The organism is Alsobacter sp. (genome assembly GCF_059501845.1).
Genome location: NZ_JCACDK010000018.1, coordinates 1,170,473 through 1,618,980 on the forward strand (window position 1 = coordinate 1,170,473; position 448,508 = coordinate 1,618,980).

420 protein-coding genes, 2 tRNA genes, 1 other RNA gene and 2 pseudogenes (2 of these 425 running past the window's edge) are annotated in these 448,508 nt (G+C 67.6%); 168 read left to right on the plus strand and 257 right to left on the minus strand.

Annotation, left to right across the window (positions count from 1 at the left end):
• Together AC5JCN_RS20420 and AC5JCN_RS20425 are read right to left on the minus strand one after the other, a co-directional pair.
• Positions 1-585, minus strand: partial view of a transglutaminase family protein gene (locus AC5JCN_RS20420; RefSeq protein ID WP_495756925.1) — the 5' portion only. It extends 303 nt beyond the left edge of the window; the window shows 585 of its 888 coding nt (coding positions 1-585); the start codon lies at positions 583-585; its stop codon lies beyond the left edge, outside the window.
• Positions 582-3,095 carry a circularly permuted type 2 ATP-grasp protein gene (locus tag AC5JCN_RS20425; protein WP_495756926.1) on the minus strand — a complete coding sequence of 838 codons (2,514 nt, stop codon included), beginning with the start codon at positions 3,093-3,095 and terminating at the stop codon, positions 582-584. Before AC5JCN_RS20425 ends, AC5JCN_RS20420 begins: the two co-directional genes overlap by 4 nt.
• A 192-nt stretch (positions 3,096-3,287) precedes the next feature.
• Here AC5JCN_RS20425 and fumC point away from each other — a divergent pair, with 192 nt between their 5' ends.
• Positions 3,288-4,685, plus strand: coding sequence for a class II fumarate hydratase (fumC, locus tag AC5JCN_RS20430; protein WP_495756927.1), 1,398 nt, complete (start codon positions 3,288-3,290; stop codon positions 4,683-4,685).
• A 163-nt stretch (positions 4,686-4,848) separates the two neighbouring features.
• Here the strand turns inward: fumC and AC5JCN_RS20435 are convergent, their stop codons facing one another.
• Positions 4,849-5,958 carry an NADH:flavin oxidoreductase/NADH oxidase gene (locus tag AC5JCN_RS20435; protein WP_495756928.1) on the minus strand — a complete coding sequence of 370 codons (1,110 nt, stop codon included), beginning with the start codon at positions 5,956-5,958 and terminating at the stop codon, positions 4,849-4,851.
• 61 nt (positions 5,959-6,019) lie between these two features.
• Positions 6,020-7,063 (minus strand): agmatinase, encoded by a 1,044-nt coding sequence (gene speB / locus AC5JCN_RS20440; protein ID WP_495756929.1) that lies wholly within the window; start codon positions 7,061-7,063, stop codon positions 6,020-6,022.
• Positions 7,064-7,163: 100 nt separating this feature from the next.
• On the opposite strand from speB, the gene AC5JCN_RS20445 reads away from it, so the two are divergent.
• Positions 7,164-8,333: an aminotransferase gene (locus AC5JCN_RS20445; protein ID WP_495756930.1), complete on the plus strand. Its 1,170-nt coding sequence runs from the start codon at positions 7,164-7,166 to the stop codon at positions 8,331-8,333.
• A gap of 215 nt (positions 8,334-8,548) precedes the next feature.
• Here AC5JCN_RS20445 and AC5JCN_RS20450 read toward each other — a convergent pair whose 3' ends face one another.
• Positions 8,549-8,980 (minus strand): hypothetical protein, encoded by a 432-nt coding sequence (locus AC5JCN_RS20450; protein WP_495756931.1) that lies wholly within the window; start codon positions 8,978-8,980, stop codon positions 8,549-8,551.
• A gap of 182 nt (positions 8,981-9,162) precedes the next feature.
• On the opposite strand from AC5JCN_RS20450, the gene AC5JCN_RS20455 reads away from it, so the two are divergent.
• The 4 genes from AC5JCN_RS20455 (at position 9,163) to AC5JCN_RS20470 (ending at position 13,413) form a co-directional block, all read left to right on the plus strand.
• Positions 9,163-10,335 carry a substrate-binding domain-containing protein gene (locus tag AC5JCN_RS20455; protein ID WP_495756932.1) on the plus strand — a complete coding sequence of 391 codons (1,173 nt, stop codon included), beginning with the start codon at positions 9,163-9,165 and terminating at the stop codon, positions 10,333-10,335.
• A gap of 100 nt (positions 10,336-10,435) precedes the next feature.
• Positions 10,436-11,509, plus strand: a complete 1,074-nt coding sequence (locus tag AC5JCN_RS20460) for an ABC transporter ATP-binding protein (protein ID WP_495756933.1) — start codon at positions 10,436-10,438, stop codon at positions 11,507-11,509.
• 12 nt (positions 11,510-11,521) lie between these two features.
• The gene (locus AC5JCN_RS20465; protein ID WP_495756934.1) at positions 11,522-12,541 is read left to right on the plus strand and encodes an ABC transporter permease; all 1,020 of its coding nucleotides are present in this window, start codon (positions 11,522-11,524) and stop codon (positions 12,539-12,541) included.
• Positions 12,538-13,413, plus strand: coding sequence for an ABC transporter permease (locus AC5JCN_RS20470; RefSeq protein ID WP_495756935.1), 876 nt, complete (start codon positions 12,538-12,540; stop codon positions 13,411-13,413). The genes AC5JCN_RS20465 and AC5JCN_RS20470 overlap by 4 nt, the downstream gene beginning before the upstream one ends.
• 101 nt (positions 13,414-13,514) lie before the next feature.
• Here AC5JCN_RS20470 and truA read toward each other — a convergent pair whose 3' ends face one another.
• The 4 genes from truA to AC5JCN_RS20490 all read right to left on the minus strand — a co-directional run bounded on the left by truA (position 13,515) and on the right by AC5JCN_RS20490 (position 16,974).
• Positions 13,515-14,261: a tRNA pseudouridine(38-40) synthase TruA gene (gene truA / locus AC5JCN_RS20475; protein ID WP_495756936.1), complete on the minus strand. Its 747-nt coding sequence runs from the start codon at positions 14,259-14,261 to the stop codon at positions 13,515-13,517.
• Positions 14,261-15,187 (minus strand): methionyl-tRNA formyltransferase, encoded by a 927-nt coding sequence (fmt, locus tag AC5JCN_RS20480; protein ID WP_495756937.1) that lies wholly within the window; start codon positions 15,185-15,187, stop codon positions 14,261-14,263. Before fmt ends, truA begins: the two co-directional genes overlap by 1 nt.
• A gap of 39 nt (positions 15,188-15,226) precedes the next feature.
• On the minus strand, positions 15,227-15,745 hold the full coding sequence (gene def / locus AC5JCN_RS20485; RefSeq protein WP_495756938.1) for a peptide deformylase: 519 nt from the start codon (positions 15,743-15,745) through the stop codon (positions 15,227-15,229).
• A gap of 251 nt (positions 15,746-15,996) precedes the next feature.
• The gene (locus AC5JCN_RS20490; protein ID WP_495756939.1) at positions 15,997-16,974 is read right to left on the minus strand and encodes a DMT family transporter; all 978 of its coding nucleotides are present in this window, start codon (positions 16,972-16,974) and stop codon (positions 15,997-15,999) included.
• A 448-nt stretch (positions 16,975-17,422) separates the two neighbouring features.
• On the opposite strand from AC5JCN_RS20490, the gene AC5JCN_RS20495 reads away from it, so the two are divergent.
• Complete coding sequence (locus AC5JCN_RS20495) at positions 17,423-17,938, plus strand: cold-shock protein (RefSeq protein WP_495756940.1); 516 nt, start codon at positions 17,423-17,425, stop codon at positions 17,936-17,938.
• Positions 17,939-18,150: 212 nt separating this feature from the next.
• On the opposite strand, the gene rhaI is transcribed toward AC5JCN_RS20495, so the two are convergent.
• Together rhaI and AC5JCN_RS20505 are read right to left on the minus strand one after the other, a co-directional pair.
• Positions 18,151-19,449 carry an L-rhamnose catabolism isomerase gene (gene rhaI, locus AC5JCN_RS20500; RefSeq protein WP_495756941.1) on the minus strand — a complete coding sequence of 433 codons (1,299 nt, stop codon included), beginning with the start codon at positions 19,447-19,449 and terminating at the stop codon, positions 18,151-18,153.
• A 118-nt stretch (positions 19,450-19,567) separates the two neighbouring features.
• Positions 19,568-21,667: a bifunctional rhamnulose-1-phosphate aldolase/short-chain dehydrogenase gene (locus tag AC5JCN_RS20505; protein WP_495756942.1), complete on the minus strand. Its 2,100-nt coding sequence runs from the start codon at positions 21,665-21,667 to the stop codon at positions 19,568-19,570.
• Between the two features lie 203 nt (positions 21,668-21,870).
• Between AC5JCN_RS20505 and AC5JCN_RS20510 the strand changes: the two genes are divergently transcribed.
• From AC5JCN_RS20510 to AC5JCN_RS20540, 7 genes are all read left to right on the plus strand, one after another.
• On the plus strand, positions 21,871-22,665 hold the full coding sequence (locus AC5JCN_RS20510; RefSeq protein WP_495756943.1) for a DeoR/GlpR family DNA-binding transcription regulator: 795 nt from the start codon (positions 21,871-21,873) through the stop codon (positions 22,663-22,665).
• Between the two features lie 7 nt (positions 22,666-22,672).
• Positions 22,673-24,232 (plus strand): sugar ABC transporter ATP-binding protein, encoded by a 1,560-nt coding sequence (locus AC5JCN_RS20515; protein ID WP_495756944.1) that lies wholly within the window; start codon positions 22,673-22,675, stop codon positions 24,230-24,232.
• Positions 24,229-25,221: an ABC transporter permease gene (locus AC5JCN_RS20520; protein ID WP_495756945.1), complete on the plus strand. Its 993-nt coding sequence runs from the start codon at positions 24,229-24,231 to the stop codon at positions 25,219-25,221. Before AC5JCN_RS20515 ends, AC5JCN_RS20520 begins: the two co-directional genes overlap by 4 nt.
• A gap of 2 nt (positions 25,222-25,223) precedes the next feature.
• The gene (locus tag AC5JCN_RS20525; RefSeq protein WP_495756946.1) at positions 25,224-26,204 is read left to right on the plus strand and encodes an ABC transporter permease; all 981 of its coding nucleotides are present in this window, start codon (positions 25,224-25,226) and stop codon (positions 26,202-26,204) included.
• 47 nt (positions 26,205-26,251) lie between these two features.
• Positions 26,252-27,358: an autoinducer 2 ABC transporter substrate-binding protein gene (locus AC5JCN_RS20530; protein ID WP_495756947.1), complete on the plus strand. Its 1,107-nt coding sequence runs from the start codon at positions 26,252-26,254 to the stop codon at positions 27,356-27,358.
• Between the two features lie 97 nt (positions 27,359-27,455).
• Entirely contained in the window at positions 27,456-27,770 is a 315-nt protein-coding gene (gene rhaM, locus AC5JCN_RS20535; protein WP_495756948.1) for an L-rhamnose mutarotase, read from the plus strand.
• Between the two features lie 15 nt (positions 27,771-27,785).
• Entirely contained in the window at positions 27,786-29,141 is a 1,356-nt protein-coding gene (locus tag AC5JCN_RS20540) for an FGGY-family carbohydrate kinase (protein ID WP_495756949.1), read from the plus strand.
• A gap of 203 nt (positions 29,142-29,344) precedes the next feature.
• Here the strand turns inward: AC5JCN_RS20540 and AC5JCN_RS20545 are convergent, their stop codons facing one another.
• Both AC5JCN_RS20545 and AC5JCN_RS20550 read right to left on the minus strand, forming a co-directional pair.
• Positions 29,345-30,523, minus strand: a complete 1,179-nt coding sequence (locus AC5JCN_RS20545; RefSeq protein ID WP_495756950.1) for a YsnF/AvaK domain-containing protein — start codon at positions 30,521-30,523, stop codon at positions 29,345-29,347.
• On the minus strand, positions 30,520-30,963 hold the full coding sequence (locus tag AC5JCN_RS20550; RefSeq protein WP_495756951.1) for a DUF2382 domain-containing protein: 444 nt from the start codon (positions 30,961-30,963) through the stop codon (positions 30,520-30,522). Before AC5JCN_RS20550 ends, AC5JCN_RS20545 begins: the two co-directional genes overlap by 4 nt.
• 148 nt (positions 30,964-31,111) lie before the next feature.
• Here AC5JCN_RS20550 and AC5JCN_RS20555 point away from each other — a divergent pair, with 148 nt between their 5' ends.
• On the plus strand, positions 31,112-31,399 hold the full coding sequence (locus AC5JCN_RS20555; protein WP_495756952.1) for a hypothetical protein: 288 nt from the start codon (positions 31,112-31,114) through the stop codon (positions 31,397-31,399).
• Between the two features lie 3 nt (positions 31,400-31,402).
• Here AC5JCN_RS20555 and AC5JCN_RS20560 read toward each other — a convergent pair whose 3' ends face one another.
• Both AC5JCN_RS20560 and AC5JCN_RS20565 read right to left on the minus strand, forming a co-directional pair.
• The gene (locus tag AC5JCN_RS20560) at positions 31,403-32,680 is read right to left on the minus strand and encodes an MFS transporter (RefSeq protein ID WP_495757689.1); all 1,278 of its coding nucleotides are present in this window, start codon (positions 32,678-32,680) and stop codon (positions 31,403-31,405) included.
• Between the two features lie 101 nt (positions 32,681-32,781).
• A complete protein-coding gene (locus AC5JCN_RS20565) occupies positions 32,782-33,285 on the minus strand; it encodes an RNA pyrophosphohydrolase (protein ID WP_495756953.1) in 504 nt (167 codons plus the stop codon).
• 178 nt (positions 33,286-33,463) lie between these two features.
• On the opposite strand from AC5JCN_RS20565, the gene ybaK reads away from it, so the two are divergent.
• Positions 33,464-33,934: a Cys-tRNA(Pro) deacylase gene (gene ybaK, locus AC5JCN_RS20570; protein ID WP_495756954.1), complete on the plus strand. Its 471-nt coding sequence runs from the start codon at positions 33,464-33,466 to the stop codon at positions 33,932-33,934.
• A gap of 23 nt (positions 33,935-33,957) precedes the next feature.
• Here the strand turns inward: ybaK and AC5JCN_RS20575 are convergent, their stop codons facing one another.
• From AC5JCN_RS20575 to treY, 6 genes are all read right to left on the minus strand, one after another.
• Positions 33,958-34,512, minus strand: a complete 555-nt coding sequence (locus tag AC5JCN_RS20575) for a biotin transporter BioY (protein WP_495756955.1) — start codon at positions 34,510-34,512, stop codon at positions 33,958-33,960.
• Entirely contained in the window at positions 34,502-35,146 is a 645-nt protein-coding gene (locus AC5JCN_RS20580) for an energy-coupling factor transporter transmembrane component T family protein (protein WP_495756956.1), read from the minus strand. Before AC5JCN_RS20580 ends, AC5JCN_RS20575 begins: the two co-directional genes overlap by 11 nt.
• A complete protein-coding gene (locus AC5JCN_RS20585) occupies positions 35,143-35,868 on the minus strand; it encodes an energy-coupling factor ABC transporter ATP-binding protein (protein ID WP_495756957.1) in 726 nt (241 codons plus the stop codon). The genes AC5JCN_RS20580 and AC5JCN_RS20585 overlap by 4 nt, the downstream gene beginning before the upstream one ends.
• A 69-nt stretch (positions 35,869-35,937) precedes the next feature.
• The gene (locus tag AC5JCN_RS20590; protein ID WP_495756958.1) at positions 35,938-37,983 is read right to left on the minus strand and encodes an AI-2E family transporter; all 2,046 of its coding nucleotides are present in this window, start codon (positions 37,981-37,983) and stop codon (positions 35,938-35,940) included.
• Positions 37,984-38,094: 111 nt separating this feature from the next.
• The gene (gene glgB / locus AC5JCN_RS20595; protein WP_495756959.1) at positions 38,095-40,329 is read right to left on the minus strand and encodes a 1,4-alpha-glucan branching protein GlgB; all 2,235 of its coding nucleotides are present in this window, start codon (positions 40,327-40,329) and stop codon (positions 38,095-38,097) included.
• Between the two features lie 42 nt (positions 40,330-40,371).
• Positions 40,372-43,131 (minus strand): malto-oligosyltrehalose synthase, encoded by a 2,760-nt coding sequence (gene treY, locus AC5JCN_RS20600; protein ID WP_495756960.1) that lies wholly within the window; start codon positions 43,129-43,131, stop codon positions 40,372-40,374.
• Positions 43,132-43,262: 131 nt separating this feature from the next.
• Here treY and ffs point away from each other — a divergent pair.
• From ffs to recR, 4 genes are all read left to right on the plus strand, one after another.
• An RNA gene (ffs, locus tag AC5JCN_RS20605) (signal recognition particle sRNA small type) lies at positions 43,263-43,359 on the plus strand.
• Between the two features lie 53 nt (positions 43,360-43,412).
• Positions 43,413-45,251 (plus strand): DNA polymerase III subunit gamma/tau, encoded by a 1,839-nt coding sequence (locus tag AC5JCN_RS20610; protein ID WP_495756961.1) that lies wholly within the window; start codon positions 43,413-43,415, stop codon positions 45,249-45,251.
• 27 nt (positions 45,252-45,278) lie between these two features.
• On the plus strand, positions 45,279-45,599 hold the full coding sequence (locus AC5JCN_RS20615; RefSeq protein ID WP_495756962.1) for a YbaB/EbfC family nucleoid-associated protein: 321 nt from the start codon (positions 45,279-45,281) through the stop codon (positions 45,597-45,599).
• A gap of 6 nt (positions 45,600-45,605) precedes the next feature.
• Positions 45,606-46,208, plus strand: a complete 603-nt coding sequence (gene recR / locus AC5JCN_RS20620) for a recombination mediator RecR (RefSeq protein WP_495756963.1) — start codon at positions 45,606-45,608, stop codon at positions 46,206-46,208.
• A gap of 66 nt (positions 46,209-46,274) precedes the next feature.
• On the opposite strand, the gene dapE is transcribed toward recR, so the two are convergent.
• From dapE to dapD, 4 genes are read right to left on the minus strand one after another with little or no spacing between them, the layout of a single operon-like run.
• Positions 46,275-47,438 carry a succinyl-diaminopimelate desuccinylase gene (gene dapE / locus AC5JCN_RS20625; protein ID WP_495756964.1) on the minus strand — a complete coding sequence of 388 codons (1,164 nt, stop codon included), beginning with the start codon at positions 47,436-47,438 and terminating at the stop codon, positions 46,275-46,277.
• A complete protein-coding gene (locus AC5JCN_RS20630) occupies positions 47,438-47,632 on the minus strand; it encodes a type II toxin-antitoxin system HicA family toxin (protein WP_495756965.1) in 195 nt (64 codons plus the stop codon). The genes dapE and AC5JCN_RS20630 overlap by 1 nt, the downstream gene beginning before the upstream one ends.
• Positions 47,632-47,859 carry a DUF1902 domain-containing protein gene (locus AC5JCN_RS20635; RefSeq protein ID WP_495756966.1) on the minus strand — a complete coding sequence of 76 codons (228 nt, stop codon included), beginning with the start codon at positions 47,857-47,859 and terminating at the stop codon, positions 47,632-47,634. Before AC5JCN_RS20635 ends, AC5JCN_RS20630 begins: the two co-directional genes overlap by 1 nt.
• A 51-nt stretch (positions 47,860-47,910) precedes the next feature.
• Positions 47,911-48,756, minus strand: a complete 846-nt coding sequence (gene dapD / locus AC5JCN_RS20640) for a 2,3,4,5-tetrahydropyridine-2,6-dicarboxylate N-succinyltransferase (protein WP_495756967.1) — start codon at positions 48,754-48,756, stop codon at positions 47,911-47,913.
• 134 nt (positions 48,757-48,890) lie between these two features.
• Between dapD and AC5JCN_RS20645 the strand changes: the two genes are divergently transcribed.
• Together AC5JCN_RS20645 and AC5JCN_RS20650 are read left to right on the plus strand one after the other, a co-directional pair.
• On the plus strand, positions 48,891-50,225 hold the full coding sequence (locus AC5JCN_RS20645; protein ID WP_495756968.1) for an 8-oxoguanine deaminase: 1,335 nt from the start codon (positions 48,891-48,893) through the stop codon (positions 50,223-50,225).
• A 117-nt stretch (positions 50,226-50,342) separates the two neighbouring features.
• On the plus strand, positions 50,343-50,762 hold the full coding sequence (locus AC5JCN_RS20650) for a DUF805 domain-containing protein (protein WP_495756969.1): 420 nt from the start codon (positions 50,343-50,345) through the stop codon (positions 50,760-50,762).
• Positions 50,763-50,767: 5 nt separating this feature from the next.
• Here AC5JCN_RS20650 and AC5JCN_RS20655 read toward each other — a convergent pair whose 3' ends face one another.
• From AC5JCN_RS20655 to AC5JCN_RS20670, 4 genes are all read right to left on the minus strand, one after another.
• Entirely contained in the window at positions 50,768-51,511 is a 744-nt protein-coding gene (locus AC5JCN_RS20655) for a pyrimidine 5'-nucleotidase (protein WP_495756970.1), read from the minus strand.
• Between the two features lie 71 nt (positions 51,512-51,582).
• The gene (locus tag AC5JCN_RS20660; protein ID WP_495756971.1) at positions 51,583-53,118 is read right to left on the minus strand and encodes a sensor histidine kinase; all 1,536 of its coding nucleotides are present in this window, start codon (positions 53,116-53,118) and stop codon (positions 51,583-51,585) included.
• Between the two features lie 22 nt (positions 53,119-53,140).
• Positions 53,141-54,580: a dihydrolipoyl dehydrogenase family protein gene (locus AC5JCN_RS20665; protein WP_495756972.1), complete on the minus strand. Its 1,440-nt coding sequence runs from the start codon at positions 54,578-54,580 to the stop codon at positions 53,141-53,143.
• Positions 54,581-54,615: 35 nt separating this feature from the next.
• Positions 54,616-55,422, minus strand: a complete 807-nt coding sequence (locus AC5JCN_RS20670; RefSeq protein ID WP_495756973.1) for a VTT domain-containing protein — start codon at positions 55,420-55,422, stop codon at positions 54,616-54,618.
• Positions 55,423-55,681: 259 nt separating this feature from the next.
• Here AC5JCN_RS20670 and rpmH point away from each other — a divergent pair, with 259 nt between their 5' ends.
• The 6 genes from rpmH to argB are packed head-to-tail and all read left to right on the plus strand — an operon-like array spanning position 55,682 to position 60,241.
• Positions 55,682-55,816 (plus strand): 50S ribosomal protein L34, encoded by a 135-nt coding sequence (gene rpmH, locus AC5JCN_RS20675; RefSeq protein ID WP_495756974.1) that lies wholly within the window; start codon positions 55,682-55,684, stop codon positions 55,814-55,816.
• 37 nt (positions 55,817-55,853) lie between these two features.
• On the plus strand, positions 55,854-56,315 hold the full coding sequence (rnpA, locus tag AC5JCN_RS20680; RefSeq protein WP_495756975.1) for a ribonuclease P protein component: 462 nt from the start codon (positions 55,854-55,856) through the stop codon (positions 56,313-56,315).
• A 3-nt stretch (positions 56,316-56,318) separates the two neighbouring features.
• Positions 56,319-58,184, plus strand: coding sequence for a membrane protein insertase YidC (gene yidC, locus AC5JCN_RS20685; RefSeq protein ID WP_495756976.1), 1,866 nt, complete (start codon positions 56,319-56,321; stop codon positions 58,182-58,184).
• A 57-nt stretch (positions 58,185-58,241) separates the two neighbouring features.
• Positions 58,242-58,919, plus strand: a complete 678-nt coding sequence (gene yihA, locus AC5JCN_RS20690) for a ribosome biogenesis GTP-binding protein YihA/YsxC (protein WP_495756977.1) — start codon at positions 58,242-58,244, stop codon at positions 58,917-58,919.
• Between the two features lies 1 nt (position 58,920).
• Positions 58,921-59,313: a DUF423 domain-containing protein gene (locus AC5JCN_RS20695; RefSeq protein ID WP_495756978.1), complete on the plus strand. Its 393-nt coding sequence runs from the start codon at positions 58,921-58,923 to the stop codon at positions 59,311-59,313.
• A 37-nt stretch (positions 59,314-59,350) separates the two neighbouring features.
• Positions 59,351-60,241: an acetylglutamate kinase gene (gene argB / locus AC5JCN_RS20700; RefSeq protein ID WP_495756979.1), complete on the plus strand. Its 891-nt coding sequence runs from the start codon at positions 59,351-59,353 to the stop codon at positions 60,239-60,241.
• Positions 60,242-60,361: 120 nt separating this feature from the next.
• Here argB and AC5JCN_RS20705 read toward each other — a convergent pair whose 3' ends face one another.
• The 8 genes from AC5JCN_RS20705 to AC5JCN_RS20740 all read right to left on the minus strand — a co-directional run bounded on the left by AC5JCN_RS20705 (position 60,362) and on the right by AC5JCN_RS20740 (position 69,032).
• The gene (locus AC5JCN_RS20705; protein WP_495757690.1) at positions 60,362-62,059 is read right to left on the minus strand and encodes an ABC transporter substrate-binding protein; all 1,698 of its coding nucleotides are present in this window, start codon (positions 62,057-62,059) and stop codon (positions 60,362-60,364) included.
• A 137-nt stretch (positions 62,060-62,196) separates the two neighbouring features.
• On the minus strand, positions 62,197-62,490 hold the full coding sequence (locus AC5JCN_RS20710; RefSeq protein WP_495757691.1) for a DUF2160 domain-containing protein: 294 nt from the start codon (positions 62,488-62,490) through the stop codon (positions 62,197-62,199).
• Positions 62,491-62,707: 217 nt separating this feature from the next.
• A complete protein-coding gene (locus AC5JCN_RS20715; protein ID WP_495756980.1) occupies positions 62,708-63,505 on the minus strand; it encodes a carbohydrate ABC transporter permease in 798 nt (265 codons plus the stop codon).
• Entirely contained in the window at positions 63,505-64,395 is an 891-nt protein-coding gene (locus AC5JCN_RS20720) for a carbohydrate ABC transporter permease (RefSeq protein ID WP_495757692.1), read from the minus strand. Before AC5JCN_RS20720 ends, AC5JCN_RS20715 begins: the two co-directional genes overlap by 1 nt.
• Complete coding sequence (locus AC5JCN_RS20725; RefSeq protein WP_495756981.1) at positions 64,395-65,492, minus strand: ABC transporter ATP-binding protein; 1,098 nt, start codon at positions 65,490-65,492, stop codon at positions 64,395-64,397. Before AC5JCN_RS20725 ends, AC5JCN_RS20720 begins: the two co-directional genes overlap by 1 nt.
• A 10-nt stretch (positions 65,493-65,502) precedes the next feature.
• Entirely contained in the window at positions 65,503-66,588 is a 1,086-nt protein-coding gene (locus AC5JCN_RS20730; protein ID WP_495756982.1) for an ABC transporter ATP-binding protein, read from the minus strand.
• Positions 66,585-68,123 (minus strand): glycerol-3-phosphate dehydrogenase, encoded by a 1,539-nt coding sequence (gene glpD, locus AC5JCN_RS20735; protein ID WP_495756983.1) that lies wholly within the window; start codon positions 68,121-68,123, stop codon positions 66,585-66,587. The genes AC5JCN_RS20730 and glpD overlap by 4 nt, the downstream gene beginning before the upstream one ends.
• A gap of 117 nt (positions 68,124-68,240) precedes the next feature.
• Positions 68,241-69,032 carry a DeoR/GlpR family DNA-binding transcription regulator gene (locus AC5JCN_RS20740; protein WP_495756984.1) on the minus strand — a complete coding sequence of 264 codons (792 nt, stop codon included), beginning with the start codon at positions 69,030-69,032 and terminating at the stop codon, positions 68,241-68,243.
• 256 nt (positions 69,033-69,288) lie between these two features.
• On the opposite strand from AC5JCN_RS20740, the gene AC5JCN_RS20745 reads away from it, so the two are divergent.
• Entirely contained in the window at positions 69,289-69,477 is a 189-nt protein-coding gene (locus tag AC5JCN_RS20745) for a hypothetical protein (RefSeq protein WP_495756985.1), read from the plus strand.
• 95 nt (positions 69,478-69,572) lie between these two features.
• Here AC5JCN_RS20745 and AC5JCN_RS20750 read toward each other — a convergent pair whose 3' ends face one another.
• Positions 69,573-70,112 (minus strand): disulfide bond formation protein B, encoded by a 540-nt coding sequence (locus tag AC5JCN_RS20750; RefSeq protein ID WP_495756986.1) that lies wholly within the window; start codon positions 70,110-70,112, stop codon positions 69,573-69,575.
• Positions 70,113-70,122: 10 nt separating this feature from the next.
• The gene (locus tag AC5JCN_RS20755) at positions 70,123-70,704 is read right to left on the minus strand and encodes a YqaA family protein (protein WP_495756987.1); all 582 of its coding nucleotides are present in this window, start codon (positions 70,702-70,704) and stop codon (positions 70,123-70,125) included.
• A 247-nt stretch (positions 70,705-70,951) separates the two neighbouring features.
• On the opposite strand from AC5JCN_RS20755, the gene AC5JCN_RS20760 reads away from it, so the two are divergent.
• Positions 70,952-71,239 carry a GIY-YIG nuclease family protein gene (locus AC5JCN_RS20760; protein WP_495756988.1) on the plus strand — a complete coding sequence of 96 codons (288 nt, stop codon included), beginning with the start codon at positions 70,952-70,954 and terminating at the stop codon, positions 71,237-71,239.
• 144 nt (positions 71,240-71,383) lie between these two features.
• Here AC5JCN_RS20760 and AC5JCN_RS20765 read toward each other — a convergent pair whose 3' ends face one another.
• The 5 genes from AC5JCN_RS20765 to rsfS form a co-directional block, all read right to left on the minus strand.
• Positions 71,384-72,640, minus strand: coding sequence for a divergent polysaccharide deacetylase family protein (locus AC5JCN_RS20765; RefSeq protein WP_495756989.1), 1,257 nt, complete (start codon positions 72,638-72,640; stop codon positions 71,384-71,386).
• 260 nt (positions 72,641-72,900) lie between these two features.
• Entirely contained in the window at positions 72,901-74,226 is a 1,326-nt protein-coding gene (locus AC5JCN_RS20770) for a S41 family peptidase (RefSeq protein ID WP_495757693.1), read from the minus strand.
• Positions 74,226-75,797, minus strand: coding sequence for a murein hydrolase activator EnvC family protein (locus AC5JCN_RS20775; protein WP_495756990.1), 1,572 nt, complete (start codon positions 75,795-75,797; stop codon positions 74,226-74,228). The genes AC5JCN_RS20770 and AC5JCN_RS20775 overlap by 1 nt, the downstream gene beginning before the upstream one ends.
• A complete protein-coding gene (gene rlmH / locus AC5JCN_RS20780; RefSeq protein WP_495756991.1) occupies positions 75,797-76,276 on the minus strand; it encodes a 23S rRNA (pseudouridine(1915)-N(3))-methyltransferase RlmH in 480 nt (159 codons plus the stop codon). Before rlmH ends, AC5JCN_RS20775 begins: the two co-directional genes overlap by 1 nt.
• A gap of 153 nt (positions 76,277-76,429) precedes the next feature.
• Entirely contained in the window at positions 76,430-76,813 is a 384-nt protein-coding gene (gene rsfS / locus AC5JCN_RS20785) for a ribosome silencing factor (protein WP_495757694.1), read from the minus strand.
• 510 nt (positions 76,814-77,323) lie between these two features.
• Here rsfS and AC5JCN_RS20790 point away from each other — a divergent pair.
• The 6 genes from AC5JCN_RS20790 to AC5JCN_RS20815 all read left to right on the plus strand — a co-directional run bounded on the left by AC5JCN_RS20790 (position 77,324) and on the right by AC5JCN_RS20815 (position 83,757).
• On the plus strand, positions 77,324-78,181 hold the full coding sequence (locus tag AC5JCN_RS20790) for a glycosyltransferase family 2 protein (RefSeq protein ID WP_495756992.1): 858 nt from the start codon (positions 77,324-77,326) through the stop codon (positions 78,179-78,181).
• Positions 78,133-80,442, plus strand: a complete 2,310-nt coding sequence (locus tag AC5JCN_RS20795; RefSeq protein WP_495756993.1) for a glycosyltransferase — start codon at positions 78,133-78,135, stop codon at positions 80,440-80,442. The genes AC5JCN_RS20790 and AC5JCN_RS20795 overlap by 49 nt, the downstream gene beginning before the upstream one ends.
• Complete coding sequence (locus tag AC5JCN_RS20800; protein WP_495756994.1) at positions 80,435-80,857, plus strand: sugar 3,4-ketoisomerase; 423 nt, start codon at positions 80,435-80,437, stop codon at positions 80,855-80,857. Before AC5JCN_RS20795 ends, AC5JCN_RS20800 begins: the two co-directional genes overlap by 8 nt.
• Positions 80,854-81,969, plus strand: a complete 1,116-nt coding sequence (locus AC5JCN_RS20805; protein WP_495756995.1) for a DegT/DnrJ/EryC1/StrS family aminotransferase — start codon at positions 80,854-80,856, stop codon at positions 81,967-81,969. Before AC5JCN_RS20800 ends, AC5JCN_RS20805 begins: the two co-directional genes overlap by 4 nt.
• A gap of 8 nt (positions 81,970-81,977) precedes the next feature.
• Positions 81,978-82,814: a hypothetical protein gene (locus AC5JCN_RS20810; RefSeq protein ID WP_495756996.1), complete on the plus strand. Its 837-nt coding sequence runs from the start codon at positions 81,978-81,980 to the stop codon at positions 82,812-82,814.
• A gap of 631 nt (positions 82,815-83,445) precedes the next feature.
• Entirely contained in the window at positions 83,446-83,757 is a 312-nt protein-coding gene (locus AC5JCN_RS20815; protein ID WP_495756997.1) for a hypothetical protein, read from the plus strand.
• An 8-nt stretch (positions 83,758-83,765) separates the two neighbouring features.
• Here AC5JCN_RS20815 and AC5JCN_RS20820 read toward each other — a convergent pair whose 3' ends face one another.
• The 8 genes from AC5JCN_RS20820 to AC5JCN_RS20855 all read right to left on the minus strand — a co-directional run bounded on the left by AC5JCN_RS20820 (position 83,766) and on the right by AC5JCN_RS20855 (position 90,644).
• A complete protein-coding gene (locus tag AC5JCN_RS20820) occupies positions 83,766-84,353 on the minus strand; it encodes a nicotinate-nucleotide adenylyltransferase (RefSeq protein ID WP_495757695.1) in 588 nt (195 codons plus the stop codon).
• 53 nt (positions 84,354-84,406) lie between these two features.
• Positions 84,407-85,693, minus strand: a complete 1,287-nt coding sequence (locus AC5JCN_RS20825; protein WP_495756998.1) for a glutamate-5-semialdehyde dehydrogenase — start codon at positions 85,691-85,693, stop codon at positions 84,407-84,409.
• Positions 85,694-85,706: 13 nt separating this feature from the next.
• Positions 85,707-86,876 (minus strand): glutamate 5-kinase, encoded by a 1,170-nt coding sequence (gene proB, locus AC5JCN_RS20830; RefSeq protein ID WP_495756999.1) that lies wholly within the window; start codon positions 86,874-86,876, stop codon positions 85,707-85,709.
• Positions 86,873-87,952 carry a GTPase ObgE gene (gene obgE, locus AC5JCN_RS20835; RefSeq protein ID WP_495757000.1) on the minus strand — a complete coding sequence of 360 codons (1,080 nt, stop codon included), beginning with the start codon at positions 87,950-87,952 and terminating at the stop codon, positions 86,873-86,875. The genes proB and obgE overlap by 4 nt, the downstream gene beginning before the upstream one ends.
• Positions 87,953-88,136: 184 nt before the next feature.
• A complete protein-coding gene (locus AC5JCN_RS20840; RefSeq protein WP_495757001.1) occupies positions 88,137-88,679 on the minus strand; it encodes a DUF3833 family protein in 543 nt (180 codons plus the stop codon).
• A gap of 93 nt (positions 88,680-88,772) precedes the next feature.
• Positions 88,773-89,414, minus strand: coding sequence for a GNAT family N-acetyltransferase (locus AC5JCN_RS20845; RefSeq protein WP_495757002.1), 642 nt, complete (start codon positions 89,412-89,414; stop codon positions 88,773-88,775).
• Positions 89,415-89,613: 199 nt separating this feature from the next.
• Positions 89,614-89,880, minus strand: coding sequence for a 50S ribosomal protein L27 (rpmA, locus tag AC5JCN_RS20850; RefSeq protein ID WP_495757003.1), 267 nt, complete (start codon positions 89,878-89,880; stop codon positions 89,614-89,616).
• A 98-nt stretch (positions 89,881-89,978) separates the two neighbouring features.
• Positions 89,979-90,644, minus strand: coding sequence for a 50S ribosomal protein L21 (locus AC5JCN_RS20855; protein ID WP_495757004.1), 666 nt, complete (start codon positions 90,642-90,644; stop codon positions 89,979-89,981).
• A 259-nt stretch (positions 90,645-90,903) separates the two neighbouring features.
• On the opposite strand from AC5JCN_RS20855, the gene AC5JCN_RS20860 reads away from it, so the two are divergent.
• From AC5JCN_RS20860 to AC5JCN_RS20870, 3 genes are all read left to right on the plus strand, one after another.
• Entirely contained in the window at positions 90,904-91,827 is a 924-nt protein-coding gene (locus tag AC5JCN_RS20860; protein ID WP_495757005.1) for an NAD(P)/FAD-dependent oxidoreductase, read from the plus strand.
• A gap of 73 nt (positions 91,828-91,900) precedes the next feature.
• Positions 91,901-92,524 carry an exopolysaccharide biosynthesis protein gene (locus tag AC5JCN_RS20865; protein WP_495757006.1) on the plus strand — a complete coding sequence of 208 codons (624 nt, stop codon included), beginning with the start codon at positions 91,901-91,903 and terminating at the stop codon, positions 92,522-92,524.
• 196 nt (positions 92,525-92,720) lie between these two features.
• Positions 92,721-93,134 (plus strand): response regulator, encoded by a 414-nt coding sequence (locus AC5JCN_RS20870; protein ID WP_495757007.1) that lies wholly within the window; start codon positions 92,721-92,723, stop codon positions 93,132-93,134.
• On the opposite strand, the gene gcvA is transcribed toward AC5JCN_RS20870, so the two are convergent.
• Positions 93,127-94,050 (minus strand): transcriptional regulator GcvA, encoded by a 924-nt coding sequence (gene gcvA, locus AC5JCN_RS20875; protein ID WP_495757008.1) that lies wholly within the window; start codon positions 94,048-94,050, stop codon positions 93,127-93,129. The two genes, AC5JCN_RS20870 and gcvA, sit on opposite strands and share 8 nt — an antisense overlap.
• A 133-nt stretch (positions 94,051-94,183) precedes the next feature.
• On the opposite strand from gcvA, the gene AC5JCN_RS20880 reads away from it, so the two are divergent.
• Positions 94,184-94,423 carry a hypothetical protein gene (locus AC5JCN_RS20880; protein WP_495757009.1) on the plus strand — a complete coding sequence of 80 codons (240 nt, stop codon included), beginning with the start codon at positions 94,184-94,186 and terminating at the stop codon, positions 94,421-94,423.
• Between the two features lie 103 nt (positions 94,424-94,526).
• Here the strand turns inward: AC5JCN_RS20880 and AC5JCN_RS20885 are convergent, their stop codons facing one another.
• Genes AC5JCN_RS20885 through AC5JCN_RS20910 form a run of 6 tightly spaced genes read right to left on the minus strand, consistent with a single transcriptional unit; the run spans position 94,527 to position 100,702 of the window.
• Complete coding sequence (locus AC5JCN_RS20885) at positions 94,527-94,724, minus strand: hypothetical protein (RefSeq protein WP_495757010.1); 198 nt, start codon at positions 94,722-94,724, stop codon at positions 94,527-94,529.
• Positions 94,725-94,758: 34 nt separating this feature from the next.
• Positions 94,759-95,655 carry an alpha/beta fold hydrolase gene (locus AC5JCN_RS20890; RefSeq protein WP_495757011.1) on the minus strand — a complete coding sequence of 299 codons (897 nt, stop codon included), beginning with the start codon at positions 95,653-95,655 and terminating at the stop codon, positions 94,759-94,761.
• A gap of 12 nt (positions 95,656-95,667) precedes the next feature.
• Positions 95,668-95,979, minus strand: coding sequence for a hypothetical protein (locus tag AC5JCN_RS20895; protein WP_495757012.1), 312 nt, complete (start codon positions 95,977-95,979; stop codon positions 95,668-95,670).
• A 59-nt stretch (positions 95,980-96,038) separates the two neighbouring features.
• Positions 96,039-96,338, minus strand: coding sequence for a hypothetical protein (locus tag AC5JCN_RS20900; protein ID WP_495757013.1), 300 nt, complete (start codon positions 96,336-96,338; stop codon positions 96,039-96,041).
• Positions 96,339-96,365: 27 nt separating this feature from the next.
• Positions 96,366-99,524 (minus strand): efflux RND transporter permease subunit, encoded by a 3,159-nt coding sequence (locus tag AC5JCN_RS20905; protein ID WP_495757014.1) that lies wholly within the window; start codon positions 99,522-99,524, stop codon positions 96,366-96,368.
• An 11-nt stretch (positions 99,525-99,535) separates the two neighbouring features.
• A complete protein-coding gene (locus AC5JCN_RS20910) occupies positions 99,536-100,702 on the minus strand; it encodes an efflux RND transporter periplasmic adaptor subunit (RefSeq protein ID WP_495757015.1) in 1,167 nt (388 codons plus the stop codon).
• A gap of 130 nt (positions 100,703-100,832) precedes the next feature.
• Here AC5JCN_RS20910 and AC5JCN_RS20915 point away from each other — a divergent pair, with 130 nt between their 5' ends.
• Positions 100,833-101,159, plus strand: a complete 327-nt coding sequence (locus AC5JCN_RS20915; RefSeq protein WP_495757016.1) for a hypothetical protein — start codon at positions 100,833-100,835, stop codon at positions 101,157-101,159.
• A gap of 12 nt (positions 101,160-101,171) precedes the next feature.
• On the opposite strand, the gene AC5JCN_RS20920 is transcribed toward AC5JCN_RS20915, so the two are convergent.
• Positions 101,172-102,134 carry a c-type cytochrome gene (locus AC5JCN_RS20920; protein ID WP_495757017.1) on the minus strand — a complete coding sequence of 321 codons (963 nt, stop codon included), beginning with the start codon at positions 102,132-102,134 and terminating at the stop codon, positions 101,172-101,174.
• 130 nt (positions 102,135-102,264) lie between these two features.
• Here AC5JCN_RS20920 and AC5JCN_RS20925 point away from each other — a divergent pair, with 130 nt between their 5' ends.
• The 4 genes from AC5JCN_RS20925 to AC5JCN_RS20940 all read left to right on the plus strand — a co-directional run bounded on the left by AC5JCN_RS20925 (position 102,265) and on the right by AC5JCN_RS20940 (position 106,039).
• A complete protein-coding gene (locus AC5JCN_RS20925; protein ID WP_495757018.1) occupies positions 102,265-102,624 on the plus strand; it encodes a DUF6665 family protein in 360 nt (119 codons plus the stop codon).
• Positions 102,625-102,816: 192 nt separating this feature from the next.
• The gene (locus AC5JCN_RS20930; protein WP_495757019.1) at positions 102,817-103,281 is read left to right on the plus strand and encodes a MarR family winged helix-turn-helix transcriptional regulator; all 465 of its coding nucleotides are present in this window, start codon (positions 102,817-102,819) and stop codon (positions 103,279-103,281) included.
• Entirely contained in the window at positions 103,282-104,505 is a 1,224-nt protein-coding gene (locus AC5JCN_RS20935) for an HlyD family secretion protein (RefSeq protein WP_495757020.1), read from the plus strand.
• Positions 104,498-106,039, plus strand: a complete 1,542-nt coding sequence (locus AC5JCN_RS20940; RefSeq protein ID WP_495757021.1) for a DHA2 family efflux MFS transporter permease subunit — start codon at positions 104,498-104,500, stop codon at positions 106,037-106,039. Before AC5JCN_RS20935 ends, AC5JCN_RS20940 begins: the two co-directional genes overlap by 8 nt.
• A 7-nt stretch (positions 106,040-106,046) precedes the next feature.
• Here the strand turns inward: AC5JCN_RS20940 and AC5JCN_RS20945 are convergent, their stop codons facing one another.
• From AC5JCN_RS20945 to AC5JCN_RS20955, 3 genes are read right to left on the minus strand one after another with little or no spacing between them, the layout of a single operon-like run.
• Entirely contained in the window at positions 106,047-106,961 is a 915-nt protein-coding gene (locus AC5JCN_RS20945; protein ID WP_495757022.1) for a sugar phosphate isomerase/epimerase family protein, read from the minus strand.
• 40 nt (positions 106,962-107,001) lie between these two features.
• Entirely contained in the window at positions 107,002-107,862 is an 861-nt protein-coding gene (locus AC5JCN_RS20950; protein WP_495757023.1) for a MurR/RpiR family transcriptional regulator, read from the minus strand.
• Positions 107,859-109,355, minus strand: coding sequence for a mannitol dehydrogenase family protein (locus AC5JCN_RS20955; RefSeq protein ID WP_495757024.1), 1,497 nt, complete (start codon positions 109,353-109,355; stop codon positions 107,859-107,861). The genes AC5JCN_RS20950 and AC5JCN_RS20955 overlap by 4 nt, the downstream gene beginning before the upstream one ends.
• A gap of 221 nt (positions 109,356-109,576) precedes the next feature.
• Here AC5JCN_RS20955 and AC5JCN_RS20960 point away from each other — a divergent pair, with 221 nt between their 5' ends.
• The 7 genes from AC5JCN_RS20960 to AC5JCN_RS20990 all read left to right on the plus strand — a co-directional run bounded on the left by AC5JCN_RS20960 (position 109,577) and on the right by AC5JCN_RS20990 (position 117,056).
• Complete coding sequence (locus AC5JCN_RS20960; protein ID WP_495757025.1) at positions 109,577-110,764, plus strand: Gfo/Idh/MocA family protein; 1,188 nt, start codon at positions 109,577-109,579, stop codon at positions 110,762-110,764.
• A 61-nt stretch (positions 110,765-110,825) separates the two neighbouring features.
• Positions 110,826-111,854, plus strand: coding sequence for an ABC transporter substrate-binding protein (locus tag AC5JCN_RS20965; RefSeq protein WP_495757026.1), 1,029 nt, complete (start codon positions 110,826-110,828; stop codon positions 111,852-111,854).
• Between the two features lie 85 nt (positions 111,855-111,939).
• Entirely contained in the window at positions 111,940-113,442 is a 1,503-nt protein-coding gene (locus tag AC5JCN_RS20970; RefSeq protein WP_495757027.1) for a sugar ABC transporter ATP-binding protein, read from the plus strand.
• On the plus strand, positions 113,439-114,431 hold the full coding sequence (locus tag AC5JCN_RS20975; RefSeq protein WP_495757028.1) for an ABC transporter permease: 993 nt from the start codon (positions 113,439-113,441) through the stop codon (positions 114,429-114,431). The genes AC5JCN_RS20970 and AC5JCN_RS20975 overlap by 4 nt, the downstream gene beginning before the upstream one ends.
• Positions 114,428-115,372, plus strand: coding sequence for an ABC transporter permease (locus AC5JCN_RS20980; RefSeq protein WP_495757029.1), 945 nt, complete (start codon positions 114,428-114,430; stop codon positions 115,370-115,372). The genes AC5JCN_RS20975 and AC5JCN_RS20980 overlap by 4 nt, the downstream gene beginning before the upstream one ends.
• Before the next feature lie 183 nt (positions 115,373-115,555).
• Positions 115,556-115,819, plus strand: coding sequence for a YMGG-like glycine zipper-containing protein (locus tag AC5JCN_RS20985; RefSeq protein WP_495757030.1), 264 nt, complete (start codon positions 115,556-115,558; stop codon positions 115,817-115,819).
• Between the two features lie 37 nt (positions 115,820-115,856).
• Entirely contained in the window at positions 115,857-117,056 is a 1,200-nt protein-coding gene (locus AC5JCN_RS20990; RefSeq protein ID WP_495757031.1) for a M20/M25/M40 family metallo-hydrolase, read from the plus strand.
• A 109-nt stretch (positions 117,057-117,165) separates the two neighbouring features.
• Here AC5JCN_RS20990 and AC5JCN_RS20995 read toward each other — a convergent pair whose 3' ends face one another.
• From AC5JCN_RS20995 to AC5JCN_RS21050, 12 genes are all read right to left on the minus strand, one after another.
• Positions 117,166-118,968, minus strand: a complete 1,803-nt coding sequence (locus AC5JCN_RS20995; protein ID WP_495757032.1) for an SLC13 family permease — start codon at positions 118,966-118,968, stop codon at positions 117,166-117,168.
• A gap of 188 nt (positions 118,969-119,156) precedes the next feature.
• A complete protein-coding gene (locus AC5JCN_RS21000) occupies positions 119,157-120,230 on the minus strand; it encodes a patatin-like phospholipase family protein (RefSeq protein ID WP_495757033.1) in 1,074 nt (357 codons plus the stop codon).
• Positions 120,231-120,259: 29 nt separating this feature from the next.
• A complete protein-coding gene (locus tag AC5JCN_RS21005; protein ID WP_495757034.1) occupies positions 120,260-121,945 on the minus strand; it encodes a hypothetical protein in 1,686 nt (561 codons plus the stop codon).
• A gap of 10 nt (positions 121,946-121,955) precedes the next feature.
• A complete protein-coding gene (locus tag AC5JCN_RS21010; protein ID WP_495757035.1) occupies positions 121,956-123,455 on the minus strand; it encodes a leucyl aminopeptidase in 1,500 nt (499 codons plus the stop codon).
• 45 nt (positions 123,456-123,500) lie between these two features.
• Positions 123,501-125,054, minus strand: coding sequence for an AbgT family transporter (locus AC5JCN_RS21015; RefSeq protein ID WP_495757036.1), 1,554 nt, complete (start codon positions 125,052-125,054; stop codon positions 123,501-123,503).
• A complete protein-coding gene (locus tag AC5JCN_RS21020) occupies positions 125,051-126,217 on the minus strand; it encodes an efflux RND transporter periplasmic adaptor subunit (protein WP_495757037.1) in 1,167 nt (388 codons plus the stop codon). The genes AC5JCN_RS21015 and AC5JCN_RS21020 overlap by 4 nt, the downstream gene beginning before the upstream one ends.
• Positions 126,214-129,291 (minus strand): efflux RND transporter permease subunit, encoded by a 3,078-nt coding sequence (locus tag AC5JCN_RS21025; RefSeq protein ID WP_495757038.1) that lies wholly within the window; start codon positions 129,289-129,291, stop codon positions 126,214-126,216. Before AC5JCN_RS21025 ends, AC5JCN_RS21020 begins: the two co-directional genes overlap by 4 nt.
• Positions 129,288-130,373 (minus strand): efflux RND transporter periplasmic adaptor subunit, encoded by a 1,086-nt coding sequence (locus AC5JCN_RS21030; RefSeq protein ID WP_495757039.1) that lies wholly within the window; start codon positions 130,371-130,373, stop codon positions 129,288-129,290. Before AC5JCN_RS21030 ends, AC5JCN_RS21025 begins: the two co-directional genes overlap by 4 nt.
• A complete protein-coding gene (locus AC5JCN_RS21035; RefSeq protein WP_495757040.1) occupies positions 130,370-130,948 on the minus strand; it encodes an HdeD family acid-resistance protein in 579 nt (192 codons plus the stop codon). The genes AC5JCN_RS21030 and AC5JCN_RS21035 overlap by 4 nt, the downstream gene beginning before the upstream one ends.
• A gap of 172 nt (positions 130,949-131,120) precedes the next feature.
• Entirely contained in the window at positions 131,121-132,305 is a 1,185-nt protein-coding gene (locus AC5JCN_RS21040; RefSeq protein ID WP_495757041.1) for an MFS transporter, read from the minus strand.
• Between the two features lie 5 nt (positions 132,306-132,310).
• A complete protein-coding gene (locus AC5JCN_RS21045) occupies positions 132,311-133,312 on the minus strand; it encodes a helix-turn-helix transcriptional regulator (protein ID WP_495757042.1) in 1,002 nt (333 codons plus the stop codon).
• A 214-nt stretch (positions 133,313-133,526) separates the two neighbouring features.
• Positions 133,527-135,332, minus strand: coding sequence for an SLC13 family permease (locus tag AC5JCN_RS21050; protein WP_495757043.1), 1,806 nt, complete (start codon positions 135,330-135,332; stop codon positions 133,527-133,529).
• 226 nt (positions 135,333-135,558) lie between these two features.
• On the opposite strand from AC5JCN_RS21050, the gene AC5JCN_RS21055 reads away from it, so the two are divergent.
• On the plus strand, positions 135,559-136,713 hold the full coding sequence (locus AC5JCN_RS21055) for an alpha/beta hydrolase (RefSeq protein ID WP_495757044.1): 1,155 nt from the start codon (positions 135,559-135,561) through the stop codon (positions 136,711-136,713).
• A gap of 45 nt (positions 136,714-136,758) precedes the next feature.
• Here the strand turns inward: AC5JCN_RS21055 and AC5JCN_RS21060 are convergent, their stop codons facing one another.
• The gene (locus AC5JCN_RS21060; protein WP_495757045.1) at positions 136,759-138,516 is read right to left on the minus strand and encodes an FAD-dependent oxidoreductase; all 1,758 of its coding nucleotides are present in this window, start codon (positions 138,514-138,516) and stop codon (positions 136,759-136,761) included.
• A gap of 32 nt (positions 138,517-138,548) precedes the next feature.
• Positions 138,549-139,622: a maleylacetate reductase gene (locus AC5JCN_RS21065; protein ID WP_495757046.1), complete on the minus strand. Its 1,074-nt coding sequence runs from the start codon at positions 139,620-139,622 to the stop codon at positions 138,549-138,551.
• A gap of 90 nt (positions 139,623-139,712) precedes the next feature.
• Between AC5JCN_RS21065 and AC5JCN_RS21070 the strand changes: the two genes are divergently transcribed.
• Complete coding sequence (locus AC5JCN_RS21070; RefSeq protein WP_495757047.1) at positions 139,713-140,663, plus strand: LysR family transcriptional regulator; 951 nt, start codon at positions 139,713-139,715, stop codon at positions 140,661-140,663.
• A gap of 185 nt (positions 140,664-140,848) precedes the next feature.
• On the opposite strand, the gene AC5JCN_RS21075 is transcribed toward AC5JCN_RS21070, so the two are convergent.
• The 11 genes from AC5JCN_RS21075 to AC5JCN_RS21125 form a co-directional block, all read right to left on the minus strand.
• Positions 140,849-141,181, minus strand: a complete 333-nt coding sequence (locus AC5JCN_RS21075; RefSeq protein WP_495757048.1) for a hypothetical protein — start codon at positions 141,179-141,181, stop codon at positions 140,849-140,851.
• Positions 141,182-141,189: 8 nt separating this feature from the next.
• The gene (locus AC5JCN_RS21080) at positions 141,190-142,029 is read right to left on the minus strand and encodes a dioxygenase family protein (protein WP_495757049.1); all 840 of its coding nucleotides are present in this window, start codon (positions 142,027-142,029) and stop codon (positions 141,190-141,192) included.
• 24 nt (positions 142,030-142,053) lie between these two features.
• The gene (locus AC5JCN_RS21085; protein WP_495757050.1) at positions 142,054-143,109 is read right to left on the minus strand and encodes a branched-chain amino acid ABC transporter permease; all 1,056 of its coding nucleotides are present in this window, start codon (positions 143,107-143,109) and stop codon (positions 142,054-142,056) included.
• A 7-nt stretch (positions 143,110-143,116) separates the two neighbouring features.
• A complete protein-coding gene (locus tag AC5JCN_RS21090; protein WP_495757051.1) occupies positions 143,117-143,980 on the minus strand; it encodes a branched-chain amino acid ABC transporter permease in 864 nt (287 codons plus the stop codon).
• Positions 143,977-144,690 (minus strand): ABC transporter ATP-binding protein, encoded by a 714-nt coding sequence (locus AC5JCN_RS21095; protein ID WP_495757052.1) that lies wholly within the window; start codon positions 144,688-144,690, stop codon positions 143,977-143,979. Before AC5JCN_RS21095 ends, AC5JCN_RS21090 begins: the two co-directional genes overlap by 4 nt.
• On the minus strand, positions 144,687-145,406 hold the full coding sequence (locus AC5JCN_RS21100) for an ABC transporter ATP-binding protein (RefSeq protein WP_495757053.1): 720 nt from the start codon (positions 145,404-145,406) through the stop codon (positions 144,687-144,689). Before AC5JCN_RS21100 ends, AC5JCN_RS21095 begins: the two co-directional genes overlap by 4 nt.
• Positions 145,407-145,456: 50 nt before the next feature.
• On the minus strand, positions 145,457-146,728 hold the full coding sequence (locus AC5JCN_RS21105) for an ABC transporter substrate-binding protein (RefSeq protein ID WP_495757054.1): 1,272 nt from the start codon (positions 146,726-146,728) through the stop codon (positions 145,457-145,459).
• Positions 146,729-147,031: 303 nt separating this feature from the next.
• Positions 147,032-148,549, minus strand: coding sequence for a sugar ABC transporter ATP-binding protein (locus AC5JCN_RS21110; protein ID WP_495757055.1), 1,518 nt, complete (start codon positions 148,547-148,549; stop codon positions 147,032-147,034).
• Complete coding sequence (locus tag AC5JCN_RS21115) at positions 148,549-149,520, minus strand: ABC transporter permease (protein ID WP_495757056.1); 972 nt, start codon at positions 149,518-149,520, stop codon at positions 148,549-148,551. The genes AC5JCN_RS21110 and AC5JCN_RS21115 overlap by 1 nt, the downstream gene beginning before the upstream one ends.
• Positions 149,517-150,488, minus strand: a complete 972-nt coding sequence (locus tag AC5JCN_RS21120) for an ABC transporter permease (RefSeq protein ID WP_495757057.1) — start codon at positions 150,486-150,488, stop codon at positions 149,517-149,519. The genes AC5JCN_RS21115 and AC5JCN_RS21120 overlap by 4 nt, the downstream gene beginning before the upstream one ends.
• Before the next feature lie 108 nt (positions 150,489-150,596).
• Positions 150,597-151,625, minus strand: coding sequence for a sugar ABC transporter substrate-binding protein (locus AC5JCN_RS21125; protein WP_495757058.1), 1,029 nt, complete (start codon positions 151,623-151,625; stop codon positions 150,597-150,599).
• Positions 151,626-151,812: 187 nt separating this feature from the next.
• On the opposite strand from AC5JCN_RS21125, the gene AC5JCN_RS21130 reads away from it, so the two are divergent.
• From AC5JCN_RS21130 to AC5JCN_RS21140, 3 genes are all read left to right on the plus strand, one after another.
• Entirely contained in the window at positions 151,813-152,529 is a 717-nt protein-coding gene (locus tag AC5JCN_RS21130; RefSeq protein WP_495757059.1) for a GntR family transcriptional regulator, read from the plus strand.
• Positions 152,530-152,619: 90 nt separating this feature from the next.
• Positions 152,620-153,555, plus strand: coding sequence for an N-carbamoyl-D-amino-acid hydrolase (locus AC5JCN_RS21135; RefSeq protein WP_495757060.1), 936 nt, complete (start codon positions 152,620-152,622; stop codon positions 153,553-153,555).
• A 255-nt stretch (positions 153,556-153,810) separates the two neighbouring features.
• Positions 153,811-155,343, plus strand: coding sequence for a phospholipase D-like domain-containing protein (locus AC5JCN_RS21140; RefSeq protein WP_495757061.1), 1,533 nt, complete (start codon positions 153,811-153,813; stop codon positions 155,341-155,343).
• On the opposite strand, the gene AC5JCN_RS21145 is transcribed toward AC5JCN_RS21140, so the two are convergent.
• Both AC5JCN_RS21145 and AC5JCN_RS21150 read right to left on the minus strand, forming a co-directional pair.
• Positions 155,273-156,298 (minus strand): lysylphosphatidylglycerol synthase domain-containing protein, encoded by a 1,026-nt coding sequence (locus AC5JCN_RS21145; RefSeq protein WP_495757062.1) that lies wholly within the window; start codon positions 156,296-156,298, stop codon positions 155,273-155,275. The genes AC5JCN_RS21140 and AC5JCN_RS21145 overlap by 71 nt on opposite strands.
• Positions 156,299-156,322: 24 nt before the next feature.
• On the minus strand, positions 156,323-157,129 hold the full coding sequence (locus AC5JCN_RS21150) for an endonuclease/exonuclease/phosphatase family protein (protein ID WP_495757063.1): 807 nt from the start codon (positions 157,127-157,129) through the stop codon (positions 156,323-156,325).
• On the opposite strand from AC5JCN_RS21150, the gene AC5JCN_RS21155 reads away from it, so the two are divergent.
• Positions 157,128-157,790 (plus strand): DNA-3-methyladenine glycosylase, encoded by a 663-nt coding sequence (locus tag AC5JCN_RS21155; RefSeq protein ID WP_495757064.1) that lies wholly within the window; start codon positions 157,128-157,130, stop codon positions 157,788-157,790. The genes AC5JCN_RS21150 and AC5JCN_RS21155 overlap by 2 nt on opposite strands.
• On the opposite strand, the gene ligD is transcribed toward AC5JCN_RS21155, so the two are convergent.
• From ligD to AC5JCN_RS21170, 3 genes are all read right to left on the minus strand, one after another.
• Positions 157,777-158,742 (minus strand): non-homologous end-joining DNA ligase, encoded by a 966-nt coding sequence (gene ligD / locus AC5JCN_RS21160; protein WP_495757065.1) that lies wholly within the window; start codon positions 158,740-158,742, stop codon positions 157,777-157,779. The two genes, AC5JCN_RS21155 and ligD, sit on opposite strands and share 14 nt — an antisense overlap.
• Positions 158,726-159,856, minus strand: coding sequence for an ATP-dependent DNA ligase (locus AC5JCN_RS21165; RefSeq protein WP_495757066.1), 1,131 nt, complete (start codon positions 159,854-159,856; stop codon positions 158,726-158,728). Before AC5JCN_RS21165 ends, ligD begins: the two co-directional genes overlap by 17 nt.
• A gap of 87 nt (positions 159,857-159,943) precedes the next feature.
• Positions 159,944-161,251, minus strand: coding sequence for a hypothetical protein (locus tag AC5JCN_RS21170; RefSeq protein WP_495757067.1), 1,308 nt, complete (start codon positions 161,249-161,251; stop codon positions 159,944-159,946).
• A gap of 303 nt (positions 161,252-161,554) precedes the next feature.
• On the opposite strand from AC5JCN_RS21170, the gene AC5JCN_RS21175 reads away from it, so the two are divergent.
• A complete protein-coding gene (locus AC5JCN_RS21175) occupies positions 161,555-162,070 on the plus strand; it encodes an SRPBCC family protein (RefSeq protein ID WP_495757068.1) in 516 nt (171 codons plus the stop codon).
• 7 nt (positions 162,071-162,077) lie between these two features.
• On the opposite strand, the gene AC5JCN_RS21180 is transcribed toward AC5JCN_RS21175, so the two are convergent.
• Entirely contained in the window at positions 162,078-162,896 is an 819-nt protein-coding gene (locus AC5JCN_RS21180) for a DUF2865 domain-containing protein (RefSeq protein WP_495757069.1), read from the minus strand.
• 224 nt (positions 162,897-163,120) lie between these two features.
• Here AC5JCN_RS21180 and leuA point away from each other — a divergent pair, with 224 nt between their 5' ends.
• The 3 genes from leuA to AC5JCN_RS21195 all read left to right on the plus strand — a co-directional run bounded on the left by leuA (position 163,121) and on the right by AC5JCN_RS21195 (position 166,469).
• Positions 163,121-164,806, plus strand: a complete 1,686-nt coding sequence (leuA, locus tag AC5JCN_RS21185) for a 2-isopropylmalate synthase (RefSeq protein ID WP_495757696.1) — start codon at positions 163,121-163,123, stop codon at positions 164,804-164,806.
• 15 nt (positions 164,807-164,821) lie between these two features.
• Complete coding sequence (otnK, locus tag AC5JCN_RS21190; RefSeq protein ID WP_495757070.1) at positions 164,822-166,093, plus strand: 3-oxo-tetronate kinase; 1,272 nt, start codon at positions 164,822-164,824, stop codon at positions 166,091-166,093.
• Positions 166,094-166,208: 115 nt separating this feature from the next.
• Complete coding sequence (locus tag AC5JCN_RS21195; protein WP_495757071.1) at positions 166,209-166,469, plus strand: hypothetical protein; 261 nt, start codon at positions 166,209-166,211, stop codon at positions 166,467-166,469.
• A gap of 60 nt (positions 166,470-166,529) precedes the next feature.
• On the opposite strand, the gene AC5JCN_RS21200 is transcribed toward AC5JCN_RS21195, so the two are convergent.
• From AC5JCN_RS21200 to minC, 7 genes are all read right to left on the minus strand, one after another.
• On the minus strand, positions 166,530-167,831 hold the full coding sequence (locus tag AC5JCN_RS21200; protein WP_495757072.1) for an FGGY-family carbohydrate kinase: 1,302 nt from the start codon (positions 167,829-167,831) through the stop codon (positions 166,530-166,532).
• A gap of 62 nt (positions 167,832-167,893) precedes the next feature.
• Positions 167,894-168,940 (minus strand): class II aldolase/adducin family protein, encoded by a 1,047-nt coding sequence (locus AC5JCN_RS21205; RefSeq protein ID WP_495757073.1) that lies wholly within the window; start codon positions 168,938-168,940, stop codon positions 167,894-167,896.
• 13 nt (positions 168,941-168,953) lie between these two features.
• Positions 168,954-169,994, minus strand: coding sequence for a 2-hydroxyacid dehydrogenase (locus AC5JCN_RS21210; protein WP_495757074.1), 1,041 nt, complete (start codon positions 169,992-169,994; stop codon positions 168,954-168,956).
• Positions 169,987-171,555: an FGGY-family carbohydrate kinase gene (locus AC5JCN_RS21215; protein ID WP_495757075.1), complete on the minus strand. Its 1,569-nt coding sequence runs from the start codon at positions 171,553-171,555 to the stop codon at positions 169,987-169,989. Before AC5JCN_RS21215 ends, AC5JCN_RS21210 begins: the two co-directional genes overlap by 8 nt.
• 178 nt (positions 171,556-171,733) lie before the next feature.
• The gene (gene minE, locus AC5JCN_RS21220) at positions 171,734-172,006 is read right to left on the minus strand and encodes a cell division topological specificity factor MinE (protein WP_495757076.1); all 273 of its coding nucleotides are present in this window, start codon (positions 172,004-172,006) and stop codon (positions 171,734-171,736) included.
• Positions 172,003-172,815 (minus strand): septum site-determining protein MinD, encoded by an 813-nt coding sequence (minD, locus tag AC5JCN_RS21225; RefSeq protein WP_495757077.1) that lies wholly within the window; start codon positions 172,813-172,815, stop codon positions 172,003-172,005. The genes minE and minD overlap by 4 nt, the downstream gene beginning before the upstream one ends.
• Before the next feature lie 21 nt (positions 172,816-172,836).
• Positions 172,837-173,532 carry a septum site-determining protein MinC gene (gene minC, locus AC5JCN_RS21230; protein ID WP_495757078.1) on the minus strand — a complete coding sequence of 232 codons (696 nt, stop codon included), beginning with the start codon at positions 173,530-173,532 and terminating at the stop codon, positions 172,837-172,839.
• A 321-nt stretch (positions 173,533-173,853) separates the two neighbouring features.
• Between minC and tam the strand changes: the two genes are divergently transcribed.
• The 9 genes from tam (at position 173,854) to AC5JCN_RS21275 (ending at position 183,377) form a co-directional block, all read left to right on the plus strand.
• Positions 173,854-174,621: a trans-aconitate 2-methyltransferase gene (gene tam, locus AC5JCN_RS21235; RefSeq protein WP_495757079.1), complete on the plus strand. Its 768-nt coding sequence runs from the start codon at positions 173,854-173,856 to the stop codon at positions 174,619-174,621.
• Between the two features lie 111 nt (positions 174,622-174,732).
• On the plus strand, positions 174,733-175,641 hold the full coding sequence (locus tag AC5JCN_RS21240) for a LysR family transcriptional regulator (protein ID WP_495757080.1): 909 nt from the start codon (positions 174,733-174,735) through the stop codon (positions 175,639-175,641).
• A gap of 128 nt (positions 175,642-175,769) precedes the next feature.
• Positions 175,770-176,921 (plus strand): ABC transporter substrate-binding protein, encoded by a 1,152-nt coding sequence (locus AC5JCN_RS21245; RefSeq protein ID WP_495757081.1) that lies wholly within the window; start codon positions 175,770-175,772, stop codon positions 176,919-176,921.
• Between the two features lie 213 nt (positions 176,922-177,134).
• Positions 177,135-178,196 (plus strand): ABC transporter ATP-binding protein, encoded by a 1,062-nt coding sequence (locus tag AC5JCN_RS21250; protein ID WP_495757082.1) that lies wholly within the window; start codon positions 177,135-177,137, stop codon positions 178,194-178,196.
• Positions 178,193-179,140, plus strand: coding sequence for an ABC transporter permease (locus AC5JCN_RS21255; RefSeq protein ID WP_495757083.1), 948 nt, complete (start codon positions 178,193-178,195; stop codon positions 179,138-179,140). The genes AC5JCN_RS21250 and AC5JCN_RS21255 overlap by 4 nt, the downstream gene beginning before the upstream one ends.
• Positions 179,130-179,945, plus strand: coding sequence for an ABC transporter permease (locus AC5JCN_RS21260; RefSeq protein WP_495757084.1), 816 nt, complete (start codon positions 179,130-179,132; stop codon positions 179,943-179,945). The genes AC5JCN_RS21255 and AC5JCN_RS21260 overlap by 11 nt, the downstream gene beginning before the upstream one ends.
• A gap of 11 nt (positions 179,946-179,956) precedes the next feature.
• The gene (locus AC5JCN_RS21265; RefSeq protein WP_495757085.1) at positions 179,957-181,384 is read left to right on the plus strand and encodes a gamma-aminobutyraldehyde dehydrogenase; all 1,428 of its coding nucleotides are present in this window, start codon (positions 179,957-179,959) and stop codon (positions 181,382-181,384) included.
• A 308-nt stretch (positions 181,385-181,692) separates the two neighbouring features.
• A complete protein-coding gene (locus AC5JCN_RS21270; protein WP_495757086.1) occupies positions 181,693-182,619 on the plus strand; it encodes an ABC transporter ATP-binding protein in 927 nt (308 codons plus the stop codon).
• Positions 182,616-183,377 carry an ABC transporter permease gene (locus AC5JCN_RS21275; RefSeq protein ID WP_495757087.1) on the plus strand — a complete coding sequence of 254 codons (762 nt, stop codon included), beginning with the start codon at positions 182,616-182,618 and terminating at the stop codon, positions 183,375-183,377. Before AC5JCN_RS21270 ends, AC5JCN_RS21275 begins: the two co-directional genes overlap by 4 nt.
• Before the next feature lie 7 nt (positions 183,378-183,384).
• Here the strand turns inward: AC5JCN_RS21275 and AC5JCN_RS21280 are convergent, their stop codons facing one another.
• From AC5JCN_RS21280 to AC5JCN_RS21290, 3 genes are all read right to left on the minus strand, one after another.
• The gene (locus tag AC5JCN_RS21280; RefSeq protein WP_495757088.1) at positions 183,385-184,935 is read right to left on the minus strand and encodes an amidase; all 1,551 of its coding nucleotides are present in this window, start codon (positions 184,933-184,935) and stop codon (positions 183,385-183,387) included.
• Between the two features lie 105 nt (positions 184,936-185,040).
• Positions 185,041-185,247 (minus strand): hypothetical protein, encoded by a 207-nt coding sequence (locus tag AC5JCN_RS21285; protein ID WP_495757089.1) that lies wholly within the window; start codon positions 185,245-185,247, stop codon positions 185,041-185,043.
• A 164-nt stretch (positions 185,248-185,411) separates the two neighbouring features.
• Positions 185,412-185,837 (minus strand): hypothetical protein, encoded by a 426-nt coding sequence (locus AC5JCN_RS21290; protein WP_495757090.1) that lies wholly within the window; start codon positions 185,835-185,837, stop codon positions 185,412-185,414.
• A gap of 288 nt (positions 185,838-186,125) precedes the next feature.
• Between AC5JCN_RS21290 and AC5JCN_RS21295 the strand changes: the two genes are divergently transcribed.
• The 3 genes from AC5JCN_RS21295 to AC5JCN_RS21305 all read left to right on the plus strand — a co-directional run bounded on the left by AC5JCN_RS21295 (position 186,126) and on the right by AC5JCN_RS21305 (position 188,135).
• A complete protein-coding gene (locus tag AC5JCN_RS21295; RefSeq protein WP_495757091.1) occupies positions 186,126-187,262 on the plus strand; it encodes a hypothetical protein in 1,137 nt (378 codons plus the stop codon).
• A gap of 68 nt (positions 187,263-187,330) precedes the next feature.
• On the plus strand, positions 187,331-187,630 hold the full coding sequence (locus tag AC5JCN_RS21300) for a hypothetical protein (RefSeq protein WP_495757092.1): 300 nt from the start codon (positions 187,331-187,333) through the stop codon (positions 187,628-187,630).
• 1 nt (position 187,631) lies between these two features.
• Positions 187,632-188,135, plus strand: coding sequence for a phage holin family protein (locus AC5JCN_RS21305; protein ID WP_495757093.1), 504 nt, complete (start codon positions 187,632-187,634; stop codon positions 188,133-188,135).
• A gap of 117 nt (positions 188,136-188,252) precedes the next feature.
• Here AC5JCN_RS21305 and AC5JCN_RS21310 read toward each other — a convergent pair whose 3' ends face one another.
• From AC5JCN_RS21310 to AC5JCN_RS21330, 5 genes are all read right to left on the minus strand, one after another.
• Positions 188,253-188,447 (minus strand): hypothetical protein, encoded by a 195-nt coding sequence (locus tag AC5JCN_RS21310; RefSeq protein ID WP_495757094.1) that lies wholly within the window; start codon positions 188,445-188,447, stop codon positions 188,253-188,255.
• A 187-nt stretch (positions 188,448-188,634) separates the two neighbouring features.
• Positions 188,635-190,041, minus strand: coding sequence for a virulence factor family protein (locus AC5JCN_RS21315; protein WP_495757095.1), 1,407 nt, complete (start codon positions 190,039-190,041; stop codon positions 188,635-188,637).
• Positions 190,041-192,731: a bifunctional lysylphosphatidylglycerol flippase/synthetase MprF gene (mprF, locus tag AC5JCN_RS21320; protein ID WP_495757096.1), complete on the minus strand. Its 2,691-nt coding sequence runs from the start codon at positions 192,729-192,731 to the stop codon at positions 190,041-190,043. The genes AC5JCN_RS21315 and mprF overlap by 1 nt, the downstream gene beginning before the upstream one ends.
• Positions 192,732-192,880: 149 nt before the next feature.
• Positions 192,881-193,252: a hypothetical protein gene (locus AC5JCN_RS21325; protein WP_495757097.1), complete on the minus strand. Its 372-nt coding sequence runs from the start codon at positions 193,250-193,252 to the stop codon at positions 192,881-192,883.
• A 118-nt stretch (positions 193,253-193,370) separates the two neighbouring features.
• Complete coding sequence (locus AC5JCN_RS21330; protein WP_495757098.1) at positions 193,371-193,724, minus strand: cupin domain-containing protein; 354 nt, start codon at positions 193,722-193,724, stop codon at positions 193,371-193,373.
• Between the two features lie 97 nt (positions 193,725-193,821).
• Here AC5JCN_RS21330 and AC5JCN_RS21335 point away from each other — a divergent pair, with 97 nt between their 5' ends.
• From AC5JCN_RS21335 to AC5JCN_RS21345, 3 genes are all read left to right on the plus strand, one after another.
• Positions 193,822-194,997 (plus strand): MFS transporter, encoded by a 1,176-nt coding sequence (locus AC5JCN_RS21335; RefSeq protein WP_495757099.1) that lies wholly within the window; start codon positions 193,822-193,824, stop codon positions 194,995-194,997.
• Between the two features lie 32 nt (positions 194,998-195,029).
• Positions 195,030-195,548, plus strand: a complete 519-nt coding sequence (locus tag AC5JCN_RS21340; protein WP_495757100.1) for a metallophosphoesterase family protein — start codon at positions 195,030-195,032, stop codon at positions 195,546-195,548.
• A 75-nt stretch (positions 195,549-195,623) separates the two neighbouring features.
• Positions 195,624-196,046, plus strand: a complete 423-nt coding sequence (locus AC5JCN_RS21345) for a CHRD domain-containing protein (RefSeq protein WP_495757101.1) — start codon at positions 195,624-195,626, stop codon at positions 196,044-196,046.
• Positions 196,047-196,169: 123 nt separating this feature from the next.
• On the opposite strand, the gene AC5JCN_RS21350 is transcribed toward AC5JCN_RS21345, so the two are convergent.
• The 6 genes from AC5JCN_RS21350 to AC5JCN_RS21375 form a co-directional block, all read right to left on the minus strand.
• A complete protein-coding gene (locus tag AC5JCN_RS21350; protein ID WP_495757102.1) occupies positions 196,170-197,222 on the minus strand; it encodes an ABC transporter transmembrane domain-containing protein in 1,053 nt (350 codons plus the stop codon).
• 78 nt (positions 197,223-197,300) lie between these two features.
• Positions 197,301-198,179, minus strand: coding sequence for an ATP-binding cassette domain-containing protein (locus AC5JCN_RS21355; protein WP_495757103.1), 879 nt, complete (start codon positions 198,177-198,179; stop codon positions 197,301-197,303).
• Entirely contained in the window at positions 198,172-199,053 is an 882-nt protein-coding gene (locus AC5JCN_RS21360) for an ABC transporter ATP-binding protein (protein ID WP_495757104.1), read from the minus strand. Before AC5JCN_RS21360 ends, AC5JCN_RS21355 begins: the two co-directional genes overlap by 8 nt.
• Positions 199,050-199,964, minus strand: a complete 915-nt coding sequence (locus tag AC5JCN_RS21365; RefSeq protein ID WP_495757105.1) for an ABC transporter permease — start codon at positions 199,962-199,964, stop codon at positions 199,050-199,052. Before AC5JCN_RS21365 ends, AC5JCN_RS21360 begins: the two co-directional genes overlap by 4 nt.
• Entirely contained in the window at positions 199,957-200,964 is a 1,008-nt protein-coding gene (locus tag AC5JCN_RS21370; RefSeq protein WP_495757106.1) for an ABC transporter permease, read from the minus strand. Before AC5JCN_RS21370 ends, AC5JCN_RS21365 begins: the two co-directional genes overlap by 8 nt.
• 26 nt (positions 200,965-200,990) lie before the next feature.
• Complete coding sequence (locus AC5JCN_RS21375) at positions 200,991-202,526, minus strand: ABC transporter substrate-binding protein (RefSeq protein WP_495757107.1); 1,536 nt, start codon at positions 202,524-202,526, stop codon at positions 200,991-200,993.
• A 336-nt stretch (positions 202,527-202,862) separates the two neighbouring features.
• On the opposite strand from AC5JCN_RS21375, the gene AC5JCN_RS21380 reads away from it, so the two are divergent.
• Together AC5JCN_RS21380 and AC5JCN_RS21385 are read left to right on the plus strand one after the other, a co-directional pair.
• Positions 202,863-205,016, plus strand: a complete 2,154-nt coding sequence (locus AC5JCN_RS21380; RefSeq protein WP_495757108.1) for a thiamine pyrophosphate-dependent enzyme — start codon at positions 202,863-202,865, stop codon at positions 205,014-205,016.
• 7 nt (positions 205,017-205,023) lie between these two features.
• Positions 205,024-206,577 (plus strand): indolepyruvate oxidoreductase subunit beta family protein, encoded by a 1,554-nt coding sequence (locus AC5JCN_RS21385; RefSeq protein ID WP_495757109.1) that lies wholly within the window; start codon positions 205,024-205,026, stop codon positions 206,575-206,577.
• Positions 206,578-206,822: 245 nt separating this feature from the next.
• On the opposite strand, the gene pcaF is transcribed toward AC5JCN_RS21385, so the two are convergent.
• From pcaF to AC5JCN_RS21400, 3 genes are read right to left on the minus strand one after another with little or no spacing between them, the layout of a single operon-like run.
• Positions 206,823-208,025, minus strand: coding sequence for a 3-oxoadipyl-CoA thiolase (gene pcaF / locus AC5JCN_RS21390; protein WP_495757110.1), 1,203 nt, complete (start codon positions 208,023-208,025; stop codon positions 206,823-206,825).
• A gap of 2 nt (positions 208,026-208,027) precedes the next feature.
• Complete coding sequence (locus tag AC5JCN_RS21395; RefSeq protein ID WP_495757111.1) at positions 208,028-208,699, minus strand: 3-oxoacid CoA-transferase subunit B; 672 nt, start codon at positions 208,697-208,699, stop codon at positions 208,028-208,030.
• Position 208,700: 1 nt separating this feature from the next.
• Positions 208,701-209,432, minus strand: coding sequence for a 3-oxoacid CoA-transferase subunit A (locus AC5JCN_RS21400; protein ID WP_495757112.1), 732 nt, complete (start codon positions 209,430-209,432; stop codon positions 208,701-208,703).
• A gap of 127 nt (positions 209,433-209,559) precedes the next feature.
• Between AC5JCN_RS21400 and AC5JCN_RS21405 the strand changes: the two genes are divergently transcribed.
• Positions 209,560-210,321 carry an IclR family transcriptional regulator domain-containing protein gene (locus AC5JCN_RS21405; protein WP_495757113.1) on the plus strand — a complete coding sequence of 254 codons (762 nt, stop codon included), beginning with the start codon at positions 209,560-209,562 and terminating at the stop codon, positions 210,319-210,321.
• Here the strand turns inward: AC5JCN_RS21405 and AC5JCN_RS21410 are convergent.
• Entirely contained in the window at positions 210,302-211,756 is a 1,455-nt protein-coding gene (locus tag AC5JCN_RS21410) for a pyridoxal phosphate-dependent decarboxylase family protein (RefSeq protein WP_495757114.1), read from the minus strand. The genes AC5JCN_RS21405 and AC5JCN_RS21410 overlap by 20 nt on opposite strands.
• Positions 211,757-211,770: 14 nt before the next feature.
• Positions 211,771-212,862, minus strand: coding sequence for a cysteine synthase A (cysK, locus tag AC5JCN_RS21415; RefSeq protein ID WP_495757115.1), 1,092 nt, complete (start codon positions 212,860-212,862; stop codon positions 211,771-211,773).
• Positions 212,863-212,979: 117 nt separating this feature from the next.
• Here cysK and AC5JCN_RS21420 point away from each other — a divergent pair, with 117 nt between their 5' ends.
• From AC5JCN_RS21420 to AC5JCN_RS21455, 8 genes are all read left to right on the plus strand, one after another.
• Complete coding sequence (locus AC5JCN_RS21420; RefSeq protein WP_495757116.1) at positions 212,980-215,001, plus strand: transcriptional regulator; 2,022 nt, start codon at positions 212,980-212,982, stop codon at positions 214,999-215,001.
• A gap of 171 nt (positions 215,002-215,172) precedes the next feature.
• Positions 215,173-216,234 (plus strand): multiple monosaccharide ABC transporter substrate-binding protein, encoded by a 1,062-nt coding sequence (gene chvE, locus AC5JCN_RS21425; RefSeq protein ID WP_495757117.1) that lies wholly within the window; start codon positions 215,173-215,175, stop codon positions 216,232-216,234.
• 129 nt (positions 216,235-216,363) lie between these two features.
• The gene (mmsA, locus tag AC5JCN_RS21430; protein ID WP_495757118.1) at positions 216,364-217,899 is read left to right on the plus strand and encodes a multiple monosaccharide ABC transporter ATP-binding protein; all 1,536 of its coding nucleotides are present in this window, start codon (positions 216,364-216,366) and stop codon (positions 217,897-217,899) included.
• Positions 217,896-219,122 carry a multiple monosaccharide ABC transporter permease gene (mmsB, locus tag AC5JCN_RS21435; RefSeq protein ID WP_495757119.1) on the plus strand — a complete coding sequence of 409 codons (1,227 nt, stop codon included), beginning with the start codon at positions 217,896-217,898 and terminating at the stop codon, positions 219,120-219,122. Before mmsA ends, mmsB begins: the two co-directional genes overlap by 4 nt.
• A gap of 27 nt (positions 219,123-219,149) precedes the next feature.
• Positions 219,150-219,923 carry a FadR/GntR family transcriptional regulator gene (locus AC5JCN_RS21440; protein WP_495757120.1) on the plus strand — a complete coding sequence of 258 codons (774 nt, stop codon included), beginning with the start codon at positions 219,150-219,152 and terminating at the stop codon, positions 219,921-219,923.
• Between the two features lie 144 nt (positions 219,924-220,067).
• Positions 220,068-221,147, plus strand: coding sequence for a WD40/YVTN/BNR-like repeat-containing protein (locus AC5JCN_RS21445; RefSeq protein ID WP_495757121.1), 1,080 nt, complete (start codon positions 220,068-220,070; stop codon positions 221,145-221,147).
• Positions 221,144-221,458, plus strand: coding sequence for a MoaD/ThiS family protein (locus AC5JCN_RS21450; RefSeq protein ID WP_495757122.1), 315 nt, complete (start codon positions 221,144-221,146; stop codon positions 221,456-221,458). Before AC5JCN_RS21445 ends, AC5JCN_RS21450 begins: the two co-directional genes overlap by 4 nt.
• Positions 221,459-221,649: 191 nt before the next feature.
• The gene (locus AC5JCN_RS21455) at positions 221,650-222,570 is read left to right on the plus strand and encodes a phosphatase PAP2 family protein (protein WP_495757123.1); all 921 of its coding nucleotides are present in this window, start codon (positions 221,650-221,652) and stop codon (positions 222,568-222,570) included.
• Between the two features lie 45 nt (positions 222,571-222,615).
• Here AC5JCN_RS21455 and AC5JCN_RS21460 read toward each other — a convergent pair whose 3' ends face one another.
• The 5 genes from AC5JCN_RS21460 to AC5JCN_RS21480 all read right to left on the minus strand — a co-directional run bounded on the left by AC5JCN_RS21460 (position 222,616) and on the right by AC5JCN_RS21480 (position 227,681).
• A complete protein-coding gene (locus tag AC5JCN_RS21460; RefSeq protein ID WP_495757124.1) occupies positions 222,616-223,449 on the minus strand; it encodes a 2OG-Fe(II) oxygenase in 834 nt (277 codons plus the stop codon).
• Between the two features lie 150 nt (positions 223,450-223,599).
• The gene (locus AC5JCN_RS21465) at positions 223,600-224,712 is read right to left on the minus strand and encodes a fatty acid desaturase family protein (protein WP_495757125.1); all 1,113 of its coding nucleotides are present in this window, start codon (positions 224,710-224,712) and stop codon (positions 223,600-223,602) included.
• 48 nt (positions 224,713-224,760) lie between these two features.
• Positions 224,761-225,546, minus strand: a complete 786-nt coding sequence (locus tag AC5JCN_RS21470) for an ATP-binding cassette domain-containing protein (RefSeq protein ID WP_495757126.1) — start codon at positions 225,544-225,546, stop codon at positions 224,761-224,763.
• Position 225,547: 1 nt separating this feature from the next.
• Complete coding sequence (locus AC5JCN_RS21475; RefSeq protein ID WP_495757127.1) at positions 225,548-226,690, minus strand: ABC transporter permease; 1,143 nt, start codon at positions 226,688-226,690, stop codon at positions 225,548-225,550.
• 79 nt (positions 226,691-226,769) lie between these two features.
• Positions 226,770-227,681 carry a sugar ABC transporter substrate-binding protein gene (locus tag AC5JCN_RS21480; RefSeq protein WP_495757128.1) on the minus strand — a complete coding sequence of 304 codons (912 nt, stop codon included), beginning with the start codon at positions 227,679-227,681 and terminating at the stop codon, positions 226,770-226,772.
• Between the two features lie 438 nt (positions 227,682-228,119).
• On the opposite strand from AC5JCN_RS21480, the gene AC5JCN_RS21485 reads away from it, so the two are divergent.
• Both AC5JCN_RS21485 and AC5JCN_RS21490 read left to right on the plus strand, forming a co-directional pair.
• A complete protein-coding gene (locus tag AC5JCN_RS21485; RefSeq protein WP_495757129.1) occupies positions 228,120-228,437 on the plus strand; it encodes a MocE family 2Fe-2S type ferredoxin in 318 nt (105 codons plus the stop codon).
• A 4-nt stretch (positions 228,438-228,441) separates the two neighbouring features.
• Positions 228,442-229,674 (plus strand): NAD(P)/FAD-dependent oxidoreductase, encoded by a 1,233-nt coding sequence (locus tag AC5JCN_RS21490; protein ID WP_495757130.1) that lies wholly within the window; start codon positions 228,442-228,444, stop codon positions 229,672-229,674.
• 728 nt (positions 229,675-230,402) lie between these two features.
• Here the strand turns inward: AC5JCN_RS21490 and AC5JCN_RS21495 are convergent.
• Together AC5JCN_RS21495 and AC5JCN_RS21500 are read right to left on the minus strand one after the other, a co-directional pair.
• Positions 230,403-231,395, minus strand: a complete 993-nt coding sequence (locus tag AC5JCN_RS21495) for a mechanosensitive ion channel family protein (protein WP_495757131.1) — start codon at positions 231,393-231,395, stop codon at positions 230,403-230,405.
• A 3-nt stretch (positions 231,396-231,398) separates the two neighbouring features.
• A complete protein-coding gene (locus AC5JCN_RS21500) occupies positions 231,399-232,316 on the minus strand; it encodes an MBL fold metallo-hydrolase (RefSeq protein ID WP_495757132.1) in 918 nt (305 codons plus the stop codon).
• A 181-nt stretch (positions 232,317-232,497) separates the two neighbouring features.
• On the opposite strand from AC5JCN_RS21500, the gene AC5JCN_RS21505 reads away from it, so the two are divergent.
• The 9 genes from AC5JCN_RS21505 to AC5JCN_RS21545 all read left to right on the plus strand — a co-directional run bounded on the left by AC5JCN_RS21505 (position 232,498) and on the right by AC5JCN_RS21545 (position 240,269).
• Entirely contained in the window at positions 232,498-234,648 is a 2,151-nt protein-coding gene (locus AC5JCN_RS21505) for a PAS domain-containing protein (RefSeq protein WP_495757133.1), read from the plus strand.
• Complete coding sequence (locus AC5JCN_RS21510; protein WP_495757134.1) at positions 234,645-235,298, plus strand: response regulator transcription factor; 654 nt, start codon at positions 234,645-234,647, stop codon at positions 235,296-235,298. The genes AC5JCN_RS21505 and AC5JCN_RS21510 overlap by 4 nt, the downstream gene beginning before the upstream one ends.
• Position 235,299: 1 nt before the next feature.
• A complete protein-coding gene (locus AC5JCN_RS21515; RefSeq protein ID WP_495757135.1) occupies positions 235,300-235,674 on the plus strand; it encodes a response regulator transcription factor in 375 nt (124 codons plus the stop codon).
• Positions 235,674-236,351 (plus strand): response regulator transcription factor, encoded by a 678-nt coding sequence (locus AC5JCN_RS21520; protein WP_495757136.1) that lies wholly within the window; start codon positions 235,674-235,676, stop codon positions 236,349-236,351. Before AC5JCN_RS21515 ends, AC5JCN_RS21520 begins: the two co-directional genes overlap by 1 nt.
• A 158-nt stretch (positions 236,352-236,509) precedes the next feature.
• Positions 236,510-237,334: an alpha/beta fold hydrolase gene (locus AC5JCN_RS21525; protein WP_495757137.1), complete on the plus strand. Its 825-nt coding sequence runs from the start codon at positions 236,510-236,512 to the stop codon at positions 237,332-237,334.
• Between the two features lie 266 nt (positions 237,335-237,600).
• Positions 237,601-238,356, plus strand: coding sequence for an SDR family oxidoreductase (locus tag AC5JCN_RS21530; RefSeq protein ID WP_495757138.1), 756 nt, complete (start codon positions 237,601-237,603; stop codon positions 238,354-238,356).
• A 45-nt stretch (positions 238,357-238,401) separates the two neighbouring features.
• Positions 238,402-238,878 carry a carboxymuconolactone decarboxylase family protein gene (locus tag AC5JCN_RS21535; RefSeq protein WP_495757139.1) on the plus strand — a complete coding sequence of 159 codons (477 nt, stop codon included), beginning with the start codon at positions 238,402-238,404 and terminating at the stop codon, positions 238,876-238,878.
• A gap of 46 nt (positions 238,879-238,924) precedes the next feature.
• Positions 238,925-239,755, plus strand: coding sequence for an alpha/beta fold hydrolase (locus tag AC5JCN_RS21540; protein WP_495757140.1), 831 nt, complete (start codon positions 238,925-238,927; stop codon positions 239,753-239,755).
• A gap of 103 nt (positions 239,756-239,858) precedes the next feature.
• On the plus strand, positions 239,859-240,269 hold the full coding sequence (locus AC5JCN_RS21545) for a cupin domain-containing protein (protein ID WP_495757141.1): 411 nt from the start codon (positions 239,859-239,861) through the stop codon (positions 240,267-240,269).
• Between the two features lie 491 nt (positions 240,270-240,760).
• Here AC5JCN_RS21545 and AC5JCN_RS21550 read toward each other — a convergent pair whose 3' ends face one another.
• From AC5JCN_RS21550 to AC5JCN_RS21585, 8 genes are all read right to left on the minus strand, one after another.
• Positions 240,761-242,350, minus strand: coding sequence for an ABC-F family ATP-binding cassette domain-containing protein (locus AC5JCN_RS21550; protein WP_495757142.1), 1,590 nt, complete (start codon positions 242,348-242,350; stop codon positions 240,761-240,763).
• Between the two features lie 171 nt (positions 242,351-242,521).
• Complete coding sequence (locus tag AC5JCN_RS21555; RefSeq protein ID WP_495757143.1) at positions 242,522-243,262, minus strand: SDR family oxidoreductase; 741 nt, start codon at positions 243,260-243,262, stop codon at positions 242,522-242,524.
• A gap of 75 nt (positions 243,263-243,337) precedes the next feature.
• Positions 243,338-244,351, minus strand: a complete 1,014-nt coding sequence (locus AC5JCN_RS21560) for an alpha/beta fold hydrolase (RefSeq protein WP_495757144.1) — start codon at positions 244,349-244,351, stop codon at positions 243,338-243,340.
• 175 nt (positions 244,352-244,526) lie between these two features.
• Entirely contained in the window at positions 244,527-246,266 is a 1,740-nt protein-coding gene (locus AC5JCN_RS21565; RefSeq protein WP_495757145.1) for a cytochrome c biogenesis protein DipZ, read from the minus strand.
• Positions 246,263-247,030 (minus strand): alpha/beta fold hydrolase, encoded by a 768-nt coding sequence (locus tag AC5JCN_RS21570; protein ID WP_495757146.1) that lies wholly within the window; start codon positions 247,028-247,030, stop codon positions 246,263-246,265. Before AC5JCN_RS21570 ends, AC5JCN_RS21565 begins: the two co-directional genes overlap by 4 nt.
• Positions 247,031-247,105: 75 nt before the next feature.
• Entirely contained in the window at positions 247,106-247,615 is a 510-nt protein-coding gene (locus AC5JCN_RS21575; protein ID WP_495757147.1) for a cytochrome P460 family protein, read from the minus strand.
• Positions 247,616-247,646: 31 nt separating this feature from the next.
• Positions 247,647-248,087 carry an organic hydroperoxide resistance protein gene (locus tag AC5JCN_RS21580; protein ID WP_495757148.1) on the minus strand — a complete coding sequence of 147 codons (441 nt, stop codon included), beginning with the start codon at positions 248,085-248,087 and terminating at the stop codon, positions 247,647-247,649.
• Positions 248,088-248,109: 22 nt separating this feature from the next.
• Positions 248,110-249,378 carry an epoxide hydrolase family protein gene (locus tag AC5JCN_RS21585; protein ID WP_495757149.1) on the minus strand — a complete coding sequence of 423 codons (1,269 nt, stop codon included), beginning with the start codon at positions 249,376-249,378 and terminating at the stop codon, positions 248,110-248,112.
• A 183-nt stretch (positions 249,379-249,561) separates the two neighbouring features.
• Between AC5JCN_RS21585 and AC5JCN_RS21590 the strand changes: the two genes are divergently transcribed.
• Complete coding sequence (locus tag AC5JCN_RS21590; RefSeq protein ID WP_495757150.1) at positions 249,562-252,306, plus strand: ATP-binding protein; 2,745 nt, start codon at positions 249,562-249,564, stop codon at positions 252,304-252,306.
• On the opposite strand, the gene AC5JCN_RS21595 is transcribed toward AC5JCN_RS21590, so the two are convergent.
• Positions 252,303-253,247, minus strand: a complete 945-nt coding sequence (locus tag AC5JCN_RS21595) for a LysR family transcriptional regulator (protein WP_495757151.1) — start codon at positions 253,245-253,247, stop codon at positions 252,303-252,305. The two genes, AC5JCN_RS21590 and AC5JCN_RS21595, sit on opposite strands and share 4 nt — an antisense overlap.
• 101 nt (positions 253,248-253,348) lie before the next feature.
• On the opposite strand from AC5JCN_RS21595, the gene AC5JCN_RS21600 reads away from it, so the two are divergent.
• Positions 253,349-254,770, plus strand: a complete 1,422-nt coding sequence (locus AC5JCN_RS21600; RefSeq protein WP_495757152.1) for an aldehyde dehydrogenase family protein — start codon at positions 253,349-253,351, stop codon at positions 254,768-254,770.
• Positions 254,771-255,576: 806 nt separating this feature from the next.
• On the opposite strand, the gene AC5JCN_RS21605 is transcribed toward AC5JCN_RS21600, so the two are convergent.
• Positions 255,577-257,961 carry a DUF1214 domain-containing protein gene (locus AC5JCN_RS21605; protein ID WP_495757153.1) on the minus strand — a complete coding sequence of 795 codons (2,385 nt, stop codon included), beginning with the start codon at positions 257,959-257,961 and terminating at the stop codon, positions 255,577-255,579.
• Positions 257,962-258,130: 169 nt separating this feature from the next.
• Between AC5JCN_RS21605 and AC5JCN_RS21610 the strand changes: the two genes are divergently transcribed.
• Together AC5JCN_RS21610 and AC5JCN_RS21615 are read left to right on the plus strand one after the other, a co-directional pair.
• On the plus strand, positions 258,131-259,024 hold the full coding sequence (locus tag AC5JCN_RS21610) for a hypothetical protein (RefSeq protein ID WP_495757154.1): 894 nt from the start codon (positions 258,131-258,133) through the stop codon (positions 259,022-259,024).
• Between the two features lie 569 nt (positions 259,025-259,593).
• On the plus strand, positions 259,594-260,817 hold the full coding sequence (locus AC5JCN_RS21615; protein ID WP_495757155.1) for an epoxide hydrolase family protein: 1,224 nt from the start codon (positions 259,594-259,596) through the stop codon (positions 260,815-260,817).
• A gap of 157 nt (positions 260,818-260,974) precedes the next feature.
• Here the strand turns inward: AC5JCN_RS21615 and AC5JCN_RS21620 are convergent, their stop codons facing one another.
• Positions 260,975-261,883, minus strand: coding sequence for a LysR family transcriptional regulator (locus AC5JCN_RS21620; protein ID WP_495757156.1), 909 nt, complete (start codon positions 261,881-261,883; stop codon positions 260,975-260,977).
• Positions 261,884-261,980: 97 nt separating this feature from the next.
• Between AC5JCN_RS21620 and AC5JCN_RS21625 the strand changes: the two genes are divergently transcribed.
• Complete coding sequence (locus AC5JCN_RS21625) at positions 261,981-262,736, plus strand: SDR family NAD(P)-dependent oxidoreductase (protein WP_495757697.1); 756 nt, start codon at positions 261,981-261,983, stop codon at positions 262,734-262,736.
• 110 nt (positions 262,737-262,846) lie between these two features.
• On the opposite strand, the gene AC5JCN_RS21630 is transcribed toward AC5JCN_RS21625, so the two are convergent.
• Positions 262,847-263,761: a DMT family transporter gene (locus AC5JCN_RS21630; RefSeq protein WP_495757157.1), complete on the minus strand. Its 915-nt coding sequence runs from the start codon at positions 263,759-263,761 to the stop codon at positions 262,847-262,849.
• Between the two features lie 209 nt (positions 263,762-263,970).
• Between AC5JCN_RS21630 and AC5JCN_RS21635 the strand changes: the two genes are divergently transcribed.
• Entirely contained in the window at positions 263,971-264,861 is an 891-nt protein-coding gene (locus tag AC5JCN_RS21635) for a LysR family transcriptional regulator (RefSeq protein WP_495757158.1), read from the plus strand.
• A 484-nt stretch (positions 264,862-265,345) separates the two neighbouring features.
• On the opposite strand, the gene AC5JCN_RS21640 is transcribed toward AC5JCN_RS21635, so the two are convergent.
• On the minus strand, positions 265,346-266,131 hold the full coding sequence (locus AC5JCN_RS21640) for an alpha/beta fold hydrolase (protein WP_495757159.1): 786 nt from the start codon (positions 266,129-266,131) through the stop codon (positions 265,346-265,348).
• Between the two features lie 322 nt (positions 266,132-266,453).
• Between AC5JCN_RS21640 and AC5JCN_RS21645 the strand changes: the two genes are divergently transcribed.
• Positions 266,454-267,214 (plus strand): IS5 family transposase gene (locus AC5JCN_RS21645; RefSeq protein ID WP_495757160.1). Its coding sequence is split into 2 segments (ribosomal slippage): positions 266,454-266,780 and positions 266,783-267,214, totalling 759 coding nucleotides; the frame shifts between segments, so codons are not numbered across the junction.
• Positions 267,215-267,316: 102 nt separating this feature from the next.
• On the opposite strand, the gene AC5JCN_RS21650 is transcribed toward AC5JCN_RS21645, so the two are convergent.
• Together AC5JCN_RS21650 and AC5JCN_RS21655 are read right to left on the minus strand one after the other, a co-directional pair.
• A complete protein-coding gene (locus tag AC5JCN_RS21650) occupies positions 267,317-267,991 on the minus strand; it encodes a LysE family transporter (RefSeq protein ID WP_495757161.1) in 675 nt (224 codons plus the stop codon).
• Between the two features lie 10 nt (positions 267,992-268,001).
• On the minus strand, positions 268,002-268,253 hold the full coding sequence (locus tag AC5JCN_RS21655; RefSeq protein WP_495757162.1) for a hypothetical protein: 252 nt from the start codon (positions 268,251-268,253) through the stop codon (positions 268,002-268,004).
• A gap of 68 nt (positions 268,254-268,321) precedes the next feature.
• Here AC5JCN_RS21655 and AC5JCN_RS21660 point away from each other — a divergent pair, with 68 nt between their 5' ends.
• From AC5JCN_RS21660 to AC5JCN_RS21670, 3 genes are all read left to right on the plus strand, one after another.
• Positions 268,322-270,310, plus strand: coding sequence for a BTAD domain-containing putative transcriptional regulator (locus tag AC5JCN_RS21660; RefSeq protein ID WP_495757163.1), 1,989 nt, complete (start codon positions 268,322-268,324; stop codon positions 270,308-270,310).
• Positions 270,311-270,804: 494 nt separating this feature from the next.
• The gene (locus AC5JCN_RS21665) at positions 270,805-271,887 is read left to right on the plus strand and encodes a class I SAM-dependent methyltransferase (protein WP_495757164.1); all 1,083 of its coding nucleotides are present in this window, start codon (positions 270,805-270,807) and stop codon (positions 271,885-271,887) included.
• A gap of 332 nt (positions 271,888-272,219) precedes the next feature.
• Complete coding sequence (locus tag AC5JCN_RS21670; RefSeq protein ID WP_495757165.1) at positions 272,220-273,989, plus strand: adenylate/guanylate cyclase domain-containing protein; 1,770 nt, start codon at positions 272,220-272,222, stop codon at positions 273,987-273,989.
• Between the two features lie 69 nt (positions 273,990-274,058).
• Here AC5JCN_RS21670 and AC5JCN_RS21675 read toward each other — a convergent pair.
• From AC5JCN_RS21675 to AC5JCN_RS21720, 10 genes and pseudogenes are all read right to left on the minus strand, one after another.
• A pseudogene (locus AC5JCN_RS21675) lies at positions 274,059-274,990 on the minus strand (homocysteine S-methyltransferase family protein).
• Between the two features lie 271 nt (positions 274,991-275,261).
• Entirely contained in the window at positions 275,262-276,353 is a 1,092-nt protein-coding gene (locus tag AC5JCN_RS21680; RefSeq protein ID WP_495757166.1) for an ion channel, read from the minus strand.
• Between the two features lie 15 nt (positions 276,354-276,368).
• Positions 276,369-276,956 carry a hypothetical protein gene (locus AC5JCN_RS21685; RefSeq protein ID WP_495757167.1) on the minus strand — a complete coding sequence of 196 codons (588 nt, stop codon included), beginning with the start codon at positions 276,954-276,956 and terminating at the stop codon, positions 276,369-276,371.
• Positions 276,957-276,967: 11 nt separating this feature from the next.
• Complete coding sequence (locus AC5JCN_RS21690; RefSeq protein WP_495757168.1) at positions 276,968-278,143, minus strand: zinc-dependent alcohol dehydrogenase; 1,176 nt, start codon at positions 278,141-278,143, stop codon at positions 276,968-276,970.
• Positions 278,144-278,423: 280 nt separating this feature from the next.
• Complete coding sequence (locus AC5JCN_RS21695; protein ID WP_495757169.1) at positions 278,424-278,825, minus strand: DUF1398 domain-containing protein; 402 nt, start codon at positions 278,823-278,825, stop codon at positions 278,424-278,426.
• A 40-nt stretch (positions 278,826-278,865) separates the two neighbouring features.
• Positions 278,866-279,318, minus strand: coding sequence for a MarR family winged helix-turn-helix transcriptional regulator (locus AC5JCN_RS21700; protein WP_495757170.1), 453 nt, complete (start codon positions 279,316-279,318; stop codon positions 278,866-278,868).
• A gap of 266 nt (positions 279,319-279,584) precedes the next feature.
• Entirely contained in the window at positions 279,585-281,444 is a 1,860-nt protein-coding gene (locus AC5JCN_RS21705) for an adenylate/guanylate cyclase domain-containing protein (protein ID WP_495757171.1), read from the minus strand.
• Between the two features lie 271 nt (positions 281,445-281,715).
• On the minus strand, positions 281,716-282,177 hold the full coding sequence (locus AC5JCN_RS21710) for a YybH family protein (RefSeq protein ID WP_495757172.1): 462 nt from the start codon (positions 282,175-282,177) through the stop codon (positions 281,716-281,718).
• 198 nt (positions 282,178-282,375) lie between these two features.
• The gene (locus tag AC5JCN_RS21715) at positions 282,376-282,765 is read right to left on the minus strand and encodes a DUF1330 domain-containing protein (protein WP_495757173.1); all 390 of its coding nucleotides are present in this window, start codon (positions 282,763-282,765) and stop codon (positions 282,376-282,378) included.
• Between the two features lie 99 nt (positions 282,766-282,864).
• Positions 282,865-283,836: an adenylate/guanylate cyclase domain-containing protein gene (locus AC5JCN_RS21720; RefSeq protein ID WP_495757174.1), complete on the minus strand. Its 972-nt coding sequence runs from the start codon at positions 283,834-283,836 to the stop codon at positions 282,865-282,867.
• A gap of 317 nt (positions 283,837-284,153) precedes the next feature.
• On the opposite strand from AC5JCN_RS21720, the gene AC5JCN_RS21725 reads away from it, so the two are divergent.
• Positions 284,154-284,423, plus strand: coding sequence for an antibiotic biosynthesis monooxygenase (locus AC5JCN_RS21725; RefSeq protein WP_495757175.1), 270 nt, complete (start codon positions 284,154-284,156; stop codon positions 284,421-284,423).
• Between the two features lie 229 nt (positions 284,424-284,652).
• Here AC5JCN_RS21725 and AC5JCN_RS21730 read toward each other — a convergent pair whose 3' ends face one another.
• The 6 genes from AC5JCN_RS21730 to paoA all read right to left on the minus strand — a co-directional run bounded on the left by AC5JCN_RS21730 (position 284,653) and on the right by paoA (position 294,697).
• A complete protein-coding gene (locus tag AC5JCN_RS21730) occupies positions 284,653-285,606 on the minus strand; it encodes a homocysteine S-methyltransferase family protein (RefSeq protein ID WP_495757176.1) in 954 nt (317 codons plus the stop codon).
• Between the two features lie 640 nt (positions 285,607-286,246).
• Positions 286,247-289,252 (minus strand): ATP-binding protein, encoded by a 3,006-nt coding sequence (locus AC5JCN_RS21735; RefSeq protein ID WP_495757177.1) that lies wholly within the window; start codon positions 289,250-289,252, stop codon positions 286,247-286,249.
• A gap of 417 nt (positions 289,253-289,669) precedes the next feature.
• Positions 289,670-290,674 carry a helix-turn-helix domain-containing protein gene (locus AC5JCN_RS21740; RefSeq protein WP_495757178.1) on the minus strand — a complete coding sequence of 335 codons (1,005 nt, stop codon included), beginning with the start codon at positions 290,672-290,674 and terminating at the stop codon, positions 289,670-289,672.
• 214 nt (positions 290,675-290,888) lie between these two features.
• Entirely contained in the window at positions 290,889-293,105 is a 2,217-nt protein-coding gene (paoC, locus tag AC5JCN_RS21745; protein ID WP_495757179.1) for an aldehyde oxidoreductase molybdenum-binding subunit PaoC, read from the minus strand.
• A gap of 3 nt (positions 293,106-293,108) precedes the next feature.
• Positions 293,109-294,059 (minus strand): FAD binding domain-containing protein, encoded by a 951-nt coding sequence (locus AC5JCN_RS21750; RefSeq protein ID WP_495757180.1) that lies wholly within the window; start codon positions 294,057-294,059, stop codon positions 293,109-293,111.
• Positions 294,059-294,697, minus strand: coding sequence for an aldehyde dehydrogenase iron-sulfur subunit PaoA (gene paoA / locus AC5JCN_RS21755; protein ID WP_495757181.1), 639 nt, complete (start codon positions 294,695-294,697; stop codon positions 294,059-294,061). Before paoA ends, AC5JCN_RS21750 begins: the two co-directional genes overlap by 1 nt.
• 275 nt (positions 294,698-294,972) lie before the next feature.
• Here paoA and AC5JCN_RS21760 point away from each other — a divergent pair, with 275 nt between their 5' ends.
• On the plus strand, positions 294,973-296,640 hold the full coding sequence (locus AC5JCN_RS21760) for an FAD-dependent oxidoreductase (protein WP_495757182.1): 1,668 nt from the start codon (positions 294,973-294,975) through the stop codon (positions 296,638-296,640).
• A 44-nt stretch (positions 296,641-296,684) separates the two neighbouring features.
• Here AC5JCN_RS21760 and AC5JCN_RS21765 read toward each other — a convergent pair whose 3' ends face one another.
• From AC5JCN_RS21765 to AC5JCN_RS21795, 7 genes are all read right to left on the minus strand, one after another.
• Positions 296,685-297,266, minus strand: a complete 582-nt coding sequence (locus tag AC5JCN_RS21765; protein ID WP_495757183.1) for a hypothetical protein — start codon at positions 297,264-297,266, stop codon at positions 296,685-296,687.
• Positions 297,267-297,270: 4 nt separating this feature from the next.
• Positions 297,271-297,975 carry a YoaK family protein gene (locus AC5JCN_RS21770; RefSeq protein ID WP_495757184.1) on the minus strand — a complete coding sequence of 235 codons (705 nt, stop codon included), beginning with the start codon at positions 297,973-297,975 and terminating at the stop codon, positions 297,271-297,273.
• Between the two features lie 11 nt (positions 297,976-297,986).
• Positions 297,987-298,490, minus strand: coding sequence for a DNA starvation/stationary phase protection protein Dps (gene dps, locus AC5JCN_RS21775; protein ID WP_495757698.1), 504 nt, complete (start codon positions 298,488-298,490; stop codon positions 297,987-297,989).
• Positions 298,491-298,567: 77 nt separating this feature from the next.
• The gene (locus tag AC5JCN_RS21780; RefSeq protein ID WP_495757699.1) at positions 298,568-299,521 is read right to left on the minus strand and encodes an MBL fold metallo-hydrolase; all 954 of its coding nucleotides are present in this window, start codon (positions 299,519-299,521) and stop codon (positions 298,568-298,570) included.
• 178 nt (positions 299,522-299,699) lie between these two features.
• Positions 299,700-300,479 (minus strand): alpha/beta fold hydrolase, encoded by a 780-nt coding sequence (locus AC5JCN_RS21785; protein ID WP_495757185.1) that lies wholly within the window; start codon positions 300,477-300,479, stop codon positions 299,700-299,702.
• Positions 300,476-300,823: a putative quinol monooxygenase gene (locus tag AC5JCN_RS21790; protein WP_495757186.1), complete on the minus strand. Its 348-nt coding sequence runs from the start codon at positions 300,821-300,823 to the stop codon at positions 300,476-300,478. The genes AC5JCN_RS21785 and AC5JCN_RS21790 overlap by 4 nt, the downstream gene beginning before the upstream one ends.
• A 38-nt stretch (positions 300,824-300,861) precedes the next feature.
• On the minus strand, positions 300,862-301,647 hold the full coding sequence (locus tag AC5JCN_RS21795) for a type 1 glutamine amidotransferase domain-containing protein (protein WP_495757187.1): 786 nt from the start codon (positions 301,645-301,647) through the stop codon (positions 300,862-300,864).
• Between the two features lie 992 nt (positions 301,648-302,639).
• Here AC5JCN_RS21795 and AC5JCN_RS21800 point away from each other — a divergent pair.
• Together AC5JCN_RS21800 and AC5JCN_RS21805 are read left to right on the plus strand one after the other, a co-directional pair.
• Entirely contained in the window at positions 302,640-304,964 is a 2,325-nt protein-coding gene (locus tag AC5JCN_RS21800) for a putative bifunctional diguanylate cyclase/phosphodiesterase (RefSeq protein ID WP_495757188.1), read from the plus strand.
• A gap of 50 nt (positions 304,965-305,014) precedes the next feature.
• Positions 305,015-305,731: an N-acyl amino acid synthase FeeM domain-containing protein gene (locus AC5JCN_RS21805; RefSeq protein WP_495757189.1), complete on the plus strand. Its 717-nt coding sequence runs from the start codon at positions 305,015-305,017 to the stop codon at positions 305,729-305,731.
• Between the two features lie 9 nt (positions 305,732-305,740).
• Here AC5JCN_RS21805 and AC5JCN_RS21810 read toward each other — a convergent pair whose 3' ends face one another.
• Positions 305,741-306,625 carry a class I SAM-dependent methyltransferase gene (locus AC5JCN_RS21810; RefSeq protein ID WP_495757190.1) on the minus strand — a complete coding sequence of 295 codons (885 nt, stop codon included), beginning with the start codon at positions 306,623-306,625 and terminating at the stop codon, positions 305,741-305,743.
• A 122-nt stretch (positions 306,626-306,747) separates the two neighbouring features.
• Here AC5JCN_RS21810 and AC5JCN_RS21815 point away from each other — a divergent pair, with 122 nt between their 5' ends.
• Positions 306,748-307,629: an alpha/beta fold hydrolase gene (locus tag AC5JCN_RS21815; RefSeq protein WP_495757191.1), complete on the plus strand. Its 882-nt coding sequence runs from the start codon at positions 306,748-306,750 to the stop codon at positions 307,627-307,629.
• Between the two features lie 274 nt (positions 307,630-307,903).
• Here the strand turns inward: AC5JCN_RS21815 and AC5JCN_RS21820 are convergent.
• Positions 307,904-308,109, minus strand: a pseudogene (locus AC5JCN_RS21820) (alpha/beta fold hydrolase); the annotation flags it as partial.
• Between AC5JCN_RS21820 and AC5JCN_RS21825 the strand changes: the two are divergent.
• The 5 genes from AC5JCN_RS21825 to AC5JCN_RS21845 all read left to right on the plus strand — a co-directional run bounded on the left by AC5JCN_RS21825 (position 308,088) and on the right by AC5JCN_RS21845 (position 313,455).
• Positions 308,088-308,384, plus strand: a complete 297-nt coding sequence (locus tag AC5JCN_RS21825) for a LysR substrate-binding domain-containing protein (protein ID WP_495757192.1) — start codon at positions 308,088-308,090, stop codon at positions 308,382-308,384. The pseudogene AC5JCN_RS21820 and the gene AC5JCN_RS21825 sit on opposite strands and share 22 nt — an antisense overlap.
• Positions 308,385-308,755: 371 nt before the next feature.
• A complete protein-coding gene (locus AC5JCN_RS21830; RefSeq protein WP_495757193.1) occupies positions 308,756-310,603 on the plus strand; it encodes a DUF8426 domain-containing protein in 1,848 nt (615 codons plus the stop codon).
• 26 nt (positions 310,604-310,629) lie between these two features.
• Positions 310,630-310,926, plus strand: a complete 297-nt coding sequence (locus tag AC5JCN_RS21835; RefSeq protein WP_495757700.1) for a hypothetical protein — start codon at positions 310,630-310,632, stop codon at positions 310,924-310,926.
• Positions 310,923-312,203: an McrC family protein gene (locus AC5JCN_RS21840; RefSeq protein ID WP_495757194.1), complete on the plus strand. Its 1,281-nt coding sequence runs from the start codon at positions 310,923-310,925 to the stop codon at positions 312,201-312,203. Before AC5JCN_RS21835 ends, AC5JCN_RS21840 begins: the two co-directional genes overlap by 4 nt.
• Positions 312,204-313,038: 835 nt before the next feature.
• Positions 313,039-313,455, plus strand: a complete 417-nt coding sequence (locus AC5JCN_RS21845) for a hypothetical protein (RefSeq protein ID WP_495757195.1) — start codon at positions 313,039-313,041, stop codon at positions 313,453-313,455.
• Between the two features lie 30 nt (positions 313,456-313,485).
• Here AC5JCN_RS21845 and AC5JCN_RS21850 read toward each other — a convergent pair whose 3' ends face one another.
• Both AC5JCN_RS21850 and AC5JCN_RS21855 read right to left on the minus strand, forming a co-directional pair.
• Positions 313,486-313,959 carry a restriction endonuclease gene (locus AC5JCN_RS21850; RefSeq protein WP_495757196.1) on the minus strand — a complete coding sequence of 158 codons (474 nt, stop codon included), beginning with the start codon at positions 313,957-313,959 and terminating at the stop codon, positions 313,486-313,488.
• Positions 313,953-314,879 carry a hypothetical protein gene (locus AC5JCN_RS21855; protein WP_495757197.1) on the minus strand — a complete coding sequence of 309 codons (927 nt, stop codon included), beginning with the start codon at positions 314,877-314,879 and terminating at the stop codon, positions 313,953-313,955. The genes AC5JCN_RS21850 and AC5JCN_RS21855 overlap by 7 nt, the downstream gene beginning before the upstream one ends.
• Before the next feature lie 584 nt (positions 314,880-315,463).
• Between AC5JCN_RS21855 and AC5JCN_RS21860 the strand changes: the two genes are divergently transcribed.
• The gene (locus AC5JCN_RS21860; RefSeq protein WP_495757198.1) at positions 315,464-315,688 is read left to right on the plus strand and encodes a hypothetical protein; all 225 of its coding nucleotides are present in this window, start codon (positions 315,464-315,466) and stop codon (positions 315,686-315,688) included.
• Between the two features lie 157 nt (positions 315,689-315,845).
• Positions 315,846-316,373 carry a hypothetical protein gene (locus tag AC5JCN_RS21865; RefSeq protein ID WP_495757199.1) on the plus strand — a complete coding sequence of 176 codons (528 nt, stop codon included), beginning with the start codon at positions 315,846-315,848 and terminating at the stop codon, positions 316,371-316,373.
• Between the two features lie 116 nt (positions 316,374-316,489).
• On the opposite strand, the gene AC5JCN_RS21870 is transcribed toward AC5JCN_RS21865, so the two are convergent.
• From AC5JCN_RS21870 to AC5JCN_RS21960, 19 genes are all read right to left on the minus strand, one after another.
• On the minus strand, positions 316,490-316,702 hold the full coding sequence (locus tag AC5JCN_RS21870) for a hypothetical protein (RefSeq protein WP_495757200.1): 213 nt from the start codon (positions 316,700-316,702) through the stop codon (positions 316,490-316,492).
• The gene (locus AC5JCN_RS21875) at positions 316,686-316,976 is read right to left on the minus strand and encodes a hypothetical protein (RefSeq protein WP_495757201.1); all 291 of its coding nucleotides are present in this window, start codon (positions 316,974-316,976) and stop codon (positions 316,686-316,688) included. The genes AC5JCN_RS21870 and AC5JCN_RS21875 overlap by 17 nt, the downstream gene beginning before the upstream one ends.
• A gap of 864 nt (positions 316,977-317,840) precedes the next feature.
• Positions 317,841-318,101, minus strand: coding sequence for a hypothetical protein (locus tag AC5JCN_RS21880; RefSeq protein WP_495757202.1), 261 nt, complete (start codon positions 318,099-318,101; stop codon positions 317,841-317,843).
• A gap of 132 nt (positions 318,102-318,233) precedes the next feature.
• The gene (locus tag AC5JCN_RS21885) at positions 318,234-318,545 is read right to left on the minus strand and encodes a hypothetical protein (RefSeq protein WP_495757203.1); all 312 of its coding nucleotides are present in this window, start codon (positions 318,543-318,545) and stop codon (positions 318,234-318,236) included.
• 10 nt (positions 318,546-318,555) lie between these two features.
• The gene (locus AC5JCN_RS21890) at positions 318,556-320,505 is read right to left on the minus strand and encodes a phage tail tape measure protein (RefSeq protein ID WP_495757204.1); all 1,950 of its coding nucleotides are present in this window, start codon (positions 320,503-320,505) and stop codon (positions 318,556-318,558) included.
• Positions 320,506-320,581: 76 nt separating this feature from the next.
• Entirely contained in the window at positions 320,582-321,070 is a 489-nt protein-coding gene (locus tag AC5JCN_RS21895; protein WP_495757205.1) for a hypothetical protein, read from the minus strand.
• A 280-nt stretch (positions 321,071-321,350) separates the two neighbouring features.
• Positions 321,351-321,923, minus strand: coding sequence for a hypothetical protein (locus AC5JCN_RS21900; RefSeq protein ID WP_495757206.1), 573 nt, complete (start codon positions 321,921-321,923; stop codon positions 321,351-321,353).
• Between the two features lie 18 nt (positions 321,924-321,941).
• Positions 321,942-322,319 (minus strand): hypothetical protein, encoded by a 378-nt coding sequence (locus AC5JCN_RS21905; RefSeq protein WP_495757207.1) that lies wholly within the window; start codon positions 322,317-322,319, stop codon positions 321,942-321,944.
• Between the two features lie 3 nt (positions 322,320-322,322).
• Complete coding sequence (locus tag AC5JCN_RS21910; protein WP_495757208.1) at positions 322,323-322,955, minus strand: hypothetical protein; 633 nt, start codon at positions 322,953-322,955, stop codon at positions 322,323-322,325.
• Positions 322,942-324,000, minus strand: a complete 1,059-nt coding sequence (locus AC5JCN_RS21915; RefSeq protein ID WP_495757209.1) for a hypothetical protein — start codon at positions 323,998-324,000, stop codon at positions 322,942-322,944. Before AC5JCN_RS21915 ends, AC5JCN_RS21910 begins: the two co-directional genes overlap by 14 nt.
• A gap of 189 nt (positions 324,001-324,189) precedes the next feature.
• Positions 324,190-324,807, minus strand: coding sequence for a hypothetical protein (locus AC5JCN_RS21920; protein WP_495757210.1), 618 nt, complete (start codon positions 324,805-324,807; stop codon positions 324,190-324,192).
• Entirely contained in the window at positions 324,807-325,049 is a 243-nt protein-coding gene (locus AC5JCN_RS21925) for a hypothetical protein (protein WP_495757211.1), read from the minus strand. Before AC5JCN_RS21925 ends, AC5JCN_RS21920 begins: the two co-directional genes overlap by 1 nt.
• Positions 325,050-325,107: 58 nt before the next feature.
• Positions 325,108-325,401 carry a hypothetical protein gene (locus tag AC5JCN_RS21930; RefSeq protein WP_495757212.1) on the minus strand — a complete coding sequence of 98 codons (294 nt, stop codon included), beginning with the start codon at positions 325,399-325,401 and terminating at the stop codon, positions 325,108-325,110.
• A 226-nt stretch (positions 325,402-325,627) separates the two neighbouring features.
• Positions 325,628-326,908: a tyrosine-type recombinase/integrase gene (locus AC5JCN_RS21935; protein ID WP_495757213.1), complete on the minus strand. Its 1,281-nt coding sequence runs from the start codon at positions 326,906-326,908 to the stop codon at positions 325,628-325,630.
• Positions 326,909-327,064: 156 nt separating this feature from the next.
• Positions 327,065-327,154, minus strand: a tRNA-Ser gene (locus tag AC5JCN_RS21940).
• Between the two features lie 327 nt (positions 327,155-327,481).
• Positions 327,482-328,192: an outer membrane protein gene (locus tag AC5JCN_RS21945; RefSeq protein ID WP_495757214.1), complete on the minus strand. Its 711-nt coding sequence runs from the start codon at positions 328,190-328,192 to the stop codon at positions 327,482-327,484.
• A gap of 270 nt (positions 328,193-328,462) precedes the next feature.
• Entirely contained in the window at positions 328,463-328,609 is a 147-nt protein-coding gene (locus AC5JCN_RS21950; protein WP_495757215.1) for a hypothetical protein, read from the minus strand.
• Between the two features lie 75 nt (positions 328,610-328,684).
• Complete coding sequence (locus AC5JCN_RS21955; RefSeq protein WP_495757216.1) at positions 328,685-329,008, minus strand: YnfA family protein; 324 nt, start codon at positions 329,006-329,008, stop codon at positions 328,685-328,687.
• A gap of 12 nt (positions 329,009-329,020) precedes the next feature.
• Positions 329,021-329,236: a hypothetical protein gene (locus tag AC5JCN_RS21960; protein WP_495757217.1), complete on the minus strand. Its 216-nt coding sequence runs from the start codon at positions 329,234-329,236 to the stop codon at positions 329,021-329,023.
• 323 nt (positions 329,237-329,559) lie between these two features.
• On the opposite strand from AC5JCN_RS21960, the gene AC5JCN_RS21965 reads away from it, so the two are divergent.
• The gene (locus tag AC5JCN_RS21965) at positions 329,560-330,051 is read left to right on the plus strand and encodes a BA14K family protein (protein ID WP_495757218.1); all 492 of its coding nucleotides are present in this window, start codon (positions 329,560-329,562) and stop codon (positions 330,049-330,051) included.
• A 90-nt stretch (positions 330,052-330,141) separates the two neighbouring features.
• Here the strand turns inward: AC5JCN_RS21965 and AC5JCN_RS21970 are convergent, their stop codons facing one another.
• The gene (locus tag AC5JCN_RS21970) at positions 330,142-330,645 is read right to left on the minus strand and encodes a phasin family protein (RefSeq protein WP_495757219.1); all 504 of its coding nucleotides are present in this window, start codon (positions 330,643-330,645) and stop codon (positions 330,142-330,144) included.
• Between the two features lie 389 nt (positions 330,646-331,034).
• Here AC5JCN_RS21970 and AC5JCN_RS21975 point away from each other — a divergent pair, with 389 nt between their 5' ends.
• A complete protein-coding gene (locus AC5JCN_RS21975; protein WP_495757701.1) occupies positions 331,035-331,493 on the plus strand; it encodes a DUF2243 domain-containing protein in 459 nt (152 codons plus the stop codon).
• A gap of 52 nt (positions 331,494-331,545) precedes the next feature.
• The gene (locus AC5JCN_RS21980; protein ID WP_495757220.1) at positions 331,546-332,082 is read left to right on the plus strand and encodes a DUF4142 domain-containing protein; all 537 of its coding nucleotides are present in this window, start codon (positions 331,546-331,548) and stop codon (positions 332,080-332,082) included.
• A gap of 54 nt (positions 332,083-332,136) precedes the next feature.
• On the opposite strand, the gene dhaK is transcribed toward AC5JCN_RS21980, so the two are convergent.
• The 6 genes from dhaK to dhaL are packed head-to-tail and all read right to left on the minus strand — an operon-like array spanning position 332,137 to position 336,510.
• Entirely contained in the window at positions 332,137-333,120 is a 984-nt protein-coding gene (gene dhaK, locus AC5JCN_RS21985; RefSeq protein WP_495757221.1) for a dihydroxyacetone kinase subunit DhaK, read from the minus strand.
• A gap of 21 nt (positions 333,121-333,141) precedes the next feature.
• Positions 333,142-333,582, minus strand: a complete 441-nt coding sequence (locus AC5JCN_RS21990) for a hypothetical protein (RefSeq protein ID WP_495757222.1) — start codon at positions 333,580-333,582, stop codon at positions 333,142-333,144.
• The gene (gene ptsP, locus AC5JCN_RS21995; protein ID WP_495757223.1) at positions 333,579-335,198 is read right to left on the minus strand and encodes a phosphoenolpyruvate--protein phosphotransferase; all 1,620 of its coding nucleotides are present in this window, start codon (positions 335,196-335,198) and stop codon (positions 333,579-333,581) included. Before ptsP ends, AC5JCN_RS21990 begins: the two co-directional genes overlap by 4 nt.
• Positions 335,191-335,502, minus strand: coding sequence for an HPr family phosphocarrier protein (locus AC5JCN_RS22000; protein ID WP_495757224.1), 312 nt, complete (start codon positions 335,500-335,502; stop codon positions 335,191-335,193). Before AC5JCN_RS22000 ends, ptsP begins: the two co-directional genes overlap by 8 nt.
• A 19-nt stretch (positions 335,503-335,521) precedes the next feature.
• A complete protein-coding gene (dhaM, locus tag AC5JCN_RS22005; RefSeq protein WP_495757225.1) occupies positions 335,522-335,914 on the minus strand; it encodes a dihydroxyacetone kinase phosphoryl donor subunit DhaM in 393 nt (130 codons plus the stop codon).
• Complete coding sequence (gene dhaL, locus AC5JCN_RS22010; protein WP_495757226.1) at positions 335,911-336,510, minus strand: dihydroxyacetone kinase subunit DhaL; 600 nt, start codon at positions 336,508-336,510, stop codon at positions 335,911-335,913. The genes dhaM and dhaL overlap by 4 nt, the downstream gene beginning before the upstream one ends.
• A 662-nt stretch (positions 336,511-337,172) precedes the next feature.
• Between dhaL and AC5JCN_RS22015 the strand changes: the two genes are divergently transcribed.
• The 3 genes from AC5JCN_RS22015 to AC5JCN_RS22025 all read left to right on the plus strand — a co-directional run bounded on the left by AC5JCN_RS22015 (position 337,173) and on the right by AC5JCN_RS22025 (position 339,567).
• Positions 337,173-337,733 carry a hypothetical protein gene (locus tag AC5JCN_RS22015; RefSeq protein WP_495757227.1) on the plus strand — a complete coding sequence of 187 codons (561 nt, stop codon included), beginning with the start codon at positions 337,173-337,175 and terminating at the stop codon, positions 337,731-337,733.
• A gap of 29 nt (positions 337,734-337,762) precedes the next feature.
• Positions 337,763-338,401, plus strand: a complete 639-nt coding sequence (locus AC5JCN_RS22020; RefSeq protein ID WP_495757228.1) for a L,D-transpeptidase — start codon at positions 337,763-337,765, stop codon at positions 338,399-338,401.
• 110 nt (positions 338,402-338,511) lie between these two features.
• Positions 338,512-339,567 (plus strand): amino acid ABC transporter substrate-binding protein, encoded by a 1,056-nt coding sequence (locus AC5JCN_RS22025; RefSeq protein WP_495757229.1) that lies wholly within the window; start codon positions 338,512-338,514, stop codon positions 339,565-339,567.
• A gap of 42 nt (positions 339,568-339,609) precedes the next feature.
• Here the strand turns inward: AC5JCN_RS22025 and AC5JCN_RS22030 are convergent, their stop codons facing one another.
• From AC5JCN_RS22030 to AC5JCN_RS22040, 3 genes are all read right to left on the minus strand, one after another.
• Positions 339,610-340,350, minus strand: coding sequence for a carbonic anhydrase (locus tag AC5JCN_RS22030; protein ID WP_495757230.1), 741 nt, complete (start codon positions 340,348-340,350; stop codon positions 339,610-339,612).
• Between the two features lie 429 nt (positions 340,351-340,779).
• Positions 340,780-341,580: a phosphonoacetaldehyde hydrolase gene (gene phnX / locus AC5JCN_RS22035; RefSeq protein ID WP_495757231.1), complete on the minus strand. Its 801-nt coding sequence runs from the start codon at positions 341,578-341,580 to the stop codon at positions 340,780-340,782.
• Positions 341,577-342,731, minus strand: a complete 1,155-nt coding sequence (locus AC5JCN_RS22040) for a TIGR03364 family FAD-dependent oxidoreductase (RefSeq protein ID WP_495757232.1) — start codon at positions 342,729-342,731, stop codon at positions 341,577-341,579. The genes phnX and AC5JCN_RS22040 overlap by 4 nt, the downstream gene beginning before the upstream one ends.
• Positions 342,732-343,525: 794 nt before the next feature.
• On the opposite strand from AC5JCN_RS22040, the gene serA reads away from it, so the two are divergent.
• On the plus strand, positions 343,526-344,773 hold the full coding sequence (gene serA / locus AC5JCN_RS22045) for a phosphoglycerate dehydrogenase (RefSeq protein ID WP_495757233.1): 1,248 nt from the start codon (positions 343,526-343,528) through the stop codon (positions 344,771-344,773).
• Between the two features lie 259 nt (positions 344,774-345,032).
• Here serA and xsc read toward each other — a convergent pair whose 3' ends face one another.
• The 3 genes from xsc to AC5JCN_RS22060 form a co-directional block, all read right to left on the minus strand.
• Complete coding sequence (gene xsc / locus AC5JCN_RS22050; protein ID WP_495757234.1) at positions 345,033-346,784, minus strand: sulfoacetaldehyde acetyltransferase; 1,752 nt, start codon at positions 346,782-346,784, stop codon at positions 345,033-345,035.
• A 160-nt stretch (positions 346,785-346,944) separates the two neighbouring features.
• The gene (locus AC5JCN_RS22055) at positions 346,945-347,943 is read right to left on the minus strand and encodes an aminotransferase-like domain-containing protein (protein WP_495757235.1); all 999 of its coding nucleotides are present in this window, start codon (positions 347,941-347,943) and stop codon (positions 346,945-346,947) included.
• Positions 347,944-347,974: 31 nt separating this feature from the next.
• The gene (locus AC5JCN_RS22060) at positions 347,975-348,475 is read right to left on the minus strand and encodes a GntR family transcriptional regulator (protein ID WP_495757236.1); all 501 of its coding nucleotides are present in this window, start codon (positions 348,473-348,475) and stop codon (positions 347,975-347,977) included.
• Between the two features lie 114 nt (positions 348,476-348,589).
• On the opposite strand from AC5JCN_RS22060, the gene aptA reads away from it, so the two are divergent.
• The 3 genes from aptA (at position 348,590) to AC5JCN_RS22075 (ending at position 351,525) form a co-directional block, all read left to right on the plus strand.
• A complete protein-coding gene (gene aptA / locus AC5JCN_RS22065) occupies positions 348,590-349,909 on the plus strand; it encodes an omega-aminotransferase AptA (protein ID WP_495757237.1) in 1,320 nt (439 codons plus the stop codon).
• Positions 349,906-350,640 (plus strand): sulfite exporter TauE/SafE family protein, encoded by a 735-nt coding sequence (locus tag AC5JCN_RS22070; RefSeq protein WP_495757238.1) that lies wholly within the window; start codon positions 349,906-349,908, stop codon positions 350,638-350,640. Before aptA ends, AC5JCN_RS22070 begins: the two co-directional genes overlap by 4 nt.
• A 237-nt stretch (positions 350,641-350,877) precedes the next feature.
• On the plus strand, positions 350,878-351,525 hold the full coding sequence (locus AC5JCN_RS22075; protein ID WP_495757239.1) for an HAD hydrolase-like protein: 648 nt from the start codon (positions 350,878-350,880) through the stop codon (positions 351,523-351,525).
• Here the strand turns inward: AC5JCN_RS22075 and AC5JCN_RS22080 are convergent.
• Positions 351,497-353,065, minus strand: a complete 1,569-nt coding sequence (locus tag AC5JCN_RS22080) for a phytoene desaturase family protein (protein ID WP_495757240.1) — start codon at positions 353,063-353,065, stop codon at positions 351,497-351,499. The two genes, AC5JCN_RS22075 and AC5JCN_RS22080, sit on opposite strands and share 29 nt — an antisense overlap.
• Positions 353,066-353,248: 183 nt before the next feature.
• On the opposite strand from AC5JCN_RS22080, the gene AC5JCN_RS22085 reads away from it, so the two are divergent.
• Both AC5JCN_RS22085 and AC5JCN_RS22090 read left to right on the plus strand, forming a co-directional pair.
• On the plus strand, positions 353,249-354,037 hold the full coding sequence (locus AC5JCN_RS22085; protein ID WP_495757241.1) for a cyclase family protein: 789 nt from the start codon (positions 353,249-353,251) through the stop codon (positions 354,035-354,037).
• 73 nt (positions 354,038-354,110) lie between these two features.
• The gene (locus AC5JCN_RS22090; RefSeq protein WP_495757242.1) at positions 354,111-355,700 is read left to right on the plus strand and encodes a phytoene desaturase family protein; all 1,590 of its coding nucleotides are present in this window, start codon (positions 354,111-354,113) and stop codon (positions 355,698-355,700) included.
• A gap of 395 nt (positions 355,701-356,095) precedes the next feature.
• Here AC5JCN_RS22090 and AC5JCN_RS22095 read toward each other — a convergent pair whose 3' ends face one another.
• The 4 genes from AC5JCN_RS22095 to AC5JCN_RS22110 all read right to left on the minus strand — a co-directional run bounded on the left by AC5JCN_RS22095 (position 356,096) and on the right by AC5JCN_RS22110 (position 359,650).
• Positions 356,096-356,767, minus strand: a complete 672-nt coding sequence (locus AC5JCN_RS22095) for a L,D-transpeptidase (RefSeq protein WP_495757243.1) — start codon at positions 356,765-356,767, stop codon at positions 356,096-356,098.
• A gap of 127 nt (positions 356,768-356,894) precedes the next feature.
• Positions 356,895-357,332 carry a hypothetical protein gene (locus tag AC5JCN_RS22100; RefSeq protein WP_495757244.1) on the minus strand — a complete coding sequence of 146 codons (438 nt, stop codon included), beginning with the start codon at positions 357,330-357,332 and terminating at the stop codon, positions 356,895-356,897.
• A 201-nt stretch (positions 357,333-357,533) separates the two neighbouring features.
• A complete protein-coding gene (locus AC5JCN_RS22105; protein ID WP_495757245.1) occupies positions 357,534-358,679 on the minus strand; it encodes a M20/M25/M40 family metallo-hydrolase in 1,146 nt (381 codons plus the stop codon).
• Positions 358,676-359,650, minus strand: a complete 975-nt coding sequence (locus AC5JCN_RS22110; RefSeq protein WP_495757246.1) for a threonine ammonia-lyase — start codon at positions 359,648-359,650, stop codon at positions 358,676-358,678. Before AC5JCN_RS22110 ends, AC5JCN_RS22105 begins: the two co-directional genes overlap by 4 nt.
• Positions 359,651-359,757: 107 nt before the next feature.
• Between AC5JCN_RS22110 and AC5JCN_RS22115 the strand changes: the two genes are divergently transcribed.
• On the plus strand, positions 359,758-360,171 hold the full coding sequence (locus AC5JCN_RS22115) for a GFA family protein (RefSeq protein ID WP_495757247.1): 414 nt from the start codon (positions 359,758-359,760) through the stop codon (positions 360,169-360,171).
• Between the two features lie 110 nt (positions 360,172-360,281).
• Positions 360,282-361,871: a S10 family peptidase gene (locus AC5JCN_RS22120; protein ID WP_495757248.1), complete on the plus strand. Its 1,590-nt coding sequence runs from the start codon at positions 360,282-360,284 to the stop codon at positions 361,869-361,871.
• 51 nt (positions 361,872-361,922) lie between these two features.
• Here AC5JCN_RS22120 and AC5JCN_RS22125 read toward each other — a convergent pair whose 3' ends face one another.
• From AC5JCN_RS22125 to AC5JCN_RS22145, 5 genes are all read right to left on the minus strand, one after another.
• The gene (locus AC5JCN_RS22125) at positions 361,923-364,253 is read right to left on the minus strand and encodes a mechanosensitive ion channel family protein (RefSeq protein ID WP_495757249.1); all 2,331 of its coding nucleotides are present in this window, start codon (positions 364,251-364,253) and stop codon (positions 361,923-361,925) included.
• Positions 364,202-364,678 (minus strand): GNAT family N-acetyltransferase, encoded by a 477-nt coding sequence (locus AC5JCN_RS22130; protein WP_495757250.1) that lies wholly within the window; start codon positions 364,676-364,678, stop codon positions 364,202-364,204. The genes AC5JCN_RS22125 and AC5JCN_RS22130 overlap by 52 nt, the downstream gene beginning before the upstream one ends.
• A complete protein-coding gene (locus AC5JCN_RS22135; RefSeq protein WP_495757251.1) occupies positions 364,675-365,172 on the minus strand; it encodes an NUDIX hydrolase in 498 nt (165 codons plus the stop codon). The genes AC5JCN_RS22130 and AC5JCN_RS22135 overlap by 4 nt, the downstream gene beginning before the upstream one ends.
• A gap of 100 nt (positions 365,173-365,272) precedes the next feature.
• A complete protein-coding gene (locus AC5JCN_RS22140) occupies positions 365,273-365,599 on the minus strand; it encodes a DUF1476 domain-containing protein (protein ID WP_495757252.1) in 327 nt (108 codons plus the stop codon).
• Entirely contained in the window at positions 365,596-365,952 is a 357-nt protein-coding gene (locus AC5JCN_RS22145; protein WP_495757253.1) for an ATPase inhibitor subunit zeta, read from the minus strand. The genes AC5JCN_RS22140 and AC5JCN_RS22145 overlap by 4 nt, the downstream gene beginning before the upstream one ends.
• Before the next feature lie 700 nt (positions 365,953-366,652).
• Between AC5JCN_RS22145 and AC5JCN_RS22150 the strand changes: the two genes are divergently transcribed.
• The 3 genes from AC5JCN_RS22150 to AC5JCN_RS22160 all read left to right on the plus strand — a co-directional run bounded on the left by AC5JCN_RS22150 (position 366,653) and on the right by AC5JCN_RS22160 (position 369,588).
• Positions 366,653-367,324 (plus strand): hypothetical protein, encoded by a 672-nt coding sequence (locus tag AC5JCN_RS22150; RefSeq protein WP_495757254.1) that lies wholly within the window; start codon positions 366,653-366,655, stop codon positions 367,322-367,324.
• Positions 367,325-367,461: 137 nt separating this feature from the next.
• On the plus strand, positions 367,462-367,596 hold the full coding sequence (locus tag AC5JCN_RS22155; protein ID WP_495757255.1) for a hypothetical protein: 135 nt from the start codon (positions 367,462-367,464) through the stop codon (positions 367,594-367,596).
• 402 nt (positions 367,597-367,998) lie between these two features.
• Entirely contained in the window at positions 367,999-369,588 is a 1,590-nt protein-coding gene (locus tag AC5JCN_RS22160; protein ID WP_495757256.1) for a peptide chain release factor 3, read from the plus strand.
• A 36-nt stretch (positions 369,589-369,624) separates the two neighbouring features.
• On the opposite strand, the gene AC5JCN_RS22165 is transcribed toward AC5JCN_RS22160, so the two are convergent.
• Positions 369,625-369,942: a hypothetical protein gene (locus tag AC5JCN_RS22165; protein WP_495757257.1), complete on the minus strand. Its 318-nt coding sequence runs from the start codon at positions 369,940-369,942 to the stop codon at positions 369,625-369,627.
• 335 nt (positions 369,943-370,277) lie between these two features.
• Here AC5JCN_RS22165 and AC5JCN_RS22170 point away from each other — a divergent pair, with 335 nt between their 5' ends.
• From AC5JCN_RS22170 to AC5JCN_RS22185, 4 genes are all read left to right on the plus strand, one after another.
• A complete protein-coding gene (locus AC5JCN_RS22170) occupies positions 370,278-372,527 on the plus strand; it encodes an alpha,alpha-trehalose-phosphate synthase (UDP-forming) (RefSeq protein WP_495757258.1) in 2,250 nt (749 codons plus the stop codon).
• Positions 372,520-373,308, plus strand: coding sequence for a trehalose-phosphatase (gene otsB / locus AC5JCN_RS22175; RefSeq protein WP_495757259.1), 789 nt, complete (start codon positions 372,520-372,522; stop codon positions 373,306-373,308). Before AC5JCN_RS22170 ends, otsB begins: the two co-directional genes overlap by 8 nt.
• Complete coding sequence (locus AC5JCN_RS22180) at positions 373,305-375,104, plus strand: glycoside hydrolase family 15 protein (RefSeq protein ID WP_495757260.1); 1,800 nt, start codon at positions 373,305-373,307, stop codon at positions 375,102-375,104. Before otsB ends, AC5JCN_RS22180 begins: the two co-directional genes overlap by 4 nt.
• A gap of 315 nt (positions 375,105-375,419) precedes the next feature.
• On the plus strand, positions 375,420-375,968 hold the full coding sequence (locus tag AC5JCN_RS22185) for a GcrA family cell cycle regulator (protein ID WP_495757261.1): 549 nt from the start codon (positions 375,420-375,422) through the stop codon (positions 375,966-375,968).
• A 437-nt stretch (positions 375,969-376,405) separates the two neighbouring features.
• Here the strand turns inward: AC5JCN_RS22185 and phoB are convergent, their stop codons facing one another.
• The 6 genes from phoB to AC5JCN_RS22215 form a co-directional block, all read right to left on the minus strand.
• The gene (gene phoB, locus AC5JCN_RS22190; protein WP_495757262.1) at positions 376,406-377,110 is read right to left on the minus strand and encodes a phosphate regulon transcriptional regulator PhoB; all 705 of its coding nucleotides are present in this window, start codon (positions 377,108-377,110) and stop codon (positions 376,406-376,408) included.
• An 80-nt stretch (positions 377,111-377,190) separates the two neighbouring features.
• On the minus strand, positions 377,191-378,279 hold the full coding sequence (locus AC5JCN_RS22195; RefSeq protein WP_495757263.1) for an ATP-binding protein: 1,089 nt from the start codon (positions 378,277-378,279) through the stop codon (positions 377,191-377,193).
• Between the two features lie 57 nt (positions 378,280-378,336).
• Positions 378,337-379,365, minus strand: a complete 1,029-nt coding sequence (locus AC5JCN_RS22200; RefSeq protein ID WP_495757264.1) for a lysylphosphatidylglycerol synthase domain-containing protein — start codon at positions 379,363-379,365, stop codon at positions 378,337-378,339.
• A 119-nt stretch (positions 379,366-379,484) separates the two neighbouring features.
• Positions 379,485-380,612 (minus strand): malate/lactate/ureidoglycolate dehydrogenase, encoded by a 1,128-nt coding sequence (locus tag AC5JCN_RS22205; RefSeq protein ID WP_495757265.1) that lies wholly within the window; start codon positions 380,610-380,612, stop codon positions 379,485-379,487.
• 61 nt (positions 380,613-380,673) lie between these two features.
• Positions 380,674-381,438, minus strand: coding sequence for an SDR family oxidoreductase (locus tag AC5JCN_RS22210; protein ID WP_495757266.1), 765 nt, complete (start codon positions 381,436-381,438; stop codon positions 380,674-380,676).
• 105 nt (positions 381,439-381,543) lie between these two features.
• A complete protein-coding gene (locus tag AC5JCN_RS22215; RefSeq protein WP_495757267.1) occupies positions 381,544-381,792 on the minus strand; it encodes a hypothetical protein in 249 nt (82 codons plus the stop codon).
• Between the two features lie 147 nt (positions 381,793-381,939).
• Between AC5JCN_RS22215 and AC5JCN_RS22220 the strand changes: the two genes are divergently transcribed.
• Positions 381,940-382,968 carry an aldo/keto reductase gene (locus AC5JCN_RS22220; protein ID WP_495757268.1) on the plus strand — a complete coding sequence of 343 codons (1,029 nt, stop codon included), beginning with the start codon at positions 381,940-381,942 and terminating at the stop codon, positions 382,966-382,968.
• On the opposite strand, the gene AC5JCN_RS22225 is transcribed toward AC5JCN_RS22220, so the two are convergent.
• Complete coding sequence (locus tag AC5JCN_RS22225; protein ID WP_495757269.1) at positions 382,953-383,597, minus strand: class I SAM-dependent DNA methyltransferase; 645 nt, start codon at positions 383,595-383,597, stop codon at positions 382,953-382,955. The two genes, AC5JCN_RS22220 and AC5JCN_RS22225, sit on opposite strands and share 16 nt — an antisense overlap.
• 148 nt (positions 383,598-383,745) lie before the next feature.
• On the opposite strand from AC5JCN_RS22225, the gene AC5JCN_RS22230 reads away from it, so the two are divergent.
• From AC5JCN_RS22230 to AC5JCN_RS22240, 3 genes are read left to right on the plus strand one after another with little or no spacing between them, the layout of a single operon-like run.
• Entirely contained in the window at positions 383,746-384,978 is a 1,233-nt protein-coding gene (locus tag AC5JCN_RS22230) for an aspartate aminotransferase family protein (protein WP_495757270.1), read from the plus strand.
• Entirely contained in the window at positions 384,978-385,907 is a 930-nt protein-coding gene (gene argF, locus AC5JCN_RS22235; RefSeq protein WP_495757271.1) for an ornithine carbamoyltransferase, read from the plus strand. The genes AC5JCN_RS22230 and argF overlap by 1 nt, the downstream gene beginning before the upstream one ends.
• A complete protein-coding gene (locus tag AC5JCN_RS22240) occupies positions 385,904-386,881 on the plus strand; it encodes an Hsp33 family molecular chaperone (protein ID WP_495757272.1) in 978 nt (325 codons plus the stop codon). The genes argF and AC5JCN_RS22240 overlap by 4 nt, the downstream gene beginning before the upstream one ends.
• 111 nt (positions 386,882-386,992) lie before the next feature.
• Here the strand turns inward: AC5JCN_RS22240 and apaG are convergent, their stop codons facing one another.
• Complete coding sequence (gene apaG, locus AC5JCN_RS22245) at positions 386,993-387,385, minus strand: Co2+/Mg2+ efflux facilitator ApaG/CorD (protein ID WP_495757273.1); 393 nt, start codon at positions 387,383-387,385, stop codon at positions 386,993-386,995.
• A gap of 129 nt (positions 387,386-387,514) precedes the next feature.
• On the opposite strand from apaG, the gene AC5JCN_RS22250 reads away from it, so the two are divergent.
• Together AC5JCN_RS22250 and AC5JCN_RS22255 are read left to right on the plus strand one after the other, a co-directional pair.
• Positions 387,515-388,123 (plus strand): CDP-alcohol phosphatidyltransferase family protein, encoded by a 609-nt coding sequence (locus AC5JCN_RS22250; RefSeq protein WP_495757274.1) that lies wholly within the window; start codon positions 387,515-387,517, stop codon positions 388,121-388,123.
• Positions 388,124-388,412: 289 nt separating this feature from the next.
• Positions 388,413-388,790 (plus strand): REP-associated tyrosine transposase, encoded by a 378-nt coding sequence (locus tag AC5JCN_RS22255; RefSeq protein WP_495757275.1) that lies wholly within the window; start codon positions 388,413-388,415, stop codon positions 388,788-388,790.
• Between the two features lie 267 nt (positions 388,791-389,057).
• On the opposite strand, the gene AC5JCN_RS22260 is transcribed toward AC5JCN_RS22255, so the two are convergent.
• A complete protein-coding gene (locus tag AC5JCN_RS22260) occupies positions 389,058-390,254 on the minus strand; it encodes an O-succinylhomoserine sulfhydrylase (protein ID WP_495757276.1) in 1,197 nt (398 codons plus the stop codon).
• A 271-nt stretch (positions 390,255-390,525) separates the two neighbouring features.
• Between AC5JCN_RS22260 and AC5JCN_RS22265 the strand changes: the two genes are divergently transcribed.
• Entirely contained in the window at positions 390,526-391,644 is a 1,119-nt protein-coding gene (locus AC5JCN_RS22265) for a 2'-deoxycytidine 5'-triphosphate deaminase (protein ID WP_495757277.1), read from the plus strand.
• A gap of 105 nt (positions 391,645-391,749) precedes the next feature.
• A complete protein-coding gene (locus AC5JCN_RS22270) occupies positions 391,750-392,322 on the plus strand; it encodes a histidine phosphatase family protein (protein ID WP_495757278.1) in 573 nt (190 codons plus the stop codon).
• A 28-nt stretch (positions 392,323-392,350) separates the two neighbouring features.
• Here AC5JCN_RS22270 and AC5JCN_RS22275 read toward each other — a convergent pair whose 3' ends face one another.
• From AC5JCN_RS22275 to AC5JCN_RS22285, 3 genes are all read right to left on the minus strand, one after another.
• Entirely contained in the window at positions 392,351-392,554 is a 204-nt protein-coding gene (locus AC5JCN_RS22275; protein WP_495757279.1) for a hypothetical protein, read from the minus strand.
• A gap of 221 nt (positions 392,555-392,775) precedes the next feature.
• The gene (locus tag AC5JCN_RS22280) at positions 392,776-393,288 is read right to left on the minus strand and encodes a YidB family protein (protein WP_495757280.1); all 513 of its coding nucleotides are present in this window, start codon (positions 393,286-393,288) and stop codon (positions 392,776-392,778) included.
• 57 nt (positions 393,289-393,345) lie between these two features.
• On the minus strand, positions 393,346-394,887 hold the full coding sequence (locus AC5JCN_RS22285; protein WP_495757281.1) for a histidine kinase dimerization/phosphoacceptor domain -containing protein: 1,542 nt from the start codon (positions 394,885-394,887) through the stop codon (positions 393,346-393,348).
• Positions 394,888-395,231: 344 nt separating this feature from the next.
• Here AC5JCN_RS22285 and AC5JCN_RS22290 point away from each other — a divergent pair, with 344 nt between their 5' ends.
• The 4 genes from AC5JCN_RS22290 to AC5JCN_RS22305 all read left to right on the plus strand — a co-directional run bounded on the left by AC5JCN_RS22290 (position 395,232) and on the right by AC5JCN_RS22305 (position 399,363).
• Positions 395,232-396,026, plus strand: a complete 795-nt coding sequence (locus tag AC5JCN_RS22290) for an SGNH/GDSL hydrolase family protein (RefSeq protein WP_495757282.1) — start codon at positions 395,232-395,234, stop codon at positions 396,024-396,026.
• A gap of 119 nt (positions 396,027-396,145) precedes the next feature.
• A complete protein-coding gene (locus tag AC5JCN_RS22295; RefSeq protein WP_495757283.1) occupies positions 396,146-397,555 on the plus strand; it encodes a methyl-accepting chemotaxis protein in 1,410 nt (469 codons plus the stop codon).
• An 87-nt stretch (positions 397,556-397,642) separates the two neighbouring features.
• On the plus strand, positions 397,643-397,981 hold the full coding sequence (locus AC5JCN_RS22300; protein WP_495757284.1) for a hypothetical protein: 339 nt from the start codon (positions 397,643-397,645) through the stop codon (positions 397,979-397,981).
• 119 nt (positions 397,982-398,100) lie between these two features.
• Positions 398,101-399,363 carry an adenylate/guanylate cyclase domain-containing protein gene (locus AC5JCN_RS22305; RefSeq protein WP_495757285.1) on the plus strand — a complete coding sequence of 421 codons (1,263 nt, stop codon included), beginning with the start codon at positions 398,101-398,103 and terminating at the stop codon, positions 399,361-399,363.
• 7 nt (positions 399,364-399,370) lie between these two features.
• On the opposite strand, the gene modC is transcribed toward AC5JCN_RS22305, so the two are convergent.
• Genes modC through AC5JCN_RS22325 form a run of 4 tightly spaced genes read right to left on the minus strand, consistent with a single transcriptional unit; the run spans position 399,371 to position 402,741 of the window.
• On the minus strand, positions 399,371-400,501 hold the full coding sequence (gene modC, locus AC5JCN_RS22310; RefSeq protein ID WP_495757286.1) for a molybdenum ABC transporter ATP-binding protein: 1,131 nt from the start codon (positions 400,499-400,501) through the stop codon (positions 399,371-399,373).
• The gene (gene modB, locus AC5JCN_RS22315) at positions 400,501-401,190 is read right to left on the minus strand and encodes a molybdate ABC transporter permease subunit (protein ID WP_495757287.1); all 690 of its coding nucleotides are present in this window, start codon (positions 401,188-401,190) and stop codon (positions 400,501-400,503) included. The genes modC and modB overlap by 1 nt, the downstream gene beginning before the upstream one ends.
• Position 401,191: 1 nt before the next feature.
• Positions 401,192-401,953, minus strand: coding sequence for a molybdate ABC transporter substrate-binding protein (gene modA / locus AC5JCN_RS22320; RefSeq protein ID WP_495757288.1), 762 nt, complete (start codon positions 401,951-401,953; stop codon positions 401,192-401,194).
• A gap of 11 nt (positions 401,954-401,964) precedes the next feature.
• Positions 401,965-402,741 carry a TOBE domain-containing protein gene (locus tag AC5JCN_RS22325; RefSeq protein WP_495757289.1) on the minus strand — a complete coding sequence of 259 codons (777 nt, stop codon included), beginning with the start codon at positions 402,739-402,741 and terminating at the stop codon, positions 401,965-401,967.
• Positions 402,742-402,835: 94 nt separating this feature from the next.
• Here AC5JCN_RS22325 and AC5JCN_RS22330 point away from each other — a divergent pair, with 94 nt between their 5' ends.
• The 3 genes from AC5JCN_RS22330 (at position 402,836) to AC5JCN_RS22340 (ending at position 403,914) form a co-directional block, all read left to right on the plus strand.
• A complete protein-coding gene (locus AC5JCN_RS22330; protein WP_495757290.1) occupies positions 402,836-403,042 on the plus strand; it encodes a TOBE domain-containing protein in 207 nt (68 codons plus the stop codon).
• A gap of 3 nt (positions 403,043-403,045) precedes the next feature.
• Positions 403,046-403,537 (plus strand): tRNA (N6-threonylcarbamoyladenosine(37)-N6)-methyltransferase TrmO, encoded by a 492-nt coding sequence (gene tsaA / locus AC5JCN_RS22335; RefSeq protein ID WP_495757291.1) that lies wholly within the window; start codon positions 403,046-403,048, stop codon positions 403,535-403,537.
• Between the two features lie 83 nt (positions 403,538-403,620).
• Positions 403,621-403,914: a hypothetical protein gene (locus AC5JCN_RS22340; protein WP_495757292.1), complete on the plus strand. Its 294-nt coding sequence runs from the start codon at positions 403,621-403,623 to the stop codon at positions 403,912-403,914.
• Positions 403,915-403,920: 6 nt separating this feature from the next.
• On the opposite strand, the gene AC5JCN_RS22345 is transcribed toward AC5JCN_RS22340, so the two are convergent.
• The 7 genes from AC5JCN_RS22345 to AC5JCN_RS22375 form a co-directional block, all read right to left on the minus strand.
• Positions 403,921-404,316, minus strand: coding sequence for a VOC family protein (locus AC5JCN_RS22345; RefSeq protein ID WP_495757293.1), 396 nt, complete (start codon positions 404,314-404,316; stop codon positions 403,921-403,923).
• 162 nt (positions 404,317-404,478) lie between these two features.
• Entirely contained in the window at positions 404,479-405,357 is an 879-nt protein-coding gene (locus AC5JCN_RS22350; protein ID WP_495757294.1) for a PhnA-like protein, read from the minus strand.
• Positions 405,358-405,407: 50 nt separating this feature from the next.
• Entirely contained in the window at positions 405,408-405,752 is a 345-nt protein-coding gene (locus AC5JCN_RS22355) for a CsbD family protein (protein WP_495757295.1), read from the minus strand.
• Positions 405,753-406,206: 454 nt separating this feature from the next.
• The gene (locus AC5JCN_RS22360) at positions 406,207-407,418 is read right to left on the minus strand and encodes an NAD(P)/FAD-dependent oxidoreductase (RefSeq protein WP_495757296.1); all 1,212 of its coding nucleotides are present in this window, start codon (positions 407,416-407,418) and stop codon (positions 406,207-406,209) included.
• A complete protein-coding gene (locus tag AC5JCN_RS22365) occupies positions 407,411-408,157 on the minus strand; it encodes a class I SAM-dependent methyltransferase (protein WP_495757297.1) in 747 nt (248 codons plus the stop codon). Before AC5JCN_RS22365 ends, AC5JCN_RS22360 begins: the two co-directional genes overlap by 8 nt.
• Complete coding sequence (locus AC5JCN_RS22370) at positions 408,147-409,211, minus strand: type III polyketide synthase (RefSeq protein WP_495757298.1); 1,065 nt, start codon at positions 409,209-409,211, stop codon at positions 408,147-408,149. Before AC5JCN_RS22370 ends, AC5JCN_RS22365 begins: the two co-directional genes overlap by 11 nt.
• Positions 409,212-410,071: 860 nt before the next feature.
• A complete protein-coding gene (locus tag AC5JCN_RS22375) occupies positions 410,072-410,248 on the minus strand; it encodes a hypothetical protein (protein ID WP_495757299.1) in 177 nt (58 codons plus the stop codon).
• 303 nt (positions 410,249-410,551) lie between these two features.
• Between AC5JCN_RS22375 and AC5JCN_RS22380 the strand changes: the two genes are divergently transcribed.
• On the plus strand, positions 410,552-412,036 hold the full coding sequence (locus AC5JCN_RS22380; protein WP_495757300.1) for an ATPase domain-containing protein: 1,485 nt from the start codon (positions 410,552-410,554) through the stop codon (positions 412,034-412,036).
• The gene (locus tag AC5JCN_RS22385) at positions 412,033-414,063 is read left to right on the plus strand and encodes an ATP-binding protein (RefSeq protein ID WP_495757301.1); all 2,031 of its coding nucleotides are present in this window, start codon (positions 412,033-412,035) and stop codon (positions 414,061-414,063) included. The genes AC5JCN_RS22380 and AC5JCN_RS22385 overlap by 4 nt, the downstream gene beginning before the upstream one ends.
• A gap of 142 nt (positions 414,064-414,205) precedes the next feature.
• On the opposite strand, the gene AC5JCN_RS22390 is transcribed toward AC5JCN_RS22385, so the two are convergent.
• From AC5JCN_RS22390 to AC5JCN_RS22405, 4 genes are all read right to left on the minus strand, one after another.
• Positions 414,206-415,297, minus strand: coding sequence for an alkene reductase (locus AC5JCN_RS22390; protein ID WP_495757302.1), 1,092 nt, complete (start codon positions 415,295-415,297; stop codon positions 414,206-414,208).
• A gap of 155 nt (positions 415,298-415,452) precedes the next feature.
• Positions 415,453-416,115 carry a methyl-accepting chemotaxis protein gene (locus tag AC5JCN_RS22395; RefSeq protein ID WP_495757303.1) on the minus strand — a complete coding sequence of 221 codons (663 nt, stop codon included), beginning with the start codon at positions 416,113-416,115 and terminating at the stop codon, positions 415,453-415,455.
• Positions 416,116-416,700: 585 nt separating this feature from the next.
• Positions 416,701-417,558, minus strand: coding sequence for a 2OG-Fe(II) oxygenase (locus AC5JCN_RS22400; protein ID WP_495757304.1), 858 nt, complete (start codon positions 417,556-417,558; stop codon positions 416,701-416,703).
• 580 nt (positions 417,559-418,138) lie between these two features.
• Positions 418,139-418,633: a hypothetical protein gene (locus AC5JCN_RS22405; protein WP_495757305.1), complete on the minus strand. Its 495-nt coding sequence runs from the start codon at positions 418,631-418,633 to the stop codon at positions 418,139-418,141.
• A 127-nt stretch (positions 418,634-418,760) separates the two neighbouring features.
• Here AC5JCN_RS22405 and AC5JCN_RS22410 point away from each other — a divergent pair, with 127 nt between their 5' ends.
• Positions 418,761-419,426 carry a response regulator transcription factor gene (locus tag AC5JCN_RS22410; RefSeq protein WP_495757306.1) on the plus strand — a complete coding sequence of 222 codons (666 nt, stop codon included), beginning with the start codon at positions 418,761-418,763 and terminating at the stop codon, positions 419,424-419,426.
• Positions 419,427-419,940: 514 nt separating this feature from the next.
• Entirely contained in the window at positions 419,941-420,837 is an 897-nt protein-coding gene (locus AC5JCN_RS22415; protein ID WP_495757307.1) for a sensor histidine kinase, read from the plus strand.
• Positions 420,838-420,951: 114 nt separating this feature from the next.
• On the opposite strand, the gene AC5JCN_RS22420 is transcribed toward AC5JCN_RS22415, so the two are convergent.
• From AC5JCN_RS22420 to AC5JCN_RS22455, 8 genes are all read right to left on the minus strand, one after another.
• A complete protein-coding gene (locus tag AC5JCN_RS22420) occupies positions 420,952-423,054 on the minus strand; it encodes an alkyl/aryl-sulfatase (protein ID WP_495757308.1) in 2,103 nt (700 codons plus the stop codon).
• A 385-nt stretch (positions 423,055-423,439) separates the two neighbouring features.
• Entirely contained in the window at positions 423,440-424,135 is a 696-nt protein-coding gene (locus AC5JCN_RS22425) for a VIT1/CCC1 transporter family protein (protein WP_495757309.1), read from the minus strand.
• Positions 424,136-424,184: 49 nt separating this feature from the next.
• Complete coding sequence (locus AC5JCN_RS22430) at positions 424,185-425,066, minus strand: FAD:protein FMN transferase (protein ID WP_495757310.1); 882 nt, start codon at positions 425,064-425,066, stop codon at positions 424,185-424,187.
• A 34-nt stretch (positions 425,067-425,100) separates the two neighbouring features.
• A complete protein-coding gene (locus AC5JCN_RS22435) occupies positions 425,101-427,284 on the minus strand; it encodes a PepSY domain-containing protein (RefSeq protein WP_495757311.1) in 2,184 nt (727 codons plus the stop codon).
• 16 nt (positions 427,285-427,300) lie between these two features.
• Positions 427,301-427,771, minus strand: a complete 471-nt coding sequence (locus tag AC5JCN_RS22440) for a DUF2271 domain-containing protein (protein ID WP_495757312.1) — start codon at positions 427,769-427,771, stop codon at positions 427,301-427,303.
• 32 nt (positions 427,772-427,803) lie between these two features.
• On the minus strand, positions 427,804-428,115 hold the full coding sequence (locus tag AC5JCN_RS22445; RefSeq protein ID WP_495757313.1) for a hypothetical protein: 312 nt from the start codon (positions 428,113-428,115) through the stop codon (positions 427,804-427,806).
• 90 nt (positions 428,116-428,205) lie between these two features.
• A complete protein-coding gene (locus tag AC5JCN_RS22450; protein ID WP_495757702.1) occupies positions 428,206-429,528 on the minus strand; it encodes a histidine kinase dimerization/phospho-acceptor domain-containing protein in 1,323 nt (440 codons plus the stop codon).
• 29 nt (positions 429,529-429,557) lie between these two features.
• Positions 429,558-430,229 (minus strand): response regulator transcription factor, encoded by a 672-nt coding sequence (locus tag AC5JCN_RS22455; protein WP_495757314.1) that lies wholly within the window; start codon positions 430,227-430,229, stop codon positions 429,558-429,560.
• 142 nt (positions 430,230-430,371) lie between these two features.
• On the opposite strand from AC5JCN_RS22455, the gene AC5JCN_RS22460 reads away from it, so the two are divergent.
• Positions 430,372-430,662: a PepSY domain-containing protein gene (locus AC5JCN_RS22460; protein WP_495757315.1), complete on the plus strand. Its 291-nt coding sequence runs from the start codon at positions 430,372-430,374 to the stop codon at positions 430,660-430,662.
• Between the two features lie 19 nt (positions 430,663-430,681).
• Here the strand turns inward: AC5JCN_RS22460 and AC5JCN_RS22465 are convergent.
• Positions 430,682-430,756, minus strand: a tRNA-Gly gene (locus AC5JCN_RS22465).
• Between the two features lie 113 nt (positions 430,757-430,869).
• Positions 430,870-432,201 (minus strand): iron-containing alcohol dehydrogenase, encoded by a 1,332-nt coding sequence (locus tag AC5JCN_RS22470; RefSeq protein ID WP_495757316.1) that lies wholly within the window; start codon positions 432,199-432,201, stop codon positions 430,870-430,872.
• Positions 432,202-432,424: 223 nt separating this feature from the next.
• Here AC5JCN_RS22470 and AC5JCN_RS22475 point away from each other — a divergent pair, with 223 nt between their 5' ends.
• The 5 genes from AC5JCN_RS22475 to AC5JCN_RS22495 all read left to right on the plus strand — a co-directional run bounded on the left by AC5JCN_RS22475 (position 432,425) and on the right by AC5JCN_RS22495 (position 438,519).
• Positions 432,425-433,414 carry a sugar-binding transcriptional regulator gene (locus AC5JCN_RS22475; RefSeq protein ID WP_495757317.1) on the plus strand — a complete coding sequence of 330 codons (990 nt, stop codon included), beginning with the start codon at positions 432,425-432,427 and terminating at the stop codon, positions 433,412-433,414.
• A 150-nt stretch (positions 433,415-433,564) separates the two neighbouring features.
• Positions 433,565-434,482, plus strand: coding sequence for a carbohydrate ABC transporter permease (locus tag AC5JCN_RS22480; RefSeq protein ID WP_495757318.1), 918 nt, complete (start codon positions 433,565-433,567; stop codon positions 434,480-434,482).
• Positions 434,482-435,372, plus strand: a complete 891-nt coding sequence (locus AC5JCN_RS22485) for a carbohydrate ABC transporter permease (RefSeq protein ID WP_495757319.1) — start codon at positions 434,482-434,484, stop codon at positions 435,370-435,372. The genes AC5JCN_RS22480 and AC5JCN_RS22485 overlap by 1 nt, the downstream gene beginning before the upstream one ends.
• A 38-nt stretch (positions 435,373-435,410) precedes the next feature.
• A complete protein-coding gene (locus tag AC5JCN_RS22490; protein ID WP_495757320.1) occupies positions 435,411-436,934 on the plus strand; it encodes an ABC transporter substrate-binding protein in 1,524 nt (507 codons plus the stop codon).
• Positions 436,935-436,992: 58 nt separating this feature from the next.
• On the plus strand, positions 436,993-438,519 hold the full coding sequence (locus tag AC5JCN_RS22495; RefSeq protein WP_495757321.1) for a xylulokinase: 1,527 nt from the start codon (positions 436,993-436,995) through the stop codon (positions 438,517-438,519).
• A 4-nt stretch (positions 438,520-438,523) separates the two neighbouring features.
• On the opposite strand, the gene AC5JCN_RS22500 is transcribed toward AC5JCN_RS22495, so the two are convergent.
• From AC5JCN_RS22500 to AC5JCN_RS22535, 8 genes are all read right to left on the minus strand, one after another.
• Complete coding sequence (locus tag AC5JCN_RS22500; protein ID WP_495757322.1) at positions 438,524-438,901, minus strand: PilZ domain-containing protein; 378 nt, start codon at positions 438,899-438,901, stop codon at positions 438,524-438,526.
• Entirely contained in the window at positions 438,898-440,766 is a 1,869-nt protein-coding gene (locus tag AC5JCN_RS22505; protein ID WP_495757323.1) for a hypothetical protein, read from the minus strand. The genes AC5JCN_RS22500 and AC5JCN_RS22505 overlap by 4 nt, the downstream gene beginning before the upstream one ends.
• A gap of 89 nt (positions 440,767-440,855) precedes the next feature.
• The gene (locus AC5JCN_RS22510) at positions 440,856-441,335 is read right to left on the minus strand and encodes a response regulator (RefSeq protein WP_495757324.1); all 480 of its coding nucleotides are present in this window, start codon (positions 441,333-441,335) and stop codon (positions 440,856-440,858) included.
• 94 nt (positions 441,336-441,429) lie between these two features.
• A complete protein-coding gene (locus AC5JCN_RS22515; protein ID WP_495757325.1) occupies positions 441,430-443,592 on the minus strand; it encodes a M23 family metallopeptidase in 2,163 nt (720 codons plus the stop codon).
• A 102-nt stretch (positions 443,593-443,694) separates the two neighbouring features.
• Entirely contained in the window at positions 443,695-444,762 is a 1,068-nt protein-coding gene (locus tag AC5JCN_RS22520) for an OmpA family protein (RefSeq protein WP_495757326.1), read from the minus strand.
• Positions 444,762-445,667: a hypothetical protein gene (locus AC5JCN_RS22525; protein ID WP_495757327.1), complete on the minus strand. Its 906-nt coding sequence runs from the start codon at positions 445,665-445,667 to the stop codon at positions 444,762-444,764. Before AC5JCN_RS22525 ends, AC5JCN_RS22520 begins: the two co-directional genes overlap by 1 nt.
• Positions 445,667-446,500, minus strand: coding sequence for a hypothetical protein (locus AC5JCN_RS22530; protein ID WP_495757328.1), 834 nt, complete (start codon positions 446,498-446,500; stop codon positions 445,667-445,669). Before AC5JCN_RS22530 ends, AC5JCN_RS22525 begins: the two co-directional genes overlap by 1 nt.
• Complete coding sequence (locus tag AC5JCN_RS22535; protein WP_495757329.1) at positions 446,472-447,929, minus strand: hypothetical protein; 1,458 nt, start codon at positions 447,927-447,929, stop codon at positions 446,472-446,474. The genes AC5JCN_RS22530 and AC5JCN_RS22535 overlap by 29 nt, the downstream gene beginning before the upstream one ends.
• Before the next feature lie 328 nt (positions 447,930-448,257).
• Here AC5JCN_RS22535 and AC5JCN_RS22540 point away from each other — a divergent pair, with 328 nt between their 5' ends.
• Positions 448,258-448,508, plus strand: the 5' portion of a protein-coding gene (locus AC5JCN_RS22540) for a Gfo/Idh/MocA family protein (RefSeq protein ID WP_495757330.1). 757 nt of this gene lie beyond the right edge of the window; only the first 251 of its 1,008 coding nucleotides appear in the window; the start codon lies at positions 448,258-448,260; the stop codon falls past the right edge of the window.

The window sequence follows — 448,508 nt, forward strand, 5'->3', positions numbered from 1 at the left end:
AAGCCCGCGCAGGCCCGCGATCATGGCGTGAGCGAAGTCCTGGCACACGCCCCGCCGCTGCTCGATGACGGTGGCGAGCGGCGTGGATACTTCGGTGGTGCCGGGCTCGTAGGCGAAGCCGGCGCGGATGCGGCGGGACAGATCGAGCGCGGCCTCGCGCACCGGCCTGCCCGGCGTGAAGCTTTCCGCCGCAACCCCTGCGGCGGCGTCGAGCAGCGGCACGTGGCGGCTGGCATGCAGGAAATGAGCGGGGCCGCCTGGCGTGAGATCAAAGACCTGGGCGGACCGCGCCGCCTCCTCCCAGGCCGGACCAGGGGAGGGGTCTCGTTCGGGCAGAACCTCGACGCGGCTGAAAGCCTTCACCGAGAACACGGCATGCGGCTGGTCGATGCGCAGCGCCCGCGCCGCATTGCCGAAGAAGTCGGTGAAGTCCTCGGTCTCGCACGGCCCGGGGTCGACCGCGATCTCGTGCGACAGCACACGCTGCCGGGCCGTGTCGCGCGGCCTGAGGTGAAGCAGACAATGGCTGGCGGCGACGCGGCCGTGATAATCGTAGAGCGTGACGTGCGAGACATCGTAGATCAATGCGCTTCCTCCGCGCCCGAGGGCTGGAACGCCGTCGGGGTGAAGAAGCGCGAGGTGACCTGGTTGGAGATGTCCATCAGCCGGTTCTCGGCCGAGAGCAGGAAGTCCGCGTCGACCTCGCCGGGCTGGGCCTGCGCGAACATGGCGGCGAGCAGGCCGGCGGTCTCGGTCGCCGGGTCGTCCGTCTCGCGCTGCAGCACGGACAGCGCATGCAGGTGCTCGGAAAGCCGCGCGACCTGGTAGGCGGCCGCGCGGGGGTTGCCTTCGTCCAGCACGACGAGATCGAGCACCGGGTCCTGTGCCGCCCCGAACATGTAGCGCAGGCGGTAGGTGGCCTGGCTGTCGGCGGCCTCCAGCAGAGCTTCGAGGCAGGCGGAAGAGGCTCCCGGCCCGGCGAGGCGGCGCACCAGGCGCGCCGTCGTGATGCCACGCTCCACGCGCCGGCCCACCTCCAGGAAGCGCCAGCCGGACAGCCGGTTCATGGTCTCCTGCACGTGGCCGGAGAAGGCCGCCATGATGCGCAGAGCGTCTTCCGTCCGCTGCAGGACGGAGCCCGGTCCCGGCATGCGCGAGCCGCCGGGATGCAGCGCCGCCGCGAGGTCGGTCAGCGTCCGCACCGTGTCGGGCGAGAGCCGGTCGCGCAGCTCCGCGGCGTTGCGCCGTGCGGCCGTGACCAGCGCGAAAGCATTGCCGCCGCTCTCCGAAGAACCGCACGCAGCCTCGGCGATGCGCAGCGCGGCGCCATGCCCCTGCGCCAGGTCGGCCGGCGCGGCGCCCCAGGCGACGAGCAGTTCGGCGAGCCTCACCAGCGCATCGCGTGCCGGGCCGACGGCCTCGCTGTTCTCCACCGCGAGGCCAGCGAGAACCCGGATGACCCGCAGGACGGCCTCGGCGCGCTCGAGGTGCCGGCCCAGCCAGAACAGGTTCTCCGCGGCCCTGCTCGGCAGCGCGCCGGCGGCACGCCTGACCGTGTACGACCCGCCGGCCGGCAGCAGGCTGGTCTGGTCGACGCGGCCCTCGCCGAGAATCCAGACATCGGCCGAGCGGCCACCCCGCTGCATCGAGACGGAGCGGTCGTCGAGGTTCTCGGAGACACGGCAGAGGCCGCCGGGCATCACCGCCCAGCCCTCCTGCGTCGCCACGACGAAGACGCGTAGCGTGAAGGGCCGGGGTTCCAGCCGCCCCGACCGCCAGACCGGCATGGTGGAGAGGCGCACTTCCTCCTGCGCGACGAGGTCGCCACCGCGGCGCATCAGCCTTGCCTCGATCCGGGCCCGGTCGGCGCTGTCGAGTTCGCGCGGGCGGACGGCCTCCGGCCCCCACGGCCAATCCGCGATGCGCGACCAGGCGGGCCGCAGCGCCAGCGCGTCCAGCCTGTCCAGGACCGTGCGGCGCATCTTGTCCTGCCCGCACCACCACGTCGCGACGGTGGGGAGGTCGAGCGGTCCGCCCGCCAGGCGGCCGGCCAGCGCGGGAACGAAGCCCATCAGGCCGGCGCTCTCCAGCACGCCGGAGCCGAGCGCGTTGGCGAGGGTCACCTCGCCGCGGCGCACGGCCTGTACGAGGCCGGGGACGCCGAGGCGCGACGACGGGTCGAGCTCCAGCGGGTCCGCGAACTCCGAATCGAGCCGGCGGACGAGGACGTTCATCCGCTTCAGCCCGCCCACCGTACGCACGTGCACCGCCCCGTCGCGAACCGTGAGGTCGCCGCCCTCGACCAGCAGGAAGCCGAGGTAGCGGGCAAGATAGGCGTGCTCGAAGGCTGTCTCGTTGAGCGGCCCGGGGGTCAGCAGGCCGACCCGCCCGCCCTCCGGCCCGCTGAGCGCGGCCAGCGCGTCGCGCCACGCCTGGAAGAAAGGCGCCAGCCGGCGCACATTCATGCGGCCGTAGATCTCCGGCAGCGCGCGCGAGAGCGCGATGCGGTTCTCCAGCGCGAAGCCCATGCCCGAGGGCGCCTGCGCCCGGTCGCCCAGCACGCACCACTGGCCGTCCGGGCCTCGGCCGAGATCGGCGGCATAGACGTGAAGGTGCCGTCCGCCACGCGGCGCAAGCCCGACTGCGGGGCGGCTGAAATCCGGGCTGCCCGCGACGAGCGCGGCCGGCAATGTCCCCTCGCGGCACAGGGCGCCCGGCCCGTAGATGTCGGCCAGCAGGCTTTCCATCAGCGCCGCCCGCTGCACCAGCCCGGCCTCGATGGCCCGCCATTCCGGCTCGGGCAGCACCAGCGGCACGTGGCTGAGCGGCCATGCCCGCTCCCGGCTGTCGCCCGAATCGTAGACGCGGTAATAGACGCCGGCGTCGCGCTGGTGCCGGTCGGCGAGGGCGAAGGCGTGGGCGAGCCCGACCTGCCCGGCCCGGCCCATCGCCTGCAGCAGGGTACGCCAATGCGGCCGGACGCGGCCGTCGCGGTCGACCACCTCGTCATGGACGCCCGCCGGCGGATGGTAGAGAGACAGCAGCGCGGCAGCCTGCCCGTCATCCGGCGGTAGCGTGTCGAGCTGCAGCTTCACACGCGGCCTCCGGCGCGCGGGAACGCTGCCGTGGCCCGTCTGTTGCCGGGGGCGGCGTAAGGTCGAGGCGTTGCGGCGGCGATACGCAAGGAGACTCCGGTCCGGCTGTCGGCACGAGCGTAGCCCTGCCGGACTGGCAGGCAAACCCCGTGCCGCTCCTCGGGCCGCCCCGTGCACAGGATGGAGAACCCGATGTCCGATCATGCCACCCGAACGGAAACGGACAGTTTCGGCCCGATTGAGGTCCCGGCGGAACACTACTGGGGCGCGCAGACCGAGCGCTCGCGCCACAATTTCCGCATCGGCGGGGAGCGCATGCGCCTGCCGCTGGTAACGGCGCTGGTGCTCGTAAAGAAGGCAGCGGCCCAGGTGAACGCCGGTCTCGGCGAGCTCGATCCGAAGCTGGCCGAGGCCATCGCCGCCGCCGCCGACGAGGTGCTGGACGGCCGTCTCGACGGCGAGTTCCCGCTCTCGGTCTGGCAGACCGGATCCGGCACGCAGAGCAACATGAACGCCAACGAGGTGCTCGCCGGCCGCGCCAACGAGATGCTGGCGGGAACACGGGGCGGCAAGTCGCCGGTTCACCCCAACGATCACGTCAACCGCGGCCAGTCGTCCAACGACACGTTCCCGACCGCCATGCACGTGGCCGTGGCGCGCGAGATCGCCGGCCTGTTGCTGCCGGCCCTCGACAGGCTGCATGCCGCACTCGACGCCAAGGCTGCCGAATTCGCGGGCATCGTGAAGATCGGCCGCACCCATACGCAGGACGCGACCCCGATCACGCTCGGCCAGGAGTTCTCGGGATACGCCGCCCAGGTCGCCTCGGCGCGGCGGCGGATCGCGGCGACCCTGCCGGAGATCCATCAGCTCGCGCAGGGAGGAACTGCGGTGGGCACGGGGCTCAACGCCCATCCGCGGTTTGCCCACGCCATCGCGGAAAGGCTGGCAGAGCTCACCGGCATCCCCTTCGTCACCGCGCCGAACAAGTTCGAGGCGCTGGCGAGCCACGACGCGCTGGTCTTCCTGCACGGCGCCCTGGATTCGCTCGCCGCCGGGCTGTTCAAGATCGCCAACGACATCAGGCTGCTCGCGTCAGGCCCGCGCTCGGGCCTCGGCGAGCTGATCCTGCCCGAGAACGAGCCGGGCTCCTCGATCATGCCGGGGAAGGTGAACCCGACGCAGGCCGAGGCCCTGACGATGGTGTGCACGCGGGTCTTCGGAAACCAGACCACGGTGACGGCTGCAGGCAGCCAGGGCCACTTCGAACTGAACGTCTACAAGCCCGTCATCGCCGACGCGGTGCTGCAGTCGGTCGAGCTGCTGGCGGAGGCCAGCGACAGCTTTCGCGAGCACTGCGTCGAGGGAATCAGGGCCGACACGCAGCGCATCGACGAGCTGATGCGCCGCTCCCTGATGCTGGTGACGGCGCTGGCGCCCAGGATCGGCTACGACAACGCTGCCAAGGTGGCGAAGTCCGCCCACGCCAATGGCACCACCCTGCGCGAGGAGGCCCTGAAGCTGGGTTTCGTCAGCGGCGAGGAGTTCGACACCCTCGTCCGTCCGGAGAAGATGGTGGGGGAAGGGTAGCGAGGCCGCTTCCTGTCATCTGCGGCGGACCCCAGTTTTTGTCATCCCCGGCGGCCCGCAGGGCCGGGAAGGGGATCCAGGCCGCGTCCCACCTCGGCAGGCTGCCTCTGGGTTCCCTTCCCCTCCGCGCCTCCGGCGCTCCGGCCGGGAATGACAACGCCTCTCAGTGCGCGCGCAGCTCCGCGCCGGGCCAGAGCTTCTTGGCGGACCTCGCATATTGCGGCGGGCGGGGCAGGTCGGCGCCGAGCGCGTCGGCGGCGTGCCAGCCCCAGCGGGGATCGTCGAGGAAGGCGCGGGCGAGGGCGATCTGGTCGGCGTGGCCCTCCTGAAGGATCTGCTCCGCCTGGTGCGGCCCGGCGATCATGCCGACGGCGCGCGTATCGAGCCCGCTGCCCTTCTTCACGGCCGAGGCGAAGGGCACCTGGTAGCCGGGCTTCACCTCGATCTTCTGCCACGGCACGACGCCGCCCGAGGAGACGCAGGCGGAGACGAGGCCGCAGTCGCGCAGCGCGCCGGCGAGCCGCACCGCGTCGTCGATGACGAGGCCGCCCTCGGCCCAGTCCTGCCCCGTGATGCGGGTGCCGAGCGGCACGTGCGAGGGCAGTGCCGCGCGGACCGCCTGGGCCGTCTCCAGGAGGAAGCTCATGCGTCCCGCGGCGTCGCGGCCATAGCGGTCGCTGCGCGTGTTGGAGAGCGGCGACTGAATCGCGTGCATCAGGTAGCCGTGCGCCATGTGCAGCTCGACCGCGTCGAAGCCGATGCGGGCGGCCCGCAACGCGGCGTCGACGAAGCCCTGCTTCACCCGGGCGAAGTCGTGCTCCTCCATGGCGCGCGGCGTATGCCACGCCTCGGTGAAGGCGATGGCGGACGGAGCGATCGTCTGCCACGGGTCCTCGTCGCGGCCGAGGGCCTGGCCACCCTCCCAGGGGCGCTGCGTCGAGGCCTTGCGGCCGGCATGGGCCAGCTGGATGCCGAACTTCGTCCCTGGCAGCGCGACAGCCTTCGCCGCGGCGAGAGCGCGCGCCATGGCCCGCTCGTTGGCGTCGCTGTAGAGCCCGAGGTCGCCATGTGTGATGCGCCCGTGCCGCTCGACGGCCGTCGCCTCGATCACGACGAGGCCGGCGCCGGACATGGCGAGCGTCATCCAGTGCTGCAGGTGCCAGTCGGTCGCCGAGCCGTCATCGGCCGTATACTGGCACATGGGTGCCACGACGATGCGGTTCGGCACCTCGAGGGAGCCGAGGGCATAGGGCGTGAAAAGCTTGGCAGTCATGCGGTGGTGCTCCGGCAGGGCGGGGAGGGGCCGCGCAGGGCGGCCGTCCCGCCGATCACAATCACCCTTCGCGGCGCCGTTCCAGCGCGATGTCGATCAGGGACAGGATCGTGAAGAGGACCTGGGCTGCGGCGTGCGCAGTGTTGGTCGTCGCATCGTACTGCGGAGCGACCTCGACCACGTCCCCGCCGATAATGTCGAGTTCCGCGAGCCCGCGCAGGATGGTCAGCGCCTCGCGCGTCGTCAGCCCGCCCACCTCCGGTGTTCCCGTGCCAGGCGCAAAAGCCGGGTCGAGCGAGTCGATGTCGAAGGACACGTAGACGGGACCGTCGCCCACCACCTGGCGCGCCTTCTCGATCACGGCGGGCAGGCCCATGCCCTGCACCTCCTCGGCGTGGATCACCGTCATGCCGCTCTCGTAGGAGAACTCCCAGAGATATTCCGCCGCGCCGCGGATGCCGATCTGCACGACACGGTCGGGGTTCAGCACGCCGTCCAGCACGGCGTTCCGGAACGGGCCGCCATGATGGAACTTGGTGCCCTCGAAGGGGCCGGACGTGTCGCAATGCGCGTCGATGTGGACCATGCCGACCGGGTGCTTGGCACCAACGGCCCGCAGGATGGCCGCGGTGATCGAATGGTCGCCGCCGACGGCCAGCGGGATCACGCCCGCGGCGACGACGCGCGCGACATAGGCCTCGATGTCCTCGTGGCACTCGGCCAGCCCGTAGCGCGTGCGCATGGGGATGTCGCCGACGTCGGCTACACGCAGCGTGTTGACCGGCGCCCGCCGCAGCACGTGCTCGTAAGGCCCGATGCGCTCGATCCCGCGCACGGCGCGCGGGCCGAAGCGGCAGCCATTGCGGTTGGTGATGCCGAGATCCATCGGCACGCCGAAGATCGCCACGTCCAGGTCCGCGAAGTCTGCCGCCGCGTCCGGACGGAAAGGCGCACCGACGAAGGTGCCGGGATCGGCGAAGGGCCATTTCCGGTGGTCGCCCTTGAACACGCTGTCGGCGACGCTGCGGAAGTGGGGATCGTAGATGTCGCCGCCTCCGCTCTGGGCGAAGCGGGCACGCAATTTCTCGAGCTTGTCGTGGTCCATGTTGTGCTTTCAGCGCTGTCGGGCCTGAACCAGGATGAATTGTCCTGTCACAGCCTGTAGGAAGGGCTTCGCTCGTGCAACCCATCCCCGGATCGCCCGCATGTACGCCTTGAACCCGTTGCTCGTCGACACCGGCACGCCGCCCGTGCCGGAGGTGAAGGCGTGGGCGGCGGGCTATGCCGGGGCGCAGGGTCCCATGATCGACCTGTCGCAGGCCGTGCCAGGATATCCGCCGCATCCCGCCATGCTGGCCAGGCTCTCCGAGGAGGCGGGACGGGCGGGCAACGCGTCCTACGGCCCGATCCTGGGCGATGCAGAGCTGCGGGAAGCCTATGCCGCACACGTCTCGGCGATGTCGGGCGGCACGGTGCGCGCGGCCGAGACCGCCATCACCATGGGCTGCAACCAGGCTTTCATCGTCGCCATGCAGGCGCTGCTGCAGGCGGGCGATGCCGTGCTGCTGCCCTGCCCCTGGTACTTCAACCACCAGATGACGCTGCAGATGATGGGCGTCGAGGCGCGCCCCCTTCCGTGCAGCCCCGAGAACGGCTTCGTGCCGGATCCGGACGAGGCCGAGCGGCTGCTGGAAGGCCGGGTGAAGGCGATCGTCCTCGTCACGCCCAACAACCCCACCGGCGCAGTCTACCCGCCGGAGGTCGTGGCGCGCTTCGCCGAGCTCTGCCGGCGCCGGCACATCGCCCTCGTCGTCGACGAGACCTACCGCGACTTCCTGCCGACCGAAGCCGGCGTCGGGCACGACCTCTACTCCGATCCCGACTGGCGGGACGTGCTGATCGGCCTCTACAGCTTCTCGAAATCCTACTGCATCCCCGGCCAGCGGCTGGGCGCGATCGTCGCCTCGCAGGCGACGCTGTCGGAAATCGGCAAGGTGCTGGACTGCTTCCAGATCTGCCCGAGCCGTCCCGGCCAGCAGGCGCTCGTCCCGATGATAGGCGCGCTCGCCGGCTGGCGCGACGGCAACCGCCGGGAGATCGAGGCGCGCGGGCGCGCTTTCCGGGCCGCCATGGCGGGCGCCCAGGACTGGCGGGTGGATTCGGTCGGCGCCTACTTCGCCTTCGTCGCCCACCCCCTGCAGGGCATGGGCTCGCCCGAGGTGGCGAGGACCCTGGCCGAGGAGCGTGGGGTCGTGGTGCTGCCCGCCACCTATTTCGGCCCCGGCCAGGAGACGCACCTGCGCTTCGCCTTCGCCAACGCGACGTCGGACGCGCTTGCGCAGCTTCCGGAGCGGCTCAGGGGCTTTGGGGCCTAGCTGTCGGGCAGGTCGGTGGACACGTGCCACCAGCGCGGCCGGCTTGTCGAAGGCGCCGGGCAGCAACCACGGGTCAGTGTCTTCGTCGGGAGCTGGATCAGCCCGACAACCGCGTCTTTGTGAGGAGTGCAGCGACAAAGCGACCCGGAGCGTTGGCGAACTGGCAAAAAGGGCCGCGCCAGCTTCGCTTCGCGCGCAAGGATGGCACGGCGGCGCTACGAAGCCGGCGCTTTCAACGTCATCCAGCAGGTCAGCTCGGGCTGGAAAGGATCCTGGAGATTGCAGCGGATCGCCAGTTCGCTGCCGGGACAGAAGTCGCGCTCGACCACGCTGAAGCCCTGGCCGTCCGCTCCCATGCTGTGCACGCCCGTGAGGGCGCCGACGTTGGACTCCACCGTCACCGTGCCCGAGCGGGCGTTGTAGTCCTCCCGGTTCCAACGCACGCCGTTCCAGTCGAGCACGCGCAGCCTGATCCCCGCGAGACGGCCGGTGATCTGGTGGGGCGTGTCGACCACATAGGAGCCCGGCGCGGGACATTGTTCCGCCCGCGACGGCTGCGCAGGCGCCAGCGTCGCCATGGCGACAGCAAGGACCTTTGCATGGCGCCAGCCTGCCATCGTCGGTCTGTCGTGGCGCGACGTCTGCATGGGTATCAAGGTCCATCCGTTTGACCAATAACGCAAGGCGGTGGACCGGGCCGGAGACGAAGTGGTGCCGTTTGCAGGTGCGAAGCCGATTGCAGGTGCTGATCAGATCGGTCTAGTTTTTCACAGTGGCGTAGAGAGGCCGGTCAATCGACCGCAAGGCCCGCGCCGAACCGGAGGGGTTCATGACCAAGAATGACAAGCCGATGTCCTCGGCCGAAGAGACGATGCTTGCCGCTCGTCACTTCTCGCGCCGCACCTTCCTAAAGACGGGCGCCGCGGTGAGCTCCGTCGCCGCCACAGGACCGTGGATCGTCCAGAACGCGCTGTCCTCCTCGGGCGAGCTGAACATCATCAACTGGGACGACGAGCTTCCGAACCCGGTCATCCCGGACTTCGAGAAGGCGACCGGCATCAAGGTCAACTCGACGCCGTTCTCCCAGAACGAGGAGCAGATCAACAAGCTCCAGGCGACCGGCGGCACGGGTTTCGACCTCTGCCAGCCCACGCATGACCGCGCCCCGCAGTTCCAGGACATCGGTGTCCTGCAGCCGCTCGACGAGAGCAAGCTGTCGATCGACTCGATCCTGCCCTCGCTGCTCAGCGCCTCGAAGACCAACTGGACCTGGGACGGCAAGCTCTACCACGTGCCGCATTGCTGGGGCACGGAAGCGATCTCCTGGCGCAACGACCAGACCAAGATCGCGCCCGAGGAACTCTCCTTCGGTTCGCTCTGGATGGACGAGTACAAGGGCAAGGTGCAGGGTCGCCCGCACTCGCTGCTGCTCGGCATCGGCCTGTGGATGGACGGCAACGGCAAGCTGCCCTCCAACCGCATGCTCGACGCCTACAAGGACGAGGACTCGGCCAAGAAGATCTACGACGTGCTCCTCAAGGAGGCGATCGCACGCAAGGCCTGGATCAAGCAGTTCTGGGATTCGGCCGACAACACCAAGTCGGGCCTGATGTCGAACGGCGTGGTCATCGGCCAGACATGGGACGGCCCGCCGATCAGCCTGATCAAGGCCGGCAATCCCGTCAGCTTCCAGGCGCCGAAGGAAGGCGCCATCGGCTGGGTGGACGGCTGGTCCATGACCAAGGGCGCCAAGAACGTCGAGCAGGCTTACGCCTTCCTCAAGTACCTTCACTCTCCGGAAGGCTCGGCCAAGGTCGCCGAGGGATCGGGCTACAACCCGGTCGCCAAGGGCGCCGAGAACCTGCTTTCCGACAAGGCCAAGACCATCTTCAAGGCGGCCTATCCCGGCGCCAGCCTGGACAAGATGTGGTGGCGCCCGGTCGAGCCGTCCTGGTTCGCCGAGATGCGCACGCAGTACGCGGAGAAGTTCAAGGCCGCGTGAAGCAGGGAGCCGTGCCGCCTTCCCGCGGCGCGGCTCTTGCTTCCGTTCCTGGCGGGCCGGCCTGTCCGGCCCGTTTCCGTGTGCCTGCCGGACGCACAACATGAGCGCAGATGTCGAACTCGACCGGGTGACCATCCGGTTCGGGTCATTCGTTGCCGTCAAGAACGCCAACCTGAAGATCAGGGGCGGCGAGTTCTTCTCCATCCTCGGCCCGTCCGGCTGCGGCAAGACAACCCTGTTGCGCACCATCTCCGGCTTCCTGCAGCCCTCCGAGGGCACCGTCAGGATCGGTGGCCAGGACATGGCCGGCATCGGCGCCAACAAGCGCCCGACGGCGCTCATCTTCCAGAACCTCGCGCTCTTCCCGCTGATGACGGTGGCCGAGAACATCGGCTACGGGCTGCGTGTCCGCGGCGTCCCGCGCGAGGAGCGCTCCCGCAAGGTCGCCGACCTCCTCCGCCTCGTGGCGCTTCCGGACCAGGGCGAGAAGCTCGTCAGCGAGCTGTCCGGCGGCCAGAAGCAGCGCGTCGCCATCGCCCGCGCCCTCGCGGTGGAGCCGCAGGTGCTGCTGCTCGACGAGCCGCTCTCGGCGCTCGACCTGCGCCTGCGCCAGCACATGCGCACCGAGCTGCGCGCCATCCAGAAGCGCGTCGGCATCACCTTCATCTACATCACGCACGACCAGGGCGAGGCCCTGACCATGTCGGACCGCATCGCGGTGATGAACGCGGGCATTGTGGAGCAGGTCGGCGACGGCCGCACCGTCTACGACAACCCGACGACGCCGTTCGTGGCTTCGTTCGTCGGCGAGAACAACGGCTTCACCGGCCAGGTCGTCGCTGCCATCGGCGAGGAGGCCGTCGTCGACACGCCATTCGGCAAGTTCACCGGCCGCAACCCGGGCGGGCTTCAGCAGGGCGCGCGCGCCACGCTGTTCGTGCGGCCCGAGGCCTTCCACGTGGCGCGGCCCGGCGAGGGCGGTACGCTCCAAGGCAAGGTCGTCAGCACCGCATTCGAAGGCCACCAGACCCACATCTTCCTCGAGGCCGCCGGCCACCCCGTCACCATCTCACTCGGCCGCCGGGACGACGCCGGCGAACTCCCGCCGGGCTCGGCACTCGCCGTCGGCTTCGCGGCGGGCGACGGGCTCGTCCTGCCCGCACGGACGGGCTGAGGGCGCGGGGCAATGACCAACCCCGTCACCGCGACGATCATCTTTGTCCTGCCGTTCCTCGTCACGGCCCTGTTCGGGATCGCGTCCGTCGTCGAGCGCCGACGCAACCCGACGCTGCAGAAGCCCGGCTTCTTCCAGCGCAACGGCTGGCCTATCGGCCTGTTCCTGATCGTCGCCGTCGGCTTCTGGATCTTCGCCCTGGTGATCCTGCCGCAGCTCTACATGGTGGACTACTCGTTCCACCCAAAGCTGCCGCCGATCAAGCGCGGCGGCCCGGAGGACGTCTACACGCTCGAAAACTACCGCTACTTCCTGTTCGGATCGACGAAGTCGACCGCGAACTGGAACACGACGCATCTCTACGCCTTCTGGATCACGATCTTCGTCTCGACGATCATCACCATCCTCAACTTCGCGATCTGCTATCCGCTCGCCTACTACATGGCGCAGGTCGCCAAGCCCAACGTCGTGCTGAAGCTGATGCTGTTGCTCGTGATCCCCTACTGGGTCAACGAACTGCTGCGCGCCTTCGCCTTCCGCATCCTGTTCGGCACAGGCGGCGTCATCAACGGCATCCTGATGGGCGTGGGCATCATCCACGAGCCGGTCGACTTCATCGGCATCGACGTCGCGCTCTATGCAGGGCTCACCTACGCGTACCTGCTGATCATGATGTTCCCGCTCTACAACGCCATCGAGAGCCTGGACCACAATCAGATCGAGGCGGCGCGCGACCTCGGCGCCCCTTGGTGGCACATCCACCTCTTCGTCGTGATGCCCTTCGCCAAGCCCGGCATCGCGTCCGGCTGCACGCTGGTTTTCATGCTGTCGGCCGGCGCTCTGGCCGCGCCCCTGGTGCTGGGCGGCCCGAAGACGCTGTGGTTCACGCCGATCGTCTACGACCGCTTCTTCCAGGCCTTCAACTGGCCGCAGGGGGCCGCCTACGCCATCATTCTCCTGCTCACCTGCATGGCCTTCGTGCTGCTGGTCATGCGGGTGTTCAAGGTGAGCCTGTCGGAGATCGCCCGATGAGCTCGCGCGCGATCTTCCGGCTGATGATGGGGTTCTATTTCGTCCTGTTCTTCGGGTTTCTGTTCGGCCCGCTGTTCGTCATGGGCATCACCGCGTTCAACACGCCGACCTATCCGCAGGTCTGGCCGATCGAGGGTGTCACGCTCGACTGGTTCGTGAAGCTGACCGAGGACCGCAACCTGATGCAGGGGCTCTGGAACAGCCTCGTCATCGGCTTCTTCGTCGTCGCCCTTGCCGTGCCGCTCGGCTTCGCCGGCGCGCTGGTGATGACGCAGATCTATGCGCGCGCCCGGTCGCTCTACTACCTCGTCGTCGTCTCGCCCGTGCTGACGCCGGGCGTCATCATCGGCATCTCCACCGTGATCTTCTGGAAGGACGTGACGGACACGACGGGTGCCTCGCTGTTCTACAACGGCATGTTCCTGTCGACCCTTGGCCAGTCCACCTTCATCGCCGCCTATTGCATGCTCATCTTCCTGTCGCGCCTGCAGCGCTACGACATCAGCCAGGAGGAGGCGGCGCTCGACCTCGGGGCCAGCCAGACGCAGGTGTTCTTCCACATCCTGCTGCCCTTCATGAAGCCGGCCATCGTCTCCGCCGCGGTGATTGCCTTCCTGTCCTCGTTCGAGAACTACAACACGACGACCTTCGCCATCCTCGCCGACAAGACGCTCACCACCGTGCTCGCCGGTCGCGTCCGCCAGGGCACGACGCCCGCGATCAGCGCGCTCGCCGTGCTCATCATCGGCATCACCGTGGCCGGCGCCATCGCCTTCGAAATCGCCAAGCGCGCCGAGATCCGCCGCGACGAGGCCCGCAGCCGCACCGCGGCCCGGGCCGAGGAGAGCGAACTGGCAGCAGAGCCGGCGTAGCGGGCGTCGCTGCGGTCATCCCGGCCGGAGCGCAGCGGAGAGCCGGACCCAGGAACGACGACCTCGCAGTTTCTTTGTACGGCGAGGAAACGCGACCGCCCTTATCCCTCGGGGTAGTCGACCCGCACGAGGTAGAGCCCGCCCGGCGGCGCAAGGGGCGCGCAACGGGTGCGGTCGGCGGCGGCGAGGGCGGCCGCAAGGTCGGCCCGGGTCCAGCGGCCGGCGCCTACCATCTGCAGGCAGCCGGCCATCGAGCGCACCTGGTGATGCAGGAAGGAACGCGCGCTGGCGTGGATGCGGATCTCGTCGCCGGTGCGCTCGACATCGAGCCGGTCCAGCGTCTTGACCGGGCTCTTCGCCTGGCACAGCGCAGCCCGGAACGTCGTGAAGTCGTGCTGGCCGATGAGCACCTGCGCTGCCTCGTGCATGGCCCCGGCGTCCAGCCGCCATTTCACCAGCCAGGCCCGGTTCGCCTCCAGCGCCAGCGGCGCGCGGCGGTTGACGATGCGGTAGAGGTAGTGCCGCTTGCGGGCGGACATTCGCGCGTTGAAGTCAGGGCCAACCCGCCGCGCCGCGACGACGGCAACGGGGTGCGGGCGCAGATGAGCGTTGGTGGCGTCACGCACAGTGTCTTCGGGCCACTCGCGGTCGAGGTCGACATGCACGACCTGCCCGGTCGCGTGCACGCCTGCGTCCGTGCGTCCCGCCGCCTGCACCCGCCCGCACTCTCCCGCAAAGGCGCGGATCGCGGCTTCCAGAGCGCCCTGCACGGTCGGCACGTCGTCCTGGTATTGCCAGCCCGCAAAGGGCGTGCCGTCATACTCGACCAGCAGCCGGTAGCGCGGCATCAGGCGAACCTCGCCCCCGTCGTCACCGGCACGCCGCGCAGGAACTCGGCGGCGGCCATCGGCTTCCCGCCGGCGCGCTGAACCTGCAGCAGGCGTACCGCCCCCGCGCCGCACGCAACCGCCAGCTCTCCGTCGAGTACCGTGCCGGGCTCGCCCGATCCTCCCACCATGGCGGTACGCAACACCTTCAGCCGCTCGGGGCCCCGGCCGAGATCGACCTCGGTGAAAGCGCCGGGGAAGGGCGAGAGCCCGCGCACGAGATCGTGCACGGCCTGCGCCGGCCGCAACCAGTCGATGCGGGCCTCTTCGTTGGTGATCTTGCGGGCGTACTCGACGCCCTCCTCAGCCTGCGGCGTAAAGCCGAGCCCGCCACGCGACAGGGCCGCCAGCGCGCGCACCATCAGGTCGGCACCGAGGAGGGCGAGGCGGTCATGCACGTCCCCCGCCGTCATGTCGGGGCCGATGGCGATGCGCTCGACCATCGCGACGGGGCCGGTGTCGAGCCCCTCTTCCATCCGCATCACGGCGACGCCGGTCTCGCGGTCGCCCGCCATCACGGCGCGCTGGATCGGCGCCGCGCCGCGCCAGCGTGGCAGGAGGGACGCGTGCAGATTGAGGCAGCCGAGTTCCGGCGCGTCGAGGATGTCCCTGGGCAGGATCATGCCATAGGCGACGACGACGGCGACGTCGGCATCATGCCCTTCGAAAGCGTCCGCCGCCTCCGGCGTGCGCAGGCTGGTAGGGGTGAGGACGGAAAGCCCGAAGCGCTCGGCGGCCCGGTGCACGGGGGAGGGCCTCAGCTCCATGCCCCGCCCGGCCTTGGCCGGCGGGCGGCTGTAGACGGCCACCACCTCGTGGCCCTGGCCTACGATTTCCGACAGGGTCGGCACGGCAAAGTCCGGCGTGCCCATGAAGACGACGCGCATGGCGCTGGCCCTTTCGTATTGCCGGCCGGCCGGCGCCGCTCAGTCCACCTGCTCGCGCTTCGCCTGCTTGGCAAATTTCTTGACCACGCGTTCGCGCTTCAGGCGCGAGATGTGGTCGATGAAGAGCTTGCCGTCGAGGTGGTCGATCTCGTGCTGCACGCAGGTCGCGAGGATGCCGTCGGCCTCCATCTCGCGCACCGCGCCCTCGAGGTCGGTGAAGCGGATGCGCACCTTGGCCGGCCGCTCCACCTCCTCGTAGTAGTCGGGAATGGAGAGGCAGCCCTCCTCGTAGACCGAGGTTTCGGGCGAGGTCCACAGGACTTCCGGGTTGATCAGCGCCAGAGGCTGCTTCCCTTCGTCCTTGCGGGCGACGTCGATGGTCACGACGCGCTCGGGAATGCCGACCTGGATGGCCGCCAGCCCGATGCCCGGCGCCTCGTACATCGTCTCGAACATGTCATCCACGAGCTTGCGAAGCTCCTGCGTCACCCCGCCGACCGGCTTGGAAACGAGGCGCAGCTTGGAATCCGGAATGATGAGGATGGGTCGAACGGCCATGATCCGCAGGAGATAATCACGCCGGACCGCAAGGTCAAACGCGCCGCGCCCCCGTCAACCGCGTGGCCCTACGGCCGTTGCGGGGGCTGGGCGGACACCACCGTTTCCGGCCTCCGGCCGGCTGCCCGCAGGCGGAGCAGGGCGCAACTCGACGATAACCGCGCCGCAGGCCGAATCGGCCGGACGCGGCGTGACCGGGCCCCAAACCGGAGACGCCGCTCGCAAACCCGCAGCGGCAGCCCTGAGGCGGCTCAGGCGCGGGCCGCTTCGCGGGCCTCCCGCGCCTTGATGCGCTCGCGGTGGGCGGTGTAGAGCCCGCTCGCCGCGATGAAGGCGGCACCGACATAGGTGGTGTAGCCGGGGATCACACCGAAGGCGAGGAAACCGAGGCCGGTCGCCCAGATCAGCTGCGTGTAGGTGAACGGGGCCAGCACCGAGGCGGGAGCCCGCCGGTAGGCCAGAACGATCACATAGTGCCCGGCGGTCGAGAGCAGGCCCATGACGGTGCCGAGCGCGAGCCATTCCCAGCTCGGCGTCTTCCAGATGAAGGGCATCACGGCCGAAAGCGCGATCAGCCCGACAATGGCGGTCCACGCGAAAGTGGTCTCGGGCCGCTCGGTGCGGCTCATGAGGCGGGTCGCGACGGCGGAGAAGGCCCACACGGCGGCCGAGCAGACCGGCAGCAGCGCGGCGAGTTGGAAGGCCCCCGTGCCCGGCTGCACGACGATGACGACCCCGCCGAGGCCGACGACCGCCGCCATCCAGCGGCGCATGCCGACCTTCTCGCCCAGCAAGGGAATCGACAGCGCCGTGATGAAGATGGGCGCGACGAAGCCGATGGCCGTCGCGTCGGCCACCTGCAGGGTGGTGATGGCCAGGATGAAGAAGATCGAGGACCCGGCGACGCCGAGGCCGCGCAGCACCTGCAGCAGCGGGCGCGTGGTGTGCAGAGCGCGCGAACCCAGCGCCGAGGTGGCCATGGGCAGGGCCACGACAAGGAACACGATGTAGCGCATCCAGGTCACCTGGAGGGCCGGCATCGTCTCCGTCATGTGCTTGGCGAGGATATCGCTCGTCGAGAAGAAGATGGTCGAGAGAATGATGAGGCCGATGCCGCGCAACGTCTCGTCCGCGAGCCCGGGCAAACGCACTTCGGGACGAACGGATACGCTCACCCTGGCCGCAGCCGGAAAGCTGGCGGCGTCCGCGATGGCGGGGGGCGGCGGCATGACAGTCTCCTGGAGGCGGTAAGTGGCGCGACGACTATGCTTCTATGCCCCGAGACCTGAACAAAGCGTAGCGTGAACCTTGCAGAACAGGCATGGTTGCACTGCGCGGCTCGCCTGACGGGCTGCCCCTTTGCGGACGCAATCGGCATTGGCGGTGCTGCTTCGCCACGCCTGCGACATACACCCTAAACCGATGTTAATGCACGAATCTCGACATGAGGTCGCGGGTTGTCATGGACAGGACGCCAATGTCGTGCCATCAAACCACGTCCACGTGGTATTTGGCGACGACATGAGCAAAGACAGGAATTCGTGGGACCGGCGCAGGCGCACTTTCGACGGCCCACAGGAAAACATGATGGAACCGGCGTGGCGGCCGCCCTCCTCTCCGTCCGCCCCCCGCAGCCCGCGACCCGCACTTTCGTCCGGCCCGGAGGTTGGAGCGGTTGTGAAGTGGTTCAAGGGTGAGAAGGGCTTCGGCTTCGTAACCCTGGACGACGGTAGCGGGGACGCTTTCCTTCCCGGCCGTGCCGTTGAGGCAGCAGGCTACGACAACCTGGAATCGGGAACGACCCTCGTGGTCCGCACCGCTGCCGGGCAGAAGGGCACGCAGGTCACCGAAATCGTCAGCGTCGACACGTCGACGGCAGAGCCCCGGCGTCCCGGCGGCTTCGGCGGCGGCCCAGGTGCTGGCGCCGGCGGCCCCGGTGGCGGCGGCGGTGGTGGTTTCCGCCGGCCCGACGCAGGCCCCTCCGAGGAGCAGACTGGCGTTGTCCGCTGGTTCAACGTCGAGAAGGGCTTCGGCTTCGTCCAGGCGGACGGTGGCGGCAAGGACGTGTTCGTACACGGCTCCGTGCTTCGCCGCTCGGGCCTGAACGACCTTCAGGAAGGCCAGCGGATCCGCATGCGCGTGATCCAGGGCCAGAAGGGTCCGCAGGCCGAGTCCGTCTCGCTCGAAGACTGAGCGCCCGCCGGACCGACGGTCCGGCGGTTCTTTGATCACGATTTCGTGATATCGGATCCGGCGTGTCAATTTCGCCGGATGAACTTTCGCGTGGATTGAAACGGCAGCGGCATTGCGAGCCGTTTGGCAGGCTCGGTATGCGCTTTGCCCTGCCGAGCCTCGCATTGGTCGCCCAGGTCAACCCTGCTTGGCGACCAGGCCAGCACCTTACCTCATACGATTCCAGCTGTCGTTCCGCCACGGGCCGGGCGCTCGGTGGTCTTGCGCGCGCGGTAGCTCGCCTCCCGGTAGACGGCGACGGGATCGACCGCGCCGCCAGCGCGGACGCGAGCCATGGCGAGGACAGGCTCGACATCCGTGGTGAAGGCACGCTTGAGCATGCGATGGGCAGCCAATGCGTCGTTTTCCTCCTGCAACGCGGCGAGGGCGCCACGGTCCACCAGGAGAGCCTGAGCATAGGAACGCTGCAGCTCGACCGCGCTCGTCATCAGCGACTCCACGGGATCGGTGACGTTGTGCGACTGGTCGATCATGTAGGCCGGGGCGAAGCCGGGCGCCTTCCGGTGCGCGGCGTCGACGAGCTCGTTGAAGATCAGGAACAGCCGGAACGGGTCCACCGAGCCGGCATCCAGATCGTCGTCGCCATACTTGGCGTCGTTGAAGTGGAAGCCGGCCAGCTTCCCGGCGCGGATCAGGCGCGCCACGATCATCTCGATGTTGGTGTTGGGCGCGTGGTGGCCGAGGTCGACGAGGCACCTGGCCTTGGGGCCGAGTTCCTGCGCCGCCATGAGGCTCGAGCCCCAGTCGGCGATGACGGTGGAATAGAAGGCCGGCTCGAACAGCTTGTGCTCCAGGAACACCTGCCAGTCGGCGGGCAGCTCGGCATAGATGCGCGCCATGCTGTCGACATAGCGGTCGAAGGCGGCCGACAGGTTCGCCTGTCCGGCGAAGTTGGAGCCGTCCGCGATCCACACCGTGAGCGCCTTTGATCCCAGCGTCTCGCCGACGCGGATGCACTCGATGTTGTGCTCCACCGCGAGGTCGCGCACGGCCTTGTCGGTGTGGCTGAGCGAACCGAACTTGAAGGAGCGGCTCTGCTGCGCCTGGTCCTGGAAGGTGTTGGAGTTGACCGCGTCGAAGGCGAGGCCGCGCGCGTCGGCATAGGCCCGGAGCTCGGCGGGATTGTCGACCGTGTCCCAGGGGAAATGGGGCGAGATCGCCGGCGTCGCCCGCGTCAGCTGGTTGATGACGGCGCAGTCGTCGATCTTGTCGAAGACGTGCCGCGGCTCGCCGGTGCCGGGAAACCGCGCGAAGCGCGTGCCGCCCGTACCGACGCCCCATGTGGGCACGGCGACGCCGAAGGCCGCGACCTTGGAAGTGACCGCCTCGATGTCCACCCCGCGCCGCTCCAGCTGCCGCCCCAGCGCCCCGTAATCATCGGCGAGCGCCGCCTCGTGGCGCCGATTGTGTGTGGCGACCAGTCCGGCATCGATGCCCACTGCCTCGGCCATGGTGTTTCCCCCTTGTTGTTTCAAATCGCGCCGTCGGACCCCTTCTCCCGCCTGGCGGGAGAAGCTGGCGCGCAGCACCGGATCAGGGTGCGGCGCTAACGGCGGAATGGCGCGATCCTTACCGTGCGAACGACACCGCGTTGCCGGCGTCGACATTGACGATGTTGCCGGTCGACTTCGAGGCCATGTCGGAGGCCAGGAAGTAGGCGGCCTCGGCGATGTCCTCGGGATAGACGCTGAGCTTCAGCATGCTGCGCTGGCGATAGATCTCGTCGAGCTCTTCTTCGCCGACCTTGTAGGACTTGGCGCGCTCGGTGCGCCACTCGCCCTGCCAGATCTTGGAGCCGCGCAGGACGGCGTCGGGATTGACGACGTTGACGCGGATGCCGAGTGGCGCCCCCTCCAGGGCAAGGCAGCGCGCCAGGTGGATCTCGGCCGCCTTGGCCGCGCAGTAGGCCGAGGCTCCCGCGGAGGCCGCGAGGCCGTTCTTGGAGACGATGAACACCATCGCGCCCCCCGATCCCTGCGCCTTCATCAGCCGGAATGCGGCGCGGGAGACGAGGAAGTAGCCCGTCGCCAGCACGTCCATGTTCTTCTGCCACAGCGCCAGCGACGTATCCTCGATCGGGGCGGCTGTCGCGATGCCGGCATTGGAGACGAGGATATCGAGCCCGCCATACTCGGCCACCGCGTCGGCGACGCCGCGGTCAACCGACTCCTCGCGCGTGACATCGACCAGAATTCCGCGCACCGAGTCCGCCCCGTAGCGCTTGCCGAACCCGGCGACGCGCTCGTCGAGAGCTGTCTGGTCGATGTCGGCCAGCACCACCACGGCGCCCTCGCGAAGGTAACGCTCGGCGATGGCCGAGCCGATGCCGCCGGCGCCGCCGGTCACCAGGGCGACCCGGCCGGCGAGGCTCTTGGGCTTGGGCATGCGCTGGAGCTTGGCCTCCTCGAGCAGCCAGTACTCGATGTCGAACGCCTCCTGCTCGGGCAGCGCGACGTACCGGTCGACCCCGGCGGCACCGCGCATCACGTTGATGGCGTTGACGTAGAACTCGCCGGCAATGCGCGCCGTCGCCTTGTCCTTGGCGAAAGAGATCAAGCCGATGCCCGGCACGAGGATGATGACGGGGTTGGGATCACGCATGGCCGGGCTGTCCGGGCGCTTGCAGCGCTCGTAGTAGGCAGCGTAGTCCGCGGCATACCCGGCGATCAGCGTGTCCAGCTGGCCCGTCAGTGCCTCGACGTCGGGGCTGGCGGGATCGAAGGGCAGGACCAGCGGGCGGATCTTCGTGCGCAGGAAGTGATCCGGGCAGGACGTGCCCATCGGCGCCAGCTCCGCCAGCCGGTTGGAGTTCACGAACTCCAGCACTTCCGGGGAATCGTTGAAGTCGCCGACCTTGCGCTCACTCTTCGAGATGCGGCCGCGAATGGCGGGCATCAGGGCCTGCGCCACCGCGCGGCGCTGCGTGGCCGGCAGGGGCGCCACCTTCTCGCCGCCGAAAGCCGGCACGGTGTTGTTCGCCGCAAGCCAGTCCGCCGCCTTGCGGATGATGCGCAGCGTCGTCTGGTAGCTCTCCTTCGCCGTCTCGCCCCAGGTGAACAGGCCGTGCCCGCCCAGGACGATGCCGACATATTCGGGATGAGCCCTGGCCAGCTGTTCCAGCTTGAGCCCGAGGTCGAAGCCGGGACGCTGCCAGGGAAGGAAGCCAATCTCGCCGCCGAAGACCTGCCTGGTCAGTTCCTCAGCCCTGGCCGAGGCGGCGATGGCGATCACCGCGTCGGCATGGACGTGGTCGACATGCGGGTGAGGCACGAAGCCGTGCAGCGGCGTGTCGATGGAGGCGGCCCGGGGATTGAGGTCGAAGGTGCAGTGGGAGAGCAGCCCCACCATTTCATCCTCGTGCTCGATCCCGCGGTAAAGCGTCTTCAGGTGCTCGAGCTTGTCAATGTACAGCGTCGAGAAGCCGTCGAGCTTCATCGATCCGATGTCCCCGCCGGAACCCTTGACCCACAGCACCTCGACGGGCTGGCGCGTCAGCGGATCGGTCATGCTGACCTTTGCAGACGTATTGCCGCCGCCGAAATTCGTGATGCGCTTGTCCGATCCCAGCAGGTTGGAGCGGTAGAGCAGCAGGTTGGGCTCGTCGAGGCCTGCGGCATGGGCGTCGTCCCACAGGTCGGGAATGGCGTTGCTGTTGGACGTGCTGGTCATGGCGGCATCCTGGCGTGTGCGGAAGACGTGCCGCGGCTTTCCCGCGGTCGAACAGGCGGCGAAACACTATGGGCACGTTCAATCACCGTCAATCGTGACCGATCATTATTGTGCAATGCAGCAACTTTGCTGCAGGACGGCATGATTGTTTGCGATTGACCGGCCGCTCATGATCGATCAACCCTGCGCAAGGGAGGGACACGATGCACGAGCGGGAACGCTGGCAGATCATCCTGCGCGCTCTGGCCAGGCAGCCCGTTGCGACGGTCAAGGACCTCGCGGCTCTCACCGGCGCGTCCGAAGCCACGTTGCGCCGCGACATCGCCAAGCTGGCTGACCAGGGATTGCTGCTGAAGGTCCATGGCGGCGCTCAGGCGTTGCGCGACAACACCGCGCCCTCGCTCGCGACCCGTCACTTCGAGACCAGCCGGCCGCTGAACCTGTCGAAAAAACGTGCCATCGCCGCTGCCGCCGCGGAGCTCTGCGTCGACGGTGATTCCATCATCATCAACGGCGGCACCACCACCTACGAGATGGTCGAGTTCCTGCGCGACAGGCGCATGCAGGTGCTGACCAACTCCTTCCCGATCGCCGAGGCGCTGATCCGCTTCTCCCGCAACCGCATCATCCTGCCGGCGGGCGAGGTCTACCGGGAGCAGAGCGTCATCGTCAGCCCCTACGAGGACGACACGCTGCGCCACCACTATGCCTCCCGCATGTTCATGGGCGCGCAGGGCCTCGTACCGCTCGGCCTGATGGAGGGCGACCCTTTGCTCATTCGTGCAGAGCAGAAGCTCGTCGACAGGGCGGAGAGGCTGATCGTGCTGGTCGACAGCACGAAGTTCCGCAATCGTGGCGGACTGATCCTGTGCCCGCTGCAGCGCATCGACACCGTCATCACCGACAGCGAGGCCCCGCCGGAGGCACTCGAGATGCTGGAGGCGGCTGGCGTGAAGACCATCGTCGTGGACCCCGACGCCCTCGAATCGGCAGCCTGAGGCCCGCATGAGCATCCCATCCCCCACCGCGGTCCCGGACGCTGCGTCCTCCGTGCCGGTCCTGCGGCTCGAAGGCATCACCAAGTCGTTTCCGGGCGTGAAGGCGCTGAAGGGCGTCAGCTTCGAAGTCCGCGAGGGGGAGGTCCACTGCCTGCTCGGCGAAAACGGCGCGGGCAAGTCGACGCTGATCAAGATCATGTCGGGCGTGCACCATGCCGACACCGGCACGATGTATCTGGACGGCAAGCCCTTCCGCCTGTCCAGCCCGCACGAGGCGCGGCAGGCCGGCGTCGCCACGATCTACCAGGAGCTGCTGCTCTTTCCCGAGCTGACGGTCGCCGAGAACATCTTCATGGGCCACGCGCCGACCTCCGGCTGGAGCGGCATGGACTGGCCAGCGATGCGGCGGGAGACGGCGAGGCTCCTCGCCTCGCTCGACATCCACGATCTCGACCCCGATGCCGTCGTCGGCACCCTCTCGGTCGGCAACCGGCAGCGCGTGGAGATCCTGCGGGCCCTTTCCCAGGACGCGCGCATCCTCATCATGGACGAACCCACCGCCGCGCTCACCGAGCACGACGTGCAGCGCCTCTTCGCCATCGTGCGGCGCCTCCGCGACCGGGGCGTGGGCGTCGTCTACATCAGCCATCGGCTCGAGGAGATCTTCGTCCTCGGCGACCGCATCACCGTGCTGCGCGACGGCGAGCACGTCGCGACCCGCACGGTCGCCGAGACGAAGCCCGAAGAGCTGATCCAGATGATGGTCGGCCGCCAGATCGACCAGCTCTTTCCCAAGGAGACGGTTCCCATCGGCGAGCCGGTGCTGGAGGCCAGGAACCTCCGCCGCGAGCCGCAGACGCTCGACGTCAGCCTGACGGTGAGGGCGGGGGAGATCGTCGGCCTCGCGGGGCTCGTCGGATCCGGTCGCAGCGAACTCGCGCAGGTTCTGTTCGGCATCACGCCGGCGACCTCCGGCGAGATCCGCGTCAGCGGCAAGGCGGTCAAGGTCTCTTCGCCGGCCGACGCACGGGCGGTCGGCATCGCCTACGTGCCGGAGGACCGCGCCACGCAGGGTCTCGTGCGGCCGATGACGGTCCGCGAGAACTTCTCCATGGCCATCCTGCCGAGGCTGGCGAAGAGCGGCTTCATCGACTTCGGGGCGGAGATGAACCTCGCACGCGACGGCGTGAAGAGGTTCAACGTCAAGACGCACACCACCGAGCAGGTCGTGAACAAGCTCTCCGGCGGCAACCAGCAGAAGATCGTGCTGGGCAAGTGGCTTGCGACAAACCCGCGCCTGCTGATCCTCGACGAGCCCACCCGCGGCATCGACGTCGGGGCCAAGGCGGAAATCCACCGGCTCATGGTGGAGCTCGCCCGCCAGGGCCTCGCCATCCTGATGATCTCCAGCGAGCTGCCGGAGGTGCTGGGCATGAGCGACCGCGTGCTCGTGATGCGCGAGGGACGCCTCGTCGCCGAGGTGCCGCGCAGCGAGGCGACGCAGAACCGGGTCGCTGCCGCCATGATGGGGCAGGGCAACGAGCCCGCCGGGGAGGTGCGCCAGTGACCGACGCCGTCGTTTCCACGCGCCCGGCGGCGCGCCGTCCCGGGATGCTCGCCTTCTTCGGCACGCAGGAGGGCCTGCTGCTGCTCGCCATCGTGGCGCTGCTGGTGATCGTCGGCTTCGTGAACCCGCGCTTCATCGCCGAGCGCAACCTCTGGAGCATCGCCCAGACCTCGGGCTACATCGCGGTGGCCGCCATCGGCATGTCGATGGTCATCATCTCCGGCAATATCGACATCTCCGTCGGTGCCCTGATCGGAGTGCTCGCCACAATCAGCGGCACGCTGGCCACGTCCGGCATGCCGCTCGCCGTCGCCTGGTTCGTTCCGATCCTGGTCGGCATCGCCGCGACGAGCTTCATGGGCTTCCTCGTCGCCTATCTCCGGATCCCCTCGATCATCGTCACGCTCGGCATGCTGTCCATTCTCAAGGGCGGGCTGATCGTGGTCACCAACGGCAAGTGGATCTCCGACCTGCCGCCCGGCTACCAGCTGGCGCAGGTGTCGGTGGGCGGGCTCGTGCCCATGTCGGTGCTGCTGATGGTCGTGCTGACGATCGGCGCCGCGCTGTGGATGCGCCGCAGCGCGGGCGGCCGCGCCATCTACGCCGTCGGAGGCAATGTCGAGGCGGCGCGCCTGTGCGGCATCTCGCGCGAGCGCACCATCATGAAGGTCTTCGCCATCCACGGTTTCTTCGTGGGCGTCTCGGCCATCCTCTTCGCCACCCAGCTCAGCGTCATCCAGTCCACGGTGCCGCCGAACCTGGAGCTCACCATCATCACGGCCTCCGTGGTCGGCGGCGTCAGCATCCTCGGCGGCACGGGGACCGTGGTCGGCTCGACCCTTGCCGCCGTGCTTCTCGGCATGATCGGGTCGGCGCTGATCTTCATCGGGGTCTCGCCCTACTGGCTCCGGGCCGTGCAGGGCATCCTCATCCTCGTCACGGTGCTCGCCGACGTGCTGCGCCGCCGCCGCCGCGCCAGGAGAGCCTGACCATGGCCGTGACAGACGCTCCCTCCGCCCCGCAGAAGGGGCCCTTCAACGTTTCGCACGAGATGGTGCTCGGCATTATTCTCGTCATCGCAGTCGGCGTGCTGGCGCTCTTCACCGACCAGTTCCTCACGGTCGAGAACCTGCTGAACCAGGCGCGCCTGATGACGGAGGTGGCGCTGATCGCGCTGCCCATGACGTTCATCATCATCACCGGCGGCATCGACCTCTCGGTCGGGTCCATCCTCGGCCTCTGCGCCATCCTGCTGGGCTATGCCTGGAAGAACTTCGGCTTCCCGCTGGAACTCGCAATCGTGTTCACGCTCGGTGTCGGCGTGGTGGCCGGCTGGATCAACGGCCTTTTCATCACGCGCATGAAACTGCCGCCGCTGATCATGACGCTGGCGACGCTGGCGCTCTATCGCGGCCTTGCCGAGGGCATCAGCCAAGCGCGCTCGGTACGCGGCTATCCCGAGTGGTTCCTGGTGCTCGGCCAGAGCGATCTTTTCGGCATCCCGGCGCAGCTGTGGATCCTGCTCATCGCCATCATCGTCTTCTGGGTGCTGCTGTCGCGCACCACCTTCGGCCGCTCGCTCTATGCGATCGGCCACAACGAGACCGCGGCGCGCTTCTCGGGCATCCCGGTCGACCGGGTCAAGCTCGTCATCTACACGCTGTCGGGCCTGCTCTCGGCCATTGCCGCCATCGTCTTCGTATCGCGCGTCTCCACCACGCGCTCGGACATGGGCATCGGCATCGAGCTCGACGTCATCGCCGCTGTGGTGCTGGGGGGCACCAGCATCTTCGGCGGTGTCGGCACAATCGGTGGCACCCTCATCGGCCTCGTCCTGATCCAGCTGCTCAAGAACGGGCTGTCGCTGACAGGGGTGAAAGGGGATGCCACAATCGTCGTCATCGGGACGGTGCTCATCGCATCGATCCTGATCACAAACTTCGTTCAGCGGCGCCGGGAATCGGCGCGCTGACGGGGAAACGGCCGCCTCCGAGGCGGTTTTCGAGGGAGGTAGAAACAATGCTGAAGATGAGCACCCTGGCCCTGGGCGTCGCCCTCCTGGCCGGAACCGCGATGGCCGCCGACAAGAAGTGGGACGGCGGCGACGACCTGCCCACCAATCCGCTGGCTTGCGACGGCACCGCCGCCGCATCCGCCGCCAAGCCCTATGACGGCGGCGCTCCCACCAATGCGCCCGACCGCGCGGGCAAGCCCATCACCCTCGTCGACGTGCCGAAGCTGATCGGCATCGGCTACTTCAACGCCACGTCGAAGGGCATGCAGGACGCCGCCAAGGAACTCGGCAACGTCAAGGTGACGACCGACGGTCCGACCGAGGCGAAGATCGACGAGCAGATCAAGTTCATCGACAACTACGTCACGCGCGGCGTCGATGGCGTGCTCTTCGCCGCCAACGACCCCGTCGCCATCGCGCCGGTGCTGAAGAAGGCGCTCGGCAAGGGCATGCTCGTCATCGGCTACGACGCCAACTCGCAGCCCGACGCCCGCCAGTGGTTCGTCAACCAGGCCCAGTTCAACGGCATCGCCAAGGCGCTGGTCGACCAGATCGTCAAGGAGATCGGCCCGGACAAGGCGTTCGCCATCGTCACCTCGACCTTCACCACGCCGAACCAGGCGCGCTGGATTGCCGAGATGGCCGCCTATGCCGCCAAGTGCTATCCCAAGCTCGAGTGGCTGGAGACGGTCGAGGCCCAGGAAGACAACATCCTGTCCTTCAACCAGGCGACCGCCCTCATCAACAAGCATGGCGACAAGCTCGCCGGCCTGTTCGGCATGACCTCCGTCGCGACCCCGGCCTCGGCCGAGGCGGTGACCCGCGCCAACCTCTGCGGCAAGGTCGCGGTCGTCGGCCTCGCCACGCCGAACGCCATGAAGCCCTACGTCAATTCGGGCTGCGTGAAGTCGGTGGTGCTGTGGAACCCGGTGGACCTCGGCTATGCCGCGACCTACGTCGCCCGCGCCGTCGCCGACGGCAAGTTCAAGGCCGGCGCAACCGAGGTAGAGGCCGGCAAGCTCGGCAAGCTGAAGGTCATCAACGGCTCCGAGATCCTGCTCGGCGCCCCCTTCGTGTTCTCGAAGGACAACATCAAGGACTTCGATTTCTGATCGAAGCGGCCTGAAAGCCTCTGTCATCCCCGGCGGCGCGATGCGCCGGCCGGGGATGGCGACGTCCTGTGGTGTCCTGCCAGTCCCGGAGCCTGTCATGGAGCGCTTCGCCTTCAAGATGCACCTCGACCCCGGCAAGGCGGACGAGTACCGCCGGCGCCACGACGCGCTCTGGCCGGACCTCGGCGACCTCCTGAAAGAGGCGGGAATCTCGAACTACTCGATCTTCCTGGACGAGGAGACGCACACGCTCTTCGCCTATCTCGAGCGCCCCGCCGACCACGGCATGGCCAGCCTGCCCTCGCATCCCGTCATGCAGCGCTGGTGGGCCTATATGGGCGACATCATGCGCACCAATCCCGACGGGTCGCCGGTGGCCGTGCCGCTGCCCGAGCTGTTCCACTTCGCCTGACCGGCAGCGCATCCCATGGCCACCGCCGTCATCGACATTGGCAAGACCAACCTGAAGCTCGTCGTGCTCGACGAGGATGGGCGCGAGCTGTTCCTGCGAAAGTCGCCGAACGCCCCGCTGCCGGGCCCTCCCTACCTCCACCACGATGTGGAGCGCACCTGGAGCTTTGTCACCGCGGCGCTGGCCGAGGCGGCGCGCGCCATCCCGGTCCGCCGCATCGTGACCACGACGCACGGTGCCACGGGCGTGCTGATCGACGATGACGGCCTCGTCCTGCCGGCGATGGACTACGAGGATCCGGCGCCGGAGAAGGACGACCCCGGCTACGCGTCCGTGCGCCCCGCCTTCGACGAGGCACTCTCGCCGCTGCTGCCCTTCGGGCTCAACTTCGGACGCCAGCTCTTCTGGCAGAGCCACCGCCATCCCGATGCCTTCGCGCGGGCGCGCCACATCCTCACCTACCCGCAATACTGGTCGTGGCGCCTCTCGGGCGTGGCGGTGTCGGAGGCGACCTCGCTGGGCACGCACACCGATCTCTGGCGCCCGCGCGAGGGCCGCTGGTCCTCGATGGTCGAGCGCCTCGGCTGGGAGAGGCTTCTGCCGCCGCTGCGGCCGGCCTCCGCCGTGCTCGGGCCTGTGAAGCCCGGCCTTGCGAGCGAACTCGGCCTCGATCCCGTGACCGAAATCATCTCGGGGATCCACGATTCCAACGCTTCGCTGGTGCCCTATCTCGCCACGCGGGCGCAGCCCTTCACCGTGGTGTCCACCGGTACCTGGACCATCATCTTCGCCGTCGGCTCTCCCGTGGAGGGGCTGGACGAGACGATGGACACGCTGGCCAATGTGGACGCCAACGGCAACCCCGTCGCGACGGCGCGCTTCATGGGCGGGCGCGAGTTCGAGACGCTCGCCGGCAAGGACGCGCCTTCCGCGCGGCTGGAGGACCTCGCCGCCCTGGTCGCGGCCGGGCGCATGACGCTACCCTCGTTCTCTCCGCAAGGCGGCCCGTTTGCCGCGTCAGAGGGACGGCACGTCGGGCCGCCGCCCGTCACGCCTGCGGAGCGCTCGGCCGCCGCCTCGCTCTACCTCGCACTGATGGTGGAGTTCTGCATGGAAGCCGCGGGGTGCCGGGGCGACGTCATTCTTGAAGGCCCGTTCGCCCGCAACGCCGCACTGCTCGGCGCGCTGGCCGCACTGCTGCCTGACCGCGCTGTCCTGGCGTCGCCGGATGCCACGGGAACCAGCATGGGAGCCGGCATGGTTGCCGGCGTCCGGCCGCCACAGGCCGAACTGCCGCGGGCGGCTCCGGCCGCCATTGCGGGGCTCGTGGAGCACAGGAACCGCTGGCGGGAGATGCTGCCGAAGCGGTGACCGTCCTGGCGGGCGTGAAGCGACAAAGCAATCCGGCGGCGATGCCGAACCGGATTGCTTTGCGCAGCTTGAAGTGACCGCGTTCATCCCCTTCGCGCCGCATCGCGGAGCGGTGCAGACACGGGATCCAGGACCACGATGGACGGTGTTCCTGGATCCCCGCTCACAGCTTCGCTACGGCCGGGACAACACCGGGCCTCGGATCAGCGCCGGTCCTTGTCGAAGGTCCCGGTGCCGCGGCTGGTACGCTCGTCCTCGACCTCGACCTCGGTCTTGCGAACCGTGTCGGAGACGTTCTGCGTGCGCTCCTGGACGTCTCGGTTGACCACGAGTTCCTCCTTCACGCGCGCTTCCTTGCCGACGACGGCCTCCTGGGCGCGCTCTTCGACGTCGATGGTGCGATCGCGGAAGAGCTCGTCGCCGGCCTCTGCCGGACGGTCGACCGGGCGGCGCTCGATGGTCACGTGCTCTTCCCGCAGATTGACCTGCGCCTCGGCCGGCACCTCGCGGACATAGCTGCGGACCCGGACGCGGCCGAGGTTCACGTCGCGCTTGCCGACGCGCAGGCTCTCCTCGACGACCGGGATCACCTCCTCGGAGCCGGTCATGCCGGACGCGCGGCCCGTGGTGCCGCCCGCGAAAGAGGCTTCCGAGCCTGCCGTATCGGACCCGCGCGAGAGCGTGTCGTCCATCCGGCCGGCATCGCCGAGCGTCGCGGTGCGGGGCATCACGGACCCGCTCATGCCAGCCGTGCGCGGCACGTCGGCGTTGCCGAAATCCGTCGTCGCCCGCGTGCCGGTCACGCCGAGGTCGGCGCCGGTGGTGCTCGACGAGCCGAACGTGCTGCCGGTCGAGCCTTCGCTGAGCACGTCGTCGCTGCGGCTGAGCGTGTCGGAATCCCGCCCCGCCATGCCCGACATCGAGCCTGCCGTGTCGCCACGTCCGCTCCAGCCGGAGGCGCGCCACGTGTCCTCGCGCTCGTCCATGTCGATGGTGCCCTCGTCGTCGAGGATATCGACTGCCGTGTCATGGTTGGCAGCCGTCGTCTCGACCGCGAGAAGCACGCCGCCCCGGTTCAACCCCTCGGCGTAGACGTCGCGGTCGCGTTCCGGGAGAAAGAGGTCGGCCAGGCTTTCCCAGAAGGCGGAATGGCCGCTCTCCGGGAAGGAGCGCGTGCTGTCGGATGCCGCAACGGAACCGCCGGACGTCGTATCTCGCTCGTTGCCCGGCATCATGCGGATCCGGCTCCGGTCGAAGCCCTCGTCGACCAAAGCCTGGATGGCGCGATCAGCATCGGTCTTGCTGTCGAAGAACGCCGTGACGGTGCGCGTCTGCATGGAGCCGGATCCGGCGTAGCCACCGGTGCTGGAATAGTCGGTCATGATTGCTGGTCCTCGTGCTGCCGGTCTCGGTCCGGCGGGGTATCCTCGCCGGGTGTCTCGCCGCGGGCCGGCAGGCGGTCGACCTCGGCCCGCTGCTTGCGCAGCGTGACCGGTACCTCGACCGTTTCGGACGTCTCGCGCCTGCGGAGCTCCTCGCGGAGCACGAGGTGCGTCTCGACGACTGCCACCTCCTCGATCACGGGGACGATCAGGACCCCGTTCTCCTCGCGCACCGGCGGCGGGGCGTCGATACGCCTGCCCACCGGGACCCGCTCTACCTCGACCTCCTCGCCGGACAGCGCGACGCGCGCAACCTCCTCCACTGTCTCGGTGACGGTCCGGACCGTGACGCGCCCGGTGGTCACCGTGCGCGTGTCGACCCGAACCTCCTCCTCGACCAGCGGCAGGACAAAGGTGTCGTCGTGCCGTTCCGCCTGCATTGCCCGCCCTCGACTGAGCGGCATGAACGGGGGCCATGGGGGAAGGTTCCGGACCGCAGGCCTGCGGGGCTGCCGCAAACAGCCCCGTTCAAAGTCTTCAGCGGACATTAACCGGGTTCGGACTCAATGGGCGCGTACGGAGTTCACCATGCGAATCATCCATGTCGCCGACGAGGTTCGGCTGCGTTTCCCGGGTCGGGACGAGCAATTCGACCAGGGCGTGGAGATCGGGGTCATCGCGACCCTCATCGAGTTCGGAGTGCTCGAGTTCAGCCGTCCGCTCGGGGAGGGCACGATGGACCAGGCGCGCTCCCTCGCGGGCTCGCTCGGCTACCGCGTCGTCGAGGAGCCGGGCGACGAGGACGGCTACGTCACCGCCACCTTCTGCAAGGCCAGCGTGAAGCCGCAGTTGCGGCTCGTCTCCAGCAACGGCTGACGCCTACGCCGCCGCGCGGCGGCGCTCCACGTCGGGCAGGAAGATCGCCAGAAGACCGATCAGCGGCAGGAACGAGCACAGCCAGTAGACGTACTCGATGCCCCACCAGTCGGCCATTTCGCCGAGCACCGCGGCGCCGATGCCGCCCATGCCGAATGCGAAGCCGAAGAACAGCCCGGCGATCATGCCGACCTTCCCGGGCACCAGCTCCTGCGCATAGACGATGATGGCCGAGAAGGCCGATGACAGCACGAGGCCGATGACGATGGTCAGCGCCGTCGTCCAGCCGAGCCCGACATAGGGCAGCGCCAGCGTGAACGGTGCCACGCCCAGGATCGACAGCCAGATCACGAACTTCCGGCCGAAGCGGTCGCCGATCGGTCCGCCGGCGATGGTGCCCGCCGCCACAGCGGCGAGGAAAATGAACAGGTGCAGCTGCGCCGTCTGAACGTCGACGTGGAAACGCTCGATCAGGTAGAAGGTGAAGTAGCTTCCCAGCGCCGCCATGTAGAAGAACTTGGAGAACATCAGGGCCGCGAGGATGCCGATCGAGGCGACGACCCGGGATTGCGAAAGCCCGTGTGTTTCGCGGGCCGACGCGGCCTTCTTCGGGCCGGCGCGCCGCTGGTGGCGCGCGTACCACATGCCGACGCCCGACAGGATCAGGATCCCGGCCAGCGCCACGATCGAAAACCAGCCGAGGCTCTTCTGCCCGTGCGGGATGACGATCCAGGCGGCGGCAAGCGGGCCCAGCGCCGATCCGGCATTACCACCGACCTGGAACAGCGACTGTGCCAGGCCGTGCCGACCGCCGGACGCCATGCGCGCCACGCGGGAGGATTCGGGGTGGAACACCGCCGAGCCGAGCCCGACCAGCGCCACCGACGCAAGGATCATCGGATAGGAGCTGGCCATCGACAGAAGCAGCAGGCCGCACAGGGTGGAGCTCATTCCGACGGCGAGCGAATAGGGCAGGGGCTTCATGTCCGTGTAGAGCCCGACGGCGGGCTGCAGGACGGACGCGGTGAGCTGGAAGGCGAGCGTGATGAGGCCGATCTGGCCGAAGTCGAGCGCATAGCTCTGCTTCAGGATCGGGTAGATCGCCGGGATCAGCGACTGGATGAGGTCGTTCAGCATGTGCGACACGCTGATGGCCGCCAGCACGGGAAAGACCGTCGCCGAAGCGGCGGCGGTGGCCGCGGAGGTGTCTGCTGCAGCGTGCGGCGCAGCGGCTGGGGTCTGAACGCTCACGGGGGGCTCCGGCGTCTGGCCGCGGCGCATGGGCACGGCAGCGCAATGGTCCTACAGGAGCCTTGCACAACCGCAAACACACGCGCGGTCATGCCTGCCGTGCTTTGCGCAAGGGGGAAATCAGGCCGCGCTCAAGCCGAAAACGAGCGGAAGAAGCCGACCACCTGTTCATAGACCGGCCTCTTGAACGGGATGATCAACTCGGGGAGGCGCTCCAGCCGCTCCCAGCGCCAGTCCGCGAACTCGGCCTTGTGACCGCCCCACGGCTGGTGAACGTCGATCTCGGAATCGGCTCCCTCGAAGCGGAACGCGAACCATTTTTGCGTCTGGCCGCGGTACTTGCCCTTCCAGGCCCGGCCAGCGACCTCGTGCGGCAGGTCATAGGTAAGCCAGTCCGGCGCTTCCGCCAGAAGCGAGATCGAGCTGGCGTTGGTCTCCTCGCGCAGTTCACGCCGGGCTGCAGCGACCGGCTCCTCGCCCTTGTCGATGCCGCCCTGCGGCATCTGCCAGGCATGCCCGCCGTCGACGTGCTCGGGACCGGCCTCCGCCTTCCGCTTGCCGATGAAGACGAGCCCGGCCCGGTTGAACAGGGCAACACCGACACAGGGCCGGTACGGCAGCTTGTCGAGGTTCATCGCTGGATTCCGGGGCTGCTGGGGAACCCTGATCATAGCCGCTTGGGAAAGGCGTTGCATCCCGCGGATGCGGCATCTCCGTTTCTTGCGAGCGGAATGCCCGGTGAAAGGCCGGGCCTTGACCCGGTCCGGCGCTTGCGGCTCTCTGGCGCGCCGATTTGCCTGTTCCGGAATGCCGATGTCCCGCTCGACCCGCGCCACCGTCGCCCTCGACAGGCTCGGCATCGCCTATGCCCTGCACGAATACGCGTACGACCCCGACGCGCCGGCCATCGGAATGCAGGCGGCCGAGGCGCTCGGCGTGGACCCGTCCCGCGTCCTCAAGACGTTGATGGCGCTCGTCGACGGCAAGCCGGTGTGCGTGGTCGTGGCGTCGGACCGGGAGGTGAGCATGAAGAAGCTCGCCGCCGCGGCGCGGGGAAAGTCGGCCCAGATGATGAAGCCCGCCGATGCCGAGCGCGCCACCGGCTACCATGTCGGCGGCATCAGCCCCTTCGGCCAGAAGAAGCCCGTCCCGACCTTCGTTGCTGCTCCGGCGCTGGCGCTCGAACGCGTTTTCGTCAATGGCGGCCAGCGCGGCCTGCAGATCGAGATCGCCCCGCCGGAACTGGTGAGAGCCCTCGGGGCGAGGGCCGTGGAGCTGTACTAGCCCGGCCGAGCCGTCTGGTGCTTCTAGCGTCGCGCCAGCGGATAGGCCCGCTCAACGCCGCTCGCGACGAGGGACGCTGCGACGGCCTTGACGATGTCGCCGGGGATGAAGGCGAGCGAGCCCAGCGCCGCCTTCTGGAAGCCGAGCGCCGCCGGTCCGAGCGCCAGCCACGTGATGCCGCAGGCGTAGAGGACGAGGATGCCGCCGACAATGGAGGCGGCCAAGTAGGGCAGGGCGCGCCGCAGAGGCGGCGCATCCGGGTCGGTCCCGCGCACCAGCGCTCCGGTGACATAGGCCGCCGCCAGCCAGCCGAACAGGAAGCCGGCCGTCGGGCCGGAGAAGACCGCGAGCCCGCCCCGTCCGCCCGACAGGACCGGCAGGCCGATGCCGACGAGAACGATCACCACCAGGACCGCCAGCAGACCCCTGACGGGGCCGAGCACGAGGCCGGCCAGCATCACGCCCATCGACTGCAGCGTGATCGGCACCGGGATGAAGGGGAGCGGGATCGGCGGGATCAGCCCCAGCGCGACGATGAGGGCGGCAAACAGCGCGATCAGCGGGATGTCACGGTTCATGGCGGGTTCCGTCGGGAGAGACGCGGTTCCTGGACGCCCCGTCCCAGCCGCGGGCTGCCAGGGCGAGGGTGAGGGCGTCGGCGCGGCGCAGGCAGCGCACGACCAGGGGCACGGCCAGCGCGACAGGGTGGCCGCCGAGCCCCCGTGCGGCCTGCGCACGGCGGATGGTGCGCGCCTCCTCCGCCAGCACCGGCACGAAGCGGATGGCGAGCGACACCGTCAGCGCGGCTCGCGCGGCGTCCAGGAGACCAAGCCGCTCGAGTGGCAGCAGCGCCCGCTCGAATGCCGCCAGCAGCTCCGGCGTCGGCGTGCTCACCGCGACGGCGTGGGCTGTGGCGAGGAGCGCGAGCAGCCTTGCGAAGGAGACCGCGCCGGCCTGCCACTCCTGCGTGAGCGCGTTGACCACACCGACCACGACGATGGTTGCGAGTGGCCAGGCAATCTCCCGGGCGATGACGCGCGGGGCTACGCCCGTGGAGGCGAGCAGCGCGAGCGCGACCATAGCCAGCACGAAAGCCCACTGGCCCGGCGCCAGGGCGGCCGCCAGGCCAAACGCGACGAGGAAGCCCAGCTTCCACGCCGCCCTGGCACGGTGCAGCGGCGTCGTTCCGGGGCGATACAGGGCGCCGATCATCCCATGACGTCCCGGTAGAAGCGCAGGGATGCCTCGGGCGGGCCGTCGGCGGCTACCCGGCCTTCATGCAGAACGACGACACGGTCGAACCCGAGCAGCAGGTCGAGGTCGTGCGTCACCACCAGGATCTGATGCGGCAGGGCACGCAGGATGTCACGCAGGCGGTTGCGGTTGCGCAGGTCGAGGAGGGCGGTGGGCTCGTCGAAGAGGATGGTGGCGGGTTCCATGGCCAGCACCGCGGCAAGCGCCACGAGCTGCCGCTCGCCCCCGCTCAGCTCATGAACGCGCCGCTGCGCCAGGGCGCCGATGCCGAGATCGGCGAGCATCGCCTCCGCTTTGCGGCGGCCCTCCTGTGCCGAGAGCCCCTGCGCCTTCAGCCCGAAGAGCAGGTCGTCCATGACGATCGGCATGACGATCTGGTTGTCGGGATCCTGGAACAGGTACCCGACCCGCTTCCGCACGGCCTTCCCGTCGCGCTGCGCATCGAGCCCGGCCACCAGAATGCGGCCCGAATCGGGCTGCTCGAGGCCGTCGATAAGGTTCAGGAGCGTGCTCTTGCCCGATCCGTTCAGCCCGACGATGCCGATGCGGCGCTCGTCCAGCGTGAGCGACAGCCGGTCCAGCACGGTCCGCCCCTCACGCGCCACGCTGATCCCGTCGAGAACGATCCCGGCGGACGCGTCGGCGGCTGGCACGGCTGTTCGGGAGAAGAATGGGCGCATGGGGACCGGAGCGGCAGCGTCGCGCCCATCCTTACCCGCAATGCGCCCGGTGTGAAATGACCCGTCGGGCTACGCCGCTCCGCGCGCGTCCAGCTTCTCCCGCGTATCCTCCTCGATCCCGTCCGCCTCCGGCGTCTCCTCCGGCGGCGTGGCTCCCTTCACGGCGGCATCGCGGGCCAGCGCCAGGGTTCCTGCCATGGTGGTGACGACGGCATCCGCGCCGATGGACCGGCGCAGCGACTCCATGTCTTCGCGCGGGGCAGCCGACCAGTAGCAGACGATGATGGACGCCTCCGGCGCCCGGCGCCGGATGCGCTTCACGGCGTAGCGCATGCTGCCCTCGCCGCGCAGGTCGACATAGGACAGGCACACCATAGTAACGCCCTTGGGATCGAGCTGAAACAGCTTCGCGCTCGACAGGGCGTCCGGCCCCTCGGCCCGCGCGCCGAGGCCGTGTTCGGTGAAGGCGTGGGCCAGCATGTTCGCACCGGCTTCGTCGAGCGGACTGCGCCCCGCGATGCACAGCACGGGCGTGTCGGCGTGCCACTCCGGCCCGAGTTCATCCGGACGGACGAGGAGGCGCATGTCGATGCCGTCCTCCTCCGCGATCGCGTCGGCGTCGCGCCCGCGCAGACGGTCGAGCCAGCCCGTCTCGTCTTGCGAGAGGTCAGCCACCAGCTCGCGCACGGACGAGCGGATGTTCTCCAGCTGCGTCTCGGTGAGCGAATTGCGGCTGTGATCGGCGAGCGCGAGCCTCAGCCCGCCCAGGCCGATCTCGTCGTAATATTCGATCAGCGTGTGGTCGACGAGGTGAGCCTCCGCCTGGTCGGCCGCCTCCAGCGGGTCTCCGGCCAGCATGCGCTGGTAGAAGATCTCCTGCGGCGAGAGCGGCGGCCTGTCGCCCAGCATCACGTCCAGGCTTTGCAGGCGTTCGACGTGCCGGCCAAGCACAACCAGGCACACGGTGAGTGGCGTGGCCAGCACAAGGCCGATCGGTCCCCACAGCCACGTCCAGAACGCCGCCGAGATGACGATGGCCACAGGCGAAAGGCCGGTCGAATGCCCCTGGACCAGCGGCTCGATGACGTGCCCGACGAGCGGCTCGACGATGATGAAGAGCAGCGCCGTCCAGATGACCATTGTCCAGCCGGGATCGACGGCAATGGCCAGCGCCAGCGGGAACACCGCCGCCATCACCGCGCCGACATAGGGAATGAACCGCATGATGGCGGCGATGATGCCCCACAGCACGGGGGAGGGGATGCCGATCAGCCACAGCCCCAGCGCGATGACGCAGCCGAACCCGCCGTTCAGGGCGAGCTGGGTCAGGTAGAGGCGGCTCAGCCGGTGGGCGGCATCGTCCATCGCCGCGGTGGTGCGCTGGATGTCCTGCGAACCCGCGAGCCGGATCAGCCGGTTCCGGAGATCCTCTCGCTGCAGCAGGATGAACACCACGAAGATGATGATCAGCCCGGTCGTGGCGATCGGATGGATCAGCGGTTCCATCAGGCTGCGCAGCGTCTCGAGCCCGGTGGCTTCCGGCGTGTGGACCTCCACCGGAATAGGCTTTGCTTCCTGCCGGGTATCCGGCGGAACGGCGGGCGTCTGCACGGGCTGCGGTGTCGCGGTGGGCGGCGCGGTGCCCGATTGCGCCTGCTGGCGGTTGGCGTCCTGCCGCTTGTCGTTGGTTCCGGAGATCTCGCGGCCGAGCGACTGCAGCACCGCTGCGGCGCGAGTCAGGGTGCCCTGCCCGGCCGTCATGCCCTTCAAGTCCTTCACTTTCTCGCGGAGCGTCGACTGGTATCGCGGCAGGTCTGATGCGAGCGAGGTGACCTGCGTGGCGACCAGCGTGCCGAGCCCGAAGGCGATGGCGAAGGCGACGAGCACGACGAAGGGAACGGCGATGCCGCGCGGAATGCGCCATTTCTGAAGCTTCCGCAGCAAGGGCGCGAGGACAAAGCTGAGCAGGATGGCGAGCGCCAGGGGCACCAGGATTTCGCGCGCGAAGTAGAGCACCGCCGCGATGAGCAGGACGGGGAGCAGCAGTTCGGTGACCGTCGTCCCTTCGGGGCGTGCGGCCGGCTCGACGCCTCGCGTTTGTGGCAGTGCTGGCACGAGATCTTCTCCGCTCCTGCCCTGCCCGCGGCGGAGGCGCGGGGCACAGGTCAGGCAGAGGGCACAACGGCCACGATCATGCTTGGTTCCCGGCCTTGCGGCCGGTTTTGCTCAGCGGACCGGTTCCAGCACCAGAATCAGCGTGGCGAGCGGCGGCAGCGTGAGCGTTACCGACCAGGGCAGGCCATGGCTCGGCGAGGCCTCGGCGGTCACCCCGCCCATGTTGCCGACGTTTGATCCGCCATAGCGCTCCGAGTCGGTGTTCACGGCCTCGCGGTAGAAGCCGGCGGCGGGAACGCCGAAGCGATAGCCTTCGCGCGGCACGGGCGTGAAGTTGGACACCACCAGCGCGACCCTGTCCGGCGTCGAGCCGAAGCGGGCCCAGGCGATGACGGAGTTGTCGCGGTCGTCGGCCACCAGCCAGCGGAAGCCGATCGGCTCGCAGTCGTGCTCGTGCAGGGCGGGAGTGTCGCGGTACACGTGGTTGAGGTCTCGCACGAGGTCCTGCACGCCGCGGTGCATTGGATCGCCGGTCAGGTGCCAGTCGAGGCTCGCATCGTGGTTCCACTCGCGTTCCTGCGCGAACTCGCCACCCATGAAGATGAGCTTCTTGCCGGGATGCCCCCACATAAAGCCGAAATAGGCGCGCAGATTGGCGAACTTCTGCCAGCGATCGCCGGGCATGCGCTGGATCAGCGAGCCCTTGCCATGCACCACCTCGTCATGGCTGAGCGGCAGGACGAAGTTCTCGCTCCAGGCGTAGAGCAGGCCGAAGGTCAGGTCGTGGTGGTGGTGGGCGCGATAGACCGGGTCCTTGCCCATGTAGCTGAGCGTGTCGTGCATCCAGCCCATGTTCCACTTGAAGCCGAAGCCCAGCCCGCCCGTGTAGACGGGCCGTGACACGCCGGGCCACGCGGTGGATTCCTCGGCGATGGTCATGGCGCCGGGTGCCACGGCGTAGGCCGTCTCGTTCATGCGCCGGAGAAAGGCGATGGCCTCCAGGTTCTCGTTGCCGCCATAGCGATTGGGCACCCACTCGCCGGCCTTGCGGGAATAGTCGAGGTAGAGCATCGAGGCGACCGCATCGACCCTGAGCCCGTCGATGTGGAAGCGCTCCAGCCAGAAGCGGGCATTGCCGACGAGGAAGGCCATCACCTCCTCGCGCCCGAAATTGTAGATCAGCGTGTTCCAGTCGGGATGGAAGCCCTGGCGCGGGTCGGCGTGCTCGTAGAGGTGCGTGCCATCGAAATTGGCCAGCCCGTGCGCGTCGCTCGGAAAGTGCGCCGGGACCCAGTCGAGGATGAGGCCGAGGCCGGCGGCGTGGCAGGCGTCGACGAAGGCGGCGAAGTCGTCCGGCGTGCCGAAACGGCTGGTCGGCGCATAGAGCGACACCGGCTGGTAGCCCCACGACCCGTCGAAGGGGAACTCGGTGATGGGCAGGAGCTCGATATGGGTGAAGCCCATGTCGCGCACATAGGGAACCAGCCTGTCGGCGAGCTCGCGATAGGTGAGGAAGCGGTCGCCCTCGTCCGGCACACGCGCCCATGAGCCGAGATGGCACTCGTAGACCGACATTGGCGTGTGCCGCGGATCGTGCGCGGCGCGAGCCTGCATCCAGCCCTCGTCAGCCCAGCGGTGCTCCGGCGCCCGGGCCAGCACCGAGGCCGTGCGCGGCGGATGCTCGGCCGCGAAGGCCAGCGGATCAGCCTTGAGCGGCAGCATGCGGCCCGACGCGTCCTTCATCTCGAACTTGTAGGCGGCGCCCGGCCCCAGACCGGGGACGAACAGCTCCCAGATACCAGCCTGGTGCCGCAGCCGCATGGGATGGCAGCGGCTGTCCCACCCGTTGAAGTCGCCGACGATAGAGACCCGCCGCGCGTTCGGCGCCCAGACCGCGAATGAATAGCCTTCTACCCCGCCCAGCGTGCGTGGCTGTCCCCCGAGCGCGTGCCAGAGCCGGTTGCCGCCGACGTCGCGGATCGCGGCGAGGTCGTCCTCGTCGAGCACTGCGAAGAAGGAGTAGGGGTCGTGCCGCACCTCCGAGACGTAGCCCCAGTCGATGCGCAGCCTGTAGTGCGGGCGGTGCTCGCCTTCCATGGCCGCGACGAAGAAGCCGGCCTCGTCGAGGCGGTGCATCGGCACCTCCGGCGCGTCGCCGAACGGCACCACGGCCGCGGCCGCTGCGCCCGGCAGCATCGCCCGGACCTCCCAGCGGCCTTCGCCGACGGGATGCGGGCCGAGAATGGCAAACGGGTCACCGTGGTCGCCAGCGAGGATCCGGACCAGATCGTCACGGCTCACGGAGAAGCCCGGCACGTCCGTACCCTTGCGTCCGTCCCGCGCCATTCCGTTTCCTCCCGGCATCGTCACGCGCCCGTTCGGCCAAAGCTATACGTCTTTGCGCAGCACGGCGACGGGTAAGGTCGCAAAGGCGTCCGCGGCGGTGAGCCGGCCATCGCGCCCTGAAACAACTCGCCGCGTGAGCACGTCGCGCCATGGGCCGCTGGGAAGCTGCACCTGCGTGCCGCTCCAGGCCTCCGGCGACGGCGACAGCGTGTCTGCGCCTGCATCCGGGACCGTGCCGGCCCGCAAGGCGGCAACGGTGACGATCTCCTCGCCACCATGCCGGCGCGCGAAGGCGAGAACCTGACCCGCCCGCGACCCGTCAGCTTGCAGCGGGCGATAGTCGCCATGGGCGAAGAGCCCCGGGCTCGCTGTGCGCTCGGCGAGCAGGACGCGGGTCAGGCGCTGCTTGACCCGGCCATCGGTCCATGACGCCGAGAGCTCCTGCCACTGGGGCGCGCCGGAGAGCCCCTCGCGACGCGCCACGTAATCCACCGGCCTGCGATTGTCGGGGTCGACAAGCGACAGGTCCCAGAACTCGGTGCCCTGATAGATGTCGGGCACGCCGGGCAGAGTGAGCTTCAGCCCGGTGCGCGCCAAAGCGTTGAGGGCTCCGGACCGGGCAAGGCGGCGGGCGAGGGGGCGGAGCTCATCAGTCAGCACGGAGCCTTCGGACGCCACCGCGGCGACGAGGCGGCTCATCGCCTCCTCGTAGGCTTCGTCGGGCCGCAGCCAGCCCGTATGCCGTTTCGCTTCGCGCAGCGACTTCGTCATCGCTTCCGACAGGCGATCCTGGAAGGCCTGCCAATCCCCCGGGTCGTCGCCATGCAGGAGCGCCATGGGCCAGGCACCGAGAATAGTCTGCAGCAGGATCGAGCGGTCCAGCGCGTCCGGTGCATCGCCGAGGCCGCGCTCCCGGCAGAACGCATCGAAGCTTGCGACCGCCTGCCGCCACGCGTCCGGGCTGTCGGACAGTGCCAGAAGCCTGGCCCGCACATCCTCTCCACGCTTGGTGTCGTGCGTTGCGCTGGCGACCATCGCGTGCGGCCAGCGCTCCGCCCTCGCAGCGATGCGGCGATGGAACTCCTCGGGGTCGAGCCCGAAGGAATCCGGGTCGCCGCCCACCTCGTTGAGCGCGACCAGCGGCGTCCAACGGTAGAACAGCGTGTCCTCGAGGCTCTTGGCCATCAACGGACCCGTCAGCTGCTCGAACCGCCGCACGAGCGCCTGCGTGTCCTCGTCCGGCGCATCGGCCAGGAGGAGAGAGGCGATGAAGCGGTGCGGGGCGTGGTCGGCTTCCTCCGTCGTGGCGACCGCCGTCTCCAGCGCGTGCGTGATCACCTCCCGGTCGGCGGGCGTGGGCGGGCCGGCCATCCGGTAGGTGCGGTAAACCGGGAAGACGGCGAGGATGTCGGCCAGCGCCGTGCGCAGCCGGCCGGCGGTCACGTCCCGCGTGCGCCGGTCCCGCGCGGCGAGGGTCGTCAGGCCGGCGACGATGGCGTCGCGCTCGGCAGCAAAGCCCCTGTCGAGCGTATCGCGGCGGATCTTGCGCAGGGCCGTGGCGAAGTCCGGATCGCCTCCGGCATCGCGATGGAGGGCCTCCAGTTCCGCACGTGCGTTGCGGTCGACGAAGAGTCCGTCGATCCAGGCCAGGGCGTCGTAGCCGGTCGTGCCCTGCACCGGCCAGTCCGGGAGATCCTCGCCCGGCTCGAGAATTTTCTCGACCACAATCCAGGCCGCCGGTCCGGCCGCTGCGCGCAGGCGCGTCAGGTATTCGCCGGGGTTTGCCAGGCCGTCGACATGGTCGATGCGCAGCCCGTCGATCCGCCTGTCCCTGACATGGCGGAGGATCATGGCATGCGTCGCCTCGAACACCTCCGGACGCTCGACGCGCACGCCGGCGAGTTCGTTCACCTCGAAGAAGCGGCGGTAGTTGATGTCGGTTGCGGCGGTGCGCCAATGCGCCAGCCGCCAGGGCTGCCGTTCCAGGAGTTCGTGCCAGCGATCGAAGCTCTCCGGCAGGCCGGGCTTTCCAGCCAGCCCCGCCAGCGCCGCGTCGATTGCGGCGCGCACGCCGGCCTCTTCCCTGATCGCGCTCGCGACCGAGCGGGCTAGATCGCCGCCGGCGCGGACCCGGTTGTCGCCAGCTTCGCTCTGGAGGGCCTCCGACGCGGCGGCCAGGCTGCGCAGGACGGGCGCGGCCTCGCGCGACAGCGCGGCGGCATCGGCGAGAATGGTGTCCCATGTCGCGGGATCGAGCGGGAAGGGCGTGTCGTGCGCCAGCGCGACGAACCCCTCCGCATCGTCCCAGGCAGGCTTGATCCCGCCTGCCTCCAGCATGTCGCCATAGGGCTCGCCAAGCGACGGCAGCACGAGCCGGCCGTCGGCACCGGGCCTGTCCACATCAACGTCGAAGGCCGCGGCGTGCGGCGAGTTCAGCCCATACCTGAGAAGCGACATCCACCAGGGATTGGCCGGACCGATGCCCATGTGGTTGGGCACGATGTCGACGATCAGCCCCAGGCCGTGCCGCTGCAGCGCCTCGCAGAACCTGAGGAAACCCTCCTCGCCGCCGAGCTCCGGATTGATGCGCGCGGGGTCGGCGACGTCATAGCCGTGCGTGGAGCCCGGCCGCGCCAGCTGGATCGGCGAGGCGTAGACATGGCTGACCCCGAGCCCGGCAATGGCGGGTAACGCTGCCTCCGCGTCGGCGAAGGTGAAGCCCGCATGGAACTGCAAGCGGTATGTCGCGCGTGGCACGCGCACGCCGCCCTCGCTCCGCGCAAGCCCGTCCAGCCCGTCCATGCCCCACTCCCCGCCCATTGCGCAGGCCGGGAGAACGCACTGCAACGCGGTTTCGTTGCCGCGCCGCAGCGAGGCCGGAGAGAGCTTGCGCCGCGCTTGTAATCGGGGTCGGTTTCACCGATATAGGGCGCGGGAGGTTGGCGGTGGACGTTCCACTCGCCAACCGGGTCAGGTCCGGAAGGAAGCAGCCCTAACGAGATCGGGCGGGTCTCTGTCCAGCCTCCCACCTTCGCGGCACGCTGCCCGATGGCCGTCGCCCGGCCCGTCCGCTTCGAGGCCCGATGAGCGACGACAGCATGTCCGATCCGACGACACCGGCCGTACAGGACGGCCCCGGGTTCGATCTCGGCCCCGTCCCTGCGCCGGCCGTGAGTGCGCAGCCCTACCGCGTGCTCGCCCGCAAGTACCGGCCGCAGACCTTCGAGGATCTGATCGGCCAGGACGCGATGGTACGCACGCTGCGCAATGCCTTCGCGGCCAACCGCATCCCGCAGGCCTGGATCCTCACCGGCGTGCGCGGCGTCGGAAAGACGACCACGGCCCGCATCCTCGCCCGGGGGCTCAACTACATCCTGCCCGACGGCTCCGGCGCCCCCACGGTCGACCTGCCCGGTGAGGGCGTGCATTGCCGCGCCATCATGGAATCGCGGCACGTCGACGTGCTGGAGATGGACGCCGCCTCCCACACCGGCATCGACGACGTGAAGCAGATCACGGACGGCGTGCGGTACTCCCCGGCCTCCGCCCGCTACAAGGTCTACATCATCGACGAGGTCCACATGCTTTCGGAGAAGGCGTTCAACGCCTTCCTGAAGACGCTGGAGGAGCCGCCGTCCCACGCCAAGTTCGTCTTCGCCACGACAGAGATCCGCAAGGTCCCCGTCACCATCCTGTCGCGCTGCCAGCGGTTCGACCTGCGCCGCGTCGAGGGGTCGGTCCTCGCCCGCCATCTGGCCTCGATCTGCGAGCGCGAGGGCGTGTCGGTCGAGCCGGAGGCCCTGGCGCTGATCGCGCGTGCGGCCGAGGGGTCGGTCCGCGACTCGCTGTCGCTCCTCGACCAGGCGATCGCCCACGGTGCCGGGCACGTCGAGGCGGAGACGGTGCGCACCATGCTCGGCCTCGCCGACCGCGGCCGCGTCATCGACCTCTTCGAGGCGGTGATGCGGGGCGACGTGGCCCGGGCGCTGGCAGAGCTGCGTGACCAGTACGACAGCGGTGCCGACCCGGTGGTCATTCTCTCCGACCTCGCCGAGTTCACGCATTTCGTCACGCGCCTGAAGATTGCTCCCGAGGCGGCGCGCGAGTCGACCGTGACCGAGGTCGAGCGCACGCGGGGCCAGGGCTTCGCCGTGCTGCCCATGCGCGTCCTCTCGCGCACCTGGCAGATGCTGCTGCGCGGCATCGCCGAGGTGCAGGCCGCGCCGCGGCCGGTCATGGCGGCGGAGATGGTGCTGGTTCGCCTCGCCTACGCCGCGGACATGCCGACCCCTGACGAGGCGATCCGCAGCCTCTCGGGTCCGCCCGCGGCCGGCGGCGGGCCTGCTCCCTCGCCGGGCGGCGGCGGCGGAGGTTCCGGCGGAGCCCGCGCGCAGATGGCGGTCGCCACGCGCTCCGAGCCGCAGCGCGCCCCGGCCATGCCGGCGACGGCCCCCGCCGCGCCCTCCATGCGCCTCGCCCGCTTCGAGGATCTGGTGGCGCTGGCCGCTGAGAAGCGCGACATCGGCCTGAAGCTCGCGCTGGAGCGCGATGTGCGGCTGGTGCGCTTCGAGGACGGGCGGATGGAATTCGCCCCGGCGCAGGGCGCGGCGCCCCAGCTTGCGGCCGACATCTCGCGCAAGGTCTCGGAATGGACGGGCCGGCGCTGGATCGTCGCGCTGTCGTCCGACGCCGGCCAGCAGACGCTGAAGGAAAAGGCCGACGAGGAGGCGCGGGACCGCAAGTCCGGCGTGCGTTCGGACCCCGTCGTGCGCGCCGTGCTGGAGCGCTTCCCCGGCGCCGAGATCGTCGACGTGCGCGACAACCAGCCGGCCGAGGCACAAGGCGCGGCCAGCGACGCCGCCGAGCCGGGAGAGGGGTCCGAACCGTGGATGGACCTCGACGGCCTCGGTGAGGATTTCTGAACCGCGAGGAAGCGGACGGAGGATTCGATGAAAGACCTGATGGGCATGATGAAGAAGGTCCAGGAGATGCAGTCGAACATGACTGCGCTCCAGAACGAGCTCGAGACGATCGAGGTCGAGGGCCAGGCCGGCGCCGGCATGGTGAAGGTGGTGATGACCGCCAAGGGCCAGCTGAAGCAGGTCTCGATCGACCCGAGCCTGCTGAAGGCCGACGAGAAGGAGATCGTCGAGGACCTCGTCGTCGCCGCCGTCAACGACGCCCGCGCCCGCGCCGAGAAGACGGCCGCCGACAAGATGCAGGCGCTCACCGCGGGCCTTCCCATCCCGCCCGGCATGAAGCTGTTCTGAGGCGCGATGGCCTCCGTCACCGGACCCGAGATCGAGCGGCTGATCCAGCTGCTGGCGCGCCTGCCCGGCCTCGGGCCACGCTCGGCGCGGCGGGCCGCGCTGCATCTCGTCAAGAAGCGCGAGCAGCTACTCGGCCCGCTGGCCGATGCCATGCGCGTGGCCAATGAGCGCATTGTCGTCTGCAGCACCTGCGGGAATGTCGACACGATTGATCCCTGCACGGTCTGCCGGGACCCGCGCCGCGACCAGTCGATCCTCGTGGTCGTGGAGGACGTCGCCGACCTCTGGGCGCTGGAGCGTGCCGAGGCCGTGACAGCGCAGTACCACGTGCTGGGCGGCACGCTCTCCGCCCTGGACGGAATCGGCCCCGGCGACCTCAGTCTCGACCGCCTCGTCGCACGCGTCGCCGAGGGGAAGGTCCACGAGGTCATCCTGGCGTTGAACGCCACGGTGGAAGGCCAGACCACGGCCCACTACGTCACCGACCTCCTGGCGCCGCATGGCGTCAAGGTCACCCGCCTCGCGCATGGCGTCCCGGTCGGCGGCGAACTCGACTACCTCGACGAAGGCACCCTCGCAGCCGCTCTCCGGCAAAGGACGAGCCTGTAGGCGCGACCTGCTTCCGGCATGGCCGGAGCACAGCGGCGAGGCGACCCCAGAGGCGGGTGCAGGTCTCTATTCCGCGAAGTAGCGCTCCAGCACGCCCTCGTAGATGCGGGTGAGGGCTTCGATGTCGGCGACGGCGACGTGTTCGTCGACGGCGTGCATCGTCTTGCCGACGAGGCCGAACTCGACGACGGGGCAGTGGTCCTTGATGAAGCGCGCGTCCGAGGTGCCGCCCGTCGTCGAAAGGGCCGGAGTGCGGCCGGTCACGGCGGCGACAGCGGCGGAGACCATTCCCACGAAGGGCCCGGGTTCGGTGACAAAGGCGGTGGCATTGCTCGGCTTGAACTCCACCGAGACGCTCACGCCCGGCAGTTGCACGTGCGAGATCCGGCGACGGATCTCGGCCGCCAGTGTCTCCGGGGTCCAGAAGTCGTTGAAGCGGACGTTGAACGCGGCGCGAACCGTGCCGGGAATGACGTTGTCGGCCGGGTTGCCGGTGTCGACCGTGGTCACCTCGAGGTTGGATCGGTCGAAATGGGCGTTGCCGCCGTCGAGCGGTTCGTCAAGCAGGGCGGCGAGAAGCGGCGCCAGCGCCCGGACCGGGTTGGCCGCGAGATGCGGATAGGCGACGTGCCCCTGCTTACCCTCGATCGCGATGCGGCCCGACAGCGAGCCGCGCCGGCCGATCTTGATCATGTCGCCCAGCGCGTCGGGATTGGTGGGCTCGCCCAGCACGCAATGGTCGAAGCGCTCGCCGCGCGCCTTCGCCCACTCCAGGAGCTTCACCGTGCCGTTGACGGCAGGGCCCTCCTCGTCGCCGGTGATCAGGAAGGCGATGGAGCCCTTCGGCACGCCGCTGCGAGTGACATGCCGCAGCGCGGCTGATACGGAGGCGGCGACGCCGCCCTTCATGTCCGCCGCGCCCCGGCCGAACAGCAATCCGTCCACGACGTCGCCGGAGAAGGGCGGACGGTTCCAGCGCGCCTCGTCGCCCGGGGGCACCACGTCGGTATGCCCGGCGAAGACGAGGCAGGGCGAGCCCTCGCCGATGCGGGCGTAGAGGTTGACGATGTCGGGCGTGCCCGGCGCTGAGAACACCGGCCGCTCGACCGCAAACCCCGCCGCCTGCAGCATGTCCGCGAGCAGCGCCAGCGCCCCGCCCTCCTCCGGTGTCACCGAGGGGCAGCGCACGAGCGCCTGTGTGAGCGCGACGGGATCGGCGGGGTTGAACATCAAAACGCCTTTGGCAAGCCTGCCTGCTTCAGGACTTCATTCATCGTATGCCGCGACTTGCTGGTGCGAGGCACGGTCACGGATGCACCGGTTTGCGGGTGCCACCAGCTCTCATGGCTTCCTTTCCCGGAACGCCGGAGCTGCCAACCGGCACTTCGCAACAGGGTCGCGAGTTGCCGATAATATTCGGCCATTAAGCGGGCGACAACGTGAGGCTTTCCTCGGCTTTGACCGTGAAAGTTGCACCACGAGGATCAATTCCCTGGATTTCGAGAAAGTCGGGCAAGACCAACTCGATCTCTTCCAGGAGTCCACTCCATTCTCCGGCTTCGACGACGAGGCCGGGCCATGCGGCACTCGTGGCCAGCCAGACCTTGTCGTCATCCAGCCATCTGGCTTCGATCGGAATGTGCACCGCCATCCGCGCAGTCTCCGCCCGGGTCCGCCCGGCTGTCAACGCGCCAGCGTGGCCTCAATCCCGCAAAAGCTCGTTGATGCTGGTCTTCGAGCGTGTCTTCTCGTCGACGCGCTTGACGATGACGGCGCAGTAGAGCGACGGGCCGGGCTCACCGTTCGGGAAGGGCTTGCCCGGCAGGCTGCCGGATACCACCACCGAATAAGGCGGCACCCTGCCCATGTGCACCTCGCCGGTGGTCCTGTCGACGATCTTGGTGGAGGCTCCGATGAACACGCCCATCGAAATCACCGAGCCCTCGCCGACGACGACGCCTTCCACCACCTCCGACCGTGCGCCGATGAAGCAGTTGTCCTCGATGATGGTCGGGCCCGCCTGCAGCGGCTCCAGCACGCCGCCGATCCCGACGCCGCCGGACAGGTGCACGTTCTTGCCGATCTGGGCGCACGAGCCCACGGTCGCCCAGGTGTCCACCATCGTGCCGCTGTCGACATAGGCACCGATGTTGACGAAGGAGGGCATCAGCACCACGCCCGGCGCGATGAACGCCCCGCGGCGCACGGTGCAGTTCGGCACCGCCCGGAACCCGGCCTTGCCGAATTCGGCCGCGTCCCAGCCGTCGAACTTGGAGGGCACCTTGTCCCACCACGCGGCGCCGCCCGGGCCGTTGCCGATGATGCGGTTGTCGTTGAGGCGGAAGGAGAGCAGCACCGCCTTCTTCAGCCATTGATGCGTCGCCCAGGAGCCGTCGGCCTGCTTCTCGGCGACACGGGCCTCGCCGGAGTCCAGGAGCTGCAGCGCGCGGGTGACCGCGTCGCGCACCTCGCCTCCTGTAGAGGCGCCGATCTCGGTGCGCTTCTCCCAGGCGGCGTCGACGATCCCGGCGATTTCCGTGTGCTGCATGGCGGCCATCTCTCGGCAGGGGGACATGAGGTGGGGCGTCCTCTAGCAAGCGCCGTCCCGCATGTCATCCGGCAAGGCTGCGCTTGCGCCCCGGCCGGGCCTCTGCGAGACGGGAGCATCACCCGGAGCAGGCCATGCGCATCTTCATCAAGGCGCCCCTCGCCATTCTCGCCGACGGAGCGGCCGGCGGCCTCGTCGTCGAGGATGGCGGGATCGCCGAGCTGGTCCCCTCCGGCGGTGCCCCGGCGGCTCCGGTCGACGAGACCTTCGACGCCTCGCGCCACGTCGTGCTGCCCGGGCTGATCAACACGCACCACCACTTCTACCAGACGCTGACGCGCGCCCATCCCTCCGCCATCGACAAGGAGCTCTTCCCCTGGCTGCAGGCGCTTTATCCCGTCTGGGCGCGGTTGACACCGGAGGGCCTGCGCCTGGCCGCGCGCGTCGCCATGGCCGAGCTCCTGATGTCGGGCTGCACCACCGCGTCGGACCACCACTACCTCTACCCCGCCGGGCTGGAGCAGGCGGTGGACATCGAGGTCGAGGAGGCGCGCAGCCTCGGCATCCGCCTCACCGTCACGCGCGGCTCGATGAACCTGTCGCAGAAGGATGGCGGCCTGCCGCCCGACAGCGTCGTCCAGGACGAGGACACCATCCTGGCCGATTGCGAGCGGGTGCTGTCGCTCTTCCACGACCGCTCGGCAGGCTCGATGACGCAGGTGGCGCTGGCGCCCTGCTCTCCCTTCTCCGTCACGCCCCGGCTGATGCGCGAGAGCGCGGCCCTGGCCGAGCGCTGGGATTGCCGGCTGCATACTCATCTGGCCGAGACGCGGGACGAGGACGCCTACTGCGCCGAGTTCTATGGCTGCCGGCCCCTCGAGTTGCTGGAGCAGGTGGGCTGGCTCGGGCCCCGCACATGGCTGGCGCATGGGGTCCACTTCACCTGCGAGGATTGCGAGACGCTGGGCCGGGCCGGCGTCGGCGTCTGCCACTGCCCCACCTCCAACGCCGTGCTCGCCTCCGGATTCTGCCGGACGCGGGAGCTCGAGGCGGCCGGCGCTCCCGTCGGGCTGGGGGTCGACGGCTCGGCGTCGAACGACAGCTCCAACCTGATGGAAGGCGTGCGGCACGCCGTGATGACCAACCGGCTCCACTATTTCTCGGCCGCTGCGGTGAGCCATCGCGACGCCCTGCGCTGGGCGACGGAGGGCTCCGCGCGCTGTCTCGGCCGCTCCGACATCGGCCGCATTGCGCCCGGGATGCAGGCCGATCTCGCGCTCTTCACGCTTGACGAGTTGCGCTTCTCCGGCGGGCAAGACCCGCTGGCCACGCTCGTCCTGTGCGGTGCGCACCGGGCCGACAGGGTGATGGTGGCCGGGCACTGGCGCGTCCTGGATGGAATCCCGGTCGGCCTCGACATTGCCGGGCTTCGCAGGCTGCACGGCGAGGCGGCACGACGCTTCGCCTGAGGCGGCCGTTCGCTCGGATTGGAGTGAACCGGTTCAGACCCGGCAAACTGTATCCTTCAACTCTGGATTTAACGCGCCGTGGGACGCTGGGCGGACCTTCCCCCGGGGACCGCGCGGATGCTCGGCTTTGTTCTCGACAATGTCTCGTTCCAGGGGCGCGCCCGCAGGCTCGACTACTGGCTGATGGCGCTGGTGGGTCCGGTGGTGCTGGCCATCATCGCCGTGGGCACGATGGCGCTCCTCGGCCGGCTCGGCCTGTTCCTGACGGGCATAGCGCTGCTGCTCTACCTGTTCGTCTCGCTCGGCCTGCATGTGCGCCGCCTGCACGACCGCGAGATGTCCGGGCACTGGCTCTGGCTGTTCTGGGGCGCTCCGGCCGTCCTGCAGGCCATGGGCGAGGCTGCCCACAAGCCCGCCCTCGCCACGTTCTGCAGCGTGGTCGCAGGCATCATCGGCCTGTGGTGTCTCGTCGAGCTCGGCTTGTTCCGCGGCACCGAGGGGCCGAACACCTACGGCGACGATCCCGCCAGGGGCTGAGCCCCTCAGGGCTGCGGCGTCTCCGCCGCCGGCAGCAGCTCGCGCAGAAAGCCGGTCAGGTCGCGCGTGGTGTGCCGGATATAGGGGGCTTCGACAGCCTCCTGCTCGTGCGCGTCACGGAAAGGGTCGGGCACCTTGGGCAGCACCAGCACGGTCTGCATGCCGAGCGCATGCGGCACGACGAGGTTCTTCGCCAGATCCTCGAACATGGCCGCGCTCTTCGGATCCACGGCATGGGCCTCGAGGAAGCGCTCATAGGTGCGGGCCTCGGGCTTCGGCACGAAGTCGGCCGCGACGATGTCGAATATCTCCTCGAAATGGTCGCGGATGCCCAGCCTCCCCGCCACGTTCTCGGCGTGGCGGCGCGAGCCGTTGGTGAGGATCAGCTTGCGCCCGGGCAGTGCCTCGATGGCGAGGCCGAGCGCCGGATCGGGATCGAGGAGCGACAGGTCGATGTCGTGCGCGAAGGAGAGGAAGTCCTCGGGCTCGATGGCATGCTCGTCCATCAGCCCCTTCAGCGTCGTGCCGTAGCGCGTGTAGTAGAACTTCTGCAGGGCGCGGGCGGACATCAGGTCCAGCCCGAAGAACTCGGCGATGAACAGCGTGATGCGCTCGTCCACCTGCGGCCAGAGCTGCGCTTCGTGCGGGTAGAGCGTGTTGTCGAGGTCGAAGATCCAGGTGTCGACGTGGTCGAACGGGCCGGGAGCGACGGTCTGGGCGGGTGCCGGCGGGGGAGTGTGTCGGGTCATCGGTCCTCTGTCCCGCGAGCGGGACTGCTCAATCTATGCCTCCGCCGTCGACCGTGCAACGCGCGCGGCGATCAGCCCTGGCGTGCCTGGTCGGGGATCTCGATGCGGAATACGGCGCCGGGCTCGCCCGGCAGCACGGTGATGCGCCCGCCATGGGCCGAGACGAGCTCTGCGGCGATGGTCAGGCCGAGGCCCGTTCCGCCGTCCCGGCCGGAGGTCTGGAACGCCTTGAAGAGCCGCAGGCGCTGCACCTCCGGGATGCCGGGGCCATTGTCGGCCACGTCGATCGTCACCACCGATCCGCGCCGCCGCGCCGACACGGTCACAGCCGGCGCCACAACCCCGGGCAGCGAGAGCGCCTGTTTGGCGTTGCGCCCAAGGTTCACCAGCACACGAGAGAGCTGCTCGGGATCGGCGTCCACCTCGAGGTCTGTCGGAACGGCATTGATGAGGGCGACGCCCTCGCCGTCCCACAGGCCGAGCGCGTCGCGAAGGTCCTCCACCACGGGTACGAGCGGCAGGCGCCGGCGCATCGGGGGCGGCTCGGCCGCCCGCCCATAGGCGAGCGTCGCCTGGCAGAAGGCGATGGCCCGGTCGAGTGCCGTGATCAGCTTTGGCGCAAACCGCTGCACGGTGGGGTCGCTGATTGAGGAGAGCCTGTCGGAGAAGAGCTGCGCCGAGGCCAGCATGTTGCGCAGGTCGTGGTTGATCTTGCTCACCGCGAGCCCGAGGTCGGCGAGGTGTTTCTTCTGGCGCAGTTCGTCGGCAAGCGTGCGCTGCATGGCGCCCAGCGCGCGCTCGGCGAGACCGATTTCGTCCGTTCGCTTGCGTCCGGGGATCAGCACGGCCGCTTCGGGACGCTCCTCGAACGCCATGATGCTGGTCGTGAGGCGGCGGACGGGCTGTACGATGAGCCTGTGGAGCGTGGCGTAGACCAGGACTGCCGTAATTGCCGAGATGACCAGCGACAGCAGGAGGATGTTGACCGAGTAGTCCAGCATGGCGTCGCGCAGCGGGCTCTCGTCCAGCACGATCTCGACGAAGTCGACACCCTCCATGCCCGGTCCCACAACGCGCAGATAGCGCGGCTGCTCGGCGGCAAGGGTCTGGAAGGCGTCCGCCACGAGGTGGGTCTCGCGGACGTTGCGAAGGTCGATCTCCGCATGGACTTCCGGCGGCATGTCGGTCACCGCGATCAGCCGGCGTGCACCGCCCTGCTTCATGGCCACCGTGAGCGCGCCGACCTGCGAGACGAGCCTTCGCTCCAGTTCCGGAGGCACGGCGCCGGCTGGCGCCGCGTCCAGCACCAGCGCCGCCAGCCGCGCCGATGCGAGCCTGTCCTGCAGGAAGCGAAGCCTGAAATTGGCGATCGAGGGGACGTAGATCAGAACCTCGGCCAGCATCACAAAAAGCACGGTGAGCGTCAGGAGGCGGGCTGACAGGCCGAACCGCACGGCCGTCGGCGGGCGCCTCTGCGCCTGCGGCGCGGGCTGTGGGGCGTGCGGCTCACTGGACGGACCGGTACCGGGCGTGGCGCGCGAGGGGCCGGCGCCCGACTCGGGCGCATCCCTCAGCACACGGTCTGCCGCCGGATCGTTGGCGTCCATGGCGAGCGGCCCGTTGCCGTCGCTACCCGAAGATCCGCAGGACGCGAACGAGCCGCGCCAGGCCGGGACGGCGCAACTGAGGCGCGTAGAACGAAACGGCTGCGCGCTTCGATACCTCTGAGAAGGTGGGGTACGGCATGACCATGTCCCGGAAGTCGGACATCTGCAGGCCTTTCCGCAGCGCGAGGATCCAGGGGACGATCAAATCCCCGGCCCGAGCACCGACAATTGCGGCGCCAAGAACGGCACCCTTCTGCGTGCAGATGAGCTTGATCTCACCGCGGGTCAAGCGTTCGGCACGCGCGCGGTCGTTCTCGCTCAGCGGGAAACGGAGGACCGTTATCGCCTTGTGGAGACGCCGTGCCTCGTCTTCCTGCAGGCCGACCACGGCGATTTCAGGGTCGGTGTAGACGGTAGCGGGCACCAGCCGGGGATCGAACGCGCCCGACAGCCGGAACACGGCGGCGCGGAAAGCGAGCCCGGCCTGTTCTCCCGCGACATGCGTGAACCGGAGCGATTGCTCGCCGCCGACGCAGTCTCCGATGGCGTAGACACGGCGGTTGGAGGTGCGCATCGCCTTGTCCACCAGCACGCCCGTGCGGTCGTGGCGGATGCCTGCCGCCTCGAGCCCGATCCCGTCGAGGGCCGGCACGCGGCCCGTGGCGACGAGGAGATGGCTGCCCTCGACCTCGAAGCCGGGCCCGACCTCCGGGCTGGCGGAGACGGTCACCCCGCCGCTGTCACCCGCCCGAACGGCGGTCACCTTCGCCCTTTCATTCAGCGTCACCCCCTCGGCCCGGAGTGCCGCGAGTGCGTGTGCCGCGATTTCCGGATCGATGCGCGCCAGCGCCGGTCCCGAACCCACCACGGTGACCTGCGACCCCAGCCGCCGGAACGCCTGCGCGAGCTCGATGCCCACCGGGCCCGCGCCGAGCACGACGAGGTGGGCCGGCAGCGCGTCGAGGTCGAACACCGTCTCGTTCGTCAGGTAGGGGACCCCGTCCAGCCCGGCGATGTCCGGGATGAGGGGCCGCGAACCGGAGGCGAGCACGAAGCGCCGCGCCTTGATGGTCGTGTCTCCCACCGCGAGCGTCCTGGCACCCGTGAAGACAGCCTCGCCCCGCAGCACGCGCACGCCCATCGCGGTGTAGCGGCCCTGCGAGTCGGTTGGCGCGATGGACGCGATGACGTCGCGCACATGCGCCATCACGCGCGGGAAATCGACCGATACGGGGCCGGCGTCGATGCCGAACCGGCCGGCCTCCCTGGCGGAGTGGGCGGCATGGGCCGCCGCGAGCAGCGCCTTGGAAGGCACGCACCCGACATTGAGGCACTCCCCGCCCATCCGCGCACGTTCGACCAGGACGCAGGGCACGCCGAAGGCCGCGGCAAGCGCGGCCGCCGAAAGGCCCGCCGAACCAGCCCCGATCACACAGAGATCGGGTGTCAACGTCTCGGCCATCGCTCCTCCGCCGCGCCTCTTCGTCCGCCCCGAGCTCAGCGCAGATCGGGGCCGGAGGAGAATGACATGATTCCGAGCCGGCGAAGGAGGATGGGCACGCCCGCCAGGAGCGCGAGGCACCCCAGCGCCGTCAACATCCCCGGCGTCGCCAGCTTGTCGAAAGTGAGGTCAAAGCCGCACGCCGCGGCGCTCGCCTGCCGGCATTCGCGATACGCCGCGTGCCGCTCGGCGACGATGTTGTCGAGTTCCGCGCCGGCAAAAGCGAAAGCGAAGGTGGCCGGGGCCATGCCGGCGAACGTGGTCGCGACGAAGAGGCGCAGCGGCACAGCGACCACGGCTGCGGCGAGGTTCACCAGCCAGAACGGGATCACCGGAGCAAAGCGCACCATCAGCAGGTACCAGCCCGTATCGCGGCCCATCGCCTCGACCAGCCTGTCGAACCGGCCCCTGAGCCCCTGCGGCACGAGGTTGAGCGCAACTCCGCGCGCCACGACGAAGAGCAGCGTGGAGCCGGCGGTCGCGGCGACGAGCGCGGACGACCCTCCGAGGACCCCCCCGAACAGCAGTCCGCCGATGGCGGTGAGAAACACCGATCCCGGAATCGAGAGCGCGACGGCGCTGCCATAGGCGGCGATGTAGGCCAGAACCGCGATCGGGAGGTGTGCACGCACGAACTCGCGGACATCGCCGTAGAACGAGAAGACCTGCTCGGCCGTCACGTAGCGTCCGGCCGTATAGACGGCGAGGCCCATGACGAGCGGCAGTGCCATGATGGCCCACAGGCCGACCCGCGAGCGCCGCCCGCGGCCTGTCGACCGCGTCGGCTCGTCCGGCTGTTCCATCCTCTTGCGGCTCCTGTCCCTGCTCACCACGTAGCGCGTGCGCTTCAGCTTGGCGAGGCCGTGTCACCCGAGCGTGAACCGGGAGCGGGCCGCGTTGACTTTCAGGGTCCCATCCGCCATAAGCCGCGCAGCTTTCGAGCGCTATCATCCAGCACGGGACGACAGGGCCGGTGGGACCGTCCGCCGCAATGGCCGTTTCCTGTGAGAGTTGTGAACAAACCGCCCCCCGGAGAGGCGGCCCGCACCGGAGACGACGTCCGTGAAACGCACCTATCAACCGAGCAAGCTGGTGCGCAAGCGCCGCCACGGCTTCCGCGCCCGCATCGCCACCGTCGGCGGCCGCAAGGTCATCGCCGCGCGCCGGGCCCGGGGACGCAAGCGTCTCTCGGCGTGAGGCTGTGCCTCCGGCACTGGCCGGAGGCCATCCGACCATGAGCCGGACAGCGCGCCCTCCCACCAGGCCAGAACGACTGAGGCGGCGCGCTGACTACCTCGCCGCCGCGAAGGGAAGGCGTCACCATACGCCGCGCATGAGCCTGCAGGCGGCGGAGCGCGCAGCCCAGCCCGACGGCAATGCGGCGCGCTTCGGCATCACCGTCACCCGGAAGGTGGGCAATGCAGTCGTTCGCAATCGCGTGAAGCGGCGGCTGCGCGCGGCCCTGCGGTCTCTGGCCACGCCAGCCGACGCAGCTGGCGAGGCGCGCTTCGACTACGTCGTCGTCGCCCGCCGCGAGGCGCTGGCCGCCCCCTTCGACAGCCTTCTCGACGATCTGCGCCACGGCATCGCCGCCGTGCACGCGCCCCGAAGCGCGCGGCCGTCCGGGAACCGGTCCGGCCAGCCCGCGGCGGGCCGGCGGCCCAACGACACGGCCCGCTCCCCGGAGAGCCACTGAGCCATGCAGGACAATAAGAATCTCCTCCTCGCGATCGCGCTTTCGGTCGTGGTTCTCCTCGGGTGGAACTACTTCATCGGCATGCCGCAGATGGAGAAACAGCGCCAGCAGCAGGCCGCGCTCCAGCAGACCCAAAAGCCGGGTGACCCCGCCAAGCCGGCCGCGGCGCCGGACCAGCCTGGCACACCCGCCGTCCCCGCTGCAGATGGCGGCGCAGTGGCCGAGACGCGTGATGCCGCGCTGGCGCAGGGCCCGCGCGTCGCGATCGAGAACGACAAGGTCTATGGCTCGATGTCGCTGCGTGGCGCCGACATCGACGACATCTCGCTGAAGGACTACCACGAGACGGTCGACCGCTCGAGCCCGCGCATCGTCGTGTTCTCGCCGGCCTCCGGTCCCAACGGCTATTTCGCGCGCCTCGGCTGGCTCGCCGGCGGCACCTCCGCGGCCGACATGCCCGGCCCGCAGACGGTGTGGACCGCCGACCGCCAGAAGCTGACCGCGCAGGAGCCGGTGACCCTCACCTGGGACAACGGCAAGGGCCTCGTCTTCAAGCGCAAGGTTGCGATCGACGACGGGTACATGATCACCTCGACGGATTCGGTCGAGAACAAGACCGGGGCAGAGGTCACGCTCACCCCCTACGGCTTCATCCGCCGCATCGGCACCCCCCATGTGCAGGGCTATTATATCCTGCACGAAGGTCTGATCGGCGTGCTCGGCGAGCACGGCCTGAAGGAAGTCAAGTACGCCGACATCCTCAAGGAGCCGGCACTCTCGGCCAACGAGCACGGCACGCGCTTCGACAACGCCACCGGCGGCTGGGTCGGCATCACCGACAAGTACTGGGCCTCGGCGTTCATCCCTGACCAGAAGACGCCTTTCCAGTCGACTTTCTCGGTCAACGGGCCGCAGACGGCAATGCCCGCCTACCAGACGACGGTCACCCTGCCGCCGCTCGTCGCCGCCCCCGGCGCGACGGCCGAGACCACCTCGCGCGTCTTCGTCGGCGCCAAGGAGGTGCACACGCTGGAGGCCTACCAGACCAATCTCGGCATCGACCGGCTGAACCTGCTGATCGACTGGGGCTGGTTCCGCATCATCACGCAGCCGATGTTCAAGCTGCTCGATGCCATCTACCGCGTCGTCGGCAATTTCGGCATCGCCATCCTGATCGTCACGCTCATCGTCAAGGCGGTGTTCTTCCCGCTGGCGAACAAGAGCTACACCAGCATGGCCAAGATGAAGGCCGTGCAGCCGCAAATGGCGGCGCTCAAGGAGCAGTACCCCGACGACAAGATGAAGCAGCAGCAGGCTCTGATGGAGCTGTACAAGAAGGAGAAGATCAACCCGGTGGCAGGCTGCCTGCCCGTGATCATCCAGATCCCGGTGTTCTTCTCCCTCTACAAGGTGCTGTTCGTCACCATCGAGATGCGGCACGCGCCGTTCTTCGGCTGGATCAGGGACCTCTCGGCCCCCGACCCGACGTCGGTGTTCAATCTCTTCGGCCTGATCCCGTGGACGCCGCCGCACGTGCTGATGATCGGCGTCTGGCCGCTCATCATGGGCGTCACGATGTTCGTCCAGATGAAGATGAACCCGGAGCCGCAGGACCCCGTTCAGAAGACGATGTTCACCTGGATGCCGGTGTTCTTCACCTATTTGCTCGCGTCGTTCCCGGCCGGCCTCGTCATCTACTGGTCGTGGAACAACACGCTCTCGGTGCTGCAGCAATATGCGATCATGAAGCGCCAGGGCGTGAAGGTGGAGCTGTGGGACAATCTCAGGAGCCTGCGCAAGCCGGGCGCCAAGGGGGCCGATACGGCGCCACCGGCCAAGCCGGGCGGCAAGGCCGGCAAGCCGGCCTGAGCCGGAAACAACGGGGTGGCCCTGCTCGAGGAGCCTGGCCGCTGCCCGGGGTGCGACATGAGCGAGGCCACGCCTTCCGACAACGCCGCCGTGGCGGGTGACGAGCCCGACTGGACCGAGGCCGGCCGAAAGCTGTTCGCGGGCGAGAGCCAGTTCATCTGGGCTGCCGACAGCCTGAAGGCGCTGCCGCCGATGGGTCCGGTCGAGATCGCCTTCGCCGGCCGCTCGAACGTCGGCAAGTCGAGCCTCGTCAACGCGCTCACCGGGCGCAAGACGCTGGCGCGCACCTCGCACACGCCGGGCCGCACCCAGCAGCTCAACTTCTTCGACGTGAACGGCCGCTTCAGCCTCGTCGACATGCCCGGCTACGGCTATGCCGCGGTCAGCAAGACCCGCGTGACGGCGTGGACGGACCTCATCCACGACTATCTGCGCGGCCGTGCCAGCCTCGCCCGCGTCTTCGTGCTGATCGACAGCCGGCACGGGCTGAAGCCCATCGACGGCGCCGTCTTCGACACGCTCGACAAGTCGGCCGTCTCGTACCAGGTCGTCCTCACCAAGACGGACGAGCTGAAGAAAGGCCAGGCCGAGGCGCGCGCGGCGGAGACGCTCGCCGCGCTGGCGAAGCGCCCCGCCGCCTATCCGGAGGTGGCGGTCACGTCGAGCCGCACCGGCGAGGGCATCCCGGAACTGCGCTCCGCCATCGCCCGCCTGCTCGCCGAGCGCGGCGCCTGACATGCGCTTGGGCATGGCCCCGCGGCTCTGCCTCGGCGTGGCCGGGCTCTACGGAGCGGCCGGTGTCGGCCTGGCTGCCGCGGCGTCCCACATGGGGGAAGCGCTGCTCGGCCCCGCCTCGCTGATGCTGCTCGTGCACGCCGCGGCGCTGCTGGGCCTCGCGCTGGTGACGGACCGTTTCGCCTCGCGCCTCCTCGGCCTCTCTGCCCTGCTCATCGGCGCCGGCGTGTTCCTCTTCTCCGGCAGCCTCGCCCTGCACGCGCTGGCGGACCTGCGCCCCGTGCCCATGGCCGCGCCTGCGGGCGGGATGCTCATGATCGCCGGCTGGCTCGCCGCCGCGGCGGGCGCGCTGGCGGGGCCACGAAGACGCGACAGCGACACGCAAATCCGCTAGACGGTTCGCCGCCCATCACCCACGCCGGGACCACACCATGACCGACGCGAACGATCCGCACCTGCAGGCCCAGGTTCTCGTGCAGGCGCTGCCCCACATGCTGCGCTACGACGAGGCGACGGTGGTGGTGAAGTATGGCGGCCACGCCATGGGCAACGAGCAGGTCGCCCGCGATTTCGCCCGCGACATGGTCCTGCTCGAGCAGTCCGGCGTGAACCCCGTGGTGGTGCATGGCGGCGGCCCGCAGATCGGCGCCATGCTGACCAAGCTCGGCATCAAGAGCGAGTTCGCGGCCGGTCTGCGCATCACCGACAAGGCCACCGTCGAGGTGGTCGAGATGGTGCTGTGCGGGCTCATCAACAAGCAGATCGTGGGCTTCATCAACGGCGAGGGCGGCCGCGCCATCGGCCTGTGCGGCAAGGACGGCAACATGGTCACCGCCCGCAAGGTGACCCGCGCCGTGATGGACCCCGACAGCAATGTCGAGCGCATCGTCGACCTCGGCTTCGTCGGCGAGCCCGAGCGGGTGGACAAGGCGGTGCTGGAAGCATTGCTCGGCCGCGAGGTGATCCCGGTGCTCGCGCCGGTCGCCAATGGCTCGGACGGCCAGACCTACAACGTCAACGCCGACACCTTCGCCGGCGCGGTGGCGGGCTCGCTGAAAGCCAAGCGCCTGCTGCTGCTCACCGACGTCCCCGGCGTGCTCGACGCCGACAAGAAGCTCATGCCCGAGCTCACCGTGGACCAGTGCCGCCGCCTCATCGCCGACGGCACCATCACCGGCGGCATGATCCCCAAGGTCGAGACCTGCATCTACGCGCTAGAGCAGGGCGTGGAGGGGGTCGTCATCCTCGACGGCAAGGTGCCGCACGCGGTCCTGCTGGAACTCCTGACCGACCACGGCGCGGGCACGCTGATTACGCGGTAGGCCTGGACCGCGCGCCTCCCGGCGCGCTTTTTTCGAAGGCTCTGCAAAGCGGGCCGGAGGCCCGCGGTCCAAAAGAAAACGGGCGGCCGAAGCCGCCCGTCCCATGTCGTCGAGGCCTGATCAGCCCTTCTTGGGCGGGGTTGCCGGCCAGCTCTTGATGAGCGTGTCGTAGTCGACCGTCTCGCCCTTCGGCTTCTCGTTGGCCAGCTTGGGCTGGGGTGCGATCGTGCCGTTCTTCTTGGCCTGCTCGACCCAGTACTCCATCGGGTGCTTCGCGTTCATCTTGGGACCGCAGTCGCCCTGCACGCCGGCCTTCTCCAGACGCTCCATCACCGCTTCCTGGGCGTTGGCGAGTGCGTCCATTGCCGCTTGCGGGGTCTTGGCGCCCGAAGAGGCGTCACCGATGTTCTGCCACCAGAGCTGCGCGAGCTTCGGGTAGTCGGGGACGTTGTTGCCGGTCGGGGTCCACTGCACGCGCGCCGGCGAACGGTAGAACTCGATCAGGCCGCCGAGCTGGGGCGCGCGCGCCGTGAAGCTCTTGTCCCAGATGTCGCTCTCGCGGATGAAGGTGAGACCGACATGGCTCTTCTTCAGGCTCACCGTCTTGGACACGATGAACTGCAGGTAGAGCCAAGCCGCCTTGCGGCGGTCGACCGGGGTCGACTTCAGCAGCGTGGCGGAGCCGGCGTCCTGGTAGCCGAGCTTCATGCCGTCCTTCCAATAGGCACCCTTCGGCGAGGGGGCCATGCGCCACTTCGGCGTACCGTCCGCATTCATTACCGGAAGGCCGGGCTTGACCATGTCGGCGGTGAAGGCGGTGTACCAGAACATCTGCTGGGCGATGTTGCCCTGGGCGGGGACCGGACCGGCCTCGCCGAAGGTCATGCCCTGTGCCTGCGGCGGGGCGTACTTCTTCAGCCACTCGATGTACTTGGTGATGGCGTAGACGGCGGCGGGGCCGTTGGTGTCGCCACCGCGCTCGACCGTCGAGCCGACCGGGCGGCAGCCTTCCATGCGGATGCCCCACTCGTCGACGGGCAGGCCGTTCGGGATGCCCTTGTCGCCGTTGCCGGCCATGGACAGCCACGCGTCGGTGAAGCGCCAGCCGAGTGACGGATCCTTCTTGCCGTAGTCCATGTTGCCATAGACCTTGACGCCGTCGATCTCCTTCACGTCGTTGGTGAAGAACTCGGCAATGTCCTCATAGGCCGACCAGTTCACCGGCACGCCGAGGTCGTAGCCGTACTTGGCCTTGAACTTCTCCTTGAGCTCCGGCTTCTGGAACCAGTCATAGCGGAACCAGTAGAGGTTCGCGAACTGCTGGACAGGAAGCTGGTAGAGCTTGCCATCGGGAGCGGTGGTGAAGGACTTGCCGATGAAGTCGTCGACGTCGAGCGTCGGCAGGGTGACGTCCTTGCCTTCGCCGGCCATCCAGTCGGAGAGCGGCACGGCCTGCTTGTAGCGGAAATGGGTGCCGATCAGGTCGGAGTCGTTGATCCAGCCGTCATAGATGTTCTTGCCAGACTGCATCTGGGTCTGGATCTTCTCGACGACGTCACCTTCCTGGATGATGTCGTGCGTCAGCTTGATGCCGGTGATCTCGCTGAACGCCTTGGCGAGCGTCTTGGACTCGTACTCGTGCGTGGCGATCGTCTCGGAGACGACGTTGATCTCCATACCCTTGAACGGCTCGGCGGCCTTGATGAACCACTCGAGCTCCTTCATCTGCTCTTCCTTGGAGAGCGTCGAAGGCTGGAACTCGTCGAGCCACTTCTGCGCCTCCGCCGTGCCGGCCGAGGCCGCCGCGGAAGCGAGCATCAGCGCGATCGCGCTGGCACCGGCCGCCAGGGTCAATGTCCGAAAACTGTGTCGCATTGGGTTTCCTCCAGATAGTTGACGGTTTGTCTGGCCGGCCATTGAAGAGGCCGATCGCTTCTTGTTGTTGGGCCTTCTCCTCACACCCAGCGGAACACCGCAGCGGCGAAGAGGAGCGAGAGGCCGGACGCCCACCATAGATCGGGACCGACGAGCCCGAGCCATGCGAGATGAATGAACGCTGCGCCAAGCAGGGAAATGAAGAGCCTGTCGCCACGCGTCGTAGAGATGGTCAGCACGCCCTGCCGTGGCGTCTCGGGACGCCCGACGGCAAGGCCGATCATGACGAGAAGCACGCTGGCGATGCCGGCGAAGAACAGGCCGGTCTGCCACGTCCACGCCATCCAGGAGATGTCGAAGCCACCACCCTCCATCACGCGGCCTCCGCCTGGACCGAGCCTGGCCGCGGCGCTGCGGCATGCGGGTCTGAAGACCCGCGCTCCATCGATGCCCCGCTTGTCATCCCCGGCCGGAGCCGCGTGGCGGCGGAGGGGAAGGGGATCCAGGGGCCAACAGGCACACAGGCCTGGATCGCATTCCCGGCCCTCGGGGCCACCGGGGATGACATGTGGGTCCGAGCAAGCCTCTTCATCACACCCTCCCCAGGGCGAAGCCCTTGGCGATGTAGTTGCGGACGAACCAGATCACCAGCGCGCCGGGGATCAGCGTCAGCACGCCGGCGGCGGCGAGCACGCCCCAGTCCATGCCGGCAGCGGAAACCGTGCGGGTCATGATGGCCGAAATCGGCTTGGCGTTGGTGGCCGTCAGCGTCCGGGCGAGCAGCAGTTCCACCCAGGAGAACATGAAGCAGAAGAAGGCGGCGACGCCGATGCCGCTCGCGATCAGCGGCATGAAGATCTTCACGAAGAAGCGCGGGAAGGAGTAGCCGTCGATCGCCGCCGTCTCGTCGATCTCGCGTGGCACCCCGGACATGAACCCTTCCAGGATCCACACCGCGAGCGGCACGTTGAACAGGCAGTGCGCCAGCGCCACGGCCCAGGGCGTGTCGAAGAGCCCGATCGCCGAATAGAGATTGAAGAACGGCAGCGCGAACACTGCCGGCGGCGCCATGCGGTTCGACAGCAGCCAGAAGAAGAAATGCTTGTCGCCGATGAAGCGGTAGCGGGAGAAGGCGTAGGCGGCCGGAAGTGCGAACGAGATCGACAGGATCGTGTTCAGCGCGACGTACTCGATCGAGTTCACGTAGCCCATGTACCAGCTGGGATCCGTGAAGATCTTTGCGTAGTTGTCGAACGTCAACGAGCGGGGGAAGAGCGTCAGCGCCGTCGTGATCTCGGTGTTCGTCTTGAAGCTCATGTTCACGAGCCAGTAGATCGGCACCAGCAGGAACACGAGGTAGGCGGAGATGATGAAACGGCCGCCGCGCATTACGCCACCCCTTCCTTCTCGTCGCCCGACGTCATGACCGTGTAGAACACCCAGCACAGCGCCAGGATGATCAGGTTGTAGACGATCGAGAGCGCCGCAGCCTTGCCGAGGTCGAACTGGCCCAGCGCCAGCTTCACGAGCTCGATGGACAGGAAGGTGGTGCTGTTGCCGGGCCCGCCGCCGGTCACGACGAAGGGCTCGGTATAGATCATGAAGCTGTCCATGAACCGCAGCAGCACGGCGATCAGCAGAACCCGCTTCATCTTGGGCAGCTGGATGGTGCGGAACACGGCCCAGCCCGACGCACCGTCGATGCGTGCGGCCTGGTAGTAGGCGTCGGGGATGGATTTCAGGCCGGCATAGCAGAGCAGAGCCACCAGCGACGTCCAGTGCCAGACATCCATGACGATGATGGTGATCCACGCTGCCAGCGGGTTCGAGACGTAGTTGTAGTCGATGCCAATCGCGTTCACCGCCGCGCCGAGCAGGCCGATGTCCTGCCGTGCGAAGATCTGCCAGATCGTGCCGACCACGTTCCACGGAATGAGAAGCGGCAGCGCCATCAGCACGAGCGTCGCGGCCACCCGCCATCCCTCGCGCGGCATCGACAGCGCCACGACGATGCCGAGCGGGATCTCGATGGCGAGGATGATCATGGAGAAGATCAGGTTGCGCAGAAGCGAGGCATAGAAGCGCCCGCCGAGCTCGGTCGAGGGATCGAGGAGCTCGATGTACCAGCCGACGCCGTTCCAGAAGAACTGGTTGTTCCCGAACGTGTCCTGGACAGAGTAATTGACCACCGTCATCAGCGGGATCACGGCCGAAAAGGCGACGATCGCCAGGACCGGCAGGACCATCAGCCAGGCGCGCTGGTTGACCGGCTTTGCCATCATGGTGAGATCCTCTCGCCCGGGACGAGCCGGCCACCGGCATAGATGTGGATGCGCGCGGGATCGAGCCGCACCGCGGCCTCGTCTCCCGTCACGGAAAGCTCCTCGGGCACGCTGGCCGAGAGGGGGTGCCCGGCGAGTTCGACGCGGGCGATGCGGGCACGGCCGATGTCGTCGATCCGCCTGATCTTCACGGGCAGGCTGCCTGGCGAGCCGGCCGGCTCGAGGTGTACGAACTCCGGCCGCACGCCGAGCTCCAGCCGCTCGCCCTTGGGCAGGCCCGGATATCCAGCGGTCAGCGCGACGTCATGGCCGGCGAGATGCGCCGTGCGCCCCTCCACAGTGCAGGGCAGCACGTTCATGCCGGGCGAGCCGATGAAATGGCCGACGAAGGTGTGCGCCGGGCGCTCGAAGAGTTCGTCCGGCGTGCCGGTCTGCACCACCGCCCCGTCATGCATCACCACGACCGTGTCGGCGAAGGTCAGCGCCTCCGTCTGGTCGTGCGTCACGTAGATCATGGTGACGTCGAGCTTCCGGTGGATCTCCTTCAGCGTCGAGCGCAGCTGCCATTTCAGGTGCGGGTCGATGACGGTCAGCGGCTCGTCGAAGAGGATGGCCGACACGTCGGAGCGCACCAGGCCGCGCCCCAGCGAGATCTTCTGCTTGGCGTCGGCGGTGAGGTTCGAGGCCTTCCGGTCGAGCACGCCGGTGAGATCGAGCAGCCCGCCGATCTCCTCCACGCGGCGGCGCACCTCGGTGCCGTCGACGCCGCGGTTCTTGAGCGGGAAGGCCAGGTTCTCGCGCACCGTCATGGTGTCGTAGACGACGGGAAACTGGAACACCTGGGCGATGTTTCGCGCCTCGGTGGGAAGGCGGGTGACGTCACGGTCATCGAACAGGATGCGCCCGCGTGTCGGCACCACGAGGCCGGAGATGATGTTGAGCAGCGTGGTCTTGCCGCATCCGGAAGGGCCGAGCAGCGCATACGCGCCGCCCTGCCGCCAGACGTGGTCGACCTCCTTCAGCGCATAGTCCTGCGGGCCACGCGGGTCGGGCCGGTAGGAGTGGGCGAGCTTGTCGAGGGTGATGCGGGCCATGTCCGGAACCTCAGGCTGCCTTGGCGGCGTCGGCGGCCGCAAGACGGCCTCCGGCGTCGAAGAGGAAGAGGCGGCCCGGCTCGAGCCAGACGGTGATGTCGGCCTCGGGATCGAGGCGGCGTACGCCGGGGGCCAGCGCCACCCAGCGGTTCGGCCCGACGTCGAGGTGCACGAAGCTTTCCGACCCCGTGATCTCGGACACCGAGACCCTGGCGGGAAGCGCGATCGACTCGCCCGGCACCGGGTCGAGCGAGAGGTGATGCGCGCGAAAACCGATCGTGTAGGTGCCGTCCGCTACGCCAGCGAAGGCGCCGTGCGCCGGGATCACCTGCCCGGTCGCGAGGGTGACCCGGCCACCGGCCTTCGTTCCCTGCAGGGTGTTGAGCGGCGGGTCGGAAAAGACGCGCGCCGTGACGAGGTCCTGCGGCCGGCGATAGACCTGCGCGGTCGGCCCGAACTGCGTGACCCGACCTTCGAACAGCGTGACGGTGGCGCCGCCCAGCAGCAGCGCCTCCGACGGCTCCGTCGTCGCATAGACGAAGATCGCACCCGATTCGGCGAAGATGCGCGGCAGCTCCTCGCGCAGTTCCTCGCGCAGCTTGTAGTCGAGGTTGGCGAGCGGCTCGTCGAGCAGCACGAGGTCGGCGCGCTTCACCAGGGCCCGCGCGATGGCGGTGCGCTGCTGCTGGCCGCCGGAGAGCTGCAGGGGCTTGCGATCCATGTAGGGTTCGAGCTTCAGGAGCTTGGCGGCGTTCCTGACCCGGCTCTCGATTTCCGCCTTGGGCAACCCTGCCACGCGCAGCGGCGAGGCGATGTTCTCGAAGACGTTCATCGCGGGGTAGTTGATGAACTGCTGGTAGACCATCGCGACATTGCGGCGGTGCACGGTCCAGCCCGTGACGTCCTTGCCGTTGTCGATCAGCCGCCCCCGGGTGGGAGCGTCGAGGCCGGCCATCAGCCGCATCAGCGTCGTCTTGCCGGCGAGCGTGGCGCCCAGGAGAACGTTGAGCGAGCCGGGCTCCAGCGTGAGCGACACGTCGTCGATGTACGTCTGCGCGCCAACGTCCTTGCCGATGCGGTCGAGTACCAGCGTCACTCCGCCGCTCCCTTGCGTTCCGATCCCGATGCGGAGCCTGCGACAGCGGCGACGTGGCTGTCGAGCGCCGCGCTCTCCTCGGCCGAGAAGCGCAGCCCGAGTTTCGACCGGCGCCACAGAATGTCTTCTGCCGTACGCGCCCATTCCTGGTCCACGAGGTAGTCCACCTCCCGCTCGGTCAGGTCGGCGCCGAAGCGCCGGCCGAGCCCGGCCATCGACCGTGCCCCGGAAACGATTCGCTGCGCCCGTGTGCCGTAGGCGCGGACCAGCCGGCGCGCCAGTCCGGGCTCCAGCCAGGGGTTGGAGCGCGAAATCGAGCTCACCTCGGCCTCGTAGCCGTCGACGGGGAAATCGCCCCCGGGCAACGCTGCTGTTGCCGTCCAGCGAGGACGCGAGGCGGCGGGCAAATGGCCCTGGAGCTTGTCCATCGCGGCCTCGGCGAGGCGGCGATACGTGGTGATCTTGCCGCCGAAGACGGAGAGCATCGCCGCGCCGCCCTCGGGCGCATCGAGCGTCAGGACGTAGTCGCGCGTCGCCTCCTGGGCCTTCGAGGCCCCGTCGTCGTAGAGCGGCCTCACGCCGGAGTAGGACCACACCACGTCCGGCGGCGTGACCGGCGCCTTGAAGTACTCGCTCGCGGCCGCGCAGAGATAGGCGATCTCCCCCTCGGTTGCGCGCACCGCGCCGGGGTCACCCTTGTAGTCCTGGTCGGTCGTGCCGATCAGGGTGAAGTCGCGCTCGTAGGGGATGGCGAAGATGATGCGCCCGTCGGCGTTCTGGAAGATGTAGCAGCGGTCGTGCGTGTAGAGCTTCGGCACCACGATGTGGCTGCCCTGGACCAGGCGGACGGAGGCGGGAGTGTTGGCCCGCACCACGCCCGTCAGCACCTGGCTCACCCACGGGCCTGCGGCATTGACCAGCACCTTCGCCTTCGCGGTGAGGCGGTGGCCGCCGGCGCACTCCGCCGTCACGGCCCAGCCATCGCCCTCGCGCTGGGCGGACACGACGCGGCTTCGCGTATGGACTTCCGCTCCGCGCTCGGCCGCGTCGCGGGCGTTCAGCACGACCAGCCGGGAATCCTCCACCCAGCAGTCGGAATATTCGAACCCGCGGGTGAAGAGCGGCTTCAGAGGTTCACCCGCCGCATCGCGCGTCAGGTCCACGGTGGACGTTCCGGGAAGCCGGTCGCGGCCGCCGAGATTGTCGTAGAGCACCAGCCCCAGCCGGAGCATCCACCACGGCCGCAGGCCGCGATGGTGCGGCAACACGAATCGAAGCGGCCAGACGATGTGCGGCGCGAGCCGCAGCATCACCTCGCGCTCCATCAGCGCCTCGCGCACCAGCCGGAACTCGTAGTGCTCGAGGTAGCGCAGGCCGCCATGGATCAGCTTGGTGGAGGCGGAGGAGGTGGCGCTGGCGAGATCGCCCTGCTCGAAGAGCACGACCCGGGCGCCCCGACCGGCAGCATCGCGCGCGATGCCGCAGCCGTTCACGCCACCGCCGATCACGGCGAGGTCGAAGGTCTCTCCTGCCACGTTTCACTCCCTGCGGCGGCGGTTTGCCACCGGTCCGCCTTCATTGTGGCAGGGACGCTAGCGCAGGCCTGGAGCGTTTGCAACGGCAAACGAAACTAAAGCGAAAGTCGTGCGGGATCAGTCATGGGTGTCGTGCTCCGCCGCGCCTTCCGAGGAGGTCTCGATCACTTCGATGCCCTCCTGCCGGCAGAGGTCGCGCAGGGGCTCGTCGGGGATGTGGTCGGTGACGAAGATGTCGATGTCGCGCAGATGGCCGATCCGCACCGGCGCAGAGCGGTCGAACTTCACCTTGTCTGCGACCAGCACCACCTTGCGCGCATTCTCGATGATGGCCTGCGACACCCGCACCTCACGGTAGTCGAAGTCGAGCAGGGCGCCGTCCTCGTCGATCCCCGAGGTCCCGATCACGGCGTAGTCGACCTTGAACTGGCGGATCAGATCGACCGCCGCAGACCCCACCACGCCACCGTCCGAGCGGCGGACCGGACCGCCGGCCACGATCACGTCGATGCGCGGATGCGGGTAGAGAAGGGTGGCGACATGCAGATTATTGGTGATGACCAGCAGTCCGGAATGGCTGTGAAGCGCCCGTGCCACCTCCTCGGTGGTGGTTCCGATGTTGATGAAGAGCGACGCATTGTGCGGGATCAGCGCCGCCGCCGCCCGCCCTATGGCGCGCTTCTCGTCCTGGGCGATGAAACGGCGTGCCTCGTAGGCGAGGTTCTCGACGCTGGACGAGACCACGGCCCCGCCATGGACACGAGACAGCACGCGCTGGTCGCAGAGCTCGTTCAGGTCCTTGCGGATGGTCTGCGGCGACACCTCGAACCGGATGGCGAGATCCTCGACGTTCACCCGGCCCTGCTGGCGGGCCAGCCCGAGAATGTCCTGCTGCCTGACGCTGAGCATCGGTGGGATCGTCCCTCGCCACACCGCCGGAGGTGCGGGCGGATAGCAGCACCGCGGCAGGTGCAGTACAAGCGCCAAAGCGAAAGCACATGCGAGTTTCGTTTTTCTCAAAACTCCTTTCGATCGAATGATCAAGTGCGCCACCCCCGTGGCGCCCTGCACAGCACGCAGGCACGAACGGCACGATCGCCCGTTCCCTTCGCCGCAAAATCGGCTAGGGTCGCGGCCTCTTCATTGCCTCCTTGCGGAGACCTCCATGACCGACCTCACTGCCCGCGCCACCGAGGACCTCCAGTCCCGCCGCAACGCGCTCGCCTCGAAGGCGTCCGGCGACGGCACCGCCCTGTCCACAGCGGAGTGGGACGAGTTCTACGCACTCGGCCGCGAACTGCAGAAGCGGTCCACGATCAAGCCGTCGAAGGAAGACAGCGGCCCCGCAGCCTGAGGCTGCCAGAGCCCGCCGGAACGCTTCGTTGCGTGCGGGCTGAGAACCGCATCGCTGGGTGACGAGAGAGTCAGGCGCCGCCGGCGCCCCGGACCTCAAGCCCGTGCGCGTATCGCCCCGACAGCGGCGACGACGGCCAGCCCGGCCGAAATGACGGCGTTCCACGCGGCGAGGGACAGGCCGAGGATGCGCATCGACACCTCGTCGCAGCGCACGACCTTCACTGTCTCGAGCTGCTTCAGGAAGGTGTCCATTCCCACGGCTTCGCCGACGGGGCCGGTGCAGTCGCTCGGGCCGGCCCACCACTTGTACTCGACGCCGGCGTGGTACCCGCCGACGACAGCCCCGGCGAGGAAGACGAGCGCCAGGAGCGCGAGCAGCGCCACCGTCAGCGCGCTTCTCGGCCGGGAGCGGGCGACGCCGAGCGCCACCAGCGCCAGCACGGTGCCGGCGTAATAGGGCCAGCGCTCCTTGTAGCAGAGCTCGCACGGCAGCACGCCCATGGCGTATTGCATGAACAGCGCCGCCCCGACGGTGGCAGCCGCACCCACGGCGACGATGGCGGCAGCGGCTGCTGGCGCCGTCAGGCCGGTCGCCTGCACCTCGGGACTGCGGGCGTCGGCGCCAAAGGTCATGCGAACCCCCTCAGGCGATCTTCGCGGCCAGCCAGAAGCCCAGCACGATGAAGGCCAGGATGGCGACCATGAACAGGCCGAAATGCTTGTCGAGCAAGGCGCGCGCCTGGTCCCCGAAGCGGTTCAGCAGGGCCGCCAGGATGAAGAACCGCGCACCGCGCGTGATCAGAGACAGCACGACGAACAGGGCGAAATTGTACTCCAGCAGCCCGGACACGATGGTCACGAGCTTGTAGGGGATCGGGGTCAGCCCCTTCACCAGGATGAACAGCGCGCCCCACTTCGCGTAGGCTTCGCGCACCACGTCCATCTTCGTGCCGTAGCCGTACAGGTTGATCAGCCACTGGCCGACCGTCTCGTAGAGCATGTAGCCGATGAAGTAGCCCACCATGCCGCCGATGACGGAGGCGATGGTGCAGATCGCCGCGTAGCGCCACGCCGCCTTCGGCTTGGCAAGCGACATCGGCACCAGGATCACGTCCGGCGGGATCGGAAAAACGGAGCTTTCGGCGAAAGCGATGGCCGCGAGCGCCCATGCGGCGCGCGGGCTCTCGGACAGCCTGAGCGTCCACTGGTAGAGCGATTGGAACATCGCGCGTTTCACTAGAGCATTTCGGGCCCGGAAGAAACCCGCCGCGGAAGATCCCTGGTCGCTGGACCGCTCCGTTCGTCTTTGCGAGCAAAGCGAAGCAATCCAGGCCTGTTTGCCGTGTCCTCATTGCGGAAGTGATCCGCCATCCCGAGGGCTTGGGTTTCGGCGTTCATTCCAAGTTGCAGTTCCAGGACCAGATGTTCTCCTGATGCGTGGCGCCTGCCGTCGGCAAGGTTAAACTCGGGAAGTGAAGAATCCCGCCGTTTACATCATGGCCAATAGACGGAATGGAACGCTCTATACGGGCGTGACCACCAACCTTTCGCGTCGCGTATTCGAGCACAAGGAAGGACTCACGCCAGGGTTTACATCCCGCTACGGGTGCCGGATCCTGGTCTGGTACGAATTCTTTGATCAGATCGTGGACGCAATTTTGCGGGAAAAGCAGATCAAGGCCGGGTCTCGCTGGAAAAAGCTCGCGATGATCGACTCATTGAATCCCGACTGGCGCGATCTTTATTCGGAACTCATCTGATCGAGACGTTCCGTGCTGTTACGACTGGGCTGCGCTTGGAGCTCTCGCTTGCTTGGGCCCCTGCCTGGATTGCTTCGTCGCTTCGCTCCTCGCAAAGACGGGTCAGGCCTTGGGAGGTCCCGGGATGTTTTGAATCCAAGCGCATCACTCTTTCAGCGGCGGAAGCGCCGCGGTGAGCGGAACGAGCTGGATGCCCTTGGCTTCCAGCGTCTTCGCCCAGGCGGCGATCCGGTCGATGCTGACGGGAAGGGCGTTGGCCGAGCCGATGGCGACGCCCTTCTCGCGTGCCACCGCTTCCAGCCGCGCCAGCTGGTCGTCGATGGCTGCACCGCGCGGCTGGGCATCGACGATCACGTCGGCCTTGGCGGCCGGCACCTTCAATGACGTGGCGAGCGACGGCGCGAGGCTGCGCGGTGACGAACCGTCGTCGAGATAGAGGAGGCCGCGGCCGCCGACCTCGCGCAGCACCGGCGTCAGCGCCGCGTCGCTGGCGGTGAACTTGCCGCCCATGTAGTTCATCACGCCGACATAGCCGGGCAGCCGGCTCATCACCCAGGCCAGGCGGTCGATCGTCTCGTTTGATTGCGTGGACGTGACGAGCGTATGCGGGCCGGGGTCGTTATCGGGATAGTCGAACGGCTCCATCGGCACCTGCACGAGGATTTCGTGGCCGTCCTCGCGCGCCCGTGCCGCCTGGCGCTCGAGGTCCGTTCCGTAGGGTGCGAAGGCGAGGGTGACGGCAGGCGGCAGCTTGACGATGGCATCCGCCGTGGTCGCCTGGCTCAACCCGACGCCGCCGACGACGATCGCGATCCGCCCCGCGACCTTGGGCAGCGGCGGAGGCGCCGGCCGCGCGTAGACCTGCATGGGCTTCGTGCCGTCCGCAGCGATCTTCGGCAGGATGCCGTGCCGAGAGCGCTCGACGAGCTTCTCGGCCGGCGCGGGGGCAAGCGCGTTGGGCGATGGCACCTGGATGACGAGGGCGCCCGGCGAATCGGCCCCGCCCTGGCGAATCACCTTGACCCCGGAATCGCGCTCGACATCGGCCGCAGCGGCCCGGTTCGGCGTCTTCGGCGGCAGCCCGGCCTGCACGGTCACGCCATGGCCGCTTCCCGGCAGTGCATTCGCCGGCGTGCTTTCGTCCTGTGCGGCCGGCGCCGCCGGCCCGGCCGGGGCTGCCGGCGGCTCCGCCTTCTGGATGGTGCGGTCGATCACGGCGATGGCGATGGGCTCGCCACCCTGCGGGTCACGCACCACGGCTAAGAAGCCTGCGAGCAGCAGGAACAGTCCGGCGACGGTGGCGATAAAGAACTGCGCCCACGGGAGGGAAACCCTCCAGCGTTTCTGCGCCGGCGGCTCGAGGCCCAGCGGTCGGGTCAATTCGTCGTGGCCGGAGGTCACATCCGTCTCATGCGTTGCCAATGCCAGGGCCGCCCGGGGCGGTACGGCCGAACGCAGCGAAACAGGTTTCGAATCATACAAGAAAACACAACCGCGACTGTTGCCTCACGGCAACGCTCGTGTCGCTCGTCCGGTGCATCACCGGCCGCGGGCCTTCTGGCCGCTTGCGTGTGGGCACCTTGCCGCGCCCGCGCCCCGAACAAAAAAGGCGTCCCCCGGTTCGTTCGGAACCGGGGGACGCCCGAAACCGGCGCCCGCCCTCAGTTGGCCGAGGTGCCAGACTGCGGCTGCACCTTGCTGGCGTCGTTCACCTTCACCCCGCGCAGGAGGTCGTAGGCGAAGTTCAGCTGCTTGTCGTCCTTCTGGTCCGGCGGCACATAGGCGGAGGATCCGCCCTGCTCGTCGTCGCCGTTCTTGAGGTGCCCGCGCAGGGCCGCCTCGCCCTTGGTCTCGTCCTTGCCCTTGAGCTCGGCCGGAACCTCGTTCTGGACCTGGATGTCGGGCTCGATGCCCTTGGCCTGGATCGAGCGGCCGGAGGGCGTGTAGTAGCGCGCCGTCGTGAGGCGGATGGCGCCGTTGCTGCCCAGCGGGATGATGGTCTGCACCGAGCCCTTGCCGAAGGACCGCGTGCCCACGATCGTCGCGCGCTTGTGGTCCTGCAGGGCGCCGGCGACGATCTCGGAGGCCGAGGCCGAGCCGCCATTGATCAGCACGATCACCGGCTTGCCCTTGGTGAGGTCGCCGCCGCGGGCATTGTAGCGCTGCGTCTCGTCGGCGTTGCGGCCGCGGGTGGAGACGATCTCGCCCCGCTCGAGCAGCGCGTCGGACACCGCGATGGCCTGGTCGAGCAGCCCACCCGGATTGTTGCGCAGGTCGACGACGTATCCCTTCAGCTTGTCGCTGGGGATGTCCTTGTTGATCTGGTCGATCGCGGCCTTCAGGCCCTCGAAGGTCTGCTCGTTGAACTGGGTGACGCGGATGTAGCCGACATCGTCCTCGCTCTTCGACTTCACCGAGCGGATGCGGATGACGTCGCGCGTCAGCTTCAGCTCGAGCGGATCGGCCGCGCCCTTGCGGGCGATCTTCAGCCGGACCTCCGACTTCACTGCGCCGCGCATCTTGTCGACAGCCTGGTTCAGGGTGAGGCCCTGCACCGGCTCGTCGTCGATGTGGGTGATGATGTCACCGGCCATGACGCCCGCCTTGGAGGCCGGCGTGTCGTCGATGGGGGTGACGACCTTGATGTTGCCGTCCTCCATCGTGACCTCGATGCCGAGGCCGCCGAACTCGCCGCGCGTCTGCACCTGCATGTCGCGGAAGCTCTTGGCGTCGAGATAGCTCGAATGCGGGTCGAGGCCCGAGAGCATCCCGTTGATCGCCGATTCGATCAGCTTGCCGTCGTCCGGCTTCTCGACATAGTCGCTGCGGATCTTCTCGAAGACATCGCCGAACAGGTTGAGCTGCCGGTACGTGTCGGACGCGGCGGCGACCGCGCTGCCGGTCAGGATCGGGCGGCCCTGCGTGGCCAGCGTCGCGGCGCCGGCGCCGAGCGCCACGCCGAGCATCAACATCGAAACCTTGCGCATCATCCGCGAACTTTCTCGTTCGTCGAGGCCGCCCACCATGGGGACGGATCGATCGATATCCCGTCTTTCCGGAACTCCACATAGAGAACCGGCTGCGTCGCTTCGCTCCCCACCGAGGCGGCTGTCGCCTTCGAGGCTTCGCCCATCACCGCGACCGGCTCTCCCGCCAGAACGAACTGGCCCAGGCCCACGTTGATCCGCTCCATGCCCGCCAACAAGAGATAGTATCCGCCGCCGGCGTTGATGATCAAGAGTTGACCATAGGTACGAAAAGGTCCAGCGAACGCGACCCAACCATCACAAGGCGCCGAAACGATGGCGTCGGGCCGCGTGCCCCAGGCGGCGCCCTTCAGCGTGCCCCCGGCGGCGTCGGGGCTGTTGAAGCCCTTCAGCAGCGTACCGGCGACGGGCAGGGGCAGCAGGCCGCGCATGTCCTGGAACGCCGCCTTTGGCGCCAGCCGGGCGGGATCCTTGAAAGCGAGCGAGGCGATTCGCTCCCGCGTCTCGCGCACCTCGTTCTCCTTGGCGGCCTTTGCCTGTTCCTCCAGCCGCTGCGAGGCGTTGCGCGCTTCCTCGGCCGCCCGCACGCCGCTGTCGATCTCCGTCTCCAGCCGTCCGATCAGGTCCTTGAGGCCTGCAGCCTTGCCCGCGAGCTCCTGGGCCCGCGCCGCCTCCTCCTGCGCCCTCGCCTCGGCGCCCGCGAGGTCGCGCTGGCGCGCCTCGACCAGGGCGGAGAGGCGGGTGCGGTCTTCCACCAGCGCCGTGACGTCGCGCGACAGTGCGTCGCGCTCGTTCGCCGCCGCCGAGCGCAGGCGCACCATCTCGGACAGGTCGCCCGCCAGGGCCTCCGTCTCGGTGCGCAGTTCCGGCAGCACGGCGCCGAGCAGCATGGACGCCCGCACCGCCTCCAGCATGTCCTCCGGGCGCACCAGCACGGCCGGCGGCGGGCTGCGGCCCATGCGCTGCAGCGCCGCCAGCACCTCGACGATGACGTCGCGCCGCGCCCGCAGCGACGCGGTGATCGCCTCTTCCGTCTGCGACAGCGTCGCCAGGCGCTGCTCGATGCCGGTAATGCGCTCCTCGGTGGCGCGCAGCCGCGACGTCGTCTCGATCAGCGCCTGCGAAAGCCGCGCCCTGTCGCTGCGCACATCCTCCACCTCGGCCTGGCGGCGCGCCTTCTCCGCGTCGCTCTGCTCGAGGATCTTGCGCGTCGCCTCCAGCTCCAGCGCCCGCGTCGCGCGCTCCTGCCGCTTGGCCTCCACCTCCGGCGGCGGGCCCGCGGGCGGCGCAGGTGCGGCGGGCACGGCGGCCTCGGCCGCCGGTGAAGGCGCCGCCGCGGGGGCATCGGCGGCCGCCGGAGCAGCCGGCTGCGCCTGCGAAGCGGGGGCCTGGGCCTGGGCCGAACCGGGATCGTTGATCTGCATGCCCGGCGGCGGCTTGGGCGGCAGAGGCGGGGGCGCCTGCGCCCCGGCCGGCACACCGGCCAGCGCCAGCCCGAGCGCCGCCGCCGCCGCCCCGGCGAGGAGGGCGGCGCGGCGTTTGGCAATCGGAGGGTGAATCGCTGCGCGCATCACGCGCGATGATAGGGGTGGCCGGAGAGGATTGTCATGGCGCGATAGAGCTGTTCCGCCGCCAGGGCCCGCACGATCTGGTGCGGCAGCGTCATCCGCCCGAAGGCGATGCGCGCCTGCGCCGCGGCCACGAGGCCGGGATCGAGCCCGTCGGCCCCGCCGATGACGAGCGCCAGCGCCTTCTGGCCGGCGTCGCGGCGCTGCGCCAGCAGGGTGGCAAAGCCCGCGCTGTCCAGCATGGCGCCGCCTTCGTCCATCACGACCAGCGCGGCGTCCCCGGCCTTCTCCATCAGGACGCGCGCCTCCTCCGCCTTGCGGTCGGCGGGCCGGGCGGCGCGGCTCTCGGCGCATTCGGCGAGGTCCGGCCCGGAGAAGCCCAGGCTGCGCCCCGCGGCGCGCGCGCGCTCGGCATAGCGCCCCACCAGCTCGCGCTCCGGCCCGTCCTTCAGACGTCCGACGGCGAGGAGGATGAGGCGCATGGGGCAGGATCCGCGGCGGCGACGGGCGCGAGGTCGACAGACAAGGCTCCGCGGACACGCGGCGCGGCGGGCCTCACGACGCCCCGGCCAGCGCGCGACTTCACGGCCGCGAGCACTCCGTGCGGCCGGATCGCGACCCCCCCCTGCGGCCTATTACGCCCTCGCCTCGGTCGGCCTGTCGCCGCCCCAGATCTTCTCGAGGTTGTAGAAGTGCCTCACCTCGGGCCGGAAGACGTGGACGATCACGTCGCCGGCGTCGATCAGCACCCAGTCGCAGTGCGGCTGCCCCTCGACGCGCAGGTTCTTGTGGCCGTGCTCCCTGAGCGACTCCATGACGTGGTCGGCGATGGCGCCGACATGGCGGTTGGAGCGGCCGGAGGTCACGATCATGGTGTCGGCGAGGGACGTCTTGCCCTTGAGGTCGATGACGACCGTGTCTTCCGCCTTGCTGTCGTCCAGCACGCCGACGATGACGCCGAGGACGAGGCCGAGCGGATCGCCCGAGGCGCGGGGGGACGGGTCCGCGTGTCCGGCCATGGTCCCGCCCTGGGCCGCCAGATGGGCCGGGGAGGGGTGCGAAGCGCCAGCGGCTTCGCGCGGCATGGATGTATCCAGTGTCGAGCCCTTCTTCGCATGCGCCCGCAGCGCAGACCCGCGCCGCGCGGCGCCCGTGCGCCCTGCGCCCCGGACACCGGGAGCGCTCCTGCGCACCCTGGAAATATAGCTGCACCGGCCCGAAAGTTCCATGCCGCCCGCAGGACTTTTCCGCGCCTGCGCCGCCGCCCCCGCGGAACGCCCGCAAGACCCTCCTCACGCGTGGAAGAAGCCCCCGCCGCAACCCCACTCCCGCGCGGAAGAAGCCTCCGCCGAAACCCCTCTCCCGTGCGGGAGAGGGGCAGGGGTGAGGGAAAGCCCCCCGTCGGGGCCGGCGGTCGGTCTCCCGCCACAACCTGCTACGCCCCCGGGCACAACCGCCGGTCGGTTGCGCCCCGCAACCCGCGGCGGGACAGTCACGCAGATTCGCGGAGCGCCACACGAAACCGCCCGATGACCGTCAGCTACCTCGTCAGTTCCTACAACAAGCGCCCCTGGCTGCCCGCCGTGCTGGCCAGCGTCGCGCGCGAGCGGGACGGGACGGGCGGCGAGATCGTGCTGGTCGACGATGGCTCCACCGACGGCTCGGCCGGGCTCTGCGCGGACTTCGCCGCCGGCAATCCCTTCGTCCGCCTGACGCTGCAGGAGAACCGCGGGATCTTCGCCGTCACCAACCAGCTCACCCGCGCCGCCACGCAGCAATGGGTGCGCCTCGTCGACAGCGACGACCCGCTCGTCCCCGGCTCCACCGCGGGGCTGATGGACGTCGCCCGCCGCCAGGGGTGGGACTACGTGTTCGGCCGCATGCGCCCCTACGGCCCGGCCGCCCCCACGCCGGAGGACGTTGCCGCCGCCCCCATGCCAGACGCGCTGGACGGCCTCCTCACCCCGATTCCGGATCCGTATCGCTACGCCATCCGCGAGTACAACCACGTCCCCTCGACCACGCTTTTCCGCCGCACGCTGCTGGACGGGTGCGATCCGATCCCGGAGCACTTCGTCTCCTGCCAGGACCTCGCCCTCACCCTGCGCCTCTTCGAGAGAGCCCGCGTCGGTCGCGTCGAGACCCCCGTCTGCTGGCAGCTCGTCGGCGTCCAGAACCGCCTCTCCGCCCGCGAAAGCCTCACCCTCCAGCAAACCGCCCTCATCCTCGGCGAATACGGCGAGCGGCATTTCTCGCCGTTTCACAAGAGGATGGCAGCAAGGAAATTGGTTTCGCGACAGCTTAAGTCTGCCCGTTCAAACAAACGAAGCATATTGTTTTGGACATTGCTTTTACAGCTGACAAAATTGAAATTAAAAATGGTATAAACATGAGATTAGTCAGTATATGTACCACAACATTCGATCACGAGGAGTACATTGAAGAGGCGATAAGAAGTGCTCTGTCGCAGGATCATTCTGAGATTGAACTCGTGATTGTTGATGACGGATCATCCGACGCAACAGTAGAAAAAATACGAAAATTCAAAGATGGTCGAATAAAGCTAGTAGCACAAGACAACAAAGGGCCAAGTTCTGCACTCAACAAGTCAATAGAGTGCGCCAGTGGCGAATTTATAGCTTTGTTTTCAGGCGATGATGTTTGCCATCGCGACCGTATTTCGCGTCAGATTGAGCACCTAGAAAGGACAAATGACGATTTCCTATTCAGTCGACCTCAATTAATCGACAACCAATCGAAACTCCTGCCGGACGCGAACGCAAGCGCGTTTTTCCAGGAAAAAATTCGAGACACAAAGTCAGTTCTCAGAGCTCTTATCCTAGGACATAATCCACTATGCGCTCCAACTGCGTTTGGAAAAGCTTCCTCGTTCAGACGCATTGGTAAATTCCATAATGGGCTGATCCAATTGCAAGACTATGAATACTGGATCAGAGCTTGTCAATCTTCGAGAATTTCAGTTATCAGCGATCGTCTAGTTTCCTACAGAATACGCCAAAATGGCGCGAACCTAAGCTCAAACAAAAATAGTGAACGTATTCGAAATGAGCATCAATACGTTGTAGATAGGCTTCAGTCTTACGTATCGATCGAAAGTTTGTGTCTGGCCTTTCCAGAATGGTCAGACGTTTTACGTGAATGCGAATCGTCAACTGCCGCCTTGAACACATTAGGATTTGCTCTGTTTGAGGGCGATCGCCTCTCACCCTTTATTCGGTCTTTGATTGGGCAGCTCGCAACAGACGAAGAAGCAAACATTGGCCCATTCCGCTTCAAGGCATCTGATCTGTTCCGCTTACAAACAAAGGTGGTCGCCAAACGGTCGCTGGTATCTCGCAAGCCATTCCGACTTTTGAAGCGGTTTCTTGGAGTCCATGTTAGCAAAGGACCTGAAACACAGCAGACGAAGCATGTCGGTGTCCGCGACGATGTTCTACTTTCCGCCGCAAAGCGAAAGATTGCGTCAACACTTCGAGAAGGAGACCGAGGGGCGATTCAGGGAGCAACGGCGTATCTCAAACACCATCTCGGCCGAGACTTTGACGTCATGCACGGGATGGTGGCATGTGACGAACCAGACGAGAATCTGATCACGCAACAATGTGAGTACAAAGTTTTACATACAAGTGGAAGTACAACCGTCAGAAAAATACGACTCGAACGCCCAGAAGGGCGCAGCAGATGCGTCGAGAATGGAACTGTATTTGCATCATCACGGATGCGCATAGAGCAAGGTGTAATAAAGCATCCTATACTAGGACATCCAGAAGATTGCGACCACTGTCCGGACGTATGGCCAGTGGCGGTACGAGATGGCCGGTATGTCGCGCTTGTATTTAACAAGGAGAAGAAAATCGAGTTAGATGCAGGTATATACATCGGCTGTGAAGCGGAAGCCAATTATTTTCACTGGGTAACAGAAGTAATGACAAAGGCCGTTGAGGCAGGAAATCTGAAAGGTCGTTATAGCCCCTTGCTTGTGTCCAGTGGTTTACATAATAATTTGTACCAAGCTTTAGAAAAAATTATAGATGATGAAAATATTGTAAAAATACCACCAAGATCCCCTTTGCTGATAAAACGGGGAACAGTCATCGCAGAGCAATCCCGCGCTCTCGATGTATACAACAGATCGCCGCGAGAAGAATCAGACATTGTGCTAGGGCAGTCTAATCTGGCGGCTGTACGCAGGTTGTGCAGTAAAAACAAAAAGAATGATCTCAAGATTTTCTTACGACGTGGCAATAGTGTGGCAAGAAAACTAACCAATGAGGTGGAACTCAGTGAGATAGCACGGCAAAAAGGCTTTAAAACGGTTGACACGTCACTTCTGAGTTTCGACGAACAGGTTGATCTGTTTGGATCAGCACGCGTTATCGTGGGACCTACCGGCGCAGCATTCACGAACCTTCTGTTTGCTGGCTCGGGCTGCAAAGCCCTAATACTGGTTGGCGATCACCCTTCGGCAAATTTGTCGATATTCCCTCAAGTAGGAATTGCTGCTAACGCTGACGTTACCATTGGACTTGGAACTCGTCAGGGTGGGATGCCGCCAAAATACAGTATTCACGATAATTTTCATTTTGACGCAAAAATATTTGAGAGATGGGTATCACAAAATGTCTGAAAAAAGTTTATCGAAGTGGTCACTAGTGGATCTGCCTAAAATTGTAGACAACAGAGGAAACCTCACCTTTATAGAGGAAAATAGACATTTTCCGTTCGACATCATGCGGGTCTACTATCTTTATGACGTGCCAGGCGGAGCTGTCCGGGCCGGTCACGCCCATAGGAATCTTCGCCAGATGTTGGTCGCAGTGTCGGGCAGCTTCGACATTCTACTAGATGACGGGGCAACCCGAGAAGTGATTGCTCTGAATAGAGCGCACAAAGGTCTTCTGGTTATGCCTGGCGTTTGGCGTGAGATTTACAATTTTTCCTCTGGCGCTGTTTGTCTTGCGCTTGCTTCAGACCACTACGACGAGAGCGACTACTTCCGTGACTACGAATCATTCAAGGTATTTTCGGAGCAAAGCAAATGATCCGGTTCATGGACATGGAGCGGATAAACAGCAATTATTCAGATGAAATACAGGAGTCCGTGAAGAATGTACTTGGAACGGCAAACTACATATTGGGTTCAGAGGTAAGCCGCTTTGAACAGGAGTTCGCTAGTTATTGTGGAGTAAAGCATGGCGTGGGCGTCGGAAATGGCTTGGAAGCTATCGAGCTAATGCTCAGAGCAAGTGGGTTGGGGCCGGGCGATGAGGTCTTGGTGCCGGCGCATACATTTTTTGCTACATGGTTAGCCGTCTTAAATACTGGTGCTGTCCCAGTTGCTGTCGACGTAGATTTAAACTCCGGAAGCATATCAATTAGCGATGCAGCGCATAGTGTTACACAAAAAACTCGAGCTATACTGGTCGTTCATTTGTACGGAAATCCTGCTGACATGGAGTCTATCAACCATTTTGCAGATCGCCACCGCTTACTGGTATTTGAAGATGCCGCGCAGGCACACGGTGCTAGCTTGAACGGCCGCAAGGTTGGCAGCTGGGGTGCGGCGGCCTCATTCAGCTTTTATCCGACAAAAAACCTTGGTGCTCTCGGAGACGGTGGCTGCGTTACAACGGATTCCGATGACCTCAATGACCATGTCAGAGAATTACGAAATTATGGATCGCCTAGAAAATACGAGCATACAAGACTAGGTAAAAACTCACGACTAGATGAAGTGCAAGCTGCAATACTGAGAAAAAAATTACAAAGGCTGGATAGCGAAAACGCCATGAGGCGAGAATTAGCGGAAAGATATTCTGAGCGACTGGCCGGAATAGAAGAGATAGAGATCACGAAGCCATTACCAGGGACAGAAGCGGTTTGGCATATATTCCCCATTCGAGTGCACCGTCGTGGAGAGCTGCAAGAAGCATTGAACAGTGACGGAATTGGTACTCTCGTACATTATCCAATACCGTGTCACTTGCAGGAGGCAGTTAGCCATTTGGGCTACAGACCCGGCCAGTTCCCTTCGGCTGAGGCGTGGGCAAAACAAGAACTTAGCCTTCCCATATACCCGAATCTTGACGTTACAGAAGTGGATTACGTTTGTGACAGAATAAAAAGGTGGTGCAGAAGTAAAGCAAGAAGGTGAGGGCATTTATGTTTCACCGTACCGCAATAGTCGAAGGAAATTTTTCGATATCAGAAGATGTTTACATCTCCCCCTATTGTGTAATACGAGGGGAGGGGAAAATAGGGTCTGGTACAATGATCGGACCAGGTGTCGTAATTGAGGGGGAGGTCATTATTGGGGAGAAGTGCCGGATCGGAGCATACACGGTTCTTGAAGGGTCTGTGAGTGTCGGAGGGTTTACAAATATCGGAGCGCATTGCTGCATTGGATCACCGCCGCAATATGCCGATCAAAGATCATCGAGCGGTGGGGTAAGAATCGGAAGCGGCAATGTCATTAGAGAGTTCACTTCGATACACGCTCCTAGCGAGCAAAGAGAGACAGTATTGGAGAATAACTGCTATATTATGGCCTATTCTCACATCGCGCATGATTGCAGAGTATCATCAAATGTGAAGATGGCCAACAATTCAACTTTGGCTGGGTTCGTTATCGTCGGGGAGTACTCGTATCTTGGGTTGCATTCCGTTGTCCACCAGAATGTCCGGATAGGCGCAGGGTGTATGATCGGCATGAACTCAATTGTTCTGCGACACGTGGTCCCGTTTTCTACATTTTTTGGTGGTTTGGTACGAGGAGTGAATGTTAGGGGCCTTAATGACCGAGGCTTTCCGGAAAGTGAGATCAAAGGACTTACTGCACTGTTTGGCGGTGAACCGAATTCCACCGAAGGTGTTTGCATTGAGGCCGTAAGACAGTTCTTGTCTGGGTCCGGCAACGAGGCGCGATACTTCCTGCCATTCGAGAGAACTAGCACTGAAAAGCAGATTGAACCTCGCATGCAAAAGGAAAAAAATCCTTGACATTCCACTCGGTCTCCGCCACTCTGCGTCCACCCTGCCCAAAGGGGGAGCGCGTCCGGAGCGGTCCGTCGTGTGGGCAGGGGGCGGCGCCTGCGCCGGTGGGGTGACCGGCCCTGCTGTCTCGGGACGCCCGGAACCGAGATGGGCCGTGCGTGGATGGCTAACCCCCTCACCCCTGCCCCTCTCCCGCAACCGGGAGAGGGGTGACTGGGCCGAGGATGGCCACCGCCGCGTTCCGTTCACCCTCCCGCCTCCCACCAGGAGGAGGCCGCGACTGCGCGATCGCCAGGCTCTTGCCCTTCGGGCACGGGCCGGAGAGAGGGCCGGACCGGGAGAGAAACGCCGCGAGCGGAGCGCCGGGTCGCCCGGCATTCCGAGTAAACGGACTTGGCGCCCCGGCGCTCCGCGTCCCCCTGCCTGCCCCATGCTCCGCCGCATCCGCGCCGGGCATCGCGGAGGCATGTCTGCAAAAAACGAACGTCCCTCACCCCTGCCCCTCTTCCAGCATGGGAGAGGGGTTCCCCGCGGCCTCTCCCGCATGCGCCAGCATATCAGGCACGCGCGCTCCCCCTCTCCCGTGTGGGAGAGGGGCTAGGGGTGAGGGATCATCGGCACGAGACAGGAGCACGCCATGACCATGCGCAAGCGGCGGGGGACGCCGGAGGAGTGGTTTCACTGCGCCGACGGGCGCATCCCCGTCGTGCAGCCGCCGGCGTCTCCGGACGAGCCGGTGAACGGTCCAGCCGCGATCCGCAAGGTGTGCACGGCGCTGTGCCTATGGATGATCTGCCCGCTCGCCCGCTGCCGGCGCGCCAGGCTCTGCCTCACCCACAAGGACCTCGCCGCGTGCCAGATGGCGAACCGCGAGGCGCTGCGCCCGCATTTCCAGGCCATGCGGGCCGCCGTGGACCGTGCCGTGGCGGGGCGGCAGGAGACGGGGTGAGGTGGTCGCTACCCGCCCCTCAGCCGCGTGCTCGACAGCGGCGAGCGCGGGCCGTGCAGGAACACCCAGGCCGGCGGGCGGGCGAAGGGGAGGGCGCGGGCGTCCTCCTCCGGCAGGCGGAAGCGGGCCAGCGCCTGGGCGGCGGGGGAGCGCAGCGCGGTGAGGGTGGCGCCGGGGCGGTCGACGACGGCGATCGGCAGGGCCGCGGCGATGCCGCGCCAGCGCTGCCAGCGGTGGAACTGGATGAGGTTGTCCGCCCCCATGATCCACACGAAGCCGACGCCGGGGCAGCGCCGCGCCAGGTCCTCCACCGTGTCGTAGGTGTAGCGCGTGCCGAGCGCCTCCTCGACGCCGGTGGCAACGATGCGGGGGTGGCCGGCGACGGCCTGCGCGGCGGCGACGCGGTCGGCCAGCGGCGGCAGGCGGGCATTGTCCTTCAGCGGGTTGCCGGGGGTGACGAGCCACCACACCCGGTCGAGGCGCAGCCGGCGCAGGGCGGCCAGCGCGGCGAGGCGGTGTCCGGCATGGGCGGGGTTGAAGCTGCCGCCCATCAGGCCGATGCGCATGCCGCGCGCATGCGGGGGGAGAACGGGCACGCCCCGCCCGGCCGGGCGCGGGCCCTGCGTCGCGCCCTCCGGCCGGTGCTGCGTCACGGGCGCGTCTGGCCGGATCCGTGGACGCGGTACTTGAAGGAGGTCAGCTGCTCCACGCCCACCGGGCCGCGCGCGTGCATGCGGCCGGTGGCGATGCCGATCTCGGCGCCAAAGCCGAACTCGCCGCCGTCGGCGAACTGGGTGGAGGCGTTGTGCAGCACGATCGCCGAGTCCACCTCGGCGAGGAAGCGCGCCGCGGCGGCCCCGTCGTCGGTGACGATGGCGTCGGTGTGGTGCGAGCCGTACTGCGCGATGTGGGCGAGCGCGCCGTCGATCCCGTCGACGACGCCGGCGGCGATGATCGCGTCGAGATATTCGGCGCGCCAGTCCTCCTCGGAGGCGGGGGTGACGCGCGCATCGGCGGCGCGGCAGGCCTCGTCGCCGCGCACGGCACAGCCGGCGTCGAGCAGCGCGCCGAGCAGCGGGGCGAGGTGGGTCTGTGCGAGGGCGCGGTCGACCAGCAGCGTCTCGGCGGCCCCGCACACGCCGGTGCGTCGCAGCTTGGCGTTGAGCAGGATGCTGCGCGCCATCCCGAGGTCGGCGGGCGCGTGGACATAGACGTGGTTGACGCCGTCGAGATGGGCGAAGACAGGCACCCGCGCCTCGCGCTGCACGCGCTCGACGAGGGAGCGGCCGCCCCGCGGCACGACGACGTCGAGCGTCCCGTCGAGGCCGGAGAGCATGGCGCCCACCGCCTCGCGGTCCGTGACGGGGACGAGCTGCAACGCGTCGGCGGGCAGGCCGGCCGAGGCAAGCCCGTCGCGCAGCGCGTCGACCAGCGCGGCGGAGGAGGCGAGGCTCTCCGATCCCGCGCGCAGGATGCAGGCGTTCCCCGCCTTCAGGCAGAGCGCGCCGGCATCCGCCGCCACGTTCGGCCGGCTCTCGAAGATAACGCCGATGACGCCGAGCGGCGTCGCCACCCGCTCGAACTTCAGCCCGTTCGGGCGCTCCCAGGCGGCGAGCACGCGGCCGACGGGGTCGGCGAGGCCGGCCACATCCTCTACCGCGCGGGCGACGGCCTCCAGCCGGGCGGGGTCGAGCTTCAGGCGATCGAGAAAGGAGCCCTTGGTGCCGCGCGCCTCCGCCGCCGCGACGTCGCGGGCATTGGCGGTGAGGATGGCCGGAGCGGCGGCACGGATGGCGGCGGCGCCGGCCAGCAGCGCGGCGTCTTTGTCGGCTGCCGGCGCGTTGGCGAGCGCGTGCGACGCGGCGCGCGCGCGCCGTCCCATCTCGTGCATCAGGGCGGCGACATTCGTCCCGCCCGTCACCGCGTGCAGAGCCATCGCCCCGTCCCCGTCATTCCGCACCCAACGCCATGTCGTCGCGGTGCACCATCTCGGCCCGCCCGGCATAGCCCAAAATGGATTCGATGTCGCGCGAGGACCGCCCCGCGATGGCCGATGCGTGGGTGCTGTCATAGGCCACCAGCCCCCGGCCGATCTCGGCGCCCTCGGCGTCGCGAAGCACCACGGCGTCACCGCGGCCGAACTCACCCTCCACCCTGCGCACGCCTGCGGGCAGTAGGCTCTTGCCGGAGCGAATAGCGCGCGCAGCGCCGGCGTCGAGGTGCAGCACGCCGCGCGGCTCGAGCGAGCCGGCGATCCACTTTTTCCGGGCGGCGACGGGGTTCGACGGCGTCAGGAACCAGGTGCAGCGCGCGCCCCCGGCGATGGCGCCGAGAGGGTTCTTCACCCGCCCGTCGGCGATCAGCATGTGGGTGCCGCCGGCAGTGGCGATCTTCGCCGCCTCCACCTTGGTGCGCATGCCGCCCCGCGACAGCTCGGAGGCCGCCCCGCCCGCCATGCCCTCGATCTCGGCCGTGATCCGGGGCACCACGGGGATCAGCGCCGCCGAGGCGTCGGACTGCGGCGGCGCGGTGTAGAGCCCGTCGATGTCGGAGAGCAGCACCAGCAGGTCTGCCCCCGCCATCGTGGCCACGCGCGCGGCCAGCCGGTCATTGTCGCCGTAGCGGATCTCGGTCGTCGCGACGGTGTCGTTCTCGTTGACGACGGGTACGGAGCGCAGGTCGAGCAGACGGCCGATCGTGGCGCGGGCATTGAGGTAGCGGCGGCGCTCCTCCGTGTCGCCCAGCGTCACCAGGATCTGGCCGGTGGTGATGCCCTGGTGGCCCAGCGCCTCGGCCCAGCTGCGGGCCAGCGCAATCTGCCCCACGGCGGCGGCGGCCTGGCTCTCCTCGAGGCGCAGCACGCCGGACGGCAGCTTCAGCATGGTGCGGCCGAGCGCGATGGCGCCGGACGACACGACCAGCACGTCGGCTCCGCGCGCGTGGAGGTTGCCGATGTCCTCCGCCAGCGCCGCGAGCCAGGCATGCTTCAGGCGTCCGCGATCGCGATCGACCAGGAGCGAGGAGCCCACCTTCACCACGATCCTGCGGAACTGGTCGAGATGCGGCGTGGGCGCGGCCACGCCAGGCTGCGCTTCGGCGGCACCCACAGATGCGCTCATGGGCGCCATTCCCCGCCCGTGATCATCTCGGCGGCGTCCTCCGCCTTCTCCCCGCCGCGTGCGGCGTCGATCACGGACAGAAGGCGCAGCAGTGCCTCCTGCACGCCCTCGCCGGAGGCGGAGGACAGCGCCAGCACGTCCGGCGCCTCGCGGCCAGCCTTGCGGGCGGCATTGCCGACGGCCCGCTTCAGGCGCGACAGCTGCTCCTTGCGCAGCTCGGGTGTCAGCGCGTCGACCTTCGACAGCGCGACGATCTCCGGCTTGTCCTGCAGGCCGTGTCCGTAAGCGTCGATCTCGTGGCGCACGATCTTGTAGGCGGTGCCCGCATGCTCGCTGGTGCCGTCGACGAGATGTAGCAGCACGCGGCAGCGCTCGACGTGACCGAGGAACCGGTCGCCAAGCCCGTGGCCCTCATGCGCACCCTCGATCAGCCCGGGAATGTCGGCGAGCACGAATTCGCGGCCGCCGGCGCGCACCACCCCGAGGCCGGGATGCAGCGTCGTGAAGGGATAGTCGGCGATCTTCGGCTTTGCCGCCGTGACCGTGGCGAGGAAGGTGGATTTGCCGGCGTTGGGCAGGCCGACCAGCCCCGCATCGGCGATCAGCTTCAGGCGCAGCCAGATCCAGCGCTCCTGCCCTTCCTGTCCCGGATTGGCGTGGCGCGGGGCGCGGTTCGTCGAGGTCGTGAAGTGCAGATTGCCGAAGCCGCCGTTCCCGCCCTTGGCGAGCAGCACCTTCTGGCCCACCTCCGTCAGGTCGGCGAGCAGCGTCTCGCCATCCTCGTCGAGGATCTGCGTTCCGACGGGCACCTTCAGCACCACGTCGTCGCCATTGGCGCCGGCGCGGTTGCGGCCCATGCCGCCGACGCCCGGGCGCGCCTTGAAGTGCTGCTGGTAACGGTAGTCGATGAGCGTGTTGAGGCCCTCGACACATTCGGCGAAGACGTTGCCGCCCCTTCCGCCGTCGCCGCCGTCGGGTCCGCCGAATTCGATGAACTTCTCACGGCGGAACGAGACGGCACCGCCGCCGCCGTCCCCCGACCGGATGAAGATCTTGGCCTGGTCCAGGAATTTCATGCCGCTGAGATAGCCGAGCGGCGTGGCTGTGTCACCCGGCGCGGAGCCGGATACCTGCTCGAACCCGGCTTTCCTGCCGGCACTTTGGAAGAGCGCGTCTGAAGACGCGCGGTCCGGTTGTTGGAGCGCGGGTCTTCAGACCCGCACTTTCTGCCCGGGGGAGCGCGATCCCTCCGCCGAGGGCTCAGCGCCCCGCCTTCCGGATGTACAGCTCCACATTGCCGACCGGGAAGAACCAGAAAGCCTTCAGTGTCGCCGTATTCAGCACGGTGCGCTTGTCGGTCAGCCGCAGCAGGTCGTCGAAGCGGATGTCGTAGGTGGAGCCGTCCTTGGTCTTCACCTTGGCGGTGTAGGAGAGGCGCACGTCGTCGCCCGCCTGCCGGACGTCGGCCTCGCCGATGACGTCCTCGCGCGTGCCGCGGTAGACGCCGTCGGCGACCTTGGTGAAGCGCCAGGTCTTGCGGTCCTTCTCGCCGTCGGAGAACACGAAGTCCTCGACGAGCGTCAGGGTGGTGCCGTCCCACGTGCCGTGCATCTTCACCTTGAGGCTGCGGCTCGTATTGTCGCGGGTGTTGCGGAACACGCCCTCGGCTGACAGGCGGCCGCGAAAGAAGTCTTCCAGCACCAGCTTGCCGGCCGCTGGCGGCATCGGGGTTTCGGCGCGCGCGGCGGAAAGGGTGCCCGCGAGGGCGACGAGGGCGGCGAGGGCAATCCAGACACGACGCATGCGAGACCTCCTGATATCGGCAGGTCTACGGTGGCCGGCGGCTTCTGGACCAATGTCCCGCCCCGCGACCAAAAGGCCGGGGGCGGGATCGGGTCATGCAGGTGTGCACGCTTCCATCTGCGGCGCCGGCGCGTCGCGGCGGATCACCTTGTGCTCGCCCCAGCCCTTCAGGCTCCGCCAGGTGGCCCGGTCGAGGCAGAAGTGCTCGGCCGGGAAAGCGCCGCCGCGCGCCGGCATGGGCCGCAGGCTGGAGCCGTGCCAGGTGAAGCCGGCCTTGCGCAGGACACGCTGGGAGGCCGGGTTGATCACCCGCACGGCAGCCTGGAGTTCGCCGCACTCCGTGATCGTGAACACCGCGTCGACGAAGGCCTGGACGGCCTCCGTCGCGTAGCCCTTGCCCCACTGGACGGGGTCGATCCAGTAGCCAACCTCCAGCGCGCCCGGCGCGTCACCGGGCGTCGCGGTGATGCAGCCGACCACCTCCCGGCGGCCGCGGCCGAGCGAGGCCACGAGGTGCAGCGACTCGCCCGACGCATTGGCACGCCTGGCGTCCAGCACCCACGCGTCTGCTGCCCCGCCGGGATAGGGATGCGGGATGCGGGCCGTCATGTCGGCGAGTTCGCGGCGGCTCACGGCGTTCGCGATGGAATCTGCATCGGCCGCGCGAGGCCAGCGCAGCCAAAGCCGCCGTGTCTCGAGCCTGAAAACGTCGTCGCGCGTGATCTCTGGAAACATGACCAGCCTCCGGTCCGTGGAGGTCTGCCGCGCCGGTAAGACCGGACGACGACAGAGCCGGAAACGACGAAGGGGGAGGTGGATCCCACCTCCCCCTGCGTATCCCCTTTCGGGGAAACCGGACCTGTGCTGGTCGAGAGACCTGGGTCCGCCGGGTTCCTTGGGATCCGGCGGAGGTCCTTCGTCTCGACCTACACCGTCATTCAGCTGCCTCGCGGGCTCGTACCGCGACATAGATTCGGTCATTGGATTTGTTCTGGAATTCCACCGTGCCGCTCGTCATCGCGAACAGCGTGTGGTCCTTGCCAATGCCGACATTGACGCCGGGGTGCATCTTCGTCCCGCGCTGGCGCACGAGGATGTTGCCGGCGAGCACATGCTCGCCCCCGAACTTCTTCACACCAAGGCGGCGGCCCGCCGAGTCGCGCCCGTTGCGCGAGGAACCGCCTGCTTTTTTGTGAGCCATGATCCGCTCCGTAAACTGTTGGCCGGGCTTATACCCGATCGAATCCAAACTGTCGCCCCTAAATCCGGCCCGTTACTGGACCAGACGAAGCAAGGCACTCAGAGATCCTTGCCCGAGGCGAGCTCGGCCTGATCCGTCTTCGCGCGCGGCGGCTTGCCGGCGAGAAGCTCCTTGGCCTGCTCGACCCACTCCTCGCGCGCGACGCGACCGCGCAGTGCCAGCTCCTTGTCGAGGCGCTCGATGTCCTCGCCCGACCAGCTGGCGATCTGATCCCAGCTCGTGATGCCGGCGGCGCGCAGCTTCTTCTCGATGGTCGGGCCGATGCCGGCGATCAGCGAGAGGTTGCTCGTGTCCATCGCCCCAGCCGAAGCGGCGGCGACAGGGGCGGCCTCGGCGGCAGCCGGCTTAGCCTTGGGCGCGGCGGATGCAGCGCGGGCGGACGGCCTGGCGCCGCCCGTCAGGATCTCCGTGATGCGGACCACGGTGAGGTCCTGCCGGTGACCGCGCTTGCGCTTCGAATTCTTGCGGCGGCGCTTGTGGAAGGAGATCGTCTTGGGGCCGCGCGTCTGCTCGACGATCTCGCCGGCGACCATCGCGCCAGCGACAGTGGGCGAGCCCACATCGGTGGTGCCGTCCCGCGACACCATCAGCACGTGGTCGAAGGTGACCTGTTCACCTGCCTCGGCTGTCAGCTTCTCGATCGTGATTACGTCCTCGGCGGCAACCTTGTACTGCTTGCCGCCGGTCTTGATGACTGCGAACATCGTTCTGTCCTCGTGTTCCTGCCGAGCTCTGCCCGTACCGCCCGGGGCGGAACGAACGGCCGGCTTCTTTGCAGTTGACCGGTAGGGGCTTTCGCGCGGCGGCGGGCCACGCAAAAGACGACCGCGCAGCCGTGGGCCGCGCGGGACGCCGTTCCCTACATGCGGCCCCGGATGGTGTCAACCTGACGCAGGGGCCCGCCGCCGGAACCCCCGACCCCTGCACACGTTTGCCGCGCTCTCGGTGAAGGCGGGCTCCAACATGTACGACGTGGCAATTGTGGGCGGCGGCCCGGCAGGTCTCAATGCGGCCCTCGTTCTGGGGCGATGCCGGCGCAAGGTCCTGCTCTGCGACTCCGGCGAGCCCAGGAATCAGTGCTCGGCGCGGGTCAGCGGCTTCCTCACCCGCGACGGCTGTACGCCGGCCGACCTCAGGAGGATCGGGCGGGAGCAGGCCCAGCGCTACCCGACGGTGGAGATCAGGGAAGCCGAGGCCGAGGACGTCACGGGCGCAGACGGTCAGTTTGTCCTGACGCTGTCCGGCGGCGCAACGGCGCAGGCCCGCAAGCTCATCCTCGCGACGGGCCTCGCAGACACGATGCTCGACGTACCCGGCGCGGAAGACCTCTTCGGCAAAGGCGTCTGGACCTGCCCATACTGCGACGGCTGGGAGCTGCGCGACCGGCCGCTGGCCGTCTATGGCGGGGCCGACGCCGCAGGGCTCGCGGTCGAGCTCTCGGTGTGGAGCGGCGACGTCGTGTTGCTGACCGACGGAGGCGAGGCGCCCAGCGAGGACGCGCTCGACCGGCTTGCTGCCGCAGGCGTTAGCATCGACCCGCGCCCGGTCGAGCGCCTGATGGCCGGCCCGGACGGCAAGCTCGCCACCATCCTGTTTCGCGACGGGTCGAGCAGGCGTTGCGACGGTCTCTTCCACCTCGCCAAGGCAAAGCAAAGTTCGCCGCTTGTCGAGAAGCTGGGGTGCGAACTCGGCTCGCATGGGACGGTCAAGACGTCGGAATACGAGAAGACCAACGTTCCCGGCGTGTGGGTGGCAGGCGACGCCTCCCGGCGGGTCCAGTGGGCCATCGTAGCGGCGGCGGAGGGTGCGCTGGCCGCCTTCGCCATCAACACCGAGTTGACCGAGGAGGATGTCGCGCTCGCCCGGTCGGACCGGAACCGGGCTTGAGGTAAGGCGACGACGCATTACCTAAAGAGTGCGGCGGTGAACTGGTGGGCGATTTGGGGGGACGGCTATTCCGGTGAACGGCAGGGCAGTCGCGTCGACGCGGCTTTTGGCGTTGCGGCATTCCGTCGACGGCAGCGACGAGAGCCTTACGCTCGGTCAGGTGATCGACAGCCTGGGCCAGGCAGGTCTCGGGCTGGTCATTCTCATTCTGACGCTACCCTCGCTCATCCCGCTGCCCGGCCCCTTCGGCATGCTGTTCGGGACGCTGATTGCGCTCGTGTCGCTGCAGGTGCTCTCAGGAGCGCATCGCATCTGGATGCCGCAGATCCTGCGCAGGCGACGCCTCTCTCCCGGGCTCGTGCGCTCCTTCGTCGACAAGGGCGTGCCCCTCCTGCAGCGCGTCGAGGGGTGGCTGAAGCCACGCCGGTACCTGCCGCTGACGGGCAAGGCAGCGCGCGTTGCGCTCGCGGTGCCGCTGCTGGTCATGGCCATCATTTTGGCGTTGCCAATCCCGCTCGGAAATGTCGGCCCCTGCGCCAGCCTGATCGCCTTTGCACTGGGCTTCATCCAGCGCGACGGGCTCGCGGTTCTCGTCGGGCTGGGGCTCAGCGCGCTGACGCTGGTCTGGACGGCGTTCCTGATCCTGTTCGGGGCAGCAGCGTTCAACTGGGTGGCGGATCTGCTCGGATTCGCGTGACGACCGGGGTCGTCGCGGCGACAATCGTCAAGGCCAAGGTCATGGTATTGGTGATCACGCCGTGGCGGAAGCGCCACGATTTCGCCCCGCATTTTCGTCGAACACAACGCTTTCTCCGGGATCGGACTCAAGGCCGGTTAAGACTCCTGCTGTAATCGATACTCAACGGCGTTCCCGCCGATATTAGACGAGTGCCATGTCCGAGCTCCCGAGCATCCTCGTGATCGACGACGACCCCCTCCTGCTGCAGATCGCCCTGATGAGCTTCTCGGCGAAGGGGATCGGCGTGACCACGGCCTGCGACGGTGCCGAGGCCTGGGCCCTGCTGCAGGCCAACCGCTACGACGTGGCGCTGGTAGACATCGAGATTCCGTCCATCAACGGCTTCGACCTGATCGAGCTGTTCCGGCAGCGCTATCGCCAATCAGATATGGAGATCATCGTCATCACCGGCCGCAAGGATCTGCGCTCGATGGAGCGCGCCCAGGCGCTGAAGGTGAATTCCTACATCACCAAGCCCATCGACTGGCGGCTCCTGCCGTTCAAGATCCAGCGTATCCTCGACGCCAGGCCGCGGCAGCCGGCGGACCCGAGCTACCGCTTCAACTGAGCGATGCCGTATCGGTGCGGCCAGCCTCCGCCAGCATCCACTGGCGGAAAGCCGCGACGATCAACTGGTCGAGCATGGCCGTCGGTATCACCAGATGGTAGGCGAACACCGAAGGCGCCTTGAGCGACAGGTCGAAGGGCTGCACGAGGCGGCCCGAGGCGAGGTCGTCGCCGACGAGGCTGGTGTTGCCGAGCGCGATACCCTGCCCGGCGATGGCGGCCTGGATGACGAGGTCGGTCTGGCTGAGGTGCAGGCCGCGGTCGGGATCGACGCCCTTGGCTTCCGCGGCCAGCAGCCACATGCGCCAGTCCGGCCAGGTGTCGCCTCGCGCCCTCCAGTCGAGATGGATCAGCGTGTGGTGGCGCAGATCATCGGGCGTGAGCAGGGGATGCGGCCCGTCCAGCAGCCTCGGGCTGCAGACGGGGAACAGGAACTCGTCGAAGAGCCTGTCCGAGGTCATGCCAGGATAGGTGCCGCCACCGAACCGGATCGCCACCTGCGCCCCCTGGCCGCCAAGCTCGATGACGCGGTCGGACACGTCCACGCTGACGTCGATCTCGGGATTGGCCCGCTGGAACCCGGCGAGCCGCGGCACCAGCCACTTCGCTGCGAACGAGGGTGACGTGGTGATGGACAGTCGCGGGCGCTGGACCGTCGTGATCTGCTGCACCGTGCGGGACAGGATCGCGAACGCCTCTGTCACGCCTCCGAGGAGCACCTCGCCATGGCTGGTCAACTGCATCGCCCGGCTGGTGCGCGTGAAGAGCCGGCGGCCGAGCTGGTCTTCGAGAACGCGGATCTGGTTGCTGACCGCAGCCGGCGTCACGCCGAGCTCGGACGCGGCCCGGGTGAAGCTGAGATGCCGCGCGGCGGCCTCGAAGACGCGCATCGCCGGCAGTCCGGGCAACCGGAGCATGGCCTAAACCTCGATCTTCAAATTCATATTGAAGATGCCATCAGAAAGGATCGTTTGTCAAAGCTGAGGTAAAGCACCATATGGGCATCACAAGGGAGAGGTTCTCCCGTCCCCGAACACAAAGATCACGATCATGTCCGCCACGCTGTCTGCAAAAAAAAGTGAATCAAACCTTAACGGCCCGTTCTTCGAGCCGGAGGCTGTTTCCAACGCATTCGCCGGGCTGACCTCGTGGATCGCGGCGATCTTCGCCGGTGACCCGGCGCGCGACCTGCCGCCGCGCCTCGTGCGCGATGCCGGCCTCGCGGTCGTCCCCGGCCATGCCGGCATGGCGTGGAACAACGCCGACCGCCGCCGTCGCCTGCCGCTCTGAGCGGTTTCGCCGCGCATCCCTCCTCGTCACCCGCGCGGCATCGGCGCCCCGGCCACCCTCTTGCCGGGGCGTCCGCCGTTTGGCAGGACTGGCGCAGCGCCCTTCAGCTCGTCTCGGGCGACTGGATCTTCTCTTCAAGGTCCGGCGGGTTGGGATTTCCCGTGACCATCGGCTTGCTCGCAGGATCGAGCGAGACGGCGAAGGCATTGGCTTCCTCGGGATTGTCGAAGGGCTCGTCCGAGGCGCGCACGTAGCGGGGCGGGACGGCCCCCGATTCAAGGCAATGGACGTAGTAGGACAAGGCGGTCTCCTGCGGATCGGCGGGGGCGCCCCGCTCACACCCGTGAGAACGCCGACTTACCGGTGGCGTTGCGTGCGCTCTCCAGCGCCGCCGCGACCATGGCCGGTCTAACGTGGTGGGTCATGTGCCCGGCGCCGCTCAGCGACACGCCGGCGCTTTCCGGCAGCCGGCTCGCCAGCCAGGCAGCATGCCGCCCGGTTTCCGCGACCCCGTCGCGTTCCCCCGCGACGATGACGGTGCGCACGCGCAGCCGTCTAAGCCGGAGCGCCAGCGGGATCATCGCCCGGTTATAGGCCCGAAGCTCCGCCGCCATGGCCATCACGGACGCGGGCGATGCCGCCTGCTCGACGGGGAGGTCCGCCATGTAGCCGGGCACCCCGTTCGGGCGAAACACCGCCGCGAGCCGGGGCCCCTTCAGTGCACGCGCCAGCACCGGCAAGGCTTTCCGGACGGGCCATCCCAGCACCGGGGAGACGGCCAGCCGCAGCAGCGGCATCGCGGCAGGAAGGGTCGGCCGGCAATAAGGGGACACGAGCACGAGACCGGATATCCGCTCGGGATGCCTCAGCGCGAACCAGAGCGCGACGCCCGCCGCGGCGGAGTGCGCGACGATGACGGGACGCCGGATGAAGAAGGCCGACAGCGCGGCCGCCAGCCACTCCGCCTGCCTGTCCTGCGCCATGTCCCGGGCCGGCAGTGCCGACGATGATCCATATCCCGGCCGGTCGAGGGCTGTGAGGCGGTAGTCCCGGGCGAGGAAGGACAGCGGCGCCATCACCTCCTCCGCGATGCCCCCCAATCCGTGCAGCAGCACGACGTCCGGCCCGCGTCCAGCCGTGACCGCGTGGACGTCGAGGTCGCCGACCCGCAGCGTGAGACTGCGGGCCGGCGGGGCCGAAAGGGGCGGCAGCCCTGTGTCGGGGAGGTCCATCGGCAGACGCTCTCAGCTCCCGGAGCGCGAGCCGGACGTGGAGTCGGTGCCCATGTCCGGGGGCGACTGGCCCGCAGCGGACACGCCGTCGTCGTCGCGCTCGTCCTCGCGAAGGTGGTTGGCGCTGTGGTCCTGGAATTGCTCAGTCTGGACGGCCTTGCCGTCGAGACCTCGCTGGTCGGAATGGAGCGACTTGTCCCGGTTCGACAGCACCATGTTTTCCTCGAGCTTGCCTTCGAGGATGCTGTCGTCCGTCATGGCCCCGGTGCCGGAGCCCTTGCCGCTCGTGGCAGGGCCCATATGCGTCTTGCTGGCGTTCGCCATGCCTCGTCCTCCTGGGAAGGACGAGCGAACGCGATGCGGGCGCGGGAGGTTCCTGCCGCTCAGCCCTTCGCGAAGATCTCGATACACTTGGCCGCGGTCATGGCGGAGCTGCGGGCGCTGCCCATGCCGACCTTGCCGGACATGACCAGCGACTTCGTCTGCTTCTCGACGACCTCCCGGATCGTCGGTGCGCTGCCGAGGTTCTGCACCGTCGCGTCATAGATGAGCTTGGACTCCGCGGGCAGTCCCTTCGAGCACGCATCGGCCTGTGCATTGGCGAGCTGGATGTTCTCCGCCCTGGCCGGCATCGCGACAGCTGCAGAGGCAGCGAAGGCGCAGATGATGATGTTCAGGCGCATGGTGTTCTCCCTTGGTGTCCGGCCAGCTCAGGGCTGGGCGGTCGCTGGCTTCGCCGTGGCCGTTACACCGGCGCGCCGGCGCTCGGACCAGCCTTCCAGAACGGCGAAGAAGGCCGGCACGAAAAGGACGGCGAGGCAGGTCGAGGCGAGCATGCCGCTGAAAACGGCGATGCCGATCGACTTGCGCGCCGCTGCGCCTGCGCCCGTGGCAAAGACCAGCGGCACGACTCCGAGGATGAAGGCGAAGGATGTCATAATAATGGGGCGGAAGCGCATGCGCGCGGCCTCCACGGCGGCCTCCTCGATGCTACGGCCTTCGAGGTTGCGGAGGTCGCGGGCGAATTCGACGATGAGGATGGCATTCTTGCTGGCGAGCGCGATCAGCAGAACCAGTCCGATCTGCGTGTAGATGTTGTTCGCCGCCCCCACCAGCATCAGCGCGCCAACCGTGCCGAGCAAGGCGAGCGGCACGGCGAGCACGACGCCGAAGGGCGCGCTCCAGCTCTCATACTGTCCGGCCAGCACCAGCAGCACCAGCAGCAACGCCAGCGCGAACACCCAGTAGGCCTGCCCGCCCACCTGCTTCTCCTGGTAGGAGACGCCGACCCACGAGTATCCCGTCCCGTCGGGAAGCGAGGCTGCGGCGACACGCTCCATCACCGCCAGCGCCTCGCCGGAGCTGATGCCGGGTGCGGCCGCGCCGTTCACCACGGCGGTAGGATGCATGTTGAAGAGCGACACGAGGGCAGGGCCGGGTGTCGGCCGCACCGTGGCGAGCGTACCGATGGGCGTCATCGCGCCCTGGCTGTTGCGCACCTGCAGCTTTCCGACATCGTCGGCCGTCAGGCGGAAGCCCGAATCCGCCTGCACGAACACCGGGAAAGTATGGCCGAACAGGGAGAACTGGCTGACAAAGGTGGAGCCCAGATAGGTCTGCACCGTCTGAAACGCGTTGCCGACCTCGACGCCGAGCGTCTGGGCCTTTCGCCGGTCGAAATCCGCCGTGAGCTGCGGCGCCGATCCACGGAAGGGCGTCATCAGGCGCGCCAGCTCGGGTTGCGCGTTGCCGAGGTCGACGATGGCGCGGGCCGCCTGCTCCAGCCTGGTGTAGTCGAAGGACCCGTCGTTCAGCACGACCTGCATCTGGAAGCCGCCGGCGAGGCCGAGGCCCTGGATCGGCGGCGGCGGCACGACGGTCGAGCGGGCCTGCGGCATGGCGTCCAACGCCGCCTGCAGACCGCGGTAGACCGACAGGATGTCCTCGCCTTTCCCGCGCTGGTCCCAGTCCTTCAAGATGACATAGGCGATGCCGGAATTGGCCAGCGAGGCGTTGTTGTCGAAGAGTGACACGCCGCCGATGGAGACGACGTGCTTAACACCGGGCGTGGCCTGGGCGATCCTGGTCACCTCGGTCATGGCCTTGCCCGTGCGGTCCAGCGCCGCGCTGTCGGGAAGCTGCACGCTGACCAGCAGGTAGCCCTGGTCCTCGTTCGGGATGAAGGCGGTCGGCAGCCGCACGAGGCCCCAGACCGCAATCCCGACGAGCACCAGCGCGACGAACGCCGAGAGCTTCGCATGCCGCACCAGCCCGTGCACCAGCCGGGCGTATCCACTCTCGATCCGGCCGTAGACGGCGTCGAAGCCGCGGTAGAAGACGTTCTTTCGATGGCCGGGCGGCACGGGCCTGAGCCACAGCGCGCTCTGCGTCGGCTTCAGCGTGACGGCATTGACGGCACTGATCAGCGCCGTCGCCGCGATGACGAGCGCGAACTGCCGGTAGAGCTGGCCGGTGATGCCCGGCAGCAGCGCCGCCGGGATGAAGACGCACATCAGCACCAGCGTGATGCCGATGATCGGCCGGATCAGCTCGCCCATTGCCCGGATCGCGGCGTCCTTGGGCGTCATGCCGCCCTCGACGTGCTTCGATACGCCCTCGACCACGACGATGGCGTCGTCGACGACGATCCCGATGGCGAGGACGAGCGCGAAAAGCGTCAGCAGGTTGATGCTGAACCCGAGCAGCGCCATTGCCGCGAAGGCGCCGATGATCGTCACCGGCACCGTCGTGGCCGGCACCAGCATGGCCCGCCAGTTCTGCAGGAAGACGAGAATGACGACGAGCACGAGGGCCGCCGCCTCGAACAGCGTGCGGTAGACCTCGTCGATCGACGCTTTCACGAAGAGCGTCGTGTCGAAGGGGATGTCGTAGATGACGCCGGACGGAAAGGCCTTCGACAGGCGCTCCATCTCGGAGCGGACCTGCTTCGCCACGTCGAGGGCGTTGGCGCCGGGCAGCTGGTACACGGCGAGGCCCGCGGCAGGCTTGCCGTCGACGGTGAAGAACTGGCTGTAGGTCTGCGCGCCCAGCTCCACCCGGCCGACGTCTCGCAGCCGCGTAATGCTGCCGCCCGACGTGTTGTCGGTCTTCACCGCGATGTCGGCGAACTCTTCCGCCGTCGTGAAGCGCCCGCGCATGTTGAGGGTCAGCTGGAAGGCCTGTCCGTCGGGCGTCGGCGGCGCGCCGACCTGACCGGCCGGCACCTCCTGGCTTTGGCCCTGGATCGCGTTGATCACATCGGACGCGTCCAGCGATCGCGCCAGCATCTTCTGCGGGTCGAGCCAGATCCGCATGCTGTACTGGCCGATGCCGAAGACGTTGGTGTCGCCCACCCCGGGAAGCCGGGCGACCGGATCTCGGACACTGATCGTCGCGTAGTTGGAGAGGAACAGGCTGTCGAGCTTCGGGTCTCCGGAGGTCAGCACCACGATCTGCAGGATGGACGTCGACTTCTTCTTGGTCGTGACCCCCTGGGCCTGAACGGCCTGCGGCAGCGATGCCAGCGCCGAGGCGACGCGGTTTTGCACCTGGACCTGCGCGATATCGAGGTTCGTGCCGACGGCGAAGGTGACGATGAGGCTGTACGTCCCGTCATTCGCCGCCGTTGACTGCATGTACAGCATGTTTTCGACGCCGTTGACCTGCTGCTCGATGGGCAGGGCGACGGTTTCGATGACGGTCTGTGCGCTGGCGCCGGGATAGCGTGCCGTCACCTGCACCGTGGGCGGCGTGATCGGCGGGTACTGGGCGACGGGCAGGTAGAGGATGGCCACCGCGCCGATCACGATCGTCAGGATGGCGATGACGTTGGCGAGGATCGGACGCTCGATGAAGTATTTCGCCAGCATCGCCGCCTCCTTCAGGGTGCCGCCGGAGCGGCGACCGTGCCCGGGCGTACGGCGACCTTGCGGCCGGGAGCGGCGTTCTGGATCCCTTCGATGACGATGCGGTCCTCCGGCGCGACACCGCTGGTGACCACCCGCAGCCCGTCACGGGCCGGGCCCGTGGTGACGCGGCGCAGCGAGACGACGTCGTCCTTGTCGACCGCCATCACGTAGCTGCCGACCTGGTCGATGCCGAAGGCGGTCTCCGGCAGGACGAGGGCCGGCGCCGGGGGACCGAGCGGGATCCGCAGGCGCGTGAACAGGCCCGGGATCAGCCGCTTGTCGGCGTTGTCGATGACGGCACGCACCTGCAGCGTGCCGGTTGTGGTGTCGATCCCGGTGTCGGCGAAATCCAGCCTGCCCTTGTAGGGGTAGCCCTTGTCGTCCTGCAGCCCGGCCTCGACCGGGATGCGCGAGAGAGTCTCGCGCGTCATCCCTTCCTGCGCCATGGCCTTGCGGAACCGCAGCACATCCGGCTCGGCGGCGGTGAAGTAGACATAGATCTGGCCGATGTCCTGGATCGTGGCCAGCTTGGTCGGCGCACCCTGTCCGACGAGGTTTCCGGGGTCCACGAGCCGGCGGCCGATACGGCCCGAGAACGGCGCAAGCACCTTTGTGTAGGAGAGATTGATCTGGGCGGTCGTCAGGTTGGCCTGCGCCTCCGCGACTGCCGCGCGCTCGGCGTCGCGGTTGGCGAGAGCGCGGTCGTAATTGGCCTGCGTGGACACCGACTGCTGCTGCAAGGTCTGCTGGCGCTCGAACTCGGCCTCGTTGGCCTTCAGCTGCGCCTGGTGCTGCTCCACGGTGGCCTGAGCGAGCTCGACCTGCGCCTGGTACGGCTCGGGCTCGATGAGGAAGAGCTCCTTGCCGTCCTCCACGTCCGTGCCGTCCACGAACTCCACCTTGCGCAGATAGCCCGGCACGCGCGCCATCAGGTCGACGGACTGCACCGGCGACGTCTGGCCGGTGAAGGTGGCGTAATCTACCAGCTCCTGCCGGAGCGGCGTCGCGACGACCACGGGGTTGGGCGGCGGAGGGACCAGCGCGGGCTGCTGGTTGCAGCCGGCCACCAGCACCGCCAGAAGCAGCGCCGCCGGTCCGATCCCGCGCATGGACCGGGACCTGCCGTTCGATTCGCCCACGACGCCTCCCGGGGGATCTGTGTGGCCACTCGGGCCACCCGGCGCGCATTAAACCAGCGGGAGCGTAACTATCAACCGGCAACCCCTGGTGGTATCGTCCAGCCATCCGAAAAGAAGTCACCGGAACACGATGAACGGCAGCGCTCTCGCTCTCCTGATCGCCTTGCTCCCGGCGCCGGAGCGTGCCGCCGACAGGCTGCCGGCCTACGACATCGAGAAGACGTGCCGGCGTGCGCAGGAGCAGGAAAGCGTCACGCCCGGCCTTTACGCGGCTTGCATCCGCGACCAGAGCGCGGCGCGCGACCAGGCTGCGGGGGTCTGGGCCAAGGCCAAGCCCGCTTCAAAGGCGGAGTGCGACACCAAGAACAGCGTCTCCGCCTACAACGGCTATGTCGACCTGCTGACCTGCCTGCAACTGGCCGAAGGGATCGTCCTGCAGCCAACCGACCCGAAGTAGCGTGTACGTGCTCTACCGGGGCGGGAACGGGCCGAAGCGGTGCCGCGCCGGCGGTAGATCGTCAGCCCAGGGGCCGTAGGGCGTGTCGAACGGCTTGGTGGACCGGTCCGGGAAATCCTTGTCGAGGCCAGCCATCGAAGGCCGCTTCTGGTCGAGCATGTAGGCGGCCACGTCCCATGCCTCCTCTACCGCCAGCGTCGGATGCAGGTAGTCCGTCCCATGCGGCATGTTGGAGTGCAGGAAGTTCGCGGCCGTGATCAGCCGGTTCATGCCAGCCCCGTCATTGAAGCTGTCCGGTCCCCAGAGCGGCGGAACCATGTAGCCGAGGTCGACGGACGGCAGGCTGCGGCGCACGCCTTGGCCATTCTCGCCATGGCAGGCCACGCATTTCGCCTCGTAGACCGGCTTGCCCCGGCCGGGGTCGGCAGCACGGTCGAGCAGCGCCATGCGGCCCGCTCCGTAGCCCCTGAGCTTGACGCTGTCCGGGACACCCGTGGACAGGAAGTCGATATAAGCGACCAGCGCCTGCATCTCGGGCGAGTCTGGCGGCATCGGCCGCCCGTTCATGCTGCGGCGCATGCAGGAGTTCAGCCGGTCCAGCAGCGTGATCTCGGTGCCGGTGCGGGCGCTGTAGGCCGGGAAGTCCGGCGCGATGCCATAGACGGGGAAGCCGTAAGGCTCAGTGCCGGCATGCAGGTGGCAATTGCGGCAGGCGAGGTTGTTGCCGGCATAGCGCTTCCCCGCGTCCGGGACGTTCGGGCCGATATGCGCGTAGGTCGCGGTGAAGATGTCCCGCCCGAGCCGGACCCTGCGGCCCGTCGCGTCGTCTGGCAGGGCGCCGATGTCCGGGGGCGTCCAGGGGGTGGCCTTCGCGGGCGTGGGTGGCGCAGTCTCCTGCGACGTTGCTCGGCCGGCCCCCATTGCGGCGGCCACGGCCACCAGCAGGGCAGTGCAGGCTATCCTCAGCGTCGGCATGGAGTCCTCCCACGCCGACCATAGCACTTCACCTCCTCAACGAAGCGTTCTCGCCGGCGACCGCACGCCTTTCCATTCCGGCGCAGGACACCATAACCTTTCGGCCCCAGCCACCCCCGCCGAGCCAGCCATGTCCTTTCGCCTCCCTCAGTCCCTGACCCCCGGCCGCGCGGTCGAAACCGGCATGAACGTGCTGGACTACGAGATCGCCCAGCAGAAGGCGCAGACGCTGGGCGACATGGGACAGCAGGTCGAGCAGGCGCTGGCCCGGCTGCGGGCCTTCGAAGCGGAGGGCCGGGCGGCGGCCGAACCCGAAGCGCATTCCCGACTGCGCGATACTGCGGCGGAGAAGGCGTGGGCGTTGATGATCCAGCGCGAACTCTGCGGCCTGCGGCACTGGGACCAGGTGGTGAAGGCCTACGCCATCCCGCGTGACGTGCTGAACCGCATGGGCCGGGTCTCCACGCCGCCAAAGCCCGCGACGCCCTGAGCGGACCCACAGGGCCGGGCAGCTCGATCAGCAGAATACGACTGGTTCCAACAACAAGCTTGCATGCGGTGCATGGCTGGCTCGCGCCTTCGCGAGCGTACGGGAGGGTTGATCGCGTTGATCAGCGCCCCACATGGCGCTAAGCATGCATTCGATAAGCATGCTTATGATCAGCTCAGTGGCGAACCGCACGTGCCCTCACAGACCAACCCCACCCTCGGTTTTCTCCTCCACGACGTCGCGCGGCTCCTGCGCAAGCGCTTCGAGCAGCGGGCGCGGAGCCTTGGGCTGACGCGGTCGCAATGGCAGGTGCTCGCCTATCTCGCCCGCAACGAGGGAATCCACCAGGGCGGCCTGGCCGAGCTCCTCGAGATCGAGCCGATCACGCTGGTGCGCATCCTCGACAAGGTCGAGGCGCATGGGCTCATCGAGCGCCGCCAACACCCCAAGGATCGCCGCGTCTGGCAGCTCTACCTGACCGAAAAGGCCCACCCGATCCTCGAGGTCATGCGCGGACTGGGCGACCAGACCCGCGCCGAGGCGCTCGAAGGCCTGGGGCCCGAGCAGCGGCAGCTGCTCGAGGCGGCCCTCACCCTGATGAAAACCAACCTGATCGACGCCTGCAATACGCCGATCGAAGTGAAAGGCGCGAAGTAAATGTCACAGGCCATCAAGACCGGACCCGTTGAGCCTTCCGGCGCCAGCGTCAGCCGGCTTGGCGAGGCGCGGCGCGAGGCGCCCCAGACTCCGCCCCCGCAGTCTCAACCTCCCGCGGCCGAGGCCGCGACCGAGACGGCTGCCCCGCCGGCCCGCAAGGGCCGCGGCTGGCTCCGTCCCGTGCTGTTCCTGGCTCTCCCGGCCGCGCTCGTCGCCGGCGGCTACTACTACGTCACCGGCGGTGCCGTGATCTCCACCGAGAACGCCTATGTCGGCGCCGACATCGTCAACGTCTCCACCGACGTTGCGGGCACGGTGGCCGAGGTCGCGGTGCATGAGAACGAGCGCGTTACAAAGGGCCAGCTGCTCTACAGGCTGCGCGACAGCGACCTGCGGATCGCGCTCGATGGCGCCCGCGCGCAGCTGGAGAACGTGCGTAACCAGGTCCTGACGCTCGGCGCGAACTACAGGCAGATGCAGGCGCAGGTCACGCAGGCGGAAGCGGACGTTCCCTTCTTCCAGGCCGTGTTCAAGCGCCAGCAGGACCTGTCCGCCAGCGCCGCCGCCTCGCGCGCCGCCTACGACCAGGCTAAGCACGATCTCGATGCCGCCGAGGAGAAGGTCCGCGTCGCCCGTGCGGCAGCGGAAGCCGTGCTGGCGCAGCTCGGTGGAGACGCGGACCGTCCGGTCGAGCAGAACGCCCAGTACCTGCAGGCGAAGTCGGCCGTGGACCGGGCCGAGAAGGATTTCGCCGACGCCGTCGTGCGGGCGCCCTTCGACGGCATCGTCACCAATGTCGACCGCATCCAGGTCGGCACCTACCTGCAGGCGTCGCAGCAGGCGTTCAACCTCGTTGCCGAGAACTCGGCCTGGATCGAGGCGAACCCGAAGGAGACTGAACTCACCTATGTGCATCCCGGACAGAAGGTCGGCATCACGGTGGACGCCTATCCCGGCGTGGCCTGGACGGGAACGGTGGAGAGCATCAGCCCGGCCTCGGGGTCGAGCTTCGCCCTGCTTCCGGCCCAGAACACCAGCGGCAACTGGGTGAAGGTGGTGCAGCGCATCCCGATGCGCGTGCGCATCGAGGACCAGGATGGCAAGCCGCCGCTGCGTGTTGGCATGAGCGCCGTCGTGGACATCGACACCGGCCATCCCCGCGGGCTGCCGGAATTCGTCACCCGCATTCTGGGGGACAAGGCTTACGCAGGCGATCATGGCTGAGGCAGTCGCGGCGGCCGGAAAGGTCGCCAACCGGGGAGCGATCACCGCGTGCGTGATCCTCGCCGTCATCATGCAGGCGCTCGACACCACCATCGCCAACGTGGCGCTGCCCTATATTCAGGGCAGCGTGTCGGCGAGCCAGGACCAGATCAACTGGGTCCTGACCTCCTACATCGTCGCCGCCGCGATCATGACGCCGCCCTCCGGCTTCCTCGCGAGCCGGTTCGGACGCAAGCGCGTGCTCCTGTCCGCCATCGCCGGCTTCGTCGTCGCGTCCATGCTGTGCGGCATGGCGCAGTCGCTGACGCAGATCGTGGCGTTCCGGCTCATGCAGGGGCTGTTCGGCGCCGCGCTCGTGCCGCTGTCGCAATCGATCCTGCTGGACATGTACACGCCGGAGGAGCGCGGCTCCGCCATGGCGCTGTTCGGCGTGTCCGTCATGGTCGGCCCGGTGCTTGGGCCCGTGATCGGCGGCTGGCTCACCGAGAACATCAGCTGGCGCTGGGTGTTCTACATCAACCTGCCCATCGGTGCCCTGGCCTTTGCCGGCATCGTCGCATTCGTCCGGGACACGAAAACCGACATGATGGCGCGGCTGGACTGGCTCGGCTTCGGCGCGCTGAGCGTCGCGATCGGCGCGCTCCAGCTGTTCCTCGACCGGGGCGAGCAGCTCGACTGGTTCTCGTCGGGCGAGATCGTGCTGGAGGCAACAATCAGCGCCGCCGCCTTCTACGTCTTCCTCGTGCAGATCTTCACGCGCCGCAATGCCTTCATCAACCCGAGGCTGTTCCTCGACCGCAACTTCGCGGTGAGCATGTTTTTCATCTTCATCGTGGGAGTGACGTACCTCGCCTCCCTCGCGCTGATGACGCCCTATCTGCAGACCCTGATGGGCTACCCCGTCGTCACGGCCGGCATCGTGATGGGGCCGCGCGGGCTCGGCACGATGGTGTGCATGTTCGTGGTCGGCAAGATGATCGGCAAGGTCGACACGCGCCTGCTCCTCGGCCTCGGCCTGGGACTGACCGCCTGGGCCATGTACGAGATGACCGGCTGGACCCCGGACATTTCGAAATGGACGATCGTCAGCGTCGGCTTCGTGCAGGGGGCGGGGCTCGGCTTCCTCTTCGTGCCGCTCACCACCATCGCCTTCTCGACGCTTCCGGCGGACATGCGCGGGGAGGGGACGGGCCTCTACAACCTCTCCCGCAACATCGGGTCGAGCGTGGGGATCTCCTTCGTGGCGACGCTGCTGGCCCAGAACGTCCAGCGAAACCACGCGGAAATCGGGGCGTATGTGACGCCGTCCAACCCGGTCCTGTCCGATCCCTATCTGTCGCCAGCCCTGAGCCCGTTCACCGCGGCGGGGCGCGCAGCGCTGGACGGGATGGTCACGATGCAGGCGACGATCATCTCCTACATCGACGACTTCAAGCTGCTGATGATCATGTCGCTCCTGGCGATGCCGCTGCTTGTGTTGCTGCGGCAGCCCAAAGAAGCCGCCAAGGTCGACCACAGCGTCGCGGTCGAGTAAGCCGGGCTTACTTGATGTAGGGGCGGAGCACGTCGCGCGCGAGATAGAACCCGCGGTGCACCTTCTCGCGCGTGCCCTCGAACTGCCGGTCCTCGTGCTCGATGATGACGGGCCCGTCATAGCCGGCGCGGTAGAGGTCGGAGAAGAAAGCCGGCCAGTTGACCTCGCCGAGGCCGGGCATGCGCGGCACCTGCCAGCCCATGCCCGCCGACAGGATGCCCCGCTCGTAGAGCCCGTCACGGTCGATCAGCAGGTCCTTTGCGTGGACATGCACGATGTGCGGCCCGAACTCCCGGATGAAGCGGCCCTGGTCGATCATCTGCCAGACGAGGTGCGAGGGGTCGTAGTTCATGCCGACCTTGTCGCCCCACGCCTCAAAGATCCGCCGCCAGACTTGCGGCGAGTAGGCGATGTTGTGGCCGCCGGGCCATTCGTCGGCGCTGAAGATCATCGGGCAGTTCTCGAACGCCACCCGCACGCCGTGGTCCTGGGCATAGGCGACGATGTCGGGCCACACCTTCAGCGCCTCCTGCCAGTTGGCGTCCACGGTCTTGGCGGCGTCGCCGCCGAGGAAGGTGTTGACGAGGGGGAGCCCCATGGTGCCGGCACCCTTGATGACCGCCTTCAGGTGCGCGATCGCCTCGGCGCGATGCGCGGGGTCGGGGTGCAGCGGGTTGGGATAGTAGCCCAGCGCCGACACCGAGAGGCCCCGGGCCTCCAGCGATCCCAGGATCTCCCGGCCCGAAGCGGCTGTGAGCTTGGTCACGTCGATATGGCTCGTTCCGGCATAGCGCCGCGCAGCGCCGCCGGAGGCCGGCCAGCAGGCGACCTCGAGCGCCTCGAAGCCGGCGCCCGCGGCCCACTCCGCCACTTCGTCGAGAGACTGATCGCCGAAAGGTGCCGTCAGGATTCCGAGCTGCATCGCGAGTTCCTCCCCGTTCGTTGATCGTGCCGCGGGCTCCTTAGCCCGCACGCCGCCGCGCCACCGCGAGCGCCAGCGCCGTCGCAACGGCGATGCTGGCGGACACTGTGGCAAAGCCGCGGAAATTGCCTTCGATGACCTCCAGCCACACCCGCGACAGCGGAACGAGCGGGCTGAGGATCCCGTCGGTGATCGCAACCACCGGAACGTCCCGCTGGGCTGCGAGTGCGGCGAGTTCCGGCGTCACCGAATTGTAGGGGCTGAAGCTTACCGCGAGCAGTGCGTCCCGGGGCCCCGCCCACGACAGCTGGTCGAAGCCGGCCTGCCCGACATTGTCGATGACGACATTCCGGATGCCGAGCCGCGTCAGCGTGATGCCGGCATAGGTGGTGACGGGAAAGGCCCGCTTGCTGCCGGCGAGGTAAATGCATTCGGAAGCCGCGAGCACGTCGGCAGCGAGCCCGAAGTCCGCCACGGGCATGTCGCCGGCGGTGCGTTGCAACGCGGCCTGTGCCGCGTCGAGGAAGCCGTGCAGGAGCAGCGCATCGGCAACCGGCTCCTCGGGACCCGGCAGGGGGCTGCGCTCGCGGCCATCCCCCCAGCCGTCGCGGACATAGTCCTTGAACAGCTGCTGCAGGTCGGTGAAGCCGGAGAAGCCCAACGCCTGGGCGAAGCGGACGATGGCTGACGGCATGACGCCGGCCTGCTCCGAGACGCCCGTGATGGTGCCGAGCGCCACGGCGCTCGGATGCTGCCAGAAGAAGGTGCCGACCTGCCGCAGCTTCCGGGGAAGGCGCAGCGTGTCGGAGCCGAGCACGGCGCGCAGCTCCTCGTATGTGCGCGGCGGCGAATGCCCGACGAGCGTCCTGCGTGCCGTCCTGCTCTGGTCCTGCGGCCTCATCCCGGCATGATCCCGTCGGCCTCCAGCTGACGCTGGACGTAGGCCCGCGGAGCAGGTCCGAGCAAGGCCGGGAGATGCGCGGCGACCGCATCGCGAAGGGGAGAGGAGGCGAGGTCGGTGCCGAAGAGAGCCTCGATGCCGAGCAGCCGGGCAGACAGGGCGGCCGCGTCGTGGCCGGTGGCTTCCGCCATGTCGCGGATGGGGTCCGCCAATGGATCGTCGAGTGTCCAGCGTGCGCCGAAGGCGGGCGCCGCTGCGCACAGGCACGCGAGAAGCGCGGAGATCGCGAGGGCAAGGCGGGGCGAGGACTGTCCTGCCTTCAGGCGTAGCCGGTAGGGCGCCACGAAGCGCTGCACCAGCTTCTGCGTCCCGTCCGTCGCGATCTGGCTGCAGCGGTGCGAGATGCTGGTGTTGGCGATGCGGCTCAGCGACAGCGCCACGTAGTCCGTCGCCGGCAGGCCCGGCATTCCCGCGACGGTCGAAACGGGTTCCCGCAGCAGCATGGCCCGCGTCCAGCCTCCCAGCACAGGATCCGCAACGGCCTCCCACGTAAACGCGAGCCCGCAGAGAAGCCCCAGCGACGCCACAGCCGACTGCGCCGCATTGAGGATGCGCATCTTGGTGAACTCGAAGGGCTCGACATCCCCCACGAAGCTGGCGCCCGCCTCGTCCCAGGGCGGGCGTGGACCAGCAAAACGGTCTTCCAGGATCCACTGACGGAAGGGCTCGCCGACGACCAGCCCCTCGTCGCGCAGGCCCGTTTCAGCCGCAAAGGCGTCGAACTCGGCGGTCGGGGTGGCGGGGACGATGCGATCGACCATGGTGGAGGGGAAGGTGACGTTCGCGTCGATCCAGCCGAGCAGGCCGGGATTGCGGGCCGCCGCGACGTCCCGCAGGACGGTCTCCAGCACCCGGCCATTGCTCGCGACATTGTCGCAGCTGACGAGGGTGACCGGACCGGCGCCGGCCGTCCGGCGGCGTGCCAGGGCGTCGACGAGAAAGCCGGCAGCAGTGGCGGGCAGTGCGTTGCCGGCAAGGTCCGCCTGCACCTCTGGCCGCGTGTAGTCGAGCGCGCCGGTCGCGGGGACGTGGCAATACCCCTTCTCCGTCACCGTGAGCGTCACTGCGTGGATGCAGGGCCGTTCGAGGGCGGAGAGCGCCGCCTGCCAGTCGTCCTCGGCATCCCGGACGGAGCGGATGCAGCCGATCAGGCGGGACTCGGCGGATCCCGACGCCGTCAGGCGCCTGACATAGAGACCGTCCTGCGCCGCCAGGCGATCGGCGATGCGGGGTGGCCGCAGGTTGATGCCTTCGAGACCCCATTGCGTGTGGCCGGCCTCGGCGAGATCCTCCGCGAAGTCGGCCTGATGGCAGCGATGAAACGCGCCGACTCCGAGATGCAGGATCCCGGTGTGCAGGCGGGACCGGTCGTAGCCGGGCCTGCGCACGCCGGCTGGCAGCCGGGCGGCCGTGGCGGGCGAGAGGCGTTCCATCCCGTGCGATCCCTGGCCGGTGTTCCGGCGTTATGACCGTGGCCGACTTGGCGGACCCGGCGCGTCAGTCCAACAGTTAGAACGTCTTTTCCAGATTTGACAAACAGAATAATCCTGCCAGTCTCGTCGGCAGAATGGCGCGAACGACCTGTCCGGTCGGCAACGCGCCGCGATGAGATGTCTGCCGGGGCGGGGGTGCTGCCGGCGGGGAGGAACGGCGGATGGTTCACGCGACGGCCGACAGGGTTGGCGGGCCTTCCAGGCTCAGGGTCGGCATGGTCGGCGGCGGCCGCAATGCCTTCATCGGCGCTGTCCACCGCATGGCGATGCGTCTCGACGACCTGTTCTCGCTGGAGGCAGGCGCCCTCTCTGCGGATCCGGAGAACGCCCGCATCTCCGCACTGGACCTCGGAATCGCACCGGACCGCGCCTATGCCGACTACCGCGAGATGGCAGCCAGGGAGGCGGCGCGGCCGGACGGGATCGAGGCCGTCGTCATCGTCACGCCGAACCACCTGCACTACCCGGTGGCCAAGGCGTTCCTCGAAGCAGGGATCGACGTCATCTGCGACAAGCCGCTGTCGGCGGACATCGCCCAGTCACGGGAACTCGTGGCGTTGACGCGCGAGACCGGGCTCGTCTTCGCCGTCACCCTCAACAACACCGGCTACCCGATGGTGCGGCAGGCGCGCGAGATGATCCGCGCCGGTGATCTCGGCGATCTCCGGCTGGTCCACGCCTCCTACATCCAGGACTGGCTCACCAACCCGATCGACGCCGACGGCCAGAAGCAGGCGGAGTGGCGAACGGATCCCGCCCGGGCCGGCTCCTCGGCCGTCCTCGCCGACATCGGCGTCCATGCCCACAACCTTGCGCTCTTCGTCACCGGGCTCGAGCTTGAGGAGGTCGCGGCCGACCTCACCACCTTCGTCCCCGGGCGCCGGCTGGACGACAATGCCCATGTGATGCTGCGCTTCGCCGGCGGTGCGCGGGGCACGCTGACGGCGAGCCAGGTCGCAGTCGGCAACCTCAACAACCTCAGCCTCAAGGTCTTCGGCACGAAGGCCGGGCTCGAATGGTGCGGCGAGACGCCGGAAATCCTGCGCTTCACGCCGTATGGCGAGCCGACGCGGATCATCCAGCGCGGCGGGCCCGGCAACCATGCCGCGGCGCTCGAGGGCTCGCGCATGCCGGCCGGGCATCCCGAGGGCTACATCGAGGGCTTCGCCAACTTCTACCGGGGCGCGGCCGAGCTCGTCCGGGCACGGCGCGAGGGGCGTTCACCCGACGAGCAAGCCGCTGCGCTCACCCCGAATGTCGTGGATGGGGCGAAGGGCATTGCCTTCGTCGAGGCGGCCGTCGAATCGAGCCGCGGGAATGGCGCGTGGACCTTCGCCGGTCTACGCTAGCTGCAACGAGAACCGGCTTCCGGCCATGATGGACCGGATTGCCGGACAAGGGAGGAAGACCATGAAGTCAGGACACCTGTTGGCCGGCATCTGTCTCGCGGCGGTCGCCATGGCGGCGACGGAGGCGGGCGCCGCGGGCAAGTACGTCGTGGGCGTATCGAACACGCTGATCGGGAATGGCTGGCGCGAGGAGATGATCTGCTCGATCAAGGCGCAGGCCGAGGCCTCGGGTCTGGTCTCCAGGGTCGTCGTCGCCAACCGCAATGGCGGCCCGTCCGAGCAGATCGCCGACATCCGCAACCTCATCTCGGCCGGCGCCAATGCCATCATCATCAATCCCTCGGATCGCGAGGCGCTGAACCCCGTCATCAAGCAGGCGGCTGACAAGGGCATCGTCGTGGTTGCCGTCGACCAGGCGGTCTCCGCCCCCGAGGCCTACGTGCTCACCAACGACCAGGTCGCCTACGCCAAGATCGGCGCCAAGTGGCTGTTCGATAGGCTGGGCGGCAAGGGAACCGTGGTCGAGATGCGCGGCATCGACGGGGTGCCGGCCGACGCAGACCGCCACAAGGGCTTCACCGAGGTCGCCAAGGATTATCCCGGCGTCACCGTGACCTCGGTCTTCTCCGGCTGGGCGCTGAACAAGACGGCGCAGGTCACCAAGGACCTGATCGCGTCGGGCAAGCAGATCGACGGGATCTGGACCTCGGGCATCGATTCCACCGTGGTCGACGCCTACAAGACCGCCGGCAAGCCCTTCGTGCCCGTGGTCGGCGCGGACAACAACGGCTTCATCGGCCAGATGATCGAGCTGAAGGACAAGGGCTTCGTTGGCGCAGCGGTGAGCAATCCGCCGGCCGTCGGCGGCGCCGGGCTCGGCCTTGCCCTCGACGTGCTCGAGAAGAAGAAGGACCATCCCAAGGTGGTGACGATCACGCCGACCCTGTGGGACAACACCACGGACGCCGGCATGGCGCAGCTGAAGAAGGCCTACGATCCCAAGCTCGACCCCTTCTACAGCGTCGCCATCGAGGTGGCGCCCTACACGAGCTTCACCATGCAGCAGATCCTGGCCTGCAAGGGGCCGTGATCCCGGTCTTCTTGCACATTGACTGAATTGGGCCGGGGGAATCGTCTCCCGGCCGTTTCTTGGGCGGTGACTTGGGACGGTGAGGATGTCGGAGCCCGGCACGGCGCTGCTGCGCATCAGCGGCGTCGCCAAGCGCTTCAATTCGGTGGTGGCACTGCGCTCCGCGGACCTCGAGGTCCGGGCGGGCGAGGTGCATGCCCTGATGGGCGCCAACGGCGCGGGCAAGAGCACTCTCGTCAAGATCATCACCGGCGTCTTTCCGGCGGATGCCGGCGAGATCACCCTGGCGGGCGAGCGGGTGCGCTTCTCCTCCCCGGCCGAGGCCCGCAGGGCCGGCATCGTCTCGGTCTACCAGGATCCCGCCATCGTGCCGGACCTGACGGTGGCGCAGAACATGCGCCTCGCACGCGTTCCGCTCGACGCGGTCAGGGCCGCCATGCGCGACCTCGGCATCGAGCATATCGACCTGTCGCAGCGGGCCCGCGACATCGACTTCGCCATCCTGCGGCTGATCGACCTGTCGCGCGCGCTGGCCTCCAATCCCAAGATCCTGATGCTCGACGAGATCACCGCGGCATTGCCCGCCGATCTCTCCGAGCGGGTCTTCGCCGTGATGCGTGACTGGCGCAAGCGCGGCTCCAGCGTCATCTTCATCTCCCACCGCATGGCCGAGGTGTCGGCCATGTGCGACCGCGCCACGGTGCTGCGTGACGGCGTCACCGTTGGTGTGACCCCGACCCGGGGCGCCGAGGACAAGGTCGTCGGCATGATGCTGGGTGCCGAGATCGCGAGGTCCGCCGCAGCTCCGCGGCCCGATGCACCCCGTCCCCTTCCGTCCGGTCCGCCGGCGCTGGAGGTGCGCGGCCTCAGCTACAAGCACAGCCTGCAGGACGTCGGCTTCACAGTGGCGCGCGGGGAGGTGCTGGGCGTCGCCGCGCTGGAAGGGCAGGGGCAGGAGGAGCTGTTCGACTGCATTGCCGGCGTGCGCCGGGCCACCGCCGGAGAGGTGCTGGCCGAGGGCAGGCCGCTGCTGCTGCGCCATCCCGCAGATGCCATCCGGGCCGGCCTCGTGCTGGTTCCCGCCAACCGCCTGCAGGCGCTGCTGCCGCAGCGTTCAATCCACGAGAACGTGGCCCTCGCCGGGTTCGGCCGCTTCCGCAACTGGGGTCCGATCCCGCTTCGGTCCGAGAAGGAGCGCGTCGAGCGCGCCGTGAAGCGGCTGCAGGTCGACACGCGCGCCGCTGCCGAGGTGCGCCGGCTGAGCGGCGGCAACCAGCAGAAGGTCGTCATTGCCCGCTGGCTCGCGTCCGGCTTCAAGACGCTGCTGTGCTTCGACCCGACCCGCGGCATCGATGTCGGCACCAAGCGCCAGATCTACGACCTGCTGCGCGAGGTTGCGGCGCAGGGCGCCTCGGTGCTCCTCTTCACCTCCGAGCTGCCGGAGATCCGCCTGGTCTGCGACCGCGCCATCGTGCTCTATTCCGGCCGCATTTCGGGCGAGATGCCGGCCGGCGAGGCCACCGAGGAGAGGCTGCTGCGCGCCGCCCACGGGCTCGCGTCCCAGCCCACCCAGCCGGAGATGGCATGACCCAGCCCGCCGAGGCCGCCGGCCCCCGATCGAGGGCGGGGATGCTGAGCCGGCATGCCGGAAGCTTCGGCATGCCGATCCTGCTTCTCGTGGCCCTCGTCGCCACGAAACTGTTCCATCCCGCCTTCGGCTCATTCGATGTGCAGTCGCTGGCTCTCGGCGCCCTGCCGCTGGCTCTGGCCGCGGCGGCCCAGGCCATCGTGGTGATCAGCGGAGGCATTGACCTGTCGGTCGGCTCAATGATCGCCGTGTGCAACGTCATAGCGGCGAGCACGATGGTGCAGGCGACGTTCCCGCAGTCGCTCGGGCTCTCGCTGTTCGTGCTCCTGTGCGGGGCGCTAATGGGGCTCGTCAACGGCGTCATCGCAGCCGTCTCCCGAATTCCCGACGTGGTGGTCACGCTCACCACCGGCTTCATCTGGGCCGGCGTGGCGCTGCTGATCATGGAACGGCCCGGAGGCGGCGCCCCGGCCGCCTATCTCAACATCGCCGCCGGCATCGATGTCTGGGAGTGGACGCCGAACGCCCTCATCGTCATGGTCCTGGCCGTCACGGCCGTGTGGCTGCCCTTGCGGCTGAGCCGGCTGGGCCTGCTGATCTATGCCGCCGGCAGCGACCCCGTCGCGGCGTTCCGCAGCGGCGTCGATGTCCGCTTCGCGCGCACCGTGGCCTACATCTTCAGCGGCATGGCCTGCGCGCTCGCCGGCATGGCGCTCACCATGACCACCGGCATCGGCGCTCCTCTGGCCGGCACCTACTACACGCTGAGCAGCGTGGCGGCGATCGTCATCGGCGGCGTCAGCCTGAATGGCGGCCGCGGCGGCATGGTGGGCCCCGTCATCGCCGCCATCCTGCTGACTCTCGTGCCGATGGACCTCGTCTTTCTCGGCATCGACCCGAACTACGGGCAGGTCATCCAGGGCTCGCTCATCGTCGTCGTCGTCATGGTCGGCGGCCTCTACGCCTATGTGCAGGAGAAGCGCCGGTGAGCGCCGTCCTCGATTTCCTGCGCACCCGCACCAATGTGGTGCTGGTCATCCTGCTCGCCCTGTTCGTCGCGGCGATCGAGATTATCCGGCCCGGAACCGTGAACCCGCTCTGGGCGTCGAATGCGCTGCTCTTCGCGGCGCCGCTGGCCATCTTCGGTGCGGGCCAGACGCTGGTGATGCTGACCGGCGGCATCGACCTCTCGGTCGCGGCGGTCGCCACCGGGTCCGCCTATCTGCTCGCGACCAACGCCTCGTCCGGCGAAACCGTCGCCATCGGCCTCGCCCTGCTCCTCGGCCTCGTGGTCGGCGTCGTCAACGGCATCGGGGTGGCGCTGCTGCGGGTGCAGCCGCTCGTCATGACGCTCGGCACCAGCCTGATGACCGGCGGCATCATGATCGTCTACAGCCAACAGATGATGGCGAGCCAGCCGCGGGTGCCCGAGATCATCCAGTTCATCGGCGGCGGCAAGGTGCTCGACCTCATCCCCGTCAGCCTGTTCCTGTGGGCCGGCATCGCCGCTCTCATGATCTTCGGCCTCAACCGGACCGGCTTCGGGCGCTTGCTCTATGCGGTCGGCGACAACCGCGAGGCCGCGCAACTCGCGGGCGTGCGGGTCTGGCGCGTGCTCTTCGTCGACTACGTGCTGTGCGCACTCCTCGCCTCGATCGCCGGCCTCGTCCTCGTCGGGGTCACCAACGCCGCCGACCTCAGCCTCGCAGACGGCTACCTGCTGCCCTCCGTCGCGTGTGTCGTCATCGGCGGCACGTCGATCTTCGGCGGCCGCGGCGGCTATTCCGGCACCATCATCGGCGCGCTGATCCTGACGGTCCTCACCAGCATCCTGACGCTCACCGACGTGCACGAGCCGGTGAAGCAGATCCTCTACGGCGTCATCATCCTGGCGCTGGCCGGTGCCTATGCGAGGCTCACGGAAGCCTGAACCACTGTGCCTGGACGCGACCGAGAAATAGACGCGCGGCACAGCATTGGGATTCCCTGCGCATCACCGCGACGGAGCAGAAGCCTAACTTTTCTCCACAGAAGCAGGGGAATGGCGTATTCGCGCGCCGCCCCGGGCGATGACGGGCTGAAATCAGGTCCGGCACGGAAAGGGAGAGACGCGATGCGATATCTTCTGATCGTCCCCGTCGTTCTGGCGCTTGCCGGCTGCGACACGAGTTCCCAGTCGCAGCGCACCCTGGGCGGGGCCGCCATCGGCGCCGGCTCGGGCGCCCTCGTCGGCTCGGCCATCAATGGCGGGCGGGGAGCCGCCGTCGGCGCCATCGCCGGCGGAGCGGCCGGGGCCCTGATCGGCCGGGCCACGACCCCGAACGATTGCATCTTCCAGGATCGCAGCGGCCGCCGGTTCACCGGTCCCTGCCCCTGATCGACGTCCAGACATCTCAACTACCGGAGGATACCCCATGGGCGGAGCTTCCGTTCCCCTCGACGCAGAAGCCGCCGAGCGGCATCTCCTCGACTTCCTGTCCGTCGAAGGCGTCACCGGCGAGGAGGCCGCGATCGGCAAGGCCGTGAGCGACGCGCTGCTGAAGGCGGGCGTGCCCGCCGCGGCCATCCGCCACGACGACGCCCACACGCGCATCCCGCTGCCCACCCAGACGGGCAACCTCATTGTCGACCTGCCGGGCACCGCGCCCGGTCCGCGCATCATGTTCGCGACGCATCTCGACACGGTGCCGCTCTGCGCCGGAGCCAAGCCGCGCGTCGAGGGACGGCGCGTGGTCTCCGACGGCACGACGGCGCTCGGAGGCGACAACCGCACCGGCTGCGGCGTGCTGGTGACACTGGCCGAGACCCTGCTGAAGCACAAACTGCCCCACCCCCCGATCACGCTGCTCTTCACGGTGCGCGAGGAAAGCGGACTTCATGGAGCGCGCGAGCTCAAGGCCGCCGACCTGCTCAACCCCACCATGTGCTTCAACGTCGACAGCCAGAAGCCCGACGACCTGATCACCGGGGCCGTTGGACAGGAGAACTGGGAGGTTGAGATCCACGGCAAGGCGGCCCATGCCGGCCTGGCGCCCGAGAAGGGGATCTCGGCCACGCTCGTCGGCGCCATCGCACTCGCCGAGGCGCAGCGGACCGGCTGGTTCGGCAAGGTGAAGAAGGACGACGGCTACGGCACCAGCAATGTCGGCGTCTTCGGCGGTAAGAATGGCAAGCCGGCTGGCGACGCCACCAACGTCGTCACGGACTACGTGTACATCCGCGGCGAGGCGCGCAGCCCCGAATCCGCCTTCGCGACCAAGATCGCCAAGGGCTACGAGGCCGCCTTCAAGGCCGCGCAGGCGCAGGTGAAGGATGCCGACGGCAACCCGGCCGAGGTGAAGTTCACCCATGTGCCGGCCTATCCGCCGTTCCGCGTGCCCGACGACAGCCCGGCCGTGACACGCGCCACGACGGCCATGAAGGCGCTCGGCCTCGCGCCGAACCTCGTCTTCTCCCCGGGCGGGCTCGACGCCAACTGGCTCGACGGCCGCCACGGCATCCCGACCGTGACCATCGGCGCCGGTCAGCGCGAGGTGCACACCGTGAAGGAATATGTCGAACTCGACGAGTACCTGACCGGCTGCCGGCTGGCCATTCTGCTGGCCACGAGCTGAGGACCAGGTCGTCGTTGCGAGCGCAGCGAAGCAACCCAGGCCTCTTGGCGATCGCCCGGCATCGGCCCTGGATTGCTTCGTCGCTTTGCTCCTCGCAAGGACGACCTGCTCAGAACCGCCAGATCAGCGGCACGAGGAAGACCGCCACTACGAAGTAGAGCGCCATCAGCGGCGTGCCGAGGCGCCAATAGTCGCCGAACTTGTAGCCGCCGGGACCCATCACCATCAGGTTGGTGGACGTCGCGACGGGGGTCATGAACGAGGCGGCGCCCGCCACGCACAGGCTCATCATCACCGGGCGTGGCGAAACGCCCATCCCCACGGCGGCCGCCAGCGCGACGGGGATGACGATGAGCGTCGTCGCGGTGTTGCTCATGATCTGCCCCAGCGTCGCGGTGAGGACGAACAGGCCGGCCAGCAGAGCCGTGGGGCCCAGCGGCCCGGCAGCGGTCACGAGGCCGTCAGCGAGCAGCTGGGCAGCGCCGGTGCGCTCCATGGCGAGCGAGAGCGGCATCATGGCGCCGACCAGGATGACCGTCGTCCAGTTGATCGAGCGGTGAGCCGCATCGAGGCTCACCACGCCCGAGACGAGCAGCACCCCGGCGGCGAGCAGACCGGCCACGGCCGGGGGCACCAGCCCGGTCGCCAGCAGCACGACCATGCCGCCCATCGTGCCGAGCGCGATGCGCGCTCCCGCGCCCAGCGGCACGGCCTGCCGCCGGACGAGATCCGGTGAGTCGACGATCAGCACCTCGGGAGTGCCGAGGCGCTGGTCGAGCGCCTTCCAGGTGCCCTGCAGGAGGATCGTGTCGCCGGGCGCGAGTTCGATCCCGCCCTCCGCCACGTCCTGCCCGTTGCGCTGGATGGCGAGGATCACGAGGTCGCCCTCCGGCGTGATCATGCCGGGGAAGGCCTGCCGCCCCACGAGCGCCGACCGGGGCGGAATGACGATCTCGGCCAGGCCAGTGTTGCGGCTCAGCAGCGTCTCGCCTCCATCCTCGCGGAGGTCGCGGAAACTGAGGTCGCTCTCCTCGGCAAAGGCGGCCGCCATCGCCGGCTCGCCCTGCACCATCAGCATGTCGCCGGCAGCAAGAACGCCCGAGACGGGGCCGCCATGGGCGCCCGCCAGCGTCGAGACCAGCCTCAGCCCGGGCGGCAACAGGTCCGATTGTGACGGCGCACGCCCGGCCAGGGGCGATCCCTCCCGTACGCGTAGCTTGAACGTGCCGGATGCGAGCCCGTATTGCTCCACCAGCACCCGGGCGTGACGGCTGAGATCAGCGGGCATGTTGCGGCTCGTGCGCTCCGGCAGCAAGGCGCCGCCGAACAGCCGGACGATGATCACCGTCCCGATGACGAGCGGTACGCCGACCAGGGCGAATTCGAGGTAGCCGAAGCCCTGCATTCCGGCATCGAGCAGCGCATCGGATACGAGCACGTTCTTGGGCGCGCCGGTGAGCACGAGGTTGGATCCCGCATGCGCGGCGAAGGCGAGCGGCAGCAGCACCCGCGACGGCGCAACCGAGAGCCGGATGGCGGCGACGCTCGCCACCGGCAGCAGCGCGGCCACCGCGCCGTTGGCGCTGATCAGCGCCGTGAGGCCGGCCGCCAGCAGCATCAGCGTCATCAGCAATCGGGGAAAGCCGCCCGTGCCGGGATCGCCGACGAGCTTCTGCCCCACCCAGGCCGTCACACCGGTGGCATCGAGCGCGGAGCTGACGACGAAAAGGCTGGCGATGAACACGACGGAGGTGTCACCGAAGCCTTGCAGCGCCTCCGGCAGGGTCACAATGCCCGTCGCCCACAGCGCCAGCGCCGAGCCGATGGCGACCACTGTCACCGGCACCCGGTTCCAGATGAACAGGACCATGGTCCCCGCGATGATCGCGCCGGTCCACGCGATGGGGGTCATGAGACAGTCCGGGGAGCGATCCGCAGATCGTTGTCATCCCCGGCGGGCCGAAGGGCCGGGAAAGGGATCCAGCACTGTTTGGGACTCGTCTCGGGCTCCAGGAAACATAGCTTTCTCTGGAGCCCCTTGCCCTCCGCCGCTGCGCGGCTCCGGCCGGGGAAGATAGGGTTGGCGCAATCTCTCATGGGTCAGACGCCTTCCAGCAGGGCGTCGATGTCGAGCGAGGAGCGGACGCCGAGGTCGTCGCTGTGGGCGCGGTAGAAATCCTCCGCCGCGCGGCGGCCGGCGTCGCGCAGCATGGTCAGGAACTCCCACTCGGCATTGAGCTTGGAGCTGTAGCCGAGCTCCACCATGAGGTCGGAGGACACCCGATGCAGGCGCATCCTTGCCCAGCGCTCGCACTCGCCACGTCCGGGGCTGGCGGTGCGCCGGAGCAGGGCCATCATGCGCAGTTCCTTCAGGAGCACGGCGTTGAAGGAGACCTCGTTCAGGCGGTTGATGATGTCGCGCGCCGAGCGCGGCGTGCCCGGCCGCTCGATGGGGTTGATCTGCACGAGGATGGTGTCGAGTGCGTCGGAATCCCGGATCAGCGGCGTCATGGTGGGGTTGCCGGAGTAGCCGCCGTCCCAGTAGTCCTCGCCGTCGATGGTGACGGCTTGAAAGAGGGTCGGCAGGCAGGCTGAGGCGAGCAGCACGTCGGGGCTCAGCTCGTGATTGCGGAACACACGGCCCCGGCCGGTCCGCACATTGGTGGCGGTGACGAAGAGCTGCACCTCTCCCCCTGCGATGGCCGGGAAATCCACGCACTCCAACAGAATCTCGGTCAGCGGGTTCACGCCGCGGGGGTTGAGGTCGTAGGGGGACACCACCCGCGACATCATCTCCATCGCGACGAACAGCGGCGAGTTGTCGAGCGTCCAGCGGCCGAGCAGCATGTCGAGCGGACTGCGTTGGAACGGGCTGTAGCGCGCGGCATCGGCGGTCTTGCGCCAGAAATCCTCCAGCGCCCTCCGTGCACCCTCGCGGCCGCCCTTGGCGAGTCCGGACGCCATCACCGCCGCGTTCATTGCCCCGGCCGACGTTCCGGAGACGCCGTTGATGACGACCCAGTCCTCCTCCAGGACTCGGTCGAGCACACCCCAGGTGAATGCCCCGTGCGAGCCGCCGCCCTGCAGGGCAAGGTCCACCGCAAGCTCCGCACGGGCCGGCTGCGCCGCGGCCGGACGTCGCCCGCTCCTCGTCTTCTCTGCCGTTCCGCTCATCTCGATCTCCCCCGGTCCCGCTCGCGCCGTCAGCGCGACTTCACCAACCCGGAAAAGCCGGCAACCGCAAGCAGGCTGAGTGCCCAGCCCACCACCGACTCCAGGTAGAAATATGTGATCGTCACGCCGCCGAAGGGCTGCGCCGGATCCGGGCGCCAAAAGTCGCGCTGGCCGATCTCGAAGACCGGGAACAGTGCGTCCAGCGAGAACATCCAGGCGTTGAACTCCGGATAGCTCAGCGCCTCGAACTGCTCGCGGTAGCAGTGCAACTGTGGCTGCCCCGGCCTGGCGCGGCCTGGCACCGTCGCGCCACCCGGCAGCTCGACCGACGTGCCCTGCGGCATGCGGCAGCCCGTCCATTCGGCCGATCGCAGGACGACCGCGCTGTTGGGCTTCAGCGATCCCACCGTGTCTGCATGAGCGAAGACGCCGACCCCGACCAGCCAGAACAGGAACAGCCAGACGAAGGCGAGAAGCGGCTGGCGCCCATAGCCGAGCGTGACGCCGAGCACGGCGTCCTTGGCCGCCAGCGCGAAGCGCCAGAGCGGCCGGCGCGTGCGCGCCCGCCGCGCCGCACGCTGCAGCCGTTCCTTCTCCATCAGCACGCGGCGCGCGTCTTCCTCGTGGCCCATCTCGCGGAAGACGCTGGCCAGCTGCTCGTAGGGCTGCGGCCAGAAATCCTCCTTCCAGCGGCCCGGCGTCTGCCGGGAAAGCCAATCGATCCGTCCCCGCGCGTCGACCGGCCCGTCGATGAAGGCGCCGTAGATGCAGCGGTTGAGCAGCAGGTCCCCCGGGCCGGGCCACGCCGGATAGTCGTCGTGAAGCGTTCCGATCCCGGCGCCGGTGAGGTCGAGCACACCCGTCACACTGGCGCCGTCCCGCAGCAGGAACCCGCCCTGCACCTGTGCGCGGCCGAGGTCGAGGGCATCCCCGGTGGAGGCCGACAGCGTCGCCCCCCGGCAATCGAGATCGCCCTCGATCGCCGCGCCGGAGAGCCTGACCGTGCCCGAGATGGTCGCCAGCCGCAGTGAGACATTGCCGCCCGCCTCGAGCGAGGCCGCGTTCAGCGCGATGCCTTCCGGCTGCTCGATGGTGAGGCCCTGGCCCTCGACGCCGGCCTCCAGGCGCGCACCCTGCAGGTCGAGACCGCCTTCGACGGTCGTGCCGCGCAGCAGGACGGCGCTGGCGCGCAGGCCGGGGGCTGCCAGCACGGTCTCGCGCGGAAGGCGCAGGGTGGCGCCGTCGCAGGAGAGCTCGCCGCCCAGCGTGGCGCCCGCCAGGGAAAGCGTGCCGGCGATGTCGGCGCCCCGCAGCGTCACCCCGCCGCGCGCCTCCAGCCTGTCGGCATCGATCCCCGGGACAGCCGAGCCGTCGAGGAAAAGATTGTCGATCACGGCCGAGCGCAGCAGCACCGGTGCGTCGAAGCGGCAGTCCTTGAGGCCGATGTCGCGCGGCACGCGGCACCCTTCAAGGTCGAGGGCCCCTGAGATGAAGCCGCCGCTGACCCGCACACCCTTCTCGTGGAGGCGGACCTCGCCCTCGCCGCCGAGCAGCAGAAAGCGCAGGAACTGAGCCCGGACGACCCGGTCTTCGGCCGGCCCCTCCGGCCGGGTGCCGTCGCCAAGCCGGTCGAAGTCGCCGCTGCGCAGCTCCGCGACGATGACGCGCTCGGCCGGCAGCAGGGGTTCGAAGGCGGCGAGGGTCTGGCCGGTCACGTCGTGCGGCTCAGCCCGCCGCGGCGGCGCGCCGCATCAGGAACTCGGCCAGCAGCGGCACGGGCCGGCCGGTCGAGCCCTTGGCGGGTCCCGACAGGGCGGCCGTCCCGGCGATATCGAGGTGGGCCCATGGGAAAGCCTGGGCGAAGCGCGACAGGAACACGGCCGCGGTGACCGCACCCGCCGGCTGGCCGCCGATATTGGCGAGGTCGGCGAAGTTGCTGTCGAGCTGGTCGAGATAATCGTCCCACAGCGGCAGCCGCCACGCCCGGTCGCCCGCCGCCTCTCCGCTTGCGAGCAGCTCGCCGGCGAGCCCATCGTCATTGGCGAAGAGCCCGTGCGGATGACGGCCCAGGGCGATCACGCAGGCGCCGGTCAGTGTGGCGACGTCGACGACCGCCGCCGGCGAGAACCGCTCGGCATAGGTGAGCGTGTCGCAGAGCAGCAGGCGGCCTTCGGCGTCGGTGTTCAGGATCTCGACCGTCTTGCCCGACATGGTGACGACGACATCCCCGGGGCGGGTCGCCTCACCGCCCGGCATGTTTTCCGCCGCAGCGACGATGCCGACGACGTTGACGGGCAGGCCGAGCCGCGCAGTCGTCAGCATGGCGCCCAGCACCGCGCCGCCGCCGCTCATGTCGAATTTCATCTCGTCCATCCCGGCTCCCGGCTTCAGCGAGACGCCGCCGGTGTCGAAGGTGACCGCCTTGCCGACGAGGACCACTGGCGGGGAATCGTCCATGCCGCCGCGGTGGCGGAGCACAATGAGACGGCACGGATTCGCCGAGGCCCTGCCCACGGCAAGGAAGGCACCCATGCCGAGCGCCTCGACCTGCGGCCTCTCCAGCACATCCACCTCGAGCGGAAGATCGCTCGCCATGTCGCGGGCCACGGTGGCGAGATAGGCGGGGTTGCAGACATTGCCGGGCAGGTCGCCGAGCGTGCGGGCGAGCTTTACCCCTTCGGCAATGGCGAGCCCCTGCCGATGCGCGGACGCCTGCGCCCCCGTCAATGAACCCGGCAGCACCAGCAACACGCTGCCGATACTCCTTTCAGGGCCGCGGGCCGGCCGGCCGGGCAGGGCGAAGCGGTAGGCGGACTCGGCGAGGATGCGCGTCGCCTCGCGCACCTGCCACACGATGTCGCGTCCCTTTACCTGCAGATCGCCCAGCGCAATGGCGGCGTCACGCGCCGGCGATGCCGCCAGGGCGCTCGCGGCGGCGCGCATCGCGGCACGGAAGGCATCGTCACCTGCCGCACCGGCCGGTCCCGCACTCACCAGCAGAATGCGCTCGCAGGACAGGCCGGGAACACCCGCGAGGAGCAGGCTGGAGCCCGGCTTCGCGGCGAGATCCCCCGCGGCCAGCGCCCGCGAGAGAGTACCGCTCGCCAGCCGGTCCAGCGCCGCCCCCGTGCCTCCGAGCGGGTTGCCCGGCCCGGTATGGGTCGTCACCACCGCAAGCCCGGTGTGGAGCGTTTCCAGTGTCCCGCCGGCGAGGGTGACGTCCATGGCGATCTCGCGAGTGTGGGAGAGATCCTGCGGCGCTTCGATGCGTCAGAGGCCCCAGGGCAGGCCGAGGGCCTTCCAGGCTGCGAACAGGGCCGTCCAGAGCACGAACATCGTGACGACGTAGGGCAGCATCAGCGCCACAACCGTGCCGACGCCGGCGGACTTGTCGTATTTCTGCATGAAGCCGACGACGACCGCGAAATAGGCGTTGAGGGGCGTGATGGCATTCATTGGCGAGTCGCCGACGCGATAGGCCGCGAGCACCGCCTCCGGCTCGACGCCGAGCTTCATCAGCAGCGGCACGAAGACGGGCGCGAAGATGGCCCATTTCGCGATGGCGCCGGTCAGCAGCAGGTCGATGAGGGCGACCACGACGATGAAGCCGAGCAGCAGCGGCAGCGCGCCGATATTGGCGGATTGCAGCACGTCAGACAGGCTGAGCGCCATGATCGTGCCGATGTTCGTATAGGTGAAATAGGCCACGAACTGGCTGAGCACGAAGAGCAGGAAGATGGTGGGGCCGAGACCCGTCACCGCCTTCTCCATGGCCTTGATGACGTCGGTCAGGGTCTTCAGCGTGCCTGCGCCGACACCGTAGGCCCAGCCCGTGGTCAGGAAGGTGATCATGATCAGGCCGATCAGGCCGTTCATGAAGGGCGAGTTGCCGATGAGCTCGCCTGTCATGGGGTTGCGCAGCGGCGCACCCGGCGGCAGCGTCAGCAGCGCGAAGACGACGGCGACGCCGATCAGCCCGAAGAGCGCGTAACGCAGGCCCTTCGACTCGGCATCGGACAGGCCGGCGCCCGTCTTGGTTTCGACCTGGCTGTCCTTGGGGTCGTAGACGCCGAGCCGGGGCGAGATCACCCGGTCGGTGATGAAGGCGATGATGACCGTGAGGAACAGCACGGAGGCGATGGAGAACCACAAATTCGCGGCGAGGCCGATATTCGTGTTCGGGTTGACGAGCCGGCCGGCGTCGTTGGTGAACTCGACAAGCACCGCGTCGAGCGGCTTGATCAGCATGTTGATCGTGAAGGCGCCCGCCACCGCTGCGAAACCCAGCGCCAGGCCGGCAAGAGGATGGCGTCCGACGCTCATATAGGCCACGCCGGCAAGCGGGATCAGAACGAGGTAGCCGGCGTCGGCGGCGATGCTGGAGATGATGCCGACGAAGGCGAGGATGTAGGTCAGCGCCCAGGCCGGCGACACCAGCACGAGCTTGCGGATGAGCGAATTGACCATGCCCGAGGCCTCGGCGACGCCGGCACCGATCATGGCGCCGATCATCAGGCCGACGGCCGTGAAGCTCATGAAGTTCGGGATGAGCGACGAATAGAGGAAGCGGATGCCCTCGATGCTGAGCAGGCTCCGGATGTGCGTCGTCGACTGCTCGATCTTGTTCGTGTCGGGATTGATGGCCTCGATCGTCACCGACGTGCCGAAGATGGAGAGCACTGCCGACAGCACGATCACGACCGCGATGAGGATCAGGAAGATCACCACCGGATGCGGGACCATGTTTCCGACGCGTTCGACCGCGTCGAGCATCTTCTGCATCGCAGACTTTTCGCCCTGCGCGGCCTCGCTTCCGGCCTTCATCCCCTGACCTCCGTGACGGTGTTCTCTGAAGAGGCGCTCTTGGCTTTCCTGTCGCCGTTTTCATCTGGCTTCGTCTGGTCCGGCGTGCGCACCTTCTGCCCCGGATGCAGGGCCTGCGTTCCCGCCGTGACGACGATGTCGCCGGGCTCCAGGCCCTCGGCCACGATGGCCCGGCCCGTTTCGAAACGGAGGATCTCGACAGGGCGCAGGGCGACGGCCGAAGTGGCGGGATCGACGACCCACACGGCAGGCGCCGGTCCCGCGGCGGTCAGCGCCGAGGCCGGGATGGCGACCACCACGTTGGACGCGAGATCGACCGCCGCGGTCACGGGTGCGCCGAGGCGCATTGCCTCGGGCGGATCCTCGAGGCCTATGCGCACGCGGAAGGTTCGCGTCACCGGATCGGCCTCGGGCGACACCTCGCGCACGCGGCCCGCGGCGGTCACCGACGGATCGGACACCAGCGAAACGCGCACGGCCTTGGCCGAGGAACCCGACTGCAGAAGGGCGGCTGGCACCTCCACCACCGCGTCGCGGCCATCGTCCCGCGCGATGCGGACCACCATCTGGCCGGGCTGCACGACCTCGCCCGGCTCGGCGCCGATTGCGGTCACGGTGCCGGCCGCATCGGCCTTCAGCTCGGTGAAGCCGAGCCGGTCGCGCGTCGCGTCGGCCCGGGCCTCGGCGTCCTCCAGCCGGGCGAGGGCAGTCTCGTAGTCCTGCCGGGCCTGGTCGTAGCGTGGCCGGGTGGTGAAGCCCTGGGCCAGCAGTCGCTCCTGGCGCTCGTAGCTGTTGCGCGCCGTGGAGACCTCGCCACGCGCCGCGGTGAGCGTCGCGCGGGCTGCCTTCAGGGCGTTCTCCTCGGTCGCGGGATCAAGGCGGGCGATCAAATCGCCGGCGGCGAGGCGCGCGCCGATCTCGGCCTTGCGCTCGATGACGCGCCCACCGATCCGGAAGGCCGCCTCCACGTCTTTGCGGGCCTGGATGTCGCCCGTGACGCGCACCTCCTCGGTGAGCGTCGCCGGCTCGACGACGACCACGCCGACGGGGCGGCCCCTGGCCGCCTCGTCGTCCTGGCCGTCACCGCAGGCGGAGAGCAATGGCATCGCCGCGGCAAGGAGGAGCGCGGCGCGCATGGAGCGGCTCTTGGCCAAGCGGCTCATGGCGTCGCCTCCGCGGGTTCGGTCGGCGCGGGCGCGGGCGGAGCTGTCTCCCCGCGTTCGAAGGCTGTGACGTAGAGCGTCGGCAGAAAGACGAGGGTTAGCAGCGTGGCCACCAGCAGCCCGCCCATGATGGCGAAGGCCATCGGCCCCCAGAACACGGTCGGCGCAATCGGGATCATGCCCAGCACGGTCGAGACGGCCGTGAGCATGATCGGTCGGAAGCGCGTGGTGCTGGCGTCGATGGCGGCCTGCTTGACCGTCTTGCCCGCTTCCCGCTCGGCCTCGATCTGGCCGACGAGGATGACGGCGTTCTTGATAATGATGCCGATCAGGGCGAGCACGCCGAGGATGGCGACGAAGCCGAGCGGCCGGTTGAAGACCAGCAGGGCCAGGACGATGCCGATGAGGCCGAGCGGCGCGATGCTGACGACGACCGCGAGCCGGCCGAAGCTCTGCAGCTGCGCCATCAGCACGGTGAGCATCAGGAAGATCATCAGCGGGACGACGGCGACGACGGAAGCCTGCGACTTGGCGCTCTCCTCCACCGTGCCGCCGGTGTCGATGCGGTACCCCGCCGGCAGGCTGGCGCGCAGCTTGGCGAGGGCCGGCTCGATCTGCGCCACCACGGGGTCGGGCAGCGTGCCGGGACGGATGTCCGCCTCCACGGTAAGTGTCGTCACGCGGTCGCGCCGCCACACGAGCGGGTAGTCCTGGCCGTACTCGAAGGTGACGAACTGCGAGAGCGGCACGGTTCGGCCGGAAGGGGTGGCGACCTGCAGGGAGCGCAGCGTCTCCACCGTCGCTCTCTCGTCGTCCCTGGCCCGGGCGACCACGTCGACGAGGTAGATGTCGTCGCGGACCTGCGTGATCGGGGCTCCCGTCAGCGCCGTCCCCAGCGCGGCCGCGACGGCTTGCGAGCTGAGGCCGAGGCGGCGGACCTCGTCCTGGTCGACGCGCAGGCGAAGTTCGCGCGAGGGCTCGATCCAGTCGAAGGCGACCTGCTTGATCGCCCCGTTCCCCGCCACGACCTGTGCCACCTGCATCGCGGTGTCGCGTACCTTGGCGATATCCGGACCACTGATACGGTACTGGACCGGCCAGCCGACGGGCGGCCCGAGTTCCAGCGGGTAGACCCGGGTGACGAGTCCGGGGAAGTCGGTGGCGAGTTTCGTCTCGAGCTTCTTCTGCAGCCTGTCCCGGGCATCGACGTCCTTCGCCACCACGACGGCCTGGCTGAAGAAGGGGTTGGGCAGCTGCGCGTTCAGCGGCAGGTAGAAGCGGATGGCACCCTGCCCGACATAGGTGCTCCAGCGGTCGACGTCGGGATCGCCCTTGAGCAGAGCGTCGAAACGGGCTGAGACATCCTCGCTCGCCTGCATCGAGGCGCCCTGCGGCAGGCGGAGGTCGACGAGGAGTTCCGTGCGGTCGGAGGCCGGGAAGAACTGGCGCGGCACCAGCGGCAGGGCGAGCAGCGCCAGCACGAACAGGCCGAGCGTCGCCGCGATCGTGATCCATCGCATATTTATTGCGGTGGCGAGCAGGCCTCGGAAGGCCTTCACCAGGCCGCCCTCGGACGTTCCCGTCTGGGCCGGCGGCTTCAGGATGGCGACGCCCAGCACCGGCGCGAACACGACGGCCACGAACCACGACACGATCAGCGCGATGCTGACGACCGCGAAGAGCGAGAAGGTGTATTCGCCGGCCGAGCTCGCCGCGAAGCCGATCGGCACGAAGCCCGCGATCGTGACGAGGGTCCCGGCCAGCATCGCCATGGCGTAGTGGCGGAAGGCGAACGTCGCCGCCTCGCGCTTGGGTTCGCCCGCTGCCAGCCGCGAGACTGTGGCGTCCGTCGTCGTCATCGCATCATCGACGAGCAGCGCCAGCGCAATGATCAGCGCGCCCAGCGACACGCGTTGCATGTCGATATGGGCGAGGTCCATCAGCGCAAAGACAATGGCGAGCGTCAGCGGGATGGCGAGCGCCACCACGAGACCCGCGCGCACGCCGAGCGCGATGAAGCTGACGACGAGAATGATCGCGACGGATTGCCAGAGCGACGTCATGAAGTCGGCGATGGCGTGGTCCACCGTCACCGCCTGGTCGGCGACGAGCGTCGCCTCGATGCCGTGCGGCAGGTCGGCCTGGACGCGGGACATCGCCTCCTTGACGGCCTTGCCGAGCGAAAGGATGTCGCCGCCGTCGCGCATGGCGATGGCCAGCCCGATGGCCTCTTTTCCGTTGACGCGGAACATCGGCTGGGACGGGTCGGCGAAGCCGCGCCGGATCGTGGCGATGTCGGCGAGGCGAACCATCCGGTCGCCGACCGCGAAGCTGAAGTTGCGCAAGTCCTCCTCGCCGGAGAAGGCGCCGGATACCCGCACCGTCAGGCGCTCCTTGTCGGTGTCGACGCTGCCGGACGGGCGCACGACGTTCTGGCTCTGCAGCGCGGCGATCAGCGCGCCGCGATCGATGCCGAGCCGCGCCAGTTCCTGCGTCGAGAACTCGATGAAGATCCGCTCGTCCTGCGCTCCGATGATGTCGATCTTGGAGACGTCCGGCACCTGCAGCAGGTCGGAGCGGATGTCCTCGACCCGGTCCCGCAGTTCGCGCCGGCTGAAGCCATCGGAGGTGAAGCCGTAGATGATGCCGAACGTGTCGCCGAAGCGGTCGTTGAAGAACGGCCCCAGCACGCCCTGCGGCAGAGTGTGGCGCATGTCGCCGACGAGGTTGCGAGCCTCCTGCCAGATGCCTTGCACCCGCGCGCCGGGCACCGACTGCTTCAGGTTGACGAAGATCGTGGTGATGCCGCGCGTCGTGTAGCTGCGCAGGAAGTCGACGTCGGGCGTCTCCTCGAGCGTGCGTTCCAGCCGCTCGGTCACCTGCTTCAGCATGTCCTCCTGGGTCGCGCCGGGCCACGCAGCCGAGACGACCATGGTCTTGATGACGAAGGAGGGGTCCTCGGCGCGCCCAAGGCGGTTGAACGCAAGCACGCCCGCGGCCACCGCCACGATCATCAGGTAGACGACGAGGGAGGTGTGGCGCAGTGCCCAGTCAGAGAGGTTGAAACGCTTCACGGCTCAACCCCCGCCAGTCGCACCTTCTGTCCGGGCTGGAAGCCGTTGACGCCGGCGGTCACCACCACGTCGCCGGGCGCAAGACCCTTGGCGACCACCACCGTCGCCGGGTCGTCCCGCTCCACCTGCACCGGCCGCAGCGCCACGGTCTCCTTCAGCGGATCGACCACCCAGACGGCGGGCTCGGGACCGCTTCGCACGAGTGCCGTGGCCGGGATGGTGAACCCGCCGGACGGCCCGGGCGAGAAAGAGCCCTGGACGGACTGGCCGAGGTTCAGTCCCGTCGGAGGATCGGCCAGTCCGACGCGCACGCGGAACAGCCGGGTCACGGGGTCGGCCTGCGGCGAGATCTCACGAACCCGGCCCGCCGCCCGCACCGAAGGATCCGCCGCGGACTGCACGCTGACCCGCTCGTCAGGCCCGAAAGCGTCGAGCGCATCCGCCGGAAGGTCGAAGACGGCGTCGCGTCCGTCCCTGCGCGCCATCCGCAGCACCATGCGGCCGGCCTGGACGACCTCGCCCGGCTCGGCCCCGACGGCCGTCACGACGCCCGGCGCGTCGGCACGCAGCTCCGTGAAGCCGACGACGTCCTCGGCGATGCGGACCTGCGCGGCCGCCGCCTCGACCTGGGCACCGGCGGCCTTCCGGGCCTGCTCGGCCGCCTCCAGGTCGGCGGTGGACGTCACCCCGCGCTGGTGAAGGTGGGACTGGCGCTCGAAACGGCCTTGCGCCTGACGCAGCACGCCCTCCGTTGCAGCCAGTGCCGCGCGAGCCGAGCGAAGCTCGTTCAGCTCCGTCTCGGGATCCAGCCTGGCCAGCAACTGCCCGTCCTTGACCGCGGCGCCGACCCCGGCGAGGCGCTCGCTGACCCGGCCGGGGATGCGGAAGGCGAGGGACACCGTGTCGGCCGCCTCGATGCGGCCGGAGAACGTCGTGACGGCCCCTGCCTCGGCGGCCGCCACCGTTATCGTCCGCACAGGGCGGGCAGGACCCTTCGCGGTCGTGCCGTCGTCCCCGCCACAGGCACCGGCCAGCGTGGCGAGTGCGACGGCGGCGGCCATGCGGGAGAGGGAGCCGGTCATCGCGCCGCCTCCCCGCGTGGTGCGAGCCAGCTGGCGCCCATGACGAGGAAGGCCAGGCCGGCCAGCGCCATGGCGAGCCCGGCCATCTCGCCCGCGGTTTCGACGGAAGGGTAGGGGAAGCGCAGCACCAGCCCAACCGCCACCGCAAGGGTGACCAGGCCGGCCGCAACCGGCCAAAACCAGCCACGCTCGGGCCTGATGCGCAGGCCGAGCCCGAGCTGCGTGATGCCTTGCACGGCAAGCACGACGGTGACGACGAGGGCGATGGCCGCGGCGCCCTTCATCGGCTTGACGATGATGAGCAGCCCCCCCACCACTTCGGCTGCCCCGAACAGCAACTGCCAGCGGAAGCCGTGCCATGTCCGGTCGCGCAGGGTCTGCGCGATGATGACGACACCGCCGAGCAGGACGAGAATGCCGAGCCCGGTGCCGGTGGCCGCCGTCGCGGCGTCAGGCAGCAGGATGGCGAGGACGCCGAAGGCGAAGAGCATGGCGCCCAGCACCATGAACCGAACCCCGCGCGAGCGGCGCGAGACGGGTGCATTGGCTTCGGCCACGGGTCCCGCCGCATCCATGGCCGTCAAGTCCCGGCCCCGAACGACGCGGTCGACACACCCATGGGAATCTCCGGCACCTGCCCCTGCGGCCCAGCCGGTGACGGCTTTGGGCCTCGCTCAGCGTGGTAGCAACGGCCCCGGGGGGTTGGATCGGCTCAGAATCCCAATCCTGCGCGCACGATCCCAAACTTCAGCTCGAGGTCGCAGGGATGGCGGCCGCGCCACGGCGAGCCACCGCGACGCCCCGTACGAGCGCCAGCCCGGCGAGGGCTACGAACACCATGGGCCAGTAGATGCCCTGCCCCCAGCTGTCCGACATGAATCCCGAGAGGCTGGTGAGAGCTGCCATCGCGATGGCCCACACGGCGGCAAGCCAGGCCTGCGCCTGGGCCTTCCCGGCCTGCGGAGCGATGGCGGCGAGAAGGAACACGCTGCCGAGATGCGTGGCTCCGAAGCTCAGCCCGTGCAGCAGCTGCAGCGGAGCCAGCACCGCCAGGGGAGGATCGAACGCCATCACCGCCCAGCGCAGCGCAGCAGCGGCGGCCCCCGCGCTCAGCAGCCGCAGAGCGCCCGCATCGCCCGCCGCAATCGTGCCGGCCATGAGGAAGAACAGCACCTCCCCGGCAATGCCGAGGGACCACAGGATGCCCAGCGTCGTGCCGGAATAGCCCAGCGACTGCCAGTGCAGAGTGCCGAAGGCGTACACCGCGGCATGGCTTGCCTGCACCAGCGCCGGCCCGGTGACCGCAAGGGCCAGAACACCGTAACCCGCCGTGGCCGCAGCCGCCGGGACGGTGCCGGCCGCCGGAGTGGCCGTCTTCCCCACCTCCGGCAGTGCCAGCGTGGCAAGCGCGACAGCCAGCGCCGCGGCGCCGAGCAGCGTGACGACGGCGCCGGGCGAGCGCTCCGCGACGATGGCACCGCCGGCGAAGCTCGCCGCCGCGAAGGCGACGGAACCGGCCAGGCGTATGCGGCCGTAGCGTCGCTCCGCGGATGTCTGCCCGACGAGGATGCGAAGCGTCGCGGCATCGGTGAGCGCGATCAGTGGACCCTGCGCGAGAGCGATGAGCCCGACGACCAGCGCGATTGCGGCGAGGCCGTGGGCCAACGGGAGGAGCAGAAAACCGGCAGCGGCGGCGCACGCGCAGGCGATGATGGCGGGGCGGATGCGGCCGGTCAGGTCGGCCAGCGCCGCGATGGCGGGATTGGCGACGATCCGCAGGGCGAAGGGAAGCGCCAGGACGAAGCCGATCTCCGCAGCGTCGAGCGACCGCGATTGCAGCCACACGGGGAAGAAGGGCAGGTTGACGCCGAGCTCGAAGAACAGCACGGCGTAGAGGAGGGTGAGGCGCGGACCCGCGCCGATCGCGGGCACGACGCTCAGGCTTGTGCCGCACCGCCCGCCGCGGTGCGCGGCGGTTGCCAACGCGTCACGCGCTGGGCCAGTGCCACCTCCCGCGCTTCGCTCGGGCTGAGCTCAAACTCCTTGCGGAAGGCACGGCTGAACGTCGAGTGATCGAGGAAGCCGACTTCGGCGGCGATGAGATTGACCGAGCGCATCTCGGTGGGATCGCTGAGCAGACGTCGCGCCTGGTGCAGGCGCTCACGCTGGATGAAGGCGGCCACGCCGCCGGATTCCTCCAGCACGCGGTAGAGCTTGGAGCGGGACACGGCGAGCAGCCGGACGAGCTGCCCCGGTCCGAAATCCGGAGAAGCCATGTTCTGCCGCACGACGTGGCGCGCCCTGTCGAGAAGCAGGGAGGAGAGCGGCGAGTCTGCTTCCATGCTCCGGGACCGGCCCGGCGCCACGCAGCCCGCGACAAGCTGGCGTGTCGGTTCAGCCAATGCGTCTGCTTGTACCTCCGTCAGGAAGGGCAGTCGCGCCGCAAGGCTCATGAGGTAATCTGTAAGCAACGCCGCCATGGGGGATTGGATCACGCTGCCGTGCACCTCGTCGAGGTCAGCCGCCTCGCGCGGGTCGCCCCGGCGGGGGAGATGCAGCGTAAAGACCCGGCCATCCCGCCCGCGCCCCTCGAAGGGCAGCGCGAGAGAGCGGAAGGACACGACCGGGGTCACGGTATCGTGGGGCCAGGCGATGACGAGGCACCAGTCGTCGCTGTGCAGGTTGGGCCGGTGGCGCCATGCCCGGGCGGGCGCATCGCCGAGCTCGTAGCGGGCGAACCGGAGGTCACCGAAGACCCACTCGTCGGCATCGGCGGGGAAAGCCGGCGCCGGCGCCGTTGCCGGCAGGAGCTCCACGATGCCCGACAGCATGCCCCGCCAGGCCTCGAATTGGTCCCGGCGATGCAGCCCGCGTGTCGAGAATTGCCGCATCGCCAGGGGACGGTCGTTTTCGGCAGAAACGTCGGGGTGCGATCCCATCGTTCTCTCAGCTCAACGGGCTTGATCGTGACAGGCGGAACGCCAGCAAGCGCGGTGGTCCCTGCTGCCTTGTTGCGACAGCATAGCTGGGGCCGAGCAACACGTAATGTACTTTATTGTCTCAGGTCAGCGATTTAGCTAAGATTTGTTATTGTACGGTGGTGTGGCTATCATGTTTGCGGGCCGTGTTGCGCGCATCAGGATCGCACAGAACTCAAAACCGCCAGATGAGCGGGACGATGAACACCGACACCACGAAGAACCACAGCAGCAGCGGCAGGCCGAGCTTCCAGTAGTCGCTGAAGACGTACCCTCCCGGCCCCATCACCATCAGGTTGGTGGGGGTGGCGATGGGCGTCAGGAATGCGCCCGCCGCCGCCACGGCCACGCTCATCAGGACGGGGCGGGGAGACACGCCGAGGCTCTGCGCCGCGGCGACGCCGATGGGGATCACGATGAGCGCCGTCGCCGTGTTGCTGATCAGCTGGCCCATGATGGCGGTCAGTACGAAAAGGCCGGCCAGCAGCGCGACTGGCCCGTGGTCTCCGACGGCCCCGACGAGAGCCTCGGCCAGCAGCTTGGCGGCACCGGTCTCCTGCATCGCGGTGGAGAGCGGCATCATGGCGCCGACGAGGATGACCGTCGTCCAGTCGATCGCCCGGTAGGACTGCTCGACGGAGACCACATGGGTCAGGATCAGCGCGCCCGCGGCGAGCAGGCCCGCGATGGCCGGCGGCACGGCGCCGGTGGCGAGCAGGACGACCATGACCAGGAGGATCGCGATCGCCTGCTTGGCGCCTGCGCCCAGCGGCACGGCCTGCCGGCGCACGACGTCCGGCGAGTTCACGACCAGCACGTCGGGATCGCTGAGATGCGTGTCGAGCGCCTTCCACGTGCCTTGCAGCAGAAGCGTGTCGCCCGCCTGAAGAACGGTCGTGCCTTCGCCCAGCACCTCGTTCTGCCGCTGCACGGCGATGATGATGAGGTCGCCGCTCTCGGTGACCATGCCGGGGAAGACGCTCTGGCCGATCATCGCGGAGCGCGGCGGGATCATCACCTCGGCAAGGCCCGAGCTGCGGTTGAAGAGCGTGTCGGCGGCGCCGTCCGCCTCGTCCTCGCGGAAGGCGAGGTGCATGTCGGCCGCGTAGGCCGCCGCTGCGTCCGCCTCGCCGCGGACGAGGATCATGTCGCCCTCGGCGACGGGCCGGCGCAACGGTGCGGCGGTCGGCTCCTGCACGCCGATGAGTTGCAGGCCGCCACGTCCGGCAAGGTCGACCGCCGTCGCCGGCTGTCCGACATAGGGGCATGAGCCGCGAACGCGCAGCTGGAAGACGCCGGATGCGAGGCCGTACTGCTCGACCAGTGTCCTGGCATGGCGGCTGAAGTCCGCAGGCATGGACGGCCCGTTGCGCTTGGGCAGCAGGCGTTCGCCGAAGAGGACGATGATGGCCAGCGTGCCTGCCAGAAGGGGGACGCCGACCAGCGTGAACTCGAAGAAGCCGAAGCGGGGCAACCCGGCCTCGACTGAGGCATTGCTCACCAGCACGTTCACGGGGGTGCCCGTGAGCGCCAGCATCGATCCCGCATGAGCCGAGAAGACGAGCGGCATCAGCAGCTGCGAGGTCGGGCGCTTCAGGCGCATGGCCATCACCACGACCACGGGCAGCAGCGCCGCCACCGCGCCATTGACGCTGATCATCGCCGTCAACAGGGAGACGAGCAGGCCGGTGAGCACCAGGAGCCGGGTCCGGCTGTCCTCGCCGGCGCGGGCGATCAGCTGCTGGCCGGCCCAGGTCGTGACACCGGTGCGCTCGAGCCCGGCGCTGACGACAAACAGCGTGGCGATGAAAATCACCGAGGGATCGCCGAGCCCCGCCATGGCTTTCGACAGCGGCAGCACGCCAGTCGCCCACAGTGCAACCGCGACGCCGAGGGCGACGATGATGACCGGGATCCGGTTCCAGACGAAGAGGACGACTGCCGCCGCAACGATCAAGCCGGTGAGTGCGATGGGGCTCACGCCTCGTTCCTCCCGCTGCCCAACGCGGCAGGTGCGGACGCCATGGGGTCCGCGCTGCCACACGCTGAGCGATAGCATCGCTCAGGTTCAGCCTTGAAGAGCACAGAATCCCAGATTGTGCCGGCCGTCTCAGAGTGGTTCGAGCGTCGCGACGCCGGTCCCCGCGCTGGCGTGATCGCGGCTGGGCAGCTACTTTGCTCGCATCGGTTGTGATGCGGAGACGTGCGTGGCGAGGAGACCGGTGCAGCGCGGGACAGTCACCGGGATGCTGGTCCTCCTCGCCGTCGCGCTGTTGGCTGCCTGCTCGTCGCCGCCCGGCCGCCTGCTGGCGCCTGTCGCTCCCGACCCCGCGGCCACCACGGTCGACCTGCTGGCCGCCACGACGCGTGACGTCGATGACGACCCGGCAGTGCTGTTCGGCGGCGACAGGGGCGACGGCGTCTCCTACGCCGCGCTCGACGTGTCACTGCCCCCGGGGCGCGATCCCGGGACGCTTCAATGGCCCCGTTCGGCTCCGGCCGATCCGGCGCGGGAATTCGCTGTACTCGCCGCCGAGCGCATCGACCGCAGCAAGGTGCGGGACTGGCTGAAGGGTCATGCCGGGCGGCAGGGCCGCCTCTTCGTCTTCGTTCACGGCTACAATACCAGCTTCGGGCGCGCGGTCTTCCGCTTTGCCCAGCTCGCGCACGACACGGACGCTGCCGCCGCGCCCGTTCTCTTCTCCTGGCCGTCTCGCGGGCGGCTGCTCGACTACAAGCGCGACAGCGACAATGCGAGTTATTCGCGATCGGACCTCGGCGCGCTGCTCGAGACGGCCCTCGCCCTTCCCGAGATCCGGGAGATCACGATCCTCGCGCACTCGCTCGGCAGCTGGGTGGCGATGGAGGCGGTGAGGCAGGTCGGGCTTGCCCACCATGGCGTGCCCTCCAAGATCCGCAACCTCGTGCTGGCGGCTCCCGACCTCGACGTCGGCGTGTTCCGCCGGCAGCTGGAGGACATGGGGCCGCGGCGTCCCCAGGTGACGCTGTTCGTGGCGAGCAGCGACAGGGCCCTGCAGGTCTCGGCCATCCTCACGCGCGGCATGACGCGGCTCGGCGCCATCGATCCCACGCAGGAGCAATACCGCGAGCAGTTCGCCGGCCTCTCCGGGGTGACCATTCTCGACCTGTCCGCCCTGCGATCGGGCGACCGCATCAACCACGATCTCTACGCCCAGAGCCCCGCCGTGGTGCGCCTCATCGGCGACCGCCTGCTCGCCGGCCAGGTCGTGACCGACGAGGATGCGGACATTCTGGCCGGCGCCGACGGCCCGGTTGCCGCTGCTGCGGGCGCGCTGGTCACCGCTCCCATCCGCATCTTCCAGGCAGGCAAGCCGCAGTAGGTCCGCCCCGCGCGCCCCGGCAAGGCTGGAGCGGGGGGCTGGATGTCAGCGGGCGAGGATGCTGCGGAGCACCCGCAGGAGCTCGGCCGCAGGCGCCTGCGCGGGTCCGACGGACCGCCAGCAGACGTGGTGGTCCGGCCGCACCAGCAGGCAGCCGCTGTCGCGGATCTCGCTCGCCCGCGCCCAGTCGCCGCTGTGATCGGCATAGACCTGCCGTGGCCCGATCACGTGCGTGACGATCTCGATGCCGAGCTCCTTGCCGGCGTTCCGCGCTGCCTCCACCCAGGCTTCGCCACCGAGGCCGGTCAGCAGGGTGAACTTCCCGTGGCCGCAGAGATCCAGCGTCGAGACCTCCGCGCCGTTGTCCCAGCGATACACCCAGACATGCGGGATCCGCGCCCCGGGCCATGTGGTCGGCTGGTAGTGCAGGTCGGCATCCAGCTGGAAGTCCGGCTCGATCTGCCCGTCCGTCACGACAGCCTCGGAGCGGTAGCGCTGGTTCATCTCCACGCCATGCGCGTCGAACTCGTATTTCTTGAAGGCGATCGCCTTGCGGATGGCGTCGCGCTGGCGTTCGGCCGCCTCGGTCCCGGCCGTGCGGGCCTCCAGGTTCTTCTGCATCTGGACGGGATCGACCGCCTCCGACATGCCAAGCGCCTCGAAAATCGGGCCGAACTCCGCGATCGACTGGTTGGCGCGGGTGACGATCTGCTTGGCGATCGGAGCGCGCTCGTCATTGTAGCTGTCCAGCAGCTTCTCCCCCGCCTGGCCCTTCAGCACCATGGCGAGCTTCCAGGCGAGGTTGAAGCTGTCCTGGATGGAGGTGTTGGACCCCAGCCCGTTCGATGGCGGGTGCCGGTGGATCGCGTCGCCGGTGCAGAACACCCGGCCCTTCGACAGCTGCGTCGCGTAGCGGTTGTTGACCGTCCACGTGTTGGCCGACAGCAGCTCGATCTCGAGATCGGGATCGCCGACGAGCTGGCGGGCGACGCCCGTGGCGAACTCCGGCGAAACGTCGGGCTCCGGTCCGTTGATGTCGTAGCCCCAGACGATCAGCCACTCGTTCCACGGCCGGACCATGCGCACGAGGCCCATGCCGATGCCGCCGACGTCGGCGCCGGGCTGCATCACCCAGTAGAGGACGGAAGGCCGGTGCGCGACGTAGCGGGAGAGGTCGGCGCGGAACAGGATGTTCATCGAACCGCCGACGCCCATCTTGCCCTCGAACGGCAGGCCGGCATGCTCCGCCACCAGCGACTTTCCGCCGTCCGCCCCGATCAGGTATTTCGAGCGGATCGTCACCTCCCTGCCGGTCAGCCGGTCGCGGCAGACCGTGGTGACGCCGCCCGGATCCTGCTCGTGCCGCAGATACTCGGTGGACATGCGGGCCTGCGTGCCGCGCGAGCAGGCGGTCTTGAAGAGCAGCGGCTCCATGAAGGTCTGCGGCAGGTCGTTCATCTGCGTCGGCGAGGACATCAGGTGCTCCGCCTTGGACAGCGGATGGTTGCCCCACGACTTCATGCGGCCGATTTCCTCGCCCGCCAGGCTCTCGCAGAAGATGTTCTCGCCCATCAGCTCCTGGTGCGTGGCGAAGAGGTAGGCCTCGTCCTCCACGTCCCGGCCGAGATCGCGCAGCACCTCCATGGCGCGCTGGTTGGTGATGTGCGCGCGCGGCGTGTTGGCCAGCCAGCGGTAGCGGTTCACCACCATGTTCTCGACGCCCATGGTCGAGAGCAGCGCGGCGGCGGCCGAGCCGGACGGCCCGGTTCCGATGATCAGCACCTCGGTCGTGATGTCGGCCATGGCTCGTCGTTCCTCCCGTGTCGTGTTTGATGTCAGGCCGCCGGTGGCTCTCCGGCCCATGCGGCCTGCAGCAGGCGTCGCAGCGCGTCCCGTTCGACGGGGCGCGGGTTCCAGTAGGGGTTTTCGGTCGCGAGGTCCGCGGCGCGATCGAGGTCGGCTTCCCTCAGGCCGAGGTCGCGCAGCGCCAGCGGCGCTTTCATCGACATCGCGAAATGATGGAGCGCGCCGCCGGCCGACGCGGCGCCGAAGATCTCGGCGATCGGAGCGAGGAGGTCGGGTACGGCGTGCTCATTGTAGGCGATGGCGTGCGGCAGGACGATCGCATGCGTCTCGGCGTGCGGCAGGTCGAAGGAGCCGCCCAGCGTGTGGCAGAGCTTGTGATGCAGCGCCATGCCGACCTGTCCCAGCACCGTCCCGCAGAGCCATGCGCCGTAGAGGGTCTCGCCGCGCGCCTTCAGGCCGGCCGGCTCGGCGACGACCCGCGGCAAAGCATCCCTGAAGGCGCGCAGCCCCTCGATCGCCATCAGGGTCGACATCGGCGAGCGGTTGCGCGCGTAGAGGCCCTCTGCGGCGTGCGCCATGGCGTTGAGGGCGCTGGTGACGGTCATCGGGACCGGCAGCGTTCGCACCAGCTCGGCGTCGTAGAGGATGACCTCGGGCTGCACCTTCGGGGACGTGATCGTCGTCTTCCGCCCGCCCTCGGTCTGGCCCAGGATGGGCGTCGCCTCGGATCCCGCATAGGTGGTCGGCACCACGATCTGCGGCAGGTCGGTCCGCAGCGCGATGGCCTTGCCGAGGCCGGTCGTCGAGCCGCCGCCAACGGCGACGACGCAATCCGCCCCGAGCCGTCGCGCGACCTCGGTCGCTTCCTCCGACACCGCGACCGGCGTGTGCATCACCGCCCCTGTGAAGGTGCCGGCGGACCGTTCGCCCAGCATCGCCGCGAACTCGTCCGCTGTGGCTGCCTGCTGGGCGGTGGTCAGGACCAGGGCGCGACGGACGCCCAGCGCCTCCATCTCGTCGCCGACGGCGCGTCGTGCACCCGCGCCGAAGCGCACCCGCACGGCCGCGCTCGTGGCGACGAACTCCTCCTGGAACAGCGACATTCCCCGCGCCCTTGTTTTCTCCCGCATCAGCATAATCGGCGCGGTCCGGGATATTGATCAGTTCGTTCGCCCTAAATATAACCTTGAGCTATGAAGATCGACAGCGAACACCTCGAGATCCTGGCCCTCATCGTGGAGAAGGGCGGGCTCACCGAGGGTGCTGACGCACTCGGCAAATCGCAGCCCTCGGTCTCGCGCACCATGGCGCTGCTGGAAGACCGGGTCGGCGCCCCGCTGTTCGAACCCGGCAAGCGGCCCTTGCGCCCGACCGAGCTGGGCGAAAGCCTGGCTCGCATCGGCGGTCGCATCCACGCCCTGAACCGCGAGGCCAGCAGGCTCGTCCAGAGCTACCGCAAGGGTCACACGGGACGCATCCGCATCGCGGGCACGCCGATCTTCATGGACGGCGTCGTCTCCACCCTGATCGCCGACTTCCACAACCGCCATCCGGAGGTGCAGATCGCGCAGTCCTACGGCTATTTCGACACGCTCGCCGGCAGCCTGCGCAACGGCTCGCTCGACATGGCGATCGTGCCGCTGCATCCGGCCTCCGTGCCGTCGGACATGCACTTCGTGCCCCTCTTGCCCGGGCGTAACGTCGTCGCCTGCCGCGCCGTGCACCCGCTTGCGGGCCGGGCGGCGATCACGTTGGCCGACCTCGAGCCCTATCCATGGATCGCGCCCCCGGCCGACAGCCCGTTGTTCCGAGATCTCCAGCGGGCGCTGAAGTCGATCGGCAAGGAGGATTTCCGGGTCAACTTCTCCGGCGGCACCTTCGCGTCCATCGTCAGCGTGCTCGCCCGCTCGGACTCGCTCACCGTGCTGCCGTACTCGGTGGTGTTCCTGTCGCGCAAGACCGCCGGTCTGGAGGCGCTGCCGCTGAAGATCGAGCATCCCGACAGGCGCCTGGGCATGCTCACCGTCTCCGACCGGCAGTCGCCTCCGGCCCTGCGGCTCTTCGCGGAGTTCCTCGCCGAAGAATTCAAGCTGCTGGAGGCGCGCATGCAGCACGAGCAGCAGGTCACCCGCCGTCGCGGTTGAGCGTACGCCCTGCCCCAATGGTGTCATCCCCGGCGGCCGGCAAAGCCGGACGGGAAGGCGGATCCAGGCCTGTTCGTTATGACCCCTGGATCCCCTTCCCCTCCGCCGCTGCGCGGCTCCGGCCGGGGATGACAGCGAGAGAAGCGGAAGTGGGTTGCGCCGCTGGCAGTCCCGGTATGGGAGCCTCACTTCAGGGCGATGTAGGTCTGCGGATCGAGCGACGTCACCCGGACGGCGACATGCGTTCCCGTCGCGGACCTCAGCATCTCCTGCAGCCGCCGGCTCACCGAGATCATGTGGTCCCGCGTCCGTTCCGGCCGTGGCATGACCTGCATCTCGGCGTTGACGCGCGGCAGGTCGCCCATCGCCATCACCGGCATCAGCGCGAACTGGCAGGCCGGGGCGTCCACCTTCAGTTCGTCGCAGAGCATGGAGCGGATCGGCTCCATGGCCGCGGCAAGACGGTCCCGGCATTCGGGATAGAGCGTCTCGTCGACGAAGATCTTGAGGTTGGGCATCGAGGGCCTCAGGCAGGCGTCAGCACGAAGTCGAACGGGGAGCGCCACTGCGTCTCGGCGCCATCCAGGCGCTCGTAGGGGGCGATGAGGGTGCCCTTCACACCGAACACCGCGTCGGAGGTGAGGTAGGGGTCGTCGCCGACGAAGGTGTGGGTGACGAGGTTCTGGAACCCGGGCGCCGAGATGATGAAATGCATGTGGGCGGGCCGATAGGGGTGGCGGCCGAGATGTCCCAGCATCTTGCCGACCGGGCCGTCATTCGGGATCGGGTAGGAGGTCGGCTTGATGCCGCGGAAGCGGTAGCCCCCGTCCGGCCCCGTGAAGAAGCGCCCGCGATTGTTCCAGCGCGGCTGCACGCCCGGCTGCTGCACATCGTAGTAGCCGTCGGCATTGTCGGACCAGACGTCGACGCAGGCGCCGGCGACAGGGCGGCCGTGGACGTCGATGACCTTGCCCTCGAACAGGCAGGTCTCACCCTTGCCGTCGAGGCAGACCGTGTCGCCCATCTCCCTGATGGGCGCGTCGGCGACATGGAAGGGGCCGAGCACCGTGTTCTCCGTCGCGCCGGGCGGGCGGCGGTTGTTGATCGCATCGACCAGCATGGAGAAGCCGAGCACGTCGGAGAGGAGAATGAACTCCTGGCGTTCCTGCGAGCAGATCTGGCCGGTCTTCGTCAGGAACTCGACCGCGAGATCCCATTCCGCCTGGGTGAGATGGACCTCCTTGGCGAAGGCATGGAGGTGCTTGACGAGGCAGGCCATCACCTCCGCCAGGCGCGGATTGACGTCGCCACCCATCCTGGCATTGACCGTGTCGACGGACGCGTCCTCGGTGAAATAGTGGATCATCGTTCTGCCTCCGGCAGTGGCCGCTCACGCGGCCTTGCGGCTGGACTTGAGGAAGACGGGGGCGGGGGGATCCCTGGGCGCCACATGGCGGAGCGGCAGGAGGTCGAGCCCCGTCCGGTCGGTGAACAGGCCCCACAGACCGCGGCGGGCAAAGAGCATGATCGCGATCCCGATCAGGCCGAGCACGATCAGGTAGACCGTGCCGTAGTCGGCGAGCAGGCGCTGCAGCGCGTAGAACACGATGACGCCGACGATGGGCCCGGGCAGCGTGCCGATGCCGCCGATGACCGTGATGAAGATGACGAAGGCGGTCCAGTCGATCACGGAAAAGGCGGCATCGGGCGTGACGCGCGTGATCTGGATGAACGCCAGCGCGCCGCAGATCCCCGTCCCGAAGGCGGACAGCAGGAAGACCGATGCCTTCAGCTTCAGCGGATCGACGCCGACGGAGCGGGCGGCGTTCTCGTTGTCGCGGATCGCCTGCAGGCCGAGCCCCATGCGCGAGCGCAGGAAGACATAGCTGGCGATGAGCAGCACGACGGCGAGCGTCAGCATCAGCCAGTAGGTCACGGCGTCAGCCGCGGCAGCGCCCGAGACGCCCAGCGCCTCTTTGGCGAGGTCGACACCGAACATGTCGCGCGTCGTTCCCTTGGGCAGCGAGGTACCCGTGCCTCCGCCGAGTGCCTTCCACTGGCCGATGCCGAGCTTCACGATGTCGGCCACCACCCAGGTGCCGATCGCGAAGTAGGCGCCGTTGAGCCGGAAGACGAAGAACGCCATCGGGATGGCGAACAGGGCAGCCGCCACCCCGCCGACCAGCACGCCAACGAGAGGGTCGAGCTTCAGCAGGATGATGCAGGCGAACATGGCGTAGGCGCCGATGCCGACGGACGCCTGCTGGCCGACCGAGACGAGGCCGGCGAAGCCCGCCAGCATGTTCCAGTTCATGGCGAGCACGAGCAGCGTGAGAATGCCGAAGAGGTCCTGCACCACGGCGCGCGGCCCGATGACAGGGAGCGCGTAGAGCACGCCGAGAGCGAGAATGGCGACGCCGAGACCTGCTGCGCGGGGGGCTGTCATGGCGGCCTCAGTCGTTGGCGCGGGGAAACAGGCCGCGGGGCCGCAGCAGCAGCACGAGTACGAAGGCGATGTGGCCGGACAGGATCTGCCATTCCGGATTGATGGCCGCGCCAACGGCCTGTGCCACGCCGATGACGATACCGCCCGCCAGCGTCCCCCACAGGCTCCCGAGCCCGCCGATGATCACGGCCTCGAAGGCGTAGATCAGGCGCGCGGGTCCGATGGCCGGGTCGAAATTGGCGCGCGTGCCGAGGTAAAGCGCGGCGATGGTCGCGACGACGAGGGCGATGCCCGTGGCCATGGCGAACACCTTCTCCGGCCGGATTCCCATCAGCTGCGCCGTGACAGCGTCGTCGGAGGTGGCGCGGAAGGCCCGACCCAGCGCGGTGCGGTAGAAGAGCTGGTTGAGCGCGAAGATCACCGCGATCGCCGAGGCGAGCGTCAGGACCGGCATGACGCCCAGCGTCACCGGGCCGAGGTGAATGGCATCGGACTCGATGGCGCCGGCCGTGAGCTTGCGGCTGTCGGCCGTGAAGCCCTCCAGCAGCGCGTTCTGGATCACGACCGAGAGCCCGAAGGTCACGAGCAGCGGCGGAAGGATGTCGTCGCCGAGCACGCGGTTGAAGAGGTGCGTCTGCAGTAGCCAACCCGCCGCGAACATCAGCGGCGCCGCCAGCAGCACGGCGACGAAGGGGTGCAGCCCCAGCGCGGTGGCGATGATCAAAATGAGATATGCAGCGAGGACGATGAGGTCGCCATGGGCGAGGTTCACCAGCCGCATGATGCCGAAGACGAGGCTCAGCCCCGCCGCGAACAGGGCGTAGAGCCCGCCGAGCAGCACGCCCTGGACGAGGGTGTCGATCCAGATCATGCGTGGGCCACCCCGAAATAGGCGTCGTGGATCGCCTCCCGCGAAAGGTCGCCCGGCCGGCCGGTCAGCGTCACCCGGCCCTCCATCATGCAGTAGACACGGTCGGCGACCTTGAGGGCCTGGCCGATGTCCTGCTCCACGACGACCATGGAGGCGCCGCCCGCCTTGATGCGCGGCACCGCGGCGTAGATCTCCTTGATGACGACGGGGGCGAGCCCGAGGCTCAGCTCGTCGCACAGGAGCACGCGCGGGTTCGACATCAGCGCCCGGCCGATGGCCACCATCTGCTGCTGGCCGCCCGACAGTGCGGTGCCCGGGTTGTGCCGGCGCTCACGCAGGATGGGGAACAGGTCGAAGACGCGCTCCAGCGTCCACGCTCCGTCGCCCTTGCGCGCATGAGCTCCGATGAGGAGGTTTTCCTCCACCGAGAGGGACGGGAACAGGCGCCGGCCTTCCGGCACCATGGCGACCCCGCGCTGCAGGATGTCGGGCGCCGGCAGGCGCTGGACCTCCTCGCCGGCCAGCCGCACGCTGCCCCCGGTCACTTTCGCCACGCCCGTGATGGCCCGCATCAGCGTCGACTTGCCGGCGCCGTTCGCGCCGATGATGGCGACCGTCTCTCCGGCATCGAGGCGGAGGTCGACGCCGAAGAGCGCCTGGAAGTCGCCGTAATGGGCGGTGAGGCCGGAGGCCTCGAGAAGCGCGCTCATGCCTCGATCCCCAGGTAGATCTCGCGCACCTCCGGCGAAGCCATGACCACCTCCGGCGTACCGATGGTCAGCAGCCGCCCGAAGTTCAGCACCATCAGCCGCTCCACCACCGAGGTGAGCGCGTGCAGCACGTGTTCGATCCAGATGATCGCGGTTCCTTCCGCGTGGATGGACCGGATGGTCCCGACGAGTTCGACGCACTCGGCATCGGTGAGACCGCCGGCGATCTCGTCGAGCAGGATCAGGCGAGGCTTCGTCGCCACGGCGCGCGCCAGTTCCAGGCGCTTGCGCTGCAGCAGCGGCAGTCCGCCCGCGGGCCTGTTCGCCGCCGCCGACAGCCCGGTACGGGACAGGATGCCGGAGCAGAAGCCCGGTGCCTCCGGACCCGGTACGCCGCCGCCAAAACGGGCGGCGACGAGCAGGTTCTCGTAGACGGACAGATTTCCGAAGGGCTGCGGGATCTGGAAGGAGCGCCCGACCCCGGAGGCGCAGCGCTGCATCGGGCTCTCGCCGGTGACGTCCTTGCCGTCAATGCGGACGCGGCCCTCGTCAGGCTTCACATTGCCGGTGATGAGGTTGAACAGCGTCGACTTGCCCGCCCCGTTCGGCCCGATGATGCCGAGCGCCTCGCCGGGCTCCACGTCGAAGCTGACGGCGTCCGTCACCTTCAGGGCGCCGTAGGACTTCGAAACGCGCTCGAGCGACAGGATCGGCATGCCGGCCTCCCCGGGAGGGTCCCGGCGCCGTGCGCCGGGGCCGTCCAGGATCAGTTCAGGGTTTCGAGCTTTCCGCCGAGGGGGATGTTCGGCGCCAGGCCGTTCTCGACGATGACGAGATCGAAGGTGTTGTCGGGCTTGCGCCGCCACTGGCCACCGACGAGCGGGGTCTTGCTGACGTTCTTGCGGGCGAAAGGCGGGACGTTGTCCTGGCCCCACTGGATCTTGCCGACGACCGTGTCGAGATTCGTCTTCGAGATCGCGTCGGCGAGGGCCTTGCCATCGGCGGGATCGTCCGTCCGCTTCACGGCATCGGCAGCGACCTCGAACAGCGCATGGACGAAGCCGACCGGCTGCGTCCATTGCCGCTTGGCGGATGCCTCGAACCCCTTGGCCAGCGCGGCCGCGCTCTCGCCCGTCAGCGACGACTTGAAGGGATGGTTCGGCGTCCACCACACCTCGGAAGTGAGGTTGTTGCCCAGCGGCCCGAGTGCCGCGACGCTCTCGGGGAAGAGCAGAGCCTTGGCGACCGTAACCAGCTTCGGGTTGAAGCCCTGCTGCTTGGACTGCGTCCAGAAGGTCGTGAAGTCCGGCGGGATCGGAATGCCGGTCATGATATCGCAGCCGGCCTGCTTGAAGGCGTTGATCTGCGCGGAGAAGTCGTCGGTCAGGTTCTGGTAGCGGCCGGGATCGGTGAGCTGGAACCCCGCCTTCTTCAGGGCTGGCGGCATGCCGACCTCGGGCGAGGCCCAGGCGTTGCCGTCGCTGTCATTGGGCCACAACGCGCCGATCTTCTTGTTGGTGGAGACCGAGTTCCACATATTCAGGAAGACGCCAATGATGTCCTCCAGACCCCAGAAGAAGTGGTAGGCGTACTCGAAAGCCTGCCAGCTCTTGGGATCGCCGGGATTGCCCTGCTGGCCGATGAACCAGGGCTGCCACGGAGCGACGCTGGAAATGGCCGGGATCTCTTCCTGCTCGGCGATGGAGCAGACGGGATTGGTGGTCTCGGGCGTTGAAGCAACCAGCAGCAGGTTCACCTTGTCGCGGCTGATCAGTTCCTTCGCCACTTCGGCGGCGCGGTTCGGGTTGGACTGGCTGTCCTTGACCACGACCTCAGCATCGATGCCGAGCCCCGGCGCCGCGGCCAGGAATTTCTGGACCATGTAGCTGTCGGCTGCCGAGAAGGCCGAGAGCGGCCCGGTCTGTGGGCTGACATAGCCGATCTTCAGCACCTTGTTCTTGGCATAGGCGGGCAATGGCAGGCTGGATGCGGCGGCGACGGCCGCGCCCGACTTGAGCAGCGTGCGACGGGTAAGCATGAATTCCCTCCCTCCGGATCGTCTCCGGCCCCGCAGGGCCCGAGCCTCGCAGCCTCTCCGGGCTGGCGGACTCGCGTGATCGTCGGAAGCGGATGCTACTATGCTTTTTCCGCACTGCTGATCGCATCAGCCCGGAGTTTCATAGCATCGGGTTATGTTGCCTTTGTCATCCCCGGCGCGCCAAAGGCGCGGGAAGGGGACCCAGGGCCTACTTCACAATGACAACGGCCAGAGCGCGTTGCCTTCCACCGCTCCGCGGCTTCGGCTGAGGATGGCAGGTGGAGGGGCCGAACGGGTGGCCCGCTACGCCGCTTCCGAGGCGTGGATGAACTCCATGATGCCGGCGCTCATGGACGTGTAGTCGCGCGTGTTGGCGAGCTCGCCCTTGATGCGGTAGCCGTCCATCACGACGATGCGGTCGGCCAGCGTGATCATCTCCGGCATGTCGCTGGTGATCAGGAGGATGGCGGCGCCCTCGTCGGAGAGCTGGCGCAGCAGCTCGTGGATGTAGGCCTTCGTCTTGATGTCGATGCCCACCGACGGCTCGTCGACGATCAGGATCTTGACACCGGCGGCGAGCCACTTGGCGACGCTGATCTTCTGCTGGTTGCCGCCCGACAGGTTGCCGACGCGCTGCTGCAGCGAGGGCGTGCGCACTTCCAGCTTGCGGATGAAGGGCTCCACGGCGCGGCGGATCGCGCCGTCGGTGAGCGGCTTGAAGCCCTTGGCGAGGCGCTTCCAGATGGGGATGCCCGCGTTCTCCAGCACGGAGTGCATAAGGATCAGGCCCTCCTGCTTCCGGTCCTCGCTGACATAGCCGATGCCGTGGCGCTGGATGGCCTGGGCGACGCTGGCGATGTGGGCAGTCTTGCCCGCCACCCTGACCTCTCCGCCATTCACTGGGAACAGGCCGAGGATCGCCTTGGCGAGCTCGGTGCGTCCGGCGCCGACGAGCCCGTAGAGGCCGACGATCTCGCCCTTGTGGAGGGTGAGGTCGATGTCGCGGTGGCCGAGCGGGGTGGAGACGCCGCGCAGCTCCAGCGCCGGCGGGCGGTCCGTGCGGTCGCGCGCCTGCCAGTCGGGGATCTGCTCGGTCCGGCCGATCATCAGCTTGACGAGGTCCTGCCGGCCGAGGCCCTGCATGGGACGGCTCTGGCAGGCGTTGCGGCCGTCGCGCAGCACCGTCACCTCGTCGCAGATCTCCTGCACCTCCTCCAGCTTGTGGCTGACGAAGACGAGGCTCGCCCCGTCGTCGCGCAGCTTGCCGAGCAGCCGGAACAGCGTCACGGTCTCATGCGGGGTCAGCGACGCGGTCGGCTCGTCGAGCAGCAGGACGCGCGAGCGCAGCGACAGAGCCTTGGCGATCTCGACGAGCTGCATCTTGGCGACGCTGAGCTGCGAGACCGGAAGGCGCGGATCAAGGTCGAGCTCCAGCATGTCGAGCCAGCGCCGCGCCTCGGCATGCACCGCCGCATAGTCGATCGGCCGGAAGCGGTGCTCCGACAGCTTCTCCAGCAGGATGTTCTCGCCCACCGAGAAACGAGGGATCAGGTTGCGCTCCTGGTGCACGACGCCGATGCCGGCAGCCAGCGCCTCGCGCGTGCTGCCGAACTGGACGGGCTTGCCGCCCAGCATCAGCTCGCCGGAATCCGGGCGGTGCACCCCGGTGATGATCTTGATGAGCGTGGACTTGCCCGCGCCGTTCTCGCCGAGGAGCGCGTGGATGGAGCCGGGCTTCAGCGTGAAGTCGACGTCCTGCAGGGCCTTCACGCCCGGGAACGTCTTCACCATGCGTCGGCCTTCGAGGACGGGGGCCGACATCACACCTTCCCCAGTGACTTCTGCATGCGAACCTCCCGAAGGCGGTTGACGCCGACAGCCCACAGGATGAGCCCGCCGAGCACGATCTGCACGACGAAGGGGTCGATCTCGAACAGCACGAGCGCCTGCGTGATCACGGCGACGATGACGACGCCCAGCACCGTCCCGGCGACGCTGACATGGCCTCCCGCCAGCACCGCCCCGCCGATCACGGGGGCGGCGAAGGAGAGGATCAGCCAGTCGTCGCCGATCGAGGGCTGCCCAAGCTGCAGCCGCGCGACCAGCATCAGCCCCGCCATGGCGGCCAGCACGCCGGAGATGGCGTGGGCCCAGATGGTGGCGCCCTTCAACGAAAGCCCGGAGAGTTCGGCAGCGGTTGGGTTGCCGCCCGCCGCGAGGATGGCGCGCCCGACCGGCAGCCGGTTCAGGAGCACCCAGACGGCGACGACGACGATGGCGGTGGGGAGGACCAGCCAGGGCAGGATGCCGCCGAGGCTGGTGTTGCCGAACGCTTTCACGCTTTCGGGGATGTCGTAGAAAGGCTGGGCGCGGGTGATGCCGAGGTTCAGGCCCTTGAACATGGCCAGGCTGGCCAGCGTGATGACGAAGGCGGAGATGCCCGTCCAGGCGATGGCGATGCCGTTGAAGAGGCCGGCGAGCAGCCCGATGCCGAGCCCGGCCGCGGCGGCAACAACCGGCGGCAGGCCCCACACCTGCATCATGCCGGCAAAGCTGATGGCGGCCAGCCCGCCGATTGCGCCGACCGCGAGGTTCATCTGGCCGATGCCGATGATGATCATCTGCGACAGCGCGATCACGGCGTTGACCGCCACGGCCGAGAGCAGGACCTGGATGTTGAACGGCGTCAGGAAGGCGGGCTTCAGCGTCCCGATGACGGCCACGGCTGCGAGGATGATGGCGAGCGGGCCGAACCAGTCGGTCCGCGCCCAGCGGGTAAGGAGTGCACTCATGCCGTGGCGCTCCCCTGCCGGGCGAGGAAGCGGCGGCGGCCGAGGTCGATCAGCACGGCGGCGAAGAGGACGAGGCCGAGGCAGGCCTGCACCCAGAACTCGCCGATGCGCAGTTGCAGCAGCCCGTTGGTGAGCATCGTCACCAGGGCCGCGCCCAGGAAGGTGCCGAGCACCGCGACGCGCCCGCCGGTCAGCAGCGTGCCGCCGAGCACCGGGCCGAGGAAGGCGGGCAGCAGCCAGTCCTGGCCGAGATGGCCTGCCATCGACGGGATCGCCGCTCCCGTGCGCGAGCTGACCATGAGGGCGGCCACGGCGGCAATGCCGCCCGAAAGCGCGTGGCAGGTGACGATGGTCCGGTCGACCGGCACGCCGGAAAGCTCCGCGGCGGCAGGGTTGGCTCCCGCCGCCAGCATGCGCCGGCCGAGCGCCGTGAACCGGTACAGCAGCGCCAGCAGCACGCCCATGGCGACGCTCACCAGCAGCAGCGGCGACACGTAGCCGAAATAGCGCGCCTTGCCGAAGGCGACGAATTCCGGCGGCAGCTCGCGAAAGGCCTGCGCCTTGGTGAGGAACACCATCACTCCGAAGAAGATGCTCATGGTGGCCAGCGTGATGATGAAGCTGTGCAGTCCCGATCGCACGATCAGCAAGCCGTTTAGGGCGCCAAGGAGGGCCCCGAACGCGATCGCGCCGGGGATGGCCAGCACCAGCGGCAGTCCGGCCCGCTCGATCAGCCAGCCGAACACCATCGCCGCGCAGACGCCGATGGCGCCGACCGCGAGGTTGAGCCCGCCGGTGACGATCACCACCATCATCGAGAAGCCGATCATGATGTCGACGGCCATGGTGCGACCGAGCGTGAACATGTTGAAAGGCGAGGTGAAGCCAGGCGTCAGCACCGCGAACAGCGCCGCAAACAGCGCGATGATGGCGACGAGCCCGAATTCGTTGCTCAGGAAGAACCGCACCCGGCTGGCCTCTCGTCCCTGACAGGAAGGCCCCCGCCATGGCGGAGGCCGATCGTCATGCGCATCACCCGCGCCGACCGCCGTGGCGGCCGCGCGGAGGCGCCATCCTCACTTGCAGGTGAGGTAGGTCTTCTCGAAGTTCGCGAAGATGTCCTTCGTGATCTTCTGCATGGAGGCGACGTAGTTGTCGACGTCGCCGGCGCCGGCGAACACCGTGCCGCTGTCGATGAAGCGGTTGGTCAGTGCCACCGACTTGAACGGAGCGTCGGCCTTCACCGAGCAGCCATTGCGCAGCCGGTCGATCGCGTAGGCGCCGATATAGCCCTGGCCATAGGGGTTCTGCAGCATCGTGCCATGGACGAAGCCGTCCTTGATAGCCTTCAGCACCACCTCGTCATGGTCGATGCCGACCATTTTGATGCGCTTGTCGCCCATCTTGCGGAGCGCGTTCGAGGCGACCACCGCCGGCACCCAGGCCGTGGTGATGATGCCGTCGACATTCTTGCCGTTGGCGGCGAGGTAGGCGTTGATCTTCTCCTCGGCCGGCTCGGGCGCGTCGATGTCGGCGATCACCTGAACCACTTCGGCGCCTGCCTCCTTCGCAGCCTTGTTGACGGCGTCGATGCGCAGCTGGGTGTTGGGGTCGACGAGGAAGCCCGTGAAGTGGGCGATGCGGCCCTTGCCGCCCAGCGCCTTCAGGAGCTCCTTGGTGCCGAGATAGGCGGAGTTGCCGGTGTCGGTGCCGAAGCAGAACACGGCCTTCGTCGGCTCCTTCAGGCAGCCGGCGAGCGCGATCACGGGCGCGCCGTTGTCGGTGAGCTCGGCAGTCGTGCTGTTGGAGCCGACGGGATCGCCGGGGAAGATCAGGAAGGCGTTGTAGTTCTGGCTGAGCAGGCTCTCCAGCAGCTGGTTCTGCTGAGACAGCTCCCACTTCTGCGGCACGCGGTAGTCGGCGGCGCCGAGCTTGAAGTCCTTCATCGCGTCCTTGCCGGCTTGCTCCCAGGCCGAGAAGTACGGGTGTGGGCCGCCGGGGACCAGCGCCACGCGGGTTTCATCGGCAGCGGCCGGCATGCAGGCCGCTGCGAGCGCCAGGCCGCCTGCGGCGAGCGCCGCCATGGCCGAACGGGTGCGCTTCATGGGTCGTTCCTCCTTGAAAATCGTCTTCCCCCTCGGCCCCGAAGGACCGTGGCGCGCGGCGGCGGCTATCGCCAGCTTCACCCTTGCGCGACCGTCGAAGACGCTAGTATACAAGTATCCCAGGTGCAACGGCGTTTTTGGGACCCATCCCCGCCGCGGCTGCAGGGCGACAGCACGGCCGGCAAGCATGGAACAGGCGCTCCAGAACCGGGACGATCCACCGCTCAGCTTCGCCATCAGCATCGACCGGCGCCGGCATGTGGGCGACCAGATCTACGAGGCGCTGCGGGACGCCATCGTGTCCCTGCAGCTGCCGCCGGGGACCCCCGTCAGCGAGAACCGCATCTGCCGCCATGTCGGCGTGTCGCGGACGCCCGTGCGCGAGGCGATCATCCGGCTCGTCAAGGACGACCTGATTGACGTGTTCCCGCAGCTAGGCACCTTCGTCGCGCCGATCAGGCTCGCCACGGTCAACGACAGCCACTTCGTCCGCCGCGCCCTGGAAGCTGCCGTGCTTCGAGAGGCGTCCAGCCGCTGGACGCTGGCGCTGTCGGCCGGGGCGCGCGAGATCCTGGCCGAGCAGGACGCGGCCCAGGCGCGCGGCGACATCGAGGGCTTTCACAGGCTGGACGAGGCGTTCCATCGCAACATCTCGGTGAGCGCGGGGATGGAAGGCGTGTGGCCGACCGTGCAGCAGGCCAAGGCCCGCGTCGACCGGGTGCACCGGCTGGCCTATGTGGAGGGCCGGCCTCCCGTCGTCATCCGCGAGCACGAGGCGGTGCTGGACGCGCTCGACCGGGGCGACGCGGACGGCGCCGTCGCCGCGCTCGTCTACCACCTCGACCGGATCCTCGCTCTGCTCGGCGACCTCATGGAGCGCAACACGGGCTATTTCCGGGAATAGCCGCTATCTCCGGGGTCTATCGCTGCTCCGGTCGCGCCTGACCCCGTGCTAGCCTCGGCTCTCCGATCCGCTCGAGACGGGAGATCCAGCATGTCGCGCAGCTTCGTCGTCGCGTCCGCCCAGATGGGCCCGATCGCCCGCGAGGAAAACCGGAAGCAGGCCGTCGCGCGCCTAGTCGCCATGCTCCGCGAGGCGAAGTCCCGGGGCGCCGAGCTCGTCGTCTTCCCCGAGCTCTGCCTCACCACCTTCTTCCCGCGCTACGTGATGGAAGATGCGGCCGAAATCGACGGCTGGTTCGAGAAGGAGATGCCTGGCCCCGACACCGCGCCGCTCTTCGAGGAGGCGAAGCGGCTGGAGGTCGGGTTCTACCTCGGTTACGCCGAGCTGACGCAGGAGGACGGGCGCACGCGCCACTTCAACACCGCAATCATCGTGGACCGCGCGGGCCGCATCGTCGGCAAGTACCGCAAGGTGCACCTTCCCGGCCATGCCGAGCCGCAGCCCGGCCGCACGCACCAGCATCTGGAGAAACGCTATTTCGAGCCGGGCAATCTCGGCTTCCCCGTCTGGCGCGCCTTTGGCGGGGTCGTCGGCATGTGCATCTGCAACGACAGGCGCTGGCCGGAGACTTACCGTGTGATGGGGCTGCAGCAGGTCGAGCTCGTCATGCTGGGCTACAACACGCCCAACGACCACACGCAGCACGCCGACATCGACGGGTTGTCCAACTTCCACAACCACCTCTCCATGCAGGCCGGCGCCTACCAGAACGCCACCTGGGTCGTGGGAACGGCGAAGGCCGGCAAGGAGGAGGGCTCAACGCTGATTGGCCAGAGCGCCATCATCGCGCCCTCCGGCGAGATCGTCGCCATGGCCTCGACACTGGGCGACGAGGTGGTGACCGCCCGCATCGACCTCGACATGGGCAAGCGCTACCGCGAGACGATCTTCAACTTCGCCAAGCACCGCGAACCCTCGCAGTATCGGCTGATCGTCGAGCGCAAGGGCGCCATTCCGCCGGACTGAGCGCCAGCGCGCGAATCCCGTCCAGCCTGCCAGCTGACCCGCCGTCGGCTGGTCGGTTTCGGCGTCCCGGGAGGGTGGCCGGTCGCCGCCATTCTCATTTCCCCTGCAGCCCCGGCGTGCCCGACGCGGGGTTGCATCCCGCCTGCCGGAACCCGGCGGGCGCCCTCATCGTTCAACTCCTGCGCGAGTTCGGCCGACGGCCGGACCTTGCCTCCGATTCCGACGCAACAGGGTGTTCCGCACGTGCAGCGTTCCATGACGATGTCTCCCCGCCTCGAGTCCGACGCCGACATGGGTGGCCCGCTCGACGGCATTCCCACACGCGTGTCCGGGTCCGACGGACCGCGCCTCGGCATCGTCGCGCCGGGCCGCAACTGCTGGCGCACGGCGGACGCGAAGCGCATCGGCGTGCTCGCCAATGGCTCGGCCTATTTCTCATGCCTTGAAGGCTGCCTGCGCCGGGCCAAGCGCTCAATCATGATCGTTGGCTGGGACTTCGATGGCCGCATCCGCCTGCGACAGGACGCGCCCGAGCACGAATCTCCGCCCGTGGGCGAGCTGCTGCGTGCACTGGTCGAGGCCAATCCGGACCTCGAAGTCCGTATCCTCGTGTGGAGCATCGCCATCCTGCATGCCCCGAGCGATCCCTATTCGATGCTGTTTGGGGCCGACTGGCAGCGCCATCCGCGGATCCATCTCAAGCTCGACAAGACGCAGCCGATCTATGGCGCTCACCACCAGAAGATCGTGGTCGTCGACGACGCACTGGCTTTCGTCGGCGGCATCGACCTCACCGTGCGGCGCTGGGACAACCGGCGCCATCATCCGCGCGACCCCGCCCGCGTCAGCCCGGAGGGCACGCCTTACGGGCCGGTGCACGACGTCCAGATGGTCGTCGACCACGATGCGGCCCGCGCCGTGGCGGACGTCGCACGGGACCGCTGGCAGCGTGGAACGGGCGAAGCGCTTGTGCCGTGCCCGCCGGCCGACCTCGGCTGGCCCAGCGCCTGCCCCGCCGACATCGTCGACCACCCCGTCGCGCTCGCCCGGACGGCCCCCGCCATCAAGGGCGAGGAGGGCATCGACGAGGTTCTCCGCCTGACGCTCGACTCGCTCGCGGCCGCCCGGCGCACCATCTTCCTGGAAGCGCAGTATCTCACCTCGCTGCGCGTGGCGGGGGTGCTGGCCCGGGCGCTGGCCCGCGAGGACGGGCCGGAGGTCGTGGTGATCATGACGCGCGACTCGCGGGGTGCCGTGGAACGCTTCGCCATGGGCAACAACCGCGACCGGCTGCTGCGCCGCCTGCGCAAGCACGACCGCCACGGCCGGCTGCGCGCCCTCTACCCGCTCGCCGGGGGCGACCAGGTGCTGGTCCACTCCAAGCTGATCATGATCGACGACGAGTTTGTCCGTGTCGGGTCGTCCAACCTCAACAACCGCTCCATGGGGCTCGATACCGAGCTAGACCTCGCCGTCGAGGCGGAGACGGACGCCGCCCGCGAGGCGATTGCCCACATGCGCAACCGGCTGCTCGGGGAGCATCTGGGGATGAAGGCTGACGAGGTGGCGGAGGAGGAGGCGAGGACGGGTTCGCTCGTGCTCGCGCTCGACAGGCTTTCCCATGAGACCGGCCGGCTGGGCCCGTTCAAGGCGATGACGGACGAGGGACCAACCCGCCCGGTCTTCGGCACCTGCATCCTCGATCCCGAGCGGCCCCTCAGTGCGCCGCGCCAGCCTCTGCGGCTCGCGGCGGAGGAGCCGCAACCCGGCCCCGCGCAAGTTCGCTGACCGCGAAGAGCACGGCACCGATGACGAGCGGGCCGAAGAAGTAGACGCAGCGGAACACCAGCAGCCCGCCGATCACCTCGCGGCCCTGCACGAAGGAGCGAACGACGCTCTCGATCACGCCCAGCCCTCCGGGGACGTGCGTGATCATCGTGGCCGTGTTCGCGATGACGTAGACGGCGGCGATCTCGGTGTAGCCCACATCCGCCACCGCCATCAGCGCCTGGTGCAGTGCCGCCGCGACGAAGGCGAAGTTGACCGTGCCGACGACGATCTGCGCTGCCGCGAGCCGCACATCCGGCATGGCGAAGCTCCACGACCAGAGCCGCAGCGGCCTCCTGACGAACGCAGCGAGGGCGAGGTAGGCCGCGGCGCCGGCGAGGCAGGCGAGGCCGAGCGCGAAGGCGCCGCCGTTCGAAAGGTGAGCGACGGTGTCGGCGAGGTCCGGCCGCAGCATAAGCGCGATGCCGCCAAGCACCATCAAACCGAGGCCCACGGTGACGCCGCAGAAGAGGACGAGCTTCGCCACCTCCTCGACGGTGAGCCCCCATCGCGAATACAGCCGGTAGCGGATCGCGCCGCTGCTCAGCCCGGCGAAACCGATCGTGTGACCGAGGGAAAGCGACGTGAAGGAGGCGAAGGCGGCCGACCGCCACGGGACCGACTTGCCGATGTAGCGCAGGCCCAGCCAGTCGAAGAAGGTCAGGGTAAGGTAGCTGGCCACGGTGAAGCCGATGCATCCGGCGAGCCGGGGCCAGGGCACGGCCCGCACGGCGGCGACGATCTCGTCGAGGCTGTATCCGCTCAGAGTGCGGTGGATCAGCCACCCCGACAGTGCGAGCGCGGCGACGAAGATGGCCCGCCCCCACCAGGTCCTGGCGGATGTGCCCCCCTTGTTCTCTGCCCGGCCGACGGGCTCCGCCTTGTCCAGTTCGGCACGACCAACCACCTGCTGCACGCGTTGCCCTCCAGCCACCGGGCGTCAACGCCGCTGGGCGGCGCGCGATCCATGTGCGGCGCGCTGCCGCTCCGCCCCGGCCGCGGCGGGCCTGCTGGCGGACGGTGTCACCCTTACTTCGGCCATCAGCGGCAGGTGGTCCGATGCCACGCGGGACAAAGGCGTCCGCACCACGGCGGTCCGCTCGACCTCGAGTCCGCCGCCGACGAAGAGGTGGTCGAGCCGCAGCATGGGAAGCGCGGTGGGGAAGGTCGCAGCCGGACGCGATCCGGCCACCCCCTCCTGGACGTCCCGCAGCGCGCCGGCGAAGCGGCGATAGGTGCGCGAACCCGGAACGGCGTTGAAGTCGCCGCCGAGCACGACCGGCCCACGGCAGAGCGGAGAGCCAACCCATTCCACGCCGGCCAGACACTCGGCCTGCGCCAGGCGCTCGCGGCCGCGCAGGCCGAGATGCGTGCAGACGACGTTGATCTCGGCGCCGGCGATGCGGATCGCGGCCCACAGAGCTCCGCGCGGTTCCAGGTTCTTTCCGGCGAGGCCCGGCAGGGCGCCCGCCTTGACGAGGCGGGAGGGGTGGGGGGTGAGGATGGCGTCGCCATACTCCTCCTCCATTGCCGTGAGCGCCGGATGGAAATGAAGCCGCATGCCGAGATGCGCGGCGATCTCGGCGGCCTGGTCGATACGGCCGCTGCGCTTGCGGCGGACGTCGAGCTCCTGCAGGAGGACGATGTCGGGCTGGGCGACGGCGATGACCTCGGCGATCCTCTCCGGAGAGAGGACGCCGTCGATCCCGAGGCAGCGGTGGACGTTGTAGGTGAGGATGCGGGCCATGGCGAGTCGGGGAATGGACGAAGCGACAACGGCCGGGGCGGCCGGAAGCTCCATCGTCGCCGGCTGTGCCGATCCGGCCCCGCTCGCCCGCCTGCCTTCCGATACGGTCGCGATGGCCCGCGCGCTCGTCGGCCGGATCGTCGTGCGCGACCATCCCGAGGGGCGGATGGCAGGGCGGATCGTCGAGACGGAGGCCTACCTGCCGGGCGACGCCGCCTCCCACGCCTTCCGCGGGCCGACGGCGCGCAACGCGACGATGTTCCGCCGGCCGGGCCTCGCCTATGTCTATCTCGCCTATGGCGTCTCGATGATGCTGAACGTCTCCTCGGAGGAGGACGGCGTGGGCGGCGGCGTTCTGATCCGGGCACTCGAACCGCTCGCCGGGCTTTCGCTGATGGCGGCCCGCCGGCGGACGGACAGGCTCCTCGACCTCGCACGCGGTCCGGGCCGGCTGGCGCAGGCGCTCGACATCGACCGCCGTCTGGACGGGACGGATCTCCTCGCGCCCGGGCCACTCTGGCTGGCCGATGACGGCGTGCCCCCGCCGGAGCTGCGCGTCACCACCCGCATCGGCATCACCAAGGATGCGGAGAGGCCCCTGCGCTTCATCGTCGACGGCAGCCCCTTCGTCAGCGGCCCCGCAAGGCTCAACCGGGGGTGACGCTGCCCTCGGGCGCTGCCTTACGACGGGCCCGCCTGCGGCCGCCGCGTCCGTTTTCCGAAACCGGCCAGGAGGGAAGACGCTGGCGAAGTTCGCCCATTCCCGCCCAAGGATCGGCATTCTGCCGCGCCAGGCGATCCGGCACGGTGCGCACGTTGAAGGCGACGGGGTCGAGGCCGGGCGTAAGTTCCGCCCACGTCACCGGCGTCGAGACCGGCGCCCCTGGACGGGCACGGGTGGAGAACGGGGCCACCGCCGTGGCGGTATCGTCGTTGCGCAGGTAGTCGATGAGGATCTTCCCGACCCGCTCGGCCTTCGCCATGCGCGTGAGATAGCGGTCCGGCGAGGCCGCCGCCATCTCCTCGGCAAAACCGCGCGCGAAGGCCTTGACCCGCTCGAAGTCGCAGCGCCGCTCGATGGGGGCCACGATATGCACGCCCTTGCCGCCGGTCGTCTTGGCGAAGCTTTTCAGGCCCAGCTTCTCCAAGCGCTCGCGAACTTCGTGCGCACCGGCGACCACCTCACCGAAGCCGAGACCCTCGCCGGGATCGAGGTCGAAAATCACGCGGTCCGGTCGGTCCGGCCTGTCGGAGCGTGAATTCCAGGGATGGATCTCGAGGACGCCCATCTGGACCAGCGCAACCAGCCCGCGTTGGTCGCGGATGGCCAGGAAAGGCTGCCCCTCGCCGAAGCCCGGTACCGGCACCTCGACGAGCTCGGCGGGGACGCCGGAGCCGGGATGGCGCTGGTAGAAGCACACCTTTCCGCGTCCTGTCGGGCAGCGCATCAGCGTGATCGGCCGGCCGGCAACGTGCGGCAGCATGTGCGGCGCCACGTCGAGATAGTACTCGGCCAGCTCGCGCTTGGTGATGCCCTGTTCGGGAAACAGCACCTTTTCGGGGCTCGTCAGCCGGACGCCGCCAATCTCGATCGCGTCACTTGCCTTTGCCATCGCCCGCCTCCCGCGCCGTGTCACGATCCTCGTCCAGCACTGCCCCGACGAGAAGGCCCGGGCGTGCCTCGCGTCCGAGCTGCTCCAGCGTGCAGGTCCGCGGCGGCTTGTCCGGCCGCCAGCGCAGGATCGACGTGCCGTGCCGGAAACGGTCGGCGGTGACCTGGTCGTAGTGCACCTCGACGACGAGCTCCGGCCGCAGCGGCCGCCAGTCGGCGGAGCGCGCCGTGCTCCAGCGGCTCGGTCCGCCGGGTGCGCGCCCGGTGAATCCCGGCGCCTCGACGAGGGCTTCAAGCCGCCGTGTCAGTTCCGGTCGGTCCGCAGCGGAGATCGCCGAGGTGAAGCCGACATGGTTTAGCAGGCCCTCGTCGTCGTAGAGGCCCAGCAGCAGCGAACCAACGCGGCGCCCGCCGCTCTCGTACCGGAACCCGCCCACGACACAGTCGGCAGTGCGGGCGAGCTTCACCTTCACCATCGCCCGCTCGCCGGCCTCGTACGGCCCGTCCCGGCGCTTCGCCACGACGCCGTCCAGCGCTCCGCCGCTGCGGTCCAGCCAACCCTGCGCCTCGGCGCGGTCGAGCGTGAACGGCGAGAGCCTCAGCACCGGATCAGCGCCGACGCGCCTTACCAGCGCCTCGAGCGCGGCCCGCCGCGCCGAGAGCGGCTCCGCGACCAGGGTCTTGCCTTCGGCTTCGAGGCAATCGAAGAGGACGAGGCGGGCAGGATGGGCCGCCGCCAGCTTGCGCACGCGGCTCTCGGCGGGGTGCAGGCGCATCTGCAGCTCCTCGAAGGACAGCGTCTCCCCGACAGGGATCACCAGCTCGCCGTCGAGTGTGCAAGGCCCGATCGATAGGGTTTCGAGATGGGCGACGACGTCCGGGAAGTAGCGCGCGAGCGGCTTTCCCGACTTTCCGCGCAGATCCACTGCACCGTCACTAGCAATGTGAGCGAGGCAACGGAAACCGTCCCACTTGGGCTCGTACTGCCAGCCCTCGCCGGACGGAAGCGTGTCCTCGCTGCGGGCCTCCATCGGGGCCAGCACCTCGGGCTCGGCTTGTTTGCTGCGACGCCCGGCCTGGGGCGTCTCCCTGTCTCGCGGGCGCGCGGTCGGCATGGCGGTACTCCGGAACGCGGCCTCGGCGGCCGTCTGTTCCGGAAAGCGCCTGAGAGCCCGTCGCGTTCCGTCAGGACGCGGCTGGGATCACAGGCAGGACGGGGTCGCGCAGATCGACGTCGCGAATTTCTTCGCGGCCGCGTCCAGCCGGCGCTGGATTTTCTGCGCGCGATCGTCGTCGGGCACCGGCGGCTCCGTCGCCGCGATGCTCGGCCTGACAGGCGCCACCTTGGCGGGAGCCGCGACGACCGGTGCAGCCGGAGCAGCAGGGGCCGGCACGGCCGTCCCTACCGATGCCGGCTTCACCGGAGCGGCCGGCTCGACCTTCGGCGCCGCTATGACGGGGGCCGCGGGAACCGCCGCCGGAGCCACCTTGGGAACGGCCACGACGGGTGCCGCTGGCGCGACGGGGGCGGGAGCCACGGGCTTGGCCGGCAGGGCTGTTTCGACGGGCGCCGCCTTGGCCGGGACCGCCGGGGCGACCTTGGGCACGGCGACAACCGGGGCTGCGGGCGTGACGGCCGGGGGAGCCGGGGGCTTCGCCGGCACGGCGGTCTCGACCGGAGCCACCTTGGCCGGGATGGCCGGGGCGACCTTGGGCACAGCGACGACCGGAGCGGCCGGCACGACCTGGGCAGGAGCAGGAGGCTTCGCCGGCACGGCGGTCTCGACAGGCGCCAGCTTGGCGGGGACAGCCGGGGCGACCTTGGGCGCCGCGACGACGGGCGTCGCGGGCGCGACGGGGGCAGGAGCCGGGGGCTTCGCCGGCACGGCCGTCTCGACAGGCGCCATCTTGGCGGGGACAGTCGGAGCAACCTTGGGCACCGCGACCACAGGCGCGGCAGGCGCCACGGCGGCAGGGGCCGTGGGCTTCGCGGGCACCGCGGTCTCGACGGGTGCCGGCTTCGCTGGCGCCGCCTTGGGAGCAGCAACCGCTGGAGCAGCAGGCACCTTGGCGGGAACCGCCGTCTCGACGGGAGCGGGCTTGACGGACACGGCGGCGGGAGCTTGCTCGGCGATGGTCGGCCGGGCCGCCGGCTGCTGCTGGCCGGGGGCGGCCGGGCCGCCGGGACCGGGATAGATCACCCGCACGGTGCCGGGTTCGGACGGCGTCTTGGGAACCGGCACGACCGGCGTCGAAGGTGCCGGCGGCTGCGCGCCGATGGGCACGGGGGTCGACTTGGGGGTCGGCACGTCGGCGGGAATGTCCGCCGGCGGGGGCATCTCGCCATCCGGCACGATGATGGCCGCCGGATCGGTCTTCTTCTGCTGCTTCTTCTTCCAGTCTGGCTCGAGCGTCGAGGGGCCGATGGCGCCCATCGGCATCGGGAACACAGGCTTTGCCTGCTTGGCGGCTGCGCCGCCGGATTGCGCGCCGGGGACCGGGAGCACCATGGGCCCGCTTTGGGCCGAGGCTGCCGTAGCGGTCACGAGGAGGGCCGCCGCGGCGGCGAGGGATCGCAGCATGGTAAACCAGAGGTTGTTTAGCGGCTTGTACCACGGCACCCCTGCCACAGGGGAGAGCGAATGCGCCGGGCACGGGGACGGGCGCCGGATCCACCCTTCGAGTGCCGGGCTTGACAAGCCGCGCCGCACGCCGGACGAGAAGGCGTCTCCTGACCTCGCCAAGGCCGGGACACCCGCGCCCGTCGCGGCGGCAGAAACGACCCCGGGAAGAACGATCCGAGGAGGACCACCATGGACATGTCGGGCACCCAGCGTATCGAGGCGCCGCGCGAAGTCGTCTGGGCCGGCTTGAACGATCCCGAGGTGCTGCGCCAGTGCATCCCCGGGTGCGATACCGTCGAGAAGCTGTCCGACACCGAGCTGCAGGCGAAGGTGACCCTCAAGATCGGGCCGGTGAAGGCGTCCTTCTCCGGGAAGGTGACGCTCTCCGATCTCGACCCGCCCAATGGCTACACGATCTCAGGCGAGGGCTCGGGTGGCGCGGCCGGCTTCGCCAAGGGCGGGGCCAAGGTGAAGCTGACGCCGGAAGGCGACGCCGCCACCATCCTCGACTACACGGTCAATGCGCAGATCGGAGGGAAGATCGCGCAGCTCGGCGGCCGCCTCATCGACGCCACCGCCAAGAAGCTCGCGGGCGAGTTCTTCGAGAAGTTCGGCAAGGTCGTCGCCGGTCCGGGCGAGGAAACCGCCGATACAGCCGCCCCCGCGGAGAAGAAGGGCTGGCTCGGCAAGGTGTTCAAGTCCTGACCCGGGCTCACCGAGGCGTGTAGGGCGCCTCCAGGATCACCCTCGGCCCGGTGGCGGTACCGGATCCGGCCGCCTGCTCCGTGCGCTTCTTCGGTGTTGCCGTGACGGTGATCTCGAGGGAGCGGTCGGCGACCTTCACCCGTTCCAGCGCGCCTCGGCGCGCCACCTCCGCCTGGAAGCTGAAGCCGAGCACCCTGTCTGCCTGCGCCAGCAGCGCAGGCGGCGTGGCACCGGGGCTCCTGAGATCGACGAAATCCGCCGTGGTCGGCCCGCGCTTCCCGTCGCCGCGGAAGACGAAGGCGGCCTGGTCGGAGACCACGACGTCGCCCCGGCGCAGGGTGGGATCCTCCAGGGCGCGCAGTGCCCAGTCCTGCCGGATCCCTGACCCGCAGCCGCAGGCCGGCGTCACGGCCGTCCGGTAGGAATAGGCGGTGGCAAGATCGCCGTAGCGCGACCCCGTCGGGCTGCGGGCCTCGTCGACACCCTCGTTCGGGCCGCGCCGCGACAGGCGGTACACCACGCTGCCCGCGCACATCCCGTCGCAGAGCGCCTGCGGGCTCAGCTGGGCCGTGGCGCCGCCCGGCATCGGGAAGAAGAAGCCGTCGCACTCGCGCACGCAGTAGGCCTGGCCGCCCGTCCCCTTGCGCGGCGACGCAGCCGCAGGCTGGCGAGGAGCGGTCTCCAACGCCGGCGGAGCGGCGGCGCGGGGCCCGGACGGCGCGCCGAACAGCATCTCGAAAAAGCCCGCCGAGGCGGGGGCCGGCATCATCGCCGAGAGGACGGCGGCGACGCAGGTGGCGAGGCAGGCTTTCGGCAGGCGCGGCACGTGGTCGGCTCCGTGTCGTCCGGTGTCGGGCGACGCTCATCCCATGGGGCCGGTTCACACTCAATTTTTAACGCGGCTTAGCCTTACCCGAAGCAAAACCGGCTTGATCCGCTTAGTCCCACAGGCCGCCGCACCCGCTTTTCCAGTGGCGCGCGCGAGAGGGCTGGGCTATCGCACCGGTGCGGAGCCGGCCCGCCGGCATATGCGCGGAGCCGACACCCATGATGCAGAAGGCGAACGCCAAGTACCGTCCCTACCCGCAGGTGAGCCTGCCGGACCGTACCTGGCCGGACAAGGTCATCGACCGCGCTCCCGCCTGGTGCAGCGTCGACCTGCGCGACGGCAACCAGGCGCTCATCGATCCCATGGGGCCGGACCGCAAGCGGCTGCTCTTCGACACCCTGCTGCGCATCGGCTTCAAGGAAATCGAGGTCGGCTTCCCCGCCGCGTCGCAGACGGATTTTGACTTCTGCCGGCTCGTCCTCGAGAAGGGCCTGGTCCCTGACGACGTCACCATCCAGGTGCTGACGCAGTCGCGCGAGGACCTGATCCGCCGCACCTTCGAGGGCATCCGCGGCGCGCGCCGGTCCATCGTCCACCTCTACAACTCGACCTCCGAGCTGCAGCGCCGTGTCGTCTTCCGCATGGATCGCAAGGAGGTCATCGACCTCGCCGTGACCGGGGCGAGGCTGATCCACCGCCTGAAGGAGGCCGGCGAGCACGGCGATGGCGAGGTGGTCTACCAGTACTCGCCCGAGAGCTTCACCGGCACCGAGCTCGACTACGCCAAGGACATCTGCGAGGCGGTGATGGAGGTGTGGCAACCGACGCCGCAGAACCCCGTCATCCTCAACCTGCCCGCCACCGTCGAGATGTCGACGCCGAACATCTATGCCGACCAGATCGAGTGGTTTCTGCGCCACGTCCGCGACCGCGACTCGATCATCCTTTCGCTGCACCCGCACAACGACCGCGGCTGCGCCGTGGCCGCCACGGAGCTCGCCTTGATGGCCGGCGCCGACCGTGTCGAGGGCACGCTCTTCGGCAATGGCGAGCGCACAGGCAACGTCGACATCGTGACGCTGGCGCTGAACCTCTACACGCAGGGCGTCGATCCCAACCTCGATTTTTCCAGCGTCCGCGAGACCGTGCGCATCGCCGAGCACTGCACGCAGCTGCCCGTGCATCCCCGCCACCCCTATTCGGGCGAGCTGGTCTTCACGGCGTTTTCCGGCTCCCACCAGGACGCGATCAACAAGGGCTTCAAGGCGCTTTCAGCTTCCGGCAGCCCGTACTGGGAAGTGCCCTACCTGCCCATCGACCCGAAGGATGTCGGCTCGACCTATGAGGCGGTGATCCGCATCAACAGCCAGTCCGGCAAGGGTGGGATTGCCTACATCCTGGAGCGCGAGCACGGGCTGGAGCTGCCCCGCCGCCTGCAGATCGAGTTCAGCCGCGTCGTCCAGGCCATCGCGGACGGGGAAGGGCGCGAGCTGCCCTCCGACCGGCTCTGGCAGGAGTTCCAGGGCGAGTACCTCTCGGGGGGGCGCTTCGACGTGGTGGAGTACCGCACCGAGCCGAGCGGCGAGGGCGACGGCAAGGACCGCATCAGCGCCAAGATCCGTGACGACGGGGTCGAGCGGACGATCACCGGCGTGGGCACCGGGCCGATCGACGGCTTCGTCGACGCGTTCCGCCGTGCGGCGGGCGTGCACTTCGAGGTCGTCGACTACCGCGAGCATGCGATCGGCAGCGGCGCCAACGCCAACGCCATCGCCTATGTCGAGATCAGGCTGGGCGAGCAGTTCCTGTTCGGCGTCGGCCTCGACCGCAACATCGTCATGGCGTCGCTGCGCGCCATATGCGGGGCGGTGAACCGCCACCTGCGCGACAGCGGCGCGGAGCGCTGAGACGAGAGGGACGCCATGCTTCTGGGCTGCATCGCCGACGACTTCACCGGGGCGAGCGACCTCGCCAACACGCTTGCCAAGGGTGATGGGCCGGCGGGCGGCATGGCGACGATCCAGTTCTTCGGCGTGCCGGTCGGACCCGCCCCGCAGGGATGCGAGGCCGGGGTCGTGTCGCTGAAGACCCGCTCCATCGCGCCCGGCGAGGCGGTGCGCCAGTCGCTGCAGGCGCTCGCCTGGCTGAAGCAGCAGGGCTGCCGGCAGTTCCTCTTCAAGTACTGCTCGACCTTCGATTCGACGCCGGAGGGGAACATCGGCCCGGTCGCCGAGGCGTTGCTGGATGCGCTGGGCACCGGCGTCGCGGTGGTCTGCCCGGTTTTCCCGGCAACGGGGCGTACCCTCTACCTTGGTCATCTCTTCGTCGGCGGCCGCCTGCTGAGCGAATCCGGGATGGAGAAGCACCCGCTGAACCCGATGACCGATCCGGACATCCGGCGCTGGCTCGCCTTGCAGACGCGCGGCGAGGTCGGGCTGGTGCCGCTCGCGGTCGTGCACAAGGGTGCGGAAGCCGTCGCGGCTGCGTGCGCGGCCGAGGCCGCGGCCGGGCGGCGCCTCGTGGTGGTCGATGCCGTCAGCGACGACGATCTGCGCGTCATCGGCAAGGCCGTCGCCTCCCATGCCCTCGTGACGGGCGGCTCCGGCATCGCACTGGGGCTGCCGGCCAACTTCCGGGAGCAGGGCTTGCTGGGGGCGAATGCGGCCCGCTACACCCCCGTGAAGGGTCCCGGAGCGGCGCTCTCCGGATCCTGCTCGGTGATGTCGCGCAAGCAGGTCGCGGCCTATGCCGCCGCGCACCCGGCCCTTGCGGTCGATCCAGACGCGCTGATGCGGGGCGAGCTCACGGCGGCCGACGCGATCTCGTTCGTCATGTCCGCAATCGAGCGCGAGCCGCTGGTCTACTCCACGGCCGAGCCCGATGCGGTGGCCGGGGCCCAGTCGCGCTTCGGGCGCGAGGAGGTGGCCGGTTCAATCGAGCGCTTCTTCGGCGAAGTCGCGAAGGGCCTCGTCGACGCCGGCGTCAACCGGCTCGCGGTCGGCGGCGGTGAAACGTCCGGCGCCGTCGTGACCGCTCTCGGCATCCGCGACGTGCTCGTTGGCCCCGAGATCGATCCCGGCGTGCCCGCGCTCGCGGCCGAGCAGCCCAGTCCGGTCCGCATGGCGCTGAAGAGCGGCAATTTCGGCGTGGAGGGCTTCTACGAGAAGGCGCTCGCCGCGCTCGGGAGCCGCTGACGGGCGTTTACCGCTCGTTTACCCTGAAACAGCGCATTTTACCTGTTTCCCGTTTCCGCGAGAACGATCGGCTCTGCCGCGCATTGAGGTTCGCTTCCGCACACGGAGACGGGCCATGATGGCGCAGGCATCGGACGGCAAGGGGCAACGCCCGAGCTACGGCGAGACGGTCGGGCGAGAAACGCTCCAGCCCGACTTCGCGGCAGAATTGCGCTTGCGAATTGGGCGCGGCCTGCAGAACGAGTGCCAGCACGCGGTCTCCGAACCGCTGCCGCCGCGCATCGTCAAGCTCCTCGGCGAACTCGAGCGCGCGTCGCCTGACGACCGGAGCGAGGCGTCCGAAGAGGAAGATCCATACCGCCAGCCCGATACGTAGGGAGTCTCGCGTCGCGGGACCCGTTGCGGCCAAACGATAAGGGCCGCTTTCCCGCCCCCGTCACCCTCCCATGGCGGCGGCCATGAGGCCGCGCCACGCCAGCCGCGCGGTTCCGACCGCGCTTTCCGTCTGCGCCGCCTCTGCCACGGGTACGCCCAGAACCCGCGCGCGGATCTTCGTCCAGGCACGGTTCCGGGCGCCGCCGCCGACGGTGCGGACGGAAGTGAGGGCGGGCCCTCCGAGCTCACGCAGCCGCGCATAGCCCATGGCTTCTACGCTCGAAATGCCTTCCAGCAGCCCCTGCAGGAACTTCGCGTCATCGGCCGGCCGCGGCGTCGTGCGCGGCTGCAAGGCGGGGTCGTTGATCGGGAAACGCTCACCGGGGCTGGGCAGGGGGTAATAGTCGAGCCCTGTCGGGGTCTCCGGATCCAGCTGCGGCTCCAGTGCCTTCATCTCGTCGGCCGTGAAGAACTTGAGCAGGCCAGCACCTCCGGTATTCGAGGCGCCGCCGGCCAGCCACGTATCCCCGATGCGGTGGCTGTACAGCCCGTATTGCGGCGCGGACAGCGGAATCTCGGACAGGAGCTTCAGCACCAGCGTTGTTCCCAGCGAGGTCACGCCCTCGCCGGGCCGGTCCGCGCCCGTGGCGAGGAAGGCGGCACAGCCATCCGTGGTGCCGGCCACGCAGAGGCAGCCCTCGTCCAGCCCCCACTCCGCGGCTTGCGCCCTGTCGAGCCGCACGACCGGCGTGCCGGCGGGCTGGACGGCGGGAAGCATGGCGGGGTCAAAGCCGGTGCGGGCGATCCACGCCGGCCACTCGCGCGTCAGCGGGTCGTAGCCCGTCTTTAGGGCGCTGTTTTCGTCCGACACGTCGAAGCGTCCACAGAACTGGCCGAGGATCCAGTCGGACTGGTGGATGATGCGCTTTGCCCCGGGAGTAGAGGACAGGCGCATGGCGCGCGCCAGGGCCGAGGTCGCGCCGCGGGCCGCGGTATCGAGCGGAGCGGCGGGCGCGATCAGCGCCGCTTCCGCCGGGGCGGGGTCGTTGTACATGCGTGCCGGAGCGAGCGGCCGGCCGCTCTCGTCGATGGCGAGCACGGTCCCGGAGGTGCCGTCCACAGCAAGGGTGCGGACGTTCTTCAGGTCGACGCGCCGGCGCAGCTCCGCAAAGGCCTCCTCCGTGGCGCGGCGCCAGTGGGCGGGGTCCTGGGTGATGCCATTCCCGTCCTGGATGGGCGCGGGCAGCGCGGCCACAGCCGAGGCCACCACGGCGCCGCCGCGGTCGAGAGCGGCGAGACGCACAGCGGACGTGCCGATGTCGATGCCGAGCGCGAGGTCGGCGCCGGGAGACTGGGTTTTCATGGCGGCTACCCTCGGACGTTCCCTGGCGGCATGGCCGGCAGGTCCTTTGCTCGCCCCCGGGCTCAGGAGCCCGAGCGGGCGAGGGCCTGCCGGTACTTCTCCGCGTCCCAATTGACCAGGGCGTCTTCGTCGGCCTCGGTCAGCCGGTGCAGCGGGTCGCCAGCATAGAGCCGCGCCGCCACGTCGGAAAGGCATCCCGCGAGGGCCTGCGTGGCGGCGGTCGCGCTCTCGTGCAGGAGCACGCCGGCACCGGGTACCGCGATCATCGACAACAGGGGCCTCGCGGCTCGGCGCTCCGCGTCGGCCAAGCTCTCGCCGTCCTGCAGCGAGACCGTACCGGGGCCGAGGAAGATGACGTGGTCGGGATAGAGCGACCCGCCAGTGGCCACGGCCAGGCACTCTGGATCGAGAGCGACGGCGTGGGCCTGCCTGTCCTGTGCCGGGGCATAGGCCGTGCAGGACGCGAGCGCGTTCAGCCTGTCGAGGTCCGGTTCGCCACCCGGCCGCGCCGGCCGGCGCAGCCGTCCCGATACGTCGGCCAGCAGGGCCGCGGCCGCTTCCACCGTTTCACCGGCGACGACGAGGCCGTGATTGGCCAGCACCACGACGTTGGTGTCGGGCTTGCGCACGGCCTCGATGGCGCGCGTCAGCGGCACGCCGGGCCGGCGGTACTCGGCAAGCGCCCAGTTCAGCCCGGCCAGCCTCTCGGCCAGAACGGCGGCGGCGTCTGTGCGTGCGGCCGTCGCGATGGTCTCGACGCAATGCACGTGCACCACGACCCGCTGCGGCATCATCGCGTGAAAGGTCGTCTCGATGGAGGGCCGCAGCCTGTCGGCGTTGAGGTCCTGCCGGACGAAGTCGACGCAGCTCTCGCAGGCGGGGTCGCCGGCCTCGAAAGCCGAGCGCAACCGGTCGAGGTCGAGCGGCACCATGATGGGCTTCTGCCGGGCATGGGCGAGCCACGTTCCCGACGCCTTCACCCAGAGGACGCCGCCGCCCTTCAGGGATACGTTGCCGCCGGGCCCCTGCACCAGCGCCGGGTCGCTGCCGACGCGCTCCGACAGGGCGAGGAGGCCTTCCTCGTCCGAGATCGTTCTGGACTGTGCCATGGCTGGGCTCCGCTCAGCAGACGTTGACGAGCGGCTCGCCGGCGATATAGCGCCGGACTTCCTCGGCGGCCTGCTCGGCCGCGAAGGTAACCGTCTTCACCGAAGCGCCGGCGATGTGCGGAGTGAGCGTCACGTTCGGGAGTTGCAGCAACGGCCAATCCGGCGGCACCGGCTCGACCGCGAAGGTCTCCAGCATGGCCCCACGCAGGTGGCCGGAGGCCAGCGCGTCGTAGAGGGCGGCATAGTCGACCATCGGCCCACGCGCCGTGTTCACGAAGGTCGTGCCAGGCTTCATCCGGGCGAAGGCCGCCGCGTCGATGAAGCCAGTCGTCTCGGGCGTGACGCGGGCATGCAGCGTGACCACGTCGGACTGCGTGAGCAGGGCCTCGAGGTCGACATGCTCCACACCGTTGGCACGGTCCTGCGCGGTGAGCTGGACATAGGGGTCGGCGACGAGGATGCGGCAGCCGAACGCCTTCAGCAGCTTCACCACCCGCGTGCCGATGGCGCCGTAGCCGATGACGCCCACCGTCATCTCGGAGAGCTCACGGCCGGTTACGTCGGCGCGGTAGAGGTCGCCTCGCCACTCGCCCCTGCGCAACGCCTCGTGGCCGACCCGGATCATCCGGGTCTCGGCGAGGATGGCGCCCAGCGCGAACTCGGCGACCGCGCTCGCATTGCGGCCGGGCGTGTTGACGACCCGGATGCCCCGGGCCCGGGCTTCCTTCATGTCGATGTTCACCGGACCGCCGCGCGAGACGGCCACCAGCTTCAGGGCAGGCAGGCGCTCTATCATCTCGCCGGAGAGCGGCGCGAGGTGCGTCACGAAGATCTCGGCGTCGCCGACGAAGTCGACGATCTCGTCCGGCTCGCCCATGTATTCCTTCAGCCCGGCAAGGCCCTTGCTCTCGTAGCCGTGCATCATCGGCTCGTCGGGCCAGGGCTGCTCGAAGGTGCGGATCGTGTGACCGTGGCCGCAGGCCGCCACGATCTTCTGCTCGAAGATCGACGGCAGCATGAAGCGGTCTCCGATGACCGCGATGACCTTACCCATGTTCGACTGGACTCCGGATGCTCTGCAGGGCACGCCAGACCGGCTTGGTCTGGCGCCTGGCCTCCACGTAGACGGGGAAGAGCGGTTCGTAGCGCCTGGCCAGCGCCGTGTCGACCGGCAAGGGGTCGTCCAGGAGGGGGGTCACCCATTCCGCGACGCAGGAATCCATGTCGGGGTAAATGCCCGTGCCGACGGCCGCGATCATGGCAGCGCCCGCGGCACCGGCCTCTTCGCGCTTCATCGTTCGCACCGGCCGCTCCAGCACCGCGCCGAGGATGGTGCGCAGCGCCTTGCTGCGCGCCGCCCCTCCGGTGACGCGGATCTCGGCCGGGATGGCGCCCATGGCCGAGTAGCAATCGCGGGACGCGAAGGCGAGCCCCTCGTAGACGCCGCGCATCAGCTCGTTGAAGCCGGTGCGCAGGTTGAGGCCCAGGAACTGCGCGCGGGCGGTGGGATCGACGAAGGGCCCCCGCTCGCCGGCCTCGGAGATGTAGGGATGGTAGAGCACGCTGCCGGGCTCGGCCGCCATTACGCGCTCGTCGAGGCCCTTCAGCAGGTCGGCCCGCTCGCGCTGCACGCCGGCGTCGCCGAGAATGCCGACGGCGAGGTTCAGCAGCCAGTCGATGTTGAGCGTCGAGGCCATGTTCGACTGCATCTGCGCATAGGCGCCGGGCAGCGGGAACGCCATGGTGTACCCGGTGGCATCCGCGTTCAGCGTCACCTCGGCCGCGCTCGGCACGAAGCGCATGTGCATGCCGGTGGAGCCGACGACGGTACACCCGGTCGCGATGCCCGGCTCATAGACGCCGGCGCCCAGCGCCGTGCAGATGACGTCGAGATAGGCCAGAGCCACCGGCGTTCCCTCGCCGAGGCCGCATTCGGCCGCCGCCGCGGCGGAGAGCGCACCGACCTCCCGCGTGCCGTCGACGATGCGCGGCTGAAGGCGGGCGAGGTCGGAGATGCCGAGGATGTCGAGCACGCGCGGCTCATAGGCGCGGGTGCGGAAATCGCCGAAGGTGAACGTCGCCTCGGCCGGGCAGGTCGCGCGCTCGCCCGTCAGGCGGAAATAGAGCCAGTCCTTCGGGTGGAAGGCGGTGGCAGCCTTCTCGACGAGGTCGGGCCGGCGCGTCTTCAGCCACAGCAGCTGAGGCCCCTGCTGGCAGGCGGCGAGTCCGGCGCCGGTGAGCCGGTAGAGGTCGTGCACCTTCGGCGTCGACCGGATGTCGTCGACCATCTGCCCGGCGCGCACGTCGAGCCAGAGCCAGCCGTCATGGACCGGGCGGCCATCCGCGTCGATCATCCAGGTGCCGTCGCCCTGGCCCGTCACGGCCACCACTGCGGTACGGTCGGCGAGGTTCGGAACGAGGTCTGCGAGGCCGCGCAGCGTCGCGGCGGTGTCGGACCAGGTTCGCGCCATGTCCTGTTCGACACCGCCCTCGGCCACGGAGACGTAGGAGTTCGGCCGGGACGAGATCGCCACCTGCCGCCCGCCGAGATCGAAGGCGATGGACTTGATGACGGATGTGCCGGCATCGATGCCGATGATGATGTCCCGCTTCATGCCCTGCCGATCCGCGCTTGCCTGCCCGGTTCGGCGGTCCGACCGGGTGTCGGGTGGACACGTGTCCGCCGCTCCGCGACGCCGTCAAGGCGTTTCGATGCTGCATCGCAGCATGGCCTGACGCCGAAAACCCGGCTCCTCGTGGAGCCGGGGCAGGCCGTCCGGAGACGGAGACGGATCAGGACGCGAGTGCGATCCGCACGCGGGCCTGGGTCGGAATATCGACCTCGACCTCGAGCGTGGAGAGCACGTCGCCGCGCTCCATACGCACACGCACCCGCTCGGGAGCGAGCGGGATGTGGCGGCCGATCACGGCGAGGATTTCCTCACGCAGGATGCCGACGAGGTCGACCCTCCCGGTGACCGTGCGTTCGTGCGCCAGGAGGATCTGCAGGCGATCCCGCGCCACCGGCGCGGACCTACGCCTGCTGAACAGGCTGAAGATGTTCATGCGGCCCTCCGGAACAGCTTGTCCAGGAAGCTCTTGCGTTCGGAGGGCACCACCATCGGGATGCTTTCTCCAGTGAGACGGCGCGCCGCGTCCACATAGGCCTTGGCAGGGGCGCTGGCGGGATTGTTCAGGGTGACGGGCGAGCCGATGTTGGAGGCGCGCAGCACCTCCTCGCTCTCCGGGATGATGCCCAGCAGCGGGATCGCCAGGATCTCGAGGATGTCGTCGGTCTTCAGCATCTCGCCGCGGTCGGCGCGCGTCGAGTCGTAGCGGGTGAGGAGCAGGTGCTTCTCGATCTTCTCGCCCCGCTCGGCGCGCTCGGTCTTGCTGTCGAGCAGGCCGATGATGCGGTCACTGTCGCGGACGGAAGAGACTTCGGGGTTGGTAACCACCACCGCCGTGTCGGCGTGCCGCATGGCGAGCTGGGCGCCGCGCTCGATGCCGGCGGGGCTGTCGCAGATGACCCAGTCGAACTTCTCGCGAAGCTCTTCCATGACCTTGGCAACTCCCTCCTCGGTGAGCGCGTCCTTGTCGCGCGTCTGCGAGGCCGGGAGCAACGACAGCGTGTCGATGCGCTTGTCCTTGATCAGCGCCTGGGCGAGCTTCGCGTCGCCCTGCACGACGTTGATGAAGTCGTAGACGACGCGGCGCTCGGCTCCCAGGATGAGATCCAGGTTGCGCAGCCCGACGTCGAAGTCGACGACGCAGACGTTCTCGCCTCGCTGCGCCAGCGCTGCGCCGAGGGCCGCGGTCGAAGTGGTCTTTCCCACCCCGCCCTTGCCTGATGTGACGACCAGGACCTTCGCCATTGTCTGTTCCCCGCTCCGCTGTCAGTCCAGGGCTGTTATGAGGATTGCGTCACCGTCGAGCCGGGCCTGGACCGGTCGACCACGCAGCTGCGGCTCGAGTTCGTCGGCGGTCCTGTAGAGACCGTCTATGGCGACGAGTTCGGCCTCGAACTTTCGGCAATAGATGCGCGCCTGTGCATTGCCGGCGGAGCCTGCGATGGCCCGCCCGCGCAGGGCGCCGTAGACGTGGATGCAGCCCCCCGCGATGACCTCCGCCCCCGAGGAGACGGAACCCATGACGATGACGTCGCCCTGCGGAAAGATGATCGACTGGCCCGATCGCACGGTGCCGTCGACGATCATCGGCTGGGGGTGCGGCGCGGCAGCCCGGGACTGCGCGTCGAGTACGTCGGCGAGCCCGCTCTGGCGCGAATTCGCCAGCTGCGGAGGCAGTCCGAGCCCGACCATCGACTGGTCGACCCCGTCCACCGCCATGACGCGGATCTCGCGCTTCATCAGGTCGGCAACGAGGCCCGCCAGCTCGGCTTTCTCGACCGTGAGGGCAGTCACGTCGAGCACAACCGGCCGGCCCATGAAGAAGCCGGGCGAGCGCTCGAGCCAGGCGTCGAGATCCTTGAGCCACTCCTCGAGCGGTGCCTCCGGCGCCAGAACGAGCGCCAGGAACGACCGGCCCCGGAAGCGGATGGAGTGGCGTGGGCGTGGTGTGGAAATGGTCACGAGTCGTAGTCCCCCGATGCCCCTGTTTGTGGAAGGAGCATGGTTAACGACCGGTTAACCGGAGGCCTCGACTTCAATTTTCTGTTCATGGAAGTTTCGCATTTCTATCTGGGGTTTTAGGTACCGCTGTCCCGTTTCGCGCCATGCGGGCGCCCGTGAAATGTCGTGCGGGCCGTCGTCGAATGCGGATTGCCTTTGCTGTTCAACAGTGTGGCGGGCCGGCGGCAGCATTTTGGCCCTTGCGGGTGCGTCGCCCGCCTGCAGTGGCGCCATACCGGGAGTTGTCCTGCGGGAGGAATGTCGGTTGAGCGGAGAATCACGATGACGGACTGGAACGCCGCGCAGTACCTGCGCTTCGAGGACGAGAGGACCCGCCCGGCGGCGGACCTGCTCGCACGCGTCGGGGCCGTCGAGCCGGGGCTCGTCGCCGACATCGGCTGCGGTCCGGGCAACAGCACCGAACTGCTGTGCCGCCGCTACCCGCAGGCGCGGGTAGTCGGCGTGGACACTGCGCCCGACATGCTCGCCGCCGCGCGCCTGCGCCTTCCCGGCGCGGAGTTCCTCGAGGCCGACGTGGCCAGCTGGTCGCCCGAAGCACCCTGCGACGTGCTGTTCGCCAACGCCGTCCTGCAATGGCTGCCTGACCATGCACGCCTGTTTCGCCGCCTGATGGGTCTGCTGGCCTCTGGCGGCTGGCTGGCGGTGCAGATGCCCGACAACCTGGATGAGCCCACCCATGCCCTGATGCGCAGGGTCGCGGCCCGCGGACCCTGGGCGGCGCGGCTCGCAGGCGTGACGCGCGACAGCCTGCTTGCCCAGGGCGCCTATTTCGACCTGCTGCGGCCGCTCGCCCGCTCCCTCGACATCTGGCGCACCGCCTATGTCCACGTGCTCGCCGATTCGGAGGCCGTGGTGCAGTGGGTGATGGGGACGGGCCTGCGGCCCTATCTGGCTCCGCTCTCCGGGCCGGAGCGTGAGGCTTTTCTCACCGAGTACCGATCGGAAGTTGCGGCGGCGTACCCTGCGCGGCCGACAGGCGAGGTTCTCCTGCCCTTCCCACGCCTGTTCATCGTTGCCCAGGTGGCCTGAGCGGGGCCGGCGATTCCGGGGTCTGGCCTGCTGTCACGGAAATTCCGAACGGCGCCGCCGATTTCTCTTCAAGCCGGCCGGCACCGGGCCTAGACTGTGCCGCACGGGCCCATGGTCTTCTCGCTGCGCCAGATCCAGTATTTCGTCGCCGTCGCCGAGCACGGATCGGTGTCGGCCGCGGCGCAGGCGCTGTCGATCTCGCAGTCGACGGTTACCGAATCGCTGCGCGATCTGGAGGCCGATCTCGGCCTTCGGCTGCTCGACAGGCACGGCCGCGGCGTCGACCTGACCTTCAAGGGACATCAGTTCCTCCGCCACGCCGACCGCATCCTGTCCGAGGTCGCCCATGCCCGCCGCGCGCTGACGGCGGATGCAAGCCCGGTCTCGGGTAGGCTCGCCATCGGCATCACGCCGCTGGTGGCCGCCTACATCCTGCCGGACCTCCTCGCCCGCTACCGGCGGGCCTTCCCCGACGTGCGGGTCGAGGCCGTCGAGGACACGGGCGAGTATCTCGAGCACCTGCTCGTCGGCGGAGAGCTCGACGTCGCGGTGATGGTGCTGAATCCGGGGAGGAATTCGTCGGCGCTGCAGACCGAGGTGGTCGAGGTTTCTCCCTACCGCGTGTGGTTGCCGCTCGGTCACGCCGCCGCTGTGGCCGAGCGCGTCAGCCTCGCCCAGCTGGCTGCGGAGCCGCACGTCCTGCTGGCCGTGGACGAGATCGCCGAGGCGGCGGAGATCGCCTGGCGGCAACTCGGCGTACGCCCGCCCATCGCCTATCGCACCCGGTCGGTCGAAGCCGTTCGCAGCCTGGTCGCGACAGGAGCAGGCGTCGCGATCCTTCCCGACATGACCTACCGCCCGTGGTCGCTGGAAGGCGACAGGATCGAGGCGCGCAGCGTCGTCGAGGAACTGCCCGCGGTGGAAGTCGCGACGGCCTGGCGCCGCGGCTCCCCCCTCAATGCCGCGGCGACGGGCTTCGTCGCAGTCGCTGCCACGCGCCCGGCGCCCCGCACCCGCTGACCAGCTATCGGAATTCCCGATGGCAGCCTTCTCTCCTTTGGTGTGGCGGGGCCTTTACCGTTCGATCACCATCAGGAAGGGGCGCGCGATGGCCCGGCCGTCGCGACGCAATGGAGGAGGATGAGACGATGCGCGCAGTGATGACGCTGGGCCTGGTGGCCAGCATCGCCCTGGTGGGCGCGGCCGTTGCGGCCGAGAAGACCTCGATCGGCAAGGGCGAGGGCCAGGTCGATATCGTGGCATGGCCCGGCTACATCGAGCGGGGCGAGACCGACAAGGCCTATGACTGGGTCACCAGCTTCGAGAAGAAGACCGGCTGCAAGGTCAACGTGAAGACCGCCGGCACCTCGGACGAGATGGTCGCCCTGATGAACGAAGGCGGCTTCGACCTCGTGACCGCCTCCGGCGATGCCTCGCTGCGCCTCATCGCCGGCAAGCGCGTCCAGCCGATCAACCCCAAGCTGATCCCGAGCTGGTCGAAGGTCGATCCGCGGCTGCAGAGCGCGCCGTGGCACACCGTCAACAACGTCCATTACGGCGTGCCCTATCAGTGGGGCTCCAACGTCCTGATGTACAACACAGAGGTCTTCAAGGAGGCCCCGAAGAGCTGGGCGGTCGTGTTCGAGGAGCAGACGCTCTCCGACGGCAAGTCGAACAAGGGACGCATCCAGGCCTTCGACGGCCCGATCTATATCGCCGACGCCGCGCTCTATCTGTCCAAGACCAAGCCCGAGCTCGGCATCAAGGACCCCTACGAGCTGAATGAGGACCAGTACAAGGCGGCCCTCGACCTGCTGCGCAAGCAGCGCGTCCTCGTGCAGCGCTACTGGCACGACGCCATGAAGCAGGTCGACGACTTCACCAATGAGGGCGTCATCGCCTCCTCGTCCTGGCCGTTCCAGGTGAACCTGCTGCAGAGCCAGAAGAAGCCGATCGCCTCCACCATCCCGCAGGAAGGCGCGACCGGCTGGGCCGACACGACAATGATGCACTCCGAGGCCAAGCACCCGAACTGCGCCTACATGTGGATGGAGCACTCGCTCGACCCGAAGGTGCAGGGCGATCTCGCCGCCTGGTTCGGCTCCGTCCCCAGCGTCCCCGCCGCCTGCAAGGGCAACGAACTGCTGACCGACAAGGGCTGCGAGACCAACGGCGCCGGCGAGTTCGAGCGCATCGCCTTCTGGCGCACCCCGGTCGCCAAGTGCGCCAGCCAGCCGAACGGCTGCGTGCCCTACTACCGCTGGGTGTCGGACTACATCGCCGTCCTCGGCGGCCGCTGACCCTTCGACCCGGGCCGAACAAACCGGCCCGGGCACTGCCGCGGCGGGCGTCGGTTGAACGCCCGCGGCCTTCAGGGATGGCCGATGACCGGCCGGCGCCTTCCGTGCGGGAAGGGCGGGCTGCCACCCATGCGTGCCGGCCTGCCGGGCACGCCTTGCGTTTCCGGTCCGGGGCGATGGCCCCGCGCGCCGGACGAGATCCGGACAACAGACATGACCTTCGTCGCGCGGCCTACGCGCCAGGATTCACAAACCGGCTTCGCCGACCAGGGCGGTGCCGACGCCGTCCGCTTCGAGCGGGTGTCGCGCCAGTTCGGAGAGGTGCGAGCCGTCGATGCCGTCGACCTCGCCATCGCTCCGGGCGAATTCTACGCCATGCTCGGTCCGTCCGGCTCCGGCAAGACGACCTGCCTGCGCCTGATCGCCGGCTTCGAGCAGCCCGACGGCGGCCATATCAGCATCTTCGGCGAGCCTGTCGAGGGCGTGCCGCCCTACCGCCGTTCGGTGAACACCGTCTTCCAGGACTACGCCCTCTTTCCGCACATGAGCGTCGGCGAGAACGTCGCCTACGGGCTCATGGTGCGCGGCGTCGGCCGCGCCGAGCGCGAGAAGCTCGCCCGCGAGGCGCTCGCCCTCGTCAAGCTCGCCGGCATGGAGCAGCGCCGCCCGGGCCAGCTCTCCGGTGGACAGCGCCAGCGGGTGGCCCTGGCCCGGGCACTCGTCGTGCGTCCGAAGGTGCTACTTCTGGATGAACCTCTCGGCGCACTCGACCTCAAGTTGCGCGAAGAAATGCAGCTGGAGCTCAAGGCGCTGCAGCGTTCCCTCGGGCTCACCTTCGTCTTCGTCACGCATGACCAGGGCGAGGCCCTGTCCATGGCGGACCGCGTCGCCGTGTTCGACCACGGCCGCATCCAGCAGGTAGGAGCTCCCGAGGACATCTACGAGCGCCCGCGCACCGCCTTCGTCGCCGGCTTTGTCGGCAGCGCCAACGTCCTGACGGCCGCGCAGGCCCGAGCCCTCGGAGCGGCGCCTGCACCCGCCTCGCTGCGGCCGGAGAAGATCGGCGTGGTGCACGCCAATGCGTCACAGGGCATCGCCGCCACGGTGCAGAGCGTGCTCTACCAGGGTGCCGCCCGCCGGATCGTCGCCACCACGGCCGAGGGGCTGGAGATTGCGGCGCTCGTCCCGGCCCGCGATGCCGACTGGCTCGCGCCGGGCCTGCCCGTCCGGCTGGTCGTGCAGCCCTCCGACCTCAACCCGCTGGTGGACGCGTGAGCATCGCCGCCCTCGAGCTGCCGCAGCCGCGCGAGAGCGTCTGGAGGCGCGTGTCCGACGTGCTGGTGCGCCGGCGCGGGCTGCTCGTCCTGTTGCTGCTCACGCCACCCGTCCTGTGGCTCGGCATCGTCTATCTCGGCAGCCTGTTTGCGCTGCTCGCCTACAGCTTCTTCTCGATAGACGAGTTCGCCGGCACCGTCGTCTACGAGCCGACGCTGTCCACCTATGGCGAGCTGCTGGCCCCGGCCAATCTCGACATCCTGCTGCGGACCGTCTCCATCTCGGCGGTCGTCACCGTGGTCTCCGCGCTGATCGGCTTCCCCGTCGCCTACTACGCGGCGCGCTATGCCCGCGGCCGGGTCAAGGCCCTGTTCTACCTCGCGATCATGATGCCGCTGTGGTCGAGCTACCTCGTCAAGGTCTATGCCTGGAAGCTGCTGTTGGCCAGGGAAGGCGTGATCAGCTGGGCGGCCAACGGCCTCGGCCTCGGCAGCGTGCTGGATGCCTGGCTCGCCCTGCCCGTCGTCGGCGGACCGTCGCTCTCTGTCAGCTACACGGGGATGACGCTGGTTTTCGTCTATCTCTGGCTGCCCTTCATGATCCTGCCCATCCAGGCGGCTCTGGAGCGCGTGCCCTCCAACCTGCTGGAGGCGTCCGCCGACCTCGGGGCCGCACCCGGGCTCACCTTCCGCACCGTGGTGCTGCCCCTGGCCATGCCGGGCGTGATCGCCGGCGCCATCTTCACCTTCTCGCTGACGCTGGGCGACTACATCGTCCCGCAGATCGTTGGCACCTCGGCCCTTGTCCTGGGCCAGGCCGTCTACACGCTGCAGGGCACGGCCGGGAACATCCCGCTGGCCGCCGCCTTCGCCGTGGTGCCCATCCTCGTCATGGGGGTGTTCCTCGTGGTCGCCAAGCGGACGGGAGCCTTCGATGCGCTCTGACCGCCTCGCCCGCGCCCCGCTCGGCCTGAAGGTCGCGGCCGGATTCGGCCTGCTCTTCATGCACGTGCCGCTGGCCTTCATCATCCTCTACGCCTTCACGACGGAGGAGAAGAGCTACGCCTTCCCGCCGCCGGGCTACACGTTGAAGTGGTTCGGCGTCGCCTGGGAACGCCAGGATATCTGGGCCGCCATCGGCCTCTCCCTCCAGGTGGCGACGGTCGCCACCCTGCTTGCCCTCATTCTCGGCACGCTGGCCGCGGGGGCGCTGGCGCGGGCGACGTTCTTCGGCCGCGAGCCCATCTCGCTGCTGCTGATCCTGCCCATCGCGTTGCCCGGCATCATCACCGGCATGGCACTGCGCTCAGCCTTCAGCGTCATGGACATCCCGTTCTCCATGTGGACCATCGTGCTGGGCCACGCGACGTTCTGCATCGTCATTGTCTACAACAACGCCGTCGCCAGGCTCCGCCGGCTCTCCCCGGCGCTCATCGAGGCCTCGATGGACCTGGGGGCCGACAGCTTCCAGACCTTCCGCCACGTCATCCTGCCCAACATCGGGACCGCGCTGCTTGCGGGCGGCATGCTCGCCTTCGCGCTGTCCTTCGACGAGGTCATCGTCACCACCTTCACCGCCGGCCAGCAGACGACCCTGCCGATCTGGATGCTCACCGAGCTCATCCGTCCCCGGCAGCGGCCGATCACCAATGTCGTGGCCGTCTTCATCATCGCCGTCACCGTCATCCCCATCGTCCTCGCCTACTACCTGACGAAGGACGGGGACGAGGTGGCCGGCTCGGGAAAATGAGGAGAACCCCCATGGACACCGCGATGCTCATTGGCGGCAAGTTCGTCGCTGGAACCGAAACGGCCGAGACGGTGCTCGACCCCAAGACCGAGGCGGTGATCCTCGAACTCGCCGAGGCCAACGCTGACCAGGTCGACCAGGCCGTCAAGGCCGCCGGCGCCGCCTTTGCCTCGTGGTCGCGCACCACGCCGTCCGAGCGCTCTGGCCTTCTGCTGAGGCTCGCCAATCGGATCGAGGCCGACGCCGAGGGCTTCGCCGCGCTGGAGGCCCAGAACTGCGGCAAGCCGCGCCACGCCGTGCTGCGCGACGAGATCCCCGCCATCGTCGACTGCTTCCGCTTCTTCGCCGGTGCGGTGCGCGTGCCGCACGGCATGCTCGCCGGTGAGTACCTGCCCGGCCACACCTCGATGATCCGGCGCGACCCGATCGGCGTCGTCGCCTCCATCGCGCCGTGGAACTACCCGCTGATGATGGCGGCCTGGAAGCTCGCCCCGGCTCTAGCGGGCGGCAACACCGTCGTCATCAAGCCCTCCGAGCAGACGCCGCTCACCATGCTGAAGCTGGCCCGCCTGATGGCTGAGATCTTCCCCGAGGGGGTCGTCAACGTCGTCGTGGGCCGCGGGGAGACAGTGGGGCAGCGCCTCATCGATCATCCCGGCGTGGCGATGATCTCGCTCACCGGCGACATCGCGACCGGCAAGAAGGTGCTCACCGCCGCAGCCCGATCTGTGAAGCGCACGCATCTGGAGCTCGGCGGCAAGGCTCCCGTCGTCGTCTTCGACGATGCCGACATCGACGCGGTCGTCGAGGGGCTCGCCACCTTCGGCTACTACAATGCCGGGCAGGACTGCACGGCCGCCTGCCGCGTCTACGCCGGGCCCAAGGTCTACGACCGGCTCGTGGCGGACCTCTCGTCCAAGGTCTCCGGCCTGCGCTTCAACCAGGCGAGCGACGACGACAACGACCTCGGACCGCTGATCTCGGCCCGCCAGCGCTCGCGCGTCGCCTCCTTCGTCGAGCGCGCCGCCGAGCTTCCGCACGTCTCGATCACGGCCGGCGGCAAGACCACGTCCGGCAAGGGCTTCTTCTACGAGCCGACGGTCGTGGCCGGGGCGCGCCAGTCCGACGAGATCGTCCGCCGCGAGGTGTTCGGCCCCGTCGTCTCCGTCACCCGCTTCACCGATGTCGACGAGGCCGTAGGCTGGGCCAACGACAGCGACTACGGCCTCGCCTCGTCGGTGTGGTCGCGCGACGTCTCCAGGGCCATGGAGACGGCCGCCCGACTCCGATACGGCTGCACCTGGGTGAACTGCCACTTCATGCTGGTCAACGAGATGCCGCATGGCGGGCTGAAGCAGTCGGGCTACGGCAAGGACATGAGCGTCTACGCGCTGGAGGACTACACCGTCGTCCGCCACGTCATGGTCAAGACGGGCTGATCCCTCGACCCACCACGGTAACGGACACGTCTCTGCCAGATCAGGCGCGGGGAACCCCTCTCCCATGTTGGGAGAGGGGCAGGGGTGAGGGCCACCTGTCACCGGTCCCCGGAGCCAGGACCACCACGCTCGGTGTTCCTGGATCCCGGCTCTCCGCTGCGCTCCGGCCGGGATGACGGCCGAGGGCGTGCGTGCCCAGCCTTGCCCCGAACTCGGCAGGGTTCCCCCCGGCCCGGCGGAGCGCTATATGAACGGCGCCGGCTCGCGGGGGCGGGGCCCGGCACCCCCTGCATCAGGATTCCCTCTCCGTGCCAGCCATCATCGCTGTCGAAGGTCTGTCCAAGACCTATGCCGGCGGCTTCCAGGCTTTGAAGTCCGTCGATCTCACGATCGAGCGGGGTGAGATCTTCGCCCTGCTCGGGCCCAACGGTGCCGGCAAGACGACGCTGATCGGCGTCGTCTGCGGGCTCGTCACGCCGTCGGAAGGCAAGATCACCGTCGACGGGCACGACATCCAGCGCGACTACCGCGCCGCACGCGCCACGATCGGCCTCGTGCCGCAGGAACTCCACACCGACATGTTCGAGACCGTGTGGAACACGGTCACCTTCAGCCGCGGCCTGTTCGGCAAGCCGAAGAACCCCAAGATGGTCGAGCAGGTGCTGCGCGACCTCTCGCTGTGGGACAAGCGCGACTCGAAGATCATGACGCTCTCCGGCGGCATGAAGCGCCGCGTGATGATTGCCAAGGCGTTGTCGCACGAGCCGCGCGTGCTGTTTCTCGACGAGCCGACGGCTGGCGTCGACGTGGAGCTGCGCCGCAGCATGTGGGAGGTGGTGCGGGGCCTGCGCGATCGCGGCGTCACCATCATCCTCACCACCCACTATATCGAGGAGGCGGAGGAGATGGCCGACCGCATCGGCGTCATCTCTGGCGGCGAGATCGTGGTGGTCGAAGAAAAGGCGAGCCTAATCGAGAAGCTGGGCAAGAAGCAGCTGATCCTCAACCTGCGCGAGCCGCTCGCCGTACTTCCCGCGGCACTCGCGGGCGAGGCGCTGGATCTCTCGCAAGATGGAACGGTGCTCACCTACACCTTCGACACGCAGGGCGAGCGGACCGGCATCGCCGGCTTGCTGCGCCGGCTGGGGGAACACGGCATCGACTTCCGCGACCTCCAAACCCGCGAGAGCTCGCTGGAGGAGATCTTCGTCAGCCTCGTCAGGGGGCGGCCATGAACTGGTACGCCGTTTCCGCCATCTACCGCTTCGAGATGTCGCGCTGGATCCGCACGCTGGCGCAGAGCCTCGCGGCCCCGGTCATCACGACCTCTCTCTACTTCGTCGTCTTCGGCTCGGCCATCGGCTCGCGCATGGCCGAGATCGACGGGGTTACCTACGGCGCTTTCATCGTGCCGGGGCTCATCATGCTCTCCATCCTGACGGAGAGCATCTCCAACGCTTCCTTCGGCATCTACATGCCGCGCTTTGCCGGCACCATCTACGAGGTGCTGTCCGCTCCCGTCTCGCCGCTGGAAATGGTTCTGGGCTATGTCGGAGCGGCGGCCACGAAGTCGGTGCTCCTCGGCCTGGTCATTCTCGTCACCGCGCGGATCTTCGTGCCCTTCTCCGTTGCGCATCCCGTCTGGATGCTGGGCTTTCTGATCTCGACGGCCGTCACCTTCAGCCTGTTCGGCTTCCTGATCGGCCTGTGGGCGACGAGCTGGGACAAGCTGCAGATTGTTCCGACGCTCGTCGTGACGCCGTTGGCGTTCCTCGGCGGCAGCTTCTATTCCGTGTCCATGCTGCCGCCCGCCTGGCAGACGATCGCTCTGTTCAACCCCGTGATCTACCTCGTCAGCGCCTTCCGCTGGAGCTTCTTCGGCATCTCGGACGTGAGCGTCGGTGTCAGCGTGCTCATGACGGGCGTGTTCATGGCGCTCTGCCTCGCCGCCATCGCCTGGGTGTTCCGCACGGGCTACCGCCTGAAGACCTGACGCGGTCTCAATGCTCCGGCGGGGCGTTGAGGTGATGGGTGGTCACCCGCTGGAAAGCGGCACCGGCCGACAGCACCAGCGCCTCGTCGAAGAAGCGGCCGATGATCTGGATGGCCACCGGCATGCCGTTGCCGTTGAGCCCGGAGGGCAGCACGAGCGCGGGCTGGCCCGTATAGTCGAACGGCATGGTGTTGCGGGCGATGACGTCCGGGAATGGATGGCGCACCCCGTCCACCTCCGCCGTGAGGTCGGAGATGTGCCCCGCCTCGGTGCCGACGCCGGGCGCGACGACCACGTCCACCCCCGCCATGCCGGCCAGAACCTCGCGCTGGATGACGGAGCGCATCCGCAGTGCCTCGATATAGGCGGTCGCGGGCTGCGCAAGCCCCTGTTCGAGGCGGGTGCGCAGGCCCTTGTCGAAGCGGTCCAGCTGGTCCCAGCGGCCGTGGTGCAGGGCGGCGAGTTCGCAGAACATGATGCGGTAGCCGAGGTCCCACGCCACGCCGAGCCGGCCGAGATCGACCGGCACGAGGATGGCGCCCTCGCCCTTCATCACGTCCAGCGCCTCTCGCCATGCTACCAGCACCGCGGCATCGACTTTCTCGACCAGCCAGCCCGACGGCACGCCGACACGCAGGCCACGCAGGCCGTCGCGCGCCCTGGACCCGTCGAACTCGCCGTGAGCGAGCTCGTCCTGACCATCGGGCCCGGCCATGTGCGGCATGGCCAGCGCGAGGTCGGCCGCCGAGCGGCCCATCGGGCCGACATGGTCGAGTGTCCAGGAGAGCGAGGCGACGCCGGTGCGCGGCACCAGCCCGCGCGTCGGCTTCAGCCCCGTGATGCCGCACCAGGAGGACGGGATGCGGATCGATCCGCCCGTGTCAGTGCCGAGCGCGAGCGGGAAGAAGCGCGCGGCGAGCCCGCTGCCGGAACCCTTCGAGGATCCGCCCGTCCAGCGCTCAGAATTCCAGGGGTTTCGCACGATCCCGTAGCGCGGGTTGTGCACCGAGCCGACCGCGTACTCCGTCGTCGACGTCATGACGAAGGGGACCGCGCCGGCCTCGCGAAGCCGCGCGACCACAGTGGCGTCCTTCTCAGCAACGCGGTCGCCGGTGAAGACTGAGCCGCAGGTGACGCGGGCGCCGGCGGCATCGACGATGTCCTTGACGCCGAAGGGAACGCCCTCGAGCGGGCGGGCTCGTCCCGCCTTCCAGCGCGCTGCGCTTTCCTGTGCCGCTTCCTCGGCGCCGGGCACGCGGGCGATCACCGCCTCGCCGCCGCGCGGGTGGGACGCGATGCGCGCCAGCAGGGCGGCGTGCACGTCGCGTGGGTCGAGGGCGCCGGAGCGGTAGCCCGACAGGAGTTCACCCACCCCGAGCGTGTGCACCGGCCCGTCCGGCACCTCGCCGCCGGCGAAGGCCGGCGCGGGCGTCGCCCGGGTGAAGGCGGCCGCGAGACGGAATTCCCGGTCTGCACCGGATGGCTCGGGTGTGCTGCCGACCTCGGGTGGGGGAAGGTCGGCGGCGAAGCCGCCCGGCCTGGCCTGCGGTGACGTCACGGTGTCCTCCCTCGCCATTACCCTCGAACTTGCCGGAGGGGAGGTTAGCGGGGCAGGGCCGCAGCCAGAAGCATGCTGGCGGAATACCGCCCTTCGCCCGGGGGCTCAGCAGGCGTGGGCGGGCATCGCCTCGAGCCTGGCGATATCCGCCTCGATGGCCTCCAGGGCCGTTCGTGTCTCGTCGACGAGGAACTTGGTGCGCACCAGCATGGTGATCGCCTCGTCGCAGTCGGCGTCGGCGAGCCTCAGGCGCTTGATCATGCGGCGCTGTCGCGTGACGAGCTCTTCGCCTTCCGAGATGGCCCGTCTCATGTCGTCCGCGGTCCGCCTGAGATCCAGCACGCCAGCCCCCGTCCAGTCTTCCCCACGCAGGAGCGGGGCCAGGGAGTAAGGAATGCGAGGATTGTGCCGCCGCGCCATCCGTCGAAATTCGTACCGGCCAAGGTTGCGTAACGGTGTTGCGTTGCTGCGTCGCTCTAGGCGGCGACTTCGGCGAGGCATCGCGTGCGTGCGGCACGGTAGCGGGAGACCTCCCGGGCGGCGTCCTCGCCGCGCGCCAGGGCCGACGCGGCGTCCGCGGCGCCTGTGGCTGCCGCCTGGCATGCCTCGGGGAGGGCGGCGGCGTGCACCGCCATGAGCGCGGAATGACAGGCCGCCGGCAGCGCACCCGCGAAGGTGGATCCAGCGCGGCGGGCGCCGTTCGCGTCCTCCAGGGCCTGCTCGCAGGGGCGCAGCGCGTCGACGACGGCGCGGGCGCGCTCCGACGAGCGTGCAAGGCCGGGCCACGGGTCGGGCGCCGGCATGCGCGAGACTGCGAACTGGACGGCCAGCGTGCCGCCGAACAACAGCATGAACGCCAGCGCGGTATGCAGCGGCCTGGCCGCAGGAAGGACGTGAGTCATGGATCTGGTTCCCCGCAGCGCCTATAATCGATGTGGCTCCTTGGCTGAAGCTCTGCCTTTGCTCGTAGTTATGCCGGGGTATTCACCAGTGTGGACTGGCGGGACATGCATGAGATCGTGACCTCATCTTTTCCCGTTAAGCCGGGTTAACGGCGAATGCATGCGCCTGCCTGAGAAGCGGACCGTCGCGCCCTTGATCCATCACAGCGACGCGCGGCACGGATCTGGGGAGAATGGGCCCATGGGCAACGCGAGGTTGCTCGGGGCCCTGGCTCGAAGGGGAGCGCGATGGCGGACAGCGCTTCGCAGAGGCGGCGCGGGAAATCCGGGCCCGGCCGCATCATCACGGTGCCGGCGCGCGTGGCAGGCCGCACGGGCGATCCGGACCCCCGTGCCCGTCGCGATTTCGGACTGCGCGACAAACCCGGCGTGAGCGAAGAAGTACTGTTGCGCCTGCCGTTTGCCGACCTCCGGGAGTTCCGGGTCGCAGGCGCGGTGTCGCAATCGCCCTTGCTGGTCGTGCCGCCCATGGCCGGCGGCTTCCCGGTCCTGCTCTACGACCTCGTCGCCGGGCTGCTCGCGGTCAGGGGCCGGGTGGCGGTGGCCGACTGGCTGGACGCCCGCTTCGTTCCACGATGCGAGGGGAATTTCACGCTCGCCTGCAACGTGGACTCCGTACGCGCGATGGTGCGCCAACTGGGTCCGCAGGCTGACGTGGTGGCCGTCTGCCAGGGCGGCGTCCCGGCGCTCGCTGCTTCCACCCTTCTCGCCAACGAGGAAAGCTCCGCCGCGCCGCGGTCGCTTGCCCTGGCCGGCGCTCCCGTCGACACGCTGGTCAACCCGACGCGCGGCGGCGTCTTCGCCCGCACCCATACGCTCGAATGGTTCGATGCAAACGTGATCTCGCTGGTGCCCGCCGGCGACCCCGGCGAGGGTCGTCTGGTCTATCCCGGCACGCTCCAATTCCAGACGCTGATGGCCTATGCCGGCCGTCACATGGTGGAGCAGCGGGAGTTGTTCTGGAAATTTCTCGCCGACGACGGGCTGGACCCGCTGGCTCACCCCTTCTTTCGCCTCGCGCTCGGCATGATGGACCTGACGCGCGAGTTCTTTCTCGACAGCATCCGCCACGTCTTCCAGGAGCCGCTCTTCCTCGCTGGGTCGAACAGCGTTCCCTTGCCGGGGCTCGACCTCGCGTCCCTGACCCGCACGGCGCTGTTGACCATCGAGGGCGAGGACGATGACCTCTGCTCGCCCGGCCAGACCGAGGCGGCCCAGCGCCTGTGCCGCAACGTCCCGGCCGCAATGCGTGCGCACCTCTCGGTGCCGCGTTGCGGACACTTCTCGCTGTTCCACGGCCGCGCGTGCCGCGACACCGTGATCCCGGCCCTTCTCGCCTTCTGGACGGGACTGTCCGGCCCATGAAGCAGGTGCTTGGGGCAAAGCTCAAGGCACGCTATGAACGCAACGGGTAGGCTGACCGAGGCGCCGACATGAAGGACATGTCCGCGGAACTGGCGGAGCTCAAGAGCCTGGTGTCGAGGGCCCGCGAGCCGGCGGGAAGGCGTAGCCACGCCCATCCGCGCAGGGCGGAAGCGGCAGGCGGCAGCAGCGCGGCCGCGGCGGCGGAACTCGCCCCCGAGAAGCTCGACGAGCTGCTGTCGTCGCTGCGCGATGTCCTCGAACAGCCGGTCGAGGACCTAGAGGAGGCCATTGCCTCGCATCCGCTCGGCTCGGCCGCCGCTGCCTTTTTCCTGGGCGTCCTGGTCGGACGCCTGCTGCCCCGGGGGTGACATGGTCGAGAGGCTGGTGAAGCACGCCCGCGTCCTGTGGCGCGCGGAATCCATTTTGGCCGAGATCCGCCTGAAACGGATGATGACGCGGTCCGGCCTCCTCGCCGTGGCCGCCCTGATCGCCGCCTTCGGCCTCGCCATGCTGAACGTGGCGGGCTTTTTCTGGCTCGAGCCCGGTTGGGGACCGGCCGGTGCAGCACTATGGGTGGGAGGCGCCGACTTCCTGATTGCCATCGCCCTGCTGCTCGTGGCGCTGCGGGCACCGGCCGGGCGCGAGATGGAACTGGCGATGGAAGTCAGGCAGGCCGCCCTGGACGGGCTTGAGGATGACGCGCGCCTGCTGCAGGTCGAGCTGCTGTCCCTGCGCGACGAGACCCTGCGCATGCGGGATTCGGTTCTTGGCCTGGTGAAACACCCGCTCGAGGCCGCCCTCACCGGCCTCGTCGTGCCCCTCGCCGGTGCCCTGCTGAAGGGCGACCGGAAGAGGGGCAAGGCGGAGGGTTAGAAGCTGGTGAGCGGAGCGCGGTGGGAAAGATCGCTACCGTCGGCGGCGGACAGGCAAACAGGCCTGGGTTGCTTCGCTTCGCTCGCAATGACGATAAGCAACGCAACGTTACGCTGATCAGGCCCTGGCCTTGCTGCGGCGGGTGTCGAGAAGCCCGAAGGCCACAGGGAACGGCGGCAGATCCCACCCGGAGAACTCTGCCCAGAACTCGTTTTCGTGCAAAGGCTCCGCCTCGCGCGCCGCGGTCTGGACGTTGACGCGCACCCAGCCAGTGCCCCGCCGCGTCACCGCGTAGGCGAGGCCCGGGATCATCAGAAGCGGCCGTCCTTTCCAAACAAAATGCATCATAGCCTCGTCGCAAACAGACAGGCGCGACCGAAGCCGGCCGCACCCACCTGGTCCACAATGCCGATGCAGCGCTGCTGATCCCGCGAGGTTGGGGCCATATTGTCGCACCCTCCGGTGCCTGGCCGGGGCAGGCACCGCTCCCGGGCACGGGTCAGGGGCGAATGGGAGAGGCCTTCAGCCGGTTCCAGATCGCCTCGGCCGCAACGGTGTAGCCGCCGTCGAAATGGTGGCCGCCATCCAGAGCGACACGGTCGGCGTGGCCGAGCTGCGGCGCTGTGCAGGAGGTCGAGCCGTCGGCGGCCTCCTCCTTGCCGTAGATGCACTGCGTCCGGTCGAGCGGCAGCATCGCGAGCTGCGGCGCGATCGGCTTGCCCGAGGCGGTTGCCGTGCCGACGAAGCCCTCGACGGTGACCTCGAACTCCGCGCTGTGGCCGAGGCCGAGCAGCGAGACGAGGTCGACATGGTCTTTCACCGAGCGGGGCAGCAGCGGCCAGACCTCCGGCATCACGTCAGCGCCGAAAGAATAGCCGATCAGGGCGAAGCGGTCCGTCTGGTACTCGGCGCCGTAGTGCTTCAGCAGGCGGCTGAGGTCGGCCGCCACCTCGCCGGGGCTGCGCTTGGCCCAGAAGTAGCGCAGCGAGTCGAGACCCACGACAGCGACGCCGCGCTGGGCGAGCCAGTCGCCGATCGACTTGTCGATGTCGCGCCAGCCGCCGTCGCCGGAGACGATGATGGCGAGGCCCTTCACCGGGCCGACGGGAGGAATGATCGCGACCGGCAGGTCCGTCGCGCCGGATCCGCCCTGCCCGAACTGCAGCGCCGCGGCAACCAGGCCCTGCCGCGAGGTCTCCTCGTCCTCGGCGGCGACGTAGTCGGCGAGCGGGTTCTGCGCCTGGAAGGCCTCGGCAGCCTTGCGGTCCGTCTCCGGGCCGATGACGCGCCAGTTGCCGCGCAGGTCGGGCTGCATGCGCAACGCGAGCTGGCCCGGGCCGGCCGGGTCGAAATTGGGCTGCACGCAATAGGGGCGGTCGGACTTAAGGGTCGGCTGGAAGCCGATGCTCACCGCGCCCGCCATCGTGTTCACGGGCGACTGCGCCAGCGTGGCGAAGGCGAAAGCGGCGCCGTCACCGCGCCCCGTCACGAGCGGGAAGAAATAGCGCGACAGGTTGAGCTTGCGCTGCACAGCCTGGCCGAGGTCCTTCACGTCGTCGGCGGTATAGTGGCACTCGTCCTTTGCCGGCTCCTTGGCCTGCTCCGCCCGGTAGTGATCGAAGTCGAAGGAGGCGACGATGACGCCTTCCTCGACCAGCGCCAGTGCATCGCGGCGGCTCGCTTCGGCGTGGGCCGCGTCGGCGGCGATGACGACGAGCCCGCGCGGCTCGTGGTCGGAGTATGTGATGTCGATGCGGCCGAACTCGTCCTGCTCGATCGACGTCGTCTGGATGCTTGGCGTCGCGAAGGCGGACCAGGACCAGTGGCCAACGACGAGCGTCGCGACGAGCGCGGCCGACCCGGCGGCCGCCAGTGCGGTCCTGCGGAACGGAAGGCGCGGTTTCATCACTTCGCTCCCTTGGTGACTGCCTTGATCGGGCTGCCGGAGATCAGGCTGGCGACGTCGAAGAGGATCTGCGGCGTCGCCCATCCGCCCGGGCTGGCGAGGTAGCGCGGCTCCCACACCGGCCCGAACTTCTCCTTGTAGGCGCGAAGTCCCTTGAAACCGTAAAAGCGCTCGCCGTTGCGGGCGACGAAGGCCGCGATCTTGTGCCAGCTCGGCGCAAGCCGGTGCTCCGACAGGCCCGAGAGCGGCGCCATGCCGAGGTTGAACCAGCGGTAGCCGAGGTCGCGCCCGACCTGCATCAGGCTGACGAAGAGCAGGTCCATCGTGCCCGGCATGTCGGGCAGATTGCGCATGAGGTCGATGGTGATCTCGCCGCCCTTCTGGCCGTACCAGATGTTGGCGAAGGCGAGGATCCGGCCCTCCTTGCGGACCACGGCCACGTCGAAGCGCGACAGGTAGTCCGCCGACCAGAAGCCGATTGAGAAGCCTTTCTCGCCCGAGCCGCGCTCGGCGAGCCACGCGTCGGAGACGGCCTTGAGTTCGTCGAGATGGCAGGGCACCTCGTCCTTGGGAATGACGGCGAACTCCAGCCCGTCCCGCTTGGCGCGGTTCAGCGCGTTGCGGAAGTCGCGACCGGCGCGGCCCTCGGTGGTGAAGGTGGAGAGGTCGACCTTGGCCTCCTCGCCGAGCTTCACCAGCGACAGCCCGCCATCGAGATAGAGCGGCAGGTGCGCCGGGCTGACCTGGTAGAACACGGGCCAGCCGGCGTGCTTGTCGACCTCCTCCAGGAACTGCCACATCAGGTCGGGGGCGCGCTCCGCCGGTCCGACGGGATCGCCCATCGCGATCCAGGACTTGCCGCGCACCGCGTACATGAGGAAGGCGTCGCCCGTCTCGTGCACGAGGAAGCGCTTGTCGTCGAGCCAGGCCAGCTGCGCGTCGGCGCGGTCGGCATGGGCGAGGGCGGACTCCAGCACGTCCGACGGGACGGGCGAGGACGCAACCGGACGGCGGCGGTGATGGATGAGCGCGTGGAAGGAGATGGCTGTCGCCACCACCACGGCGACGAGGCTGCTGCGCAGGAAGCGCGAGGCGTCGGCGCTCCATGCGAACTTCCACCACAGCTCGTGGCTGTAGTCGACGTCGCCATAGGTGGCGAGGCCGAGCCAGATCACGCTGCCCAGGATGACGGCGATGGCAAGGATCCAGAGCGGGTTCAGCGGCTCGGCGAAGATGCCGGCCTTGCGGTAGAAGGCTTGCCGGTTGGCCACGAGCAGGATGAGGACGGCGCCGAGCACAGTCGCTTCCTCCCAGTCGAAGCCCTTCAGCAGCGACACGGCCATGCCGGCGCCGATGACGACGACCGAGAGCGTCCACGCGCTCGCCAGCCGCCGCCTGAGGCCGTGGGCCAGCAGGAGCAGGATGACGCCCGCCGTGCTGCCGATGAGGTGGGACACCTCGGCGAAGGGCAGCGGGATCAGGTGACGCAGAGCCTTCACGCGGGTGTAGTCGTCGGGCAACGCGCCCGAGGTGAGCAGCACCAGGCCGCCCACGAAGGTGAGCGCGGCCAGCGCCGTGGGCGCGAAATGGACGGCGAGGCGGCGCGCCTGGCGCAGCTTCTCCGGCATGGTGTAGCGCACCCGAACCTCGTGGATGCCGAGAAGGGCGAGCGCCAGCAGGAACGGGATCAGCGTGTATGTGACGCGCCACAGCAGCAGGCCGGAGAGCAGTCCGGAGGCCTGCGCCTGCGGAAAGGCGAGGAGGACGGCGGCCTCGAAGGTGCCGAGCCCGGCCGGGGCGTGGCTGGCGGCGGCGAACGGGATGGCGCCGGCGAAGACGGCGGCGAAGCCGATGAAGCCGACCGGCAGGTCGGACGGCATCAGCACGTAGAGGGCGAGCGCCGAGGCGGCGACGTCGACCACGCCGAGTGCGATCTGCAGGAAGACGAGCTTCGTGCCGGCCAGGCGCAGCTCGGCCCGGCCGCGGCCGACCGAGCGGCCTTCCTTGCCGCTCCACACGGCGAAGCCGACGAGCGCGGCCAGGATGGCGATGCCGGCGATGCGGTTCACCTCCGGCGACAGCCGGTCGAGCAAAGTGAGGGCGGAGGGCGCCAGCACGGCTGAAAGGCCAATGACGGCGGCCACGCCGACCCACAGCATGACGCCGGCCACGGCAGTCAGCTTGGCCACTTCCGGACCTGTGAGGCCGGCCCTGCCGTAGATCCGCCAGCGCACCGCGCCTGCTGTCACCAGCGGAAAGCCGAGCGCGTGGCCGATGGAGTAGCTGGTGAAGGAGCCGAGCGCGATGGTCCGCATCGGGACGGTCGTCGCCGTCGCGGCGCGCACCCCGCAGGCGTCGTAGCCGATCAGGGCAAGGTAGCTGATCGCCGAGAAGATGAGGGAAGCAGCCACCGCGCGCATCGGGGTCGCGGCGGCGGCTTCCAGGACGGTGCCGGCGTCGATATCGGCGGCGAGCCTGGAGAGCAGGAACAGGATGGCGCCGAAAGCAGCGAGCGCGGCGACGGGGCCGGCCCAGCGGCGCCAGGCCGGTTTCGAGGCTGGGGCTGTCGCGACTGCGGCATCGTTGGCGGCAGCAGCGTCGATCAGCCGGGGCGACGGAAAGGCGAGATCTTCGGGAGCCGGAGCGGGCACCACAGTGTTGTCGCGGGGGAGTGCGGCGTGGGACGTCATGGTGCGGTTCTCGGAAAGGTCGGGGGGCGGCTGACGCTGGCGTGACCAGCAGGTGCCAGGCCGGCCCTCACAGGGGGCAGCCAGAGGCGTGGCGGCAGGCGGGCTCGGTCAGCCGGAGCGCGATTGCGCCCGGGACACCGGCCTGCCGGTCACGCGGCGGGTGGACCCGTCGAGAGGAAGGAGAGCCACCGCGGGCGCGGCGGAGTGGGCAGAAGGGCTGCCCTGCGGGATGCGATCTCGCTATAGAGCGGCTCGGGTGCCGCGGATCGGGCCAGCGTGGCGGCCTCGTCGGGATCGCACCCGTCGTCGAACAGGTCCAATCCGCCATCGTCGGCAAGAGCCGCGACCCAGCCGCCATCGGCGTCGGTCAGACCGGGCAGGTCGTCGCCGGCCTGCGTCCATCCACCTGCAGCGACGCCGGCCAGGGACGGCGCCGGGGCCAGCACCTGCCACGCACCGACGAGCAGCAGCAGCCCGAGAAGGGCCTGCAGCAGTCGGAGGGCGGGGCGGGTGGAGGTCATGGTCCGGCGATTCGATGACTGGTAGCGTCAGCGATACCGCATGCAACCTGAACGGTTCCTGACTGGCCCGCTCCGTACTCGCCCTTACCTTGCAGAAGAGCGGTCCGGCACGCCGGCTTCAGTCCACATCCGTCAGGAAGTCGTCGCGCCGCGGCGCGAAAACGTCGACCAGCACGCCCGGCTCGACGGCCACGACCCCGTGCTGCAGGCCCGGCGGGACGAGATAACCGCCGCCGGTCCCGATCCGCAGCGTCGTGCCGCCCAGCGTGACGTCGAAGGCGCCGCTGGCGACGTAGGATGTCTGAACATGGGGGTGCGAATGCATCGCCCCGACAGCCCCGGCTTGGAAGCGGAACTCGACGACCATCATCTCCGGGATCTGCATGCGGACCCGCCGCTCGACGCCCTCCGCCGAGGCCAACCATCCCTCGTCCGAGGCAAGGGCGAACTGCCCCTCTCTCCCGACCTGCATGCCTTGCTCCTCTTCGCCTTGCGCAGTGGACAGCGACCGGAGCCCGGTCCACCATCGCGCCTCCGAGTCCCCGCCGCGGCGACCAGCCGAGACCCCGATGACATCCCATGCCGTCGCCGAGGCGCCCGCCGCCTTCCAGCGAACCGTCCTGACCTGGTTCTGCTACCTCACGCTGGCCTTCTTCACCTTTATCCTGAACATCCAGGGCAACATCCTGCCCTTCCTGAAGACGGAACTCGACCTCACCTACCGCATGCTCGGGTTGCATTCGAGCGCCGTCGCCGTGGGAATGATCGGCGCCGGCATCTTCGGAGACAGGGCAATCCGTGCCTTCGGCCGCCGCGCCACCATGCACATCGCGCTAATCGGCATCGGTGCCGGCTCGCTCATGCTCGCCTGGGCGCCGTCGGCCTGGTTCACCATCGCCGGCTGCTTCCTCATCGGCGCGCTCGGCGGGCTGACGCCCGGCACCGTGCTGGCCACGCTGTCGGACACCTACGGCACGCGCAAGGACATCGCCTTCGCCGAATGCATGGCGACCTGCTACGCCTTCGCCATCCTCGCGCCGCTCTCATCGAGCCTGGCCATCGCCATGGGGCTCGGCTGGCGCGCCGCGCTGCTTTTCGGCCTGCTCCTGGGCGCGGCCATCATCGTGTTCTTTGGCCGGGCCGTTTTTCCGTCCGCCGCGGCAGCCCGCGGCCAGGAAACCAGCGGCAACCTGCCCGTCGCCTTCTGGGGCTACTGGTTCGCGCTCTGCATGTCGGTCGCCGTCGAGTTCTGCGTCATCCTGTGGTCACCGGAATATCTGGAACGGGTCGCGGGTTTCTCGCGCACGGAAGCCGCAGGCTGGGCCGCGACCTTCTTCCTCGCCATGCTGCTCGGGCGACTGGGCGGCGCTGCTCTCATCCGGATCATGTCGCGCGACAGGGTCTTCGCCGGGACCGTGGTCGTGACGCTCATCGGCTTCGCCGTCTACTGGACGTCTCCCGGGCAGGTGGCAGCCGTCGCCGGGCTGTTCCTCCTGGGTCTCGGCGTTTCACAGCTTTATCCCGTGGGCGCCGGGGCGGCGATCGCGTCCGCCGGAGCGCTGGGTGAACGGGCGGGCACGCGCCTCACCATCGCGGTCGGGATCGCCATCCTGACCATGCCCGCCCTGCTCGGCGCGCTGGCGGATCTCGTCGGCCTGCACCTCGCCCACCTCGTCATGCCGGTGCTGGCGGCTGCCGCGGGCATTTCCTTCCTCGCGGCCGGGCGGCACATGCGCCGGGCCTAGGCGGGACGGCGCGGGAGAGACAGGGACGGATCATGGCCGTCTTCTTCACCAGCGACACGCATTTCGGCGATCCGCGCGTGCTGCGCATCGACCGCCGCCCCTTCGCCTCGCTGGGGGAGCACGACGCAGCCCTCATCGCAAACTGGCGGGAGACCGTGGCGGAAGGCGATACCGTCTGGCACCTCGGCGACTTCGCGCTCGGGCCGCCGGCGGAACGGCTCGCGGAAATCTTGTCGTCATTGCCCGGCGAGAAGCACCTGATCATCGGCAACAATGACGGGCCCGCCACCCTGTCCCAACCCGGCTGGGCCAGCGTCGCGCACTATGCCGAGCTCGACGTCGACGGCTCTCACCTCGTGCTCTGCCACTATGCGTTCCGGACGTGGAACCGCATGGGACGGGGCGTTATCGACCTGCACGGCCATTCGCACGGCAAGCTGAAGCCGCTGCCGCGGCAGTACGACGTGGGTGTCGACGCGTTCGGCTTCCGTCCGGTCACCCTCGCCACGATCCTGGCCTCCCGGCGCAGGGGGACCGGCGGCGAAGCCTGAGCCTGCGAGCCTCCCGGACGGAACGATCTCCCCGGCCCGGCCATTTTCGGAGCGACGCGCAGAGGAGGATCCGCCGTGCCCATCCGTATGCCCATCGCCGCCCTGCTCGCCGCCGGCCTTGCCGCCGCCTCGCCCTGCGCCGCCCTGGCGGAGCAGGTGCCCTGGTCGGCCGACCTCGCTCCCATCGCGGGCGTAGAGGGCAACGGCCAAGGCAAGGGCCATGTCGACGCCACCTACGACACGCTGACCAAGGAGCTCAGCTGGACGGTCACCTTCTCCGGCCTCAGCGGCCCGGCAACAGGGGTCCACTTCCATGGCCCGGCCGCGCCGGGCAAGACGGCGCCGGTCCTCGTGCCCGCCGATGGCCCGTTCACGAGCCCGGTCAAGGGCAAGGCGACGCTCACACCGGAGCAGGCCGACACCCTCAAGCGCGGCGTCTATGTCGACGTCCATACCCAGGCGGGCGAACAGGGAGAGCTGCGCGGCGAGCTGAAGTGAGCTAGCCGTCGGCGCATCGGCCGACAGCGCACCGGAGTTCTTCCGGCCTCTGGCTCCGCTTCAGCTCCGATGCATCGTGCGGTCCAGCAGGCCGCTGTGTTGGCCCAGGACGGCCGCCAGCCTTCACCCTTCGCCGCGCTGTGCGGCATCGATGTCGCGCACGGCCGCGGCGATCAGCCGGAACTTGGTGGCGGTGACGGTGAGGTCCCTGAACCAGTTGACGAGATCGCCCCACGGGTCGTTGACCCGCGACAGGCCCGAGAGGAACGCCACCACCGTCCCCACCTCCGTCTGCCCCTTCACCACGAACCATCCGCCGGCCGCCAGGACGCCGGCCGTGCCCAGGTGATGCATCAGGTTCATCAGGAAATTCATCGAGAATTTCAGCTTGTAGATGCCCATGTTGAGGGTGAAGACATCTTCGATCCGGAGCCGCTGGCCGGCATGCACGGCCTCGGGCGCGGCGGCGGACGTCTCCCGGATCATGCCGCCGCTGATCTCGCGAAGCGTGGCGATGCGCACCGCGACCCGCTTGTTGATGGCGCGCTGCATCAGCGGCACGAAGACCAGCTGGGGCGTGAACACGACGAGTGCCACCAGCGCCATCTTCGGCTGCAGATAGAGCATGTAGCCGAACACGCTGAGGAGGATGCCGCCCTGCAACATGGGCTCGGACAGGTAGACGCCGACGAAGGAGCCGATGGGATCGGCCTCCGCCAGCGTCATCGAGGTCTCGATCCCTGCGGCGTCGGATCCGAGACCGCCCGGCGGAGCTCCGCGTGCGAGCTGCTCCACCGTGAGCCTGAGGCTCCGCACTGCCTTCTCGCCGACGCGCGCGCGATAGATGTTCATGCCGAGCTTGAGCAGCCCCTGCGCGACGGCCAGGCCCGCATAGGCGAGGCTCAGTGTCACGATCGCGCCCCAGGCCCCGCCCTTGAACGCGTCGTTGACGATGCGCCGCTGCAGTTCGAGAGGCACGGTCTCGGCGAGGAACACCGCCACCGACATGGCCGCGAGCAACAGCTGGTGCCATCCCGAGAAGCGCAGCGTGAACCCGAGCAGCGTCGGCGGAAGCGATGCCGCGGGGAAGACGGTGTCGAGCCCCCGCCCGCCTTTCCCGCTGTCTTCTCCTCGCCGTGCCGTGCCTTCGAGCATGCCGCGAGGATAGTGCTCCACGGGGGAGGCGCATTGACGTAACCACGAGCCTGTGGCGGCGACGTGAAGCGAGCGAGAACCCCGCAGTGGCGGATGCGCCTATCCCGCGTCCGGGCCCTGCCGCTCAAGCCAGTGAGGATCGATCTCCGGCAGGGGTATCGCGTCCAGCAGCTCGCGCGTGTACGGCGAGGCAGGAGCGGCGAAGACGCCGCCGCACGGGCCTTCCTCGACGATACGCCCGGCCCGCATGACGCAGACGCGGTCGCAGATGGCGCGGACCACCGAGAGGTCGTGGGAGATGAAGGCCATGGCGAGCCCCATCTCGCGTCCCAGCTCCTTCAGGAGCTGCAGCACCTGGGCCTGGGTGGACACGTCGAGGCCCGAGACGATCTCGTCGGCCAGCACGAAGTCGGGCTCCAGGACGGCGGCTCGCGCGATGCCGACGCGCTGGCGCTGGCCGCCGGAGATCTCGTGCGGGTAGCGGTCGAGGCAGGAGGAGGGCAGGCCGACGCGATCGAGGATCCCGGCGACCTTGCCCGCGGCACCGGCCGGGCCGGGAGCGACGCCGTGGAAGAGGACGGGATCGGTCAGGATGCGGCGGATCGTGTGGCGCGGGTTCAGCGACGCCATCGGGTCTTGAAAGATCATCTGCATGCGCCGGCGCAGCGGTCGCATGGCCTCGTCGGGGAGGTGCGTGATGTCCTGCCCGTCGAAGCGGATCGTCCCTTGCGCCACGTCGACAAGGCGCAGCAGCGCCCGCCCCAGCGTCGTCTTGCCGGATCCGGACTCTCCGACGATGCCGACCGTTTCGCCACGTCGCACCGTGACGTCCACCCCGTGCAGGACGGGACCGGCGGCCGCCTGCTGGAGAAATCCTCGACGCCGGCCGTATGACACGACGAGACCCGTGGCCTCCAGCAGCGGCGCGGGTGCGGCAAGGACGGCAGCTGCCGCAGGGGCGTCGCGGGTCTCAGGCAAGTGGGCCGCTCCCGTCGCGACGCGCTGCCACTTCGCGCCGAAGCGCTTCGATGACCGCGTCGGGGATCGGGTGCAGTCCCGCGTCCGGAGTGTCGTAGCGCGGGCTCGCCGCCAGCAGCGCCCGCGTATAGGCGTGGCGGGGATGGGCGAGGATCTCCGCTGTCGCGCCCTGCTCCACCACGGCGCCCCCGTAGAGCAGCGTGACGCTGCCGCAGATCTGCGCGACCACGCCGAGGTCGTGGGTGACGAAGAGCACGGCCGTGCCGTGCGCCTCCTGCATGCGGCGGATGAGGCGCAGGATCTGCTTCTGCACGGTGACGTCCAGGGCCGTCGTCGGCTCGTCGGCTACGACAAGCCGCGGTTCCAGCGCGAAGGCGACGGCAATGAGCACCCGCTGGCGCATGCCGCCCGAGAGCTCGTGCGGGTAGCAGCTCAGGACGCGTTCGGGATCGCGGATATGCACCTCGTCGAGCAATGCCAGCGCCCGTGCGTGCGCAGCCCTGTCGTCCAGCCCGCGGCGCAGGCGCAGGCCGTCCGTGAGCTGTGCCTCGATGCGGCGGCCGGGGTTCAGCGCGGTCTGCGGGTCCTGCGGGATCAGCGCGATTTCCGATCCGACGATTTCCCGCAGCGCTTTCCGCTCCAGCGTCAGGAGGTCGCGCCCGTCGAAGAGGATGCGCCCCGCCGTCACCCGGACGGTGCGCGGAAGCATTCCGAGCACCGCCTTGGCGATGGTGGACTTGCCGGCGCCGCTCTCGCCGACGAGGCCGCGCACCTCGCCGCGCTCCACCATGAGCGAGACATCGCGAAGGATCGGTGCCCGCTCGCGGTCCGAGACGGCCGACAGGCCCTCGATGGAGAGCAGGGGCGCGCTCACCTCCGCATCACCGGGTCGAGGGCTCGGCGCAGCCCGTCGCCCAGCTGGTTGAAGGCGAGCACCGTGGCGAAGAGCATGGCGAGCGGAGCCGCCAGCACCCACCAGCCATGGTGCACGATCTGCCGGCCCTCGGCGATCATGCCGCCCCAGGTCGGCGTATCTGAGGAGACGGATAGGCCGACGAAAGACAGGATCGCCTCGACGATGACGGCGATGCCCATCTCCAGGCTGACCAGCGCCACCAGCACGGGCGCCACGTTGGGCAGGATCTCGGAGGTGAGAATCCGCAGCCGCGGGAAGCCGAGCGCCCGGGCGGCGGTGACGTAGTCCATCCGCGCCTGCGCCATTGTCTCGGCGCGGACGACGCGGCAGAAGCGGGTCCAGTCGATAATGACGATGGCGGCGATGACCGAGTGGATGCCCGACCCGAAAACGGCGACGAGCAGGATGGAGAGCAGCACCGGCGGGAAAGCCATCCAGATGTCGACCAGCCGCGAGATCACCGCGTCCGCCTTGCCGCCATACCAGCCGGCCACGAGGCCGAGCACCGAGCCGAGCAGGGCCGCGAGCGTCGCGGCCACCACGGCCACGGTCAGCGCGATGCGGCTGCCGTAGATCAGTCGCGAGAGCACGTCGCGCCCGAGGCCGTCCGTGCCCAGCCAGTAGCCCGGCTCGGCGCCCGCGAAGCCGGCCGGCGGGACGGTAGCGAGCATCAGGTCCTGCTCGAGCGGGTCCCTGGGCGCGATCCAGGGCGCGAAGACGGCAAGGATGACGAGCAGGAGGATGAAGCCGCCTCCCACAACGACCTTGGGATCGCGCAGCAGGGCGCGCCAGGGGCCGATCCGGCCGGGTGTGCCGGCACCGGTCGCGGCAAGCAGGCCGGGCGCCTCGGTCAGGGCGGGATCAGCCATGCCGCAACCTTGGATTGAACGCGGCCACGAGGGCGTCCACACCGATGTTGACGAGGATGAAAACGAGGCCGAAGACGAGCACCAGCCCCTGGATCAGCGGCAGGTCGCGGTTGATGACGGCGTCGATCGCCATGTTGCCGAGGCCGGGATAGGCGAAGATGCGCTCGACGATCACCGTTCCGCCGATGAGGAAGGTGAACTGCACGCCCGTCAGCGCCAGCGTCGGCCCCACCGCATTGCGCAGTGCCTCCTGCAGCACCAGCCGCAGCTCCGACATGCCCTTGAGGCGGGCGAGCAGCACGTAGTCCTGCACCATGGCCTCGCCCAGCGCGTCCTTGAGCACCCTGGCGATGATGGCGGCCAGCGGCAGTGCGAGCGCCAGCACGGGCATGGCCATATGCGCGGCGACGTCCAGGAAAGCGCCCCAGCGCAGGGTGACGAGGCTTTCCAGCAGATAGAAGCGGGTAACGAAGCCGGGATCGACTGCGGGGTCGATGCGGCCCGACAGCGGAAAGACCGGCCAGAGCACGCCCAGCAGGAGGACGAGTGCCAGCGCCCAGACGAAGTCGGGCACCGCGAGGAAGACGCCGTTGATGGCGTCGACCACTGCCTCGCCCGCCGTCCGCCGCATCAGCGTGCCCGCGACGGCGATCGCCCCGCCCAGGAGCACCGCCACGGCGAGAGCCGCGACGGCGAGCTCCAGCGTCGCGGGCAGGCGCTCAGCCAGCAGGTCCAGCACGTTCCGGCGCAGCGAGATGGACGTGCCGAAATCGCCGGAAAGGATGGCCTTCAGCCAGACGGCGAACTGCACGGGGATGCTGGAGTCGAGCCCGTAGCGGGCGCGCAACGCCACGATGTCCCCCGGGCTGGCGCCCGGCGCGATCATCATGGCGATGGGGTCGCCGGGGGCGACGCGCAGCAGCACGAAGACGATCACGGCCACCCCGAGCAGGGTGGCCGCGGCCGCGACGAGACGCTGGAGGGCGGCGAGCGCGATCATGGCGCGGGCAACCGCCCTCCGGGGTTTCAGGCCTTGGCGACGAGGGTCGGCTGCAGCGCGCCGGAGACGTTGGGCGTCACCTTCACGGCCGACTTGTAGACGAGGGGCTGCGCGTATTGCAGGAGCGGGATCACGTAGCCCTGCTCGGCAATGTACTTGTCGACGGCCTTCCAGCCGGCGATGCGCTTGGCCTCGTCCTTTTCGCCCCAGAGCGGACCGATCTTCTCGTCGAGGTCCTTGGAGTTCCAGCCCGAGTGCGGCGAGGGCGTGAACATGGCAAAGCCCGTCGAGGTCGTCGGGTCGCCGATCGCGTTGCCCCAGTTGTAGAACGCCATCGGCGCCAGCTTCTTGGCGGCGCGCAGCTCGTAGTGCTTGGCGATCTCGTAGACCTCGATGTTAGCCTCGATGCCGACCTTGCGCCACATCCCGACGATCGCCTGGATCATCTCATAGTCCTTCGGCTTGAAGCCGCGGGTCGTCTGGATGGTGAACTTGACGGGCTTCTCGGGCGAGAACCCCGAGGCGGCCAGAAGCTTCTTCGCCTGGTCGGGATCGTAGGGGACCTTGATGGAAGCGTCGTAGGCCGAGTACTCCGGCGCCTCCAGCGTATCGATGGGCACGCCGTAGCCGCGCAGCAGCCGCTGCACCAGCGCCTTCTTGTCGATGGCGTGGTGCGCCGCGAGCCGGACGTTCTTGTCCTGCATCGCGTCGTTGTTGCTGCTGATGAAGATCATCCCGATGTCGGAAATCGGCGTCGCCACCCCTGCGAGTCCCGACTTGCCCTTCAGCCGGTCGAACTCCTCGTAGGGGATCTCCAGGGTCACGTCGGAGGAGCCGGACTCGATCTCGGCGACGCGGCTCGTGGCGTCCGGCACGAACTTGAAGATCACCGTTTCGAAGGCCGGCTTGCCGCCCCAGTAGTTCGGGTTGGCCTTGAGACGCAGGAAGGCGTTGCCTTCGTAGGCGTCGACCATGTAGGGCCCGGTGCCGATCGGCTTCTTCTCGAAGCCCTCCGCGCCGACCTTGGTGTAGTAGGCCTTGGGCAGCACGAAGCCGGTCAGGAACGCCATCCACATGAAGAAAGTGGGCTCGTAGCGCACCACGTCGCCGGTGATGCGGTTGCCCTCGATCTTGTAGTTGCCGGCCGTCGACCAGATGAACTGGATCGGGTTGCCGGTCTCCTGCTTGGCGGCGCGCTCCAGCGACCACACGATGTCCTCGGGCGTGAACGGCGAGCCGTCGTGCCAGGTGACGCCGGGGCGCACATCCATCCACACCTTCGACTTGTCGTCATTCCAGCCCCAGGCCGTGAGCAGGCCGGGCTCGAAGACGAGGTTCGGCTTCTGTCCGACATACTGGTCGAAGACGGAGCGGTAGATCGCCTGGATGGTCGGGTTCACCGCCGAGGGACCGACCGTCGGGTCGAAGGACGGCAGGTTCACATTATAGGCGATGGTCAGCGTGTCGCCCGCGGCGACCGCCGGACCACGGCCGGCCAGGATGGCCGAAAGAACTCCGCCGGCGCCAAGCGCGAGCGTCTGGCGACGTGACAACGTCAGCATTCCCGTGTCTCCCCTCTCCACCGTCCTGCGGCGCCTCTGGCTGCCGCCCCGCCGGGTATTCCCGGTCGGCCCGCCTCAGGCTTAAGGGCGCTCCCCCCGGCCTGCCAAGCTGAATCTCGCTCGGGATCGCCATGGACGCGCGCGAAACCTTCCCCCGCAAGCGGGAGAGAGTTGGCGGAGGGCGGGTGCATTCTGGACCGCGCGTCTCCAGACGCGCTTTTCTCGCGGAGGCCGTGCGGGTCTGGAGACCCGCGGTCCGTCCTGCTTTGACTTTTCAGGACCGGCGTCAAATATGGCCGGGCGCGGCCGGACCGGCTGGCGCCGGGGGTGTGGGGAATGGCGGAACGTTCTTTCGCGCGGGAAGTGGAGGATCTGAAGCTCGGCGACGGCGAGATCTTCCGCGGCGAGGGCATCCTGGCCATCACCAAGGCACTACTGCAGTCGGGCGTCGCCTATGTCGGCGGCTACCAGGGCTCGCCCATCTCCCACCTCATGGACGTGCTCGCCGACGCAAAGGACGTCATGGACGATCTCGGCGTCCATTTCGAGACGTCGGCCTCCGAGGCGGCTGCTGCCGCCATGCTCTCGGCCTCGGTCATGTACCCGCTTCGTGGCGCGGTGACCTGGAAATCCACGGCGGGCACGAACGTCGCGTCAGACGCGCTCTCCAACCTCTCGTCGGGCGGCGTAAAGGGCGGCGCCCTCATCATCATCGGCGAGGACTATGGCGAGGGCTCCTCGATCATGCAGGAGCGCAGCCACGCCTATGCGATGAAGTCGCAGATGTGGCTCCTCGACCCGCGGCCCAACCTGGAGTCGATCGTCAGGGCGGTTGAGGACGGCTTCGAGCTTTCCGAGGCCTCGAACACGCCGGTGATGCTCGAGGTCCGCATCCGCACCTGTCACGTGCACGGCCAGTTCGTCGCCAGGAACAATCGCAGGCCCGCCTTCACGCTCCGTCAGGCGCTGGAGAACCCGGTGCGCGACAATGGCCGCATCGTGCTGCCGCCGTCCTCCTTCCAGCACGAGAAGGAGAAGCTGGAGAAGCGCTGGCCCGCGGCGGTGGAGTTCATCCGCTCGCGCGGCATGAACGAGACCTTCGGCCCGGAGATGGGCGAGGTCGGCATCGTCCTGCAGGGCGGCATGTACAATGCCGTGCTGCGCGCGCTGCAGCAGTTCGGACTGGCCGACGTCTATGGCGAGACGCGCTTGCCGCTGCACGTGCTCAACGTCACCTATCCGCTCCTCGACGACGACCTCGCCGCCTTCTGTCTCGGCAAGAAGGCCGTGCTGATGGTCGAGGAGGGGGCGCCCGACTACATCGAGCAGGCGCTGCACGCCATCCTGCGCCGCCGCGACATTCCCACCCGCATCGCCGGCAAGGACGTGCTGCCGATGGGCGGCGAATACACCGCGCCCGTGCTGATGAAGGGGCTCCAAGCTTTCCTGGAGGCGCACGCCCCCGCCATGCTCGGCAACCGCCCGCCGCTTCCCGATCCCTCGCCCGTTCTCGCCGATCCCCGGGTGAAGGCGCTGGCCGACGTGGTGCCGCCGCGCCCGGCCGGGTTCTGCATCGGCTGCCCGGAGCGGCCGATCTTCGCCGCCATGAAGCTCGTCGAGAAGGAACTCGGCCAGCACCACGTCTCTGCCGACATCGGTTGCCACCTCTTCTCCATCCTGCCGCCCTTCAACATCGGCTCGACGACCATGGGGTACGGCCTCGGCCCGGCCTCGGCGGCGGCCTTCAACGTCGATGCTGGCAAGAAATCGATCGCCGTGATGGGAGACGGCGGCTTCTGGCACAACGGCCTCGCCACCTCCGTCGGCAACGCCGTTTTCAACAAGCATGACGGCGTGATCCTGGTCGTCGACAACCACTATTCGGCGGCGACGGGCGGGCAGGACATTCCTTCCTCGCGGGCGCTGAACCCTCGCCGCAAGACCAACAACTCCATTGTCGAAGCGGTAAAGGGCATCGGTGCGACATGGGTGCGGCAGATCGACCGCACCTATGATGTCGCCGCCATGCGCGACACGCTGCGGGAGGCGCTGACCACCCGCTCGCCCGGGCCGAAGATCATCGTCGCCTCGTCCGAATGCCAGCTCAACAGGCAGCGCCGGGTGAAGCCGCTCTTCAACAAGGCCGTGGCGAAGGGCGAGCGGCGGGTGCGCGAGCGCTTCGGCGTCGACGAGGACGTGTGCACCGGCGACCACGCCTGCATCCGCCTCTCCGGCTGCCCGTCGCTCTCCGTCAAGCACACGGACGATCCGCTGCGCGACGATCCCGTCGCCGCCATCGACCAGAGCTGCGTCGGCTGCGGCAATTGCGGCGAGGTGGCCGAGGCGGCGGTGCTGTGCCCGTCCTTCTACCGGGCCGACATCATCCACAACCCCAGCGGCTTCGACCGGGTCATGGCGCGTCTGCGCGGAGCCGTGATCGGCTGGCTGCAGCGCCGCCGCGAAGCCGGCCGGGTGACGTTCGCGCAATGAGCCGGGCATGACGCGCCACGAGAGCTTCCCGGTCGCGCTGTCGGCCGACAAGCCGCTCACCCTCGCCCTCCTCGCAATGGGCGGGCAGGGCGGCAGCGTGCTGTCGGACTGGATCGTGGCGCTCGCGGCGATCCAGGGCTGGACCGCCCAGACCACCTCGGTGCCGGGCGTGGCGCAGCGTACCGGCGCGACGATCTATTACGTCGAGATGCTGCCGGCCAAGCAGGGCCGCAGCCCGGTGCTGTCGCTGATGCCGACCCCCGGTGACGTCGACGTGGTCATGGCCGCCGAGCTGATGGAAGCCGGCCGCTCCATCCTGCGCGGCCTCGTGACGCCCGACCGCACGACGCTGATCGCCTCGACGCACCGGACCTATGCCATCGCCGAGAAGGAGAAGCCGGGCGACGGGATCGCCGATCCCTCGCTGGTCGTGGACGCCACGGACTTCGCCGCCAAGCGCATCATCGCCTTCGACATGCATGCCGTGGCGCACGACAATGGCAGCGTGATCTCCGCCGCGCTCTTCGGCGCGCTCGCCGCGTCGGAGGTGCTGCCCTTCGGGCGCGACGCCTTCGCCGCCACCATCGGCGCCGGCGGGCGCGGCGTCGAGGCGAGCCTGCGGACGTTCGAGGCGGCCTATGACCGCGCCCGCCGGACGCCCAGGACAGAAGTAGCAAGGGCACCCGCGAAGCGCCTGGACGCGCTGCCCGCCACCGCCGGCCATCCCGACCTCGACGCGCTCCTCGGGCGCATCCGCGACGGGTTCCCCGAGCCGCTGCATGCAGTGCTCTTCGCCGGCGTGCGCAAGCTCGTCGACTACCAGGACCCGGCCTATGCGGGAGAGTATCTCGACCGGATTTCGTCCCTTCTCGAAGCCGACCGGACGGCCGCGGGAGCGGGCAGGGACTTCGCCTTCACCCGACAGGCCGCGAAGTACCTCGCCGTGGCCATGGCCTATGACGACCCGATCCGCGTCGCCGACCTGAAGATTCGCGCCTCCCGTTTCGAGCGGGTGCGCCGCGAGGTGGCGGCGGGCGACGGGCAGATCGTCTACACGACCGAGTACATGCACCCCCGCATGGAGGAGGTCTGCGGCACGCTGCCCGCCGGCCTCGGCCGCTGGATCGAGGACCGCCCGGCCGTGTTTCGAGCGCTGGACCGGATCGTCAACCGGGGCCGTCGGGTGCGCACCGGCACGATCCTCTGGTTCCTCACGCTGAACCTCGTCGCGTCCCGCCGGGCCGTCCGGCGCAACACCTTGCGGCATGTTCGCGAGACGCAGCATCGCGAGGCCTGGCTGGCGCGCGCCGCCGCGCTGCTGCCGGTGAACTACGACCTCGCTACCGAAGTCATCGCCTGTCGCCGCCTGGTGAAGGGCTATTCCGACACGCATGCGCGCGGACTATCCAAGTTCGACCGGGTCCTCTCCGCGCTGCCCCTTCTGGAGAACCGCGCCGACGGCGCCGACTGGCTCCGTCGCCTGCGCCAGGCAGCCCTCCTCGACGAGGACGGCAAGGCACTGGACGGCGCACTGCAAACGGTGGCGTCGCTGGAGGGTTGAGCCGCTGACCGCGCGTCTTCAGACGCGCTTGTCTTGGTCAGCGAAACGCGGGTCTGGAGACCCGCGGTCCCCGGTGGCCCCACCGGCCCGAGCGTGTCATCCCCGGCCGGAGCGCCGAAGGCGCGGAGGGGAAGGGGATCAAGGGCCGGATGTGAGCCGCTCTGCCCCAGCAGCCGGCACGGAACAGGCCCTGGGTTCCCCTTCCCGGCCCTTCGGGCCGCCGGGGATGACAAAGCAGAACGACGTCACGCCCGCTCGAGTGCCACTGCGATGCCCTGACCGACGCCAATGCACATCGTGGAGAGGGAGCGCCGGCCGCCGCCGAGCGACAGTTCCAGGGCGGCGGTGCCGGTGATCCGCGCCCCCGACATACCGAGGGGATGGCCGAGCGCGATGGCCCCGCCGTTGCGGTTCACGCGGGGGTCGTCGTCCGCGATGCCGAGCTGGCGCAGCGTGACCAGGCCCTGCGAGGCGAAGGCCTCGTTGAGCTCCACGACGTCGAAATCGCCGGCCGCGAGCCCGAGCCGGGCCATCAGCTTCTTCGACGCCGGCGCGGGCCCGATGCCCATGATGCGCGGCGGTACACCGGCCGCGGCGCCGCCGAGGACGCGGGCGAGGGGGGTGAGGCCATGGCGCCGGGCCGCGGCTTCCGACGCCACGATGAGAGCAGCAGCCCCGTCGTTCACACCCGACGCGTTGCCCGCCGTCACGGTTCCGCCCTTTCGGAACGGCGTCGGCAGCTTGGCCAGTGCCTCCAGCGTGGTGGCGCGCGGATGCTCGTCCCTGTCGACGACCACCGGCTCGCCTTTGCGCTGCGGGATGGTGACGGGCGCAATCTCGCGCGCCAGGCGTCCGTTCGCCTGCGCCGCCGCGGCCCTTTCCTGGCTGCGCAGCGCAAAGGCGTCCTGGTCCTGCCGGGAGACGCCGAACTCCTCGGCGACGTTCTCTCCCGTCTCGGGCATGGAATCGACGCCGTACTGCTCCTTCATCAGCGGGTTGACGAAGCGCCAGCCGATGGTCGTGTCGTGGATCTCTGCATGGCGGGAGAAGGCCGTGTCGGCCTTGGGCATCACGAACGGCGCGCGCGACATGCTCTCGACGCCGCCCGCGATCATGAGGTCGGCTTCGCCGGCGCGGATTTCCCGGGCGGCCGAGATTACCGCGTCCATGCCGGAGCCGCAGAGGCGGTTAATGGTCGTGCCGGACACGCCGACCGGCAGGCCCGCCAGCAGCAAAGACATGCGCGCCACGTTGCGGTTGTCCTCCCCGGCCTGGTTGGCGCAGCCGAAGACCACGTCATCCACCGCGTCCCAGTCAACACCCGGGTTGCGCGCCATCAGCGCACGCAGCGGAACGGCCCCGAGATCGTCGGCCCGTACAGATGACAGCGCCCCGCCGAAGCGGCCGATCGGCGTGCGGATGTAGTCGCAGATGAAGGCCTCGGCCATGGTCAGAGCTCCGGAACGACGAGATCGGCGACGTGTGCGGGGACGACCAGTTCGGCCCCAGTGACCGCCTGCACGTCCGCGATCGAGAGCGAGGGCAGCTTTTCGCGCAGCACGAAGCGGCCGCCCTCGATGTCGACGACGGCAAGCGAGGTGTAGACGCGCGTCACGCAGGCCACGCCCGTCAGGGGCAGCGTGCAGCGCTTCACCAGCTTGGGCTTGCCATCCTTGGTGACGTGGTCGGTGATCACGGCGACGCGCTTGGCGCCGTGCACGAGGTCCATGGCCCCTCCCACCGCGGGGACGCCCCTCGGGCCAGTCGACCAGTTGGCGAGGTCGCCGTTTTCCGCCACCTCGTAGGCGCCGAGGATGGCGACGTCGAGATGGCCGCCGCGCACCATGGCGAAGCTGTCGGCGTGGTGGAAGAACGCGGAGCCCGGCTTCAGCGTCACGGCCTTCTTGCCGGCGTTGATGAGGTCCCAGTCCTCCTCTCCCTTCGGCGGCGACTCGCCGAAGTCGAGGATGCCGTTCTCGGTGTGGAAGATCGCCTGCCGGCCGGGCGGCTGGTACTGTGCCACCTTTTCGGGAAAGCCGATGCCGAGATTGACATAGGCACCGTCGGCGATGTCCTGCGCCGCCCGCCACGCAATCTGGTCGTTGCTCAGCTTGGCGGTCATGTCACGCGGCTCCCGGATACACGGCGTTGGCGCGGTTGAGGTCTTCCTCCTGCCGGGGCTCGGCGACGAGGACGACCTTCTGGACGAAGATGCCGGGCGTGATGACCGCTTCCGGGTCGATCCCGCCGGCCGGCACGACGCGGCGGGCCTGCGCCACGGTCTCGGCGGCAGCCATCGCCATCAGCGGATTGAAGTTCCGCGACGCAGCCCGGTAGGTGAGGTTGCCATGCGTGTCGGCGGTCTCGGCCTTCACCAGCGCGACGTCGGCCTTCAGCCAGCGCTCCTGCACATAGGGGCGTCCCTCGAACTCGGCGACGGGCTTTCCGGCGGCGAGCTCTGTTCCGTAGGAAGTGGGCGTGTAGAAGGCCGGGATGCCGGCTCCGCCGGCACGGATGCGCTCGGCCAGCGTGCCCTGCGGAACCAGCTCCAGCTCGATCGTGCCGGCGAGATAGCGTTCCGTGAACACCACCGGGTCCGCCGAGCGCGGGAACGAGCAGATCAGCTTGCGCACCATCCCCGCCTCGATGAGGGCGGCGAGGCCGACATGGCCGTTGCCGGCATTGTTGTTCACGACCGTGAGGTTGGTGGGGTGCCCGGTCGCCCGATACCGGTCGATGAGCGCGTGGATCAACTCGATCGGCGAGCCGGCGCCGCCGAAGCCGCCGATCATCACCGTCATGCCGTCCCGGATGCCGGCCACGGCGCCGCCAAGGTCTGGGACCGTCTTGTCCATCGGGGTCTCCCTCGCGCTCCGGACGCGTTCGTCACGCAGAGGGAATAGGCAGCGGCCGCACTTCCGTCCAGACGATTTGTGCGCTATCCGGTGTTTGTTCGCATATCGCTCACATCGGAAACTCAGGATGTCGGTCACTGAACGCGACCTGATGGGGGGACTGGCCAAGGGCCTGTCCGTCATCGAGGCATTCGTCCCGGAACGGCCGCGTCAGTCGATCTCCGACGTGGCCGCCGCGACGGGGCTCGACCGCGCCACGGCCCGCCGGTGCCTGCTGACGCTCTGGCACCACGGCTATGCTGATTACGACGGCAAGTTCTTCACGCTGACGCCGCGCGTGCTGCGCCTCGGCACCGCGTGCCTCGCGACGATGCCGCTGCCGCAACTCGTTCAGCCGCACCTCGACGCTCTGTCGGAGCAGACCGGGGAGAGCTCGTCCGTCTCGATCCTCGACGGAGCGGAGATCGTCTACGTCGCGCGCGCCGCGCAGCGGAAGGTCATGTCGATCACGCTCATGCCGGGCTCCCGGCTCCCCGCCTACTGCACCTCGATGGGCCGCGTGCTTCTCGCTGCACTGTCGCAGGCGGAGGCACGCGCCCGTCTGGGTGCCGGGACGCTGCCGGCGCGCACTCCACGCACGCTCACCGACCCGGAGGACGTGCTCGCGGAACTCGCCCGCGTTCGGACGGCCGGCTACGCTGCCATCGACCAGGAGGTCGAGGCCGACCTGCGCTCACTCGCGGTGCCGCTCGCGACGGCGCGCGGAACGGTTGTGGCGGCCCTCAATATCGGCCTGCCCGTCAGGGGCGAGCCGATGGATGACGTCGTCGCGCGCTACCGGCCGGCCCTGGCGGACGTCGCCGAGCGGCTCAGGGGTATCCTGCGCTGATCGTGCTGCCAAGGCGCAGGACGCCGTCGACCAGCCGGTCGATGTCGGCCCGGCGCGTGCGATGATTCACGATGGCGGCACGCAGCCAGTGCCGGCCCCTGACCACGGTGTCGGACAGCGTCGCCTCGCCTTCTTCCTGCAGCCGCATCAGGATCTCCAGGTTGAGGTTCCGCAGCCCGGCTTCGTCGAGGCCTCGGCCGCCATGGCGGAAGCAGAGGATGTTGAGCGGCCCGGGCGGCTCGACATCGAGCGCGGGCTCGGACGCGACGCGTGCGTACAGGTACCGCGTGAGGTCGATGTTCTGGTCGATCAGGCGACCGAACGCCTCAATCCCGTGCTCCTTCAGCGACATCCAGAGCTTCAGGGCGCGGAAGCCGCGAGACGTCTGCAGACCCCATTCGTGCAGCCATTCGCCCGAGGCGAGCCCGCGCGGCGCGGACATCAGGTACTCGGGCGTCACCGCAAAGGTGCTGCGATGCGCCGAGGCGTCGCGCACAAGGATGCAACCGGCCTCGAACGGGGCGTGCAGCCATTTGTGAGGGTCGAGGGCCAGCGAGTCCGCCTGCTCGATGCCGGCAACCAGACCCGACCGCGTGGGCGACACGGCGACGAGAGCCCCGATGCACCCGTCCACATGGAACCAGAGGTTCTCCTGGCGGGCGATGGCGGCCAGCGCCGGAAGGTCGTCGATCGCGCCGGTATTGACCGTCCCGGCGGTGCCGATGACGCAGGCGGGCATGTACCCCGCTGCGCGGTCCTCTTCGATGGCCCGGCGCAGGGCGGCGAGGTCGATGCGCATGTCTTCCCCGCTCGGGAGCCGTCGCAGCGCGTCGTCGCCGAGCCCAAGGCACTCCAGCGCCTTGCGATGGGAGCTGTGCACCTGGTCGGAGGCGTAGAACCGGAGGGGGCGGGGCAGGGCCGTCACGCCGAAACGGCGCACGTCCGCCCCCGCCTTCACGTTGCGGGCAATGTTGAGGCCCATGAGGTTGGCCATCGAGCCGCCGCTGACGAGTGCCCCGCTCGACCCCTCGGGAAAGCCCATCGCCTCGCGCAGCCAGCCGATCACCTCGGCGTCCATCATCGCCGCGGCGTGGCGGCCGCCGCCGAGGTTGGAGCCCTGCACCGCTGCGAGGAATTCGCCGAGTGCCCCGGTAAACGACCCGCCCCCCATGTACCAGGCAAAGAAGCGCGGATGGATGTTGCCCATGGGGTAGGGCATGAGGCTGCGGGTCAGCTCGCCGTAGACCTCATGCAAGGGCGTGGGACCGCGGGGCAGTGCCTGCTTGAAGGCAGCTTCGGCGGGGCCCGGATCCCGCCAGCACGGGCCGTCGCCGACGCTCTTAAGGTAGGCGATCGCGTCGTCCACCATCCGGTGGGCCACCGCCCGCGCCTCCTCCCAGTCCGCCGGATCCAGGCCGGCCTCGTCCTCGCTCACCGCAGGCCTCCCGGTCAGGCCGCGAAGCGGCAGGCGGGGGTCGAGCGAGACAGCGCGATCTCCTCTTCCGTCATCTCGGGCTCGATGCCTTCGAACAGTGGCGTAGACAGGTAGCGTTCGCCCGTGTCGGGAAGCATGGCGAGTATCGTTGCACCGGGCGGAAGGCTCTCCGCCAGCCGGCAGGCCACCGCGACGGTGCCGCCCCCCGAGATGCCGGTCAGGATGCCCTCGCGGCGCGCCAGTTCCTTGGCCATGGCGATCGCCTGCGGTCCCGCGATCGGCGCGAGTTCGTCGAAATAGCGCCGATCGACCGCCTCCTGCAGCACGAGGGGAACGAAGTCCGGTGTCCAGCCCTGGATTGGATGCGGCTCGAAAGCGGGATGGGTCTTCGCCGGCATACCGTCCGCCGTGCGCGGCTGCGGCTCGCCGCTCGCCAGCAGCGCCGCGTTTGCGGGTTCGGCGAGAACGATGCGGGTCTCGGGCCGCTCGCGGCGCAGCACCCGGCCGATGCCCGTCACCGTTCCACCCGTGCCGTAGCCCGTGACGACGACATCGAGGCGCTGGCCTGAGAAGTCGGCGAGGATCTCGCGCGCGGTCGTCCTCTCGTGGATGTCGGCATTGGCGGCGGTCTCGAACTGGCGAGCGAGAAACCAGCCATTGGCCTCGGCGAGTTCCACGGCCTTGCGCAGCATGCCGGTGCCTTTCTCGGCCCTCGGCGTCAGCACCACCTTGGCGCCGAGCATGCGCATGAGCTTGCGGCGCTCGACGGAGAAGCTGTCCGCCATTGTGACCACGAGCGGGTACCCCTTCTGGGCACACACCATGGCCAGCCCGATACCGGTGTTCCCGCTGGTCGCCTCGATCACGGTTTGCCCGGGCCGCAGCGCTCCTGAGCGCTCGGCGGCCTCGATGATGCCAAGGGCGAGCCGGTCCTTGACCGAACCGCCGGGATTGAAGAACTCGGCCTTGACGTAGATGCGCACATGCGCGGGGACATGGTTGAGCCTGATCACGGGAGTGTCGCCCACGGTCTCGATGACGGAGTCGAACAGGCGCCCCCGGCCATTCGTGGTCCGGACGTCCGGGCTCGCGGGATGCTCTGTCATGACGTATTCCCCCAGCTTACTGCACCGGCCCGGTCCGCTCCGGCCCGATGCGGGGTGGCGGCCGACGTGCTAAAACCATCTGTACCGCGAAGCGTGGGAGAGCCCGTGGAAGGGCGCGTGGAAACTGTCTTCGCTGCCTTGGCGAAGGATGACCCGGGTCTGGAGATCAGGCTGCTCGGGACCCCTGCCGTGACGCGGGGCGGCATCGCGATCGATATGCCGGCATCACGGAAGGTCGTGATGTTGCTGTCCTACCTCGTGCTCGCCACGCGGCCGGTCGGGCGCAGCCATGTCTGCGATCTCCTCTGGGATGTTCCCAACGACCCCCGCGGCGAGCTGCGCTGGTGCCTGACCAAGTTGCGGCGACTGCTCGATACGCCGGAGCGCGCCGTCGTCCAGGCGCAGGCCGACCATGTCTCGCTGGCGCTCGGGGAAAAGGAGGCGGACGTCCTCTCCGTCGAAGCCGCCAGCCGGGTGGGCATCGAACGGCTGGGAGCCGACGCGCTCGATGCGTTGGCCGGGCGGTTCGGCGGCGCCTTCCTCGACGGCATCCAGGCGGACCGCACGCCGGCCTTCGAAACCTGGCTCTCCGGCCGGCGGCGCCATTACCGGACCTTGCACCTCGCCGTTCTCTCCCGGCTGAGCGCCGTGCATCCGCCCGGTTCACCGGCCCGCCTCGCAGCCGTCGAGCAACTCGCAGCTCTGGCGACGGACGACGTGAACGCTCATCTCGCTCTGCTGGAGGAACTGGCGGAGCATCGTGACTTTGCGGGAGGAGAGGCCCATCTCTCCGCCGCGACGAGGCTCTTCGCCTCCGAAGGGCTCGACCCGGATCCCCTGCGGACGGCCTGGAGGACGCTGCGCTCGCGCGGCCAGTCGCTGCCTGCGCCACTCGATCCTGTGCCGGCCTCAGCCACTGCCAGGGACGCCGCGGGGCGGGTCAGCGATGCCGCCGTGCCTCGCGCAAGGCCTCGCGTCGCCATCATGCCACCATCGTCGCAATCACCGGGCGCCTCTCCCTTCGTCGACGCCATCGCCCACGACATCATCGGCCGCCTGGCCCGGCTGCGCTCCCTGGCCGTCATCGCTTGGGGTTCGGTGAGCGCCCTGGCGCGCCGCGGGCTCGCGCCCGACGAGGCCGCGACCGCCTTGCGCGCCGACTATCTCGGCAGCGTGTCCCTCCTGCGCGGCGGCGCTCGGGACAGCCTCGCCGTCGAACTCGTTGACACCGCCACGCTGAGCATCCTGTGGAGCGACACTTTCGAGCTCGGCCAAGGCGATGGGCTCGTGCTGCTGGAGACGGTGGGCGGCGCCGTCGTGTCGTCGCTGGCCCACGCCGTCGAGATCGCCGAGCGCAACCGGGCGCTTGTAAAGACGCCGGGTTCACTGGACGCGTGGGAAACCTACCACCGCGGCCTCTGGCACATGTACCAGTTCACCGAGGCCGAGAACCATTTGGCGCAGACCGATTTCCAGGCTGCGTCCGATCTCGATCCCACCTTTGCGCGCGCCTTCGCCGGTCTCTCCTTCACGCACTGGCAGAGCGCATTCCAGCGCTGGGGCGACAGGGCGGCAGAGACCGCGGCGGCGGAGGCTGCTGCCTCGCGCAGCCTGCTGGCGGATGACCTCGACCCCATGGCCCATTGGGCGATGGGCCGCGCACTTTGGTTGCGGGGCAGCCACGGGGAGAGCCTGTCCGAGCTGCACCGGGCTGTCGACATCAGTCCCAGCTTCGCGCTGGGCCACTACGCGATCGCCTTCGTGCAGTCTCAGTCGGGTGATCCGGGCGAAGCGATCCGGTCGGCCGAGCAGTCACGCCAGCTCAGTCCCTACGACCCGCTGCTTTTCGGTACCTACGGGGCGCTCGCCATGGCACATGCACGCCTCGAGCACTTTTTGGACGCGTCGGAATGGGCGTTGCTCGCGGCGGCCCAGCCGAATGCGCACAACATCATCCTCGCCATCGCGGCCCATTGCGCCGCCCTGGCGGGACGCATGGACGAGGCCAGGGGCCTTGCCGCCCGGCTGAGGATGCGCGAGCCGTCCTATACGACCGCAGACTTCCTCGCGACGTTCCATTTCTCGCAGGACGGCCAGCGCATCTTCCTGCAAGCAGGCCGCAGTCTCGGCCTGGCATGAGACTCACTGCCCACCCTGGTCCTGCAGCCAGCCTGTCGCTGCATCACCTTCCCGCGACCTCTCCGGGCCGTTTCGCTCGGTCCTCAGCGATCGGCTTGAGGTCCGTATATAATATGATAAATGGAGTGCGGGCCGCCTGAAGGCCCTGAAACACACCTGGGAGGTAAACCCATGAGGCGTATCCCGTTGCTCGCGGGCGCGATCGCGCTTGGCGCTTTGATGGTCGGTTCCGCAGTGGCGGCTGACAAGGGCACCGTGGGCGTATCCATGCCGACGAAGTCGTCCGCCCGCTGGATCGCCGACGGCGACAACATGGCAAAGGTCCTGACCGACAAGGGCTACAAGGTCGACCTGCAGTATGCCGACAACGACATCCCTAACCAGCTCGCCCAGATCGAGAACATGATCACCAAGGGCGAGAAGGTGCTCGTGATTGCGGCCATCGACGGCACGACGCTGTCGGGCGCCCTGCAGAAGGCTGCCGACGCCGGCATCAAGGTGATCTCCTACGACCGCCTGATCCGCGGTTCCGGGAACGTCGACTACTACGCCACCTTCGACAACTTCCAGGTCGGCGTGCTGCAGGCGCAGAGCATCGAGAAGGCGCTCGGCCTGAAGGAGGGCAAGGGCCCCTTCAACATCGAGCTCTTCGGCGGCTCGGCCGACGACAACAACGCCTTCTTCTTCTACAACGGCGCCATGTCGGTGCTGCAGCCCTACATCGACAGCGGCAAGCTCGTCGTGCAGTCGAAGCAGATGGGCATGGACAAGGTTTCCACGCTGCGCTGGGAGGCCTCCGTCGCCCAGTCCCGCATGGACAACCTGCTGAGCGCCTTCTACACGCAGAAGAAGGTCGATGCCGTCCTGTCGCCCTATGACGGGCTCTCGATCGGCATCATCGCGTCGCTGAAGGGCGTCGGCTACGGCACGCCCGACATGCCGATGCCGGTCATCTCCGGCCAGGACGCCGAGATCCCCTCGGTCAAGTCGATCATCGCCGGCGAGCAGACCTCGACGATCTTCAAGGACACCCGCGAGCTCGCCAAGGTGGCGGCCGGCATGGTGGACGCGGTGCTCTCCGGCTCCAAGCCCGAGATCAACGACACCAAGACCTACGAGAACGGCGTCAAGGTCGTTCCGTCCTACCTGCTGAAGCCTGTGGCCGTGGACAAGAGCAACTGGAAGCAGGTGCTCGTCGACAGCGGCTACTACAAGGCCGACCAGCTGCAGTAAGCAGCCGCGACGAACGCGATCCCGCCCGCCTCGCGCGGCGGGATCGCTCCTATGCGGCCGTGCTCGCGGCCATGTGGCGCGCGGCGCGGGCCAGTGCGATGATCGGCGCAGGGCCGGCGGAGAATCGGCATGGATGCAATCCTGGAGATGCGCGGGATCAGCAAGAGCTTCCCCGGCGTCTGGGCTCTCAGGAACGTCAACCTGGTCGTCAAGGCCGGGGAGATCCATGCCATCTGCGGCGAGAACGGCGCCGGCAAGTCGACGCTGATGAAGGTTCTCAGCGGCGTCTATCCCTATGGGTCCTACGAGGGCGAGATCGTCTACAAGGGGGAGGAGCGGCGCTTCGCCTCCATCTCCGACAGCGAGCACCTCGGCATCATCATCATTCACCAGGAGCTCGCCTTGGTGCCGCTCCTGTCGATCGCCGAGAACATCTTCCTCGGCAATGAGCCCGCCACCATGGGCGTCATCGACTGGAACCTCGCCTTCGACCGCACGCGCGACCTGCTGCGCAAGGTCGGGCTGAAGGAGTCGCCCAACGCACTCATCACCAATATCGGCGTCGGCAAGCAGCAGCTCGTCGAGATCGCCAAGGCGCTGGCCAAAGACGTGAAGCTCCTCATCCTCGACGAGCCGACGGCCAGCCTGAACGAGAGCGACAGCGCCGCCCTGCTCGAACTCCTGATGGAGTTCCGCACGCAGGGGCTCACCTCGATCATCATCTCCCACAAGCTGAACGAGATCGCCAAGGTCGCCGACAGCATCACGGTGCTGCGCGACGGCAGCACGGTCGAGACGATCGACTGCCACCGCGAGACGATCAGCGAGGGCCGCATCATCAAGAGCATGGTCGGACGCGAGATGTCCGACCGCTATCCGCCGCGTGAGCCGAAGATCGGCGACGAGCTGTTCTCGGTGAAGGACTGGTGGGTCGACCACCCGCAACACGCCGGCCGCAAGATCATCAAGGGCGTGGATCTCCACGTGCGGCGCGGCGAGGTTGTGGGCATCGCGGGCCTGATGGGCGCGGGGCGCACTGAACTCGCAATGAGCATTTTCGGTGGCGCCTACGGCAGCAACATCACCGGCAAGGCCTTCATGGAAGGGCGCGAGATCGACATCTCGACAATCCAGAAGGCGGTGGCGAACGGGATCGCCTACGTCACCGAGGACCGCAAGAGCCTCGGGCTCATCCTCAACGACGACATCAAGCACAACATCTCGCTGGTGAACCTCGACGGCGTCGCCGAGCGCGGCGTCATCGACGACGCCACCGAGATCGAGGTCGCGGCGCGCTACCGGCGCCAGCTCAACATCCGCTGCTCCGGCATCCTGCAGAAGACGCTCAACCTTTCGGGCGGCAATCAGCAGAAGGTCGTGCTGAGCAAGTGGCTGTTCGCGGACCCGCGCGTGCTCATCCTCGACGAGCCGACCCGCGGCATCGATGTCGGCGCGAAGTACGAGATCTACTCGATCATCAACGATCTCGCCGCCGACGGTCGCGGCGTCATCGTCATATCTTCCGAGATGCCGGAGCTGCTGGGCGTCTGCGACCGCATCTACGTGATGAATGAGGGCCGGTTCGTCGCCGAGATGCCGGCGGCCGAGGCGAGCCAGGAGTCAATCATGGCGGCGATCATGAGTCAGTACAGGGTGGCGCAATGAGCCAGGTCTCGGGAACGAAGGACGCTGCGGGCACTGCCGGAGCCGCCGAAGGGGCGTTCTGGAAAAGCCATTTGCGCGAATACGGGCTGCTGGCCTCGCTCCTCGTCATCATGGTGTTCTTCCAGGTGATGACGGGCGGGGTGCTGCTGCAGCCCGTCAACATCACCAACCTGATCCAGCAGAACAGCTACATCGTCATCATGGCGCTGGGCATGCTGTTCGTGATCGTCGGCGGCAACATCGACCTGTCGGTCGGCTCCATCGTCGGCTTCGTCGGCGCGGTTGCGGCCATGCTGATGGTCGGGTTCAAGATCCCGGGCCTCGAATTCGTCATCAAGGTCCACTGGATCCCTGTGATCGCCATCTCGCTGCTGCTCGGCGCGGCCATCGGCGCGGCACAGGGGTGGTTCGTCGCCTATGCCACGATCCCGGCCTTTATCGTGACCCTGGGCGGCATGCTGATCTTCCGCGGGCTCACCGGCAACATGCTGGCCGGCCAGTTCGTGGGACCGTTCGCCAACGATTTCCAGAACATCAGCAAGGGCTTCATCCCGGACTTCCTCGATGTCGGCGGCTTCCACTGGACGTCGATGCTGCTGGGGACCGCCGTCGCCGCCATCCTCTTCTATGTCGACTGGCGCAAGTGGCAGAAGGCCGGCGCCCGGCAGATGGAGCGTGAGCCGTCGCTGCTCTTCTACGGCAAGAACGTCGTCTTCGCCGGGCTCATCATCGGCGTCACCTACCTGCTCTCCTCCTACAAGGGGCTGCCGGTGGTGCTCGTCATCATGGGCGCGCTGATCCTGCTCTACAATTTCGTGACGACGCGCACCGTGATCGGCCGCCGCGTTTACGCGCTGGGCGGCAACGCACAGGCGGCGCGGCTGTCGGGCATCCGCACGCAGCGGCTGGCCTTCCTCACCTTCGTCAACATGGGCGCACTGGCCGCGCTGGCCGGCCTCATCGTCGCGGCCCGCCTCAACTCGGCGACGCCCAGCGCCGGCAACTCCTTCGAGCTCGACGTCATTGCCGCCTGCTTTATCGGCGGCGTCTCGGCCTCGGGCGGAGCGGGCCGGGTGATGGGCGTCGTCATCGGCGCCTTCTTCATGGGCGTGATGAACAACGGCATGTCGATCCTGGGCATCGGCATCTTCTGGCAGCAGGTCGTGAAGGGTCTCGTGCTGCTCGCGGCCGTCTATCTGGACGTCTACAACAAGAGCAAATAGCGCAAGCGTAACGGGAGGCCGCGTCGAATGATGCTCGACCTCGATCCGCCTTGGCGGAAGATGGCCCAGTCGCGGTCGGCGCATGATCTCGTCGCCAGCACGATCGGCCGGGGCATCATCGAGGGCGACTTTCCGACGGGCAGCATCCTGCCCGGCGACGGAGACCTGATGGAGCGCTTCGGCGTCTCCCGCACGGCGCTGCGGGAAGCCATGAAGACGCTGGCCGCCAAGGGGCTCATCGAGTCGAAGACGCGCGTCGGCACGCGCGTTCTCGACGAGACACGCTGGAACTGGTTCGACCCCGACATCCTCGCCTGGCGGCTGCAGACGGGCGTCGACATCGCCTTCCTGTCGCGCCTGTTCGAGATCCGCCTGGCGCTGGAACCGCTGGCCGCCGCCGCCGCCGCCTGCTTTCGCAGCGAGGCGGATCTCGTGGCCATCCGGACGGCGTGGGAGCGCATGAGCCGGCTGCCGACGACGCGGGAGGATTTCACCGCCGCCGACCTCGCCTTTCACCGCGGCATCCTCGATGCTTCCGCCAACCCCTTCCTTCATTCGATCGGGTCGGTGATCGAGGCGGCGCTGGCCATCTCCTTCATGATCAGCTCGCCCGCCGACGACGACGAGCGCGTGCTCCATTCCAGCCGCCAGCACCGCGCCATCTACGACGCCATCGCGAACCGCGACGCCCAGGCGGCAAGCGCGGCCATGACGGCCGTGGTCCTCCAGGGCGTCGAGAGCTCCGGCATCCACGGCGAGGACACCGACGTGACCGTCGCGCTGACGCTCTTCGCACGCTGAGGGCAGCCACGGGGCTGGCCCGTTGCGCGAGACGGGAGCAAAATGCGGCCAGTGCCGGATGCGCCTGTCGGATCCGGCTCCCGTCCTTCGTCCTCAGGTTTGAGACAAGTGGGCGGATGACCCGCCCTGCCGAGGGAGGAAGCGATGGCCGGATCGGTTCGGGTTCTCGTCGGAACGCGCAAGGGTGCCTTTATCCTGGAAAGCGACGCGGACCGAAAGGACTGGCGGCTGCGCGGCCCGTTCTGCGAGACCTGGCCCATCCACCACGTCATCGCCGATCCCGAAACCGGCGCGATCCACGCAGCGGGCGGCAGCCCCTGGTTCGGCCCCGCGGTCTGGACCAGCCGTGACATGGGAGAGACCTGGTCGCACTCCCGCGAGGGGTTGGCCTACGAAGCCGGCGAGGACCCCGTGCAGGCCGTGTGGAGCCTGGCGCGCGGGCCGCAGGGGCTCTATGCGGGCGTGGAGCCGGCTGGCCTTTTCCTCAGCCGCGACGGCGGGTCCAGCTTCGAGCAGCTGAGAGGTCTGCGCGACCACCCGTCACGGCCGGACTGGAACGCCGGAGGTGCAGGGCTGATCCTGCACTCGCTCGTCTTCGACCCCGACGACCCCGGCGCGATCTGGGTGGGCATCTCGGCGGCGGGGGTGTTCTACTCGCCCGACGGCGGGGTGCACTGGGAGCCGCGCAACCGCGGCACCCGTGCCGACTTCATGCCCGAGGGCCAGCGCTACCCCGAATTCGGCCAGTGCGTGCACTGTGTCGTGATGGCGCCTGGCGCACGCAACCGGCTCTACCAGCAGAACCACTGCGGCATGTACCGCAGCGACGACGGCGGCAGCAGCTGGCAGAGCATCGAGAACGGCCTGCCTTCCACCTTCGGCTTCCCGGCGATCACCCACCCGCGCGACCCCGACACGCTGTTCCTGGTGCCGCTCAACGGGGACAGCAAGGGGCGCTACATGCCGGGCGCCGCAACAGCCGTCTGGCGCACCCGCGACGGCGGCCAGACGTGGTCGGATCTGCGCGAAGGCCTGCCCCAGAAGGACGCCTATCTCGGCGTCCTCCGGCAGGCGCTGGCGGTCGACCGGGCCGAACCGGCGGGCGTCTACTTCGGCACCTCGTCCGGATCCCTCTACGGGAGCAACGACGAGGGCGAGACATGGTCCTGCCTCGCGCAGAACCTCCCCGCGATCTCGTCGGTCGAGACATGGACCGTCCCATGAGCAGCCAGACGGAGGGCGAACCGCGCACCGGCGGAGCGCCGGAGCCTCCGGTCCTCGTCCGGCTTGCCCCGCTGCTCGCCGGCCTGTTTCCGGACTGCGAGCGCGTGCTGCCCCTCCACGTCGCAAGCGTGCTGGAGCTCGTCGATGAACTCGACGCGCGCTGGCCGGGAATGCGCGACTGCGTCTGCGACTCCAGCCCCGCGATCCGGCGCCACATCAACGTTTTCGTCCGGGGCCGCCGGGTGGGGCTGCAGGAGCGGCTGCAGCCGGGCGACGACGTCTTTATCCTCACCGCGATCAGCGGCGGGTGACGGGAGCGGGCGCCGGCTGGTCCTGAAGAGCGGGCAGGCGATTATTGACAGCCAAGCCGGGCAAAACCGGAGCTTACGCAAGACAATCAACGCTCGATTAGTGCTTCACCGCGTATGCTTCCGGGATGAATGCCTTCCTTTCCCCCGTTTCCCGCGTCTTTCCATCGGACGGAAGCGAGATCACGCCGGCCATGCCGGTCATCACGGCGTTCACGGCCGCAGTGACGGTCTTGCTGGCTGCCTGGATGGGCTATGGACTGTCCGACTACGAGGGGCACTGCATCGTCGGGGCTTACCTGCTCGCGGCTGCCTTCGCGGTACGCCGAGTCGCGGGGCCCTCCTGCCGGATCACGGTGCTCCTGGAGTGCTTCGCCTATCTCTATGTTTTCGTCGCCGCGGTGCGGTTGCTGATCTACCTCACCCAAGCGCTGGCCTTTCCCCTGTGCGACGAGGCCTTCACCCTCATCGATACGCAGGTTCTTGGTCTCGATTTTGCGGCTTTCATGCATTGGCTCGACGCAAGGCCGCTGATCGCAGTGATGCTGGCCAAGGCCTATATGAGCTTCTTCTGGCAGAACCCGCTGACGGTGGTCCTTCTGCCGCTGCTCGGGCGTGGCAGGGAGGCCGAGCGCTTCGTGGTGGGCTTCATGCTCACCATGCTCATCGTGACGTTCTTCAGCACGGTGATGCCCTCCATCGGGCCGCTGCCGACGATATTCGGGCAGCATTTCGAGACTCTGCGTTTCCCCGGGGCCCAACACATCGAGCATGTGAACGCCCTGCGCTCTGGGGCCATGCGTGAGATCAGCCTGGTGAACACCCTGGGGATCATCTCGTATCCGTCCTTCCACGCTGCCTGCGCTCTGCTCTGCACATGGGCATGGCGGTCGGTGCGGGTCGTCGTGGTTCCACTCGCTGTCGTGAACATCGCCATGGCGATCTCCGCGATCCCGGAAGGCGCCCACTATGCAATCGACGTGGTCGCCGGCCTCGGCATCGCCGCGCTTGTCATCGGCCTGGCCCGGGTGATCGTGCCGGAGCGGGGACCGCGGCCGGCGGCCGCCCTCGAACGCGCTCCGGCCGGAGCCCTCACGGTGGGCAGCAGTATCTGAGGCTTGAGAGCTGCTGCCGAAATTCTCGGCTCCGGCCGCGCCAGATCAGGCGTGAACCCAGCCATTGATGGTGAACCGGCCGGCCCGCAAATCGTCTGAGTCCGAGTTGACCGTCTCCACCTCATGGACCGCCTGGCTAGGGAAGAACACGATGCTGTTGTCGAGAGGCTCCAGGCCCGTATAGGCACCCTCGGTGTAGGTCCCGGCACCCGTCCTGGAATCGAAGAGCAACAGGTTGCCGCCGGTGAACTGCTTCGGCTCAAAGTGGAAGTAGTAGACGAATGTCAGCCGGCGCGTGTGGTTGCGATCGACGCCGCTGTCGGTATGGGGCTTGAAGAACGCTCTACGGCCGCTGCAGGTGACCTGGATTTCCTGGCGCTCGATGGGGACGTCCACCCCGAGGACCGACCCGATGCCGCGCTGCTCCAGGGCAGCGCTCACGTAAGGCCGGACGAGGTCGGCGTGCTGCTTACACTCTTTGAGGACGGCCGAAACCCGGCGGCTGGTGTCCAGCCTTTCATGGCCGTCATTGTTCACCAGCGAGGGGGTGAACCGGCCGAGTGCCTCAGCCGTGACCCGCAGCACCTCGGAGTGGACTTCGCCGGGCAGGAAATCCAGCAGCCTGACGAAAGGCACGGGAGTATCCGTGTCGGCCCGGTAACCCGGGGGGAGCCCTCTGCCCCGCAGCGTCGAGACGACCGCCTCCGCGTGCGCACCCGGTTCCGCCGCGAGCAGGCGCTCGTACAAGCGGCAGGCACGGTCAAGGGAGCCGATCTGGCGACAGCGCAGGGCGATCGCCTGCAGGACCGGCAGATTGACACTCTCCTGCGCGAGCAGGCGGTCCGCGGCCTGGATTGCCAGGGGAGCCGGAAGAATCATGCCCGCGTCTCGGCAAGGTCCAATCCCGGTCAGTTGAGCGCAAAACGCAGGCTGCTCCAAGTCACTTCAGCACGAGGCGCCGATGCCGCCGGGCCGTTCCCACGCGCAGGATAGGGCCCGGTCTCTGCTGCTGCCTGACCCGCCTGGCCGCTATTCCGCCGCCTGCGCGGGCGCGGCTTCGGCGAAACCGAGTTCCCTTGCGAGCGGACCCGGCTGTGGCGGCCGAGCCGTTGGCGGCAGCTGGCGGTGGACGAAGAAGGTCGGGTCCTTCAACTGGCGCCACAGCGTCGGGATGATCTCGCGATAGGCATCCCAGAAGCTCGCATAGGGCTTGGGGCAATCGGCCAGCATCTCGCGGTGCAGGGCGGGCAGCGCGTGGTACGGGACCATGGGGAACATGTGGTGTTCCACATGGTAGTTCATGTTCCAGTACACGAAGCGGCTGAACGGGTTCATGTAGACCGTGCGGCAGTTGAGCCGATGGTCCAGCACATCCTCGGCGAGCCCGAGATGCTGGGTAAGCCCGGTGAGCACGTGGTGCCACGCGCCATACAGGCGGGGCAGGCCGATCAGCATCAGCGGCAGGATCGAGCCCATCCAGAAGCAGGCCGCGATGGTGGCCGCGTAGATGGCGGTCCAGATGCGGGCGACGCCAAAGACCCTGGGCCGCTCGCTCTCGGGGATGAAGTCCTGCTCCGCCGGCGTCAAGCGACCCGAGGCATAGCGCAACATCGTCATCAGCGACTGCGGCACATCGAGGATGCCGAAGAAGTTCAGGCCCACCCGGATCAGGTCCGGCGGCCGCATGGTGATGATCTCGGGATCGCGTCCCACGATGATCGTATCGGTGTGGTGCCGGGCGTGGCTCCAGCGCCAGACCACCGGGTTGCGGATCATCATGAAGCAGGCGAGCTGGTAGACCGCGTTGTTCTTCCACTGCGTGCGAAAGGCAGTGCCGTGCCCGCATTCGTGCCAGCGGCTGTCCCCGCCGGAGCCGTAGAGAACGCCGTAGATCGCGAAGAACGGCGCGCAGGCCCAGCTGCCCCAGAGATAAGCGCCGAGGCCGCCCGTGACGATCATGGCCCCGATCCACAGGATCGTGTCGCGCGTCGCCGGCCCGTCGGTGCGCCGCATCAACTCCTTCATCCGGGCACGGGAAATGGGGGTGCGGTACCACTCGGCATTGGCCAGCCCGATCTCGACCGCCCGGGCATTCGCCGGGCTGGTGAGCGCGTAATCGGTCTTCTCGAACACGATCGCCATGCTGCGTCCGCTGTCCCTGCACCGGCCCTCGTCTTGGCCCAGGCTCCGTTATACCCGCTCGATCTCCTTTTCCAGATCCTGGATTTCGGCGCCCCCCGCCATGAGGTGACGGATGTCTTCGCCCTCGAGGTCCCTCCTGGATCCCCGGCCGATGACCTGCCCCAGGGCCAGGAAGGTGAAGTGGTCGGCGACCAGCTTGGCGTGGATCTCGTTGTGGGTGATGAAGATGATGGCGATGTCGCCGCGCTTTCGCACGCGGGCGATGGTCTTAAGCACCTCCATCTGCTGCTTCTGTCCGAGAGCGGATGTCGGCTCGTCGAGGATGAGCACCTTGGCGCCGAAATAGATCGCCCGGGCGATGGCCAGCGTCTGGCGCTGTCCGCCCGACATCGTCCCCACCGCCTGCCGGGGATTGGAGATGTCGATGCCGATCTTGATCATCTCACTGTGGGTGATCCGGTCCATTTCCTCCATGCGGAGCAGGCCCAGAGCGCCGGGTCCGACGCAGAGCTCCCGCCCCATGAAGAAGTTGCGCGTGACGCTCATCAGCGGGTTCAGCGCGAGATCCTGGTAGACGGTGCCAATGCCTGCAGCCGCTGCGTCGCGCGGCGAGCGGAACGACACCGGCCGCCCCTCGACAAGGATGCGGCCGGCGGTCGGCTGGTGCACTCCCGACAGGATCTTGATGAGCGTCGACTTGCCCGCGCCATTGTCGCCCAACAGGGCGTGAACCTCCCCCCGGCGCACGTCGACGTCGATCCCGTTCAGGGCCGTGAAGGGCCCGAACCGCTTGACCAGTCCCTCGACCCTGATGAGGGGGAAATCGGCCGCCATCTCACAAGCCCCCCGTGATGCGCTTCCGGACGCCTTCGTTCAGGAACACCGCCGCCAGGAGCACGACGCCGACGAAGACGCGGTAATAGGCGCCATCGATGGCGGGAATGAAGAACACGGCGTTCGCCACGAGGCCGAACGTGATCGCGCCGAAGACGACGCCGACAACCGATCCGAAGCCGCCGGTCATCAGCGTGCCGCCGACGACGGCGATGGCCACAGCCTCGAGCTCCTTCATGTTGCCCTTCGCCGCATCGGCTGTGTTGGTATCGAAGACCTGGCAGGCGGCGAAAATCGTCGAGCAGAATGCCGTCACCATGAAGAGGCTGATGCGCACCTTGTCGACCGGAACGCCGTTGGCCGTCGCGCTCGCGATATTGTCCCCCGTCGCGAAGATCCAGTTGCCCGCCTGCGTTCGTGACAGGACGACATAGGCGGCGATGCTGATGGCGACCCACCAAAGGACGCGGGCATCGAAGCCAGTGACCCATTCCTGTCCGGCGCGGTTGACGTTGCCTCCGAGCGCAAACCACAGGCTGTAGAACCACTGCAGGCATTCGCCGCCGAACATGTATGCGAACCAGCTCTGTTCCTTGTAGTCGGGCAGGCCGGAGATCTGGGTCGACTGGTTGATCAGCCGGAAGGCGACCTCGGTGACGCCGCGCAGGAGGAAGAGGAAGGAGAGCGTCACGATGAAGCTCGACAGCCTGGACTTCACGACGATGAAGCCGATCAGCCAGCCGATGGCCAGCGTCATCGCCAGCGTGACGAAGAACGCCATCGCGGGGCCGGCCGGGCCCAGGCCGAAGGGCAGTCCATATTTCAGCAGCATGGCCATGCACATGCCGGCAAAGCCGATCATCGAGCCGATCGACAGGTCGAACTCGCCCGCGATCATCAGCAGCGCGGCGCCCGTGGCAATGATGCCGAATTGCGCAATGATCGAGAAATTGTTCTTCAGGCCGAGCGCGTTGAAGGCGTTTCCGTTGCTCGCGAAGCCGATCGCCACGACGACGATGAGCATCACGGCGGCGGCGCCGAACTCCGGATGACGGGTCAGGGACGAGAAGAGCCCGCCCCGCTTCAGCCGGTCGGCCTCCGTCCTGCCCGCACCGGTGGGCGTGCTGATCTTGACTTCCGACATCGGGCTTTCCCGCCGAAAAGGGCGGCCGCGAGCAGGCGGCCGCCCAGGCTCTACACGAGAGGCGAGGTTCGGCTCCCGCTCAGCGGGTGGTGCCGGCTTGGGCCTCGACTGCCGCGGCGTTCTTGGCGTCCACGAAGCCGGGGCCTGACGGGATGTTGGCGCCGGGCAGCATGCCGGAGTTGGTGTTGTAGAGGTGGAGCAGGATCACCGGCATGTAGCCCTGCAGGTACTGCTGCTGGTCGATCGCATACTTCACGTCGCCAGCCTTGATCGCCTTCATCACGCCGGGCGAAAGGTCGAAGCACGACAGGTGGACCTTGGCACCGACCTCCTTGACCGCGGCCACGGCGGCCTCGCAGACATGCGGGCCGGTCGCGAGCAGGGCGTCGATCTTCGGATTGGCCTGCAGCGCCGCCGCGGTACGGGTCTTGATCTGCGCCACGTCGTTCGAGACGTCGATCATGTTCAGCTTCTGGTCCATGGCGTCGAAATAGCCCTGGCAGCGATCGGCCAGTGCCGTGTTGAAGGCCTCCTGGTTCAGGCAGAGGGCCACCTTGGCGCCCTCCGCCTTGGCGCGCGTCCCGGCGGCCTGGCCGGCGAGCTTCTCGGGCTGGCCGACATGCATGATAGCGCCGACGTCCTTCGACGACTCCAGGCCGGAGTTGATCGTGATGACCGGGATGCCGGATCCGGCTGCCGCCTTGATCGCCTGGCCGAGCGCCTTGGCGTCGGGAAGCGACACGATGAGGCCGTCGGGCTTCGTCGCCGTCGCGGCCTCGATCAGCTTGGCCATGTCGGCCATGTCGCCGGACGGGGCGTACTTGTATTCGAATTCAACACCGGCCGCCTTGGCGGCGTCCTTTCCACCGCGCTCGACCACGGGCCAGAACGGGTCCGTGCCCTGCGTGTGCGTGATCATCACATAGCGCTCGGCATGCGCCACGGAGGCCATGCCGACGAAGGCGATTGCGGCAGCAATATAGGTCTTCATGTTTCCCCCTTGAGAGCCTGTTGTTGCGCATGTGATGCGCACCGGCGATGTGCGGACCGGCGAGACCTGACCGGGAGAAAGCGTGCTCCAGTGGGCGCCCACACATGGCGGCCGGCGCAGGATGCCGACATGGCTGCCAGTGCCGATCGCCATCGGCATCTCCGCCGGATTGGCGGACATCAATGCCGGATCAGTGGAACGCCTGTTCTCCCCGGAGAGGGTCTCTCCGACCTGGCGGAACCCGTCGGGGCCTTGCCTTTTCCGACTATGCCTAGGTCACGCTCTTGAATCAACTGTCTTGTTCATCTTGTTTCAGGAATGGAATATACGTTCCATGTTCACCCGAGATGCTGCGCATGGCATGGTGCGCCGCAGGAGACGCGGCGGCACGAGGTCTGGCGCCTCTAAACCGCGGCGTGACACGGGAGGAGACACCGGATGAGCGAATGGGTCGAGGCCTGCAAGCAGGGTGACGTGGAGTTGGAGGACGTGATCCGCTTCGACCATGGCGGGCGCACCTACGCCGTGTTCCGCAGCCCGGAAGACGAGTACTTCGTCACCGACGGCCTCTGCACGCACGAGAAGGTCCACCTCGCCGACGGGCTGGTGATGGACGACATCATCGAGTGCCCCAAGCACAATGGCCGCTTCAGCTACCGCACCGGCGAGGCCAAGGGTGCCCCTGTCTGCGTCGACCTGAAGACCTATCCCGTGAAGGTCGAGAACGGCTCCGTCCTGTTCATGGCGGGAAGCTGATCGCGTGTCCGCCGGGATCGTGATCGTCGGCGCCGGCCATGCCGGCACGAGCGCCGCGGTCACCCTGCGTGCCGAAGGGTGGAGCGGCCCGGTGACCCTCGTCGGCGGCGAGGCATTCCACCCCTACGAACGGCCGCCGCTCTCCAAGGCGTTCATGCTGTCGCAGCACGAGCAGCCCGGCGTCCACATCGTAAGCGAGGGCTGGTTCGCGGCGAACGGCGTCGCGCATCTCCGGGGCACGGCCGCCATGGCTGTCGACCTGGCCGCTCGCACGGTCCGCCTCGCCGACGGAGGCAGCCTTGCCTACGCCCAGCTGCTCCTGTGCACGGGAGCCCGTCCCCGCAGGCTCCCCGTGAAGGGCGACGCGGCGGACGCCGTGCTCTACCTCAGGAGCTTCGGGGATGCGCTTGCTCTGCGCGGCCGGCTGGCGGGCGGCGGACACCTTCTCGTGGTGGGCGGCGGCTTCATCGGCCTCGAGATCGCGGCGAGTGCACGTGCCAAGGGCTGCCCCGTCACCATCGTCGAGGCAGGGCCGCGCCTGCTGACCCGCGGCGTCCCCGAGAGCATCGCCCGCAGGGTGGCCGCCCGCCATGAGGCGGAGGGCGTCCGCGTCATCTGCGGCGCCGGACTGACGGCGGTCAATCGTGATGGCGGCTCGTTGTGCGTCACGCTGGCGGACGGCACGCAGATCGATTGCGACGCGATCGTCGCGGGCGTCGGCGCCATTCCGGAAACCGGTCTCGCCGAGGAAGCGGGGCTCGCGATCGACAACGGCATCGCCGTGAATGCCTCGCTCCGCACGTCGGATCCGCACGTCTTCGCGGCCGGCGACTGCTGCTCGTTTCCACACCTGCTCCTTGGAGGACGCCGCATCCGGCTGGAGGCGTGGCGCAATGCGCAGGACCAGGGCGCCACGGCCGCCAGAGCCATGCTTGGCCGGGAGGTCACCTACGATGTCGTGCCGTGGTTCTGGTCCGACCAGTACGACCTCACCATCCAGGTCGCCGGCCTGCCGGACGAGGCCGCTCGCATCGTGACGCGCCCGCTGGCCGACGGCGTCGACCTCAATTTTCACCTCGCACACGATGGGCGCCTCGTCGCGGCCAGCGCCTTCGGGCCCAACGGCCTCATCGGCCGCGAGGTGCGCCTCGCCGAAATGCTGATCGCCCGCTCCGCACGGCCAGACCCGGACGCGCTCGCCTCGCCGCAGGTTCGGTTGAAATCGCTGCTGGCGTGAGGCCGCCTGCCTGGATGTGTCACAGGCAGGCGTCTCACCGTGAATTCCAGCGCCTCACCCGGCCCCGGACCACCGGCCCAAGGAGCCGCGCGCCGCTGATCCAGCCGCTCCAGTCGCGCTCGGGCCTCGTAAAACGAAAGCAGATCAAACGGTTGGATGGTTAATGGCGGAGAGGGGGAGACCCTCCGCCATTTTCCCGTTTCCCTATTGAAATCCAGCGACTTGGCGCGGAGCGGGACGGGACAGGCGCGACGAACTGGTACAATCGCTGGTACAAATTAATTCGACGCGAGCGTTTTGGCAAGGGCGCAGAAGTCGAGATCGACGGAGATGGTCAACAGATTGGCGCCAAATCTTGTAGGCGATCATCGCTGAAAGCCAGTAAGCTTGCTAGCAAGCTAGCAACATCTGCAACCGCCTAGCCGCGTCACGCGACACGGGCTTGCCAGTTGCCGGTTCCTGCGCAACCCTTCATGAACTCCCGGGTTCTCGTCCGGCATGATCACGTGGCGGCACCGATACAGGGTTGCTCCGCCCCGTCTGCGCGAGCCGACTTCTGTGCAAGTAAACGCAACTGAACATCTCAATCGGTTTCGTATCGAAGGTGGCCGTGCTGCCACCGCGTGCGAAGACGTTCTCGCGATAGCATCCCCGAAGGAGCTTAGTCCCCGGCGGCAGACTTGGAAACGAAGGGCACCCCCACAGCTTCCACATCCTTGCGCCGTCCGTTAGCGATGAGAACGCCTGGCGGGCGATGTGACAAGGACAGTCCCGCCAGGCATGGAGAACGACAGTCCCCGCGCCATGCAGTGCTCATCGACCAAGTCGATGAGCTCGTTCCTGGCCGCCGTCTGGATCGTTACGCTGGCCACGCGAAACAGGAGCTCAAGGTCGATCGCGAGCGCATCCATGCCCTTCAGTGCCACGACCGGTGGCGGATCGCTGACGATGCGGGTGCAATCCCGCAGCACGGCGTGCATGGCTTCCTCGATGTCGCGGGGGCGCTGGCCGGCGGCGAAGCGGAGCGACAGGGTGACCTGGTGAGTTTCGTCTGGTCGGCTCAGGCTGGTCAGGGACTGCTTGGCCAGCAGGCTGTTGGGCAGCACCACGAGGTTGTTGTCGCCGTTCAGGAGGTTCGTGGAGCGCCAGTTGGTCTCGATGACGCGGCCGGCGGTGCCGTCGGCAAGTTGGATCCAGTCGCCCAGCACAAACGCCTTGCCGAGCGTCAACGCCATGCCGGAGAAGACGTCGCCGAGCGTGTTCTGCAGGGCTAGGCCGAGGATCACGGCCACCACGCCCGAGGTCGTCACCAGCGTCGCGACCGGCAGGCCGAAGACAAAGCCAAGGATCGAGAGCAGCGCGCCGCCATAGATCACGGCTACCGCGAGGTCGAGAATGAGGTGGGCCTCGCGAGGCTTGTGGGTCAGGCGGATGTAGATGTGCAGGATGCCGATCACCGTCCACGCACAATGCGTCCACCACAGCACCAGCGCGGTGGGCGTGAGGAAGGCGGCGGGGCCGTCGCCCGCTGTTATGGCGGCGGGGCGATAGAGAGCCACGCCACCTTGCCACAGTGTCAGGCTCATGGCGGCGAAGAACACGATCTGCACCACGAGACGGGCCGTGGGGCGCCCGCTGCCCTGCAGGTGCCACACCACGATCCCGGCAAGGCCGAGGACGACAGCGAGGATGAGCGGCAGGGCAGAGGCGTCGCCGGGCATGTCTCAGTAGTCCCAATACGCCGGCACCCAGCGGAACGCCTCGCCGTCGCGGGCAACGCGTCCGACGGAGGGGAAGGGCAGGTGCGTGGCCACGAGCTGCGAGCCGGTGTCCGCAAGTTCCGCGAGGAGGCGCCGGCGCACGCGCGCTGCCTCGGCGGGATCGTGCTCAAAGCCATTGTACCAGTCCGGGTGTTCGAACCCGACCGTGAACACTGCGTCACCCGCGAACATCAGTTGCTCTCCGCCCGAGGCGACGCGCACGACGCTGTGGCCCGGAGTGTGGCCACCCGTGCGCTCCACGGTCACGCCCGGCGCCACCTCGGCCGTGTCGTCGAAGAGGCGCAGCCGGTCGCGGTACTGCTGCGTGAATGCCTTGGCGGCGGCGCGCAGCGCATCCGGGAAGCCCGGGGGCATGCTGACCTGGCTGAAGTCGGGGTTTTCCCAGAACTTCACCTCGGCGGCGGCCACGTGGATGCGAAGGTCCTTGCGCAGGCGCTCTTTCACGCCGTCCAAGAGGAGTCCTCCTACATGGTCCATATGCATGTGGGTGAGCACCACGTCGGTCACCGCGGCGATATCGATACCGGCGGATTCTAGCCGGCGCACGAGCTGACCGGCGCGCGGCAGGTTCAGCTTGGGGTCAAGCCCGAGGCCGGCGTCGATAAGGACGGTCTGCGCGCCGCTTTTCACCATCACGGCGTTGAGAGCCCAGTCGAAAGCATCCTTCGGCAGGAACATGTCCTTGAGCCACGCCTCGCGGTCGGCGGCCTCGGCGTTGTGGCCGAGCATTTGGGTCGGAAGCTGCAGCACGCCGTCGCTGACCACGAGCACCTCGATGTCGCCCACCGGCACGGCGTAGCGCGAGGGAACTAGCTCCTCGGTTGCCGGGCGTCCCGGCGGTTTGGCCATCTCTACGCTCATCGTCGTCTCCTTTTGATCGCCGCATTCGGTGCGGCAGGGAGAGGCTAGGGCGGATCTGCCGGCGGGGTCGATCACGCGCGAGGCAAGGCCGGCCTGTACCAGAGGACAGATTGGCCCACCCGCCCAGGATGAGGCGGCATGGTTTTCCATAGGGTGCCTTCTGAGCCTCGCGGGCCTAAAAATGCTTCAGGCACACGCGGCGCGCTTCGTCGCTCACCAGGAGGCAGCGATCATGGTGGCCGCATACTCCCGCCGGCGCGCCGTTTATCTCTTCGCGGCGTCGTCGGTCGTCGCCCTGCTGGCCGTGGCCGTTGTGGCGCTCGCGGTCGAGCCGCAAGGCGGGCGCGTGGCATCGGTGCCCTGGACGGCGTTGCTGACGCTGTCGACCGGCCTCGTCGTGGTCGCGGCAGCCGGGGCGCTGGCCGTGCCGGACGTCGAGGCGGCGCAGGCCAAGCTCATCGTCGAGAGCATGCCGGGGCACGCCTGGTCGGCGGACCCGCAGGGGCACTTCACCTATGTGAGCCCGAGCACGATCCGCTTTCTCGGCGCGCCGAAGGAAAGCCTCGGGCCGGAGGAGGGATCCGATGAGTTCGGCTGGCGGCGCGTGGTCCACCCCGATGATTACGAGCGCATCGTCGCCCGCTGGCGGCACTGCCTCGCCACCGGCGAGCGTTACGACACCGAGCACCGCATTCGCCGCGCCGATGGCGTCTACATCTGGTTCCGCAATTCCGGCCTGCCCCTGCGCGACCGGCACGGTCGCATCACCGGCTGGTACGGAACAACCATCGAGATCGAGGAGCAGAAGAAGGCCGAGGCCGCGCTGGTGGAGCGCGAGCGCGAGCTGCGCCAGCTCATCGACAGCGTGCCGGCGATGATCTGGACCGCCACGCCGGACGGCCATCCGTCCTCGGTGAACCGGCGCTTCAACGAAGTGACGGGCTGCAGCCTTGCCGATATCACCAAAGAGGACGGGTCCTTGTCGGTCCGCTTCATCCACCCTGAGCACCGCGCCGAGACGATCGCCGTCGCCGCGAAGGCCTTCTCCACCGGCGAGCCTTACAATATGCGCTACCTCCAGAGCCGCGCCGACGGCTCCCATCGCTGGACCGAGACCCGCGCAGAGCCCTTCCGGGACGAGAGTGGCACGATCCGCCATTGGTACGGCGTCAGTGTCGACATCCACGACCTGATCATGGCGCAAGAGCGCCTGCAGGAGCGCGAACGCTTCCTGTGGCATCTCGTCGAGACACTGCCGGCGATGGTCGACTGCGCGTCGCCCGACGGGGAACCCGTCTACCGCAGCCAGCAGCTGCGCACCTTCCTCGGCTACGAGCTGGAGCAGCTTGACGGCACAGGCAAGTCGCGGCTGGCCGCCACGCTCGATTCCGGCGTGCATCCGGACGATCTCAACATGGTGAAGGAGCGCTACGCCCACTCGCTCGTCACAGGAGAGCCCTACGCCTGCCGCCACCGCCTGCGTCGCTTCGACGGCGAGTTCCACTGGGTCGAGACGCGAGCCGCGCCCATGCGCGACGCGGCGGGCGAGATCGTGCAGTGGAACGTCATTTGCCTCGACATCCAGGGAGAGGTGGAAGCGCGCGAGAGGCTGCGCATGGCGCAGGACAGCCTGGCGCGCGCCAGCCAGGCTGCCGGCATGGCGGAGCTCTCGGCCTCCATCGCGCATGAGGTGAACCAGCCGCTCGCCGCCATTGTCGCCAACGCCCAGGCTTGCCAGCGCTGGCTCTTGGGCGAACCACCCAACGTGGATCGGGCCAAGGTCACCGCGGAGCGCATCGCTCGCGACGCCAATTCGGCCGCGGACGTCGTCAGCCGGATCCGTGCACTGTTCCGGCAGACACCCGGCGAGCGCGGTGCGGAGGACGTCAACCGCCTGGTCAGCGAGGTCACGCGCCTCATGGCCGAGGAGGCTGGGGCCAAGGACGTGCGCGTGCGCCTGGAGCTCGAGCCCGGCCTGCCCTGTGCGCCGCTGGACCGCGTTCAGATCCAGCAGGTGGTCATGAACCTCGTGCGCAACGGCATGGAGGCGATGGCCGACACCCCGCGTACACGTGTCCTGAAGATCCACACCGGACGCCAGGGGCCGGACGACCTGCGCGTCGAGATCGCCGATGCCGGCCCCGGTTTCGTCCATGCCGACCGGGCTTTCGAGCCCTTCTTCACCACCAAGCCGAGCGGGATGGGCATGGGACTCGCGATCTGCCGCTCCATCGTCGAGGCGCATGGCGGCCGTCTCTCCGTCGGCAACGCCGAGGACGGCGGCGCTGTCGTCGCCTTCACGCTGCCCCTGGCGGCAGGCGAGGCGGCATGAGCGCCGGCCAGGAGATCGAACAGGAGATCGTCTATCTCGTCGACGACGATGAGCGCGTCCGGGTCGCCCTTAGCGAGCTTCTGGAAGCGTGGGGTTGGCGTGTGGAGGTCTTCGCAACGGCCGCGGACTACGTGGCCCATGCACGGGCCGGCCTGCCGGCCTGCCTCATCCTCGATGTCGAACTGCCGGACATCAACGGGCTGGAGTTCCAGGCCGGGCAGGAGGCCGATGCTAACCCGCCGATCGTGTTCGTCACCGGGCACGGCGACATCCCCTCCACCGTGCGGGCCATGCGCCACGGCGCGGTGGATTTCCTGACGAAGCCGGTCCGCGAGGAGGCGCTTGTCGCCGCCGTCCGTGACGCTGTCGCGCGAGACCGCGCCCGCAGTGCCGAGCGTGGCGAGCGCGCGGCACTGGAGCAGCGCTTTGCCACGCTCACACCACGAGAGCACGACGTGCTCCCCCTCGTGGTCAGCGGCCTCCTCAACAAGCAGGCCGCAGCGCAGCTGGGCGTCAGCGAGGTCACCATCGAGATGCACCGAAGTCGGATCATGCAAAAGATGCAGGCCGCCTCCCTTCCCGAGCTGGTGAGGATGGCCGAGAAGCTGCAGGTCCCGCTCCGGTTCTCCAGACGAACGGGACATCCTTGAAATGCTGCTCCCCACAACCGTCGTCGCGGTCGTCGACGACGACCGGCGCCTGCTCGAAAGCCTTCAGGAACTCCTCGAGTCGGCAGGCTACCGGGCCCTGCTCTTCTCGTCGGGCCCGGACTTCCTCGCTCGCGCCGACCTGCCGGCACTGGACTGCCTGATCACCGACATCGGCATGCCCGGCATGGACGGCTTCGAGCTGCAGCGCATCGTCGCCTCGCGTCGGCCCGCTCTCCCGGTCATTCTGGTCACCGGGCGCCACGAGATCACCGATCTACCGCAGGCGCGGCAGCTGCCACTGTTTCGAAAACCCTTCGACGGGCCGACCCTGCTCGCCGCCGTCGAGGCCGCCGTAACGCGCCAGGAGGACACGTGATGAGCGCACCCAGCCGACACCACCGCGACCTTCCCCGCCGGACATCCGAGCCCGCCAAGGACGACCGCCCCCTCATCGTCATCGTCGACGACGACGATGCGCTGCGTGAAGCCGTGCGAGAGCTGCTCGCTTCCGCCGGGCTCGAAGCGATCGGCTTCACATCGACGCGGTCGCTGATGGAGGCTGCACTTCCCGACCGCCCAGGCTGCTTCGTCGTCGACGTCCGAATGCCGGGCCTCAGCGGGCTCGAGCTTCAGCGCAAGCTGGCCGAACGCGGAGAGACTCGGCCCTTCATTTTCTTGACCGGCCACGGCGACATTCCGATGTCCGTACAGGCGATGAAGGCCGGCGCCATCGACTTCCTGACAAAGCCGTTCCGCGATCAGACCTTGCTCGACGCCATCGTCACCGGAATTGAGCGCGATATTGCCGAGCGTGCCCGCACGTCGAAGCTCAACGTGACGCTGCGCCGCTTGGCGCTGCTGTCACCGCGCGAGCGCGAAGTCTTCCGCCACGTTGCCGCGGGCCGCCTCAACAAGCAGATCGCCTTCGACCTCGGTATCAGCGAGATCACCGTGAAGCTTCATCGAGGCAACGTCATGCGCAAGATGGAACTGCACTCGATTGGCGACCTTGTGCGGGTTTGGGAAACGCTGCCGGAGAGGGAAGACGCATGAAGGCGCGCAGCCTGAGGATTGTGGGCAAGGATAAGGGAAGGCAAGGCTGAACCTACCTATACTTCCGCACTGATGGACCTGCTCCCACGTTCGATGGTTCGGGTCGGCCCCGCCGCGCATCATCCGGTGATCGAACACGACAACGACCGGAGCCGTTCATGCGCATCCTTCACTCCCTCATGCTGACGGCCACCGTTCTGCTGGCGACGCAAGTTGCAGCCCAGGACAACCTCGCCCAAGACAACCTCGCACGAGACAACCTCGCACAAGGCAAGCCTACCATCGTGCTCGTGCATGGCGCCTTTGCTGAGTCTGCGAGCTGGAATGGCGTCATCCGCGATCTCGAGAAGAAGGGTTTGCCGACCATCGCCGCCGCCAACCCTCTGCGCAGCGTGTCGAGCGACGCCGCTTGGGTGGCATCGGTCGTTGCCTCGGTGAAAGGTCCGGTGATCCTCGTCGGCCACTCCTACGGCGGTGCCGTGATCACGGAGGTCGCGAACCGGACCGACAAGGTGAAGGCGCTTGTCTACGTCGCGGCCTTCGCGCCGGAGACGGGTGAATCGAGCGCCTCGCTGTCGCAGCTCTACCCGGGCAGCACGCTCGGCGCCGCTCTCCAGACCGTGACGCTGCGCGACGGCTCGCATGACCTCTTCGTTAGGCCCGAGACGTTCCACGCCCAATTCGCCGCCGACGTGCCGGCCGGCGAGGCCGCCCTTATGGCTGCCACCCAGCGTCCGATCGCGGAAGGCGCTCTCGCTGAAACTTCGGGCCAGGCGTCGTGGAAGAGCATTCCCTCCTACGCGATCTATGGCTCTGCCGACCGAAACATCCCCGCGGCCGTCATGAAGTTCATGGCCGAGCGCGCGCGCTCCGTGAAAACGGTCGTGGTCGACGGCGGCTCCCACGCGGTGATGGTCTCACACCCCCACGCCGTCGCCACCCTCATCGAGGAAGCCGCAGCGGCCAAAACGGCCGCCCGGTAGCGCCCGCCCTCCAGTCCGGAGCAAGGCTGTGAGGATCGTCGTCATCGGGCCAACGGCGCAGGCTAGGGACGAGACGTGCCGGCGCCTGCGCGAGGCTGGTCACGACGCTGAGCCCGCACAGGACTTCCGCAAGCCCGCGCCAGCGCCGGAGCCCAAGGATGATGATGTCTGCCGGCATCTCCGGCGCCTGCTCCAGCCCATTCTCGCGAGGCTCGCATCGCTGCGGTCCCGCACCCCGTCGCACCGCAATCCAACAGGAGACCACCATGAAGATCGTAATCATCGGCGGCACCGGCCTCATCGGCTCGAAGGTCGTCGAGAGGCTGCGCCGGAAGGGCCATGATGTGATCGCTGCCTCGCCGAACTCGGGGGTCAACACCTTCACCGGCGAAGGCGTAGCCGAGGCACTCGCAAGCGTTGCCGTCGTCGTCGACCTCGCCAACTCGCCGTCGTTTGAGGACAAGGCGGTCCTTCAGTTCTTCGAGACGGCGGGACGCAACCTGCTCGGGGCGGCGAAGTCCGCCGGCGTGAAGCACCATGTCGCGCTCTCGATCGTGGGGGCCGAGCGGCTGCCAGAAAGCGGCTACATGCGCGCCAAGATGGCGCAGGAGCGGCTGATCAGGGCCTCCGGCGTTCCCTACACCATCATCCACTCCACGCAGTTTCTGGAGTTCCTGCCCGGCATTGCGCAGTCGGGGACCCTGGGCAATTCGGTGACGGTTTCGTCGGCGCTGTTCCAGCCGATCTCGTCCGAGGACGTGGCCGACGCCGTGGCCGACATCGCCCTTTCGGCCCCGGCCAACGGCGTGGTCGAGATTGGCGGGCCACAGGCCATCCGCATGAGCGATCTCGTCGCCACCTGGCTGAAGCGCTCCAACGACCGGCGTGAGGTCATCGCCGATCCCAAGGCCCGCTATTTCGGCGCCGTTCTCGACGACGGCTCGCTCGTCCCCGGACCCGGCGCCCGCCTCGGACGGCTCGGCTTCGAGGACTGGTTCCGCACCACTTCGCAGCGCCGCTGATCCCTCGGGCACAAAACGATCCCCCAATCGCAAAGGACCATCACGATGAAATCCCGCCTGAACCAGGCCCAGCAATCGCCGGAGCTCTTCAAGAAGCTTTCCGACCTCTCGATGGCTGTAAAAAAGGCCGTGGACCCGACCCTGGTACACCTCGTCGAGATCCGGGCCTCGCAGCTCAATGGCTGCGCCTTCTGCCTCGACATGCACGTCAAGGAAGCGAAGATTCACGGCGAGAAGGAACTGCGGCTCCATCACGTCGCCGTCTGGCACGAGTCCCCGCTGTTCTCCGACCGGGAGAAAGCAGCGCTGGCCTGGACCGAGGTCCTGACACGCCTGCCGCCGCACGGTGTCTCCGACGAAACCTATGCGCAAGCCCGAGGCCAGTTCTCCGAGAAGGAGCTGGCCGACCTGACCTTCGCCGTCATGGCGATCAACGCCTGGAACCGCTCGGGCGTCGCCTTCCAATCCCCGCCGGGATCCGCCGACAAGCTATACGGGCTCGACAAGGCGAACCTGTCGTGACGCACACCACAATGTTCCTCGCCATGCCGACCAGGAGGTCTGAGCCATGACCACGATCACCACGCGCGACGGCACCGAAATTTTCTTCAAGGACTGGGGCCCGAAGGACGCCCGGCCGCTCGTCTTCCACCACGGCTGGCCGCTCAGCGGCGACGACTGGGACGCACAGATGCTCTTCTTCCTGTCCAAGGGGTTTCGCGTGGTCGCCCACGACCGGCGCGGTCATGGGCGCTCCGCCCAGGTCAGCGACGGGCACGACATGGACCACTACGTGGCCGACGTCGCCGCGGTTGTGGAGCATCTCGACCTGCGAGGCGCCGTGCATATCGGGCACTCCACCGGAGGTGGTGAGGCGGCGCGCTACGTCGCCCGTCATGGTCGCGGACGTGCCGCCGGCCTCGTCCTCATCGGTGCCGTACCTCCCATCATGGTGCGCACTCCCGACAACCCCGGAGGGATCCCGCTGGAGGTCCTGGACGGGCTCCGCAAGTCGCTCGCGGACAATCGTGCCCAGTTCTACGTCGACTTTCCGTCGGGGCCCTTTTACGGCTTCAACCGGCCGGGCGCGAAGCCGATCCAAGGCGTCATCCAGAACTGGTGGCGGCAGGGAATGATGGGCAGCGCCAAGGCCCACTACGAGGGAATCAAGGCTTTCTCGGAGACGGACTTCACCGAGGACCTGGCCGAGATCGATGTCCGTGCGCTGGTCATCCACAGCAAGGACGACCAGATCGTCCCCTACGCCCGTTCCGGCCCGCTCTCGGCGAAGCTGCTGAAACGCGCCGAGCTCAAGACCTACGAGGACCTGCCGCACGGCATGTGCACCACGCACGCCGACACGGTGAACCGCGAACTCCTCGCGTTCATCGCCTCGTAGGGCGCGCGCATCCCCTCTGCGCGCGCCGGGATCGCCGGCCGCCGCCCCCTTCGGTCGGCGATCCCACCCTTCATTCACAACGCCCCCCTTTGGAGAGAAACCAATGTTCAGGACCCTTTTCGCAGCCGCCATCCTCGCTGTTGCCGTGACGAGCGGAGCGCTGGCCACCGAGCCGCAGCTCGGCTCCGTCAAGCTCGTCTACGACCACCCGCTGCCCAACGTCCCCGGCAAGAGCATGCGCGGTGTGCTGGTGGAGTACGCGCCCCGCGGCTCCTCGCCCGCCCACACACACCCGAAGACCGCCTTCATCTACGCCACGGTTTTGGAAGGCGCGATCCAGAGCCAGGTGAATGGCGGGCCCGTCGAGACCTTCCGCGCCGGCGAAAGCTTCTCGGAAAACCCCGGCGACCGTCACGGCGTGAGCCGCAACGCCAGCCGGACGGAGCGCGCACGGCTGCTGGCGGATTTCGTCGTGGATACGGCCGATACCGTCCTGACAACGGACGACCGTTGACACGGCGTCACGGGTCAAACGCAGAGTTCGACACAGGACGCTCGATCAGCGGCGCCAAACGGAAAGCTCGAGGAAGAGGAGACCCTCCGCCAATTACCCGTTTCCCTTATGGATCCAGCGACTTGGCGCGGAACGGGACGGGACAGGCGCGACGAACTGGTACACTCGCTGGTAGAACCTGGCTCAAGGCAGGCATTTTAGCCAGGGCGCTCGACTCTGATTCAGAGATAATGGTCAACAGATGTGCGCTAAAAATCGGCCGATCAAACCTGTATAGCCTAGTAGCTTGCTGGCAAGTTAGCCCTGCACTCCGGCGATTGAACTAGGCGTATTCGATCTAGGGTAGCGGACTGTTCGACCTTGCGAGATCGTTGCTTGCGCCCCGTGCGATCCGGGGCAAAGGTGATAGCTGCGGGCGACCCAAGAGGGACGTTCGCAGAGTCCGCTCTTCGGTGAGAAGTACGACAGGCAGCAGAACCCGTCGGAAGGTCCTATCGAGACATACGATCCAAGGAGATAGTCTGCTGTATGCCCAGGGCTGCAAGAAAAGTCTGGTCATGGCTGACGACCAGGAGCGCGCCGTCGTATGCGGCCAGGCCAGCCTCGACCGCCCGGATAGCCTCGAGGTCGAGGTGGTTGGTCGGTTCGTCCAGCACGAGGAGTTGAGGCGGTTTGGGTCCGCCGAGAACACAGGCGAGGCCTGCGCCAAGCATTTGACCTCCGCTCAGCGTGCCGACGTTCATCAGGGCAGCATCCGCGCGGAACTGGAACGTCGCGAGCGCGGCACGGCAGGCATTCTCCGTCGCGCCCGGGTTCAGGCGCAGGAAGTTGTCCCGAATGGTCGTCGCCGGATCCAGAAGGTCCACGCGCTGGTTCAGAGTGGCAGCCGGAACCGACAGCATCACCCGACCGCGGAGAGGAGCGAGATCCCCGACGATGACTTTGAGCAGCGTCGACTTGCCCGATCCGTTGGGGCCGAGAATGGCGATCCGCTCCGGCCCTGTCATCGCGAACGACAGGCCGTCGATCAGGGGCCGCTCGGGATCGTAGCCTGCAGCCACGTCGTCGAGCCGCAACACCGTCCGGCCGGACGCCAGTCCGCTCGGGGGAAGGCTCACCACGAAGGGTTGCAGGATTTCGACCTGCCCTCGCGCCCGGGCGGCGGCAGCGTCGAGTTCCACCTGCCGCCTTTCGGCGCTCTTTGCCTGCACTCCGCCCGACACCTCGGCCTGGTTCTTGCGGGCGCCGAGCAGGATGCGGGGTATCCCGCCTCCTTTCGCCTGTCTCGCCCCGGCCGAGTCCCGCCGGTCCCTCCTCTCCGCCTTCTCCTGGTCCCGTCGCCGGGCGGTCGCCGCGGCTCTCTCCGCACTCTCCAGCTCGTGCGCGGCTGCCTCCAGCTCGATGTCCTTCCGGGCGCGGTAAGCCGACCAGCCTCCGCTGTAGCGCGACGCCCCGAGCGACGTCAGCTCGACGATCGCATCCATGTCCTCCAGCAACTCGCGGTCGTGACTCACAACGACAGCGCCTCCTCGCCAGTCCCTCAGCAATGCGAGCACCGCGTCGCGGCCAGCCCTGTCGAGATTGTTTGTGGGCTCGTCGAGGAGCAGGATCTCTGGATCATCGAAAATCGCAGCGGCCAGTGCAGCCCGGGTCCGCTGTCCGCCGGACAGGGCGGATAGACGGACGTCTGGTCCGATCTGGAGGCCGATCCGTTCCAGGCTGGCCGCGAGCCGCGCCTCGAGCGTCCAATCCGCGTCTGCGAGTTCATCGCCGCTCGCGTCCCCGGCCTCGGCCATGCGCAGCAGGGCGAGGCTCGGCGCGACACCGAACAGGTCCGCGATCGTATCCTCCGGCCCGATCTGGACGATCTGTTGCAGTGAACTCACCTTACCCTGGACGGAAACCCGCCCGGATGTCGGCGCGATCTGGCCCCGGATGATCTTCAGGAGCGTGGACTTGCCCACGCCATTGCGCCCGACCAGGCCCACACATTCGAGACCGAAGGTCAGGGTAAGGCCAGAAAAAAGAACTCTGCCGTCCGGCGTCGACCAGCCGAAATCGGCTAAGGCAATGGAACTCATCTCCGGGACCTCCGCACGCAATGAGACGAAAGGATGCTCGTTTGGCTCGACCGCCGCACCGTGTCGGCAAGGCGGCGTCTCCGGCCGTATCGTCGGGTCGACGGGGTGGACGCGCGGCGTTTGACCCGCTCACCGTCTTCTGGCGTTCGCGGTCTGTCGCGGAAGCGGCCGTCAGAGCACGAAGCCGCCATCCATCGTCAGGCTGGCTCCGGTGACGGTGCCGGCCTCGGGCCCGGCCAGGTATGACACCAGCCCGGCAACGTCCGATGGCTGGTTGAGCCGGCGCAACGGGATCATCTCGCGCAGTTGAGGGATCATGTCGGAGGTCATGTCGGACTCCGTCGGGCCTGGCTGGACATTGTTCACGGTGATGCGCCTTGGCGCGAGGTCTAGCGCGACGCCCCGGACGAGCGCGGCGACCGCGGCTTTCGTCATGGCGTAGGTCGCCCCGATGGCCGTTCCCGTGCGGATGGCCGAGTTGCTGCCGATGGTGATCAGCCGGCCGCCATCGCGCATCGCCGCGGAAGAGGCCTGCAGGGCGAGCACCACGCCGCGGATGTTGACGGACAACATGATGTCGAGGTCCGCCAGCTGAAGGTCCTTCAGGGCCGCGAGGCGCAGGACGCCCGCGTTGACGACCGCGACGTCGAGCGGGCCGAAGGCTTCGGTGACCGCCGTCACGGCGGCCTTGATCGCCATGGGGTCGGCACTGTCGGCCTGGAGCGTCATCGCGGTCCCGCCCTGCTCGCGGATGGCCGCGGCGACTTCCTCGGCTTTCTCGGGCCTGGAGACGAAGGTGAGGGCGACGCGGTAGCCATCCTTGGCCAGGCGCATGGCGATGGCGGCGCCGATGCCGCGGGAGCCGCCGAAGACAAGGGCCACGGGGCGCTCGTCGCTTGAGGTGTAGGTCATGGTTGCAGGTCTCCGTTCGCCGGAGCGCCCGGCGTTGGTCGAGAGGAGTTGACGAGAGGCTGTGGGGCCGGCGGATCAGGCCTTGGCCACGTCGAGAACCGCGCGGGCGAAGTCCCGGGGCGCCTCCTGCGGCAGGTTGTGGCCGATGCCGCCGCTCACGAGGCGGTGCTCGTAACGTCCGGTGAAGCGCTTGGCATAGGCGGCCGGATCGGGGTGGGGCGCCCCGTTCGCATCGCCCTCCATCGTGATCGTCGGCACGCCGATGGCGGGGAAGCTTGCGAGCCTGCGCTCGATCTCATCGTAGCGGGCTTCTCCCGGCGCCAGGCCGAGCCGCCAGCGGTAGTTGTGGATGGAGACCGCCACGTGGTCCGGGTTTTCCAGTGACGTCGCCGAGCGGGCGAAGGTCGCCTCGTCGAACCGCCACTGTGGCGAGGCGAGCTCCCAGATCAGGCGGGCGAAGTCCTTGGTGTACTTGGCGTAGCCGGCTTCGCCGCGCTCCGTCGCGAAGTAGTACTGGTACCACCACTGCAACTCGGCCTTGGGCGGCAGCGGCGCCCGGTTCGCCTCCTGGCTGCCGATCAAGTAGCCGCTCACCGACACGAGCCCCTTGCAGCGCTCGGGCCAGAGGGCGGCGAGGATGTCGGCTGTGCGGGCGCCCCAGTCGTAGCCGGCGACGACGGCCGTTGGGATCCTCAGCGCGTCCATGAAGGCCAGGATGTCGAGGGCGAGCGCCGCCTGCTGGCCATTGCGCATCGCCTCGGACGAGAGGAAGCGCGTCGTGCCGTAGCCGCGCAGGTGCGGCACGAGCACGCGGTGGCCTGCGGCGGCAAGGATGGGGGCCACCTCGGCGTAGCTGTGAATGTCGTAGGGCCAGCCGTGCAGTAGCAGCACGGGCGGGCCGTCGACCGGTCCGAGCTCGACATAGCCGACGTCGAGCACGCCGGCCTGCACTTGCCGGATCGGGCCGAACGTTTTTGGGTCGGCGGCCTGGGCGTGAGCCTTGCGCGTAACGAATGGAGCCGTGGCGAGCGCCAGGGCAGCGCCGGCGATGAGGGTGCGGCGTGAGGGATCAATGGGGTCGAATGTCATGGCGGATCTCCGGGGGTGAGAGCGGCACGGGTGGGTCGGAAGTAAGCGTCGGACCGGACGTTTGCGCAGGTGCGGCAGGGGTGTCCCAAGCACAGGGAGCAGCGCCGACGGCGAAGCCGGCCGCCAGAAGCACAAGCAGGCGCAGGACAGGGAGGAACGGCATGGCGCGATCTCCTCAGCCGAAGGTGAAGGCGTATGCCTCCACGCCGGGATCGAGGAAGCGGATCTCGACCGTACGGGCCCGGGGTCCGTCGGCCTGCCGCACGAGCTGGTAGAGCCGTGTCTCCGTCACGATTCCGAAGCCCTCCGTGTCGATGTCGGAGCCGTGGTCCGGTCCCGGCGCATGGCCGTCCACTGTCACCTGGAAGCGGATCGGATGTCCGGACTGGCCGGCGCCGAGGACGAGATGGAGATCGCGAGCGTTGAAGCGATAGGCGACGCGGCCGTCTGCTGCTGCCGCGATGGCCCGGTCCGAGGCAATGGTCCAGGTGCCGGACAGGCCCCACCGGTTGGCGGGCAGGTCTGCGAACGAATAGACCTGCGGGCGGTCGGCGGCGACCGTCTCCCGCGAGGCGAAGCGGGTGGCCTGGGCATAGCCGAGATAGGTTTCGTCCGAGCGCAGGTGATCCCAATCCGCGGCGGCCTGTTCGCCCGGCGCCGGCGGCGCAGCCGGCGTGGCGACCGGTTCGCGGGCCGCGCCCGCCTCGGTCAGCAAGTCCCGGATCGCCTGCTCCGTGCGGGACTCCTGTCCCTCTCCGGCCGTGCGGTAGCGGATCCGTCCCTGCGCGTCGGCCAGGGCAAAGCCCGGCCACGACTCGTTGCCGAAGGCGCGCCAGACTTTGAAGCCATTGTCGATGGCAACTGGATAGGTCAGCCCGAAGCGGGCGAGTGCACGCCGGACGTTGTTCTCATCGTGCTCGAAGGCGAACTCGGGCGTGTGCACCCCGATCACGACCAGGCCCTCGGCGGCGTAGGACTGCGCCCAGGCCCTGACGAAGGGCAGCGTGCGGATGCAATTGATGCAGGAGTAGGTCCAGAACTGGACGAGAACCACCTTGCCGCGCAGCGCCTCGGCCGTCAGGGGAGGGCCGTTCAGCCAGTCGGCGGCGCCGGCGAACGAGGGCAGGTCGCCGAGGACGGGCAGCGAGCTGCGAAAGACCTGGCTTGACGCAGGCATGGCGACCTCCCTGGCATTGGCTGGGAGCCTCTGCAGCAGAGCGTTCTCGATCCCTGAGGGAGCCGGCGCCGGGAGCTGCGCGAGGACGGTGGCATCGAAGCCGGATGCGATGGCAAGGACTGCTGCCAAGGCGGCCACGCCGGCCACCTGCCTCAGTCGGTGCGCCACGGCGGAAGACGCGCGGAGCGCGGCGGCCAGTCGTCGGCCGACCGACACGACAACGGCCAGCGACGTGGCCGCGCCCGCGGCATAGGCCGCTGCTGCCACCACCGTCGCCAGGGGCGAACCCGATGCGGCGCCGCCGGCAAGGACGAGCGCCAGCACCGGGCCGGCACACGGCACCCAGAGCAGGCCGACGGCCACGCCGGTCACGATGGAAGCTGCGATCCCGGTCCCCGCGCGTCCCGAAACGCGGGCGCCCAGGTCCGTAAAGGGGCGCCCAGTCAGGCCGGCGAGGCGGTCCGATAGGAGCGAGGCGGCGATGATGGTCAGTACCGCGAGCCCCACGGCACGACCGAGCTCATGGGCCTGTGCCGCCCAGGCAGCACCCGCAGCCGCGAGCGCCACGACCGACGCGAACGCCGCCACAAGCCCGGCGAGGAGCGGCAATGTTCCGCGCAAGAATGGCTGGCCCTGCCGACCGAACACGAACGGCACGACCGGCAGGATGCAGGGGCTCGCGATGGTGAGCGCGCCGGCCAGGAACGCCACGGCGAGGAAGGAGGAAGCGGCGATCATCGCGAAGGCGCCTGGGCCGCAGCTTCGACGATCAGAGCCGCCACGTCGGCAGGGCGGGACAGATAGACGGCGTGGCTGGCCTTCACCTCGCGGACGGTGCTGCCGGCGCGCCTGGCCATCTCGCGCTCCAGGTCGGGATTGATCGACCGGTCCTGGGTCGCCACGAGGGCCCAGCTCGGCTTCGTCTTCCAGGCCGGTTCGCCGGCCTCCTGCGTGAAGGCGGCCTTCGCGGCGAACACTTGCGATTGCGCCATGAAGGCCGCCTCGGCCTTGGGCAGGTCCGCGGCGAAGGCGGCGGAGAACTCGGGCGGGGCGAGATAGAGGAAACCATCGTTCGTCGCCTGGATCGCATCGGGCTTCGCTCCAGTCACGGGCTTGCTGTCGGCAAGCTTCGCAAGGCTCTCGCCCCGGTCGGGCTGGAACGCCGCAATGTAGACGAGGCCCGTCACCTTCGGATCGTCGCCCGCGGCGGTGACCACCATGCCGCCGTAGCTGTGCCCGACGAGGATGGTGGGACCGTCCTGCAGGGCGAGGATCCGGCGTGTCGCGGAGACGTCGTCGTCGAGCGAGGTCAGCGGCTGTTGCACGATGCTGACATGCAGGCCCTTGGCCCTCAGGACGTCGGAGACCTTGCGCCAGCCCGAGCCGTCGGCGAAGGCGCCGTGGACGATCACGACGTTGCGGATCGGAGCGGCCGAGGCCGGATGGACCGTTGCTGAGGCCCCCAGGGCGAGCAGGGAGGACAGGATCGTCGATCGGATCATGACAGGCTCCATGGGGGTGTCGTGTCGGCGACCGCTGGTCACGCGCATCACGGCCGTTGTTGCAGGGTGCGGGGGTTACGGCGCCCACCGGGTGAAGACGTAGTCCCGGTCCTTCACGGAGGCTTCGTGGCAGGCGAAGCAGGTCTGGTGCTCGGCTTCGTCGGCAGGCTCGCCGTTCCGGAACCGGCCGAAACCCCAGCCGCCGGATGAGGCATAGCGTCGGCTGTCCTTGACCATCACCTGGATCGTCGTGGCGGCGCCGGGAACGAAGGCCGGTTCGAAGTCGCGCGACGGCACGTGTTTCCAGGCGAGCTTCACCAGGATCGTTCCGTTCGGAAACGGCAGGGCGCCGGACGCGAAAGCGCTTACCGCGATGTCGTTGCCGACGACGGCCCGCAGTTCATCGAGCGGTTCCGTTTCGCGCGCCGGTGCGATGAGCTCCCAGCGGCGAAATCCGTCGGGCAGGGTGACGCCGTAGACGGGAGCTTCCTTGCCTGCTGACGGCGTCCCGGCCGGGCTCGTGGCCGAAAGCGTCACGCCGGCGGCGATGGCCGCAACCCCGGCGAGCGTTGGGCGAATCCTCATGGCCATCTCTCCGGAGGGGGGCGGCGCGACCTCAAGGCCCGGCCGGGCGGGGATCGACCAGGACGATTGCGACATCGATGTTGCCCCGGGTCGCCTTCGAGTACGGGCAGGTCTGGTGCGCGGCGTCGACAAGCGCCTGCGCAGTCGTGCGGTCCATCCCCGGCAATGCGACGTTGAGCCGTGCAGACAGGAAGTACCCCTCGCTCCCCTGGTTCAGGCTGACCTCGGCGTCGATGGCGAGATCGGCGGGGGGCGTGACCTTCATCCGGTGGGCCGCGATGGCGATGGCGCCCTCGAAGCACGCGGACCACCCCGCCGCGAAGAGCTGCTCGGGATTGGTCCCCGACCCTGGCCCGCCCGGCACGGAGAGCGCGATGTCGAGCCTGCCATCCGAGCTGCGGGCTGCGCCCTTGTCGCGCCCGCCGGTCGTGTGCACCTGGCCGGTGTAGAGCACCTTGGCGTCCGATGTCATGGGTGGGTCTCCTGGTCGATGGTCAGCGAAGGGAGCGGAAGGCGGCGCGGACCTCGCGTGAGAACAGATCGGGCTGCTCCCACGCGGCGAAGTGGCCGCCATTGTCGACCTCGTTGAAGTAGACGAGGTCCTTGTAGGAGCGCTCGGCCCAGCTCCGCGGGGCACGGTAGATCTCGCCGGGGAAGACCGACACGGCGACCGGGGTGCCGGCAATGTTCACCGCGTTGAAGTTGTTGGAGTGATCCTCCCAGTAGATCTGGGCTGCCGAGGTGCCGCTGGCGGTGAACCAGTAGAGCGAGATGTCGTCGAGCATCTCGTCCCGGGTGAGCACGCGCTCGGGAGCGCCGCCGCTGTAAGTCCAAGTGGCAAACTTGTCATAGATCCACGCGGCGAGCCCGACGGGCGAGTCTACGAGGGAGTAGCCGATGGTCTGTGGGCGCGTGACCATCATCTGGGCGTAGCCGGAGCTGTCCCGATAGAACGTCGCCAGCGCGTCGAAGGCGGCGCGCTCGGCCTCCGACAGGCCGGATGGAGCCGGGCCTCCCGCCGCCAGGATCGCAGCGATCTCTGCGGGCACGGTGCCGGGCATGTTGACGTGGATGCCCGCCAAGCCCGGCACCTTCTGCAGCGCCATGCGGTGGGAGATCACAGAGCCGCAATCGCCGCCCTGCGAGACGAAGCGGTCATGGCCGAGCCGTTTCATCAGCACGGACCAGGCCCGGCCGATCCGATCGGAGCCCCAGCCGGGGACCGTTGGCTTGCCCGAAAAGCCGAAGCCGGGGATGGAGGGGATGACGAGGTGGAAGGCATCGGCCGCGGTGGCGCCGTGCGCCGTCGGGTTCGTCAGCGGATCGATGACCTTCAGGAGTTCGAGCACGGACCCCGGCCATCCATGCGTCATGACCATGGGGAGGGCGTTCGCATGCGGCGAGCGGACGTGGAGGAAGTGGATGTCGAGCCCGTCGATGGTCGTGACGAACATCGGTAGCGCGTTCAGTTTGGCCTCGACCTTGCGCCAGTCGTAGCCGCCGGCCCAGTAGTCGACTAGGGATCGAAGCTTCGCGAGCGGCACGCCCTGCGCGTCGCCGGGCGCGGTCTCCCGCAAGGGCCAGCGCGCATGGGTGAGGCGACGCTTGAGATCGGCGATGTCCTCGTCGGGAACGTGGGCCCTGAAAGGCCGGATCGCGTCCGGTGTGGACGCCCAGGCGTTGGCGGGCAGAAGGCCCGCCGCTCCTGCCCAAGCCAACCCGCCTAGGACGGTGCGCCGCGTCGGCGTCGGGGTTCCGATCATGTCAGTGCTCTCCGGCGACGGGTGAAAGGTCGCGTCCCGTCGTCGTAGATGAGGGGATGCCTGCAAGCCCGTTAGCGCTTGTCAGCCGCTATGAGCGCTCACGAGCTGACGAGAGCCCGCGTGTGGCGCGTGGCGAGCGCGGCTCCAAATGGATAGTCTTGGATCGGACAAGCGAACGAGGTCATGCCGGAGCTGCCCTCCCCCGAGGCCGATGTGCTCACCTTCGGACCCTTTACCCTCAAGCCGAGGGAACGGCTGCTGCTGCGCGGCGCCGAGACGGTCGACATGAGCGCGCGCGCCTTCGATATTCTCGCGACCCTGGCGACCAGCCCGAACGAAGCCGTTGGCAAGAAGGAACTCCTGGCGCGCGTCTGGCCGGACATGACGGTGGGAGAGGGAAGCCTCCGCTTCCACATGGCCAACCTGCGCAAGGCGCTCGACGACGGGAGGGATGGGGCTCGCTACATCGCAACCCTGCCGGGTCGCGGCTACTGCTTTGTCGCAACGGTCGCACGTGGGCTCCGGGGAACCGTCCGTTCTTCGGATCCGGCGCGTCAGCGGACCAATATGCCCAATCGGCCACCGCTGGTGCTCGGCCGCGAAGAGGACAGCCGAACGGTCAGGCAGATGCTGTCGTTGCGCCGCTTCGTCACGATCGTCGGACCGGGCGGGGTCGGCAAGTCGACGCTCGCGCTGGAGGTGGCCCACGACCTCGCTCCCTCCGTCGACGGAGCCGTGCTGTTCGTGGACCTGAGCATGCTCGGGGACGCAGACCTCGTGGCGGTGACGGTGGCGTCCATGCTGGGGGTGCAGGGCGACGCTGACGACGTGGCGGCTACCGTCATCGAGGCCCTCCGTGGCAGCCCCTCTCTCGTGGTTCTGGATACCTGCGAGCACGTCATCGACGCCGTCGCGGCGCTGGCCGGGCGGCTGTTCACCGAGGTTCCGGAGGTGCTCATTCTGGCGACGAGCCGGGAAGCCCTGCAGGTCGAGGGTGAGCAGGTGTACCGGCTGGCGCCGCTCGCCTGTCCGGACGATGACACGCCCCTCACGGGCGATGCCATCTGTCGCTCCCCGGCGACGCGGCTCTTTGCGGAGCGAGCGGTCTCATCGGGTGTCAGGCTCGAAGCAGACGACGCAGGGACGGCCCTGATCGCCGACATCTGCCGCAAGCTCGACGGAATGCCGCTCGCCATCGAGCTCGCCGCGAGACGGGTGGAGGCCTTCGGCCTGGAAAGGACGGCGGCCCTGCTCCAGGAACGGCTCGCCCTCACGTGGACGGGCGCACGCCACGCGCCAGCCCGCCAGCGCACCTTGCACGCGACGCTGGACTGGAGCTTCGGGCTGCTCTCGGAGCAGGACCGGACCGTCCTGCGCCGCCTCGCCGTCTTTGTCGGCAGCTTCACGATCGACGCCGCGCTCGCCGTCTGCACGGACGGGGAGTTGGGCGCCGAAGCGCTCTTTGCGGCGCTCGACAGCCTCGTCGCCAAGTCGATGGTGGCGGCCCGCCCCGTCGGCGCCATGGTGCGCTACCGGCTTCTGGATACGACGCGCGCCTACATGGACGAGACGCCTGCGCCCCACGCCGACAGGTTCGCTCTGGCGACAAGGCACGCCCACCATGTCCTGGCCTGGCTGGAGGAGACCGGCGCCCAGTGGTCGCGCCTGTCGAACGTGTCGGAGAGAGCGCGTCACCTCGCGGGGCTCGCCAACTTGCGCGCGGCGCTCGACTGGTGCTTCGGCGAGCATGGCGACCCCGCCCTCGGCCGACGGCTCGCGGCCAAGGCCGGCCCCGTCTTCCTCGCGATGTCTCTCCTGTCAGAGTGTCACCGCTGGACGGAGCGGGCGCTCGCCACCCTCGAGCCAAAGTCGCGCGGAACGCACGAGGAAATGCACCTGCAGTCGGCGCTTGGAGTCTCCCTGATGTTCACGCGCGGTGGGACGCAGGCCGCGCACGAGGCTCTCATTCGAAGCCTCGGCATCGCTGACGAGGTAGGAGAGCCCCTGGACCAGGTTCAGGTCCTCGGCACGCTGCAGATGTTCCACTTGCGGACGGGCGGCTTCCGGGTGGCGCTCCGCTATGCCGAGCGCTGCGTCGCCTTGGCTGATTCTCAATCCGATCCCGTGGCAGCCGCCATGGCCCGCTCCATCCTCGGCATGTCGTTCCACTTCGCCGGAGAGCACGATCGCGCCCGGACGGAGCTGGAAGCCGCCCTCGCCGCCGGTCCGCGCTCCGAGCGGACGACCACGCTCTACCTCGGCCTCGACGGGCACGTGCTGGCCGGCGCGATCCTTGCGCGAACGCTGTGGCTGCAAGGTCATCCCGACCAGGCGGTCGACCGGGCGCACCGCACCATTGCGGACGCCGCGGCGATGGACCACGCTCTCAGCCTCTGCATCGCGCTGAGCTGGGGGATCTCCGTCTTCGACTGGGTCGGTGATCTCCCGGTGCTTGAAGAGCATGTGGACCGGTTCATCTCGCGCTCGGCCCCGAACGCCTTCGCCCCTTACCTGGAAGTGGGGCGCGGCTGGCAGGGCGTCGTGGCCCTTCGCCGGGGCAATGCGGCGGCAGGCGTAGCCGTTCTCGAGCAGAGCCTCGCGAAGCTGCACGCGATGCCCTACGAACTGCTTTCGACGCCGCTGACGCTCGGGCTGATCGAGGGGCTCATGCAGTCGGGGCGGATCCCCGAGGCACGCGCCCTCGTCGACCGCACGATCGAAACCGCCGAGACGCATGGCGATCTCTGCTCCATGCCTGAGCTCTTGCGAGTGAGTGCCCTGCTGGCGCTGCATGAAGAGGAAGGTCCTCCGGGCAGGGCAGAGGACCTGTTGCGGCAGTCGCTGGCTCTCGCCCGGCAGCAGAGGGCGCGCGGCTGGGAGCTGCGAGCGGCATCGAGCCTTGCGGCCCTGCGGGCAGAGGCTGGCTAGGTGTCTGGCGCGCGCCAGGTCTTGCCGTCGGGGGATGACGGATTTGCGTTCCGCGCAACATCACGGGCGAGTTCTACGAACGCGCGGTGATGGGCGGCCAGGTGCCGGCGGCCAGGGTAGTAGAGGCATAGGCCGGAGAAGGGCGGCGTCCACTCCTCGAGCACCCGCACGAGACGTCCCGACGCGAGGTCGTTTGCGACGTTCCATTCCGTCAGGTAGGCCAGTCCGATCCCGGCTCGCGCGGCCTCGATCATCAGCATGGGGTCGTCAAGAATGAGCGGCCCCGTCCCGTCGATCTCCACCTGCTCGCCGCGGCGTTCGAACTCCCAGCGATAGATCCCGCCGCCGGGCATGCGGCTGCGGATGCAGGCGTGGGCGGCGAGGTCGCCAGGAGCGAGCGGCCGGGGGTGGTTCCTGAAGTAGGCAGGCGAGCCGACGACGGCGAAACGCTGCGGAGGACCGAGGGGGACGGCGATCATGTCCCGCGGCACGGTCTCGGCCAGGCGAACGCCGACGTCGAAGCCTTCGAGCACGATATCGACGAGCTTTCCCTCGGTGACGATGTCGACGGTGACCCGGGGGTGGCGCCGGACATACTCGAGGACAATCGGCCCCATGATCTGGCGGGCTGCTCCGGACGAGGCATTGATCCGCAGCGTCCCGGATGGCTCGGCCTGGTGGTCTGTCAGTCGCTCCATGGCTGCGCGTATGTCACGCAGCGCGGGCGCCGTGTCGGCCACGAACCGCTCGCCCGCCTCCGTTAGCGTCACGCTGCGCGTGGTGCGATGGAAGAGCCGGGCACCTAGGCGGCTCTCGAGCGCCGCGACCATGTGGCTCAAGGCGGACCGGGAAATCCCGACCTGCGTCGCGGCGGAGCGGAAGCTGCGGTGCCGCGCGACGGCCTGCACGGCCTCGAGTTCCGTCAGGCCCGTGGTGACCATTGTCCTATCGTGCTCACCAGTGCATCCAAAACTGTCCGACTAATCGATCTTGTAGGGACGGGCTACCTGAGGTGCAACGCCACCGATCAAGGGAGCCACCCATGCACACGATCGACAGGATCTTCATCGACGGCCAGTTCGTCGTCCCCCACGGAACCGAACTGTTCCCGCTCCACAATCCCGCGACGGGAGCGGTCATCGGCCATGTGCGTCTTGCCGACGAGGAGGAAGCCCGGCAGGCCATCGCCGCGGCTCGCCGCGCCTTAGCCGCCTTCGCCTCCACGACCCCGGCCGAGCGTATCGCATGGCTCCGCCGCCTGCGGGACGAGGTCGCTGCCCGGCGGGACGCCTTGCTGGAAGCCGTGATCGAGGAATACGGGGCGCCGGCTTCGCGCGCGGCGTTCATGGTCGACCATCCCGTCGCCGCCTTCGATGAGGCGATCGATCTCCTGGAGACATACCCGTTCCGCCGGCGCGTCGGCGCCTCGGAGGTGGTCATGACCCCCGTCGGCATAGCCGGGCTCATTACGCCATGGAACAGCAATGCCGGCTTCATCTGCGGCAAGGTCGCGCCGGCGCTCGCCGCGGGCTGCACCGTCGTGGTCAAGCCGAGCGAGATGAGCGCCACGCTGACGCAGGTCATCATGGAGGCGTTCCACGCCGCCGGACTTCCCGCCGGCGTGGTCAACATCGTCGCCGGGCGCGGCGAGACGGTCGGCGCCGAGATCAGCCGGCATCCCGATGTTGCCAAGATCTCCTTCACGGGATCGACCGCCGTGGGCAAGGCGATCCTGCAGGCCGGAGCGGTGACGCTGAAGCGCGTCACCCTGGAACTCGGCGGCAAATCGCCGACGATCATCCTCGACGATGCCGACCTCGATCAGGCGATCCCGATCGCCGTCCAAGCCGCCTTCATGAACAGCGGGCAGGCCTGCATTGCCGGCACGCGCCTCCTGGCGCCCCGCAGCCATCTGACAGAGATCGAAGAGCGGGCAAGCAAAGCCGTGTCGGCCGTGCAGGTCGGGGATCCCCGCGACCCGAAGACGATGGTTGGTCCGATGGTCAGCGAGCGCCAGTGGGAGCGGGTACAGCGCTACATCCGTCTCGGGGTCGAGGAGGGTGCCAGCCTTCTCGCCGGCGGGCCGGGTCGCCCGGAGGGACTCGCGGGATGGTTCGTGCGTCCCACACTCTTCGGCAACGTGACCAACGAAATGACGATCGCGCGGGAGGAGATCTTCGGCCCGGTCCTCTCGCTCATCGCCTACGAGGACGAGGACGACGCCGTCCGCATCGCCAACGACACGGTCTATGGGCTGCAGGCCTATGTGCTGTCGGGCGATCAGGCGCGGGCGGAGAGGGTCGCGGAGCAACTGCAAGCCGGACGCGTGCTCGTCAACACGGTCGCCCATGATCCGAAGGTGCCGTTCGGCGGCTTCAAGCAGTCCGGCCTCGGCCGGGAATATGGCACCTTCGGGCTGGAGGCGTACCTGGAGCCGAAGTCGTTGATTGGCAGGAGGACCTGAGGCTGGGGGTAGGAGCCGGTTGGGCTAAAGGAGCAGGGGGCGAGCTGGAGCCGGGCCTTGATCCGTCAGCCCCCCTCGGGGCAGACGAGCCTTCGTCGAACGTCCTGCTGCCGCTGACGGGACAGCGTCCCGCTCCCGGCGAGAGGCAGAGTCGGCCGGGGGCCTGCTCAGGCCCGCGAAGCCCGGTGATTCACAAAGCAAAAGAAATCTTGAGGAAGGGGAGACCCTCCGCCATTTTCCCGTTTCCCTATTGAAATCCAGCGACTTGGCGCGGAGCGGGACGGGACAGGCGCGACGAACTGGTACAATCGCTGGTACAATTTGGATCGAGGCGAGGGTTTTGGCAAGGGCGCGCCTGGCGAGATCAGCTGTAGTGGTGAACAATTCGGCGCCAAGCTTAGTTCTCTTGGATAGAAGTAGCGTGTTATCTTGCTAGCAAGCTAGCGTTGCTCAACTGAGATTAGCTGGTCATTCAGGAGTACGAGGTTGCGGCTGTACGAGGTTGCGGCTTGCCCGCCCTCAATCGATCATCGGTCTCGCTGGGGCCCGAGCGGGCCCATGCTGCGGGCGGCGTCCCATCCTCTGGCACCGCATCAGGCATTCGTTCGTCACTGTACGAAAATGCAACCTAAGCGGTGCTGCGTTTCCTTCCGGAGCTGGGACGCGAAGATCCGTCGGGCACGACGAGTGCCGAAATGGCCCAAGGTGCTGCTCCTGACCCGGAACGGACGTTCGGGAGGTCTGCTTTGGCCGCTCCTTGCTCTCGGTGGGGTCGCCGTGAAGCTTGGGGCAAAAGCGGTGCTAGTTCACTGGGTGCTGGGAACCGCGTTAGGGAATTTCCAAAGTCCATGCAAGATCTCTGGTCGCGGTCGATAGAGCCGCACCATGTAGTTCCACCCGTCCATGGTCGGCAGGCAGTTCGCGACCTTGCCGTCGCACCCACCAAACTGGATGCGTACGGAGCCGTCCGCGCCTTTTTGGGCCGTGACGTTGTTGAGGGTGTAGGCATCCAGGGGATTGGCCTGGAAATAGCCCTCGGCGTTGTAGACGCTGACCGACCAGAAGCCGTCCACGGGCACATCCTCTACCGTCAGCTCGTACACAGTTCCGCCGTCGTTCCTGCTCGGTACAACGTTCAGATAGAGCGCATCCTGCGGTGGATTTGCTCCCCAAGCGGATGCTGCGCCGATGAGACGCTGAACGGGATCAACCTGGTCCTTGGCTCCGAAGGCGCGGCTCGTGTCCGTGACGGTGCTGGCCAAGGTGAGCAGAGCGTCTCGCACTTTGCTTTGACTGACCTGATCCCAGGCGGGCACCTCAAACCTGCCTGGCCCGCTCGGTTGCTTCACACCAATGCCGTCTTGAAGCGTATGGGCCTCACGCATGTCCTTCGGATCTTTCGGGTCGATAAGCGTTCGAATCCCGACCATAGCGTAACGCGTCCCGACCGTGTCTCTGTCCAGAACGTGTGTGCCTGAGCCGTACAGTGTGGTGGTGTATTGGTCCTCGCTGATGGTCTGCATCGACATAAAGCGCCGTCCGGCATCCGGCAGCGTGATGGTCACAGGTCCGACATCAAGGTCGAAAACAGCAGACGAATAGAGGGTGTCCCGGTTGCCTCGAATAACCGCCTGGCGATCGATGGGCAGCGGATCGCGGCTGTGGTGGAAGGTGCCGACGCCGACCTGCTGGACCACGTTGCCGAAATACCTGTCCGACTCTGCCCGGATGAAGTTGTCGACGGTGACGGAAACGCCACTGTTTCCGCCTTCCGAGCTGCTTGTTCCACTAAGCGCAACGACTTTTTCTATGTCGGGTAGATTCCAGGTCTTCTCGAACAGCGCCTTCTGCGGCCCGTAGAGCCGGAACATCGCCTCGAACTGGCCACCAATTTTAGTCGGCACCCAGTTCGCCTGCTTTCCCGCCGGCGCAGTCGGGCCGAAGTACACGTCCACGGAGCCGTCCGGGTTGGCCTGGAGGTCAGGGTTCTGTGAGGACCTGCTGGCGCGCGGCGTCCCACGGATCAGGGCATGGGTCGCGCGATCATAGAGCGTCACAGACCAATACTGGCTGACAGGTGCGTTGGGCGGAACGTGCAGGCGGTATGTGCCGGCGCCGTCAAGCGCGTTCCCGTCCTTGTCGCGCAGGGTCATGAGGTAGAACTGCCCCGCCCCAAGATGCTTTGCGCTGAAGAAGCCCATCGAGTAGGCCCGGCCCCTCGCCTCTACCGGATACGAGTTCGGGTCCGCGAAGTTGGTCGACATCGCCGTGATGAAGTCAGGAGAGCCCGGGACGGACCATCGCCCTGCTGGGAAGTAGGCGAACTGAAGCAACTTCTCCAGGCTGTCATCCAGCCAGTGGTGAGCCTGCCTGGCTGCTGCGGTGAAGTCGTCTACGTTCGGCGCTGTAAAGCTTTTGCCCTTCTCGATCCCGACGGTTCGGAGCATATCGATCATGACCTTGTCGCGCGGGAGCCAGGGCTCGGCTTGCACGACGCGGTTGAGGCTTTCGAAGAAGCGCGCGTCGTACGGAATGGTTGAGTCGAACGTGACATCGGCGACATCGACGTACTTCGTCTCGGGCGGACTGTCCGCCTGGGCGAGGGGATAGAGCCGAACCCTTTTGCCGTATGCTACGGCATTGGCAACATCGGCTTCGTTGCCGGTGCGCAAGATCGACCGAAGCAAGGCGTAGGACTGGAAGGTCGACGCGGGCAGCGCGATGTAGCCGTCCGGTACGTGGCCAGCGTAGTCGGGTGGCAGGATCAGGTACTTTCCGCCTTTGCCCTTATCAACGCCCGCTGGGCCGACGTCCTCCAGGGCCGTCTGCCAGATATCGTCGATGCTGCCCGTGATCGATCCCTCGTCAGCCGGAGGCACTTCCAGCACCATTGGCCCAACGCCCTTCGTGTTGATGAAGGGCATCAGGTAGATGGCGTCTGGGTTCGGCGTCAGCGTCTGGTTTTTCCAGTCGGAAAGGCGGGACCAGTAGATGATCTGGTTGTTGCCGCCATTCGCACGGATAGCTGCCTGGAGCATCAGGTCGGTGTTGACCGCCGGCATGCCCCAGACGACAGCTTCGGCAGCACGGCGCCGGAGCGCAAGCTGATCTACGCTGTCTGCTGCTGCGGGCAGAGAGACAATCGGATTTATGGTCGCGAAAGCGAAGAGTACGGCGTGGATAGGCTTCACTATCGCGTCCTCCGTTTTCGTTCTCGGCTGCACGTCAGATCGAAATATCCAACGACAGCGCGCAGAAATGTCACGCCCACAGCATATTCACTGAGGTTGGCTCAACCCCGTCGGATACAGGTCGAATTGGGCTATCATGCACTAATGACAGTCACGCGGAAGGCGGCGCATGACTTCGAACGTGATGAAACTCTCGTTCTGGCTTAGCCTGAGCTTTGTGGCGCGTTGCTCTCTGGCCGTCGCCGCCGACCTCCCTACACCAGCGCCTCCGCAAATCCCGCCGCCTCTTCCACCCGGTTGGACTTTCCGCCTGACGCCATACGCGTGGCTTCCGGCTATGACCGGAAAGCAAACAATCCGGGGAAGGACGGTCGACGTCGATGCCAGTTTCAGCAAGGTCGTCAATTCAGTTGTCGACAATGGCGGGACGCTGGTCGCGCTCATGCTGGACGGCGAAACGCGCAACGGTCCCTATGGCGTCTTCTTCGACGTGATCTGGGACAGGGTCACGCTGAGCCCGTCAGGGTTTCGCACCCGCGATCTTGCTCCAGGGGTGACGGGTACGCTGGGAGCCTCACTGAAGGCGGTCAGCAACACCGCCACGGTGGAATTGGGTGGTGCCTATGAGGTGGCCCAGTTCGGCCCTGTTGCGCTCGATGTGATCGCTGGCGCCCGATACTGGTACCAGCAAGCCGAGATCGACCTTGCGCTTTCAGCGACGCTCGACGTGGCCGACCTGACCATCCGAGGTGACAAGGCGATTGCAAAGTCCAGCTCCGTCGACTGGCTGGACGGCTTCGCCGGCGCGAGGGCTCGCGTAGAGCTGGCACCCGGCCAATACCTTCAGGTTCGGGGGGACGTTGGTGGCGGCGGAAGCAAATTCTCTTGGCAGGCTCTTGCGGCCTACAGCTACGACTTCACAACGAAGAACAACGTCACCTACTCAGGGGTGATTGGCTACAAAGCCCTGTACGTTGACTACGAGCAGGGCGAAGGGATCACCAAGTACCGCTACGACATGCTGCAGCATGGGCCAGTGGTGGGACTGAACATTCGGTTTTGACCCATCATGCGAACAGCGCTGGTTGATGCGGGAGACCTTCGCGGCCAGTGCTGGCGGCGGAAGGAGCCGTACGTGAACTCCTGACCCAGAGCGGCATCTCGGCATGTCCGCTTTCAAGCTTTCTCAGTGATGCAACAATCAGCCGACCTTACACTGGTCAGTTCACCGGATTCGGTTGCGGGAAAGTCATTTCGACCCAATCCTGGCGGGCCTGCTGGATCGCGGTAGCGACGGCGGGGGCCATGTCACCCGTCTCGACAATTAATCCCGCCCCTGAGCGAACCATCCAAACGTTTTCATGCATTCACAAATGGAAAGCGCATGCATCAAGCAATGCTCGCTGTGTCATCAGTTTCGCAACGATAGATTGCAATAATTTGCATAATGAAAAGTTCGGTATCTGTTTATTGTTCTGAAATATGAGTTCGCGATGGAGCTGCCTCGTGTCTAAGAAAATTGAACGTCTATCATATGATGCTCAAAGACGTGCCGATGGGGATGAACTGCAGCTGCCCCGTATTCCATCATCCGGTTCGTCCCCTACATCCCGACGGCGTGTACTGCAGAGCTTGGCTGGCTTTCCCATACTCGCGGTAGCAGGCCGCACCACCGCGTTGGCCGCAACGGTGTCGGAGCCTGCTACCCTCCCGGTTGACGCGATTGTTCCGTTCGAGGTCAATGTTCCGCGGACGTCGCTCGACGATCTCAAGCACAGGCTGGCCAGCGCGAGATGGCCTGATCGCGAGACGGTCGACGACTGGTCACAGGGCGTCCCGCTGGCCAAGGCGCGCTCACTGATTGAACACTGGGAAAATGAGTATGACTGGCGCCGCTTCGAGCGCCGGATCAATGGTTATCCCCAGTTCCGAACCAAGATCGACGGGCTCGGCATCCACTTCATCCACGTGCGATCGAAACACCCCGACGCGCTTCCCATCATCCTCACACATGGCTGGCCCGGCTCGGTCGTCGAATTCCTCGACGTTATCGGCCCGATGACGGACCCGACCGCGCATGGTGGACGACCGGAGGACGCTTTCCACGTTGTGATCCCCTCACTTCCTGGCTTTGGCTGGTCGGACAAGCCGAAGGAAGCGGGCTGGAACGTCATCAGGATCGCAAAGGCATGGGGTGCACTGATGCAGCGTCTCGGCTACGGGCGCTGGGTGGCACAGGGTGGCGACTGGGGCGCCGGCGTGACTCACGCGCTCGGTCTCGTTCGCCCGACGGGTCTGATCGCCGCTCATGTCAACTGGGCCTTCGTCGTTCCGGAAAAGCTACCCGACAATCCGACTCCAGAGGAAAAGGCGACGATCGCGGGGCTGCGGAGCTTTACTGGCGACCAGGTCGGCTACTTCCGCGAAATGGCCACCCGCCCACAGACCGTCGGCTATGGACTGGCTGATTCGCCGGTCGGCCAAGCGGCATGGATTTATGAGAAGTTCCAGGCTTGGACTGACAATCACGGGAAACCGGAAGACGCTCTGAGCGCGGATCAGATGCTCGACAACATTTCCGTCTATTGGTTCACAAACACGGCAGCATCCTCTGCCCGAATCTACTGGGAAAACGCTCGCGAAGCTGCCGCATTCGACTTTGGGCGCATTGAGCTACCGATGGCAGCGACGATGTTTCCGCGCGAAATTTTTCGTGTGCCGAAAAGTTGGGCTCAGGCCCGATGGCCTAATCTGATCTACTGGAACGAAGTGGACATCGGTGGCCACTTCGCCGCCTTCGAGCAACCGCAGCTTTTCTCGCAGGAGATGCGGAAGGCGTTCCGCTCGGTCCGGTAAGCCCATTCGCCTGTGCGAGCGGGGTACGGCTATTGGATGCAAAGCGATGCCCGAACCGGAACACTATGGAGTAGCCCCGCTCGCTCTTTCTTTCGGGCAACAGGCCGGCCACGAACCATGGCCAGCCTTCGTGCAGATCACTCCCGGTCCACCTTATTCAGTCCCATTTCATGGTGGACAGCCGTTTCGCGAGAAACTCGGCCAATGCCTCAATCTTGGCGGGTCTGGTCCGCGCAGTGGGCGTGACGAAATAGAGGTTGCAGAGGGGAAGAGACCAGTCCATCAGCACGGCCTCCATTTGCCCGCTCGCGAGGTATTCGGCTGCGATGAACCCGGGCAGTTCGGCCAGGGCCAGCCCCGCCATGATGGCCGGTATCAGAGCATCGACGGTCGTGACTCGTAGACGGCCGCGCGGCGAGATATCGACTTCATCGCCCAGTCGATTGTGGAACTGCCAGACGTCCTGGCGTGCGGCATTGGCATAGCTCAGGCAATCTCTCCCATCGAGATCGCGCGGATGACGCGGGCGACCATGACGGGCGAGATAGTCCGGCGACGCGACGACGAAATGCGAGACCGGGCAAAGCTTTCGAGCGGTCAGGCCGTCGTCGAGCTTTGAGGTGATCCGCAGCGCCGCGTCAAATCCCTCGCCGACGATATCCGTCTTCGCGTCGCTGAGGTGCAGATCGATCGAGATTTCGGGATACTCGCGAAGGAATTCGGGCAGGATTGGGGTGATCTGCCTGAGGCCGAACGCGATGCCGACGGCCAGGCGAATAAGTCCGCGAGGACGCACAGAAGCCTCCCGCCCTGTGCTTTCAGCCTCCTCGGCTTCCGCGTACAACCGGGCGGCACGCTCTGCGAGCGTCAGTCCGAACGATGTCAGTGCGAGCTGACGAGAGGTTCGGTTGAACAGGCGCGCGCCCAGCCGCTCTTCCAGCCGGCTCACGCCTCTCGACACGGTGGCGACCGAGACGCCCATGGACCGTGCGGCTCCTGCAAAGGAGCGTTCCTCGGCGACCTTGGCGAACATCGCCAAGCCTTCAAAATCCGGCATTCTCGACATCGACAATCCTGCAACGAGCTATTGCAAGCATTGCTATATCGAAACGAAGGTGGGCGCGATAGTCATTTCCTCGTCCGGAAAAAACGAGGTTGTGTCGATGTCCAATAAGCTCAAAGGTAAGATCTCTCTGGTCACGGGAGGCACGGCCGGGATCGGCCTTGCCATCGCTCAACGATTTGTCGCAGAAGGATCCTATGTCTTCATAACTGGCCGACGTGCCGGAGAACTTGAAAAAGCCGTAGCGACATTGGGACAAAATGGGGCGGCTATCCAGAGCGATGCCAGCAATCTCAGTGATCTTGAGGCCTTATTCGAGCGGATTAGAATCGAAAAGGGATACCTCGACGTCGTGGTCGCGAACGCAGGGGGTGGCAGCATGCTTCCGCTTGGCCGGATCACCGAAGACCAAGTCGACGACACGTTCGGCCGTAACGTCAAGGGCGTGATCTTCACCGTCCAAAACGCGCTACCCCTGCTGGCGAAGGGTGGCTCCATCGTTCTCGTCGGATCGACCACCGGCATCGAGGGCACTGCGAATTTCAGCGTGTACTCTGCTTCGAAGGCGGCCGTCCGCAATCTCGCTCGCTCCTGGGCTCTGGATCTGAAGGGCAGTGGCATTCGCGTGAACGTCGTCAGCCCGGGCGCCACCCTAACGCCGGGTCTTGTGGAACTCGTTGGCACTGATCCGGACGCGCAGAAGGGGCTGGTCGAGTACCTGGCGTCCCGCATTCCGCTGGGTCGGATCGGCAAGCCCGAGGAGGTGGCAAAGGCTGCAGTCTTCCTGGCGTCGGACGATGCAAGCTTCGTGAATGGCGCGGAGCTCTTCGTAGATGGCGGTCAGGCGCAGATCTGACCGGTGGAGCGCACACGAGTGCGAGGAGCCACCCGGCACCTCGCAAGCCGCCAAGTCGCTTTCGTTGGACGGCGGCCTCCACGATCCAGCCGCCATATCGCAACCCTCGCTCAGCGCGATCCGCGTGCCGATGATCCAGCACGAGCGATGTGCCGGGAAGCGGACCTGCTTGCTCCGGGCATCGAGGTCATCAGAACGCCGAGGAGCGTCACGCCCAGACCCTGGAACGTGACGATCGACAGCGGCTCATTGAAAAGTACCCAGCCCCAGAGCATGGTCACTGGGGGGCTGAGGTAGATGACCGCGCTGACCTGGGCGGCGGGATACAGGCGCAGGCTGGTGTAGTAGACGGCGTAGCACACGAAGGTCGAGAACAGGACCAGCCACGCGATCCCGACGGCAAAGTTGCGATCCGCCGGAGGGGCGATTGGGCCCTGCCACGCCGCGCATAAGCCGAACAGCATTCCTCCCGTGAGGAACTGGATGCAAAGGCTTTGGGCGATCGGCATGCGGATGGCTCCGAGTCGCTTCTGCAGGACGGTGGTCAACGCGAAGGTCAGCATGGACGCCACGGTGAGAATGTAGGCCCAAAGCGGCGCTGTCCCCACGCTCAGGCTTTCGCGTGAGACCAGCAATACGCCGCCGACGGCAACGGCCGAGCCCGCCCATTGCCGCCAATGCAAACGCTCGCCCAGGATCGGCTGGGACAGCGCGGCGATGGCGAGCGGGACGAGGTCTGAGATGAGCGCCACCAGCCCGGTCGGCACGCGCTGCCCGATCGCGAGCGCGAAACCACCGAGATACAGAAAAACGGCCATGACACCGAATCCCGCCTGCCGTGCAATGGCATGGCGGCTTGGGAGCGTGCCGGACAGCAGGGCGACGGGGAGGAGAAGGGCCCCGGCAAATAGCAGTCGCCAGAAGAGCACCAGCACGACACTGGCATGTTCGCTGGCATAGCGGATGCCCACGAAGCCGGAGCTCCAGCTGACCACGAGCACAGCCGCCAAAAGCGGCCAAAGCATCCTGCGCCCCAGAGCAGTCGGGACAGTCTCGGCCTTTGTCGTGACCGACCGGCTCAGCGGTGTGGAAGACGGGGCGTCCATGACGCGGTGTCTAGTTCAGCGGGGGTCGGCGACCTCATGACAAATTTCGATTGCGCAATGACAGATCAACGGAATACGTCATAGAGGAGAGATGAGAGTCCGATCACCGTGGAACGGGAGACCCGGCAATGGCGGGCGTTGCGACACGGCGCCTTGAGATTGATGCGCTTCGCACGCTCTGGGCGGTCCGGGAGCAGGGCGGGGTGACGCGGGCCGCCACGGCGCTCGGAATGTCTCAGTCCGCCGTGAGCCACAAGATCCGCAGACTCGAAGCGAGCCTCGGTTGCGACCTACTCGCCCGCCGCCCGAACGGACCCAACTTCACGCCGGCCGGTGACGAATTGCTCGGTTACGCGCAGCGGATACTCGGTCTGCACGACGAGGCCGTGTTGAGCCTCACCCGCACCAGCATCACAGGACGGATCGCGCTCGGCCTGACCGAGGACACCACGTGCTCCGAACTCGCCCGAATCCTCGGACGCTTCCACCACTTGCACCCGAATGTGACCGTCAGGACGCGCGTGAGGATGAGCCTAGCGCTTCAGGACCTGCTGCTGGCGGGCGAACTGGACGCGGCGATCCTGCTCGTCTTCGCCCACGACGTCCGTCCCTCCGATTTGGTCCTGTTTCGCGAGAGCCTCCGTTGGGTCAAGTCGCCCGATTGGGCGTTGCCCGCCAGCGGCCCTCTGCCGTTCCTGTCTTTCTCCGAAGACTGCTTTTATCGCCGTTGGGCCTATGACGTCGCGCAGGATGACGGGCTCGTTCTGGAAACTGTCTTCGAATGCTCCAGCGCGGTGGGCATTGTGACCGGTGTGGCGGCCGGGCTCGGAATTGCCCTCCTCAACAACCGTCACGTGACCCAGGATATCGAGGTGATCGAGGAGGGACTGCCCGATCCGCCTGGTATCGCTTACGTCGTGCGACGGGCCCGGAATACACGCAATCCGGTGCTTGATGCTCTGGTTGCCGAGATCAAGGCGGACATCGGCCGATTCGGCGGACTACGGATAGCCGGTTGAAAGGGGGCTGTGTCCCGCTGGTGCCGAACTGTCTCACGCAGTACGAACGGCGTAGACCTGCATGTTCTGAAGGTCCGAAAGTGGCGCCGTCCAAAAGGGCAAAATTGACCCTAAGCGGGCACTTGATAGGTCTGCTAATGAATGCCCCGGGAAAGGACAGGAGAAGTCCCATTCACTTCCCGTGGCGCTTCAGCATCCTGCCTTGGCCAATACCTCGCCCGGGGCGTCGCGCACGACGACCGTCATAGCCACGGAGCGTTCGCGATTCACTCGGCGTTCGTCCCACCGCAAGCGCAAGCGCTGCGATCCGGGCGTTGTGTACCGTGGGGGCCGTCATGCCCGAGAGGATCAGCTGATCGCGCCAGCGTGGCACTTGCAGGGGGAGGGGTGCCTGCAGGGCCTTGCGCTGCAGTTGGGCGCGATGTGCGCCTGCCGGTGCAGAAGATGCGCTGGCTTTAAGTGGAATTGGTTGCGAAAGACAACCTTAGTCGGCGCCTGTCGTCTCAAGGATGAGTCGCACCGTCTCGTCCGGGCGGTCCCACATCGGGAAATGACCGCACTTGGAGAACCACTGGAGCCTGGCGGATGGGAATGCCTCCTGAGCGCGAGCGGCCTGTCGCGGCAGGCAAAGCCGGTCCTGGCGGCCCCAGCCGATTGCGAGACGACGGGTGGGATCGGCCGCCGGTCCCTTTTGCTCGGGCCCTGTCGCAAGATCGCGCACAAGGGCATCGAAGGTCTTGGTGCTGGCAAAGCTTTGCAGTTCCGTCGCAACAACTTCCGCATCGAGGCGCCAAGGTCTTGCTGAGAGCTGCGCCAAAAGTGCGCTGCGCATCACCGTAGAGCCTGCGAGCGTCGGCAGCGCCGGACGCAGTCCTCGGACAAGGCGGATCGACGCACCGAGCGTCGTCCGGAAGTAGGTGCGCTCCCAGCTTCTCCAGAACCCGCCAGGGTCCAACGCGACAGTGGCACCGACCCTGCCGCGGCGTGCCATCTCCAGGACGATCCGCGCCCCGAGCGAGCTGCCCACGATGTCGACGCCGTCCAGCCCCTGGTCGAATATGAAGCGCTCCACACTGTCGGCAAGGCCGGCGAAGGTGCCGCTGTCTGCCGCCGCCGGACTTTCGCCATGCCCCGGCAGATCGATCGCGGTCACCTCGCGCGCCTTCGACAAAGCCGGAAGGATCGTGCTCCAGGACCGCCACGTGCCACCCAGGCCATGGACCAGGAGAAGGCGGCGACCTTCTCCGCGGCGAACGAAGTTCAAAGTCACTGGCGTGTCCTTCGTGCTTGGCGAAACCGCGAAGCCGTCATCAAACTGATCCGCGTCCACCTGAGGCAACGAACCAGCAAGTGTTTGGGTCCGACCTGTCCTGAAGGTGCGATGGATGGCGTCGCGCCAGGTTCTTTGGTGCTCTAAGCGCGTTTCACTAGGACGAGGCGAGAGCGGCTCGTCTCCTGAGTTTGCCCCAAACGCTCTCTTCTACAGAACAGCTTGAGATCAGCGTCCACTTTGCGCCCTAGGGTCCGTACCCAATAAGGTCTAGCGACTCTGCGGCGATGCTGATTCAAGGCTTCTGGAAAGGAGCCTTGCCATGGCGAAGCAGGTTCGGTGGCTGAATGATGAGGAGTGGGCTCGGATCGAGCCGCTTCTGCCGCGTGGGCGCAAGGGTGCGCATCGTGTGGACGACCGTGGGGTGATTTCCGGGATCGTCCAAATGCTCAAGTGTGGTGCGCGCTGGCGCGACTGTCCGCCGGAATTCGGGCCGTACACGACAGTCTACAATCGCTTCAACCGCTGGAGCCGTCAGGGGATCTGGCACGAGATCTTCTATGCTCTCACGGGGCACACGGGCATCTACTCGTCAGCCTCGATCGATGCGACCCATGTGAAAGCTCACCGCTCGGCATCGGGCGGAAAAGGGGGGATTTCGAGCAAGGCGTAGGCCGCTCGCGAGGCGGGCGCACGACGAAGCTGCACGGCCTGGTCGACGATCAAGGCCGGCCTCGCATGCTGCTGCTCAGCGCCGGCAACACCAACGACATCACCCTGGCTGCGACCCTGGTGCGCGCAGCAGGGCCGATCCGTCGCCTGCTGGCAGACAAAAGCTACGACGCTGATCACCTGCGGAAGCTGTTGGCCGCGCAAGGCACCGAAGCCGTCATCCCCTCCACAACGTCCCGTCGCGCCCCGATCTCCTACGACGTCCTCGCCTACAAAGACCGCAATCGTGTCGAGCGCATGTGGTGCCGCCTCAAGGACTTCCGGAGGATCGCCACGCGCTACGACAAACTCGCCCGCAACTACCTCGCCGGCGCGCTCATCGCCGCCACATGCGCATACTGGGCCAATTGAGTCCGGACCCTAGGGCGAGCGTCTGGAGATGGCGCGAGGCGGACCTGCCCGAACGCGTGCTGATGACCCTGAGCGGCCCTTAGCGACGTCTGCTTGCGTCCATCAATCTAGGGCCATGTGCAACTTCACCGCCTGAATGGGCCGCGGCTGTGCAGCGTGGGCAGCCACGACGATAGCGAGGCCGATCAAGATGGCGCCCGAAGCCCGGTCGAACAGGCGCAAATAGCCGGGTCGAGAGACTATCGGCGACAGCATCGTGGCGCCAAATGAGAAGCCGAAGCAGTTCAGCGCGAACACAAGCAGCAGACCCGCAAAAAGGGCGCTCCGCTGCGCAAGTCCATCGATCGGGAGGGCGAGTGCCGCGGGAACAGCGAGCAATTCGAGATAGGTCAGCGGATTGAGCCAAACCACGCGAACGACGCGCTGCGCGGCCGAGAACATGGTTTCACGAGCCCCCGTCTTATTTGAAAGATACATCGTTGGGCTAGTCGATGACCGGAGAGTAACCACGCCCATCGTGGCGAGGACCATGGCCCCGCCCCATCCCAACAGCGGTGCAACTCCGTCCACCAGCGGACTTACCCTATCGCCGGCAAAAATAGCCGTGCCGAGAAGGCACGCGTAGCTCAACCACATTACGCCTGCGACCAGCCCCGGTCGGCTTCCGCTGAGTCCCTCGCGCAGCAACAGCACGTTATTGGGACCGATGGACATGAGCGACACGGCGCCGAATGCAAGGCCGGTCAGGAAGGCGGGAAGAAGCGCTCCGAGGCCCATGGCGCACCTCTCACGACAGCTTGGAGGCACGATCGGCCACTTGAGCGGCCTGGTTCCACGGCCGCGGACCGGAGAACGGCGCGGCCGACAACTCGGATGGTGGCCGTCCCCAAAAGCCGATCAGCCAGCAAAGTGCTTGACTGCGAATCGAGGTGCCTGCGGCAAACAGCCGGAAGCCACCGACCGAATGGACAGGCGTCGCGGGGAACTCGCTTTTTGCCCTGATGGCGACCCACGTCGAGAGCGTGTTGAGGTCGTGCATGCTTGCCTCCTTCATCTGGTGAAGGGAGACTGTCCGACCTCCGTCAGCTCAACCGTCGGTCGTGCGTGATGAACCCGCAAAATCTGCATTCACGCTCCGACGATCGCAGGCCATCTCATCTCACGATCCGTCTTCTCGGCCCATTCTCCGTGATGCGCGACGGGCGGGCAGTCGAGCTTACGTCCCGCAAGGCGCGCGCCTTGTTGGCGATTGCCATCGCGAGGGGCGAATCTGGCATTGCCCGGTCGACTGTTGCGGAATGGCTCTGGGGAGGGAGGGCGGAAGCGCAAGCCCGCGCCAGCTTCAGGCAAGCCTTGGCAGAACTGCGGTCAGTCCTCGGTGACTTGGGTGAGAGTCTAGACGCCAGCAAAGATGTCGTTCGCTGGCGCTCGGGCGAAGCCTCTGTCGATCTGGATTGGCTGAAGGCATCCGGAACGTCCGGGGCATCCGACGAGCAACTCCTTGCCTGCGGCGAGTTCCTCGAGGGCTTCTCGCTCGACGAGCCGTCCTTCGAGCAGTGGCTCAGCGCGGAACGTACGAGACTGAGGGGCGTCCTGCGGAAGACCTTTGGCGAGAGAATGGCCGACCGCATGCGCGCCCGGAACTTCGAGGCAGCGTTGGCGCTCGGGTCGAAGTCGATCGCGCTGGATCCGTTTCAGGAGCAGGTCCAGCGCGACGTGATGCGGCTGCTGGCACAGATGGGCAGGCCGGATGCCGCGCTCGCCAACTTCGAGCGTTTGAAAGCGGACCTCGCGCAGAACCTGGGCGTCGCTCCCGAAGGCGAGACGCAGGATCTCGCTCGCGAGATCAGGGCGAGCCGGCGTTCCGGCGCGATGGTCAGACCGAGCGTCGCCGGTCCGGAGGAAAAGCCGAAGGACACCCGGCCCACGGTTGCCGTGCTTCCGTTTTCAGACCTGACAGGTGAGGCTGGACACGAACACCTCGTGCGGGGCCTCACGGACGATATTTGCGATTCCCTGTCGCGCGTGAGTGAACTCGTGGTGCTGTCCCGCCCGAAGCCTTCGGTCCCCGAACGGGAGCGTGACGACAGGCCCTCCAACGATGAGATCGCCGAGTATCGTCTCGAAGGTAGCCTGAGGCGAGCGGGATCGATACTGCGTGTCAGTGCCCGCCTCCTGCGAACGGCCAGCGGCGAGCAGGTCTGGTCGGAGCGCTTCGACGGTGATCTGAGCGATATCTTTGCTTTCCAGGATGAGGTTGCCCGAAAAGTTGCGGTGTCGATCCAGGTGGAACTGACGTTCGGCGATGCGGCCCGCCTCTGGCACGGCCAAACGAAGAACGTGAATGCCTGGCAGGCAGCGGTCCGTGCACGGGCGGCGTTCAACCGCTACACGGCCGCCGATAACGCTAACGCGGAGAGGCTCCTGCTTGAGGCCATCGCCCTGGATCCCGGCTACACGGCTGCGATCGTCGACCTCGGAATCTGCTATTACTGGCGCGCTCGCTATATTGTCTCGGCCGACCTTGAGGAAACGCTGGCAGCTGCCCGTCGGCAGTCGGACACCATCGAACGCCTCGACCCGGACCTGCCGGCCGCGTTTACGCTCAAGGCCCTGCTAGCAATGATGGGCGGGAAGTACGACGAAGCCATCGATCACGCCGCGATGGCGAGCCGCCTTTGGCCTACCGATGCCCGAGCACATACGATCTTGGGGCTCGTCCACGTCTATGGCGGCGACATCCGGGAAAGCCGGATCGCGTTGCAAGAAGCCATGCGCCTCAGTCCCTATCCCGAGTCCGCGATCTACTACATGCTTGCGATTGGGGACCTATGGCAGGGTCGGCTCGACAGCGCCGCGGACCATGCCCGGCGCCACAACCAACTCCAGCGCAACGATCCACACGGACTGGCCTACGAGGCCGTGATCCAGAAGTCTCTCGGCCGGGATGCTGAAGCGCTTCGAACTACGGAGCACCTTGCGTCAGTGGTTCCATCGTTCGGGCTCGGGCACCTGCGCCGCTCAGAACGGTATCGCGATCCCGCGAGACTGAATTTCGTGACATCCACGTTGAAGGCATTGGGCTTGAGAGACTAGGAGCGGGAACACGCCCTTCCTCAACCGCAGCGCCCACGCCTGAGCCGCTCCGCGCGCTAGGCGGAGCTGTAGAATGCGAGTTCATGACCGGAAGCGGACCTAAACAGTGTCGTCTTGTTCTTCGGCACGTAGGCGCCGAAGGGCGCACGTTAGCGTGCGGCAAATAAGCGAGAACCTCGGCAGTCGCCACGAAGACTTCCGACGCGATCAGTTCGACATCCCCCTCGCGCGCATTTTCCTGCCCAGCGCGAACTCATGACCCGAAAAAGACTATCCAGTCGTCCGCTGCGGTTTCGGAACAGGTTGCCCCTGTGTGCGGCATAGACGCACGAGCGAGGTACTCTGGCGCAGCTATCGCGCAGGAGGCGTTCCGCGGGTGCAGGTGTGCGCATCGGCACAGCCGCGCGCCACTACAAGGTAAACAGTGAGGCGTGGGCCGAGCCGTTTTGCTTCGCCCGCCCTGCGACTGCAACCTCCAACAGGGAGAGTTCGCCATGTCCGCCCAACTCGCTCAGCCAACCTTGCCCGACGAAGCCAAGCTCAACGCGTTCATGGGGCGCATGCTCGATGACCTCGGCGGCGCCGTCTCCGCGTCGCTCATTCTCGTCGGCGACCACCTGGGACTGTTCCGGTCGCTTGCCGAGGAAGGGCCGGCAACCTCGTGGGACCTGTCCCGGCGGACTGGAACGAACGAGAGGATGGTCCGGGAGTGGCTGGCGGCCATGGGCTCCAGCGGCTACCTGACCTACGACGCCGCGAAACGGACCTACGGCATCGAGCCGGAACAGGCGATGGTCTTCGCCAACGAGGACAGCCCCGTCTTCCTCGCCGGCTTCGTCGAGGCGATCGCCGCCATGTATCTCGCCGCGCCCAAGATCGAGACTGCCTTCCGTTCCGGAAAGGGAATGGGCTGGCACGAGCACAATCAGTGCCTTTTCTCCGGCACGGAGCGCTTCTTCCGTACGAGCTACAATCACCACCTCGTGCCCGAATGGCTCCCGGCGCTCGATGGCGTGGTGGACAAGCTCACGGCGGGCGCCCGGGTTGCCGATGTTGGTTGCGGCCATGGCGCGTCGACCATCGTGATGGCACGGGCCTTTCCCCGCTCCACCTTCACGGGCTTCGACTACCATCCTGCCTCGGTCCAGCACGCGCGCGCAGCAGCCGAGCGGGCCGGCGTTTCGGACCGGGTCACGTTCGAGGTCGCTTCGGCCAAGGAGTATCCGGGGGCGGGATACGACCTCGTGACGTTCTTCGATTGCCTGCACGACATGGGCGACCCCGCCGGTGCCGCCGCGCACGTCCGCGAGAGCCTGGCGCCCGGCGGCACGTGGATGATCGTCGAGCCGATGGCCCAGAACCGGACCGAGGACAACTTCAATCCCGTCGGCCGGCTCTACTACGGCGCTTCCACCATGATCTGCACGCCAGCGTCGCTGGCGCAGGAGGTCGGGACGGCGCTGGGCGCCCAGGCCGGAGAGGCGAAGCTGAGAGAGGTGCTGGCCGAAGGGGGCTTCCAGAACGTTCGATTGGCGACGAGTACACCCTTCAACATGGTGCTGGAGGCTCGTGCCTGAACCCAGAAGCACTCAACCCGGAACGTATCAAGCGCCATTCTGGTGAGGATAACTGGCGGCCCCACCCTTTCGTCGGTGCCTCCGGGCGAGCGTTTCACCGACCCTAGAAAATCGGCGCGCAGTTCCGTGCGGAAAAGGCCCCCTGGCGGGGGCAACCGCACGGGACTGCGAAACGTGACGTCCTCACCCAAGGCGCACTCTGAGATGGTCCGGTCTCCGGCCGGATAAGTGAGAAGGGTTTCGTGCCCATCCAACATGTTCGAGCCTGTGCTAGTCTTGGCTGCCCCGGCGCGTGTGCCAGAACGCGTTACGTATCCAGCACTGGAGCGGTCATGGCGGACACGCGAAAGCTCGCTGCGATCATGGCCATCGATGTTGTCGGCTATTCGCTCCTGATGGGCGAGGACGAGGCCGGAACGGCGCGCGCGGTTCGCGAACACCTCGACTCCATTCGACCCTTGGTAGCCGGACGCAGGGGTCGGATTTTCAAGACGATGGGCGACGGCGCGCTGTCGGAGTTCCAGTCCATCGTGGATGCCGTCGAGTGCGCCATCGCGATCCAGGAGCTTCTGGCCGGGAGGGCGCAGGTCGTCCCAACAAAGCCGATCCTCTATCGGATTGGCATCCATCTGGGCGACGTCTTGGTCGATGGGGATGATCTGATCGGTGATGGAATCAACGTCGCGGCACGGCTTGAAGCACTCTGCGAACCCGGCGGCGTCCTGATTTCTGGCTCGGCCCATGAACATGTCCTTGGGCGGGTGCGGGCTGATTTCATCGACGTGGGAGAACGCCAACTGAAAAACATCGCGAGACCAATTCGTGCCTACCAAGTCGCGCCTCGACTCGAGGGACAGAAGCCGCAACGGACGACCGATACTGCGCCGGCGAATGTCGATGCCCCCACGATCGCGGTCATTCCTTTTCAGAACGTCAGCGGGGACCGCGAGCAAGAGTACTTTTCCGACGGGATCGCCGATGAACTGATTGTCTCGTTGTCCAGGTTTCCCCAATTTCAGGTCGCTGCCCGGAATTCGAGTTTCTCGATGAAGGGCAGGCTCAGCGACGTAAAGCAGATGGGGCGCGATCTTGGCGCAAGGTATATTGTCGAAGGCTCCGTTCGCAGTTCAAGAGACAGGATCAGGCTGTCTGTTCAGCTTGTGGATACGCAGAGCGGAACGGTATTATTCGGCGACCGGTTCGATGGCAGTCTCGATGACGTTTTTGAGTTGCAAGATGCGATCACCCAGCGAGTTGTTGGATCGATAGCCCCACGACTCGAAGTTGCAGAGATCCAAAGGGCGAGCAGAAAGAGACCATCCGACCTTCGTGCGTACGATCTCTATCTCCGCTCGCTTCCGTTCTACTACAGCCTGACCCCTGCCGGTCTGCTCACTTGTCTCGACCTGCTGAAGCAAGCCATTGGACTTGACCCAAAGTTCGCGACGGCAAAGGCCTTTGCGTCCATTTGCATCCATGAAATGGACAACCAGGGCACGCGGGACTGTACTCCCGGCGAGTTCGACGAGGCGATCCGATTTGCCCGGGAGGCAATTTCCGAGGGTCGCGACGACATCAGAGCCCTGACGCTCGCGGGCCAGGCCTTGGCTTACCTCGCCCGCGATTGGGACGCCGCGACGGCGGCTCTCGATCGAGCTCTGTCCCTGAACAGCTACTCGGCCCAAACCTGGCGGGTCAGTGGGTGGGTCAGACTGTTTGCTGGAGACACCCAAACCGGGAAGGACCACCTGAAGAGATCCATTCAATTGGGTCCGCGGGATTCCGGCATTGCCTTTGCCCACACAGGGCTGGGGGTCGCCCACTTCATGCTGAGGGACTACGAAGCCGCCTTGCGCTCCTGCCAGACCGCCCTTGAAGAAGCTCCGCGCGGAACCGCTGCTCTGAGAGTGATGGCTGCCAGCCTTGCATTGCTTGGAAGAATTAATGATGCCCACAGAGCAATTCGCGACATGCTGGCGATCTCGCCGAGAATGAGCATGGATCTTGCCAGGAGACGTGTTCCCTACCGGGACGAAGAGTTCGTCGCGCGATACTTTGACGCGCTCAGGTCAGCAGGCCTGCCCGAGCACTCCAATACCTAAACGGAACGAGGGCGGAGGGAGCGAGGCCGCCATCGCCGGCGACCTTCCCGACGAACGGCTGGTGCGCCCCTAGGCGCACGCCTCGCAGATCGCCCTGATATGGCGGTGATCGGTACCGCAGCAGCCACCAAGGACCCGCAGCGTTGGCAGGCGGGCGGTCAGGGCGCGATAATCACGTCCAAGCGCCACCGGGTCCCCGCTGTCGAGTTCCGTTGCCGCATCGAGTTCGGCGTGGCTCTTCGTCGAACCGTTGGCCCGCAGCCCGCCGAGGCGACGCGTCCAGGGTGCATCGTCGTCGAGCAGATGGCTGAAGTGCTGGGGGTGAGCGCAGTTGACCATGTAGTAGGCGGGGCACCCGCCCGTCGCATCGTCGGTTTGCGCGATCGCGTCCGCCAAGTTCTGCCCTGAAGGAAGCCGACCGTCCGTTTCCACCGTGAACGAAATCGCGACAGGCATGCCACGGCTCCGGGCTGCGAGGGCGATCCCCGTGGCCTCCTCGGCATAGGTCATCGTGAGGGCCGTCACCATGTCCGCGGATGTCGCGGAGAACGCCCTGATCTGCTCGTCGTGATAGTCGGCGGCCTCCTGTGGGCTCATTTTCGTATCAATGGCGTAGCCATCACCCCGCGGCCCAATGACCCCGTCCAAAACGACACGCTCTGCGCGACTCTCGTCCCGCAACTCTTGGATGAACTCCACGGACTTACGGTTCACCTCGGCAATCTCAACCGGCCCGTAGCCGATCTGTGCGCCCCAATCCCGGTTGGCCCTCCACGTGGGGGTGTCGAGGATGAACCCCTTCCCATGCTGCCGAGCCGCTTCGAGATATGCGCGAAATAACGACGGAGATAACCCCGGCCTTCATCGGTCAGCAGCAGGGGAAAGGCCGCGAACACCGGCAGTTCGATGCCCTCGAGGAACACCAGCGCGGTTTCCAGCCCTCCATCGGTGATGAAGAGGTCACCATCCAGTTGGGGCAGGGCAGAGCGGAAATTGGCGATGTGTCAAGGGGCGGCTGACATGGCGGCACTCCTTGGGGCAGGAAGGAAATTAGCTGCTGAAGTGCCGCCTTGCCAGAGGCGACGTCGCGCCCGTTCTGGAGACAAGCCTGCCTGGACCGCCGATCCTCAACGGCAGGTCCTGGCGACCTCCAGAAGGGCGAAGTTGACCCAATGCAGACTCTTATTCGCGCATATGTGAAGTTTGCCCAGGGTCGGGATAGCGATTGTGCAGGACCGCTTTGTGGCCGGAAAGCTTGGTGATCGCGGAGGGTCACGGATGTTCTGAGGCCCTCTGGCCCCAACCGCGCCGATCGACCTCGGACATCGCATATCCTAGCGCCGGAGCTATGCGGTGCACGAGAGGTTCCCAGCCGCGGCGCAGGGTTACATAGCGCTCCTCGCCATTGGCGCAGACCGAGATCCCGGCGTTGGCAAGGGTTGCGGTGGCCTGGGCATAGCTGTCGACGTCACGGGCGGTCCCGCCAGAGGCGTTTGTTCTATTGCTGTCGGAAGGGAAGTTCCGGTCCAGCGTTTCCAGCAGCAGAACTGAGGCCTGGCGCAAGGTCGCGACAGGTGCGGAGCTTGCGAGTGATCCATAGCGCTTTTTATCGAGCGCGGCCTCAATGAGCGTTGTCAGGTCGAGCAGGACAAAGCTGAACCGCGACACGGCGTAGATTGGCTCGTCGAAGCGGAAGTAGAATAGCAAGGGATAGAAGTGGTGCGCTTCCTTCGTCTCGGCCAGGGACCGAGCGAGACTGGCAAGCTCGCTGGTGGCGTTGCTGTCGTCCCCTCCGGGAAGCAGCCTTGCCAGCATCACGGCCGCATCCCCGCTGCCCTCCGTCATGAGATGGATCGTGAGTGCCAGGGCATTCCGTTCGCGGAGTGCGGAGTAGACCTGAACGAGGTAACTGAGAACGAGCGACAACACCGAGGCGCCGATCAGGGAATTGACGAGGTAGAGCAGGCGGGTTCCCGTCGTATGCGGGGAGTAGTCACCGCCGCCCACGATTGACAGGCTATTGCCTGCGACGAGGAGCGCAGTGACGAAATCGTGCGGCGTGTTTCCGCTCGACGGCCTGATCGCGTCGCCTAGCTCGGGGCGGATGACGAGCGCAGATCCGGCCGTCAGCCCCACGGACCAGAACGCGATCAGCATCACCACGACGATCGGCCCGGTGAGCGAAAGCACATGACCACGGCGCCTGCCGAAGAGAGCGGCGGCGGCGTGGAGGAGAGCCCAGATGGCCCGGTTCCAGGTCGGTGCGAGCAATCCGGTGCCGGCCCGTGCATAGAGCACGGTCAGGAAGATGTCGGCGAGGAACAGCACGACCAGTGCGGTCCCGATGGCCTGCTCGACCGTCATCCGTCGCTGGCCGGGTCAGGAGGTCAAAACACGCAGCCCTTCAGCGACTGTACCGGGTGCTCGATAGTCCGGGGGAATGTCGAAATCCTGGCGGGCAAGGCCGCGCGACGCCTGCGCTCCCCGGGGCAACCCCGACCTGTCGGAGTAGAGCCTGTCACGTCCTGGCTGGCGCCGATGCGCGACCTTGACGCCCTGGTAGGCGATCAGGTCCAGAACGGTGATGCCGAGCACGAGCACGGTGGCCAAAGCCGCGTTGTCCCGCTTGGGATTGCCGGGGTGCAGGGCCGAGGCGAGCGTCGCGAGATCGAGGGCATCGCCCGCGATCCTGGCCCCGAGCCCGACCGATTTGTCGAAGGACAGAGTTGGGACGGCGCTTGCGAGTTCGCGGGCTCCATAGGCGCGGATCAGGCCCTCCTTGTGATCGAGCCCCAGGCTGCGGGCCATCGGGCCTGCTGCGACCAGTTCCGCGATACCGAGAGCGACCGAGAACCATCCCAGGGCCCGGGCCAGCTGGTCGGCTCCCTTCAGTGAACTGGGGCCGGTTCGTTCGACGCGGGGATCGCCTGGGGAGCGGGCGATGCTGGAGAGGTTGGTGAGTAGCATGGCGGACCTCATCAGGGCTGGAGCATGACCTTGATGCAGCCATCCGCCTTGTCGCGGAACTTGGCGTACATCTCTGGACCTTGGGACAGGTCGGCCTTGTGTGTGATCACGAAGGACGGGTCGATCTGCCCGTCCTCGATGCGGTGGAGCAGGTCTTCCGTCCAGCGGGGCACATGCGCCTGCGCCATGCGGAAGGTCAGGCCCTTGTTCATCGCCTGCCCCATCGGGATCTTGTCGACGAGGCCGAGATAGACCCCGATGATGGAGATCACCCCCGCCGGCCGGCAGACATAGATCATCTCGCGCAGGACGTGCGGCCGATCATTCTCCAGCATGACCATCTGCTTGGCGCGATCCAGGATCGTGTCCGGCTGGCCGAGATTGACGTGGCTCTCGGTTCCAACCGCATCGATACACTTGTGCGGCCCCTCGCCGCCCGTCAGCTCGTTCAGGCGCTCGACGACGCTCTCCTCCTCGAAGTTAATGGTGATGGCACCGGCGGCCTCCGCCATGGACAGCCGCTCGGGAAGATGATCGATGGCGACCACCTGCTCGGCGCCGAGCAGGATGGCGGAGCGGATCGTCATCTGGCCCACCGGACCGCAGCCCCAGACCGCGACCGTGTCGCCCGGCTGGATGTCAGCCTGGACGGCCGCCTGCCAGCCGGTCGGCAGGATGTCCGAGAGGAAGAGGAGCTTCTCGTCGTCGATGCCGTCGGGCACCTTCACATGCGTGGTGTCCGCAAAAGGCACCCTCAGGTACTCGGCTTGGCCGCCCGGGTAGCCGCCGGTCAAGTGTGTGTACCCGAACAGTCCCGCAGTCCTGTGTCCGAACGCCTTGTCGCCCAGTTCACCCTTTCGATTGGTCCGCTGGCAGACAGAGAAATTGCCCCGTCGACACTGGTCGCACTCTCCGCATTGGATGGTAAAGGGGATGACGACGCGATCGCCGGTCTTCAGCTTGCCCTTGGCCGCGCTGCCGACGTCGACGACTTCGCCCATCGTCTCGTGGCCCATGATGTCGCCGGGCAGCATCGCGGGAACGAGATTGTGGAAGAGGTGGAGGTCCGAGCCGCAAATCGCGCAGCTGGTGACTCTGATGACCGCGTCACGAGGATCCTCGATCGTGGGGTCGGACACCGTGTCGCAGCGAATGTCCTCTTTGCCGTGCCAAACGAGAGCTCTCATGACGGTCTCCTCGGTTGGGGCTCCCCGAAGCAAGGAGCCTTGCCGCTCAAGCACCGACCTCTCTCATCGTTCGCCTTAGTTCCCCTCTGTGCGAATTCGTGCGGCAGTACCGCTCGGAATACGTCGACGACGCCTGTGCAGCTAAGCGGGCACCGGTAAGATGGTCCAAGATCCCGGCGACGGCGGCATGATCATTGTCTTCTCCGGATCGAATGTGATGGCCGCTTTGATCAGATCGGCCGGTGTCATGGGAGAGGCGCGTTTGAATTCGGCGAGCGCTCTACCGAGGAAAGTGTTCGACGTGGGTGTCAGCGCTCCGGCCGAAATAGACGACGCGCCGGCCCAGGAAAGAGACGAGGTAGCCTGCGCAACCGGCCGCCTTCGCCTTAGCGCTGAAGGCCACGTAGCTGTAGTCGGCAGGGTTCGCCTGCGCCCAGCGGACCAGGCGCTCGATCTCCGCTGCATCGAACGATGCGGCGACGGTGCCGGCGGAGGGTGGCATGTCCATCATGGAGGCATCGCCGTCTGGCAGGTAGTAGGTCTGGGTGTTTCGGCGATAGTCGACCGTGTAACCCTCAAATCCCGCGGTGATCAGCCGTCCGACGATCTCCGGAAAGCTCAGGGATCCGTCGTGCGCGGCATGCATACAGGTCTCGGCAATGGAACTCCGTTCCGCGTCCATGGCGGGTCCTTCCGTTTCGGTGTTGGTCTGGGCGGGTGTGTCAGTCCACCGGAATCGTGTTCAGCCCGCGTCGCTCGACGATACGTCTGAGGATCCGGTCGAGCGTGCCATGCTCGTCCTTAGTCAGGATGCCGAAGAACTCTGCGTCGTTCTGGTCGGCCAGGGAGGCCAGAACCGGGATCTTGGCTTGACCTGGCGGCGTCAGGGAGAGGTGGTGAGCGCGCCTGTCGTCCTTGCTGCCGTCCCGCATGACCAGTCCCTTGGTCACCAGCCTCTCGGCCAGTTTGCTGATCGCGCCTTTGGTCATTCCCATCGTCTCCGAGAGAGCCGACGGAGACGTCGGTTGAGTATCGGCCAGCGCTCGCATGAACGCCCATTCCGCCACGGTGACGCCTTCGTCCGAGACCTTGCGCGCGAACTCATGAGACACGGCGTTCGAAACGATCCGCATCCAGTACCCGGTGTGATCAGTCAGCTTCGATGCCGAGGTCATGGCGCTCTTTCGTTGCCTAGGAAACTAGTTGGTGATGGTTTCCATGTCAATCATTTTTAAGCAGGCTGTGACTCAGGTCCTACAATGTGCCAGCCGACCGGCTCAAACGATGACGACCATGGTCTCGCTCTCATGGTCCGGTCAGCGAGCGACGCGATGTCAGGCTTTGACCCTGAGCGGACTTTCCGGGGGACCGCTCTTATGATCTGAAGAACGAGCAGTGGTTCGGCCGAAGGTGGGCCAGAAACGATCTGCCGAACCGTGCTCTAGTTCGTTGGGCCGGGCGCGAGGCCGGCACGACCAAGGTCAGCGCCAAGCGCGTCGAGAACTGCCGGATCTCTGAAGCTGTACCCTTGCTTCCAGGTCTGAACCGTTACATCGGGATTCGCTTTCAGCATCTTTTCCACGGCCGCTTTGGCCAGCTGCTCATGCCCCTGCCTGACCTCGGCAATCGCAAGCAGGAGCGGGGCGTCGGCGAAGTCGGTGCCTCTCAGCAGCTCTGCCGCTTTGTCGTTCTGGCCGAGAACAATCAGCGCGAAACCCTTCGCGTAGTTGAAGAACCAGGCGAGTCCTGGATCCCGCACAGCTGCAGCATCTGCTAGCTCGACGGCCTTTTGGGGTTGCCCAGCCTGCATGAAGATGCTGCCGCCATCCGTGAGGGTGAATGCGTTGAACGGGGCGAGTGCGATGGCCTTGTTCATTTCGATGACGGCAGCGTCATGCTGATGTTTGAGTGTCAGCGTCCAAGCGCGAAGCCACCGGGCCAACCGCTCCACCTGAGGACTAATCGCTTTCGCGGACAGCACGCGTTGGGCGAGCTCGTCTGCGGCTGCAATGTCGGCTGCAGGATCAGAGCTGAAAAAGAGGCCTGCATTCAGCCATCGCGCCCAAGCCAGTTCGACGGTCAGCAGGGGAGAGTCAGGATAGGCCTCCAGACCTTGACGGGCGATGATGGCGGCCTGCTGCATGCCCTCCTTGGTGTACTGGTTCAGGGCACTTTCGGCCCTCAGGTAGTAGTCGTACTCGGCAAGATTGGAGCCGTCCTTGCCCCACGCTTGTGTGTAGTCCGCCTTGCGGATCGCGCCCCATTCTCCCGTCATGGCGCCGACGATCTTGCCGGTCACCTCGTCCTGAATGGACCACAGGTCGGTGCCCGATCTGTCGAGGCGCTCCGCCCAAACATTCGCACCGGTCTTGGCGTCTATCAGTTCCGCGGTAATGCGCACTCGGTCGCCCTCTTTTCGGACGCTGCCTTCCAGGACGAAGCCCACCCCGAGATCGGTGCCGATCTTCCGGACATCGGCTTCGCTGTCCTTGAAGGCGAAGGACGACATGCGCGAAACAACGCCGATGTCGGCGAAACGTGAGAGGATTCCTATGATGTCGTTGGCCACGCCTTCCCCCAGATAGCCAAGGCTCTTGTCGGGGCTAAGGTCTTTGAACGGCAGAACCGCTATCGACGGAAGTGGTCCGGCGACGCGGGGCGGAGCAAGAAAACGCGGTGAGACTACGAACCAGGCGACTGCTGCGATCGCAATTGCCAGAGGTACTGCAAGCCAAACCCAGCCAAATGCGGCCTTCTTGGGCCGCCGCACGGGACGACGCTGCGTGCCATCGATCCGGACGTGGTAGACATCGATCGGCTCCTCAATGTTCTTGACCTGCTGCTGCCCTGCCGAGTCGAAGCCGAAGGACAGTCTCTTCTCGACCTCCCTTGCAACCTTGCCTGAAACGCAGATCCCTCCAGGTGCGGCGAGTTGCTCCAGGCGAGCGGCAACGTTGACACCCTCGCCATATCTGTCCTCACCATCGACGATGACCTCGCCGAGATTGATTCCGATCCGGAGAAGAAAACGTTCTTCTTCGGGCATTGAGGCGTTTCGTTCGGCCATCCCCTTTTGCAGAGAAACGGCACACTCGACTGCCTCGACCACGCTGCCGAATTCGGCGAGCAGGCCGTCGCCCATCAGCTTGAAGATGCGACCGTGGTGTCTGGCGATCTCCGGCTCAATGAGCTGCAGCCGTCGCTCCCTGAGGCGCCGGAAGGTCCCGGCCTCATCGCGCTCCATGTGCGACGAGTACCCAACCACATCCGCTGCGACGATTGCGGAAAGCCTGCGCTCCATCGGGCTGGACCAATTGCAAGAGACCTAGCTCGAACTGTACAGAGTTCCGCGACGCTGAGGAAGCTAGCTGGAAAGCCTTGGTAGGCGTCACCGGGACCAAAGTTGACTCAAAGCGGACGATCTCAGGGTCCGCTCTGCCACAATGTCAGTTGCGCGAAGCCGATTAGATATCGGGGGCAAAGGCTGGTTGCGGAGTCCGACGGCTACTACTGCAGCAACGTATGCCGCCGATAGGTCGGGGAAGGCTCGCCCGCCAGATAGCTCATAAGGTCTACTCTGGAACTCGCGAGGCATGATGTGAGATCACCAGCCAGGTTCCATTCTGCTTTCTTAAGACGTCCGTCGTCAGAGCATTGAACGAGAGCGCCTTGCCCTCGGCCGTGATGCCGTCGGCGTGGTTGTTGTACATCACCCACGCCTTGTCGCCGTCCACCACGATCGCGGGCGTACCCGTGATGGATATTTTGACCTCTTTCCAGAAGGAGAAAACGTTCTGCCAATCGGCGCGAACAGCGTCCCAGCCGACGGAGGGCACCTTGTCCCGTGGGTTCGCAAGCAGAACGGTCGCGTCATGAGCCCAAACGTCGCCCATGCTCGCAAGGTCGCGCGACGACAGTGCGAGATAAAGCTTGTCGAGGCTGGATCGGACATCGGCGTGATCGTCCGCTAAAGCAGGCGTGACTAACGCTCCAGCGCACGCGGCGAAGACAAATAAGTGTAGGCGCTTGATCATGGTGACTCCCCCCTGAGAGATATAGTGATTGGACGTTTGTGTCGGAACCGAGCGCCCTTCGGAACTGGAGCGCTACCCCTGCCAAGAACGCGGATCGAAGTTGCTCTGGTCAGGTCGTGACCCGGCCATTCCTCTTTGGTGTCGTGCGCCAATCCACGGGATCATGAGTGCCTTTTGCTTACCAGGAGAGGGCAAAGGTCAGTTCGGCAGGCCTTCGGCAAGGAAGGCTCGCGACTTCATGACCTTTGCCCGAACGGCGTTTACGCCCGCGATGGCGGGCGAAGCGTACCAGTTCCGGGCCTTTTGCTCGTTCTCAAACCCGATGACGACGAACCGGCTGGGCGGATCGCCGCCGTCCAGCGCGCTCGCCTTGTTGGTGCGGATGAGGAATTTTCCGCCGGCCGAAAGCGTCGCGTTGGGTTCGACGGCCTGGACAGCCTTTACGTAGGCGTCGGGATCGAGCGCTTCGGCGACATCGATGACAACGTAGTAAGGAGCCGTGGTCTGGGCTCGAAGGGCGGTGGTTGCCGCCCCGGCGCCTGCGATAGCTGCCGCACTCAGGGAGAGAATAATCGTCCACCGCACCATGGCTGTGTCTCCTTCGCTGCGACATGAACCTCGCAGGGAACTTGACAAAGCTCAACACACAACCTGATGAACGCAGAATGCCGTACGGATGGCTCAGGCTCAGCTGAACGACCGAAGGGTGTCGTTCCCGGCAATGACCCGCCCGAGCAGTGACCTCAATAGGCGACGCTCATCCTCGGAGAGTGATGTCATCACGCTGTCCTGGGCGGCTTGTGCGAGCGGTCGCAGGCGCGATCGGGCTTCTCTGCCAGCCGTCGTCAGCGAAAGCCCTTCGCCCTCTGCGCTTCGATCGTGCTCCAGAAGTCCACGAGCCAAGAGCTCTTGCACCAGTCGGCCTGCCCTTTCCTCGGGCAAGCCGAGCCAATGGGCGATCTCCGATTCACAGATGCCAGGTCGATCTTCGCATGTCGCGAGGACAGGCGCCTCCAGGAAATTTAGTCCGACCTCCTGCTCAGCCTGTCGGATCGCGTCGTACACCACGTCAAAAAAGCGCCGGGCCAGGTGTATTTCCTGATCCCGGTGCGTGCTCGGGAGCGAGTTCCCCGGGGCGGTGCGTGAGACCGCCCGAAAGATCGTCACCGGCTCCGGAATGTTCTTAAGGTGCCGACTTCCCAGCTCCTCGAACTCGACCGAAGATCCCACGCGGACCATGTCATGCACCAGCGAGGAGAGGTGCACGGTGCCCTCGTGGGCTGTCGCCTGGATCCGCGCGCTGATGTTGACCGCATCACCGAAAAGGTCTCCTTCCCTCTCCTCCACTTCACCCGCGTGCAGGCCCATCCTGAAAGTCGCGCGACGGTCCTCGACGAGTTGCGCGTTGACCTCGCGCGCACGCTCCTGGATCTGCAGGGCGCAGGCAAGGCCCCGAGTTGCTGTGGGAAATGCGGCCAGGATGCTGTCGCCCGCCGTGTTTGCGACCGCGCCACCGTGTTGAGCGATCAAGTTGAAGGCGAGATCCCGAAGGACGCGCAGGATCCTCAGCGTCGCGGGCTCGTCAGCGCGCATCAGCCTTGAATATCCTGCGATGTCCATGTGAAGCACGGCCAAAATCCGCCGCTCGCCAAGGCTCATGGATCCTCCGTCCTATCTGACTGCAGTTCATTCTGCATGGAGGCTACATCGACGTCACGAGCGCGACGTCTCGCCTAGCGCTCGAAGCGTTGCTCATCCAGCACGGCGCGGTTTTAGGTTCGCTTCCCAGCTCGGTGCACGAGCCTGCTTCTAGCGCGAGGCGGACGGAGCCGAATTCGACCTCCTGACCCTGAGCGGGACTGCGAGGCCCGCGTCTACGCCCCAAAAGCCTGCAAATTTTGCGTGAATGCCCTTACCAACATGATAGCATAATTTTGCGTCTAAAGTTGACGACGATCAAAAATCGGGAGGGTCATGTGGCAACACTATTCGTTCGGCACACGGTTGGCGACTTTGCGAAATGGCGCGCTTTCTACGACAGCTTCGCACCCGGTCAGACAAAAGCCGGAGTGACGGCTCAGGCGGTTTATCAATCTGCCGACAACCCGAACGACGTTACCGTGACCCATGAGTTCTCTTCGCTCGAAGCGGCGAGGGCTTTTGTCAGCTCCCCGGATCTGAAGGCGGCAATGGTCGAGGCTGGCGTCGTCGGTGCGCCGACAATCTGGTTTGCGGAGAAGAAGTAGGCCTTAGCGCGAGCAGTGGATCGGCTTCCATTGCTCGCGATCTGTGACCAAGTTTTCGCGCCAGCTTCGGCCACCGCCGACTGGGCGCAAGGCAAGGCATTTCAGCATCCGCGGAAGGAAGAGGGCCTCAGGCCTGGCAGACGTAGGTCACTGTGCGGATGCGTCGGTCGCGCAGATCGGCAACATGGTTACGCGCTATCTGGGGACAGTCGCTGCCGAGGAACGACTATCACGCGCACGCCTCGCAGATGGCCCGAATGTGTCGGTGATCCGTGCCGCAGCACCCGCCCAGAACCCGAAGCGTCGGCAATTTGACGATCAGGGCCCGATAATAGCGCCCAAGCGCTGCCGGGTCTCCACTGTCGAGCTCCGTCGCCGCGTCAAGCTCGGCGTGACTTTTTGTCGAGGCGTTTGCCCGCAAGCCGTGCAGGCGACGCGTCCACGGCTCGTCAGCACCAAGAACGTGATCGAAGTGCCGCGGATGGGCACAGTTGATCATGTAGTAGGCGGGGTACCGCTCCGTGGCGTCGTCCGTTTGCGCGATAGCATCCGCGAGGCTCTGGCCCGAAGGAAGCAGCCCGTCTGTCTCTACCGTGAAGGAGATCGCGACCGGCATGTTCCTGCGTCGGGCGGCGAGCGCAATACCCGTTGCCTCCTCGGCGTAGGTCATGGTGACCGCCGTTACCATGTCCGCGGCGGTGCCGGAGAAAACGTCGATCTGTTCCCCGTGGTAGTCCGCCGCCTCCTCCGGGGTCATCTTGGTGTCGATGGCGTATCCGTCACCGCGCGGGCCGATCACTCCGTTCAGCACGATCTGCCCGGCCGCGACGGCATCCCTGAGCTCCCGGATGAACTCGACCGACTTCCGGTTGACGGCGGCGAGATCTTCTGGCCCGTACCCAAGCTGCTGGCCCCAATCCCGGTTCGCTCTCCAAGTGGGCGTGTCCAGAATGAACCCCGTCCCATGCTGCCGTGCCGTCTCAAGGTATGGAGTGAAGTAGCGGATCAGATGCCCGCGTCCCTCCTCGGTCAGCACCAGCGGGAAGGCGGCGAAGGCGAACAACTCGACACCCTCCAAGAAGACCAGCGTTGTTTCTAGTCCGCCATCGGTGATGAACATGCCACTATCCAGTTGGGGCAGCGCCGAGCGGAACTTGGCATTGGATCCAGGGGCGGCTGTCATCGCGGCTCTCCTTGGGCAGGAGCCCAATGTAGATCCCTTGTTGCCGCGAAGCCAGAGGCAGCCTTAGCGGGATAGGCTCCCGGGGCGCGCTCACGGCTCTGCGTTCGCGGATCGGCTCGAACGCACTGCCTGGAGCGTGCTTGGAAGGCTCCTCCTCGCAAAATTCCCTTCTAGAGACAAGGGCTTAGCCTTAGAAGGACTTCGAGCCGCGGCCTTGACCCGCTGCTGCCTTATCTAAGGTCTGCTCTCCTTTTTAACGGGCGTTGCACCTCAGCGTATCAGCCGAAGTCTACCCAGGCTCATGTGGCGTCGGGGCGGCGTCATGAGCATCGTATCGCGGTGCAGGACGATGGTACCATCGAAGACTGCCGAGGTCCCGCCCCGCAGGCGCAGTGCGCGCCACGGATACATGGGGGGGTGAGCTCACTTGCATTGCTGCTACGTCAGCTCACGGCGTCTCGCGAGACTTCCGCACATGGCGCTAGGCGGACCAGCTTGAACGGGAAATTCTGACCCAACGCGGACCTCAGCGATGTCCGCTCTGTCACAACGAGCTTTATAGCGGGCGTCCCTCTCCTACTGGCGTAACTTGAGGAACATGCACAGCCGACCTGCACGAGGAGCGAACGACGGCGGGGCTCTAACTTAAGCCGCGGGGTTCCTCCGAACGCGTCGCGCCGATGCGGACGGCCTGGGCAGAAGCCGGATAGCGGTCAAACGAGTGTTTCGGGATCCGGTCAATGCCTTCGCCGATGTCGGCACCCACAGACTGCGGGCGCGAGTGGCGGCGACGTGGTTCCCTGTTCAAGCCCGCCAGAACAGCCGAGGCCCTAACGAAATCTCTTGTGTCAAAGCCCTCGGTGAACAAACCGAGTGTGTCGCGCAACAGGGTTGCCGCCTCCTCAGGTGGAACATGGCTTGCCTGTGCCGCTGCGAGATCTGTGGCGATGCGCAACTGCCAGGCAAGAGCTCCCATCCGCTGAGCCTGCCCATACGAGTCCTGGAGAAGCGACAGGGCCAAGTTCATTTCGCCACGGGCGGCCAGAATAGCTGAACGGATGCGCGTAATTTCCGGCATGCACCAATATTCCTGCTGGACTTCGGCCCGCTCCGCTGCCTGCCAGGCAATCCTCGTCGCTTCATCGATCCGGCCGAACCTCAGAAGCAATTCTGATTGGACAGCAAGCAAGAATGGCAAACGCTGACGATGATTCATCTCGACGAGTTCAACGATTGAACCTGCGATAATGTCGAGGCCGTGCTCCCGATCGGGTGCACTGCTGCAGCAGACCTGCGTCCCACGGTAGAACCTCGCCCAAGGCCGCCACGTTTCCAGGCCGCTGCGCGCGAGCGCTTCCTCGAAAAGAACGAGATGCGCGTCAAGATCTTCGTCGTTGCCGTTCAGAAACGCCACTTTGCAAGCGGCGACCGCGAGCACGCCGATCAGCGACAGATCGTGCTTCAGCTGGAGACCCCCGTCTATGGCGCTGCGAGCAGTTTCCGCAGCAGTGTCCGGATAGCCCGTCACCCATTGAACATTGGCGAGGACGTTCTGGGCGGAGGTGTTTTGCTCGTATAGAAACTGAGCGCGGCGAGCATTGTTGATCGTTTTTCGGCTTGGCTTGACGGCCTTCAACAGTCGCTCTTTCGATGTCCCGAATTGTCCCATCCAGAATTCGAGCAAGGCAAATGCGATTTCGGCCATCTGTGTTGTTGGATCGGATTGCGGAGCGATAGCGACTATTGTCCTGATCTGCTCCATGGCCAGCGTAAGCCGCCCAGCCACAATGTTATGTATATAAAGCTGATGGAGGCAACTCACCTGATCTGCGGTGCTGCCGATCTGCATGGCCAGATCGAGCGCGCGCTGGATATACTGGTATGACGCGTCAGACACCCCACGGGTCGTGTAGAGCGACCCCACATACGCTACAAGTAATTTCATTTCGACTTGGGAGCCGAAAAACTCCGTCGTCACCACGTCGTCGAGTGCGCGACGTGTTCGACTGCGGCACTCTTGGTGCAACGAAAAATGGTTCCAGAGGATCGTGCCAGACACCGTCAATCGAATAAGCAACGGACGGTCGTTCTCGTCGATGCCGGCCCAGTCGAGCGCAAGCGATAGCTCCTCCAACAGCGGAGAATATTCTGCTCCCCAATTGACTGCCGGTGTTTGCGCCCACTCAACCGTCGATCTTTCCAGAATCGTGCACACGTATTCCGCATGACGTCGGCGTAGGGCGTTGTACTCGGAACTAAGTTGAAGGCGATCGATGCAATAGCGCCTGGTTGCCTCCAGCATCTGGAAGCGTGTTTCTGCGCCATCGCAATGCAGAATGATAAGGGACTTTCTGGTCAGGTGCCCGAGAAGGTTCCTCACCGCATGGTCTTCCATGTCGGAGAGTGCAGTGGCGTCCCCTTCGCTGAATTTCCGTCCAAACAATGCAACGGCTCGCAAAAGCGCTGCTTCGGCCGCAGAGAGAAGCCGATAGCTCCAGTCCAATGTCGCTGCCAGAGATTGCTGGCGGATCGGCGCATCAACTGGTCCGAGGCGAAGAAATCTGACGCAGTCATCGAGTGATCCAAGGATCTGAACAGGATTGAGCTGGGTCGTCTGCGTTGCAGCCAACTCGATCGCAAGCGCGTTGCCATCGAGACGACGGCAGATTGCTGCAACCTGGGGTGCGTTCTGGTCCGTCAAAACGAAACCGCTGCGCTCTCTGGAGCGCTCGGCAAACAACTGGATTGCGGAATACTGACCGGCTTCATGGGCCGACGGTTTCGCGGGTGTGTCGCACCGCATGCCGTCGAGACGCACCACAATCTCGCCGGAAATCCCGAGCGGCTCGCGGCTCGTCGTGATGATCGTTGCGCATTCGAGGTCTTTGAGCAGGCGCTGCAGAATCGGCCGGAGATGGGGCAGGAGGTGCTCACAATTGTCGATCAGAATCACCATTCGCCTGTTTCTTAGTGCCTGAAGAACGCAGGCGAGCGGATCGACTCCCCTCGGTGTGATTCCAAATGCGGACGCAAATGCGACGACGATGAACTGGGGAGAGCCGATCGTGGAGAGGTCGACGAGCCCCACTCCGTCGGGGAACGCGGCCGACGCGGCATTGCCGGCGGCAATCGCGACGGTCGTCTTGCCGATGCCGCCCGGCCCGACCACGGAGATCAGGCGGGACGTCGTGAGCGCTTTCGCGATGACCTCGAGCTCGTCGGATCTGCCCAAGATGCGAGGAACCCTTGAGCGCACCGGGCTGATGGTGGCAGACGCGCCAGCGACCGGACTCGAGACGTCCCGTTCGACGGGACATACAAAGCGGTAGCCTCGCCCGGGGACCGTCACGATAAGCTGTTCCCCGCCGGGGGTCACGCCTAGGGCTCGGCGGAGCGCAGCGATGTTGACCTTCAGGTTGGCCTCTTCCACGAATGTGCGAGGCCAGGCCCGCGCTATGAGCTCGCTTTTCGACACAGTCTCGCCCGCGCGCTCGACCAACGTCGTCAAGAGCTCGAAGGCGCGCGAACCAATGCGGAGGGGCGTCCCTGCCCGAAGCAAGAGCCGGCTGGACGGACGCAAGACGTGCTCGCCGAAAACATAAGTCACGTTGGCCACATTGGCGGCGCTCTCAGGGCTTCTCGTCATGATCTGCAACCTACGGGGCGGCTGGAAGGGTCATGAGCATCACTCCCAAGATCGCTTCTTTTGATCAATTGGTGAGGTGACGAATGCACTGCCTGCAATGCGGACCAAGTCAATCCGAAACGTACGCTGTTTATGCTCGTGAAAGTGGGACATGCAGCAAGATTGTAGCCTGGCATGCGGGTTTGTATTCGCCATTCTTGCTGTATCTGGAGCGCTTCTTGCTCAGCCGACATATGCCATCATGTGAACCGATGGCGCTCTACATACGAATCATGTGAATTTGTGGCCCGCGCGACGAGGCGACGTTGCGCTCCCCGCGTCAAGATCCGAGTGATGAGCTGGCCGGCAGGTGAGGTGCGCCGCCCTTTCCGGACCGAGCGACGCTCACCAGCCTTGATTGGCTCTCGATGTGGACGATCAACTCCGCTTGCGCTCTCGGGTCAAGAAGTCACCGGGTGTTACACGCGCGTACTTTCGAAAGGCTCGGTTGAAAGCGGATTGGCTGCCGAAACCCACCTCGAAAGCAATCTCTGCAATGCTTCGATCCGACTTTGCGAGGCGTGCTTGCGCTTCGCTGATACGACGGCCTACGACGTAGTTATAGGGTGAAAGGCCTGTCGCCTCACGGAACAGGCGTGAGAAATGGTATTCGCTGAGCGCGGCCTCACCGGCGAGTTCCTTCAGGCTGATCGGCGACCGGTATTTCGCCTCGATGAGGTCGATCACGCGCTTCAGCTTGGCGTACGGGAGGGTTGGCCGCTCAGATGGCGGGCGCCAGCGATTGATCTGATAGTTTCGAATGAGATGGGCAGCCAGCATTGATTTTACGCCGTCGACGAAAAGCCGATCGACAGCGTCAGGCTTCCTGCTCATGATCCGCTTCAGAGACGTGGCAACCTCGACGAGCAACGGGTCTGTGAGCCCGCCTGCATATGCGAGCTGAGTGCCGCTTGGGTCGATGCCAAAGTCCTGCAGCGTGCTTCGGTTCACCAATTCAGGCGCCAGATAGACGTAGAGACACTCGATCGGAGCGGCAATTTCGACTTCGGTTTCATTGAAACCGAAAGGTTCAACACAGCTCATTCCGGGGCGGATCATGCCTTGGCGGGTCAGTCCTTGAGCTCTCCTGCGCACAGGTGAGCGACCGCTCAAAGCCACGACGACGGCATGACTCTTAAACACGGCCGGCCTCAGAAACGCGGGTTCGATCATCCGGTTCTCAATCCGGACGTCGCCCATCTCGATCGGCTCACTGATGTGTGCGCTGCCCTCAACCCGGTGCGCGTGAGTCAGTAGCGGCATACCATTTTTTATATTCCAGGGACCCATGCCTGTCGAGACGCTGTCCGGTTCAGGCTGGGAGTACACCTGCACCACCTTTCTCGAGCCGCTTTCGACGACGATGACGATCTGGTTGTCCATCACGACGAGCCCAAATGCCCGGGGTGTCGGCAGATCATCGACCCCGGCTATGCGGACCGAACGAGGGATCACGTCTCCCGATCGAGGAACTGCGGCTGGCGCCGCCCGGTCCGCCGCGCCGACCGGAGGCGGCCCGGACATGACCGCGGCAACGACGACGAGCGTGACCGCTCTAACGATGCCGATGACTTCCTCCGGCGACTTCGGACGGCGTTCACGAGATCGGAGGCAGCTTTCCGAGATGTTTGTCGAGCGTGATCGGGTAGTCTCGTACGCGCACGCCTGTGGCGTTATAGACGGCGTTGGCGACGGCAGCCGCCGCGCCGCACAGGCCGATCTCGCCGATCCCCTTCGCCTTCATGGGCGAGGAGAAGCGATCGGGATGGTCGAGGAAGATCACCTCCTGGTGCGGGATGTCGGCGTGGACCGGGACCTCGTATCCCCCGAGGTCGTGGTTGATGAAGAGCCCGTGGCGCGGATCGACCGCCAGCGCCTCCATGAGCGCGCCGCCCACGCCCATCGTCATGGCTCCGATCACCTGGCTGCGGGCGGTGAGCGGATTGAGGACGCGGCCGGCATCGACCACCTGCAACATGCGGCGCACGCGAACTTCTCCGGTGAAGCTGTCGACGCCGGCCTCGGCGAACTGAGCCGCGAAGGTGCCCTGGACATAGGTCTTGTCGAGGTCGCCATAGGTGATGCCGTCCTCGCCCACGACAGGGCCGCCTTTCGCTGCGTCGGCAAGTGCCACCGATCGTCCGCCCGATGAGACTTTGCCGTCCGCGAACTGGACGTCGTTGCCGCGGATGCCGAGCCTTTCCGCCACGGAGTCCCGCAGCTTGACGCAGGCGGCGTAGAGGCCGGAGGTCGAATTGTTGGCGCCCCATTGCCCTCCGGACCCGGCCGCCCTCGGAAATGCCGAGTCGCCGAGCCTCACGGTCACCGATTGGATCGGCACGCCCATCATCTCGGCGGCTGTCTGAGCCAGGATCGTATAGCTCCCGGTTCCGATGTCGGTCATGTCCGTCTCGACGGTAAGCCGGCCGTCCGTCTCGAGCCGGACCCTCGCCGCGGACGGCGTCAGGAGGTTGAGCCGGAAGCCGGCCGCCACGCCCATGCCGACGAGCCACTTGCCGTCGCGGACCGAGCCCGGCTTCGCATGGCGCCGCGACCAGCCAAACTTGTCCGCCCCGGTCCTGAGGCACTCGACGAGGTGACGTTCGGAGAACTTCCGGTTCGGGTCGCGCGGGTCGGTTTGCGTATCGTTGAGGATGCGCAACTCGACAGGATCGATACCAAGCTCCTCCGCGAGCTCGTCCATCGCCATCTCGAGCGCCATCAGGCCGGGAGCCTCGCCGGGTGCGCGCATGTCGTTGGCTTCGCCGAGGTGGAGCTCCGCCAGGGTGAGGAACATCTCCCTGTTGGGCGCCGCGTAGAGAAGCTTCGTCGGCGCGACCGCGCCCTCGGGCGCCCCGCCCGGCAGGTTGCCGCTCGCGCCGACGTGGCCGATCGCCGTGAGCTTGCCGTCCCTGCCCGCGCCGAGCCTGATCCGCTGGATCGTGGCCGAGCGGTGCGTGCCGTTGTTGATGATCAAGGGCCTCTGCAAGGTGACCTTCACGGGACGGTTCAGGGCTTTGGCCGCATACACCGCCAGCAGGGCATCGGCCCGCAGGTAGAGCTTGCTTCCGAAGCCGCCGCCGACGAAGGGAGAGACGATGCGCACGTCGCTCTCCGGCAGGCCGAGGATCTTTGCGAGTCCCGTCTGGGTCCAGCTCACCATCTGCGTGGACATCCACACCGTGACCTTGCCGTCCTGCCAGGCCGCGATCGAGGCTTGCGGCTCGATCATGGCGTGCGTCTGGTGCGGCGTGGTGTAGGTTTCGTCGACCTTGACGGGCGCCGTTGCGAAGGCCGCCTCGAAGTCGCCCAGGCGGTCGTACACCTTCGCATTCGGCCCTTCATTGGCGTCGGCCGTTGGCTTGGCAAGCGTCGCCGCGGCGGCAAGGTCGAACGTCGCGTTCGACGTGTCATAGCGGACCTGGACGAGTTCAGCGGCCGCCCGGGCCTGCTCGAAAGTCTCGGCGACGACGAGCGCCACCGCTTGGTGGTAGTGGGAGATCTCGTCACCTCCGAAGAGGTTCGCGGCCTGCCGCGACGGAGGATCGGCCGGCTTGTACTCGAGGGCTGTGATGATCCCAACCACGCCGGCTGCCGCCTTAGCAGCAGTCGTGTCGATGGCAGTGATGCGCCCCTTCGCGACGGAAGAGCCAATGATCCAGCCGTAGGCCGGGTTCGCGACGACGTCATGGCGTTCGTAGGCGTAGGGCGCGGTGCCCGTGACCTTCAACGGACCGTCGACGCGCGACGTGGGGCGTCCGACCACCGCCTGGCGATCGATGGGGTTCGGGCCGGCTGGGGAAATGAACTCCATGGCTCATCGCCTCCCTTCGTCGATGACCAGCGCGAGCGTCCGCTCGGCCAGGATGAGCTTGAACGCGTTGTCCTTCGTTGGCCTGGCGCCCTGGAACGCCCGCCCCGTGACGGCCGGAGGCCCTTGGGGGAGGAGCGCTTCCGCCGCCGTCATGCGCCAGGGCTTCGGCGCGACACTTCCGAACGCGACCCGCCCGCTGCCGTCCTTCTGGAGCACGGCCGCGACTGAGACGATCGCGAAGGCGTAGGACGCGCGATCCCGGACCTTGTGGTAGTGATGCGTTCCGCCGAGCGGGGGCGGCAGCGTCACGGCGGTGATCAGCTCGCCATTTCCGAGCGCAAAATCCTGTTCCGGCGTATCGCCAGGCAGGCGATGGAAATCGGCGATCGGGACGCTTCTCGTCTTGCCGGAGGCATCCAGCACCTCGACGTCGGCATCGAGCAGCCGCAGGGCGACCGCCATGTCGCCGGGGTTCTGGGCGATGCACTTGTCGCTCGTACCGATGACCGCCAGCGAGCGCGAGACCCCCTCCAGCGCTGCGCAACCAGAGCCTGGTCGACGTTTGTTGCAGGGCATGTCGGTGTTGTAGAAATAGGGACAGCGGTTGCGCTGCAGCAGGTTGCCGGCTGTCGTCGCCTTGTTGCGCAGTTGGCCGGTGGCCCCGGCCACGATGGCTCGCGACAGCACGCCGTAGTCGCGCTTCACACGTGGATGCGAGGCGAGGTCGGTGTTGGTGACGAGCGCGCCGATGCGCAGCCCACCGTCCTTGGTGTCTTCGATCGTCGTGAAGGGCAGTCCACGCACGTCGACCAGATGGGCCGGCGTGTCAATCTGGAATTTCATGAGGTCCAGCAGGTTCGTGCCGCCGGCGATGAAGCGGGCCCCGGGCGTCGTGGTGACGGCTCGCACGGCATCTGCCGGGCTCTTCGCCCGCTCATAGGTGAAGGGCTTCATCAGAGCGCTCCCGTCGCTTCGGTGATGGCCTCGGCAATGTTCGAGTAGGCGCCGCAGCGGCAGATGTTGCCGCTCATGCGCTCGCGCAGCTCGGCGTTGTCGAGACCCATCGGCGCGGTCAGGTCGGCGGTGACGTGGCTCGGCACGCCCTTCTTCACCTCGGCGGCGAGCGCGGCGGCCGAGCAGATCTGCCCGGGCGTGCAATAGCCGCACTGGTAGGCGTCGTGCTTGATGAAGGCGGCCTGAAGAGGATGGAGCTTGTCGGGCGTGCCCAGCCCCTCAATCGTGGTGACATTGTCGCCCTCGTGCATGACGGCGAGGCTGAGGCAGGAATTGATGCGCGTGCCGTTCAAGTGAACCGTGCAAGCCCCGCAATGGCCGTGGTCGCAACCCTTCTTCGTGCCGGTCAGGTGCAAGTGCTCGCGCAGCGCGTCCAGCAGCGTCGTCCGGGAATCAACCGTCAGGGCGTGTTTCGTGTCGTTGACGTGCAAGGCGATCCGGATGGCGTGGACCGCGTCCGCCGAAGCCTCAGGGACAGCCGCCCTGGCTAACGTCGGGGGTGCTGCCGTGAGCACGACGGTGGTCAATGCGCCGGCCACGAACTCGCGGCGCGAGAGGTTCAGATCAGGCGTTTTCATCGGCTTTTCCGTGAGGGCGTGTTCGCGATGAGGACCGGGACGGTTAGCCTCCGACGTCGTTCAGCCCTGCCAGCCTAAGGAGAAATCCGATCTGCAGCAGGTAAAAACTCGTAAATCCCGACGATCACGATTGGCGAAGGCGGCGCCTCTGCATTAGTCTGGAAAATCAGAATTATCTCCTGGAAGAGCATATCTTGCCTTACTGGGGGCATGCTGCTCTTCTCTACTAAACTTGAGCTGAGGCGTCTCGCTGAGCGCCATTTCGGGGACGGGAAATGAGCGTCGCTGAAACAAGACGAGATCAGATCTTTCCAACATTGAACGCAGCACAGGTTGCCGTCGCGATGCGGTTCGCCAGTGGCGAACCGAGACGGTTCGAGCCGGGCGCTGCTCTTTACAACGTCGGGGACCGGGCAGCTCCGATCTGGCTGGTCACCGAAGGCCACATTGACGTCTCCCGCCAGGATGGCCTCGGACGGACGACCCCGATCGTGCGGGAAGGGGCAGGCCAGTTTTCCGGCGAGGTCAGCCAACTTGGGGGACGGGCATCCCTCGTGATGGGGAGAGCCGGACCGGAAGGCTGCACCGCTGTTCCCTTCGATGCGCCCCATCTGCGGGCGCTTCTGATCGGGTCTGCGGAGATCGGCGAGATCATGATGCGGGCGCTGATCCTGCGCCGCGTCGGCCTGCTCGAAAGCCAGAATGCCGGCGCCGTCCTGGTCGGGCGGTCAGGCTCGGCCGATCTCCTGCGCCTGCAGGGTTTCCTGGCACGCAATGCCCACCCCCTCTCGATCATCGACGTGGAACGGGACGACGAAGCCCGCCAACTCGTCGCGAAGCTGGGCGTGGCGAGCGCTGACCTGCCGCTGCTCCTGTGCCCAAACGGGACCGTCCTTCGCAACCCGGCGGACGCGGAGGCAGCGACGTGCCTGGGAATGCTGCCAGATCTCGACCCTGGCAAGGTCTACGACGTTGCCGTCATCGGAGCCGGCCCGTCAGGGCTGGCCACGGCGGTCTACGCGGCCTCGGAAGGCCTCTCCACGCTCGTTGTCGACTGCAGGTCGATGGGAGGCCAGGCGGGCGCCTCCGCCCGGATCGAGAACTACCTTGGTTTCCCGACCGGAATCTCCGGTCATGCCCTCGCCGGCCGCGCGTTCAGCCAGGCCCAGAAGTTCGGCGCCGAGCTTGCCATTCCACTCGAAGCATTATCGCTGGATTGCGGGGTCACCGAGCGTCCCTTCGGAATCGCGCTCTCGACAGGTGCCATGGTACAGGCCCGAGCCGTTGTCGTCGCCTCCGGAGCGCGCTACCGGCGACCGGCTATCGCCGATCTCGCGGCCTTCGAGGGAGCCGGAGTGTCCTATTGGGCCTCGTCAATCGAAGCGCGTCTCTGCGAAGGCCAAGAGGTCGCTCTTGTCGGAGGAGGCAACTCGGCCGGGCAGGCGGTAGTTTTCTTGGCCCCCCGCGTAGGAAAGCTGCACTTGGTCGTGAGAGGTGCAGGCCTCGAGAGTTCGATGTCCCGGTATCTGATCGACCGAATCCAGGCACTCCCCAACGTCGAATTGCACCGCCAGACGGAGATTGTTGCACTCGATGGCGACCGCGAAACCGGATTGACAGGGGCGGTCTTCAGGAACCGTGCGTCCGGAGCCGAGGAGCGCCGGTCCCTGCGGCACCTCTTCTTGTTCGTCGGCGCCGACCCCAATACCGACTGGCTGGGCAACTGCCTCACGCTGGACGAAGCGGGCTTCATCCGAACCGGCGCGGAGCCCGGATCCTTTCCTCTCGAGACCAGCCGCCGCGGCGTGTTCGCGGTAGGCGACGTCCGCGCAGGGTCCACCAAGAGGGTGGCGGCCGCGGTCGGAGAAGGAGCCGCAGTCGTCGCCCAGATCCACGCCGCCTTCGCAGGCAAGCGGGTTGATGCGCCGGCTGCTCGGGGCTGATCCGACGGGTCTGCTCCCGACAGCCTTCTCGGCCGAGAAGAGTATCAGAAGGGAACCCGCAACAAGTGGCGGAGAGGCGGGCGCTTCAGACGACCCGAACGGATCGCCATGAGGATTTCCGGCCAGGTGGCCGGGACGTCGCGCAGCAGCAAACGGCTGAGATACCGTCCGTGAAGCCGCGCGCGACGGAGCGACTCCTGGTGCTGCTTGATCCATTGGGCGAATATTTCGGGGGTGCACAGATCCCGGTCTTCCAGCTCTCCGATCAGCGCGTCCAGCCAGCGGATCCGATGGTAGAACTCGATGATCTCGATGGCTGTGCGCACCGAGAAAAGCCCGATGCGGCCCGAGCTGTTGGCATAGACCGAGAGGTCGTGACGCCACAAGGCCAACTGGTGCCGAAGTCGATTGGAGAGTTCCGGCGTCTCTCCCGAATATCGACCGATGTTGGCGCTGTAACGCAGAAGGCCGCGCTGGATGGCCTTGATCTCGGCAAGGAGCGCGAGGCCATAGACGCGTCGTTCGCTGCGTCTCTGACGGTTTATGCTCAGCAATGAGCCGATGTAGCCTGTGAGAACGCTGACCAGCGCAGAAACGAGAACGGTGATCAGTGAAAGGCTCGACACGGGATTACCGCCGTCCGCTGAATGTGCCGAGGGCCAGGACGAGCAGCGCGGGCACGGCAAGGCAGACGAAGCCCCACGTCGAAAATCCGTACGCCCCTGACAAAGCGCCCAGTGAAAACGAGCCAACGACGAGGGCTGTCTTCGCGACGCGCGCCACGATCTTGGCGCGCTCGCGATTTGGCTGAGGCCGGCACAGGTCCACCAGATCGATCACTACCTGCGTGACGTTGCCGGTCATGACCGTCGATGGCAGGTCTGATGCGAAGAGGATGCGGGCCGCGGCATTCTGAACGGCCATAGCGGCGACCCCGACGAGTCCAGCCGCCATCTCAGGCCACGCGTTGGCGTGGCGGGGAGGTTCGATCGCCATGCCAAGAGCCATGAACCCGAACAACAGCGCCGCTTCGAGCAGGAGCAACGGCCGGACCGGCGAGATATCCGCGGCTTCCAGGCGGCCAGCCGTGAAACGCGTGCCGGCGACCACCGCGACGAAGGTGGGCAGGGCCGTGAGCTTCGTCAGAATGCCGCGATCAGGGCCCACGAGTTCAGCCCCGATCAGGACGAGGTTGCCGGTCACGTGGGCCGTAAACAATCCGAACAGCGCGATGAACCCACACGTGTCCACGAACCCTGCGGTAAAGGCGAGGCTCCGAGCCAACGTTCCCCGGCCCGAGACGTGGTAGGAGCACGGCGGTGCCCACGTGGCCACTGGGCGCGACCCTAGTGCGCCGCCAAGTGGGACTCGACGAACCAGAGTTGCTTGGACAATCCGCGCCCGATCTCCGTGAAGACGTCGGCCGTTTCCGGGTCGCCGAAGCTGGCGGTTGCGTCGATCTCATCGCGCGCCGATTGCTCGAACGCCGCCAGGGCTCCAGCGACCGCAAAGAGGTGCTCACGCGTGTCCGCGATCTCCAGCGGATAATTCACTAGGAAACTGTTCGGAGCCGCCCGCTGAATCGTTCCAAGCGCCGCGAAGCCGAGCGTCTGAGCCCGTTCGGCAAGCAGGTCAGAGTAGTCCTCCACCTCGCAGGCGATCCGGTCGAACAGCTCGTGGATGGCGAAGAAGCCTGGACCTCTCACGTTCCAGCGCTCCTGCTTCACTTGCGCGTGGAGGTCGATCGCTGCCGCCAGGTGCCGGTTGAGCAGCGAGGCCGACCGAACGCGGACGTTCTCCTTCAACGTGTTGTGGGTGAAGGACATGGAAGCTCCCCGGTTTGAGAACATGCGCTGGGCCGTCACCGGCGCCGTGGTGGGATCTGCGTGGATCGTTCGCGCCTCGTTTCGCCTGAGGTGACCCTTCTTCACACCCCCTCGTAAACGAGCTTCGTGAATACGGCCGGCGTGACGGCGAACCGGCCCCACGTCTCGTCGAACGCCCGGGTGGGACGGGCCGCGACCGTCTCTTCCAGGCTGCGGCCTTGCTCCTTCAGCCGGCTCACCAGGGTGCGGACCGCCGTGAGCATGTCCCTGAACGCGACGAGGCCGGCCCTGTCGCTTGCCGGAAATCCATGGCCGGGGATGACGATCGTCTCCTTCGTTGCCTTGTCCACGTTGGCCGATGCGGCCGCGATCGCTCCGTCGATGCTGCCGCCTGTCGAGTAGTCGATGAAGGGATAGAAGCCGTTCCAGTACGTGTCCCCGGTGTGGAGGATGTCGAACGGCTCGAACCGGACGGAGATGTCGCTGTCCGTGTGGGCGGGTTCGTAATGGGCCAGGTCGAGAGTAGCGCCATTGATGGCAACGGACCGGCGGTCCGCAAAGACCTCCGTCGGAACGGCGCCGCGAGGCGCCGGCGGAAAGTCGAAGTCCCAGTCCTCGACTCGCTGGGTCGCGAGCAGGTGCTTGCGCGTGTTGTCGTGAGCCAGGATCGTGGCGCCCTCGGCGTTCAGCCACTCGTTGCCGTCCGCATGGTCGAAATGCCAATGCGTGTTGATCAATAGCCTGATCGGCTGGTTTCCCAGCACCGACAGCGCGTCCAGGATCCGAGGCTTGGATGCCGTCAGGCCAGCGTCCACCAGGACCTTGCCGTCCGGGCCGGCGAAGGCAGCGACGTTGCCTCCCGAGCCCTCCAGCACGATCACGCCGCCGCGCAGCCTGTGGACATTGATCGGCGCCCGCCCCGCCTGTTCGCGAAAGACATCGACGGCGTTCCTGGCCTGGGCGAAAGCCTGGCGAGGGCTGAGCCAGCTCCCGGTGGCCGCAAAGGCCCCGGCACTGACGCAACACAGGCAGAATCCCCGCCTGGAGAGACCCATGTCATGTCCGGTCACGGCAGCGTCTCCGCGGCATTGAGCGTTGAGGGATCATGATGGCCGGCCCGCCGGCGGCGGCCCGTCGGGAGCAGGGTGTCGCCTGCCCCCGGCATCGCATCGGACGCGCGGGACGGAGCCGTGCCGCCGGCGAGGGCTCGTCCGATCGCCCGCCCGGCAGCCGCTACTGAGCGGCGCTCGCCGTCCCCTCCAGCTGCTTCGCGGCGTCCCGAATGAAGGATGTCACCTCCTTGGGATGGGCCAGCATCACGGCATGGCTGCTTTGGATCTCGACGAGGTGCGCCTTCGCCCTCGTCGCCATCATGCGCTGCAAGGTCGGGGCGATCATCTTGTCGTGCGTGGGCAGGAGGAAGTGGACCGGCTTGTCCTTCCACGCCGCCCGCGTGATCTTCGTCTGGACCGCGGGCAAGCCCCACGGCACCTGCGCCGCCGACATGAAGTGCGTCAGACCGGGATCGACGTCCGCGGCGAAGGCCGTCGGGAACTTGGCGGGATCGACCAGGAGGAAGCCGTCCTGCGGCGGAAGGAGAGGAGCCGAGGACTCACCTGGGATGGGCTTGGTCGCCGTTTCGACGGATTCTCCCACTTCCGGCGCGTAGGCGGCGAGATAGACGAGGCTCTTCACCTTGTCGTCGTTGCCGGCCTCGGTGATGACCGCGCCTCCGTAGGAATGCCCGACCAGCACCACGGGATGGTGGGCCTTCGCGATCACCTGCCTGGTGGCCGCGACGTCGCCATCGAGGGTCACGGTGGGATTCTGGACGACGAGGACTTCGTAGCCGTCATGCGTCAGCGAGTCGTAGACGGTTCGCCAGCCGGAGGCGTCGACGAAGGCCCCATGCACGAGGACTATCGAGACCGGGCGGCTCGGGGCGCCGATTCCGGGGGTGGCGAGAGCGGATGCGGCGAGTGACATCACAAGTCCTCCGATTGCGTTCTTCATGGTTCAGTCTCCTGTCTTGGTGATGCTGGGGCCTTCGAATGGGCCTCCTGCGGGAGGTCGCGGGGCACGAGCGACATCACGGTCCGTTCCGCGAGGTCTCGGACCTGGCCCGCATAGGCCTTGTAGTGCTCGGTCGCGTGGTGGGCGGCCGCGGCTGCGTCGTCGCGATACGCCTCGTCGAGCAACACGCGGTTCGGATCGTCTCGATCCTGCCAGGCTTCCCATCTCAGGTTGCCCGGCTCGGCTCGGCTGGGCCCGGCCATGCCGTCGATCAAGGTCATTAGGGTGTCCCGCACCCCTGGCTTGGCGACCAGGACGGCCACGACCCGTACTTCACGTCCCATTGGAGCCTCCGGAGCGATAGTTCAGCCGAACAGCCGCTTCAGTGCCGATCCAGCGCGGCAATGAGGGCCTTCGCGATGGGATGATCGGAGTGGGGGTTTTGCCCGGTGATCAGCTCCCGATCCTCCACCACGTTCGGCGCGAAATCGGGTCCGGTCGTGACGATGGCGCCGGCAAGCGTGAGGGCTTCAGGCATGTGGAAGTACATCTTCCCGTGCAGTACGTTGTCTTCGATCGGCCTTTCTTCGCTGGCGGAGTAAACTGTCATGCGATACCCGGCATACTGCCAGTCTTTGGCAACCTCGGCGGCATGCCGTTGGTCGCCTGCGATCAGGGCTGCCCTGAACTCCTTGGCCTTTGGCATGGCAGAAGCGGTGGCGATCGGACCGTGGCAGAGAAACGCTGTCGGCTTTTTCTGGTCGTGGAAGTGGCGCAGGATTTCGCCGAGCTCCGCATCCTGCATCAGATCCACGACGGGTGCCTGACCACCGGGTGTAAAGAACGCAACATAGCCGTCGAGCCCGCCGTCGATGGTGGCGCGAAGCGTGCTGACGTTGTTCATGGAAGGGTCGTCATCGAAAAAGCGTCTGGCCTTCAGATGGGCTTCTTCGTCGTTGCCGAAGTGGACGGCTTCATCCGAGACCGGGTCGATGAAGGGTTTTTCTCCATTCGGTGTGGAGAATACGATCTCGTAGCCCGCGGCGATGAGCGCCATGACGGGAACGACCAGTTCGTTCAGGTACTGGCCCGTCGGTCCGGTCCCGCCACCTTGGATTTCGATGCGATTGGCGTTCGAGCCGACGACAAGTACCTTGCGTTTGGACATATCACCCTCCGCGAAACGGTCTGAGGCCAATCCGAAGACATCGGGCGGCACCTGTACCGCGCGTGAGAGACGACAGATCCCGGATGCCGGCGCTTGGCTTCGCTCTTGGTCCAGCGTTTCCACTGGACCTCCTCCGCCAAAGAAGATTCCCAGCGATCTAGCCGGCGCGATAGTAAAGAGAGGTAAAACCAGTCGGGCCGCAGCTTCGGATGTGACTGGGGCTTGTGCAAGAATCGAAGCTTGCGAGGCGACCCGGCTGGCGACACGCGCTTGCCAGACGATCTCGACCAGGTCCGCACGTCGCGTAGCATCTTCGCCGCGGGACCGCTGTGGGGTGCTGGTCCGAGCGGTTTCAGTATGAATGATCGACCTGCTCTGCCGTACTCAGGAAAGGGGTGGACCGTTTCGGAACGGGCACGGCGATCGTCCACAGGATTGTACCCACGACCGCCTTGAATCCAGCGAAGCAGTTCCTTGAGCCGGCCAATGTCTGCTCCAGAGCCAGGCCCGCAGTTCGGCTTCTGGCGCGAGGCGGACCTGTTCAAACGAGGAATCTTGACCCGTAGCGGTCGTTGCGAACGTCCGCTTGACCCACCCAGCTCCCAGGTAGGGCTGTCAAAAACCTTGATGCAGCCAAGATGGTAGAGGTCCCAAAGACCACATCGTTGCGGTTGAAGCCGAGATTGCTCCCGGTGAATGTGCTGTTGGCGAAATGACGGGTTGCCAGCCGGCCCCGGCAGCGACTGCAAGGTTGATCTGCCGCCCTTAAGTCCCCGCTAACCAAACAATCGCAATGCGGAACGACGGTACCGCCTCTCGTTCGTTCCAAGGTAGGCGCATGCGGCCGCTTTCAGCGCATTCCGGCGTCGGCGGCCCTCCGCTGAGCAAGGTACTGGGAGCTGAGGCTCGAGCTCATCCATTTGCCTGCCCTCCCCAGGGTTTGAATTCATTCACTTCCGGAGTGTACTGTCATAGAGGCTCTGAGAATACGCATGCAGTCAGTTCCGAAAGCCTCGTCAACGCCCTACCAGTTCCCACCAGATGTTTACGCATCCTTGGTGGATGCTTTGTACCTCGACGGTCGGTCCTTTTTTATCGGTGTGACTGCAGCGGTACTGACGACGCTGATTTCGGCAGTCTGGACAGGCGAATACGTCCTGTTCGGCTTTGCCGCCGCCATCACCTTGGTCGGCGTAATCCGTAGCGTCGACATGCGCCGCTACGCGAACTCGTTGGGACCCGGCCGTTCGATGGCGACGGTCCGGCGGTGGGAGATGCGTTATACGGTCGGGGCCGTCACGCACGTTGCCTTGCTCGGCGCTTACTGTTTCGCCTGCTTCTGGCTCACGGAAGACGGGTTCGTCCGGCTGCTGAGCTTTGCGCTGGTGCTCGCTTACGTGGTGGGCATAGCCGGCAGGAACTTTTCAAGCAAAACGCTGGTCAATGCTCAGATCGCCGCCGCCGCCATCCCACTGTCCGGGGCTCTCGTGATCAGCGGCTATCAGTATGCGGCGGTGATCCTCATCGTCCTCCTGCCTCTGTTCCTCAGCACGAAGTTCATCGCGGTGAGGCTTCGGGGCGTCCTGCTCGATTCTGCAAACCGTGCCCATGATTTCGGTTTCCTGGCCCGTCTCTTCGACACCGCCCTAAACAATATGCCGCACGGCTTGGCGATGTTCACGGCCGAACACCGACTTCTGGTGGCCAATACGCGCTTCGTCGAACTGCTTCTTCTCAACCCCACAACCGATTACTCGAATTTTTCTCTGGAGGCCCTGGTTCGAGAGGCGGTTCCCCTCGGATCCCAGAAGTATGGCTCAACGGGGAACGTCGTGTCCGCCCTGACGGCAGGGCTGTCCGGAAAATTCGAAGAACGGCTTGTCCTGAGGTCGCGGGAAGACAGGATCCTTGAGATCGCGTTCCAGAAGAAGCACGACGGCGGCGCCCTAATGCTTGTCGAGGACGTCACCGAGCGGGAAAAGATCGAGGAACGGATCCGGCATCTTGCCAGGTTCGACGCCCTTACCGGACTACCGAATCGCACGGTCCTCGAGGAGGAGCTCGGGAGTCTTCTGAAGCCCGCGGGCGGCTATTTCTATGGCGCGGCCGGGTTCGCCGTGCTCTTCGTGGATCTGGATCACTTCAAGCAAATCAACGACACGCTGGGACACACGACCGGCGACCGGCTCCTTTGCCTCGTGGCCGAGCGGCTCGAGGCGCTGGCGCTCGGTCGGGGCGTCGTGGGACGGTTCGGAGGGGACGAGTTCGTGATCCTGCACCAATCGGTGCAGAAGGACGAGATCGAGGCGCTCGCCGCGGATCTGATCGGGGGGCTGAGTCGGCCCTACCGTATCGATCACCATGAACTCGTGATCGGCGCGACCGTAGGCATAGCCATGTGCCCGAAGGACGGACACGACGCCGGCCAGTTGCTGAAGAACGCGGACATGGCCCTCTACCAGGCGAAGCTGGAGGGGCGCGGCAGCTGGCAGTTTTTCGAGAGCGAGATGATGGTACGCGCGCAGGTGCGCCGTAACATCGAGAACGACCTGAGGTCCGCGATCGAGAAGGGAGATTTCGAGGTCTATTTCCAGCCGCTCCTGGACCTACGCTCCAACAGGTACAAGACGTGCGAAGGTCTGGTCCGCTGGCGACATTCGACGCGGGGGCTCATCTCGCCGGGCGACTTCGTTCCCATTGCCGAGGAGATGGGACTGATCGTTGATCTCGGCGCATGGGTGCTCCGCACCGCGTGCCGTGAATGTGTAAAGTGGCCGTCGGACGTATCGGTTGCCGTTAATCTCTCACCGATCCAGTTCCGGCCGGGGACAATTGTCACGGCAGTGCGCCAAGCGCTGGAAGAGGCCGGCCTCAGGCCTGACAGGCTCGAGCTGGAAGTCACCGAATCCGTCCTTTTGCAGGATCTCCCCCTGACGCGGCTCGCTCTCGAGACGCTGCGCGACATGGGCGTCAAGATCACGCTGGACGATTTCGGGACCGGATACTCGAGCCTGAGCTACCTCCATATGTTCCGTTTCTACAAGATCAAGATCGATAGGTCGTTCCTGAAAGGCCTGGGGACAAACGAACGTACGACAACACTTCTGCGTGGCACGTCCAGACTTGCCGCGGACCTCGGGATGAAAGTGGTCGTAGAGGGGGTCGAGACCCAAGAGCAATTCGAGCTCGTGGCAGCAGAGCCCTATGTCGACGAGGTGCAAGGCTACTATTTATGCAAGCCTTGCCCCGTTTCCGAGTTAACCGAAGCCTTGACTATTAAGCTGCCGCAAACATCACGTTTATCTATGCGGCCTTGAGTAATCTGTCGGTTGCCTCGATCATTCGCCTATGCGGAGCGGGGTTGCCGATGGAAGCGCGAAGAACAGGCCTGAACGGCTTCAATACACGAATTGCCGGCTTCCTGAGCCAGGCATCCGCGCGCCGGATACCTCCGCAGGGCCTGGAAGAAGTCTATCGACTGAGATACGCCGCGTATCTGAGGGAGGGTGCCATCGAGCCCAACCCGTTGCGGCGCTTTGCCGACAGCTACGACGACTCACCCAACGTCTGGACGTTTGGCGTCTATCTCGATGGGGTTTTGGCGAGTTCCATCCGCATGCATGTGGGAGGACGAGAATCCCCGGGCATGCCGGCCCTGCAGGTCTTCGGCCATGCCCTCCGGCCCGAGCTGGACAGTGGGAAAACCATCATAGACCCGACCCGGTTCGTCACCGATGTCTTCTACTCGCGCCGCTACCCTGAGCTTCCCTATGCGACCGTTCGATTGGCCTGGATGGCCTGCGCATGGTTCGATGCGCAGATGTTGCTTGCAACGGTGCGGATCGAACACCAGGCGTTTTACCGGCGCCTGTTCGGTCATCGCGTTCTGGTCGATGCGGTAGCCTATCCCGGCCTGAAGAAGCCGATCAGCCTGATGTCCGTGGACTACGAAGAGGCCCGCGCCCGCGTGGTGACGCGCTACCCCTTTCTCGAGTCCTCCCCTGCGGAGCGCGAAGCGCTGTTTGGAACACGCTCCGCCGATGTGGCAGACCCGGCGGCCGGGCCGGGGCGCGCTCTCGGCTAAAAGCGCCAGCTAGGCTATTGCCCAGGCCGATACGAGGCGCGGGAAGAAGAAGCAGACATTGTCGTCTGCCTGGTCCCGCAGGCGATCGCCGAAGCTGTCGGGCTTGACCTTGTCCATGTCGGCGATCCCGCTCTCGACGATGCTGGGGGCCAGGCTGCGCAGCGTCTCGGAGAAGTATCGGAAGATGCGCGAGTCCTTGCCCCCCTCCACGACGGCCTGGGCCGTCAATCGGGGCGACAGGCCCGCTTCCCGGAATGTCCGGTGCAGCATCGACCCCATGTTGGGTTCGATGCCAGCCCGCCTGTACACGGATTCGACCCAGCCAAGCCCTTCCTCGAACAGCGGCATCGGAGCGCTGCATTGCGCCGAGCCGACATCCATTTCGCAGAAGGCGAGGACGCCGCCGGGCCGAAGCAGTTTGGCCAGGCGCCGCAGCAGCGCGGCTCGCTCGGGAATGTAGAGCAGGATGAAGCGGCCGATGATGGCATCGGGCGGCTGCACCGGGTGAAGCGCCTCGACGTCGGCTTGCATGAAGGTGACGTTGTGATGGCCTGAACTGGCAGCACGGCCTCTGGCGTAGCCCAGCGCCACGTCGGCCTGATCGACGCCCAGCACGGACCCGGTGGGCCCGACGAGGCTGGCGGCCAGAAGAGAGACGTCTCCGACGCCGCAGCCCAGATCGAGCACGTGCATTCCTGGGGAAAGGCCAGCCGCGCGCAAGGCGGACAGGGTCGCCTCCTCAAAAATCGTGCCTTGTTCCCGCAATCTCTCCAGCTCTGAATTCGAGTGACCCAGGACGTATTCCTGATCCGAAGCGGTAGGCGAATCCGTCACCCGTTCCCCCATGCGTTCACACTTGACCCGCATTCTACTGCGGCTGGCTTTGCCTGTCATAGGGCTTAATTCTTCCTGAAACTGGCATCGCTAAACATCTGCAATCTCCAGCCAGTGTTTTTATCAGATTCCGATAGCTCTTCATCGATCGAAGATCGCCGTTTGTGGCATCGGAGCAGGTCATGCGCGCCAAATCCAAGGCAACCCATGTTTCGGCCTTCGTCGAGACCAGCCACGGAACCCTGTCCGTGGAGGAGGCCGGCTCAGGCGCGCTCCCGGTTCTGTTCCTGCATGGCAATTCCCTCTGCAAGGAGGTGTTCGCGGCGCAGGTCGCCAGCCTCCCGTCCCGGGATTTCCGCGCGGTTTCGGTCGATCTGCCGGGGCACGGGGCTTCGTCCGACAGCCCGTCTCCGGAAGCGTCCTACACGATGCCTGGCTACGCTGACGCGATCGTTGAAGTGCTCGAAGCAATGGACATCGACCACGTTGCGATTGTTGGATGGTCGCTCGGCGGCCACGTCGCTCTCGAACTGGCGATCCGGTTTCCTGGTGTTGTCGGGCTTTGCCTAGTCGGTACGCCTTTGGTGACACCCGACTGGAACCAGATCTGCTCCTCGTTCAGACCCAGCCCTGTTTTAAGCCTTGCGGGCCAGGAGAAGCTGTCGCCTGAGGAGGCGCGCTGCTTCGTATCGGCGACTTGCACGACGAACAGCGAATTCCTAGTAAATGCTGTGCTGCGTGCCGATGGCCGAGCGCGGACGACGATGATGGCGGCGCTCGTCGAGGGGCGGATTTCAAACCAGCTCGAGACCGCGCAGCGCTTCGCGGGAACATTAGCCATCGTGAACGGTGCGTCCGAACCTCTCGTGGATCTCTCCGCGCTTAACAGCCAATACCTCCCACGGGCAATGGGCGGCGCGCCGCTGGAGATTTCAGGTGCAGGGCACGCACCCCACATGACGCACCCGGTAGCTTTCAATGCAGTCCTTCACACGTTCCTGGCTCAGTCGAGAAAGACAGGCTGGGCGTGGCGGAATGCACCGGCGACAGCGCTCTCTGCGTGACATGCTAGTGCTTCGGGCCGTGTCAGGACAATCCGCGGCAGCTTGCGGATTTCGCGGTAGAGAGCGCTGAGTGGCACCTCGCCGTAATCGTCACCTCGCGTGCGCCCCGCCCGGTGGCCGGTAATGCCCTCGTGGTTATCCCTGCCTATTCCCACCTCGCGGGCGACCGACTTGAAGCGATGCCGGAAGCTGTGCAGCGGCGCCGCTTTCTTGTCGCCAAGCCCAGATCAGTCTCTGTGACGCCCAGCTCGCGCAGGGCGGCGGCAACATCCTATCCCTGGGTCTTCTCGTCGCAGCCGCCAGCGCGTCGGGCCGAGAGCCCCATGCCGCGCAGGTCCGGCACGATGACCGTGTTGTCCCTGGCGAGGTCCGCGGCTAGCGGTCCCCACATGTCGCCGGTTCGCCATAGCCGTGCAGCAGCACCACGGCCGGCCCATGCCCCCCGATCCGAACGTGAAGTGTCTTGCCGTTTGCGGGAACCCTCGCCGCCGGGCCCTCGGTGTATCAACAACGGACTGATGATGCGTGGCGCGGCCCTCGCCGGACTGGGGCTCGCACTCCTCCCCCGCTTCATGGTCCATGACGATCTACGTAATGGCACGCTCCGGATCGTCACGCTCGACCGAGTACCACAGAATGCCGAGCTGTTCGTCGCGCATCCGCGTGACCACGAAACGCCCGGAAAGATCCGCGCGCTTGTGGCCCATCTCAGGGAGGCGTTCGGCGAGCCGCCGTACTGGGAAGGTGAACCATGATGGAGGTCTGCAGTCCGCGTCGCGGGTCTGCTCTCGATCGGCACGGTCGCATTCCGACCGCTACGCGCGCGACCCCTGTGTATCTGCTCGTCTGCTTTCTGGAAGTTCGCCCATTTCCGCTTATGGCGCGAACATGAATTCGATGGGCGCCAAATCCCGTGTCGTCACGGACGGCGAAAGCGGCTCCACGGCTGACAGCCGTTGCGGCCTTAAGAACCTTCAGACTACCAATGTGATGGTTCGAATCGCTTCGGCTCCACGATTTGAAACCGCTACCTCGGGCCAGGCCGAGCTTCGCTGTCCAGCGGCGATCCCAGGGCGACATGAAGATCTCTCCGCTTTAGCCTATGACTCCGGAAGGGTGACACACATTGCGGCGTGAAGAATTCCGATCCTGGCTAGAGCCGAAGCATTCACCAAATGCCGTCAGTACGGGCCTCAACACAATTTTCCGGATCGAGCGGCACTTAGTTGAACTAGGTTTGTCCTACAGAGATCTTGATGCGGCGTTCGCAGTTGACGGCCTTGAACAGGTTCGTCTGGCTCTTGAAGCTGTCCGGGATAATGCTCGAGCCGGCGGCGAGCGGTTTCGCATCCTTATGCCCGATGCCACGAACCCGGTTCCGCGACTACACGGGCATCTATACTGGCTTCGCCGCTACGCCGCCTTCAGTAGGGGCGAGCCGGTCGATGCCGACGAGGACCCGGTGGTTCTCTTCGATGCAAATGGCAATGTCTTCAGGCCAGTTCGCATGCTGAATCGCGCCACTGGTATCGAAGCCTACCGGATAAAGCCGGCGGGCGCATCGAACGAGACCGAGGAAGCGATTGAAGAGCAGGACATCCTTGAAGTAGCGCGCGCGCTCCTGGTCGAGGGTCGTTCCGTGCGGATACGGGAAGCCGGCGAGAAAGGAGCAAGTTACCTCAAGTTCCCCCAAAAGCTTGTCGCTTACCGTCTCCGCCCAGACATCGCCGATGCTCTCGACCTTCCGATCGAAGGCGGAAGTCGTGCAGTCACACCTCAACCCGAAACGTCGGCTCCATTCTCGATGCCAAACTCCACAAACCTGATCCTCTACGGCCCTCCCGGAACCGGGAAAACTTTCAGGACTGCCGCCGAGGCTGTTCGGCTGTGCGACGGAACTGTCCCGGATACGCGTGTGGCGACAATGGCCCGCTATCGCGCGCTTGCCGAAGCTGGGCAGATCCGATTTGTCACGTTTCACCAATCCTACGCCTATGAAGATTTCGTCGAAGGGCTCAGGCCTGTGACCAGCGCAGGGGATGACGGAGCGGGATTCCGGCTGGAGCCGCGGCGCGGCATATTCCGGGAGATCGCAACCTTGGCGGAACAGGCGCGAAAGAAGGGAGCCCAATCGGCTCCGTTCGACCTCAGTGGGCGGCGCGTGTTCAAAATGTCGCTCGGCCGAGCCGGGAGCGAGGATTATATCTACGAAGCCGCCATAGCGGGCCGCTACGCGGTTCTGGGCTGGGGCGGCTCCGAAGACTGGTCAGACCCGAAGTTCGAGAATTTTCAGGAGGTCTTCGCAAAGTGGAATGAGATTGAGCCCGGCACGTCCGGGAATTCCGGCAATATCGCACAGATCTGGCGCTTTCGCTCCATGCAGGTAGGCGACCTCATCGTCGTATCGGAGGGAAACTCGCGCTTCCGCGCCGTGGGCGAGGTGACCGGTCCTTACCGCTACGATCCGACGACCGTCCGCGACTATGCGCATCGGCGGGACGTTCGCTGGCTCCTCGTCTTGAGCGAGCCACTCCCGGTGGACGAAATCTACGGCAAGCAGTTCTCACAGGCGTCCTGCTATCTCCTGTCTGACGAACACCTAAAGCGGGAGGCCCTTGCCCGCCTTCTGCCAGGCGAGCCAGCGGCGACCACACCCACAGCACCCGACCAGTTCGTGCTGGTGATCGACGAGATAAACCGGGCGAACATCTCGAAGGTCTTCGGTGAGCTGATCACGCTGATTGAGCCGGATAAGCGGCTGGGACGCCCTGGGGAAATTACGGTCCGCCTTCCGGCATCTGGCGACAACTTCGGGGTTCCGGATAACCTCCACATCGTCGGCACGATGAACACCGCCGACCGGTCCATCGCGCTCCTTGATACGGCCCTGCGCCGCCGATTCAGCTTCGAAGAGCTGATGCCCAACCGGAGCTTCTCGCCAAAGCAAGTGAGCAGTGCGGCATCGACCTGGTAGCGCTCCTTACTGAGATCAACGCACGCATCGAGTATCTCTTTGACCGGGAACATCAGATCGGGCACGCCTACTTCATCGACTGCGGCAGCCGAGCCGACGTGGACGCGGTCATGCGCCACCGCGTGATCCCGTTGCTGGCCGAATATTTCTATGAGGACTGGGGCAAGGTGGCGCTCGCCCTTGGAGATCCGGCGGGAGCCTTGTTCCTGCAAAAAACCTCTCTCAAGCCGCCCGCTGGTCTTGCCGAGGAGGGGGGCGAGGAACGCGCGCGCTGGTCCGTCCGATCATCGTTCGCTCCCGATGCCTACCAGGCCCTCTCGTGATCCGCAGGACGGTGTCTGAATGGGGCCGAATAGCCTACGGCACCGGTGACGGGCAGATCGACGAAGCCGCCGCTGTCCGGCTGGCGACCGTCGCCCGGGCACTGCCGCTTGGGGGCGTGGACGGCAGCGGAATTCTCAGCCTCACCCGAAAGGATCTGAGGGCCGGGCAGGCGGTCGGCGTCCTTGCGGCGGAGGGCTGTGCGCTGGAGATCCTGCCGAAGATTGACGGCTTGGACGACGGAGGCACTCGCCGCCAGCTCGTCCATATGCTTGCAGCAACCTACGACCTGGACGTGTCTGCGGGAGCAATGACCGCACTCGACTGGCAGCGGCACGATCTCCTCGAAATCCTTATCCGCCTTTTCGCTGGGATGCTTACCGAGGCCGTGCGCAGAGGCATTCCACGGCGCTACATTGGCCACGAGGAAAACCTGGGTGTCTTGCGCGGACGCCTCGACGCTACACGCCAATTTACGCGGCTTGCCGCGAGCCCCCAGATCCTGGCATGCCGGTACGACGCGTTGTCTCCCGACATCGTCCTAAACCAGATCATGAAAGCGGCCGTGCTGCGCCTGCTGACGCTTGCGCGAAGCGCGGAAGCACGGCGCGCCCTGCGCGAGCTCGCCTTCGTCTACGCCGACGTTGCCACGGTTTCGGTCGAGGCCTTGCGGTTCGACGCCGTGGTGCTCGACCGGACGAACTCACGCTGGCGTGACCTCTTGGTCCTTACGCGCCTGCTGCTGCAGGGCCGTTTCCAGACCACTTCGGGCGGCGGGACGGCCGGGTTTTCCCTCCTTTTTCCAATGCACGAGCTCTTTGAGGAGTACGTCGCCCGCGTGCTTGCCCGCGCGCTGCCGGGCAGCGGGCAGCGGGTGGTGGCGCAGGGTGGGTTGCTGCATTGTCTAGAAGATGCGGCAAGCGGCGCCCGGCGATTTCGCACGAAGCCCGATATCTTGGTGAAACGCGATAGCGAAACGACGCTCCTGATCGACACGAAATGGAAGCGCCTCGCGCCTGTCGTGGACGATCCGAAGCAGGGCGTCTCGCAGGCCGATGTCTACCAGATGATGGCCTACGGTCGGCTGTACCGATGCCCGCAGCTGCTCCTGCTCTACCCTCACCATGCGCGGCTCGGCGAGGTGCCGGGCTTGCTAAGCCGTCACCGCATTGTCGGCAGCGATGATGAGCTTCTTGTGGGCACCATCGATCTCAAGGACATCAGAACGGCACCAGGGCAGCTACGCGAGCTGGCTTCCCGGTGCTTGATGGGAAATTAGGTTCGATAGCCAAGCAGACAAACACAATGGAACAGTCATTGGCGAACCGGCAGTTGGTAACTGCGCAGCTGCACCGGCCTCCGGAGTGAAAGCTTGATCTCGCATTAGATGTACCGATGAAGTCGACGGCCGCTCAGAATGTGAGGCGCTCTCAGTATTTGTGGCGGGGCGAAGTCTAGCGAACTTCGCCCCGCACTGCTGAGCTAGCAAAATGAGCTTATAAGAGACTTAGCCCCTATTCGGAATTCTTGATCTTGACGACAAAATGCACAAAACGGCCAAACCAGCGTTTGCTGGACGAGGGAAGTCCAACCGTCGCGTCCCAGTAAGTACGCAGTCCGTCGTCATCTGCTCCGTCTCTGCGCAGACTTACACAGCCGGCCCGTCGGCCATACTCTCTTCGACCCAGCCTCTCGGCAAAGATGGTGGCCGCGGTGGGGTGGTCAGGCGCTTTGACGCTCCGCTTCGAAATGTTGCTTATGAAAGTTGGCACAGTGTCTGCTCCTTCGCGGTTTCACAAGCAGATGCTCACATCTGCATGCCACGAGATGCCCGCTGCAATGGATCTGCAGAGGTCGTTGCTCGTGAACCCGTGCGAGCACGGAGGAAACAAAACCGTGCAAGCACGGAAGGAGGCGCTGCGACCGACTGAACGATCGCGAGCCGACTCTGACACATCTTCCGATTCGCTTCTAGCCCTTCAGGATGGTCGCCGGGCGCAGCCATCTCGCCGTGATCTCTGCGCCTTCGGTCTCCTTGCCGGGATCCACAATTTCGATATCCAATTTGGCCTCCAGCAACGGTAGACGACGAAGTGACGAAAGGAGCGTGTGGAGTGCCTGATGACGTTAATCCCTGGGCAGGCACGGTTTTCCGGTTTCGGCTAAAGAACGCCCACCTAACGGCCATCCGCGAAAACAACCCAGTGCCCGTTGAGCAGATCCCTGTCGTAGTCGTCGAAGAGGGGCGTTACGAAATCATAGATGAGGACGACATGGATGTTCCCGAGCGGTTCAAGCTCGGCTATCAGTACTATGTCAGTGTTGAAGGTGCTGGAGAATTTGATTCCTGGTCCGGCGACGATGCGCAGATTGTCATCGCCGGTGCGCACGAAAATGGTGCAAAGGTTACAATTGTTGGGCGGGGCGCTATCGGCCGGGATAACAATGGGAATACGGAGATTGTATTTGACATGCCGCCTACTATGGTTGTCATAGACAGCACTCGAGTTGGTGGGCCATCGCAAGAGTAACGGCGTTCCATTGACGGCTTGGCTTTACGTTCATGAAACGATGCCCATTAGTTCGCTGTAACTCGTTACGACATCGTATTTGATGCGGTCTGTTGCGAATGATTGCTCAATCTTAAGGAAAAATTTGCGTGCGCAATCTATTTTGATTTTTTCCACTTCACGTAATTTCATCGAGGACATTGTGCCCTTGGTCTCGGCAACGAAGTAGATGTGCTTGACGCTTCCTTCCTTGAAGGAAATCGCCCAATCGGGGTTGTAGTCGCCCACCGGCGTCGGGATCAGAAAACCGCGCGGCAGCTTGGCGTAGACCACCACCTCGCTTGCAGTATCCAGCTCGTCGGCAAACTTGCGCTCGATCTCGGAGTCGGTCACCACGTAATCGTACACATGCCGCTTGAGCTTGGCTGAGGCCTTGGAAAAGTCCTGGCCGGTCTGGTTCGCGGTGAAGATATCGACGTCGTAGCGTTCGGCCAGCCCGTCATAAGCCAACCGCTCGATCACCATTGTAGCCTTCTGTTCAGCGATGATCCTTCGCGGACCGTTGATGGAGCGAGAATGGCCGGGTACTTCAGCTTCGCTCCCGCGAACGGATCGCGGTAACGATGGTTCTGCATGCCGTGCCGCATCATCGTGCGGATGTTGGCGACGTAGCCCTCCTTCATGGTCTTGCGCGCCAGCGGCTTCAGCTTGAGGTCCTTGTTCTCCTCGAGGATCTGCCGGATCGATCTATCGGCAAGTTCGGCCCGCTTGGTCGCGTTGGCCGGCCAGAACTGCATGGCTGAAACGTAGTCCTGCAGGTCGCTCGGGAAGTACTCCGTGACCGGCCGGTCCCCGACAACGTCGAGGAAAGTCTGTCGGCGCAGCTCGAGATAGCGGATGTCCTTGTGATCCGGGCCGTCGGCGGCCTTGCGCATGGCGATGTAGGCCGCAGACACATCCGAAAAGAGCGGCATCTTCGGCGCCGTGCCGTTCAGGAGCTCTTCCTTGGCCCCGCCCGCCGGGTATCCCGCCGGTGCGGCGGGCGTCGGCATCGGAACGGTTTCGGCGCTCGGCGCAATGCCCGCGACAGCCCGCAGCAAGTCGGCCGCCTTCAGCGGATCGCTCGCGAGAGCGAGCACGCTCGCCAGCGCGTCGCGGGTGATGGCCTCGGCATTGTTGCGGATGGTCGGGAGACCCGCGTCGCCCTTTCCGACCTCGGCCTGCACGCCGAGAAGCGACGATCGCGCCGTCTCGAGGGTCCGCGCCAGGCCGATGCTCCTGACGGGGTCGGCCAGCGCACGATTGATCGCAGTCTGGCACGCGTCGACGACCTTTTCGGCGAGGGCGCGCTGCTCCCCCGTCATGTCTGAAACCTGATCCATGTCCTGTCCTTCCAGCGCCGCGCGGTTCCGGGCGAGGATGTCGGCGCACAAGGCGGCGAGCATCCTCGCCGTCCGCTCGGCCTCGCGGCGCGGGCCAGGACCGAGGGACTTTTTGAACGTCGCCGGAAAGCCAGCAACCCACGAATCTGCCCTCAGCCAGCCGGGCAGGCGCATCTGGAAACGCCAGCCGGACGGGTTGCCGGTCAGGTAGCTCGGTGTTCGGGCCAGGCCCGGCCGGGCGGCGGGCGCCGCGCGCGGCGGCTCGGCCGCGGGCGTTTCATCGGGACTGCCGGAGAGGTCGGCGGCTGGTACAATCGCTGGTACATTTGCTGGTACAGGCACGGCAAAACGCTCCGGATGGGCGTCCGCAGCGCGTCAAGAAGGCCTGATTTCGCAGGACTTTGCCGGTTTCAGGAGATCGGGAAATTGGCGGAGAGGGGGTCCTTCTCACTATTGCCAGAGCAAGTTGAAAACGTTCACTCTTTTGAGAGAGAAATCCGGCGACCCTAGCCGCATCCCTAGTCCGTGCGATTGCTTGCACTCTCGCCGGGTTCTCTCTCGCGGCATGGCAGGGCGGTCGTCAGGTCAACCCGAGAACCTCATCCCGCCTCGGCCGTTCGGGCTCGATCGGTCCCGGAGGCTCGCATATGGACAGGCCCGACGTCGAAGAGTTCGTGACGCTCGCACTCCGCGAGCGAGGCGGTCGAGAGCGCGTGCTCATGTATGCGCCGCTGCGCACCGTGCTCGCCGTCGTGGCGTGTTGGGCGCCTGACGTCAGAGAGCGGGCGGTCGTCAATGGATCGAGCCTCCCGGCCGAGGGAGCCCCTCCGCCTCCTCTGGACGAGCTCGCCCGGGACCTTGGCATCGCCTGATGCCGCGCGCCGCCGCGCCTCAGGGTATCGCCCCGGCGTCGGCCCCGTCGAGGCGGGCGGACCCTCCTGTGTGCATCGGGGACAAGCGTCAGGGGGCGTCGCGTTCCGGCCGAGTTCGGGCATAGCTTCCGGTCACCTGAAACCGGAGAGCGGCTCGATGAGCCCTGAAGAACGCAGCTTCGAGGAATGGAAATTCTTCCGAGAGACCGAGAGGACCGCCAACGTCGAGTTTGCCCGGCAAGAGGGCGAGCGAGCTCTCCAATTCGACCGCCACAATGTCGGGTATGCGCAGCTTGCTCTTCGCTCGGTCTTCCTCGCGAACGGAGGGGCCGTCGTCTCGACGCTCGCCCTCATCGGAGCCTTGTCCGGCCGCAAGCCGGACGTGAGCCCTGCGGCATTTGTGACGCCGTTCTCGTGGTTCGGCGTCGGCCTTTTCCTCACGCTCGGGGCGATGCTCTTCGCGTTCCTCAACTACCGGATCGCCAGCGGCATTCCGGCCGAACCTCAGAAGCTCGCGCAACACATCATCACGCCCCGGGATCATTGGCCTTCAGATTATTCGCCGGACGCCCACCGTCGCCACGGTGGCTCGTACGGCCTCGCGCTCGGTGCCGCGATCGGCGCTCTCGTGTGCTTCGCGCTCGGATGCATCACTCTCGGCGGGGCGTTCCTCGCGATGCGCTGAAGCCTCACAGACCGCCTCGGCTTCGTGCCTGCGGTCCGCGGAAGAGAACTTCGCTACGGCCGAGCCCTTGCTCGAATGGTTCAGCTAATGCTATTCCTAAAACATCAATTGATAGGCTATCGGATTTCGTCATGGACGAACTCGTTTGGCGCATCGCCATCGAACTCGCACCCGGCGCTTTGCAATACCTCGGAGAAGCGAAAGGTCGGAGCTTTCACGAAGCTTGCCTTGCCCTCGCTGCCGATCGACCTGACCTGAATTTGGTCTTTGAAAACGGAGAGGCGTTCCTCGACGGTCAGCAGTTGGTGTCGGTCAATCAACAGGGTCACGGCAGAAATTTCCGATGAGCTTCGTCCCCTGCACACGGGCGAGCGTGGCGGTCCCAAGAGCCTTGCCGCGCTTCGCGTCGCGCTCGATCGATTTCTTTGTGCGGCCGGATTTCGCGGCGACGTCGGAGTTGAAGCTATCAACCGACAAAACGTCTTTTGATCTCCTGTCCCCTCCTCGTCCCCGCGGAGCCTCCGGAAACTCCCGCTCGTAAAGCGTCTTCCGGCGCGCGGTGAGATCGGCCCGCTCCGACGAGGACAGGTCCCGGCGGATCAAGTTCTCATCGATCTCGGCGATCGCCGCGGCGGTGGCGTCCTTCGTGAAGCGGTCCGAAGTAGGTTCGCCAAAATGGCGAACCTTCCCCCGGCAATTGCCTGTCGCCCCGACCTTCGTCTCCGAAACGTCCCGCGTGAAGCGGTCAGGCGAAGAGTGCGCAAGTTGCGCACTCTTTCCACCGCGGCCGACCGCGCCAATCTAGCGACTTCGGTGCGTATCTCCTTCAACCCCCCGGCGGAGGGTTTCGCAGGTTGCGAAACCCTCGTGTGCTGGTTTGCGCCGAGCCGCGTCGGAGGGGAACGCATCCGCCAATTTGGCGCTTGCGCCGCGCTGCCAAGGTCGGCCCGCTGAAGCGGTCGGCGATAGATTGCTCATTCTGAGCAACCTTCGGGCGGATTTTTTCCTTGCCGCGTCGGAGGCTCCTTCGTGAAGCGGTCCGCGGTCTCGTCGCCAGATTGGCGACGAGTTGCCTTCGCCCTCCCGGCTCCACCGTCCGAGGTCGGCGTCGTCTCCGGAAACTCCCGCTCGTAAAGCGTCTTCCGGCGGTCCGTCAGGTCGGCCCGCTCGGCGATCGGTTCGGCGGACAAGTGGTGCCCGGTGGATCGACGAAACCGGGCTGTCGAGAAGCGGCTTTTACCCGATGGCGATCATAACCGACCGGTTCGCGACGGGGACGAAAGTCATCACTTCTGAGAAATGTGCGCATCGGGAGTAGTACCATCCCAACGGAGTTGTGATCGAGGTTGCGACCGCGCTTGCTGTTCGCGAGCGCTTCAGCGCGAGTAGCAGGCGGCTCGGGAGGGGGCGTTCTGGCTCGGGGCTTCCTACGGGGCCCCGGCCCTACCGCGGGCTTCCTGCACCAGTCTATGCCGCGGCAATAACGCTTCCCGACCGGAGCCGAAGCGCGTCCACGAGGCCCGGCATCGAGAGCCCGTCCTCGGCGATGAGGAGGGCGAGGGCGGCCCGGTCGCGCGGCGTGAGGACCGGCTTCGTCGCAAGGCCCCACGCGAGCTCGGAGCGGCGAGCACACGCGAGCTCGTAAGCGTCCCCGCCATCGCTGGACAGGTCGGCGCAAAGCTCGTCGGCGGCGAGGAAGTCGAGGCGGGCGAGGTCGAGAGCGATCATCGTTCGGGTCTCCTGTGACCCCTCGATGGTCCGCGAGATCGGCAGGGGAAATCAATCCGGGGAGAGCGGGGGAAGTGCGCCGAAAACCAGCCCGTTGGGGAGGGGAAAGCGGGGGCTTCCCCTCCCTTCCCCTCAGTTGGCGACCTCGTCGGCGGCGGCGGCCCCGAGGAGGCCTCTGGCGCGGATCAGGGCGGCGGTGCGTTCGAGCCCTGCCGCGAGTGTGCGGCTCGGGTCCTCGCCTACTGGCGAGCCCCGGAGGGCCGCCTTCAGGGCGAGCGCGAGGAGGGCGTCGATCGAGCCCTGAAGCATGGCAAGGGCGACGACCTCCGCCTTCTCCTCCGAGACCCCGAGAGCGACCGAGGCGATGAGGCCGCTCGTCATCGTCTTCATGAGCTCGGGGTCAGAGACGTGCTCCTCCCCGAGGAGCATTTCATACCGATGCATCGTCACCTCCTCACAGGTCGCCGCGGCCGACGTGGCGGGCCGGGGCCGCCGCGTCCGGGGAGGACGACCCGGTCGAGCCGGGACCATTCGTCGTGACTGCGATGTTCGGTCCGGCCGTCGCCGCGTTGAGTTGCGCCCGAAGCGCGGGGTCGAGCGCGATCACGATCGTCGCCTGACCTTCGAGGGTCGCCTTGACGGCGCCGGTCTTCATTGCCTCTTCGAGGCTGGCGATCGCCTGTACGGTCGGCTCCGACCGGGCGAGAGGCATCGGAACGCCCGGCGCCGGGACCCCGCCCACGACCGCGTCACGGCCCTGTGTGCCGAACGCGCCGAACCCGAAGCCTCCCGGGAGGACGCCCGAGAAAGGCCCGGGCGTGAACGCCCCGGAGACCCGTGCTTGCCGCTCCTGAGCCGCACGGGCGGCGGCGAGCATCCCCTGACCCTCGGCGTACTCCCGCGACATGCGGTTCGCCCGCAGCCGGTCATATTCGAGACCTTGCGACCGGTCGTGCGACCGGTAGCGCCGATCTCGGCGGCTCGTGTACCAGCTTTCCGGGAGACCCGGATTGTTCGCGCGATCGACCGCCGCCTGACCTTCGCCCACCACGTCCAGCCACGCCGCGCGGTTCGCCGATTTCAATCCTGCATCGAGGTTCGCGTCGCCACGCTCGCGGGCTTGCCGCTCGCGGACATCGCTCGGCCAATCGGTGCTGTCCACGCCGTTGAAGAGGAGGTTGAAGTAGCGGTTACCCTTCTTCTCGGCGTCGGTCTGCGGCGGCTTTTTCCGGTAGTCCGGATCATGACCCTCGACCGCGTCGGCCGTCCTGTTGATGCTTTCGAGAACGGGGTTGAGGACGGTCGCCGCGCCCGATCCGATCCGGGTCATCAGGCGATCCCAATTCGCCCCGAACCGCTCCATCTTCGACGCGGTCGTGTCCAGCACCTTCCCGAGGTCCTTGTCGATGCTCCCGGCGGCACCGCCAAGCGTCTCTTTCAGGACACGAGCCCGCTCGTCCAGATTGGACAGGAGCCCGACGAGGGCCTGTCCGACCTGCATGTCTCCGAAGAGCGCGCCGAGGATGCCTTCCTTCTCGGTCTTGTTCTTCCCGGCCGTGAGCTTTTGGATCAGTCCGAGCGTGGTATCGACCGCGTTCACGCCCGCCTTGCGGCCCTTCTCGATCTCCTTCAGATAATCGACGTTGTATTTCTTAAAATTGCGGGATGTCTCGGGCGAATAAATCTTGGTCAGAAGATTGAAGTAGCGATTTGCTGCCTCCGAGCCGCTCGAAGTGACCTTCCGGACCATCTGCAAATCGGTGAGAACTTGCGCCTCGCCGTCGAGACCCGTCAGACCAGCCCGGCTCGCGGCGGAGAGGATCGCGGGGAGCTCGCGAGCCATGTCCTTCACCTCGAAGCTTCCGAGCTTCGCGGATTTGCTCATCCGGTCGAAGGCGGCCGGGAGCTCGTCAACCGACACGCCGAATTGCTGCATGAGCGAGATACCAGCCGACGTGATGTCGTTCACCTCGGACCCGGTCGCCTTCGCGGCGCGGAGCGTCGCATCCATCGAGCCCGTCGCGGTCTCCAACGATAGACCCGCGGCGACGTATTGCTCGGCGGCCGATGCGACCTCCCGGCTCGTGACACCATAGGCGGGGCCGACCCGCGAGAAGACCGCCTGTGCCTTCGCGACCTGTGCAGCCGTCGCCTCCGACGTAATGCCGAGCCGGGTCGTCGTACGTTCGAGCTCGGCGGCCCGGCGAACGCCATCGGCGATTGCAGCCCCTACAGCGGCGGTCGGCAGGATCGCGGAGATCATGCTCTGTGTCCGGCTTGCCGCTCCGATCATCGAGGCGTTGAGCCCCTTCGAGGCCCGCTCGACCCCTTTCATCTTTTGCGCCACTTGGTCGAAGACCCGGCCCGTCGCATCTCGCGCGGTGATCCGGGCCTCGGCGGTCATCACTCTGTCCGGCATCGCTGCCACCTGTTTCGTTCGAGAGAGCGGCGTCGCGCGGCCGGGAGGCCGCCTCCGCCTGTCACTTGGTGGCGGCGTTGAGCTCGCGAGCCCGTGCCTGCATCTTGTCGGCGAGCTCCGTCCGGATCGCGTTCACTGCTTGCTCGATCGTCGCCCGTATCGCCGGGTTCCGGGTCACACGGGGAGCGAGGCTGTTGAGCCCGACGACGACCGTCGAGATCACCTCATCGAGGATCGCGTCGTGCTCTTCGAGGTCGATCAATCGCCCTTCCTTCTCCGCAATCCGGAGCTCGATCTCGCGCGTCCGGGCGTCATCTTTTCGAGACGCGGACGCGGAGATCGTCGTCCGCCGCGCGTCATTGCGAAGGTTTCCGACGAATGCCGTGACGACATCGGCAAGCGAGAACCATTTCCCTTCCTTCGGCGGGAGAACCCCCGACATCGTGAGTTGCGAGATGCGGGAGCTCGTCACTCCGAGGAGCTCGGCGGCGACGGTCGTCGTGATGCGCGCGCTCCGGAGCGCTTTTGTGGTGTCGAGGTCGGCGGTCACGTGTCTCTCCTCTACGCGGGGCATTCCATTAGGCCTGTTTTCAGAAGTGCAAAAACATTCGAAAACCGGGTCGCTCGGCGCCGCATCCCTGCAAAGTCCCCGGGAGGACCCACGTTGATATTCGGCAGTCAGGCGACCCCGAAAAGTCGTTCGAGGTGACCCACGGCTCGGGATGCCGGTTTCCCGGGGCTCCTAGTGGCCGCCACCGGCCGATCGCCCTCTCCGGGCGACACGGGTAGCTCCGGAGGCGATCGCCCGTCCTGAGGGCTCCCTGTCGAGATCACCGGCTCTTCCCCTCGCGGACGGTGCGGGCTCGATCGGCGAGGACACGATCGGACAGGCCCCCGAGGTCGGCCCGAGAACCGCGAGGAGCGGGAGCCTCGGCGGCCTTGCGGCCCGTCATCGCCTCCTCGACCACGGCGCGGCGAGCGGCAAAGACCCGGTCATGCAGCGACATGCGAGGCGGGGTCGGGGGAGCCACCGGGGCGGACCTCGGCGTGACGGAATGGGTCGGTGCCGGGTTCGGGATGGGGGGCGACGCGGCGGGCGGCCGGGGGCCGCCTCCGCTCGCCGGGATTGGCGCGGCAGAGACCGGCCGGGCGGAGCCGGGACCGGCGAGGAGCGGGAACACGGGCGACCCGTGCTCGAACACGTCGAAGGCTCGCTCTCCCGTCGAGAACATGCGGCGAGCCTCCTCTCGGTCGAGGAGGGCCGACGAGTAGGGATCGCGCCGGGCGAGGCGATCGCCGCGAGCGAGGCGGGCGTCGAACTCGCGACCCTTGTCCTCCGGGGTCATCGCGTTCCACGAGGCCTCGCGGCCTTCGGTCCAGAGGTCGTGATCGATGTCAGGCATGATGGTCTCCTCAGGCGGTCAGCGCCGCCAGTTCTTCGGGTCGCGGCGAAAGGCGTAGATTTCGCTCGCGGTCTTCGGGGTCTCCCGAGGGGGCGGGATTTGCCCCATCGCCAAAGCGCGGGCTCGGTAAATCGCGTCCGGGTCGAGATACGCCGAGCCGCTCGCCCATATCCAATCGCCGACCTCGCGACGGGCGTACTTCTCGCGGATTGTCAGATAGTCGAGCCCAAACAGGGTCCCGGCGATCTGATGCTCGATCCGGATGCGATCGCCGCGGCGATGGCGAATGTCGAACTCGGCGCGGCGATCATCGGCGTCCATCGCGCGTCGGCGGGCTTTCGCCTCGGCGGTCGCGGCCGGGTCATGGGGGATGAGGCGGAGGTGACGGTCGCGCATGGGTCACTCCCATCCGCTCATGTCGAACGGCTCCTCGCCGAAGCTTCTGAGGATCGCGTCGTCGCCGAGCGTGTCGAGAACGCTCACCGCGTCACACCGAAGATCGAAGACACGGGACAGCATTCTGTACGAGGCCGTCGCCCGGTGGCGCTCCTCGATAACGAGCCTCGGAAGGTCCGAGATCAGGGGAAGCTCGCGAAGCAACCGCACCGCTCTGCCGCATGTCGCGGCGAGGATCGCGGCCGGATACTCCTCGGCAACCATGATGAGCCCGGCGACGAATGATGCCTTGTCGAGCCCACGCGGGACCGGGAGGAGATCGCTCGTGATCTTGATGATCTCGGCCACCGTGGACTTCGACCCCTTCTCCTCTTCGAGCGCGTCATACGCCGAGTTCATCGCATCAGCGATGAGCTTCATTGGAGGCAATTCGGACAACCGCTCGATGGCCTGAGCCCGAAGCGCCCTACAGGCCGCAACGTCCTCGGCATTGATCTCGTGCCAGTCCGCAAACCTCGATAGGTCGCCAATCTCATCGGCGAGGAGGCGGTAGCGGCCAATCTCGCCGAGGCGGGGGAGGCCTTTGGTCGGCTTCTCCCGCTTTTTCAGCGGGGCCGCGGGTTCAACGTCCTGCATGTCTCTTCTCCCGGGAGAGGTGGTCTTGGATCTGTGCGGCGGTCTCGGCTCGGGCCCGCCAGAGCGTTTCTTCATCGAGGTAGCCCTTCGCGAGGTCGCGCTCGTGCGCGTCGAGATTTTCCCGGAGTGCCTCGGCGAGGCGGCGGTCGAGCCCTTCCGGGATCACAGGCCGCTCGACGTAGCCGATCGTCGGCTCCTCCTCGCCGTCGTCCTGAGGCTCGGTCGAGGACGCGACGCGGCGGTCCTCCCATCCCTTCCGGGCGATCCACTTGGCGGGCGTCGAAAGGAACCGCGGCTCGACCGTTTCGGCGTACCGGCCGACCCCGGCGAGGATGGTGGCGGCGTCGGTGCCCCCGGCGACCGCGGCCTCGAAGGCGACCCGAGCCGCGTCGATCGCCGGTCTATTCCAAGAGCCCGACCGGGGAGGTGGATAGGCTTCGAGGAAGCTCTGAAATCCCGGGCGGGAGGGGAGCGCCTCTGGCGCGATCCCGATCCCGTCATCCCGAACCCCCACACCCCCGGGGATACGGGGTCGGGGGGAAGGGGTGGAACCCCTTCCCCCTCCCTTAATGGGTTCTATAGGGGTTCCTATGACAGAACTGGCAGACTTAGAGACACGATTTGGCAGACATAGGCCCGCATGTGTGCCAGTTCTGTCAGTCTTCGCATGTGTGCCAGATTTGGCAGACATGGACGTCTGAGGACACTCGGCGAGCTCCCTTCCGCGCTCCAAGATGGTCCGGGACCCGGGCGGGAGAGCGAGCGCGTACTCGTTCGATCGAGCACCGCCTCCGCGCCGGACGAGGACGAGAAATCCGCGCCCGACGAGCGCCATCAGAAACCGCCACGCCGACCGGTCGGAGATCGACAGGATCGCCGCGATCGTCTCTCCGCTCGGGAAAATCCGTCCGTCCTGCCCCTGATGGGCGAAGAGGCATCGCGCCACCCGGAGAGCACCATCCGGAAGTCCGGGATCGAGCGCGACGGCGTCTTGCCATCGATGCTGATCAGCGGCTCGGAGGGGATCAAATTCGGCGTCGCTCATGGTGCCTCGAAGGGGCGAGAGCCCGGAATAGAGTGGCGGCCTTGCCGACCTTGTCCGCCGCTTTGGCCTTTGACAGGCGCCGGGGCGCGGAGGTCGGCTTTCCGTTGTTGGGCGGGCCGCCGTCGCCCTCAAAAGGAACGCCCCGGCTTGCTCTCCCGCCGTCTTCGCGGAGACGGCGGGGAAGGTGGATCAGGCGAAGGTCCGCCGCTCCGAGGCGCGCGTGATCCGCTCGATCTGGCGGGAGGGCTCGGCGATGACCGCGAGGAGCGCCTCCGCGTCGGGCGGGAGGGGCCGGTCCCACGGTCCGAACTCATCGGCCCGGAACCGTTCGAGGGTCCGCGGGGGAGGCGGCTCGCACCGGAGGGCGGCCCGGATGACCATAGCCGCCCACAGGCCCTCTTCGTGGTGCCGAATGGCGGCCTCGGCCTCGGCGAGCCGGTCGGAGGTCTCACGCTGGAATTCGGCTCGTGCCTGATGGACGGCCTCTGCCACCGCTTCGACCGCCGCCCGGTGCGCTTCTTGGGCGACGTCGCGCTCGAAGGGCGCGAGGATCGCCGCGCTGGCAATCTCCGCCCGTGCCGCGTTCATTCCCTCGGCGTCCTCGGCGAGCTCGGCGATCGCGAGGCGCCGCTCGGCGGCGGCCACACGGCTTGCCGCTTCCCGGGCCTCACGAGGCCGGTTGCTGATCCGGGCGTCGAGCCGGTTGAGGCTCTCCACCGAGGCTCGCGCCCGGTCGAGAGCGGCGAGTGTCCCGGATAGGACGGGGGCCGAGAGGGAGGCGATCTTTCGCTTTGCGGAGGCGAGCATCACGCGGCCTCCCTCTTCAGATACTCGCGGAAATCTTCGTTGAAGACGCCCGCGACCCCGCCGAGCCGCTTGATCTTAAGTTTTCCCGCCTTCGCGTCGGCGTACATCTTCGATTTCGAGAGAGGGCCGTGCTTCTGAAGGTCATACATTCGATAGAACGGCGCGTTCCAATCGATGGACGTGCTCAGATCACGTCGCTTCGCGCGGGGCCTCTTCTTCTTCTCTTCAGCCTGTTCAAGCATCGGTTTCTCCTCTGTCATCCGACGCGGCATGTCGGCGTCTGAGAGGAGACTAGGGGGATCAGCCCTGCTGCGGATTGGTCATAAAATCGGGCGACGCGATTTTTTCGCGCTCGGCGATCATCGCGAAGAGGATCGTCTCGCCGAACCTGATCTCGCCGATCGGGCGGAGGAGCGAGGCGACCACGTGTCGAGCGAGTTGCGTCTTTCCGTGCCGAGCCGCATCGAATGCCGACATCATCACGGAAAGCCAATGCGCCTCGTCCGGCGGATACTCGGCCGTCATCTTCCTGCGGATCGTCCGGGCCTTCCCGTCGAATGTGGCGGCGAGGCCGGGGGCGTTCCTCTTCTCCATCGAGAATGGCACTGACCCGGGCGGCGGCATCTTTTCACCGCGACGGACGGGAGGCGGTGGCACCTCAGCGCCGAGGAAGGCAAGCGAGGCGAGCCATGACGCCCGATACATGCTCGCACCGTTCCAGTGTTGATGGAGCGCGAAGGCGACCGCGTACCGGTCCGGGTCGGAGAGGAGCGGGAGGCTCGGGCGGCCCCTCGGCCGCCCTGTCCGCTTTGTCGCCATGTCACCCGGCCCGATTGAGCGAGACCACGTTCCCGGCCGCCTGAGGCTCGACGTACCGCGCCCACGCCTCCATCAGGTCCCGCCGCTTCGCGAGGGCGTCGGACCGGCGATAGGCGAGCTCGGTCTTGTCGCCGATCGCATGCGCGAGGGCCGCCTCGGCGACCTCGCGCGGGAAGCTCGTCTCGTCGCCGCACCAATCCCGGAAGGCGGAGCGAAACCCATGCGGTGTCGCCTCGACGCCGAGGCGGCGGACGATCATTTCGAGCGCCATCGGCGAGAGCCCTTTGCCGCGGACGCGGCCGGGGAAGACCGGCTCGGCCGGGTTCGAGGGGTCGCGGCGGAGGAAGGCGATCTCGGTCAGGATCGCGATCGCGGCGGCCGACAGGGGGACGCGATGCGTTTTGCCGCTTTTCATGCGGGAGCCGGGGACGGTCCAGAGCTTCGCGTCGAGGTCGATCTCTCCCCAAGTCGCGCCGAGCACCTCGCCCGAGCGGGCCGCGGTGAGGATCGCGAATTCGAGCGCCCGGGCGGACACTCCCTCGACCTTCCGGAGCCGGGCGACGAAGGCGGCGACCTCGTCATAGGGGAGCGCGGCGTGGTGACCGCGATCGCGCTTCGAGGGCTTCGAGAGAAGATGGTCGAGGTGACCGCGCCACCGGGCGGGGTTCTCCCATGGGGAGGGAATGGCTCCCTTCGCCTTCGCGGCGTCGAGCACCCGCTCAATGCGGCCCCGGAGCCGCGAGGCGGTCTCCGGGGCGACTTGCCAGAGAGGCGACAGGACGGCGAGGACGTCGGTCGTGGCGACCTCGTCAACCCGCTTCTCCCGGAGAGCCGTCAGGGCCGTGACGTGCGCCTCGTGAAGCTGGCGATCGATCCGGACCCGGTCAGTGACATAGGGGTCGATCCCGAGGGTCGTCCGCCACTGCGCCCGGTGGACCGCCGACTTGAACGAGGGTTCGAGCGAGGCGACGAGGTCGGCCGCCGCCTTGCCGAAGGTCGGTGCGGAGGGCTTGGCGGCCCGCTTCGCGTCGAGCGGGTCCTGACCACGGGACAGGAGCTTGCGGGCGTCTGCGGCCTTCTCGCGGGCCTCGGCGAGGGTCACCTCATCGAGGGAGCCGAGGCCCATCTCCCGCTGCACGCCGTTGCGCTTGTAGAAGAAGGACCACGTCTTCCGGCCGGTCTTCGAGATCGCGAGGTAAAGCCGGTTCCCGTCCGAATGGCGGCCCGGCTTCGAGAGCGCGGCGACGCCGCGAGCGGTGAGTATGAATTCGCCTTTTGCCATCCCTTGGACCCATCCCTAGCCGCGACCCTAGCGGGCCTCGCGCCTTAAGATGGACTATGGCGGACACGATTACACCCCCTCGCACAAAAAATCTCTGAGCGCGCAAGCAAACCGCGGCCTCGGTCGGGCGTCATTGGCTAGGGATGGAAAGGCTTCTGGCGGAGAGGGGGAGATTCGAACTCCCGATGGGCTTGCACCCATGCCGCATTTCGAGTGCGGTGCATTCAACCACTCTGCCACCTCTCCGCGAAAGAGGTCGTCTGCGCCGGAGCGAGCCGGTGGTCGGCGGCGCGTTTAGCATGGGCTCCAGGGTTCCACAAGTGCGGGGGCGGCAGGCCTGTGTGCCAGATCGGCGCGTGGTCGGTGTCCTGTGCCAGATCACGCAGCGATGGCCGATCCTCACGCTTCGCGCGTTCCGCACTCGCGCTCGTCGGGACGCCGGGCCCGCGCATGCGCTTCTCGCGGCAGCTGGGAAGAACCGGCTTGCTCGCGCGATGCCAAGGCTCCCGGAGAGCCGCGGCTCAAACGAAAAGGGCGGGCCGAAGCCCGCCCTTGCTGACCGGCGAGACCGGATCAGAACTTGTAGTTGATGCCGATGCGGGCGACGCCGCCACCATTCCCGCTCTTGGCGTAGAAGGTGTAGTCGCGGCCGCCGTCCTGGATGGTCAGGGACTTGTTGCCGCTGTCGAGGTTGATGTACAGCGCCTCGATCTTGGCGGTCCAGTTGTTGGTGAAGGCGTACTCGACACCGGCACCGAGGGCGTAGCCCGCGCTGCTGGTCGAAGAGTGGAAGCCCGTCGAGTTCAGGCCGCCATAGGCAAGACCGCCCGTCACGTAGAACAGCACGCGGTCCATGGCATAGCCGGCACGCAGCCTGACGGTGCCGAGATACTGGCCGTTCGAGCTCGACGAGATGCCGAAGCGGGAGTAGTCACCCCAGGCGATGTTGTTGCCGAGGTCGGCATACTGGATGTCGGCTTCGGCGCCGAACACGAAGTGGTCGACCTGCCAGTTGTAGCCGAGCTGACCACCGCCGACGAAGCCGGAGTGGCTGCCGGTGGAGATCACGGCCGGGCCGAGGATCGGATCGTCAATGGTGACGTTGCCGCCATTGGTCCAGCCGATGCCGGCGTTCAGACCGACATAGAAGCCCGTCCACGTGAAGAGCGGTGCGATCGGGACGACGACCGGAGGCGCAGAACGGGACGGAAGGTCCGCCGCATGGCCGGCGGCCGTCATCAGGGCGAGAGCGGAGGCCGTAGCCAGGACGCGGGATAGACGCATGTCGAAACTCCTCTGTATGGCGAGGAGTCTGCCCGCATGGCTGAGCTCGTGCTTGACATTTCGAGACAACAAACAGGCCTGATGTGACACGGCCGAGTCAACGCCAGACGTGTTGCATTCCTGCACTGGTCCCATCTTGACGTGTAAGGGCCACCAACTTAACGGTTGATGAGAAGCCTTGAGCAAACATGGCGGTAATGTGTCAGCGAATACGCTGGCAGGCGTTTACGTTACATTCACCTTACGCAGAGCCTGCGCAACTGGATCGAATCAGGGGGAGAGAGCCCCCAGCAACCCACCCACCGCGTAGCCGAGCGTCACCGCGACTGCCAGGCCGAGCAGTCCCGTCATGATCGCCTCGACCGGCGAGAGTTCGCTCCGTCCAAGCCGGTCGCGCCGGAAGGGTTCGTCCGTCATGCCTGCGTCCTCGGTTGTGCCGAGTCTGAAACGAGGGCAGGAGCGATGCGGTTCCGCGAGGGCATGCACCGGGGATCAAGCTCGCGGTCCGGCAATGATCACGGCCGCGCCGGCCAGGCAGATCGCTCCGCCGAGGAGATCCCAGCGGTCCGGCCGGATGCCTTCCACTGCAAACATCCAGCCCAGCGACGCCGCGATGTAGAGGCCGCCATAGGCCGCGAAGGTGCGGCCCGCGGCGGGTGCATCGGCGAGGGTCAGCAACCATGCGAAGATTGCGAGTGCCGCGAGGCCCGCTGCCAGGAGAGCCGGGTTGGCGCCGTCGCGCATAACCTTCCAGAACGCGAAACAGCCAGCGATCTCGGCCAACGCCGCGAGCACGAAATAGAGCGGCGTCTGCACCGGCGTGAGCAGTCAGGCCGAGGGGATGCGGCCTTCGGCGCGGGCCAGCCGCTCGAAGGCGCGACGGGCATCGGCGGCGAGTTCGTAGTCGACGAAGGCGAGGCGCTTGGCGGTGAGGTCTGCAACCCCGATGCGGCCATCCTCGCGAATGCGGAAGTCGACGCGAGCGTCGTCGTTCTCTGCGACGAGCCTGTCGAGGTCCACGGACCAGGGAAGATTCAGCATCATGGCGTTCTCCGGGAAAACGCAAGGCGTCATCATGGCGTCATTTTTTCGCGAATGCGAGAAGAATTGCTGCAAGTGCGACAAGAAGTGCGTCACCCGTTTTCACGCGCACGCACGGCGCGCCCGGTGCGCTCGCCGCGATGGGCCGTCTCATGAGCCAGTCACGCGGGCCCGGAGCCGCACTGGCGGACGTGAGCAGGCATCCGGCCTGATGTGTGTGCGGCATGCCGCCGGGAAGAATGCGGCGTTGTCGCAGCCTTTCTCAGCACCGGAGCCTTCCTGCGGCTTCCGCGTTGGACGGTCATGACCGTCACACGGAGGGTAAGATGAAGTCTCTCACACGTTCGGGCAGCCTCGCCATGGCTGCCGCCGGCGCCGCGTTGTTCGCGGGCGTCGGCCTCACATCCGCTCCGGCATCCGCCATGCCTGCCGGCGCGGCGCCGCAGGTGCTCGCATCCGGCACCGCTCCGCTGCTCACGGACGTTCAGTGGCGCAATGATCGCTGGCGCTACGGAAACCGCTACGGCCACCGCGGCTGGGGCGGCCCGCGCTACGGCTATCGCCGCGGCTGGGGTGGCGGATGGGACAATGGCGGCGCGGCCGCCGCGGCCGGCATCGCGGGTCTCGCGACGGGTGCCATCCTGGGCGGCGTGCTGTCGCAGCCGCGCACGGTTGTCGAGGAGCCCGTCTATGGCGGCTATCCCGCGTATGGCGGCGGTGGCGATGCGGTAGGGTACTGCGCCCAGCGCTTCCGCTCCTACGATCCGGCGAGCGGCACCTATCTCGGCTATGACGGGCTGCGCCATCCCTGCCCGTGACGTCAGGGTCTGATCGCAAGCCGCGCATGAAAAAGCGCCCCGCGGAAACCCGCGGGGCGCTCTCTTTTTGGGTCGGGATTGCGAGCTGTGTCAGCCGAAGGGACGCTGCGAACCGTTGCCCTGCATGGCCCCGGACGCCGAACTGGTCCACGCCTTCGTCGCGCGGTCGGCCATCTTCATCGAGATGTCGGTCATGCGGGTCGCGATGCCGATCCAGTTTTCCATGGCTTCGCGCGCCAGCGTGGGCTGCAGCATGGCGAGATCGGCCGGCGACCCGCCATTCATCGCCTGGCCCATCCGGTCGGCGCTGCGCTTGTAGCCCGACTGCATGAACTCCACCCACTCGCGCGCCATCTCCTGGGCACCTTCCATCATGGCACGATTGACCTCCGAGGCAGCCGACATCGCCTCGGTGGGGCTGCGCTGCAGTCCGTCGGTCATCTGGCGCATCGCGGTGCCGGCATTGTCGGCGGAACTGCGGATTGCCTCGCCGGCGGCATCGACGAGGCCTTCCGCGTGGCGTGCGCCGTCCTGCGCGGCCGAAGCCATGGTGCGGGCAGTCTCGTCGGCGAGGGTCTGGGCGGGATTTGCCATGTCAATGCTCCTCGTTGCGGACCAGTGGTCCGTCGTCAGGTGACGATGATGATTGTGCAGCGCACAACGCCCGCCGACCCTGCCGGTTCCGCATCGCGCCACGATGACATCGACAGCTTCTCGCCATCGCATTTCCATTGCCGAACGCCGGCGGGTCCGGCGCGTTGAGGAGGTATTCGCGACGCCGTCGATCCGAGGTCCGCATGTCTTTCGGTTCAGGTCCCGGCTCCTCCGCCGGTCAGAGCAGGAAGCATCCCGGGCAGGTGCAGCGCCAGCCAGGCAAGCCTCACCTGCGCGCCATCGATGGCCGGCCTTCCGCGGCATCCGCGTCGGCCTTTGCGGAGGCGGGAAGGGACGAGGCGGGGCCGCACTTCCCGGTCGCTTCGGGCATTCTTTTGGGCCTTGGGATCGGCGGGTTCTTCGACGGCATCGTGCTGCACCAACTGCTGCAGTGGCATCACCTTCTGTCCCATGCCGGCGTCCCCGCCGACACGGTGGACGGGCTGCGGCTGAACACGCTGGCGGACGGCCTCTTTCACGCCACGACCTATATGTTCGTCGTGGCCGGGCTGGTTCTGTTCTGGCGCGCGGCGCGGCGCCCGCATCAGCGATGGCCGGCGGCCGAACTGGCCGCGACGCTTCTCATCGGTTTCGGTGCCTTCAACCTCGTCGAGGGTCTCATCGACCACCAGATCCTCGGGATCCACCACGTCAACGAGACGGCTCCGCAGGACCAGTGGCTTGCGTGGGACGTCGCATTCCTCGCCTGGGGAGCCGCGATGCTGGCAGGCGGGTTGTGGCTCCTGCGCCGCACCCGGCGGGTTGAAGACGTTCGGGCGGGAACATAGCCCCGGCAGCACTGTTCATGGGGCCGGGGGACGATACGACCGGAGATTGCCCATGAAAGCCGCTGCCCTTTGCCTTGCCGCCGTGCTGGGACTGTCCACAGCCGCCTGCGTCACGGCTCCGCCGCCCGTCGCTCCGGCGGCCATGGCCAACAACGCCATGGACTTCGTGCAGATGGCGACCGTTTCGAACGCCTTCGAGATCGAGACCAGCCAGTTGGCCCTGCAGCGCGCCAGCAACCCGCAGGTTCGTCGCTTCGCCAACCGCATGATAGCGGACCACACGCGGGCCACGCGGCAGATGGCCATGGTGCTGCGCCGCAACGGTATGCAGGCTCCGCCTCCGAGCCTCGACGCCCGCCACGCCGCGATGCTGGAGCAGCTGCGTGCCACCCCGGCCGACGGCTTCGACGCCGCCTACATGACCATGCAGGCCCAGGCTCACGAGGACGCAGTGGCGCTCTTCTCCGGCTACGCCAGCAACGGCGACGACCCGGCACTGCGCAATTTCGCAGCCCGCACCCTGCCGACTCTGCAGGCCCACGCCCGCATGGTCGAGCAGATCACGGGCGAGGCCCACGCCGGAATGTGACGGCAGCCTGGATGCGGGAGGCGGCACGACCGCCGCCCGCATCCGGAGCCGGCATCACCACCTCATGGCCGCGGTGTGCACCGGCGCGTCCCACAGGCGGGCCGTCTCGTCGTCCAGCACCGTCAGCGTCAGCGAGCAGCCGGCCATGTCGAGCGACGTGACGTAGTTGCCCACGAGCGACCTGCCGATGCCGACATTGCGACCGGCAAGGAAACGCCGCGCCGCGTCGGCCATGACATAGAGTTCCATGGCGGGCGTGCCGCCAAATCCGTTGACCAGCAGCAGGACGGATGTACCCGCCTTCAGGCCGAGATCCTCGATGATCGCCGCCAGCATCTCCTCGGCAATAGCGTCGGCGGAGGCCAGCTTGACGCGCCGGCGGCCGGGTTCGCCATGGATGCCGACGCCCATCTCCATCTCGTCGTCACCGAGCGTGAAGGTCGGCTTGCCGGCGGCGGGGACGGTGCAGGAGGTGAGCGCGACGCCCATGGAGCGGGTGCGCGCGTTGACGTCCTTGCCGAGGTCGGCGAGCGCGGCCAGGGGGCGACCTTCCTCAGCGGCGGCGCCGACGATCTTTTCCACGACCATGGTCCCCGCGACGCCGCGGCGGCCGGTCGACCATGTCGACCGCTCGACGGCGACGTCGTCGTCTGTCAGCACCGTGGCGACCTCGCCGCCCGCCATCTCGGCGGCCATCTCGAAGTTCATCACGTCGCCTTCGTAGTTTTTGACGATGAACAGCACGCCGCCGCCGGTATCGACGGCCTGCGCCGCCTCCATCATCTGGTCGGGCGTCGGCGCGGTGAAGACCTGGCCGGGGCAAGCCGCATCAAGCATCCCGAGGCCGACGAAGCCGGCATGCAGCGGCTCGTGGCCGGATCCGCCGCCCGAGATCAGCCCCGGCTTGCCCTGCTTCAGGGACTTCCGCCGCACGAACTTGCGCCCCTCGCCCAGCACGACGAGGTCCGAATGCGATGCCGCGAAGCCGTCGAGCGCCTGGTCGAGGACCGCGTCGACGCCATTGATGAGTTTCTTCATGGTCTCCTCCCCGCTGTTTCGTCAGGTGATGTCGTCGATGGCCCGCATCAGCCGGCGGACGACATCCACCACCATTTCGTCCAGCACCCTGTTTTTGCGGGCGTCCTGAAGGTCGGGCACCGTCAGGGTCAGCGACCGCATGCGCGGCAGCTGCCGGCCGGGGTCGATGCGCTGCGGGTGGGCCTTGGCATAGAGGTCGAGGAAGGCGCGCCGCTCCTCCTGCGAGAAGTGGCAGACCTCGAACATTGGCTCGACGTGCTGCGCCGGGATCGGCACGGGATAGGCGGGATTGGCGATCTGCGAGACGAACGAGCGGTTCTTCCCCAGCGTCGCAGCGAGCCGCTGGCGCGTGCCCGATGGCCGGCTGTCCAGCACCTTACGCAGCACCGCCTTGTAGGCTGCGACCGGCGAGACGGCCGCCTGTCCTCCGTCCAGGTCCGGCTTGTTCTCGACCTCGCTCATGGTGCAGTCAGCCCCGGGATGTCGAGCGTGGCGACAGCCGCCTTGGTGCGGGCCAGCGCCGCCGGTGACACGGACACCGACCGCAGTCCTGCGGCGAGCAGATGAGGCAGCACGGCGGGATCGCCGCCTGCCTCGCCGCACAGGCTGACGTCGCGGCCGAGGGCGCGGCCCTGCTCGGCGACGGCGCGGATCAGCCTGAGAACGCCGGGGTGCAGCGGGTCGGCGAGTTCTGCAACCTCGCCGATGTCACGGCCCGCAGCGGTGGCGTACTGCGTGAGGTCGTTGGACCCGATGGAGAAGAAGTCCGCGTCGAAGGCGTCCAGCGCCAGCGCCGTCGCCGGCACCTCGACCATGATGCCGAGCGCGGGGCGCCTGTGCGGCCGGCCCTCGGCCGCGAGTTCCGCGACGATCTCGTCCATCATTCTCCTGGTGACCATGACCTCCGAGGGCACCGTCACCATCGGCAGCATCACCTTGACCTCGCCATAGGCCGCGGCCCGGCACAAGGCCCGCAGCTGCGTGCGCAGCAGCTCGGGGTGGCGAAGTGACAACCTGATGCCGCGGACGCCGAGGAACGGGTTGCTCTCGCCCGCGGGCGTCAGGCCGGGAATGGGCTTGTCGCCCCCGGCATCGAGGGTGCGGATCACCACTGGCCGGCCCTGCGCCCACTCCGCCATGGTGCGGTACACGCCGAACTGAGCCTCCTCGCCCGGGCTCTGTGGACGGTCGTGGAAGAGGAACTCCGTGCGCACCAGCCCGACGCCGTCGCAATGAGCGGGGTCGATCCGCTTCAGCTCGCCGGGATCGGCGATGTTGAGGTTGACGAGGATGCGCTCGCCGGAAGCCGCGACAGCGGGCTTGTCGAGAAGCTCTGCCGCCTTCTCCGCCAAGGCGCGCTCGTCTTCCATGCGCACCGCGAAAGCCTTGCGCTCCGGCCCGGTGGGATCCGGGACGATCTCGCCCGCACCACCGTCGACCAGCGCGAAGTCGCCGAGCGCGGCGGGGTCACCGCCGAGTTGCACCACCATCGGCACGCCTCGGGATCGGGCGAGCACCGCGACATGGCTGGAAGGGCTGCCGCCCGTGAGCACGATCGCACCGCCGGCCGACCAGTCGATACCGAGGAAGCGGGACGGCGGCAGGTCCGTGCCCACCACGACGGCGCCGGCCGGAATAGTGTCCGCGCCGGCCCCGGCGAGCGTCAGAAGGACCCGGTCACGAAGATCGACGAGGTCGGCAGCCCGCGCCCGGAAGTACTCTTCCTCCGCCGCCTGGTAGCCCGCGATCTCGGTGTCGAGCGCGGCGGACCACGCCTGGTCCGCCGAGACCCCGTCCGCGATGGCGGCGAAAGCCGGCCGGGACAGCTCATCATCAGAGAGCAGCGCGACCTGGAACCCGAGAATGTCCGCCGCCTCGCCGGCCGAAGCTGCGGCAAGTGTCTCAAGGGCCGCGGACGCGGACGCGATGGCTGCCGAAAGGTCGGCGGCCTCGGTCGAGGGATCACCGCTCGGCACGCGCGTCACATGCTGCCCGGCGAGGACGTGCACAGGCCCAGCCGCCAGGCCGGGCGAAGCCGGCCGGCCCTTCAGGAGACGTCCGGACGAGCCGTCAGGCATGGGCGGTCGCGCCTCCCGCAGGCTCGTCCTCGCCGAAACGGTCCTCGATCAGGCCCTCGACCGCAGCTACCGCCGCGCCGGCTCCCTCGCCGGTGGCGCGGATGAACAGGGTCGAACCCTTGCCGGCGCGCACGCGCATCATCTTGACCGGGCTCTTGGCGTCGAACCAAGGTCCCTCCGGGCCGAGGGCGACCTCGACCGCACAGGCGAAGCTCTTCGCCAGCTGGGTGAGTTTCACCGAGGGGCGGGCATGCAGTCCTACCTCGTTGGTCAGCACGGCCGAGCCGCTTGCCGTGTCGCTCATCGGGTGTCCTCCGGCGCCGTCACTGGGGGGAAAGTTCCTCGGCCATGCGCCGCACGGTCTCGAGGTCGGACCCGCCGGAAGCTTCGGCCGCAGCGATCACGGCGCCTTCCACCAGCGGTGCGTTACAGACGACGACGCGCTCGCGCTTGGCATCGTCGAGCATCTCGATGGCCATCTCGCTGTTCGTTTCGGCACCGCCGAGATCGACGAGGATGGCGACGCCCGCCTCCGACCACGCTGTGTCGATCGCCTCCATGATGCGGCCGACATCGGTGCCGAGGCCGCCGTCGGGATTGCCCCCGGCCCAGGCAAGGGGCACGTCCTCGCCGACCATCTGGCGGACCATGTCGGCTGCGCCTTCCGCCACCTTGGGCGAGTGCGAGACGATGACGATGCCGACATTGCCGCTCATGCCTTGCCTCCGAGAACGCCGCACGCGGCCGCTATCATGAGTGAGGATGAGCGCGCGCCGGGATCCATGTGCCCGATCGAGCGGTCACCGAGGAACGAGGCGCGGCCCCGGATGGCCTTCACCGGGATCGTCGCCTCGGCAGCCTGTGCTGCCCTGGCCGCGATGGCCGCGGGGTTGGCCGTGGCCAGGATGTCCGCGACCGGGGCCAGGACGTCCAGCATCGTCTTCTGCCCGACTTCCGACTTGCCGCGCGCCTTCACCGCCTCGAACGCGGCCCGGAAAGCCCGGTCCAAGTCGTCCCGGCTGGCGGCGGGCCCGATTTCCTTGCCCAGCGCCATGAACAGGGTGCCGTAGAGCGGGCCCGAGGCGCCACCGACCTTCATGACCAGCGTCGTGCCGATGGCCTTGAGCGCATCCGGCAGCGGCTTGGCGGAGATCGCGGCCTTGTCGGCGAGCACGGCCTCGAAGCCACGCTTCATGTTGATGCCGTGGTCACCGTCACCGATGGCCTGGTCGAGATCCGTGAGTTCGTCGGCATGGGCGATGACGGCACCGGCGACGGCATCGATCAGCCGGTCGAGAAGGGCTGCGTCCATTGTCACTCCCCGGTGCTCGTCGATGCGTCTTTCATCATGGACTCCTCAGGCCCGCAGCCGGTTGCCGGCCGCAGCGAAGAAGAGCAAATCTGGGAAGTTGATGGCAGCACGATCACCGCGCTCCAGCCCCGAATCCGGGTCGCCGGGCGTCAAGACATCCCGCTTGCGAAGCGCGATCTGCAGTCCGTGGAATGTGCGGACGGCAGGTGGCGGTGAGGGGGATCAGGCGAGCCTGAAGCATCGTCATACTGTTATCCTCCCCCTGCGCACTAAACCGCCGCGGCCGGCACAGGCATGCAGCAGCCCGGCCGCGCCGGCAGACGCTGACTGACCCCTGCGCGCCTTGCTGGGCGCCAATCCGATGGCCGTGGGACACGGCGTTTCCTCGGGCACCCATGCCTTGTGGCGGCAGGTTGAGGGCCCATTCCTGTTCAGGGGATCATGCTCCACTAAACAAGTCAAACTGAACTTTTGTGGCTCTGCCAGGCTGTCCGGCAGGCTTATACGGCTCCGGCCGACGCAATGCCGGACAGCTGCTGCGTGCCTGCCCGCCGCTTCACATAGGTCATGGACGCCGGCGCCGGCGCTCGCCTATAGTCCGCTGCAACTGCAGCTTGTCCTTGATGCGGCTTTCGCGCAGTGAGACTTGGCGAGGGGGGAACATGGCGCTTGTACAGGTCCGGGGCCGCTCGCTGGCGGCCCTCGTCGCGGTCGCGGGTTTCGCGGCGCTCCTGCAGGGATGCGCGTCCGACGGCATGCTGATGAACCCCTCGGGGTCGAGCATGCCTCAACCTCCGCCCGGGCCGACCGTTACGGCCGACCAGCTCCTCGGCCGCTGGGGCCTCGCCTCCTACCGCGAGGACAAGGACAAGCCGCGCACGCAGAACGAGGCGCGCGCCCAGTGCTCCAATCCCTACGTCATCAACAAGGGCCCGACGGGCGGCGTGATGATGCATCTTGCCGACGAGAAGGAGCCGCGCGAGCTGATCGTGAAGACGGCCGGCGGCCGCACCTTCGTGGGTCCGGACGGGACGCCTCCGGGCGACGTCTTTGACCGCGAGATCCTGGCCTTTACGGGCGACACCATGACCATGGCCTGGATGGATCCCGAGGTGGCCGGCCGCTACGGCACCTTCATCTATGTCCGCTGCGGCGCGCCGGGGGGCGCCAAGCCCGCCGTAGCCAAACCGGCAACCGCCAAGCCCGCGGCTGCCAAGACCTGAGAACCTCAACAAGAAGGAACGAGGGCCTCATGATGCATACGCAAGAAGCCCCCCGGAGGAAGCATCTCACGGCCGTGCTCGCCGCGCTCGCCGCGGGAGCCATGATGTGGGTGCTGCCGACTGCGGCGCAAAGCCCGCCCATTCCTCCGGACTTTGTCGACGTGCCCGACCAGCCGGGATTGGTGCCGTCCGAGGAAAGCCAGCAGCTCTCCGGTCCCTGGGAGAAGCAGGTCGTCTTCTTCCGCACCACAGAGGCGCCGGGGACGATCGTCGTCCACACCAGCGAGCGCTACCTCTATCTGGTGCAGGGCAACAACCGGGCGCTGCGCTACGGCATCGGCGTCGGCCGCGACGGCTTCCAGTGGAACGGCCTCGTGAAGGTCGTGCGCAAGCAGGAATGGCCGGACTGGCGCCCGCCGCCGGAGATGATCGAACGCCAGCCCTACCTGCCGCGCTTCATGGCCGGCGGACCGGGCAACCCCATGGGCGCGCGCGCCATGTATCTCGGCGGCACGGTCTACCGCATCCACGGCACGAACCAGCCGGACACGATCGGCCACGCCGTGTCCTCCGGATGCTTCCGCCTCGTCAACAACGACGTCATCGACCTCTATGAGCGCGTGCCGGTGGGCACCAAGGTCGTCGTCAGGCAACAGGCCAGCCTCTGAGGCCGGCCCTGGCGGCGGGGTGTGCCCCGCCGCCCGCACACGCGTCGCGTTTTCCGGCGGACCGGCGCAACCAGGCGCGACCGCCCGTCCAATCATCATCGGGGGTCGTCATGCCGCATCTCGCCGCCGGGAAGAGCCACGCCACTCGCCGCGGGCTCCGTCTCGCGCTCGCCGCCGCCGGGGCGGCATTCCTCGTCTCCGCGCTGCCGGCCGCGGCGCAGACGCTCGACGCCGTCAAGAAGCGCGGCGAACTGGTCTGCGGCGTCAGCCAGGGACTGCTCGGCTTTTCCAGCCCGGACGACAAGGGCAACTGGTCGGGCTTCGACGTGGACTTCTGCCGCGCCGTAGCCGCCGCCGCTCTCGGCGATGCCACCAAGGTCAAGTTCGTGCCGCTCTCGGCGGCCGAGCGCTTCGAGGCGCTGAAGGGCGGCAAGGTCGACCTGCTCGCCCGCAACTCCACCTGGACCCTCGGCCGCGAGACGGAGTACGGCGTCGCCTTCACCGGCGTGACCTACTATGACGGCCAGGGCTTTATGGTGCCCAAGGCCGCCAACACCACCTCGGCACTCGAGCTGGATGGCGCCAAGGTCTGCGTCCAGGCGGGCACCACCACGAAGGACAACGTAGTGGACTACTTCGCCCAGAACGGCATGAAGGCCGAGCTGGTCGAGCTGTCCTCTCCCGCCGACGCGCTGAAGGCCTATTCGGAAGGCAATTGCGGCGTCCTCACCAGCGACGTCTCCCAGCTCCACGCCGAAAGGCTGCGGCTGGAGAAGCCTGGCGACCACGTCATCCTTGCCGACATCATCTCCAAGGAGCCGCTCGGTCCCGTCGTGCGCGCCGACGACACCAAGTGGTTCACGCTGGTGAAGTGGGTCGGCTTCGCGCTGGTCAATGCCGAGGAACTGGGCGTGACCACGGCCACCGTCGATGCAGCGCTCGCCTCCAAGAAGCCCGACGTCCAGCGCCTTGTCGGGACCGACGGCAAGCTCGGCGAGAGCCTCGGCGTGTCCAACGACTGGGTGGCCAAGGCCGTGAAGGCCGTCGGCAATTACGGCGAGATCTACGAGCGCAATGTCGGGCGCGAGTCGAAGCTCGCCATACCGCGCGGCATCAACCAGCTCTGGTCGATGGGCGGCATCCTCTACGCGCCGCCCGTGCGCTGACGAGGGTGAGGGCAGGGGCCAGCGCGGCCCCGCCCTTCCGCCTCAGAGCAGCGTGACCTTGCCGCTTGCGATGTCGTAGACGCCGCCCGCAGCCTTCACGCTGCCGTCGGCGAGGAAGCCGGCGATCACCGGCGACGCATCGCCGATCCGCTTCAGGACGTGCTTCACGTTCTCACGCGTTGCCGCCACGAGCAGGTCGTCCGGGTGCTCCTCGATGGCCGTCTCCACCGCGGGCCTGATCGCGGCCGCGAGGCCGGGCAGGTGCCCGGGGAGCGTCACGCCCTCCTTTACGACCTTGATGGTCGCCGCCACCGCACCGCAGCCGCTGTGGCCGAGCACCAGGATGAGGGGAACGCCCAGCGCCTTGACCCCGTATTCGAGGGTTGCGAGGCCGTCATCGTCCACGACGTTGCCGGCTACTCGGACGACGAAAAGATCGCCGGAGCCCTGGTCGAAGGCGAATTCGGGAACGACGCGGGAATCCGCGCAGCTGACGATGGCAGCGAATGGATACTGGGCCGACGCCCGGGCGATTCGGCCGGCCGAGGGATCCCGGTTCGTGGACATGTTGGCGGCATGCCGGGCATTGCCCGCGACGAGGCGCTGCAAGGCCTCGTCGGGCGGGATCGCGTTGGGGCGGGAAATGACCGCGTCCGCTTCGTCGGCGCGAACCGCGCCGAGCGGCAGAACGCTCGCGGCGGCCGCTAACCCGGCCACGCGCAGGCCGGCTCCCAGCATCGCCCGGCGCGACAACCCCGTGGATGACACACAACACTCACACATGCCCGCCCCCGACTTCCGTGGCTCGTCTCGCGAGGGCCGCCTTGGCTCCGTCGCAGACCATTCCCAGGCTTATGCAGCTACGACCTTGAACGCCGCGATAAGCCAACCTGGAAAACCGTAATCAGGGTGAGTATTTGTTTCCGGCGGCTACCCCGCCATCATCGCCATCAGCAGGAAGGCGACGACGACGAGGGCACACGCCGCAATGATCGAGCCGACCACTTCGCCGAGCCGGAGGTCCATGTCACGTTTTGGCATCACGGGCGCCCGGCGAATCATCTCTCGATACTGGCCGGGCTCAATAAAGGGCGCCATTGGGACGATGACGGATGCTTGTTGCTCGTTGGACCGCCCGTTTTCGGACGCGCGTTGAACTGCGGGTCTGAAGACCCGCGCTCCGGAGAGCGCCTGTGAGCGCCTGCGTGCGCCTCAGGGGCGCTCGCCGCGCGCCAGCCTTCCCTCGATGGCGTCGAGGACAGGCGGAAGGTCGGCGATGCTGTCGATGACGTAATGCGCCCCCGCCCTCAGCAGGTCGCGCGCCGCGATTGCCCGCAGGCGATCCTTCTCGGCCGTGGATGTCGCCGCCAGCTCCTCCCGCGACAGGCCGACGCCATTGCCCGACAGCGTGACGCCGACGGTCCAGCTTCCGGCCGCGATGCCCTCGGCGATGCCCGGCGTGGTGTCGTCCACCTTCACCACGGCGCCGGCCGGCCAGACATTCAGGTCGGTGAAGCACTTGTACATCATCAGCGGGCTTGGCCGCCCGTCGGCGAGGTCGCCGGCGCAGACCAGGTTGTCCGGCGCATAGCCCTGCGCCGCAGCCGCCGGCAGCAGCCTTTCCATGATGGGCCGGACGTATCCTGTCGTGGATCCGATCTTCATCCCCCGCCGGCGCAGCTCTGCCACCATCTCGACGGTGCCGGGGATGAGGTCGGCGTAATCCGTGACGACCTTCGTGTTGAGCGGCACGAAGACGTCGTAGATCCGGTCGATGTCGTCCTTCGCCGGAGCCTTGCCGTGGGCCTCCGTCCAGCGAGCAGCGATCGCAGGGTTGTCGAGCAGGGCCTTGATGTGGTCCCACTTCGGCAGGCCCATGGGGCCACGGGCCTCGGCGATGGAGATCGGCACCTGGAATTCGCCGAACACCTGCACGAACGCCCCCATGGGGGCGCGCGAGCCGTGGTCGATGGTGGTGCCGGCCCAGTCGAAGATGGCGGCCTTGAGCGTCATGCGCGCTGCTCCTGCGTTTGCGATCCGAAGAGTTCGCCGATCACCTCCTCGGCGATGGCAAAGGATGTGGAAGCACCCGTGCCGCTTGTGATCATCACGATGCGCTCGGCCGGAGATGGCCTGTCGACCAGCATCAGCCGGTCGGATGCGGATGCATAGGTCCCTGTCCAGCGCTCTGTCACGTGCCGGCCGGGAAGGTCGAGGACGACGTCAATCTCGCGCAGGATGATGTCGTCCACCTCCTCGGGCGCGAACGGATCCACCGTCTCGCCGTAGTGGTGGCTGTCTCCCACGACCAGCGATCCATCGGCCGACTGCACGACGATGAGGTGAACGCCGTGGGCCAAGGCATCCGCCTGTTCGGCCTGCAGCCGCGCCTTCAGCGCAGCCGCCTCCGGCAGCTCGGCATAGCCGAGGTAGCGCACCAGGCCGAGGTCGGACATGACGGCTGCCCCCAGGGGCGCCCGGCTTGCCGGTGCGACGCGCATCATGTGCAGCTTGCAATGCGTGATGCCGTAGGGGGCGAGCCGGCCGGGGAAGAGCGTCTGCAGGTCGTGGCCGGGGCAGACGATCACCGTGTCGGCCCGGACGTCGCCCCGCGTGGTCGAGAGACGTGGCGTCTCCACCGCGTTCACCAGCGTCGAGCGCATGAAGGTGACGCCGAGCCCCTCCTCGAGATAGCGCGCCAGCAACGGGATGGCCTGCCGGCTCTCGACCCGCCGCTCGTGCGGCGACCACAACGCGCCTTCAATGGCCTCGCGACGCAGGGCAGGCACCCGGTCGATGGCCTGGGCCGGTGTCAGCATGGCGCAGTCGCGGCCCATCTCCGTGGCGCAGAATGCCTCCAGCACACGCTTGGCCTCGGGACGCCGTGCTGCGACGACGAGGCCCTCGTGCTCGACCCTGATCCCGGCCGGGCCCGCCACCTCCAGCCATACGTCGCGGGAGCGCATCGCCCGCCGCCAGCAGTCGCCCGCCTGCTGCCCGGTCACCGTGATGAAGCCGAAATTGCGGATCGACGCGCCGTTGGCCTGCGCATCGCGGTCGATCACCACCACGCGCTTGCCCCGCCGTACCGCCATGAGCGCATGCGCGAGCCCGACGATGCCCGCCCCCACGATCGCGACGTCGTATCCAGCATGCCCGGCCATGTCGCCCTCCGCTCGCCCGGTTGCACCGCAAAACCGGCCCGGGCGCAAGCGGATTGGCCCGCCTTTGCTGGGTCCAGCGCATCACCATCGCGGGCGTCAAGGTCCCCTGCGTGCACCGGCAAGTGCCGTGTCATCCCCGGCGCGCCGCAGGCGCGGGAAAAGGGACCCAGGCCTGTTCAACGGCGTCAGAGCCGGGGCGGACAACGGCGGAACGTGGAGAGTACTGCCACCCCTGGGTCCCCTTCCCCTCCGCGGCTGCGCCGCTCCGGCCGGGGATGACTTGGGGAGGGCTCCGCGCCCTGTCATCCCCGGCGCGCCGCAGGCGCGGGAAGGGGATCCAGGCCTGTTCAACGGCGTCAGAGCCGGGGCGGACAACGGCGGAACGTGGAGAGTACTGCCACCCCTGGGTCCCCTTCCCCTCCGCGGCTGCGCCGCTCCGGCCGGGGATGACTTGGGGAGGGCTCCGCGCCCTGTCATCCCCGGCGCGCCGCAGGCGCGGGAAGGGGATCCAGGCCTGTTCAACGGCGTCAGAGCCGGGGCGGACAACGGCGGAACGGGAGAGTACTGCCGCCCCTCGATCCCCTTCCCCTCCGCGGCTGCGCCGCTCCGGCCGGGGATGACACGGGGGAGGGCTCTGCGTCCTGTCATCCCCGGCGCGCCGCAGGCGGGGGAAGGGGATCCAGCCTTGCAATCCTCCTCGACACGGCGGCCATCGCCGGGCAGCTCCGGCCGGGGATGACAGGCGGTGAGGCCTCCGCTATGGGAGACCTCCCCTGAACGAGGGTGTTCCCGCCATGTCCGACCGCCTGTCCCTGTCCAAGGACAAGATCCGCGTCCTCCTTCTTGAAGGCGTCAACGACAGCGCCGTCGAGCTCTTCCAAGGCGCGGGCTATACCAGCCTGACCCGGCTCACCCGCGCGCTCGGCGGCGACGAGCTTCACCAGGCGCTGAAAGGCGTCCACATCCTCGGCATCCGCTCGCGCACGCAGATCACGGACACCGTGCTGTCCCATGCCGACCGGCTGATCACGATCGGCTGCTTCAGCGTCGGCACCAACCAGGTCCAGCTCGGCGCGGCCCGGGCGCGCGGCGTGCCGGTGTTCAATGCTCCCTTCTCCAACACCCGCAGCGTGGCCGAGCTCGTCATCGGCGAGATCATCATGCTCTTCCGCCGCATCTTTCCGCGCTCGGTGGGGGCGCATCGCGGCGAATGGGACAAGTCGGCCAAGGGCAGCCGCGAGGTGCGCGGCAAGGTGCTGGGCATCGTCGGCTACGGCAATATCGGCAGCCAGCTCTCGACCATGGCGGAAGCCATCGGCATGCGGGTCATCTTCTTCGACCTCACGGACAAGCTTCGCCACGGCAACACGGAGCCGGTGGCAAGCCTGCAGGATCTCCTGGCCGCCAGCGACGTAGTGAGCCTGCACGTGCCGGAGAACCGGGGCACGCAGGGCATGATCGGCGCCGCCGAAATCGCACTGATGCGGCCGGGTTCCTTCCTCATCAACAACAGCCGCGGCACCGTGGTGGACCTCGACGCGCTGGCCGCGGCCCTGCGCTCCGGCCATCTCGCCGGTGCGGCGGTCGACGTGTTCCCGGAGGAGCCGTCGGCCAATGGCGAAGTCTTCCGCTCGCCGGTGCAGGGCCTCGACAACGTCATCCTCACCCCGCACATCGGCGGCTCGACCGAAGAGGCGCAGGAGCGCATCGGCGCCGAGGTGGCGCGGAAGCTCGTCGACTACAGCGACGTCGGCTCGACCCTGGGCGCGGTGAATTTCCCGCAGGTGCAGCTGCCCCCGCGGCCCTCGGGCACGCGCTTCATCCAGGTGCAGGAGAACATGCCGGGCATGCTGGGCCGCCTCAACGAGGTCTTCGCGCATCGCGGCGTCAACATCGCGGCGCAGTACTACCAGACCGACGGCTCGGTCGGTTACGTCGTCCTCGACGCCGACGGCTCGGCCTTCGACGGGCGGGCCGTCGTCGAGGAGATCCGCGGCCTGCCGGGCACGATCCGGGCCCGCATGCTCAACGACTGGCAGTAGTCACGGACAGCGCATCTTTGGACCCGCTCGGCGAGTGCAGAGCGGGCCTGGAGGCTCGCGGTCCAGACAAACGCCGGACCGCGCGTCGTCGGGCGCGCATAGCTGAACGTGGAGCCCCGGGCAAGAGGGCCAAGCGCCGTCATCCCGGCCGAAGCAAAGCGGAGAGCCGGGATCCAGGAACTCCATGCGATATGGCCCTGGATCCCGGGTCAGCACCGCATCGCTTCGCGCTGCGGCGCGCCCGGGATGACGATCGGCATTACGCGACGTTGGTGTGCGCGTACTTCTCCAGCAGCCGGTGCGGCTTCTTCAGGGCGTCGCGGCGGAAGGGGTCGCCGAGCTCCTGCGTCACCATCACCTCGATGACCGTCGTCTTGCCGTGCTTTTGCGCGGCACAGGCCTTGTCGAGTGCCTCGCCGACGTCGCCGAGCTTGTCGATGGTGACACCCTCCGCGCCCATGGAACGGGCCACCTCGGCCCAGCTCGGGTTCGTCAGGTTCACGCCGAGGAAGCGCGTGTCGTAGAAGTCGACCTGGTTCTTCTTTTCCGCGCCCCACTGCTTGTTGTGGAACACCACGGCCGTGACCGGGATGTCCTCGCGCACGCAGGTGAGGATCTCGCCGAAGCTCATGCCCCAGGCGCCGTCGCCGACATAGGCTACGGCCGGGCGGTCGGGAGCCGCGACCTTGGCGCCGATGATCGAGGGCAGGGCGTAGCCGCAGTTTCCGAAGCTCATTGCCGCAAACATCGAGTTCGGCTTCTTGAAGCGCAGGTAGGAGTTCGAGACCGAGCAGATGTTTCCGATGTCGGTCGACACCATGGCATCCTGCGGCATCGCCTTTTCCAGCTCCCGCAGCATCTGGCGCGGGTGCATGAAGGGCGAGTCCTTCGAGATCTCGACCGACCAGTCGTCCTTCTCGTGCGTCCAGCCATCGAGCTCGCGCTCCCAGGCGTCCTTCTCCGCCTTGATGCGGTCGAGACGCTGCGGCGCGTTGGCTGAGCAGGCGAGCTTGCGGTTGGCGAGGCGGTAGGCGAGCGCCTTGGCCGCCTCGCGCGCATCGCCAACGACCCCGACCGAGATCTGCTTGACGAGGCCGAGCATGCGATGGTCGCTGTCGACCTGAATGATCTTGGCGTTCTTCGGCCAGTAGTCGAGCCCGTGCTGGGGCAGGGTGCCGAACGGACCGAGCCGGGTGCCGAGCGCCAGCACCACGTCAGCCTCGGCGATGAGCTTCATTGCCGCCTTCGAGCCCTGGTATCCCAGTGGACCGGTCCACAGCGGATGGTCGCTGGGGAAGCTGTCATTGTGCAGGTAGGAGTTGACCACCGGCGCTTTCAGCTGCTCGGCCAGCGCCACGCATTCCTGGATGCCGTTCGACATGATGACGCCGCCGCCCGACACGATGACCGGGAACTTCGCCTGCGCCAGCAGGTCGGCCGCCTCGTCGAGGCTCTCGTCGGCGCCCGGGCCGCGCAGGATCTTCTTCGGCACGGTGATGTCGTAGTCCGCCTCGCCGTAGAAATTGTCGCGCGGGATGTTGAACTGCGTCGGCCCGCGCTCGCTCATTGCCATGTCGAAGCAGCGCGCCAGCAGCTCGGCCATGCGCGGGTGCTTGGAGACATGCGCCTGGTACTTGGTGATCTTGGAGAAGATCGGCAGCTGCTCAGTCTCCTGGAAGCCGCCCAGCCCGATCGTGCCCGTGCCAGTCTCCGGCGTGATCGCCACCACCGGCGAATGCGCCCAGTAGGCGGCCGCGATGGCGGTGACGAAGTTCGTGATGCCCGGGCCGTTCTGCGCGATGCAGACGCCGTGACGGCCGGAGACGCGGCTGTAGCCGTCGGCCATGTGGGCGGCGCCCTGCTCGTGCACGGTCGGGATGAAGCGGATGCCTGCCGTCGGGAACAGGTCGAGCGCGTCCATGTAGGCCGAGCCGACAATGCCGAAGATATCGGTCACGCCATGCGCGACGAGGGTTTCGACGAAGGCCTCGCTGGCGGACATCTTCGGCATGGGCGTCTCCTCGATCCTGTTCGGGCGCGGCTCTCCGGCGCGCGCGGAAATGGGGGCGGTTCGCCCCTCGATGCGTCGGCGCTCAAGCTAGCTGGAGCGTCCCGCCATGTCGTGGGGCCAGGCTGGTTCCAGGCCGCGCGCCAGCGATGGTGCCAGACACTCAGGCCTCCCTCGCAGCCTGCGCGAGCGCGGCGATGCCCGGCTCGATCCGTTCGGCCGGAATTGAGCCAAAGCCCAGGCGATAGAAATTCCGCGGCGCATCCGGCCCGGCAAAGAAGATCTCGCCGGGCTCGATCAGCACGCCCCTTCCGGCTGCGGCCCGGGCGAGCCGCCCGGCGTCGAGGGAGGTCGGGCCCTGCACCCACAAGCTCGACCCTCCCGAAACGCCGTGCCCGCGATGATCCGGCAAATGCCTCGCCAGTGCGGCGGTCAGCACGTCGGCGCGCCGGCCGAGCCCCACGGCGATGCGCCGCAGATGCGCCCTGTAATGCCCGAGGGACAGGAAAAGCGCCGCGGCCCGCTGGTTGTTGAGAGGGGGGTGACGCAGCATCAGCCGCCGCAGCGCGCGCAGTTCCCGCACCACCGGAGCCGGGGCGACGACGTAGCCGAGCCGCAGTCCCGGCGCCAGCGACTTCGACAGGGAGCCGATGTAGAGCACCCGCCCTCCACGGTCCGCCGCCTTGAGGGACTGCAGCCCGCCCGCCTCGGAGACGAGGTCGCCCTCGTAGTCGTCCTCGACGATCAGGATGTCCCGCGCCTCGGCCTGCCGCAGCAGTTCCTCCCTGCGCTGCGTGCCCATCGGCGCGGTCGTCGGGCAATGGGAAGCGGCGGTCACCATCACGAGGTCGACGCCGGCGAGCGCCTCGCCGCAAACCAGCCCGCCATCGTCCACCGGGAGCGGCACGACCCGCCGCGTGCGCAGCCCGAAGATGTTGCGCGCGTCGGGATAGCCGGGATCCTCGATGCCCACCCGCGTCTCCGGCGTGACCAGGAGGTCGGCCAGCATGAACAGCGCCTGCTGCGCGCCGATGGTGATGATGATCTCGTCGGGCGACACCCAGATGCCGCGCCGGGGCAGGACATGCAGGCGCAGCTGGTCGACGAGTTCGGAATCGTCCCCGTCGACGAGGTCGCGGGCCCAGTTGTGGATTTCGGTCACCGACAGGGCCGAGCGCGCGCATTCGCGCCAGTCATTGGTGGGAAACAGCGTCGGGTCGAACTGTCCGTAGATGAAGGGGTAGGGGTAGCGCAGCCAGTCGCGGGGCTTGACGATGTTGCGCTCTGCCGCGGGGTGGCGCGCCAGCCTCGCCTGCCAGACGGAATCGCCCGCCTGTGACGCCCCCTCGGGACGGCGAGGTGCGCCGGCCCGCGGTGGCCACGTAGTAGCCGGAGCGCTCCCGGGCCACCAGGAACCCTTCCTCGACCAGCTGGGCATAGGCGAGGACGGCCGTGTTGCGGGCGATGTCCAGCACGTCCGCGAGCCGGCGGCTTGAGGGCATGCGCGCGCCGGCCTGCAGGCGTCCAGCCTCGATGGCGGCGACGACGGTCTGGCGGATCTGCTGCTGCAGGGGACGGTCCGACTGTCCGAAGTCGCGGAACAGCGCCCGCCACATGACGGCCTCGTCGCCCGGGCCTCGGCCCGGCGGGTCGGCATGAGAAGTGCTGTCCTCGATTTCGGCGGGGTGTTCCATGCGAAGCCCTTGGACTGGACCTAAGCAAGAATGCCCGCAACTGGCACCATCCGCCAGCGTGAAGGTGGCGCGATCCGCGCCGCCGCCGAAACTTTTGTCTGACGGAGGCGGTCGATGGTCCAGTCCACTGGCATGGGCGAGGGGGGCGATGCGTTCTGGATCCCGTTCACGCCGAACCGGGATTTCAAGGCCGACCCGAAGATGTTCGCCCGCGCCGAGGGCGTGTTCTACTACACGCCCGAGGGCCGCGAGGTGCTGGACGGCTCGTCCGGCCTGTTCACCACGCCCGCCGGCCATGCCCGCCGCGAGATCGCAGAGGCGGTGCACAAGCAGCTTCTGGAACTCGACTTCTCCTCCAGCTTCCAGCGCTCGCATCCCAAGGCCTTCGAGGCGGCCGAGCGCGTGGCGCAGCTGACCCCGGCCGGGCTGGACCGCATCTTCTTCGTCAACTCCGGCTCGGAGGCGGTCGACACCGCCATGAAGCTGGCTCTCGCCTATCACCGCGTCCGCGGCGAGGGGCAGCGCACACTCTTCGTCTCGCGCGAGCGGGCCTATCACGGCGTCAATTTCGGCGGCGTGGCGCTGTCGGGCATGGTCAACAATCGCCGCTGGTTCGGCATGGGCCTGCCGAGCGCCGTCCACATGCGCCACACCCACATCCCCGAGAACCGCTTCGTGCCCGGCGAGGGCGAGCACGGCGCCGACCTCGCCGACGACCTGACCCGCATCATCCAGACCTATGGCGCCGACACCATCGCCGCCGTCTTCGTCGAGCCCATCGCCGGATCCACGGGCACGCTCGTGCCGCCGAAGGGTTACTTGAAGCGGCTGCGCGAGATCTGCGACAAGCACAGTATCCTGCTTGTCTTCGACGAGGTCATCACCGGCTTCGGCCGCACCGGACGCTCCTTCGCCGCGCAGAGCTTTGGCGTGACGCCGGACATCATGACCATGGCCAAAGCCATCACCAACGGCGCGCAGCCCATGGCCGCCGTGGCCGCCAAGACCTCAATCTACGACCTGATGATGGAGAAGGCGCCGCAGGACACGATCGAGTTCTTCCACGGCTACACCTGGTCGGCGCATCCCGCCGCCTGCGCTGCCTGCATCGCCACCCTCGACATCTACGAGAAGGAGCGCCTGTTCGAGCGCGGCGCCCAGATGTCGGCCTACTTCCTCGAGGGTCTGTTCTCGCTGAAGGGCATCCCGGCGGTTACCGACATCCGCGGCTACGGCCTGATGGGCGGTGTCGACGTGGCGCCGATGGGCACGCCCGGCAAAGCCGGGCACGTCCTGCAGAAGAAGCTCTACGACAACGGCCTGCATGTGAAGACGACCGGCGACTCGGCCGTCATCGCGCCGCCCTTCGTCATGGAGACCGCCCACATCGACCGAATGGTCGACGTCCTCGACCGCACCCTGCGCGCGATGTGACGCACGCCGACCTTCTCGTCGCCGGCGTCACGGCGCTGGCGGCGCTCGTCTCCGGGCTGGCCGGCTTCGCCTTTGCGCTGGTGGCGAGCGGCTTCCTGATGCAGGTGCACCGGCCGGTCGACGCGACCGCGCTGGTGCTCGCCCTGTCCTTCGTCTCGCAGATGATCAGCATCGCGCGGCTGGGCATCCAGACGCAGTGGCGCAAGCTCGCGCCCTTCGTCGCGGGCGGCCTCGTCGGTCTGCCGATCGGGCTTTACCTCGTCACCCGCACGCCCGTGGGCCCTCTGCGGCTGGGGCTGGGCGTCTTCCTCATCGGTTACCCGCTGGCGGTGGTGGCGCTGGGCCATCCCAGGCCGCTGCGCTGGGGCCCCGTCTGGGCCGACGCCCTCGCGGGCTTCACTGGTGGCGTGCTCGGCAGCCTCGCGGGGTTCTCGGGCGCGCTCACCACCATCTGGATCTCGCTCAAGGACTGGACCATCGCCGAGCAGCGCGGCGTCTACGCGCCCTATTTCGTCGCCATGCAGCTCGCCGGCATCCCGCTGCTGCTGCCCTATGTCGACCGCGCCGTGCTGGTCCGCGACCTGACGATCTCGACGCCCGGCGTCATCGTCGGCACCCTCATCGGCGCCGCCCTCTTCAAGCGCGCCAGCGTGGCCCAGTTCAGGATCGTCGTGCTGATCCTCCTCTTCGCGTCAGGCGCTGCGCTGATCATCCGCGAACTGACGAACTGAAGGCCCCCTCTGTCATCCCCGGCGCGCCGCAGGCGCGGGAAGGGGATCCAGGTCTTTTCCTCCAAGGCGCCTGCCGGGCCGGGCCTCTTGCCCCTGCACGGGATCCCCTTCCCCTCCGCCGCTGCGCGGCTCCGGCCGGGGATGACAAGGGCTGGGCCGGTGGCGGACAAGGTTGCCCTCCGGGTTGCCCGTGCTGGGCGGACGGGGCATCACACGGGCTCCGTGATCCGGTTCGCCATGTCCCCCATCCGCCTCGTCATCCTCGACTTCGATGGAACGCTGGCTGACAGCTTTCCGTGGTTCCTCGACGTCCTGAACGGTGTGGCGGACCGCTATCGCTTCAGGCGCGTGCGCGGCGACCAGGTCGACATGCTGCGCGGGCGCAGTGCCCGGCAGATCATCGCGCATCTCGGCATCCCGTTCTGGAAGCTGCCGCTCGTCGCACGCCATATGCGCGGGCTGGCGGCGCGTGACGCGGAGCGGATCCGGCTCTTCCCTGGCGTGGCGGACATGCTGGACGAGCTATCCGGCTCGGGCCTGACGCTCGCGATCGTAACGTCCAACTCGGAGGAGAATGTCCGCCGCACGCTGGGTCCCTCGGCCTCGCGGATCGCGATCTTCTCCTGCGGCAGTTCCACCTTCGGCAAGGCGGCGAAATTCCGCACAGTCACAAAGCAGGCCGGCGTGCCGCCGCAGGCCGTGCTCTGCATTGGCGACGAGTTGCGGGATCTGGAGGCGGCGCGCGCCTGCGGCATGCGGTTCGGCGCGGTCGGCTGGGGCTACACGCGGTTGGACGCGCTCGAGGCTGCGGCTCCCGACATTGTCTTCCGCGCAGTCGCCGAGATCGCGGCGGAGCTCACCCGGCCAGCATCTTCGCCAGCATGAAGCCCGACCCGGCGCCTGTCCCGGCTCCCGGCCAGGTCGGCGCGCCGCACAGATACAGCGACTTGACCGGCGTCCGGTAGCGCGACCAGCCCGCGACCGGCCGGAACAGGAAGTTCTGGTCGAGATGGTGGCTGCCGGAAAGATTGTCGCCGCCGATGAGGTTGGGGTTCTCCCGCTCGAGGTCGAGCGGGGAGAAGACGCAGCGGCCAAGGATCTTGCCCTTCACGCCCGGAGCATAGCGGTCGAGGAGGTCGACCACGCGATCGGCATAGGCCTCCTTCGCGCCGTCCCAGTCCGGAGCGGAGATGGCGCCCGAGGCATCGCCTTTGATCGCGGCCGGCAGTACCCGCACCTGCACCCAGAGCACGTGTTTGCCCTCCGGCGCGCGGGAGGGGTCGACGGCGGTGGGCTGGCCGACGACCAGCACGGGTTCGGCGGGCAGGAGCCCGTCCGCGGCCTCGGCATACACCCGCGACATCATCGCGAAGTCGGGCGCAACATGGACGTACGCGTAGCGCTTCAGCGCTTCGCCCGCCGTCCAGTCCGGAAGCGAGTCCATGGCGAGGTGGATCATCATCGTGCCGGGCCCTGCCCGAAACCCGGCGACCTTGCGGTCGAACGTCTCGCGGGCGGGATCCGCCGGCAGGAGCTTGCCGAAGACGAGCTGCGGATGGGCGTTGGAGATCACGGCGCGCCGGGCACCGATGGTGCGCCCGTCCACAAGCCGCACCGCCGAGGCCGCGCCGCCCTTCGTCTCGATGCGCTCGACCGGCGAGCCCAGCAGGATCTCGCCGCCCTTCGCCTTCAGCGCGCCGGTCATCGCCTTGACGATGGTGTCCGCCCCGCCCTGGCCGATGACCATGCCGAAGCACTGGTTGGCCATGGATTCGAGGTAGGGGAACAGCGCGCCGCCAGCGACGTCCGGCGCGAAGTCGAGATGCAGGCCCCACGCCCCCATCATTGCCTTGACCTTGTCATTCGCGAAGCGCGCGTCGAGGAAGTCCCGCGGCGACGCCAGCAGCAGGCGCAAGGTATCGTAGACCCAGGCAGCCCCCTTCTGCCGCCACGCCTTCCACACCACGCCCGCCGCCGCCCGCGACGGCATGGGGGAGCCGAGCAGGGCGAAGATGTGCGGCGCATCCTCGCCGAAGGAGGCGACCATTGCCCCCCAGGCCGCGGCGTCCGTGGGAGAGAGCGCGGCGATGGCCGACGCCGTCTCCTCGAGGTCGGTGCCGACGCCGAGATGCGTGCCGTCACGAAAGACGCTGGCGAAACAATGCGAGGCGGGCACGAAACCGAGGCCGTGCGAGAGCAGCAGGTCCTTGTGCGCGGCGAAGAAGGGAGACCCCGCGAACATCGACAGGTTCATGGCCGCGACGTCGTGGCGGAAGCCCGGCAGCGTCAGCTCGCGCGTCTTCACCGCGCCACCCGGCTCGTCGTTGCGCTCGACGACGCACACCGACCAGCCTCTGGTGGCGAGATGCACCGCCGCCGCGAGACCATTGTGCCCAGCGCCGATGACAACCGCGTCGTAGTCCATGCCCCGCCCCCGCAGCTAGCTTCGCGCCGAGGGGTGGCACAGGCCAGGCCTCCGGCGCAATCCCGCCAGCGCGTGCGCCACGCGAAAGCGGTTCCCAGCGCCGCCGCGCTTGCTTAGGATCGCGCGCCGCAAGGCGCCCGGCCGACCGGCCCGTAGGCGCCGCGATCCAGGGGGACGATTTCGATGAGTTCTGCGAACGTGCTTGCCGGCCTCGGCTCGGCGCTCCTGTCGGGCGCCGTCAAGGTGGTGGACCTTTCCGCGCCGCTCGGGCCGGAGACACCCGTGATCTACCTGCCGCCGCAGATCGGCAAGAACACGCCCCCCGTAAAGGTGCACACCATCTCCCACTACGACCAGGACGGGCCGTACTGGGCCTGGAACTGGCTCGAGCTGGGCGAGCACACCGGCACGCATTTCGACGCGCCCGTGCACTGGATCACCGGCAAGGACTACGCCGACGGCACGACGGACCGCATCCCGCCGCAGAACTTCGTGGCGCCAGTCAATGTGATCGACCGCTCGAAGGAGACCGCCGCCGACCCTGACTACCTGCTCACCGTGGAGAGCATCAAGGAGTGGGAAGGCCAGCACGGCGCCATCGAGGCGGGAAGCTGGGTGCTGCTGCGGACGGACTGGTACAAGCGCAACGGCTCGTCCGAGAGCTTCCTCAACGCCGACGCGAACGGCCCGCACTCGCCGGGCCCGACGGCCGAGGCAATCGAGTACTTGCTGTCGAAGGGCATCATCGGCTGGGGATCGGAAACGGTCGGGACCGATGCAGGCTCGGCCGGCGGCATGAACCCTCCCTTCCCCGCCCACAACCTGATGCACAAGGCCAACAAGTACGGCCTCGCCAGCCTGTGCCAGCTCGATCAGCTGCCGCCCAAGGGCGCCGTGCTGATCGCGGCGCCGCTGAAGTTCGTCAACGGCACGGGCTCGCCGGTGCGGGCGCTGGCGCTCGCTCCAGCCTGAGCCACCACAACGGGGGAGCAGCGCCGCGGCTCCTCCCTTTTTCCTGAGCGATGATCCGGGCCGGGGCCACGGCATGAGCGAGCACGACTACGTCATCGTCGGCAGCGGCATCAATGCGCTCGTCGCGGCAGCAATGCTGGGCAAGAAGGGCCGCAAGGTCCTGGTGCTGGAGCGCAACGACCGGATCGGCGGCTGCATCCGCACGGAGGAATGCACGGCGCCGGGTTATATCCACGACGTCATGGCGACGACCTTCGTGCTCTTCCTGCTGTCGCCGGCCTATGGCGCCGTCGGCAAGGACCTGGAGGCGCGGGGCGTCGCCTTCGCGCATGCCGACAGGCCGACGGGCGTGCTGCGCCCGGACGGATCGCACCTGGTCTTCACGAAGGACCGGTCGCGGAACGTCGCTGCGCTGGAGGCGCTCACGAAGGGCGATGGCGCCTCGTTCGCGGCCCAGATGGACGCCCTCGGCGCCGACGCGCCCTTCCTCTTCGCGCTGCTCGGCGGCCAGCTCTGGTCGGCTGCGACGCTGAAGACGATGGCGCGCGAGATGTGGAAGCGCGGCCCGCGCGGGCTCGCTGCCTGGTTCGGTGAGGCCCTGACGAGCGCCAGGGCGGTGCTGGAGACCTCCTACGGATCCGATCTCTCCCGCGCGCTTTGGGCTCCATGGGTGCTGCACACGGGGCTCGGCCCTGAGAGCGCCTATTCCGGCGCCATGGCCCGCGTCATCGCCTTCGCCATCGAGGCCGCGGGCTGCCCCATCGTGCAGGGCGGCGCGCAGAGACTGCTCGACGGCTTCGACCGATTGATCCGTGACCATGGCGGCGCGATCCGCACCGGCGCGGAGGTCGACGCCGTCATCCCCGGCCCGGGTGGCCGGGCCGCCGGAGTACGCCTGGCCGGCGGAGAGACAGTCACCGCGCGCAGCGGCGTGATTTGCTCGGTCACCCCGCAGCAGCTCTATGGCCGCCTGCTGCGCGACTGGCCCACACCGCCGCCGGCGCCAGTGCGGGACGGAATGAAGCGCTTCCGCTACGGCAAGGGCAACATGCAGGTCCACTACGCCCTCTCGGCCCCGCCGCGCTGGAAGGGCGGAGACGAGCTCGGCAAGGTCGCGCTGCTGCACCTGACGCCCGGCCTCGACGGCGTCTCGCGCGCCGCCAACGAGGCGGAGCGCGGCATGCTCCCGGCCGAGCCGACGATCTGTGTCGGCCAGCCCACCGCACTCGACCCCAGCCGTGCGCCGGAGGGCGGCGCGGTGCTCTGGCTGCAGCTGCCCGAGGCGCCGCGCCATATCAAGGGCGACGCCGCCGGCGAGATCGCCACGCCTCCCGACGGTGCCTGGACCGAGGCCATCCGCGAGCGCTACGCCGACCGGGTAGAAGCCATTCTGGCGCAGCACATCGAGGGCTTCCGCGACAGCGTCGTCGCGCGGCGGGCCTATTCCCCCGCCGACCTCGAGGCGATGAACGTCAACCTCGTCGGCGGCGACCCCTATGGCGGCTTCTGCGGCATCGACCAGTTCTTCCTCTGGCGGCCCTTCAAGGGCTCGGTGAACCACGCCACCTACGTTGCCGGCCTGCACCACATCGGGGCCGCCACCCACCCCGGCCCCGGCCTCGGCGGCGGTTCAGGCTTCCTGCTGGCGTCCTCGCTGGGCTGAGCGCGAAGTGTGTGTGTCGTCCCCGGCGGCCCGCAGGGCCGGGAAGGGGAACCAGGCCTGTGTTGCGCCCGGATGCTCGAGGGCAGAAGGGCTCACACCCGGCCCCTGGATCCCCTTCCCCTCCGCGCCTTCGGCGCTCCGGCCGGGGATGACAGGCTGAGTGGTCTCGGCTCGGTGAACGGTAGAGCCGCCCCTTGTCATCCCCGGCGGCCCGCAGGGCCGGGAAGGGGATCCAGGCCTGTTCCTAGCCTGAATCCCAAGGGGCAGAAGGGCTCACATCCTGCCCCTGGCTCCCCTTCCCCTTCGCGCCTTCGGCGCTCCGGCCGGGGATGACAGGGGGAGCGTTATCGGGGACAGGCTTGGCGGATTTGGACGATGGCTTGCAACGCCCCGCGTCAGACCACGCCCATGCCGCGCACCACCACCTTTGTTCCGGTCGGTACGCGGCGGTGCAGGTCGATGACGTCCTGGTTGATCATGCGGATGCAGCCGGAAGAAACCTGCGTTCCGATGGTCTCGGGCTCGTTGGTGCCGTGAATGCGGTACAGCGTGTCCCGGTCACCCTGGTAGAGGTAGAGCGCGCGTGCGCCGAGCGGGTTTTCGAGGCCGCCCGGCATGCCGTTGGCGTACTGCCGAAGCTCCGGCTGGCGCAGGATCATCTCCTTGGGCGGCGTCCAGGTCGGCCACACCGCCTTGCGGCGGATGGTGGCGTTGCCCTGCCAGCCGAAGCCCTCGCGGCCTACCCCGACACCATAGCGGACGGCCTGGCCGTTCTCTCCGACGTGGTAAAGAAAGCGCTCGGCGGGGTCGACGACGACTGTTCCGGGTGCCTCCGAACCGTCATAGGCGACGACCTGGCGCAGGAAGACCGGGTCGATCCGGCTGACGTCGACGGCCGGAACGGGGAAGGGCTCGTTGTCGAGCTCCGCATAGGTGTCGTTGCCGAACGGGTCCATGCCAGGCCCCGGCTCCGCCATCACGTAGGGCGGCGGGCCCGCGCTCACGCATCCGGCGAGAGCGAGAGGCAGCCCCAGGATGAAGAGGCGGCGGTCGGGGGAGAAGGGCATCAGGCGGGGCTCCGTCACTTACGCAGGGCTTGAACGGCGCCTTGCGGCGCGAAGTTCCGATAATCCACCAAATTGGATCAATGCGTGGCGAACATTACGTTAACTTGACGAGTGATGCAGTCCTGCATCACCTCAGCCAGGCGAAGAACGGCGCGGCAAAAAGACCGCGCGGCTCCCGCTTCCGTTGCGGCCGGGCCGATACCCGCGTGACCCGGCGGGACTTGGAGACGATCGGCTCATCGTTCGTGACAGTCTGAACCGTGGCCGTCAGCCCGGCTTGCTGGACCGGCTGGGTCTCCTGCGCATAGAGCACCTCCGGCACGCCGAGCGCCGGCGACACGGGAGCGGCTTCCTGCCGCGTGCCCGGCGCGTCGAAGGGCGAGGCGAGGATGACCCGAATGCCCGGGCGAACCTCATGGACCGCGGCCGGACGCACTTGCGCCTGGGCCAGCCTGACGGGCTCCGACACCGGCGGCTGCCTTTCGGGCCGCACGGGGTCAGCGACGTAGATCATCGGGCCGGCGAGGGCGGCAAGCCCTGCCAGCGCGACCTTGATTGCGCTCATGGCGGTCGATCCCGATCGGGGATGCGCCGGAAGGGATCAGGCGCCGAAAGCGATGAGGCCGAGCCATCCGAGCCCGGCCACGATGCCTGCGAGTACCCACCATCCGCCCTTCATGGCTGCGTCCCATACCGAACTTCGTGTTCGGCGAGGTGAACGCGAAAACGCCTCACCCGTTCCGCTGTGCTGCCACGATTGCGCTCTTCAGCCGCAGAATTCGACTGCGGTGCGCTCCAGGATTCCGGCGAGCGTCCGAACGGAGGCGATGTCGGTCCACTCCGTCGCGGCGTGCGCGCCCGCCCCATGGGCTCCGAACATCACGCAGGGAATGCCCGCCTCGGCCAAAATTGCGCAGTCCGTCCAGAACGGTTCGCCGCGAAGCGCGGGCGCGGATCCCATCACGGCGGCACCTGCGGCGGAGACGCCCCTGACGATGGCCGCATCGGCCGGCGTCTCGAAGGCGGGCCGGTGCAGGCCGGGGCGCAGCTCGTAGCGGAAGTCCGGCACCCGGGAGGCGATGTCCTCGAGCAGCGCCCGCATCTCGGCTTCCATCGCCGCGGGCGTTTCGCCAGGCAGGGTGCGGCGCTCCAGGCCGATGACGCACTCGGCCGGATAGCTCGACATCTCCTGCCCGCCGCGGATCGTCGAGGCGTGCACCGAGCCCCAGCGCAGGAGAGGGTGCGTCTCGGCCGAACGCAGCCGGCGGTCGAGAGCCTCGATGGCGACGAGCACGTGCCCGGCCCTGGCGATGGCGTCGATGCCTGCCTCCGGCAGCGAGCCGTGCGCGGCGCGGCCGATGACCGCGACCTCGAACCAGGCGAAGCCGCGATGGGCGATGGTGAGCTTGAGATGGCTGGGCTCGGTAACGATGGCCGCGTCGGCCCGAAAACGGGCTGCCACCTGCTCCGTCCCGAAGCTGGCATGCTCCTCGTCGGCGACGCAGGCGACGAGCACGTCGCCGCGCAGGCCGGCCCGGGCGGCGCGCGCCGCCGCAACCATCATGGCTGCGACCCCGCCCTTCATGTCGAAACTGCCGCGCCCGTACAGCCGGCCGTCGGCGATGACGGGGTCGAGCGGGTCGCCGTCATAGCCAGCCAAGGTCACGGTATCGATGTGGCCGTTGAACATCAGCGAGCGGCCGCCGCCGGTGCCCTTGGCCACGCCCACGACGGAAGGGCGGCCCGGCACATCCTCGATCCAGGTCACCTCGAAGCCGTGCCGCTTCAGCCACTCGGCGCAGAAGGCGGCGATGGCCGCCTCGCCGACGGCACCCGGCACGAGATCGGGGTTCACGGATTCGGTGGCGACGAGCGCCGTCAGGAGGTCGACGGGATCCTCGACGGCGCTCATCGCGATGCCTCCGGCAGCAGCCAGGTCCTGATCTGGGCGGGGGTGAGGTTGCCTCCGCACAGGATCGTCGCGACCTGCTGCCCCGCATAGACCGTCGGCCGGGCGATGAGGGCCGCGAGCCCCGCCGCGCCGGCGGGCTCCACCACGAGGCCCAGCCGCTCGTGGCAGAGCCTCATGGCGGCGAGGATGTCCTCGTCGGACACCTCCACCACCTCGTCCACGGTGCCGCGCATGGTTTCCAGCGCATAGGGTACCGGAACACGTACGGCGATGCCGTCGGCGATGGTGCCGGCCGTCCGTGTCTCGACGGGGATTCCGGTGTCGAACGACGTCTTCATGCAGGGTGCTGCCTTGGCGACGACCCCGACGACGCGCGTCACCGGGCTCTCGGCCTTCATCCAGGCGCCGACACCGGTCGCGAGCGCGCCGTTCCCGAGCGGGACGAGGACCACGTCCGGCCGCGCGCCGGCCCCGGTGAGCTCGGCCGCGATCGTCCCGGCGCCTTCGGCCACGGCCGGCTCGTCGCCATCCACCACAAGCGTCCCGCCGCCGGCAGCGGCGAAGGCGACGGCAGCCGCCTTGGCGGCATCGAAATCGGCACCCGAGAGTTTCACTTCCGCGCCCAGCCGGCGCATGGCCTCGAGCTTCAGCGGGTTGGCCGTGGTGGCCGCGAACACGGTGAGGCGGATGCCGCGGGCCCGTGCCGCCCAGGCGACGCCCTGCCCGAAATTTCCCGCCGACGCCGTCACCAGGGGACCCGTGTCCTGGCGCCCGGCGACGTACCACGACGCTCCCCGCCCCTTGAAGGAGCGGATCGGATTCAGCGTCTCGACCTTCAGCTGCAGCCGGCATTCCAGCAAATCGTCCAGCGTCGAGTGCTGGACGAGCGGCGAGCCGAGGAAGACGGGGTCGATCGCGGCACGAGCAGCGGCGATGCGGGCAGCGGATGGCGGCTCGCGGCCGCCGGGCATGGATGAACCTTGAGACATAGCGGAACACTAGGCTGCCGGAGCGGATTTGACCAAGGTTCCAGGCCGGGCCGTGCTGGCCCGCCATGTGGACCCTGGGGAGGTGACCGATGGAGCAATTGACGGGCGGCTGCCTGTGCGGCGGCGTGCGATACGAGGCGGCGGGGAAGCCCTACCGCGTCGGCCTGTGCCACTGCCTGGATTGCCGCAAGTTTCACGGCGCTCTCTTCCAAGCTTCCGCCATCTACCCCGAGCAGGCCGTGAGCGTGACGGGCGAGACGCAGTCATACGGCGGACGTCACTTCTGCCCGCGCTGCGGCTCTTCTGTGTTCGCCCGCAGCGACGACGAAATCGAGATCAGTCTCGGCTCTCTCGACGCTCCCGACCAGCTGATGCCGACCTATGAGAGCTGGACGGTCCGGCGCGAAGCCTGGCTGCCGCGGTTTCCCCTGGCGCACCGCTACGAGCACGACCGCGATCCCTCCAGCCGGTACGAGGATGCGGAGCCACCTGCGGAGCCTTAACTGAAGGGCGGGCGCGCGCGGAACCGTCGCACGCCTGCAGGCATGTGTTCGCCATGATGCACCCCCACCATGGTGCCACGTCCGATTGAAACAGCCCCGCCGGAGCGACCATGCCGATCCCGTTTGCCCGCAGTGCCGCCGCGGCGCTCGCTCTCCTGCTCCTCGGCGCGGTGCCTCTCGCCGCCCAGCAGCCGAACCCGCATGAGCAGGCCAGGGCCGGCGAGAACCGCCCGAACGGCGGCGACAAGGAAGCAGGCGGGGAGGGTGGCCGCGAGCAGGCGATGCGCCTTCCGGCCCCGTCGGTCACGCAGCACACGCTCGACCTCGGCGACCGCCGGCTGGAGTTCACCGCGACGCTCGGCGCCGTGCCGCTCTACGATGGCGAGGGAGGCCCCCTGATTGCGGAGGTCGCGACGATGGCGTTCACGCGCCCGGCCGAGAACGGGCGCCCGCGGCCCGTCACCTTCCTGTTGAACGGAGGACCCGGGGCGGCGTCGGCCTACCTCAACATCGGCGCGATCGGCCCTTGGCGCCTGCCGCTCTCGCACATCGCGCCGTCCGCCTCGGCGATGACGGTTCCCAACCCGCAGACCTGGCTGGACTTCACCGATCTCGTCTTCATCGACCCCGTCGGCACGGGATACTCATGGGGCGGCGGACGGGGGGAGGATTCGCGTCGCCGCTTCTTCTCGGTCGACGGGGACATCCAGTCGCTCGCCACCGTCATCCGCAAATGGATCGAGCGCAACGACCGGCAGGACTCGCCCAAGTTCGTCGTCGGCGAGAGCTATGGCGGCTTCCGCGGACCGAAGATCGTACGGCAGCTCCAGGCCGGGCAGGGCGTCGGTGTCGCCGGCCTCGTGCTCGTCTCGCCGGTGCTCGACTTCGGCTGGCGCTTCCAGGACCGGCACTCGCCGATGCGCTGGGTGACGGAGCTGCCCTCGATGACGGCGGCGGCCCGGGATAACACCCCCGCGGGCACCGACGTGATCGATCCCCGTGACACGAAGGACGTCGAGGATTACGCGGCCGGGGAATTCATGACCGACCTGCTGCGCGGCGTGAACGACGGTCAGGCGGTCGAGCGCATGGCAGCAAGGGTGTCGGGGTTCACCGGGCTCGACATCGCGCTGGTCAAGCGGCTCTCCGGGCGCGTGGATTCCGCCACCTTCGTCCGCGAGCGGGGACGCGAGACCCGCGAGGTCGGCAGCCTCTACGACGCCACCGTCGTCGGGCCGGACCCCAACCCGTCCGCAGCCGTGTCGCGGCCGGAGGACCCTGTGCTCGACGGCAGCGAGGCGCCTCTCTCGAGCGCCATGACGGACCTCTACCGCCGGCTCGGATGGCGCATCGACCGGCCCTACAAACTCCTGAGCGAGGAGGTTGGCGCATCCTGGCAGTGGGGCGGCAGGCGCACGGCACCGGAAGCGGTCGGTGACCTGCGCGAGGCGCTGGCCCTTGACAAGGCGCTGCACGTGCTCGTCGTGCACGGCGGCTACGACCTCGTCACGCCCTATTTCGAGAACCGGCTGATCCTCAACCAGCTGCCTGCCTTCGACGGCCGGCTCGATCTGTCGGTCTATCGCGGCGGGCACATGTTCTACATGCGGGATGCTGCCCGCTCCGCCTTCCGTGCAGATGCCGAGAAGCTCTACGGCAACGCCCTCGGGGCCGTGAACCGGCTGGGCACCGCGCCGTAGCCGCCGCTTTCCCGGGACCGATGTTGCTCCGCATTGCCTGATCAGGAGGCGTCACTCGGCGGGACTGCCCTGCGGTGCGGGAGCGGGATGGGTCAGCTCGAAGCCCCGCTGTGCCGCGGCAGTCATGCTGTCCCCGCCCGCTCCGCCGGAGACGGTCACGGTCGGGAAGGCGAACTTGATGCCGTTTGCCTCGAACGCCTTCTTGATCAGCGCGTAGGCACGGCGCCGGATCACGAACTGCTCCCCCGGCTTGGTCATCATCTTCAGCCGGATCTGGATGGCGAAGTCGCCCATCTGCTCGACGCCCTGCATTTTCAGCGGCTCGAGGATGCTGGGCGCGAATTCCGGGTCCGCCGCGAGCTGCTTACCGACGTCCTTGATGATCCTCTTCACGAGGTCGAGGTCCGTGTCGTAGGTGACGCCGATCGTCACCTTGTCGATGACCCAGTCGCGGCTGAGGTTCTGCACGGCGCCCAGTTCGCCGAAGGGAACCGTCGTCAGCGGCCCGCGATGGTGGCGCAGCTTCACCGAGCGCAGCGAAAAGCTCTCCACCGTGCCCTTGTAGCTCTTGGTCTCGATGTACTCGCCGACGCGGAAGGCATCGTCGAGCAGGTAGAAGATGCCGGAGATGATGTCCTTCACCAGCGTCTGCGCGCCGAAGCCGACGGCGATGCCGATGACGCCGGCGCCGGCCAGAAGCGGGCCGATCTGGATGCCGAGCGCGTCGAGCACCATCAGCACCATCACCGACATGATGATTACCAGCATGAAATTGCGCAGGATCGGCAGCAGCGTGTGCAGCCGCTGGCGCTTGCGGCCTTCCGGGCTGTCGTCGATGTGGGTGCTGGTGACCGGGCCCGCGAGCGACCCGTCGATGAGGGCCCGGGTGAGCCGCCAGATCAGGTCGGCCACCAAGAGGACGATCAGGATGCGCAGCATCGCCCGCATGGTGCGAGTCAGCGCCGTCTCGCCCATCGCGATCTCGCCGATGTCGATCCCCCAGGCACGCGCGAGGATGAAGGCGCTGGCGATCACCACGAGGCTGCGGAACGACCGCTCGGCCACGACGACCCAGGTGATGAGCCGCGTGTCGCCGCGCTCTTCGGCATCGGCGCGGCCTGCCACCGTGGCGATGATACTTCCGCCAAGGCGCGCCACCAGCGGCGCGGTGACGGCCACCGCCAGCGTCCAGAACAGAGCGTCCATGCGCAGTGCCGCAAAGAGCCAGCCGACGATGATCGCGAGCGTCAGCAAAACGGTGCCGAGCCTGCTCGTCGGCGGTTCGTCCGTGAGTGCATGGCGCTGCCAGATCACGGTGATCAGCGTGATCGCGAGCGCTGCCAGGGCGAGTGCCGCCACGACGTCGCGCGCCGCGGGTGGGATCCCGACGATGCGCAGGATGGAGACCAGCGCCCACCCTGTGGCGAACACCCAGACGGTGACGAGGAGACGCCTGTGCCAGAACCAGGCGAGCGGCGTCGAGACGGGAACGAGCCTGAAATAAAGGTGCCGCGCCCCCGGAGCGAGAGTGATCCGCCCCAGTGAAACGGCCAGTCGCGTCATCAGGACGGCGGCGAGGCCGACCAGCGCGAGGTCACGAAACAGCGGCGGCCACGGGAACAGCAGGAAGGCACCGAGGCTGCCGATGAGGAAGGCGGTCAGCACGTAGATGGCGAAACCGATGCGCAGCGCCTGCGTGTTCAGCCGCTGGGATACAGTGTCGCCGGGCGAATCCAGGACCTTGGCCAGCAGCGGCCGCGCCGACCACCACGCGATGCGCTGTGCCGCCATGCCGCCGCCGGCGAAGAGGAGCACCGCCGCCACAAGCCAGACCAGGTCGACCGAGCTCTCCATGGCCCGCACGGTGCGCCAGCCGTCGGCGATGGCGCCGGGCACCATGGGGGCCGTCCGTACCAGCTCCTCGGCGCGGGCGCGCACCTGCTGCAGGTGGCTTGACATCATCATCGGCAGGTCGCCCGTCGAAGCCTCGGCGCGCTGCGGCGGGGCATTGGCGGGCTGCGGTTCGGCCGGACCGGGGGCAGCGGCAGGGGCGGAAGACGCCGCACCCGGCGTCAGCTTCGGGATCACGCTGTCGTTGACGAAGGCGCGTCCGGCCGCGTCGTCCGGCACTTCGATGATGATGCGCATCGGCGGCCGGGCCGGCGCCTCGGCCGGAGCCTGGGCGAGCGCAAACCCGCCGGTCAGGCAGGCGGCCGCGACGAAGGCGGCGAAAAGAACGGTAAAAAGACGAATCCGAATGGGCACGGCGGGGACAATGGCACGGGTGGTGGTGGTGCGGGAAGCCTGGGCTCCGCCGACGGCCGGAATGGCTACCGGCGCCGCCGGTCGCGGTTGGCCAGATTCCATGAGACGGCGACCCATGGCCCGATCTCGTTGGTGCCGCCGCCCCCGACGACCCACCCCTGGCTTCGATAGAAGGCCAGCGCGGTCTCGTTCTGGGCCTGGCACTTGAGCCACGCCCAGGGCGACAGCCGGCGCATGGCGTGCCCGAGCAGCGCCGAGCCGATGCCGCGCCGGTGCAGCGACGGCTCGACAAACAGCAGGTGGATGAAGTGGTCGGGCAGCCAGAGCGAGGAGAAGCCCGCGACGCAACCATCCACCGAGGCGATCGTCATCGATTCGCCCGAAGAATCCAGCGCGAAATCCTGCGCGACGAACCGTGCGGGGTCGCACCACCAGAAAGCCTTGCGCCGTGCCTCGACATAGATGCGCTCGCAGGCCGGACGGTCGGCCGCGCGGTAGGGCCGGAGACTAAGGCCGGCTGCGGGCTGGACCTGCGCGCTCACGTCTTCTCCGGCAACTGCTCGATCAGCGCGGCGAGGCCGGGCTCGTCGACCAGTGCCGCGGCCTGGGCGGGCGTGAACCAGGCACGCTTGCGCTGGTGCTGTTCCTTCCAGGTCTTGCGCTGTTCCTGCACCTCGAGGAGGAAAACCCGGATCGTGCACAGCACGAAATGCTCGTCGAAGCGCTTGAATGCCGGAAACTCGCCGAGCGGCTTCTTCTGAACCGAACCTTTGACCCCGGCTTCCTCGAGAGCTTCCTGGGCTGCTGCCTCATGCGGCTTCTTGCCCGCCATGGGCCACCCTTTCGGGATGATCCAGCGGCCGGTCTCGCGCGAGGTCACGAGGAGGATACGAGACCCGTCCTTCGTGCGTCGCACGGGGAGGGCGCCAAACTGCACCGGGCACGCGTCCAGCGGAGCTGGCACGTCGGACTGCGGTTTGATGGCGCGATCCTGTTTCATCTCAGCCCTGCGTAAGTCATCGCCGCCGGAAATCAAGCGGCGCCTTGACAACGACGCATGCGGGCAAAAGGTCCGCCTCGCCCCGTCATTTTGCGGCGGCAGGCTTACCGGAAGCTTTCGCAGGTCCAATGACGGGCTAATCCGTCGCCGAGGCCTGCACCCAGGCCTGCTTGTGACATTCCTGCAGCCGCTTCCGGACCGCAGTGGGCGGCACCGGAAGGCCCGCGAGGTGCAGGTCCGCCGTCACCTTGAGGACGACGTCGCTGTCACCCTGCACGAGGAAATCCGCCTCGTGCACCTGCCCGGCGTAGCGCTCGAGCTCCGGGCCCGCGAGGCCCATGAGCCGCCCGGCCCACAGGCCGAGCAGCGCGTTGCGGCGGGCGAGGACCGCATGGCGGGTATCCTCGTCGATGCACCAGGTCGGCGCGAGGCTCTCTCTGCGTCCCGCGGCCACGCCCGTCATGCCCGGCCCCCGCGCCGGCGGCGGAAGCGCGGCCCCGTCGCGTCGAGGTCGAGCGCGGCGCGCAATTCCATCTCGCGCAACTGCGAGCGCAGGTGCCGCTCCGGGACCGCGATCCCCGCCTTCTCCAGAGCCCGTGAGACGAAGCTGACCACGTCGTCATGACCGGGCTCGCTGAGATCGGCGAAGTGCACGCTCCACGCGAAGGCCTCGTGCTGCTCGGCGCGCAATCCCATCCGCCTGGCCGCCCACAGGCCGAACAGCACGTTGCGCCGGGCGGTAAGGCCGGTGCGCGTGTCGAGTTCGGCCCAGTCGATGGCGGCCGTCGTGGACAGGCTAGGGGCAAGGTGAGTCATCAGGTCCTCCCGGAGGTAACCGGAGGTTGCCGATGCGCCCGCGCCCGCGGCGGCACACGCCGAGGCCCGGTGCCGCTCGAGCGGACCGGTTTCAGCGTGGAGTGCGGGAGAGGAAAGCATCGGACCTCCAGATGCCGCGGCGCGGCAGGTGAAGGATCCGACATCGCAGGCTGTTGCCTGCCAGAGGGGCCCGGATCCGGGACAGAGCGGAGGTGGGGAGGGGTTCGGCGGGTTTCAAGGGGGCAGCCTGAGGTCTGTCATCCCGGCCGCTGAGGTGGCAATTACTGCGCAATGCCGCCGTCGCGCTGCGAGCGCGACCCGCGCTACTTCGAGATCGCCTGCCACCGCATCGAGCAGGCGCAGAGGCAGGGCGACATGTTCGTCCAGAGCGCGCCTTCCCCAACACCGACGCAGATAGAGTTGATCTGACTTCGTGATGGCACCATGGCTGCTTGGTCATCTTTCTGAAATCCCGCCAAGCCGAACCCGAGCACCAGATGCCACTTCGGGAGAAGCTGCCGCTCATCTTCCGCGCCCGCGAAAGGGATGCAAAGTCACCTGAAGACAAGCGGCGGGCGGAGCGCAATCTTGCAAAGCAGGGTGCCTACATCCTACAGTGGAGAAGCGTCAAAAGACTGACTACTACAGACTTGTAGGACTCTTGCTGTTGTGTCATGTACGACGGCGAAGGAGTCGAGTCGTGGACGACATCAGCCAGGCTGCCAAGGCGAAGATCATCAAGAAGCGCGACGCCATCGTCGCCGAGCGTACCTCGCTGCTGAAGCGGCGCGCTGAGATCATGGCGACCTTGCGAACCCTTGACCGGCAGCTTGCCGACTGCAAAGCGGCTGCGCGCGTCTTCGGGGTGGAGGTGGAATTTCCCGAGGATGAACGTGACGAGTACGAGCGCATGCTGGCCGTCCAGCGCGGCTTGCAGCGCGGCGCGAACGTGGCCATCGAACATACAGTACCGAGGACGGTTCACTCAACGGTTGTGCACGAGCGGCTTGTAGCCCGAGATCATGCAGCAGCCGTAGTGGAAGCATCTTCTCAGTCCGCCGTTGCGGAACCGCAAGCGCAGGCAGCTACGGTAGTTCCGCCGCCTCCCGGCAAGAAACCCACCATCCGCGAGGTTGCCATCGCTTATCTGCAGGCAGCAGGCGCTGCCGGGACGAAAGCGTCTGCCATCCGCGAACACCTTGAAACGGAGCACGGTCAGGTCGTCCACGATAAAACGGTCGGCATGACTCTCTACCGCTTGTCCAAAGAGGGCCACGCCCACCGCGACAAGCTCATCTGGTTCTTCGGGCCGCCTCCAGCGGAAACGAAGAACCCCGGCGGTGACGCGCCGGGGCCCAATGTCTTCGAGTAGGTAGAAAGGAGCATCCCATGTGGCAAGCCGCCACAAGATAGCCTTGCCGTGGGCGGAGGCCATTCGGCCTCCCTCCCACGGCCTGTATTAGTTCACACCTCATCGTCCGTCCATCGGACAAACTGGGAATTTCTTAGATGGCTAAAAAACAGTCGTCATCAAGCGTATCCAGCATCGCCGGAAAAGTTCTGGGTGGCAAAGCGCCGACCAAGACCGAGGCGAAGAAGCTGGCCGCGTCCGTCCTCTCGCAGGACGAAAAGAAGGGTAAGTAGCCCTTCCGAAACGACACCGCCGCGCAGGGATGCCTGCGCGGCGGCTGGTCTTTTCCGCCTCTCTCGATACGCACCACAGTACCTGTTTTCCGGGCGCTGATCGGGCGCAACCGACGGTGAAAAGGCGGGGGAACCCGTGATTGTCGCGGGCTTACCGCGCTAATTTCCTTACGGAAATGACCGCCCGTGAAGTCCCGTGACAAACTGTGACTTTCACTGGATCACCTCCTTTCGTTCGTTGCCGATGAACAGAGAGTGGGGTGCATGGCTCCGAATGTAAAGCGCGGCCGGCACTGCGCGTCCGTCAGGGAGGTCCCGAACTTGATCGCGGGCTCCTGAATCGCTACGTCCGGCCTGCCGGCTCGCATGCCGGCCCTTGCTCTCGCGGGATTTCCGACGGCCATGACCGACCCGACCGCCCCTGTCGCCAGGCGGCGCACCTTCGCCATCATCTCGCACCCGGACGCGGGCAAGACGACGCTGACCGAAAAGCTGCTGCTGTTCGGCGGCGCCATCCAGCTCGCCGGCGAGGTCAAGGCCAAGCGCAACGGCGTCCAGACCCGCTCCGACTGGATGGGCATCGAGCGCGAGCGCGGCATCTCGGTCGTCACCTCGGTGATGACGTTCGAGTACGGCGATTGCGTCTTCAACCTCCTGGACACGCCAGGCCACGAGGACTTTTCGGAAGACACGTACCGCACGCTGACCGCGGTGGACTCGGCGGTGATGGTGATCGACGCGGCGAAAGGCATCGAGGCGCGCACGCGCAAGCTGTTCGAGGTCTGCCGGCTGCGCGACATCCCCATCGTCACCTTCATCAACAAGATGGACCGCGAGAGCCGCGATCCCTTCGAGCTGCTCGACGAGATCGAGAAGACCCTGGCCCTCGACACCGCGCCGATCACGTGGCCGATCGGGCGCGGCAGGAGCTTCGCAGGCACCTATGACCTGAAGACCAACGTCGTGCGCCGCCTCGACCACGACGAGGAGCCCCTGCAGGCCTCCGGCCCGGACGACGACGCCGTGCTCGGCCTGCTGCCGGAGCACGAGCGCGCAGCCTGGCTCGACGAGGTGATGCTGGCGCAGGATGCGGTACGGCCGTTCGAGGAGCAGTACTTCCTGGAAGGGCACCTCTCCCCCGTCTTCTTCGGCAGCGCGCTGCGCAATTTCGGCGTGCGCGACCTCATCGACGCGCTCGCGGCCCACGCCCCGCCGCCGCGCGGCCAGCAGGCCGACATCAGGCTGGTCGAGGCGCAGGAGCCGCGCATGACGGGGTTCGTGTTCAAGATCCAGGCGAACATGGATCCCAACCACCGCGACCGCATTGCCTTCATCCGTGTCTGCTCGGGTAAGCTGACGCGCGGCATGAAGGCCAAGCTGGTGCGCACCGGCAAGCCCATCAGCCTTGCGGCGCCGCAGTTCTTCTTCGCCCGCAACCGCGCCATCGCCGACGAGGCCTGGGCCGGGGACGTGGTCGGCATTCCCAACCACGGCACGCTGCGCATCGGGGACACGCTGACGGAAGGCGAGGACCTCGTCTTTCGGGGCGTGCCGAGCTTCGCGCCGGAGATCCTGCGCCGCATCAAGCTGAACGACGCCATGAAGGCCAAGAAGCTGCGCGAGGCACTGCAGCAGATGGGTGAGGAGGGCGTCGTCCAGCTCTTCGTGCCCTATGACGGCTCCGGCGCCATCGTCGGCGTGGTCGGCGCGCTGCAGCTTGACGTGCTGAAGGTGCGTCTCGCGGCCGAATACGGCCTTCCCATCGACTATGAGCAGACCCGGTTCGCAATCTGCCGCTGGGTCGACAGCGACAATCGGGTCGAGCTCGACAAGTTCGTGACCGGCAACAACTCGTCGATGGCGGCGGACCTCGACGGCTCGCCTGTCTTCCTGTCGCCCAGCGCCTTCCAGCTTCGCTACGACGAGGAGCGCTGGCCCGCCATTCAGTTCACCGACGTGAAGGACTACCAGGTCCGCGACAAGGCAGCGTGAAAAGGGCCGGGGAGATCATCCCCGGCCCGCGCCGGCTCAGCGGCAGCGGCGCACTTCGCGCACGACGACGTTGCCGTTCGGGCGGACGACCCGCTCGCGAACGATCCGGCAGGGGTTGCCGTAGCCATAGCGCGGCCCCTGGTGGTAGCCCGCGCCCACGCCGCAGCGGCGGACCGTACGGTAGACGACGCGTCCGTTCGGCCTGACCACGCGCTCCCGGCGCACCACGCAGGCAGCTTCCTGGAGGAGCGAGGGCGCTTGCACCCCCTGCGGTGCGGCCGGCATGGCGCCGGCGGGCGCGGACATGACCAGGACGGACAGGGCGGCAGCGGCACCGGCGATCAAGAGCTTCATTCCGTTCTCCTCGAAACTGTTTCAGCGGCAGACAACGGCCTGTACCCGGAGGGGTTTCAGCGGCGGCCTGTCGCGCGCCGGCTCTGGTAAACGGGAGCTTGATCACGGGTTCGTGAACTGAATGCCTTATGTTGGCCCGGCTGCGGCGGTCCCTTGCGCATCCCTCAACGACTCTTGAGCCGCCGGCGCAACGTTGCCCGACGCGCTGCTTCTTTTTGCCTCGTTCCGCGTTTCATCTGGAGCGCAACAACGCCCGGAGGTTCCATGCCCGCCGACGTCCAAAGCCCTTTCGTTCCTTTCCCGAGAGCGCCACGCCGCCTCGGGAGAGGCCGGGCATGACGTCCGCGGAGCGTAGCGACAGGCGCGTTCGCGTCATCACATGGACCATCGTCGTCGCGCTGCTCGTGGCTGCCACGGTCGCCGTCGCGGCGCTGCCGCTGATGACGGCGGCGTTCGACCGCTTCGCGCGGCGCGACGTGGAACTGCGGGCCCGCCTCGTCAACGCATCCGTCCGCGACCGCGTCGACGAACTGCTGCGCAAGGACGACACGGAGGCGCTGAACACCCTGTTCCAGCGCCTGTCCGATGACGAGAGGCTGGTGGCCGCCGGCTATTGCGATCCCGCGCGCGGGCTGCGCTTCGCCTCAAAGGAGGCGCCTCCGGCGCTCACCTGCTCCGCCCTGCCGGCCGAAGGCGAGGACGCCTTCACCACCGTCCACCGTGGCGACCGCGACATGCTGATCTCGGGCTTCACGCTGCCGAGCCAGCCGGGCCGCATCGTGCTGTTGCACGACATGCGCTTCTCCGTCGAGCGCAGCAACGTCATCCGCTCCTACGTGCTGGTTGCCCTGGCTGCGGTGGCGCTGGGAGGGGCGGCGCTCGCCGCACTCATCGGCTTCATCGCCGTGCGGCGCTGGCTGGCGGCGCTGCGCCGGGCCATCGACGACCTGCGCGCCGGCCGCATAGAGGCCAAGCCGGGGGTCGACCTGCTCGGCGTCGGCCAGGAGATCCAGAACGCGCTCGACGAACTCGATTTCCTGCGCCGGGGCATCGATGTCACCCACACGGAATGGACGCCGGACACGCTCTCCGTCGCGCTCGCCAACGAGTTGCCGGGGGCGGAGGTCATCGTCGTCTCCAACCGCGAGCCCTACATCCACAATCGGACCGAAAACGGGATCCAGCTCCAGATCCCGGCGAGCGGCCTCGTCTCGGCGCTGGAGCCGGTCACGCGCGCATGCCGCGGCACCTGGATCGCCCATGGCAGCGGCAGCGCCGACCGCGACGTGGTCGATGCCAACGACCGCGTGGCCGTGCCGCCGAATGCGCCCACCTACACGCTGCGCCGTGTCTGGCTGAGCGAGGAGGAGCAGGACGGCTACTATTACGGCTTTGCCAATGAGGGGCTCTGGCCGCTCTGCCACATCGCCTTCGTGCGCCCGATCTTCCGCGAGAGCGACTGGCTGATGTACCGGCAGGTGAACGAGCGCTTCGCCGACGCGGTGGTGGCGGAGGCCAAGACCCCGGACCCCATCGTGCTGGTCCAGGACTATCACTTCGCCTTGCTGCCGCGGCTCGTCCGGGAGCGCCTGCCCAACGCCACGATCGTGACCTTCTGGCACATTCCCTGGCCGAACTCCGAGACGTTCGGCATCTGCCCCTACCGTGACGAGATCATCGAGGGCCTGCTGGGAAGCTCGATTCTCGGCTTCCACACGCGTTTCCACTGCAACAACCTGTTCGACACGGTGGACCGCTTCCTCGAGAGCCGGATCGATCGCGAGCGGGCATCGATCACCTTCGGCGGTCACGAGACGGTGGTGCGCCCCTATCCGATCTCCATCGAGTGGCCGCCAGCGGCGATGGCCGGCCAGGCGCCAGTTCCCGAGGCCCGCCAGAGCGTCCGCCAGCGGCTGGGACTGAAGCCGGACGTCGCCCTCGGCATCGGCATCGAGCGCTTCGACTACACCAAGGGCATCACCGACCGGATGATGGCGGTCGACCAGTTCCTCACCGACAATCCGGACTGGCGCGGACGCTTCAGCTTCGTGCAGGTGGCCGCGCCGACGCGCAGCAAGCTGCCGAGCTACAAGCAGATCCAGGACGAGGCGACGGCGATGGCCGAGGACATCAATGCGCGCCACGAGGTCGACGGCGTGAAGCCGATCGTGCTGCTCGCCCGTCACCACGAGCCGGCCGAAGTGTTCGAGCTGTTCCGCGCCGCCGACCTGTGCATCGTCTCATCGCTGCACGACGGCATGAACCTCGTCGCCAAAGAGTTCGTGGCGGCGCGCGACGACGAGGAGGGCGTGCTCGTGTTGTCCGCCTTCGCAGGGGCATCGAGGGAACTGAACGAGGCTTTGATCGTCAACCCGTATCACACCCACGCCATGGCTGCCGCGATCCAGAGGGCCCTGTCCATGCCGCCATCCGAGCAGCGCGAGCGCATGCGCCTGATGCGTGAACAGGTGCGGGCCCGTAACGTCTACCGCTGGGCAGGGCAGATGCTCATCGACGCCGCTCGGCTGCGAAAGCGCCAGCGGGTGGCGCAGATCGGCGAGACGTCCGGCGATGCCAATGCCTGACGCGCGCTCCATACGCCTGCCGGAAGACGTGGCCGCGAGCCGAACCGGCGCCGCGCTGTTCCTGGACTTCGACGGAACGCTCGTCGACATCGCGCCGCGTCCGGACGCGGTGGTGGTTCAGGACGGCCTGCCCGACCTGCTCCAGCGGCTGCGCGGCCATCTCGGCGGCGCGCTCGCGATCGTCTCCGGCCGGCCGCTGTCCGTCATCGACTTCTACCTCGCCCCGCACCGCTTCGACGTCGCCGGCCTGCACGGCGCCGAGCAGCGCATCGGCGGCGCGGTCGCGGTCGAACCCATGCCTGATGCGCGCCGGCTGCGGCAGGCTGTCGAACTCCTGCGCCAGCGTGCCGAAGGGCGGCCCGGCCTGATCGTCGAGGACAAGGGCCGCTCGGTGGCGCTGCACTGGCGCCTGGCGCCGGCCCTTGCGGGCTATGCCGCCGACGCGGTGGCCGAGGCCGAGCGCGTGCTGGGACCGGACTACCGCGTCCAGGACGGCAAGGACGTGCTGGAACTGCTGCCGCGTTTCGCGACCAAGGCCGCGGCCATCGCCCGCTTCATGGAAAGCGAGCCCTATCGCGGCCGGACGCCCTACTTCATCGGCGACGACCGCACCGACGAGCATGGCTTCGGCATCGTCGCTGCCATGGGCGGAACGGGTATCCGCATCGGCGCCGGGGACACGCTTGCCGCGCGGCGGATGGACAGTCCCGCGGTGTTGCGGCAATGGCTGGCCGATTGCGCCCTCCACGGAACCATTCTTTTCAAAGAGGACATCTCGTGAGCTCCCTCGATCTCGCCGTCATCGGCAATTGCATGATCGCCGCCCTGGTCGACCGTTCGGGCAGCTTCGTCTGGTCCTGCTTCCCGCGTTTCGACGGCGAGCCCGTCTTCTCGGCGCTGCTGGCCGGCGATCCGCCCGAAGGGGGGCACCAGGGCGTTTTCGCCATCGAGCTCTACGGCGTCACGTCCATCACCCAAAGCTACGTGCCGAACACCGCCGTCCTGTCGACGGTGATGGAGGACGAGCGCGGCAATGCCGTCGAGATCCTCGACTTCGCGCCGCGTTTCAACCATTTCGACCGCCTGTTCCGGCCGCCGCAGCTGGTGCGGCGCATCCTTCCGCTGCGCGGCCGGCCGCGCATCCGCGTCAAGCTGCGCCCGCATTACGACTGGGGCGAGCGCCAGCCCGAACTGACCCGCGGCAGCAACCACATGCGCTTCGTGGGCGCCGAGGGCGCACTGCGCCTGACGACCGATGCGCCCATCGCCTATGTGGCGGAGGAGCGGATCTTCACCGTCGAGCGGCCGATGTCGTTCTTCTTCGGCACCGACGAGCCGCTGCGCTCGGAGACGGACACGACAGCCCGGGAGTTTCTGGAAAAGACGATCGACTTCTGGCGCGGCTGGGTGCGCTCCCTGTCGATCCCCTTCGACTGGCAGGACGAGGTGATCCGCGCCGCCATCACGCTCAAGCTCTGCAACTTCGAGGAGACGGGCGCGATCGTCGCGGCGCTGACGACCTCGGTGCCTGAGGCGCCGGGCACGCAGCGCAACTGGGACTATCGCTACTGCTGGCTGCGCGACGCCTACTTCGTGGTCCAGGCCCTGAACCGGCTCGGGACGACGCGGACGATGGAGGATTATCTCGGCTTCATCGCCGACGTGGTCGAGGACGCCGAGGTCGGCAACATCGAGGACATCGCGCCGCTCTTCGGCATCACCCGCTCGGCCGACCTCGAGGAGCGCATCGCCCCCGCGCTCGCCGGCTATCGCGGCATGGGTCCCGTGCGCGTCGGCAATGCCGCCTGGACGCAGGTCCAGAACGACGTCTACGGCGCGGTCGTGCTCGCCGCCACCCACATCTTCCTCGACAAGCGGCTGATCCGCGCCGGCAACGACGCGCTTTTCGCGCATCTGGAAAAGCTGGGCGCCCGGGCCGTCGAGGTCTTCGACAAGCCCGATGCAGGCCCCTGGGAGCTGCGCACCAAGGCCTCCGTCCACACCTTCTCCAGCGTCATGTGCTGGGCCGCGTGCGACCGGCTGAAGCGCATTGCACGGGCCGTCGGCCGCGAGGACCGGCGCGAGTACTGGGCCGACCAGGCGCGGCGGCTGCGCTCCGTCATCGAGGAGCGCTGCTGGAATGCCGAGAAGGGCCACTTTGTCTCGACCTTCGACGGCGAGGACCTCGATGCCACGCTTCTGCTGCTCGCCGAGCTGAACTTCCTGGCGGCCGACGACCCGCGCTTCGTCGCCACCGTGGACGCCATCGGGCGGGATCTGCGGCGGGGAGACCTGCTGTTGCGCTATGCGGTGGAGGACGATTTCGGCCGCATGCACACGGGCTTCCTCGTCTGCGCCTTCTGGTATGTGGACGCACTCGCCGCCATCGGAAGACGTGACGAGGCGATCGAGCTGTTCGAGCGCATCCTGCACAAGCGCAACAGCTTCGGCCTGTTCTCCGAGGATGCCGACCTCAGCACCGGCGAGCTGTGGGGCAACTTCCCGCAGACCTATTCGCTGGTTGGCCTGATCAACGCCGCCGTGCGGCTCAGCCGCAGCTGGGAAGAGGCTTTCTGAGGGGGCCGATCAGGTCGCTGGCGAGCTCGTTTCCGATTTCCTGAATCGGATGAAGGGCTTGCCCGCTACAACCCTTTGGCGTGCCTCGAAAGTGAGTCTTTCCCGCCACGTTCGCTGGGGAAAACACCATCAGGAGTCGCCCGACTCTTGCACCGGAGTCGCGCCATATCGTAGGTTCGCCCCTGTCGAATACGACATCTGGTGCGGCAAGCCACAGGTCGAGTGAAGTGTTCCACGTGCCCCGTGAATACCGGGGCGGCGAGGACTTCCGGATTCGACGTACGAGGCACTGAGAATAATCGGGGAATGAGGCCTATGTCCTGGACCGACGAGCGTGTCGAACTGCTCAAGAAGCTCTGGAACCAGGGTCTCAGCGCAAGCCAGATCGCTGGCGAACTTGCGGGAGGCGTGACGCGCAACGCCGTCATCGGCAAGGTTCACCGTCTGGGCCTGTCCGGTCGCACCAAGGCGCCGGCTCCGCAGGCGGCCCGTCCGCGCAAGGCGACGCGTGCTCCGAGCCACCCGATGATGCACTCGCCACCCGTGCGGGGGAACCTGGCGCTGAGCCCCAAGCCTATCGCCCCGGCCATGCCCGCCCCGGTCATCGAGATCGCGCCGGCTCCCTCGCCGGACGTGGTGATCCCGATCTCCGAGCGCGTCACCATTATGGAGCTGCGCGAGTCCATGTGCCGCTGGCCGCATGGCGATCCCACGTCGGAGGAGTTCCGGTTCTGCGGCGCCAAGTCACCGCCCGGCACGCCCTACTGCCCCTACCACTCCCAGATCGCCTACCAGCCCTCCCTGGAGCGCCGCCGCGACCGCAAGGCCCAGGGTATGCCGCCAGTCCGCGTCGCGCACGGCTGACGCCAGACAGCGGCGCGGGTCTCCAGGCCCGCTCTTTTCCCAAGCGCCAGCCGCAACGCGCGTCTGAAGCCGCGCGGTCCGAGCCGTCGGCGCGCCGCGGAGCGCGGGTCTCCAGACCCGCTCTTTTCCCAAGCGCCAGCGCAAAGCGCGTCTGAAGACGCGCGGTCCGAGCCGTCGGTGAGCCTGGGAGGGCGGGTCTTCAGACCCGCTCTTCTCCCAAGCGCCAGCCGCAAAGCGCGTCTGAAGACGCGCGGTCCGCGCCGTCGGTGAGCCTCGGAGCGCGGGTCTCCAGACCCGCTCTTTCCCAAGCGCCAGCGCAAAGCGCGTCTGAAGACGCGCGGTCCGAGCCGTCGGTGAGCCTTGGAGCGCGGGTCTTCAGACCCGCTCTTTTCCCAAGCGTCAGCCGCAAAGCGTGTCTGGAGACGCGCGGTCCGGCTTTAGCGCCTTCCGAACGTCTCGTCGAAGGAATAACCGGACCCTCGCACGGTGCGGATCGGGTCCTTCTCGCGGGGCCGGTTGATGGCCTTGCGAAGGCGCCCGACATGCACGTCGACGGTGCGTTCGTCGATTTCCGCGTCGATGCCCCAGACGCCGTCGAGCAGCTGGGCCCGGCTGTAGACGCGGCCGGGCTTCTCCATCAGGAACTCGAGCATGCGGAACTCGGTCGGGCCGAGGTGGAGCTCGCGGCCGGACCGGCGCACGCGCTTGGTCTCGCGGTCGAGCACGATGTCGCCGGCCTCGAGCAGGCTGGCGACGCGCCCGGGCGATGACCGGCGCAGCAGGGCGCGCACGCGGGCGACCAGCTCGGGGACCGAGAAGGGCTTCACCACGTAGTCGTCGGCGCCGGTGGCCAGTCCCCGCACGCGTTCGCTCTCCTCGCCACGGGCGGTGAGCATGATGACCGGGAGGCGCTGCGTGTCGGGGCGCTGCCGCAGGCGGCGGCAGAGCTCGATCCCGGAGAGGCCGGGGAGCATCCAGTCGAGCAGGACGAGGTCGAAGTTGCGCTCACGCAGCGACACCTCGGCGTCGTCGCCGCGTGCGACGCATTCGACGCCGTACCCCTCCGCCTCGAGGTTGTAGCGCAGAAGCATGGTCAAGGGCTCTTCGTCCTCGACGATGAGGATCTGCGGCGCGGTTGCCATCTGTCACTCCGCTGGCTTCTGACGGACCTTCTTCTATGACCGGCGCGTGACGTTCTGTTGACGTGTTTAGGCGTTGCAGCTCAGGGGTTTGCTTCCTGTGCTTGTGTCACCAGAGGCAGCGTGACACGGAATGTGGCGCCTTCGCCCGGCCGGCTCTCGATCGTCAGGCGCCCGCGGTGGCGGTTGACGATATGCTTGACGATGGCCAGGCCAAGCCCGGTGCCGCCCTTTTCGCGGCTGTCGGCCGTGTCGACGCGGTAGAAGCGCTCGGTGAGGCGGGGGAGATGTTCCGGCGCGATGCCGGGCCCATAATCGCGCACGGCCAGCTGAGCCAGGCAGGCCTGTTGTTCGCCCGTCGTGCCCAGCGTGATGTCGACCCTGCCTCCGCTCTGGCCGTACTTGATCGCGTTCTCGATCAGGTTGTCGCAGACGCGCAGCAACTCGTCGCGGTCACCCGCCACGATCACCCGCCCTTGCGGCAGATCGGGGTGGACGACGACGCCGCGCTCCTCGGCCAGCGGGCGGACCGTGTCGATCATTTGCCGCACCACGCCCGACAGGTCGACCGCCGTGGAGGGGTGCCGGTGCTCGATCATCTCGATGCGCGAAAGGGAGAGCAGGTCGTCGATGAGGCGCGCCATCCGCTGGGCCTGCACCCGCATGATGCCGAGGAACCGGTCGCGCGCTGCGGGATCGTTGCGTGCCGGGCCCTGCAGGGTCTCAATGAAGCCCAGCACCGAGGCCAGGGGCGTGCGCAGCTCGTGGCTGGCATTGGCGACGAAGTCGACCCGCATCGCCTCGAGCCGGCGCTCGGGGGTCACGTCCCGCAGCACGATCATCGCCGCCGGCCGGTTGCGCTGGATCAGCGTCTGCTGCGTGATGGCGGTGACGCGCATGGCGTAGACCCGCTCCACGGGCACGCGCTCGGAATACTCGCCGGTGACGGCGGCTTCCCCCGCCAGCACCCGCTCGACGGCCGAGACGATGTCCGGCGCTCGCAGCGAGAAGGACAGCGGCCAGCCCGTGGACAGGGATGGCCAGGCTTCGGCGGCGGCCGGGTTGAACAGGAGCACGGTGCCGCGGCCGTCCGTCAGGATGACGGGATCGGCGATGGCGCCCAGGGTGGCCGCCACGATCCCGCCCGCATCAAAGCCCTCAAGGGCGGCCATGTCCCGAATCCTCTGCAGTCCGGCGACTGCATGAGACACGATTCTCACGCGCACATGTCAGTCCTGTGCTGCCGCGTCGTCCTTTTGCGTCCTGTAGGCGGCGAGCCGGGTGAAGATCTCGTAGACGCCCAGCAGCAGAAGAGCCGACACGAACGGCACGAGATAATAGCAGATGCGGAAAAGCAGCAGCGCCCCGATCAGCCCCTCATAGGGCAGCCGCCAGAAGGCGAGCAGCATGGTCGCCTCGAAGACGCCGAGCCCGCCCGGCGCGTGGCTGACGATGCCGAGAAGGCAGGCGAACGCGTAGACGGCGGCGAAGGTGGCGAACTCCACGCCATAGCCCTGAGGCAAGAGCACGTAGAGCACGCCGGCTGCACAGCACACGTCTCCCATGCCCAGCAGGATCTGCCCGACCGAGACCCGGAAGCTTGGCAGCTCGAGCCGCCAGCGCTGCACGCGGACGGCGCGGCGCCTCGCCCCGACCCAGACGAGGTAGACGATGATGGCACCGAGCGCGGCGGCTCCGATCAGCTGGTTGGTCTCGACCGGCAGGTGGTTGAGGTCCGCGAGCGCGTCGGCCCGGAAAATGAGGCCGAGCCCGACGATCGTTCCCATGCCGAGCAGGAAGGTGACGCCGGCAATGAAGGTGATGCTGGCCACCTTGCCGGCCGACACGCCGAGCGGTGAGTAGATCCAGTATCGAACCGAGCCTGCCGTCACGAGCGGGAAGCCGAGCGTGAAGGATATGGCGTAGCTCGTAAAAGACGCGAGAGCCGTCTTTCGGTATGGCACCTTCAGCTTGAGCTGACGCAGGGCCAGCACGTCGTAGAACGTCAGCAGCAGGTAGCTGGCCGCGGTGAGCCCTCCGGCGATCGCGAGCTGGTCGCGCGTGGCGTTGCGGAAGGCTTCCTTCACGTCCTCCAGGTTGACGGTGGACAGGATCTTGTACAGCACGGCCATGGAGGCGGCGAACAGCAGCAAGCTGATCGCCGTGCCCACCCAGGCGAAGCGGCGCGGCCGCTCCGGCGGAAGGATGGGCTCGCGGTCATCGTCCGCCAACACCTGCGTCTCTGGCGTGTCTGACATGCCTCGTCCGGTTCGAGCCGATGGGCGGCGGGGCGGTCCCGGAGCGCCTGCGCGACGGGGTTGTCGCGTGGCCGCCGGCTCCTTCGATGGGGCCTATATCGCTTTGCGCGTTGCGCGCATCAAGCCCCGCGCGCCGCGACCTCGTCGCCATTCTCGCCCCGGCCGGCCTCCTGGTCGTCGGCGATGCGGGCGAACTCGGCCCTGCCGAGGCCCGTCGCGTCGGCGGAAACGAGGAGCTGTTCCCATGTCGCAGGGTCGATCGGGACACCCGTCCGCACCCGCTCGGCACGATGCGCCAGCTCGGGTTCGCCGGCGATGAGGACCGTCGGTTCTGCTCCGTCCGCCGGCTGCCGCGCCCAGGCGAGGAAGGCCTCCATGGAGGCGAAGAACGCAGGCGCCGTGCCGAGTCCTTCCGGATCGACCACGACCGAAAACATGCTGTTGATGATCGCCTTGCGTGTCCGCGGTCCCTGCATCACGTGCCCGCCGGACAGCGCGCCGCCCAGGAGTTCGCAGGCGAGCGCGAGGCCCCAGCCCTTGTGGTCGCCGAACGGCAGGAGGGCTCCCCGCGGCTCCAGGAACAGGGCGGCGGGATCGTTGGTGGGCTCGCCCGAGCCGTCGATCAGCACACCGTCGGGCAACTCGATGCCCTTGTTCATGGCGACGCGGACCTTCCCGGCGGCCAGCTTGCTCGTCGCGAAGTCGACGATGATGGGCGGGTGGCCCGGGCGGGGAAAGCCGATGCTGACCGGGTTGGTCACCAGCCGCCCGGCCCTGCCGCCATAGGGCGCCACGAGCGGGTCGGCGACCACGTTGACGAAGTGGAGCGACACGAGGCCTGCTGCCGCGCATTGCTCGGCCCAGTGCCCGATGCGCCCGACATGGTGGCTGTCACGCAGGGTCAGGATGCACGAGCCGGTCTGCTTTGCCCGGGCGATGGCGAGAGCCATGGCGTCGTGCGCCATCACCTGGCCGAAGCCGAGCCCGGCGTCGCAGACGAGGAAGCCGCCGCCGTCCTTCACGACCGCGACCTCGGCGTTGAGCTTCAGTTCGTCCGCACCCAGGTTTTCCACATAGGCCGGGATCATGCCGACGCCGTGGGAGTCGTGGCCGCGCAGATTGGCCTCGACGAGATGTTCGGCCACCAGTGCACGTTCGCGCGGCGAGGATCCCGCCGCGGCGAACATGGCGCGGACGGCCGCCCGCAGCCGGTCGTGGTGGACGTGGAGGTATGAACTCTCGGTCATGACGTGTCTCTCTGCTCGGCGGGAGGCCGCCGGCGCGGCAGGCCGCGGGGGATTGTTCCGCTCAGAGCGAGGTGGACAGGCCGCCGTCGACGGCAAGGACATGCCCAGTGACGTAGGACGCGGCCTCGGAGGCGAGGAAGACGGCAGCGCCGCCGAGTTCGGCCGGTTTGGCCCAGCGGCCCATCGGCGTCCGTGCTTCGACCCACGCCGTGAAGGCCTTGTCGTCGAGCAGAGCGGTGTTCAACTCAGTGGCAAAGTAGCCGGGCGCCAGCGCGTTCACCGTGACCCCGGACTTGCCGAGTTCGGCTGCGAGCGAGCGGGTCAGCCCGTGCAGGCCGGCCTTCGCCGCCACGTAGCCGTGGATGGTGGGCCTGCCGAGAATGGCGGCCACCGAGCCCGTGTTGATGATGCGCCCGAACCCCGCCGGGATCATGAGCCGTGCGGCTTCCCGTGACAGGCGAAAGCAGGCCGCGAGGTTGACCGTCAGGACGCGCTCGAAATCGGCGTCCTCCCACTCCAGCACGGGGCGTCGGTGCTGGATGCCGGCGTTGTTGACGAGGATGTCGAGCCTTCCGTGACGCCGGGCGACGTCGCGCAGCGCAGCCGGGCCTTCCTGCCCGTCGGCGACATCGAAGGGAAGGGCCTCCGCTTCGAGGCCGGCATCCTTCAGCCTGCGGACGGCGTCGTCCAGGCCACCACCGGCGCGGGCGTTCAGGGCGACGGTGGCGCCGGCGCGTCCCAGCGCCTCGGCCATCGCGTAGCCGAGGCCGCGCGAGGCGCCGGTGACCACGGCCACGCGGCCGGCAAGTGAAAACGGATCGCCCACGACAACCTCCCGTCACGGCGGCCTCTCGCGCGGGCCGCTCTGCGGCTGGGATCGTTGCCCTTCAACCCGCCCGCGCGCAAGTGCGGCGGGCGGGGGACGCCAATGTCACAGGCGAATGCCGGGATCCGTCGGCTGGCCGGGCAGGTAGTCCGGCTCGGAGCCGGGGCCCGTCGGGTCGGTGATGCCGGGATCATCGACGGGGTAGGGCGTGCGCGGTCCCGAGGGGCCGGGCACCGGCACCTCGTCGTCCTCGGGCGCGGGAGGCGGTTCGTCCGGCAGGATCCCGCCCGGGACCGGGTTGCGACCCGGGTTGGGGCCGCCGGGAAGCGGAATGTCGGGAATGGGGTGGGGCATGTGAACCCTCCTGGCTTGGCTGTAGCGGCAAACGTGCCGACCCGCACCCGGTTCCTCCCCGCCATGCGGCCGCGTCCTTGCGCCTCGCGGCGGGCCGCGCCACTCTCCGGCGCCCGGCAGGTCCGGTCCGTCCAGGAGTGAATTCCGATGCAGATGCGCACGCTCGGCCGCAGTGGCCTCCACGTCTCCCCGCTGTGCCTGGGAACGATGATGTTCGGCGCGCAGACGGATGAGGAGACCTCCGCCCGCATTATTGGTCGCGCCCGCGATGCAGGCGTGAACTTCATCGACACGGCGGATGTCTACAACAACGGGGCATCCGAGGAGATCGTCGGCCGCGCCATCAGGGGCGACCGGGACGCCTGGGTGCTGGCGACCAAGGCGGCCAACGCCATGGGCGAGGGCCCGAACCGCCGCGGCCTTTCGCGCCGCTGGCTGAACCTCGCCGTCGACGCCAGCCTGAGACGGCTGGGCACAGACTGGATCGACATCCTCTACCTGCACAAGGAGGACCACACGACTCCGCTCGGCGAGACGGTGCGCGCCGTGGCTGATCTCGTGCGCTCCGGCAAGGTGCGGTATTTCGGCGTCAGCAATCATCGCTCCTGGCGCGTGGCCGAGATCTGCCGCCTCGCGGACGAGGCGGGCATCGACCGCCCGGTGGTGAGCCAGCCCTACTACAACGCCATGAACCGCATGCCCGAGGTCGAGCACCTGCCGGCCTGCGGCTATTTCGGGCTGGGCGTCGTGCCCTACAGCCCGCTCGCCCGCGGCGTGCTCACCGGCAAGTACGATCCCGGCAAGCCCCCGGCGGAAGGCACGCGCGCCGCCCGCAACGACACCCGCATCATGCAGACCGAGTGGCGCCCGGAGTCGCTGGAGATCGCGCAGGAGATCAAGCGGTACTGCGAGGCGAAGGGCGCCAAGGCCAGCCATTTTGCGTTGGGCTGGGTGCTGAACAACGCCTTCGTGACCAGCGTCATCGGCGGCCCGCGCACGCTGGAGCAGTGGGAGGACTACATCGCCGGTCTCGGCTACCGGTTCACGGCGGAGGACGAGGCGCTGGTGGACCGGCTGGTGCCGGCGGGCCACCCGTCTTCGCCGGGCTACACGGACCCTGCCTACCCGCTGGAAGGCCGCGTGCCACGCACCGGGGCGGCTCAGGCGACCTCGTAGGCCCGCACCACATTGAGGACATGCGCCTCCTCCGGCGACAGCAGGAACGCGCGGAAAGGCCGGCTCTCCTCCACGAGCCGCATGCGCCCGGCGGTAACCAGCCGGTCGCAGGCCTCGCGATAGGCATCGCCGTAAGCGCCGTCATGGCGCAGCCCGAAGATGATGCGGCCGCCCGGGCGCACCACACGGGTCAGCTCCTCGAAGGCATTGGCGGGCGCATGGCCGGCCGTGAACACGCCCGACGCGACGGCGGCCCCGAAGGCGCCGTCGGGAAAGTCGAGCGGCTCGCCCATCACCATCCGCCGCAAACCGTCGTAGCAACGGCGGGCGCGGGCTGCCGCCAGCATGTCCTCGCTCATGTCGATGCCGATCATCGGGACGTAGCCGAAGGGCCGCAGCATCACTCCAAGCAGCCCGGTTCCGCAGCCCGCGTCGAGAACCGTGCCACCCGGCGCGGGCACGTGGCGCATCACCATGGCGGCCACCATGTTGGGCGACTGGTAGCCCATCGCCATCACGTCGGCGTCGTAGTCACGCGCCCAGGCGGCGTAGCCGGAAGCGAGTTCGTCGCGCCCTGACGCCGCGTAGACACGCTCCAGGCGGGCAAGGCGGTCTGGATCATCGCTCATGGGGACCATGGTGGCGCGTACAGGCCCGTTCCCGCAAGGGCCGGACCGGGGCTTTTCGTTGACAGCGCAGCCGTTGGAAATCATAGTCCCGGCAGTGCCGCCCGGTGGGCGGCGCTTTTGTTTTCTGGCACCCGAAGGGGTCAGACCGATGAGCCAACCCAAGATCGAGAGCCCTGCCGTGACCGAGACGACTTCGCCGCTGCTGCCGACCTTCGCGCGCGCCGATCTCGCCTTCGAGCGAGGCGAGGGCGCGTGGCTCATCACGGCCTCCGGCGACCGCTACCTCGACTTCGGTTCAGGCATCGCGGTGAACGCCCTCGGCCACGCCCATCCGCACCTCGTCGAGGCGCTGCAGGGGCAGGCCGCGAGGCTCTGGCACGTCTCGAACCTCTACCGCATTCCGGAGGGCGAGAAGCTGGCGCAGCGGCTCGTCGACAACAGCTTCGCCGACCAGGTCTTCTTCACGAACTCCGGCGCCGAGGCCCTCGAGTGCGCGATCAAGATGGCGCGCAAGTACCACTCGGCGAATGGCCAGCCCGAGCGCTTCCGCATCATCACCTTCGAGGGGGCTTTCCACGGCCGCACACTGGCGACGATCGCCGCGGGCGGGCAGAAAAAGTACCTGGAAGGTTTCGGACCCAAGGTCGACGGCTTCGACCAGGTGCCGTTCGGCGATCACGAGGCTCTGAAGGCTGCCATCGGCCCCGAGACGGGCGCCATCCTCATCGAGCCGATCCAGGGCGAGGGCGGCGTGCGGCCGGTGCCGCCGCAGTGCCTGCGCGGGCTGCGCGAGCTATGCGACGAGCACGGCCTCCTGCTCATCTTCGACGAGGTGCAGACGGGCGTCGGCCGTACCGGCCGGCTGTTCGCGCATCAGCGGGTGGGGGTCGAGCCCGACATCATGGCCATCGCCAAGGGCATCGGCGGCGGCTTTCCCATGGGCGCCTGCCTTTCCACGAAGGAAGCCGGCAAGGGGATGACCGCCGGCGTGCACGGCACCACTTTCGGCGGCAATCCGCTGGCCATGGCGGTGGGCAACGCCGTGCTCGACGTCGTGTTGGCGCCTGGCTTCCTCGAGAATGTCGAGCGCATGGGCCTGCTGATGAAGCAGCGCCTTGCCGAACTCGCCGACAGGCACCCGGGCGTGATCGCCGAGGTCCGCGGCGAGGGGCTGCTTCTCGGCCTGCGCTGCGTCGTGCCGAACACCGATCTCGCCGCTGCTGCCCGGGCCGAGAAGCTCCTGACGGTGCCCGCGGGCGAGAACGTTCTGCGCCTCCTTCCGCCGCTCATCATCAGCGAAACCGAGGCCGGGGAAGCCGTAGCGAGGCTCGACCGCGCGGCTTCGGCCCTCGAGTCCGCGAAGGCGCGGGGAGCCGCGTGATGACGCAGCTCCGGCACTTCCTCGATATTCCCGACCACTCGACGGAGCGGCTGCGGGCCATCCTGAACGCTGCGGCGAAGATGAAGTCGGAACGCCGCCGCGGTCAGCCGCCGGCGGAGCGGCCACTCGCCGGCAAGACGCTGGCGATGATCTTCGACAAGCCGTCGACGCGCACCCGTGTCTCCTTCGATATCGCCATGCGCGAGCTGGGCGGCGAGACCATCATGCTGACCGGCAGCGAGATGCAGCTCGGCCGCGGCGAGACCATCGCCGACACCGCGCGCGTGCTCTCCCGCTTCGTCGACGCGATCGTCATCCGCATGCTCGACGCCAAGGCTGTGAGCGAACTCGCCGCCTATTCGAGCGTTCCGGTGGTGAACGGGCTCACCAAGCTCTCCCACCCCTGTCAGATCATGGCTGACGTGATGACCTTCGAGGAAAGACGCGGCTCCATCGCCGGCAAGACGGTTTCATGGGTCGGCGACAGCAACAACGTCCTCGCCTCGTGGGTGCATGCTGCCGCACGCCTGGATTTCCGCCTGAACATCGGCACGCCGGAGGAACTCGCCCCTCCCGCCGAACTGATCACCTGGGCGCGCCGCGAGGGTGCCCGCGTGACCGTGACCCACGACCCCTTCGACGCGGTCGAGGGGACGGACTGCGTCGTCACGGATTGCTGGGTGTCGATGGGCGACGAGGACGCCGGGCGCAGGCACAACCTGCTCTCGCCGTTCCAGGTCAACGGCCGGCTGATGGCCGCAGCCGGGCCCGAGGCGATCTTCATGCATTGCCTGCCCGCCCATCGCGGCGAAGAGGTGACCGACGAGGTCATGGACGGCCCGCAATCGGCGGTCTTCGACGAGGCCGAGAACCGCCTGCACGCGCAAAAGGGCGTGCTTGCCTGGTGCCTCGGCGCGCTGGACGCATGACGGCGCACCCGCAAACACAGCTCGACGACCGCGTCCTCCCGTTCGCCGTGGAGGCACTGGACGTGCGCGGCCGCGTCGCGCGGCTGGGGCCGATGGTGGACACGATCCTCGCCCGGCACGCCTATCCGGCGCCCGTTTCGCGCCTGCTGGGCGAAGTGATCGTGCTCACGGTGCTGCTCGGCACCTCGCTGAAGTTCGAGGGCCGCCTGCAGCTGCAGACGCGCAGCGACGGACCGGTCGACATGCTGGTCGTCGACTTCGAGGCTCCCGACCGCGTGCGAGCCTACGCCCGGTTCGACGCCGATAGGCTGGCGAGCCTCGGCGAGGATGCGAGCCCGGCCGTGCTGCTCGGGAGGGGGCACCTCGCCCTCACCATCGACCAGGGCGCCGACATGACGCGGTACCAGGGCATCGTCGCCCTGGACGGACAGGGCATCGAGGAAGCGGCGCACCAGTATTTCCGCCAGTCCGAGCAGATCCCGACACGGGTGCGGATCGCCGTGGGTGCCACCGTGACGGGCGCCGCAGGCCAGCAGCACCAGTCCTGGCGCGCCGGCGGGCTGCTGGTGCAGTTCCTGCCGAACTCGCCAGAGCGCCAGCGCCAGGCCGATCTCGACCCTGGCGACGCGTCGGACGATTCCGCCTCGGTTCCCCCGTCCGAGGACGATGCGTGGGTCGAGGCCCGATCGCTGGTCGAGACGATCGAGGACCACGAGCTGATCGACCCCATGCTGTCGAGCGAGCGGCTGCTGTACCGTCTCTTCCACGAGCGCGGGGTGCGTGTCTTCGAGGCGCAGCCCATGGTCGAGCGGTGCCGCTGCGACCGCGAGCGCATCGTCTCCATGCTGCGCCAGTTCTCCGACGACGAGCGCCGCCACATGGTGGGCGACGACGGCCAGATCGGCATCACCTGCGAGTTCTGCTCGACGAAATACGTCGTCGCGCCCGGCGAGGTCGGCGTAGGCGACGACTAGGAGTGATCCCCTCTCAGGGATGTCGTCATCCCGGCCGGAGCCAAGCGGAAAGCCGGGATCCAGGCACTCAGTGCCAAGTGTCCCGGGACAGCGCTCCGCATTTTGGGCGCTTCAATGCAGGATCCGGGTCGTCTGCGGCACGTCGAGGGAAAAAGCGGGGATCTCGACGGCAAACGTCTCGCCCTTGTCCGTCTGCATCAGATAATGGCCCGACATGATGCCGCCCGGCGTCTCCAGGGGACAGCCGCTCGTGTACTCGAAGGTTTCGCCCGGGGCGATGCGGGGCTGCTTGCCGACGACGCCTTCGCCGCGCACCTCCTGCACGCGCCCGTTGGCATCGCGGATGTGCCAGTAGCGCGAGCGCAGCTGGACGTGCTCCTCGCCCGTGTTGACGATCTCCACCGTGTACGACCAGAACCAGCGGCTCTTCTCCGGCGACGACTCGTCGGGAAGGAAGGCGGGGGTGACGGTGACTTGGATCGAACGGGTGACGGCCCGGTACATGGTGCTCCCTCGTCAACCGGCCCTCGGGGGCAGCGCAGGCGACGGTCACTGCACTAGAACCATGAAGGAGTCGGGTCAATCGCAGGCCTGCGGAAGGCTGAACGCGTCCTGCGGGCGAGGAGGGGTGGCGTGCTCGACGGCGTGATGCGCACCCTGATCGATCCGCCTCTGCGCCTTGCCGCACGGGGCCTCGTGCGGGCAGGGGCCGGGCCGGACGTCGTGACGGCGGGCGCGTTCGGGCTCGGCATGGGTTGCGCGCTCTGCGCGGCGCTCGGCTGGGATGCCGCGGCGCTCGTCCTCCTCGCGCTGGGACGGCTCGGCGACGGCCTCGACGGCGCGGTGGCGCGCCTGACAAGGCGCACCGACCGGGGCGGCTTCTTCGACATCGTCGCCGACTTCGCCTTTTACGGCGCGGTACCCCTCGCCTTCGCCGCGCGCGACCCGGTGGTGAACGCTCTTCCCGCGGCGGTGCTCCTGTTCACCTTCTACGTCAACGGTGCAACCTTCCTCGCCTACGCCGCCGTCGCCGCCCGGCGCGGCATGGAAACGACCAACCGCGGCGTGAAGAGCCTCTATTTCACCGCCGGCCTCGCCGAAGGCACCGAGACGATCGCCTGCTTCGCGCTGATGCTGCTGTTCCCCGCCTGGTTCCCGCTGCTCGCCTGGATCTTCGCGGCGATGTGCCTCGTCACCGCCGTCTCCCGCTTCGCGCTGGCCTGGCGAAGTCTGGGTGCCTGAAAGGGCACTTGGGAGCGCGCGTCTTCAGACGCGCATTCCTGTCTTTTCGGCAACCGCAAATGCGTAGCTCCGTCAGTACTGTCCATTTGATGATCCCCGGACCGGAGGATCGGCGATGAACCCAAAAGGCTGGCACAGCCGGGGATACCTGCCTCATTTCGACTCGCCGGAGGTTGTTCAGCACGTCGTTTTCAGGACCGCTGAGAGCCTGCCGAAGCACCTCCTCGCCAGTGCTCCACAAGACCCCATCGCGCGCGGCAGAAGTTTCAATGATTGGCTGGACGCAGGTGTGGGAGGTTCAACCCTCGCCGACGCGGCTGCTGCCGGAATCGTGCAGTCAGCACTGCTGCACTTCGACCAGAAGCGTTATCGGCTCGTGGCATGGTGCATCATGCCGAACCACGTCCACGCCGTGCTGGAGACTAAGATTGGTGAGAGCCTCGGGCCAGTGGTGAAGAGCTGGAAAGCCTGGACGGCAAGGGCAATCAACGCGGAGGCCCGCAGGTCGGGACCGTTCTGGGCTCCCGACTATTTCGATCGCTATGTCCGGAACGAGCGCGAGCTGGAGGCGGTCGTCGCGTACGTCGAACACAATCCATGCCGGGCAGGATTGTGCGTCACCCCGGCGGACTGGCCGTGGTCTTCAGCACGGTCTCGAACAAGGTGAGTGTCCCGCAGCTTTTTCAATACGAAAGAGCGGGTCTGAAGACCCGCGCTCCATAGCGCTGCGGTCCGGAGCGCGCGTCTTCAGACGCGCCTGTTCGGTTGGGCAGGATGTGCGCTTGGACGGAAAAAGAGCGGGTCTGAAGACCCGCGCTCCAAAGCGCTGCGGTCCGGAGCGCGCGTCTTCAGACGCGCCTGTTTGGTTGGGCAGGATGTGGGCTTGGAACGAAGAAGGGCGGGTCTGAAGACCCGCGCTCCAGGCGAACGGCTGCTACACCGTCTTCGCGGCCTGCTGCAGGTCGGCGACGATGTCGGCGGGGTGCTCTATTCCCAGGGACAGGCGCAGTAGGGCCGGGCCGATGCCGAGTTCGGCGCGGGCCTCGGGCGTGAGGCGCTGGTGGGTCGTGGTGGCGGGATGGGTGACGATGCTCTTGGCATCACCGAGGTTGTTAGAGATGCGCACGAGGCGAAGCGCGTTGCCGAGGCGGAAGGCGCCGGCCTGCCCGCCTTCCACCTCGAAGGCCACCATCGTACCGCCGCCGCGCATCTGGCGGGCGGCGAGTTCGTGCTGCGGATGGTCGGGGCGGCCGGGATAGAGCACGCGGCGGACGCCGGGCAGCGCGGCCAGCGCGTCGGCCACTATTGCCGCGTTGCTGGTCTGCTTCTCTACCCGCAATGGCAGCGTTTCGAGCCCTTTCAGGAGCACCCAGGCGTTGAAGGGCGAAAGGGCGGGTCCGGTCTGGCGCAGGAAATTGTGGATGTGGTCGGCGATCAGCTTCTCGGAGGCGAGGATGACACCACCGAGGCATCGGCCCTGCCCGTCAATGTGCTTGGTCGCCGAATAGACCACGAAGTCGGCGCCGAGCGTCAGCGGGCTCTGCAGCATGGGAGTCGCCAGCACATTGTCGACGACGAGCTTGGCGCCGCACTGGCGCGCAAGGGCCGCGACGGCGGCGATGTCGATGATCTCCAGCGTCGGGTTCGTCGGGCTCTCGAGGAAGAGCACCTTGGTCTCCGGCCGGATCGCAGCGCGCCACTGCGCGAGGTCGGTGCCGTCGACGAGCGTCGAGGCCACTCCGAACCGCGGCAGCAGCTCCTCCACAACGTAGCGGCAGGATCCGAACAGCGCCTTCGCGGCGACGACGTGATCGCCGGCCCGCGTTAGGCCAAGCATGGTGGCGGTGACGGCCGCCATGCCGCTCGCCGTGGCGCGCGCCGCCTCGGCCCCCTCCAGAAGCGCCATGCGCTTCTCGAACATGGCGACGGTGGGGTTCGAGAAGCGCGAATAGATGAAGCCCGGGGCCTCGCCCTTGAAGCGGGCCTCCGCCGCTTCCATCGTGTCGTAGGAGAAGCCCTGCGTCAGGAACAGCGCCTCCGACATCTCGCCGAACCCCGAGCGCATCGTCCCGCCATGGACGAGGCGCGTCTCCGGATGGAGGGCGGCGTGGTCGGGAGCATCGCTGGACATGACGAGGTCTCGCGGACGGTAGGCTGCGTCGGGAAGTCTCGTCGTGTATGCCTCCGGGCATCGTTCGTCAATCCGAACGATCGTTCTTTCTGCGGGATGAAAGCGGATGGATTGTCACTGTGAGCGAAGCGAAGCAACCCGCCTGTGGCGCGATGGACCGCTCCAATTCCGGGCTGCTTCGTTGCCTGCCATCGCGGCGGTGCTGCAGACTCTCCTGTGAGCCTCCGCCGCTCAGCGTTTACCCCGGTGCCCCCGCGGGCTAGACAGGCTGATGACAGATGGCAGGGCAAACGGCTTGATCCCGACCTCCGGAACGCTTCCTTCCCAGAGCATCGCGGCGCTGATCGCGGCCGGGCACGTGCGTGCCGAGCCGGAGGTCATCGATGCCCAGGTCCAGCCTGCGAGCCTCGACCTGCGGCTCGGCCGGCGGGTGTTCAGGGTGAGGGCGAGCTTCCTGCCGGGTAAAGACGCACCGGTCGCCCCGCGGCTCTCCGAACTCGCGCTGCACGAGATCGACCTGTCGGCGGGTGCCGTGCTGGAAACCGGCGCCGTATACATCGCCGAGGTGGCCGAGAGCCTGGCTTTGCCCGCAGGCCTCGCCGCGGCTGCGAACCCCAAGAGCTCGACGGGGCGGCTTGACGTCTTCACGCGCCTCATCGTCGACGGGGCGACTGAATTCGACCAGATCCCGCGGGGCTACCACGGGCCGCTCTATCTGGAGATCGCGCCGCGAACCTTCCCGGTCCTGGTGCGCAGCGGATCGCGGCTGTCGCAGGTGCGGTTTCGGGCCGGTCTCGTGCGGCTGTCCGACGAAGACCTCACCTCCCTGCACCGCGAGCAGTCGCTGGTGACCAGTGCCGAGCCGTCGATCCAGACCGGCATCGCTGTCAGCGTCGATCTCGCCGGACCGGGCGGCGACGGCGTCGTCGGTTGGCGCGCCAAGCGCCACACGGGTCTCGTCGATGTCGACGTGGTGGGCGGCTGTGACGTGCTGGATTTCTGGGATCCGCTGTCGGTGCGCAAGGCGCGCGAGCTGATCCTCGATCCCGGGCAGTTCTATATCCTGGCGTCCAAGGAAGCGGTTCACGTTCCTCCCGGCTTCGCGGCGGAGATGACGCCCTTCGACCCGCTCGTGGGCGAATTCCGTGTTCACTATGCGGGCTTCTTCGACCCGGGCTTCGGCCACGCGGCGACCGGCGGCGTCGGCAGCCGCGCGGTGCTGGAAGTGCGCTCCCACGACGTGCCGTTCGTGCTCGAGGATGGCCAGATCGTCGGACGCCTCGTCTACGAGCGGATGGCGGAGAGGCCGGAGCGCCTCTACGGCGCCGGGCTCGGCTCCAATTACCAGGCGCAGGGCCTGAAGCTCTCCAAGCACTTCCGGAGCGGCTGAGTTGGTCTGCGCCAGGGCGCAGCACCATCTTCACGGTTCGGGGTTAGAGAGGGCGGGACCTCACGCGTGTTGGCCCGTCCCCACACATCTGCGAAAACTGGACCGATGCCCAGAAACATTCTTCTCATCCGTCACGGACAATCCACCTTCAACGCCCATTACGAGGCGACCGGACAGGATCCGGGTCACTTCGATGCGCCCCTGACCGATCTCGGCCAGTCGCAGGCGGCTCAGGTCCGGAAGGATCTCGCGGATACGCACGTCGACCTCGCCGTCTGCTCGCCGCTGACACGTGCGATCCAGACGACGCTGGGCATTTTCGGCGAACGCGGCGTGCCCGTGCACGTCACGCATCATCATCGGGAGCGGCTGGAGAGCAGCTGCGACGTTGGGCAGTCGCCCGCATTGCTGCGCGAGCACTTCCCCAACCTCGTCTTCGACCACCTCGATGATCCGTGGTGGCACCACGATCCCGACATGTCGGGGCCGTTCGTGATCGAGCCGCTCGATGTATTCGAGCGGCGCGTCGCGGAGTTCGTGGAGTGGATCGCGGCGCGGCCGGAAGACAGCGTGGCCGTCATCGGCCACGGCACGTTCTTCCACGCCCTGACCGGGCGGTGGCTGCGCAACTGCGAGGTGATGGAGTGGCGGCCGGGGCCCGTACGGGCCACGGCCTGACTGCGGAGACCGGTGGAACCGATCGGCTTCAGCCGATCATTTCTGCCACGATGCGGCGCATTTCGGCGCGCGTCAGCGAGGTGGTCTCGGGCCGCCATTCGGCGGGGCGCGCCAGCCGGCGCGGAGTGCCGTCCCGGTCCGTCCGCGCCAGGGCGGCAGACACGGTGACGTGATGTGTCCGCCCGTTCCGGGCGGCGTGGTTGTTCTTCGTATCGTTCAGCATTGTGTCCATTGCGTCCTCAAGGGACGCGAGTAAAGCGGCATCATGAAGGCATGATGTCGGAGCGCAACCCTCATCGAAGGTTGCAGGAAAACGACGAATTGTCTTTAAACGGAACCCGCGGGCGCCTCGGCGCCGCTGCGGCTATGTCCGACTGTTCGGTCGTGACGTGCATATAGACAGGCGGGCCCTGTAATACAAGGCCCGCCTTCGTCGTATTCCGTTACACCGCGTCAGGCCGAGGGCAGCCTGCCGTCGGGCGTGTAGCCGTCTACGGCCTTCGGAAGCTCGCGCGTCAGGCGCGCCAGGAGCTCGTCCCGGTGCAGGCCGGTGCGCTCGGTGAGGGTATCGAGCACGTCGGGGCCGATGGCGCGCTCGAGTTCGCCGGGCGCGATCTCGCGGTTCGGGCCCGTGCCGACCCAACTGTCCGCCGTGTCGCCATGGCCGTTCTCGCGGAACCGGTCGACGAGTTCGCCGAGGCCGCCGCTGAGGAGACCGCCGGCTCCGGCGCCTCCGGTCAGCCCGCCGAGGAGGCCGCCGAGACCTCCCATGCCTCCGGAGGAGGACGTACCGTCGCCGTGATCAGGCCGGCCCGCCGCGCCGGCACCGCCGAAGGCGCCGCCGTTGCCTTGGGCGCCCTGGCCGGTGGCCCCGCCCAGCATCTCTGCGATCTTGTCGCGGTTCTGGTACCCCGCAACGGCGAGGAGCCCCAAAAGCGCTGTCATCGACGGAAATCCGCGTGCCATGTGTTTGTCTCCCATGTGATGCGGGGAGAAGACGGAGCAGCGGCGAAGGTTCCTCCGCTACGTCAGCGCGCGCACGGGAAGGCGGGCGTGGAAGACGGCGCCGCCTCCCGGCTTATCCCAGGACAGGCGACCGCGGATATGGGCGCACAGGCGTGCCGCCGTCACGAGGCCGAAGCGGCCGGTATCGCGCGGTTCGAAGTTTTCGGGCAGGCCCGGCCCGTCGTCGCTCACGGTCAGCACGAGTTCGTCGCCGTCGACGGCAAGCTGCACCTCCACGCCCTCCCGCGCGTGCTTGATCGCATTGGTGACGAGCTCGTTGCAGATGACCGCCAGCGTGCTCGCCTGGGATGGATCGATGAGGAGTGTATCGCCCGCCCGGACGACGACGCGCCTGTCCGCGCCCTTGCCCAGGTTGGCGCAGAGCTCGGACACGAGGTGGCTGACCTCCACCTTGTCGAGCCGGCCCGAGAGCTGAAGCATCTCGTGCACGCTGGCGATGGCGCCGACCTGCCGGGCCCCGTCCTGCAAGGCCAGCTTGACCTCCGGGTTCCTGGATCGGCTGGCCCGCATCAGCAGCAGGCCCGTGACGATCTGCAGTGAGTTCTTGACGCGGTGGTGCACTTCCAGGGCAAGCGTGTCCTTGAAGCGCTCGGCCTCCCGTGCTTCCGCCGCACGCACCGCGAAGACGGCCAGCCCTGGAAAGCCGGCAATGGCGAGTGCGGCCGAAAGGCCGGCCACTCCCGATCGCCAGCGCCATTGGGCGAGCGCCGCGTCGATCGGCTGCGAGGCCGTCGCGAAGAGGCGGGGATACCTCTCGCTGCGCTGCCAGGATACGATCCGCTGCGATGGACCGTCCTGCAGCATCAGGGTTCCGGTGGGGGCCAGCTTGACCTCCGCATTCACCTTCTCGCGGAACGCGGGCGTCGCACGGTCAGCCGTCGCCAGCCGCGCCAGGATGGAGGCCTCCGGGGGCGCATCCTCGACGTAGAGCCCGGTGCGTGCTCCGGGCCAGGTAACGGTCTCGGCGTAGAGACGCTCGAAATAGCCGTTGTAGATCGATGCAACGATCACGGCTTTCAGTGAGCCGTCCGGGTTGCGCACGGCCCGGCTGAACGTGAAGCGGGGCCTGCCGGAGATGGCGCCCGGCTTGCTGTCGCCGAGGATCACCGGATCCGCGTCTCCCGCGAGGTGCGCCTTGAAGAAGACGCGGTCCGACACGTTCACCTGCTGCGACGGGAAGGCCCAGGTATTGACGCGGTTTGTACCGGACGCATCCAGAACGCCGACCGCGGCAATCTGGGGGCTGCCCGGCGAGAGGCCCCGCAACACCTCGAAAACCCGCCGGCCCACTTCGGGATCTGCGAGGTCCCATCTCTCGACGAGCGGGACGACGGCCGCCAGCATCTTGTTGGCGTCCTCCAGCATGGAGTCCGCATGAGCACCCAGAAGGCGGGAAACGGAGCGCGTGCGGTCGGCGGCGTTGTCGAGTGTGGCATTCCGGTCGGCGACGATCATCGCCGCCACAAGCGCCCCTGTAATCAGCGCGAACAGAAGTGTTCCCGCGACCCAGGCCTGCCGGAAGCTCAAACGTGTCGCCAAGTCCATCTGCCCCGACCGGTGCAACTCAGCGCACCGATTGCGCCAGTGTCGGCGAATTACAGCGAAAGCTCAAGCTTTTGGCTGAGGAATGACTTGGTTTGCGTCCGTCAATTTGCTGGCAAACTTCCGATAAGGACGATGCCGCCGAATTTCGCGCTCCACGTCACCTTCGATGTCTGCGGGATATGAGCCTGAATGCAGGCAGGTCCGGGTTCCAGAGCAATTTTACGGAGACAAGCGAGCCGCTCGACACCCCCAGCCATGCGTACTCGACGGGATTGCGTCCGGGGCCACCGCATGCGAGCACCGGATCGCTCGGGCGCGACCGGCCCTCTGGACACCTGATGACGCCCATCCTGCCCAAGCTTCTGTACAGCGCCGTTCTGGCGCTGTTCTTTCCGGCGCTCGCGCCCGCCATGTCCTACGCCGGACCGGTCCTGCCTCGGACTGCCTGCGATGTGCCTTCCGCCATGCAGCAGCTGCCTCGCTTGCCGCGGGTTGCGGCAAGGCTGGGGGAGGCGGGGCCATTGCGGATCCTCGCCATCGGCTCGTCTTCCACGCAGGGCGTGGGGGCGACTTCGCCCGCTTCGTCCTACCCCGCCCGGCTCGAAGTGGAGCTCGCGCCCCTCCTGGGACACGGTGACATCAAGGTCGAGAATGCCGGCGTGGGTGGCGAGACGGCGGGCCAGACGCTGCGACGGCTGGGCAGGATATCGGCGCAGCGCCGCTTCGACCTCGTCATCTGGCAAGTCGGGACCAACGATGCCGTGCGCGGCGGGAGCGAGGACGCGTTCCTGGTGCACCTGCGCCAAGGCATCGAAGCCGTGAAGGTGTCGGGCGCCGACCTCGTGCTGATGGACCAGCAATACCTCGACAGCATCGCCGACCCCGTGCGCTACCGGCGCTTCGTCTCGGCCGTGGCAGCGCAGGCACGCGCTCAAGGCGTGCCGCTCTTCTCGCGCTTTGCAGCCATGCGGATCTGGGCGGCGGCGGGACAAGGCGGGCTCGATGCGCTGCTCGCCTCCGATCGCTTTCACCTGAACGACCGGGGCTATGCCTGCCTCGCGCGCGATCTCGCCGCTTCGATCGCCGCGCCGATTGCAGGGAAGCTGGCGTTCACCCGCGTCAGGGCGCTCTGAGTGCTCGTTAGTCGGCATCGGGCCGTCGATGCTCGTTAACCTCTCATTGCTAGGGTGAGACACGGGAGGGCGATCCGTCCGTGGCCGATATTGATTTGATTGTTCGTTTTGTCTCTTGCATGTCCGTGCTGGTCGTCGCCGCAGCGGCGCTCGGCATCCTCGACGGCTGGCTGATGACGCACCGCCGCCTCCGCGGCGTGATGATCGGGATGGTGCTGGGCTGCGTCGGCATGCTCTCCATGGCCGACCCCGTGCGCACCAGCGGCGGCCTGTTCTTCGATGCCCGCCACGTCGTGATCATGCTGTCGGCCCCGGTCGGCGGACCCGTCGCGACGATCGTCGCAACCGCGATGCTGGGCATCATGCGCTGGACGATCGGTGGTCCCATCGCGTCCGTGGCGCTCATCGCCATCTTCGCCTCCGCCATCGCCAGCGTGCTGTGGTGGGCGCGGTTCGGGAACCTGCGCACGCGTCGTGGCGCGCACTCGCTCGCCTTGCTGGCCGCAATCGTTCCCACCGGCGTGAGCCTTGGCTTGCTGCTCCTGGACGATCATGTCCCGAGCCCGGCGTTCCGCACAATCGGCTGGTCCGTCCTGTTCAATGCGCTCGGCCTCGAGATGATCGGCTTGCTGCTGCTCTGGCATCGGGAGCGAGGCGAAAGCCTCACGGCGTTCAGGCGCAGCGAGGAGCGGCTGGACAGCATCGCACGCAATGCGCGCGGTGCCCTGTTCCGCCTGCGGCAAGATGCAAAGGGCGATCCCGAACTCCTGCAGATCAGCCACACCTTCCCGCCTTTCGCGGCGGGCGAGGGCCCGGGCCTCGTCGTTCCCGGCAACCAGGAAGACCTCGCCGCCTTCCGCGAGGTCCTGGAAACCTCGGCCACCCGCCTCGCGCCGTTCGTCTTCGAGCGCAGCTACACGCTGGAAGGCGGAGCCACGGTGTGGGTGCGCTGGCAGGCCGCTCCCCAGCGGCACAAGGATGGCACGACGGTCTGGGACGGCTTCGTCAGCGACGTGACCGACCGCATGCAGGTGAAGCTCCGCCTCGAGCGGGAGCGCCAGCACGTGCTGGAGCAGATGCTGCGCGAGTTTGAGGGGCGGGTCGCCTCTGCCGTCCGGGTCTTTGCGGCCTCGTCCGAGCGACTGCGCGATGGCGCCTCGACCATGCAGAGCGCTGCCGCCGGCTCCTTCGACGTCACCCGCCAGGTGAGCGAGAAGTCGCACCTCGTTGCCGCCTTCGTCGATGACGTGGCGGGCAAGGTGCGGACGCTCGACGCGGGCATGCGCTACGCGACGGCTCAGATCGTCGAGGTCGCGGGCAAGGCGGCCGAGACCACGCAGCGCATCGAACTCGCGGAGACCGGCATCCAGCAGCTTTCCGCCGCGTGCGACCAGATCGGCCAGATCGCGGGGTTCATCCAGGGCATTGCCGAGCAGACCAACCTCCTGGCGCTGAACGCCACCATCGAGGCGGCCCGCGCCGGTGATGCCGGCCGAGGCTTCGCCGTCGTCGCCGGCGAGGTGAAATAGCTGGCCTCGCAGACGACGCGCGCCACGGCAGAGGTTTCCACGAAGCTTCGCAGCATCACGGCCGCGTCCACCAACGCCGTGGCAGCCATGGAGCAGGTGCGCCTGATCTCCCGCGCCATGCAGGAACTGGCGGATGCCGCCAAGCTCACCTCGACCGGCCACGGCATGATCGTGGAGGACATCAGCAGCACGGCCGCCGGCCTCTCCGGCGACGCCAAGCTGCTCAGCCGCGAGATGGCCGCCGCCGCGGGCGAAGCCCAGAGCACGGGCAAGCTCGCCTCGGACCTGCAGGAACTCGCAGCGGCCATCGGCTCGGAGACGCATCGGCTGACGGCCGAGATCGAAGCGTTCGGCCGGCGCGTCGCGGAGCGTGCCGCGCGCGAAGGTGACGCCGTCGTGGAGAGCGAGGCGCGCCTGATCGGCTGATGCGGCTTGCACGCGGGCCCGGGGCTCGGCATCCAGACGGGGTCTGAGACGGCGTTGCGCTCGCCGCAGCGGGACAGCATAACTCCCGGGAAGCACTTCATGCGTGTGTCGGAGAGTGCATGCCCCCTGAGGTCGAAGCCGCCCTTCGTGACTGGGTGATCGCCCAGGGCCTCGCCGGAGCCGACGAGGCGGACCTGCTGGAAGGGTTCTGCACCCGCGCCAAGAAGGCTGGCCTGGGCGTCTCGCGCGGCCTCGTGCTTCTCGACACGCTGCATCCCAGCTTCGAGGGACGCGCCTATCGCTGGAGGGACGTTTCGAGCAACCTGCCCAGCGTGGTCGAGTACGGCCGCACCTCCGAAGGCGACGCGGCGGCCTCGTGGCGCCGCTCGCCCTTCTATGCCGCCCTCCAGCAGGACCTGTCCGAGATCCGGTTGCGCGTTTCGGCGGGGGAGGGGCGGGACTATCCCGTCGTCGCCGAACTCGCCGACGAGGGCATCACGGACTACCTCGCCTTCGTCCATCGCGTCTCGCCGGACGCGGTGATCGGCGAGATGGATTGCATTTATTCGCACTGGACCACCCGCCAGCCCGAAGGGTTCGCCGATGGGCAGGTCGAGGGCCTGCGCCGGCTGGTCCCGGCGCTGACGCTGGCCATGAAGAGCGCCGCCCTGGCGCGCGTCCCGCGCACGCTGGCGGAAGTCTACCTGGGGCAGGATCCGGCAAGGCGCGTGCTCGGCGGCCGCATCGTTCGGGGCGTCGCGGACCACATTGCGACCGTCCTCTGGTTCTCGGACCTGCGCGGCTATTCCAGCCTGAGCGACACCGCGGATCCCAACGAGATCATTCCCCTCCTCAACGACTATGCCGAGGCGACCATCGAGTCCGTCCACGACGCGGGCGGCGACGTCCTGAAGCTGATGGGCGACGGGGTGCTGGCCATGTTCCCCGCCGAGGATGCCGGGCAGGCCTGCCGGTGCGCGCTGCGCGCCGAGCACGCCATGCGCGCCCGCATGGCCGCGATCAACGAGGAGCGCACCGATTCCCGGCGGCCCCTGACGACGGCCTATGTGGGGCTGCATGTCGGCGAGGTGTTCTACGGCAACATCGGCAGCCGCGAGCGTCTGGATTTCACGGTCATCGGGCCGGCGGTGAACGAGGTCAGCCGGATCGCGTCCCTCTGCCGCTCCGTCGACCGGGGCCTGCTCGTCTCTGCGGATTTCCGCGATGCCTTGCCGGCCTCGCTCGCAGACGAACTCGTCAATGTCGGCCGCTACGCCCTGAGAGGGGTGGGGCGTGCACAGAACCTCTATACGCTGGACCCGGAAATCATGACCTCCACGGCGCGCTCGCGGCTCTACGAAAGCGAACTGGCAGAGGACTGAACGGGCCTTATCCGCCCAGGCGTGAGCGGCCCGGCGTCGGGGCGACGCCCTTGACCTGGGCAAAGACGTGCATGCCGGTCGCAAGGCCGAGCTGATCCCAGGAAAGGCGGGTGACGCGGGCCAGGATGCGCGCGCCCTGTCCGTCGCTCCCCAGCCGCAGGACCACGGCCAACTCGGCGTCGGTTGCGGGAGCCGCATCGACGATCAGCGCAGGCAGGACATTGACGATGCTGCTGTCGGTCCGCTGCGCCCGAGCGATGCTCACATCCCCCGCCTCGATGCGAAGCCGCCAGCCATGGCCGGGCTGGGCCGGCGGCGAGGCAACGAGAAAGCGGCCGCCATCGACGAGCAGGGTCAGGAGCCCGTACCGGGGGTCGTAGCCCGACGCCGTGGCGGGGAGCGTCACGGCCGCTCCGCGCCCGCGCGCCAGCGGCAGGGACGTGTCGCTCTGCAGGTCCTGGAGCGGTCCGGACGCCCGCACCCCGCCATTCTCCATCAGCACGAGATGATCGGCCAGCCGCTCCACCTCGGCCAGATCGTGGCTGACATAGACGATGGGCAGCGACAGCGAGTCGTGCAGCCTTTCGAGGAAGGGCAGGATCTCGTCCTTGGTGAAGCGGTCGAGCGCTGACAGCGGCTCGTCCATCAGCAGGATCCGTGGTTGCGAGAGAAGCGCCCTCCCGATCGCGACGCGTTGCCTTTCGCCGCCCGACAGGTTCTGCGGCGCCCGGTCGAGCAGGCGGCTGATGCCGAGGAGATCGACAACTTCGTCGAGCCGGATGGCGCCGTTCCCGTCCGGCGCGCCGGCTCGCCGGGCTCCGAAGAGCAGGTTCTTGCGCACCGAGAGGTGCGGGAAGAGGCTGGCTTCCTGGAAGACGTAGCCGACGGCCCGTTGGTGAGGCGCCCGGAAGGTGGTGGCGTCCTGCCACACCTCGCCGGCCAGCCGGAACTCGCCCTGTGCGATTCGGTGAAGGCCGGCCATGCAGCGCAGTACCGTGGTCTTGCCGCAGCCTGACGGGCCGAACAGGGCGGAGACCCCGGTCGCGGGGATGGAGAAGGACGCATCCAGTCTGAACTGGCCTACGGATCCCCGGAAGCTTGCGTCGATCCGGCCGGTGGTCAGGGAGGGTGCGTTCATCAGGTCCCGGCTCTCGCCGCGCGCTTGTCGATCAGCGTCATCGCGAGGATGACCAGAAACGCGAACAGCGCCATGCCCACTGAGAGGATGTTGGCCTCGCGCCATTGCAGCGTCTCGACATAGTCGTAGATGGCGACCGAGAGCGTCTTGGTCTGGCCGGGGATGTTGCCGCCGATCATCAGCACGACGCCGAACTCGCCCACGGTGTGGGCAAAGCCGAGCACGGCCCCGGTCATCAGGCCCGGGCGCGCCAGCGGCAGTGCGACGCTGAAAAACGTGTCGAGGGGCCGCGCGCGCAAGGTCGCCGCAACCTCCAGCGGCCTGTCGCCGAATGCCTCGAAGGCGTTCCGGATGGGCTGGACGACGAAGGGCATCGAATAGATCACGGACCCGATGACGAGCCCGGTGAAGGTGAAGGCGAGGGTCCGCGCGCCCCAGAACCCCGCCAGCCACCCTCCCGGCCCCGCGGGGCCCAGCAGGACGAGAAGGTAGAAGCCGAGCACGGTCGGCGGCAGCACCAGCGGCATCGCGACCACGGTCGCGACCGGCTCCTTCCACCAGACTTTCGTGCGCGCCAGCCACCAGGCCAGCGGCGTGCCGATCACCAGCAGGATGAGCGTGGTGATCGCCGCCAGCTCGACCGTGAGGCGGACGAGCGTCCAGAGGTCCGGCGGCAGGTTCAGAGCCACGTCAAGCGCCGCCGTCCAGCGCGTAGCCGTAGCCCTCGATCACCTTGCGCGCCTCGGGACCCTTCAGAAACGTGACGAAGGCCTTGGCCGCCTCGTTCCCTTCCCCCTTCTTGAGCAGCACCGCGTCCTGCCGGATCGGCGCATAGAGCTCCTGAGGCACGATCCAGCGCGAGCCGGCGTCGGACTTCGCCACCTGGGACAGGGCAACGAAGCCGATTTCGGCATTGCCCGTCTCCACGAACTGGTAGGCCTGTGAGATATTGGCGCCCTGCACCAGCTTCGGCTTCAGCCTGTCGTAGGCGCCGAGTGATTTCAGCGTCTCGACCGCCGCGGCACCGTAGGGCGCCGCTGCGGGATCGCAGATCGCGATCTTCTCGATGGCGCCTGTCAGCGTGTCCTTGCCGGTCACCAGTCCTGGCGTCTTGCTCCACAGCACGAGCTTGCCGACCGCATAGGTGAAACGGCTGCTTGCGACGGCGAAGCCGCCCTCGACCAGCTTTTTGGGCCGCTCCTGGTCGGCTGCCAGGAACACCTGAAACGGCGCCTCCTGCGTGATCTGGGTGTAGAACTGCCCCGTTGCACCAAAGCTCAGCACCGCCTCGTGGCCGGTCTTCTCCTTGAAGAGCCTCGCGACTTCCTTGGCGGGCTCGGTGAAGTTGGCGGCGACAGCGACGTTGATCTGCCCGGCGGCGGCCGGGGCGGCGATCGCCATGAGCAGGCCGGCGGCAACAGCCGCGGATTTGAGGTAGCGGGTCACGAACATCGGGGCTCCCTTCAGTCGATGGCGAGGATGACGTCGGCTGGATCGAAGACGGCGAGCACGGCCTCGCCCGGACGCGGGGCTGGCGCGCTCTCGCTTCCAGCCGGCAGGCAGGCGGTGAGGCTGCGCCCGCCGCCGATGGCGAGGACGACTTCGCTGGCCGTCCCGTCGGTCTCGACCGAGCGCACCGTGGCGGCCAGGGTGTTCAGGGCGGCCTCAGCCGGCGCAGGATCCGACGACGGCCTGACCGAGACGAAGAAGGACTTCACGAGAGCCGCGACGGGCCGCCCGGGACACAGGCCGAGCGAGTCGACGCTGTCGCGTGTCACGACGGCCCGGATGGTTTCGCCGGGCGCGGTTTCGACAATCACTTCGACGCGGATGGCACGCGGCGACACGGCTTTGACGGTGCCGCGCAGAACATTGCGGGCGCTTGTGCGCATCAGGAAGCCGGGAGCCTTGTCGAGCGCGACACCGTCTTCGACAGCCCGCACGGCCCGCACCAGTTCCGCCTCGATGCGGTGGAATGCGGCGATGAACGCCAGGCCTGCTTCGGTGACCTCCGAGCCGCCGCCCGCCCGGCCCCCCGTACGCCGGCGCAACATGGGCGCCCCGAACAGCGCCGACATCACTTCCACGGCATCCCACGCGGCCTTGTAGGTGAGGCCAAAGGCCCGCGCCCCGGCGCTGATGCTGCCTTCCCGGGCAATGGCCTCGAGAAGGCGGATCCTGTCCCGCCCTACGGGCGGCAGGTTCTCGGCAACCAGGGACAAGGCGGCATGAACGGACATCGGAACGCTTCCCCCGCTCATATAGGGCGGCTATACAACGGTAGTCCGGCTATATAACGCCGGACGTACGGTTTCAACAGCACCGGGGTTTGCCATGAAGCTCAGCGCTCGCAACCAACTGAAGGGCACCATCGTCGAGGTCGTCAAAGGCGCGACCACCTCGCATGTCAGGATCGACATCGGCGGCGCGATCGTCACGGCGTCCATCACCAACGAGGCGGTGGACGAACTCGGGCTGAAGACAGGGCAAGCCGCCTCGGCCGTGATCAAGGCTTCCGATGTCCTCGTGGCCGTGGACTGAGGCATGGTCCGCGAGGACAAGATCCGCCGCGCCGAGCGCGCCGTCGAAGCGCCTGCGCCCGCCGATGCAGGGCTGGTTTATATCGGCGTCATCCACACGCCCTGGACGTCGCGCATGGACTGCCCGCGCCAGGGCCGGGCGGATGGCCCGGTGTGCCGGATCGAGCTCTTCGATCCCTGGCTCGAGGCGCTGGCAGGCATCGAGGCCTATGAGCGGCTGGAGGTCCTGTACTGGCTGCACCGCTCCCGCCGCGACCTCGTGCTGCAGAGCCCGCGCGACGACGGATCGGTGCGCGGCACCTTCGCTCTGCGCTCGCCGGTGCGCCCGAACCCGATCGGCAGCTCCATCGCGACCCTGCTTCGAGTCGAGGGTGCCGTCCTCCACGTTCGTGGCCTGGACTGCCTCGACGGCACGCCATTGCTCGACCTGAAGCCCGACAGGACGCTGTTCACGCCCATTGCTCCGCCGACGCCCGGGGATAGCGACGTCGGCTGAGCAGGTCCCGCCCGCTCTCCAAGCTTGCTCCTTGCCGCACGCACACGCACCCTGACGGCGCGAAATCGCTTCAGGAGGTCCAGGTGCAATTCCCCGCCATCGATCCGCTCATCGCTCTTGGCGTGTTCGTCGCGACCGCGGCGACCGACGCCTGCTACGTCATGTTCACGTCGTCCGTGGTGGCGAGGAAGCGGGTGGCCGCGTCGAACTGGAGCAGCGTCTGGTACATGCTCTCCTCCTTCGCCGTGATCACCTACACGGAGAACTGGGTATACGTGCTCTTCGCGGCAGGCGGGTCGTGGATCGGCGCCTATCTGTCGCTCACCTTCCTGCACCGCGGCCCGGGCCACCCGCCTTCGCCAGTGGCGGCGCCGTGAAGGAGGTCAGGGCTCTTCCGACGCGTCATTGATCTCGATCCAGTGCCCGTCCACGTCCTGGAAGTAGATCTGGCGTTTCCCGTCGCCCCGCACATGCACCTCGCCCGGCCTGCGGGCGAGGTTCATCCACGTCACCCCGGCTTCGTCGAGGCGGCGCAGCGCGGCGTCGAAGCGGGTGGTGGAGACCGCGAAATGAGTCGACATCGGCCGGGCGCGCTCGTGCTCGGGATCCGTGCCGATGAGGTGAAGGGTGCGAAGCCCGTCCAGCATGAACCAGCGGATGTCGGACCGGCCAACCCGGTTTGGGATCTCCTCGAGGCCGAGCGCCTTCATGTAGAAGCCCGCGCTGGCGTCGACGTGGCGGACGTAGAGGGAAACGTGGTGGAGCGTGAAGTCGGACACGGGTGCATCCTCCCGGCGCGCCCGGAGCGGGCCTTGCGCCACGGCCCAATCTAGCGCGGTGCAACCGCCGGTGTCGTGCGCCTCGAATGTCACGGAGCCCCCGCCAAAGTTACCTTTGGCGGGGGCTCCTGCAGGAATGTATTCGGCGCGCTCGGTGCCCGGTCAGGGCTGAAGGACGGCCGCGCCCTTCGGAGTACCGATGCGTCCGCCCACAAACGCGGCGATGGCACCCAGCAGCAGCGATACAAAGGCGAGAAACGCGGCCTTCGTCGCCGCCGAGCGGGTCGCCTCGGTCGCGGCTTCCACCTTCTGGCGCGCTGCTGCGACGGTCTGCTCGTACTGCGCCTGGTACTGCTGCACCTGCTGCTTTGCCTGATCGACCGGGATGTTCTGCGCCTTGGCCAGCGCTTCGGCTGCCCGGTCGGCGGCCTGCTGGCGCTCCGCCTGGTCACCCGACAACATGGCTCGGACGGCCTGCGCCGCCGCGTCCCGCAATGCCTGCGGATCCTGCCCGCCCGTCTGCTCACGCACGGTCTTCTCGATCGTGTCGAGCGGATTGGCCGCCTGCGCAAGGCTGGGCGCCGCTCCGGCGACGGCCGTCTGCACCGCCCCGCCCGCTGCACGTCCCGCTCCGCCCAGTGTGCTCGACAACGCGCCGAAAGCCCCCCCGACCACGCCGCCCACCGCCGAACTCAGCAGATAGAGCACGACCAATGTGGTAACGGCCCACGAGACCAGCCCGTGCAGGCCGGCCGTCCGCATCCCACGTGCGCCGGCCATGCGGCCCGCAACAACGCCGCCCGCCAATGAGGCGACGACGCCCGACGCCACCAGCCAGACACCGGCGCCGGTCGTGAGGGTGGTGGCCGACTGATCCGAGCCCGGTGCCGCTCCCGCGAGGCCGATGCCGACGCCGGCTAGATTGACGACCACCTGCGTGACGAGGGCCGTCACGCTGCCGGCGAGAATGGCACCCCAGGAGACTTCCCGCGTGAGCACGGGCTGGTCCGCAACTGGGGACATGACTACGGTGTTCGACATGGAGGGCTCCGGGTCCTCAGTGGTCAGTAAAGTTTTGGCGGCGGCGCTGATCAGTCGCGGCCACGCGCCAGGTAGCCCAGGCCGAAGCCGACGAGGCCGGCCACGAGAACGGCGCTCAGCGGATGGTCGGTGATGCGAACAGCAACGTCGCGGCCCGTCGCCGCCAGCTGACGCTCGGTCTTCTCGTAGGCATCGGCCGCAAACTCCGACGCGTCGTCCGCCGCGTCCCGGGCCGCGTCCTTGGCCAGGCCAACCATCGATTTCGCGCGGCCCTGGACCGTGCGTGCGCGCCCAGCCAGCGAATCCTCGGACGAACCCGCAAGATCGCCGATCTCGCTCTGCACCTTGCCGCCGAACTCGTCGAGGGCGCCCGTTATTCTGCTCTTGTCGATCATGTCATTCTCCTTCGTGAGATTTCGTGCCCGCACGGCACAGCGCACCCCCTGAACTGGCAGGGAGCGTGGTTAGGTTGAGGATGGATCGCGCTTTATGGGATCAGGGATGTCGCCTGAAACCCGAGGTGCCACGGCGAGAGCATTCGGAAGCAAAGGACCGTCCCGACGGACGGAAACGATCAGGACGCCTGGCGTGCGGCTCGTTCCTCGACTTCGTCATTCGGAAACTCTCCAAACCCTGACGTACGAGCCGACAACAGTCAGGGCTGGGATTGGTTCCGGGACCGGATCCCGGGAAAGTTCATCAATTCAGCCGTTTCGGCTTCCATAGGGGTATTCTCGCAGGATCGTGAGTAACACGGCGCTGCTGCCCCGAAGAGGCGTGGCACAGGATCGGGACAATCAGACAGGTGCGGCGTCCAGCCCGGACCGGCAGAGTGCCGTCCAGCCGGACTCAGTGGCCATACGGCCCGGAAACGACGGGCGGCGCAGCCGACTTTCCAGCCAGGCGCGCGGTTGCCGAGACGGCTTGCGGGAGGGCCGCCGCGATCCGCACCGCTACGGCAGCCAGCGCCGGCCGTGTCGCACAGGCGGAGATGGCGGCGGCTGCGCGGATGCGTGGCGCGAAGCTCGCCCGCCAAGCGGCGTGGTAGGCTCGGCCCGCCTGCGCTTCCGCTTCGCTCCGCCCTGGACCATGGGGAAGAGAGAGGAGAAGGGAGGCAAGAAGTGCTCCCCCTTCCATGGCCATGCTGAGCCCTTCGGCGACGACGGGATGCGCCTCGCCTGCGAGGTTGCCGGCCCGGAACACGCCGTCGGCGTAGCAGGCGCGCAGCCCGGGCCGGATCGGTCCCGCCGCCAGCCAGGCGCCCCTGACCGCACCGGCGGGAACGGATTCGCGGATGCCGCGCACATTGTCGCGCAGTTCCGCCAGGATGGCCTCCCCGGCGGGCATGCCATGCCGGGCGAGGCGAACCGCCTCCAGCCTGTCGCGCCGGATGCACAGGCTGATGCTGGCGAGACCTCCCGGCAAGTGCACCATGCCGCCGTATCCACCCGCGAAGGAGATCAGCGGCATGAGCCCGGGAGGAAGCCTGCTGCCGTCCAGGTGCGCCTTGAAGGCCAGGAGGTCGGACGCGGCATGGAAGTCGCGATGCGCCTCCACGGGGACGGGCCCGCGCTCCCATGAGCCGTGGGCGGCGATGATGGTCCTGGCTGCGATCCGGCGATTCTCGCCGTCCTGTTCGATGCTCACCCAGCGGCCGCTGTCGCCGATTTCGATATTGGTCACGCGAGCCGGTTGCAGGACGGTCGCGCCTGCTTTGGATGCAGCGTCCAGGAGCGCGGTATCGAGTTCGGCACGGCCGAGGGCGCGGCCCCAGCGCCACGGACGGGGGCCGGCCGGCATCGGGGCATCCGCAACCGTCTCGCCGGCGAAGAGCGCGACGCGCTCCACCGGGGGCCCGGCTGCGGTCCAGAGGTCCGACAGCCCGAGGCGTTCGAACAGCGCGCCATTGCCGGCCGACATGAACTCGCCGCACACCTTGCGGCGCGGGAAGGCGGCTTTCTCCACCAGCACGACGCTGCGCCCGGCCAGCGCCAGCGCCAGCGCGGTGGTCGCTCCGGCGGGTCCGCCGCCCACGACGAGGAACTCGGTGATCTCAGCCATGCGTCCGTCCCTCCGGCACCGCGACGAAGCCATGGGAAAACGGCCCGACGCGCTTTTCTGAGATCGTCCAGGGGGCATCGGCCGCGGCCGATCGCCAGAGCCGAGAGAGGTCCTCCCCCGCAAAGCCGGCTCGCACGCTGGCCGCGGCGTCATGGAGGGTGACGTCGCCGCAACCGATCAGCGGCAGCAGGCGGCATCCTGCCAGCGCCAGCCGGGAGCGGGCAGGTTCGACCGCGGCGAGTGCCACGCCTGCCCCGGCCAACCCCGCGAAGAGCGCGGCCAGCGCCGCATCGTCGAAATGGTGCAGGACGAGGTTTGCGCAGGCGATGGTAGCCTTGGCGTTCCCGGGTGTACCGGCGCGCAGGGTGCCGGCCCAGGTCAGGATGTCGCCAGCCTCGACGCTGGGGGTCCAGCCGAGGGCGCGGAAGCCGTCCAGGACTGTGGGCGAGACGGAAGGCTGACGGTCCAGCAGCACTGCATGGCTGCCCGACCAGGCGGGACCGAGCCGGCGGGCGACCCGCAGCAGGAAATGGCCGTCCCCGGCGCCGATGTCGATGATCCCGGCTGGCCCCGGCGAAGCCCTTTTCAGCAGGCGCGCCATGGCGCCGGCCTGCAGCATGACAGCGTTGACGCGCCGCAGATCGGCCCGGGAGCGTAGTGCCCGCGGATCCGAGGGAGGCAGCTCGTCCAGCCACTCGGGCTCGATCCGGCGCGCGGCGAGTTGCATGTCAGGCTGCATGGAAACGCATCGTCTCTGCCACGAGGCCGGGGCCGAACGCCATGGCGCAGCCGCGCTCGCCCTTGCGGGCGGTCTCCAACATGCGCTGCAGCACGAACATCACCGTAGCCGAGGACATGTTGCCGAAATCGCGGAGGACGCTTCGCGACACGCCGAGCGCGTCCGGTTCGAGATCGAGTGCGCGCTCGACTGCATCCAGCACGGTGCGGCCGCCGGGGTGGACGGCCCACAGATCCGTCGCCCCGCTGTTGCTCCCGGTCAACCGGTCACGCTCGGCGCGCAACGTATCCTCGATGGCGGCCGGCACACGGCCGGACAGCGTCATGTCGAAACCTCTGTCCCGGACCTTCCAGGTGATGTGGTCGTTGGTCTCGGGCGCGAGGTAGGCACGGAAGCTGTCGATGGCGAAGCCACGCGGCTCGGCCGAGACGAGCGACGCGGCGCAGCCGTCGCCGAAAAGGTAGAAGGAGAGCAGCGTCTCGAGATCGTCGGTCTGCTGCAGGTGCAGCGTGCAGAGCTCGATGTTGACCAGCAGCACCTTCGCCTCGGGCTCCGACCGGACGATGTGGTGCGCGAGCTTGAGAGCGTTCACGGCCGCGTAGCAGCCCATGAACCCCACCATCGTGCGCTCCAGTGATCCGGGCAGCCCGCAGCGCCGGAGGATGTCGAAGTCGATGCCGGGGGCTGAGAACCCCGTGCAGGTCGTGACGACGAGATGCGTGACGTCGTCCAGCTTCTCCATGCCGGCGAGGCGGCCGACCGCCTCGGCCGCCAGTTCTGGCGCCTGCCGCTCAAAGCGGGTCATGCGCTCGCCCGTGCTCGGGAAGTCGCCGTCCGTGTAGAAGCCCTCGGCATCGACGGACTTTCCACCGCTGGGGGCGGATTGCAGGACAGAGTAGCGCTGGGCAATGCCGCCACGCGCCACCATCCGGTCGAATGCCATTCTGCGGCGTCTCTCCGGGCCAACCTGGCCGCGGGCAAAGTCGATGAAGGCGTCGTGGCAGGCGTGCGCGGGTACGCTCGTCGCGATTGCGTTGATATGGGCAGGCTGCACGCCGGATACTCCGCTGCATCGGCGCGACGCGCCGGGAGCGGCCCAACGGAGGCCATCGACGGCGGTTCCGGATGCGAGCCGCCTGGAGCCGGACATGGTGTCGCGGGAGATGGGTGCGAAGGCGCGCTCAGCCGGTGCCGAATGGCGGAATGCGATCGCTGTGGCCGGCAGGCCTATGGCGACGGCGCAGGACCAACCGGGGCATGCCAGGGCGTCCGGGGAAGGTTCCGCGTCACCATGGATCGCCTGCGCGAGGAGCCTCGCCACCGCCGTGTCGTGGGGGCCCGATGTGCCGTCCCGGGACGTCCGGGCATGCAGGCCTCGGGAGGCGCGCCCGTACGGAGACACAAAGGCAATGGATCCGGAAGTACGTCGAACCTACGGCACAGCTCCAGGTATCCGGCGAGTGCCTGTTTCCTGGTGACTCGCGCACTCACGAGTTCGCCGATCACGCCACCGAGAAAGGCACGAAATCGGTCCGGCCCTATTGCCTGCCGCAGCCGCTGAAGTCGTTCCGCATCGTCGCCGATTTCCATCGAATCCTCCTGGACACAGGAAGACCTAACGTCCGCACCGGCGCAAGACGCGCCGGAGCAGCTCGAATTCAACTGTCCGAGATCGCTCGGGCAGCTGCGTGGGTCGCTCTCCGGAACTCCGACGGGCTCAGACCCTGGAAACCGGCTCCCGGTCATTCCGGATGGGGCCGCTTCCACCTCGCCCGATCAGGCCGAAGCCGATTGTCGGGGCCAGAACGATCCAGAGAAAAATCAAAAAGCCGAACCAACTCTCGCTCATGGCCGTACTCCGCTGGTGCTGATCTGCCGTATCAATTCTGGAGACCGCGAAGGTTTCCCGGATTGCTAGCGGCTGGGCAGGACTTGTTCGCTTCTGCTCCCAAGCCCGCGGTTCCAACGTTCGTCGGCGGACAGGAACAGCATGTCGTTGTCGCCTCGCTGGGCGAGCCGGTTCGCCCACAATGCGATGACGCCCGTGCCGCCGAGGATCCAGAGGAAGAGGATGATGCCGAGATATTCCATCGCCGTGCTCCGTCTTGGTCGGTCGCGGTCAATGGGATAGGGGGCATCTGGTTCCAAATGCGGGCAGGAAGTGCAGGAGTCCAAGGGGCAGCGCAGCCCGTCAGGTACGCCGCCGGTTCGACATTGCTTGCAAGAGTGAAGCGCTCATGCGGCGCAGACGCGCCGAAGCTCTCTGCGTCTTGGAAATTTATTTCCTTTGAGTTCGCCTGCCCTGGAACTGCGCCGCGGACTAGAGCGTTCCCAACCGTTAAAGGTGAGGTACGCCTGCCAAGCACAACCTCCCAGTCGACCCGGGAGTACTGGATGGAACGGGCGGAGCGTGATGCAGAAACCAGGGTCGCCGGCCTGGACGACGTCCTCGGCGGAGGTCTGGAACGGGGAAGAGTTTTCCTTCTCGAGGGGAGCCCGGGCACGGGCAAGACCACGATCGCTCTGCAGTTTTTGCTGGCCGGTGCGGCGCTCGGGGAAAGCTGCCTCTACATCACCCTGTCGGAGACGGACCCCGAACTTCGCTCCTCGGCCGTCTCGCACGAATGGTCCCTGGACGCGATCCACATCTATGAGCTCGTGCCGCCTGAAAGCCTGCTCGACGACGAGCAGCAGCAGAGCCTGCTCTATTCGTCGGACCTGGAACTCGGCGAAACCACAAAGCGGATCTTCGAGGTCTTCGACCGCGTGAAGCCGGACCGGGTGGTCCTGGACAGCCTCTCGGAGATCCGCCTCCTGGCCCAGGGCTCCCTGCGCTACCGGCGCCAGATCCTCGTGCTCAAGCACTTTTTCGCGCGGCAGAACGCGACGGTGCTGATGCTGGACGACCTGACCAGCGACGCCAACGACAAGACGGTGCACTCCATCGCGCATGGCGTGATCCGCCTCGAAGAACTTTCACCGGAATACGGAGCCGAGCGGAGGCGGCTCAGGGTTCTCAAATATCGCGGACGCCGGATCCGCGGGGGCTTCCACGACTTTGCCCTGGTGACGGGTGGCACGCGTGTGTTCCCGCGCCTCGTCTCGGCGGAACACAGGATGCGTTTCTCTCGCGACCTGCTGCCGACGGCATCGCCTGAGCTGGACGCGCTGCTCGGCGGCGGCGTGGAACGCGGCTCGAGCGTCCTCATCCTGGGACCTGCCGGCACGGGCAAGACGACCGTCGCGCTCACCTTCCTCAAGAATGCCGTCCAGCGCGGTGAACGGGCCGCCATGTTCGTCTTCGACGAGGAGCTCGGCCTCCTGATCCAGCGTGCAATGCTGCTCGGCATCGACCTACAGGCGATGGTCGATGCGAACTCCCTGGTCCTGGAGCAGGTGGACGCGGCCGAACTCACTCCCGGCGAGTTCGCCGAGCGGGTCCGGGTCTGTGTCGAAACGAATGGCGCGCTGACCGTCGTTGTCGACAGCCTGAACGGCTATCAGGCCGCAATGCCGGGTGAGCACGCCCTCGTCCTGCACATGCATGAACTGCTTCAGTTCCTGAACCGGAAGGGCGCGACCACATTGCTCACTGTCGCGCAGCACGGGCTCGTCGGCGACATGAAGACGCCGGTCGACATCACCTATCTCGCCGACACGGTCATCCTGCTCAGGTACTTCGAGGCTCTCGGCCGGGTCCGCCGGGCCATTTCGGTGGTCAAGAAGAGGACTGGCCCGCACGAGGATACGATCCGCGAATATCAGATCGACAGCAACGGGGTGACCCTCGGCGCACCCCTGTCGGGGTTCCAGGGGATCCTCCGGGGTGTCCCCGTCCTCGTGGGCTCGGACGGACTACTGGATCGCGAGGAGGCATGAAGCGTACGACGCTCTCCGAGCGTGCGCTCATCCTGGCTCCGGTGGGACGGGATGCAGGCATCGCCATGGCCATGCTGGCGGAGGCGGGCATCAGCGGAAACGTCTGCCAGACGGTTGCGGCATTGGTCGAGGAGCTGGACGCCGGCGCGGCCTTCGTCATCGTCACGGAGGAGGCTATCGCCACCGCCGACCTGCATGGGCTTTCGGCGTGGATCGCGGACCAGGAGGAATGGTCCGACCTTCCCTTCATTTTGCTGACCAGCCGGGGCGGAGGCCTGGAGCGCAATCCCTCGGCCGTGCGCCATCTCGATTTGCTCGGGAACGTCACCTTTCTCGAGAGGCCCTTCCATCCCACGACGTTGATCAGCCTGGCCCGCTCGGCTCTGCGCGGCCGCAAGCGGCAATACGAGGCGCGGAGCAGGCTCATCGCGCTGCGCGAGAGCGAAGCGCGCTATCGCATGCTGTTCGACACGATGGACGAGGGTTTCTGCGTCATCCGATTCATCGACGGTCCGCAAGGGCCGCTCAGCGACTACCTCCATGTCCAGGCCAACCCCGCCTATGAGCGCCACGCCGGCATTTCCGACGTGGTCGGCCGGAAGGTCCGAGACCTGGTGCCGGCCGAAGCCGATGGCTGGGTGGACCTCTACCGCCGCGTTCTCGTCACAGGAGACCCGATCCGCTTCGAGCGGGAGCTGGTGGCGACCGGAAGGCACCTCGAACTGGCCTCGTTCCGGGTCGAGCCGTCGAGCCGCAGGGAAGTCGCGGTGATCTTCCAGGACGTGACCGAGCGCAAGCGGGCCGAGCTCGCCCTGCGCCAGCTGAACGAATCCCTGGAGCGGCGCGTCGAGGATGCCGTGGGCGAACGCGCGGTCGCCATGGCCCAGCTGCACGAGGCACAGAAGCTGGAAACGCTGGGGCAGCTGACCGGCGGCGTGGCCCACGACATCAACAACCTGCTCACCCCCATAACTGGCGCGCTCGACATCCTGAACCGGCGCTACGCCGACGGGGACGCCCGGGCAGCACGGCTTCTGGACGGGGCGCTGCAGTCGGCCGAGCGGGCCAAGATCCTGGTGAACCGGCTGCTCGGCTTCGCCCGCAGGCAGGCACTGCAGACGCGTCCGGTCGATGTCTCCGATCTCCTGGGCGGCATGCAGGACCTGATCGCGAGCTCGATTGGCTCCTCGGTCGAACTCCGCACCGCCGTGGCAAAGGATCTTCCGGCCGCGGCAGCGGATCCCAACCAGCTGGAACTCGCCATTCTCAACCTGTGCGTCAACGCGCGTGATGCGATGGAGGGCGGCGGCGTGCTGACGGTGGCTGCCGACCGGGTCGTGCTGGGTCCTCGGAGTGCCGAGGCCCTCAAGCCTGGCGCCTATGTCCGCATCTCCGTGATCGACACGGGCTGCGGCATGGACGAGGCGACGGTCGCAAGGGCTGTCGAGCCGTTCTTCTCGACCAAGGGGGTCGGCCGGGGTACGGGCCTCGGTCTCTCGATGGTGCACGGCCTCGCCGCGCAGCTCGGAGGCGCCTTCGCGCTCACCAGTGCGCCGGGCGAGGGGACCCGTGCGGATCTCTATTTGCCGGTGGCGGAGCGGCCGGCCGAGCCGAGCACGGTGGAGCGCTTGCTTCCCATGCCTCCCATGCGGCCCCTGTCGGTCCTGCTCGCCGACGACGAGGATCTCGTGCGGCGGGGAACCGCGGAAATGCTCAGGGAGATGGGCCACGCTGTCCACGAGGCATCCGGAGGAGTGGAGGCACTGGCACTTTTGGGGCGCGGGCTGGACGTCGACGTGCTCGTCACCGACTACATGATGCCGCACATGAACGGGGCCGATCTTGCCGAGCAGGCGCGGCGGATCAAGCCCGGCCTCCCGGTGCTCGTCATCACGGGCTATGCCGGCGGCGAGCTCGATCTCGGACTGGACCAACTCCCCAAGCCGTTCCGCCAGTCAGACCTCGCGACCGCCGTCGAGAACGTCGTTCAGCCCATGCGGGGGAGGGTCGTCCGCCTGCGGCGGTAGCAAAGGCGGAAGTTCGCCGGCTCTGACACGGCTACCTCATCGGTTCCCAAGCCGGACGTGGAGGAGGCAGGGGTCCAGTTGTTCCGGACCCCTGCCCACAGGAGCTAGAAAGCCGCTGTTCGATGCCCGACGGCTTCGCAGCCTAGCGGGATGCCGCGGGGTAGTCGCTGTAGCCCTCGGGCCCGGGCGTGTAGAAGAGGTCCGGGTTCGGCGCGGCCAGCGGAATCCCGTTTTTGAACCGCGCGACGAGGTCGGGATTGGCAATGAAGGGCCGGCCGAAGACCACGGCCTGCAGCGTGCCCGCCTCGAGTGCCGCCTCGCCGGTCTCCGGCGTGTAGCCGCCAGCGGCAATCATCGGGCCACGAACATGCGCGCGCATGGCGGCGAGCGTCTCGCCGGGGTCGCCCGCATTGTTCAGGGCGGCGGCGAAGGAGTCGGCCTTCATCACGTGCACATAGGCCATGTCGGCTGTGGGAAGCGCATCCAGAAGCGCCACATGGGTCTCGACGGGATTGGCGTCCGCAATGTCGTTGAACATGTGGCCGGGCGAGACGCGGATCCCCGTGCGATCCGCGCCGATGGCGTCGGCCACCGCCTTGGTCGTCTCGACCACGAAGCGGATACGGCCTGCGACGTCGGTTCCGTAGCCGTCGGTGCGCAGGTTCGTGTTGCTGGCCAGGAACTGGTTGAGCAGGTAGCCGTTCGCCGCGTGAAGCTCGACGCCGTCGAAGCCTGCCTCGCGAGCATTGCGCGCTGCAAGGACGAACTCTTCGCGCAGCGCGGGGAGTTCGTCCGTCCTGACGGCCCTCGGCTCGGGATGGGGCTGCATCTGCTGCTGGTCGGTCCACATCTCGCCTGCAGGCTTCACGGCTGACGGAGCGACGGGGGCGTCCGGAATCTGTCGGTTCAGCGGATGGGCGATGCGGCCGGTGTGCATGATCTGCAGCACCATGGATGCGCCGCCGGCGTGCACGGCGTCCGTCACCTTGCGCCATGCTGCGATCTGCTCGCGCGTGTGGATGCCCGGCGTGCGGGCATAGCCCTGCCCCGCATAGCTCGGCTGGGTACCCTCGGCGATGATCATGCCCGCCGAGGCGCGCTGGCGGTAGTAGTCGACGGCGTGTGCGTGGTGCACGCCGTGGGCGTCGGCACGGCTACGCGTGAGCGGGGCCATGACGATGGCGTTCTGAAGGGACAGGCCACCGAGGCGCGTGGGTTCGAACAGCTTGTGCATGGTCACTCCGGATCAGGGGAGAATGTCGTCCCCCGAGATAGACTGGCATGGGCTGCTGTCCAGCCCATGCCAGCCTCGCACCGGTCACAACTGCGTATCTGTTCGTTTCGTGCGAAGCCCCGGCGGGCGATCGGGTAGGGGAGCAGTCGAGCGCCTCAGCCTGCGACCGAGGCGCTTCGGCTGCCGGTGAGCCTCCACCCGGTGCGGCGCAGGCGAGCCGGTGCGAATTGCCCGGCTCTGCCGCCAGGTGCTGCGGACTGCTGGCCGCCGCGGGTCCGGAACTCGCCGACGAGATCGGAAAGCCTCGCGATCTGTTCCGTCAGCGCAGAGGCCGAGGCGGCGCTCTCTTCGGCGAGAGCGGCGTTCTGTTGCGTCATCTCGTCCATATGCGCGACGGCCTGGCTCATTTCATCGATGCCGCTCGCCTGTTCCGCCGATGCCGAGGAAATCTCCGAAACGGTCGAGGAAACCTTGCGCGAGGCCGAAACGATCGACTCCAGGACTTCGCCCGCCTTGCGCACGAGCTGAACCCCTTGCGTCACTTCCGCACCGGAGGCGCTGATCAGCCCGGTGATGTCCTTGGCGGCTTCGGAGGAGCGCTGCGCCAGAGTCCGCACCTCTGCAGCAACCACCGCGAAGCCCTTGCCGGCATCCCCGGCGCGGGCCGCCTCGACGGCGGCGTTGAGGGCGAGAAGGTTTGTTTGGATGCGCTGTCCCAGACGGTAACCACCATCCAGGCTGCGGCCCGCGAGGTCGATACCGCTGCCCACGAAATCCGCTCTGGCGCCAACGACCTGTCCGGGCGCACCGAGCAGCACGGCGAGTTGCTCGGTCGTGGCCGCGGTTTCCTCCAGCGAGGAAGCCTCAGCTGAAGGACGCGCTGAACCAGACGGTCATGCCGTGAGCCCGACCGCGCTCTGCAGCAAGAAGGCGACACCAATGAGTGCAAGCGCCCCGACGAGAATGGTCTTGATGGAATGCGTCCGCATGAGAAGCATCCGTGTCCATGGGCGATCGACCGGATGCGTCGCATGACAGCGCCGAAGAGGGCCGCGGTTGGAGCGGGTCCTTTTCCAGGCGGGGGTGGCCGGGAGTTCAGACGGAAGGAGACTAGAGCGTAGCCATTAACAAGCTGGCCCTAAGAATAAAAAAATCACAGCCGTGGCAGGTATTTATCATGGCAAGAATTGAGCTTGATGAAATTGAGCTTGATGCAGGAAATTTCCCGTACGTGGAATTGCTTACACGGTGCCCGAAGCGGCAGGGCGCCGCGTTCGAGGCGCGCAATTTTGCTTGGCGGCGGGATCGCCCGACAGCCTTTTATTAACAGTAATTCCTGTTTCTGTGTAACCGTGCACCCGAATGCGCCGTGCCATCCGGCCGGGACCACTTGGATCACGCGGCTAGGCTGCGCGAGCGCGAGACCGGCGTCGTGACCGCTTGATTGTCCGCAGCGCTGAGACGAGGACGGGGGGCGTGACAGCCCGGGCGATCTTCCCGAAGATTGGCCAGCGGGGATCGGCCGGATTGGCGAAATGCGTGCTCATCCGCTGCCCGGTCGCTTCGTCATCGCGGCCGTTTGAATAGAAGTACGCGGCGATAGACCGGCGGGGCAGGTCGTCTGGATGCTGAACAGGGTCCGGGTGGCCGTGCAGGCTTCTGTCGGAGTGCATCAGGATCAGCGTTCTTCCGAACTCCGGGACCACCTCCTCGACGCAGCGCTCCTCGTCCCACAGTTGGAGAGCACCTCCATACTCCTTCCGCCACCCCGGGTTGAGATAGGTGATCAGAACGAGCCGGTTGTGCAACAGAGTCACAGGGTGCGTGTCGAAATCGACGTGGATGCCAAAATGACCGCCCGCCCTGCTTTCGTGCAGCCCGCCTCCGTTCAGCAGGGGATCGGGAACGAGGCCGGGAACACCCGTCACCTGCTGCAGGAACTGCACGAAGCGCTGCGACGTCAGGAGGCCCATGTAGATCTGCGCCGCCGGGCCGATCGGAGCCTGCGGCCGAGACCGGAACGTCTTTTCGTTGAGGTTGGACCTTGCCCGCCAGGCCGCCCGGTCGACACGGCCGAACTCCTGTACGACGGCGGAGAGCAGGTCGGACGAGAAGAGGCCATCGAGCACGAGGTGCGGGTAGGGCGCCGCGCCGGCCAGCTTCTCGTGAAGCGCCTCAGCGTCGGCCAGTATTTCCTCGTTCAGCATCGAATCGAACGGAATCGAATAGCCACTCAGCACTGCGACGTCGCGTCCAGGCATGGCTTGCTCCATGAGCTCGCTTCCTAATCAAAGGTTGTCGCTCGCCAACCTTACGTCTTTCCTGCGACGGTTGCTGAGATGCAACGGCCGCTTCACACCAGAGGGAAACTCGGCACCTGACGGGCTGTTCACTACCTCTTTCGGGTCCATCGAGCAAACCACACACTAATGTCGTGGCGAGAATTTCATCTCACGCTCGAGGACTTTACGCCTCCACTGGGACCACACTGCAGCCTAATGCGGGCAATCACGCTACTAAGTCCGCAACCCATGGTGAATAGGCAGGCCCGTCAGCAAGCCTGGATCGGCGCAGCGGTCGCGCCGTTCGAACCCCCGGTCAGGAGGAGGCGCCGCCAGAGGTCGTCACGCTAGCTGCTGCCGTCCCGCGTGACTTGGCTTTCACGAAGACTTGGCCCCGCCGGTTCGGGAGCCGGCGGGGCCAGTTACGCAAGAACTCGGCCAGCCGTCACGCTGGCCGTTGAAGACCGAGCCAAATTCCTGGGGAATGGCCGAAAGTGCTTCCCAGACTGTTCGCTCATCGTGGAGTTTTGGTCTCGGTCTTCTTGGCTCGGGCATCACGTCACGGAGCTGGCGGCAGATCGCGCATGGGAGGCCTCGGTGGTAGGGGGCGGAGTTCCTCGACCTTGCCGTCCGACCGCTGTAGCGACGTGGCGTGCAGAAAGCCCTTGTCGAACCGGCCTTGCACCGTGATGCCCTCCCCCTGCTTCATCAGCGAACCGCCTTCACCGGTGCGGCCTGTTTCGACAAGTGCTCGGCCGGTCGCATCCTCGACGACATACTTGTTGCCATAGATCTCCACCACGTTGCCCTGAACCTCGACCGGGGATCCTTCGGACAGCTTGCCGATCGGTGTCGTGGACAGGTTGGCATCGAATGTCGGGGGAGCCCGGTGCGTGTACCCGTACCCTGTTGCGCCCGCACCGGCGCCGACGGCGAGCAGTGCGATGGCGGCGAGTCCCGCAGACCAGGGCTTCCGGGGAAGTCTGGCGCGCTTCCCGGGGACGACTGTCTCGGGAGCAGGAACGGCGGTCGGCTTGTCCTTGTCGGTCTCCATGGGGAGCTCCTATCGGTTGATTGCGACAGGGCCGTTCTAGGGGAGGCGTGCTGGCCCCAGCCTGAACCAAGTCGTTCAGCTTCGGTTTAACGACGCAGGCTAGCCAGGCTCGAGAGGAGCCGTGTCCATGCGTGTGCTGTTGGTGGAAGACGATGACGCGCTCGCCGACGGCATCGCCCGTTACCTGCGCGGCGAGAACTGCGCGGTCGACATCGCCTCGAACGGAGAAGACGGCCTCCACCTGGGCGGAACGGAACGCTTCGACGTGGTCGTCCTTGACCTCGGCCTGCCCCGCGTCAACGGCCTCGCGGTGTTGAAGGGGTGGAGAGACGCCGGGGTGAAGGTCCCCGTGCTCATCCTGACGGCGCGCGATGTCTGGACCGACAAGGTGCTCGGCTTCAAGGCTGGAGCGGACGACTACCTGACCAAGCCATTCCGCGTCGAGGAACTTATGATGCGGCTGCGGGCCCTTGTCCGTCGCGCCGCCGGCCATGCCGAGGCGCGCATCACATGCGGATCGCTCGCCTTCGATGCCCAGCTCGGGACCTTCGAGCTGGGCGGGCTTCCTGTGAAGCTGACGGCGCTCGAATGGCGCGTCCTGGAGGCGCTGGTGCTCCGGGCGGGCGTTGTGCTGCCGCGCGCCGAACTGCTCGAGCGTGTCTATGACCGCGATGCCGAGGTCGACTCAAATTCGGTGGAAGTGATCATCACGCGCCTGCGGCGAAAGATTGCGCCCCTGACGATCGAAACCGAGCGCGGCCGCGGTTACCGCCTTATGCCCGATCGGACCTGAAGTGGAACGGCTCAGAGTGCCGGTCCCGCAATCACTGGTTGGCAGGCTGATGCTGGCGGCCATCCTCTTGGTCGCCGTGAGCGTTACGGCAGCCGGCCTGATCAACGCCGTGCTGTTGAAGCGCTTCGTCCAGGGGCAGATCGACGCCCGGCTCGACGGCGAGTTAGCGGCTATCACGGCAGCCTTGAAGCTCACGTCCGGAGGATATCTCGCCCTCGACGGCGCGCTCGACCTTCCCTCGTCCAGGATGCCTGGGCCCGGATGGTATTGGCAGGTTTCGGGTCCGACGTTCACGTACAAATCTCCCACGCTGTCCAGCGAAGCGCTGGTCGTGCGTGGGGATGGCATCAGGCCGCCCCCGCGGTTGCGGCCCGGCGAAGCATGGCCAGCCCGGCTCAAGGGGCCGCGAGGGGACGATCTGATCGCGCGTGTCGCCGACAGGGTCGTGGAGGGTTCGGCCATCCGGATCGTGGCAACAGCGCCGGCATCGTCCGTCTCGGGGCCCCTCGGGGACATGCTCGCTCCCCTTCTTCTCTCGATGGGTGCCCTGGCTTCCCTCCTGCTAGCCGTCTTGTGGTTCGGGGTCAGGGCCAGCCTGCGGCCGCTTCTCAATCTCCGGCGCGATCTGCTTGCAGTGAGGCAGGGGCAGTCGAAACGGGTCGACACCACCGGCCACACGTCGGAAATCCTGCCGGTGCTGAACGAGTTGAACACGCTGCTGGATCAGAACGAGGCAGGGCTTGAACGAGCACGACGGCATGTCGCAAACCTTGCTCATGGCCTCAAGACCCCGTTGGCCACGATGTCGGTCGCCCTCAGCGAGCCCGGCCGCGACCCCGACGGAAACCTCACCGCAAGCGTCTCCTCCATGGATCGCCTGATCCGGCATCACCTCGGTCGGGCCAGGGCGTCGGCGCTGGGCGGACCGTCGCGAAGCCAGACGGACATCTCCGCATGCATCGACGACGTCGCCGCCGCCGTCGGAAAGATCTACGGCCACAAGCGGATCGCGTTCGATTTCCAACGGTCCGGGAAGGTGTTTGCACTGTGCGAGCCGCAGGATTGCAATGAGATCTTCGGCAATCTGATCGACAACGCATTCAGGCATGCCGAGACCCGGGTTCGCGCCGAGCTCAGCCTGGCGGGACGAATGGTCAGCGTGCGCATAGAAGACGACGGGCATGGAATTTCGCCCGAACTGAAGGATGAATTGATGCGGCCAGGACACAGCCTGGATGAGACGAGCGCGGGATACGGCTTCGGGTTGCCGATTGCCCGTGAACTGGCTGAGCTCTACGGCGGAAGCGTTGTGCTTGACGACGCGCAGCCCAGGGGCCTGCAGGTTTCTGTCTGCCTTCCCGCGGTTATACGGCGTGATCCGGATGGTTCAGCCGATCGTCACTGCCGGTGAAGCGGAATCCGGCGGCGGCCGAAGCCAGGCCCAGAGACGCCACGAGGGCCGATTCAACAAAGCCATGCCAACTCCGCCCTCCGTAGCGACATCGCCGGCCAGGCTGAAGTCACATCATTCGATCGCCGGCTTCCCCGGGACCGCCTCATAGCTGGCCGCGTGGGCCGGTGCGGGCGGCGCCTTTGACTGGGTGCCCGGCATGATCTCGAAGCGCGGGTCGAAATCGACCATCGTCGCAGCGAGTTTTGCAAGCACGCTGACGTCGCCTTGCACCTTGGCCGTACCGTCCGCGATCTGGGCCTCGAGGGTCTTCGCGCCCATCATCGTCTGCTCAAGGTCGGCACGGTTGATGGTGAGGGTGAGGTCCGGCTTCTCGGCCTGGAAGCCCGCGATGTTGGTCAGCGTCGCGTTGTTCAGCTCGACGATGAAACGCTCGCCATTGTCGGGCGTGACGAGATTGATGGTGAAGCGCAGTCCCTCGGCCTTGCGGCTGTCCATCCGGATGCCGAGGAAATTGAGGAAGAGCTCCGTCGACATGGCGCGGATGACGTCCGGGCTGCTGGAGCTCGCCGCCTCACCCTGCGGGATCCCCGTGCGCAACTCGTAGGCGCCGGCGAGGAAGGAGTTGCGCAGCCCGGGGTTCTCCTGCTGGTAGCCGATCTGCTCGAAGATGTCGGCCAGTAGATTCTTCGCGTCCGCGTTGTGCGGCTCGGCCTGCACAAGCCTGTTCACGATCTCGGCGGCGAGGAGGTACTTGCCCACTTCATGCAGTTCCCTGCCCCTGTGCAGGATCTTTTGCGAACCGCCCATCATCTCGACGTACAGCGGCGCGCTTTCCGACGGCGACAGCGGGATCAGCGTCGCCGGGTTGCAGTCCCAAAAGCCGAGATAGCGCTGGATGACGCCCCGGCTGTTGTGCTCCGGGGAGCCGTGATAGCCGCGGCACTCCCACTTGGCCTGCAGGCCCTGGGGCACCTCGTAGACGTTGTGGATCTCGTTGATCGTGACGCCCTGGTTGGCGAGGTGCAGCACCTGATTGTTCATGTTGGCGTAGAGGTCGCGCTGCGCCCGGAGCACGTCCTGGATCCGACCATTGCCCCAGCGCGGCCAATGGTGCGAGGCGAACATCACCTCCGCCTCCAGGCCGAAGCGGTAGAGAGCCTCGGCGATGTATTTCGACCAGTTGAGGGGATCGCGCACTGCCGCGCCGCGCAGCGTGTAGATGTTGTGCAGCGTTGCGGTGACGTTCTCCGCCATCCACAGCGCCTTGAGGTCGGGGATGTAGGTGTTCATCTCCCGCGGCGCCTCGGTGTTCGGCGTGTTCTGGAAGATCATTCTGACGCCGTCGACCTCGAACTCCTCGATCGGCTTCTCGACGAAGCGCGTCGGCGCGATCAAGCCGGAGGCGCCCGCCGAGACGCGCTGACCCAGCCCCTGGCTGACATAGCCGTGCGGCGCGGCAGGCAGCAGCAGCCCGTACTGGTAGAAGAGCCGCCGGTTCATGGCGTTGCCGGCATAGACGTTCTCGGCGACCGTGTGCGTCATGAAGTCGACGGGGGCGATGACGGGCACCTTGCCCGAGCGGACATCCTCTTCCTTGAGGATGCCGCGCACGCCACCCCAATGGTCGCCATGCGTGTGCGAGTAGATCACCGCGGAGATCGGCAGCCCGCCGCCCACATGCTCCTCGAACAGCGCCCAGGCGGCACGGGCGGTCTCGGCGCTGACCAGCGGGTCGAAGACGATCCAGCCCGTCTTGCCCCTCACCATGGTGAGGTCGGAGAGGTCGAAACCGCGCACCTGGTATATGCCGGGAATGACCTCGTAGAGCCCGTAATTGTTGTTGAGCTTGGCGATACGGAGCAGAGACGGGTGAATGCTGTCGAACTCGTCGCGCTCGTCGAGGAAACGGAACTGCTCCATGTCCCAGGCCACGTGGCCGGCATCGGCCATGATCTTCATGTCCTTCATGGACGCGATCAGGCCGCGCTTCTGTTCCTCGAAATCGCGCGTGTCGGAGAACGGCAGGCCTTTGCCGGCTTCCGCGAGCACCGCGCGCGTGTGCCGGGACGGCGCTTTGCCCTTGGGATGGAAATGCCCCTGCAACGGCGGTTCGGCGGCGATTGCGGCGCTGTTCTCGGCGAGGAAGCTGCCGGCCACCGAGAAGGCGGCCCCAGCCGCGGGCAGGCTCTTGATGAAGTCACGGCGCGTCGACATCGCATCCCCCTGGTTGAGCGTGCCGCCAAACTAGCCGACGCGGAAAGCGTGCAAGAAACCCTGCCGAGCTCCAGCTTGGGACGGCGGTCGTCTTCCCTTGACGTGCCGTTTTGCGGGGCCGTGCGATGGAGAGTGCGTGGGGATTAAAGGATCAGGTTAAGGCAACTTTTGCGTGTGGAATGTGATCGCTGAAAACCCCGACAGGGAAATACGCGGCAGGTCTGGCGATCCATCCGGGGAGATGGCCGGATAGACCATGCCCAGCACTGTCTTGTTGCGGACGGTGAGCAGCGTGATCGCCTCGGCGGAGCGACGAAGATCCTGATGCCTCGTGCCGCTTGTCATGCCGCACCAAAGGCGATGGGCGAGGTCAGGCCGGCCCGGGTCAGACTGCCCTTCCGACAAATGCACCGATGAGCGCTGTCGCGCCCATCGCCACCGCGCCCCAGAATGTGACCCGTATCGTCGGCGTCAGAAGGCCCGCGCCCCCCGCCTTCGCGCCGACCGCGCCCAGGATCGCGAGCCCTGCGAGTGAACCGCCCGAGACGGCTGCCGCCGTCCATTGCTGCGGGACCAGAATGGCGATGGCGAGTGGCAGGAGGGCGCCGCCCGCGAATGTCAGGGCGGACGTGAAGGCGGCCTGGACGGGCCTTGCTGCCACGTGCGCCGCAATGCCCAGTTCATCGCGGATATGGGCGGCGAATGCATCCTTGGCCGTCATCTGCTCGGCCACCTGGCGCGCCAGGGCCGGCTCCACCCCGCGGCTCACATAGATCTGCGTGAGTTCCTCGAGTTCGGCCTCCGGCATCGTGGCGAGTTCCTTCCGCTCGCGCTCCATGTCGGCCGCCTCGGTGTCCGCTTGGGAGCTCACCGATACGTACTCACCGGCGGCCATGGACATGGCACCCGCGACCAGGCTGGCTACTCCCGCCACGATCACTTCACTCTGGCCAGCCGCCGCGGCCGCGACGCCTACGACGAGGCTCGCGGTGGAAATGATCCCGTCATTGGCTCCGAGCACGGCGGCACGCAGCCAGCCGATCCGCTCAATGAGATGCGACTCGCGATGAAGGGGGCGCATGCACTGTTCCAATCCAGTTTGAAAAGTTGCCACGCCGTTGCGGTCGCGCTCACAACGACGTTTTCACACTGCCGTCGCTCAGCGCCATGACGTAGCTCAGGCCGAGCTTGTCAGCGAGGTCGCAGCCCTTCTCGGCTCCGGCCACCATCAGCGCGGTCGCCCAGGCGTCCGCCGCCATACAGTCTCGCGCCAACACGCTGACGCTGGTCACGTCGCCTGCCAGCGGCGCTCCCGAGCGCGGATCCATCGTATGGGACACGATGCGGCCCTCCCACTTCGTCCTGTGGCGGTAGTCTCCGGAGGTGGCGACGGCGCAGTCCCGCAGTTCCAGGACGCCGGCCAGTTCGCGCCGGCTGGGCGCGGGTCGTTCGTGGCCGACGAGCCATGGCCGGCCTCCCGGCTTGCAGCCTGCTGCCCGCATCTCTCCGTCGATCCCGACGAGCCAGCAGGCCAGTCCGGCCTTCGTCATGACCCGCCCGAGTTCGTCCACCCCGAAGCCCTTGGCGATGCCCGACAGGTCGAGGGTGAGCGGTACGAGCTTCCTGGCACGTCCGGTGAGGCTGTCGACCTGCAGGGCTTTGTGGGCCTGGGTGTCACGTCGCGCCGAGGCCATCCCGATCAGCGCCGGGTCTGGCGACCGGCGGGGTGCGCCAAAGCCCCAGGCGAACACGATGTCGCCCACTCCGATGTCGAAAGCTCCGCCGGATGCCTCACCGATGGCGAGTGAAGCCGCGAGCACAAAGGCGAGCTCGTGAGGAATCTCGATCCATACTCCGACGGGCGCGGCATTCAGCCGGTTCAGGTCCGACTCCGGTTTCCAGCTGGACATCTGCTGGTCCACGCGGTCAACGGCCGCCTGCAGGGCGCGCTGCAACCCGTCCCGGTCGAACCCGGCCGGTGCATGCGTGACGGCCGTCCAGCGCGAGCCCATGGTCGGCCCGTTCAGCGCGAGGCGGCCGGGCTGTTCAGTAGACGTCTTCGAGATAGCGTCCTGCCGATTTCAGGGTGGCGAGATCCGTTCCCAGCGGGTGCAGCACGCGCTCCAGCGTATGAGAGACCGCCTGCGCCATCTCCCGACCGCCGCAGACGAGAACCTGGGCGCCGTGACGGATCAGTTCGCGAAGATGCGGCGCGTCCGCGGCGAGGCGGTCCTGCACATAGCTTGGTTCCGAGGTCCGCGAGAACGCGGTTCTCAGGGAGGTGAGGCGGCGCTCTGAGAGGTGGTGGGCGAACTCGTGTTCGTAGAGGAAGTCCGAGGCCGGGCTGCGGCCGCCGAAATAGAGATGGACCGGTCGCCCTTCCGTATTGCCCCGCACGAACCCGGCCAGCGGGCCAACCCCGGCGCCAGCGCCGATCAGGATGAGGGGCACGCGGCCCTCGGCCGGGCGAAAGCGCGGGTTCTCGCGTATGAACACGTCGATCCTGCCGCCCGGCGCGAGCCCATGCAGGTACGTGGAGCAGACCCCGCCGGGCCGAAGCCGCACGCAAATCTCGAGCGCACCGTCCCGCGACGCGGAGGCCAGCGAGTAGAAGCGGGGCATGCCGCCGCCGGGCGGGACAATGCCGGCGAGGTCGCCGGCCTCGAAGGCGGGCAGCCGGCCCGAGCGTCTCCCCTGGGCGGCCGCCGCAAAGCGCAGGATGGCGACGGGCGCGCCGACCTCGGCGCCATAGTCCTGGCGCCCGACAAGTTCGAGGGAGGCGGTCGCCGGCGTCGCGCCGCGGTGCTCCAGCACGAGCTCGCACCCGAGCGCGGCGCCGAGGTCGCGGCCCCATTCCGCGAACTCCTGAGCCGATTGGCGGTCCACGCGCTTGGGCGGCAGGAGCATGGGCCAGTCATCCCGCGCAAGCGTCTCAGACACGGTCTGCGCAAATCGGCAGAACTGCGGGAAGGTGCGGTCGCCGAAGCCGAGAACCGCGACCGGGACCCGGGTGTTGAGCGCGCCCAGGCGCGGCAGGAAAGCGTCGGCGGAAGACGGCGCGGAGCCGTCCCCGGCCGTCGCGGCGAGGATGAGAAGGCGGCCGGCTTGCAGGTGGGCAGGCGAGACGTCGTTCATTGCCGCCGTGTGCACCCGGCACCCCGACTTCGCGAGGGCGGCATGCAGCGTGGCGGCGAAGCCCCAGGTGGACTGCCCCTCGCTGCCCACGAGTATCACCGTATCGGCTGCCTCGGCCGGAGCCTGGACCGGGGCTGATCCCCTGCGGACCCTCCGCCTCCACCAGATCACGGCGCCCGTGACGCCGAACGCAGGCACGGAAGCCGCGCACAGGCCGAGCAAAAGCCCCAGCACCCACGCGCCACGCCCCGTGTGGAGCATGACCACGACGCCCGAAATCTTCTCCCAGGCGGAAGCGGGGGAGAAGGCGATCACACGGCCGGACACCCGGTCGATGCTCGCCTCGCCAGCGGCCGTCCGCAGGCGGTACACGTCGGCCGGATCGTCGGCGGCGGGAAAAGCGAGCTCCTTGAGGTCGGCGAGGCCGACGGCGCGAAGGCCCGCGAGCGCGGCGACGGGTGCGGGCCGGCCCTCGGCCGATTGCACGGTCGGCTGCTGCGGCTGGCGTTCGGACAGCAGGCCGAACGTACCCGCAGACATCCACAGGCCGGTGAGGGCCGACAGCAGCAGCCCCATGGCCGCAACGCGGCCGAGTTCGCCGTGCCAGCGCTGGGAGGCTGTGCCCCGCACCGGTCCGAGGAACGCGCGCAGAGAGCCTGCCCGGCGCCAGAGCAGGATGGCGCCGGAAAGGGCCAGCAACATCATGCCCGCCGCCGATACCGCGGCGGCGATGCGTCCCGTGTCGTCGGCGAGGAACGACCTGTGCAGGTTCGTCAGCCAGCGCGTCGTTCCCGATGGCTGCCAAAGCCCGAGACTGTTTCCCGTCGCGGGGTCGACGACTTCGATCCCGCTGGCCTCGCCATCAGTATAGGCGACGGTGACCGCGCCACTCGGGCGAACGACGATCTTGTCGACCGCCTGATGCCGGGCCGCGACGGAGGCGGCCAGGCCTCCCACGGATTGCCCGGGCGGGATCGTGGGCTGGCTTGCCCTGTCAACGGCCGGCACGAGGGACAGGGCCGCCCCGCTCACTGCCGTGACGGCCAGCATCAGGGCGAGGGCGAGACCCGGCAGGGAATGCAGGCGGCGGAGCATGGCTCGGTCCTTCCGGTCAGAACGTCACGCTGAAGGACTTCACGTATCTCTTGCCCGGCGCGGGCGTGCCGGAGGAACTGGTGTCGAGCGGTACGACGACCTCGGCAGGAGTGTCCGCCCCGTCCTCGACGGCGGTATCGACATGGACGCGGTACCCGGCGTCGATCATCGCGTCGGCGAGGTCGAGGCTGATCTTCAGCGTCTTGCCGGAGCCGATGCTGGCGCCGGTGATGCCGTCGATCTCGGCCGTGGCGCCGCCGGAGACGCGCTCCCAGTCGGAGAGGTGGCGGTAGTACTTCGCCTTGCCGCCGGCCATCCAGAGCGTGCCGGCGTATTTGCCGGCCTTGTCCGTGACGTACAAGACGACGTAGGCGCCGTTCCCGCCGTAGTTCTTCAGGGTCGTCTGGAAGGTGACGGGGCGGGCCTCGGCCAGGCAGGGCCCGACGAAAGCGGTCGCGGCGGCGAAGGCGGGAAGAAGCAGCCTCATGGGTATGTTCCTCGATTGCGGAGCCCTTGGGCTCACTGCACCTCGACCTTGGGACGGGCCTTGCCGTTGAAGAGGCCGTTGTCCGGCACCGGGGCGTTCGGATCAGCCGGGCGTGGCTGCGCGGTGGCGCCCCCGCCCACGTCATCATCGTCTTCGTCTTCCTCGGCGTAGCGGCGATGCTCGCCGTGCTTGCGCTCGCCATGTTCGCTGGCGAGGACGTAGGCGTCCCGCGGAGCTGCAAGGCGAGTTTCGTCGCAAAGGAGATGCCGGCCCGCCGGGACCGACATGGCGAAGGCGGAGGTGGTGAGGAGGAAGGCGGCGCTGAGAAGCAGAGACTTGCGCATGGTTCACCTGCAGCGATTGCACTGCGGGGACCATCCGCTCCCGTCCTGACGCGGACCTGAAGCCGAGCCATGCGGGGCGTCAGCCTGACGTCAGCTTCTGGAACGGCTCGTCGACAGCATGACGCGGGCCTGGAACCCGTCCTCCGTGCCCGGGACGGGGGAGGCAAACTCGAGCGTGAGCCCCGCCCCGCGGCCGATGGCGGAGGCGATGGCGAGGCCGAGCCCAGATCCCTCGGCGTCGGTGGGGCCGCGCTCGAAGGGCCGGGTGAGCTCGGCCAGCCGCTCCGCCGGGACGACGGGTCCCCGGTTCTCGACCTCCAGGAACCCCGACGAGAGCGCCACCTTCACCGGCGTGTCGGGATCGCCATGCCGCACGGCGTTTTCGATGAGATTGCGGGAGAGGATGGCGAAGGCATCCGGGTCTAGGTCGGACGGCATGTCGTCCGGTGCTATGGAGAGTTCAATCCGGCCCCGCGCCCCCGGCTGCCGGCCGACTTCGTCGACGACGAGCGCAAGCACCGGACCGAGCGGGGATGGTGCCGTGGTGATGAGCCCGCCGCCTTCCGCCTTGGCGAGCTGCAGCAGCTTCTCGGACAGGCGTGCAAGGCGCCGCAGCGCATTCTCGATAGCCTGGGCACGTTCGCGACGCGCGTCGTCGGGCAACTCCGCGACGAGCCGCTGCGTCTGGGCGAGCGCTGCCGCCACCGGCGTTCGCAACTCATGCGCGCTGTTCGCGGTAAAGCTGCGCTCCGCCTCCAGCGCCCCCCTGAGCCGGCCGATGAGCGCGTTCACGGCGGCGGCGACTGGCGTGAGTTCGTCCGGCAGACCCGTCGCGTCCACCGGCGTGAGGTTGCCCCGGTCCCGCTCCTCCAGCGCCGCGCGGAAGGCCACCACCGGCCCGAATGCCAGCCGCACGGCGAGCCATGCGACGCCGATCGCGATGGGCACGAGCGCCGCAAGGGGCACGAGCAGCGCCCGGATGGAGCGCATCAGTGCTGCCTTGCGGTGCCCGATATTCTCCGCCGCGGTCACCAAGATCGTGCCCTGGACGGCCGTCTCCGTGTAGGTGCGCAGATGGTCCGTGGTGTGGAAGCCGGGAGACAGGCCGCGCGGTATCTTTGCCCGGTCGGCGTCGCTTGACTGAAGGAGTTCCTTGCCGTTCGCATCGCGCACGACGTAGGAGATGTATTCCCGGTGCGGCCCGACCGGTGGCATGCGCTGGGGCCCGCCATCCGCGTCGCGCGAGAGAAGCTCCGAATAGGCGAGCGGCAGGATGCGCTGCGCCACCTCCTGGAGGGCGCTGTCGGACACCTCCTCGATCTCGTGCTGCAGCAGCAAACCGGCCACCGCCGCGCCGACCAGCCACAGCACGGCGACGCCGAGCGCGAGGCCGATGGCGAGGCGGCGGCGCAGGCTGGGGTGGCGCGTTGTCCGCGTGTCCGTCACGCGCCTTGCCCCGGCGTGCCAAGGCGGTAGCCCATGCCGCGCACGGTCTCGATCATGTCCGCCCCGATCTTCTTCCGCAGCCGGGCGATGTGAACCTCGATCGTGTTGCTCTCCACCTCTGCGTCGAACGAATAGAGCCGCTCCTCCAGCTGCGCCTTCGACAGCAGCGTGTGGGGACGCTGGACGAACGCCTCGAAGAGCGACCATTCGCGGGCGGTGAGCGGCACCGGCCTGCCCGCGCGCCGCACCGAGCGGGCAGCGAGATCGACATCGAGATCGCCGACGGTGACGAGCGGGTTGGGGTTGCCGGCATAGCGCCGGCCGACGGCATTGACGCGCGCCGAAAGCTCGAACAAGTCGAACGGCTTCACCAGGTAGTCGTCCGCCCCCGCGTTCAGCCCGGCGATGCGGTCCGAGATCTGGTCGCGTGCCGTGAGGATCATGACCGGCGTCACGTCGCCCGCCACGCGCCGCGCCTTGAGAAAATCGATGCCCCGGCCGTCGGGCAGCATGAGATCGAGCAGCACGAGGTCGTAGACGGCGGTCCGGATCGCGGCCCGGGCATCGTCGAGCCTCTGCATCCAGTCCACGGAATGGCCGTCAGCCGTCATCTGGTCGCGCACTGCCATGCCGAGCACGCCGTCGTCTTCGATCAGCAGGATGCGCACGTCCGGTCACTCTTGCCCCGGCGCAGGATACAGCGTCGTCCACGCCGCGTGACGCTGGGATTTCTGCGGAGTGTTCAGCCGCGCGTCAGCTTGGCGTGGCAGCATGCGGGATCGGACCGGGCGGTTGCATGAGGGGGACGGCATGGCCGGACGCGCGAGGCTGGCACTTCTCCTGATGGCCTGCGTGGCCCAGCCGGCCGCCGCGGGCTCGCATTGCCGCGTTCCGCTCGCGGAATGGCAGCCTCGCGAGGCGCTGCAGGCAAAGCTTGTCGCGCAAGGGCTGACGGTCCTCTCCATCCGCACCGACGATGGCTGTTACAAGGTCCAGGCTCGGAATGCGGCGGGCGAGCAGCTGTCTGGAAAGTACAATCCAAGGTCGCTTCAGCCCGTCAATGAAGACGACGATGGGGAGAGCGAGGAGGACGGGGAATAACCGGCCGGCGTGAAATGGCTGGAGCGGGCGAAGGGAATCGAACCCTCGACATACAGCTTGGGAAGCTGTCGTTCTACCACTGAACTACGCCCGCGCGAGGCGCACCATGGCGCCGGGAGATGCGCCGGTCAAGGCCTTTGGGGGCGGTTGCGGGCCTCCTTCACCGACCCCGGCAGAGGGTGAGCGGAGCCGGCGGACAGCGGCCTTTCAGCCTTCCCCAGCTGCAAAATCCGTGAGGAGGCCAGCGTCCGCAGCGAGGTCCAGCGCCGAGTAGCGGCGGCGGATTTCGCGCGCGTGCAGGACGGCCTGGCGGTAGAAGCCGGGATCGAGGCCGAGTTCGCGCGCATCGGTGGCACCGCCGGCCGAGGCCAGGGTGGCCTTCAGCTCCCCGGCCGGTATGTGGATCGCGGCGAGCTCGTTCCTGAGCTGTGGCCAGAGGCTCTCCAGCCTGTCGTTCATGGCTGCCGCGCCGGCTTCGTCGAGCGCCTTGTGGGCCAGCTCGGCCTTGCAGATGTCCGCGACATCGGAGCCGAAGCGGGCTTGCATGCCGGCCTCGTCCACGCGTGTCGCGGAAACGCGGGGCGGCCGGTCCATGGCGAGGAGTGCACCCTGCAGCCGCGCCATGGTGAGCGTGGCCACCCCTACCTGCTGGCCATGCACGGTGCCGGGATGCAGGTCGCCGGCGAAGCAGTCGATGTAGTGCGAGATCTGGTGCTCGCCCATCGAGCCGTGGTTGGTCATGCCGGTGAAGCTGACGCCGAATCCGCACAAGGTGAGCACGCGGTGCAGGTAGCCCACACCCTCGATGCTGCCGGTCGGCAGGAGGGCCGCGCGCGCCATCAGCTCGGCCTCGTCGGGCAGCTCGAGTGCGAAGGGCAGGTCCGTGTAGTAGGTGCCGAGAAGGCGGTGCGAGAGCCACCAGTCGAACTGCGCGACGGAGCGGACGAGGCAGTCGCCGAACCCGGCCGCGATCAGGCGCGTCGGCGCCGCGGCATTGACGGCGAGGTCGATAAAGACGCCACGCGGCGCCTGGGCCATTTTCGAGACCTTGAGCCCGCTGGCCAGCGTGATCGACGACGTGGTCGAGGTGTAGCCGTTCATCGACGGCGCCGTCGCGAAGACGCAGCAGGACCGCCCGTCCAGCGCAGTCACGTACTTGCAGAGATCGTTGATGGTCCCCGAACCCACTGCGACCAGCATGGCGGCACCACGGGTGCGGGCGGAGAGTTCGGCCGCCGTGGCTTCGTCGGCATGCGGGTGATCGAGGCGAACGGTGTCGACCTTGCCCAGCCGGCCGAGGGCAGCGGCCACACGGGCACCCATCACCGCCTCGGTATTCTCGTCGCAGACGACCGCGAAGGGTCCCTCCGCTCCGAGCGCCGCGACGAGGTCCGCCTCGCGGCCTGCGAGCGAGTCGGCGATGACGACGGATTCGTAGGGGATGCGGCCCGGCTTGCCCGTCTCCGGATTGATCCAGCGCCCGGCGACCATGTCGTCGATCAGCGCCGTCCATGAGAGGGGTGGTGTGGCAGCGGTCATTGTGGAGTTCCGGCCCCCCCGAACCAGCGCGCCGCCGGTCAGCGGCAGCGCGAAACGCGTGGCGCCGGGTTCCCTGGGGTCCCGCCGTCCGGACCTGCCTCGAGCGGCGGCAAAGCCGCGTTGACAGATGACACCCGCCAGTGACTAATGAGGCCGTTGACAGGTGTCAATGGCTTGTGTCGATTGGCAAACCGGCAGCGTAAAAGCTCCCCCAGCAGGAAAAATGGTCGCTCGTCTCGTACATTCCAGGATCAGGCGCAGGGACCTCGCCCCACCGGCGGAGTTCGGCGGCGATCCCGTGGTCTGGGCCGCGTGGCTGTACTACGAGGAGCGGCTGACGCAGGAAGAGATCGCCGATCGGCTGGGCGTCTCCCGCGCAACCGTCGTCAACCTGCTGCAGGAAGCCCGCGAACGCGGCATCGTCACGATCGCGGTCTCGTCCTCCCACCTGCACACGGTCCGAATCGCCCGCGAGATCGCCGGCCGCTTCGGCCTGTCCCAGTGCGTTGTGGTGCCAGACGACGGCGGCCGCAGCCCGGATTACGAGCGCATCGGACGGGCCGGGGCCCGCTACCTTCTGGAGGTGCTGGCTCCCGGCGACGTGCTCGGAGTGTCGTGGGGGCGCACCGTGCTCGCCCTCGGCGAGGCGCTGACGCAGGCCGAGCTGCCGCACGTTTCCGTCGTCCAGATCGCCGGCAGCGCCATCGGGACCGAGGATTTCACGCCGGAGTTCTGCACCTCCATCATCGCCAATCGCATCGGGGCCCGTTGCGTCAACCTGCATGCGCCCGGCATCGTGTCCCGGCCCGAGATCAAGAAGCTGTTCATGCAGGAGCCCTCGCTGGTGGCGCAGTTCGACCTGCTGCGCTCCTGTTCGAAGATCTTGTTCGGCGTCACCGGCATAGGCTCCGGCAGCACCGTGTTCCGCAGCGGCTATCTCAGCGCGGCCGCGGTGAAGCCCTATGTCGAGCGGGGCGCGGCGGGTGTCGTCTCCGGCCGGTTCATCGATCGCGAGGGCAAGCCTGTGCTCGGCGAGCTCGACGAGCGTATCATCGGCTTGACGCTGGACGAGATCATCCCCATTCCGGAGCGGATCTGCGTCGCTGGCGGCGCAGACAAGGTCGAGGCCATCAAGGCCATGCTGGCTGGCGGCTACGCCACGGTGCTGGTGACTGACGAGATCACAGCGCAGGCATTGCTGGCGCAGGACTAGAAGGATCGGGCCGGCAACGGCCCGGAGAACAACGGCCAGGTACGGGACGCAGAGCCCGCTGGCGGCAGTCGTGTTGCGGGGAGGACGATTGGTGGGTAAGCCGGACGCGACAGGACGTTCATGGGCCGTGCGGCCCTCGGGAGATCGCGCGTGAGCGACGCCGCCATCCCGGTGCAGAAGACTTCGCGTCTCGCATTGCCGCGCTTTCTCACCTCCGAGCACCCGTTCCCGTGGATTTTCCCCGCCACGGCGCTGCTCGTCGTGTTCGGCATCTATCCGCTGCTCTATGCCGTCTGGCTCTCCCTCTACAGGCGCAACCCGGCAACGCGGCGCGAACTGTTCGATCCTGCCTGGAACTGGATCAAGCTCTTCAACGACGATCGCGTCTGGGGCGCCATCGGGCACACCTTCACCTATACAATCGTCGCTCTGGTGGTCGAGCTCATCCTCGGAATGGCGATCGCGCTCTTGCTGGACAGCGAAAAGCGCGGCTTCGGCCTGATGCGGGCGCTGATGACCCTGCCCCTCGTCGTGCCGCCTGCCGTGACGGGGATGATGTTCCTGCTGATGCTCGACAGCTCGTTCGGCGTGCTCAGCCGGGGCCTCTACGCGGTCGGTGTCATCTCGCCGCAGAATCCCATCCTGGGGACCGGATCGACGGCTCTGGCGGGCATCCTTCTCGCCGATATCTGGCAGTGGACGCCCTTCATGGTGCTGATCATGCTGGCCGGACTCAGGGCCTTGCCGAAGGATCCCTACGAGGCCGCGGCCATTGACGGGGCGACCCCGGTCCAGGCCTTCATCCACCTGACCCTGCCGATGCTCTCCAAGATCATCGCGCTCGCCATGCTGATCCGCGGCGTCGACCTGTTCCGCATCTACGACTACATCAAGGTCATGACGGACAGCGGGCCGGGCACCGCGACGGAGACGCTGACCGCCTATGCCGGCACCGTCTACTTCAAGAACGCCGACTTCCCCTACGCGTCGACGGTGGCGATCTTCACGCTGATCCTGGTGATCATCACCGCCAACGTCTTCATCAAGCTCTTCCGGGTGAGGTTCTGATGAACAGGAACCCGGTCCTTTCAGTCCTGCATTACGCCGTGGCAATCACGGTCGTGGCGCTGTTCATGTTTCCGATCTTCTGGTGGGGGCTCACCTCCATCAAGCCGATCAACGCGATCTTCAACAAGGACCACATCGTCTTCTTCGACTTCGAGCCCACGCTCGACAATTACCGCGTCACCCTGCTGGGCAAGTCGCGCTCCGAACTCGCCATGGAGTCCGGCAACACCTTCGGTGTCGGCGGCGCCAGCTCCTATGACAGCCGGCAGACGATCCTCGACTCCATCATCATCGCGGTGGGGTCGACGGCGCTCACCGTGGTCCTCGGCATTCTCGCCGCCTATGCCATTTCGCGCATGACGTTCCGGGGGCGGGAGGGCTACCTCGCCTGGGTTCTGTCACAACGCTTCATGCCGCCCATCGCGATCATCGTGCCGGTCGTTTTCATGTTCCACTACGCCGGTCTGCGCGATACCCGGCTCGGCATGATCCTGGTGCATGCCCTGATCAACCTGCCGATCGCGGTGCTTCTGATGAAGTCGTTCTTCGACGACGTCCCGAAGGACATCGACGAGGCGGCCCTGATCGACGGCGCATCGCGCTGGCAATCATTCATCAAGGTAGTTCTGCCCATGGTGAAGGGTGGCGTGGCCGCGACTGCGGTGCTGTGCTTCATATTCAGCTGGACCGAATTCCTTTTGTCTCTTTTTCTCACGACCTCAATCCGCACTCTTCCGGTTAAAATCACGACTTTCGTCACATCGACCGGCTCGGAGTGGGGCTTCATCTCGGCGCTCGGCACGTCCGCCATCCTGCCGAGCTTCATCTTCATTTTGCTGGTTCAACGCCAACTGGTTCGCGGTCTGACATTGGGCTCCGTCAAGGAGTGACCGTGGACGAGAACGATGCTCAACTCGGGAGGAAACTGATGAGCTTCAAGGAACACGACAAGAAGACGTTCATCGTCGACACGGCGAACGCATTCACGGAACGCCGCATCAGCAAGCGCGACTTCATGTCCAAGATGGGCATGGCCGGCATTGGCTTCTCGGCCTTCGCGGCCGGCCTGCTCGGCAACACGCGCTCGCCCAACCGCTTCGGCCTGGTCGGATCGCCTGCGGAAGCGCAGACGGCCGACGAGATGAACAAGTGGCTGAAGGATGTCGGCTCCAAGTTCAAGGGCACCAAGATCCGCTACACGTCCGAGGCCACCCCGCCGACGGTCGTGCTGAACCAGATCAAGGGCGAGTTCCAGGATCTGACCGGCATCGAGGTCGAGGTCGAGATCGTGCCGCTCGAGCAGGTGCTCGCCAAGGCGACGCAGGACGCACAGGGCCAGCTCGGCACCTACGATCTCTACTATCTCGACCAGTCCTGGGTCGCGACGTTCCAGCCGGACGTGATCGATCCCACCCAGTACTACAAGGACAAGCCCGACCTCGCGATGCCCGGCTTCGACTGGGCCGACTTCTCCAAGCCGCTGGTCGAAGGCCTTGCGGTGTACGAAGGCAAGTGGACCGGCATTCCCTTCGACATCCCGATCTTCATCCTCATGTACCGCCAGGACATCCTGGAGAAGCACAAGATCCCGGTGCCGACCACCTACGAGGAGTTCACCGACGCCGTCCACAAGATCACCGCGGCCGAGAAGGGCAACGGAGTCTTCGGCACGGGCCTGCAGGCGAAGTCCGGCCACTACTCGCTGGAATGCGACTGGACCCAGGCCGTGTGGGGCCATGGCGGCTCGATCTTCGGCAAGGACAAGAAGTTCACCGGCAATGACGAGCAGGGCATCGCCGGCCTGAAGTGGTACCAGGACCTCCTGAAGAACGCCCCGCCGGCTTCCACCACCTCCACCTGGGACGGCCAGTTCCAGATGATGGTGTCGGGCCAGGTCGCGCTGGTACAGAGCTGGGACGAGTTCTTCCCGGGCCTCGACGCCGACGACTCCAAGGTGAAGGGCCTCTGGCAGCCGGCCAAGCCGCTGACCGCCAAGAAGCTGCGTGCCCCGGCTGATGCGGGCTTCGGCGAAATCCCGAACCTCGCCCACCAGGGCGGCTCGGTCATCTCGCTGTCGAAGTACTCGAAGAACCCCGACGCGGCCTGGATCTTCATGCAGTGGGCCTGCTCGAAGGACATCATGACACGCTGCACCCTGGGCGGTGGTTTCGCCCCGATGCGCCTGTCGTCCTTCCACGACCCGCGCGTCAAGGCGAAGGCCAAGGTCGGCCCCGGCACGACGCGTCACCTCGACCTCGTCGAGTGGACGATCGACAACGTCATGGCATCCGAGCCCGACATGCCGCTGTGGGCGGGTCTCTCGACCAACGAGATCCCGACCGAGCTCGGCAAGCTCCTGACCGGCCAAGCCTATGACGGCGACGCCAAGAAGTGCATGGACGCCGTCGCCAAGCTGGTCGACGACAAGGTGAAGGAAGCGGGTCTGAACTGATCCGCTCGCATTCGCGGGGCCGGCCGGTGCCGGCCCCGCATTTTCCGGACGCACCGCCATGGACCGCGATCTCGTCGTCGGCATCGACAGCTCGACCTCCGCGACAAAGGCCATTGCCTGGGATCGGGACGGAAACGCCGTGGCCGAGGGCCGCGCTCCCATCGCGCTCAGCAACCCGCAAATCGGCTACTTCGAGCAGGATCCCGGGGAGTGGTGGTCTTCCACCGCGAAGGCCCTGCGGGAGCTGACCGGCAAGGTCGATCCTTCGCGCATTGCGGGCCTCGCCATCTCCAACCAGCGCGAGACCTTCAGCATCTTTTCCGAGGATGGGACGGCGCTGCGACCGGGAATGGTCTGGCTGGACGACCGTGCCCGGGCGCAGCAGCGCCGGTTCGGCGAGACCTTCGGGGCCGAACGCGTGCATGCCATCTCCGGCAAGCCTCTCGACGTCATCCCGTGCCTCTACCGCGTCATCTGGCTGGGCGAGCATCAGCCCGAACTGCTGGCGCGTGCCGACCGCATCGCCGAAGTCCATGGCTACCTGGTTTTCCGCCTGACCGGCCGGTGGGCATCTTCGACCGCATCGGCCGATCCGACGGGCATGCTCGACATGCGCCGCCTCGACTGGTCGGACGAGATCCTTGATGCCGCCGGGATCTCCAGGGAGAAGATGCTGCCGCTCGAGCGCCCGGGCGCGTTCCTCGCCGAGGTGAGCGAAGCGGCGGCGCGCGAAACGGGGCTGCTTCCGGGCACGCCGCTATTTGCAGGCGGTGGCGACGGCCAATGCGCCGGAACCGGCGTCGCCGTGCTGAATCCCGGTCGAGCCTACATCAACCTGGGCACCGCCGTGGTGGCCGGCACCTACGGCCGGGAGTACGCCTACGATCCCGCCTTCCGGACCGAGACGGCCATCGCCGACGAAGGCTACATCTTCGAGACCTGCCTCCGCTCCGGTACATTCCTGGTCGACTGGATGGCCCGCGAGCTATTCGGCGTCACCGGCGAGCGCCGTGCTGCGGAGCTTGCGGCGCTGGAACAGGAGGCAGCCGCCAGCCCGGTGGGGGCGGGGGGCGTCGTGCTGGTGCCGTACTGGCAGGGCTGCATGACCCCGCACTGGGACAGCGCCGCGCGCGGCGTCATCGCCGGCCTGTCCGGCTCGACACGCCGGGGCGACGTCTATCGCGCCCTGCTCGAGGGAATAGCGCTCGATCAGGCCTTCGCGCTGTCGCGGGCCGAGGCGGCGACGGGCAACCCCATCGACCACTTCGTCGCGATCGGGGGCGGAGCATCCTCCGATCTCTGGGCGCAGATCCTTGCCGACGTCACGGCCCGGCCGGTCAGGCGCTCGACCGCCACCGAGGCGTCGTCTCTCGGTGCCGCGATGGCCGCGGCAGGCGGAGCAGGCTGGTACCCCAGCCTCGCCCAGGCAGCGGCGGCGATGGCGAGCCGCACGGTGCGGACGTTCGAGCCGGACGCACCGCGGGTGGCGCGCTACGCGGATCTGCGGGCCATCCACTCCGACCTCTGGCCCACCCTTTCGGCCTGGAACCGGCGACTTGCCGACTTCGTCGATGCAGGCACCTGACCCGCTATTCGGCTGATGCCGGGGTGAGGTCCATCAGCGTCTCGACATAGTCGTCGTCAAGCAAAGCCGACAGGCTGATGCCGTATCCCAGCGAGGAGACGTTGACGATGGTGCCCTCGGCAGCGATGCCGAGCAGGGCGATGCTGATCCTGCAGACGCGGCGGTCGAGGATGTACGTCGTCGCCTCGCGGAACCGCAGCCCGCCTCTCGACACCTCGGTGATCGCGCCCTCGAGCATGTAGCCCCGCTCGACGAGGGTGAGCTTCGCCGGGACGAAGCAGGGATAGCGGGGGTACCGCCGCAAGCTCGCACTCAGGGTCGGCCGGCCCGCCAGGCGAAGCAGCTGTTGGTGGGTGGCTTGCGCGATGTCGCGAAGGGTCATGGGACGGATCCGTCATGTGCCGCGGCTGGAGCAGCGTGGCGGCCATCGTGAGCTGGCTCTGCCGAGACACGCCGGAGCAGTTCCGCGTAGGCCATGAAGCTCGCCTCGAAGGAGCGGGCGAGATCACCGAAGCTGCTCGCAAATGTCTGTTCCAGCGCGCCTCGTGCGCTCTTCAGTTCAGCGCTCCATGCACTGGCATGTGCCATGGCATTTCGCTCCGACGCATGTTCCAGAGCGGCGACGCTGCGCGACAGGTCCGCGAGTCCGGTTCCGAGCGCGAGCGCGAGGGCCTGCGGCTCCTTCCTGAGCGCGACGGCGAGCGACCCCAGCAGATCACGGCTTTCTGCCTGCCCTTCTGCGAGCCGGCGCAGCAGCGATGCGCTCTCCGCCGCGCCACCCGCCTGCAGTCCGGCAACGGCCAGCAGCCGGGCGATCGAGTCCTCGATGCGCTCTGCCGCGGCCTCGACCTGCGAGGAGCTCTCGGACAGGGCGCCGATGCGGGGTGCGACGCTGCCGACCGCTTCCCGGGCCAACTCCTCGGCTCGCCCCACCGTGAGCGCCAGTGTCGCGGCCAGATGACGGGCCGCGCCGTGGAGGCTCGACAGTTCCTGCCGCGTCTCCTTGCCGATGTCCTCTTGCCGCCGCGCCAGCTCGCGCGTCGCTCCAGCCGCGTCGGCTATCCCCGACTGCGTTTGCGCGAACCCCTCGGCGAGGGTCCGTGAAACGGCGGAAAGAGCCGCGAGTACTTCTCCGTGCCGGGATTCCGAGGAGGCCGTGGCTCGTGAGACGGTGGTCTCTATCCGGTGGGCAAGCGACGAGGCGAGGTCCCCGATGGCGGTGCGCTGGCCTGCGAGCCCGGCGACGACGTCGTCGATCCTGTCCAGCGCGCGCGCCACGTGGACATAGCGCGCGGCCATCGCCTCGGTCTGCGCCGTCGCTCGCACCAGCGCCACTGCGCTCTCGGCCTGTCGCTCCGCGAGCTGCCGGACGGCAGCGGCGGTCATCTCGATGGCGTCACCGGACCGGCGCAGCTGTGTCAGCACGGCCGGATCCATGGCCGCGCCATTTCCGCGGGCCTCCGGCGAACCGCCTTCGCTCTCGAGCTGCGAGATGCCGGCGAGCCAGCCTTCGAAGTCGTCCTTCACCTTCAGGGCGGCCGAGTTCACGAAGCGCCCAGCAAGGCCGAGCACGAGCGAGCAGAAAAGGCCGAACAGCGATGACGAGAACCCCGTGGCCATGCCATTGAGCGGCGCTTCGAGGTCATGGATCAGGCGCATCATCGCGCCATCGTCCGCCGCTCCGGCGCTGGCCAGCCCGCCGATGATGCCGCCCACCGAGGCGACCATCTCCATCAGCCCGATGAAGGTACCGATGAGGCCCAGGAACACGCACATCCCGGTGATGTAGACGACCAGGGAGCGATCGGCGGCGATCCGCTCCGACACCGCCTGCACCAGGTTCTGCATCGTGACGACGCTGATGCGGACATGCCGGGTGCGCAGCAGCTCCTCGAGCGCGAGGTCGTAGACATGCCCGAGCAGCTTGGGCGAGCGGATGACGATGCCGGGGTGGTGGCATCGCGCCAGACGTGCTGCCGCCTCCTCGGGGTGGTCGGTGCGCTGGTCGACGGCGTCCCGGTAGACTTCCTGCAACGCTCGGAAGGCGAGGACTTCATTGCGCAGCCGCGCGAGGCCCAGGCACGCCTGGGTCGAGCCGAACAGGAAGACCGTGATGATGAGGCCGTTGAGATAGACGTTAGCCATCAGGCCTTGGGTGACGAAGGCGTGCTTCCACGTGACCAGCGCCAGCAGCAGCCCGTAAACGATCATCAGGCGAAACGCCTGAAGGCGAACATCCTTGCTCATTCAAATCCCTGGCTCTGCCCGAAGGCGCCGGAAAGCCCGGCATGGCCACTAAAACGTGTGCAGGATGCAGTGGAAACGTGGAGGATGTGTTAACCGTGCCCGAGTGCCTCGCGCGACTGACGGGTCCGAAGAGTGGCGCGCACGAGCAAAATCTCCGACCGAAACGCTGCGATGTCCAGGGGTTTGAAGAAGACCCTGATGACGCCCCGCTCCCGCAGGAGCTCAGCCAGCACTGGGTCGTGCAGTCCCGTAATGGCGATACAGGCCAGGCTGGAGGTGCGCGGATCGGCGCGCAGCGAGTTCACCAGCGTCAGTCCGGTCATCTCGGGCATCACATGGTCGACGACGAGCAGGTCCGGCGGGTCCGCCTGACAGCGCGCCAGGGCCGCCTGGGGAGAGCTTTCGATCTCGCATTCGCAGTTTCCGATGCGGCCGGCGACGAGGCGCAGGATGCCGAGGGTGGTGATGTCGTCGTCGACGATCAGGATCCGGAACGGGGGATCGTTGCCGTCGGCCTCTATGGGGCCGGCAGCGAAAGGGGCGAATTCCCGGAAAGCGTGTTCCAACATGCCGACGTCCCCGCGCCGAGACATGGGACCATGAACCGAAATTCAGAAAGAGTACTTAACGAGCTTAAAGCAATCGAAACCGTGCCGGCGAGCCTCAATGGGCCGGCGGCGTCTCGATGGGACCCTGGCAGGATCCATGCTCGCTGCAGGCGAGAACCCGATCTATCTGCAACCGCTCGTGGTTGAACCGCTCGGCATCCGCGCCCCCGAGCCGGTTGGCACGCGGCACGCGCACGGTCAGCGGGTTGACGAAGGTGTCGTTCAGCTTGACCTCGAAATGCAGGTGCGGGCCTGTCGCGAGCCCGGTCTGGCCGAGGGCGCCGATGGTCTGGCCCAGTCGGACAGGCGCACCGGGCTCGATCCCCTTGGCGATGGCGGACATGTGCGAATAGGTCGTCACGAACCCGTCGCCGTGGCGGATCTCGACGTGGCGGCCGTAGCCCGAGTGCCAGCCTGCCTCGATCACCTCGCCGTCGCCGGCCGCGAAGATGGGCGTTCCCACCTTGTTGGCCCAGTCGATACCGTTGTGTGGCCTCGTATAGTGGAGCACCGGGTGGTAGCGGCTGCCGAAGCCCGAGGTCAGCCGCGCCTCGACGATGGGCTTCGACACGAGCATTCGGCGGTTGGAGCGGCCCTCCGAGTCGACGAAAACGGTCCCGCCGTTCTCCGCCGGCGTGCGCCAGTAGGCGATCCGCTCCCGGTCCAGCGTGAGAGCGGCATACACGAGGACGGGCCGCCCGTGACCCTCGGCATCCTCGCGCGCCAGCAGGTCGATACGGTCGTCGGGGCCTACGGCGCGTTCGAAGTCCACGTCGAAGGCGAAGAGCCGCAGCACCTCCTCGATGGTCTCGCGCGGGATGTCGTTGAGCAGCGCCGTCTGGTAGAGGCTCTGGTGCATAGACATGGCGTCAGGCCGTTCGCCGCCCCCACCCTCGTTCCCCGACGCTGATCCGGCGAGCCGGCCGAGGATCCCCGGCCCTACGCCATAGGCGGGATCCTGCGTGATCACCGGCACGACGGCGCCGCTATCGGCCAGCGCCACCTTGGCTACGGTTCGCTCCTCCTCCTTCAGGGTCGCGCGCGTCAGGCGCCGCCCGCCGTCCACCGCCTCGAACTCCGCCACGACGGAAGAGGGATGGCGGCCCGAGGAGCCGCCGAGCGCCGATCCGAACCGCGCGGCATCGTCCTCGCTGGCGCCGGCCTGTCGCAGCGGGTCGGCAAGGGTCTCACCGGGAGCGACGTCCACTGCGACGGCCCGGCGGCCGGCATTGCCATCGGGGCGGCGGGCGATCTCCGTGATGTTCTCGGGAACGATGCGCACATCCATCGAGGCGAAGGGGGAATCCAATTCGGCCGGGGCTTGCGTCCCCGCCAGAATGGAGACGCCCAGCGTCGACTGTGATGAAAAGCTCGCCAGCGGCTGCAGCGTGCGTGCCGCGTCGGCCGTCGCCTTCGCCTGGCGCGCTGCCACGTCTTCCGGCAGCACCGGCCCCTCCTCGCCGGGATCGTCAGGCATCTCCGTCACCGCAACCGAGACGTCCCCGAGATCTTCCTCGGCGGGGTCCGCCGGCGCTTGCGCGAGGGCAGCGTCGCCCGCCGACACGCCGGCTTCGCGGATCAGGTCCGCCTGCCGCAGGGGCGGCACGTCCGCCTCCAGGCCGACCGAGGACGGCAGCAGGCGTGTCGAAAGGCGCAGGAAGGGCGCGGACGCCATCGTCTCGCGGCCGTTGGCGAGGTGCCCGTATGGCGCCCTGAACAGTCGCTTGGCGCCGACGACGGTCGCCCGCGAAACGAGAGCGTCACCACGGGGCAGGGGATCCGACGAGGATGCCCCGGTATAGGCGGCGCGAGGTGCCTCTGCGAGTTCGAGCTGGCCGTCCATCGCCACGAACAGGGCAAAGCCGAGCAGCCCCATGCCGAAGAGACCCGCCAGCGCCACGGCGCCGAGCCAGCGCAAGCTCACCAGCCGCCGGCCGGGAGGGCCGAGGCCACGCGCGGACTCGATCGCCGGTACCGCCGTCTCGACCGGAAGCGCAAGCCGCGTGACCGCCCTGAGTGACGGTGGGGCGGGGCCGTCGAGCACCCGGAGTGCGCTGCCCACGAGGTCGGCGGGCCTCGCCGCCTCGCGGGTGGTGTCCACGGCGCGCGGCGCGCGGGTGAGATCCCCGCGTGAGGGGCGCGAGGTGGGGGCCCGTGTGCCGGCGTGCGCGCCCGTGCCCGCCCCGCTTCGGCGCAGGACGCCGCTGGTGAAGCTCATGGTGTCACGGAACGGAGGGGTGGGGGCGGCGGGGTCACCGGCATACCCCTTCGCATGGCGGCGTTCTGCGGCGAAAGTCGGGCCGGGCTGTAGCGTGGCAGTTCAGGACGAGGAGCGCCGGACTCTGATCTCGATGCGCCGGCGTTCCCTCACGTCGCCTCCGCCGGGAAAGGACAGACGCTCGTCCGTGCCGGTCATCTGCGCTGCGGAGAGCGGCAGGATACGGTAGCCGGCCAGCTTCGGGTCCTGCATGAGGACGCGCGCCACGGCGACGGCCCGGGCGAAGCCGAGCCCGGCATTGTCCGCGGGAACGAGGTTGGCCACCGGCGCGCCGTTGCGCAGGACGTCGGAGAGGCCGCGGTCGAGGTTGGACGCTTTCTGGGCTACGGGGAGGTCGTCCGTATGGCCGATCACCTCGATCACATCCACGTCATACGCTTTCAGGATATCAGCCAGGCGCTGCGTCACCGCCGTGCGCAGGCGCTGCGCGAGGCCGGGGTCGACTTCCGCGCTGCCGACGGGGAAGAAGTAGCCGTTCGCCTCGCTCAGGCGGATGATCGGGGGCCAGTCATGTCCCCCCGGGCCCTTGCTGCTCCTGGCCGCTACCGCCTGCGAGGCAGCGGGGGATGCCAGCGCGCTTCGCACCAGCTCTGCAATCTGGTCGGGGGACAATTTGGCGGCGGCGTCGGCGCCGAGCTCGGCCTCCAGGGCCCGGGCGATCTCCGCGTCGCGGCGCACCTTCTCCGCCGTCGCCCCCTGCCTGCGCAGGGCGTCCACCTCGGCGAAGAACCCGGCGCCCTCCGCCAGCGCCTCGCGCGTGAGGCCCTTCTGCTCGAGGTCGTCCATGGCCCGGTCGGCGGCCACGATGCGCGTCCATGAATCGTCCAGCGACTGGCTGGGGGTGGAGCCGGCACGGGGCGCCTGCACCAGCCGCGCCAGCTTCTCGTCGGACCGCAGGGCTTCCATGACGCCCTCGTTCTGGGCGAGCGCCTTGCGCAATTCGGCGGTGCGATGCTCCGCCCGCGTGGTCGCGTCCTGCTGTCGCTCGAGCAGGACGCCCGTGACGGCGAGAAGGCAGAAGACCAGCAGCAGCATGATCTCGGCCATGGTGAGTCCGAGGACGACACCCTGGCGGTAGGCGGCCGATTGGCCCTGGATGGTGGTGCGCATCACGCTCCCTCGTCGCCACGCCGCCCGGCATGCCCGAGCCGGATCACCTTGCCGTCCTCGGCAGCGCCGTTTTCGTCCCGCGCAGCAGGGGTCGCCGACGTGTCGCGGGCCGCCGTCTCGCGCTTCTCGATCTGTTCGGCGACCTCGGCGAGGCGGCGCGACAGTTCCTCGATGGTGGCGCCGAGCTTCTGCCCGTTCGGGCCGCCCGCCGGTTCCGAAGCCTCCAGCGCGGAGACGATGCGGCCGACCCCTGCGGAGAGCGTGCGAACCTCCTGCGCCAGCGCCGAGGCCGTGGTCTCGACGGTCGCATTGGCCTGGCGCGACAGTCCATCCAGGCTGGAGGCGATCCTGCCTGCCACCTGGTCGACCTTCCTCGCCACCTCCTCCAGGCCCTCGAACACCACCTGCTGCGTCGCGCGCCGGCTGTGGGCCAGCTCGACGACGGTGGCGTCGAGTTCCTTTCGCACCCGTCGCGCCGCGTCCGCGAGCTCCAGCCGGGCGACGCGCTCGACTTCCACCGGGTCACGGCGCATCTGGTTGAAGACGATGCGCAGCCCCACGCCCGCGATCGTGGTGGCGATGGCGATGCCGAAATTCTGCACGATCCGATCCGCCGCCGCGTCCTTCGCGGAGAACTGGAACAGCGACACGCCGAGGCTCGTGAGCGTGTAGAGGAAGCCGAGATAATAGAGGTTGTCGCCGGCCTGGTCGTCGCGCAGCCTCATGCTGCGCCAGCCGGCCAGAAGCAGCGCATAGCCCACCATGAGCCCGACGGGCACGAACGTGACATAGGCTTGGGAGACGCCCCAGATCTTGGCCAGCACGATGTAGCCGCAGCCCGCAGCCACGATCGCGAAGAACAGCAGGGCGCCGCGGCTTTCGCGCGTTCCGGTCCACCCTGCCATCAGCCCAGCCCCTGCAGCTTCGTAGCGCCGACGAGGCGGCCATTATTGTCCCGCACCCACTCGTTCCAGAATCGGATGTGGTCGGCGCTGTCGATGGGTTTGGCCGTCTGACGCTGCACATAGTCGATGGTCACGTCTGCGCCCTTCAGATCGGTGCGGACCTTCCTGTACGCCTTGGATGCCTTGTAGCGCGCATAGGAGAGATCGCCCTGGTACTGTGAATAGTCCGGGCCGTGCTCGATCATGTCGGACACGATGACGAGCGACTTGGGCGCGTTCGCGACGCTCTCGCCTGCGAACCGGTCGACGGCGATGGACTGGATCGTCGCCATCAGCGGCGACGTGGTCGCCGCCTCGGGGTCGAGGCCGCCGCGCAGGGCTGCTTCCAGCGGCTGCCGGAAACTCTCCATCCAGCGCTTGCGCGCCATCGCGGGGTTCGCAGTGAATTCGCTCAGGCCCTCGCCGCTTCCCGGATTGCAGCGGCTGAACAGGATCCGTCCGCCAGGGGAGACGGGATCGAGAACACGCACCTCGAGGAGGCCGTAGGTCGGCGTCTTCTCGGCCGCGTCCACGAGGATGGTCGTAACCTCTTTCCGCGCGATCTCGGGAAGCGCGTCCGAGGCATCGAGCAGGATAGCAGTGACGGCGCGCGGTCCCGCGACCGGGCAGAATGTCGTGCGATCGAGCTGCGGCGGGCGTTCCGCCGTCGCGAACACCCAGCCGACACCACCCAGGATGGCCAGGGCGAGGAGGCCCAGCGCGACGCCGCCGATCGCCAGCGCCCTGTCGCCGGACGCGCCCGGCCTACGCCGCCGTCGCCGCTGGCGTGCCATGCATCGCCTCCGGCAGGAGATCGTCGATCTGGTGGTAGCCGGTCACGGCCTTCTCGAACTCGGCGTGGATCGCCTCGACATGCTTGGCCAGCAGCTCCTGCGAGAAAGCGATGGAATCGCGCAGATCCTCGCGGATGGTGTTGCTGGCGAGCTCCTGGTCGACCGGGATCCGCGGCAGTCTGTAAGCCTCGGCGAAGCGGGCAGGCGGCGGCGCCGTGCGGGCGCGGACATTGGCTTCGCGGTAGACCCCGAGCAGGGCGTTGGCGCCGCGCTCCAGCTGGTCCTGGTGGGCGAGGAAGAGCCGCACCAGCCGGGCACGATGCTCCAGGATGGTGTCGTGTTCGCCGCGCCGGACCGTGAGGTCGCGGTTCGCCTCCTCCAGCACGTCGCTTGCCTCGTCGCGAATATCCTCCAGCACGCCGATGAGCTCGCCCTTGCGGTCGATGTAGATCTGGTGGGCCTGGGCAAGGCGCTTCTCAAGCTCACCGTAGCCGGGATACGGGTCCCCGAAGGATACGCCGTCGCCGAAGGCCACGGCGGAGAAGGCGAAGCCGATCGCGAAGAAGAGCCAGGATTTCAGGTCACCCAGCCCGAGCGGGTGCTCGGCGATGCGGGCCACGACCTGCCGGCCGGCATCCTCGACGAAGCTTCCCGACACCTCCCGGTAGTGGGCCAAAGCGAGGTTCAGCCCTACCGCGAAGGCGACATAGACGAGCACCGACGCCAGCCCCATGAGCTTGCGGAACCAGCTCCGGTGATTGAGCTGGCGCGCTCCCACGGCCCCGATGGCGAAGCTGACGCCTACATTCAGCGCGGCGAAGGTACAGGCCTCCACGACGCCGCCGACCAGCCCGAGATCGCTCCCCTTCGACAGGAAGACACCGTTCACGACCACCTCGATCACGAACAGCATCAGCAGGAGGCCGATCTTGAACACGGTGCCGCCGCCTGTGGAGGGCCGCGCCATGCGGTCCAGCCGGTGGCTGCGGCGGAAGGTTTCCCGCTCTTCCTCGAAGCCGCGCAGGTTGCGCCGCAGCCGGTTCAGCTCGTCGCGTCCCTGCGCCGCGGCGGCGCGCAGGTTCGAGACAGCCTCGGGCGCAGCCTGCCGGATGGTCGAGAACCGGCCCTCGAAATCGAGCCCTGCGAGGCGCTCCGAGAAGATCTGCAACTCGTCCAGGAGAGAGGTATGCGCGGCCTTCTGCTCTCCCTCGACGCGCTCGATGACAGCCGCCTCGACGCTGTCGAACGAAGACGAGAACTCCGCCGGCTCGTTCCGGCCACCGCGCTTGTTGCCCTGGAAGGCGAGGTCGAGGTCCGAGGCGACACGCTGGATGTTGAGGTCGGGGAATGTCTGGAGGGAGGCGCGATAGTCGTGCGGCTCCCGGCGAATTCCCTCGACGAGGCGTGACAATGCTGAAGTCTTGGCCAAGTGGCGACCCATGTGGCGCAGGCGGATCCGCCCGCTCTTCTGTGCGCCACTCTGGACTAGCTGTCCACTGGGGCGCAATCGAGGCTGGATGTAGGGTGCCGGGGCGGGTTTGAGAAGGAAGACACGGGCTTGGCCGTCTTCCCGTGCGGCAAACGGATCGAAAATCCCGAGCGGCGGCACTGGAAAAAACTGGTCGGACGAAAACTTCGCTCGTGCGCATCGATGGCCACCAGATGCCCTGTCCAAGCTTGCCCGCGGCGGCGGCACGGCCTATCGACGGACGAGGAACGAGCGGCGCCGTCAATGGGCGCCCGAGGGAGGATGAGGCATGAGCCGGACGGTTTCCTGGGGCGTCATCAGCACGGCGCGGATCGGCACCGAGAAGGTGATCCCCGCCATGATGCGGGGCGAGGTGAGCCGCATCGACGCCATTGCGTCGCGCGATCTCGCCCGGGCGAAGGACGTCGCTGCCACGCTCGGCATCCCCAAGGCCTATGGCAGCTACGAGGAGATGCTGGCCGATCCCGCCATCGAGGCGGTCTACAATCCGCTGCCCAACCATCTGCACGTGCCGCTGAC

Excerpts from the sequence above, each read along its gene's own strand:
- fumC (WP_495756927.1), top strand. The coding sequence starts at position 3,288 with ATGTCCGATCATGCCACCCGAACGGAAACGGACAGTTTCGGCCCGATT.
- AC5JCN_RS20435 (WP_495756928.1), bottom strand. The coding sequence starts at position 5,958 with ATGACTGCCAAGCTTTTCACGCCCTATGCCCTCGGCTCCCTCGAGGTG.
- speB (WP_495756929.1), bottom strand. The coding sequence starts at position 7,063 with ATGGACCACGACAAGCTCGAGAAATTGCGTGCCCGCTTCGCCCAGAGC.
- AC5JCN_RS20445 (WP_495756930.1), top strand. The coding sequence starts at position 7,164 with ATGTACGCCTTGAACCCGTTGCTCGTCGACACCGGCACGCCGCCCGTG.
- AC5JCN_RS20450 (WP_495756931.1), bottom strand. The coding sequence starts at position 8,980 with ATGCAGACGTCGCGCCACGACAGACCGACGATGGCAGGCTGGCGCCAT.
- AC5JCN_RS20455 (WP_495756932.1), top strand. The coding sequence starts at position 9,163 with ATGACCAAGAATGACAAGCCGATGTCCTCGGCCGAAGAGACGATGCTT.
- AC5JCN_RS20460 (WP_495756933.1), top strand. The coding sequence starts at position 10,436 with ATGAGCGCAGATGTCGAACTCGACCGGGTGACCATCCGGTTCGGGTCA.
- AC5JCN_RS20465 (WP_495756934.1), top strand. The coding sequence starts at position 11,522 with ATGACCAACCCCGTCACCGCGACGATCATCTTTGTCCTGCCGTTCCTC.
- AC5JCN_RS20470 (WP_495756935.1), top strand. The coding sequence starts at position 12,538 with ATGAGCTCGCGCGCGATCTTCCGGCTGATGATGGGGTTCTATTTCGTC.
- truA (WP_495756936.1), bottom strand. The coding sequence starts at position 14,261 with ATGCCGCGCTACCGGCTGCTGGTCGAGTATGACGGCACGCCCTTTGCG.
- fmt (WP_495756937.1), bottom strand. The coding sequence starts at position 15,187 with ATGCGCGTCGTCTTCATGGGCACGCCGGACTTTGCCGTGCCGACCCTG.
- def (WP_495756938.1), bottom strand. The coding sequence starts at position 15,745 with ATGGCCGTTCGACCCATCCTCATCATTCCGGATTCCAAGCTGCGCCTC.
- AC5JCN_RS20490 (WP_495756939.1), bottom strand. The coding sequence starts at position 16,974 with ATGCCGCCGCCCCCCGCCATCGCGGACGCCGCCAGCTTTCCGGCTGCG.
- rhaI (WP_495756941.1), bottom strand. The coding sequence starts at position 19,449 with ATGGCCGAGGCAGTGGGCATCGATGCCGGACTGGTCGCCACACACAAT.
- AC5JCN_RS20505 (WP_495756942.1), bottom strand. The coding sequence starts at position 21,667 with ATGACCAGCACGTCCAACAGCAACGCCATTCCCGACCTGTGGGACGAC.
- AC5JCN_RS20510 (WP_495756943.1), top strand. The coding sequence starts at position 21,871 with ATGCACGAGCGGGAACGCTGGCAGATCATCCTGCGCGCTCTGGCCAGG.
- AC5JCN_RS20515 (WP_495756944.1), top strand. The coding sequence starts at position 22,673 with ATGAGCATCCCATCCCCCACCGCGGTCCCGGACGCTGCGTCCTCCGTG.
- AC5JCN_RS20525 (WP_495756946.1), top strand. The coding sequence starts at position 25,224 with ATGGCCGTGACAGACGCTCCCTCCGCCCCGCAGAAGGGGCCCTTCAAC.
- AC5JCN_RS20530 (WP_495756947.1), top strand. The coding sequence starts at position 26,252 with ATGCTGAAGATGAGCACCCTGGCCCTGGGCGTCGCCCTCCTGGCCGGA.
- rhaM (WP_495756948.1), top strand. The coding sequence starts at position 27,456 with ATGGAGCGCTTCGCCTTCAAGATGCACCTCGACCCCGGCAAGGCGGAC.
- AC5JCN_RS20540 (WP_495756949.1), top strand. The coding sequence starts at position 27,786 with ATGGCCACCGCCGTCATCGACATTGGCAAGACCAACCTGAAGCTCGTC.
- AC5JCN_RS20545 (WP_495756950.1), bottom strand. The coding sequence starts at position 30,523 with ATGACCGACTATTCCAGCACCGGTGGCTACGCCGGATCCGGCTCCATG.
- AC5JCN_RS20550 (WP_495756951.1), bottom strand. The coding sequence starts at position 30,963 with ATGCAGGCGGAACGGCACGACGACACCTTTGTCCTGCCGCTGGTCGAG.
- AC5JCN_RS20555 (WP_495756952.1), top strand. The coding sequence starts at position 31,112 with ATGCGAATCATCCATGTCGCCGACGAGGTTCGGCTGCGTTTCCCGGGT.
- AC5JCN_RS20560 (WP_495757689.1), bottom strand. The coding sequence starts at position 32,680 with ATGCGCCGCGGCCAGACGCCGGAGCCCCCCGTGAGCGTTCAGACCCCA.
- AC5JCN_RS20565 (WP_495756953.1), bottom strand. The coding sequence starts at position 33,285 with ATGAACCTCGACAAGCTGCCGTACCGGCCCTGTGTCGGTGTTGCCCTG.
- ybaK (WP_495756954.1), top strand. The coding sequence starts at position 33,464 with ATGTCCCGCTCGACCCGCGCCACCGTCGCCCTCGACAGGCTCGGCATC.
- AC5JCN_RS20575 (WP_495756955.1), bottom strand. The coding sequence starts at position 34,512 with ATGAACCGTGACATCCCGCTGATCGCGCTGTTTGCCGCCCTCATCGTC.
- AC5JCN_RS20580 (WP_495756956.1), bottom strand. The coding sequence starts at position 35,146 with ATGATCGGCGCCCTGTATCGCCCCGGAACGACGCCGCTGCACCGTGCC.
- AC5JCN_RS20585 (WP_495756957.1), bottom strand. The coding sequence starts at position 35,868 with ATGCGCCCATTCTTCTCCCGAACAGCCGTGCCAGCCGCCGACGCGTCC.
- glgB (WP_495756959.1), bottom strand. The coding sequence starts at position 40,329 with ATGGCGCGGGACGGACGCAAGGGTACGGACGTGCCGGGCTTCTCCGTG.
- treY (WP_495756960.1), bottom strand. The coding sequence starts at position 43,131 with ATGGACGGGCTGGACGGGCTTGCGCGGAGCGAGGGCGGCGTGCGCGTG.
- AC5JCN_RS20610 (WP_495756961.1), top strand. The coding sequence starts at position 43,413 with ATGAGCGACGACAGCATGTCCGATCCGACGACACCGGCCGTACAGGAC.
- AC5JCN_RS20615 (WP_495756962.1), top strand. The coding sequence starts at position 45,279 with ATGAAAGACCTGATGGGCATGATGAAGAAGGTCCAGGAGATGCAGTCG.
- recR (WP_495756963.1), top strand. The coding sequence starts at position 45,606 with ATGGCCTCCGTCACCGGACCCGAGATCGAGCGGCTGATCCAGCTGCTG.
- dapE (WP_495756964.1), bottom strand. The coding sequence starts at position 47,438 with ATGTTCAACCCCGCCGATCCCGTCGCGCTCACACAGGCGCTCGTGCGC.
- AC5JCN_RS20630 (WP_495756965.1), bottom strand. The coding sequence starts at position 47,632 with ATGGCCGAATATTATCGGCAACTCGCGACCCTGTTGCGAAGTGCCGGT.
- AC5JCN_RS20635 (WP_495756966.1), bottom strand. The coding sequence starts at position 47,859 with ATGGCGGTGCACATTCCGATCGAAGCCAGATGGCTGGATGACGACAAG.
- dapD (WP_495756967.1), bottom strand. The coding sequence starts at position 48,756 with ATGCAGCACACGGAAATCGCCGGGATCGTCGACGCCGCCTGGGAGAAG.
- AC5JCN_RS20645 (WP_495756968.1), top strand. The coding sequence starts at position 48,891 with ATGCGCATCTTCATCAAGGCGCCCCTCGCCATTCTCGCCGACGGAGCG.
- AC5JCN_RS20650 (WP_495756969.1), top strand. The coding sequence starts at position 50,343 with ATGCTCGGCTTTGTTCTCGACAATGTCTCGTTCCAGGGGCGCGCCCGC.
- AC5JCN_RS20655 (WP_495756970.1), bottom strand. The coding sequence starts at position 51,511 with ATGACCCGACACACTCCCCCGCCGGCACCCGCCCAGACCGTCGCTCCC.
- AC5JCN_RS20660 (WP_495756971.1), bottom strand. The coding sequence starts at position 53,118 with ATGGACGCCAACGATCCGGCGGCAGACCGTGTGCTGAGGGATGCGCCC.
- AC5JCN_RS20665 (WP_495756972.1), bottom strand. The coding sequence starts at position 54,580 with ATGGCCGAGACGTTGACACCCGATCTCTGTGTGATCGGGGCTGGTTCG.
- AC5JCN_RS20670 (WP_495756973.1), bottom strand. The coding sequence starts at position 55,422 with ATGGAACAGCCGGACGAGCCGACGCGGTCGACAGGCCGCGGGCGGCGC.
- rnpA (WP_495756975.1), top strand. The coding sequence starts at position 55,854 with ATGAGCCGGACAGCGCGCCCTCCCACCAGGCCAGAACGACTGAGGCGG.
- yidC (WP_495756976.1), top strand. The coding sequence starts at position 56,319 with ATGCAGGACAATAAGAATCTCCTCCTCGCGATCGCGCTTTCGGTCGTG.
- yihA (WP_495756977.1), top strand. The coding sequence starts at position 58,242 with ATGAGCGAGGCCACGCCTTCCGACAACGCCGCCGTGGCGGGTGACGAG.
- AC5JCN_RS20695 (WP_495756978.1), top strand. The coding sequence starts at position 58,921 with ATGCGCTTGGGCATGGCCCCGCGGCTCTGCCTCGGCGTGGCCGGGCTC.
- argB (WP_495756979.1), top strand. The coding sequence starts at position 59,351 with ATGACCGACGCGAACGATCCGCACCTGCAGGCCCAGGTTCTCGTGCAG.
- AC5JCN_RS20705 (WP_495757690.1), bottom strand. The coding sequence starts at position 62,059 with ATGCTCGCTTCCGCGGCGGCCTCGGCCGGCACGGCGGAGGCGCAGAAG.
- AC5JCN_RS20710 (WP_495757691.1), bottom strand. The coding sequence starts at position 62,490 with ATGGAGGGTGGTGGCTTCGACATCTCCTGGATGGCGTGGACGTGGCAG.
- AC5JCN_RS20715 (WP_495756980.1), bottom strand. The coding sequence starts at position 63,505 with ATGCGCGGCGGCCGTTTCATCATCTCCGCCTACCTCGTGTTCCTGCTG.
- AC5JCN_RS20720 (WP_495757692.1), bottom strand. The coding sequence starts at position 64,395 with ATGGCAAAGCCGGTCAACCAGCGCGCCTGGCTGATGGTCCTGCCGGTC.
- AC5JCN_RS20725 (WP_495756981.1), bottom strand. The coding sequence starts at position 65,492 with ATGGCCCGCATCACCCTCGACAAGCTCGCCCACTCCTACCGGCCCGAC.
- AC5JCN_RS20740 (WP_495756984.1), bottom strand. The coding sequence starts at position 69,032 with ATGCTCAGCGTCAGGCAGCAGGACATTCTCGGGCTGGCCCGCCAGCAG.
- AC5JCN_RS20745 (WP_495756985.1), top strand. The coding sequence starts at position 69,289 with ATGACCGACCTCACTGCCCGCGCCACCGAGGACCTCCAGTCCCGCCGC.
- AC5JCN_RS20750 (WP_495756986.1), bottom strand. The coding sequence starts at position 70,112 with ATGACCTTTGGCGCCGACGCCCGCAGTCCCGAGGTGCAGGCGACCGGC.
- AC5JCN_RS20755 (WP_495756987.1), bottom strand. The coding sequence starts at position 70,704 with ATGTTCCAATCGCTCTACCAGTGGACGCTCAGGCTGTCCGAGAGCCCG.
- AC5JCN_RS20770 (WP_495757693.1), bottom strand. The coding sequence starts at position 74,226 with ATGCGCAAGGTTTCGATGTTGATGCTCGGCGTGGCGCTCGGCGCCGGC.
- AC5JCN_RS20775 (WP_495756990.1), bottom strand. The coding sequence starts at position 75,797 with ATGCGCGCAGCGATTCACCCTCCGATTGCCAAACGCCGCGCCGCCCTC.
- rlmH (WP_495756991.1), bottom strand. The coding sequence starts at position 76,276 with ATGCGCCTCATCCTCCTCGCCGTCGGACGTCTGAAGGACGGGCCGGAG.
- rsfS (WP_495757694.1), bottom strand. The coding sequence starts at position 76,813 with ATGGCCGGACACGCGGACCCGTCCCCCCGCGCCTCGGGCGATCCGCTC.
- AC5JCN_RS20790 (WP_495756992.1), top strand. The coding sequence starts at position 77,324 with ATGACCGTCAGCTACCTCGTCAGTTCCTACAACAAGCGCCCCTGGCTG.
- AC5JCN_RS20800 (WP_495756994.1), top strand. The coding sequence starts at position 80,435 with ATGTCTGAAAAAAGTTTATCGAAGTGGTCACTAGTGGATCTGCCTAAA.
- AC5JCN_RS20805 (WP_495756995.1), top strand. The coding sequence starts at position 80,854 with ATGATCCGGTTCATGGACATGGAGCGGATAAACAGCAATTATTCAGAT.
- AC5JCN_RS20810 (WP_495756996.1), top strand. The coding sequence starts at position 81,978 with ATGTTTCACCGTACCGCAATAGTCGAAGGAAATTTTTCGATATCAGAA.
- AC5JCN_RS20815 (WP_495756997.1), top strand. The coding sequence starts at position 83,446 with ATGACCATGCGCAAGCGGCGGGGGACGCCGGAGGAGTGGTTTCACTGC.
- AC5JCN_RS20825 (WP_495756998.1), bottom strand. The coding sequence starts at position 85,693 with ATGGCTCTGCACGCGGTGACGGGCGGGACGAATGTCGCCGCCCTGATG.
- proB (WP_495756999.1), bottom strand. The coding sequence starts at position 86,876 with ATGAGCGCATCTGTGGGTGCCGCCGAAGCGCAGCCTGGCGTGGCCGCG.
- obgE (WP_495757000.1), bottom strand. The coding sequence starts at position 87,952 with ATGAAATTCCTGGACCAGGCCAAGATCTTCATCCGGTCGGGGGACGGC.
- AC5JCN_RS20840 (WP_495757001.1), bottom strand. The coding sequence starts at position 88,679 with ATGCGTCGTGTCTGGATTGCCCTCGCCGCCCTCGTCGCCCTCGCGGGC.
- AC5JCN_RS20845 (WP_495757002.1), bottom strand. The coding sequence starts at position 89,414 with ATGTTTCCAGAGATCACGCGCGACGACGTTTTCAGGCTCGAGACACGG.
- rpmA (WP_495757003.1), bottom strand. The coding sequence starts at position 89,880 with ATGGCTCACAAAAAAGCAGGCGGTTCCTCGCGCAACGGGCGCGACTCG.
- AC5JCN_RS20855 (WP_495757004.1), bottom strand. The coding sequence starts at position 90,644 with ATGTTCGCAGTCATCAAGACCGGCGGCAAGCAGTACAAGGTTGCCGCC.
- AC5JCN_RS20860 (WP_495757005.1), top strand. The coding sequence starts at position 90,904 with ATGTACGACGTGGCAATTGTGGGCGGCGGCCCGGCAGGTCTCAATGCG.
- AC5JCN_RS20870 (WP_495757007.1), top strand. The coding sequence starts at position 92,721 with ATGTCCGAGCTCCCGAGCATCCTCGTGATCGACGACGACCCCCTCCTG.
- gcvA (WP_495757008.1), bottom strand. The coding sequence starts at position 94,050 with ATGCTCCGGTTGCCCGGACTGCCGGCGATGCGCGTCTTCGAGGCCGCC.
- AC5JCN_RS20880 (WP_495757009.1), top strand. The coding sequence starts at position 94,184 with ATGTCCGCCACGCTGTCTGCAAAAAAAAGTGAATCAAACCTTAACGGC.
- AC5JCN_RS20890 (WP_495757011.1), bottom strand. The coding sequence starts at position 95,655 with ATGGACCTCCCCGACACAGGGCTGCCGCCCCTTTCGGCCCCGCCGGCC.
- AC5JCN_RS20895 (WP_495757012.1), bottom strand. The coding sequence starts at position 95,979 with ATGGCGAACGCCAGCAAGACGCATATGGGCCCTGCCACGAGCGGCAAG.
- AC5JCN_RS20900 (WP_495757013.1), bottom strand. The coding sequence starts at position 96,338 with ATGCGCCTGAACATCATCATCTGCGCCTTCGCTGCCTCTGCAGCTGTC.
- AC5JCN_RS20905 (WP_495757014.1), bottom strand. The coding sequence starts at position 99,524 with ATGCTGGCGAAATACTTCATCGAGCGTCCGATCCTCGCCAACGTCATC.
- AC5JCN_RS20915 (WP_495757016.1), top strand. The coding sequence starts at position 100,833 with ATGAACGGCAGCGCTCTCGCTCTCCTGATCGCCTTGCTCCCGGCGCCG.
- AC5JCN_RS20920 (WP_495757017.1), bottom strand. The coding sequence starts at position 102,134 with ATGCCGACGCTGAGGATAGCCTGCACTGCCCTGCTGGTGGCCGTGGCC.
- AC5JCN_RS20925 (WP_495757018.1), top strand. The coding sequence starts at position 102,265 with ATGTCCTTTCGCCTCCCTCAGTCCCTGACCCCCGGCCGCGCGGTCGAA.
- AC5JCN_RS20935 (WP_495757020.1), top strand. The coding sequence starts at position 103,282 with ATGTCACAGGCCATCAAGACCGGACCCGTTGAGCCTTCCGGCGCCAGC.
- AC5JCN_RS20940 (WP_495757021.1), top strand. The coding sequence starts at position 104,498 with ATGGCTGAGGCAGTCGCGGCGGCCGGAAAGGTCGCCAACCGGGGAGCG.
- AC5JCN_RS20945 (WP_495757022.1), bottom strand. The coding sequence starts at position 106,961 with ATGCAGCTCGGAATCCTGACGGCACCTTTCGGCGATCAGTCTCTCGAC.
- AC5JCN_RS20950 (WP_495757023.1), bottom strand. The coding sequence starts at position 107,862 with ATGAGGCCGCAGGACCAGAGCAGGACGGCACGCAGGACGCTCGTCGGG.
- AC5JCN_RS20955 (WP_495757024.1), bottom strand. The coding sequence starts at position 109,355 with ATGGAACGCCTCTCGCCCGCCACGGCCGCCCGGCTGCCAGCCGGCGTG.
- AC5JCN_RS20960 (WP_495757025.1), top strand. The coding sequence starts at position 109,577 with ATGGTTCACGCGACGGCCGACAGGGTTGGCGGGCCTTCCAGGCTCAGG.
- AC5JCN_RS20965 (WP_495757026.1), top strand. The coding sequence starts at position 110,826 with ATGAAGTCAGGACACCTGTTGGCCGGCATCTGTCTCGCGGCGGTCGCC.
- AC5JCN_RS20970 (WP_495757027.1), top strand. The coding sequence starts at position 111,940 with ATGTCGGAGCCCGGCACGGCGCTGCTGCGCATCAGCGGCGTCGCCAAG.
- AC5JCN_RS20975 (WP_495757028.1), top strand. The coding sequence starts at position 113,439 with ATGACCCAGCCCGCCGAGGCCGCCGGCCCCCGATCGAGGGCGGGGATG.
- AC5JCN_RS20985 (WP_495757030.1), top strand. The coding sequence starts at position 115,556 with ATGCGATATCTTCTGATCGTCCCCGTCGTTCTGGCGCTTGCCGGCTGC.
- AC5JCN_RS20990 (WP_495757031.1), top strand. The coding sequence starts at position 115,857 with ATGGGCGGAGCTTCCGTTCCCCTCGACGCAGAAGCCGCCGAGCGGCAT.
- AC5JCN_RS20995 (WP_495757032.1), bottom strand. The coding sequence starts at position 118,968 with ATGACCCCCATCGCGTGGACCGGCGCGATCATCGCGGGGACCATGGTC.
- AC5JCN_RS21000 (WP_495757033.1), bottom strand. The coding sequence starts at position 120,230 with ATGAGCGGAACGGCAGAGAAGACGAGGAGCGGGCGACGTCCGGCCGCG.
- AC5JCN_RS21010 (WP_495757035.1), bottom strand. The coding sequence starts at position 123,455 with ATGGACGTCACCCTCGCCGGCGGGACACTGGAAACGCTCCACACCGGG.
- AC5JCN_RS21015 (WP_495757036.1), bottom strand. The coding sequence starts at position 125,054 with ATGAAGGCCGGAAGCGAGGCCGCGCAGGGCGAAAAGTCTGCGATGCAG.
- AC5JCN_RS21020 (WP_495757037.1), bottom strand. The coding sequence starts at position 126,217 with ATGAGCCGCTTGGCCAAGAGCCGCTCCATGCGCGCCGCGCTCCTCCTT.
- AC5JCN_RS21030 (WP_495757039.1), bottom strand. The coding sequence starts at position 130,373 with ATGACCGGCTCCCTCTCCCGCATGGCCGCCGCCGTCGCACTCGCCACG.
- AC5JCN_RS21035 (WP_495757040.1), bottom strand. The coding sequence starts at position 130,948 with ATGGATGCGGCGGGACCCGTGGCCGAAGCCAATGCACCCGTCTCGCGC.
- AC5JCN_RS21045 (WP_495757042.1), bottom strand. The coding sequence starts at position 133,312 with ATGGGATCGCACCCCGACGTTTCTGCCGAAAACGACCGTCCCCTGGCG.
- AC5JCN_RS21060 (WP_495757045.1), bottom strand. The coding sequence starts at position 138,516 with ATGGCCGACATCACGACCGAGGTGCTGATCATCGGAACCGGGCCGTCC.
- AC5JCN_RS21065 (WP_495757046.1), bottom strand. The coding sequence starts at position 139,622 with ATGTCGCTGTTCCAGGAGGAGTTCGTCGCCACGAGCGCGGCCGTGCGG.
- AC5JCN_RS21070 (WP_495757047.1), top strand. The coding sequence starts at position 139,713 with ATGAAGATCGACAGCGAACACCTCGAGATCCTGGCCCTCATCGTGGAG.
- AC5JCN_RS21075 (WP_495757048.1), bottom strand. The coding sequence starts at position 141,181 with ATGCCCAACCTCAAGATCTTCGTCGACGAGACGCTCTATCCCGAATGC.
- AC5JCN_RS21080 (WP_495757049.1), bottom strand. The coding sequence starts at position 142,029 with ATGATCCACTATTTCACCGAGGACGCGTCCGTCGACACGGTCAATGCC.
- AC5JCN_RS21085 (WP_495757050.1), bottom strand. The coding sequence starts at position 143,109 with ATGACAGCCCCCCGCGCAGCAGGTCTCGGCGTCGCCATTCTCGCTCTC.
- AC5JCN_RS21090 (WP_495757051.1), bottom strand. The coding sequence starts at position 143,980 with ATGATCTGGATCGACACCCTCGTCCAGGGCGTGCTGCTCGGCGGGCTC.
- AC5JCN_RS21095 (WP_495757052.1), bottom strand. The coding sequence starts at position 144,690 with ATGAGCGCGCTTCTCGAGGCCTCCGGCCTCACCGCCCATTACGGCGAC.
- AC5JCN_RS21100 (WP_495757053.1), bottom strand. The coding sequence starts at position 145,406 with ATGCCGATCCTGTCGCTCGAGCGCGTTTCGAAGTCCTACGGCGCCCTG.
- AC5JCN_RS21105 (WP_495757054.1), bottom strand. The coding sequence starts at position 146,728 with ATGCTTACCCGTCGCACGCTGCTCAAGTCGGGCGCGGCCGTCGCCGCC.
- AC5JCN_RS21110 (WP_495757055.1), bottom strand. The coding sequence starts at position 148,549 with ATGTCGGCCCCCGTCCTCGAAGGCCGACGCATGGTGAAGACGTTCCCG.
- AC5JCN_RS21115 (WP_495757056.1), bottom strand. The coding sequence starts at position 149,520 with ATGAGTGCACTCCTTACCCGCTGGGCGCGGACCGACTGGTTCGGCCCG.
- AC5JCN_RS21125 (WP_495757058.1), bottom strand. The coding sequence starts at position 151,625 with ATGAAGCGCACCCGTTCGGCCATGGCGGCGCTCGCCGCAGGCGGCCTG.
- AC5JCN_RS21130 (WP_495757059.1), top strand. The coding sequence starts at position 151,813 with ATGGAACAGGCGCTCCAGAACCGGGACGATCCACCGCTCAGCTTCGCC.
- AC5JCN_RS21135 (WP_495757060.1), top strand. The coding sequence starts at position 152,620 with ATGTCGCGCAGCTTCGTCGTCGCGTCCGCCCAGATGGGCCCGATCGCC.
- AC5JCN_RS21140 (WP_495757061.1), top strand. The coding sequence starts at position 153,811 with ATGACGATGTCTCCCCGCCTCGAGTCCGACGCCGACATGGGTGGCCCG.
- AC5JCN_RS21155 (WP_495757064.1), top strand. The coding sequence starts at position 157,128 with ATGGCGAGTCGGGGAATGGACGAAGCGACAACGGCCGGGGCGGCCGGA.
- AC5JCN_RS21150 (WP_495757063.1), bottom strand. The coding sequence starts at position 157,129 with ATGGCCCGCATCCTCACCTACAACGTCCACCGCTGCCTCGGGATCGAC.
- ligD (WP_495757065.1), bottom strand. The coding sequence starts at position 158,742 with ATGGCAAAGGCAAGTGACGCGATCGAGATTGGCGGCGTCCGGCTGACG.
- AC5JCN_RS21165 (WP_495757066.1), bottom strand. The coding sequence starts at position 159,856 with ATGCCGACCGCGCGCCCGCGAGACAGGGAGACGCCCCAGGCCGGGCGT.
- AC5JCN_RS21170 (WP_495757067.1), bottom strand. The coding sequence starts at position 161,251 with ATGGTGCTCCCGGTCCCCGGCGCGCAATCCGGCGGCGCAGCCGCCAAG.
- AC5JCN_RS21175 (WP_495757068.1), top strand. The coding sequence starts at position 161,555 with ATGGACATGTCGGGCACCCAGCGTATCGAGGCGCCGCGCGAAGTCGTC.
- leuA (WP_495757696.1), top strand. The coding sequence starts at position 163,121 with ATGCAGAAGGCGAACGCCAAGTACCGTCCCTACCCGCAGGTGAGCCTG.
- otnK (WP_495757070.1), top strand. The coding sequence starts at position 164,822 with ATGCTTCTGGGCTGCATCGCCGACGACTTCACCGGGGCGAGCGACCTC.
- AC5JCN_RS21195 (WP_495757071.1), top strand. The coding sequence starts at position 166,209 with ATGATGGCGCAGGCATCGGACGGCAAGGGGCAACGCCCGAGCTACGGC.
- AC5JCN_RS21200 (WP_495757072.1), bottom strand. The coding sequence starts at position 167,831 with ATGAAAACCCAGTCTCCCGGCGCCGACCTCGCGCTCGGCATCGACATC.
- AC5JCN_RS21205 (WP_495757073.1), bottom strand. The coding sequence starts at position 168,940 with ATGGCACAGTCCAGAACGATCTCGGACGAGGAAGGCCTCCTCGCCCTG.
- AC5JCN_RS21210 (WP_495757074.1), bottom strand. The coding sequence starts at position 169,994 with ATGGGTAAGGTCATCGCGGTCATCGGAGACCGCTTCATGCTGCCGTCG.
- AC5JCN_RS21215 (WP_495757075.1), bottom strand. The coding sequence starts at position 171,555 with ATGAAGCGGGACATCATCATCGGCATCGATGCCGGCACATCCGTCATC.
- minE (WP_495757076.1), bottom strand. The coding sequence starts at position 172,006 with ATGAACATCTTCAGCCTGTTCAGCAGGCGTAGGTCCGCGCCGGTGGCG.
- minD (WP_495757077.1), bottom strand. The coding sequence starts at position 172,815 with ATGGCGAAGGTCCTGGTCGTCACATCAGGCAAGGGCGGGGTGGGAAAG.
- tam (WP_495757079.1), top strand. The coding sequence starts at position 173,854 with ATGACGGACTGGAACGCCGCGCAGTACCTGCGCTTCGAGGACGAGAGG.
- AC5JCN_RS21240 (WP_495757080.1), top strand. The coding sequence starts at position 174,733 with ATGGTCTTCTCGCTGCGCCAGATCCAGTATTTCGTCGCCGTCGCCGAG.
- AC5JCN_RS21245 (WP_495757081.1), top strand. The coding sequence starts at position 175,770 with ATGCGCGCAGTGATGACGCTGGGCCTGGTGGCCAGCATCGCCCTGGTG.
- AC5JCN_RS21250 (WP_495757082.1), top strand. The coding sequence starts at position 177,135 with ATGACCTTCGTCGCGCGGCCTACGCGCCAGGATTCACAAACCGGCTTC.
- AC5JCN_RS21260 (WP_495757084.1), top strand. The coding sequence starts at position 179,130 with ATGCGCTCTGACCGCCTCGCCCGCGCCCCGCTCGGCCTGAAGGTCGCG.
- AC5JCN_RS21265 (WP_495757085.1), top strand. The coding sequence starts at position 179,957 with ATGGACACCGCGATGCTCATTGGCGGCAAGTTCGTCGCTGGAACCGAA.
- AC5JCN_RS21275 (WP_495757087.1), top strand. The coding sequence starts at position 182,616 with ATGAACTGGTACGCCGTTTCCGCCATCTACCGCTTCGAGATGTCGCGC.
- AC5JCN_RS21285 (WP_495757089.1), bottom strand. The coding sequence starts at position 185,247 with ATGAGACGGGCCATCTCGGAAGGCGAAGAGCTCGTCACGCGACAGCGC.
- AC5JCN_RS21290 (WP_495757090.1), bottom strand. The coding sequence starts at position 185,837 with ATGACTCACGTCCTTCCTGCGGCCAGGCCGCTGCATACCGCGCTGGCG.
- AC5JCN_RS21295 (WP_495757091.1), top strand. The coding sequence starts at position 186,126 with ATGGCGGACAGCGCTTCGCAGAGGCGGCGCGGGAAATCCGGGCCCGGC.
- AC5JCN_RS21300 (WP_495757092.1), top strand. The coding sequence starts at position 187,331 with ATGAAGGACATGTCCGCGGAACTGGCGGAGCTCAAGAGCCTGGTGTCG.
- AC5JCN_RS21305 (WP_495757093.1), top strand. The coding sequence starts at position 187,632 with ATGGTCGAGAGGCTGGTGAAGCACGCCCGCGTCCTGTGGCGCGCGGAA.
- AC5JCN_RS21310 (WP_495757094.1), bottom strand. The coding sequence starts at position 188,447 with ATGATCCCGGGCCTCGCCTACGCGGTGACGCGGCGGGGCACTGGCTGG.
- AC5JCN_RS21315 (WP_495757095.1), bottom strand. The coding sequence starts at position 190,041 with ATGAAACCGCGCCTTCCGTTCCGCAGGACCGCACTGGCGGCCGCCGGG.
- mprF (WP_495757096.1), bottom strand. The coding sequence starts at position 192,731 with ATGACGTCCCACGCCGCACTCCCCCGCGACAACACTGTGGTGCCCGCT.
- AC5JCN_RS21325 (WP_495757097.1), bottom strand. The coding sequence starts at position 193,252 with ATGACCTCCACCCGCCCCGCCCTCCGACTGCTGCAGGCCCTTCTCGGG.
- AC5JCN_RS21330 (WP_495757098.1), bottom strand. The coding sequence starts at position 193,724 with ATGCAGGTCGGGAGAGAGGGGCAGTTCGCCCTTGCCTCGGACGAGGGA.
- AC5JCN_RS21335 (WP_495757099.1), top strand. The coding sequence starts at position 193,822 with ATGACATCCCATGCCGTCGCCGAGGCGCCCGCCGCCTTCCAGCGAACC.
- AC5JCN_RS21340 (WP_495757100.1), top strand. The coding sequence starts at position 195,030 with ATGGCCGTCTTCTTCACCAGCGACACGCATTTCGGCGATCCGCGCGTG.
- AC5JCN_RS21365 (WP_495757105.1), bottom strand. The coding sequence starts at position 199,964 with ATGGCTGATCCCGCCCTGACCGAGGCGCCCGGCCTGCTTGCCGCGACC.
- AC5JCN_RS21370 (WP_495757106.1), bottom strand. The coding sequence starts at position 200,964 with ATGATCGCGCTCGCCGCCCTCCAGCGTCTCGTCGCGGCCGCGGCCACC.
- AC5JCN_RS21375 (WP_495757107.1), bottom strand. The coding sequence starts at position 202,526 with ATGCTGACGTTGTCACGTCGCCAGACGCTCGCGCTTGGCGCCGGCGGA.
- AC5JCN_RS21380 (WP_495757108.1), top strand. The coding sequence starts at position 202,863 with ATGGCGGAACGTTCTTTCGCGCGGGAAGTGGAGGATCTGAAGCTCGGC.
- AC5JCN_RS21385 (WP_495757109.1), top strand. The coding sequence starts at position 205,024 with ATGACGCGCCACGAGAGCTTCCCGGTCGCGCTGTCGGCCGACAAGCCG.
- pcaF (WP_495757110.1), bottom strand. The coding sequence starts at position 208,025 with ATGGCCGAGGCCTTCATCTGCGACTACATCCGCACGCCGATCGGCCGC.
- AC5JCN_RS21395 (WP_495757111.1), bottom strand. The coding sequence starts at position 208,699 with ATGACCGCCAAGCTGAGCAACGACCAGATTGCGTGGCGGGCGGCGCAG.
- AC5JCN_RS21400 (WP_495757112.1), bottom strand. The coding sequence starts at position 209,432 with ATGGACAAGACGGTCCCAGACCTTGGCGGCGCCGTGGCCGGCATCCGG.
- AC5JCN_RS21405 (WP_495757113.1), top strand. The coding sequence starts at position 209,560 with ATGTCGGTCACTGAACGCGACCTGATGGGGGGACTGGCCAAGGGCCTG.
- cysK (WP_495757115.1), bottom strand. The coding sequence starts at position 212,862 with ATGACAGAGCATCCCGCGAGCCCGGACGTCCGGACCACGAATGGCCGG.
- chvE (WP_495757117.1), top strand. The coding sequence starts at position 215,173 with ATGAGGCGTATCCCGTTGCTCGCGGGCGCGATCGCGCTTGGCGCTTTG.
- mmsA (WP_495757118.1), top strand. The coding sequence starts at position 216,364 with ATGGATGCAATCCTGGAGATGCGCGGGATCAGCAAGAGCTTCCCCGGC.
- mmsB (WP_495757119.1), top strand. The coding sequence starts at position 217,896 with ATGAGCCAGGTCTCGGGAACGAAGGACGCTGCGGGCACTGCCGGAGCC.
- AC5JCN_RS21440 (WP_495757120.1), top strand. The coding sequence starts at position 219,150 with ATGATGCTCGACCTCGATCCGCCTTGGCGGAAGATGGCCCAGTCGCGG.
- AC5JCN_RS21445 (WP_495757121.1), top strand. The coding sequence starts at position 220,068 with ATGGCCGGATCGGTTCGGGTTCTCGTCGGAACGCGCAAGGGTGCCTTT.
- AC5JCN_RS21450 (WP_495757122.1), top strand. The coding sequence starts at position 221,144 with ATGAGCAGCCAGACGGAGGGCGAACCGCGCACCGGCGGAGCGCCGGAG.
- AC5JCN_RS21455 (WP_495757123.1), top strand. The coding sequence starts at position 221,650 with ATGCCGGTCATCACGGCGTTCACGGCCGCAGTGACGGTCTTGCTGGCT.
- AC5JCN_RS21460 (WP_495757124.1), bottom strand. The coding sequence starts at position 223,449 with ATGATTCTTCCGGCTCCCCTGGCAATCCAGGCCGCGGACCGCCTGCTC.
- AC5JCN_RS21465 (WP_495757125.1), bottom strand. The coding sequence starts at position 224,712 with ATGGCGATCGTGTTCGAGAAGACCGATTACGCGCTCACCAGCCCGGCG.
- AC5JCN_RS21470 (WP_495757126.1), bottom strand. The coding sequence starts at position 225,546 with ATGGCGGCCGATTTCCCCCTCATCAGGGTCGAGGGACTGGTCAAGCGG.
- AC5JCN_RS21475 (WP_495757127.1), bottom strand. The coding sequence starts at position 226,690 with ATGTCGGAAGTCAAGATCAGCACGCCCACCGGTGCGGGCAGGACGGAG.
- AC5JCN_RS21480 (WP_495757128.1), bottom strand. The coding sequence starts at position 227,681 with ATGAAGACCTATATTGCTGCCGCAATCGCCTTCGTCGGCATGGCCTCC.
- AC5JCN_RS21485 (WP_495757129.1), top strand. The coding sequence starts at position 228,120 with ATGAGCGAATGGGTCGAGGCCTGCAAGCAGGGTGACGTGGAGTTGGAG.
- AC5JCN_RS21495 (WP_495757131.1), bottom strand. The coding sequence starts at position 231,395 with ATGCCCGGCGACGCCTCTGCCCTGCCGCTCATCCTCGCTGTCGTCCTC.
- AC5JCN_RS21500 (WP_495757132.1), bottom strand. The coding sequence starts at position 232,316 with ATGAGCGTAGAGATGGCCAAACCGCCGGGACGCCCGGCAACCGAGGAG.
- AC5JCN_RS21505 (WP_495757133.1), top strand. The coding sequence starts at position 232,498 with ATGCTTCAGGCACACGCGGCGCGCTTCGTCGCTCACCAGGAGGCAGCG.
- AC5JCN_RS21510 (WP_495757134.1), top strand. The coding sequence starts at position 234,645 with ATGAGCGCCGGCCAGGAGATCGAACAGGAGATCGTCTATCTCGTCGAC.
- AC5JCN_RS21515 (WP_495757135.1), top strand. The coding sequence starts at position 235,300 with ATGCTGCTCCCCACAACCGTCGTCGCGGTCGTCGACGACGACCGGCGC.
- AC5JCN_RS21520 (WP_495757136.1), top strand. The coding sequence starts at position 235,674 with ATGAGCGCACCCAGCCGACACCACCGCGACCTTCCCCGCCGGACATCC.
- AC5JCN_RS21525 (WP_495757137.1), top strand. The coding sequence starts at position 236,510 with ATGCGCATCCTTCACTCCCTCATGCTGACGGCCACCGTTCTGCTGGCG.
- AC5JCN_RS21530 (WP_495757138.1), top strand. The coding sequence starts at position 237,601 with ATGAAGATCGTAATCATCGGCGGCACCGGCCTCATCGGCTCGAAGGTC.
- AC5JCN_RS21535 (WP_495757139.1), top strand. The coding sequence starts at position 238,402 with ATGAAATCCCGCCTGAACCAGGCCCAGCAATCGCCGGAGCTCTTCAAG.
- AC5JCN_RS21540 (WP_495757140.1), top strand. The coding sequence starts at position 238,925 with ATGACCACGATCACCACGCGCGACGGCACCGAAATTTTCTTCAAGGAC.
- AC5JCN_RS21545 (WP_495757141.1), top strand. The coding sequence starts at position 239,859 with ATGTTCAGGACCCTTTTCGCAGCCGCCATCCTCGCTGTTGCCGTGACG.
- AC5JCN_RS21550 (WP_495757142.1), bottom strand. The coding sequence starts at position 242,350 with ATGAGTTCCATTGCCTTAGCCGATTTCGGCTGGTCGACGCCGGACGGC.
- AC5JCN_RS21555 (WP_495757143.1), bottom strand. The coding sequence starts at position 243,262 with ATGACCTACACCTCAAGCGACGAGCGCCCCGTGGCCCTTGTCTTCGGC.
- AC5JCN_RS21560 (WP_495757144.1), bottom strand. The coding sequence starts at position 244,351 with ATGACATTCGACCCCATTGATCCCTCACGCCGCACCCTCATCGCCGGC.
- AC5JCN_RS21565 (WP_495757145.1), bottom strand. The coding sequence starts at position 246,266 with ATGATCGCCGCTTCCTCCTTCCTCGCCGTGGCGTTCCTGGCCGGCGCG.
- AC5JCN_RS21570 (WP_495757146.1), bottom strand. The coding sequence starts at position 247,030 with ATGATCCGATCGACGATCCTGTCCTCCCTGCTCGCCCTGGGGGCCTCA.
- AC5JCN_RS21575 (WP_495757147.1), bottom strand. The coding sequence starts at position 247,615 with ATGAGGATTCGCCCAACGCTCGCCGGGGTTGCGGCCATCGCCGCCGGC.
- AC5JCN_RS21580 (WP_495757148.1), bottom strand. The coding sequence starts at position 248,087 with ATGACATCGGACGCCAAGGTGCTCTACACCGGCCAGGTGCACACGACC.
- AC5JCN_RS21585 (WP_495757149.1), bottom strand. The coding sequence starts at position 249,378 with ATGATCGGAACCCCGACGCCGACGCGGCGCACCGTCCTAGGCGGGTTG.
- AC5JCN_RS21590 (WP_495757150.1), top strand. The coding sequence starts at position 249,562 with ATGCCGGAGCTGCCCTCCCCCGAGGCCGATGTGCTCACCTTCGGACCC.
- AC5JCN_RS21595 (WP_495757151.1), bottom strand. The coding sequence starts at position 253,247 with ATGGTCACCACGGGCCTGACGGAACTCGAGGCCGTGCAGGCCGTCGCG.
- AC5JCN_RS21600 (WP_495757152.1), top strand. The coding sequence starts at position 253,349 with ATGCACACGATCGACAGGATCTTCATCGACGGCCAGTTCGTCGTCCCC.
- AC5JCN_RS21610 (WP_495757154.1), top strand. The coding sequence starts at position 258,131 with ATGACTTCGAACGTGATGAAACTCTCGTTCTGGCTTAGCCTGAGCTTT.
- AC5JCN_RS21620 (WP_495757156.1), bottom strand. The coding sequence starts at position 261,883 with ATGTCGAGAATGCCGGATTTTGAAGGCTTGGCGATGTTCGCCAAGGTC.
- AC5JCN_RS21625 (WP_495757697.1), top strand. The coding sequence starts at position 261,981 with ATGTCCAATAAGCTCAAAGGTAAGATCTCTCTGGTCACGGGAGGCACG.
- AC5JCN_RS21630 (WP_495757157.1), bottom strand. The coding sequence starts at position 263,761 with ATGCTTTGGCCGCTTTTGGCGGCTGTGCTCGTGGTCAGCTGGAGCTCC.
- AC5JCN_RS21635 (WP_495757158.1), top strand. The coding sequence starts at position 263,971 with ATGGCGGGCGTTGCGACACGGCGCCTTGAGATTGATGCGCTTCGCACG.
- AC5JCN_RS21650 (WP_495757161.1), bottom strand. The coding sequence starts at position 267,991 with ATGGGCCTCGGAGCGCTTCTTCCCGCCTTCCTGACCGGCCTTGCATTC.
- AC5JCN_RS21655 (WP_495757162.1), bottom strand. The coding sequence starts at position 268,253 with ATGCACGACCTCAACACGCTCTCGACGTGGGTCGCCATCAGGGCAAAA.
- AC5JCN_RS21660 (WP_495757163.1), top strand. The coding sequence starts at position 268,322 with ATGAACCCGCAAAATCTGCATTCACGCTCCGACGATCGCAGGCCATCT.
- AC5JCN_RS21665 (WP_495757164.1), top strand. The coding sequence starts at position 270,805 with ATGTCCGCCCAACTCGCTCAGCCAACCTTGCCCGACGAAGCCAAGCTC.
- AC5JCN_RS21670 (WP_495757165.1), top strand. The coding sequence starts at position 272,220 with ATGGCGGACACGCGAAAGCTCGCTGCGATCATGGCCATCGATGTTGTC.
- AC5JCN_RS21680 (WP_495757166.1), bottom strand. The coding sequence starts at position 276,353 with ATGACGGTCGAGCAGGCCATCGGGACCGCACTGGTCGTGCTGTTCCTC.
- AC5JCN_RS21685 (WP_495757167.1), bottom strand. The coding sequence starts at position 276,956 with ATGCTACTCACCAACCTCTCCAGCATCGCCCGCTCCCCAGGCGATCCC.
- AC5JCN_RS21690 (WP_495757168.1), bottom strand. The coding sequence starts at position 278,143 with ATGAGAGCTCTCGTTTGGCACGGCAAAGAGGACATTCGCTGCGACACG.
- AC5JCN_RS21695 (WP_495757169.1), bottom strand. The coding sequence starts at position 278,825 with ATGGACGCGGAACGGAGTTCCATTGCCGAGACCTGTATGCATGCCGCG.
- AC5JCN_RS21700 (WP_495757170.1), bottom strand. The coding sequence starts at position 279,318 with ATGACCTCGGCATCGAAGCTGACTGATCACACCGGGTACTGGATGCGG.
- AC5JCN_RS21705 (WP_495757171.1), bottom strand. The coding sequence starts at position 281,444 with ATGGAGCGCAGGCTTTCCGCAATCGTCGCAGCGGATGTGGTTGGGTAC.
- AC5JCN_RS21710 (WP_495757172.1), bottom strand. The coding sequence starts at position 282,177 with ATGATCAAGCGCCTACACTTATTTGTCTTCGCCGCGTGCGCTGGAGCG.
- AC5JCN_RS21715 (WP_495757173.1), bottom strand. The coding sequence starts at position 282,765 with ATGGTGCGGTGGACGATTATTCTCTCCCTGAGTGCGGCAGCTATCGCA.
- AC5JCN_RS21720 (WP_495757174.1), bottom strand. The coding sequence starts at position 283,836 with ATGAGCCTTGGCGAGCGGCGGATTTTGGCCGTGCTTCACATGGACATC.
- AC5JCN_RS21730 (WP_495757176.1), bottom strand. The coding sequence starts at position 285,606 with ATGACAGCCGCCCCTGGATCCAATGCCAAGTTCCGCTCGGCGCTGCCC.
- AC5JCN_RS21735 (WP_495757177.1), bottom strand. The coding sequence starts at position 289,252 with ATGACGAGAAGCCCTGAGAGCGCCGCCAATGTGGCCAACGTGACTTAT.
- AC5JCN_RS21740 (WP_495757178.1), bottom strand. The coding sequence starts at position 290,674 with ATGGACAACCAGATCGTCATCGTCGTCGAAAGCGGCTCGAGAAAGGTG.
- paoC (WP_495757179.1), bottom strand. The coding sequence starts at position 293,105 with ATGGAGTTCATTTCCCCAGCCGGCCCGAACCCCATCGATCGCCAGGCG.
- AC5JCN_RS21750 (WP_495757180.1), bottom strand. The coding sequence starts at position 294,059 with ATGAAGCCCTTCACCTATGAGCGGGCGAAGAGCCCGGCAGATGCCGTG.
- paoA (WP_495757181.1), bottom strand. The coding sequence starts at position 294,697 with ATGAAAACGCCTGATCTGAACCTCTCGCGCCGCGAGTTCGTGGCCGGC.
- AC5JCN_RS21760 (WP_495757182.1), top strand. The coding sequence starts at position 294,973 with ATGAGCGTCGCTGAAACAAGACGAGATCAGATCTTTCCAACATTGAAC.
- dps (WP_495757698.1), bottom strand. The coding sequence starts at position 298,490 with ATGTTCTCAAACCGGGGAGCTTCCATGTCCTTCACCCACAACACGTTG.
- AC5JCN_RS21780 (WP_495757699.1), bottom strand. The coding sequence starts at position 299,521 with ATGGGTCTCTCCAGGCGGGGATTCTGCCTGTGTTGCGTCAGTGCCGGG.
- AC5JCN_RS21785 (WP_495757185.1), bottom strand. The coding sequence starts at position 300,479 with ATGAAGAACGCAATCGGAGGACTTGTGATGTCACTCGCCGCATCCGCT.
- AC5JCN_RS21790 (WP_495757186.1), bottom strand. The coding sequence starts at position 300,823 with ATGGGACGTGAAGTACGGGTCGTGGCCGTCCTGGTCGCCAAGCCAGGG.
- AC5JCN_RS21795 (WP_495757187.1), bottom strand. The coding sequence starts at position 301,647 with ATGTCCAAACGCAAGGTACTTGTCGTCGGCTCGAACGCCAATCGCATC.
- AC5JCN_RS21800 (WP_495757188.1), top strand. The coding sequence starts at position 302,640 with ATGCAGTCAGTTCCGAAAGCCTCGTCAACGCCCTACCAGTTCCCACCA.
- AC5JCN_RS21805 (WP_495757189.1), top strand. The coding sequence starts at position 305,015 with ATGGAAGCGCGAAGAACAGGCCTGAACGGCTTCAATACACGAATTGCC.
- AC5JCN_RS21810 (WP_495757190.1), bottom strand. The coding sequence starts at position 306,625 with ATGACAGGCAAAGCCAGCCGCAGTAGAATGCGGGTCAAGTGTGAACGC.
- AC5JCN_RS21815 (WP_495757191.1), top strand. The coding sequence starts at position 306,748 with ATGCGCGCCAAATCCAAGGCAACCCATGTTTCGGCCTTCGTCGAGACC.
- AC5JCN_RS21850 (WP_495757196.1), bottom strand. The coding sequence starts at position 313,959 with ATGGTGATCGAGCGGTTGGCTTATGACGGGCTGGCCGAACGCTACGAC.
- AC5JCN_RS21855 (WP_495757197.1), bottom strand. The coding sequence starts at position 314,879 with ATGCTCGCCGCCTTGTGCGCCGACATCCTCGCCCGGAACCGCGCGGCG.
- AC5JCN_RS21860 (WP_495757198.1), top strand. The coding sequence starts at position 315,464 with ATGGACAGGCCCGACGTCGAAGAGTTCGTGACGCTCGCACTCCGCGAG.
- AC5JCN_RS21865 (WP_495757199.1), top strand. The coding sequence starts at position 315,846 with ATGAGCCCTGAAGAACGCAGCTTCGAGGAATGGAAATTCTTCCGAGAG.
- AC5JCN_RS21880 (WP_495757202.1), bottom strand. The coding sequence starts at position 318,101 with ATGATCGCTCTCGACCTCGCCCGCCTCGACTTCCTCGCCGCCGACGAG.
- AC5JCN_RS21885 (WP_495757203.1), bottom strand. The coding sequence starts at position 318,545 with ATGCATCGGTATGAAATGCTCCTCGGGGAGGAGCACGTCTCTGACCCC.
- AC5JCN_RS21890 (WP_495757204.1), bottom strand. The coding sequence starts at position 320,505 with ATGACCGCCGAGGCCCGGATCACCGCGCGAGATGCGACGGGCCGGGTC.
- AC5JCN_RS21900 (WP_495757206.1), bottom strand. The coding sequence starts at position 321,923 with ATGCCTGACATCGATCACGACCTCTGGACCGAAGGCCGCGAGGCCTCG.
- AC5JCN_RS21905 (WP_495757207.1), bottom strand. The coding sequence starts at position 322,319 with ATGCGCGACCGTCACCTCCGCCTCATCCCCCATGACCCGGCCGCGACC.
- AC5JCN_RS21910 (WP_495757208.1), bottom strand. The coding sequence starts at position 322,955 with ATGCAGGACGTTGAACCCGCGGCCCCGCTGAAAAAGCGGGAGAAGCCG.
- AC5JCN_RS21915 (WP_495757209.1), bottom strand. The coding sequence starts at position 324,000 with ATGAGCGACGCCGAATTTGATCCCCTCCGAGCCGCTGATCAGCATCGA.
- AC5JCN_RS21920 (WP_495757210.1), bottom strand. The coding sequence starts at position 324,807 with ATGCTCGCCTCCGCAAAGCGAAAGATCGCCTCCCTCTCGGCCCCCGTC.
- AC5JCN_RS21925 (WP_495757211.1), bottom strand. The coding sequence starts at position 325,049 with ATGCTTGAACAGGCTGAAGAGAAGAAGAAGAGGCCCCGCGCGAAGCGA.
- AC5JCN_RS21930 (WP_495757212.1), bottom strand. The coding sequence starts at position 325,401 with ATGGAGAAGAGGAACGCCCCCGGCCTCGCCGCCACATTCGACGGGAAG.
- AC5JCN_RS21935 (WP_495757213.1), bottom strand. The coding sequence starts at position 326,908 with ATGGCAAAAGGCGAATTCATACTCACCGCTCGCGGCGTCGCCGCGCTC.
- AC5JCN_RS21945 (WP_495757214.1), bottom strand. The coding sequence starts at position 328,192 with ATGCGTCTATCCCGCGTCCTGGCTACGGCCTCCGCTCTCGCCCTGATG.
- AC5JCN_RS21950 (WP_495757215.1), bottom strand. The coding sequence starts at position 328,609 with ATGACGGACGAACCCTTCCGGCGCGACCGGCTTGGACGGAGCGAACTC.
- AC5JCN_RS21960 (WP_495757217.1), bottom strand. The coding sequence starts at position 329,236 with ATGATGCTGAATCTTCCCTGGTCCGTGGACCTCGACAGGCTCGTCGCA.
- AC5JCN_RS21965 (WP_495757218.1), top strand. The coding sequence starts at position 329,560 with ATGAAGTCTCTCACACGTTCGGGCAGCCTCGCCATGGCTGCCGCCGGC.
- AC5JCN_RS21970 (WP_495757219.1), bottom strand. The coding sequence starts at position 330,645 with ATGGCAAATCCCGCCCAGACCCTCGCCGACGAGACTGCCCGCACCATG.
- AC5JCN_RS21980 (WP_495757220.1), top strand. The coding sequence starts at position 331,546 with ATGAAAGCCGCTGCCCTTTGCCTTGCCGCCGTGCTGGGACTGTCCACA.
- dhaK (WP_495757221.1), bottom strand. The coding sequence starts at position 333,120 with ATGAAGAAACTCATCAATGGCGTCGACGCGGTCCTCGACCAGGCGCTC.
- AC5JCN_RS21990 (WP_495757222.1), bottom strand. The coding sequence starts at position 333,582 with ATGAGCGAGGTCGAGAACAAGCCGGACCTGGACGGAGGACAGGCGGCC.
- ptsP (WP_495757223.1), bottom strand. The coding sequence starts at position 335,198 with ATGCCTGACGGCTCGTCCGGACGTCTCCTGAAGGGCCGGCCGGCTTCG.
- AC5JCN_RS22000 (WP_495757224.1), bottom strand. The coding sequence starts at position 335,502 with ATGAGCGACACGGCAAGCGGCTCGGCCGTGCTGACCAACGAGGTAGGA.
- dhaM (WP_495757225.1), bottom strand. The coding sequence starts at position 335,914 with ATGAGCGGCAATGTCGGCATCGTCATCGTCTCGCACTCGCCCAAGGTG.
- dhaL (WP_495757226.1), bottom strand. The coding sequence starts at position 336,510 with ATGGACGCAGCCCTTCTCGACCGGCTGATCGATGCCGTCGCCGGTGCC.
- AC5JCN_RS22015 (WP_495757227.1), top strand. The coding sequence starts at position 337,173 with ATGGCGCTTGTACAGGTCCGGGGCCGCTCGCTGGCGGCCCTCGTCGCG.
- AC5JCN_RS22020 (WP_495757228.1), top strand. The coding sequence starts at position 337,763 with ATGATGCATACGCAAGAAGCCCCCCGGAGGAAGCATCTCACGGCCGTG.
- AC5JCN_RS22025 (WP_495757229.1), top strand. The coding sequence starts at position 338,512 with ATGCCGCATCTCGCCGCCGGGAAGAGCCACGCCACTCGCCGCGGGCTC.
- AC5JCN_RS22030 (WP_495757230.1), bottom strand. The coding sequence starts at position 340,350 with ATGTGTGAGTGTTGTGTGTCATCCACGGGGTTGTCGCGCCGGGCGATG.
- phnX (WP_495757231.1), bottom strand. The coding sequence starts at position 341,580 with ATGACGCTCAAGGCCGCCATCTTCGACTGGGCCGGCACCACCATCGAC.
- AC5JCN_RS22040 (WP_495757232.1), bottom strand. The coding sequence starts at position 342,731 with ATGGCCGGGCATGCTGGATACGACGTCGCGATCGTGGGGGCGGGCATC.
- serA (WP_495757233.1), top strand. The coding sequence starts at position 343,526 with ATGTCCGACCGCCTGTCCCTGTCCAAGGACAAGATCCGCGTCCTCCTT.
- xsc (WP_495757234.1), bottom strand. The coding sequence starts at position 346,784 with ATGCCGAAGATGTCCGCCAGCGAGGCCTTCGTCGAAACCCTCGTCGCG.
- AC5JCN_RS22060 (WP_495757236.1), bottom strand. The coding sequence starts at position 348,475 with ATGGAACACCCCGCCGAAATCGAGGACAGCACTTCTCATGCCGACCCG.
- aptA (WP_495757237.1), top strand. The coding sequence starts at position 348,590 with ATGGTCCAGTCCACTGGCATGGGCGAGGGGGGCGATGCGTTCTGGATC.
- AC5JCN_RS22075 (WP_495757239.1), top strand. The coding sequence starts at position 350,878 with ATGTCCCCCATCCGCCTCGTCATCCTCGACTTCGATGGAACGCTGGCT.
- AC5JCN_RS22080 (WP_495757240.1), bottom strand. The coding sequence starts at position 353,065 with ATGGACTACGACGCGGTTGTCATCGGCGCTGGGCACAATGGTCTCGCG.
- AC5JCN_RS22085 (WP_495757241.1), top strand. The coding sequence starts at position 353,249 with ATGAGTTCTGCGAACGTGCTTGCCGGCCTCGGCTCGGCGCTCCTGTCG.
- AC5JCN_RS22090 (WP_495757242.1), top strand. The coding sequence starts at position 354,111 with ATGAGCGAGCACGACTACGTCATCGTCGGCAGCGGCATCAATGCGCTC.
- AC5JCN_RS22095 (WP_495757243.1), bottom strand. The coding sequence starts at position 356,767 with ATGCCCTTCTCCCCCGACCGCCGCCTCTTCATCCTGGGGCTGCCTCTC.
- AC5JCN_RS22100 (WP_495757244.1), bottom strand. The coding sequence starts at position 357,332 with ATGAGCGCAATCAAGGTCGCGCTGGCAGGGCTTGCCGCCCTCGCCGGC.
- AC5JCN_RS22105 (WP_495757245.1), bottom strand. The coding sequence starts at position 358,679 with ATGAGCGCCGTCGAGGATCCCGTCGACCTCCTGACGGCGCTCGTCGCC.
- AC5JCN_RS22110 (WP_495757246.1), bottom strand. The coding sequence starts at position 359,650 with ATGCCCGGCGGCCGCGAGCCGCCATCCGCTGCCCGCATCGCCGCTGCT.
- AC5JCN_RS22115 (WP_495757247.1), top strand. The coding sequence starts at position 359,758 with ATGGAGCAATTGACGGGCGGCTGCCTGTGCGGCGGCGTGCGATACGAG.
- AC5JCN_RS22120 (WP_495757248.1), top strand. The coding sequence starts at position 360,282 with ATGCCGATCCCGTTTGCCCGCAGTGCCGCCGCGGCGCTCGCTCTCCTG.
- AC5JCN_RS22125 (WP_495757249.1), bottom strand. The coding sequence starts at position 364,253 with ATGGGTCGCCGTCTCATGGAATCTGGCCAACCGCGACCGGCGGCGCCG.
- AC5JCN_RS22140 (WP_495757252.1), bottom strand. The coding sequence starts at position 365,599 with ATGACGGGCGTGGCCGCGGGACGCAGAGAGAGCCTCGCGCCGACCTGG.
- AC5JCN_RS22145 (WP_495757253.1), bottom strand. The coding sequence starts at position 365,952 with ATGACTCACCTTGCCCCTAGCCTGTCCACGACGGCCGCCATCGACTGG.
- AC5JCN_RS22155 (WP_495757255.1), top strand. The coding sequence starts at position 367,462 with ATGGCTAAAAAACAGTCGTCATCAAGCGTATCCAGCATCGCCGGAAAA.
- AC5JCN_RS22160 (WP_495757256.1), top strand. The coding sequence starts at position 367,999 with ATGACCGACCCGACCGCCCCTGTCGCCAGGCGGCGCACCTTCGCCATC.
- AC5JCN_RS22165 (WP_495757257.1), bottom strand. The coding sequence starts at position 369,942 with ATGAAGCTCTTGATCGCCGGTGCCGCTGCCGCCCTGTCCGTCCTGGTC.
- AC5JCN_RS22170 (WP_495757258.1), top strand. The coding sequence starts at position 370,278 with ATGACGTCCGCGGAGCGTAGCGACAGGCGCGTTCGCGTCATCACATGG.
- otsB (WP_495757259.1), top strand. The coding sequence starts at position 372,520 with ATGCCTGACGCGCGCTCCATACGCCTGCCGGAAGACGTGGCCGCGAGC.
- AC5JCN_RS22185 (WP_495757261.1), top strand. The coding sequence starts at position 375,420 with ATGTCCTGGACCGACGAGCGTGTCGAACTGCTCAAGAAGCTCTGGAAC.
- phoB (WP_495757262.1), bottom strand. The coding sequence starts at position 377,110 with ATGGCAACCGCGCCGCAGATCCTCATCGTCGAGGACGAAGAGCCCTTG.
- AC5JCN_RS22195 (WP_495757263.1), bottom strand. The coding sequence starts at position 378,279 with ATGGCCGCCCTTGAGGGCTTTGATGCGGGCGGGATCGTGGCGGCCACC.
- AC5JCN_RS22200 (WP_495757264.1), bottom strand. The coding sequence starts at position 379,365 with ATGTCAGACACGCCAGAGACGCAGGTGTTGGCGGACGATGACCGCGAG.
- AC5JCN_RS22205 (WP_495757265.1), bottom strand. The coding sequence starts at position 380,612 with ATGACCGAGAGTTCATACCTCCACGTCCACCACGACCGGCTGCGGGCG.
- AC5JCN_RS22215 (WP_495757267.1), bottom strand. The coding sequence starts at position 381,792 with ATGCCCCACCCCATTCCCGACATTCCGCTTCCCGGCGGCCCCAACCCG.
- AC5JCN_RS22220 (WP_495757268.1), top strand. The coding sequence starts at position 381,940 with ATGCAGATGCGCACGCTCGGCCGCAGTGGCCTCCACGTCTCCCCGCTG.
- AC5JCN_RS22225 (WP_495757269.1), bottom strand. The coding sequence starts at position 383,597 with ATGAGCGATGATCCAGACCGCCTTGCCCGCCTGGAGCGTGTCTACGCG.
- AC5JCN_RS22230 (WP_495757270.1), top strand. The coding sequence starts at position 383,746 with ATGAGCCAACCCAAGATCGAGAGCCCTGCCGTGACCGAGACGACTTCG.
- argF (WP_495757271.1), top strand. The coding sequence starts at position 384,978 with ATGACGCAGCTCCGGCACTTCCTCGATATTCCCGACCACTCGACGGAG.
- AC5JCN_RS22240 (WP_495757272.1), top strand. The coding sequence starts at position 385,904 with ATGACGGCGCACCCGCAAACACAGCTCGACGACCGCGTCCTCCCGTTC.
- apaG (WP_495757273.1), bottom strand. The coding sequence starts at position 387,385 with ATGTACCGGGCCGTCACCCGTTCGATCCAAGTCACCGTCACCCCCGCC.
- AC5JCN_RS22260 (WP_495757276.1), bottom strand. The coding sequence starts at position 390,254 with ATGTCCAGCGATGCTCCCGACCACGCCGCCCTCCATCCGGAGACGCGC.
- AC5JCN_RS22265 (WP_495757277.1), top strand. The coding sequence starts at position 390,526 with ATGACAGATGGCAGGGCAAACGGCTTGATCCCGACCTCCGGAACGCTT.
- AC5JCN_RS22270 (WP_495757278.1), top strand. The coding sequence starts at position 391,750 with ATGCCCAGAAACATTCTTCTCATCCGTCACGGACAATCCACCTTCAAC.
- AC5JCN_RS22275 (WP_495757279.1), bottom strand. The coding sequence starts at position 392,554 with ATGGACACAATGCTGAACGATACGAAGAACAACCACGCCGCCCGGAAC.
- AC5JCN_RS22280 (WP_495757280.1), bottom strand. The coding sequence starts at position 393,288 with ATGGCACGCGGATTTCCGTCGATGACAGCGCTTTTGGGGCTCCTCGCC.
- AC5JCN_RS22290 (WP_495757282.1), top strand. The coding sequence starts at position 395,232 with ATGACGCCCATCCTGCCCAAGCTTCTGTACAGCGCCGTTCTGGCGCTG.
- AC5JCN_RS22295 (WP_495757283.1), top strand. The coding sequence starts at position 396,146 with ATGTCCGTGCTGGTCGTCGCCGCAGCGGCGCTCGGCATCCTCGACGGC.
- AC5JCN_RS22300 (WP_495757284.1), top strand. The coding sequence starts at position 397,643 with ATGGAGCAGGTGCGCCTGATCTCCCGCGCCATGCAGGAACTGGCGGAT.
- AC5JCN_RS22305 (WP_495757285.1), top strand. The coding sequence starts at position 398,101 with ATGCCCCCTGAGGTCGAAGCCGCCCTTCGTGACTGGGTGATCGCCCAG.
- modC (WP_495757286.1), bottom strand. The coding sequence starts at position 400,501 with ATGAACGCACCCTCCCTGACCACCGGCCGGATCGACGCAAGCTTCCGG.
- modA (WP_495757288.1), bottom strand. The coding sequence starts at position 401,953 with ATGTTCGTGACCCGCTACCTCAAATCCGCGGCTGTTGCCGCCGGCCTG.
- AC5JCN_RS22325 (WP_495757289.1), bottom strand. The coding sequence starts at position 402,741 with ATGTCCGTTCATGCCGCCTTGTCCCTGGTTGCCGAGAACCTGCCGCCC.
- AC5JCN_RS22330 (WP_495757290.1), top strand. The coding sequence starts at position 402,836 with ATGAAGCTCAGCGCTCGCAACCAACTGAAGGGCACCATCGTCGAGGTC.
- tsaA (WP_495757291.1), top strand. The coding sequence starts at position 403,046 with ATGGTCCGCGAGGACAAGATCCGCCGCGCCGAGCGCGCCGTCGAAGCG.
- AC5JCN_RS22350 (WP_495757294.1), bottom strand. The coding sequence starts at position 405,357 with ATGTCGAACACCGTAGTCATGTCCCCAGTTGCGGACCAGCCCGTGCTC.
- AC5JCN_RS22355 (WP_495757295.1), bottom strand. The coding sequence starts at position 405,752 with ATGATCGACAAGAGCAGAATAACGGGCGCCCTCGACGAGTTCGGCGGC.
- AC5JCN_RS22360 (WP_495757296.1), bottom strand. The coding sequence starts at position 407,418 with ATGGCTGAGATCACCGAGTTCCTCGTCGTGGGCGGCGGACCCGCCGGA.
- AC5JCN_RS22365 (WP_495757297.1), bottom strand. The coding sequence starts at position 408,157 with ATGCAGCCTGACATGCAACTCGCCGCGCGCCGGATCGAGCCCGAGTGG.
- AC5JCN_RS22375 (WP_495757299.1), bottom strand. The coding sequence starts at position 410,248 with ATGGAATATCTCGGCATCATCCTCTTCCTCTGGATCCTCGGCGGCACG.
- AC5JCN_RS22380 (WP_495757300.1), top strand. The coding sequence starts at position 410,552 with ATGGAACGGGCGGAGCGTGATGCAGAAACCAGGGTCGCCGGCCTGGAC.
- AC5JCN_RS22385 (WP_495757301.1), top strand. The coding sequence starts at position 412,033 with ATGAAGCGTACGACGCTCTCCGAGCGTGCGCTCATCCTGGCTCCGGTG.
- AC5JCN_RS22390 (WP_495757302.1), bottom strand. The coding sequence starts at position 415,297 with ATGCACAAGCTGTTCGAACCCACGCGCCTCGGTGGCCTGTCCCTTCAG.
- AC5JCN_RS22400 (WP_495757304.1), bottom strand. The coding sequence starts at position 417,558 with ATGCCTGGACGCGACGTCGCAGTGCTGAGTGGCTATTCGATTCCGTTC.
- AC5JCN_RS22405 (WP_495757305.1), bottom strand. The coding sequence starts at position 418,633 with ATGGAGACCGACAAGGACAAGCCGACCGCCGTTCCTGCTCCCGAGACA.
- AC5JCN_RS22410 (WP_495757306.1), top strand. The coding sequence starts at position 418,761 with ATGCGTGTGCTGTTGGTGGAAGACGATGACGCGCTCGCCGACGGCATC.
- AC5JCN_RS22415 (WP_495757307.1), top strand. The coding sequence starts at position 419,941 with ATGCTCGCTCCCCTTCTTCTCTCGATGGGTGCCCTGGCTTCCCTCCTG.
- AC5JCN_RS22420 (WP_495757308.1), bottom strand. The coding sequence starts at position 423,054 with ATGTCGACGCGCCGTGACTTCATCAAGAGCCTGCCCGCGGCTGGGGCC.
- AC5JCN_RS22425 (WP_495757309.1), bottom strand. The coding sequence starts at position 424,135 with ATGCGCCCCCTTCATCGCGAGTCGCATCTCATTGAGCGGATCGGCTGG.
- AC5JCN_RS22430 (WP_495757310.1), bottom strand. The coding sequence starts at position 425,066 with ATGGGCTCGCGCTGGACGGCCGTCACGCATGCACCGGCCGGGTTCGAC.
- AC5JCN_RS22435 (WP_495757311.1), bottom strand. The coding sequence starts at position 427,284 with ATGCTCCGCCGCCTGCATTCCCTGCCGGGTCTCGCCCTCGCCCTGATG.
- AC5JCN_RS22440 (WP_495757312.1), bottom strand. The coding sequence starts at position 427,771 with ATGAGGCTGCTTCTTCCCGCCTTCGCCGCCGCGACCGCTTTCGTCGGG.
- AC5JCN_RS22445 (WP_495757313.1), bottom strand. The coding sequence starts at position 428,115 with ATGCGCAAGTCTCTGCTTCTCAGCGCCGCCTTCCTCCTCACCACCTCC.
- AC5JCN_RS22460 (WP_495757315.1), top strand. The coding sequence starts at position 430,372 with ATGGCCGGACGCGCGAGGCTGGCACTTCTCCTGATGGCCTGCGTGGCC.
- AC5JCN_RS22470 (WP_495757316.1), bottom strand. The coding sequence starts at position 432,201 with ATGACCGCTGCCACACCACCCCTCTCATGGACGGCGCTGATCGACGAC.
- AC5JCN_RS22475 (WP_495757317.1), top strand. The coding sequence starts at position 432,425 with ATGGTCGCTCGTCTCGTACATTCCAGGATCAGGCGCAGGGACCTCGCC.
- AC5JCN_RS22485 (WP_495757319.1), top strand. The coding sequence starts at position 434,482 with ATGAACAGGAACCCGGTCCTTTCAGTCCTGCATTACGCCGTGGCAATC.
- AC5JCN_RS22490 (WP_495757320.1), top strand. The coding sequence starts at position 435,411 with ATGAGCTTCAAGGAACACGACAAGAAGACGTTCATCGTCGACACGGCG.
- AC5JCN_RS22495 (WP_495757321.1), top strand. The coding sequence starts at position 436,993 with ATGGACCGCGATCTCGTCGTCGGCATCGACAGCTCGACCTCCGCGACA.
- AC5JCN_RS22500 (WP_495757322.1), bottom strand. The coding sequence starts at position 438,901 with ATGACCCTTCGCGACATCGCGCAAGCCACCCACCAACAGCTGCTTCGC.
- AC5JCN_RS22505 (WP_495757323.1), bottom strand. The coding sequence starts at position 440,766 with ATGAGCAAGGATGTTCGCCTTCAGGCGTTTCGCCTGATGATCGTTTAC.
- AC5JCN_RS22510 (WP_495757324.1), bottom strand. The coding sequence starts at position 441,335 with ATGTTGGAACACGCTTTCCGGGAATTCGCCCCTTTCGCTGCCGGCCCC.
- AC5JCN_RS22515 (WP_495757325.1), bottom strand. The coding sequence starts at position 443,592 with ATGAGCTTCACCAGCGGCGTCCTGCGCCGAAGCGGGGCGGGCACGGGC.
- AC5JCN_RS22520 (WP_495757326.1), bottom strand. The coding sequence starts at position 444,762 with ATGCGCACCACCATCCAGGGCCAATCGGCCGCCTACCGCCAGGGTGTC.
- AC5JCN_RS22525 (WP_495757327.1), bottom strand. The coding sequence starts at position 445,667 with ATGGCAGGGTGGACCGGAACGCGCGAAAGCCGCGGCGCCCTGCTGTTC.
- AC5JCN_RS22530 (WP_495757328.1), bottom strand. The coding sequence starts at position 446,500 with ATGGCACGCCAGCGGCGACGGCGGCGTAGGCCGGGCGCGTCCGGCGAC.